At 75.2% G+C, this 456,114-nt stretch carries 424 protein-coding genes, 2 pseudogenes and 1 riboswitch (2 of these 427 cut by a window edge); of the genes and pseudogenes, 190 read left to right on the top strand and 236 right to left on the bottom strand.

What is annotated here, in order from left to right; translation table 11 throughout:
* Window positions 1–101: the 5' end (the start) of a sorbosone dehydrogenase family protein gene (locus KPL57_RS47260; RefSeq protein WP_226356986.1), read on the bottom strand. Its footprint begins 1,252 nt before the window's first position; only the first 101 of its 1,353 coding nucleotides appear in the window; its start codon is at window positions 99–101; its stop codon lies off the left edge, out of view.
* A gap of 69 nt (window positions 102–170) precedes the next feature.
* On the opposite strand from KPL57_RS47260, the gene KPL57_RS47265 reads away from it, so the two are divergent.
* On the top strand, window positions 171–590 hold the full coding sequence (locus KPL57_RS47265; protein ID WP_208825606.1) for an SRPBCC family protein: 420 nt from the start codon (window positions 171–173) through the stop codon (window positions 588–590).
* On the opposite strand, the gene KPL57_RS47270 is transcribed toward KPL57_RS47265, so the two are convergent.
* The 3 genes from KPL57_RS47270 to KPL57_RS47280 are packed head-to-tail and all read right to left on the bottom strand — an operon-like array spanning window position 527 to window position 3,854.
* Window positions 527–1,414, bottom strand: coding sequence for an alpha/beta fold hydrolase (locus tag KPL57_RS47270; RefSeq protein WP_226356987.1), 888 nt, complete (start codon window positions 1,412–1,414; stop codon window positions 527–529). The genes KPL57_RS47265 and KPL57_RS47270 overlap by 64 nt on opposite strands.
* The gene (locus tag KPL57_RS47275) at window positions 1,411–2,271 is read right to left on the bottom strand and encodes an SDR family oxidoreductase (protein WP_226356988.1); all 861 of its coding nucleotides are present in this window, start codon (window positions 2,269–2,271) and stop codon (window positions 1,411–1,413) included. The genes KPL57_RS47270 and KPL57_RS47275 overlap by 4 nt, the downstream gene beginning before the upstream one ends.
* Complete coding sequence (locus KPL57_RS47280) at window positions 2,271–3,854, bottom strand: NAD(P)/FAD-dependent oxidoreductase (protein ID WP_226356989.1); 1,584 nt, start codon at window positions 3,852–3,854, stop codon at window positions 2,271–2,273. Before KPL57_RS47280 ends, KPL57_RS47275 begins: the two co-directional genes overlap by 1 nt.
* Before the next feature lie 118 nt (window positions 3,855–3,972).
* Here KPL57_RS47280 and KPL57_RS47285 point away from each other — a divergent pair, with 118 nt between their 5' ends.
* The 6 genes from KPL57_RS47285 to KPL57_RS47305 all read left to right on the top strand — a co-directional run bounded on the left by KPL57_RS47285 (window position 3,973) and on the right by KPL57_RS47305 (window position 10,094).
* Window positions 3,973–5,004, top strand: a complete 1,032-nt coding sequence (locus KPL57_RS47285) for an AraC family transcriptional regulator ligand-binding domain-containing protein (protein WP_226356990.1) — start codon at window positions 3,973–3,975, stop codon at window positions 5,002–5,004.
* A gap of 740 nt (window positions 5,005–5,744) precedes the next feature.
* A complete protein-coding gene (locus KPL57_RS47290; RefSeq protein ID WP_226356991.1) occupies window positions 5,745–6,386 on the top strand; it encodes a GntR family transcriptional regulator in 642 nt (213 codons plus the stop codon).
* A 51-nt stretch (window positions 6,387–6,437) separates the two neighbouring features.
* Entirely contained in the window at window positions 6,438–7,442 is a 1,005-nt protein-coding gene (locus KPL57_RS47295; protein WP_226356992.1) for a 1-aminocyclopropane-1-carboxylate deaminase, read from the top strand.
* A gap of 8 nt (window positions 7,443–7,450) precedes the next feature.
* A complete protein-coding gene (locus KPL57_RS70795) occupies window positions 7,451–8,053 on the top strand; it encodes an amidohydrolase (RefSeq protein WP_308253111.1) in 603 nt (200 codons plus the stop codon).
* Window positions 8,054–8,059: 6 nt separating this feature from the next.
* Window positions 8,060–8,698 (top strand): M20/M25/M40 family metallo-hydrolase, encoded by a 639-nt coding sequence (locus KPL57_RS70800; RefSeq protein ID WP_308253112.1) that lies wholly within the window; start codon window positions 8,060–8,062, stop codon window positions 8,696–8,698.
* Between the two features lie 109 nt (window positions 8,699–8,807).
* Window positions 8,808–10,094: an MFS transporter gene (locus KPL57_RS47305; protein WP_226356993.1), complete on the top strand. Its 1,287-nt coding sequence runs from the start codon at window positions 8,808–8,810 to the stop codon at window positions 10,092–10,094.
* 5 nt (window positions 10,095–10,099) lie between these two features.
* On the opposite strand, the gene KPL57_RS47310 is transcribed toward KPL57_RS47305, so the two are convergent.
* From KPL57_RS47310 to KPL57_RS47335, 6 genes are all read right to left on the bottom strand, one after another.
* Window positions 10,100–11,107 carry a DUF5914 domain-containing protein gene (locus KPL57_RS47310; RefSeq protein ID WP_226356994.1) on the bottom strand — a complete coding sequence of 336 codons (1,008 nt, stop codon included), beginning with the start codon at window positions 11,105–11,107 and terminating at the stop codon, window positions 10,100–10,102.
* A gap of 23 nt (window positions 11,108–11,130) precedes the next feature.
* Window positions 11,131–12,741: an FAD-dependent oxidoreductase gene (locus tag KPL57_RS47315; RefSeq protein ID WP_226356995.1), complete on the bottom strand. Its 1,611-nt coding sequence runs from the start codon at window positions 12,739–12,741 to the stop codon at window positions 11,131–11,133.
* A complete protein-coding gene (locus KPL57_RS47320; RefSeq protein ID WP_226356996.1) occupies window positions 12,738–13,496 on the bottom strand; it encodes a class I SAM-dependent methyltransferase in 759 nt (252 codons plus the stop codon). Before KPL57_RS47320 ends, KPL57_RS47315 begins: the two co-directional genes overlap by 4 nt.
* Window positions 13,497–13,581: 85 nt before the next feature.
* Complete coding sequence (locus KPL57_RS47325) at window positions 13,582–14,700, bottom strand: polyprenyl synthetase family protein (RefSeq protein ID WP_226356997.1); 1,119 nt, start codon at window positions 14,698–14,700, stop codon at window positions 13,582–13,584.
* A 215-nt stretch (window positions 14,701–14,915) separates the two neighbouring features.
* Window positions 14,916–15,311: a hypothetical protein gene (locus tag KPL57_RS47330; RefSeq protein ID WP_226356998.1), complete on the bottom strand. Its 396-nt coding sequence runs from the start codon at window positions 15,309–15,311 to the stop codon at window positions 14,916–14,918.
* Window positions 15,312–15,357: 46 nt separating this feature from the next.
* Window positions 15,358–15,687 carry a hypothetical protein gene (locus tag KPL57_RS47335; protein WP_226356999.1) on the bottom strand — a complete coding sequence of 110 codons (330 nt, stop codon included), beginning with the start codon at window positions 15,685–15,687 and terminating at the stop codon, window positions 15,358–15,360.
* Between the two features lie 107 nt (window positions 15,688–15,794).
* Between KPL57_RS47335 and KPL57_RS47340 the strand changes: the two genes are divergently transcribed.
* Window positions 15,795–16,646, top strand: a complete 852-nt coding sequence (locus KPL57_RS47340) for a hypothetical protein (protein WP_226357000.1) — start codon at window positions 15,795–15,797, stop codon at window positions 16,644–16,646.
* Here the strand turns inward: KPL57_RS47340 and KPL57_RS47345 are convergent.
* Both KPL57_RS47345 and KPL57_RS47350 read right to left on the bottom strand, forming a co-directional pair.
* Entirely contained in the window at window positions 16,600–17,796 is a 1,197-nt protein-coding gene (locus KPL57_RS47345) for an acyl-CoA dehydrogenase family protein (RefSeq protein WP_226357001.1), read from the bottom strand. The genes KPL57_RS47340 and KPL57_RS47345 overlap by 47 nt on opposite strands.
* Window positions 17,797–17,827: 31 nt before the next feature.
* Complete coding sequence (locus tag KPL57_RS47350; protein ID WP_226357002.1) at window positions 17,828–19,045, bottom strand: CaiB/BaiF CoA-transferase family protein; 1,218 nt, start codon at window positions 19,043–19,045, stop codon at window positions 17,828–17,830.
* A 57-nt stretch (window positions 19,046–19,102) separates the two neighbouring features.
* Between KPL57_RS47350 and KPL57_RS47355 the strand changes: the two genes are divergently transcribed.
* From KPL57_RS47355 to KPL57_RS47365, 3 genes are all read left to right on the top strand, one after another.
* Window positions 19,103–19,813, top strand: coding sequence for an IclR family transcriptional regulator (locus KPL57_RS47355; protein ID WP_226357003.1), 711 nt, complete (start codon window positions 19,103–19,105; stop codon window positions 19,811–19,813).
* Between the two features lie 46 nt (window positions 19,814–19,859).
* On the top strand, window positions 19,860–20,957 hold the full coding sequence (locus tag KPL57_RS47360; RefSeq protein WP_226357004.1) for a hypothetical protein: 1,098 nt from the start codon (window positions 19,860–19,862) through the stop codon (window positions 20,955–20,957).
* A 68-nt stretch (window positions 20,958–21,025) separates the two neighbouring features.
* Window positions 21,026–21,505 (top strand): SRPBCC family protein, encoded by a 480-nt coding sequence (locus KPL57_RS47365; RefSeq protein WP_226357005.1) that lies wholly within the window; start codon window positions 21,026–21,028, stop codon window positions 21,503–21,505.
* Here KPL57_RS47365 and KPL57_RS47370 read toward each other — a convergent pair.
* On the bottom strand, window positions 21,502–21,930 hold the full coding sequence (locus KPL57_RS47370) for a hypothetical protein (RefSeq protein ID WP_226357006.1): 429 nt from the start codon (window positions 21,928–21,930) through the stop codon (window positions 21,502–21,504). The genes KPL57_RS47365 and KPL57_RS47370 overlap by 4 nt on opposite strands.
* A gap of 88 nt (window positions 21,931–22,018) precedes the next feature.
* On the opposite strand from KPL57_RS47370, the gene KPL57_RS47375 reads away from it, so the two are divergent.
* The 6 genes from KPL57_RS47375 to crcB all read left to right on the top strand — a co-directional run bounded on the left by KPL57_RS47375 (window position 22,019) and on the right by crcB (window position 25,641).
* The gene (locus tag KPL57_RS47375; RefSeq protein ID WP_226357007.1) at window positions 22,019–22,306 is read left to right on the top strand and encodes a hypothetical protein; all 288 of its coding nucleotides are present in this window, start codon (window positions 22,019–22,021) and stop codon (window positions 22,304–22,306) included.
* Window positions 22,307–22,655: 349 nt separating this feature from the next.
* Complete coding sequence (locus tag KPL57_RS47380) at window positions 22,656–23,123, top strand: MarR family winged helix-turn-helix transcriptional regulator (protein WP_226357008.1); 468 nt, start codon at window positions 22,656–22,658, stop codon at window positions 23,121–23,123.
* An 85-nt stretch (window positions 23,124–23,208) separates the two neighbouring features.
* Complete coding sequence (locus KPL57_RS47385; protein WP_226357009.1) at window positions 23,209–23,649, top strand: MarR family winged helix-turn-helix transcriptional regulator; 441 nt, start codon at window positions 23,209–23,211, stop codon at window positions 23,647–23,649.
* Window positions 23,646–24,893: an MFS transporter gene (locus KPL57_RS47390; protein WP_226357010.1), complete on the top strand. Its 1,248-nt coding sequence runs from the start codon at window positions 23,646–23,648 to the stop codon at window positions 24,891–24,893. The genes KPL57_RS47385 and KPL57_RS47390 overlap by 4 nt, the downstream gene beginning before the upstream one ends.
* Complete coding sequence (locus KPL57_RS47395; RefSeq protein WP_226357011.1) at window positions 24,890–25,276, top strand: CrcB family protein; 387 nt, start codon at window positions 24,890–24,892, stop codon at window positions 25,274–25,276. Before KPL57_RS47390 ends, KPL57_RS47395 begins: the two co-directional genes overlap by 4 nt.
* Window positions 25,273–25,641, top strand: a complete 369-nt coding sequence (crcB, locus tag KPL57_RS47400) for a fluoride efflux transporter CrcB (RefSeq protein ID WP_226357012.1) — start codon at window positions 25,273–25,275, stop codon at window positions 25,639–25,641. Before KPL57_RS47395 ends, crcB begins: the two co-directional genes overlap by 4 nt.
* 27 nt (window positions 25,642–25,668) lie before the next feature.
* Here crcB and KPL57_RS47405 read toward each other — a convergent pair whose 3' ends face one another.
* Both KPL57_RS47405 and KPL57_RS47410 read right to left on the bottom strand, forming a co-directional pair.
* The gene (locus KPL57_RS47405) at window positions 25,669–26,592 is read right to left on the bottom strand and encodes a LysR family transcriptional regulator (RefSeq protein ID WP_226357013.1); all 924 of its coding nucleotides are present in this window, start codon (window positions 26,590–26,592) and stop codon (window positions 25,669–25,671) included.
* 27 nt (window positions 26,593–26,619) lie between these two features.
* The gene (locus KPL57_RS47410) at window positions 26,620–27,135 is read right to left on the bottom strand and encodes a DUF664 domain-containing protein (protein WP_226357014.1); all 516 of its coding nucleotides are present in this window, start codon (window positions 27,133–27,135) and stop codon (window positions 26,620–26,622) included.
* A gap of 53 nt (window positions 27,136–27,188) precedes the next feature.
* On the opposite strand from KPL57_RS47410, the gene KPL57_RS47415 reads away from it, so the two are divergent.
* Window positions 27,189–29,492, top strand: coding sequence for a molybdopterin-dependent oxidoreductase (locus KPL57_RS47415; RefSeq protein ID WP_226357015.1), 2,304 nt, complete (start codon window positions 27,189–27,191; stop codon window positions 29,490–29,492).
* On the opposite strand, the gene KPL57_RS47420 is transcribed toward KPL57_RS47415, so the two are convergent.
* The 6 genes from KPL57_RS47420 to KPL57_RS47445 form a co-directional block, all read right to left on the bottom strand.
* Complete coding sequence (locus KPL57_RS47420; RefSeq protein ID WP_226357016.1) at window positions 29,473–30,870, bottom strand: sugar porter family MFS transporter; 1,398 nt, start codon at window positions 30,868–30,870, stop codon at window positions 29,473–29,475. The genes KPL57_RS47415 and KPL57_RS47420 overlap by 20 nt on opposite strands.
* A 44-nt stretch (window positions 30,871–30,914) precedes the next feature.
* The gene (locus tag KPL57_RS47425) at window positions 30,915–31,397 is read right to left on the bottom strand and encodes a DUF4188 domain-containing protein (RefSeq protein ID WP_226357017.1); all 483 of its coding nucleotides are present in this window, start codon (window positions 31,395–31,397) and stop codon (window positions 30,915–30,917) included.
* A 63-nt stretch (window positions 31,398–31,460) separates the two neighbouring features.
* Window positions 31,461–32,645: a CaiB/BaiF CoA-transferase family protein gene (locus KPL57_RS47430; RefSeq protein WP_226357018.1), complete on the bottom strand. Its 1,185-nt coding sequence runs from the start codon at window positions 32,643–32,645 to the stop codon at window positions 31,461–31,463.
* Window positions 32,646–32,695: 50 nt separating this feature from the next.
* Window positions 32,696–33,964, bottom strand: a complete 1,269-nt coding sequence (locus tag KPL57_RS47435) for an HNH endonuclease signature motif containing protein (RefSeq protein ID WP_226357019.1) — start codon at window positions 33,962–33,964, stop codon at window positions 32,696–32,698.
* Between the two features lie 152 nt (window positions 33,965–34,116).
* Window positions 34,117–34,803: a hypothetical protein gene (locus KPL57_RS47440; RefSeq protein ID WP_226357020.1), complete on the bottom strand. Its 687-nt coding sequence runs from the start codon at window positions 34,801–34,803 to the stop codon at window positions 34,117–34,119.
* Between the two features lie 53 nt (window positions 34,804–34,856).
* On the bottom strand, window positions 34,857–35,216 hold the full coding sequence (locus tag KPL57_RS47445; protein WP_226357021.1) for a YchJ family metal-binding protein: 360 nt from the start codon (window positions 35,214–35,216) through the stop codon (window positions 34,857–34,859).
* A 129-nt stretch (window positions 35,217–35,345) separates the two neighbouring features.
* On the opposite strand from KPL57_RS47445, the gene cobT reads away from it, so the two are divergent.
* From cobT to cobM, 3 genes are read left to right on the top strand one after another with little or no spacing between them, the layout of a single operon-like run.
* Complete coding sequence (gene cobT / locus KPL57_RS70805; RefSeq protein ID WP_308253113.1) at window positions 35,346–37,064, top strand: nicotinate-nucleotide--dimethylbenzimidazole phosphoribosyltransferase; 1,719 nt, start codon at window positions 35,346–35,348, stop codon at window positions 37,062–37,064.
* Window positions 37,057–38,268: a precorrin-6y C5,15-methyltransferase (decarboxylating) subunit CbiE gene (gene cbiE, locus KPL57_RS47460; RefSeq protein ID WP_226357022.1), complete on the top strand. Its 1,212-nt coding sequence runs from the start codon at window positions 37,057–37,059 to the stop codon at window positions 38,266–38,268. Before cobT ends, cbiE begins: the two co-directional genes overlap by 8 nt.
* Window positions 38,269–38,278: 10 nt before the next feature.
* Window positions 38,279–39,070, top strand: coding sequence for a precorrin-4 C(11)-methyltransferase (cobM, locus tag KPL57_RS47465; protein WP_226357023.1), 792 nt, complete (start codon window positions 38,279–38,281; stop codon window positions 39,068–39,070).
* Here the strand turns inward: cobM and zwf (KPL57_RS47470) are convergent.
* Window positions 39,064–40,560 carry a glucose-6-phosphate dehydrogenase gene (zwf, locus tag KPL57_RS47470; protein WP_226357024.1) on the bottom strand — a complete coding sequence of 499 codons (1,497 nt, stop codon included), beginning with the start codon at window positions 40,558–40,560 and terminating at the stop codon, window positions 39,064–39,066. The genes cobM and zwf (KPL57_RS47470) overlap by 7 nt on opposite strands.
* A gap of 140 nt (window positions 40,561–40,700) precedes the next feature.
* Entirely contained in the window at window positions 40,701–41,837 is a 1,137-nt protein-coding gene (galK, locus tag KPL57_RS47475) for a galactokinase (RefSeq protein ID WP_226357025.1), read from the bottom strand.
* A 122-nt stretch (window positions 41,838–41,959) separates the two neighbouring features.
* Between galK and KPL57_RS47480 the strand changes: the two genes are divergently transcribed.
* The gene (locus tag KPL57_RS47480; RefSeq protein ID WP_226357026.1) at window positions 41,960–42,697 is read left to right on the top strand and encodes a GNAT family N-acetyltransferase; all 738 of its coding nucleotides are present in this window, start codon (window positions 41,960–41,962) and stop codon (window positions 42,695–42,697) included.
* Between the two features lie 5 nt (window positions 42,698–42,702).
* On the opposite strand, the gene KPL57_RS47485 is transcribed toward KPL57_RS47480, so the two are convergent.
* The gene (locus KPL57_RS47485) at window positions 42,703–43,881 is read right to left on the bottom strand and encodes an ROK family transcriptional regulator (protein ID WP_226357027.1); all 1,179 of its coding nucleotides are present in this window, start codon (window positions 43,879–43,881) and stop codon (window positions 42,703–42,705) included.
* 139 nt (window positions 43,882–44,020) lie between these two features.
* Here KPL57_RS47485 and edd point away from each other — a divergent pair, with 139 nt between their 5' ends.
* The 3 genes from edd to nhaA all read left to right on the top strand — a co-directional run bounded on the left by edd (window position 44,021) and on the right by nhaA (window position 47,819).
* The gene (gene edd / locus KPL57_RS47490) at window positions 44,021–45,862 is read left to right on the top strand and encodes a phosphogluconate dehydratase (protein WP_226357028.1); all 1,842 of its coding nucleotides are present in this window, start codon (window positions 44,021–44,023) and stop codon (window positions 45,860–45,862) included.
* A 9-nt stretch (window positions 45,863–45,871) separates the two neighbouring features.
* Window positions 45,872–46,489, top strand: coding sequence for a bifunctional 4-hydroxy-2-oxoglutarate aldolase/2-dehydro-3-deoxy-phosphogluconate aldolase (gene eda / locus KPL57_RS47495; protein ID WP_226357029.1), 618 nt, complete (start codon window positions 45,872–45,874; stop codon window positions 46,487–46,489).
* A 97-nt stretch (window positions 46,490–46,586) separates the two neighbouring features.
* Window positions 46,587–47,819 carry a Na+/H+ antiporter NhaA gene (gene nhaA / locus KPL57_RS47500; protein WP_374203896.1) on the top strand — a complete coding sequence of 411 codons (1,233 nt, stop codon included), beginning with the start codon at window positions 46,587–46,589 and terminating at the stop codon, window positions 47,817–47,819.
* A 6-nt stretch (window positions 47,820–47,825) separates the two neighbouring features.
* Here the strand turns inward: nhaA and KPL57_RS47505 are convergent, their stop codons facing one another.
* Together KPL57_RS47505 and KPL57_RS47510 are read right to left on the bottom strand one after the other, a co-directional pair.
* Entirely contained in the window at window positions 47,826–48,053 is a 228-nt protein-coding gene (locus tag KPL57_RS47505; protein WP_226357031.1) for a hypothetical protein, read from the bottom strand.
* The gene (locus KPL57_RS47510) at window positions 48,050–48,232 is read right to left on the bottom strand and encodes a hypothetical protein (RefSeq protein ID WP_226357032.1); all 183 of its coding nucleotides are present in this window, start codon (window positions 48,230–48,232) and stop codon (window positions 48,050–48,052) included. Before KPL57_RS47510 ends, KPL57_RS47505 begins: the two co-directional genes overlap by 4 nt.
* Window positions 48,233–48,455: 223 nt before the next feature.
* On the opposite strand from KPL57_RS47510, the gene KPL57_RS47515 reads away from it, so the two are divergent.
* The 4 genes from KPL57_RS47515 to KPL57_RS47530 all read left to right on the top strand — a co-directional run bounded on the left by KPL57_RS47515 (window position 48,456) and on the right by KPL57_RS47530 (window position 54,856).
* Complete coding sequence (locus tag KPL57_RS47515; protein ID WP_226357033.1) at window positions 48,456–49,682, top strand: DNA repair exonuclease; 1,227 nt, start codon at window positions 48,456–48,458, stop codon at window positions 49,680–49,682.
* Window positions 49,679–53,218 (top strand): AAA family ATPase, encoded by a 3,540-nt coding sequence (locus KPL57_RS47520; RefSeq protein WP_226357034.1) that lies wholly within the window; start codon window positions 49,679–49,681, stop codon window positions 53,216–53,218. Before KPL57_RS47515 ends, KPL57_RS47520 begins: the two co-directional genes overlap by 4 nt.
* Before the next feature lie 26 nt (window positions 53,219–53,244).
* The gene (locus KPL57_RS47525; protein ID WP_226357035.1) at window positions 53,245–54,177 is read left to right on the top strand and encodes an aldose 1-epimerase family protein; all 933 of its coding nucleotides are present in this window, start codon (window positions 53,245–53,247) and stop codon (window positions 54,175–54,177) included.
* 79 nt (window positions 54,178–54,256) lie between these two features.
* The gene (locus tag KPL57_RS47530; protein ID WP_226357036.1) at window positions 54,257–54,856 is read left to right on the top strand and encodes a malonic semialdehyde reductase; all 600 of its coding nucleotides are present in this window, start codon (window positions 54,257–54,259) and stop codon (window positions 54,854–54,856) included.
* A gap of 21 nt (window positions 54,857–54,877) precedes the next feature.
* Here the strand turns inward: KPL57_RS47530 and KPL57_RS47535 are convergent, their stop codons facing one another.
* The 8 genes from KPL57_RS47535 to KPL57_RS47570 are packed head-to-tail and all read right to left on the bottom strand — an operon-like array spanning window position 54,878 to window position 63,159.
* Entirely contained in the window at window positions 54,878–56,461 is a 1,584-nt protein-coding gene (locus tag KPL57_RS47535) for an ABC transporter ATP-binding protein (protein WP_226357037.1), read from the bottom strand.
* Window positions 56,458–57,330: an ABC transporter permease gene (locus KPL57_RS47540; RefSeq protein WP_226357038.1), complete on the bottom strand. Its 873-nt coding sequence runs from the start codon at window positions 57,328–57,330 to the stop codon at window positions 56,458–56,460. Before KPL57_RS47540 ends, KPL57_RS47535 begins: the two co-directional genes overlap by 4 nt.
* On the bottom strand, window positions 57,327–58,301 hold the full coding sequence (locus tag KPL57_RS47545) for an ABC transporter permease (protein ID WP_226357039.1): 975 nt from the start codon (window positions 58,299–58,301) through the stop codon (window positions 57,327–57,329). The genes KPL57_RS47540 and KPL57_RS47545 overlap by 4 nt, the downstream gene beginning before the upstream one ends.
* Window positions 58,298–59,848: an ABC transporter substrate-binding protein gene (locus tag KPL57_RS47550; protein ID WP_226357040.1), complete on the bottom strand. Its 1,551-nt coding sequence runs from the start codon at window positions 59,846–59,848 to the stop codon at window positions 58,298–58,300. Before KPL57_RS47550 ends, KPL57_RS47545 begins: the two co-directional genes overlap by 4 nt.
* A gap of 51 nt (window positions 59,849–59,899) precedes the next feature.
* On the bottom strand, window positions 59,900–60,361 hold the full coding sequence (locus KPL57_RS47555; protein WP_226357041.1) for a thioesterase family protein: 462 nt from the start codon (window positions 60,359–60,361) through the stop codon (window positions 59,900–59,902).
* Entirely contained in the window at window positions 60,358–61,356 is a 999-nt protein-coding gene (locus tag KPL57_RS47560; RefSeq protein ID WP_226357042.1) for a 3-hydroxyacyl-CoA dehydrogenase NAD-binding domain-containing protein, read from the bottom strand. Before KPL57_RS47560 ends, KPL57_RS47555 begins: the two co-directional genes overlap by 4 nt.
* Window positions 61,349–62,242 (bottom strand): 3-keto-5-aminohexanoate cleavage protein, encoded by an 894-nt coding sequence (locus KPL57_RS47565; protein WP_226357043.1) that lies wholly within the window; start codon window positions 62,240–62,242, stop codon window positions 61,349–61,351. Before KPL57_RS47565 ends, KPL57_RS47560 begins: the two co-directional genes overlap by 8 nt.
* Entirely contained in the window at window positions 62,239–63,159 is a 921-nt protein-coding gene (locus tag KPL57_RS47570) for a TetR/AcrR family transcriptional regulator (RefSeq protein ID WP_226357044.1), read from the bottom strand. The genes KPL57_RS47565 and KPL57_RS47570 overlap by 4 nt, the downstream gene beginning before the upstream one ends.
* A 208-nt stretch (window positions 63,160–63,367) precedes the next feature.
* Between KPL57_RS47570 and KPL57_RS47575 the strand changes: the two genes are divergently transcribed.
* Together KPL57_RS47575 and KPL57_RS47580 are read left to right on the top strand one after the other, a co-directional pair.
* Complete coding sequence (locus KPL57_RS47575) at window positions 63,368–64,849, top strand: mannitol dehydrogenase family protein (RefSeq protein ID WP_226357045.1); 1,482 nt, start codon at window positions 63,368–63,370, stop codon at window positions 64,847–64,849.
* A gap of 80 nt (window positions 64,850–64,929) precedes the next feature.
* Window positions 64,930–65,475, top strand: a complete 546-nt coding sequence (locus KPL57_RS47580; RefSeq protein ID WP_226357046.1) for a dihydrofolate reductase family protein — start codon at window positions 64,930–64,932, stop codon at window positions 65,473–65,475.
* Between the two features lie 12 nt (window positions 65,476–65,487).
* Here the strand turns inward: KPL57_RS47580 and KPL57_RS47585 are convergent, their stop codons facing one another.
* Window positions 65,488–66,111, bottom strand: a complete 624-nt coding sequence (locus KPL57_RS47585; protein WP_226357047.1) for a TetR/AcrR family transcriptional regulator — start codon at window positions 66,109–66,111, stop codon at window positions 65,488–65,490.
* A gap of 144 nt (window positions 66,112–66,255) precedes the next feature.
* Between KPL57_RS47585 and KPL57_RS70810 the strand changes: the two genes are divergently transcribed.
* The gene (locus KPL57_RS70810) at window positions 66,256–67,680 is read left to right on the top strand and encodes a carboxypeptidase regulatory-like domain-containing protein (RefSeq protein WP_226357048.1); all 1,425 of its coding nucleotides are present in this window, start codon (window positions 66,256–66,258) and stop codon (window positions 67,678–67,680) included.
* Here KPL57_RS70810 and ppgK read toward each other — a convergent pair.
* Both ppgK and pgm read right to left on the bottom strand, forming a co-directional pair.
* Window positions 67,649–68,398 carry a polyphosphate--glucose phosphotransferase gene (gene ppgK, locus KPL57_RS47595; protein ID WP_226357049.1) on the bottom strand — a complete coding sequence of 250 codons (750 nt, stop codon included), beginning with the start codon at window positions 68,396–68,398 and terminating at the stop codon, window positions 67,649–67,651. The genes KPL57_RS70810 and ppgK overlap by 32 nt on opposite strands.
* Entirely contained in the window at window positions 68,395–70,050 is a 1,656-nt protein-coding gene (gene pgm, locus KPL57_RS47600; RefSeq protein ID WP_226357050.1) for a phosphoglucomutase (alpha-D-glucose-1,6-bisphosphate-dependent), read from the bottom strand. Before pgm ends, ppgK begins: the two co-directional genes overlap by 4 nt.
* 54 nt (window positions 70,051–70,104) lie before the next feature.
* Between pgm and KPL57_RS47605 the strand changes: the two genes are divergently transcribed.
* Window positions 70,105–70,986 (top strand): ABC transporter substrate-binding protein, encoded by an 882-nt coding sequence (locus tag KPL57_RS47605; protein ID WP_226357051.1) that lies wholly within the window; start codon window positions 70,105–70,107, stop codon window positions 70,984–70,986.
* 7 nt (window positions 70,987–70,993) lie between these two features.
* Here the strand turns inward: KPL57_RS47605 and KPL57_RS47610 are convergent, their stop codons facing one another.
* Window positions 70,994–72,073, bottom strand: a complete 1,080-nt coding sequence (locus KPL57_RS47610) for an AbrB family transcriptional regulator (protein WP_226357052.1) — start codon at window positions 72,071–72,073, stop codon at window positions 70,994–70,996.
* Window positions 72,074–72,217: 144 nt separating this feature from the next.
* On the opposite strand from KPL57_RS47610, the gene KPL57_RS47615 reads away from it, so the two are divergent.
* Window positions 72,218–73,915 (top strand): class I adenylate-forming enzyme family protein, encoded by a 1,698-nt coding sequence (locus KPL57_RS47615; protein WP_226357053.1) that lies wholly within the window; start codon window positions 72,218–72,220, stop codon window positions 73,913–73,915.
* On the opposite strand, the gene KPL57_RS47620 is transcribed toward KPL57_RS47615, so the two are convergent.
* From KPL57_RS47620 to KPL57_RS47635, 4 genes are all read right to left on the bottom strand, one after another.
* Window positions 73,899–74,681, bottom strand: coding sequence for an LLM class flavin-dependent oxidoreductase (locus tag KPL57_RS47620; RefSeq protein WP_226357054.1), 783 nt, complete (start codon window positions 74,679–74,681; stop codon window positions 73,899–73,901). The two genes, KPL57_RS47615 and KPL57_RS47620, sit on opposite strands and share 17 nt — an antisense overlap.
* Window positions 74,682–74,721: 40 nt before the next feature.
* Window positions 74,722–75,189: a nitroreductase/quinone reductase family protein gene (locus KPL57_RS47625; RefSeq protein ID WP_226357055.1), complete on the bottom strand. Its 468-nt coding sequence runs from the start codon at window positions 75,187–75,189 to the stop codon at window positions 74,722–74,724.
* 75 nt (window positions 75,190–75,264) lie between these two features.
* Window positions 75,265–76,242: a hypothetical protein gene (locus KPL57_RS47630; RefSeq protein WP_226357056.1), complete on the bottom strand. Its 978-nt coding sequence runs from the start codon at window positions 76,240–76,242 to the stop codon at window positions 75,265–75,267.
* An 11-nt stretch (window positions 76,243–76,253) separates the two neighbouring features.
* The gene (locus KPL57_RS47635; RefSeq protein ID WP_226357057.1) at window positions 76,254–76,787 is read right to left on the bottom strand and encodes a YbhB/YbcL family Raf kinase inhibitor-like protein; all 534 of its coding nucleotides are present in this window, start codon (window positions 76,785–76,787) and stop codon (window positions 76,254–76,256) included.
* A gap of 105 nt (window positions 76,788–76,892) precedes the next feature.
* Between KPL57_RS47635 and KPL57_RS47640 the strand changes: the two genes are divergently transcribed.
* From KPL57_RS47640 to KPL57_RS47655, 4 genes are all read left to right on the top strand, one after another.
* Window positions 76,893–78,482 (top strand): Na+/H+ antiporter, encoded by a 1,590-nt coding sequence (locus KPL57_RS47640; RefSeq protein WP_226357491.1) that lies wholly within the window; start codon window positions 76,893–76,895, stop codon window positions 78,480–78,482.
* Between the two features lie 135 nt (window positions 78,483–78,617).
* On the top strand, window positions 78,618–79,628 hold the full coding sequence (locus KPL57_RS47645) for an iron ABC transporter permease (RefSeq protein WP_226357058.1): 1,011 nt from the start codon (window positions 78,618–78,620) through the stop codon (window positions 79,626–79,628).
* Entirely contained in the window at window positions 79,625–80,392 is a 768-nt protein-coding gene (locus tag KPL57_RS47650; RefSeq protein WP_226357059.1) for an ABC transporter ATP-binding protein, read from the top strand. The genes KPL57_RS47645 and KPL57_RS47650 overlap by 4 nt, the downstream gene beginning before the upstream one ends.
* Complete coding sequence (locus KPL57_RS47655; RefSeq protein ID WP_226357060.1) at window positions 80,389–81,441, top strand: ABC transporter substrate-binding protein; 1,053 nt, start codon at window positions 80,389–80,391, stop codon at window positions 81,439–81,441. Before KPL57_RS47650 ends, KPL57_RS47655 begins: the two co-directional genes overlap by 4 nt.
* Before the next feature lie 52 nt (window positions 81,442–81,493).
* Here KPL57_RS47655 and KPL57_RS47660 read toward each other — a convergent pair whose 3' ends face one another.
* From KPL57_RS47660 to KPL57_RS47670, 3 genes are all read right to left on the bottom strand, one after another.
* Window positions 81,494–82,255, bottom strand: coding sequence for an SDR family NAD(P)-dependent oxidoreductase (locus KPL57_RS47660; RefSeq protein WP_226357061.1), 762 nt, complete (start codon window positions 82,253–82,255; stop codon window positions 81,494–81,496).
* Between the two features lie 19 nt (window positions 82,256–82,274).
* On the bottom strand, window positions 82,275–83,084 hold the full coding sequence (locus KPL57_RS47665; protein WP_374203880.1) for an ABC transporter substrate-binding protein: 810 nt from the start codon (window positions 83,082–83,084) through the stop codon (window positions 82,275–82,277).
* A gap of 283 nt (window positions 83,085–83,367) precedes the next feature.
* A complete protein-coding gene (locus KPL57_RS47670) occupies window positions 83,368–84,126 on the bottom strand; it encodes a class I SAM-dependent methyltransferase (RefSeq protein WP_226357063.1) in 759 nt (252 codons plus the stop codon).
* A gap of 166 nt (window positions 84,127–84,292) precedes the next feature.
* Here KPL57_RS47670 and fabG (KPL57_RS47675) point away from each other — a divergent pair, with 166 nt between their 5' ends.
* Window positions 84,293–85,051 carry a 3-oxoacyl-ACP reductase FabG gene (gene fabG, locus KPL57_RS47675; protein WP_226357064.1) on the top strand — a complete coding sequence of 253 codons (759 nt, stop codon included), beginning with the start codon at window positions 84,293–84,295 and terminating at the stop codon, window positions 85,049–85,051.
* 67 nt (window positions 85,052–85,118) lie between these two features.
* Here fabG (KPL57_RS47675) and KPL57_RS47680 read toward each other — a convergent pair whose 3' ends face one another.
* The 13 genes from KPL57_RS47680 to KPL57_RS47740 all read right to left on the bottom strand — a co-directional run bounded on the left by KPL57_RS47680 (window position 85,119) and on the right by KPL57_RS47740 (window position 104,642).
* Complete coding sequence (locus KPL57_RS47680; RefSeq protein ID WP_226357065.1) at window positions 85,119–86,570, bottom strand: hypothetical protein; 1,452 nt, start codon at window positions 86,568–86,570, stop codon at window positions 85,119–85,121.
* 188 nt (window positions 86,571–86,758) lie between these two features.
* Entirely contained in the window at window positions 86,759–88,462 is a 1,704-nt protein-coding gene (gene cydC, locus KPL57_RS47685) for a thiol reductant ABC exporter subunit CydC (RefSeq protein WP_226357066.1), read from the bottom strand.
* Complete coding sequence (cydD, locus tag KPL57_RS47690) at window positions 88,459–90,255, bottom strand: thiol reductant ABC exporter subunit CydD (RefSeq protein WP_226357067.1); 1,797 nt, start codon at window positions 90,253–90,255, stop codon at window positions 88,459–88,461. Before cydD ends, cydC begins: the two co-directional genes overlap by 4 nt.
* Window positions 90,252–91,316, bottom strand: a complete 1,065-nt coding sequence (gene cydB, locus KPL57_RS47695) for a cytochrome d ubiquinol oxidase subunit II (protein WP_226357068.1) — start codon at window positions 91,314–91,316, stop codon at window positions 90,252–90,254. Before cydB ends, cydD begins: the two co-directional genes overlap by 4 nt.
* A gap of 18 nt (window positions 91,317–91,334) precedes the next feature.
* Window positions 91,335–92,822, bottom strand: a complete 1,488-nt coding sequence (locus KPL57_RS47700) for a cytochrome ubiquinol oxidase subunit I (RefSeq protein ID WP_226357069.1) — start codon at window positions 92,820–92,822, stop codon at window positions 91,335–91,337.
* A gap of 110 nt (window positions 92,823–92,932) precedes the next feature.
* A complete protein-coding gene (locus KPL57_RS47705) occupies window positions 92,933–94,384 on the bottom strand; it encodes a M1 family aminopeptidase (RefSeq protein ID WP_226357070.1) in 1,452 nt (483 codons plus the stop codon).
* Between the two features lie 57 nt (window positions 94,385–94,441).
* A complete protein-coding gene (locus tag KPL57_RS47710; protein ID WP_226357071.1) occupies window positions 94,442–96,184 on the bottom strand; it encodes a heparan-alpha-glucosaminide N-acetyltransferase domain-containing protein in 1,743 nt (580 codons plus the stop codon).
* Window positions 96,181–96,882 carry a BPL-N domain-containing protein gene (locus tag KPL57_RS47715; RefSeq protein WP_226357072.1) on the bottom strand — a complete coding sequence of 234 codons (702 nt, stop codon included), beginning with the start codon at window positions 96,880–96,882 and terminating at the stop codon, window positions 96,181–96,183. Before KPL57_RS47715 ends, KPL57_RS47710 begins: the two co-directional genes overlap by 4 nt.
* Window positions 96,879–101,540 carry a Pls/PosA family non-ribosomal peptide synthetase gene (locus KPL57_RS47720; RefSeq protein WP_226357492.1) on the bottom strand — a complete coding sequence of 1,554 codons (4,662 nt, stop codon included), beginning with the start codon at window positions 101,538–101,540 and terminating at the stop codon, window positions 96,879–96,881. The genes KPL57_RS47715 and KPL57_RS47720 overlap by 4 nt, the downstream gene beginning before the upstream one ends.
* 242 nt (window positions 101,541–101,782) lie before the next feature.
* Window positions 101,783–102,712: an alpha/beta hydrolase gene (locus KPL57_RS47725; RefSeq protein WP_226357073.1), complete on the bottom strand. Its 930-nt coding sequence runs from the start codon at window positions 102,710–102,712 to the stop codon at window positions 101,783–101,785.
* A gap of 67 nt (window positions 102,713–102,779) precedes the next feature.
* Window positions 102,780–103,496: an FAD-binding oxidoreductase gene (locus KPL57_RS47730; RefSeq protein WP_226357074.1), complete on the bottom strand. Its 717-nt coding sequence runs from the start codon at window positions 103,494–103,496 to the stop codon at window positions 102,780–102,782.
* A 2-nt stretch (window positions 103,497–103,498) separates the two neighbouring features.
* Window positions 103,499–104,104 (bottom strand): sulfite oxidase-like oxidoreductase, encoded by a 606-nt coding sequence (locus KPL57_RS47735; protein ID WP_226357075.1) that lies wholly within the window; start codon window positions 104,102–104,104, stop codon window positions 103,499–103,501.
* A 43-nt stretch (window positions 104,105–104,147) separates the two neighbouring features.
* Window positions 104,148–104,642, bottom strand: a complete 495-nt coding sequence (locus tag KPL57_RS47740) for a DUF3237 domain-containing protein (RefSeq protein WP_226357076.1) — start codon at window positions 104,640–104,642, stop codon at window positions 104,148–104,150.
* A 316-nt stretch (window positions 104,643–104,958) separates the two neighbouring features.
* Between KPL57_RS47740 and KPL57_RS47745 the strand changes: the two genes are divergently transcribed.
* The 4 genes from KPL57_RS47745 (at window position 104,959) to KPL57_RS47760 (ending at window position 111,324) form a co-directional block, all read left to right on the top strand.
* A complete protein-coding gene (locus KPL57_RS47745) occupies window positions 104,959–106,833 on the top strand; it encodes a methylmalonyl-CoA mutase family protein (protein ID WP_226357077.1) in 1,875 nt (624 codons plus the stop codon).
* A complete protein-coding gene (gene scpA / locus KPL57_RS47750; protein WP_374203881.1) occupies window positions 106,830–109,040 on the top strand; it encodes a methylmalonyl-CoA mutase in 2,211 nt (736 codons plus the stop codon). Before KPL57_RS47745 ends, scpA begins: the two co-directional genes overlap by 4 nt.
* 82 nt (window positions 109,041–109,122) lie before the next feature.
* A complete protein-coding gene (meaB, locus tag KPL57_RS47755) occupies window positions 109,123–110,106 on the top strand; it encodes a methylmalonyl Co-A mutase-associated GTPase MeaB (protein ID WP_226357078.1) in 984 nt (327 codons plus the stop codon).
* Window positions 110,107–110,160: 54 nt separating this feature from the next.
* Complete coding sequence (locus tag KPL57_RS47760; RefSeq protein ID WP_226357079.1) at window positions 110,161–111,324, top strand: VanZ family protein; 1,164 nt, start codon at window positions 110,161–110,163, stop codon at window positions 111,322–111,324.
* 4 nt (window positions 111,325–111,328) lie between these two features.
* On the opposite strand, the gene KPL57_RS47765 is transcribed toward KPL57_RS47760, so the two are convergent.
* Window positions 111,329–112,069, bottom strand: a complete 741-nt coding sequence (locus KPL57_RS47765) for an HpcH/HpaI aldolase/citrate lyase family protein (RefSeq protein WP_226357080.1) — start codon at window positions 112,067–112,069, stop codon at window positions 111,329–111,331.
* A gap of 89 nt (window positions 112,070–112,158) precedes the next feature.
* On the opposite strand from KPL57_RS47765, the gene KPL57_RS47770 reads away from it, so the two are divergent.
* Both KPL57_RS47770 and KPL57_RS47775 read left to right on the top strand, forming a co-directional pair.
* Window positions 112,159–113,181, top strand: a complete 1,023-nt coding sequence (locus KPL57_RS47770; protein WP_226357081.1) for an iron-siderophore ABC transporter substrate-binding protein — start codon at window positions 112,159–112,161, stop codon at window positions 113,179–113,181.
* Between the two features lie 40 nt (window positions 113,182–113,221).
* A complete protein-coding gene (locus tag KPL57_RS47775; protein ID WP_226357082.1) occupies window positions 113,222–114,064 on the top strand; it encodes an NAD(P)-dependent oxidoreductase in 843 nt (280 codons plus the stop codon).
* 43 nt (window positions 114,065–114,107) lie between these two features.
* Here KPL57_RS47775 and fdhA read toward each other — a convergent pair whose 3' ends face one another.
* Complete coding sequence (gene fdhA / locus KPL57_RS47780; protein WP_226357083.1) at window positions 114,108–115,322, bottom strand: formaldehyde dehydrogenase, glutathione-independent; 1,215 nt, start codon at window positions 115,320–115,322, stop codon at window positions 114,108–114,110.
* A gap of 225 nt (window positions 115,323–115,547) precedes the next feature.
* Between fdhA and KPL57_RS47785 the strand changes: the two genes are divergently transcribed.
* Window positions 115,548–116,756: an acyl-CoA dehydrogenase family protein gene (locus KPL57_RS47785; RefSeq protein WP_226357084.1), complete on the top strand. Its 1,209-nt coding sequence runs from the start codon at window positions 115,548–115,550 to the stop codon at window positions 116,754–116,756.
* Between the two features lie 16 nt (window positions 116,757–116,772).
* Here KPL57_RS47785 and KPL57_RS47790 read toward each other — a convergent pair whose 3' ends face one another.
* Together KPL57_RS47790 and KPL57_RS47795 are read right to left on the bottom strand one after the other, a co-directional pair.
* On the bottom strand, window positions 116,773–117,126 hold the full coding sequence (locus tag KPL57_RS47790; RefSeq protein WP_062394920.1) for a GntR family transcriptional regulator: 354 nt from the start codon (window positions 117,124–117,126) through the stop codon (window positions 116,773–116,775).
* A complete protein-coding gene (locus KPL57_RS47795; RefSeq protein ID WP_226357085.1) occupies window positions 117,120–118,049 on the bottom strand; it encodes a hypothetical protein in 930 nt (309 codons plus the stop codon). Before KPL57_RS47795 ends, KPL57_RS47790 begins: the two co-directional genes overlap by 7 nt.
* 93 nt (window positions 118,050–118,142) lie before the next feature.
* On the opposite strand from KPL57_RS47795, the gene KPL57_RS47800 reads away from it, so the two are divergent.
* The 3 genes from KPL57_RS47800 (at window position 118,143) to KPL57_RS47810 (ending at window position 120,999) form a co-directional block, all read left to right on the top strand.
* On the top strand, window positions 118,143–119,081 hold the full coding sequence (locus KPL57_RS47800) for an alpha/beta hydrolase (protein ID WP_226357086.1): 939 nt from the start codon (window positions 118,143–118,145) through the stop codon (window positions 119,079–119,081).
* Window positions 119,082–119,284: 203 nt separating this feature from the next.
* The gene (locus KPL57_RS47805; RefSeq protein ID WP_226357087.1) at window positions 119,285–120,157 is read left to right on the top strand and encodes a DUF742 domain-containing protein; all 873 of its coding nucleotides are present in this window, start codon (window positions 119,285–119,287) and stop codon (window positions 120,155–120,157) included.
* Between the two features lie 56 nt (window positions 120,158–120,213).
* Window positions 120,214–120,999 (top strand): LLM class F420-dependent oxidoreductase, encoded by a 786-nt coding sequence (locus tag KPL57_RS47810; protein WP_226357088.1) that lies wholly within the window; start codon window positions 120,214–120,216, stop codon window positions 120,997–120,999.
* Window positions 121,000–121,001: 2 nt separating this feature from the next.
* Here KPL57_RS47810 and KPL57_RS47815 read toward each other — a convergent pair whose 3' ends face one another.
* Together KPL57_RS47815 and KPL57_RS47820 are read right to left on the bottom strand one after the other, a co-directional pair.
* Window positions 121,002–123,146, bottom strand: a complete 2,145-nt coding sequence (locus KPL57_RS47815) for a bifunctional diguanylate cyclase/phosphodiesterase (protein ID WP_226357089.1) — start codon at window positions 123,144–123,146, stop codon at window positions 121,002–121,004.
* Window positions 123,147–123,278: 132 nt separating this feature from the next.
* A complete protein-coding gene (locus tag KPL57_RS47820) occupies window positions 123,279–125,828 on the bottom strand; it encodes an RNA helicase (protein WP_226357090.1) in 2,550 nt (849 codons plus the stop codon).
* Window positions 125,829–125,922: 94 nt separating this feature from the next.
* On the opposite strand from KPL57_RS47820, the gene KPL57_RS47825 reads away from it, so the two are divergent.
* The 5 genes from KPL57_RS47825 to KPL57_RS47845 all read left to right on the top strand — a co-directional run bounded on the left by KPL57_RS47825 (window position 125,923) and on the right by KPL57_RS47845 (window position 134,227).
* Entirely contained in the window at window positions 125,923–127,818 is a 1,896-nt protein-coding gene (locus KPL57_RS47825) for a histidine kinase (RefSeq protein ID WP_226357091.1), read from the top strand.
* A gap of 73 nt (window positions 127,819–127,891) precedes the next feature.
* Complete coding sequence (locus KPL57_RS47830) at window positions 127,892–128,626, top strand: beta-phosphoglucomutase family hydrolase (RefSeq protein ID WP_226357092.1); 735 nt, start codon at window positions 127,892–127,894, stop codon at window positions 128,624–128,626.
* Entirely contained in the window at window positions 128,623–131,007 is a 2,385-nt protein-coding gene (locus KPL57_RS47835; protein ID WP_226357093.1) for a glycoside hydrolase family 65 protein, read from the top strand. The genes KPL57_RS47830 and KPL57_RS47835 overlap by 4 nt, the downstream gene beginning before the upstream one ends.
* Window positions 131,008–131,096: 89 nt before the next feature.
* Entirely contained in the window at window positions 131,097–131,708 is a 612-nt protein-coding gene (locus KPL57_RS47840; RefSeq protein ID WP_226357094.1) for a hypothetical protein, read from the top strand.
* A gap of 230 nt (window positions 131,709–131,938) precedes the next feature.
* Window positions 131,939–134,227, top strand: a complete 2,289-nt coding sequence (locus tag KPL57_RS47845; protein WP_226357494.1) for an ATP-binding domain-containing protein — start codon at window positions 131,939–131,941, stop codon at window positions 134,225–134,227.
* Between the two features lie 19 nt (window positions 134,228–134,246).
* Here the strand turns inward: KPL57_RS47845 and KPL57_RS47850 are convergent, their stop codons facing one another.
* From KPL57_RS47850 to recQ, 3 genes are all read right to left on the bottom strand, one after another.
* Window positions 134,247–134,816 carry a DinB family protein gene (locus tag KPL57_RS47850; RefSeq protein WP_226357095.1) on the bottom strand — a complete coding sequence of 190 codons (570 nt, stop codon included), beginning with the start codon at window positions 134,814–134,816 and terminating at the stop codon, window positions 134,247–134,249.
* A gap of 70 nt (window positions 134,817–134,886) precedes the next feature.
* Window positions 134,887–135,648 (bottom strand): gamma-glutamyl-gamma-aminobutyrate hydrolase family protein, encoded by a 762-nt coding sequence (locus KPL57_RS47855; protein ID WP_226357096.1) that lies wholly within the window; start codon window positions 135,646–135,648, stop codon window positions 134,887–134,889.
* A 7-nt stretch (window positions 135,649–135,655) separates the two neighbouring features.
* Window positions 135,656–137,482, bottom strand: a complete 1,827-nt coding sequence (gene recQ, locus KPL57_RS47860; protein ID WP_226357495.1) for a DNA helicase RecQ — start codon at window positions 137,480–137,482, stop codon at window positions 135,656–135,658.
* A 369-nt stretch (window positions 137,483–137,851) separates the two neighbouring features.
* Here recQ and fgd point away from each other — a divergent pair, with 369 nt between their 5' ends.
* Both fgd and KPL57_RS47870 read left to right on the top strand, forming a co-directional pair.
* Entirely contained in the window at window positions 137,852–138,856 is a 1,005-nt protein-coding gene (fgd, locus tag KPL57_RS47865) for a glucose-6-phosphate dehydrogenase (coenzyme-F420) (RefSeq protein WP_226357097.1), read from the top strand.
* Window positions 138,853–139,632, top strand: coding sequence for an enoyl-CoA hydratase/isomerase family protein (locus KPL57_RS47870; protein WP_226357098.1), 780 nt, complete (start codon window positions 138,853–138,855; stop codon window positions 139,630–139,632). Before fgd ends, KPL57_RS47870 begins: the two co-directional genes overlap by 4 nt.
* 62 nt (window positions 139,633–139,694) lie before the next feature.
* Here KPL57_RS47870 and KPL57_RS47875 read toward each other — a convergent pair whose 3' ends face one another.
* From KPL57_RS47875 to KPL57_RS47890, 4 genes are all read right to left on the bottom strand, one after another.
* Entirely contained in the window at window positions 139,695–140,564 is an 870-nt protein-coding gene (locus KPL57_RS47875) for a BTAD domain-containing putative transcriptional regulator (RefSeq protein ID WP_226357099.1), read from the bottom strand.
* Between the two features lie 218 nt (window positions 140,565–140,782).
* The gene (locus KPL57_RS70815) at window positions 140,783–141,733 is read right to left on the bottom strand and encodes an ATP-binding protein (RefSeq protein WP_226357100.1); all 951 of its coding nucleotides are present in this window, start codon (window positions 141,731–141,733) and stop codon (window positions 140,783–140,785) included.
* Window positions 141,730–142,647 (bottom strand): MEDS domain-containing protein, encoded by a 918-nt coding sequence (locus KPL57_RS47885; protein ID WP_226357101.1) that lies wholly within the window; start codon window positions 142,645–142,647, stop codon window positions 141,730–141,732. The genes KPL57_RS70815 and KPL57_RS47885 overlap by 4 nt, the downstream gene beginning before the upstream one ends.
* A 295-nt stretch (window positions 142,648–142,942) precedes the next feature.
* Entirely contained in the window at window positions 142,943–143,470 is a 528-nt protein-coding gene (locus KPL57_RS47890) for an OsmC family protein (protein ID WP_062394956.1), read from the bottom strand.
* Between the two features lie 189 nt (window positions 143,471–143,659).
* On the opposite strand from KPL57_RS47890, the gene KPL57_RS47895 reads away from it, so the two are divergent.
* From KPL57_RS47895 to KPL57_RS47915, 5 genes are all read left to right on the top strand, one after another.
* Window positions 143,660–144,298, top strand: a complete 639-nt coding sequence (locus KPL57_RS47895; protein ID WP_308016743.1) for a CDP-alcohol phosphatidyltransferase family protein — start codon at window positions 143,660–143,662, stop codon at window positions 144,296–144,298.
* A 10-nt stretch (window positions 144,299–144,308) separates the two neighbouring features.
* Window positions 144,309–144,701 (top strand): glycine cleavage system protein GcvH, encoded by a 393-nt coding sequence (gcvH, locus tag KPL57_RS47900; protein WP_226357103.1) that lies wholly within the window; start codon window positions 144,309–144,311, stop codon window positions 144,699–144,701.
* 183 nt (window positions 144,702–144,884) lie between these two features.
* Entirely contained in the window at window positions 144,885–145,337 is a 453-nt protein-coding gene (garA, locus tag KPL57_RS47905) for a glycogen accumulation regulator GarA (RefSeq protein ID WP_062394962.1), read from the top strand.
* A gap of 381 nt (window positions 145,338–145,718) precedes the next feature.
* Window positions 145,719–146,195, top strand: a complete 477-nt coding sequence (locus KPL57_RS47910) for a bifunctional nuclease family protein (protein WP_010224693.1) — start codon at window positions 145,719–145,721, stop codon at window positions 146,193–146,195.
* Between the two features lie 273 nt (window positions 146,196–146,468).
* On the top strand, window positions 146,469–147,047 hold the full coding sequence (locus tag KPL57_RS47915) for a MerR family transcriptional regulator (RefSeq protein ID WP_208623102.1): 579 nt from the start codon (window positions 146,469–146,471) through the stop codon (window positions 147,045–147,047).
* A gap of 10 nt (window positions 147,048–147,057) precedes the next feature.
* Here the strand turns inward: KPL57_RS47915 and KPL57_RS47920 are convergent, their stop codons facing one another.
* Entirely contained in the window at window positions 147,058–147,357 is a 300-nt protein-coding gene (locus KPL57_RS47920; RefSeq protein ID WP_062394965.1) for a YiaA/YiaB family inner membrane protein, read from the bottom strand.
* 73 nt (window positions 147,358–147,430) lie between these two features.
* Window positions 147,431–147,525, top strand: a riboswitch (glycine riboswitch).
* Window positions 147,526–147,693: 168 nt separating this feature from the next.
* On the opposite strand from KPL57_RS47920, the gene gcvP reads away from it, so the two are divergent.
* Both gcvP and KPL57_RS47930 read left to right on the top strand, forming a co-directional pair.
* On the top strand, window positions 147,694–150,585 hold the full coding sequence (gene gcvP, locus KPL57_RS47925) for an aminomethyl-transferring glycine dehydrogenase (RefSeq protein ID WP_226357104.1): 2,892 nt from the start codon (window positions 147,694–147,696) through the stop codon (window positions 150,583–150,585).
* Window positions 150,586–150,638: 53 nt separating this feature from the next.
* The gene (locus tag KPL57_RS47930) at window positions 150,639–152,024 is read left to right on the top strand and encodes a chloride channel protein (protein ID WP_226357105.1); all 1,386 of its coding nucleotides are present in this window, start codon (window positions 150,639–150,641) and stop codon (window positions 152,022–152,024) included.
* A gap of 6 nt (window positions 152,025–152,030) precedes the next feature.
* On the opposite strand, the gene KPL57_RS47935 is transcribed toward KPL57_RS47930, so the two are convergent.
* Genes KPL57_RS47935 through KPL57_RS47945 form a run of 3 tightly spaced genes read right to left on the bottom strand, consistent with a single transcriptional unit; the run spans window position 152,031 to window position 155,679 of the window.
* On the bottom strand, window positions 152,031–152,798 hold the full coding sequence (locus tag KPL57_RS47935; protein ID WP_226357106.1) for a PrsW family glutamic-type intramembrane protease: 768 nt from the start codon (window positions 152,796–152,798) through the stop codon (window positions 152,031–152,033).
* A gap of 45 nt (window positions 152,799–152,843) precedes the next feature.
* Complete coding sequence (locus tag KPL57_RS47940) at window positions 152,844–154,727, bottom strand: TIM barrel protein (protein ID WP_374203882.1); 1,884 nt, start codon at window positions 154,725–154,727, stop codon at window positions 152,844–152,846.
* A 19-nt stretch (window positions 154,728–154,746) separates the two neighbouring features.
* Window positions 154,747–155,679, bottom strand: a complete 933-nt coding sequence (locus KPL57_RS47945; protein ID WP_308253114.1) for a shikimate dehydrogenase — start codon at window positions 155,677–155,679, stop codon at window positions 154,747–154,749.
* A gap of 142 nt (window positions 155,680–155,821) precedes the next feature.
* Here KPL57_RS47945 and KPL57_RS47950 point away from each other — a divergent pair, with 142 nt between their 5' ends.
* The 3 genes from KPL57_RS47950 to KPL57_RS47960 all read left to right on the top strand — a co-directional run bounded on the left by KPL57_RS47950 (window position 155,822) and on the right by KPL57_RS47960 (window position 158,786).
* Window positions 155,822–156,478 (top strand): TetR/AcrR family transcriptional regulator, encoded by a 657-nt coding sequence (locus KPL57_RS47950; protein WP_226357107.1) that lies wholly within the window; start codon window positions 155,822–155,824, stop codon window positions 156,476–156,478.
* A 152-nt stretch (window positions 156,479–156,630) separates the two neighbouring features.
* The gene (locus KPL57_RS47955) at window positions 156,631–157,971 is read left to right on the top strand and encodes an MFS transporter (RefSeq protein WP_226357108.1); all 1,341 of its coding nucleotides are present in this window, start codon (window positions 156,631–156,633) and stop codon (window positions 157,969–157,971) included.
* The gene (locus KPL57_RS47960) at window positions 157,971–158,786 is read left to right on the top strand and encodes an N-acyl homoserine lactonase family protein (protein WP_226357109.1); all 816 of its coding nucleotides are present in this window, start codon (window positions 157,971–157,973) and stop codon (window positions 158,784–158,786) included. The genes KPL57_RS47955 and KPL57_RS47960 overlap by 1 nt, the downstream gene beginning before the upstream one ends.
* A 34-nt stretch (window positions 158,787–158,820) precedes the next feature.
* On the opposite strand, the gene KPL57_RS47965 is transcribed toward KPL57_RS47960, so the two are convergent.
* Window positions 158,821–159,726 carry a LysR family transcriptional regulator gene (locus KPL57_RS47965; RefSeq protein WP_226357110.1) on the bottom strand — a complete coding sequence of 302 codons (906 nt, stop codon included), beginning with the start codon at window positions 159,724–159,726 and terminating at the stop codon, window positions 158,821–158,823.
* A gap of 81 nt (window positions 159,727–159,807) precedes the next feature.
* On the opposite strand from KPL57_RS47965, the gene KPL57_RS47970 reads away from it, so the two are divergent.
* Together KPL57_RS47970 and KPL57_RS47975 are read left to right on the top strand one after the other, a co-directional pair.
* Window positions 159,808–161,556 carry an acyclic terpene utilization AtuA family protein gene (locus KPL57_RS47970; protein WP_226357111.1) on the top strand — a complete coding sequence of 583 codons (1,749 nt, stop codon included), beginning with the start codon at window positions 159,808–159,810 and terminating at the stop codon, window positions 161,554–161,556.
* The gene (locus KPL57_RS47975; RefSeq protein ID WP_226357112.1) at window positions 161,553–163,076 is read left to right on the top strand and encodes a CoA transferase; all 1,524 of its coding nucleotides are present in this window, start codon (window positions 161,553–161,555) and stop codon (window positions 163,074–163,076) included. Before KPL57_RS47970 ends, KPL57_RS47975 begins: the two co-directional genes overlap by 4 nt.
* Before the next feature lie 37 nt (window positions 163,077–163,113).
* Here KPL57_RS47975 and KPL57_RS47980 read toward each other — a convergent pair whose 3' ends face one another.
* Window positions 163,114–164,223, bottom strand: coding sequence for a DUF368 domain-containing protein (locus KPL57_RS47980; RefSeq protein ID WP_226357113.1), 1,110 nt, complete (start codon window positions 164,221–164,223; stop codon window positions 163,114–163,116).
* A 150-nt stretch (window positions 164,224–164,373) separates the two neighbouring features.
* Here KPL57_RS47980 and KPL57_RS47985 point away from each other — a divergent pair, with 150 nt between their 5' ends.
* From KPL57_RS47985 to KPL57_RS48000, 4 genes are all read left to right on the top strand, one after another.
* On the top strand, window positions 164,374–165,054 hold the full coding sequence (locus KPL57_RS47985) for a DUF4232 domain-containing protein (protein WP_226357114.1): 681 nt from the start codon (window positions 164,374–164,376) through the stop codon (window positions 165,052–165,054).
* Window positions 165,055–165,139: 85 nt separating this feature from the next.
* Window positions 165,140–166,843 carry an ABC-ATPase domain-containing protein gene (locus KPL57_RS47990; RefSeq protein ID WP_226357115.1) on the top strand — a complete coding sequence of 568 codons (1,704 nt, stop codon included), beginning with the start codon at window positions 165,140–165,142 and terminating at the stop codon, window positions 166,841–166,843.
* 54 nt (window positions 166,844–166,897) lie between these two features.
* Window positions 166,898–167,758 (top strand): NAD(P)-dependent oxidoreductase, encoded by an 861-nt coding sequence (locus KPL57_RS47995; protein ID WP_226357116.1) that lies wholly within the window; start codon window positions 166,898–166,900, stop codon window positions 167,756–167,758.
* A 126-nt stretch (window positions 167,759–167,884) separates the two neighbouring features.
* On the top strand, window positions 167,885–168,082 hold the full coding sequence (locus tag KPL57_RS48000) for a hypothetical protein (RefSeq protein ID WP_226357117.1): 198 nt from the start codon (window positions 167,885–167,887) through the stop codon (window positions 168,080–168,082).
* Between the two features lie 4 nt (window positions 168,083–168,086).
* On the opposite strand, the gene KPL57_RS48005 is transcribed toward KPL57_RS48000, so the two are convergent.
* From KPL57_RS48005 to KPL57_RS48015, 3 genes are read right to left on the bottom strand one after another with little or no spacing between them, the layout of a single operon-like run.
* Window positions 168,087–169,040 carry a 3-methyladenine DNA glycosylase gene (locus KPL57_RS48005; RefSeq protein ID WP_374203883.1) on the bottom strand — a complete coding sequence of 318 codons (954 nt, stop codon included), beginning with the start codon at window positions 169,038–169,040 and terminating at the stop codon, window positions 168,087–168,089.
* A gap of 27 nt (window positions 169,041–169,067) precedes the next feature.
* Window positions 169,068–170,129: a hemolysin family protein gene (locus KPL57_RS48010; protein WP_226357118.1), complete on the bottom strand. Its 1,062-nt coding sequence runs from the start codon at window positions 170,127–170,129 to the stop codon at window positions 169,068–169,070.
* Entirely contained in the window at window positions 170,126–171,487 is a 1,362-nt protein-coding gene (locus KPL57_RS48015; RefSeq protein WP_226357119.1) for a hemolysin family protein, read from the bottom strand. The genes KPL57_RS48010 and KPL57_RS48015 overlap by 4 nt, the downstream gene beginning before the upstream one ends.
* Window positions 171,488–171,800: 313 nt before the next feature.
* On the opposite strand from KPL57_RS48015, the gene coaA reads away from it, so the two are divergent.
* Window positions 171,801–172,730 carry a type I pantothenate kinase gene (gene coaA, locus KPL57_RS48020; protein WP_226357499.1) on the top strand — a complete coding sequence of 310 codons (930 nt, stop codon included), beginning with the start codon at window positions 171,801–171,803 and terminating at the stop codon, window positions 172,728–172,730.
* On the opposite strand, the gene KPL57_RS48025 is transcribed toward coaA, so the two are convergent.
* Window positions 172,702–173,817 (bottom strand): M20/M25/M40 family metallo-hydrolase, encoded by a 1,116-nt coding sequence (locus KPL57_RS48025; protein WP_226357120.1) that lies wholly within the window; start codon window positions 173,815–173,817, stop codon window positions 172,702–172,704. The genes coaA and KPL57_RS48025 overlap by 29 nt on opposite strands.
* Window positions 173,818–173,894: 77 nt before the next feature.
* Here KPL57_RS48025 and KPL57_RS48030 point away from each other — a divergent pair, with 77 nt between their 5' ends.
* On the top strand, window positions 173,895–174,395 hold the full coding sequence (locus KPL57_RS48030; RefSeq protein ID WP_226357121.1) for a MarR family winged helix-turn-helix transcriptional regulator: 501 nt from the start codon (window positions 173,895–173,897) through the stop codon (window positions 174,393–174,395).
* Window positions 174,396–174,411: 16 nt separating this feature from the next.
* Here KPL57_RS48030 and KPL57_RS48035 read toward each other — a convergent pair whose 3' ends face one another.
* Window positions 174,412–175,242 (bottom strand): DUF427 domain-containing protein, encoded by an 831-nt coding sequence (locus KPL57_RS48035; RefSeq protein ID WP_226357122.1) that lies wholly within the window; start codon window positions 175,240–175,242, stop codon window positions 174,412–174,414.
* A gap of 73 nt (window positions 175,243–175,315) precedes the next feature.
* On the bottom strand, window positions 175,316–177,187 hold the full coding sequence (gene asnB, locus KPL57_RS48040) for an asparagine synthase (glutamine-hydrolyzing) (protein ID WP_226357123.1): 1,872 nt from the start codon (window positions 177,185–177,187) through the stop codon (window positions 175,316–175,318).
* A gap of 314 nt (window positions 177,188–177,501) precedes the next feature.
* Between asnB and KPL57_RS48045 the strand changes: the two genes are divergently transcribed.
* Together KPL57_RS48045 and KPL57_RS48050 are read left to right on the top strand one after the other, a co-directional pair.
* A complete protein-coding gene (locus tag KPL57_RS48045) occupies window positions 177,502–177,969 on the top strand; it encodes a MarR family winged helix-turn-helix transcriptional regulator (RefSeq protein ID WP_073574881.1) in 468 nt (155 codons plus the stop codon).
* 125 nt (window positions 177,970–178,094) lie between these two features.
* Window positions 178,095–180,158, top strand: a complete 2,064-nt coding sequence (locus KPL57_RS48050; protein ID WP_226357124.1) for a serine/threonine-protein kinase — start codon at window positions 178,095–178,097, stop codon at window positions 180,156–180,158.
* Between the two features lie 45 nt (window positions 180,159–180,203).
* On the opposite strand, the gene KPL57_RS48055 is transcribed toward KPL57_RS48050, so the two are convergent.
* Window positions 180,204–180,944, bottom strand: coding sequence for a sulfite exporter TauE/SafE family protein (locus KPL57_RS48055; protein WP_226357125.1), 741 nt, complete (start codon window positions 180,942–180,944; stop codon window positions 180,204–180,206).
* Window positions 180,945–181,059: 115 nt separating this feature from the next.
* Here KPL57_RS48055 and KPL57_RS48060 point away from each other — a divergent pair, with 115 nt between their 5' ends.
* Window positions 181,060–181,665, top strand: a complete 606-nt coding sequence (locus tag KPL57_RS48060; protein ID WP_226357126.1) for a DUF4232 domain-containing protein — start codon at window positions 181,060–181,062, stop codon at window positions 181,663–181,665.
* Between the two features lie 7 nt (window positions 181,666–181,672).
* Here KPL57_RS48060 and KPL57_RS48065 read toward each other — a convergent pair whose 3' ends face one another.
* On the bottom strand, window positions 181,673–183,175 hold the full coding sequence (locus KPL57_RS48065; RefSeq protein WP_226357127.1) for a PucR family transcriptional regulator: 1,503 nt from the start codon (window positions 183,173–183,175) through the stop codon (window positions 181,673–181,675).
* 122 nt (window positions 183,176–183,297) lie between these two features.
* Here KPL57_RS48065 and KPL57_RS48070 point away from each other — a divergent pair, with 122 nt between their 5' ends.
* The 9 genes from KPL57_RS48070 (at window position 183,298) to KPL57_RS48110 (ending at window position 192,515) form a co-directional block, all read left to right on the top strand.
* Complete coding sequence (locus KPL57_RS48070) at window positions 183,298–185,685, top strand: xanthine dehydrogenase family protein molybdopterin-binding subunit (RefSeq protein WP_226357128.1); 2,388 nt, start codon at window positions 183,298–183,300, stop codon at window positions 185,683–185,685.
* Between the two features lie 24 nt (window positions 185,686–185,709).
* Window positions 185,710–186,435: a 5-oxoprolinase subunit PxpA gene (gene pxpA, locus KPL57_RS48075; protein WP_226357129.1), complete on the top strand. Its 726-nt coding sequence runs from the start codon at window positions 185,710–185,712 to the stop codon at window positions 186,433–186,435.
* 15 nt (window positions 186,436–186,450) lie between these two features.
* Window positions 186,451–186,696 carry an acetyl-CoA carboxylase gene (locus tag KPL57_RS48080; RefSeq protein WP_020625095.1) on the top strand — a complete coding sequence of 82 codons (246 nt, stop codon included), beginning with the start codon at window positions 186,451–186,453 and terminating at the stop codon, window positions 186,694–186,696.
* Window positions 186,693–188,045: an acetyl/propionyl/methylcrotonyl-CoA carboxylase subunit alpha gene (locus KPL57_RS48085; protein WP_226357130.1), complete on the top strand. Its 1,353-nt coding sequence runs from the start codon at window positions 186,693–186,695 to the stop codon at window positions 188,043–188,045. Before KPL57_RS48080 ends, KPL57_RS48085 begins: the two co-directional genes overlap by 4 nt.
* The gene (locus KPL57_RS48090; protein ID WP_226357131.1) at window positions 188,042–188,914 is read left to right on the top strand and encodes an allophanate hydrolase subunit 1; all 873 of its coding nucleotides are present in this window, start codon (window positions 188,042–188,044) and stop codon (window positions 188,912–188,914) included. Before KPL57_RS48085 ends, KPL57_RS48090 begins: the two co-directional genes overlap by 4 nt.
* Entirely contained in the window at window positions 188,911–189,882 is a 972-nt protein-coding gene (locus tag KPL57_RS48095; RefSeq protein ID WP_226357132.1) for a biotin-dependent carboxyltransferase family protein, read from the top strand. The genes KPL57_RS48090 and KPL57_RS48095 overlap by 4 nt, the downstream gene beginning before the upstream one ends.
* Before the next feature lie 104 nt (window positions 189,883–189,986).
* Window positions 189,987–190,898, top strand: coding sequence for a hypothetical protein (locus KPL57_RS48100; RefSeq protein WP_226357529.1), 912 nt, complete (start codon window positions 189,987–189,989; stop codon window positions 190,896–190,898).
* A gap of 138 nt (window positions 190,899–191,036) precedes the next feature.
* The gene (locus tag KPL57_RS48105) at window positions 191,037–191,834 is read left to right on the top strand and encodes a hypothetical protein (RefSeq protein WP_226357133.1); all 798 of its coding nucleotides are present in this window, start codon (window positions 191,037–191,039) and stop codon (window positions 191,832–191,834) included.
* A 69-nt stretch (window positions 191,835–191,903) separates the two neighbouring features.
* Window positions 191,904–192,515: a hypothetical protein gene (locus KPL57_RS48110; protein WP_226357134.1), complete on the top strand. Its 612-nt coding sequence runs from the start codon at window positions 191,904–191,906 to the stop codon at window positions 192,513–192,515.
* On the opposite strand, the gene KPL57_RS48115 is transcribed toward KPL57_RS48110, so the two are convergent.
* The 4 genes from KPL57_RS48115 to KPL57_RS48130 all read right to left on the bottom strand — a co-directional run bounded on the left by KPL57_RS48115 (window position 192,418) and on the right by KPL57_RS48130 (window position 195,653).
* Window positions 192,418–193,191, bottom strand: coding sequence for a pentapeptide repeat-containing protein (locus tag KPL57_RS48115; protein ID WP_226357135.1), 774 nt, complete (start codon window positions 193,189–193,191; stop codon window positions 192,418–192,420). The two genes, KPL57_RS48110 and KPL57_RS48115, sit on opposite strands and share 98 nt — an antisense overlap.
* A gap of 19 nt (window positions 193,192–193,210) precedes the next feature.
* Window positions 193,211–194,167 carry a triacylglycerol lipase gene (locus KPL57_RS48120; protein ID WP_226357136.1) on the bottom strand — a complete coding sequence of 319 codons (957 nt, stop codon included), beginning with the start codon at window positions 194,165–194,167 and terminating at the stop codon, window positions 193,211–193,213.
* A 98-nt stretch (window positions 194,168–194,265) separates the two neighbouring features.
* Window positions 194,266–194,697 (bottom strand): hypothetical protein, encoded by a 432-nt coding sequence (locus tag KPL57_RS48125; protein WP_226357137.1) that lies wholly within the window; start codon window positions 194,695–194,697, stop codon window positions 194,266–194,268.
* Between the two features lie 500 nt (window positions 194,698–195,197).
* The gene (locus KPL57_RS48130) at window positions 195,198–195,653 is read right to left on the bottom strand and encodes a GNAT family N-acetyltransferase (protein ID WP_226357138.1); all 456 of its coding nucleotides are present in this window, start codon (window positions 195,651–195,653) and stop codon (window positions 195,198–195,200) included.
* Between the two features lie 112 nt (window positions 195,654–195,765).
* Between KPL57_RS48130 and KPL57_RS48135 the strand changes: the two genes are divergently transcribed.
* Window positions 195,766–196,419, top strand: a complete 654-nt coding sequence (locus KPL57_RS48135; RefSeq protein WP_226357139.1) for an antibiotic biosynthesis monooxygenase — start codon at window positions 195,766–195,768, stop codon at window positions 196,417–196,419.
* 53 nt (window positions 196,420–196,472) lie between these two features.
* Window positions 196,473–199,889 carry an arabinosyltransferase domain-containing protein gene (locus tag KPL57_RS48140; protein ID WP_226357140.1) on the top strand — a complete coding sequence of 1,139 codons (3,417 nt, stop codon included), beginning with the start codon at window positions 196,473–196,475 and terminating at the stop codon, window positions 199,887–199,889.
* A 36-nt stretch (window positions 199,890–199,925) separates the two neighbouring features.
* On the opposite strand, the gene KPL57_RS48145 is transcribed toward KPL57_RS48140, so the two are convergent.
* Both KPL57_RS48145 and KPL57_RS48150 read right to left on the bottom strand, forming a co-directional pair.
* Window positions 199,926–200,453 carry an Lsr2 family protein gene (locus tag KPL57_RS48145; protein WP_308253115.1) on the bottom strand — a complete coding sequence of 176 codons (528 nt, stop codon included), beginning with the start codon at window positions 200,451–200,453 and terminating at the stop codon, window positions 199,926–199,928.
* A 69-nt stretch (window positions 200,454–200,522) separates the two neighbouring features.
* On the bottom strand, window positions 200,523–200,672 hold the full coding sequence (locus KPL57_RS48150) for a hypothetical protein (RefSeq protein WP_226357141.1): 150 nt from the start codon (window positions 200,670–200,672) through the stop codon (window positions 200,523–200,525).
* Between the two features lie 364 nt (window positions 200,673–201,036).
* On the opposite strand from KPL57_RS48150, the gene KPL57_RS48155 reads away from it, so the two are divergent.
* Window positions 201,037–201,516 carry a hypothetical protein gene (locus tag KPL57_RS48155; protein ID WP_062395039.1) on the top strand — a complete coding sequence of 160 codons (480 nt, stop codon included), beginning with the start codon at window positions 201,037–201,039 and terminating at the stop codon, window positions 201,514–201,516.
* 4 nt (window positions 201,517–201,520) lie between these two features.
* On the opposite strand, the gene serA is transcribed toward KPL57_RS48155, so the two are convergent.
* Entirely contained in the window at window positions 201,521–202,720 is a 1,200-nt protein-coding gene (gene serA / locus KPL57_RS48160) for a phosphoglycerate dehydrogenase (RefSeq protein WP_226357142.1), read from the bottom strand.
* Between the two features lie 160 nt (window positions 202,721–202,880).
* Between serA and KPL57_RS48165 the strand changes: the two genes are divergently transcribed.
* Window positions 202,881–203,273 (top strand): VOC family protein, encoded by a 393-nt coding sequence (locus KPL57_RS48165; protein ID WP_226357143.1) that lies wholly within the window; start codon window positions 202,881–202,883, stop codon window positions 203,271–203,273.
* Window positions 203,274–203,283: 10 nt separating this feature from the next.
* Here the strand turns inward: KPL57_RS48165 and KPL57_RS48170 are convergent, their stop codons facing one another.
* Window positions 203,284–203,511: a DUF3072 domain-containing protein gene (locus tag KPL57_RS48170; protein WP_226357144.1), complete on the bottom strand. Its 228-nt coding sequence runs from the start codon at window positions 203,509–203,511 to the stop codon at window positions 203,284–203,286.
* A 113-nt stretch (window positions 203,512–203,624) separates the two neighbouring features.
* On the opposite strand from KPL57_RS48170, the gene ligD reads away from it, so the two are divergent.
* The 5 genes from ligD to KPL57_RS48200 all read left to right on the top strand — a co-directional run bounded on the left by ligD (window position 203,625) and on the right by KPL57_RS48200 (window position 210,233).
* The gene (ligD, locus tag KPL57_RS70820) at window positions 203,625–205,613 is read left to right on the top strand and encodes a non-homologous end-joining DNA ligase (RefSeq protein ID WP_308253116.1); all 1,989 of its coding nucleotides are present in this window, start codon (window positions 203,625–203,627) and stop codon (window positions 205,611–205,613) included.
* A 5-nt stretch (window positions 205,614–205,618) separates the two neighbouring features.
* Entirely contained in the window at window positions 205,619–206,386 is a 768-nt protein-coding gene (locus tag KPL57_RS48185; protein ID WP_226357145.1) for a glycerophosphodiester phosphodiesterase family protein, read from the top strand.
* Between the two features lie 63 nt (window positions 206,387–206,449).
* Entirely contained in the window at window positions 206,450–207,775 is a 1,326-nt protein-coding gene (locus KPL57_RS48190; protein WP_226357146.1) for an MFS transporter, read from the top strand.
* Window positions 207,776–208,016: 241 nt separating this feature from the next.
* Window positions 208,017–208,358 carry an RNA polymerase-binding protein RbpA gene (locus KPL57_RS48195; protein ID WP_020627709.1) on the top strand — a complete coding sequence of 114 codons (342 nt, stop codon included), beginning with the start codon at window positions 208,017–208,019 and terminating at the stop codon, window positions 208,356–208,358.
* 105 nt (window positions 208,359–208,463) lie between these two features.
* Window positions 208,464–210,233 carry a DUF885 domain-containing protein gene (locus KPL57_RS48200; RefSeq protein WP_226357147.1) on the top strand — a complete coding sequence of 590 codons (1,770 nt, stop codon included), beginning with the start codon at window positions 208,464–208,466 and terminating at the stop codon, window positions 210,231–210,233.
* Between the two features lie 24 nt (window positions 210,234–210,257).
* Here KPL57_RS48200 and KPL57_RS48205 read toward each other — a convergent pair whose 3' ends face one another.
* From KPL57_RS48205 to KPL57_RS48225, 5 genes are all read right to left on the bottom strand, one after another.
* Window positions 210,258–211,034 carry a polyprenol monophosphomannose synthase gene (locus KPL57_RS48205; protein WP_226357148.1) on the bottom strand — a complete coding sequence of 259 codons (777 nt, stop codon included), beginning with the start codon at window positions 211,032–211,034 and terminating at the stop codon, window positions 210,258–210,260.
* A 201-nt stretch (window positions 211,035–211,235) separates the two neighbouring features.
* Window positions 211,236–212,042: a PIG-L deacetylase family protein gene (locus KPL57_RS48210; RefSeq protein ID WP_226357149.1), complete on the bottom strand. Its 807-nt coding sequence runs from the start codon at window positions 212,040–212,042 to the stop codon at window positions 211,236–211,238.
* Between the two features lie 271 nt (window positions 212,043–212,313).
* The gene (locus KPL57_RS48215; RefSeq protein WP_226357501.1) at window positions 212,314–212,508 is read right to left on the bottom strand and encodes a PspC domain-containing protein; all 195 of its coding nucleotides are present in this window, start codon (window positions 212,506–212,508) and stop codon (window positions 212,314–212,316) included.
* 115 nt (window positions 212,509–212,623) lie between these two features.
* Entirely contained in the window at window positions 212,624–213,751 is a 1,128-nt protein-coding gene (locus tag KPL57_RS48220; protein ID WP_226357150.1) for a Xaa-Pro peptidase family protein, read from the bottom strand.
* A 129-nt stretch (window positions 213,752–213,880) separates the two neighbouring features.
* Complete coding sequence (locus tag KPL57_RS48225) at window positions 213,881–214,732, bottom strand: GAF and ANTAR domain-containing protein (protein ID WP_226357151.1); 852 nt, start codon at window positions 214,730–214,732, stop codon at window positions 213,881–213,883.
* 71 nt (window positions 214,733–214,803) lie between these two features.
* Between KPL57_RS48225 and KPL57_RS48230 the strand changes: the two genes are divergently transcribed.
* Entirely contained in the window at window positions 214,804–215,769 is a 966-nt protein-coding gene (locus tag KPL57_RS48230) for a 5'-3' exonuclease (RefSeq protein WP_226357152.1), read from the top strand.
* The gene (locus tag KPL57_RS48235) at window positions 215,766–217,103 is read left to right on the top strand and encodes a M20 family metallopeptidase (RefSeq protein ID WP_226357153.1); all 1,338 of its coding nucleotides are present in this window, start codon (window positions 215,766–215,768) and stop codon (window positions 217,101–217,103) included. Before KPL57_RS48230 ends, KPL57_RS48235 begins: the two co-directional genes overlap by 4 nt.
* A gap of 3 nt (window positions 217,104–217,106) precedes the next feature.
* Here KPL57_RS48235 and KPL57_RS48240 read toward each other — a convergent pair whose 3' ends face one another.
* Window positions 217,107–217,697, bottom strand: a complete 591-nt coding sequence (locus KPL57_RS48240) for a helix-turn-helix domain-containing protein (RefSeq protein ID WP_374203897.1) — start codon at window positions 217,695–217,697, stop codon at window positions 217,107–217,109.
* 79 nt (window positions 217,698–217,776) lie between these two features.
* Here KPL57_RS48240 and KPL57_RS48245 point away from each other — a divergent pair, with 79 nt between their 5' ends.
* The gene (locus KPL57_RS48245; protein ID WP_226357155.1) at window positions 217,777–218,556 is read left to right on the top strand and encodes a cyclopropane-fatty-acyl-phospholipid synthase family protein; all 780 of its coding nucleotides are present in this window, start codon (window positions 217,777–217,779) and stop codon (window positions 218,554–218,556) included.
* A gap of 25 nt (window positions 218,557–218,581) precedes the next feature.
* Here the strand turns inward: KPL57_RS48245 and KPL57_RS48250 are convergent, their stop codons facing one another.
* The 8 genes from KPL57_RS48250 to KPL57_RS48285 all read right to left on the bottom strand — a co-directional run bounded on the left by KPL57_RS48250 (window position 218,582) and on the right by KPL57_RS48285 (window position 228,248).
* On the bottom strand, window positions 218,582–219,847 hold the full coding sequence (locus KPL57_RS48250) for a GNAT family N-acetyltransferase (RefSeq protein ID WP_226357156.1): 1,266 nt from the start codon (window positions 219,845–219,847) through the stop codon (window positions 218,582–218,584).
* 68 nt (window positions 219,848–219,915) lie between these two features.
* Entirely contained in the window at window positions 219,916–220,788 is an 873-nt protein-coding gene (locus KPL57_RS48255) for a DUF4333 domain-containing protein (protein ID WP_226357157.1), read from the bottom strand.
* A 63-nt stretch (window positions 220,789–220,851) separates the two neighbouring features.
* Window positions 220,852–223,758, bottom strand: a complete 2,907-nt coding sequence (locus KPL57_RS48260) for an RNA helicase (RefSeq protein ID WP_226357158.1) — start codon at window positions 223,756–223,758, stop codon at window positions 220,852–220,854.
* 73 nt (window positions 223,759–223,831) lie between these two features.
* On the bottom strand, window positions 223,832–224,578 hold the full coding sequence (gene pyrH, locus KPL57_RS48265) for a UMP kinase (protein ID WP_062395067.1): 747 nt from the start codon (window positions 224,576–224,578) through the stop codon (window positions 223,832–223,834).
* Between the two features lie 102 nt (window positions 224,579–224,680).
* Window positions 224,681–225,691, bottom strand: coding sequence for a twin-arginine translocase subunit TatC (tatC, locus tag KPL57_RS48270; RefSeq protein ID WP_226357159.1), 1,011 nt, complete (start codon window positions 225,689–225,691; stop codon window positions 224,681–224,683).
* Window positions 225,692–225,752: 61 nt separating this feature from the next.
* Window positions 225,753–226,067: a Sec-independent protein translocase subunit TatA gene (gene tatA, locus KPL57_RS67980; RefSeq protein ID WP_308253117.1), complete on the bottom strand. Its 315-nt coding sequence runs from the start codon at window positions 226,065–226,067 to the stop codon at window positions 225,753–225,755.
* A gap of 160 nt (window positions 226,068–226,227) precedes the next feature.
* A complete protein-coding gene (locus KPL57_RS48280) occupies window positions 226,228–227,259 on the bottom strand; it encodes a YafY family protein (RefSeq protein ID WP_226357160.1) in 1,032 nt (343 codons plus the stop codon).
* Window positions 227,256–228,248 carry a YafY family protein gene (locus KPL57_RS48285; RefSeq protein ID WP_226357161.1) on the bottom strand — a complete coding sequence of 331 codons (993 nt, stop codon included), beginning with the start codon at window positions 228,246–228,248 and terminating at the stop codon, window positions 227,256–227,258. Before KPL57_RS48285 ends, KPL57_RS48280 begins: the two co-directional genes overlap by 4 nt.
* Before the next feature lie 174 nt (window positions 228,249–228,422).
* Between KPL57_RS48285 and KPL57_RS48290 the strand changes: the two genes are divergently transcribed.
* The 4 genes from KPL57_RS48290 (at window position 228,423) to glsA (KPL57_RS48305) (ending at window position 231,960) form a co-directional block, all read left to right on the top strand.
* On the top strand, window positions 228,423–228,662 hold the full coding sequence (locus KPL57_RS48290; RefSeq protein ID WP_073574845.1) for a hypothetical protein: 240 nt from the start codon (window positions 228,423–228,425) through the stop codon (window positions 228,660–228,662).
* Window positions 228,663–228,725: 63 nt separating this feature from the next.
* Window positions 228,726–229,775, top strand: coding sequence for a glutaminase A (glsA, locus tag KPL57_RS48295; RefSeq protein WP_226357162.1), 1,050 nt, complete (start codon window positions 228,726–228,728; stop codon window positions 229,773–229,775).
* 63 nt (window positions 229,776–229,838) lie between these two features.
* Window positions 229,839–230,927 (top strand): sugar-transfer associated ATP-grasp domain-containing protein, encoded by a 1,089-nt coding sequence (locus tag KPL57_RS48300; protein WP_226357163.1) that lies wholly within the window; start codon window positions 229,839–229,841, stop codon window positions 230,925–230,927.
* Window positions 230,928–230,964: 37 nt separating this feature from the next.
* Window positions 230,965–231,960, top strand: coding sequence for a glutaminase A (gene glsA / locus KPL57_RS48305; RefSeq protein ID WP_226357164.1), 996 nt, complete (start codon window positions 230,965–230,967; stop codon window positions 231,958–231,960).
* A 42-nt stretch (window positions 231,961–232,002) separates the two neighbouring features.
* On the opposite strand, the gene pafA is transcribed toward glsA (KPL57_RS48305), so the two are convergent.
* Window positions 232,003–233,364, bottom strand: coding sequence for a Pup--protein ligase (gene pafA / locus KPL57_RS48310; RefSeq protein WP_226357165.1), 1,362 nt, complete (start codon window positions 233,362–233,364; stop codon window positions 232,003–232,005).
* 42 nt (window positions 233,365–233,406) lie between these two features.
* Between pafA and KPL57_RS48315 the strand changes: the two genes are divergently transcribed.
* The 4 genes from KPL57_RS48315 to KPL57_RS48330 all read left to right on the top strand — a co-directional run bounded on the left by KPL57_RS48315 (window position 233,407) and on the right by KPL57_RS48330 (window position 238,416).
* The gene (locus tag KPL57_RS48315) at window positions 233,407–234,984 is read left to right on the top strand and encodes a phosphatase PAP2 family protein (RefSeq protein WP_226357166.1); all 1,578 of its coding nucleotides are present in this window, start codon (window positions 233,407–233,409) and stop codon (window positions 234,982–234,984) included.
* On the top strand, window positions 234,981–236,492 hold the full coding sequence (locus tag KPL57_RS48320) for an amidohydrolase (RefSeq protein ID WP_226357167.1): 1,512 nt from the start codon (window positions 234,981–234,983) through the stop codon (window positions 236,490–236,492). Before KPL57_RS48315 ends, KPL57_RS48320 begins: the two co-directional genes overlap by 4 nt.
* Entirely contained in the window at window positions 236,485–237,120 is a 636-nt protein-coding gene (locus KPL57_RS48325; RefSeq protein ID WP_226357168.1) for a methyltransferase, read from the top strand. The genes KPL57_RS48320 and KPL57_RS48325 overlap by 8 nt, the downstream gene beginning before the upstream one ends.
* Window positions 237,121–237,183: 63 nt before the next feature.
* Entirely contained in the window at window positions 237,184–238,416 is a 1,233-nt protein-coding gene (locus KPL57_RS48330; protein WP_374203884.1) for an MFS transporter, read from the top strand.
* A 4-nt stretch (window positions 238,417–238,420) separates the two neighbouring features.
* Here the strand turns inward: KPL57_RS48330 and KPL57_RS48335 are convergent, their stop codons facing one another.
* The gene (locus KPL57_RS48335) at window positions 238,421–239,332 is read right to left on the bottom strand and encodes an SDR family oxidoreductase (protein WP_226357169.1); all 912 of its coding nucleotides are present in this window, start codon (window positions 239,330–239,332) and stop codon (window positions 238,421–238,423) included.
* A 101-nt stretch (window positions 239,333–239,433) separates the two neighbouring features.
* Here KPL57_RS48335 and KPL57_RS48340 point away from each other — a divergent pair, with 101 nt between their 5' ends.
* A complete protein-coding gene (locus KPL57_RS48340) occupies window positions 239,434–239,979 on the top strand; it encodes a pyridoxamine 5'-phosphate oxidase family protein (protein WP_226357170.1) in 546 nt (181 codons plus the stop codon).
* Window positions 239,980–239,990: 11 nt separating this feature from the next.
* On the top strand, window positions 239,991–240,593 hold the full coding sequence (locus tag KPL57_RS48345; protein ID WP_226357171.1) for a TetR/AcrR family transcriptional regulator: 603 nt from the start codon (window positions 239,991–239,993) through the stop codon (window positions 240,591–240,593).
* Here KPL57_RS48345 and KPL57_RS48350 read toward each other — a convergent pair.
* From KPL57_RS48350 to KPL57_RS48365, 4 genes are all read right to left on the bottom strand, one after another.
* Window positions 240,544–241,737: a 2Fe-2S iron-sulfur cluster-binding protein gene (locus tag KPL57_RS48350; RefSeq protein ID WP_226357172.1), complete on the bottom strand. Its 1,194-nt coding sequence runs from the start codon at window positions 241,735–241,737 to the stop codon at window positions 240,544–240,546. The genes KPL57_RS48345 and KPL57_RS48350 overlap by 50 nt on opposite strands.
* Window positions 241,734–243,620, bottom strand: a complete 1,887-nt coding sequence (locus tag KPL57_RS48355; protein WP_226357173.1) for an NAD(P)H-dependent oxidoreductase subunit E — start codon at window positions 243,618–243,620, stop codon at window positions 241,734–241,736. The genes KPL57_RS48350 and KPL57_RS48355 overlap by 4 nt, the downstream gene beginning before the upstream one ends.
* Entirely contained in the window at window positions 243,621–245,546 is a 1,926-nt protein-coding gene (locus KPL57_RS48360; RefSeq protein WP_226357174.1) for a molybdopterin oxidoreductase family protein, read from the bottom strand.
* 61 nt (window positions 245,547–245,607) lie between these two features.
* Window positions 245,608–246,396 (bottom strand): molybdenum cofactor guanylyltransferase, encoded by a 789-nt coding sequence (locus KPL57_RS48365; RefSeq protein WP_226357175.1) that lies wholly within the window; start codon window positions 246,394–246,396, stop codon window positions 245,608–245,610.
* Window positions 246,397–246,447: 51 nt separating this feature from the next.
* Between KPL57_RS48365 and fdhD the strand changes: the two genes are divergently transcribed.
* Window positions 246,448–247,278, top strand: a complete 831-nt coding sequence (fdhD, locus tag KPL57_RS48370; protein ID WP_226357176.1) for a formate dehydrogenase accessory sulfurtransferase FdhD — start codon at window positions 246,448–246,450, stop codon at window positions 247,276–247,278.
* Window positions 247,279–247,285: 7 nt separating this feature from the next.
* On the opposite strand, the gene KPL57_RS48375 is transcribed toward fdhD, so the two are convergent.
* Both KPL57_RS48375 and KPL57_RS48380 read right to left on the bottom strand, forming a co-directional pair.
* A complete protein-coding gene (locus tag KPL57_RS48375) occupies window positions 247,286–248,686 on the bottom strand; it encodes a hydantoinase B/oxoprolinase family protein (RefSeq protein WP_226357177.1) in 1,401 nt (466 codons plus the stop codon).
* Window positions 248,683–250,251, bottom strand: a complete 1,569-nt coding sequence (locus tag KPL57_RS48380) for a hydantoinase/oxoprolinase family protein (protein WP_226357178.1) — start codon at window positions 250,249–250,251, stop codon at window positions 248,683–248,685. The genes KPL57_RS48375 and KPL57_RS48380 overlap by 4 nt, the downstream gene beginning before the upstream one ends.
* Here KPL57_RS48380 and KPL57_RS48385 point away from each other — a divergent pair.
* Window positions 250,250–250,885 carry a CdaR family transcriptional regulator gene (locus KPL57_RS48385; RefSeq protein WP_226357179.1) on the top strand — a complete coding sequence of 212 codons (636 nt, stop codon included), beginning with the start codon at window positions 250,250–250,252 and terminating at the stop codon, window positions 250,883–250,885. The genes KPL57_RS48380 and KPL57_RS48385 overlap by 2 nt on opposite strands.
* Before the next feature lie 214 nt (window positions 250,886–251,099).
* A pseudogene (locus tag KPL57_RS72965) lies at window positions 251,100–252,319 on the top strand (NAD(P)/FAD-dependent oxidoreductase).
* Window positions 252,320–252,325: 6 nt separating this feature from the next.
* Here KPL57_RS72965 and KPL57_RS48395 read toward each other — a convergent pair.
* Window positions 252,326–253,282 carry a DMT family transporter gene (locus KPL57_RS48395; protein ID WP_226357180.1) on the bottom strand — a complete coding sequence of 319 codons (957 nt, stop codon included), beginning with the start codon at window positions 253,280–253,282 and terminating at the stop codon, window positions 252,326–252,328.
* Between the two features lie 73 nt (window positions 253,283–253,355).
* Between KPL57_RS48395 and KPL57_RS48400 the strand changes: the two genes are divergently transcribed.
* On the top strand, window positions 253,356–254,303 hold the full coding sequence (locus KPL57_RS48400; RefSeq protein WP_226357181.1) for a LysR family transcriptional regulator: 948 nt from the start codon (window positions 253,356–253,358) through the stop codon (window positions 254,301–254,303).
* A 16-nt stretch (window positions 254,304–254,319) separates the two neighbouring features.
* Here the strand turns inward: KPL57_RS48400 and KPL57_RS48405 are convergent, their stop codons facing one another.
* On the bottom strand, window positions 254,320–255,345 hold the full coding sequence (locus tag KPL57_RS48405) for an LLM class flavin-dependent oxidoreductase (RefSeq protein WP_226357182.1): 1,026 nt from the start codon (window positions 255,343–255,345) through the stop codon (window positions 254,320–254,322).
* Between the two features lie 31 nt (window positions 255,346–255,376).
* Complete coding sequence (locus tag KPL57_RS48410; protein WP_226357183.1) at window positions 255,377–255,910, bottom strand: hypothetical protein; 534 nt, start codon at window positions 255,908–255,910, stop codon at window positions 255,377–255,379.
* Between the two features lie 131 nt (window positions 255,911–256,041).
* Between KPL57_RS48410 and KPL57_RS48415 the strand changes: the two genes are divergently transcribed.
* Window positions 256,042–256,248, top strand: coding sequence for a hypothetical protein (locus KPL57_RS48415; RefSeq protein ID WP_226357184.1), 207 nt, complete (start codon window positions 256,042–256,044; stop codon window positions 256,246–256,248).
* 54 nt (window positions 256,249–256,302) lie between these two features.
* Here the strand turns inward: KPL57_RS48415 and KPL57_RS48420 are convergent, their stop codons facing one another.
* The 5 genes from KPL57_RS48420 to dop all read right to left on the bottom strand — a co-directional run bounded on the left by KPL57_RS48420 (window position 256,303) and on the right by dop (window position 260,538).
* Complete coding sequence (locus KPL57_RS48420; RefSeq protein WP_374203898.1) at window positions 256,303–256,821, bottom strand: SRPBCC family protein; 519 nt, start codon at window positions 256,819–256,821, stop codon at window positions 256,303–256,305.
* Window positions 256,818–257,633 carry a proteasome subunit alpha gene (gene prcA / locus KPL57_RS48425; protein WP_226357186.1) on the bottom strand — a complete coding sequence of 272 codons (816 nt, stop codon included), beginning with the start codon at window positions 257,631–257,633 and terminating at the stop codon, window positions 256,818–256,820. The genes KPL57_RS48420 and prcA overlap by 4 nt, the downstream gene beginning before the upstream one ends.
* A gap of 40 nt (window positions 257,634–257,673) precedes the next feature.
* The gene (gene prcB / locus KPL57_RS48430; protein WP_226357187.1) at window positions 257,674–258,561 is read right to left on the bottom strand and encodes a proteasome subunit beta; all 888 of its coding nucleotides are present in this window, start codon (window positions 258,559–258,561) and stop codon (window positions 257,674–257,676) included.
* Between the two features lie 164 nt (window positions 258,562–258,725).
* A complete protein-coding gene (locus tag KPL57_RS48435) occupies window positions 258,726–258,923 on the bottom strand; it encodes a ubiquitin-like protein Pup (protein ID WP_020626587.1) in 198 nt (65 codons plus the stop codon).
* A 106-nt stretch (window positions 258,924–259,029) separates the two neighbouring features.
* Window positions 259,030–260,538, bottom strand: a complete 1,509-nt coding sequence (dop, locus tag KPL57_RS48440; RefSeq protein WP_178373948.1) for a depupylase/deamidase Dop — start codon at window positions 260,536–260,538, stop codon at window positions 259,030–259,032.
* Window positions 260,539–260,647: 109 nt separating this feature from the next.
* On the opposite strand from dop, the gene KPL57_RS48445 reads away from it, so the two are divergent.
* Together KPL57_RS48445 and KPL57_RS48450 are read left to right on the top strand one after the other, a co-directional pair.
* The gene (locus tag KPL57_RS48445) at window positions 260,648–261,205 is read left to right on the top strand and encodes an NUDIX domain-containing protein (RefSeq protein ID WP_226357188.1); all 558 of its coding nucleotides are present in this window, start codon (window positions 260,648–260,650) and stop codon (window positions 261,203–261,205) included.
* A 167-nt stretch (window positions 261,206–261,372) separates the two neighbouring features.
* The gene (locus KPL57_RS48450) at window positions 261,373–261,567 is read left to right on the top strand and encodes a hypothetical protein (protein ID WP_226357189.1); all 195 of its coding nucleotides are present in this window, start codon (window positions 261,373–261,375) and stop codon (window positions 261,565–261,567) included.
* 58 nt (window positions 261,568–261,625) lie between these two features.
* On the opposite strand, the gene lpdA is transcribed toward KPL57_RS48450, so the two are convergent.
* Together lpdA and KPL57_RS48460 are read right to left on the bottom strand one after the other, a co-directional pair.
* The gene (gene lpdA, locus KPL57_RS48455) at window positions 261,626–263,029 is read right to left on the bottom strand and encodes a dihydrolipoyl dehydrogenase (protein ID WP_226357190.1); all 1,404 of its coding nucleotides are present in this window, start codon (window positions 263,027–263,029) and stop codon (window positions 261,626–261,628) included.
* 9 nt (window positions 263,030–263,038) lie between these two features.
* The gene (locus KPL57_RS48460) at window positions 263,039–263,557 is read right to left on the bottom strand and encodes a MarR family winged helix-turn-helix transcriptional regulator (RefSeq protein WP_226357191.1); all 519 of its coding nucleotides are present in this window, start codon (window positions 263,555–263,557) and stop codon (window positions 263,039–263,041) included.
* A 90-nt stretch (window positions 263,558–263,647) separates the two neighbouring features.
* Here KPL57_RS48460 and KPL57_RS48465 point away from each other — a divergent pair, with 90 nt between their 5' ends.
* On the top strand, window positions 263,648–264,205 hold the full coding sequence (locus tag KPL57_RS48465) for a YceI family protein (RefSeq protein WP_226357192.1): 558 nt from the start codon (window positions 263,648–263,650) through the stop codon (window positions 264,203–264,205).
* Window positions 264,206–264,279: 74 nt separating this feature from the next.
* Window positions 264,280–265,128, top strand: a complete 849-nt coding sequence (locus KPL57_RS70825; RefSeq protein WP_226357193.1) for a helix-turn-helix domain-containing protein — start codon at window positions 264,280–264,282, stop codon at window positions 265,126–265,128.
* On the opposite strand, the gene KPL57_RS48475 is transcribed toward KPL57_RS70825, so the two are convergent.
* The 4 genes from KPL57_RS48475 to KPL57_RS48490 form a co-directional block, all read right to left on the bottom strand.
* Complete coding sequence (locus tag KPL57_RS48475) at window positions 265,071–265,469, bottom strand: VOC family protein (protein ID WP_226357194.1); 399 nt, start codon at window positions 265,467–265,469, stop codon at window positions 265,071–265,073. The two genes, KPL57_RS70825 and KPL57_RS48475, sit on opposite strands and share 58 nt — an antisense overlap.
* A 55-nt stretch (window positions 265,470–265,524) precedes the next feature.
* Window positions 265,525–265,671 (bottom strand): hypothetical protein, encoded by a 147-nt coding sequence (locus KPL57_RS48480; protein ID WP_168172083.1) that lies wholly within the window; start codon window positions 265,669–265,671, stop codon window positions 265,525–265,527.
* A gap of 156 nt (window positions 265,672–265,827) precedes the next feature.
* Complete coding sequence (arc, locus tag KPL57_RS48485) at window positions 265,828–267,648, bottom strand: proteasome ATPase (RefSeq protein WP_226357195.1); 1,821 nt, start codon at window positions 267,646–267,648, stop codon at window positions 265,828–265,830.
* Window positions 267,649–267,875: 227 nt separating this feature from the next.
* A complete protein-coding gene (locus KPL57_RS48490) occupies window positions 267,876–268,706 on the bottom strand; it encodes a tRNA (adenine-N1)-methyltransferase (RefSeq protein ID WP_073575314.1) in 831 nt (276 codons plus the stop codon).
* A gap of 273 nt (window positions 268,707–268,979) precedes the next feature.
* Here KPL57_RS48490 and KPL57_RS48495 point away from each other — a divergent pair, with 273 nt between their 5' ends.
* Both KPL57_RS48495 and KPL57_RS48500 read left to right on the top strand, forming a co-directional pair.
* Window positions 268,980–269,885 carry a PD-(D/E)XK nuclease family protein gene (locus tag KPL57_RS48495; RefSeq protein ID WP_226357196.1) on the top strand — a complete coding sequence of 302 codons (906 nt, stop codon included), beginning with the start codon at window positions 268,980–268,982 and terminating at the stop codon, window positions 269,883–269,885.
* Between the two features lie 7 nt (window positions 269,886–269,892).
* Window positions 269,893–270,738 (top strand): thioesterase family protein, encoded by an 846-nt coding sequence (locus KPL57_RS48500; protein ID WP_226357197.1) that lies wholly within the window; start codon window positions 269,893–269,895, stop codon window positions 270,736–270,738.
* 99 nt (window positions 270,739–270,837) lie between these two features.
* Here KPL57_RS48500 and hisG read toward each other — a convergent pair whose 3' ends face one another.
* From hisG to metH, 4 genes are all read right to left on the bottom strand, one after another.
* A complete protein-coding gene (hisG, locus tag KPL57_RS48505; protein WP_100877718.1) occupies window positions 270,838–271,728 on the bottom strand; it encodes an ATP phosphoribosyltransferase in 891 nt (296 codons plus the stop codon).
* 53 nt (window positions 271,729–271,781) lie between these two features.
* Entirely contained in the window at window positions 271,782–272,045 is a 264-nt protein-coding gene (locus tag KPL57_RS48510; RefSeq protein WP_062395155.1) for a phosphoribosyl-ATP diphosphatase, read from the bottom strand.
* 165 nt (window positions 272,046–272,210) lie between these two features.
* Window positions 272,211–272,912, bottom strand: a complete 702-nt coding sequence (locus KPL57_RS48515; protein WP_226357198.1) for an HAD family phosphatase — start codon at window positions 272,910–272,912, stop codon at window positions 272,211–272,213.
* The gene (gene metH / locus KPL57_RS48520; protein ID WP_226357199.1) at window positions 272,905–276,597 is read right to left on the bottom strand and encodes a methionine synthase; all 3,693 of its coding nucleotides are present in this window, start codon (window positions 276,595–276,597) and stop codon (window positions 272,905–272,907) included. The genes KPL57_RS48515 and metH overlap by 8 nt, the downstream gene beginning before the upstream one ends.
* A gap of 99 nt (window positions 276,598–276,696) precedes the next feature.
* On the opposite strand from metH, the gene KPL57_RS48525 reads away from it, so the two are divergent.
* Window positions 276,697–277,587 (top strand): PAC2 family protein, encoded by an 891-nt coding sequence (locus KPL57_RS48525; RefSeq protein WP_226357200.1) that lies wholly within the window; start codon window positions 276,697–276,699, stop codon window positions 277,585–277,587.
* Between the two features lie 13 nt (window positions 277,588–277,600).
* Window positions 277,601–278,722 carry an MFS transporter gene (locus KPL57_RS48530; protein WP_226357201.1) on the top strand — a complete coding sequence of 374 codons (1,122 nt, stop codon included), beginning with the start codon at window positions 277,601–277,603 and terminating at the stop codon, window positions 278,720–278,722.
* 4 nt (window positions 278,723–278,726) lie between these two features.
* On the opposite strand, the gene KPL57_RS48535 is transcribed toward KPL57_RS48530, so the two are convergent.
* The 4 genes from KPL57_RS48535 to KPL57_RS48550 form a co-directional block, all read right to left on the bottom strand.
* Window positions 278,727–279,086 (bottom strand): DUF2237 family protein, encoded by a 360-nt coding sequence (locus KPL57_RS48535; RefSeq protein WP_226357202.1) that lies wholly within the window; start codon window positions 279,084–279,086, stop codon window positions 278,727–278,729.
* Window positions 279,087–279,142: 56 nt separating this feature from the next.
* Window positions 279,143–280,381: a cysteine--1-D-myo-inosityl 2-amino-2-deoxy-alpha-D-glucopyranoside ligase gene (gene mshC, locus KPL57_RS48540; protein ID WP_226357203.1), complete on the bottom strand. Its 1,239-nt coding sequence runs from the start codon at window positions 280,379–280,381 to the stop codon at window positions 279,143–279,145.
* Window positions 280,382–280,469: 88 nt separating this feature from the next.
* Window positions 280,470–280,649 carry a hypothetical protein gene (locus KPL57_RS48545; protein WP_226357204.1) on the bottom strand — a complete coding sequence of 60 codons (180 nt, stop codon included), beginning with the start codon at window positions 280,647–280,649 and terminating at the stop codon, window positions 280,470–280,472.
* Window positions 280,646–281,638, bottom strand: coding sequence for a bile acid:sodium symporter family protein (locus tag KPL57_RS48550; protein WP_226357205.1), 993 nt, complete (start codon window positions 281,636–281,638; stop codon window positions 280,646–280,648). The genes KPL57_RS48545 and KPL57_RS48550 overlap by 4 nt, the downstream gene beginning before the upstream one ends.
* Window positions 281,639–281,717: 79 nt before the next feature.
* Between KPL57_RS48550 and KPL57_RS48555 the strand changes: the two genes are divergently transcribed.
* Window positions 281,718–282,593 (top strand): LysR family transcriptional regulator, encoded by an 876-nt coding sequence (locus KPL57_RS48555; protein WP_226357206.1) that lies wholly within the window; start codon window positions 281,718–281,720, stop codon window positions 282,591–282,593.
* An 11-nt stretch (window positions 282,594–282,604) separates the two neighbouring features.
* Window positions 282,605–283,384: a transporter substrate-binding domain-containing protein gene (locus KPL57_RS48560; RefSeq protein ID WP_374203885.1), complete on the top strand. Its 780-nt coding sequence runs from the start codon at window positions 282,605–282,607 to the stop codon at window positions 283,382–283,384.
* An 88-nt stretch (window positions 283,385–283,472) separates the two neighbouring features.
* Here KPL57_RS48560 and KPL57_RS48565 read toward each other — a convergent pair whose 3' ends face one another.
* Window positions 283,473–285,431, bottom strand: coding sequence for a VWA domain-containing protein (locus tag KPL57_RS48565; RefSeq protein WP_226357207.1), 1,959 nt, complete (start codon window positions 285,429–285,431; stop codon window positions 283,473–283,475).
* Entirely contained in the window at window positions 285,424–286,818 is a 1,395-nt protein-coding gene (locus KPL57_RS48570; RefSeq protein WP_226357208.1) for a sigma 54-interacting transcriptional regulator, read from the bottom strand. Before KPL57_RS48570 ends, KPL57_RS48565 begins: the two co-directional genes overlap by 8 nt.
* 104 nt (window positions 286,819–286,922) lie before the next feature.
* On the opposite strand from KPL57_RS48570, the gene KPL57_RS48575 reads away from it, so the two are divergent.
* Together KPL57_RS48575 and KPL57_RS48580 are read left to right on the top strand one after the other, a co-directional pair.
* Complete coding sequence (locus KPL57_RS48575; RefSeq protein ID WP_226357209.1) at window positions 286,923–287,573, top strand: TetR/AcrR family transcriptional regulator; 651 nt, start codon at window positions 286,923–286,925, stop codon at window positions 287,571–287,573.
* Complete coding sequence (locus tag KPL57_RS48580; protein ID WP_226357210.1) at window positions 287,570–288,745, top strand: oxygenase MpaB family protein; 1,176 nt, start codon at window positions 287,570–287,572, stop codon at window positions 288,743–288,745. The genes KPL57_RS48575 and KPL57_RS48580 overlap by 4 nt, the downstream gene beginning before the upstream one ends.
* A gap of 2 nt (window positions 288,746–288,747) precedes the next feature.
* Here KPL57_RS48580 and KPL57_RS48585 read toward each other — a convergent pair whose 3' ends face one another.
* The 9 genes from KPL57_RS48585 to KPL57_RS48625 form a co-directional block, all read right to left on the bottom strand.
* The gene (locus tag KPL57_RS48585; RefSeq protein ID WP_226357211.1) at window positions 288,748–289,524 is read right to left on the bottom strand and encodes a hypothetical protein; all 777 of its coding nucleotides are present in this window, start codon (window positions 289,522–289,524) and stop codon (window positions 288,748–288,750) included.
* The gene (locus KPL57_RS48590; RefSeq protein ID WP_226357212.1) at window positions 289,521–290,426 is read right to left on the bottom strand and encodes a M56 family metallopeptidase; all 906 of its coding nucleotides are present in this window, start codon (window positions 290,424–290,426) and stop codon (window positions 289,521–289,523) included. Before KPL57_RS48590 ends, KPL57_RS48585 begins: the two co-directional genes overlap by 4 nt.
* 79 nt (window positions 290,427–290,505) lie before the next feature.
* Window positions 290,506–290,847, bottom strand: a complete 342-nt coding sequence (locus tag KPL57_RS48595) for a BlaI/MecI/CopY family transcriptional regulator (RefSeq protein WP_100880464.1) — start codon at window positions 290,845–290,847, stop codon at window positions 290,506–290,508.
* A 73-nt stretch (window positions 290,848–290,920) separates the two neighbouring features.
* Window positions 290,921–291,430, bottom strand: coding sequence for a L,D-transpeptidase (locus KPL57_RS48600; protein ID WP_226357213.1), 510 nt, complete (start codon window positions 291,428–291,430; stop codon window positions 290,921–290,923).
* A 192-nt stretch (window positions 291,431–291,622) separates the two neighbouring features.
* Complete coding sequence (locus KPL57_RS48605) at window positions 291,623–292,363, bottom strand: enoyl-CoA hydratase (protein ID WP_226357214.1); 741 nt, start codon at window positions 292,361–292,363, stop codon at window positions 291,623–291,625.
* Between the two features lie 10 nt (window positions 292,364–292,373).
* Window positions 292,374–294,701: an FUSC family protein gene (locus tag KPL57_RS70830; RefSeq protein WP_226357215.1), complete on the bottom strand. Its 2,328-nt coding sequence runs from the start codon at window positions 294,699–294,701 to the stop codon at window positions 292,374–292,376.
* 41 nt (window positions 294,702–294,742) lie between these two features.
* The gene (locus KPL57_RS48615; protein ID WP_226357216.1) at window positions 294,743–295,726 is read right to left on the bottom strand and encodes an SGNH/GDSL hydrolase family protein; all 984 of its coding nucleotides are present in this window, start codon (window positions 295,724–295,726) and stop codon (window positions 294,743–294,745) included.
* Between the two features lie 193 nt (window positions 295,727–295,919).
* Window positions 295,920–297,236, bottom strand: a complete 1,317-nt coding sequence (gene speD / locus KPL57_RS48620; protein ID WP_226357217.1) for an adenosylmethionine decarboxylase — start codon at window positions 297,234–297,236, stop codon at window positions 295,920–295,922.
* A gap of 11 nt (window positions 297,237–297,247) precedes the next feature.
* The gene (locus KPL57_RS48625) at window positions 297,248–298,405 is read right to left on the bottom strand and encodes a type III PLP-dependent enzyme (protein WP_264199536.1); all 1,158 of its coding nucleotides are present in this window, start codon (window positions 298,403–298,405) and stop codon (window positions 297,248–297,250) included.
* Between the two features lie 71 nt (window positions 298,406–298,476).
* Here KPL57_RS48625 and KPL57_RS48630 point away from each other — a divergent pair, with 71 nt between their 5' ends.
* Window positions 298,477–298,935, top strand: coding sequence for a pyridoxamine 5'-phosphate oxidase family protein (locus KPL57_RS48630; RefSeq protein WP_062395201.1), 459 nt, complete (start codon window positions 298,477–298,479; stop codon window positions 298,933–298,935).
* Window positions 298,936–299,012: 77 nt separating this feature from the next.
* Here the strand turns inward: KPL57_RS48630 and KPL57_RS48635 are convergent, their stop codons facing one another.
* Entirely contained in the window at window positions 299,013–300,074 is a 1,062-nt protein-coding gene (locus KPL57_RS48635; protein ID WP_226357219.1) for an acyl-CoA dehydrogenase family protein, read from the bottom strand.
* Window positions 300,074–301,273 carry an acyl-CoA dehydrogenase family protein gene (locus KPL57_RS48640; protein ID WP_226357220.1) on the bottom strand — a complete coding sequence of 400 codons (1,200 nt, stop codon included), beginning with the start codon at window positions 301,271–301,273 and terminating at the stop codon, window positions 300,074–300,076. Before KPL57_RS48640 ends, KPL57_RS48635 begins: the two co-directional genes overlap by 1 nt.
* 64 nt (window positions 301,274–301,337) lie before the next feature.
* Here KPL57_RS48640 and KPL57_RS48645 point away from each other — a divergent pair, with 64 nt between their 5' ends.
* On the top strand, window positions 301,338–302,810 hold the full coding sequence (locus KPL57_RS48645; RefSeq protein ID WP_226357221.1) for an NAD-dependent succinate-semialdehyde dehydrogenase: 1,473 nt from the start codon (window positions 301,338–301,340) through the stop codon (window positions 302,808–302,810).
* Between the two features lie 64 nt (window positions 302,811–302,874).
* On the opposite strand, the gene KPL57_RS48650 is transcribed toward KPL57_RS48645, so the two are convergent.
* The 5 genes from KPL57_RS48650 to KPL57_RS48670 form a co-directional block, all read right to left on the bottom strand.
* Window positions 302,875–303,198 carry a hypothetical protein gene (locus KPL57_RS48650; protein WP_226357222.1) on the bottom strand — a complete coding sequence of 108 codons (324 nt, stop codon included), beginning with the start codon at window positions 303,196–303,198 and terminating at the stop codon, window positions 302,875–302,877.
* Window positions 303,195–305,264 carry a hypothetical protein gene (locus tag KPL57_RS48655; RefSeq protein ID WP_226357223.1) on the bottom strand — a complete coding sequence of 690 codons (2,070 nt, stop codon included), beginning with the start codon at window positions 305,262–305,264 and terminating at the stop codon, window positions 303,195–303,197. The genes KPL57_RS48650 and KPL57_RS48655 overlap by 4 nt, the downstream gene beginning before the upstream one ends.
* Window positions 305,261–306,817: a lipopolysaccharide biosynthesis protein gene (locus KPL57_RS48660; protein ID WP_226357224.1), complete on the bottom strand. Its 1,557-nt coding sequence runs from the start codon at window positions 306,815–306,817 to the stop codon at window positions 305,261–305,263. Before KPL57_RS48660 ends, KPL57_RS48655 begins: the two co-directional genes overlap by 4 nt.
* Before the next feature lie 13 nt (window positions 306,818–306,830).
* Window positions 306,831–307,208, bottom strand: a complete 378-nt coding sequence (locus KPL57_RS48665; RefSeq protein WP_062395221.1) for a hypothetical protein — start codon at window positions 307,206–307,208, stop codon at window positions 306,831–306,833.
* A gap of 100 nt (window positions 307,209–307,308) precedes the next feature.
* On the bottom strand, window positions 307,309–308,397 hold the full coding sequence (locus tag KPL57_RS48670) for a glycosyltransferase family 2 protein (protein ID WP_226365085.1): 1,089 nt from the start codon (window positions 308,395–308,397) through the stop codon (window positions 307,309–307,311).
* 567 nt (window positions 308,398–308,964) lie between these two features.
* Between KPL57_RS48670 and KPL57_RS48675 the strand changes: the two genes are divergently transcribed.
* From KPL57_RS48675 to KPL57_RS48695, 5 genes are all read left to right on the top strand, one after another.
* Window positions 308,965–309,837 carry a glycosyltransferase gene (locus KPL57_RS48675; protein WP_308253120.1) on the top strand — a complete coding sequence of 291 codons (873 nt, stop codon included), beginning with the start codon at window positions 308,965–308,967 and terminating at the stop codon, window positions 309,835–309,837.
* Window positions 309,838–310,025: 188 nt separating this feature from the next.
* Window positions 310,026–310,739, top strand: coding sequence for an energy-coupling factor ABC transporter permease (locus KPL57_RS48680; RefSeq protein ID WP_226357227.1), 714 nt, complete (start codon window positions 310,026–310,028; stop codon window positions 310,737–310,739).
* A complete protein-coding gene (locus tag KPL57_RS48685) occupies window positions 310,736–311,086 on the top strand; it encodes a PDGLE domain-containing protein (RefSeq protein ID WP_226357228.1) in 351 nt (116 codons plus the stop codon). Before KPL57_RS48680 ends, KPL57_RS48685 begins: the two co-directional genes overlap by 4 nt.
* A complete protein-coding gene (gene cbiQ / locus KPL57_RS48690) occupies window positions 311,086–311,850 on the top strand; it encodes a cobalt ECF transporter T component CbiQ (RefSeq protein ID WP_226357229.1) in 765 nt (254 codons plus the stop codon). Before KPL57_RS48685 ends, cbiQ begins: the two co-directional genes overlap by 1 nt.
* The gene (locus KPL57_RS48695) at window positions 311,847–312,593 is read left to right on the top strand and encodes an energy-coupling factor ABC transporter ATP-binding protein (RefSeq protein ID WP_226357230.1); all 747 of its coding nucleotides are present in this window, start codon (window positions 311,847–311,849) and stop codon (window positions 312,591–312,593) included. The genes cbiQ and KPL57_RS48695 overlap by 4 nt, the downstream gene beginning before the upstream one ends.
* Here the strand turns inward: KPL57_RS48695 and KPL57_RS70835 are convergent.
* From KPL57_RS70835 to KPL57_RS48715, 4 genes are all read right to left on the bottom strand, one after another.
* Window positions 312,572–313,411, bottom strand: coding sequence for a CPBP family intramembrane glutamic endopeptidase (locus KPL57_RS70835; protein ID WP_226357231.1), 840 nt, complete (start codon window positions 313,409–313,411; stop codon window positions 312,572–312,574). The two genes, KPL57_RS48695 and KPL57_RS70835, sit on opposite strands and share 22 nt — an antisense overlap.
* Window positions 313,412–313,525: 114 nt before the next feature.
* A complete protein-coding gene (locus tag KPL57_RS48705) occupies window positions 313,526–314,779 on the bottom strand; it encodes an SPFH domain-containing protein (RefSeq protein WP_226357232.1) in 1,254 nt (417 codons plus the stop codon).
* Window positions 314,780–314,867: 88 nt separating this feature from the next.
* Window positions 314,868–315,317 (bottom strand): NfeD family protein, encoded by a 450-nt coding sequence (locus KPL57_RS48710; protein WP_226357233.1) that lies wholly within the window; start codon window positions 315,315–315,317, stop codon window positions 314,868–314,870.
* 112 nt (window positions 315,318–315,429) lie between these two features.
* Window positions 315,430–316,242 carry a DUF3097 domain-containing protein gene (locus KPL57_RS48715; protein ID WP_226357234.1) on the bottom strand — a complete coding sequence of 271 codons (813 nt, stop codon included), beginning with the start codon at window positions 316,240–316,242 and terminating at the stop codon, window positions 315,430–315,432.
* A gap of 172 nt (window positions 316,243–316,414) precedes the next feature.
* On the opposite strand from KPL57_RS48715, the gene KPL57_RS48720 reads away from it, so the two are divergent.
* Window positions 316,415–317,209: a hypothetical protein gene (locus KPL57_RS48720; RefSeq protein WP_073574789.1), complete on the top strand. Its 795-nt coding sequence runs from the start codon at window positions 316,415–316,417 to the stop codon at window positions 317,207–317,209.
* 15 nt (window positions 317,210–317,224) lie between these two features.
* Here the strand turns inward: KPL57_RS48720 and KPL57_RS48725 are convergent, their stop codons facing one another.
* Complete coding sequence (locus KPL57_RS48725; RefSeq protein ID WP_226357235.1) at window positions 317,225–318,109, bottom strand: LysR family transcriptional regulator; 885 nt, start codon at window positions 318,107–318,109, stop codon at window positions 317,225–317,227.
* A gap of 71 nt (window positions 318,110–318,180) precedes the next feature.
* Between KPL57_RS48725 and KPL57_RS48730 the strand changes: the two genes are divergently transcribed.
* Window positions 318,181–319,383 (top strand): FAD-binding oxidoreductase, encoded by a 1,203-nt coding sequence (locus tag KPL57_RS48730; RefSeq protein WP_226357236.1) that lies wholly within the window; start codon window positions 318,181–318,183, stop codon window positions 319,381–319,383.
* A gap of 18 nt (window positions 319,384–319,401) precedes the next feature.
* Here KPL57_RS48730 and KPL57_RS48735 read toward each other — a convergent pair whose 3' ends face one another.
* The gene (locus KPL57_RS48735; RefSeq protein ID WP_226357237.1) at window positions 319,402–320,076 is read right to left on the bottom strand and encodes a response regulator transcription factor; all 675 of its coding nucleotides are present in this window, start codon (window positions 320,074–320,076) and stop codon (window positions 319,402–319,404) included.
* On the bottom strand, window positions 320,073–321,224 hold the full coding sequence (locus KPL57_RS48740; protein WP_226357238.1) for a sensor histidine kinase: 1,152 nt from the start codon (window positions 321,222–321,224) through the stop codon (window positions 320,073–320,075). The genes KPL57_RS48735 and KPL57_RS48740 overlap by 4 nt, the downstream gene beginning before the upstream one ends.
* A 143-nt stretch (window positions 321,225–321,367) precedes the next feature.
* Between KPL57_RS48740 and KPL57_RS48745 the strand changes: the two genes are divergently transcribed.
* Entirely contained in the window at window positions 321,368–322,948 is a 1,581-nt protein-coding gene (locus tag KPL57_RS48745) for an alpha/beta hydrolase (protein WP_226357239.1), read from the top strand.
* A 2-nt stretch (window positions 322,949–322,950) separates the two neighbouring features.
* Here the strand turns inward: KPL57_RS48745 and KPL57_RS48750 are convergent, their stop codons facing one another.
* Window positions 322,951–323,484, bottom strand: a complete 534-nt coding sequence (locus KPL57_RS48750) for a hypothetical protein (protein WP_226357240.1) — start codon at window positions 323,482–323,484, stop codon at window positions 322,951–322,953.
* A gap of 214 nt (window positions 323,485–323,698) precedes the next feature.
* A complete protein-coding gene (locus KPL57_RS48755; protein WP_226357241.1) occupies window positions 323,699–324,400 on the bottom strand; it encodes a type 1 glutamine amidotransferase domain-containing protein in 702 nt (233 codons plus the stop codon).
* Window positions 324,401–324,608: 208 nt separating this feature from the next.
* Here KPL57_RS48755 and KPL57_RS48760 point away from each other — a divergent pair, with 208 nt between their 5' ends.
* Window positions 324,609–325,478, top strand: coding sequence for a helix-turn-helix transcriptional regulator (locus tag KPL57_RS48760; RefSeq protein WP_226357242.1), 870 nt, complete (start codon window positions 324,609–324,611; stop codon window positions 325,476–325,478).
* A 10-nt stretch (window positions 325,479–325,488) separates the two neighbouring features.
* Here the strand turns inward: KPL57_RS48760 and KPL57_RS68010 are convergent, their stop codons facing one another.
* The 5 genes from KPL57_RS68010 to KPL57_RS48785 form a co-directional block, all read right to left on the bottom strand.
* A complete protein-coding gene (locus KPL57_RS68010; RefSeq protein WP_308253121.1) occupies window positions 325,489–326,532 on the bottom strand; it encodes a response regulator receiver protein in 1,044 nt (347 codons plus the stop codon).
* 211 nt (window positions 326,533–326,743) lie between these two features.
* Window positions 326,744–327,682: a hypothetical protein gene (locus KPL57_RS48770; protein WP_226357243.1), complete on the bottom strand. Its 939-nt coding sequence runs from the start codon at window positions 327,680–327,682 to the stop codon at window positions 326,744–326,746.
* Window positions 327,683–327,749: 67 nt separating this feature from the next.
* Window positions 327,750–329,057 carry a nitrate/sulfonate/bicarbonate ABC transporter ATP-binding protein gene (locus tag KPL57_RS48775; protein ID WP_226357244.1) on the bottom strand — a complete coding sequence of 436 codons (1,308 nt, stop codon included), beginning with the start codon at window positions 329,055–329,057 and terminating at the stop codon, window positions 327,750–327,752.
* Window positions 329,058–329,080: 23 nt separating this feature from the next.
* Window positions 329,081–330,814, bottom strand: a complete 1,734-nt coding sequence (locus KPL57_RS48780) for an ABC transporter permease subunit (protein ID WP_226357245.1) — start codon at window positions 330,812–330,814, stop codon at window positions 329,081–329,083.
* 27 nt (window positions 330,815–330,841) lie between these two features.
* Window positions 330,842–331,573 carry an MgtC/SapB family protein gene (locus KPL57_RS48785; RefSeq protein ID WP_226357246.1) on the bottom strand — a complete coding sequence of 244 codons (732 nt, stop codon included), beginning with the start codon at window positions 331,571–331,573 and terminating at the stop codon, window positions 330,842–330,844.
* A gap of 450 nt (window positions 331,574–332,023) precedes the next feature.
* Here KPL57_RS48785 and KPL57_RS48790 point away from each other — a divergent pair, with 450 nt between their 5' ends.
* The 7 genes from KPL57_RS48790 to KPL57_RS48815 all read left to right on the top strand — a co-directional run bounded on the left by KPL57_RS48790 (window position 332,024) and on the right by KPL57_RS48815 (window position 337,646).
* Window positions 332,024–332,386, top strand: a complete 363-nt coding sequence (locus KPL57_RS48790; RefSeq protein ID WP_226357247.1) for a helix-turn-helix transcriptional regulator — start codon at window positions 332,024–332,026, stop codon at window positions 332,384–332,386.
* A gap of 41 nt (window positions 332,387–332,427) precedes the next feature.
* A complete protein-coding gene (locus KPL57_RS68015; RefSeq protein WP_255655316.1) occupies window positions 332,428–332,556 on the top strand; it encodes a hypothetical protein in 129 nt (42 codons plus the stop codon).
* A gap of 2 nt (window positions 332,557–332,558) precedes the next feature.
* Window positions 332,559–333,230 (top strand): class I SAM-dependent methyltransferase, encoded by a 672-nt coding sequence (locus KPL57_RS48795; protein WP_226357248.1) that lies wholly within the window; start codon window positions 332,559–332,561, stop codon window positions 333,228–333,230.
* 4 nt (window positions 333,231–333,234) lie between these two features.
* Window positions 333,235–334,254 carry a site-specific integrase gene (locus KPL57_RS48800; protein WP_226357249.1) on the top strand — a complete coding sequence of 340 codons (1,020 nt, stop codon included), beginning with the start codon at window positions 333,235–333,237 and terminating at the stop codon, window positions 334,252–334,254.
* 2 nt (window positions 334,255–334,256) lie between these two features.
* Window positions 334,257–335,219 (top strand): prolyl aminopeptidase, encoded by a 963-nt coding sequence (gene pip, locus KPL57_RS48805; RefSeq protein ID WP_226357250.1) that lies wholly within the window; start codon window positions 334,257–334,259, stop codon window positions 335,217–335,219.
* Window positions 335,220–335,926: 707 nt separating this feature from the next.
* Window positions 335,927–336,934: an MsnO8 family LLM class oxidoreductase gene (locus tag KPL57_RS48810; protein WP_264199545.1), complete on the top strand. Its 1,008-nt coding sequence runs from the start codon at window positions 335,927–335,929 to the stop codon at window positions 336,932–336,934.
* 73 nt (window positions 336,935–337,007) lie between these two features.
* The gene (locus tag KPL57_RS48815; RefSeq protein WP_226357251.1) at window positions 337,008–337,646 is read left to right on the top strand and encodes a bifunctional 2-polyprenyl-6-hydroxyphenol methylase/3-demethylubiquinol 3-O-methyltransferase UbiG; all 639 of its coding nucleotides are present in this window, start codon (window positions 337,008–337,010) and stop codon (window positions 337,644–337,646) included.
* On the opposite strand, the gene KPL57_RS48820 is transcribed toward KPL57_RS48815, so the two are convergent.
* The 8 genes from KPL57_RS48820 to KPL57_RS48855 all read right to left on the bottom strand — a co-directional run bounded on the left by KPL57_RS48820 (window position 337,647) and on the right by KPL57_RS48855 (window position 344,415).
* Window positions 337,647–338,705 (bottom strand): ferrochelatase, encoded by a 1,059-nt coding sequence (locus KPL57_RS48820; RefSeq protein WP_226357252.1) that lies wholly within the window; start codon window positions 338,703–338,705, stop codon window positions 337,647–337,649.
* Between the two features lie 43 nt (window positions 338,706–338,748).
* The gene (gene fabI, locus KPL57_RS48825) at window positions 338,749–339,525 is read right to left on the bottom strand and encodes an enoyl-ACP reductase FabI (protein WP_226357253.1); all 777 of its coding nucleotides are present in this window, start codon (window positions 339,523–339,525) and stop codon (window positions 338,749–338,751) included.
* 71 nt (window positions 339,526–339,596) lie between these two features.
* Complete coding sequence (gene fabG, locus KPL57_RS48830) at window positions 339,597–340,307, bottom strand: 3-oxoacyl-ACP reductase FabG (protein ID WP_226357254.1); 711 nt, start codon at window positions 340,305–340,307, stop codon at window positions 339,597–339,599.
* 52 nt (window positions 340,308–340,359) lie between these two features.
* Window positions 340,360–341,349: a VWA domain-containing protein gene (locus KPL57_RS48835; RefSeq protein ID WP_226357255.1), complete on the bottom strand. Its 990-nt coding sequence runs from the start codon at window positions 341,347–341,349 to the stop codon at window positions 340,360–340,362.
* Entirely contained in the window at window positions 341,346–342,260 is a 915-nt protein-coding gene (locus KPL57_RS48840) for a DUF58 domain-containing protein (RefSeq protein WP_226357256.1), read from the bottom strand. The genes KPL57_RS48835 and KPL57_RS48840 overlap by 4 nt, the downstream gene beginning before the upstream one ends.
* On the bottom strand, window positions 342,257–343,333 hold the full coding sequence (locus KPL57_RS48845) for a MoxR family ATPase (RefSeq protein ID WP_226357257.1): 1,077 nt from the start codon (window positions 343,331–343,333) through the stop codon (window positions 342,257–342,259). The genes KPL57_RS48840 and KPL57_RS48845 overlap by 4 nt, the downstream gene beginning before the upstream one ends.
* The gene (locus KPL57_RS48850) at window positions 343,330–343,623 is read right to left on the bottom strand and encodes a hypothetical protein (protein WP_226357258.1); all 294 of its coding nucleotides are present in this window, start codon (window positions 343,621–343,623) and stop codon (window positions 343,330–343,332) included. Before KPL57_RS48850 ends, KPL57_RS48845 begins: the two co-directional genes overlap by 4 nt.
* A 39-nt stretch (window positions 343,624–343,662) precedes the next feature.
* Entirely contained in the window at window positions 343,663–344,415 is a 753-nt protein-coding gene (locus KPL57_RS48855) for a sulfite exporter TauE/SafE family protein (RefSeq protein WP_208820818.1), read from the bottom strand.
* 95 nt (window positions 344,416–344,510) lie between these two features.
* Between KPL57_RS48855 and KPL57_RS48860 the strand changes: the two genes are divergently transcribed.
* Window positions 344,511–345,182 (top strand): TetR/AcrR family transcriptional regulator, encoded by a 672-nt coding sequence (locus KPL57_RS48860; RefSeq protein WP_226357259.1) that lies wholly within the window; start codon window positions 344,511–344,513, stop codon window positions 345,180–345,182.
* On the opposite strand, the gene KPL57_RS48865 is transcribed toward KPL57_RS48860, so the two are convergent.
* Window positions 345,183–346,793, bottom strand: coding sequence for an ABC-F family ATP-binding cassette domain-containing protein (locus KPL57_RS48865; RefSeq protein WP_226357260.1), 1,611 nt, complete (start codon window positions 346,791–346,793; stop codon window positions 345,183–345,185).
* Window positions 346,794–347,036: 243 nt separating this feature from the next.
* Here KPL57_RS48865 and KPL57_RS48870 point away from each other — a divergent pair, with 243 nt between their 5' ends.
* Complete coding sequence (locus KPL57_RS48870; protein WP_226357261.1) at window positions 347,037–347,435, top strand: VOC family protein; 399 nt, start codon at window positions 347,037–347,039, stop codon at window positions 347,433–347,435.
* Window positions 347,436–347,442: 7 nt separating this feature from the next.
* Here KPL57_RS48870 and KPL57_RS48875 read toward each other — a convergent pair whose 3' ends face one another.
* Window positions 347,443–349,026: an HNH endonuclease signature motif containing protein gene (locus KPL57_RS48875; protein WP_226357262.1), complete on the bottom strand. Its 1,584-nt coding sequence runs from the start codon at window positions 349,024–349,026 to the stop codon at window positions 347,443–347,445.
* 323 nt (window positions 349,027–349,349) lie between these two features.
* Between KPL57_RS48875 and KPL57_RS48880 the strand changes: the two genes are divergently transcribed.
* The gene (locus KPL57_RS48880) at window positions 349,350–349,883 is read left to right on the top strand and encodes a hypothetical protein (protein WP_226357263.1); all 534 of its coding nucleotides are present in this window, start codon (window positions 349,350–349,352) and stop codon (window positions 349,881–349,883) included.
* A gap of 1 nt (window position 349,884) precedes the next feature.
* Here the strand turns inward: KPL57_RS48880 and KPL57_RS48885 are convergent, their stop codons facing one another.
* A complete protein-coding gene (locus tag KPL57_RS48885; protein WP_226357264.1) occupies window positions 349,885–350,280 on the bottom strand; it encodes a VOC family protein in 396 nt (131 codons plus the stop codon).
* Window positions 350,277–351,173, bottom strand: coding sequence for an EamA family transporter (locus KPL57_RS48890; RefSeq protein WP_226357265.1), 897 nt, complete (start codon window positions 351,171–351,173; stop codon window positions 350,277–350,279). Before KPL57_RS48890 ends, KPL57_RS48885 begins: the two co-directional genes overlap by 4 nt.
* 72 nt (window positions 351,174–351,245) lie before the next feature.
* Here KPL57_RS48890 and KPL57_RS48895 point away from each other — a divergent pair, with 72 nt between their 5' ends.
* Window positions 351,246–352,154, top strand: a complete 909-nt coding sequence (locus KPL57_RS48895; protein ID WP_226357266.1) for a LysR family transcriptional regulator — start codon at window positions 351,246–351,248, stop codon at window positions 352,152–352,154.
* On the opposite strand, the gene KPL57_RS70840 is transcribed toward KPL57_RS48895, so the two are convergent.
* Window positions 352,138–353,505, bottom strand: a complete 1,368-nt coding sequence (locus tag KPL57_RS70840) for an NlpC/P60 family protein (RefSeq protein ID WP_226357267.1) — start codon at window positions 353,503–353,505, stop codon at window positions 352,138–352,140. The genes KPL57_RS48895 and KPL57_RS70840 overlap by 17 nt on opposite strands.
* A 329-nt stretch (window positions 353,506–353,834) precedes the next feature.
* Between KPL57_RS70840 and KPL57_RS48905 the strand changes: the two genes are divergently transcribed.
* Window positions 353,835–356,642 (top strand): aconitate hydratase, encoded by a 2,808-nt coding sequence (locus tag KPL57_RS48905; protein WP_226357268.1) that lies wholly within the window; start codon window positions 353,835–353,837, stop codon window positions 356,640–356,642.
* A 78-nt stretch (window positions 356,643–356,720) separates the two neighbouring features.
* On the opposite strand, the gene KPL57_RS48910 is transcribed toward KPL57_RS48905, so the two are convergent.
* Complete coding sequence (locus KPL57_RS48910) at window positions 356,721–357,470, bottom strand: IclR family transcriptional regulator (protein WP_226357269.1); 750 nt, start codon at window positions 357,468–357,470, stop codon at window positions 356,721–356,723.
* 119 nt (window positions 357,471–357,589) lie between these two features.
* On the opposite strand from KPL57_RS48910, the gene KPL57_RS48915 reads away from it, so the two are divergent.
* The 8 genes from KPL57_RS48915 (at window position 357,590) to KPL57_RS48950 (ending at window position 365,910) form a co-directional block, all read left to right on the top strand.
* Window positions 357,590–358,870, top strand: a complete 1,281-nt coding sequence (locus tag KPL57_RS48915; protein WP_226357270.1) for an SLC13 family permease — start codon at window positions 357,590–357,592, stop codon at window positions 358,868–358,870.
* 25 nt (window positions 358,871–358,895) lie between these two features.
* Window positions 358,896–360,287, top strand: a complete 1,392-nt coding sequence (locus tag KPL57_RS48920) for an acyl-CoA synthetase (protein WP_226357271.1) — start codon at window positions 358,896–358,898, stop codon at window positions 360,285–360,287.
* A 33-nt stretch (window positions 360,288–360,320) separates the two neighbouring features.
* Window positions 360,321–361,715 carry a glutamate decarboxylase gene (locus tag KPL57_RS48925; RefSeq protein ID WP_226357272.1) on the top strand — a complete coding sequence of 465 codons (1,395 nt, stop codon included), beginning with the start codon at window positions 360,321–360,323 and terminating at the stop codon, window positions 361,713–361,715.
* Window positions 361,712–362,587, top strand: a complete 876-nt coding sequence (locus tag KPL57_RS48930) for a carbohydrate ABC transporter permease (RefSeq protein ID WP_226357273.1) — start codon at window positions 361,712–361,714, stop codon at window positions 362,585–362,587. The genes KPL57_RS48925 and KPL57_RS48930 overlap by 4 nt, the downstream gene beginning before the upstream one ends.
* On the top strand, window positions 362,584–363,411 hold the full coding sequence (locus KPL57_RS48935) for a carbohydrate ABC transporter permease (protein WP_226357274.1): 828 nt from the start codon (window positions 362,584–362,586) through the stop codon (window positions 363,409–363,411). Before KPL57_RS48930 ends, KPL57_RS48935 begins: the two co-directional genes overlap by 4 nt.
* Window positions 363,408–364,718: an extracellular solute-binding protein gene (locus KPL57_RS48940; RefSeq protein ID WP_226357275.1), complete on the top strand. Its 1,311-nt coding sequence runs from the start codon at window positions 363,408–363,410 to the stop codon at window positions 364,716–364,718. The genes KPL57_RS48935 and KPL57_RS48940 overlap by 4 nt, the downstream gene beginning before the upstream one ends.
* 126 nt (window positions 364,719–364,844) lie before the next feature.
* Window positions 364,845–365,231 carry a VOC family protein gene (locus tag KPL57_RS48945; protein ID WP_226357276.1) on the top strand — a complete coding sequence of 129 codons (387 nt, stop codon included), beginning with the start codon at window positions 364,845–364,847 and terminating at the stop codon, window positions 365,229–365,231.
* Complete coding sequence (locus KPL57_RS48950; protein WP_226357277.1) at window positions 365,224–365,910, top strand: CoA pyrophosphatase; 687 nt, start codon at window positions 365,224–365,226, stop codon at window positions 365,908–365,910. Before KPL57_RS48945 ends, KPL57_RS48950 begins: the two co-directional genes overlap by 8 nt.
* Window positions 365,911–366,074: 164 nt before the next feature.
* Here the strand turns inward: KPL57_RS48950 and KPL57_RS72970 are convergent.
* Window positions 366,075–367,193, bottom strand: a pseudogene (locus KPL57_RS72970) (DUF222 domain-containing protein); the annotation flags it as partial.
* Window positions 367,194–367,425: 232 nt separating this feature from the next.
* On the opposite strand from KPL57_RS72970, the gene add reads away from it, so the two are divergent.
* Window positions 367,426–368,370: an adenosine deaminase gene (add, locus tag KPL57_RS48960; RefSeq protein ID WP_226357278.1), complete on the top strand. Its 945-nt coding sequence runs from the start codon at window positions 367,426–367,428 to the stop codon at window positions 368,368–368,370.
* A 9-nt stretch (window positions 368,371–368,379) separates the two neighbouring features.
* On the opposite strand, the gene KPL57_RS48965 is transcribed toward add, so the two are convergent.
* The 3 genes from KPL57_RS48965 to KPL57_RS48975 form a co-directional block, all read right to left on the bottom strand.
* Window positions 368,380–369,558 (bottom strand): Cmx/CmrA family chloramphenicol efflux MFS transporter, encoded by a 1,179-nt coding sequence (locus KPL57_RS48965; RefSeq protein WP_226357279.1) that lies wholly within the window; start codon window positions 369,556–369,558, stop codon window positions 368,380–368,382.
* Window positions 369,559–369,747: 189 nt separating this feature from the next.
* Entirely contained in the window at window positions 369,748–371,019 is a 1,272-nt protein-coding gene (locus tag KPL57_RS48970; protein WP_226357280.1) for a reverse transcriptase family protein, read from the bottom strand.
* On the bottom strand, window positions 371,019–371,240 hold the full coding sequence (locus KPL57_RS48975) for a hypothetical protein (protein ID WP_226357281.1): 222 nt from the start codon (window positions 371,238–371,240) through the stop codon (window positions 371,019–371,021). Before KPL57_RS48975 ends, KPL57_RS48970 begins: the two co-directional genes overlap by 1 nt.
* Before the next feature lie 93 nt (window positions 371,241–371,333).
* Between KPL57_RS48975 and KPL57_RS48980 the strand changes: the two genes are divergently transcribed.
* Window positions 371,334–371,837 (top strand): hypothetical protein, encoded by a 504-nt coding sequence (locus KPL57_RS48980; protein WP_226357282.1) that lies wholly within the window; start codon window positions 371,334–371,336, stop codon window positions 371,835–371,837.
* Here the strand turns inward: KPL57_RS48980 and KPL57_RS48985 are convergent.
* Both KPL57_RS48985 and KPL57_RS70845 read right to left on the bottom strand, forming a co-directional pair.
* Entirely contained in the window at window positions 371,776–372,234 is a 459-nt protein-coding gene (locus KPL57_RS48985; protein WP_226357283.1) for a cupin domain-containing protein, read from the bottom strand. The genes KPL57_RS48980 and KPL57_RS48985 overlap by 62 nt on opposite strands.
* A 9-nt stretch (window positions 372,235–372,243) precedes the next feature.
* Window positions 372,244–372,816, bottom strand: a complete 573-nt coding sequence (locus KPL57_RS70845) for a class I SAM-dependent methyltransferase (RefSeq protein WP_308253122.1) — start codon at window positions 372,814–372,816, stop codon at window positions 372,244–372,246.
* Between the two features lie 55 nt (window positions 372,817–372,871).
* On the opposite strand from KPL57_RS70845, the gene KPL57_RS48995 reads away from it, so the two are divergent.
* Entirely contained in the window at window positions 372,872–373,684 is an 813-nt protein-coding gene (locus tag KPL57_RS48995) for a helix-turn-helix domain-containing protein (protein WP_226357284.1), read from the top strand.
* Here the strand turns inward: KPL57_RS48995 and egtD are convergent.
* Genes egtD through egtA form a run of 4 tightly spaced genes read right to left on the bottom strand, consistent with a single transcriptional unit; the run spans window position 373,671 to window position 378,184 of the window.
* A complete protein-coding gene (egtD, locus tag KPL57_RS49000) occupies window positions 373,671–374,660 on the bottom strand; it encodes an L-histidine N(alpha)-methyltransferase (RefSeq protein ID WP_374203887.1) in 990 nt (329 codons plus the stop codon). The two genes, KPL57_RS48995 and egtD, sit on opposite strands and share 14 nt — an antisense overlap.
* Complete coding sequence (gene egtC, locus KPL57_RS49005; protein ID WP_226357285.1) at window positions 374,657–375,406, bottom strand: ergothioneine biosynthesis protein EgtC; 750 nt, start codon at window positions 375,404–375,406, stop codon at window positions 374,657–374,659. Before egtC ends, egtD begins: the two co-directional genes overlap by 4 nt.
* A complete protein-coding gene (egtB, locus tag KPL57_RS49010) occupies window positions 375,399–376,760 on the bottom strand; it encodes an ergothioneine biosynthesis protein EgtB (RefSeq protein WP_226357286.1) in 1,362 nt (453 codons plus the stop codon). Before egtB ends, egtC begins: the two co-directional genes overlap by 8 nt.
* Complete coding sequence (gene egtA / locus KPL57_RS49015) at window positions 376,757–378,184, bottom strand: ergothioneine biosynthesis glutamate--cysteine ligase EgtA (RefSeq protein ID WP_226357287.1); 1,428 nt, start codon at window positions 378,182–378,184, stop codon at window positions 376,757–376,759. Before egtA ends, egtB begins: the two co-directional genes overlap by 4 nt.
* Before the next feature lie 124 nt (window positions 378,185–378,308).
* On the opposite strand from egtA, the gene KPL57_RS49020 reads away from it, so the two are divergent.
* The 4 genes from KPL57_RS49020 to KPL57_RS49035 all read left to right on the top strand — a co-directional run bounded on the left by KPL57_RS49020 (window position 378,309) and on the right by KPL57_RS49035 (window position 381,953).
* A complete protein-coding gene (locus tag KPL57_RS49020) occupies window positions 378,309–378,881 on the top strand; it encodes a TetR/AcrR family transcriptional regulator (RefSeq protein WP_226357288.1) in 573 nt (190 codons plus the stop codon).
* A 27-nt stretch (window positions 378,882–378,908) separates the two neighbouring features.
* A complete protein-coding gene (locus tag KPL57_RS49025) occupies window positions 378,909–379,913 on the top strand; it encodes a dihydroxyacetone kinase subunit DhaK (protein ID WP_226357289.1) in 1,005 nt (334 codons plus the stop codon).
* On the top strand, window positions 379,910–380,536 hold the full coding sequence (locus KPL57_RS49030) for a DAK2 domain-containing protein (protein ID WP_226357290.1): 627 nt from the start codon (window positions 379,910–379,912) through the stop codon (window positions 380,534–380,536). Before KPL57_RS49025 ends, KPL57_RS49030 begins: the two co-directional genes overlap by 4 nt.
* 148 nt (window positions 380,537–380,684) lie before the next feature.
* Complete coding sequence (locus tag KPL57_RS49035) at window positions 380,685–381,953, top strand: PepSY domain-containing protein (RefSeq protein ID WP_226357291.1); 1,269 nt, start codon at window positions 380,685–380,687, stop codon at window positions 381,951–381,953.
* A gap of 1 nt (window position 381,954) precedes the next feature.
* Here the strand turns inward: KPL57_RS49035 and KPL57_RS49040 are convergent, their stop codons facing one another.
* The 3 genes from KPL57_RS49040 to KPL57_RS49050 form a co-directional block, all read right to left on the bottom strand.
* The gene (locus tag KPL57_RS49040) at window positions 381,955–383,826 is read right to left on the bottom strand and encodes an ABC transporter ATP-binding protein (protein ID WP_226357507.1); all 1,872 of its coding nucleotides are present in this window, start codon (window positions 383,824–383,826) and stop codon (window positions 381,955–381,957) included.
* A gap of 186 nt (window positions 383,827–384,012) precedes the next feature.
* Window positions 384,013–384,222: a helix-turn-helix domain-containing protein gene (locus tag KPL57_RS49045; protein ID WP_010240451.1), complete on the bottom strand. Its 210-nt coding sequence runs from the start codon at window positions 384,220–384,222 to the stop codon at window positions 384,013–384,015.
* 303 nt (window positions 384,223–384,525) lie between these two features.
* The gene (locus tag KPL57_RS49050) at window positions 384,526–386,148 is read right to left on the bottom strand and encodes an ABC-F family ATP-binding cassette domain-containing protein (RefSeq protein WP_226357292.1); all 1,623 of its coding nucleotides are present in this window, start codon (window positions 386,146–386,148) and stop codon (window positions 384,526–384,528) included.
* A gap of 150 nt (window positions 386,149–386,298) precedes the next feature.
* Between KPL57_RS49050 and KPL57_RS49055 the strand changes: the two genes are divergently transcribed.
* The 5 genes from KPL57_RS49055 (at window position 386,299) to KPL57_RS49075 (ending at window position 390,868) form a co-directional block, all read left to right on the top strand.
* Window positions 386,299–387,090 (top strand): SDR family oxidoreductase, encoded by a 792-nt coding sequence (locus tag KPL57_RS49055; protein ID WP_226357293.1) that lies wholly within the window; start codon window positions 386,299–386,301, stop codon window positions 387,088–387,090.
* Entirely contained in the window at window positions 387,087–388,394 is a 1,308-nt protein-coding gene (locus KPL57_RS49060; RefSeq protein WP_308253123.1) for a lycopene cyclase family protein, read from the top strand. The genes KPL57_RS49055 and KPL57_RS49060 overlap by 4 nt, the downstream gene beginning before the upstream one ends.
* 109 nt (window positions 388,395–388,503) lie before the next feature.
* The gene (locus tag KPL57_RS49065; protein WP_062395375.1) at window positions 388,504–388,953 is read left to right on the top strand and encodes a universal stress protein; all 450 of its coding nucleotides are present in this window, start codon (window positions 388,504–388,506) and stop codon (window positions 388,951–388,953) included.
* A 34-nt stretch (window positions 388,954–388,987) separates the two neighbouring features.
* Complete coding sequence (locus KPL57_RS49070; protein WP_226357294.1) at window positions 388,988–389,998, top strand: adenylate/guanylate cyclase domain-containing protein; 1,011 nt, start codon at window positions 388,988–388,990, stop codon at window positions 389,996–389,998.
* A gap of 42 nt (window positions 389,999–390,040) precedes the next feature.
* Window positions 390,041–390,868: an arylamine N-acetyltransferase gene (locus KPL57_RS49075; RefSeq protein WP_226357295.1), complete on the top strand. Its 828-nt coding sequence runs from the start codon at window positions 390,041–390,043 to the stop codon at window positions 390,866–390,868.
* Window positions 390,869–390,927: 59 nt separating this feature from the next.
* Here the strand turns inward: KPL57_RS49075 and KPL57_RS49080 are convergent, their stop codons facing one another.
* The 7 genes from KPL57_RS49080 to KPL57_RS49110 are packed head-to-tail and all read right to left on the bottom strand — an operon-like array spanning window position 390,928 to window position 397,380.
* Window positions 390,928–391,341 (bottom strand): metal-sulfur cluster assembly factor, encoded by a 414-nt coding sequence (locus KPL57_RS49080; RefSeq protein WP_020624271.1) that lies wholly within the window; start codon window positions 391,339–391,341, stop codon window positions 390,928–390,930.
* Window positions 391,338–391,802, bottom strand: coding sequence for a Fe-S cluster assembly sulfur transfer protein SufU (gene sufU / locus KPL57_RS49085; RefSeq protein WP_062395379.1), 465 nt, complete (start codon window positions 391,800–391,802; stop codon window positions 391,338–391,340). The genes KPL57_RS49080 and sufU overlap by 4 nt, the downstream gene beginning before the upstream one ends.
* A 1-nt stretch (window position 391,803) precedes the next feature.
* Window positions 391,804–393,108, bottom strand: coding sequence for a cysteine desulfurase (locus tag KPL57_RS49090; protein ID WP_226357296.1), 1,305 nt, complete (start codon window positions 393,106–393,108; stop codon window positions 391,804–391,806).
* 2 nt (window positions 393,109–393,110) lie between these two features.
* Complete coding sequence (sufC, locus tag KPL57_RS49095; RefSeq protein WP_226357297.1) at window positions 393,111–393,896, bottom strand: Fe-S cluster assembly ATPase SufC; 786 nt, start codon at window positions 393,894–393,896, stop codon at window positions 393,111–393,113.
* A gap of 55 nt (window positions 393,897–393,951) precedes the next feature.
* A complete protein-coding gene (gene sufD, locus KPL57_RS49100) occupies window positions 393,952–395,142 on the bottom strand; it encodes a Fe-S cluster assembly protein SufD (RefSeq protein WP_226357298.1) in 1,191 nt (396 codons plus the stop codon).
* Window positions 395,139–396,575 carry a Fe-S cluster assembly protein SufB gene (gene sufB / locus KPL57_RS49105; protein ID WP_226357299.1) on the bottom strand — a complete coding sequence of 479 codons (1,437 nt, stop codon included), beginning with the start codon at window positions 396,573–396,575 and terminating at the stop codon, window positions 395,139–395,141. Before sufB ends, sufD begins: the two co-directional genes overlap by 4 nt.
* Window positions 396,559–397,380, bottom strand: coding sequence for a metalloregulator ArsR/SmtB family transcription factor (locus KPL57_RS49110; RefSeq protein ID WP_226357509.1), 822 nt, complete (start codon window positions 397,378–397,380; stop codon window positions 396,559–396,561). The genes sufB and KPL57_RS49110 overlap by 17 nt, the downstream gene beginning before the upstream one ends.
* A 201-nt stretch (window positions 397,381–397,581) precedes the next feature.
* Here KPL57_RS49110 and mptB point away from each other — a divergent pair, with 201 nt between their 5' ends.
* From mptB to KPL57_RS70850, 9 genes are read left to right on the top strand one after another with little or no spacing between them, the layout of a single operon-like run.
* Window positions 397,582–399,285, top strand: coding sequence for a polyprenol phosphomannose-dependent alpha 1,6 mannosyltransferase MptB (mptB, locus tag KPL57_RS49115; RefSeq protein ID WP_226357300.1), 1,704 nt, complete (start codon window positions 397,582–397,584; stop codon window positions 399,283–399,285).
* Window positions 399,282–400,193: an ABC transporter ATP-binding protein gene (locus KPL57_RS49120; RefSeq protein ID WP_226357301.1), complete on the top strand. Its 912-nt coding sequence runs from the start codon at window positions 399,282–399,284 to the stop codon at window positions 400,191–400,193. Before mptB ends, KPL57_RS49120 begins: the two co-directional genes overlap by 4 nt.
* Before the next feature lie 35 nt (window positions 400,194–400,228).
* Window positions 400,229–400,984 carry an ABC transporter permease gene (locus tag KPL57_RS49125; RefSeq protein WP_226357510.1) on the top strand — a complete coding sequence of 252 codons (756 nt, stop codon included), beginning with the start codon at window positions 400,229–400,231 and terminating at the stop codon, window positions 400,982–400,984.
* A 15-nt stretch (window positions 400,985–400,999) separates the two neighbouring features.
* Complete coding sequence (locus KPL57_RS49130; RefSeq protein ID WP_374203890.1) at window positions 401,000–401,986, top strand: heme A synthase; 987 nt, start codon at window positions 401,000–401,002, stop codon at window positions 401,984–401,986.
* Window positions 401,987–402,039: 53 nt separating this feature from the next.
* Window positions 402,040–403,131, top strand: coding sequence for an outer membrane lipoprotein carrier protein LolA (locus tag KPL57_RS49135; RefSeq protein ID WP_226357303.1), 1,092 nt, complete (start codon window positions 402,040–402,042; stop codon window positions 403,129–403,131).
* A complete protein-coding gene (locus tag KPL57_RS49140) occupies window positions 403,128–404,096 on the top strand; it encodes an ABC transporter ATP-binding protein (RefSeq protein ID WP_374203891.1) in 969 nt (322 codons plus the stop codon). Before KPL57_RS49135 ends, KPL57_RS49140 begins: the two co-directional genes overlap by 4 nt.
* Window positions 404,093–404,941: an ABC transporter permease gene (locus tag KPL57_RS49145; protein ID WP_226357304.1), complete on the top strand. Its 849-nt coding sequence runs from the start codon at window positions 404,093–404,095 to the stop codon at window positions 404,939–404,941. Before KPL57_RS49140 ends, KPL57_RS49145 begins: the two co-directional genes overlap by 4 nt.
* A gap of 46 nt (window positions 404,942–404,987) precedes the next feature.
* On the top strand, window positions 404,988–405,959 hold the full coding sequence (locus KPL57_RS49150; protein WP_226357305.1) for a quinone oxidoreductase: 972 nt from the start codon (window positions 404,988–404,990) through the stop codon (window positions 405,957–405,959).
* A 52-nt stretch (window positions 405,960–406,011) separates the two neighbouring features.
* Entirely contained in the window at window positions 406,012–408,036 is a 2,025-nt protein-coding gene (locus KPL57_RS70850) for a prolyl oligopeptidase family serine peptidase (protein ID WP_226357306.1), read from the top strand.
* A gap of 10 nt (window positions 408,037–408,046) precedes the next feature.
* On the opposite strand, the gene KPL57_RS49160 is transcribed toward KPL57_RS70850, so the two are convergent.
* The gene (locus KPL57_RS49160) at window positions 408,047–408,997 is read right to left on the bottom strand and encodes an ABC transporter substrate-binding protein (RefSeq protein WP_226357307.1); all 951 of its coding nucleotides are present in this window, start codon (window positions 408,995–408,997) and stop codon (window positions 408,047–408,049) included.
* Window positions 408,994–409,896, bottom strand: coding sequence for a sucrase ferredoxin (locus tag KPL57_RS70855; RefSeq protein WP_226357308.1), 903 nt, complete (start codon window positions 409,894–409,896; stop codon window positions 408,994–408,996). The genes KPL57_RS49160 and KPL57_RS70855 overlap by 4 nt, the downstream gene beginning before the upstream one ends.
* A gap of 39 nt (window positions 409,897–409,935) precedes the next feature.
* Between KPL57_RS70855 and KPL57_RS49170 the strand changes: the two genes are divergently transcribed.
* Window positions 409,936–410,757, top strand: coding sequence for an AraC family transcriptional regulator (locus KPL57_RS49170; RefSeq protein ID WP_226357309.1), 822 nt, complete (start codon window positions 409,936–409,938; stop codon window positions 410,755–410,757).
* Between the two features lie 16 nt (window positions 410,758–410,773).
* Here KPL57_RS49170 and KPL57_RS49175 read toward each other — a convergent pair whose 3' ends face one another.
* Entirely contained in the window at window positions 410,774–411,694 is a 921-nt protein-coding gene (locus tag KPL57_RS49175; RefSeq protein WP_226357512.1) for a heme o synthase, read from the bottom strand.
* A gap of 511 nt (window positions 411,695–412,205) precedes the next feature.
* On the opposite strand from KPL57_RS49175, the gene tkt reads away from it, so the two are divergent.
* The 9 genes from tkt to KPL57_RS49220 all read left to right on the top strand — a co-directional run bounded on the left by tkt (window position 412,206) and on the right by KPL57_RS49220 (window position 423,571).
* Complete coding sequence (tkt, locus tag KPL57_RS49180) at window positions 412,206–414,332, top strand: transketolase (protein WP_226357310.1); 2,127 nt, start codon at window positions 412,206–412,208, stop codon at window positions 414,330–414,332.
* A gap of 31 nt (window positions 414,333–414,363) precedes the next feature.
* Complete coding sequence (gene tal / locus KPL57_RS49185) at window positions 414,364–415,473, top strand: transaldolase (protein ID WP_226357311.1); 1,110 nt, start codon at window positions 414,364–414,366, stop codon at window positions 415,471–415,473.
* Window positions 415,474–417,162 (top strand): hypothetical protein, encoded by a 1,689-nt coding sequence (locus KPL57_RS49190; protein ID WP_226357312.1) that lies wholly within the window; start codon window positions 415,474–415,476, stop codon window positions 417,160–417,162.
* A 43-nt stretch (window positions 417,163–417,205) separates the two neighbouring features.
* Window positions 417,206–418,750: a glucose-6-phosphate dehydrogenase gene (gene zwf / locus KPL57_RS49195; RefSeq protein ID WP_226357313.1), complete on the top strand. Its 1,545-nt coding sequence runs from the start codon at window positions 417,206–417,208 to the stop codon at window positions 418,748–418,750.
* Window positions 418,751–418,790: 40 nt separating this feature from the next.
* Window positions 418,791–419,741, top strand: a complete 951-nt coding sequence (opcA, locus tag KPL57_RS49200; protein WP_226357314.1) for a glucose-6-phosphate dehydrogenase assembly protein OpcA — start codon at window positions 418,791–418,793, stop codon at window positions 419,739–419,741.
* Window positions 419,738–420,529, top strand: a complete 792-nt coding sequence (gene pgl / locus KPL57_RS49205) for a 6-phosphogluconolactonase (RefSeq protein ID WP_226357315.1) — start codon at window positions 419,738–419,740, stop codon at window positions 420,527–420,529. The genes opcA and pgl overlap by 4 nt, the downstream gene beginning before the upstream one ends.
* Before the next feature lie 74 nt (window positions 420,530–420,603).
* The gene (gene purT / locus KPL57_RS49210; RefSeq protein WP_226357316.1) at window positions 420,604–421,788 is read left to right on the top strand and encodes a formate-dependent phosphoribosylglycinamide formyltransferase; all 1,185 of its coding nucleotides are present in this window, start codon (window positions 420,604–420,606) and stop codon (window positions 421,786–421,788) included.
* 70 nt (window positions 421,789–421,858) lie between these two features.
* The gene (locus tag KPL57_RS49215) at window positions 421,859–422,332 is read left to right on the top strand and encodes a VOC family protein (RefSeq protein WP_226357317.1); all 474 of its coding nucleotides are present in this window, start codon (window positions 421,859–421,861) and stop codon (window positions 422,330–422,332) included.
* Between the two features lie 9 nt (window positions 422,333–422,341).
* On the top strand, window positions 422,342–423,571 hold the full coding sequence (locus tag KPL57_RS49220) for a patatin-like phospholipase family protein (RefSeq protein WP_226357318.1): 1,230 nt from the start codon (window positions 422,342–422,344) through the stop codon (window positions 423,569–423,571).
* 4 nt (window positions 423,572–423,575) lie between these two features.
* Here KPL57_RS49220 and KPL57_RS49225 read toward each other — a convergent pair whose 3' ends face one another.
* Entirely contained in the window at window positions 423,576–423,914 is a 339-nt protein-coding gene (locus KPL57_RS49225) for a P-II family nitrogen regulator (protein ID WP_226357319.1), read from the bottom strand.
* On the bottom strand, window positions 423,911–425,230 hold the full coding sequence (locus KPL57_RS49230) for an ammonium transporter (protein WP_374203899.1): 1,320 nt from the start codon (window positions 425,228–425,230) through the stop codon (window positions 423,911–423,913). The genes KPL57_RS49225 and KPL57_RS49230 overlap by 4 nt, the downstream gene beginning before the upstream one ends.
* A gap of 319 nt (window positions 425,231–425,549) precedes the next feature.
* On the opposite strand from KPL57_RS49230, the gene KPL57_RS49235 reads away from it, so the two are divergent.
* A complete protein-coding gene (locus tag KPL57_RS49235; RefSeq protein ID WP_226357320.1) occupies window positions 425,550–425,975 on the top strand; it encodes a DoxX family protein in 426 nt (141 codons plus the stop codon).
* A 91-nt stretch (window positions 425,976–426,066) separates the two neighbouring features.
* Here the strand turns inward: KPL57_RS49235 and KPL57_RS49240 are convergent, their stop codons facing one another.
* The 11 genes from KPL57_RS49240 to uvrC form a co-directional block, all read right to left on the bottom strand.
* Window positions 426,067–427,323: a TrpB-like pyridoxal phosphate-dependent enzyme gene (locus KPL57_RS49240; RefSeq protein WP_226357321.1), complete on the bottom strand. Its 1,257-nt coding sequence runs from the start codon at window positions 427,321–427,323 to the stop codon at window positions 426,067–426,069.
* 61 nt (window positions 427,324–427,384) lie between these two features.
* Window positions 427,385–427,726, bottom strand: coding sequence for an RNA polymerase-binding protein RbpA (locus KPL57_RS49245; protein ID WP_020627702.1), 342 nt, complete (start codon window positions 427,724–427,726; stop codon window positions 427,385–427,387).
* Window positions 427,727–427,754: 28 nt separating this feature from the next.
* Entirely contained in the window at window positions 427,755–427,988 is a 234-nt protein-coding gene (secG, locus tag KPL57_RS49250) for a preprotein translocase subunit SecG (protein WP_020627703.1), read from the bottom strand.
* A 110-nt stretch (window positions 427,989–428,098) separates the two neighbouring features.
* Complete coding sequence (gene tpiA / locus KPL57_RS49255; RefSeq protein ID WP_062395591.1) at window positions 428,099–428,887, bottom strand: triose-phosphate isomerase; 789 nt, start codon at window positions 428,885–428,887, stop codon at window positions 428,099–428,101.
* Window positions 428,887–430,068, bottom strand: a complete 1,182-nt coding sequence (gene pgk, locus KPL57_RS49260; protein WP_226357322.1) for a phosphoglycerate kinase — start codon at window positions 430,066–430,068, stop codon at window positions 428,887–428,889. Before pgk ends, tpiA begins: the two co-directional genes overlap by 1 nt.
* Window positions 430,065–431,078, bottom strand: coding sequence for a type I glyceraldehyde-3-phosphate dehydrogenase (gene gap / locus KPL57_RS49265; RefSeq protein ID WP_226357323.1), 1,014 nt, complete (start codon window positions 431,076–431,078; stop codon window positions 430,065–430,067). The genes pgk and gap overlap by 4 nt, the downstream gene beginning before the upstream one ends.
* Before the next feature lie 312 nt (window positions 431,079–431,390).
* Window positions 431,391–432,128: a hypothetical protein gene (locus KPL57_RS49270; RefSeq protein WP_226357324.1), complete on the bottom strand. Its 738-nt coding sequence runs from the start codon at window positions 432,126–432,128 to the stop codon at window positions 431,391–431,393.
* 105 nt (window positions 432,129–432,233) lie between these two features.
* A complete protein-coding gene (gene whiA, locus KPL57_RS49275) occupies window positions 432,234–433,229 on the bottom strand; it encodes a DNA-binding protein WhiA (RefSeq protein WP_062395598.1) in 996 nt (331 codons plus the stop codon).
* On the bottom strand, window positions 433,220–434,251 hold the full coding sequence (gene yvcK, locus KPL57_RS49280) for a uridine diphosphate-N-acetylglucosamine-binding protein YvcK (protein ID WP_226357514.1): 1,032 nt from the start codon (window positions 434,249–434,251) through the stop codon (window positions 433,220–433,222). The genes whiA and yvcK overlap by 10 nt, the downstream gene beginning before the upstream one ends.
* Window positions 434,252–434,280: 29 nt before the next feature.
* Complete coding sequence (gene rapZ, locus KPL57_RS49285; protein WP_226357325.1) at window positions 434,281–435,180, bottom strand: RNase adapter RapZ; 900 nt, start codon at window positions 435,178–435,180, stop codon at window positions 434,281–434,283.
* Window positions 435,177–437,156 carry an excinuclease ABC subunit UvrC gene (gene uvrC, locus KPL57_RS49290; protein ID WP_226357326.1) on the bottom strand — a complete coding sequence of 660 codons (1,980 nt, stop codon included), beginning with the start codon at window positions 437,154–437,156 and terminating at the stop codon, window positions 435,177–435,179. The genes rapZ and uvrC overlap by 4 nt, the downstream gene beginning before the upstream one ends.
* A gap of 184 nt (window positions 437,157–437,340) precedes the next feature.
* On the opposite strand from uvrC, the gene KPL57_RS49295 reads away from it, so the two are divergent.
* Window positions 437,341–438,141, top strand: coding sequence for a DUF2786 domain-containing protein (locus KPL57_RS49295; RefSeq protein ID WP_308016651.1), 801 nt, complete (start codon window positions 437,341–437,343; stop codon window positions 438,139–438,141).
* A gap of 7 nt (window positions 438,142–438,148) precedes the next feature.
* Here KPL57_RS49295 and KPL57_RS49300 read toward each other — a convergent pair whose 3' ends face one another.
* The 11 genes from KPL57_RS49300 to metK form a co-directional block, all read right to left on the bottom strand.
* Window positions 438,149–438,661 (bottom strand): PH domain-containing protein, encoded by a 513-nt coding sequence (locus tag KPL57_RS49300; protein ID WP_374203892.1) that lies wholly within the window; start codon window positions 438,659–438,661, stop codon window positions 438,149–438,151.
* Between the two features lie 31 nt (window positions 438,662–438,692).
* On the bottom strand, window positions 438,693–439,184 hold the full coding sequence (gene ribH / locus KPL57_RS49305) for a 6,7-dimethyl-8-ribityllumazine synthase (RefSeq protein WP_062395601.1): 492 nt from the start codon (window positions 439,182–439,184) through the stop codon (window positions 438,693–438,695).
* 70 nt (window positions 439,185–439,254) lie between these two features.
* Window positions 439,255–440,523, bottom strand: a complete 1,269-nt coding sequence (locus KPL57_RS49310; protein ID WP_226357516.1) for a bifunctional 3,4-dihydroxy-2-butanone-4-phosphate synthase/GTP cyclohydrolase II — start codon at window positions 440,521–440,523, stop codon at window positions 439,255–439,257.
* 74 nt (window positions 440,524–440,597) lie between these two features.
* Entirely contained in the window at window positions 440,598–441,230 is a 633-nt protein-coding gene (locus tag KPL57_RS49315) for a riboflavin synthase (RefSeq protein ID WP_226357327.1), read from the bottom strand.
* Window positions 441,231–441,242: 12 nt separating this feature from the next.
* Entirely contained in the window at window positions 441,243–442,274 is a 1,032-nt protein-coding gene (ribD, locus tag KPL57_RS49320) for a bifunctional diaminohydroxyphosphoribosylaminopyrimidine deaminase/5-amino-6-(5-phosphoribosylamino)uracil reductase RibD (protein ID WP_226357517.1), read from the bottom strand.
* Window positions 442,275–442,353: 79 nt separating this feature from the next.
* Window positions 442,354–443,040, bottom strand: a complete 687-nt coding sequence (gene rpe, locus KPL57_RS49325; RefSeq protein WP_226357518.1) for a ribulose-phosphate 3-epimerase — start codon at window positions 443,038–443,040, stop codon at window positions 442,354–442,356.
* 77 nt (window positions 443,041–443,117) lie between these two features.
* Window positions 443,118–444,464 (bottom strand): RsmB/NOP family class I SAM-dependent RNA methyltransferase, encoded by a 1,347-nt coding sequence (locus KPL57_RS49330; RefSeq protein ID WP_226357519.1) that lies wholly within the window; start codon window positions 444,462–444,464, stop codon window positions 443,118–443,120.
* A 1,120-nt stretch (window positions 444,465–445,584) separates the two neighbouring features.
* The gene (fmt, locus tag KPL57_RS49335) at window positions 445,585–446,517 is read right to left on the bottom strand and encodes a methionyl-tRNA formyltransferase (RefSeq protein WP_226357328.1); all 933 of its coding nucleotides are present in this window, start codon (window positions 446,515–446,517) and stop codon (window positions 445,585–445,587) included.
* On the bottom strand, window positions 446,514–447,062 hold the full coding sequence (def, locus tag KPL57_RS49340; protein WP_062403164.1) for a peptide deformylase: 549 nt from the start codon (window positions 447,060–447,062) through the stop codon (window positions 446,514–446,516). Before def ends, fmt begins: the two co-directional genes overlap by 4 nt.
* 103 nt (window positions 447,063–447,165) lie before the next feature.
* On the bottom strand, window positions 447,166–449,271 hold the full coding sequence (locus KPL57_RS49345) for a primosomal protein N' (RefSeq protein WP_226357329.1): 2,106 nt from the start codon (window positions 449,269–449,271) through the stop codon (window positions 447,166–447,168).
* Window positions 449,272–449,368: 97 nt separating this feature from the next.
* Window positions 449,369–450,571, bottom strand: a complete 1,203-nt coding sequence (gene metK, locus KPL57_RS49350) for a methionine adenosyltransferase (protein WP_226357330.1) — start codon at window positions 450,569–450,571, stop codon at window positions 449,369–449,371.
* 347 nt (window positions 450,572–450,918) lie between these two features.
* Between metK and KPL57_RS49355 the strand changes: the two genes are divergently transcribed.
* Complete coding sequence (locus KPL57_RS49355; RefSeq protein ID WP_226357331.1) at window positions 450,919–451,461, top strand: SH3 domain-containing protein; 543 nt, start codon at window positions 450,919–450,921, stop codon at window positions 451,459–451,461.
* A 75-nt stretch (window positions 451,462–451,536) separates the two neighbouring features.
* On the opposite strand, the gene coaBC is transcribed toward KPL57_RS49355, so the two are convergent.
* The 6 genes from coaBC to carB all read right to left on the bottom strand — a co-directional run.
* Window positions 451,537–452,754, bottom strand: a complete 1,218-nt coding sequence (coaBC, locus tag KPL57_RS49360; RefSeq protein ID WP_226357332.1) for a bifunctional phosphopantothenoylcysteine decarboxylase/phosphopantothenate--cysteine ligase CoaBC — start codon at window positions 452,752–452,754, stop codon at window positions 451,537–451,539.
* 9 nt (window positions 452,755–452,763) lie between these two features.
* Window positions 452,764–453,033 carry a DNA-directed RNA polymerase subunit omega gene (gene rpoZ, locus KPL57_RS49365; RefSeq protein WP_020627644.1) on the bottom strand — a complete coding sequence of 90 codons (270 nt, stop codon included), beginning with the start codon at window positions 453,031–453,033 and terminating at the stop codon, window positions 452,764–452,766.
* A gap of 38 nt (window positions 453,034–453,071) precedes the next feature.
* Complete coding sequence (gmk, locus tag KPL57_RS49370) at window positions 453,072–453,662, bottom strand: guanylate kinase (protein ID WP_226357520.1); 591 nt, start codon at window positions 453,660–453,662, stop codon at window positions 453,072–453,074.
* 33 nt (window positions 453,663–453,695) lie between these two features.
* Window positions 453,696–454,010 (bottom strand): integration host factor, actinobacterial type, encoded by a 315-nt coding sequence (gene mihF / locus KPL57_RS49375; RefSeq protein WP_226357333.1) that lies wholly within the window; start codon window positions 454,008–454,010, stop codon window positions 453,696–453,698.
* Window positions 454,011–454,518: 508 nt separating this feature from the next.
* Complete coding sequence (pyrF, locus tag KPL57_RS49380; RefSeq protein ID WP_226357334.1) at window positions 454,519–455,352, bottom strand: orotidine-5'-phosphate decarboxylase; 834 nt, start codon at window positions 455,350–455,352, stop codon at window positions 454,519–454,521.
* A protein-coding gene (gene carB / locus KPL57_RS49385) for a carbamoyl-phosphate synthase large subunit (RefSeq protein ID WP_226357335.1) crosses the window boundary here: on the bottom strand, window positions 455,349–456,114 show its 3' portion. The gene runs 2,546 nt beyond the window's last position; the window shows 766 of its 3,312 coding nt (coding positions 2,547–3,312); the start codon falls outside the window, past its right edge; the stop codon is at window positions 455,349–455,351. Before carB ends, pyrF begins: the two co-directional genes overlap by 4 nt.

A 456,114-nucleotide genomic window follows, 5' to 3' on the forward strand; every position in this document is an offset into this window, starting at 1 on the left:
TCGGCGCCGGACAGCGCGTTGGTCACCGGGTTGGGGCCGGTGCCGCAGGCGGCGAGCAGGGGGAGCGTGACCAGGGCGGCCAGCCAGGGGGCGATCCGCATGAACCCGACGCTACGGCCGGTACCGGCCCGTCGCGCGGCGGGGGCGCGCAGCCGCCAGGATCGTCGTCGATGCGCCTGACACTGCACGCCCGCGGCCCGCAACCCGCCGACGAGGTCTGGGAGCGCTACGCCGTGCCCGCCCGCTGGCCGGAGTGGGCGCCCTACATCCTCGGCGTCGACACCGCGGCGGACCGGATCCGCCCCGGCGTGACCGGGCAGGTCCGCGGCCCGCTCGGCGTCACGGTGTCCTTCGCCGTCACCGAGGTCGACGAGCGCGCCCGCACCTGGGCCTGGGACGTCGCCCTCGGCGCCAGTGCCTCCCCGCTGAACCGGGTGCGGCTGAGCCTGGACCACGGCGTGCGGCCGTCCGGGGCCGGTACCCGGACCTGGCTGACCGTGCACGGCCCGCCCGCCGTGGTCCTGCCCTACCTGGTGCCGGCGCGGCTGTCGCTGGAGATGCTGGTCCGCCGCCCCGCCCGGGCGAGGTGATCGCAGGCCAGCGTCGCGAACGCGCCGGGCACCTCGATCTGGGGCATGTGCCCGACCCGGCCGAACACGTGCGTCGTGACCTGCGGGAGACGGCCCGCCGCGCGCAGCTGGGCCGCGGGCAGGATCAGGTCCCGCTCACCCCACACGACCAGCGTCGGCTTCGGGGCGCGGGCGAACGCGTCGAGCAACGCGCGCCGCCAGCCCGGCCGGACCCCGCGGACGGTGCCCAGCTCGGCCGCGACCTCGGCGAAGGTCAGTGCGAACTCCGGCCGCCGCGCGATCTCCACGGCGCGGGCGACCCGCTCGTCGGTGACCAGGGAGCCGTCGACGAACAGGGACCGCTCCGAGCGTCGCGCCGCCGTGGCGTCCAGGTGGCCCAGCAGGAACCGGCCCAGCAGCGGCACCCCGATGACCCGCAGCGCCGGGGTCACCTCGGCACCGAACCCGGCGGGGTCGGCCAACACCAGCGAGACGACCCGCTCGGGGTGCCGGGTGGAGATCAGCAGCGCGACGGCGCCGCCGAGCGAGTTGCCCATGACGTGCGCCGGCCGGGTCTCCCCGAGCGCGTCGAGGGTGGCGAGCGCGGTGTCGGCGAGCTTCTCCAGCGTCGCCGGGCCGGGCACCCGGTCGGAGTGGCCGAACCCGGCCAGGTCGAGCGCGACCACCCGGTACCGGGACAGGAACTCGTGCTGCGGGTCCCAGTCCTCCAGGCTGCGGCCGATCCCGTGCAGCAGCAGGACCGGCTCACCGGCGGGGTCGCCGGACTCGCGGACCCGGATCCGGGTGCCGCCGACGTCGACGAAGCGGGTCTGCGGGAGGGTCATCGCGTGCGCGCCGCCTTCGCGTTCCCCGAGGCGCCCACCAGCTTCGCGAAGATCCGGATGCTGTTCGCCGGGGCGAGCCGGGCCAGCAGGTCCGGGACCTTCGCGCTGATGCCGATGAGCAGCCGCGGGCGGCGCTTCGCGATCGCGTCGACGATCAGCTCGGCGGCCTTCTCCGCGGGGAAGGTCAGCAGCTTCTCGAAGTCCTTCTTGCCGCGCTCGGCCTCCTCGGCCGGGATGTTGACCCCGACCCGGGCGCCGGCGGCGATCCCGGTCCGGATGCCGCCCGGGTGCACCGTGGTGACGGTGGCGCCGACCTGGGCGAGCTCGGCGCGCAGTGCCTCGGAGAAGCCGCGGATCGCGAACTTCGACGACGAGTACGCCGACTGCCCGGGCGGGGCGATCAGCCCGAACAGGCTGGACACGTTGACCACGTGCGCGCCGGGCCGCGCGGTCAGCGCGGGCAGCAGGGCGTGGGTCAGCCGCACCGGGGCGCGGAAGTTGACGTCCATGACCCAGTCGAACTCGTCGAGGGTCAGCCGGGCGAAGTCCCCGCCGAGCGCGACGCCGGCGTTGTTGACCAGCAGCCGGATCTCCGGGTGACCGGCGAGGATCCGGGTGGACAGGGCGTCGACGGCGTCGCGGTCGGCCAGGTCGACGGTCTCGGTGGTCACCGACAGGCCGGGGTGCTTCGCGCGGATCGCCGACGCGACGGTGTCGAGCCGGTCGCCGTCGCGGTCGACGAGCACCAGGTCGCTGCCGCGCTCGGCGAGCAGGCGGGCCACGTGCTCGCCCATGCCACCGGCGGCACCGGTGACGACGGCGGTGCCCTCGGCGAAGCGGAACGGTGAGCGGGCCATCAGGAGGCCACCTCCTGCTGTGCGGTCGCCGGGGCGGCGACGGTGTCGGCGGCGATGCCGGACGCGGTCGGGGTGGGGACGTGGGCGTCACGGGCACCCAGCGCCGAGGCGGGGGTGAGGATCATGTCCCGCTTGAGGTCGGCGCGGCCGAGCCCGACGGCGTCGAGGAAGAAGTTCTGGTGCAGCCGCCACGGGTCCTTGCGGCCCTGGCGCGGGAACAGGTGCTCCGAGCGCTTCACGTAGTTCGACTCGATGTCGAGCAGCGGCCGGTCCGGGGACGCGGTCGGCGCCGGCGTGGCGACGGCGATCCGCTCGCGGTCCATCAGCGCGAGCAGCTTCGGCACGTAGCGGGCGACGAGGTCGGCGCGCAGCGTCCAGGACGCGTTGATGTAGCCGATGCAGAACGCCAGGTTCGGCAGGCCCGACAGCATCAGGCCGCGGTAGGTGACGGTCTTGCCGATGTCGACCTGCTCGCCGTCGACGTGGATCGTGATGCCGCCCAGCGGGCTCAGCGACAGGCCGGTCGCCGAGACGATCACGTCGGCCTCCAGCTCCTCGCCCGACCGCAGCCGGATGCCCTTCTCGGTGATCCGCTCGATGTGGTCGGTGACCACCGAGGCGTCACCCCGGTTGATCGACTTGTAGAAGTCGCCCTCGGGGATGACGCACAGGCGCTGGTCCCACGGGTCGTAGCTCGGGGTGAAGTGCTTGTCCACGTAGGACTCGTCCTTGAGGAACTTCAGCGCGAGGCCGCGCAGCACCTTCTTCACGCGCTCCGGGCGGCGCCGCGCGAGCTGGTAGAACGCCTGGGTCAGCGTCACGTACTGCAGCCGCAGGATGGCGTGCGCGACCGTGGCGGGCAGGAAGCGGCGCAGCTGGTCGGCGACCGGGTCCTTGCTGGGCAGCACCGTCAGGTACGACGGCGAGCGCTGCAGCATCGTGACGTGCCCGGCCTTCGCGGCCAGCGACGGGATCAGCGTGACGGCGGTGGCGCCGGACCCGATGACGACGACCTTCTTGCCGGTGTAGTCGAGGTCCTCCGGCCAGAACTGCGGGTGCACCCAGGTGCCGGCGAAGTCCTCCCGGCCCGGGAACTCCGGCTGGAAGCCCTTGTCGTAGTCGTAGTAGCCCGAGCACATGAACAGGAACGAGCAGGTGTAGCGCTTCGGGCCCTGCGCGGTGGTGGTGTCCACCGTCCAGCGCGCGGTGGCCGAGTCCCAGGACGCACCGACGACCTTCGTGCCGAAGCGGATCCGCTCGGTCACGCCGTACTCGCGGGCGGTCTCGGTGATGTAGCGGCGGATGTCGGCGCCGTCGGCGATCGACTTCGGCTCACGCCACGGCCGGAACGGGTAGGCCAGGGTGAACATGTCCGAGTCCGAGCGGATGCCCGGGTAGCGGAACAGGTCCCAGGTACCGCCGATGTTCTCGCGGCCCTCGAGGATCGCGTAGTCCTTACCGGGCAGCTCCTGGTGCAGCCGGGCCGCGGCGCCGATGCCGGAGAGCCCGGCCCCGACGATGATCACGTCGCGGTGCTCGCCGGCGGTGCTGTCCGGAGCGGGCGTCGTGCCGGCCTGCGTCATGTGGTCCTCCTCATCGGGCGCGTCCGCGCTGACTACCTCTGTTGACCGAGATCCAGTCTGCCCCAAACCTACCCGGAGTAACTTGACCTGGCGCGACAACAACTTACCCTCGTACGACATGGGCACCGGATCACTCACCCGGGCGAGGGCGTTGCGGGGGCTCGTCGCACTCGTCGGCGAGCTGGGCGGCGACGGAGCGGAGCTGTTCGCACGGTTCCGCATCCCGATCGACGCCGTCGAGGGAGTCGACCCGGATGCGCTGGTCCCGACCCGGTCGGTGGCCCGGGTGCTGGAGACCGCGGCCGCCGAGCTCGGGTGCGGCGACCTGGGCCTGCGCCTCGCGCAGCGGCAGGGCCCGGAGATCCTCGGGCCGCTCGCCGTCGCCGTCCAGAACTCGGCGACCCTCGGCGACGCGCTCGACTGCGCCTCGCGCTACCTCTACGTGCACAGCCCGGCGCTGACGATCGGCGCCGTCGCCGACCCGGAGGGCGTCGCCGGGGTGACCGGGCTGGAGTACGGCAGCACCGACCCGCTCCCGCCGCAGGCCGCCGACCTGGGTGTGGGGGTGCTGCATCGGATCGTCGGGCTGCTGTCGGGCGGGCCCTACGGGCTGCGGTCGGTGCACCTGCCGCACCCCGCTCCCGCCGACGCCGACCGCTTCCGCGAGTTCTTCGGCGCCGAGGTCCGCTTCGACCGGCCCGCCGCCGTGCTGCGCGTGCCCGCCGACCTCGTGCGACGCCCGCTGGCCGGCGGCGACGAGACCGTGCGCGCCATCGCCATCGAGTACCTGGAGACCCATTTCGACCGGCCCGGGCGCACCGTCACCGACCGGGTGCGGGCCGCCGTCGACCGGTCGCTGGGGTCGGGGCCGGTGCGGATCGGCTCCGTCGCCCGGCTCCTGCGGGTGCATCCCCGCACGCTGCAGCGTCACCTCGCGGGGGAGGGGGCGACGTTCGAGCAGGTCGTCGACGACGCCCGCCGGGACACCGCCGAGCGCCTGATCCTGCGGACCGACCTGCCGTTCACCCAGGTCGCGGCGATGATCGGGCTGGCGGAGCAGTCGGCGCTGTCCCGTGCGTCGCGGCGGTGGTTCGGGATGCCCCCGCGGGAGCTGCGCAAGGCCGGGCCGGCCGGGCTGCCGGTGGGCTGACAACTCTGCCGGCCCTGCCGCTTCCGCCGGTCCCGGCGCGTCCGTCGGTCCCGCCTGCCTTGCCCGCGTCCGTCGGTCCGGCCGGGTCTGAGTCCCTGCCGGCACCCGTCCCGAGCCCGGTCCGCAGTCGCCTGCATCCGCTCTGCGGTGCCTGTGCGCGACGATGTCCGTCGCGCGGTCCGCGTCCGCGACCCGCTGCGCGTTTCGTGGACGCTCCAGGGTGGGCGGGGCTCATGATCGTCGTATGGGAAGGGATCGGTGCCGTATGCGGCACCGATCCCTTCCGTGGGGCCGATCATGATGTGCGCGTCCGGTCCGGCTCGCGGGCGCCCGGCCCCACTCGGCCTCGTCCGACCGCCCGGCCCCGCCAGGCTCGTCCGTCCCGGTCCGACCGCCCGGCTCGCCTGGTCGCCAGGCCCGCGATCCCGGACCCGCCCCCGCCCCGGGCTTCGCCGCGCTGTCCCCACCTCGACAGGCCTGGTGCGCGGTCCGTTCCCGCCGGGCCCTGGGGCCGCGGACGACTCGGGTCCGGACAGCTCCGAGATCGCTACGAGGGAGGTGATCGGTGCCGTATGTGGCACCGATCCCCTCCGAAGAACTGATCATGAACGTCCAGCTCCGGCTCCGCCCGGCCCGATCCGCCGCCCCGGCCCTGCCCCCACCCGCCCCGATGCCCCGGACAGCAACCCACATCCAGAATGACTCTTACCTACATCCGAAATATCGGATACCGTCGAGCCATGCCCATCCCGTCCCGTGCCGCCGGAACCGACCGCATGCTGTTGCGCGACCAGGCGTTCCGGACGCTGCGTGCGGCGATCGTCGACGGCACGCTCGAACCGGGGGAGCGCCTCAACGACGCCGAGCTGTGCGAGTGGCTCGGCGTCTCCCGCACCCCGGTGCGCGAGGCGATCGCCCGGCTCGAGCAGATCGGGCTGGTCAGCGTCCGCCCCGGCAGCTCGACCACGGTGAGCGCGCTCGACGTGCGCGCCACCGTCGAGGCGCAGGCGGTGGCGGCCGCGATGCACGAGCTCGCCGCCCGCGAGGCGGTGCCCGTGCTGACCCCGGCCGACCTCGACGCGATGGTCGCGGCCAACGACGACTTCGCCGCGGCGCTGGCCGCCGGTCAGGTCGACGCGGCGATCGCCGCCGACGACGCGTTCCACGGCGTGCTGGTCCTCCGGTGCGGCAACCGGCGGGTCACCAGCGTGCTCGACGATGTCACGCCGCTGCTGCGGCGGATGGAGCGGTCCCGGTTCGCGTCGCTGACCGGCCGGTCCTCGGTCGCCCAGCACGCCGGGATCGTCGAGCTCGCCCGCGCGGGGGACGCCGAGGGCGCCGCCCGCGCGAACCGCGACAACTGGCTGACACTGCGTCCCTGAGCGGACGCGGCACCCGGAGCCCACCCACCCCGACCAGGTCAGGAGACCGACGTGTCACTGGACGACTTCGCGCGCCACCCGCTGCTGTTCGGCCCGAGCCCGGTCCACCCGCTGGACCGGATGACCGCCCACCTCGGCGGGGCCTCGATCTGGGCCAAGCGCGAGGACTGCAACTCCGGGCTGGCCTACGGCGGCAACAAGACCCGCAAGCTCGAGTACATCGTCCCCGACGCACTCGCCGCCGGTGCCGACACGCTCGTCTCGATCGGCGGCTACCAGTCCAACCACACTCGCCAGGTCGCCGCCGTCGCGGCGAAGCTCGGGCTCAAGGCCCGGCTGGTGCAGGAGAAGTGGGTCGACTGGCCGGACGCGGTCAACGACAAGGTCGGCAACATCCTGCTGTCCCGGATCATGGGCGCCGACGTGCGGCTGGACCCGGCCGGGTTCGACATCGGCATCCGCGACTCCTGGGAGCGGGCCATGGAGGAGGTCCGGGCCGCGGGCGGCACGCCCTACGGCATCCCGGCCGGCGCCTCCGAGCACCCGCTGGGCGGGCTGGGCTTCGCCAACTGGGCCCGGGAGGTCGCACAGCAGGAGGCCGAGCTGGGCGTCTTCTTCGACACGATCGTCGTCTGCTCGGTCACCGGGTCCACCCACGCGGGGATGATCGCCGGCTTCGCCGAGCAGGACCGGCCGCGCCGGGTGATCGGCATCGACGCCTCCGCGACGATCGAGAAGACCCGCGACCAGGTCGAGCGGATCGCCCGCAGCACCGCGAAGCTCGTCGGCCTGGACCGCGAACTGCGCGCCGACGAGATCTCGGTGCTGGAGGGCTGGGCCGGCGACCTCTACGGCATCCCCGTGCCGTCCACGATCGACGCGATCCGGCTCACCGGCGAGCTCGAAGGCATGATCATCGACCCGGTGTACGAGGGGAAGTCGATGGCCGGGCTGATCGACCTGGTCCGCTCCGGCGAGATCGGGCCGGACTCGACCGTGCTCTACGCCCACCTCGGCGGGCAGCCGGCGCTCAACGCCTACGCCGGCGCGTTCTGAGCGCCGCCGTGACCGACACCGTGAGCACCGTGGGCGGCACGACGCTGCGGGCGGCCCGGCGGATGCGCGACGGCCTGGTGACCCTCCGCCACGAGCTGCACGCCGACCCCGAGATCGGCCTGGAGCTGCCCCGCACCCGGCAGAAGGTGCTCGACGCGCTCGACGGGCTCCCGCTGGAGATCCGGCAGGGCTCCTCGTGCACCTCGGTCACCGCCGTCCTGCGCGGCACCCACTCCGACGACGACGCCCCCGTGGTGCTGCTGCGGGCCGACATGGACGCCCTCCCGGTGCACGAGGAGATCGACGTCGCCTACCGGTCCCGCACCGACGGGGTGATGCACGCCTGCGGGCACGACCTGCACACCGCGATGCTCGTCGGGGCGGCCCGGCTGCTCGCCGACCGCCGCGACGAGCTCGCCGGCGACGTCGTGCTCATGTTCCAGCCCGGCGAGGAGAACTTCGACGGCGCCCGGCACATGATCGACGAGGGGGTCCTCGACGCCGCGGGCCGCCCGGTCACCGCCGCCTACGGGCTGCACGTGTTCTCCGCCGACCTCGAGCCGGGGGAGTTCGCGACCCGGCCCGGGACGTTGATGTCGGCCACCGACTAGGTGCACGTGACGATCACCGGGCGCGGCGGGCACGGGTCGATGCCGCACCTCGCGGCGGACCCCGTCCCGGCCGTCGCGGAGCTGGTGACCGCGCTGCAGACCATGGTGACCCGCCGGTTCGACGTGTTCGACCCGGTCGTGCTCACCGTCGGGTCGCTGCACGCCGGCACCAAGGCCAACGTCGTGCCGGAGACCGCGCGCCTGGAGGCCACGCTGCGCACGTTCTCCGCGGCCACCCGCGACCGCTGCCTGGCCCTGGTCGACGAGCTCGCCCGCGGGATCGCCACCGCGCACGGGGTCCGGGCCGACGTCGAGGTCGTCACCCTCTACCCGGTCACCGAGAACGACCCGGACGAGGCCGCCCTGCTCGCGGCCACGGTGGCCACCGAGTTCGGCCCGGACCGGTTCCGGCACCTGGCGAACCCGCTCGCCTGCTCGGAGGACTTCTCGAAGGTCCTCCAGCACGTCCCCGGCTGCTTCGCGGCACTCGGGGCCCGGCCGGCCGCGCTCCCCGCGGAGGCGGCCTCCTACAACCACTCGGCGCACGCGCAGTTCTCCGACGACGTCCTCCCGGACGGAGCGGCGCTGCTCGCCGCGCTCGCGCTGCGGCGGTCCACCGGCCGCCCGGACCGCGCCCGCACCTGACCCGGTGCGGCGCAGCACCACCCCGGTCGACGAGGGGACCGACCACGGCCCGTCGACCGGTCATGACGCACGACCACCACCGTCCCTCCGGCACGAGGAGTGATCGTCCATGGCCAGCCTCGACGACAGGTCCACCGTCATCCCGGGCGCGGACCGGCGCACGTCCCGCCGCGCCGTCGTCGCCGCCTCGATCGGCAACGCCCTCGAGTGGTACGACATCATGATCTACAGCTACTTCGCGGTCGTGATCAGCGCCCTGTTCTTCCCCGCGGAGAGCGAGTTCGTCGCGCTGCTGCTGACCTTCGGCACGTTCGCGATCTCCTACGTCATCCGTCCGATCGGCGCCGTCGTCATCGGCAACATCGGTGACCGCCGCGGGCGCAAGGCCGCGCTGAACCTGACCATCGTGCTGATGTTCGTGGGCACGCTGGTGCTGACGCTCGCGCCCACGCACGCACAGATCGGGGTCGGCGCCGCCGTGCTCGTGCTCGGCGCCCGCCTGCTGCAGGGCTTCTCCGCGGGCGGCGAGTTCGGCTCGGCCACCGCGTTCGTCACCGAGAACGCCCGCCGCGGCAAGGCGTTCTACGCGAGCTGGCAGTCCGCCACCCAGGGTGCGGCGCTGTTGCTCGCCGCCGTCGTCGGGCTGCTGCTCACCACGGGGCTGAGCGAGGAGCAGCTCTACTCCGGGGGATGGCGGACCGCGTTCGCGGTCGGCCTGCTGATCGGCCCGGTCGGGCTGTACATCCGGCTGCGGATGGACGACACCCCGGAGTTCCGGGCGGCCGAGACCGTCAAGTCCCCGATCCGCGAGACGCTGCGCAGCAACCGGCTGCGGATCGTCACCGCCGCGGGCTGCGTCGGGCTCGGCACGGTCAGCATGTACCTGCTGCTCTACATGCCCACCTTCGCGATCGCGAACCTCGGGCTGCCGAGCTACGCGGCCTACATCGGGGGTGCGATCGGTGGCGCCACGGTGCTCGTGGCCGCCCCGCTCATCGGGGGCCTCGCCGACCGGGTCGGCTGCACCCCCATCATGGGCGCCGCGGGCGTCTGCGGCGCGGTGCTGTTCGTCCCCATGTTCGCGCTGCTGAGCGACCGGCCCAGCGTGCTCGGGCTGACGCTGTTCCAGGCCGTCCTGGGTCTGGTCCTGGCGTTCTACTTCGCGCCGCTGCCCGCCCTGCTCAGCTCGCTGTTCCCGACGAACGTGCGGGTCACCGGGATGTCGATCGCCTACAACGTCGGCGTCCTGCTGTTCGGCGGCACCGCACCGCTGGTGTTCACGACCCTGCTCGAGACGACGGGGTCGCCGGTCTCACCGGCGTACTTCATGGTGTCGGTGGCGGTCGTCTCGGTGCTGGCCGTCACCGTGGCCCGGCGCCGCTTCGCCCAGCGCTGACGGTCCTACCGGGCGCGCAGCGCGTAGCGGCGCTCGGCGTAGTCGAGGTCGTCGCGCCACAGCCGGGTGGCGGCCGCGGCCATCGCCGGGCGGATCGCCGGGGCGAGCTTCGAGGCCACGGAGAACCCGGGCCGGTCCGACCCGGCGACGACGGCCTCGATCACCGCGGTCCGCGGCCGCCCGTCGCGGTCGGTACCGCGCGGGGTCGCGTGGGTCTCGACGACCGAGCCGACGCCCTCGCCCTCGACGATGCGCATCACCACCGTCCGCGGCTCCGGGCACACGAACTCCGCCCGCACCGGGACGCCGAGCCCCGGCCCGACCTTGAAGGTGACGGTGACCAGGAAGCGGTCGTCGGACTCGGCGACGTCGGTGACGGCGGGCGCGGAGTCCACCGTCAGCTTCTGGAACGAGTACGGGTGGAACCAGGCGCCGTGCCACGGGTCGAGCCGGTTGGCGACGATGTCCTCGGGCTCGCACACCCCGGTCAGGGTGGTCACGGCGTCGAGGACCGCGCCGGCCGGGCGGGCCGGGACGACCGGGGCGTCGGTCGGCTCCTCACCGCCGACGTCGTCGAGCCGGGTCCAGACGAGCACCCCGTCGTCGTGGACCGGGTGCACCGCCCAGCCGGGGCCGGACCGGGCGCCCAGGCGCAGCCCGTGCCAGCGGCACACCAGCTCGCCGCAGTCGACGGCCGCCAGCGCCATCGGCGCACCGAGGTGCGGGCAGGCGCCGGGACCCACGCGGACCGTCCCGTCCTCCTCCCGCCACGCGACGAGCTCGACCCCGCCGATGCGCACGCCGAGCGGCCGGTCGCCGCGGACCTCCCGGCTCGCGGCGACCACGAACCAGTTCCCCGACGGGCGCGCCTGCGCCCGCTCCAGCGCGGCCGAGATCAGCTTCGGGTCCGCGCCGGCGTAGGTGGGCTTCTGGGCCGCCCACTTCTGCGACGGCAGCGGCTGCAGCGGCCAGTGGGACGGCCAGTTCGCGGTGAGACGGGAGAGCAGGGTCATGACGTGGTGTCCTTCGACGGGTGTCAGGTGCGCATCGCGTACTCGGCGGCGCGCCGCAGCGGACCGAGGCGGCCGCTGGTGGGGACGGTCTCGAGGGGGTGGCCGGCCAGGCCCCAGCCGGCGAGCAGCCGGTTCGCCGCCTGCCAGCCGGTGCTCGCGGCACGCTCCATGAGCGCGACCGGCAGGTCGATCCGGATGCCGTCGCCGGCCAGCACCAGGCCGTCGACGGGGGTGGCGACGGTGGGCCGCCGCGCGAAGTCGCCGACCCCGAACATCGGGCAGTCCGCCCGCCACTGCACCAGCTCGCCGACCACCCCGGCGCCCGCGGTCTCCGGGTAGAGCTCGTGCAGCCGGGCGACCGAGCGCCGGCGCAGGTCGGCGGTCCAGGTGTCGTCGTCGACGCCCGGGGGCGGGGCCGCGGAGTAGGCGTGCAGCTCCACGACGGACCCGCCGTGCCGGTCCGCCCAGCCCGCGGCGTCGCGCTCGTAGCGGTCCAGCACGGAGATGTTGTCGAGCGGGTCGAGCCCGCCGGTGCCGAGGAACGGCGGCCGGGTCGCGTCGACGGGCCGGTCGAGCCAGAGCCGCTGCACGAGGAACGGCGGGGCGCTGCCCAGCGCGGCGACGTCGTCGCGCCAGCGGGCGAGCACGTCCGGCCCGTCGACGGCCGACGCGGGGTCGCCCAGGCCGGGGGAGGCGGCGACGATGTCGCGCAGCCCCCGCACGTCCGTGGCCAGCACGACCGCGTCCGCCTCGCTGCCGCCGCCGCCGCGATGATTCACGTGGAACCGTCCACTGCCGACACCGTCCACCGGGGACCGTTCCACCGAGGACACCTCGACCCCGGTCCGGAACGTGACGCCGCGGGTGGTCAGGTAGTGGCGCAGCGGCTCCCACAGCGCGGTGTCGAAGCCCGCGTCGGGCACGTCGAACATCAGGCCCTCGGAGGAGCCGAGGAAGTAGATGTGGAACATCGTCGCGAGCTCGGCGGCCGACATCGTCGAGGGCGGCGCGAAGAAGCTGCGGGAGAACACCTCGAACGCCAGGTGCCGGGCCGCGGGCGGGAAGTTGATCGACTCGACGAAGCTCTGCGCGTCGACGTGGTCGATCGCCTCGTAGATGCCGGGCACGCTGACCGCGGCCAGCGGCGCGGCGGCGCGGGCGTCGAGCCGCAGCAGGTCCGACGGGCGGAACGTGGGGCTGCGCAGCGCGAACAGCACGGCGTTCCACGGGGGCGTGCGCGGCAGCCCGCGGAAGGTGTCCCGGCGCCCCTGCGCGTCGACGAGCGGGTAGTCCTCCAGCGGCACCAGCCGCTCCAGCCCGGGGTCGCCGCGGCGCAGCAGCGCGCGCAGGTTGTAGTACTGCCGGAAGAAGGCGTGGAAGCCGCGGCTCATCGACACCGGCGTGCCGTCGGGCAGCGTCTCCGACCAGCCACCGACCCGCCCGCCCAGGTAGGGCTCACGCTCCAGCACCTCGACGACGACGCCGCGCTCGGCCAGCCCGGTCGCCGCGGCCAGCCCGGCGATCCCGCCCCCGACGACGACCGCCCGCGGCCGCCGCCCCAGCTGCCCGGCGTCGCCGAGGCCACCGGCGGGCTCGTGGCGGACGCGGCGCGGGTCGGTCGGGCGGGCGGTCACGACCGCGTCCCGAGCACGGTGTGCACGACGCCGTTCTGCCAGCCGGTCATGGTCTCGGAGTGCACGGCGTCGAACCCGGCGGCGCGCACGCGGTCGCGCAGGCGGCCGATGCCGTCGAAGGTGTTCACGCTGCGCCACAGGTGCCGGTACAGCGCGGTCTCGCCGGTCGTCATCCGGCCGAGCGGCACGATGATCCCCCAGCAGACCGCGTGCCAGGACAGCCGGGCGCGGGGGGAGTCGGCGACCGAGTACTCGTGCAGCGCGAGCACCCCGCCCGGGCGCAGCAGGTCGTGGAAGCGGCGCAGCTGGGCGTCCGGGTCGTCGAGGTTGCGCAGCAGGTAGGCGGCGAGGATCCCGTCGAACGGGCCCTCGACCCCGTTCTCGGCGAGGGTCTCGGCGGTGGAGTGCACGAACCGCACCGACGCCGGCCACGGCTTGGTGCGGGCGCGCTCGAGCATCCCGGCCGAGGCGTCGACGGCGACGATCTCGGCGCGCGGGGCGACCCCGAGCAGTGCCGCGGTGGAGGCCCCGGTGCCGCAGCCCGCGTCGAGCAGACGCAGCCCGGCCCCGTCACGGGGGAGCCGCATCCGGGCCGCGGACGCGCGCAGGTGGTCGTGGTAGCCGGGGTTCATCCCCACCAGGCGGTCGTAGTCGGCCGCGCCGTCGTCGAAGTGCGACGGGACCTGCTCGCGGGGCAGGCCGCCGCGGCCGACGGTTCCGGGGCGGGTGGGACGGGACGGGGAACGGTCGGCCATGTCCGCGAGCCTAGGACCGCCGGCGTCGCACGGCGCGTCGGGTCGCATCCTGTTGCACCGCAGCCACTCGCGGGGGTGAGCCCGGTCAGGAGACCCGGTCGGCGCAGCGCACGGCCATCGCGCGCAGCACCGCGGCGACGTCGTCGCCGAGCACCCCGTCGGCGACCGCGCCGTCGACGAGCCGCAGCGCACCCTGAACCCGGGTGGCGATGAGCTCCTCGATGCGGCGGCGGGCCCCGGTCGACTCGATCGCCACCCGCGCCGCGGCGACGTCGACCGGGCCGTCGGCCTCGTCGGAGCCGTGCAGCAGCGCGTCGAGGGCGCCCCGGGTGGCCGGTCCGGCGACCTCGCGGGCCAGCACGACCAGGCTGGTGGCCTTGCGCTCGGCCAGGTCGTCGCCCGCGGACTTGCCGGTGGCGTCGGTGCCGAACACGCCCAGCACGTCGTCGCGCATCTGGAAGGCCTCGCCGACCATCGTCCCGTAGTCGCCGAGCGCCGCCAGCAGCTCCGGTCCGGCCCCGGCCATCGCGGCGCCGAGCTCCAGCGGGCGCCGGACGGTGTAGTTGCCGGACTTGCGGCGCAGCACGTCCATCACCTCGTCGAGGGTGGGGACGCGGCGGGCCTCGTTGAGCAGGTCGGCGAACTGTCCGACGGCCAGCTCCGAGCGCATCTCGTCGTAGCGCGGCCAGCCGCGGTCGAGCACCGCACGCGGCAGCCCGCTCTCGCGCATCGCCTGCTCGGCCCACACCAGGCACAGGTCGCCCAGCAGCACCGCGCCGGACTCGCCGAACCGGTCCGGGCAGCCGGACATGCCCTGGCCGCGGTGCCAGGAGGCGAGCTGGACATGCACCGTCGGCCGGCCGCGGCGCAGCTGCGAGCGGTCCATGACGTCGTCCTGGAGCAGGGCGAAGGCGTGCAGCAGCTCCAGCCCGGACACGGCCGCCAGCGCGGCGGGGGAGTCCGGGGCGGCGGCCCGCCAGCCCAGGTATCCGAACATCGACCGCAGGTACTTGCCGCGGCCGACGAAGTCGCTCAGGACCCCGGCGACGAAGTCCGCACCGCGCATCGAGTGCACGTGCTCGGCGCACCGGAGCCGCACGGTCTCGTCGACGTGGGCCCGGACCCGGCCGCGGATCTCCGCGACCCAGTCCGGGTGGGTGGGGACGTGCTCGAGCCGCCGGTCCTGCCCGGTCTCCACGAACATCGCGCGGCCTCCCGTCGGGTCGCCTGGGGTGGTGAGCGGCCGGACGTCGGCGTCCGGACCCGGTCGGGGGCCGAGGGCACCGCCGGGCCGGGTCCTGTCGAGGGTATGGGGGGTGTCGTGATCGCGCGCGCCGAATCGGACGGACCGCCCCGGTCGGGTTCGGACGGAGCGGCCACGTGGTTCGGGTGACCCACGTCACCGGCCGTCCGGGCCGGTCAGCCGGCCCGGAGGAACGACCAGGCGGCCAGCCACACCGACCCGGCGACGAGTGCCATCGCCCCGGGCACGTGCACGATCAGGCCCGGGATGTCGCCGAACCACGCCTGGACGAAGGTGAACGCGAAGACCGCCACGGCGAGGACCGACGGCCACCACGCACCGGCGGTGACGACGCGGAGCCACACCGCGGCCGCCGCGGCGAGCCCGGTGACGGCGTGCAGCACGATCGCGCCGGTGCCGTGCGGGCCGACGTCGCCGCCGGTGAACAGGCCGGCGGCGGTCACGAACTGCCAGGCCAGGACGACGACGGACGCGGTCGCGAGCATCCGCAGGACCAGGACGGGGGTGGAGCGGGTGACGTCGGGGGCCGCGTGGCGGTGTGGGGCGGACATCCTCGCAGTCTGCCGACAACCGGCCGCAGGTGCACGAACCGGGCGTTCAGGCCATCGCGGGCGCGAGCTCGCGCGCGACGACGACGGCGGCCCAGGCCGGGAGGAAGTGCCGCGCCGGGTCGAGCGCGGGGGAGCCGGTGACCGGGGTGAAGTGGTGGTCCACGAACGCGCGCAGCGCCGCGGAGTGGCCGAGCCGGTCCGGCACGAACGGCACGTCGTCGCGCCAGCCGCACTCGCAGGCCGCGCGGTAGGCGACGGCCGGGGCGCGGCGCGCGTCGGTCCAGATCCCCGTCGCGCGGCCGTCGGCGGTGTCCGCGCTGACGAACCCCTCGTGGTCGTCCGACCCGGGGATCTCCACCGGTCCGATGTAGAGCACGCGGTGATCATCCCCGGGTGCCGCAGGTGCGCAACCCGGGGTGGGACGGGTGGGCGCTCCGGTTCGTCCGGCGGTCGTCCGGCGGTCCCGCGTGGCAGGCTGGACCGGTGGCGGACGACGAGCGGGGCGAGGCGGTGCTGGCCGCGGCGACCGACGCGGCCCGCCGCGAGTTCGGTGACGACCTGGTGGCGGCCTACACGCTCGGCAGCCTCGCGCACGGCGGGTTCGCCCCCGCCGTCAGCGACGTCGACCTGGCCCTGGTGCTGCGGGAGACCGGCGGCGGCACGGCCTCGCGGGTGCACGACGTCGTCGCCGCGGCCCGGGACGCCGCCGCGGGCACCGACGGGCTCGCCGAGCGGCTCTCGGTGTTCTGGGCCGACCCGGACACCGTGCGCCACGGCCCCGGCGGCCGCCCGGCCCGCCTGCCCGCCGTCGACCGGCTCGACCTGCTCGACTCGGGCGTGCTGCGCCACGGCACGGACGTCCGCGACGGCGCCGTGCCGCCCACCCACGACGAGCTGGTGCGCGGCTCGGCGGAGTTCCTCGTCGAGCGGGTGGACGACGCCTGGCTCGCCGGGGTCGCCGACCCGGCGGCACTGCTGGCCCGTGGGCCGCGGGCGGTCACCAAGACGGTGCTGTTCCCGGTCCGGTTCCTGCACACCCTCGTGACCGGGGAGATCGGCCGCAACGACGCCGCCGTCGCGTCCTACGACGGCGCCCACCGCGACCTGGCCGCCGCGGCGCTGCGGTGGCGCGACGGGGCGCTCGGCGAGCGGGTCGCGGCCTGGACCCTGCTGACCGACCACCTCGCGGGCCTGTACCGGGAGTGCGTCGACGCCCATCTCGCGGCGCTGCCCGGTGACGACCCCGCCGTCACCGGGCTGCGGGCGCTGCGCGACGCCCTGGCGGTGCTCAGTGCTTCGCGGGCCGCCGTCCCACGAACGCCCCGATCCCGGTGACCGCGCGCCCCACGACCAGGGTGTTGATCTCTTTGGTGCCCTCGTAGGAGTAGAGGGCCTCGGCGTCGTTGAAGAACCGGCCGACCTTGTTCTCCAGCAGGATCCCGTTGCCGCCGAACACCTCCCGGGCCCGGGCGACCGCGTCGCGCAGCATCAGCGTGGCCTGCCGCTTGGCCAGGGCCGCCTGCTCGTCGCGGAAGGTGCCGTCGTCCTGCATCTGGGCGACCTTCACGGCCATCCCCAGCGAGGCGACGACGGCGCCCAGGATCGACACGAGGTGGTCCTGGACCAGCTGGAACGACGCGATCGGCTGCCCGAACTGGACGCGCTCGACCGCGTAGTCGCGGGCCAGCTCGAAGACCCCCGCCATCGCGCCGACCGCGTTCCAGGCGACGCCGCCCCGGGTCACCCGCAGCACCCGGTTCGTGTCGGCGAAGGTCTGTGCGCCGGGCAGCCGGTTCGCCTCCGGGACGCGCACGCCGTCGAAGGTGAGGTCGGCGTTCTGCACGGTGCGCAGCGCGAGCTTGCCCTCCATCTTGGTGGCGGTGAACCCGGGCATGCCCTTCTCGACGACGAAGCCCTTGACCGAGTCGTCCGCCACGTCGCGGGCCCACACGACCACCAGGTCGGCGAAGGTGCCGTTGCCGATCCAGCGCTTGGCGCCGTCCAGCACCCACTCGTCGCCCTCGCGGCGGGCGGTGGTCTCCAGCCCGCCCGCGACGTCGGACCCGCCGTGCGGCTCGGACAGCGCGAACGCGCCGATCTTCTCCATCCGGCGCATGGCGGGGAGCCAGCGGTCCTTCTGCTCCGGTGACCCGCACAGGTCGATCGAGGTCAGCGCGAGCCCGGCGTGCACCCCGAAGAAGGTCGCCATCGACGGGTCGACGCGGGACAGCTCCATCGACACGAACGAGGTGAGCAGCCGCGAGTGGGCGGGCCGGTCGGGCCACTCCCGCGCCAGCCCGACGACGTCGAGCTCGGCGAACCCCGGGATCAGCTCGTGCGGGAACTCCGCGCGGTCCCAGTAGTCGTCGGCGATCGGGGCGATCTTCTCCTCGGCGAAGGTGCGGACCCGGGCGAGGATCTGCTGCTCCTCGGGGGCGAGCAGGTCGACGTAGCCGAAGAGGTCGGCGGGAAGCGGTGCGGTCATGACTCCTCCAGAGTGGCGGGCACGGCGGTCGTCATCGGGCGAGCACCCCCTGCTCCTGCAGGGCGGCGATCTCGTCGTCGGTGCGGCCCAGCTCGCGCAGCACGTCGGCGCCGTCGGCGCCCAGCGCGGGGGCGGGGGTGCGCATCCCGCCCGGGGTGGCGGTGAACCGGACCGGGAAGCCGATGGACCGGTAGCGGCCCTCGGTGGGGTGCTCGGCCTCGGTGAGCAGGCCGCCGTCGGTGACGTAGGGGTCGGTCTCGGCGTCGTCGACGGCGAGGACGGGCGCGAACGGGACCGAGTGCCGCGCACACAGCCGCGCCCACTCGTCGGTGGTGCGCTGCGGGGCCAGCTCGCCGATCAGCGCGTACAGCTCGGGCTGGTGCGCGGCCATCGCGGGGGAGGTGGCGAACCGCTCGTCGGCGGCGAGGTCGTCGCGGCCGGCCGCGGTGAAGAAGTCGGCGATGTTGCGCGGGGTGTAGGGTAGGATGCAGGCCCAGCCGTCCTTCGTCGCGACGGCCTCGTGCCCGGCGGCCATCGACCGGTTGAACCCGGTCGGGCCCTCCGCGGGCACGAAGGTGTGCCCGGACAGGTGCTCCACCAGGTTGAACGCGAGCAGCGTGTCGGTCATCGGGACCTCGACCAGCTGCCCCTCGCCGGTGGCCCGCTGGTGGATCACCGCGGCCAGCGTGGAGTAGGCGATCGTCAGCGCGCACACCTTGTCGGCCAGGATCGTCGGCGCGTAGGACGGGGTGCCGGTCGCCCGGCGCATCAGGTCCACCATCCCCGACGACGCCTGCACGATCTCGTCGTAGGCGGCGCGGTCGGCGAGCTCGGAGTCGCTGCGGAAGCCCTGCGCGCGGACCTGGACCAGGCGCGGGAAGCGCTCGGCGACCCGACCGGGGTCGAGCCCGAGCCGGTCCAGCGCACCCGGGCGCATGTTCGTCACGAGGACGTCGGCGGTGTCGAGCAGGTCGTCGAGCACCGCGCGGCCGGCGTCGGTCTTGAGGTCGAGCGCCACCGAGCGCTTGTTGCGGTTCACGTTCAGCGCGAGCGCGCCCATCCCGGGGTTGCGCTGCGGCAGCGTGCGGCGGGTCATGTCCCCGGCCGGTGGCTCGATCTTGATCACCTCGGCGCCCAGGTCGCCCAGGATCTGGCAGGCGTACGGGCCCATGACCACCGACGCCAGGTCGATCACCCGCAGCCCGTCCAGTGCGCCACCCATGTCGTGCTCCCCTCGGTCGCTCGCCATCACGTTCTCCATGAGCATGGCTAACTTCTCTCGCTCCTGCGAGCTAGTCTTACCCATATGCGTAACCACCACCGGACCGTGGACCGGGTGGCCGGTCTGCTGGAGGCCGCCGCACGCCGACCCGACGGCAGCACCCTGTCGGAGCTGGCCCGCCGCGTCGGCGCCCCGGTGTCCTCGGTGCAGAAGCTCGTCGACGGCCTCGTCGCCACCGGCTACCTCGACGACCGCGACCGTCGGTACACCCTGGGCCCCGCGCCGTGGATGCTCGCGGCGAGAGCGGGGGAACCACCCGTCCCGGCGATCCCGCACGAGGCGCTCGACCAGCTCGCCCGGCACACCGGGCTGCCGGTGCTGCTCGCCGCCCGGATCGGCGACGACGCCGTCTACCTCGACTGGGCGGGCGCCGACGAGGGCTTCGACGTGGCGCTGTCGGCCCGGGTCCGCGCACCGCTGCCCGACACCGCGGCCGGCCGGGTCCTGCTCGCCCACCTCGGCCCGGCCGAGCGCAAACGGGTCGCGCTCGCCGCGCACGAGGGCGACCCCGGCGCTGCCGCCGCGCTCCTCGACGCCTGCGCCCGGATCCGCGCCGACGGGTTCGAACGCGGCGCGAGCGGCACCCTGCTGCCCGGCGCCGTCGCCGTCGCGGTCGCGCTGCGCCACGACGGCCGCGTCACCGGGGCGCTCTCGGCCGCCGACCGCGGGTCCGGGCCGCTGCCCCCCGGGGTCGCCGAGGCCCTCGCCGACGCCGCCCAGGCCTGGTCGACCTGAGCCGGCGCGACGTTTGCCCCCCGGTGTGCCGGGAAGGCGACGGGTGATGCGTACCGACTGGATCCGACCCCTGAACGACAGCGACGGCCCCTTCGCGACCGTCGTGCTCGACGCCACCCACGACACCTCCGACGCCACCGAGCAGTACCGCCTGCGCTGGCGCGACCTGCGGGAGCGCCTCATCGACGACGGAGCGGACGAGTCGGTGCTCGCCGTCCTCGACGAGGCCGTCACCGCCGCCGACGCCCCCGACGGCACGGCCGGGCGGGTCCTCGTCGCCGACGCCGCACGGGTCCTGCTCGACCGGCACACCGAGTTCCCGCCCGAGCGCGGGACCGCGGCCTGGGGCTCGGTGCCGGACCTGCTGGGCGTGCTCGGCGCGGTGGGGGAGGACGTGGCGACCGTCGTCGTCTCGGTCGACCGGACCGGGGGCCGGGTCCGCGGTGTGGACGGCACGGTCTCCGAGGTGTCGGCCGACTCCGGCGGCCCGGTCCACAAGGCGAGCACCGCGGGCCCCGGCGAGGGCTCCGCGGACGCCCGGGTCGAGGAGACCTGGAAGCGCAACGCCCAGGCCGTCGCCGAGCGGGTCGAGAAGTCCGTCCGCGCCGGCAACGCGGGCCTGCTCGTCGTCGCCGGGGACGCGGAGTCCCGGGCCCGCCTGCGCGACGAGCTCCCGCCGGCCTCGGCCGGGATCATGGCCGAGATCGAGAACACCGGCGGCACGGTGCCCGAGCAGGTCGACGACACCGTCCGTGCCGCCGCCGACGAGGTCCGCGAGACCCGCCGCGGCGAGGCCCTCACGAGCTTCGCGACCGCGTCCGGGCGCGGCGACGGGCTCGCCGTCACCGGGCTCGGCGACGTCACCGGGGCCACCCGCGCGCACGCCGTCGAGACGCTGCTGGTCGACCCGGACGCGGTGCCCGGCACCGAGCTGGTCGCCGGCTCCGACCCGGCCGCGGTGGGGGAGAAGGCCGACGAGCTCGTCGGCGACACCCCGGTGCTGTCCGGTCCGGCCGCGAACGTCCTGGTCCGCGCCGCCGCCGCGACCGGCGCCGCCGTCGTGCTGATCCACCCCGGCGACGACGTCACGCTCACCGACGGCGTCGGCGCCGTCCTGCGCTTCCCGGTCGGCCCCGCCTCCTGAGCGCGCCACCGTCGTGCCCCGTCCCCGTCCCCGGGCCGGACCGGCCGGGACGGGGCATGATCGGGTCCATGAGCGACCAGCGGATCGAGACCTCGCGCATCGTCGACGCGAGCCCGGCCGAGATCTTCGCCGTGCTCCGTGACCCGCGCGGGCACGTGGCCATCGACAGCTCCGGGATGCTGATGTCGGCCGAGGGCGAGCCGGTCTCGGCGGCCGGGGACACCTTCGTCGTGCACATGGACCGCGAGTCGCTCGGCGACCGCCCGATGGGCCGCTACGACGTCACCGTGCACATCGCGAGCTACGTGCCCGACCGCGAGATCTCCTGGACCATCGTCGGTGTCATGCGCCCGCCGGTCGGCCACGTCTACGGCTACCGGCTGGAGCCGGTCGGCGAGGCCGACGGCGGCGGCACCCGGGTCGTCTCGTGGTGCGACTGGTCCGACATCCACCCGCAGTACCGCGACTCCGGCCTGTTCCCGGTGATCTCCGCGGCGTCGCTCAAGGCGACCCTGGGCATCCTCGCCCGGACCGTGCAGACGTCCTAGGCGACGCGGCGGCGGCCCCGCCGCAGCAGGACGCCGGAGCCGCACGCCCACAGGGCCCACACCACCAGCAGCGGCTGGACGAGCAGCCGGGTCGCACGGGCGCCGTCGCTGTCCAGGCCGAACGCGTCGGTGCCGGTGACGTACTGCGCCACGTTGCCGGGGAACACCAGCACGAACAGCGCCGCCGCGACCAGCCCGGCGTGCGGCCGCAGCCGGGCCGGTGCGAGGAGCACCGCGGCCCCGACCGCGATCTCGACGAGCCCGGACACGAGCACCACCGCGCCGGGCGCGGGCAGGAACGGTGGCACCTGGGCCAGGAACCGGGCCGGGACGAGCAGGTGGGCGACGCCCGCTCCGACGAGGAACGCGCCCAGCAGCAGCCGGGCGGTGGTGCGGACCGCGTGCACGGCGCCTCCGGACGTCATCGATTCTGGGTATCCGCGGCCCCCGGCCGAACCGGGGACCGGACGGGGCGCGGACACCCCGGGACCACCCTTCCACGGAGGCCCCGACATGACCGCTCCCGAGACCGTCCCGCCACCCGGTGACTACGGCGACGGCCCGGTGTTCCTGCGCGTGCACCGCGCCCGAGCCGCCGGGCACTGGCCGGTACCCGGTTTCGACCGCGAGGTGAACGACCGCGTCCTGGCCGCCGACCCGGACCACGACTGGGTCCGCGTCCCGCAGGGCAACAGCCGGTGCGGGCACGCCGACCGCGACCGGCTGCTCGCCGACCACGCGCTCCCCGGTGACGCGGTCGAGGTAGTGCGGTTCCGCCCGCCACCCGGCCGCCGGCGCTGACGGGCGGTCGCGGTACCGCCGTCGTACCGACCCGCCGTCACCCCGTTGCCGCAGCGGGGTACCGGCGACCGGGTCACGGTGCGCGTCCGCACTAGGCGCTGCGGGTGAACCGCAGCCGTTTGCGATTGAGTCGCGCAGAGTCGGGGAAACTGCATGACACGAGCTTCTGCACGGACCGGGCGCTGGGGAGCCTTCCGGTCCGTCGGCCCCGGGTCCGGGGTGCGACCGCTTCGGGGGTGGTCGCGCCCCGGACCCGTTCCTCGCCTCCCCGACCTGCGGGCGCCGTCGCGGCGAGCCCGATCCTGCGGGCTCGGATGAACTCCCGACATCGAGCGCTTACCCTGTGGGAATGACCGAGCCCGGAACCGTTGCGCCGCTGGCGCTCGACGAGCAGCTCTGTTTCGCGCTCCACTCGGCGTCCCGTGCGATGACCGGGTGCTACCGCCCGATCCTCGACTCCATCGGCCTGACCTACAGCCAGTACGCGGTCCTGCTCGTGCTGTGGGCCGAGGAGACGGTGGCCCAGCGGGAGCTCGGCGAGCGGATGTTCCTCGACAGCGGCACGTTGTCGCCGATGCTGACCCGGCTGGAGGGTCACGGGCTGGTCACCCGCGCCCGTCGCCCGGACGACGAGCGCACCGTGCAGGTGTCGCTGACCGAGAAGGGCAAGGCGCTGCGCGAGCAGGCCGCCGCCGCGCAGGACCAGGTCATCAAGGCCACCGGCATGTCGATGGACGAGCTGTTCCGCCTCCGCGACGACCTGCAGCGGCTCGCGTCCCGGCTCCGGTCCGCCGAGTCCGAGGCCGCTCCCGCCTGACCGGGGCGCCGCCCCGTCCGCCCGCGCCCGGCGCGGATCGTTGCACGGGTATATGCTTGCTGACAGGCAAACATATGGAGTGTGCATGAGCGGCCTCGACCCCGACGAGCTGGCGCGGCTGCGCACGGACCTGGCCCGGATCGCCCGGGGCCTGGACCGGGCCACCCGCGGCTCCGACCTCACCCGCAGCGCCCTGTCGGTGCTCGGCACCGTCGCGGTCCGCGGCCCGATCGGGATGGGGGAGCTCGCGACCGTCGAGGGCGTCAACCCCACCATGCTGTCGCGCCTGGCCGGCAAGCTGGAGGCCGCCGGGCTGCTCGTCCGCGACACCGACCCCGACGACGGGCGCGCCGTGCGCGTCGCGGTCACCGAGGCCGGTGCGGCCGAGCACCGCCGGCGCCGCGAGGAACGCACCCGGCTGCTCGCCGCACACGTCGACGCCCTGACCCCCGACCACGCCGCACGGCTGCGGGCCGCGCTGCCCGCGCTCGACGCGCTCGCCGGCGCCCTGCGGGACGCCCGGTGAGCGCCGGTCCGGACCAGGCGCCCCGCTCGACGCTCGCCCGCACCTTCGCCGCGCTGTCCGGCCACAACTACCGGCTCTGGATCGGCGGCCAGTCGATCTCCCTGGTCGGCACCTGGATGCAGTCGATCGCCCAGTCCTGGCTGGTGTACGAGCTGACCGGGTCCGCTGCGGTGCTCGGCACCGTCGTCGCCGTCCAGACCGTGCCCACCCTGCTCCTCGGGCCCTACGCCGGGGTGTGGGTGGACCGCCTCGACCGGCGACGGCTGATGGTCGGCCTGCAGACGATGATGGGCCTGCAGGCCGCGGCACTCGCCGTGCTCACCCTCACCGGCACCGTCGCGCTCTGGCACGTCTACGTGCTGGCCGCGGTGCTCGGGCTGAACAAGGCCGTCGAGAACCCGGCCCGGCAGACCTTCGTGCACGAGCTGGTCGGGCCCGAGGACCTGCGCAACGCCGTCACCCTCAACTCGGTCCTGGTCAACGCCGCGCGCGCGGTCGGACCGGCCGTGGCCGGGCTGGTCATCGTCGCGGGCGGGACCGGGATCTGCTTCGCGGTGAACGCGGTCAGCTTCGTCGCCGTCGTGACCTCGCTGCTGCGCCTGGACACCTCCGCGCTCATGCCCACCGCTCCGGCGCCCCGGGCGCCCGGACAGCTGCGCGAGGGGCTCGCCCACGTGCGCGGCAACCCCGAGCTGCGCGTGCCGCTGGTGATGATGGCGCTGATCGGCTGCCTGGCCTACGAGTTCCCGGTGGTGCTACCGGTGGTGGCCTCGCAGACCTTCGGCGGCGACGCGGCCACCTACGGCTGGCTCACCGGCGCGATGGGCGTCGGCGCGGTCGTCGGGGGGCTCGTCGTCGCCGGGCACGGGCGGACCGGGGTGCCGATGCTGGTGCGCACCGCGCTGCTGTTCGGCCTGGTCCTGGGGCTCACCGCGGTCGCGCCGTCGCTGTGGGTCGCGCTGGTCGCGATGGGGCTGGTCGGGATGGCCAGCGTCGCGTTCATGGCCGGCGGCAACTCGACGCTGCAGCTGGCCTCGGCCCCGCACATGCGGGGCCGGGTGATGGCGCTGTGGTCGGTGGCCTTCCTCGGGTCCACCCCGATCGGCGGCCCGATCGCCGGGTGGGTCAGCGAGCAGTGGGGCGGTCGCGGCGGGCTCGCCCTGGGTGCGGTGGCCTGCCTGGTCGCGGCCGCGATCGGCCTGCCCACGGCGCGCCGCGCCGCCCGGGCGGAGGCCGCCGGGTGAGCGCGCCCGGCCGGCCGGCGGTGCTCGCGGCGGTCGCCGCCGGCGGGGTGGTGGGTGCCGAGGCGCGCTGGCTGCTCGGGCTCGTCGGCCCGCCCGCCCCGTGGACGACGCTGATCATCAACGTCACCGGCTGCCTGCTGATGGGGGTGCTGATGGTGCTGGTCACCGAGCGGTTCCGGGCCCACCCGCTCGTCCGCCCGGCGCTGGGCGTCGGGGTGCTCGGCGGGTACACGACGTTCTCCACCTACGCCGTCGACGTCGCCGCGCCGGCCTTCGGCTCGCCGGGGTCGCTGGCGCTGATGGTCGGCACCCCGGTGCTCGCCGTCGCCGCGACGGCGCTCGGCGCGACCCTGACCCGCGCGCTCGCCGGGGGAGCCCGGTGACGGCGCTGTTCGTCGCCCTCGGTGCGGCCGTCGGGGCGCCGCTGCGCTACCTCGTCGACACCGCCGTGAAGGCGCGCACGCCCTCGGCGTTCCCGTGGGGCACCTGGGTGATCAACGTGGCCGGGTCCTTCGTGCTCGGCGGCGTGGTGGCGCTGACCCCGCTGTTCGGGCCGGGGTTCGCCGCGCTGCTCGGCACCGGGTTCTGCGGGGCGTTCACCACCTACAGCACCTTCGGCTGGGAGACGCTGTCGCTGCTCGAACGCGGCCGCACCGCGCTCGCCGTGGGCTATGCGGCGGCGAGCGTGGTGGTCGGTGTCGCGGCCGCACTGGCCGGGCACGCGCTGCTCACCGCCGTCGCCGCCTGAGCCGGGTCGCGCCGGGGTCCGGCCGGGTCAGCGGATCCGGCCGCCGGTGGCGATCCGCAGCAGGTCACGGGCGGTGCCGCGGGGCGAGGTGCCCTCCCGCCAGACGGCGCGGAACTCCCGGGTCAGGTCGAGGCCGCGGACGTCGACGACGACCAGCGACCCGGCCGCGACGTCGGCGCCGACCACCGCCCGCCCCAGCACCGCGGGGCCCTCACCGGCGCGGACCGCGGCCCGCAGGGCGGCGTCCGCGGTGTACTCGCGCCGCGGCGGCACGGGCCCACCGGCACCGGCGGCGTCGAGCGCGGCCTCCAGCGCGGGCCGGGCCCCGGCACCGGGCGGCCGGGTGAGCAGCGGGGTACCGGCCAGCTGTGCGGCATCGACGCCGTCGGACCCGGCCCACGGGTGCCCGGGGGCGACGACGAGCGCCAGCGGGTCCGATCCCACCGTCGCCGCGTGCAGGTCCTCCAGCGGGCCGGGCGTGGACACCACACCGACCGCCGCGTCACCGGCCCGGACCGCCGCCGCCGGATCCGGGGTGTCGCGCAGCACGACCCGCCCGCCCGGACCGTCGCGCAGCTCGACCAGCCAGGCCTGCAGCAGACACTCCGCGACCACCGGGTTCGCGGCCAGGACGACGGTGTCCTCCCCGGCCGGCTCGTCGCGCAGCGCCGCGACCGCGACGTCCAGGTCGGACGCGGCGGCCAGCAGCGGGCCCGCCCACTCCACGAGCAGGACCCCGCGGGTGGTGAGCCTGCTGGACCGCCGCCCCCGACGGGCACGTTCGAGCACCGGGCCCCCGACCTGCTGCTCGGCGGCCCGGATCCGTGCGGACGCGGCCTGCACCGTCAGCCCGAGCCCCTCGGCCGCGGCGGACATGCTCCCGGTGCAGGCGATGTCACGGAGCAGGGCGAGAGCGGTCAGGTCGGGGACGCGTGCGGGTGCGGTGGCCATCGGGACCAGCCTAGGTGGCGGGCGGGGTCACACTCCGAGCAGCCCGCGCAGGTAGGCCGCCTGACCGGCGTGCTGGAGGTCGTCGCCGAGCACGCTGACCAGGCGTTCGCCGAGAGTCACGTTCTCCCCCCAGGTGGGCGGCAGGACGCGGGACAGGTCGTCGTCGGCGAGGCCCGCGAGGTGCCCCACGGTGCGCTCGTGCACCGCCGCGCCGTAGCCGGCCAGCAGGTCCGCGGTGGTGCGCACGGCGTCGACCTGCGACGACGCGTGCCCGAACCCGGTGTCGGCGACGTCGAGGTCCAGGCCGAAGCGCTGCGCCCAGCCCTCGCCGGTCCAGACCTGGTCGGACCCGAATGCCTCGGCGACGTGGTCGTCCTGCACCCGCAGCAGGTGCCACACCAGCCAGCCGATCGGGTTGCCGGGGCCGTCCGCACCCTCCGGGCGGCGGGCGAGGTCGGCCTCGGACAGGCCGTCCACCACCTCGCGCACGAGCTCGTCGATCCGGCCGAAGTGGTCGGTCAGCAGTTCCGCGGTCGTCGTCATGGGGCGGGCTTTCCCGTATGCGGGCCCCGGCATGCGGGTTACGGTGGTCGGTGGTGACCGAGAACGTGAGGACCCACAGTGCGCACTGGGGCGTGTTCCACGCCCGCTGGGACGGCAGCAGGCTGCGGGTCCGCCCGCACCCGGGCGACCCGGACCCGTCCCCGGTGCTGGACAACATCCCCGCGGCCGTCGGGCACGCCGCCCGGGTCGCCGCGCCCGCGGTGCGCCGCGGCTGGTGGGACCGCGGCCCGGGCCGTGACCCCGGTCGTGGGCGCGACGGCTACCGCACCGTGTCCTGGGACGCGGTGCTCGACCGGCTCGCCGAGGAGACCCACCGGGTCCGCTCCACCCACGGCGACGAGGCCGTCTACGGCGGTTCCTACGGCTGGGCGTCGGCCGGGCGGTTCCACCACGCCCAGGGCCAGCTGCACCGGTTCCTGGCGCTGACCGGGGGCTACACCCGCTCGGTCAACACCTACTCCGGCGGCGCCGCCGAGGTGGTGCTGCCGCACGTGCTGGGCACCTTCGACGCGGTGACCCGCTACGCGGTGACCTGGGACCAGGTCGCGGCGCACACCGACACCGTCGTCGCGTTCGGCGGGATGGCGCTGAAGAACTCCGCGATCGCCGCGGGCGGGGTCAGCCGGCACGTCGAGCGCGGGGCCATGCGCGCCGCCCGCGACCGGGGCGCGGTGTTCGTGCTGGTCAGCCCGCTGCGCCCGGACCTGCCGGAGGAGGTCGACGCCACCTGGCTGCCGATCCGGCCCGGCACCGACGTCGCGCTGATGCTGGCGCTGATGCACACCGTCGTCGAGGCGGGGCGGGCCGACACCGACTTCCTCGCCTCGCACTGCGACGGCTGGGACCGCCTGCGCGAGTACCTGTTCGCCGCCCCGGCGCGCGACGCCGGGTGGGCCGAGGGCGTCACCGGCATCCCGGCGGCGACGATCCGCGAGCTGGCCTGGCGGATCGCGCACGGCCGCACCCTGGTGACCGTCGCGCAGTCGCTGCAGCGCGCGGAGCACGGCGAGCAGCCGGTCTGGGGCGGGACGGCGCTCGCCGCGGTGCTCGGCCAGATCGGCCTGCCCGGCGGCGGCTTCAACTACGGCCTCGGGTCGCTCGGGCACTACGGGCGCCCGCGCAACGCGGTGCCGGTGCCCACGTTCTCCCGGGCGCCGAACCCGGTGACCTCGTTCATCCCGGTCGCGCGGGTCGCGGACATGCTGCTGCACCCGGGGGAGACCTACTCCTACCAGGGCGTCGGGCACTCTTACCCGCACGTGCGGATGGCGTGGTGGGCCGGCGGCAACCCGTTCCACCACCACCAGGACCTGCGCCGGATGCGGCGCGCGGTCGCCGAGCTGGACACGTTCGTCGTGCACGACCCGATGTGGACGGCCACCGCGCGGCACGCCGACGTCGTGCTGCCGTCGACGACGACCCTGGAACGCGACGACATCGGCGCCACCAGCTCCGACCCGCTCGTCGTCGCGATGAAGCAGCTGGTGCCCCGGCACGGCGAGGCCCGCGACGACTACGACGTGCTCGCCGACCTGGCCGTGCGGCTCGGGCACGGCGAGGCCTTCACCGAGGGCCGGACGTCGCACGAGTGGCTGGTCCACATGTACGACCGCACCCGCAAGGGCCTGGCCGACCGCGGGCTCGACGCGCCGTCGTTCAAGGAGTTCTGGGAGCGAGGCGAGCTGGAGCTGCCCCAGCGCCCCGACGACGGCGGGGTGCTGGCCCGCTTCCGCGCCGACCCCGTCGCGCACCCGCTGCCGACGGCGTCCGGCCGCGTCCAGGTCGGGTCCGGCCCGATCGCCGATCTCGGGCTGCCCGACCACCCCGGCCACCCGGCGTGGATCGAGCCGACCGAGGTCCCCGACGACCGGCACCCGTTCTGGATGGTCTCCAACCAGCCGGCGACCCGGCTGCACTCCCAGCTCGACTTCGGCGCCCACTCGGCCGGCTCGAAACGCTCCGGGCGCGAGGTCGTGCGCATCCACCCCGACGACGCAGCCCGGCTCGGCATCGGCGACGGCGACGTCGTCCGCCTCCACAACGACCGGGGCGCCTGCCTGGCCGCGGCGCGGGTCACCGACGACATCCGGCCCGGCGTGCTGCAGCTGCCGACCGGGGCGTGGTGGGACCCGCGCCCCGACCCGGACCGTCCCGAGCTCGGCGACGACGGCCTCTGCGTGCACGGCAACCCGAACGCCGTGACCCGCGACCGGGGGACGTCGGGCTTCGCTCAGGGGTGCAGCGGTCAGCTGTGCGCGGTCGCGGTGGAGCCGTACCGCCACGAGGCCCCGGAGGTCACCGCGCACACCCCGCCGGTCACGCCGGCTTCGCCGTGACCGGCTGGGCCAGGTCCCGCTCGATCTCCTCCAGGCTGCGGCCCTTCGTCTCGGGCAGCAGCCGGGTCGCGTAGACGTAGGCGGCCGCCGTCGTCACCGCGAAGAACAGGAAGTTCCAGCCCGCGCCGAACGCCTCGAGCAGCGACGGGAACAGCAGCGCGACGGTCATGTTGAACAGCCAGTTGAACGTCACGCAGAACGCGACCGCGCCGGCGCGGACCCGCAGCGGGAACAGCTCCGGCAGCAGCACCCACTGCACCGGGCCCCAGGAGATCGAGAACGAGGCGATGTAGACGACGATCCCGGCCAGGGTCAGCCCGAGCAGCAGCGGCCCCTGCTCCAGCCCGACCAGGTTCGTCACCGCGAGGACGATCATCGCCACGCACATGCCGACCGCGCCCCAGCGCAGCAGCGGGCGTCGCCCGGCGCGGTCGATCAGCCACATCCCGGGCAGCGTCATCAGCATGTTCACCGCGCCGATGCCCACGTTGGCGCCGATCGCGCCGGTCGCCCCGAAGCCGACGTCGGTGAGCAGGGTCGGCGCGTAGTAGATGATCGTGTTGATGCCGACGAAGTTCTGGAAGAACACCAGCAGCATCCCGATGAGGGTCAGCCGCCGCAGCCGCGGGGAGAACAGCGTCCCGATCGCGACCTTCTCGGTGTTCTCGCGCTCGACGCGCACGCTCTCCCGGATCTCCGACAGCTCGGCCTCGGCCGCCTCCGGGGTGCCGCGCAGCCGCTGCAGGACGACCCGCGCGTCCTCCTCGCCGCCGTCGGGCTTCTGTGCGACCAGCCAGCGGGGGCTCTCCGGCTGGGTGTAGATGCCGATCGCGAGGATGACCGCGGGGATCACGCCGAGCCCGATCATCCAGCGCCAGTCCCGGGACTCGGCGAAGGCGAAGTCGGTGACGTAGGCCAGGAAGATCCCGACGGTCACCAGCAGCTGCATCAGCGACGTCAGCCGCCCACGGATGCGGGCCGGGGCCAGCTCGGACAGGTACATCGGCACGACCACCGACACGATGCCGACGCCGACGCCCATCACGAACCGGAACCCGACGAGCATCGCGACGTTCACCCCGAGGGCGGCGCCGAGCGTGCCGATGACGAACACGATGCCGCCGAGCAGGATCAGCAGCCGCCGGCCGAGGGTGTCGGCGAGCTTGCCGGAGACGCCCGCCCCGAGCATCGCGCCGACCAGCAGCCCGGACACCACGGTGCCCTGCTCCAGCGACGACAGCGGGATGTCGTCGGGGATGAACAGGATCGCCCCGGAGATGACGCCCGTGTCGTACCCCCACAGGATCCCGCCGAGTGCCCCGAAGAACCAGATCGCCCACTGTGACGGCCGCTTCGCCGTCTGCGCCCCCGAACTCATCGGCCGATCCTCCGGTGGCCCGTTACGGGCCGCAACAGGAGGCGTCAGGCGGCGTGTCGTGAGGCGTCCAGCCGGCGGCGGCCGCCGTCGGTGGCGGCGTCGATCTCCCGCACGCCCAGTGCCTTCGCCAGCCCCGACGGCGGCATGTCGCCGTAGATCGTCTCGAACTCCCCGGCCACGAAGGTCTCGTGCCAGATCCCGACGGCGCCGGGGTAGCGGCGGGCGCGGCGGTTGAACGCGGCCCAGGCCGGCCGGTGCGTCGCCGCGGTGTCGCTCGCGTAGGCGTAGAGGGACTCGCGGTCGCGCCAGTACTGCACGAGGAACGGGCCGCCGGGGCCGATCCCCGAGCGGGTCCCGAGCAGCCCGTGGGCGGGGTCGCGCTCCAGCTCGCGCAGCATCCCGGACATCGCGCTCACCACCGGCAGCCAGGCCCGGACCTTCCAGGGCCGGTTGAAGCGCATGCCGATGAGGAACACGACGACCGGCCCGTCGGCCGGCTCGTTGGTCGTGCGGGTGTACGGCGCCATCGGTCCACTCCCTCGTCACGGTGCTGTGTGGATACCGAGACTATCCGATCGTGGCGAGTGGCGCTATCCGTTCTGGTCGAGCCAGGCCCGGACCTCGGCGGAGTCGGCGCCCAGCGGCGGGGGAGAGCGGCGGTAGGACGGCGGGGTCACCGACCAGGTGACCGGGTTGCGGACGGTCGGGACGGCCGCGGCGTCGTCGGCCCGGACGACCGGGTCGAGGCCGAGCTCCTCGGCGAGGGCGACACCGCCGTCGACGGTGTTGATCGGGCCGCAGGGCACGCCGGCGGCGGTGATCGCGTCGTACCACTCCTGGGCGGTGCGGGTGGCGAGGCGGGCGCACAGCCGCTGCTCGATCTCCTCGCGATGGCCGATCCGGTCGGACATGGTCGCGAAGCGCGGGTCCTCGGCCATGGCCGGGTCACCGAGGACGGTCGCGAGCTTGCGGAACTGGCCGTCGTTGCCGGCGATGACGATGAGGTCGCCGTCCGCGGTGGGCATCGGCTGGTACGGGAAGACGCTGGGATGGGCGTTGCCCATCCGGCGGCCGACCGCGCCCGCGGCGACGTAGGCCTCGGTCTGGTTGACCAGGGTGGACATCGCGACCGACAGCAGGTTGGTCTCCAGCAGCTGGCCCTGCCCGGTCCGCTCGCGGTGCCGCAGCGCCGCGCCGACCGCGAGTGCGGCGTGGAGCCCGGTGAGGACGTCGAACACCGCGACCCCCGCGCGGAACGGCGGCCCGTCGACGTCACCGGTCAGGCTCATCAGCCCGGACACCGCCTGGACGAGCAGGTCGTACCCGGCCAGGTGGGCGCCGCCGCGGGCGCCGAACCCGGTGATCGAGCAGTACACGACCCCGGGGTTGCCGGCCGAGACGCTGCCGTGGTCCAGCCCGAACCGCGCCGCACCGCCCGGCCGGAAGTTCTCGACGACGACGTCGGCCCGCCGCGCCAGCTCGCGTGCCGCCGCGAGGTCGCCCGGGTCGGTCAGGTCGAGCACCACGGACCGCTTGTTCCGGTTGATCGACAGGTAGTAGGTGGAGATGTCGCCGTGCTCGGGGTCGCTGACCACCGGCGGCTTCCAGGTGCGGGTGTCGTCGCCGCCCGGGCCCTCGACCTTGATCACCGTCGCGCCGAGGTCGGCCAGCATCATGGTGGCGTAGGGCCCGGCGAGGACGCGGGAGAAGTCGGCGACCAGCACGCCGTCCAGCGGTCCGCCGGTGGGGTCGTCGCCGAGCGGGGAATGATCCACGTCCCGGCACGCTAGCCGCGTCGCCGCACCGGCGACAGTCGCGACGCGGCTCACGGGGGGTCGGGTGCGAGATAGGCGTGTCCGGTGGGACTGGTGGTCGTGACCCCGTCCGGGCCGCGGGCCACGTGCCAGCCGGGTTGTTCGCGGACGTGGTTGTGGAACTCGCACACCCCGCGCCCGTTGTCCAGCTCGGTGCGCCCGCCGTCGGCGTCGCGGTGGATGTGGTCGAGATGGCGGACGGGAGCGTCGCAGTAGGGCTCGGTGCACCGGTTCTGCGCTCTGGCTTTGACGAGGGTGGCGAGCAGGCCGGTGAAGGTGCGCTGTCGGGAGTCGCCGCCGATGACGACGCCCTGGTCGGTGAGCAGTCGGCGCAGGGACTTCGTCCCCTCAGAGGTGGCGAGCAGGTCGGCCGGAACGGGCCCCAGGCCGGGGATCTCCGCGGGGAGCGGGGACTGCGGGTCGAGCAGGGCCTGGACCGGGACGGTGACCTGTACGTCCAGGTTCACCGCCGTCGCGGTGGCCTGTCCGGTGACCCGCTCGACGAGGGTGTCGGCCAGGACCTGCCCGCGGGTGCGGGTCAGCGGTTCGGGTTCGACCTGGACCTCGACGAAGGCCTTCTGCAGCGCGGCGAGGCAGGCGGCGCCCTGTTCGACCGGGACGTAGGCGGTCAGATAGCTCATCGCGTCCGGCGCGGGCCGCAGGGTGACCCGGCGCTCGGCCCTGGCGGCGTGGACCCGGGCGCGGAACCGGTCGGGGGCGATCTCGGCGACGAGCCGGCGGGTCATGGCGCGGAGCCGTCCGATGCCGAGCCGGGTCAGGTCGTGCACGGCGAGGCGGGCATCGACCTGCCTGCGCCGGCGCGCATCGAGGTCGCGGCATTCGACGGCGATCGCGGAGACCTTCGCGGCGCTGAGCTCGCCGGCGATGTGCAGGTCCCGGACACGACCGAGTCCGGCGTACAGGTCACGGGCGTTCGCCACCCGCGTGCGGGCCTCGGCCGTGGAGACACGGCAGGCGAGCTGGACCTGCGCGACCACGCTGCGGTGGGGCACGTCGACGTCGGCCCGGTCGTCGGTGAGGCGGTTCTCGACGTGTGCCTGGGCGAACGCCCGGATGCGCGTCGCCTGGAGCGCGGCGAGGGAGGCCTGCAGGGACTCGATCTGCCGGATCTGGTCGATCAGGTCGGCCTCGGAGAGCACGGTGATGTCGTCGTCGACGACCTGGTCGACCAGGAGGCGGAGCAGGGCCAGGTCACCGGACGTGAACCCGCCGCCCGGCACGCCGGTGGCGTGGACGGGTGGTTCCTGGGTCGCGGTCACGTCGTCGATGGTACTCGAACATGTGTTCGATATCCAGCCCGTACGTCGGGTGGACTCCGGACCCGGCGCTCGCCGGTGCGCGGTGTCGATGGGGCCGCCCACGGAGCCCCCGTCGTGTGGGTCGCACGCCGTCGACGACGCGGCCCGCCCCCTCATCCCAGGGAGAGCCGGAGGTCCCCGTCCCGGACGGCGGCGTCGGTGAAGGTCACCTCGCCGCGGTGGCCCACCTCCACGGTGTAGAAGTCCGAGACCGGGACGTCGTCCACCGTGAACGAGAAGGCGCACCCGTAGCTGCTCCCCGTCCCGCTGCCCAGCGCGCCGACGCCGGCGATCGTGCCGGAGGAGTCGCGGACGGTCACGGTCGTCCCGGCGGTGATGTCGTCGTAGCCACCGGACAGGGTGCAGGCACCGTAGGAGGAGCCCGAATAGAGCGACCCCGAGCCGCTCACGACCGTCATGACACCGGAGACGGTGCGGGTCGACGGAGCCCCCAGATCGGCGATCGCCGCGATCACGATCATCGCCAGGACCAGGACGATCCCGGACGAGGCGGCCATCAGCAGACGCCGGACGGTGCGGGAGCCGAGCTGCACGTGACGCGGAGTAGGCACCGGGGCGGCCGCCGCGGCCCAGGGCACCTGCTGCTGCGAGGCCGGAGACTGCGTGACCCGGGACTGCGCGATCCGGGACTGCGCGAGCCGGGACTGTGCGTGCTGCCATTCCTGGAAGCGGGCCCACTCGACGCGCTCCCGCTCCGACATGGACTGCCACTGCTGCACGTTCATGGTCTCCCGATCTCCGCCGCCCGGCCGCACCCGACTGGTCCGTTCGGTCGGCATGTCGAGGGCGGTGACCGGCGTGTTGCAGGGAGTCCCCAGTTCTGATGAGGCGCCTACCCGACGTCCCCGTCGACGTAGAACCACCGCCCGTCCTCCCGGACGAACCGGCTGCGCTCGGCCAGCACCCCGTCCGTCCGGTGGGCCCGGAACTCGACGGTCCCGTCGGTGGAGAACATCGTCCCGCCCGAGCGCGCCACGATCTCCAGCCCCGTCCACACCGAACCCGGCTCCAGCCGCAGCCGTCGCGGACGCGTCGACGGGTGCCACGAGGCCAGCAGGTACGCGCGGTCGCCCCGCACGAAGGCGGTGTAGCGGCTGCGCATCAGCGCCTCCGCCGTGGCAGCGGGGCGCCCGGCGAGCACGGGGGCGCAGCAGGTGTCCTCGGGGCGGCCGGTACCGCAGGGGCAGAGCACGGTCGTCGAGCATGCCCCATCCGGCACATGTGAGGTGCCCGACCGACCCGAAGGGACAGTTGACCACCTCTACGGACGTGTGGTCGTCTCATCCGTCGCCGAGCCGTGTACCGCAGGAGGAATGCCGACGTGACGGACTTCTACGACGTCCTGCACTCCCGCCGCGACGTCCGCACCGGCTTCCGGCCCGACCCGGTCGACGACGACGTCCTCACCCGCGTCCTGCAGGCCGCGCACGCCGCCCCGAGCGTCGGGTTCTCCCAGCCCTGGGACTTCGTCCTGGTCCGCGACGCGGGCGTCCGCGAGCGCGTGCACGCCCTCGTTTCCGCCCAGCGCGACCGCTACGCCGCGTCGCTGCCCGCCGCCCGCGCCGAGGCGCTGCGCGCGATCCGGGTGGAGGCGATCCGTGAGACCCCGCTGAACGTCGTCGTGACCGCCGACGCCACCCGCGGCGGCCGGCACACCCTCGGCCGCCACGAACGCCCCGAGATGGGCCCCTACTCCGCCGCGCTCGCGGTGCAGAACCTGTGGCTGGCCGCCCGCGCCGAGGGCCTCGGCGTCGGCTGGGTGTCGTTCTTCGGCGACGACGGCCTCACCGAGCTCGGCGCGCTGCTCGGGCTGCCCGCGCACGTCGAGGTCGTCGCCTACCTGTGCGTCGGCCACGTCGACGCCTTCCCCGACCGGCCCGAGCTCGAGCAGCACGGCTGGGCCCGTCGCCGCCCGCTGGACTGGGCGGTGCACCAGGACACCTGGGGCGCCCGCGGGCTGCCCGGCGCCGCGTCCACCGCGCTGCTGGAGTCCACCGTGGACGCCGTCGCACCGGTCGACGACGTCGCCCGGTCCGCGGCCCGCGACCGGCTCGACCGGATGACCAAGCCGCGCGGCGCGCTCGGCCGGGTGGAGGACGTGGCCGTCGCGCTCGCCGGGATCGCCGGGGCCGAGGTGCCGCCGGTGCCGTCCCCGGCCGCGGTCGCGATCTTCGCCGGTGACCACGGCGTGCACGCCCAGGGCGTCACCCCGTGGCCGCAGGAGGTCACCGCACAGATGGTCGCGAACTTCACCGCGGGCGGTGCGGTGGTGAACGCGTTCGCCCGCCAGCTCGGGGCGGAGGTGCTCGTCGTCGACGTCGGGGTGGCCGCCGAGCTCGACCCGGTGCCCGGCCTGCTGCCCCGCAAGGTCGCCCGCGGCACCGCCGACATGACCACCGGCCCGGCCATGACCCGCGAGCAGGCCCGCGCCGCGCTCGAGCACGGCATCGAGGTCGCCCGCGACCTGGTCGCCGCGGGGAACCGCTGCCTGCTCACCGGGGACATGGGCATCGCCAACACCACCGCCGCGGCCGCGCTGGTGTGCGCGTTCACCGGCGCCGACCCGGCCGTCGCGACCGGGCGCGGCACCGGCGTCGACGACGAGACCCTGGCCCGCAAGACCGACGTCGTGCGCCGCGCCCTGGAGCTGCACCGGCCCGACCCGGCCGACCCGCTCGGGGTGCTCGCCGCCGTCGGCGGGCTGGAGCACGCGGGGCTCGCCGGGTTCGTCCTGGGCGCCGCCGCGCTGCGCACCCCGGTGGTGCTCGACGGCGTCATCGCCGGCTCCGCCGCCCTGGTCGCCGCCGCGTTCGCGCCGGACGTCGTCGGCTACTGCCTGGGCGGGCACCGCTCCGCCGAGCCGGGCGGCGCGCTCGCCCTCGACCACCTCGGCCTCGCGCCGCTGCTGGAGCTCGACATGCGCCTCGGCGAGGGCACCGGCGCGCTGCTCGCGCTGCCGGTGCTGCAGGGCGCGGCGCGGGCGATGGCCGACGTCGCCACCTTCGACGCCGCCGGGGTCACGGACAAGACCGGTGGGTGACCCGCTCACCGTCGTCGGGGTCGGCGCCGACGGCTGGGCCGGGCTGCCGGAGACCCACCGCGACGCGCTGCGCGACGCCGAGGTGCTGCTCGGCGGGCCCCGCCAGCTCGACCTGCTGCCCGCCGACGTGGCGGGGGAGCGCCGGGCGTGGCCGTCGCCGCTGGTCCCGGCGCTGCCGGGGATCCTCGACTCCCTCGCCGACCGGCGCGTCGCGGTGCTCGCCTCCGGCGACCCGATGTTCTTCGGGATCGGCGCCACGCTGGCCCGCGTCGCCGGGCCGGACCGGCTGCGGGTGCTGACCCACCCGTCGTCGGTGGCGCTGGCCTGCGCCCGGCTGGGCTGGGGCTCGGAGCACGTGGCGGTACTGAGCGTCGTCGGCCGCCCGCTCGACGCGCTGCGCCGCGCGCTGGCCCCGGGCGCCCGGCTGGTCGTGCTCTCGGCCGGAGCCGGGTCACCCACCGAGATCGCCGGGCTGCTCGCCGGCGCCGGATGGGGCGGCTCGCGGATGACGGTGCTGGAGCGGCTCGGCGCGCCCGACGAGCGCCGGGTGTCGGCCACCGCCGCGGCCTGGCGGGGCGACGCGGACGCGCTGAACGTCGTCGCGCTCGAGTGCGTCCCCGACGCCGGGCTGGTCCCGCCGGGGGAGACGCCCGGCCTGCCCGACGACACCTACGACCACGACGGTCAGCTCACCAAGCGCGAGGTCCGCGCCGTCACCCTCGCCCACCTCGCGCCGCGCGCAGGGGAGCTGCTGTGGGACGTCGGCGCCGGGTCCGGGTCGATCGGCATCGAGTGGATGCGGGCGCACCCGCGGTGCCGCGCGATCGCCGTCGAGACCCGCCCCGAGCGCGCCGACCGGGTCGCCGCCAACGCCGCGGCGCTCGGCGTCCCCGGCCTGCGGGTGGTGACCGGTCCCGCGCCGGACGTGCTGGCCGGGCTGGAACGGCCCGACGTCGTGTTCGTCGGCGGCGGGCTGACCCGCGAGGGCGTCCTCGACGCCTGCCTGGCCGCGCTGGGCCCGGGCGGACGCCTGGTCGCCAACGCGGTCACCGTCCAGACCGAGGCGGCCCTGGCCGCCGCCCACGCCGCACACGGCGGGGACCTCGTCCGGGTGCAGGTCGCCCGCGCCGTCCCCGTCGGCGGCTTCCACGGCTGGCGTCCCGCCATGCCCGTGACCCTGTGGAGCTGGAGGAACGTGCTGTGAGGACCGAGCTGTGACGGTGCACTTCATCGGGGCCGGACCCGGTGCGGTCGACCTGCTGACGCTGCGGGCCCGCGACCTCATCGCGGCCGCGCCGGTCTGCCTCTACGCGGGCAGCCTGGTGCCGCCGGAGATGCTGGAGATCTGCCCGCCCGGCGCCCGCACCGTCGACACCGCGCTGATGACGCTCGACGAGATCCTCGACGAGATGGTCCGCGCCCACCGGCACGGGCTCGACGTCGCCCGGCTCGCCTCCGGCGACCCGTCGGTGTTCTCGGCGATGGCCGAGCAGATGCGCAGGCTCGAGGCCGAGGGCGTGCCCTACGACGTGTGCCCCGGCGTCCCCGCCTACGCGGCGGCGGCCGCGGCGCTGGGCCGCGAGCTCACCGTCCCCACGGTCGCCCAGACCGTCACCCTCACCCGGATCGCGGCGCGCGCGACGCCGATGCCGGAGAACGAGGGACTCGACAAGCTGGGCGCCGCCGGCGGCACCGTGGTGCTGCACCTGGCCGTGCACCGCATCGCCGAGGTCGTCGACGCCCTGGCCCCCTCCTACGGCGGCGACTGCCCGGCCGCGGTGGTGGCGCACGCGTCGCGTGCGCACGAGATCGTGCTGCGCGGGACCCTGGAGCAGATGCCCAAGGCCGTCGACGAGGCCGGGATCCAGCGCACCGCCGTGATCATCGTCGGGGAGGCGCTGGCGGCCCGGCACTTCCCGGACTCGCACCTCTACAGCGACGGCCGCTGCCGTGCCCCGGAGACCGCGGTGTGGCAGCCCGCGGGGCAGGACGTCCCCGGTCAGTAGTCCTCGTGCCAGGCCCGGCCGTCGCGCTCGATCAGCGCGGTGGCCGAGGCCGGGCCGTGGCTGCCCGCGGTGTAGGGGCGCGGCCGCTGGTCGGTCGCCTCCCAGGTCCGCAGGATCGGCTCGGCCCACCGCCACGCGGCCTCGATCTCGTCGCGGCGCATGAACAGCGTCGGGTTGCCGCGCAGCACGTCCATGAGCAGCCGCTCGTAGGCGTCGGGCAGTCGGTCGCCGAAGGTGCGGGCGAAGCTCAGGTCCAGCGGCGCCGGGATCGGGCGGATCCCGCCGGGGCCGGGCTGCTTGGCCGTCATGTGCAGGCGCACACCCTCGTCGGGCTGCAGCCGCAGGACGAGCCGGTTGGCCGGGATCTCCTCGCCGAACGCCGGGAAGATCGAGTGCGGGACCGGCTTGAACTGCACCACGATCTCCGACGCGTGCGTCGCCAGCCGCTTGCCGGTGCGCAGGTAGAACGGCACCCCGGCCCAGCGCCAGTTGGCGACCTCGGCGCGCAGCGCCACGAAGGTCTCGGTGGAGGACCGCTCCCGCTCGCGCGGGGTCCCGGCGCGGGACTCGGCCAGCTCGGTGGCGTAGCCGGGCACCGCGGTGCCGTCGACGAGGCCCTCGGCGTACTGCCCGCGCACGGTGTCGCGCACGACGTCGGGGCCGTCGAGCGGCCGCAGCGACTGCAGGACCTTCAGCTTCTCGTCGCGCACGCCCTCGCCGTCGATCTTGGCGGGCGGCTCCATCGCGACCAGGCACAGCAGCTGCAGCAGGTGGTTCTGCACCATGTCGCGCAGCGCGCCGGAGCCGTCGTAGTAGTCGGCGCGGTTCCCGACGCCGATCGACTCGGCGACGGTGATCTGCACGTGGTCGATCTGCGAGGCGTTCCACAGCGGCTCGAACAGGGAGTTGCCGAAGCGCAGGACCAGCAGGTTCTGCACCGTCTCCTTCCCGAGGTAGTGGTCGATCCGGTAGATCTGCTCCTCGGCGAAGACCGAGCCGACCTCGTCGTTGATCGCCTGCGCCGAGGCCAGGTCGGTGCCCAGCGGCTTCTCCAGCACCACGCGGGTGCGGTCGTCGACGATGCCGGCGGCCGCGCTGCCGACGCAGATCCGCCCGAACAGCTGCGGGGCGGAGGCGAGGTAGAGCACCCGGGTGCGCCCCGGGGAGGGCGCCCCGATCAGCTCCGACAGCAGCGACCAGTCGTCGTCGGCGACGTCGAGGGTCACGTGGTGGAGCCGGTCCAGGAAGCGGTGGTGCTGCGCGTCGTCGGCGCAGGCGTCGGGGCCGGCCCAGCGCGGCGCGGTGCGCCGCAGCTCGGAGTCGACCTTGTCGCGGTAGCCGGGGTCGTCGAGCCCGGAACGGGACACGGCGACGATGCGGGTGTCGTCGGCGAGCTGGCCGTCGCGGTCGCGGAGGTAGAGCGCGGGCAGCAGCTTGCGCATCGCGAGATCGCCGGTGCCGCCGAACACGACGACGTCGGCGGGGTCCATGACGGGAAGGGGGTGCGGCACGAGCCGTCTCCTCGGTAAGCGAACGGGTGCGGGTCGAGCGGTGCCAGGGCCCGCGTGACGGGGCACTTCCGTACTGTACCGATTCCGTTCCGCTCGCGAAAGGCGGAAGGGGTCCCCGGTCAGGCCAGCCGGCCCGCCCCGTCCGACGGCGTGCCCGGGAACACGACCGGCTCGGCCCAGCCGCGCTGCGCGTAGGCCTCCCGCACCGAGGCGGTGACCGCGGCCGCCCCGTCGGCCTCGACCAGCGCGATCACGCAGCCGCCGAAGCCGCCGCCGGTCATCCGCGCGCCGGTCGCGCCGCCGTCGCGGGCCGCCTCGACGGCCACGTCGACGTGCGGGACGGTGATCTCGAAGTCGTCGCGCATCGAGGTGTGCGACGCGTCGAGCAGCGGCCCGATCGCCCGCGGGTCCGCGCCGCCGGACAGCAGCCGCACGGTCTCGGTGACCCGGGCGTTCTCGGTCACGATGTGCCGGGCCCGGCGGCGGATCCGCTCGTCGGCGATCCGGGGCAGGTCGTCCGGGCCCGCGTCCCGCAGGGCCGGGACGCCGAGGGCGGCGGCCGCGGCCTCGCAGTCGGCGCGCCGGGCGCCGTACTCGCCCGAGGCGTGCGCGTGCGGCGCCCGCGTGTCGATGACCAGCAGCTCCAGGTCGTGCGCCGGCAGGTCGAAGGGGACCAGCTCGACGGTGTCGTCGCGGGTGTCGAGGAACACCAGCCGGCCGGCGCGGCCGTGCATCGAGGCCATCTGGTCCATGCCGCCGGTGGGGGCGCCGACGAACTCGTTCTCCGCGCGCCGCGCGATCCGGGCCAGCGTGGTCGGGTCGACGTCGGCCCCGGCGAGCCCGGCGAGCGCGACGCCGACCGCGCACTCCACCGCCGCCGACGACGACAGCCCGGCCCCGACCGGCACGTCGGAGTCCAGCTCCAGCTCCACCTCGCCCACCGGGTAGCCGGCCTCGCGGAACGCCCAGCAGGTCCCGGCCACGTAGGCCGCCCAGCCGGGCACCTCGCCCGGCACCACCGACGCCGCGGAGAACTCCACCGGGGCGCCCGGCTCCTGCACCGAGCGGACCCGGCTGCGGCCCCCGGTCGCGGGTGCCGCGGCGACGACGGCCCGGTGCGGCAGCGCGAAGGGCAGCACGAAGCCGTCGTTGTAGTCGGTGTGCTCGCCGATCAGGTTGACCCGCCCGGGGGCGAACCAGACCCCGGCCGGGGCCGCCCCGTGACGGGTGGCGAAGGCGTCGGCGACGGTGGACATGGCGGCTCCGGTCGAACGAGGGTGTTGGTCGGGAGGTGGGTGCGCGGCAGGTGGCCGGGGGCGCGGGCACGGTAGCCGACCCCTGCGCCGGACGGCCGGGGCGCCGGGGCACGATGACGGCCGTGCCCGACGCCCCCGACTGCCTCGACACCGCCCTGACCGACCCGGTGGCCTCCGCCCTGCGCGGGCGGCTGGCCGGCTTCGGCGCGACCCGCGGTGCCGCGGTGCGCTTCGACCCGGAGGTGTCGCCGTTCGCGGCGCTCCCGCTCGACGCCGACGGGCACGGCCGCGCCGGGGACTGGGCCGATCTCGCGGCGCTCTGCGCGCCGGGCAGCGAGGTCGTGGTGGTGCGCGCCGCCGCCGGGCCGCCGCGGATCCCGGCGGGCTGGGAGCTGCTGCGCGCGTTCCCCGGGGTACAGATGGACGGCGCCGCGGTGCCGGGCGCGGCCGCGGACGACCTCGTCGAGCTGGGGCCGCCGGACCGGGCGGAGATGGCGGAGCTGACCGGCCGCACCCGGCCCGGGCCCTGGCTGGCGCGCACCGCCGAGCTGGGCCGCTACCTCGGCGTCCGCCACGACGGCCGGCTGGTCGCGATGGCGGGGGAGCGCATGCGCATCGGCGGCGACGGCGCCGCCGGGGCGACCGAGATCAGCGCGGTCTGCACCGACCCGGAGTTCCGGGGCCGGGGGCTGGCCCGCCGGCTGGTTGACGCCGTCGCCGCCGGGATCGTCGCCCGCGGCGAGCGCCCGGTGCTGCACGCGGCCGCGGACAACCACGGCGCGATCCGGCTCTACGAGGCGATGGGGTTCACGCTGTCGCGCACGATGCGGTTCGACCTGCTCCGCGCGCCGCACCGCTGAGCGGCTCAGGCCGACAGGGCGGCGTCGACGGAGCCGGGGGAGAGCACCTCGTCGAGCACCAGGATCGCGCAGCCCATCACGCCCGACCGCCCGCTGAGCAGGCCCGGCTCGATGCGCAGGTTCTGGGTGGCCGCGGCCATCGAGCGCCGGTAGATCGCCTCCCGCACACCCGCGACGAGCGGGTCGAACGCCCCGACCAGGTCCCCGCCGATCGCGACCAGCGCGGGGTTGACCAGGTTCACCGCGGCGGCGAGGACCTCGCCGAGCCGGCGCCCGGCGATGCGCACCAGCCGCACCGCGTCCGGGTCGCCCTGCTTGACCAGCGCGACGACGTCGGCGATCGCGGTGACCGGCTGCCCGCACTCGGCGAGGTCGCGCACCAGGGCGCGGCCCGAGGCCAGCACCTCCAGACAGTCGATGTTGCCGCAGCCGCAGCCGATGCCCGGCCCGTCGTGGACCGGGGTGTGCCCGATCTCGCCCGCCGCACCCCAGGCGCCGCGCTGCAGCACCCCGCCGCAGACGAGCCCGGCGCCGACCCCGGACCCGATCTTGACCATCAGCAGGTCGTCGACGTCGGGGTGGGCGTCGTGCTCGGCCAGGGCCATGACGTTCACGTCGTTGTCGACCAGCACCGGGGCGGGGAAGCGGGCGGTGAGCAGCGGCGGCAGCGCGATCCGCTCCCAGCCGGGCAGCGCGGGGACGCCCACCGACCAGCCCTGCGCGCCGTCCACGGTGCCGGGGATCGACAGCCCGATGCCGCGGATCGTCGCGTCGTCGACCCCGGCGGTGAGCAGCAGCTTCTCCAGCCGGATGACCGCCTCGGAGAGCAGATGCTCCGGCCCGGCGGAGGCGGGGATGTCCACGACCTCCTCGGCGAGCACGGCGCCGGACAGGTCGCACACGGCGGCCTTGGACCGGCTGACGCCGACCGACAGCGCCAGCACGGTGCCGCCCGCGGCGTTGAACTCCAGGCGCGCGGCGGGTCGTCCGCCGGTCGCGGCGGCGCCGACCACCTCGGTGACCAGGCCGTCGGCGAGCAGCCGGTCGACGCGCGCGGCGACCGCGGTCCGGGACAGGCCGGTCTCGCGACCGATCTCGGTCCGGGTCCCGGCCACGCCGTCCCGGACCAGCCGGAAGATCTCGCCCGCCGTGGCGGGCGCGCTGGTCGGGGTGCGTCCTCGCATTCGTCCAGTGAACCACAGGGCTTCGACCTGGTAAAACGCTGATCGGGTCTCACTAACGTCTTGTGAGTACATAAGTAAGTCGGTAGAGTGCTTATCGAACGGTTCGCCACGCACCCCACCACCTGGAGATCGACGTACCGTGACCGCTTCCGTCCCGCTGCACCCCGTCGTCGACGCCGTCACCCGGCGGGTGACCGCCCGCTCGGCCACCACCCGCGCCGCCTACCTCGAGCGCATCCGCGCGGCCGCCGCCGCGGGGCCCGCCGCCGGCCCCGGCCGCGCCGACCTCGGCTGCGCCAACCTCGCCCACGCCGTCGCCGCGTGCGGGCCGGACAAGCTGACGCTCACCGCGTCGCCCGCCCGCAACATCGGCATCGTCACTGCCTACAACGACATGCTCTCGGCCCACCAGCCGTTCGAGACCTACCCCGCGCGGATCAAGGCCGCGGCCCGCGACGCGGGCGGGGTCGCCCAGGTCGCCGGCGGGGTCCCCGCCATGTGCGACGGCATCACCCAGGGCCGCGCCGGCATGGAGCTGTCGCTGTTCTCCCGCGACGTCATCGCCCTGTCCACCGCCGTCGCACTGAGCCACGACATGTTCGACGCCGCGGTGCTGCTCGGGGTCTGCGACAAGATCGTCCCCGGGCTGGTGATGGGCGCGCTGTCCTTCGGGCACCTGCCGGTGCTGCTCGCCCCCGCCGGCCCGATGACCTCGGGCCTGCCGAACAAGGAGAAGGCCCGCATCCGGCAGGCGTTCGCCGCGGGCGAGGCCGGCCGCGCCGAGCTGCTCGAGGCCGAGTCGGCCAGCTACCACGGCCCCGGCACCTGCACCTTCTTCGGCACCGCGAACTCCAACCAGCTGCTGATGGAGGTCATGGGCCTGCACCTGCCGGGGTCGTCGTTCGTCAACCCCGGCACCGCGCTGCGCGACGCCCTGACCGACGAGGTCGCCCGCCGCGCGCTCGACGCCGCGGGCGACCCGGACAAGGCGATGGGTGCGGTCGTCGACGAGAAGGCCGTGGTCAACGGGATCGTCGCGCTGCTGGCCACCGGCGGCTCCACCAACCACACGATGCACCTGGTCGCGATGGCCGCCGCCGCGGGCGTGCAGATCACCTGGGACGACTTCTCGGACCTGTCCGCCGTCGTGCCGCTGCTGGCCCGGATCTACCCCAACGGCAAGGCCGACGTGAACCACTTCCGCGCCGCCGGCGGCACGGCGCTGCTGATCCGCGAGCTGCTCGACCACGGCCTGGCCCACGACGACGTCCGCACCGTCGACGGCCCCGGCCTGACCCGCTACACCCGCGAGCCCTTCCTCGACGGGGACACCCTCGTGTGGCGTGAGGGCGCCACGGAGAGCCTGGACAAGTCGGTGCTGCGCTCGGTCGCCGACCCGTTCTCCCCGGACGGCGGGCTGCGCGTGCTGCACGGCAACCTGGGCCGCTCGGTGGTCAAGACCTCCGCCGTCGAGCCCGACCACCGCGTCGTCGAGGCCCCGGCCGTGGTCTTCGACGACCAGGACGACCTGCTGGCCGCGTTCGCCGCGGGCGAGCTCGACGGGCGTGACCTCGTCGCCGTCGTCCGGTACCAGGGACCGCGCGCCAACGGCATGCCCGAGCTGCACAAGCTGACCCCCGCGCTGGGGGTGCTGCAGGACCGCGGGCACCAGGTCGCGATCGTCACCGACGGCCGCATGTCCGGCGCCTCGGGCAAGGTCCCCGCCGCGCTGCACGTCACCCCGGAGGCCGCGCAGGGCGGACCGCTGCGGAACGTGCGCGACGGCGACCTGGTACGCCTGGACACCCTGAACGGCACCCTGTCCCTGCTGGTCGACGCCGACGAGTTCGACGCCCGCGAGCCCGCCCGGCCCGCCGGCCCGTCCGGTCCGACGACCGGCACCGGACGCGAGCTGTTCGCCGCGTTCCGCGCCGCCGTCGGGCCCGCCGACACCGGCGCGACCGTCGCCCTGCCCTACTGAGAGGACCCCGTGAGCGAGAAGCTGCTGGAGCTGGCCCCCGTCGTCCCCGTCGTCGTGCTGCACGACGCCGCGTCGGCCGTCCCGCTCGCCCGTGCCCTGGTCGACGGCGGGCTGCCGGTCATCGAGGTGACCCTGCGGACCCCGGCCGCGCTCGAGGCCGTCCGCCGGATCGCGGCCGAGGTGCCCGACGCCGTCGTCGGCACCGGGACCGTCCGCACCCCCGACGACGTCCGCGCCTCGGTCGACGCGGGCGCCCGTTTCCTGGTCAGCCCCGGTGCGACGCCGCGGCTGCTCGACGCGATGGAGGACTCCGGGCTGGACTTCCTGCCCGGCACCGCGACGATCTCGGAGATGATGGCCGTCGCCGAGCGCGGCCACACCGCCTGCAAGTTCTTCCCCGCCGAGGCCGCGGGCGGGCGCCCGTTCCTGACGTCGGTCGCCGGGCCGCTGCCGGACCTGCGGTTCTGCCCGACCGGGGGGATCACCGTCGACTCGGCACCGGGCTACCTGGCCCTGCCCAACGTCTCCTGCGTCGGGGGCTCCTGGCTCACCCCGGCCGACGCCGTCGCGGCCGGGGACGTCGACCGGATCCGCGGGCTGGCGGCCGCGGCCGCGGCCCTCGGCTGACCGGCGCCCGGGGGCGGGACGAGGGGTCCGCCCCCGGGGCCGGGAGGGTAGGGTCCCCTCCGGTGTGCCGGGAAGTCTGGTCGGCGAGCGATGTCTCCTGCCCGCCCGACCTCCCCGGAGCCCTGTGAACGCCTCCCGTACAGCCCGCAGCGTCGCCGACGTCCTGCGCACCGAGACCGTCGGGGGCGTCCTGCTCGTCGTCGCGGCCGCCGTGGCGCTGCTGTTCGCCAACTCGCCCTGGCGCGACGCCTACACCGCGCTGTCCGAGCTCACCGTCGGGCCCGCCGCGCTGCACCTGGACCTGTCGCTCGCGACGTGGGCCGCCGACGGCCTGCTGGCGATCTTCTTCTTCGTCGTCGGGCTGGAGCTCAAACGCGAGTTCCTGGCCGGTGACCTGCGCGACCCGCGCACGGCGCTGCTCCCGGTCGCGGCGGCCGTCGGCGGCATGGCGGTGCCCGCGCTGATCTACGTCGCGATCAACCTCGCGAACCCCGGGGCCCTGGTCGGCTGGGCGATCCCGACCGCCACCGACATCGCGTTCGCGCTCGCGGTGCTCGCCGTCATCGGGACGCACCTGCCCACCGCGCTGCGGACCTTCCTGCTCACCCTCGCCGTCGTCGACGACCTGCTGGCCATCACGATCATCGCCGTGTTCTACACCGAGCAGCTGTCGGTGCCCGCGCTGCTCGGTGCGCTCGTCCCGCTCGCGCTGTTCACCCTGGCCGTGCAGCGCGGGGTCCGGTCCCGGTGGGTGCTGGCGCCGCTCGCCGCGGCCGCCTGGGTGCTGGTCCACTCCTCCGGGGTGCACGCCACCGTCGCCGGGGTCCTGCTCGGGTTCGCGGTGCCGGTCCTGGGGCGGCGCCGGGTGCACGGGGTGTCGTTGTCGGAGCACTTCGAGCACCGGTGGCGCCCGTGGTCGGCCGGGCTCGCGGTGCCGGTGTTCGCGTTCTTCGCCGCCGGGGTCACCGTCGTCGGCGGTGCCGGCGGGGGGATCGGCGCGGCCCTGCTCGACACCGTGACCCTCGGCGTCGTCGCCGGACTGGTGGTCGGCAAGACCGTCGGGGTGCTCGGTGCGACCTGGCTGGTGCAGCGGTGCACCCGGGCCCGGCTGTCCGACGACCTGTCCTGGTGGGACCTGCTCGGCCTCGCGCAGCTGGCCGGCATCGGGTTCACCGTGTCGTTGCTGGTCGGCGAGCTCGCCTTCGGGACCGGGACCCCGCAGGACGACCACGTCAAGATCGGCGTGTTGTGCGGCTCACTGCTCGCGGCGCTGCTGGCGACGGTGGTCCTGCGCGCCCGCAACGCCCACCACCGGCGCCGGGCGGGCTGAGCCGGGTCAGCGGTGGTCGGCGCGGGCCGCGGCGTGCCGCACCGCGGCCGGCGACAGGCCACGACGACCGCGGTCCCAGTCACCGGTGTCCGGGCGCACGCACGGCAGGGCGTGCACGAAGCTGCGGGCCGGTCCGCCGTCGGCCGCGGTCCCGCCGTGGGTGCGCAGCCGCAGCGGCTCGCGGGTGGGGTCGATCGGGTTGAGGCAGCGCTCGCACAGCGCGTCCCGGATCACGCGGCCCACCGCCCGGCCGGGACGACGGTGCCCGCGGGGACACACGCCGCGACGTGCACGACGGCCTCGCGCCAGGTCACCTCGCCGGCCGCGTCGGCCGACTCGATGTGGGACAACCGGTAGACGCGTTCGGTCGCGGCGTCGACGGGGGCGAAGCAGCGCTCGCAGAGCTGGATCATCGGGCTCGACCTCGCGGCTCTCTCTCGGGATCGGACGGCCAGGATCTACCCATCGGCCATCATCCGGACACCGGAACGTGACCGGCGCCGCTGTGTGGCCCGCCCCACCTGACCTGCGGCGTCGTCATCGGTGAGCGGGCGGGCGGTGTCGCGGCGGGGAACGGTGGGGGCCCCGTCCTAGACTCGGCGGTTCCCCGTACCCGACCGCTCCGGGAGTTCCTCCGTGCGCTTCGTGCACGCCGCCGACCTGCACCTCGACAGCCCGCTGCGCGGCCTGTCGCGGCTCGGCGACTCCGAGCTCGCCGCGACGCTGCGCGCGGCGACCCGGCGGGCCTGCGAGAACCTCGTCGACGCGGTCGTCGACTCCCGGGCCGAGGCGCTGGTGCTGCCCGGCGACGTCTACGACGGCGACTGGAAGGACTACGCGACCGGCGCGTTCTTCGTCCGGCAGCTGTCGCGGCTGCACGACGAGGGCATCCCGGTGTTCCTCATCAGCGGCAACCACGACGCCGAGTCCGAGATCACCCGGTCGCTGCGGCTCCCGCCCAACACCCACCGGCTCTCGGTGGACGCCCCCGAGACCGTCGTCGACGACGACCTCGGCCTCGCCGTGCACGGCCAGGGCTTCGCCCGCCGCGCGGTGCTGGAGAACCTCGTCCCCGCCTACCCCGACCGCATCCCCGGCCTGGTCAACGTCGGGATGCTGCACACCTCGGTGCAGGGCGACGACCGGCACGACACCTACGCCCCCTGCCGCCCCGAGGACCTGTCCGGCTGCGGCTACGAGTACTTCGCCCTCGGCCACGTCCACGAGCAGCGCGCCGTCTGCGAGGGCCCGCACCCGGCCTGGTTCTCCGGGAACCTGCAGGGCCGCCACCCGCAGGAGCGCGGCGCGAAGGGCGCCCTGCTCGTCGACGCCGCCCCCGAGCGGTGGGCGACGGTCACCCCGCTGGTCCTCGACGTCGCCCGCTGGGAGCTCGTCGAGGTCGACATCGCCGGGCTCGGCGGCGCCGACGAGGTCTACGAGGCCGTCGACTCCGCGCTGCGCGAGCGGTGCGCCGCCGCCGCGCCGCGCACCGTCGTCGCCCAGGTGACGCTGCACGGCGCCGGGCCGGCCGCCGCGGACCTCACCTCCGCCGAGGGGGTCCGCACCGAGCTGGAGCTGCTCGCCGAGCGCTGCGGCGCGGTGCTGGAGAAGGTCCGCAACCGCGCCCGCCCGCCCGCCGGGGCGCTCGCCGTCGACCCGGAGCTGACCGCCGCGGTGTCCGCCGCCGCGGCCGGCCTGGCCGCCGAGCCGGACCGCATCCGCGAGCTCGCCGCCCCGCTGGAACGCGAGGTCGGCCGCCGGCTGCGCGAGGCGGGCCTGCTGGACCTGCGCGACGACGAGCGCCTCGCCGCGCTGGCCCGCCAGGCCGAGCAGCAGCTGCTGGCCCGGATGGCCGGGTCGTGAGCACGACCGCGCGGCTGCGCACCCTGGTCCTGGAGCGCTACGGCGCCTACGAGGGCCGCGAGCTGACCCTCGGCGACGGTCTGACGATCGTGTCCGGGCCCAACGAGGCCGGCAAGACCACCCTGCTCGACGCTCTGTCCGACCTGCTGTGGGGGATGCCCCGCCCGGTGCGCCACGCCTACGCCGTCGGCCCGTCGCGGCTGGCCGTGTCGGCCCGGGTCGCCGGTGCCTCCGGCGAGAGCATGCTGCGCCGCACCACCCGCGGCCTGCACGACGACACCGGCGCAGTCGCCGACGCGCCCTGGGGCGAGTCCGGTGCCGACGCCCGGCGCCGCTGGCGGGAGGGCTTCGGGCTCGGCCACGAGGAGCTGCGCGAGGGCGGCCGGGCACTGTGCGCGGGGGAGGGGGACCTCGCCGAGCTGGTCTTCACCGCCCGCAGCGGCCGCGACGCCCGCGCCCTGATCGCCGCGCTGGACACCGAGGCCGACGCCCTGTTCAAGGACCACCGGGGCAACCGGTCGGTCGAGGTGCGCGCGGCGTTCGCCCGGTTCACCGAGACCGAGAAGGCCGTGGGGGAGCGGGTGTCGCGGGCCGGTGAGGTCACCGCGCTGGCCGAGGAGATCGCCCGGCTGGAGCGCCGCGCCGCGGAGCTGACCCGCACCCGTCGCGGGGCGGCGGGGGCGGCGGACCGGGCCCGGCAGGCCGTCCGCGGCCAGGACCCGGCCCGGGAGCTGGCCGCACTGCGCGCCGAACGCGCCGCCCTGTGCGCGACCGGCGCCGCCCTCGACGCGGCCTCGCTGGAGGAGTACACCCACGCCACCGCCGCGCTGGCCGACGCCGAGACCGCCCGCGACGAGCACCGCGCCACCGCCGACGCGCTGCGGGCCCGCCGCGCCGAGCTCGACCTCGACGAGGACCTGCTCGCCGACGCCACCCGCGTCCGCGAGCTGGAGTCCGCCGCCCAGGCCCGCCGCGCCGACGCCGAGCGGGCGGCCCGGCTGCGCGCCGACGCCGCCGAGGCCCACCGCCGTGCCGAGACCGCGCTGGCCGGGCTGGTCGCCGAGGACGGGCGCAGCCCCGCCGACCGGCTCGCCGCCGTCCACCTGCCGGCCGACCGGGCCCGCGACCTCGACGAGCACGCCCGCCGCCTCACCGAGGCGCTCGCCGAGCAGACCCGCGCGGAGCGGCTGCACACCGACGCGCTCGCCGAGGTCCGCGAGGTGGCCGACGTCCCGGGCGGTCTCGACGCCGACCGGGTCGGCCGGGTCGCCGAGGTCCGCCGCGCGATCGAGGCCGATGGCTCCGCCGCCGCGCTGTGCCGCTCCGCCGTCGCCGACCGTGACGGCGCCCGCACCCGGCGCGCCGAGGCGCTCGCCGCGGCCGGGTACCGCGGCACTCCCGACGGCACCCCCGGCACCCGGGGCGTGCTGGCCCCGCCGCGCCGCGAGGTCCGGGAGCTGCGGGCCGCACTGCGCACCGCCGAGCAGGACCAGCGCGGCGCCGAGCGGGCCGCCGCGGACGCCGCGGACCGCGCGCACCGCGCCCGGGCCGCCCGCGACGGGGTGGCCGCCGACGGCCGCCCGGTCGGCGCGGACGCGCTCGCCGCGGCCCGCGCCGCCCGCGACACCGCGCTGGAGCAGCTGCTCGCCGCGGGGCCGGACGGCGCCGCCGCGGCCGCGGGCAGGCTGTCCGCCGCGCTCGCCGGGGCCGACCGGGTCGCCGACGACATGATCGCCTCCGCGGACCGGGTCGCCGAGCTGGCCCACCGCGACGCCGAGCTCGACACCGCCGACGCCGAGGCCGCCCGCACCGCGGCCGCCTCCGCCGTGGCCGGGGAGCGCACCGCCGCCGCCGGCGCGGCCTGGGCGACGCTGTGGCGGGCGCACGGCGTCGCCGTCCCCGACCCGGACGACGCCGACGCCGTCGTCGCCGCGCTGGCCGAGGCCGCCCGCGCCGAGGACGACGCCGCCCGCGCCGACGAGCGCCTGGCCCGGCTGCGCGACCAGGCCGAGGTGCAGGAACGGGCGCTGGGCTCCGCGCTCGCCGCGGCCGGGCGCCCGCGCGACGGCGCCCCGCTGGACGTGCTGCTCGTCGCGGCCGCCGACCTCGCCACCGAGGCCGAGCACGCCCGGGACCGGCGGGTGCTGCTGGCCCGGCTGCGCAGCGAGGCCGAACGCGCCGGGGGAGCGGCCGACGCCGCACGCCACGAACGGGAGCTGGCCACCCAGCGCTGGCGGTTCGCGCTGCGCGGCGCCGGGCTGCCCACCGACCTGGAGCCCGCGGGCTGGGACACCCGCCGCGACACCGTCGCCGACGCCCGCACCGCGGGGGCGCTCGCCCGCCAGGACGACGAGGAGGCCCGCCGCCTGGAGCGCTCCGTCGCCGCCCACGGCCGGGCCGTCGTCGCGCTGGTGGAGCGGCACCTCGAGCCCGCACCGACCGGCACCGCGGCCGCGGACCGGCTCGGCGAGCTCGCCGACCGCGTCCGCGAGGTCACCAAGGCCGCGGTGTCGGCAGGCCACCTCGACGACGGCATCGCCGCCGCCGAGGACGACGTCACCCGGGCCGCCCGCAGCGCGGCCGCGGCCACCGCGGTGCTGGACCGGCTCGCCGTCGAGCTGGCGCTGACCGAGGCCCCGGAGCCGGGCGGGCTGGAGGCCGCGGCACAGCGCGGCGCGCACGTCGCCGGGCTCGACGTCCGCATCGCCGAGCAGGAGCGGCTGCTGGCCGCCGCCGCCCCCGACCTCGACGCCGCCGAGCTGGTCGCCGCCGCCCCGGACACCGAGCCCGGCGCGCTGACCGAGGCGCTCGACCGGGCCGAGACCCACGAGCGCGACCTCGGCGCCGAGCAGGACGAGGTGCGCGAGCAGCTGGGCGGGCTGCGGGCCCGGCGCCGCGAGCTGGAGGAGGCCGAGGGGGCCGCCGAGCTGCACGCCCGCGCCCAGTCCGAGCTGGCCGGCGTCGCCGACGCCGCGGAGCGCTACCTGGTGCTGCACCTGCAGCGCGAGATCCTGCGCCGCGAGCTGGAGGCCTACGAGCGCAGCCACGCCTCCCCGCTGCTGGTCCGTGCCGGGGTGGTGCTCGAACGCCTCACCGGCGGCCGGTTCGTCGCGCTGCGGCCCCCGGCCGAGGCGGGCGGCGCCGGACGCAGCCTGGTCGCGGTACGCGCCGACGGCGAGGAGCTCGCCCCGACCCGGCTCTCGGAGGGCACCGCCGACCAGGTGCACCTCGCGCTGCGCCTGGCCGGGATCGAGCAGCTGCAGGCCGACCGGGTCGCCGCCGGGCTGCCGACGGTGCCGGTCGTGTTCGACGACGTCCTCATGACCTTCGACGACGAGCGCGGCGCCGCCGCCGTCGCCGTGCTGGGGGAGCTGGCCGCCACCGCGCAGGTGCTGCTGTTCACCCACCACGAGCACGTCGTCGGCCTCGCCCGCGACGCGGGCGTCGGGTTCACCGTCGCCGAGCTGGGGCCGCCCGCCCCGGTCGAGGTCGTCGGCGACGCCGACACCGCCCGCGCCACCCCGCTGGCCGGCTGAGCGGGGCGATCACGGAGACTGCCGACGTGGACGCGTGCGGTGAACGGTTCGTGATCGTCAGCGGCGACTCCCGGGCCGAGGTCGACGAGGTCGGGGCGGCGCTGGCCGGGTTCTCCCAGGGCGGCCGGGTCCGGGTCGAGCCGCACCCGCCCACGGCCCGCCCGCCGAAGGGCTCCGGCGCGGTGCTCGCGCCCTGGCCGAACCGGGTCCGCGGCGGCGCCTGGACCCACCGCGGGACCCGCAGGCAGCTCGCGCTGACCGAGCCGGACGCCGGCAACGCCATCCACGGCCTGCTGCGGCACGTGACCTGGACCCCGGTGGAGCGGGCGGGGGACCGGATCACGCTGACCGCCGTCGCGCCGGTGCAGCCCGGCTGGCCGCAGCCGGTGCGGGTCACGGTGACCTACGCCGTCGGCCGCGACGGGCTCACCGTCACCACCGAGGTGGAGAACCTCGGGGACGCGCCCGTCCCGTTCGGCCTCGGCTTCCACCCGTACCTGCGGGTCGGTGACGTGCCGACCGACGAGCTGGAGCTGACCCTGTCCGCGCGGACCGAGCTGCCGCTGCGCGACCAGCTCCCGGACGGCCCGGCGCGGCCGCTGGACGGCGCGGTCTCCCGGACCCGGCTCGCCGGGCTGGTCCTGGACAGCGCGTTCGGCGGCTGCACCCCCGGCGACGGCCCGGACGGCGGCGCCGACGGCCGGGTCCGGCACCGCGTCGGGTCCCGGGACGGCGGCGGCACCGAGCTGTGGGCCGACGCGGCGTTCGGCTGGGTGCAGGTCTTCACCCCGTCGGACTTCCCGCGCCAGGGCCCGGACGGGGTCGTGACGCCGTCGCGGGCGATCGCGGTCGAGCCGATGACCTGCCCGCCGGACGCGCTGAACTCGGGCACCGACCTGATCGAGCTCGTCCCCGGCGAGTCCCAGGTGCTGCGCTGGGGCGTCCACGCCACCGGGTGATCCGGATCATCCCCGGAGCGGAATACCGGAGAGGTCGTTGAACGCTCTACCGATCGTGACTGTCCAGACCGCTTCCCCGGTGCTCCTGCCCCGTCTCGACGAGGCCGGTCGCGCCGCCCTGTTCACCGAGGCCCGCACCGCCAACACCTTCACCGACGAGCCCGTCACCGACGAGACGCTCCGCGAGGTGTGGGACCTGGCCCAGTGGCCGCCGACCGCGGCCAACACCCAGCCGCTGCGCGTGACCTTCGTCCGCAGCAACGAGGGGAAGCAGCGCCTGCTGCCGCTGCTCGCCGAGGGCAACCGGGCCAAGTCCGAGGCCGCCCCGGTCATCGCGATCCTGGCCGCGGACCTCGACTTCCACGAGCACTCGGACACCACGTTCCCGGTCAAGCCCGGCTTCCGCGAGGGCCTGGAGTCCCAGGGCCGTGCGGGCCGCGAGCCGATGGCGCGGTTCAACGCCTCGCTGCAGATCGGCTACGTCCTGCTCGCCGCCCGCGCGCACGGCCTCGCCACCGGCCCGATGGCCGGCTTCGACGCCGACGCCGTGACCGAGGAGTTCTTCCCCGGCGGCCGGCGCCGTGCGCTGCTCGTGGTCAACCTGGGCCACCCCGGTCCGGACGCCTGGCACCCGCGGCTGCCCCGCCTCGAGGCCGGGCAGGTCCTCGACTTCGCCTGAGCGGGCCCACCCCCGCGGCCGTCACCGCACGGCCGTCATCGAGGGGGTGTGCTGCAGCAGGGTGCGCGTGTAGTCGTGCCGCGGCGCGGTGAGGACCTCCTCCACCGTGCCCTGCTCGACGATCCGGCCCTGCTGCAGCACCGCGATCCGGTCCGCGACCTCCCGGGCCAGGGCGATGTTGTGCGTCACGAACAGCATCGCCGTGCCCAGCTCGCGGCGCACCGTCGCCAGCAGCTCGACGATCGAGGCCTGCACCGACACGTCCAGCGCCGAGGTGACCTCGTCGCACACCAGGACGTCCGGGGCGGTGACCAGGGCGCGGGCGATCGCCGCGCGCTGACGCTCACCACCGGACAGCCCGCCCGGGTAGCGGTGGGCGAAGGACTCGTCGAGCCGCACCTGGCGCAGCATGTCCAGCACCCGGTCCCGGCGGGCGTCGGCGTCGAGGTCGGTGAGGTGGCGCAGCGGCACCTCCAGCGAGCTCGCGACGGTGCGCCGCGGGTTCAGCGACGCGAACGGGCTCTGGAACACGTACTGCACGCTGCGCAGCTGGGCGTAGCTGCGCGGGGTGGCCAGCGCCTCGCCGTGCAGGCTCAGCTCCCCGGCGTCGAGGGTCAGCAGCCCGGACAGGCCACGGGCCAGGGTGGTCTTCCCCGACCCGGACTCGCCGAGCAGCATCAGGCACTCCCCGGCGGCCAGCTCCAGGTCGACGCCGTCGAGCACGGGGCGGTCGCCGTAGCGCTTCCCGGCGCCGCGCACCCGCAGCACCGGCTCCCCGGCCGTCGTCGGCTCCCGTCCGCTGGCCCGGTGCAGGTCCGGCACCGCCGCGATCAGCGCCCGGGTGTAGGGGTGCTCCGGCGCGGTCAGCACGTCGCGCACCGGCCCGGTCTCGACGACCTCACCGGCCTGCATGACCGCGACCCGGTCGGCCAGCCCGGCGACGACGGCGAGGTCGTGGGTGATGTAGAGCGCGGCGGTCCCCGAGCGGGTCACCAGCTCGCGCACGGTGTCGAGCACCAGGTCCTGGGTGGTGACGTCCAGCCCGGTCGTCGGCTCGTCGAGCACGACGACGTCGGGCCGGTGCACGAACGCCGCCGCGATCCCGACCCGCTGCTGCTGGCCGCCGGAGAGCTGGTGCGGGTAGCGGCCGAGGAAGGCGTCGTCGCCGGGCAGCCCGACGTCGGTCAGCACCTCCCGCACCCGGGCGGTCACGTCGCCCTCCCAGCCGTGCGCGGTGAGGACCTCCGCGACCTGTGGCCCGATGCGCAGCACCGGGTTCAGCGACAGCGCCGGGTCCTGCGGCACGTAGGACACCAGCCGCCCCCGGACCCCGCGCAGGGTCGCCGCGGGCAGCGTCAGCAGGTCGTCGTGGGACTCGGTGTGCCCGGCGAAGCGCATCGTCCCGCCGGTGTGGGCCAGCCCGGCCCGGAAGTGGCCGAGCGCGGCCAGCGCCGCGGTCGTCTTGCCCGAGCCGGACTCGCCGACCAGGGCCAGGATCTCGCCCGGTGCGACGGCCCAGTCCACGCCGTGCAGGACCTCCCGGCCGTGGGTCGTCGCGACCCGCAGCCCCGTGCACTCGATCGTCGGTGTCGCCGTCGGTGTCATGCCCCGCCCCCCGTCGTGTCCGCGGACTCCTTCGCCAGCGCGTCGGTGATCATGTTCGTGCCGACGGTGAGCACGGCGATCGCGAGCACCGGCAGCAGCACCCCCCACGGGGTGACGATCAGCGCGATCCGGTTCTCGTTGATCTGCAGCCCCCAGTCCGCGGCCGGCGGTTGCACCCCCAGCCCCAGGAACGACAGCGACGCCACGTAGCCGATGGAGTAGGTCAGCCGCAGGCCGAGCTCGACCATCAGCGGGCCGGTGATGTTGGGCAGGACCTCGGTGGCGAGGATCCGCCGCCGGGGCATCCCGTACATCCGGGCGGCCAGCACGTAGTCCTGCCCGGCGACCGACAGCGTCGCCTGCCGGGCGACGCGCGCGACCCGCGGGATGTGGGTGATGCCGATGACCAGCACCAGCAGCCAGCCCGACGAGCCGAGCACCGCGACCGCGAGCAGGGCCAGGACCAGCTGCGGGAACGACAGCAGCACGTCGCCGCCGCGCATGATCAGCGTGTCCAGCCTGCTGCCGGTGGTGCCGGTGGTGCCGGAGTAGCCGGCGAGCATGCCCAGCGCGGTGCCGCCGACGATGCCGATCGCGGTCGCGGCCAGCGCGTAGAGCAGCACCGGACCGCCGCCGGCGAGGAAGCGGGTGAACACGTCGCGGCCCAGGTCGTCGGTGCCGGCGACACCCTCGGCGCGGAACGGCCGCCCGGCGAAGTCGTCGACGCCGTAGCCGGTCAGCAGCGGGCCGAGGACCGGACCGAGCAGCGCGACCGCGACCACGACGACGGTCAGGACGGCACCGATCCGCGCCTGGCGGCGGCGGAAGGTCCGGCGCAGCAGGCCGGAGGGGACGGTCGGGGCGCTCATGCGGAACCTCCGGTCGAGGAGTGCCGGATCCGCGGGTCGGCCAGGATCCCGGCGACGTCCGCGGCGAGGTTCACCACGACGTAGAACGCCGCGATGATCAGCGTGATCGCCTGCACGACCTGCACGTCCCGGTTGGCGACGGCGTCGATCAGCGCCTGGCCGATCCCGGGGTAGCGGAACAGGAACTCGACGACGACCACACCCCCGGCGAGCCAGGCCAGCTGGAGCGCGATCACCTGGGCGACCGGGCCGATCGTGTGCGGCACGGCGTGCCGGAACAGCACGGTCCGCTCGGGCAGCCCCTTGAGCCGGGCCATCTCGACGTAGCCGGCGTCGAGGGTCTCCGACAGCGTCGCGCGGGTCATCCGCACCACGTAGGGGATCACCACCAGCGCCAGCGTCACGACCGGCAGCACCAGCTGCTCGGGCCGCGCCCACACCGGCTCGCCGGGCCGGGCGATCGTCACCGACGGGAGGATCTGCAGCACCGAGGTCGCGAACAGCACGACCAGCAGCACACCGATGACGAATTCGGGCAGTGCCGCCAGCACCAGCGAGGCACCCGACAGCGCGGAGTCGGTACGGGTGCCGCGGCGGACCGCGGCCCGCGCGCCCAGCGCGAGCGCGATCGGGGTGGAGACGACCGCGGTCAGCACCAGCAGCAGCGCCGAGGCGCCGATCCGGCCGCCGAGCAGCTCCGACACGGGTCCGCCGGTGGCGGCGGAGAAGCCGAGGTCGCCGGTCAGGACACCGCCCAGCCAGGTCAGGTAGCGCTCGGGCGCGGGCCGGTCGAGGCCCAGCTGCGCGGTCAGCGCCGCCACCCGCTCCGGGGTGGCCTGCTGGCCGAGGATGGCCCGGGCGGGGTCGCCGGGCAGCAGCAGCGTCGCGGCGAAGATCAGCACCGACACGACGAGCAGGATCAGCACCGACAGCGCGAGGCGCCGCAGGATCATGCGGACGAGCGGGCTCATGCGTCCACCCACGCCTTCCGGAACTCGTAGCCGGACAGGGACAGCCCGGTGCGGTTCGGGACGAGCCCGCCGACGTAGGCCTGGTGGGCGTCCACCCGGTCCGGGAAGCCCCAGATCAGGTAGCCGCCGCGGTCGAACTCGATCCGCTGCGCCGCGCGCACAAGCTGGGCGCGGCGCCCCGGGTCCAGCTCGGACCGGGCCCGGCGGACCACGCCCTGGTACTGCGCGTCGGTCCAGTGCGTCTCGTTGAACGGCGCGTCGGGCATCGACGACTGCGAGGCCTGCGGCAGGTAGTTGCGGGTGTTCCAGAAGCTCTGCGCGAACTCCCACTGCAGGTACTGGTCGGAGAAGAACGTCGAGGTGTCGACCCGGCGCAGCCCGATGTCGATCCCGGCGCCGCGGGCCTGGGTCGCGAGCACCTGCGCGGCCTCGACCGTGCCGGCCTGGATCGGGGAGGTCACCAGCTCCACCGCCAGGTTCGGCTTCCCGGCCGCGGCGAGCAGGTCGCGGGCCCGCGCGAGGTCCTGCTCGCGGGACGGGTCGAGGTAGTCCGGGTCGAAGCGGGCGTAGAGGTCGACGCCGGCGGCGCCCTGCCCGGACAGCACCTGGTTGACCAGCTCGCCGCGGCCGGTGACCAGGCGCAGCGCCTGGCGGACCCGGACGTCGTCGAACGGGGCGACGTCGACGCGCATCGTGAACGGCAGCCACGACCCGGTCTCCGAGGTCAGCAGCCGGATCGAGTCGTAGGAGCCGACCACCTCGGTCAGCGACAGCGGGACCTGGTCGATCGCGTCGACCTGCCCGGACAGTAGGGCGTTGATCCGGGCGTCGTCCTCGGAGAAGTTGATCAGTTCGAGGCGGTCGACCCAGGGCTGGTCCGGGCGCCAGTAGCCGTCGTGGCGGACGAACGCGCTCTGCTGGCCCGGGGTGAACGACTCGAACCGGAACGCGCCGGTGCCGACCGGGCGCTCCAGGGAGAAGTCGGCCGGGACGATCCCGCACGAGTACTCGGCCAGGTACTGGTCGAACACCGGGGACGGCTCGGACAGCACGAACCGCACCGACCGGTCGGACGCGACGACGACGTCGTCGAGGATCCCGAACTGCGACGCCCCGGACTTCGGGTCGGCCGGGTCGGTGATCCGCGCGAAGGTGGCGACGACGTCGTCCGGGGTGACCGGGCGGCCGTCGTGGAAGGTGATGCCGGCGCGGATCACCGCGGTCCAGGCCCGCGCCCCGGGCTCCGGCGTCACCGACTCGGCGACGGCCGGCTGCAGGGTGTAGGCGTCGTCCCAGTGCAGCAGCGGCTCGTAGAGGCTGAGCGTGCGGGCGATGTCGGGGTTCGTGGCGGGACTGTGCGGGTCCAGGGTGTCCGACGATCCGCCGCCGGTCACCCCCACCCGCAGGACGCCGCCGCGGCGCGGGGGGCCGGCGTCGCGGGCCGCGGCGGGGCCGCCGCAGCCGGCGAGCACGGCCGCCGCGGCGAGTCCCGCCGCGCCGCCCAGCAGTCGCCGCCGGGACAGCGGCGTCAGGGTCGGGCTGGTCATCGAGCTGTCTCCTCGGGGAGGGCCCCGCACCTGCGGGGCCGCGGTCGCGGGTCAGGTCGGGGGCCGGGGCACCTCCTGCACCGCGCGCCCGGCGTGCTCGGGGGCGGGGTCGCCGGTGACCAGCGCGTCGAGGTCGGCGGCGACGCCGTCCGGGAACGGCGTGGCGCCGCCCGGGCCGACGTGCAGGCACATCAGCTCCTCGGTGGCGCAGAGCCGGCCCGCGCTGCGCAGCTCGTGCCACAGCCGCAGTCGCTTCGCGTCGCGGCCGAGGACCCGGGTGGTGACCTCCAGGGGTGCGTCCGGGCCGATCTCGCGCAGGTACCGGACGTGCGCCTCGACCGTGTACAGCGAGCAGCCGGTCGCGTCCCGGTAGCCGGCGTCCATCCCGGTGTGCTCCATCAGCGCCGTGGTGGCGTCACCGAACACGAGCACGTAGTACGGCTCGGACAGGTGGCCGTTGTAGTCGATCCACTCGGGACGGACGACGTCGTGGTGCACCGCCGGCGCGCTCACCGGGTGCTCTCCCGGATTGCGGTCTCCTGGGTTGCGGCCTCCCGGGCCGCGGCGACGGCCCGGCGGACCGCGATCACGGCTCGGTCGCGCTCGGCGACCAGCTCCGCCATCGGCCGCCCACCGGCGGAGACCTCGGCGCCGGCGACCATGTCGTCGCGCAGCTGCGGGGTCAGCTCCGGGGCCTCCAGACGCGTCCACGGCGCCTTCAGCGACGGTCCGAAGTGGTCCAGCATGTGTGCCATCCCGCCCTGGCCACCGGCCAGGTGAAAGGTCAGGCAGGGACCGTGCACCGGCCAGCGCAGCCCCGGGCCGTCGGTGATCGAGCGGTCGATCTCCTCCGGGGTGGCCTCGCCCGCGGCGACCATGTGCAGCGCCTCGCGCCAGATCGCCTCCTGCAGCCGGTTCGCGATGAAGCCGGGCAGCTCCCGCTCCATCTCGATCACCGACTTGCCGATGTGCCGGTAGAAGTCCGCGGCCCGCGCCGCCGCCCAGGCCTCGGTCCTCTCGCCGCCGACGACCTCGACCAGGGGGATCAGGTACGGCGGGTTGAACGGGTGCCCGACGACGAGCCGGCCCGGCTCGGCCGCGGTGGTCGCCATGTCGGTCATCGGGAACCCCGAGGTCGACGACGCCACCACCACGTCCGGCCCGGCCGCCACCGCGGCGTCGGCCAGCTCGGCCAGCAGGGCGCGCTTGAGCTCCAGGTCCTCCGGGGCGCTCTCCTGCACGAAGTCGGCGCCCGCGACGGCCTCGGCCGCGGTCGGGTGCACCGTCAGCGCGTCCCGGTCGGCGCCGGAGGCCAGGCCCAGCTCGGTGAGCGCGGGCCAGGCGGCGTCGACCACCCGGCGCAGCTTCTCCCCGGCGTCCGGGGCGGGGTCCCAGGCCCGGACCCGCAGCCCGCGGGCCAGGAAGTACGCCGCCCAGCCGGCGCCGATCACCCCGGCGCCGATGCAGGCGACGGTCCGGATCTCCGTGACGGGACGCGGCTCAGGCACCGGTGCGCTCCTTCAGGCCGAGGATCTCCCGGGCACGGTCCGGCGTCGCGATGGTCGCGCCGAGGTTCTGCACGATCTCCACCGCCCGCTCGGTCAGCTGCTCGTTGGTCGCCTTCACCCCGCGCGAGAGGTAGAGGTTGTCCTCCAGCCCGACGCGGGCGTGCCCGCCGGCCAGCACCGACTGCGCCACCCAGCGCAGCTGGTCGCGCCCGATCGCGAACGAGGCGAAGTTGGCCCCCTCGGGGAGCAGGTTCACCTCCGCCGCCAGCACGCCCGGGTCGGCCGGGGCGCCGTAGGGGATGCCCATGCACAGCTGGAACAGTGCCGGGGCGTCGATCAGCCCCTCCTCGACCAGCACGGTGGCGAACCACAGCTGGCCGGTGTCGAAGATCTCCAGCTCCGGCTTCACGCCGAGCTCCTGGACCCGCCTGGCGCCGGTGCGCAGCATGTCCGGGGTGGAGATGTAGAGCTGGTTGCCCTCGCCGAAGTTGAGCGAGCCGCAGTCCAGCGTGCAGATGTCGGGCAGCAGCTCCTCGACGTGCGGGAGCCGCTCCAGAGCGTTGACCAGGTCGGTGCCGTCGATCGGCTTCAGCGGGTCCTCGGCGTCGATCACCAGGTCACCGCCCATGCCCGCGGTCAGGTTCAGCACGACGTCGACGCCCGAGTCCCGGATCAGGGTGACGGTCTCGCGGTAGAGCTCCACCGCCCGCGACGGGCTGCCGGTCTCCGGGTCGCGCACGTGGATGTGCACCACGGCGGCGCCGGCCCGGGCCGCGGCGATCGCGTCCGCGGCGATCTGGCCCGGGGTGACGGGCACGTGCGGGCTGCGGCCCACCGTGTCCCCGGCCCCGGTCACCGCGCAGGTGATGATGACGTCACGGTTCATCCGTTCTCCGTTCGCTCCGTGCGTGCCGGCGCCGCGAGCACGGCCCGGTCGATGAAGTCGTGCAGCAGGGCGCGCATCCGGTCGGTACCGGCGCGCGGGGTCATGGCGAGCACCTGGATGCCGAGCCCGTCCACCAGCGCGGTGAGCTGGTCGGCCAGCGCCTCGGTGCGGCCGGACACGAAGACCCCGGCCTCCGCCCCGTCGGCGATCGTCATCGCGATGCTGCGGTACCAGCGGTCGTAGGCGTCCCAGTACAGCTCGCGCCGGGCCGGGTCGATCGCCGACTCCGCCCACACCTGGATCCAGATCGACCACTCGCGGCGCAGCAGCGCGCCGTCGGGGAGCTGCAGGTCGATCAGCCGCAGCAGCCGCTCGTGCGGGTCGGCGATCGTGTCGAGCTCGGCGACCTGGCGGTCGAAGGCGAGGCGCACGTTGTGCCGCAGCGCGGAGTCGAGCAGCTCCGAGCGGGTGGGGAAGTGGTAGTGGATCGCCGCCGGGCTGGTGCCCGCCGCCCGCGCGACGTCGGCGGTGCGGACCCGGTGGTAGCCGTGGTCGGCGATCAGCTCCCAGGCCGCGTCGAGGATCCGGCCGCGGGTGCCGTGGGTGCCGCCGGGCTCGCGGCCGGGGTCGGGTTCGGCGGCCGCGGCGGCGGCCCCGGTGGGGACGGCGGTCCGGGCGCGGGCGCCGTCGCGGCCGTGCAGCAGCCGCGCCACGGTCTCGCCGGTGACGTCGGCGATGCGGACGAGCTCGTCGGCAGCGAAGCGGCGGCGCCCGGCGAGCGACTTGGACAGCTTGGTCTCCTCCAGCCCGACCGCGGCGGCGAACCGGCGCTGGGTCCAGCCGTCGCGCTCCAGCAGGGCGCGCACCCGACCGGCCACCGCGTCCTCGGCGGTCCGGGGGGCACGGGGGTCGGTCACCGGGCGACCGTAGGCCGGTACTTGCGATTAGCGCAAGCATCGGCTCCGGATCGTCGCAGCGCACGAGGGTGCGATACGGGCACGTCCGGTGCGTCGGCCAGTTCGCGGGAGCCGCTCGCGGAAGCGCTTGCGTCGGACAGTGTGAGCGGTAGGGTCGGCCTCTCACCCGACGGCGCCGTGGGGCGCCGGGGACGTGGCGAGGGGGACCATGCGTTCGCTGGACGAGACCGGGATCTGGACCGACGGGATCGAGGGCGTGGAGGTCCCCGGCTACGACCGGGCCGCCGTGGGCCGCGGTATCGTCCACATCGGCGTCGGCGGTTTCCACCGCGCGCACCTCGCGATGTACGTCGACGCGCTGCTCGCCTCCGGCGGGGCGCCGGAGTGGGGGATCTGCGGGGTCGGGGTGCTCGCCGCCGACGACCGGATGCGCGACGTGCTCGCCGCCCAGGACGGGCTGTACACGCTCGTGCTGAAGGAGGCCGACGGGACGCTGACGCCCCGGGTCGTCGGGTCGCTCGTCGACTACCTCTACGCCCCCGACGACCCCGAGGCCGTCATCGAGCGGATCGCCCACCCCGACACCCGGATCGTCTCGCTGACGATCACCGAGGGCGGCTACGCGATCGACCAGAAGACCGGCGAGTTCGACCCGGACTTCCCCGGCGTCCGCGCCGACCTCGACGCGATGGCCGCCGGCTCCGCCCCGACCGGGGCGTTCGGGCTGGTCGTCGAGGCGCTGGCGCGCCGCCGGGAGCGCGGCACCGGCCCGCTCACGGTCATGAGCTGCGACAACATGCAGGGCAACGGCGACGTCGCCCGCCGGGTGTTCACCGGCGTCGCCCAGCTCCGTGACGCCGACCTGGGCGCCTGGGTCGCGGAGTCGGTCACCTTCCCCAACTCGATGGTCGACCGGATCACCCCGGCCACCGCCGACACCGACCGCGAGGCCCTCGCCGAGCGCTTCGGGCTGCGCGACGGCTGGCCGGTCGTGTGCGAGCCGTTCACCCAGTGGGTGCTCGAGGACCACTTCGCCGCGGGCCGCCCGGAGTTCGAGCGCGTCGGGGTCCAGGTCGTCGACGACGTCGTCCCCTACGAGTTCATGAAGCTACGCCTGCTTAACGCCACCCACCAGGCGCTGGGCTACCTCGGCTACCTCGCCGGGCACCGCTACGTGCACGAGGTCGCCCAGGACCCGACGTTCGCGGCGTTCCTGCGCGGCTACATGGACGACGAGGCCACCCCGACGCTGCGCCCGGTGCCCGGCATCGACCTCGACGCCTACAAGGACACCCTGCTGGAACGCTTCGCGAACCCGGGCGTCGCCGACACCCTGATGCGGATCAACTACGGCAGCTCCGACCGGATCTCGATCTTCCTGCTGCCGGTGGTGCGCGAGCAGCTCGCCGCGGGCGGGCCGGTCGAGCGGGCCGCGGCCGTCGTCGCCGGGTGGTGCCGCTACGCCGAGGGCACCGACGAGCAGGGGCGGGAGATCACCCAGCAGGACCGTCTCGCGGAGGAGATGACCGCGCTCGCGCGGGCCGAGCGGGACACCCCGGGGTCGTTCCTGTCCCACCGCGGGGTGTTCGGCGACCTCGGCTCCGACGAGCGGTTCGCCGGTGCGTTCCGCTCGGCGCTGGAGTCGCTGTGGTCCCGCGGCGCCGCGGCGACCGTCGCCGACCTCGCATGACCGGCGTGGGGAACCGATGAGTTCCCCACGCGTCTGCGGTCGTAGCCGATGACCCCTCGCCTCGACCCCGGGAGACCACAGTGGGCACGATCGACGTGCACGAGTTCATCAGCCTCGACGGGGTCGTGTCCGACCCGTCCTGGACGGCGGAGTACGGCTTCACCGACGCGATGGGGGAGGCGATCGGCCGGCTGACCGACGCGGCGATCCTGCTCGGCCGCAACACCTACGAGATGTTCCACCCGGCCTGGTCGGCCCGCGGGCACGACGTCGAGTCCGGTGGCGCGTTCTTCAACGGCGCGCCCAAGCACGTCGTCACCTCCACCCTGGCCGACCCGCTGGAGTGGGAGAACTCCCGGGTGCTCGGCCCGTACGACCCGGCGCGGATCCGGCAGCTCAAGGACGCGACCGACGGCGGCATCTACGTCTCCGGCAGCGTCACCCTGGTCCGTGCGCTGCTCGCCGACGGCCTGGTCGACACGCTCAACCTGTTCGTCTACCCGGTGTCGCTGGGGGCCGGGCTGCGGCTGTTCGCCGAGGGCGCGCGGGTGCCGTTGCGGCTGCGCGAGTCCGAGGCCTACGAGAACGGCGTGGTCCGGCTGACCTACGGTCCGCCGCTCGCCTGAGTCCGGGCGCGCTCAGTCCGGCAGTGCCGCGAAGGCCTCCCGGGCGGCCGCCAGCACGTCGCCGTAGACCCGGCGGGCCGGTGGGCCCGCCGGGTCGGCCAGCCAGCCGGCGACGGCGACCTGCATCACCGCCATCGCACCGGCCGCGGCGAGCCGGTGGGCCGTCGCGGGGGTGTCGGCGCCGTCGCGCTCGGCGAGCGCCTGCGCGACGGTCTGCTCCACGGTCCGCCCGACGTGGGCGATCCGCGGGTGCAGCTCGGGGTGGGTGCGCAGCAGCTCCATCTGCCCGTGCCAGGTCGGGCTGGTCGTCAGCGCCACGCTGACCTCGGCGAGCACCGCCGTCGCCGCCCCGAGCGGTGAGGCCTCGGTCCGGGCGCGGACCTCGGCGGCGAGCTCCTCGAGGGAGGCGGTGTCCCAGTCGAAGAGCACCGCGTCCTTCGACGGGAAGTGGTTGAAGAACGTGCGCGGCGCGACGTCGACGTCGGCGCAGATCTCCTCGACGGTGAACGCGTCCGGGCCCTGGGTGCGCGCGCGTTCCAGTGCCGCGGCGCGCAGCGCCTGGCGGGTCCGCACCTTCTTGCGCTCCCGCAGCCCGCGGCAGCGCGCCTCCTGGTCGGTCAGCATCTCGCCGATCATGCCCGTCCCACCTCTCCCGCCGGTCCCGGCGCGGCTCGCACCCTCGAAACGTGCGGGGAGTGCAGTCGTGCAGTCACTGCAGTGTGCTTGTACATTCGTGAGCACCGCAAACTATTGCACGGCGCAAGCCCGCATGGAGGACGCGTGTCACAGGAGCAGGTGCAGGAACCGGAGCGCTCGCGCACGGCGAAGGACCTGGCCCTGGCCCTGTGGTTCCCCGCCTTCTTCGTGCTGGGGTTCATGCTGTTCTACCTGCTGCCGTTCCACGCCCCGGCCCCGCACGGCATCCCGGTCGGGGTCGTCGGGCAGCAGGCCGCCGCGACCGTGTCCGCCGAGCTGGCGCAGGCGTCGCCGGGCGGGTTCGACGTCACCCCGGTCGCCGCCGCGGCCGACATCCGGGACGCGATCTTCCACCGCGACGTCGTGGCCGGGTACGACCCGGCGAGCCACACGCTCTACATCGCCCGCGCCGACGGCCTGCAGCTCGTCCAGGTCCTGCAGGGGATCTTCACGCCGCTGTCCACCGGGTCCGGGGCGCCGCTGCAGGTGGTGGACCTCGCGCCGACCGCGCCCGGCGACGGCTTCGGCACGTCGCTGTTCTACATCGCGATGGCCTGCAACATCTCCGGCTACATCGCGGTCATGATGATGATGCAGGCCACCGCGCTGTCGCGGCGCACCAAGCTGACCGCGCTCGCCGGATTCGGCCTGTTCGCCACCGTGGTGTGCTGGGCGATCGGCACCGCGATCCAGGCGATCCCGTTCCACCCGGCCGTGCTGGTCATCGGTTTCCTGCTGTCCCAGGCCGTCGCCTGGACGACGTTCGGGCTGGCCCCGTTCGTGCGCCGCGCGCTGCCCGGCGTCGCGATGGGCCTGTTCGTGCTGATGTCGATCCCGTCCTCGGGCGGGGCGATCCCGAAGGAGATGGTGCCGGGCTTCTTCCAGGTCCTGCACCACGTCATGCCGCTCGGGCAGGCCATCGACGCCGCCCGCGGCATCCTCTACTTCGACGCCACCGCGATCACCGTGCCGGTGCTCGGGCTGCTGGCCTGGTGGGCGTTCGGTGCGCTGCTGGTCGCGCTGGGTGCGTGGCGGGACCGGCGCGCCGCCGGGCGCGAGGCCGCGGCCGGGCCGGAGGAGGCGGCCGTCGACGCCGAGCGCGAGCGGGAGCACCGGATCGCCGAGGCCGTCGCCGACGAGGCCTCGGTCGGCGGCGCGCACCCGGACGCCCTCGCCGACGCCCGGCTGCTCGCCCACCCGGTCCCGACGCTGATCGGCCGGGTCGTCGACGACGCGGGCCGGCCCGTGCCGCGGGCGCGGGTGACCGTCGTCGACCACACCGGCGGGCAGGTCGACGTCGCCGCCGGGTCCGAGGACGGCCGGTTCGCCGTCCGTGGCCGCGCCGACGGGTGGGTCACCGTGCTGGTGTCCGCGCCCGGCCACGACCCGGTGTCGGAACGGCTGCGCCTGCACGGCGCGGTGTCGCACCGCAGCGTGGTCCTGCGCCCGGCCGCCGCGCCGGCACCGGGGGAGCCGGTCAGCCGTGCGCCAGCAGCGCTGCCCCGATGATCCCGGCCTCGTTGAGCAGCCCGGCCGGGACGAGCTCGGTGCGGGTCCGCACGTAGGGCGACCACTTCTCGAACTTCTTGCTCACCCCGCCGCCGACCACGATCAGGTCCGGCCACAGCAGGTTCTCGACGTGGGTGAAGTAGCGCTGCAGCCGCCCGCCCCACTCCTCCCAGTCCAGGTCCTCGCGCTCGCGGGCGGAGTCGGCGGCGCGCGACTCGGCGTCGAACCCGTCGATCTCCAGGTGCCCGAACTCGGTGTTGGGGACCAGCTTCCCGTGGTTGACCAGCGCCGACCCGATGCCGGTCCCGAGGGTCGCGACGAGCACGAGCCCGTGGTGGTGGCCGGCGGCCGCGCCGAACTCGGCCTCGGCGACGCCCGCGGCGTCGGCGTCGTTGACCAGCAGCGCGTCCCGGCCGGTGACCCGGCGCAGGACTGCGGCGGCGTCGCAGTCGATCCAGGCCCGGTCCACGTTGGCCGCGGTGCGGGTCACCCCGTGCTGGACGACGGCCGGGAACGTGCAGCCGAAGGAGTCCCGCCAGTCGAACTCGTCGAGGATCTGCTTGACGGTCTCGGCGACCGCCTCCGGGGTGGACGGCTGCGGCGTCGGGATCCGCACCCGGTCCGCGGCCAGCTGGCCCTTGTGCAGGTCCACCGGGGCGCCCTTGATGCCCGAGCCGCCGATGTCGATACCGAACCCGAGTGCGTGCTTGCTGCTCACGCGCCCGATCCTTCCAGGGCCGCCGCGACCACGCCGCGCGCCTCGTCCTGGATGCGCGTCAGGTGCTCCGGTCCGCGGAAGCTCTCGGCGTAGACCTTGTACACGTCCTCGGTGCCCGAGGGGCGGGCGGCGAACCACCCGGCGTCGGTGACGACCTTCAGCCCGCCGATCGCGGCGTCGTTGCCCGGGGCGCGGGTGAGCTTCGCGGTGATCGCGTCCCCGGCGAGCTCGGTGGCGGTGACGGCGTCGGCGTCCAGCTTCGCCAGCGCCGCCTTGTCCTCCCGGGAGCAGGCGACGTCGGTGCGGGCGTAGGCGGGGGCGCCGAATCGCTCGGTGAGCCGGGTGTAGTGCTCGCTGGGGGTCGACCCGGTGACCGCGGTGATCTCCGAGGCCAGCAGGGCGAGCAGCAGGCCGTCCTTGTCGGTGCTCCACGGCGAGCCGTCGCGGCGCAGGAACGACGCGCCCGCGCTCTCCTCCCCGCCGAACCCGATCTCCCCCGAGCGCAGGCCGGGCACGAACCACTTGAACCCGACGGGCACCTCGACCAGCCTGCGGCCGAGGTCACCGGCGACCCGGTCGATCATCGACGAGCTGACCGCGGTCTTGCCGATCCCGGCGGCCGCGGGCCAGCCGGGACGGTGGGCGAACAGGTAGCCGATCGCGACGGCGAGGTAGTGGTTCGGGTTCATCAGGCCGCCGTCGGCGGTGACGATGCCGTGCCGGTCGGCGTCGGCGTCGTTGCCGGTGGCGATGGTGAACGGCGCCGGGTCGGCCTCCATCCGGGCCCGCAGCGACGCCATCGCGTACGGCGAGCTGCAGTCCATCCGGATCTTCCCGTCCCAGTCCAGGGTCATGAAGCCGAAGGCCGGGTCGACGTCGGGGTTCACCACGGTCAGGTCCAGGCCCCAGCGCTGCGCGATCACGCCCCAGTAGTCGACCGAGGCGCCACCGAGCGGGTCCGCGCCGATGGTGACGCCGGCGTCGCGGACCGCGGCCATGTCGAGCACCTGGTCGAGCTGGTCGACGTAGGTGCCGAGGTAGTCGTAGCGGTGCGCGGCGGCGGCGTCGAACCGGGCGCGGCGCACCTCCTTCAGGCCGTTCTCGAGCAGCTGGTTGGCCCGGTCGGCGATCCAGGACGTCGCCTCGGTGCCGGCGGGGCCGCCGTCCGGCGGGTTGTACTTGAAGCCGCCGTCGGCGGGCGGGTTGTGCGACGGGGTGACGACCACGCCGTCGGCGAGGTGCCGGCCGTCGCGCCCGGCGTTGGTCACGAGGATCGCGTGTGAGATCGCCGGGGTCGGGGTCAGCCCGTCCCGGGAGTCGACGACGACGTCGACGCCGTTTGCCGCGAACACCTCGGCCGCGGTGAGCCAGGCCGGCTCGGACAGCGCGTGGCTGTCGCGGCCGAGGAACAGCGGGCCGTCGGTGCCCTGCGCGGCCCGGTACTCGACGATCGCCTGGCTGGTGGCGGCGATGTGGTCGTCGTTGAAGGTCGCGGTGAACGCCGACCCGCGGTGCCCGGACGTGCCGAACGCGACCCGCTGCACGTCGACCGACGGGTCGGGGTGGGTCGCGGCGTACGCGGCCAGCAGCGCGTCGACGTCGACGAGGTCCTCGGGGCGGGCCGGGGTCCCGGCGCGCTCGTGCACGGTCATGCCGCGATCCTTCCCCCTCGTCGCGGCCCACGCCACCGCCTACCGTTCCGCGGTGTGCGGATCGCGTCGTTGCTCCCGGCCGGGACCGAGATCGCCGGGCGGCTCGGCCTGGCCGCCGACCTGGTCGGCGTCACCTTCGAGTGCGACGACCCGGTGGGCGTCCGGGACCGGGTGCCGGTGGTCGTCGACACCGCGCTGCCGCCCGCCGCGTCGCCGGGGGAGATCGACGCCGTCGTCCGCGATCGGGCCGCGGCCGGGCTGCCGCTGTACGAGGTGCACCGCGCCCGGCTCGCCGCCGCCGACCCGGAGCTGATCCTCACCCAGGACCTGTGCGCGGTGTGCGCGCTGCCCGGCTCGACCGTCGCGCAGGTGCAGGACGAGCTGGGGACCCGGGCCCGGGTGCTGTCGCTGGACCCGCACCGGCTGGCCGACGTGCTCGACGCGGTGACCGCGGTCGGCGCCGCGGCCGGGGTGCCGGACCGGGCCGCCGCGCTGGTCGCGGGCCTGTCGGCGCGCCTCGACGCCGTCGCCGCCGCGGTGCGGGGCCGCCGGGCGCCGCGGGTGCTGGTGCTGGAGTGGACCGACCCGCCGTTCCTGCCCGGGCACTGGGTGCCCGACCTGGTCACCGCGGCCGGTGGCGTCCCGGTGGCGGCCGCCCCGGGCGGGCGCAGCACCGCCGTCGACCCGGCCGACCTGCCCCCGTGCGACGCCGTGCTGGTCGCGCCGTGCGGCTTCGGCCTCGACGACGCGCTCGCCCAGGCCTGCGCGGCGCTGCCGTGGCTGCCCGCCGGGGTCCCGGTGCACGCGATCGACTCGGCGTCGTTCGTGGTGCGGGCCGGTCCGCGCCTGGTCGACGGGGTCGAGGCGATCGCCGCCCTGCTGCACCCCGGTGCGGTCCCGGCGCCGCCGCCGGGGCGGGTCGCGCGGGTCCGCTGAGCGGGCCTCAGGCCGCGGGGCCCGGGCCGAGCCGCCGGCCGACCACCCGCGCGATCCACGGCGCGACCAGCAGCATCAGGATCACCCGCAGCACCTGCACCGCGACCACCGAGGTGACGTCCACCCCGGAGGAGATCGCCGTCGCCAGCACCGCGTACACCCCGCCCGGGGTGGTCGCGAGGTAGCCTTCCAGCGGGGTCATGCCGGTGAAGTACGACAGCAGCAGCCCCAGCCCGGCGCAGAGCGCGACGACGCCCAGGATCAGCCCGGTCGCCAGCGGCAGCACCCGCGCGACGGTGCCGAGCGCGGCCCGGGTGAAGCGCAGCCCGGCCTGCCAGCCGATGACGGCGTAGGCGACGTCGACGATCGGCAGCGGCACCGACGCGGCGAAGGAGAACCCGGCCAGGCTGACGACCAGCGCCACCACCATCGGCCCGAGCAGCGACCCGGCGGGGACCCGCGCGAGCTTCCCCAGCGGGACACCGACGCCCACGCACACCGCGGTCACCGCGAGCCCGACCCACCACGGCGCGCCGGGGCCGGTGACCGCGGCGGCCGGTGCGCCGGGGGAGGCGCCGTAGACGACCGCGGCGACCACCGGCATCGTCGCGGTGACCAGCCCGACCCGCAGGTACTGGATGACGGCGACGGTGCGCTCGTCGCCGCCCAGCTCGCGGCTGATCGCGACCAGCCCGGACGCGCCGCCCGCGGTCTGCGCGAGCATCCCGGTGAGCGGGGTGACCCCGCGCTGCAGACCCATGAGCAGCCCGGACCCCATGCTGACCAGCAGCGTCGCGAGGCTGATCAGCAGCACCGGCAGCCACTCGGAGGCCACCGCGGCCAGGGTGTCCGGGCGGGCGAGCAGGCCGATGACGACGCCGATCACCGCCTGCGCACCCGACGTCGCCGGGCGGGCGACCCGGGCGGGACCGAGCCCGCACAGGGCGAGCACGGTCGCGACCAGCAGCCCGGCGAACAGGGCGGGGGAGGGCACGTCGACCGCGGCGAGCCCGGCGGTCACGACCACGGTCAGCGCGGCGAGCAGCAGCCAGCGCCACCATCCGGACAGCGACGGGCGGGACCTCACCGTGTGATCACGACCCGAGCCTAAATGGGACGGGCGTACTGGTGCGCGGTGAGTCGGGACACGATCGTTGTCGAGAGCGAACGATCACGGCTTCCGCCGGAGCGGCCGCCGGGGTAGGACGGACGGGCACGAGGAGGTGCGCCGATGCGAGACATCCCGGGAGACGACACCGCCGCGACCACCGGGCTCGGCCCGGTGATCGCCGCACTGACCGCGCCCGGCGGGGAGTTCGAGCTGGTCGACGACGACGTGCGCGGCGTCGCGATGCGGGTCTACCGGCGTGGCCCGCACACCCTGGCCGAGCTGTGGGCGGCGACGGCGGCGTGGCCGGAGCGCACGTTCACCGTCCACCACGGCGGGCGTCGCACCTACGGCGAGCACCGCAGCCTGGTCGCCGACCTGGCCGGCGTGCTCACCGGACGGTTCGGGCTGCGCCCCGGCGACCGGGTCGCGATCGCGATGCGGAACCTGCCGGAGTGGCCGGCGGTCTTCTTCGCCGCACAGGTCGCGGGCCTGGTCGTCGTGCCGCTGAACGCCTGGTGGAGCGCACCCGAGCTGGCGTGGGCGGTGGCCGACTCCGGTGCCGGGGTGGTCGTGGCCGACCCGGAACGGTGCGCCGCCCTGTGCGGTGGGAGCGGCACCGGGGTGCCGGTCGTACGGGTCCGCGGGGGCGGCGCGCCCGCGCCCGGTCCGGTGACCGAGTGGGACGACCTCGGGCTGCGCACCGACGGCCCCGGTGACCCGGTCGGGGGCGCCGCGCCCGGCCCCGACGACGACGCGACGATCCTCTACACCTCCGGCACCACCGGCCGTCCGAAGGGCGCGGTCGGCACCCACCGCAACCACGTGACGAACCTGCTCAACGTCGCGCTGCAGGCCCGCGCCACCGCGCTGCACTCCGGGGTGGGACCGCCGCCGGGGCAGCAGGGGACGCTGCTGATGTACCCGATGTTCCACATCGCCGGGATCAACGGCCTCGTCGGCGCCGTGCTCGGCGGGGCGAAGCTCGCGACCCTGCACCGCTGGGACCCGGCCGCGGCGCGGGCCGTCGTCCGGTCCGAGCGGCTGACCCGCTCCAACGGTGTCCCGTCGACGACGGCGGAGCTGCTCGACGGCGCCGACCCCGCCGACCTCGCGTCGCTGCGGACGCTCGGGATGGGCGGGGCACCCGTGCCGCCCGAGCTCGTCGCGCGGATCGGGCGCGACCTCGGTGCCGGGGCGGCCAACGGCTACGGCCTGACCGAGACGACCTCGGCGATCTGCGCGAACACCGGGTCCGAGTACCGGGCCCGTCCCGACTCGGTCGGCCGGCCCGCGCCGGGGGCCCGGCTGCGGGTTGCCGGCCCGGACGGAGAGGCACTGCGCGACGGCGAGGTCGGCGAGCTGTGGTTCCGCGGCCCGAACGTGGTCCGCGGCTACTGGAACCGGCCCGACGCCGACGCCGAGGCGTTCGTCGACGGCTGGTTCCGCACCGGCGACCTGGGGCACGTGACCGACGGCTGGGTGTACGTCGTGGACCGGCTGAAGGACGTCGTGCTGCGCGGTGGGGAGAACGTGTACTCCGCGCAGGTGGAGGCGGCGATCCACGAGGTCGACGGGGTGCTGGAGGTGGCGGTGTTCGCTGTGCCGCACCCGCGCCTGGGCGAGGAGGTCGCCGCACTGGTCCGGGCCCGCCCCGGAGCGGCCCGCGACGACGACGCCGTCCGCGCCGCCGTCGCCGCGCGGGTGGGGGAGTTCGCCGTGCCCGCGCACGTGCGGTGGACCGACGAGCCGCTGCCCAGGACGGCGACGGGGAAGGTCCGCAAGCGGGAGCTGCGCTCGGGGTTCACCGCTCCGGCGTGAGCGTCCTGCGGGCCGCGGACACGACGTCCAGCCAGGGACGCGGGTCCGGGGCGCCGGCCGGCGGGACCAGGACGACGGTGTCCAGCCCGGCCGCGGCGTGGGTCCGGACGACCGCCTCCACCTCGGCCCGGTGCTCCGGCAGCGCGACGTAGCCGATGCGCCGGAACCCGTCCGCGGCGCCGCCCGGGCCGCACGCGTCGAGCGAGGACCGGACGTCGGCGGGGGACAGGCCCGAGTCGAGCAGGACCCCGTCGGCGAGGTCCCCGGCCAGCCGCAGGGTGCGCGGCCCGCGCCCGCCGACCAGCACCGGTGGGACGGTCGTCGGCGGGTGGTCGAGCCGGACCCGGTCCAGGGAGACGTAGCGCCCGGAGCGGGTGACCTCGTGGCCGGCGAGCAGGTCCCGCACCGCGGTCGTGTGCTCGGCGAGCAGGGTCAGCGGCGAGGAGACCCGGTTGCCGACCTGGCCCATCCAGTCGAGCACGCCGTGCCCGAGGACCGGCAGGTACCGGCCGGGGAACAGCCGGGCGAGCGAGGCGGTCTCCATGGCGACGACCGCCGGGTTCCGCAGCGGCACCGGGAACAGCCCGACGCCGACGGTCAGGGCGTCGGTGCGGGCCAGCGCGACGGCCGCGGTGGCGGTCCCGCCGTGCAGGAAGCAGTCCTCCCACAGCCAGAGCTGGTCCAGCCCCGCGGCCTCGACGTCACGGGCCACACCCGGCAGCTCCTCGGGGGGCAGCTCGGGCCGGAAGACGATGCCGATGTCCATACCGGTCACCGTGCCACGCGCGGCCGCCGGCGTCGTACGGCTACCGGGCCGGGTCGATGCGGAACACCGGGCAGATGCCGGTCAGGGCGCCCAGCGCCGCGGGCGTCGGCTCGGCGACGACCCCGTTCTCCACCATGATCCCGACGCCCTCCGGGGTGACCTGTGGCCACGCCTCCAGCACCGGGCGCGCCTGCTCCGGCGGCACCTCCACCAGCACCACGGGCTCCGGGTCGGTGTCGGGACCCGTGCTCAGCGTGGCCAGCCCGCCCGCGGCCCGGACGTTGACGATCCAGTCCGCGCCCGGGAACCCGCCGACGACGAACCGCTGCCCGCCGGTCGCGTACACCGTCAGAGGGGTGTGCCGGGGCGTGCCGCTGCGCCGGCCGGGGACGGTCAGGACGGGCAGCTCGAACGGCAGCTCGCCACGGTCGCGCCGGGCGAGCAGGTCGTCGTTCAGGTGCTTGATCTGCTGCGGGGCACGGATGTGACGGCGGGGATCGTCGGACACGGGGACTCCTCGTTCTCGGATCCGGGCCAGGATGCCACGGGCCGGCGGGCGGGTGCGGGGCGTCGGAAAGGGGACTCAGTCCGGCCGCAGCCCGTCCAGCGCCTCCTCGGCCCGGGCCAGGTCCGCCTCGGCCCGCTCGGCCCGGCCCGCGGCGTCCCGGGCGGCGCGGCCGGCCTCGTCGCGGGCACGGTCGGCGTCCTCGGCGGCGGAGCGGGCGCGGTCCAGCTCGGCGGTCAGCTCGTCCACCCGGCGGTGCGCGTCGTCGCGACGCCCGTCGGCCCGGTCGGCGCGGTCGCGGGCGTCGTCGCGTTCCCGGCCGGCGTCGTGGGCGGCCAGCCGGGCGGTCTCGACGGCCTTTTCCGCCTCGGCGAGCGCCCACGCGTGCTGCTCGGTCTCGTGTCGCTCCCGCTCCTCGGCGGCGCGGCGCTCGGCCTCCCGCCGCCGGGCGTCGCGCCGGCGCCCGGCCAGCTCCCCGTCGCCGTCCCGTTCCTCGCCGCCCCCGTCCGGCTGCGGGGACCCGGCGCCACGCGGAGCGTCCGCGTCCGCCGTGGACCCCGCTGCCCCGGAATCCGCCTCCCCGAGCGGCCCGAAGCCGCTGTGCCGCTCGTAGCGCTCCAGCCGCCCCGACCGCACCCGGTCGGCCAGGTCCGGGTCGGCCAGCGCCGACTCCAGCACCCACCGCACGTCGCGCTCCACACCGGAGCCCACCCGGGCCCCCGCGGCGCGACCGAGGGCCGCGGCCCGTCGGGCCAGCGCCCCGACCAGCCGGTTGCGCTGCGCGGACACCTCCCGCAGGGCCGCGCCGTCGAGGGAGCGCTGGGCGTGGGCCAGCACCGGGGCCAGGGCCAGGAGCCCCTCGACCTCGTCGCGGGCGTCGTCGACCAGCAGGTTCGCCAGCCACGCGGCCCGGGTCGGCCGCCGGGCGGCGGCGATCTCCCGGGCCGCGTTCTTGTCCGCATCGGCGCGGGCACGGGCGGCGGCGTCGTCGCGTGCGGCGACGAAGTCCTCCGGCGGGACCCGGTACAGCCGGTCCAGCTCCGCATCCGTGTCCACGCCGGCGGGCCTCAGCTCAGGTTCGCGTGCGTCCCGACCAGGACGGCGCGGCCGACGGTGTGGCTGAACAGGTTGAAGGCCAGGAACGTGGGCGTCGCGGTGGCGGGCACGTCCAGCGTGGGCACGTCGACGGCGTGCACCACGAAGTAGTACCGGTGCGGGCCGTGCCCAGGCGGCGGCGCGGCGCCCAGGTAGCGGGTCAGGCTCGCGTCGTTGGGCAGCTGGACCGCGCCCTCGGGGAGGCCGGACCCGCTGTCGTCACCGGCGCCGGACGGCAGCGACGTCACCGAGGCCGGCACGTCGAACACCGCCCAGTGCCAGAACCCGGCGACGGTCGGTGCGTCCGGGTCGTAGCAGGTGACGGCGTAGGACTGCGTCCCCTCCGGCGCACCGGACCAGGACAGCTGCGGCGAGACGTCCTCGCCGCCCGCGCCGAAGATGCCGGACAGCTGGGGGGTGGCGAGCGCGGCGCCGTCGTTCACGTCGGTGCTGGTCAGGGTGAACGACGGGACCGGGGGCAGCTCGTCGTAGGGGTTGCGGGGCACGGGGCGGACCTCCTCGGATCGGTGGCGGTGGGTCTCGCCGTGATCCTGGCACGGCGCGTCGGCTGCCGTGGGACGGCGAGGAGGGCAGGGTGTCGGTCCGTGGAGATGCTGCTCGTGCTCGTCGGGCTGATGGTGGCCGCGGTCGTCCTGGTCGGGGTGGGGGACCGGCTGCGGCTGCCCTGGCCCGCGCTGATGGTGGTCCTCGGCGTGGTCGTCGCGCTGCTGCCCGGGCTGCCCGACGCGTTCGTCATCGACCCCGAGCTGATCCTGCCGCTGTTCCTGCCGCCGCTGCTGTTCGCCACGGCGCAGCGCACGTCGTGGGCGCTGTTCCGGGCGCGCAGGCGGACGATCGCGCTGCTCGCCGTCGGCCTGGTGCTGGTCACCGCCACCGCGGTCGCCGGGACGGTCTGGCTGCTCGTGCCGGGGCTCGCGCTCACCGCCGCCGTCGCGCTCGGGGCGATGGTCGCCCCACCGGACCCGGTCGCCGTCGAGGCCGTCGCCGGGCAGGTCCCGATCCCGCGCCGCGTGGTGGCGGTGCTGCAGAGCGAGGGGCTGTTCAACGACGCCACCGCGCTGGTCGTGTTCCAGGCCGCGGTGCTGGCGACCGTCTCCGGCGACGAGCTGAGCCCCCTCGGGCTGGGCCTGCGGTTCGTGCTCGGCGCCGCCGGCGCGGTCCTGATCGGACTGGGGGTGGCCTGGCTGGCGCGCCGGGTGCTCGGCAGGCTCACCGACGCCACCGGGCGCAGCGCGCTCACCCTGGTCCTCCCGTTCGCCACCTACCTGGCCGCCGACGAGCTCGGCGCCTCCGGGGTGATCGCCGTCGTCGTGCTCGCGCTGCAGCTGCGCGCCGGGGCCGACGCCGACGAGGCCGCCGAGCGGCTCACCCAGTCCTCGCTGTGGAACGTCGTCGAGCTGCTGGTCACCGGGCTCGCGTTCGGCCTGATCGGGCTCGACCTGCGCCAGGTCGTGCTCGCCGCGGGCGACGAGCTGCCGACGATGCTCGCGCACGCGGCGGTCGTGTGCGTGGTCGTCGTCGCGGTGCGGGTGCTGTGGATGGTCGTCGCCTGGCGGCTGCTGTCCCGCAGCGCCGACGACTCCGCCGCGGCCGGCGCCGCGCCGCTCACCGGACGCGAGGCGGTGCTGCTGTCCTGGTGCGGCATGCGCGGCCTCGCCACGCTCGCCCTCGCGCTGTCGCTGCCGCTGCAGACCGCGTCCGGGGCGCCCTTCCCCGCCCGCGACCAGCTCGTCCTCATCGCGGTGTCGGTGCTGTTCGTGACGCTGCTCGTGCCCGGATTCACCCTCGGCATGCTGGTCCGCGCCCTCGACATCGACGACGAGGCCGACGCCGAGGAGCGCGCCGAACGCGAGATCGTGCTGCGGGCGCGCCGCGCCGCCGTCGCCACCCTGGAGTTCGAACGCACGGTGCGGGGCCTGCCCGAGGAGGTCGGCACCGCGATGCGCGAGCGGGTCGAGCGGCTGGAGCGGGTGCTGTCGGGGGAGACGCCCTCGGAGGAGGAACGGTCCCGGATCGCGGCGGTGAAGAAGTCCCGGCGCGCGTTCGCCGAGGCCCAGGCCTCGGCGCTGGCCGCGGCCCGGACCGAGGTGCTCGCCGCCCGGCGCGAGCCCGGCGTCGACCCGCACGCCGTCGACCGGGTGCTGCGCCGCCTCGACCTGCGCACGGTGCTGCTCGACTGAGGACCGGAGCCGTCGGTCCGGTCGGGGCGCGGCCCGCCGCGTTACGGGTACGGCTGCGACCCGGTCGGTGATCTTCCCCGCAGCCGTGGCCGTGCCTCCACATGATGAACTGTGCAGGTGTGGGAACGACGGGCGGTGCGGTCCGCGACGGTGACCGCGGCACTCGCCGTGCTGCTGGCGGTCGCGCTGGTGGGCTCGCTCGCGTTCGGCGCCGAGGTCCTCCCCGTCGCGAAGGTCGTCGACGCGGTGCTGCACGACCGTCCCGGCCCGGTCTCGACGATCGTCTGGGACCTGCGGATGCCGCGCTCGCTGCTCGCCGCGATCGTCGGCGCGGGCCTCGCGCTCGCCGGCGCCGGGGTGCAGACCCTCGTGCGCAACCCACTCGCCGACCCCTACCTGCTCGGGGTGTCCTCCGGCGCGAGCGTCGGCGCCACGGCCGTCATCACCACCGGGGTGCTGGGTGCGCTCGGCACCTGGGCGCTGTTCACCGGCGCGCTCCTCGGGGCCCTCGCGGCCGGGGCGCTGGTCGGGGCGATCGCCGTCGCCCAGGGCGGGATCACCCCGATCCGGCTGATCCTCACCGGCACCGTGCTCGGCTCGGCGTTCTCGGCGACGGCGAGCTACCTGGTGTTCCGCTCCGGCGACCCGGCCGCCGCCCAGTCCGTGCTGTTCTGGCTGCTGGGGAGCCTGTCCGGGGCGCAGTGGGACCGGGTCGCGGTGCCCGCGGTGACCGTGGGGCTCCTGCTGGTGCTGCTCGTGGCGTTCAGCGGCTGGCTCGACGCGCTCACCGCGGGCCCCGACACCGCGGCCGCACTCGGCGTGCCGGTGACCGCCGCCCGGACCGCGCTGTTCACCGTGTGCGCGGTCGCGGTCGGCGTGCTCGTCGCGGTGTCCGGGGCGATCGGCTTCGTCGGCCTGGTCGTGCCGCACCTGGCGCGGCTGCTCGTCGGGTCCCGGCACCGGGTGCTGCTGCCGGTGACCGCGCTGGGCGGCGCGCTGTTCCTGCTCGTCGTCGACGTCGCCGCCCGGATCGCGGTGCGGCCCACCGAGATGCCGCTGAGCGTGGTCACCGGGCTGATCGGCGCCCCGGTGTTCCTGATCCTGATGGGACGCCGCCGCTACCGGACCGCCGGGAGCATGGCGTGAGCCTGCGTGTCGAGGGGCTCACCTGCGTGCTCGGCGGCCGCACCGTCCTGACCGGGGTCGACCTCGCCGTCGAGCCGGGGGAGGTGCTCGGCGTCGTCGGGCCCAACGGCAGCGGCAAGTCCACCCTGCTGCGCGCCCTCGCCGGGATCCGCAGGCCCGCCGCGGGGCGCGTGCTGCTCGACGGCACCCCGCTGACCGCGCTGCGGGCCCGGCAGCGGGCCCGGCGGATCGCGTTCGTCGGCCAGGAGGAGGACCTGCCACCCGACCTGTGCGCCGGGGAGGTCGTCGCGCTCGGCCTGGTCCCGCACCGGCCGCCGTGGGCGGGCGGCGACGCGGTCGAGCGGGCCGCGGTCACCGCGGCGCTGGCCGCGGTCGAGCTCGACGGTCTCGCCGACCGCCCGGTCGACCGGCTCTCCGGCGGTGAACGGCGCCGGGTGCTGCTCGCCCGCGGCCTCGCCCAGGACGCCGGTGTCCTGCTGCTCGACGAGCCCACCAACCACCTCGACGTCCGGCACGCACTGGGCCTGCTGGAGCTGGTCCGGTCACTGCGCCGGACCGTCGTGGTGAGCCTGCACGACCTCGACCTGGCCGACCGCTGGTGTGACCGCCTCGTCGTCCTGCACGACGGCCGGGCCCTCCCGGCCGTGTCCGACCTCGACCCCGACACCGTCTCACGGGTCTTCGGGGTCGCCGCCGCCCGTCTCACGCATCCGGTGACCGGGCGGTCCCGCCTCGTGTTCGACTCGCTCAGGGAGAGCTCGTGACCCGTCCGCTACGCCTGTCCGCCGTCCTCGCCGCGGGGGTGGTCGCCCTCGCCGCCTGCTCGGCGCCCGCCCCGGCACCCGCCGCCGCCGGTGACCCCGCCGGCACGGTCACCGTGCAGAACTGCGGTGCTCCCGCGCAGTTCCCGGCGCCCGCGCAGCGCATGTTCGTCAACGACGGCAACATGATCTCGATGGTCCTGGCGCTCGGCGCCCAGGACCGGGTCACCGCGGTGTCGAGCATGCAGCGCGACGCCGACACGCTGCGCCGCCACTACGGCGCCGCCGTCGACGGCCTGGCGCAGGCGGCGCCGGAGTACCCGACCCTGGAGACCGTCCTGGCTCGCGACCCCGACGTGATGGTCGCCGGCTGGAACTACGGCTACGGCGAGGAGAAGAACCTCACCCCGGCCCGGCTACGCGAGCAGGGCATCGCCCCGTACGTGCTGACCGAGTCCTGCCGCCAGGCCGACGGGCAGAGCGCCCGCGGCATCGTCGACCCCTGGACGGCGCTGCGCGACGACCTGCACAACCTCGGCACCATCACCGGGCACACCGCCGACGCCGACCGCGTCGTCGCCGACATCGACACCCGGCTCGACGCGCTGGGGAAGGCACCGAAGGCCGCGACCCCGCCGACGGTGTTCCTGTTCGACAGCGGCACCGACACGCCCTTCTCCAGCGGACGGTTCGGCGCCCCGCAGGCGATCATGGAGGCGGCCGGGGCGCGCAACGCGCTCTCCGACGTCGACGACACCTGGACCAAGGTCTCGTGGGAGCGGGTCGCGACGGCACAGCCCGCCGCGTTCCTGTTCGTCGACTACCCGCCGCAGACCTTCGCCGAGAAGGTCGCCGTCCTCAAGAGCCGTCCCGACACGCGCGACCTGCCCGCGGTGAAGGAGAACCGGTTCCTGAACCTGCCCTACGCCCTGTGGACCTCGGGCCCGCTCAACGTCGACGCGGCCGAGCAGGTCCGGGCGGCACTGGAGCGCTGGAACCTCGTGCCCGCCTCCGGCCTGACCCCGAAGTCCGACGACGTGCCCCGCAGCTGAGCGCGGAGGTCCCGGGGGCGCCGTACGGCGCCCCCGGGACCGGGCCGGCCGGTCAGGTGATCGTGATGCCGCCGTCGACGGCCCAGGTCTGGCCGGTGACGTAGCCACCGGCGTCGGAGGCGAGGAACAGCACGGCCGCCGTCAGCTCCTCCGGGTCGCCCTTGCGGCCCATCGGGATCCGCTCGGTCATCCGCTCCAGGTAGCCGTCCTGGTACTGGTCGGTCATCTCCGAGGCGAAGAACCCGGGCGCGACCGCGTTGACCCGGATGCCCCGGCGGCCGGTCCACTGCTGGGCCAGGTCCCGGGTGAGGCCGACGATGGCGGCCTTCGACGCCGAGTACGCCGCCTGCGGCAGCGACGCGGTGGTCAGGCCCAGCACCGAGGAGATGTTGACGATGCTGGACCCGGCGCCCATGTGCGCCGCGCAGGCCTGCGCCATCCAGTAGGAGCCGTTGAGGTTGACGTCGACGACCCCGGTGAACTGCTCCGGGCTCTCCTTCAGGGCGGGCACCGCGGTGCCGATCCCGGCGTTGTTGACCAGCACGTCGAGCCGGCCGAACTCGTCGACGGCGGCCTGGGCCAGCGCCCGGCAGTCCTCGGGCTTCGCCACGTCGGTGGCGACGGCGACCGCGCGCCGCCCCGCCGCCTCCACCAGTGCCACCGTCTCGGCCAGCCTGTCGACCCGTCGTGCACCCAGCACGAGGTCCGCGCCGGCCTCGGCGAGGCCCTTCGCGAAGGCCACACCGAGCCCGGACGACGCACCGGTGACGACGGCGACCCGGCCGTCCAGTCGGAACCGCTCCATCACAGTCACGCCGCGACCCTAACCCGGATCAGCCGCCGAGCTTCCCGGCGAGCTGCGGGACGAGCCGCTCCAGGGCGTAGGGGGCGGACAGCACGCTGTTGTAGGTCATACCCGCCCGCACGTCGGCGTCCGGGATGATCATGTCGCCGCGGGCGACGACCGGGACCTGCGCCAGGACCGGGTCGGTGTCGACCTGCCTCCGGGCCGGTCCCTCGTCGGCCAAGACGACCAGCGCGTCGCCGTCGAGCAGCCCCGCCTGCTCGGAGGAGAGCTCGACGTAGAAGCTCGTGCCGTCGTCGAGCGCCGCGATCCGCTCGGGGAGGGCGAACCCGAGCCCGGACATGAACTGGCCGCGCGCGTCGGCCGGGGTGAAGGCGCCGTACTTGCCGTCGTAGGGCAGCACGGCCGGGGCGACCGCGCCGCGGAACTCCGGATGTGCGGCGACGGCCTCGGCGAACGCGGCGTCCGCGGTCCGGACGAGCTCCTCGCCACGCGCCGGCTCACCGAGCGCCGCGGCGACGGTGCGGGTCTGGTCGCTGCGGGGCACGCCGTAGGCGATGGTGCCGGCCGGGCGGGCGACGACCGGGGCGATCGCGGAGAGCCGATCGTAGGTGGCCTGGTCGATGCCCGAGGTGACGGCGATGATCACGTCCGGCGCGAGCGCGGCGAGCCGCTCCAGGCTCGGGGTGGCGTCGGGCTCGGCCAGCACCTGGGGCGGGGTGCCGCGCACCAGGTCACGGCCCCACGGTCCGACCCCGTCGGTGTCCCGGAACGCGGGGTAGGACGTCGTGGCCACCGGCGTCACGCCGAGCGCGAGAACCGGGTCGATGTCGGTCACGCCGAGGGTGACGATCCGCTCCGGACGGGCCGGGATCTCGGTGGTGCCGTAGAGGTGGTCGATGCGGACCGGGAACGCGCCGTCGGAACCGGACGGCCCGGCGGCCGGGCCGGGGTCGGAGGCGCAGGCGGTGAGCAGGCCCGCGAGGGCCAGCAGGACGATCAGTCGACGGAGCACGCCGGGACGATAACCCAGCCTTGCCTTACCTGGAATGTCCGGATCGTCTCAGAACGCGCGTTCGCACCGGCGGCCGGCTGTCGCGCACCGGTGCGAACGCGCCGGGTCAGCCGCGCGGGCGGCGCTTGCGGGCCACGACGGCCCGGTAGAGCAGCGGGTCGCGGCTGGTCGCGAGCCGGTGCCGGTAGACGGTCGCGCCGAGCTCCTCGAGCTCGCCGGACGCCAGCAGCGAGGAGATGAGGCCGGCGAACCCGGAGGTGTCGCCGTCGGTCAGGAAGTCGTCCCGCAGGGTGATCGCGACGAAGCCGTCGACCGCGACCATGTCGAACGCGGCACGGAACGCCGCGGGCGGGATGTCGCCGAAACCCAGCGCGGCGACGCAGGTCAGGGCGTCGAAACCGCCCGCGGAGATGTTCTCGGTGGTCTCGTCGTCGAGGTCGGTGAGGTCCACGACGTGGTAGTCGTCGTAGACCCCCGGGCGGTCCCGTTCGGCGGCGTCGCGGGCCTCGGGGAGGATGTCGATCCCCACCACCTTGCCGACGCCGCGGGCACGCAGCTCCTCGGCGACGATGCCGTTGCCGGCGCCGACGTCGAGGACCCGCAGCCCGGACGGGTCGACGCCGACGGCGTCGAGCTGCTCGGCCAGCGCGCCGGCCACCACGGCCGGGGACTGGCACTGCAGGATGTCGTAGAACAGCTTCTCGTAGAGGCCCGGGATCTTGAAGAGCTCGTCGTAGTCGTGGAAGCGGTACTCGGTCCACCCGTGTCCGAGGTCCAGGACGCAGTACTCCGCGTCCTGCTCGAACGAGGTCGTGGGTTCCGGCAGAGCAAGCCGGTAGGTCGGTTCGGAACGCTCGACGGCCATGAAAATCCTTCCTGGTCGGGAACGGACACCTCGACGCTAGTGCACCCGACGCCTCCGATCGGGGGTGAGCGACGTCGCACGGGCCGCGATGTGACTCGGCGGTAGGTGGTGACACGATCGGCTGCGGGAGACACCCGGAGATCACCGTCGATCAGCGAGGAGAGACATGACCCAGCAGCAGAGGACCGCCGTCGTGACCGGTGGGGCCCGCGGCATCGGGGCCGCCACCGCGATCCGGCTCGCCGCCGACGGGCACAAGGTCGCGGTGCTGGACCTGGAGGAGTCGGCCGCGAAGGCCACCGTCGAGGCCATCGAGTCCGCCGGCGGGACCGCGGCCGCGTTCGGTGCGAACGTCGCCGACGAGCAGGCCGTCGCCGCGGCCGTCGACGCGGTCACCGAGCGCCTCGGCGCACCGACCGTGCTGATCAACAACGCCGGCATCACCAAGGACAACCTGCTGTTCAAGATGACCGTCGACGACTGGGACGCCGTCATGGGCGTGCACCTGCGCGGTGCGTTCCTGATGACCCGCGCGGTGCAGAAGCACATGGTCGACGCCGCCTGGGGCCGGGTCGTGAACCTCTCCTCGACCTCGGCGCTGGGCAACCGCGGCCAGGCGAACTACTCCGCGGCGAAGGCCGGCATGCAGGGCTTCACCAAGACCCTCGCGATCGAGCTCGGCAAGTTCGGCGTCACCGCGAACTGCATCGCCCCCGGATTCATCGCCTCGGAGATGACCAAGGCGACCGCCGAGCGCATCGGCGTGGACTGGGAGGAGTTCAAGGCCGCCCGGGCCAAGGAGATCCCGGTGCAGCGCCCCGGCTCGCCCGAGGACATCGCCCAGACCGTGTCGTTCTTCGTCGACGAGCGCTCGTCGTTCGTCAGCGGCCAGGTCATCTACGTGGCCGGCGGCCCGAAGGCCTGACCCACCCACGACGGACGGGCCGGCTCCGCTGCTGCGGTGCCGGCCCGTCCGTCGTCGCGGGAGGGTGTCAGGAACTGCTGTTCATCGGCACGATCGCCCAGCCGGGGATGTCGTCCTGGCCGGAGACCGGCACCGCGTTCGCGGAGAAGTTGACGAGCAGCACCGACCCGTCCGTCGCGCGGAAACCACCCAGCGACGAGCCGTCGGTCGCCCGGCCCAGCTCGACGGTGCCCTCACGGAGCCGGGGCACCAGCCAGCGCCACGCCTCGGTCAGCGGGGTCGGCTGGCCGCCGTTCTCGTCGGTCGCGGGGGTCCACAGCGAGGAGTACTCGAGCGAGTTGCTGCCCTCGGGTCCCCACAGCAGCGAGCCCTGGGTGCCCGAGCGGGCCATCGCCTGCAGGGCGGCGATCGTCGAGACCGCGCTGGCGGGGGAGGCGAAACCGGCCTGGGCGTCGGCGGGGACGTTGGCGTAGAACTCGGCCCACCAGATCGGCAGCCTGGTCCGCTCCTGGATCCAGCGGTCGATCACCGAGAACTTCTCGGCGCCGACGTCGACCGGGGAGATCGCGTCCTGCTGGCCGCGGTTGGTGGTGGAGCCGTCGACGACGATGAAGTCCGCCCCGACGTTGTTCTTCAGCCAGTAGTCCAGGACGTCCAGCGGCCGCTGGTCGAGCGCGCCCCAGGGGCCGCGGATGTCCGAGGCGTCGCCCGAGTCGACCGGGACGCTGCTCATCACCACGTACGGGCCGCCGACCTGCACGTCGGGCCGGACCGACTTCACCGCGCGGTACACGTCGTTGTACATCGTGGTGTAGCCCTCGTAGTCCCAGCGGTTCTCGGCCTGGTTGTAGAAGCCCTTGAGCTCGTTCCACACCAGGACGCGGTCGACCTGCGGGTAGCGCTGCACGGCCTCCTTGGCCAGGTTGGCGAAGTCGGCGAAGTGCTCGGGCAGCGGCGCCTTCTCGAGCCGGTCCCAGCGGGTGTCGCCGCTGTCGCGCGGCGCGCCCTTCATCCAGTCCGGGGAGCAGCACAGGGTCAGCATCGCCTTGCCGCCGGTCTCCTCGGTGAGCTGCATCCGGCGGTCCAGCGAGCCCCACTCGAACTCGCCGGGCCGGGGCTCGGGGTTCAGCGTGCCGAAGCCCATGAGGTGGTGGTTCTGGTACTCCTGCCCGAGGCTCGACAGGATGTCGACGCCGCGCTGGCGGGCCTGCGCGGGCTCGGTGTCGTCGAGGCTGTCCTGGGTGTGGGTCACCCCGATCTCCATCGGGCCCGGCTGCTTGTCCCAGCGCCAGCCGTTCAGGTCGACGGCCTTCGCGGAGGCCTCCAGCGCCGACGACGGCACGGTGTCACCGGTGGTGCCGCCACCGCCGGTCCCCGAGGTGCAGGCGGCGAGGGCCAGGACCCCCGCGAGCAGCAGGGCCAGGGCCGGGGTCCGGCGCAGGCCGGGCCGGAACCGGGGGGCCCGCGACGGGGACCTCGGTCCTGACGTCGTCGGGGAGGGACGGCGTGACGCTCGCACGGGGTGGTGACCTCACGTTCTGACCGGACGCGGCGCCGGGCGGATGCCGTGGCGCGCGCGGGCTCGTACTGACTCCTGCACTCCTGCGCGGGACGGTGTCCCGGCGAGGTGCTCCCAGCGTGTCAGGGGCCTCCTGTGACCCGACTGAGAGAACCTCGCGAACGCCCGGAGCCGGCCGGGGCCCGCTCTCAGACGTTCGGAGCAGAGTAGGGCCGCGGTTCGCGAGGACCGCACGCAGCCCCGCTGCGCAGGTGAACCCTCTTGTCGCGCAGCGTGTACACCCGGTCGGCCCGCGGCAGCACCGCCGGGTCGTGGGTGATGACCAGCACGGCCCGGCCCGCCGCGGCGGCGAGCAGGTCGTCGAGGACGGCGTCACGGGTGTCCGGGTCGAGGTGCGCGGTGGGCTCGTCGAGCACCAGCACCGCGGGGTCGACGAGCAGCGCGCGGGCCAGCGCGAGCCGTCGGCGCATCCCGCCCGAGAGCCGGGCGCCGTGCGCGCCGACCTCGTCGTCGAGGGCCAGGCCGGCGAGCCCGACCCGGCGCAGGACGTCGCCGAGGTCGGTGTCGTCGGCGTCGGGGGCGGCCAGGCGCAGGTTCTCCCGGACCGTGGAGTCGAACACGTGCGGGTCGGCCGGCACCCCGGAGACCACCGCACGGACCTCGTCGGGCGGGCGCAGGGCCAGGTCGTGCCCGTCGAGCCGGACCGTCCCCGCGCGCGGGTCGAGGAACCGGAACAGCACCGCGGCCAGCGTCGACTTGCCCGACCCGCTGGCACCGACCAGCGCCACGACCTCCCCGCGGCCGACGTCGAGGTCCACCCCGTGCAGGACGGTGCGGCCGCGCCCGTCCGGTCCCGGCCCGGGCCAGGCGGCGGTGAGCCCGCGGACCCGCAGGTCACCGCGGCGCGGCAGCGGCTCCGGCCCCGGGTCGCGGTGTACGACGGCGGGTGCGGCGTCGAGCACCGGCACCAGCCGGGCCAGCCCGGCGCGGACCGCGGCGAGCCGGGCCGCGGCGGCCGGCAGCGGCGCGACGATCTCGAACGCGGCCAGCGCGGTCAGCACCAGCACGGCCAGCGGGACCGCACCCAGCGCACCGGCGTCGACGGCGGCGACGCCCAGCAGCAGCGTCCCGGCCAGGGTGAGCCCGGCGACCAGGGCACCGGACCCGGCGCCGAGGCCGAGCAGCGCGGCGTCGCGGCGGGCGGTGCGGGTCAGCTCGGCGTCGGCGCGGGCGACCGCGTCGACCGCGTGACCGGTCGCGCCGTGGGCCAGCAGCTCCGGGCCGCCGTCGAGCAGGTCGACCAGGGCGGTCGCGAGCCTGTCCCGTGCGACGCCGGCGCGCTCGGCGGGCCGCCGCGACAGCGCCGCGGCCAGCGCGGGCACCGCGACCCCGGCGAGCAGCAGCCCGGCGGCGAGCAGCGCCCCGCCGGGGACGTACAGCGCGGTGGCGAGCAGCACCGCCCCGGACCCGGCGACCGCGGCCGCGACGACCGGCAGCACCCCGCGCACCACCAGGTCCTGCACCGAGTCGGTGTCGCCGACCAGCCGGGCGACCAGCTCGCCGGACCGGAACCGGCGCACCGGCTCGGTGGCGGCGAGCCGGGCGTAGACGCGGCCGCGCATGTCCGACAGCGCGCGCAGCGCGGCGTCGTGCCCGACCAGCCGCTCGGCGTAGCGGGCCACCCCGCGTCCGACGCCGAGGGCACGGGTCAGCACGACGGCGACCGACAGCGCCGTCACCGACGGGTGCTGGGCGGCGGTGGCGAGCAGCCAGGCGGCCAGCGACAGCAGCCCGGCGCCGCAGGCGGTAGCGAGGGCGCCGAGCAGCGCGCCGCCGACGACGCCGCGCAGCCGGGGCGCCAGCACGCTGCGGGCGAGGGACCAGGGGCTCATCGCGGGCCACCGGCGGGTGCGGTCGCGACCGGGGTGATCGTGGCCGGGTCGATCGTGACGGTGCGGTCGGTGTGCTCGGCCCAGCCCGCGTCGTGCGCGACGACGACCGCGGTGCGCCCGCGCAGCAGCTCGGCGGCCGCGGTGCGGACCGCGTCGGCGGAGTCGGGGTCGAGGTGCGCGGTCGGCTCGTCGAGCAGGACCAGCGGGGCGTCGCGCAGGAACGCCCTGGCCAGCGCGACCCGCTGGCGCTCGCCCGACGACAGCTGCGCGCCGCCCTCGCCGAGCACGGTGTCCCAGCCGTGCGGCAGCCGGGCGACGACGGCGTCGAGCCCGGCGCGGCGTGCGGCCGCGCGCACGGCGTCGTCGGTGACGCCCGCGTGGTCGTGTCCGGCGCCGAGCCGGACGTTGGCGGCGACGGTGTCGGCGAACAGGTGCGGCTGCTGCGGCACCCAGGCCACCCCGCGGCGCCAGGCGTCGAGGTCCAGGTCCGCGAGGTCGGCGCCCGTGCCGTCGCGCCCGTGCACGGTGACGGTGCCGCCGGTCGGGGCGACCATGCCGAGCAGCACGCCGAGCAGGGTGGACTTGCCGGCCCCGGACGGGCCCCGTAGCAGCACCGTCTCCCCGGGGGCGAGGCCCAGCGACAGCCCGGCGACGGCGTCGGCGTCCGCGCCGGGGTAGCGCACCCGCAGCCCGTCGACGGTCAGGCCGCGCCCGGCCGGGTCGGCCGTCGGCACCGGCGCGGTCCCGCCGGTCGCCCCGCCGGCCGGGCGGTCCAGCTCGGCGAACACCTGCCGGGCCGCGGCGACGCCCTCCATGCTGGCGTGGAACCGGGCACCGACCTCGCGCAGCGGCAGGTAGGCCTCCGGGGCCAGGACCAGCACGAACAGCGCGGTGGCGTAGTCGAGGTTCCCGTAGAGCAGCCGCAGCCCGACCTCGACCGCGACCAGGGCGACGGCGAGCGTCGCGAGGACCTCCAGCACGAACGCGGACAGGAACGCGACCCGCAGGGTGCCGGTCATGGCGTGTCGGTGCTCGTCGGTGGTCTCCCGGACCTTGCCCGCGACGACCTGCGCGCGGCGGAACAGCGCGAGCGTCGGCAGCCCCTGTACGACGTCGAGGAAGTGCCCGCCCAGACGCGACAGCAGCCGCCACTGGCGGTCGGTGCGGGCCCGGGTGTGCATCCCGACCAGGGCCATGAACAGCGGGATCAGCGGCAGCGTGACCGCGATGACGACCGCGGAGATCCAGTCGGCGCTGCCGACGACGACCAGCACTGCGACCGGGACCAGCACCGCGAGCACCAGCTGGGGCAGGTAGCGGGCGAAGTAGTCGTCGAGGGCGTCGAGGCCGCGGGTGGCCAGGGTGACGATCTCGCCGGAGGACCGCTGCGGGTCCGGTGCGGCGAGCACGAGCCGGCGCACGAGCTGCATCCGCAGCTGGGACTTGGCGCGGGCGGCGCTGCGCAGCGCCGCGGACTCCGCGCCGTAGGACAGCAGCGCCCGCGCCACCGCGACGACGGCGACGCCCCCCACCAGCCAGGCCAGGGTGTCGAGCCCGGCGCCCGGCCCGGTGCGCGCGCCGTCGAGGGTGAACGAGGGCGTCGCCCCGGCCACCACCCGCGACACCAGCCAGGCCTGGGCCAGGATCAGCCCGGTCGCGGCGACCCCGCAGACCGCGGCGACAACCAGGTGCACCCGGACCGCGCTCGCCGTGCGCAGCAGCCGGGGGTCGACCGGCGGGCCGCCCGCGGGCGGCGCCCCGGCGGTGGTGGACGGGGTGGACACGGTCGTCATCGTGGGGCCGCTACCGCGGTGTCACCAGGGCCGGAGGTCCCGGCCGGGGCGACCCGCGCCCCGCCGAGACGGCGGCGGAACACCCAGTAGCTCCAGGACTGGTAGCCGAGCACGAGCGGCAGGAACACGGCCGCGATCCAGGACATGACGCCGAGCGTGTACGGCGCGGACGCCGCGTTCGCGACGGTCAGGGAATGCGCGGGGTCGGTCGTCGAGGGCAGCAGCGTCGGGTACAGCTGCCCGAACAGCACGACCGACAGCCCACCGATCGCGAGCGCGGTGGCGGTGAACGCCCACCCCTCGCGGCCGGCCAGCAGCGCCACCCCGGCGGCGGCGATGCCCGCGCCGGAGACCCAGGCGACCGTGGTGGTCCAGGACGGCTCGCGCAGCGCGAGCGTCGCGGCCAGGAACGCGACGGTCACCAGCAGCACCGGGACCACCGCGCGCAGCGCGAACCGCCGCGCCCGGTAGCGCACCGGCCCGTCGGTCTTCAGTGCCAGGAACACCGCGCCGTGCAGCAGGAACAGCGCCGTGGTGACGACGCCGCCGAGCAGGGCGTAGCCGTTCAGCAGGTCCCCGAGCGACGCGGTGACCACGGTGTTCTGCCCGCTGCCCGGGGCGCTGAGCACGGTGGGCAGGCCACGGACCAGGTTCGCGAGGACCATGCCCCACACGAACGCCGGCACCAGCGACCCGAGCCCGATCATCAGGTCCCAGCGGGCCTTCCACGGCGCGTCGGAGCGCTTGTGCCGGTACTCCAGCCCGACCCCGCGCACGATCAGGCCCAGCAGGACCAGGAGCACCGGCAGGTAGAGGCCCGACAGCATCGCGGCGTACCAGGCGGGGAACGCGGCGAACATCGCGCCGACGGCGGCGATCAACCACACCTCGTTGCCGTCCCACACCGGGCCGATCGCGCCGAGGGCGGCCTCGCGGTCGGACTCGTCGTCGCGGCCCAGGACGCGGACCAGCATCCCGACGCCGAAGTCGAACCCCTCGAGCACCAGGTAGCCGGTCCACAGCACGGCCACGGCCAGGAACCAGATCGTGGGCAGGTCCATCGTCGTCCCTCCCGGGGGTCAGTAGCTGAAGGCCGCGGGGCGGCGCTCGTCGTCGGAGCTGTGCGCGCCGCCGGGGTCGGGGTCGGTCGCGGGGGCGGCGGGCCCGGCCGCGACGTAGCGGAAGAGCAGCCGCACCTCGACGACGGCGAGCACCCCGTAGAGCGCGGTGAACGCGGCCAGGGAGAACGCGACCTCGCCCAGGCTCACGCCGGGGGAGACGCTCTGCGCGGTGAGCAGCTCACCGTGCACCGTCCAGGGCTGGCGGCCCATCTCGGTCAGCACCCAGCCGGCGATGTTCCCGGCCAGCGCCGCGGGCAGCGCGGCGACCACACCCCGGTAGGCCCACCGCTGGAGCCGCCCGGCCGGAGCCGGTGCGCCGTCGCGGGTGAACCCGGGCAGCCGGCCGCCGCGGGTCAGCCAGAGCCCGGCCGTCGCGACCGCGACCCCGGCCAGGCCGAGACCCATCATCAGCCGGAACGCCCAGTAGAGGACGGCGATGTTGGGCCGGTAGTCCCCGGGCCCGTAGAGCGCCTCGTACTGCGCCTGCACGTTCTCGATGCCCTGCACCGGGCCCCACGGGCTGCCGGTGGCCAGGAAGCTCAGGACGCCGGGGATCTGCACGTTGATGTGGTTGCGGCTGCCCTGGACGTCGCCGACGGCGAACAGCGAGAACCCGGCCGACTCCTCGGTCTGCCACAGCGCCTCGGCCGCGGCGAGCTTCATCGGCTCGTAGGTGGCGGCGAGCTTGGCCTGGTGGTCACCGGAGGCGATGACCAGCACCCCCGCGACGAGGGTGACGAGGAACCCGGTGCGCAGGGTCTTCCGGAACAGCGCGTGCTCGCTCGGGTGCGGCGCCGCGTCGCCGGGACGGCTCCAGCGTTCGCGCATCAGCTTCCAGGAGCTCACCGCGGCGACGAACAGCCCGGCGATCAGGAACGCCGCGGCGACGACGTGGGTGTAGGTCGACCAGGCCTGCGGGTTGGTCAGCACGGCGCCGATGTCGGTGAGGCGGGCCCGGCCGGTGGCGCGGTCGACCTCGTAGCCGACCGGGTTCCGCATCCACGCGTTCGCCGCCAGGATGAAGTACGCCGACAGGTTGGACCCGATCGCGGCGGCCCAGATGCAGGCCAGGTGCACGCCCTTCCGCAGCCGGTCCCACCCGAAGATCCACAGCCCGATGAAGGTGGACTCCAGGAAGAACGCGATCAGCGCCTCCATCGCCAGCGGTGCGCCGAACACGTCGCCGACGAAGGTGGAGTAGGCGCTCCAGTTCATCCCGAACTGGAACTCCTGCACGATCCCGGTGACCACGCCCATCGCGAAGTTGATCAGGAACAGCTTCCCGAAGAACTTCGTGGCGCGCAGGTACTCCTCCCGGCCCGTGCGGAACCAGGCGGTCTGCAGCGACGCTACGATCACCGACAGGCCGATGGTCAGCGGCACGAACAGGAAGTGGTAGATCGTGGTGATCCCGAACTGCCAGCGGGCCAGGTCGAGCGCGTCCATCCGGACCTCCCGAGCGAAGTTCTACGTCCAGTAGTAGTTCTACCGGAAGTAGAAGATCGGTGGGGAACCGGGCCCGGTGGCCCTGGACACGCGGGTCGCGGCGGGGGTGCTCAGCCGCCGGTGCGCGGGTCGAAGGCGCCGTGGCGGCGCAGCATGTCGAGCACCTGCGGCAGGTCGGCGAAGGCCCGTTCGACGTCGGCCGGGGCGGCGACGCGGTGTGCGTTCGCCTCGACGTAGGCGCGGACCGCGGCGTCGAACCGCTGCGCGCCGACGGCGTCGCGGCCCGCGAACAGGGCGGCGGCACCCTGGTCGTAGACGCCGTCGACGAGGTCGGTGAACCCGCCGCGCGAGTCCCAGAACGACATGGGGGCGCCGATCGGGCCCGCGACGTCGCCGGGCCCGAAGCTGCCGATCCGATACAGGTCGCGCTGGCCGGCGACCAGGGCCTGGGCCCAGGTCGTGAACGCCTCGTCCAGCCACGGGTCGCGGGCCTGGTCGTTGCCGACCAGCGCGTAGAACCAGGAGTGGGCGATCTCGTGCGCGGCCAGCGACGGGCGGGTGGCGTCGTCGACGTCGCCGAACTGCAGGTGGGTCGGGAACTCGACGCCGTCGCTCTGGGTGGGCACGACCGTCAGCCACAGGTCCGGGTACGGGTAGGGCCCCAGCAGCCGTTCCAGGGCGGGCAGGAAGCGGGCGACCTCGCCCTGCCAGTCCTGCGCGGAACCGCGGAGCTCCCCGCCGCGCCGGGCGCCCGCGCGGCCCGCGGTGGGCAGCGCGACGTGCACCCGGGTGGCGCCGACCGTGGATTCGGTGACCTCGTAGGCGCCGACGGCGACCGCGACGTCGCGGACCGCGTCGGCGGTGAAGGTGCGGGTGAGCCGCCCGCCGCCGGCGTCGCGGGTGCCGGTGGCCGTCCCGACCCCGACGACCTGCTGGTCCGCCGCCGCGGTGACGGCGAGCGAGGCGAGCCGGTAGTCCTCGGCGACGACGGTCTCGCCGGACATCCGCACCGCCGGGGTGCGGACCCAGCCGCGGCCGCGGACCCAGTCCAGCACCGGCAGCGGGCTGCCGAGCCAGGCGGTGCCCGCCGACGGGGAGTGCCCGATCCGTTCGGTGGAGTCCTCGCCGAGGGTCAGGGTGAACCCGAGCTGCGCGGTGACGGTGGTGCCCGCGTCGACGCAGGACGGCAGCGGCAGCTCGACGAGCGTGCCGGGCGCGCCGTCCGGGGCGCCCGCCTGCTCGGTGCGCGGGGTGACCGGGGTGCCGTCGACGCTCGCGTCGGTGACCCGGGACGAGCCGCCGTCGGCGACGACGGTCGGCCGGTTGGTCCAGAGCCGGAAGACCAGCTCGCAGATCCGGGCGTCGGGGGTGAAACGGACGGTCTGGCGGCCGGTGGCCGAGGACAGGTCCGGCGCGAGGTCCAGCGACGCGTCGACGACCGGGCGCTGCGGCCACGGCGCGGCCCGCTCGACCTGCGGCACGCCGGCCGCGCAGCCCCCCAGCACGGCCAGGACGACGGCGACGCCGACGAGGGCCCGGCGCCGCCGGGTCAGGTCGATCATGACGGCGAGGCTATCCGCGGTGCCCGTGGGCGGCGACCGGCGTGCGGCGCCGCCCGGCTACGCCACCCGATCGCGGACCCGGCCGCGCAGCCGGTCGCGGACGGCGTGTGCGGGCGCCGACACGGCGGTCTCCAGGGGTCCGCGCCCGACCGCGCGCCGCCACGCCAGCCCGATCCCGACCGCGACGGCGATCTGCCACAGGTAGCCCTCCCAGGGGCCCAGGTCGTCGAGCGGGGAGTTCATGAACAGGATCGAGCCGACGTAGAGGGTCAGCGTCATCGACCCGGCGGCGGCGAGCGGGCGCAGCAGGTGCCCCAGCAGCGGGCCGGCGCCGCGGACGGTGACCGAGGCCAGGAGCAGGACCGCGCCGAGCACGGCGAGCGCGGACCCGGTGGTCTGGACGACGTCGAGCGGCGTGCCCGAGTGCGGCGCGACGGTCGCCAGCCACCACCACGTCGAGGTGGGGGTGACGCCGTCGGGGTAGCCGGTGACGACGTCGGCGATCGTCGGCGCGCTGTCGAGGATCTCCGGCGGGCTCACCGCGGCGATCGCGGCGTACCCGCCGCCCGGGCCGAGCAGCCACATCGACAGCCCGGTGGCCGCCGTCGCCGCGACGACGCCGCCGCCCAGCAGCGCCGCCGCCGTGCGCCGGTCCGAGAGCCGCAGGCGTCCGACGACGATCCCGACCGCCATGTAGGCGAGCCAGACCACCGCCGGGTAGGCGCCGGTCAGGGTCAGCTCCGACAGCAGCGCGCCGGGGTCGGTGACGAGGTCGAGCACCGAGGGGTTGCCGAGGTCGGGCACCGGCAGGAACGGGCGCACCAGGTGCGAGAGGACCGGCACCCCGAGACACAGCAGTACCGCGAGCGGCGCGAGGACCCGGGTCGGGAGCGCGACCAGCGGTATCGCGAGCAGGAACGCGATCGCGTAGTAGGGGAGGATGAGCGCCGCGATCGACGGGTCGGTCCAGCTCAGGGCCAGTGCCAGCACCATGAGGACACCGGCGCGGGTGGCGAGCATCGCCGCCGCGGCGCGCAGGTCCGGGCCGGTGCGGACCCGGGCGCGGCCGGTCATGAACGCGAACGAGACCCCGGCGAGGACGGCGAACAGCGCCGCGGAGCGGCCGCCGAACACGAGGTATATGGGCGTGGGGGTGCCGTCGTCGGTGGCCTCGACGAGGGCGTGCACGGCGATGATGCCGAGCAGCGCGACCCCGCGGGTGGCGTCGACGCCGAGCAGGCGCGAGCCGCGCTCACGGGGTGGCGCGGGCTCCGGCGCGGCCGGGGGAGCCGCGGGCGGGGCGGGCGCGGCCCGGGTGGTGGCCGGGAGCACGGTGGTGGTCTCGGTGGTGTCCGGTGGTGCGGCCGCGGCGCGCAGGGTCCGCGCGGGTACCGACGGGCCCTGCGGAGGACCCGGGCTGCGGGGGGCCGGGACGGCGACGGTCCTCCCGGGCGCGGCACCGGGCGGACCGGACGGCCGGCGCGGCCGGCTCGCGGTCCGGGTGGCGGCGGCGTCCGGGTGTCCCTCCGGGGCCCGGTGGGTGCCGGTGCCGCTGCGCCGGGGCGCGTCCGTCCGGAGTGCCGCGCTCGACGGGGCCGCGTTCGACGGGGCCGTGTTCGACGGGGCTGCGGTGTGCCGCTCCGCCGACGAGGCCGCGGTGTGCGGCGAGGCGGTGTGCGGCCGCGGTGGGGTGGTCGACGGCGCGCCCGGTGCGGGGACGAGGGCGGGCACCGGCGGGCGGGGCGGCGCGGGGCGGTCGGCGCCGCGGCGGTGGCTGCCGGGCGGCTGCGGTCGGGTCATGTCAGAACCTCGTCGATCAGCTGGTGCCCGAGGTCGCGGGCGTCGGCCGGATGCAGCCCGGCGTCGGCGAACCAGTCGGGTCCGGCCTCGGGATGCGGGCCGACGACGCCGATCCGGCCGTGCCCGAACGGGGTCACGGCGGCGGCGACGAGCCCGTCGGGGTAGCGGGCGAGGACGGTGCCGGAGTCGAGCAGGAAGTGCGGGCCGTCCTGGAAGAACAGGGTGCGGTCGCGGCCGCGCCAGTCGAGTCGGACCAGGGCGTCGCCGTCGTGGCCGACGGTGGCGCCGGGGGAGTCGATCCAGCGGTCGGTGTCGCCGGGCAGCAGGCCGAACCCGGGGGTGGCCCCGGCCAGGTAGCCGCCCAGGCAGAACCCGAGGTAGCGGCCGCCGTCGCCGACCCAGTCGCGCAGCGGGCCGGCCGCGGGCCGCATCGTGCGCCACGCCGCGGACAGGGTGCCGCCGCCGGGCTGGGCGTAGAGCGTGGCGCGGGCGAGGGTGTCCGCGGTGAGCGGGAGCCGTTCGCGCGGGCCGGTGTAGTGCACGTCGAACCCGTGCCGCGACGACCCCAGCAGCGCCGCCACCGACTCCGCGCACCCCGTCGGCTGCGACGCCGGTCCGCGGTAGACCAGCGCCACCGGGCGGTCGCCACCGGAGGGGGCCGGGTCGCGGCGGCCGAGCAGCCGCCCGAACAGGCTCACCGCGGGCCCGGCCCGGAGCGGACGGGGTGGTGGTCGCGCTGCTGCGGCACCGGAGGCGGGGCCGTCCCGGGTTCCGGCCGGGGCGGCACGGCCGGGAGGGCCCGTGCGGTGCGTTCCGCGGAACGCGCCGCGGGAGCCGGGCCGGGTGCGGCGGGACCCGCTCCGGTGGTCGGTCCGCGTTCCGCGGAACGCGCTGCGGGCACCTGGCCGCGTGCGACGGGACCTGCCCCGGTGGTCGGTCCGCGTTCCGCGGAACGCGCCGGGCGGCCCGGCCCGCCGTCGCCCGCACCGACGACCGCGCCCACGCGGTCGCCGTGGCCCGCGGCGGCGTGGCGGTGCCGCGCACGGGGCGTGCCGCCCGGCCGGGCGGGGGCACGGCGGCCGTGCCCGGCGCCGGCGGGCCCGGTCGCGGGGGCACCGGCCGAGCCGGCGGCACCCGCGCGGTGCCGGCCGGTGCTCCCGCGGCGCGGGACCTGGCGCCCGGCCAGGACCGAGCGCATCAGCAGCGTGCGGCCCGGGTCGTCGGCCCCCTGCACCCGGGTGAGGACCATCGTGCGCTCCGGGTCGACGGCCGCGACCCGCACGGTCCCGGCCACGGTCTCCGGTGCCGCGGCAGGCGGCACGGCAGGCGGCACGGCGGGCAGCACGGCCGGTGCCGCGTCGGCCGGAGCCGCGTCGGGCACCGCGCGGGCGGTGATGCCCCGGTAGCGGGAGCCGGGCGGCAGGTGCTCGCCCTTCATCACCAGCGACAGCGGGTCGAGCCGCGCCCCGGCGCCGACGACGGCGTCGTAGAGCACGATCGCCCGGTCCCCGACCGAGGCGCCGTCCGCGACCGACACCGTCGACATCTTCATGACCCGGTCCTCGAACAGGTGGGTCTGCAGCGACACGTCCCGCCCGACGACGGCGTCGTCCCCGATCTCCACCAGGTCGTACTCGGTGAGGTAGGTCGTCGACACGCAGGTCCGGCGCCCGATCCGGGCGCCGAGCAGCCGCAGCATCGGCGGCAGCAACGGGGTCCCGGACAGCATGCTCAGCAGCCCGGGGACCGCGGAGGCCTCGTAGAGCCCGGTGACGAACTCCGAGCGGCGCACGAACCGGCTCCACAGCGGCTCGGTCCGCGGCCGGTAGGTGCCCACGACCAGCCACTTCACCGCCGCGACCAGCAGGACCAGCGCGAGCGCCGAGGCGAGCGCCAGCACCGGTGCCGCCAGCACGACCTGCCACGCCGCGCCGGTGCGGGCCACGTCGGACAGCCCCTGCAGGAACAGGTAGATCGACACCGAGATCGCCGAGGCGGGCAGCGTGGCCCGCAGGAACTCGATGCCGAGCCGCTCGGCGACGCGGCGCCGGGACGGCGCGAACGTCAGCGACTCCGGGTGGTCCCCGGAGTCCTGGCGCACCGGCAGGTGCATCGCCGGGGACCCCAGCCAGGTGGTGTCGCGCGGCACGCCCGACGCCGGGGGCACCGTCGCGACGCCGATCAGCGACTCGTCGCCGAGCGTCGACCCGGCCGGGACGACGGCGGCGTTCCCGACGAACGCGCGCCGCCCCACCAGCGTCGGACGACGGACCATCCAGCCGTTGTGGAAGGTCGCGCTGCCCACGCTCGCCATGTCCGCGACGAAGCTGCCCTGGGAGATCGTCAGCATCTCCGGGTCGATGTGCGAGGCGGTGGACACCTCCGCGCCGCGCCCGATCCGGGCGCCGAGCAGCCGCAGCCAGCCCACCGTGTAGAGCGTCGAGTACAGCGAGTTGGTGTAGGTCAGGCTCATCTCGAGGAGCTTGTCGCCGAACCACTTGCGCAGCCCCAGCGCGGAGCGCGCCGGGAAGACCCCGGGCCCGGTGCGGGGCGCGACCGCCCACCGGCCGACGGCCACCAGCACGCACACCGTCACCACGAACACCGGCCCGACCAGGGCGGCGACGAGCAGGGCGGGGCCGTCGCCGAACAGCAGCAGCGACGACCACACCAGCAGCACCGCCGGGACCAGCGCCAGCAGCGACACCAGCTCCAGCGCGACGATCCCGGCCAGCGCGGCCGCCCGCTGCGGCCGCGTCCAGGACGGCGCCGGGCCGCGTTCGGTCAGCTCGGCGACCGCGGCGTCGGCGGCGTCGGGCACCGCGGGGGACCCGGCCCAGTGCTCGGCGGGCGGCACCACCTGGTCGGCGGCGAGCGCGGACTGCTCCCCGACGACGGCGTCCGCGCCGACCACCGCACCCGGTTCGACGACCGCGCTGGCGCCGACGTGGGCGCCCTCGCCGACCGCGATCGGGGCGACGGTCACCCAGCCGTCGGCCAGCGTCCAGGGCCGCAGCGCGGCGCCGTAGCCGACGGTGGCGCCGTCGCCGATCCGCAGCAGCGCGGGCATCGACAGCACCGAGGTGCCCAGGTGCACGTCGCGGCCCACGGTGGCGCCCAGCATCCGCAGGTAGGCCGGGGCGAGCGGGCCGCCGGACAGCACCGGCAGCGGCGACATCGACAGCAGCAGGTCCGCGGCCCACAGGCGCAGGTGCACCCGTCCCCACATGGGGTACCGGCCGGGTGCGACCCGGGCGGTGAGCGCGCGCACCGCGAGCGGGGCGAGCAGCCAGCGCTGCAGCAGGAAGATCGCGGTGGCGCCGAGGGCGAGCTGGGCCAGCACGTCCGGGGCGACCCGGCCGCCGTGCCAGGCGTACACCCCGGCCGCGGGCAGGGTCATGACCAGCATCAGCACGAACAGCGCGGCGCCCTGCGCGGTCCCGGCGGCGGAGTAGCGGCGCCGGGAGTGGCGCAGCGGCTCCGGGCGCGGGGGCGGGGGCACGGAGCCGTCGCCGCCGTCGCCCGCCGCGTCGGGGTCCAGCGCCGCGGCCAGGCCGCGGACCGTCGGGTGCTCGTACAGGTCGCGCACCGCGGGGGAACGGCCGACGCCGCGCTCGCGCAGCAGGGTCACCAGCCGGGCGGCGAGCAGCGAGTGCCCGCCGAGCTCGTCGAAGAAGTCGGCGGTGACCGAGACTTGGCCGGCGTCGAGCGCCAGCACCTCGGCGAGCACCGCCCGGACCCCGGTCTCCAGCTCCGTCGACGGCTCGACGTGCGGGCCGTGGGCCACCACGATCCGCGGCCCGGACGGGGCAGGCAGCTTCGGCCGGTCGACCTTGCCGCTGGGCATCATCGGCAGCGCGTCGAGCACCTCGACGTAGCCGGGCACCATGTACTCGGGCAGCCGGGTCCGCAGCAGCTCGTACAGCGCCGCCCGGTCCACCGGCCCGCCCGGTCCGGCAGCCGGGACGACGTAGACGGTCAGCTCCTCACCGGTGCCGTCGTCGGTCTTCGCGACCGCGGCCACGGCGCTCTCCACGTCGGCGTGCTCCAGCGCGACGGTCTCGATCTCGCCCAGGTCGACGCGGTGCCCGCGGATCTTGACCTCGTCGTCGGCGCGGCCCAGGTAGACGATCTCGCCGTGCTCGTCGAACCGGGCGAGGTCACCGGTGCGGTAGAGCCGCCCGTCGCCGTTCGCAGGCGCCGCGGGGTGGCGGACGAACCGGTCCGCGGTCTTCTCCGGCAGGTTGACGTAGCCGATGCCGACCCCGGGGCCACCGATGCAGAGCTCGCCGACCTCACCGCGGGGGACCTCGCGCAGGGTGTCGTCGAGGATCACCGCGGAGTAGGTCGGCACCGGACGCCCGATCGTGACCGGCTTCCCCGGGTGCAGCTCGCCCCAGGTGCAGGTCACGGTGGTCTCGGTGGGGCCGTAGGTGTTGAGCATCCGCCGCCCGGGGCGCGCCCAGCGCTCCACCAGGCCGGCCGGGCAGGCCTCGCCGCCGACGAGCAGGGTGCGCAGCGCGGGCAGCTCCCGCGGGATCGTCGCCAGCAGGGTCGGCACGCAGCACAGCACGGTGACGCCGGTGTCGGCGAGGAAGTCGCCCAGCTCCGCGCCGATCCGGCGCGAGTCCGTCGGCCCGACCACCAGCGTCGCCCCGGCCGCGAAGGTCGGCCAGATCTCCTCGATCGAGAAGTCGAAGGAGATCGTCATGCCCTGGTAGACGCGGTCGTGCGGGCGGACGTCGTAGACGCGGGTGATGACGTGCACGAAGTTGCAGATGCTCGGGTGGGCGATCGCGACGCCCTTGGGCCGCCCGCTGGATCCCGAGGTGTAGATGATGTAGGCCAGCGGCGCCGGGTCCGGGTCGACCGCGACCGGGGCGAGCGGGTGACGGGGCAGCGCGGCGACGGCGTCGACGCAGGTGTCGAGCAGCACCAGGCCGGGCGTGGGCAGCTCGCCCGCCAGGTCCGAGGTGGTGACCAGCAGGTCCAGCCCGGCGTCGTCGCGGATGTAGTCGACCCGGTCCGCCGGGGCCGCCGGGTCGATCGGGACGAACGCGGCGCCGGTCTTGCCGATCGCCAGCAGCACCGCGTAGGTCCGCCAGGTCCGGTGCAGCAGGATCCCGACGCGACGGCCCGGGCCCGCGCCGAGCCCGGCCAGGTGGCGGGCGAGCTGGTTCGCGCGCGCGTCCAGCTCGGCGTAGGTCAGCTCCAGGCCGCCGTCCTGCAGCGCGACCGCCCGCGGGGTCCGGGCGACCGTGGCCTCGAAGAACCGGTGCAGGCGGTCCGGGTGCCGCGCGGGCGCACCGGCCGGGGCCGGGCGCGCCACGGCGACCCCCGCGCGGGGCGGGGACATCGTCACGTGCCGTCATCTCCCTACACGGCGACGGAACGCTTCCTCCGGTCGAAGCTGGGGAGCACCCTGTGGGTTCAGGGGTACGGACCGGTGAGGCCGCCGTGGTCCCCCGTGACATCGCCACGGGGGCGGGGGCCTGTTACGGCGAGCGAGTAAGCGACAGGTACTCACTTTTACGGAGTGTGGCCGCTCACAGGCCGCGCTGCCCCAGCCGGGGCCTCCGGGTCCTCCGTCCGGCCCAGTCAGACGACGGCGAGCGTGCGGCGCAGGAAGTCCACCTGTGCGGTCACGGACCGCTCGAACATCGCGCCGAGGTAGATGTCGAAGTGCCCGCACGGCAGCTCCAGCACCTCCGAGCCCGCCCCGGCCCGCGCGGCCACCGCGCGCACCGACGCCGGCGGCGCGATCGAGTCCCGCGCCGCGACGACGACGAGGATCGGCGCCCGCAGCCGCGCCGCCGCCGTCACCGGCCGGTTCAGCGGGATCCGCAGCGCGCCCCGGGCCCGCATGGTGTTGCGGAACCCGGGCCCGGTGATCGAGGAGTAGCCGCTCTCGGCGTCGTGCGAGGTGATCGCCGCGGTCGACCCGGGCGGTCCGAACACCGCGATCCGGTGCGGCGGACGTCCGAGCAGCCCGGCGGCGGCGTCGCGCAGCCCGTGCCCGGTGAGGCGGGCCAGCTGCCCGGGCCCGGCGTAGCGCAGGATCTCCAGCAGCGCGGCGGTCCCGTCCATCGCCGCGCCCTGGGAGATCACCGCGGCGACCTGCCCGTCGCGGGCGGCGACCGGGACGACGTGCCCGCCGGAGTACGAGCTGCCCCACAGCACGATCCGCTCGGGGTCGACGCCGGGCAGCGTGCGGGCGTGCGCGATCGCGGCGTGGTAGTCGGCGCGGTGCCTGCCGTGGTGGACGTCCTGGTCCAGGCGGGGGTCGCCGGTGCCGTCGGAGGCGCCGAACCCGCGGTAGTCGAACACGAGCACCGCGCAGCCCGCGGCGGCGAAACGCTGCGCGAAGGGCAGCAGCCCGGAGTCGCGGGTGGCGCCGAAGCCGTGCGCCATGACCACGCAGGGGCGGCCGCGGTCGTTCGCGAGCGCGTCGCCGGCCGGGGCGAGGTGCCAGGCCGCACAGCGCAGCCCGCCGCTCGGGAACGACGTCTCGGCGGGGGTGACGGTCATCGTCGGCTCCTGCGGTGCGCGGGCGGGGCGGCGTCATCCTGCCGCACCCCCGCGGCGGGCCGCAGGGTCAGGCCCCGGTCGGCCCGAACTGCTCGATCCGGATCGCGTGGTCGGGGACCCCGGCGGCGGCGAGCAGGTCGGCCGCGGCGGCGGCGAACGCGGGGGAGCCGCACACGAACGCGGTCTCCCCGCCACGGACCAGCGGGGCGAGGTCGGCGAGGGTGAGCCGGCCCGCCGGGCGGTCCGCGCCGGGCGGGGCGGTCCGGGTGAACACCGTGGTGACCGGGGGACCGGTGAGCTCCTCGCCGTAGAACAGGTCGTCGGGGGTGCGGACCGAGACCAGCATCCGGACCAGGTCGGGACGGCCGGTGGCGCGGGCGTGACGCAGCATCGCGGCCAGCGGGACCTGGCCGGAGCCGCCGCCGACCAGCAGCGCGGGGGAGACCCCGTCCCAGGCGAACCAGCCGCCGACCGGCCCGCGGACCTCCAGCACGTCCCCGACGACGGCGACGTCGTGCAGGAACTCCGACACCTCGCCGTCGTCGAGACGTTCGACGGTCAGCGCGATCTCCGGCCGCCCGTCGGGCGCGGAGGCCACCGAGTAGGAGCGCTGTGCGGTGTAGCCGTCCTCGGCGGTCAGGCGCAGCACGTAGTACTGGCCCGGCAGGTGCGTGGCGGGCTCGGCCAGACCGAGCCGGAACGTCCGCACCCCCGGGGCCTCGTCGTGCACCGACAGCACGGTCGCGGCCTGCCAGCGCAGGGTCCGCCGCGGGGTGGTGTCCACGGTCAGTCGCCCTGGAAGCGCTGCTCGGACCACGGGTCGCCGCGGTCGTGGTAGCCGTTGCGCTCCCAGAAGCCGGGCTCGTCCTCGGCGGTCAGGCGCAGCCCGGCGACCCACTTCGCGCTCTTCCAGAAGTACAGGTGCGGCACCAGCAGCCGCGCCGGGCCGCCGTGCTCGCGGGTCAGCGGCGCGCCCTGCGCCTCGAACGCCAGCCACGCCCGGCCGCCGGTGAGGTCGGACAGCGGCATGTTCGTGGTGTAGCCCGAGTGCGAGTGCGCGACGGCGAACCGCGCCTCCGGCAGCGGCCCCGCGGCCTCCAGCAGCGTGTCGACCGCGACCCCGCTCCAGCGCATCCCGAACTTCGACCAGGTGGTGACGCAGTGGATGTCGCCGTACCAGCGTTCGCGGGGCAGGGCGCGGATCTCGTCCCAGGTCCACTCGACCGGGCGCTGCACGAGGCCGTCGATGCGGAAGGTCCAGCGGGCGGTGTCCAGGGTGGGGGCGCGTTCGGCGGTCAGCACCGGCCACTGGTCACCGGCGTCGTACTGGCCGGGTGGCAGCCGCCGGTCCCGCGGCCTGCGCCCGACGAATCCTCGGGTCACGGGGGGCATGCCGACCACAATGCACCCCCACCCCCGGTTGTTCCCGCCCGTCTCAGGTCACGAGGTAGGCGACGTAGGCGACCGCGTCGGCGGTGCGGACCGCGGAGCCGACGAGCACCGCGGTGTTGAGCCAGGCCAGGTCCGGGTCGGCGGTCCGGGCGTCGACGACGACCCGGAAGTAGTAGCGGGCCGGGTCGACAGGCTCCCCGGCGAGCAGCGCGTCGAGGACCGGGGCCGGGCCGGTCCGGTAGCCCGCCGTCGCCAGCTGCAACAGGTGCCCCGACCGCAGCGCCACGGTGTAGCGGGTGTCGATCACGGCGGTGCCGTCGTCGAGCACCCGCTGGCGGTCGGCGCCGCCGCGGAGCACCTCGCCGTGCAGCCCCTCGCCGTCGCGGCCGGGCCCGGAGACCGTGCCGCCGACGATGGGGATCTCCCGCTCCCGGCCGAACGGGGTCCGGCCGACCTCCAGCGGCGGGTCGAGCAGGACGTGGACGCGGGCGACCTGGGTCAGCCCGGGGACGGCGGGTGCGGGTCCGGGAGTCGACACGGCCCCAGACTGGCGTCCGGGGCCGCCCGGGGCTACCCATGAGGACTACCGGCGGGGAACCGCCGGGTGTACGCCGCGAGGCCCCCGGACGGTCCCGCTGCGCCAGTCGGGTGCATCACAGGCCGTGCGCGCCTCGCCACAGCGCATGCCCCCGGCGGCACCGGCTCACTAGACTCCGCTGCACTTCGGTGGCGTCGACGACGGCGCCATCCGGCGGGCAACGAGGCCGCCCCGCGGGCCGGTGAGGAGAACAGAGCGGATGACGGACAGTGACCGCAGCGCGGTCGACCGCGCAGCCGGTCCGGGGGGCTCTGCCGTGGACGGTCCGGTGGAGCCGGAGGAGCTGGTCCTGGCGGGCGCCTTCGACCCGGTCACCCGCGACCAGTGGCTCGCCGCCGCCGACGCGGTGGTGCGCAAGTCGGGCCGGATCGGCGAGGACGCCGAGCTCGGGGCCGGGGTCGAGACCCTGACCCGCACCTCGCCCGACGGCATCCGTGTCGCGCCGCTCTACGCCGACGAGGACACCACCGACCTGCCGCCCACCGGCGTGCCGGGGTCGTGGCCGTTCACCCGCGGCGCCCGCACCGAGGGGCACGTTCCCGACGGCTGGGACATCCGCCAGCGCCACGCCGGCACCGACCCGGCCGCCGTCCGCGAGGCCGTGCTGGCCGACCTGGAGTGCGGCGTCACCTCGGTGTGGCTGCGCGTGGGCGAGGGCGGCGTCGCCGTCGCCGACCTGGCGCGCGCCCTGGAGGGCGTGCACCTGGACCTGGCCGGGGTCGCCCTCGACGCCGGGACCGAGCAGGTCGCCGCCGCGCACGCCTATCTGGACCTGGCCGCGCGCAACGGCGTCGAGGACGCCGAGCTGCTCGGCTCGCTGGGCGTGGACCCGATCGGGCTGCGCGCCCGCGCGGGGTCCGGCCCGGACGTCGACTCGGTCGTCGAGGTCGCCCGCCGCGTCCACGGCACCTTCGGCAAGGTCACCGCGGTCACCGTCGACGCGACCGTGATCCGCGAGGCGGGCGGCTCCGACGCCCAGGAGCTGGGCTGGTCCCTGGCCGCGGGCGTCGCCTACCTGCGGGTGCTCGACGCGGCCGGGATCGCCGTCGCCGACGCGGCCCGGCTGCTCGAGTTCCGCTACGCCGCCACCCCCGAGCAGTTCCCGACGATCGCCGCCCTGCGCGCCGGCCGGCGGCTGTGGGCCCGGGTGCTGGAGGCCTCCGGCGTCACCGACGTGCCGCAGACCCAGCACGCCACCGTCCCCGAGGCGCTGTTCACCCGCCGCGACCCGTGGGTCAACATGCTCCGCGGCACCGTCGCCGGGTTCGCCGCGGGCGTCGGCGGGGCCGACGCGGTCACCGTGCCGCCGTTCGACGCCGCCCTCGGCGTCGCCGAGCCGTTCTCCCGCCGCGTCGCCCGCAACACCCAGAACCTGCTCGTCGAGGAGTCGCACCTGGCGCGGGTCATCGACCCGGGCGGCGGCTCCTGGTACATCGAGCACCTCACCGACGACCTCGCCCGGCTGGCCTGGGAGTTCTTCGTCGAGATCGAGGCCGCGGGCGGCGCCGTCGCCGCGCTCGACTCCGGCCTGGTCGCCGAGCGGGTCGGCGAGGTCCGCGCCCGTCGCGAGGCCGACGTCGCGAGGCGGAGGACGCCGCTCACCGGCGTCTCGGAGTTCCCCGACCTGAACGAGAAGCCGGTCGAGCGCACCCCGCTGCCGCCGGCCGTCGAGCGCGGGGGGCTGCCGCTCTACCGCCCCGCCGAGGCCTACGAGGCCCACCGGGACCGCTCCGACGCGCTGCTGGGCGAGACGGGCTCGCGCCCCACCGCCTTCCTCGCCACCCTCGGCCCGCTCGCGGTCTACACCGCCCGCGCCGGGTTCACCCGCAACCTGCTGGCCGCCGGTGGCGTCGACACCGTCGACGCCGGCCCGACCGACTCCACCGCCGACGTCGTCGAGGCCTACGGCAAGGACGGCACGCCGGTCGTGGTGCTCTGCTCCTCGGACAGGCTCTACGACGAGCGGGCCGCCGAGACCGCCGCCGCGCTGCGCGAGGCCGGTGCCGCGCGCATCCTGCTCGCGGGGAAGCCGAAGGACGAGGTGCCCGGTGTCGACGGCTACCTGTTCGCCGGCTGCGACGCCCTCGCCGTCCTCGACGACGTGTACACCCACCTGGAGGGCTCGAAGTGAGCATTCCCGACTTCACCGGCGTGCCGCTCCTGGGCGACACCACCCCCGCGACCGCCTGGACCGGCTCCGCCGACGTCTGGGAGGCGCCGGAGGGGATCGGCGTCAAGCCGCTCTACACCGCCGACGACCTCGCCGGCGTCGACTTCCTGCACACCTACCCGGGCATCACCCCGTACCTGCGCGGGCCGTACCCGACGATGTACACCAACCAGCCGTGGACGGTGCGCCAGTACGCCGGGTTCTCCACGGCCGCGGAGTCCAACGCGTTCTACCGGCGCAACCTCGCCGCCGGGCAGAAGGGCCTGTCGATCGCGTTCGACCTGGCCACCCACCGCGGCTACGACTCCGACCACCCCCGCGTCTCCGGCGACGTCGGCATGGCCGGTGTCGCGATCGACTCGATCCTCGACATGCGCCAGCTCTTCGACGGCATCCCGCTGGACAAGATGTCGGTGTCGATGACGATGAACGGCGCCGTGCTCCCGGTGCTGGCGCTCTACATCGTCGCCGCCGAGGAACAGGGCGTGAGCCCCGAGAAGCTGACCGGAACCATTCAGAACGACATTCTGAAGGAGTTCATGGTCCGCAACACCTACATCTACCCGCCGCAGCCGTCGATGCAGATCATCTCCGACATCTTCAGCTTCACCAGCCGGAAGATGCCGAAGTTCAACTCGATCTCCATCTCCGGGTACCACATCCAGGAGGCGGGGGCGACCAACGACCTGGAGCTCGCCTACACCCTCGCCGACGGCGTGGAGTACCTGCGGGCCGGGGTCGACGCGGGCCTGGACATCGACAAGTTCGCGCCGCGGCTGAGCTTCTTCTGGGCGATCGGCATGAACTTCTTCATGGAGGTCGCCAAGATGCGGGCCGCGCGCCTGCTCTGGTCGAAGCTCGTGAACCGGTTCGAGCCGCAGAGCGCCAAGTCGCTGTCGCTGCGGACGCACTCGCAGACCTCCGGCTGGTCGCTGACCGCCCAGGACGTCTACAACAACGTCGTCCGCACCTGCATCGAGGCGATGGCCGCGACCCAGGGCCACACCCAGTCGCTGCACACCAACGCCCTCGACGAGGCCCTCGCGCTGCCGACGGACTTCTCCGCCCGGATCGCCCGCAACACCCAGCTGCTGCTGCAGCAGGAGTCGGGCACCACGAACGTCGTCGACCCGTGGGGCGGCTCGTACTACGTCGAGAAGCTCACCTACGACATCGCGAAGCGGGCGTGGGCGCACATCGACGAGGTCGAGAAGGCGGGCGGCATGGCCCAGGCCATCGACGCCGGCATCCCGAAGATGCGCGTCGAGGAGGCCGCGGCCCGCACCCAGGCCCGGATCGACTCCGGCCGCCAGCCGGTCATCGGCATCAACAAGTACGTCGTCGAGGCCGACGAGCAGATCGACGTGCTCAAGGTCGACAACGCGAACGTCCGCCGCGAGCAGCTCGACAAGCTCGCCCGGCTGCGTGCCGACCGCGACGACCGCGCCGTCGACGAGGCGCTGCGCGCGCTCACCGGCGCCGCGGAGAAGATCGCCGAGGGCTCGTCGCGCTCCGACGACGAGAACCTGCTCCAGCTGGCCGTGAACGCGGCCCGCGACCAGGCCACGGTCGGGGAGATCTCCGACGCACTCGAGAAGGTCTTCGGCCGCCACGCCGGACAGATCCGCATCATCTCCGGTGTGTACTCCGCCGAGGCCGGGCAGAACCCGGCGATCGACCGCGCCCGCGAGCTCGTCTCCGAGTTCGCCGGCCACGAGGGCCGCCAGCCCCGCATCCTGGTCGCGAAGATGGGCCAGGACGGCCACGACCGCGGCCAGAAGGTCATCTCGACCGCGTTCGCCGACATCGGCTTCGACGTCGACGTGGGGCCGCTGTTCCAGACCCCGGCCGAGGTCGCGAAGCAGGCCGCCGAGTCCGACGTGCACGTGATCGGCGCCAGCTCGCTGGCCGCCGGGCACCTCACGCTGGTCCCGGAGCTGCGCCGCGAGCTCGCCGAGCTGGGGCGCGACGACATCATGGTCGTCGTCGGCGGGGTCATCCCGCCCGCGGACGTGCCGGAGCTGCTGGAGATGGGCGCGGCCGCGGTGTTCCCGCCCGGCACGGTCATCGCCGAGGCCGCGGTCGACCTGCTCGGCAAGCTGGCCGCCGCGCTCGGCCACGACGAGCCGGACACGTCCGCGCAGGCCGGCACCGTCTACGCCGACTGAGCCACGCCCGCCGCCGTCGCCGTGCCCGGTGCGCCTCCCCGCGCACCGGGCGCGGTGCCGACCCGCAAGGAGAGTCCCGCCGATGGCCCCTCGCGTCCCCGACCCCGCGGAGCTCGCCCGCGGGGTCCTGGCCGGCGACCGCACCCTGCTCGCCCGGGCGATCACCCTGGTCGAGTCCAGCAGGCCCGACCACCAGCGGGCCGCCCAGGAGCTGCTCCTGGAGCTGACCCCGAAGGCCGGGCACGCGGTGCGGGTCGGCATCTCCGGGGTGCCCGGGGTCGGGAAGTCGACCTTCATCGAGGCGATGGGCTCCACGCTCACCGGCCGGGGCCACCGGGTGGCGGTCCTCGCCGTCGACCCGTCGTCCACCCGTACCCGCGGGTCCATCCTGGGTGACAAGACCCGGATGCCGCGCCTGGCCGTTGACCCGGACGCGTTCGTACGGCCGTCGCCCTCGGCGGGCACGCTCGGCGGGGTCGCCCGCCGCACCCGGGAGACGATGGTCGTCATGGAGGCCGCCGGGTTCGACGTCGTCCTCGTCGAGACCGTCGGGGTCGGTCAGTCCGAGACCGCCGTCGCCGGGATGGTCGACACCTTCCTGTTCCTGACCATCGCCCGCACCGGCGACGCGCTGCAGGGGATCAAGAAGGGCATCCTGGAGCTCGCCGACGTCGTCGCCGTCAACAAGGCCGACGGCCCGCACGAGCGCGACGCCCGCGCCGCGGCCCGCGAGCTCGCCGGCGCGCTGCACATGATGACCCCCACCTCGGCGCACTGGCGCACCCCCGTGCTGTCCTGCTCCGCGCAGACTGGGAAGGGCCTGGACACCGTGTGGGAGAAGGTCACCGCCCACCGGGAGGCCCTCGACAAGGGCGGCGAGCTCGCGACCCGGCGCGCCGACCAGCAGGTCGAGTGGATGTGGCAGATGGTGCGCGACCGGCTCATGGACCGGGTGCTGCACGACCCGGCGACGGCCGAGCGGCTCCCGAAGCTCACCGCCGAGGTCCGCGACGGCGGCCTCACCCCCACCCTCGCCGCTCAGCAGATCCTCGACGTCCTGGGCTGAACCACCCGTTTCGGTCCCCGGGCGCAGCCCGGACGGTCGCTAACGTCGGCGACCGTGAACGACCGGATCATCCCCGGGGTGCTCGCGATCGGGCTCGGGTCGGCGCTGGTGCTGGCCGTGCTCGTCCCCGCCGTCGCGCTGACCTACCGCCGCCGCGGCCGCTTCGGGCCCGGCGAGCTGGCCGTGCTCGTCGCCGTCCCGGTGTACGGGCTGGCCATCCTCGGCTACACCCTGCTCCCGCTGCCCCAGGTCGACGCGGCGTTCTGCGCCGGGCGCACCGCGGCCGACTCGCTGCAGACCCGGCCGTTCGCCTTCGTCGGCGACATCACCCGGATCGCCGCCCGCCAGGACGCGACCGGGGTGCGGGCCTGGCTCGCGAACGCCGCGGTGCAGCAGGTGGTGCTCAACGTGGCGCTGTTCGCGCCGCTGGGCTGGTTCCTGCGCGGGGTGTTCCGCCGCTCGCTGCCGGTCACCGTGGCCGCCGGGTTCGCGGTGTCCCTGCTCGTCGAGGCCACCCAGTACACCGGCAACTGGTTCCTGTTCCCGTGCGCCTACCGGCTCGCCGACGTCGACGACCTCATCGCCAACACCGCGGGCGCCCTGCTCGGCGGGCTCGCCGCGATGCTGCTGCGGCCCCGCTCGTGGGACGCCACGGGCGACCCGGACCGCCCGGCGCCGGTCACCGGCGGACGACGCCTGCTCGGCGCGGTGTGCGACCTGATGGCGGTGTGGGCGACCGGGGCGCTGCTCGGGTCGTTGCTGCTCGGCGGGGCCACCGTCGTCGCCGGGCTGCGGGCACCGTTCCCGGACTGGTACGACACCGCCAACTCCGTCGTCGGCTTCGGGGTGCCGCTGCTGGCGTTCCTGGTCGTGCCGCTGCTCGGCCGCGGCGGCACGGTCGGCCAGCGCGCGGTGCGGCTGCGCCCGGCATTGCCCGGCGGCGGCGTCCCCGGCCGCGGACGCCGCCTCGCCCGGGCACTGCTCGGCACCGGTGGGTTCCTGCTGCTGTCCGGGCCGTCCGGCGCGCTCGGCGTGCTCGGGCTGCTGTGGGGGATCGCGGGCCTGGTCGGGCTCTGGCGCAGCACCGGCCACCGCGGGGTGGCCGGCCGGCTCACCGGGCTCACGATGGTCGACGCCCGGGAGCCCGCCCGCACCGCCCCGGACGACCGTCCCGCAGCGCCCGACCGTCCCGCGGCGCCCGACCGCTCCGCGGGCTGACCGCTCAGGGCCGGGCGTCGGCCAGCTTGTCCGCCAGCGCCGAGCGCAGGATCGCCTGCTCGGCGGCGAGCATCGTGAACGTGCACCCCAGCGCCCGGAAGCGGCGCACGTGCGCGGGGGAGTCGCAGTAGATCCCCACCGGCACCCCGGCCCCCGCGCACACCGCGGCGATCCCGGAGACCAGCTCGGCGTGCAGGTCGGACTCCGGGCCGCCGTCGCCCTGGGCGGCGAGCGGGAGCCCGTGCGCCAGCGCCAGGTCCGACGGCCCGACGAACACCGCAGCGACCCCGTCGACGGCCACGATGTCGGCGAGGTTCGCCACCGCCGCGACCGTCTCCACCATCACCACCGTGCGCGGCGGCGCGAACACGTCCCGGCCCTGCCACGACGGGCGGACCGGCCCGAAGCTGCGCACCCCGTCGGGCGGGTAGCGGCACGCCGCGACCGCCGCCGCGGCCTGCTCGGCGGTGTCGACCAGCGGGACGATCACGCCGTCGGCGCCCCGGTCCAGGGCCCGCCCGATGCCCTCGGCACCGTGGCCGGGGACCCGCACCAGCGACGGCGTCCCCGTCGCGGACAGGGCCTGCAGCATGCCCAGGACGGTGTCGTCGCCGATCAGGCCGTGCTGGGTGTCGACGCAGACCAGGTCGAACCCGACGGAGCCGGCGATCTCGGCGACGGCGGGGGAGGGCAGCTGCAGCCAGCCACCGACCGCGTCGCCGGTGAACAGGGGATCAGGGGTCATGCGACGACCGTGCCGCCCCGCCCACCCGACACGCCAGTCGAGACCGTCGTCTCGTTGTGTGCCGCGCTCCGGTCGGCTGGGATGTGCAGGTGAGGCTCACCTTCCCTGTCCGTGTCGTGGTCCGTGCCGTGGTCGCCGCGCTGTGCCTGGTCCTGCTCGCCGGCTGCGGCGCCGGTGCCACCGAGACCCCCGCGCCCGCGGGCGGGGACGGTGCGGCCCCCACCGCGCTGCCCGCCGGGCAGGGCTCGCCCGAGCCCGACGGCGTCTTCCCGCGCACGGTCACCCACGAGATGGGCACGACGACGATCCCGGCCGAGCCCCGGCGGATCGTGGTCATCTCCACCGGGCAGCTCGACGGGCTGCTGTCCCTCGGCGTCGTCCCCGTCGGGTCCACCCGGGCCGAGGCGGCCACGATGGTCCCGGGCTACCTCACCGCGGCGTTCCCGCAGTACCGGGCCGGGCTCGCGGCGATGGCCGACGTCGGCCTGCGCACCGACCCGGCGATCGAGGCGGTCGCCGCGGCGCGCCCGGACCTGATCCTGGCCAACGTCGCCGGGGCGAAGGACTTCTATCCCCAGCTGTCCGCGATCGCGCCGACCGTGATGACCCGGGGCAACGGTGTGAACTGGAAGACCGACCTGCTGCTGGTCGGGTCCGCGCTGGGCCGGGCCGGTGCCGCGCAGGCGCTCGTCGACGACCTCGCCGGGCGGGCCCGCGCCGTCGGCGCGCGCGCCGGGTCGGTCGAGGTGTCGCTGCTGCGCATCCAGTCCACCCGGGTCCGGGTCTTCGGCGTCGGCTCCTTCCCCGGCTCGCTGCTCGCCGACGCCGGGATCGCCCGGCCGGAGAGCCAGCGCTTCGCCGCGACCTCGCGGGACCTGTCCACCGAGGAGCTCGGCCGGGCCGACGGCGGATGGATCTTCTACGGCGTCCAGGGCGCGGCTCCCGGCGCCGCGCCCCCGGCCCTGCTGACCGAGGGGGTCGGGGCCTCGCTCGGCGCGGTCCGGGACCGGCACACCACCGCCGTCGACGACGACACCTGGTTCCTCAACGCGGGCCCGCAGGCCGCGCGCGTGGTGCTCGACGATCTGGCCGCCGCACTCGGGACGGGGTGAGTCCGCCGGGACGGGTGGGGCGGGGTGCCATCATCACCCCATGTCGTCGCCGTCCGCGCAGCCGGTGTCCCTGCCCGCCCGCCCGGTGGTCGGGGTCCTGCACCCCGGCGCGATGGGCGCCGCGCTCGGCTCGGCGCTCAAGGCCCGCGCGGGCGCGGTGATCTGGGCCGACGCCGGCCGCTCGCACGCCACCGCCAAGCGCGCCGAGCTGGCCGACCTGCAGGCGGTGCCGACCGTCGCCGACCTCGCGGCCCGGGCCGACGTGATCGTGTCGATCTGCCCGCCGCACGCCGCGCGGGAGGTCGCGGGCCTGGTGGGCGCCGGGCTGGCCGGGCGCACCGACCGCCCGCTCTACGTCGAGGCCAACGCGGTGTCCCCGGACACCGTCCGCGGCATCGCGACACTGCTCGGCGACCGCGCGACGGTCTGCGACGGCGCCGTCATCGGCCCGCCCGCCTGGACGGCGGGCACCACCACGCTGTGGCTGTCCGGGCCCGGTGCGGACACCGCCGCCACCCTGTTCGAGCCCGGCCCGTTCGACGCCCGGGTGCTCGGCACCGCCGGGACCGACCTGGGCGCCGCGAGCGGGCTGAAGGCCTGCTTCGCGCTGCAGAGCAAGGCCGCACCGATGCTGTGGCTGGCGCTGGAGGAGGCCGCCGCGGCGTTCGGCGTCACCGATGCGCTGCACACCGAGCTGGACCGGGCCGGGGTCGACCACGCCGCCGCGCTGGTCCGCGCCCGCGAGCGGATGGCGGGGAAGGCGTGGCGCTGGGCGGGGGAGATGGACGAGGCGGCCGACGCGTTCGCCGCCGCCGGGGTGCCCGACGGCTTCTCCCGCGCCGCCGCCGAGCTCTACCGGCGCGCGGCCGGGGCGGGCGGGTGAGCCGGGCCCGGCACCGCGACGGCGGCGCCGGACCCGGCCGGTCTCACGCCGCGACGCTGCCGTGCGGGTCGATCACGAACTTGCGGGCCACGCCGCCGTCGAACTCCTGGTAGCCGCGCGGGGCGTCGTCCAGCGTGATCGTGGTGGCGTTGACCGCCTTCGCGATCTGCGCCCGGTCGGACAGGATCGCCTGCATCAGCTGCCGGTTGTACTTCTTCACCGGGCACTGGCCGGTGGTGAAGCTGTGCGACTTCGCCCAGCCCAGGCCGATCCGCACGCCGAGGGTGCCCTCCTTGGCCTTGTCGTCGGCGGCACCCGGGTCGCCGGTGACGTAGAGCCCCGGGATGCCGAGCGCGCCGCCGACCCGGGTCACCTCCATGACCGAGTTCAGCACGGTCGCGGGCGCCTCCCCGGCATCCTTGCCGTGCCCGCGGGCCTCGAACCCGACGGCGTCGACGGCGGCGTCGACCTCGGGCTCGCCGAGCAGCTGCTCGAGCTGCTCGGCCAGGGTGCCGTCGCCGGACAGGTCGACCGTCTCGCAGCCGAAGCTGCGCGCCTGCGCGAGCCGCTCGGGGATCATGTCCCCGACGACGACCGCCGCCGCCCCCAGCAGCTGCGCGGCGTGGGCCGCGGCCAGCCCGACCGGCCCGGCACCGGCGACGTAGACCGTCGACCCGGTGGTGACCCCGGCGGTCACCGCGCCGTGGTAGCCGGTCGGGAAGATGTCCGACAGCATCGTCAGGTCGAGGATCTTCTCCAGTGCCTGGTCGCGGTCGGGGAAGCGCAGCAGGTTGAAGTCGGCGAAGGGCACCATCACGTACTCGGCCTGGCCGCCGACCCAGCCGCCCATGTCGACGTAACCGTAGGCGGCGCCGGGACGGGCCGGGTTGACGTTCAGGCAGACGCCGGTCCTCCCCTCGTTGCACATCCGGCAGCGCCCGCAGGCGATGTTGAACGGCACCGAGCAGATGTCGCCGACCTTCGCGAACAGCACGTCGTCACCGACCTCGACGATCTCGCCGGTGATCTCGTGGCCGAGCGACTGCCCGACCGGTGCGGTGGTGCGGCCGCGGACCATGTGCTGGTCGGACCCGCAGATGTTGGTGGTGACGATCTTCAGGATCGCCGCGTGCGGAGCCTTCCGCTGGATGCCGAGACCGTCGACGACGTCGGACGGCAGCTCCAGCTTCGGGTAGTCGATCGACTCGACGGCGACCTCGCCGGGCCCCTTGTACACGACGACGCGGTTGTCGGGCATGGTGCGCTCCCCTCCTGCGTGGACGCGCGGACCGCGGTCGCGGCCGCGCGGCGGCGCCGCGGCCACACCGATCCCGCGCCCCCACGGGTCCGGCCGCGTCGCCCGCTGCCGACCCTCCCACCCCGTGCGGACATGCGCACGCGGCGATGCGTGCCGCAGCGGTCCCTGTGCCGACGGCCGGGTCCGGTCCGGGCGGGGGCGGCCGGGACGGGTGATACTGCGCCCATGGCCAGTGACGATCTTCTCGAGCCGCCTGTCCCGGTACTCACCGCGCCGTACCACACCCCCGAGCGCGAGGCGCTGCAGAAGCAGGCCCGTGAGTTCGCCGCGACCCGGGTGCTGCCCGTCGCCGACGAGCTGGACCCGCGCAAGGGCGAGATCCCGCGCGACCTGCTCGACGAGATGGGCGAGCTGGGCTACTTCGGCATCACCGTCGACCGCGGGCACGGCGGGCTGGGCCTCGGGGCGTTCGAGTACTGCATGGTCGCCGAGGAGCTGGCCCGGGCGTGGATGAGCGTCGGGTCGATCATCGCCCGCGCGCAGGGCGCCGGGACCGCCGTCACCGACCCGGAGCGCCGTGCGGAGCTGCTGCGCCGGTCGGCCCGCGGGCAGTGGATCGGCGCGATCGCGCTGTCCGAGCCCGACGCCGGGTCCGACCTGGCCGGGGTGGAGACCCGCGCGGTCCGCGACGGCGACGAGTTCGTGATCACCGGGCACAAGCGCTGGACCGGCAACGCCAAGGCCGCCGACTTCATCCAGGTGCTGGTGCGCACCGACGACCCTGCGCCGGGGGAGAAACGCTCCGCGGGCCTGGCGACGGTCGTCGTGGAGAAGGAGCGAGACACCTTCCCCGCCGGGATCACCGGCCGCCCGATCGACAAGATCGGCTACCACGGCTTCGTCACCTGGGACCTGGAGTTCGACGGTGTGCGGGTGCCGGTCGGCAACCAGCTCGGCGCCGGCGGCGAGGGCTTCGCCGACGCCCAGTCCTGGCTGAACATCGCCCGGGTGCACACCGCCGCGCGGGCGGTCGGGCTCGCCAGGGCCGCCGTCGAGGACTGCGTGCGCTACCTGCAGCGACGCCACCAGTTCGAGCACCCGATCGGCGACTTCCAGGCCGTCCGGTTCACCCTCGCGACGATGGCCGCCCGGGTCGAGCAGGCCCGCGCCTTCTACCAGAACGTGGCGCACCGGCTCGACCTCGGCGAGCCCTGCGAGCGGGAGGCGGCGATGGTCAAGCTGCTCGCCACCGAGATGGCCGCCGAGGTCACCGCGGACGGCATCCAGCTGCACGGCGGCAACGGCTACACCACCGAGCACCAGGTGGAACGGCACTGGCGCGACGCCCGGCTGACCACGATCTTCGAGGGGACCAGCGAGATCCAGCGCAAGATCATCTCCGACCGGCTGCTGCCGCGCAGCCCGCTCGGCTGACGGCGGCGCCGCGGCGTCAGCGGAAGGCGGCCCGCACCGCGCCGAGGGCGTCGGACTCGTCGAGCCCGAGCCGCCGGGCGAGCTCGGCCAGCTCACCGGCCTTGCGCTCCAGCTCGGCGCGTCCGCCGGTGGCCCGCTCGGTGAGCACGGCCCCCCGGCCGCGCCGCAGGTCGACCAGGCCCTCGTCGCGCAGCTGCTGGTAGCCGCGCAGCACGGTGTGCAGGTTGATCCCCAGCGCGCCCGCGACCTCCCGGGCCGGGGGCAGCCGGTCCCCGGCGGCGGCCCGGCCGTCGGCGACCGCCCGGCGGACCGAGGCCGCGACCTGGTCCCCGAGCGGCACCGGCGACGACGGGTCGACCCGGATCAGCACGACGGTGCGGCGCCGGCCGCGCCGTGCCCGGCGCGCCGGTCGAGCTCGGCGTTGACCAGCCCGGCCGCGGTGGCGGCGTCGGGCACCGTGACGACGAACCGGCGGTCGTCGGTGAGGTCGAGCACCAGCGCCTCCCCGGCCCGCCGGGCGCGGTAGCCGAGCACGGACGGCGACCGGCGCAGGACGCCGTACTCGTTCCAGCCGAACCGCTCCGGGTCGAGCTGCTCCGACCGCGCGCCGCGGACCTCGGCGAGCGGCGCCTCGGCCAGCGGCCGTCCGAGCAGCGCCTGCCGGACGTGCACCCCGTCGCCGTCGACGCGGACCCGGGCGACGGCGGTCAGTGCGGTCGAGACGACGGCGGCGGCGACGAGCACGACGACCAGCACCGCGCTGCCACCGGCCAGCAGCTGGGCGACCGCCGCCAGGAGCAGCACGGCCGCGACGACCAGGGTGGGGCGGGACAGCACGGTGCGGGCCCACAGGTAGCGCTCACCGGGCGCGAGCGGGGTGCGCACCGCGCCGGCCGGGGCGCTGCCGGTCGCCGACGGCCGCGGGGCGTCCGGTCCGGCCAGCAGGTGTCCGACGCCGTAGGCGGCGGCGACCGCCGCCAGGACGCCGACGGTCCAGGCCCAGCCGGGTACCTGCGGGGCCAGCCGGGTGCCGGGCACCCACCACACGATGACGGCGAAGGCCCAGGCGGTGCCGACGGCGCGGCGCTCCACGTCGGGCCGCCCGGAGCGCAGCCGCAGCAGCGGCAGCCCGATCGCGAGCAGGCCCACCACGACCACCGCGAGGGTGCTCGGGAGCGTCCGGCCGGGCGGCTGGGTGGCCACCAGGGTGGCCAGGCCCGCGACGGTCAGCGCGGTGGCCGGGGCGGTGGCGAGGAGCCGGCGACGGCTCGTGTGCGCGACGGGTGTGGTCATGACGTCCCTCTCGTCGAGTGATCCGAACTTGTTCGCAATGTACTAGAACAATCATGTCTGCGCATCCCCCGGGGACCGGCTAGCGTCACGACCATGGCGCTCGACCCCGCGTTCCGGACCGTGCTCGACACCCTCGCCGGGGCGGGGGCCCTGCCGCTGGTCCGCGACGGCGACCCGGTCGCCACCCGGGCCCACTACCGGTCGCTCGCCCTGGCCCGGCGCGGTCCGGGGTTCGTCCCCGAGCAGGTCGGCCGGGTCGACGACGACACCGTCCCCGGCCCGGCGGGCCCGGTGTCGCTGCGCACCTACGTCCCCGAGGGCGACGACGGTGCGGCCGTGGTGCTCTACCTGCACGGCGGCGGCTGGGTCGTCGGGGACCTGGAGACCCACGACCCGGTGTGCCGGCGGGTCGCGAACGCGACCGGGGCGGTCGTCGTGGCCGTGGACTACCGGCTCGCGCCCGAGCACCCGCACCCCGCCCCGCTCGACGACGCCTGGGCCGCGCTGCTCGCCGTCGCCGGCCGGTTCCCGGCCCGGCGGCTCGGGCTGGCCGGCGACAGCGCCGGGGCGAGCATGGTCGCCGGGCTGGCGCTGCGCTGCCGCGACCGCGGCGGCCCGCGCCCGGCCGCCCAGCTGTTGTTCTACCCGGCCCTCGCGCCGGAGGGGGCGACGCCGTCGTACCGGGAGAACGGCGAGGGCTACTTCCTCACCGCCGCGGACATGCGCTGGTTCTGGGACAGCCTGCTGTCCGGCCCCGCCCCGGCCGACCCCGAGGTCGCGCCCCTGGGGGCCGCCGCGCCCGCCGACCCGTCCGGGCTGGCGCCCGCGGTGGTCGCCACCGCCGAGTTCGACCCGCTGCGCGACGAGGGCCGCGACTGGGCCGCGGCGCTGCGCGCGGGCGGGGTGGAGGTCACCGAGGTCGACGGCCCCGGTCTCATCCACGGCTACGTCGCGTTCCTCGGCGTCGTGCCCGCGGCCGAGCGCATCGCGGGGCAGGCCCTCGACGCGTTCACCGCGCTGCTGCGTCACTAGCCGGATCGGGTGAACCGCGGTGCCCGTGACCTGCGCCGACGGGGTCGCGTCACACAGATGTGACACGGGCGACACGGTGCGGTAGCCGTCCCGCGCCACCCTGTGGCTCCCCGGACGCGCATCGTGACGACGACCGCACCGCGGGACGGAACGGACGAACGCGGCGCCCGCGGGCCGCCGCGGCCGCGAGGCGCGGAGGGTGGATGGCACGGTCGGAGATCGGACGCACCGGGGCCCGGTTCGGGGCGCCCCCGTCCCGGCACGCCCCCGACCCGGAGTACCCGCACGGCAGGCCGCCGGAGCCGGACCCGGAGCCCGCCGTCGTGGCGGAGGAGCCGGAGGCCGGGCCGGAGAACCTGGTCGGGGTGACCGGGGCCCGGTTCGGCGGGCACTCCGCGAAGCGCACCCGGCTCAGCCGCCGCGAGCGGGCGGCGCGCCGTGCGGCGGCCCGCGCGGAGACGGACGGGCACCCGGCCGACGACACCGGGGTGGGCGGCACCGCGGCCGGAGACCCCGCGACGGCGGGCACCGGTCGCGGCCCGGACGGCGACACCGGCACGCCCGGGCCCGCCGACACCGCGCCGCTGCCCGTGGTCGCCGGCCGCCCCGCGCCGGGACCGGGTCGTCCGGCCGCGACGGCGGGCCCCGCGTCCTCCCCGTCCGCGCCCCACCACCCGGCGTCCCAGCACACCGCGTCCCGGCAGACCGCGCCGCCGGAGGCCGCGCCGCTCCAGGTCCCGGCGTTCGCCCCGGTCCGGCCCTACGTCATGACCGGCGGCCGTACCCGGGTCCGCGCCGAGCTGCGGCTGGAGACGCTGGTCTCGGTGCGGCCCGCCCCCGGCCCCGTCCCGCGCGCCGACTCGGTCGAGCGCGCCGCGGTGCTGCGGCTGTGCACCCGGCCCCGGTCGGTGTCGGAGGTCGCGGCGCTGGCCGCAGTGCCGCTGGGCGTCGCCCGGGTGCTCATCGACGACCTCGCCTCCGAAGGGCGCCTGGTGGTGCACGGTGTGTCCTCGGCGGAGGACGGGCCGAGCGTCGCGCTGATGGACCGGGTGCTGGCCGGGCTGCGCCGGCTCTGACCCGCCGGGCCCGCGGGTGTCCTGCGGGCCCCGGCCGCCGGGGCCAGGATGGGGACATGACCGATCCCCGTCCCGTCCGCATCGGACTGCAGCTGCAGCCCCAGCACGCCGACTACGCCGACATCCGCCGCACCGTGGCCGCCGCCGAGGAGGCCGGCGTCGACGTCGTCTTCAACTGGGACCACTTCTTCCCGCTCTACGGCGAGCCCGACGGCAAGCACTTCGAGTGCTGGACCATGCTCGGCGCCTGGGCCGAGGCGACCTCCCGGGTGGAGATCGGCGCCCTGGTGACCTGCAACAGCTACCGCAACCCCGAGCTGCTCGCCGACATGGCCCGCACCGTCGACCACATCTCCGACGGCCGGCTGATCCTGGGCATCGGCTCCGGCTGGTTCCAGCGCGACTACGACGAGTACGGCTACGAGTTCGGCACCGCGGGCGGCCGGCTGAACGACCTGGCCGCGGCCCTGCCCCGCATCCGGAGCCGGTGGTCGGCGCTCAACCCGGCCCCGACCCGCGACATCCCGATCCTCATCGGCGGCGGGGGCGAGAAGAAGACCCTGCGCTACACCGCCGAGCACGCCGGCATCTGGCACGGCTTCGGCGACGTCGACACCGTCACCCGCAAGAGCGGCATCCTCGACGGGCACTGCCGCGACATCGGCCGCGACCCGGCCGAGATCGAACGCTCGGTCGGCGTCGAGGGCGCCCCGGAGGACAACGGCGCCGCCCTGTACGACGCCGGGGTGCGCCTGTTCACCGTCGGCCAGGACGGCCAGGGCGGCTACGACCTGTCCCGGCTGAAGGACTGGATCGCCTGGCGCGACGAGCGCAACGGCTGAGCTCAGAGGGCGCGCAGGAACGGGTCCCGGATCAGGTCCGGGACCCGTTCCGCGACGACCGCGGGTGCGTAGTACCAGCCCTGGGCGTTGGCGCAGCCGTACTCGCGCAGCCGCGCCGCCTGCTCCCGCGTCTCCACCGCCTCCGCGGTGACCTCCAGGTCCAGCGCGGAGGCCAGCGAGATCAGCGTGCGCAGGATGACGTCGTCGCGCTCGGCGGTCCCGGCCAGGAAGTGCCCGGCCAGCTTGAGCCGGTGCACCGGCAGATGCCGCAGGTAGGCGAGGTTGGAGTAGCCGGTCCCGAAGTCGTCGATGGCGATCTTCACGCCGAGTCGGTCGAGCTCGCGCAGCGTGGCCAGCGGCCGGCCGGGGGAGCCCATCAGGTCGGACTCGGTCAGCTCGACCTGCAGCAGCTCCGGCGGCCAGTCGTGGCGCTCCAGGGTCGCCGCGACGTCGGCGACCAGGTCCGACTCGGTCACCTGCCGGGCGGCGACGTTCACGCTGATCGTCAGCGGCCTGTCCGGGTACGCGTCGGCCCAGACCCGGCCCTGCCGGCACGCCTCGTCGAGGACCCGGCGGCCCAGCGGCACGACCAGCCCGGTCTCCTCGGCGAGCGGGATGAACCGGTCCGGGCCCAGCAGCTGCCCGTCGGGCCGCTGCCAGCGCACCAGCGCCTCGACCCCGATGGTCTGCTCGTCGGCCAGGCGCACCAGGGGCTGGTAGACGACCACGAAGTCGTCGCGGCGCAGGGCCTCGGGCATCTGCGAGGACAGCTCGAAGCGGGCGACGTCGTCGCGGTGGCGGTCGCGGTCGTAGAGCACGTAGCGCCCGCGGCCGGCCCGCTTGGCCGAGTAGAGGGTGGTGTCGGCGGCGGCGATCAGCTCGTCGGTGCCCAGCTCGCCGTCGTGGCGCACCACCCCGACGCTCGCCGAGATCACGATGTCGCGGCCGTCGACGCGCACCGGGCGGCGCACGGTACCCAGCGCGCGGGTCGCGACCTCCTCCAGCTCGGCCCGGTCGGCGGTGCGCGGCACCAGCACGACGAACTCGTCGCCGCCCATCCGCGCGACGAGGTGCCCGCCGGGCTCCAGCGCGCCCCGCAGCCGGTCGGCCAGCACCTGCAGCAGCCGGTCCCCGGCCTGGTGGCCCAGGGTGTCGTTGACGACCTTGAACCCGTCCAGGTCCAGGTAGCAGACCCCCGGGCGGGCACCGGAGGAGCCCGCGTCGATCGCGGCGCCCAGGCGCTCGAAGAACAGCGACCGGTTCGGCAGCCCGGTCAGCGGGTCGTGCGACGCCTGGTGGGCCAGGCTCTCCTGCATCAGCAGCTGGTCGGTCACGTCGGACACGACCGCGACGAGCAGCTGCTCGTCACCGCCGACCGGGCCGAGCAGGGTGACCACGGCGTCGATCCACACGTCGCTGTCGTCGGCGCGCCGGACCGGGCGGACCACCCGGAGCCGGTCCAGGGAGCCGTCGAGCAGCCGCGGCCGCTCCGCCCACACCTCCGGCGCCGACTCCCGGGGCACGAAGTCGGTGACCCGCATCCTCAGCAGCTGGGCGGGCGTGTACCCGGACATGACGGCGGCGGTCTCGTTGACCTCGACGAGCCGCCCGTCCGGCTCGAAGATCACGATCCCGACGGCCGCGGAGTCGACGACGGTCCGCAGCCGCAGGTCCGAGCGACGACGGGCCTCCTCGGCGACGCGGCGGGCCTCCAGTGCGGCCCGGGTGACCTGCTCGTGCTCGGCGAGGACCAGGCTGCGGGTGGCCTCGGTGAACCCGCGGGCGAACGCCGCCAGCACGGCCGCGATCCGCCGGACCCGGGCGGCGGTGTCCGCGGCCGGCTCCAGGTGCGCCCCGAGTAGCTCCATCCCGATCTCCAGGCAGCCCGGCTGGTGGATCCGCGCCCGTACCAGGTCCCCGCCGGCGGCCGCCGGGAGGGCCGGGTCGTACCGCTCCGCCAGTGCGGCCTCCCGCAGCCGGCCGGTCACCCGGTCGAGGACCGGGCGCAGCTCGGTGACCGGTAGCACCGAGCGCCGGGCCAGCTCCGAGGCCCAGGGGCCGGTGAGATCGGCGGGGTCGGGGAGTGCTGCGGGGACGAGCGCCCGTCCGTGGTCGGCGCGAGCAGCGGCGACGTCGGCCTGCTGCATCCACCGCCCCCGTTCGCTCCGGTGGGAGGGACTTCCCTCATGATCGGGATGATCGGTGAACACCGTAACCGATCCGACCCGCCCGGTGGGGCCGACCGGGTTACGTCGGTGGCCTGTGACGGGCCGGTCGGGTCAGGCCGGCGACCCGTCGGTCACCTCCGTCACCCACACGACGGCCTCACCGGCCTCGTCGGAGGCAGCGAGGTCCACCTCGGCGGTGATCGCCCAGTCCCGGTCGCCCGCCGGGTCGTCGAGGACCTGGCGCACCAGCCAGCGGTCGGCCTCCTCGGTGAGGTCGAACAGCTCGGGCCCGCGCGCGTCCGGCCCGAAGCCGATCCGGTCGTGGATCGCGAAGTAGGGGGCCAGCGCGTCCCGCCAGCGGTCGGCGGTCCAGCCGGCGTCGGCGTCGAGGTCGCCCAGCTCGGCGTAGCGGCCCATCGCCGCGAGCTCCACCCGGCGGAACAGCGCGTTGCGCACCATGACCCGGAACGCGCGGGCGTTGCCGGTGACCCCGGTCGGCGTGGCGACGGCGACCTCGGCCCCCGGCGGCAGCACCTCCCCGTCGGCACCCGCCCCGGCGGCGAGCTTCTCCCACTCGTCGAGCAGCGAGGAGTCGGTCTGGCGGACCAGCTCGCCCAGCCACTCCACGAGGTCGGTGAGCTCCTCGGTGCGGGCGTGCTCGGGCACGGTCTGGCGCAGCGCCCGGTAGGCGTCGGCCAGGTAGCGCAGCACCAGGCCCTCGGAGCGGGCGAGCTGGTAGTGCGAGACGTACTCGGTGAACGTCATCGCCCGCTCGCTCATGTCCCGGACCACCGACTTCGGCGACAGGACGGCGTCGGCGACCCACGGTGCGCCGCGGCGGTAGGTCTCCAGCGCGGCGTGCAGCATCTCGTCGAGGGGCTTGGGGTGGGTGACCTCCTCCAGGCGGGCCATCCGCTCCTCGTACTCGATGCCGTCGGCCTTCATCGCCGCGATCGCCTCGCCGCGGGCCTTGTTCTGCTGGGCGGCGAGGATCTGGCGGGGGTCGTCGAGGGTCGACTCGATCACCGAGAGCACGTCGAGGGCGTAGGTCGGCGACTCCCGGTCGAGGAGCTCGAACACCGCCAGCGCGAACGGCGACAGCGGCTGGTTGAGCGCGAAGTCCAGCTGCAGCTCGTCGACCACCCGCGCCCGTGGCCGGGTCGCACCGTCCACGGTGTACTGCTCGACGACCCCGGAGGTCCGCAGCGCCCGGTAGATCGCGATCGCCCGCAGCATGTGCTTGAGCTGCCGCTTGCGGGGCTCGTGGTTGTCGGTGAGCAGGTGCTCCATCGCGGCGTAGGTGTCCCCGCCGCGCGAGACCACGTTGAGCAGCATCGCGTGGGTGACCTCGAAGTGGCTGGTCAGCGGCTCCGGGCGGGCCTGCTGCAGCTTCTCGAACGAGGTCTCCGACCAGCCGACGAACCCCTCGGGGGGCTGCTTGCGCTGGACCTTGCGGCGCTTCTTCGGGTCGTCGCCCGCCTTGGCCAGCGCCTTGGCGTTCTCGATGTCGTGCTCGGGTGCCTGCGCGACGACGGTGCCGACGGTGTCGTACCCGGCCCGGCCGGCGCGGCCGGCGATCTGGTGGAACTCGCGGGCCTTGAGCGGGCGCACGCGGCGCCCGTCGTACTTGGACAGGGCGGTGAACAGCACCGTGCGGATCGGCACGTTGATGCCGACGCCGAGGGTGTCGGTGCCGCAGATGACCTTGAGCAGGCCGGCCTGGGCGAGGGTCTCCACCAGCCGCCGGTAGCGGGGGAGCATCCCGGCGTGGTGCACGCCGATCCCGTGGCGCACCAGGCGGGACAGGGTGCGGCCGAAGCCGGAGGTGAACCGGAACGCCCCGATCGTCTCGGCGATCGCGGCCTTGTCCTCCTTGGAGGTGACGTTGACGCTCATCAGCGCCTGCGCCCGTTCGACGGCGGCCTGCTGGGTGAAGTGCACGACGTAGACCGGCGCCTCACGCGTCGACAGCAGCTCGGTGATCGTCTCGTGCAGCGGCTCGACGACGTAGCGGAAGTGCAGCGGCACCGGCCGCTCCACCGAGGTGATCTCCGCGGTCTCCCGCCCGGTGCGCCGGGTCAGGTCCTCCGCGAAGAACGACGTGTCGCCCAGCGTGGCGCTCATCAGCAGGAACTGCGCCTGCGGCAGCTCGACGATCGGCACCTGCCAGGCCCAGCCGCGCGACGGGTCGGCGTAGAAGTGGAACTCGTCCATGATCACCGAGCCGACGTCGGTCCCGGGGCCCTCGCGCAGTGCGAGGTTGGCCAGGATCTCCGCGGTGCAGCAGATGATCGGCGCCTTCTCGTTCACCGCGGCGTCGCCGGTGAGCATGCCGACCTTGTCCGCGCCGAACACCTCGCACAGCGCGAAGAACTTCTCGCTGACCAGCGCCTTGATCGGCGCGGTGTAGAAGCTGCGCTCCCCGCGGGCCAGCGCCGCGGCGTGCGCGCCGATCGCGACCAGCGACTTCCCCGAGCCCGTCGGCGTCGAGAGGATCACGTTGGCGCCGGTGACCAGCTCCAGCAGCGCCTCCTCCTGCGCCGGGTACAGCGACAGACCGCGCTCGTCGAACGCCCACTCGGCGAAGGTGTCCACCAGCGCGGCGGGATCCGGGGGGTTCGCGGGGTCGGAGGAGCGCGGCAGCCGGTCGGTGAGCGTCATGATGGGACCGATCGTCGCAGACACCCCCGGCACCGGGCGCCGCAGCGCCGAGGTGGCGCCCGCACTCGCCCGTGCGGGGGATAGCGTGGATGCCGTGGTGGGGGGCGGTGCGACGCACGGCGCCGGGCAGGCGCGCGCCGGCGCGGGTCCTGCTGCGCCCATGCCCGACCTCGTCCCACCGATGCTGCCCGCCGCGGGCGAGCTGACCGACGCGGGCGACCCGGACCGCTGGGCGGTCGAGTTCGCCTGGGAGGGCCACCGCTGCGTGGCCTACGCCCGGCCCGGCCGCGTCCGGCTGCTGTCCTCCACCGCACGCAGCGTGACCGGGTCCTTCCCCGAGCTCGCCGTGCTCGGCGACCAGGCCCCGCCGGGCGGCATGGTGCTCGACGGCACCGTCGTCGCCCTCGACGAGGCGGGCCGCCCCTCGCGCGGTCCGCTGCTGCGCCGCACCGCGACGGTGTCCCCGGACGCGGCCCTGCGGACCGAGGTCCCGGTCGGCTACGTGGTCACCGACCTGCTGTTCTGCGACGGCCGCCGCACCCTGGAGCTGCCCTACCGGCGGCGCCGCGCGGAGCTGGAGGCGCTCGACCTGGCCGGGCCGAAGATCCTGGTCCCGCCCTCGTTCGGGCTCGACGAGGCCGACCTCGTGGTCCGCACCGCGGAGCGCTACGGCCTCGACGGGCTGCACCTCAAGCGGCTCGACCTGCCCTACCAGCCCGGGCGGCGCACCCGGAACTGGCTGCGGGTGCCGCTGCGCCGCCACCGGCAGGTGCTCGTCGCGGGCTGGGTGCCCGCCGGGGGCCCCGGCGGGGGCCGGGAGCGGATCGGCGCGGTGCTGCTGGCGCTGCCCGAGCCCGACGGGCTCCGCTACGTGGGCCGCGTCGGGATCGGCGCCGCCGACGTCGACGCCCGTACCGTCCTGCGCGTCCCCGCCACCGGGACCCCGCCGCTCGGGGTGCCCGACGGGATCGGGGTCGACGCCCGCTGGCTGGCCCCCGGCCTGGTCGCGGCGGTCGAGCACCGGGGCCGGACGGCCGCCGGGCGGCTCACCCTGCCGTCGTGGCGCGGTCTGGTGGTGCCCGCCGAGCACGACGACGACCTGGCCACCGCGATCGACGTGGCCCGCCGGGCGGCGTCGGCGGCCCGCCCGACCGTCGCACTGCGCCGCCCGGGCCGCGGGACCGAGCAGGCACCCGGGCACGGCCCGGAGACCGTCGTCCTGCCCCGCGCCCGTGCCGCGGCCGCACCGGCCACCCGGCCCGCGTCCGAGGACGGGGACGCCCCGCCGGGCACCCGCACCCCGGGCCGCGCCGGCACCGCGGACCCCGACCGGCCCGCCCGCGACACATCACGGGACGAGGGCCGCGCGGCCCGGCCCGGCGCGCACCGCGCCCCGGCCCCCGACGAGACCGTCCGCATCCGGGTCCGCGACGCCGTCCCGCCCGCCCCCGGGGCCCCCGCGCCGCCGGCCGCCGCCCCCGACGGCCCCTGGCACGGGCCGCTGTCGCGGCGGCTGGAGCAGCACTTCGTCTACAACACCCTCAACACCATCGCCTCGCTGGTGCGCACCGACCCGCCACGGGCCCGGGAGCTGCTGCTGGGCTTCGCCGACCTGTCCCGGGCCGCGGACCGGGCCGGGGAGCCGTCGATCCGGCTCGACGAGGAGCTCGCCGCCGTGCGGGCGTACCTGCAGATCGAACGGACCCGCTTCGGCGCCCGGCTGACCACCGAGCTCGACGACCCGTCCGGGGCCGGGGTCGACCCGTCGTCGGCGGTGCCGCCGCTCTCGGTGCTCGCCGCGGTCCGCCGCGGGGTGCAGGAGGAGATCGAGCCGCACAGCGCGGGCGGCGCGGTCCACGTGCGGCTGGACCCGGACGCCCCCGACGGGCCCGCGGCCCGGGTGGAGGTCCATCCGGCGGGCCCGGCGGAACGGTCCGCCCGCGCCCCGCTCGTCCTGCTGGTCCTGCCGCTGGGCGTGCCCGTCGTGTGACACCCGGCGGCGGGGGAGTGGCGTGCACCGCCCGGGGCGACGGAGCTTCATCGATCCGGATAGCGTGCGCGCCATGCTGGGGCTGCCCGAGGGCACACGCGCGTGCCTGTTCGACCTGGACGGCGTACTCACCGACACCGCGAGCGTCCACGCCGCGGCGTGGAAGCAGATGTTCGACGAGTACCTCCGTTCCCGCGACGGTGACGGGTACACCCCGTTCGACGTCAACGCCGACTACGGTCCGTACGTGGACGGGAAGCCCCGTCTCGAGGGGACCCGCAGCTTCCTCGCCTCGCGCGGGATCGAGCTGCCCGAGGGGTCCCCGGACGACTCCGCGGACACCGAGACCCTGTGGGGCCTGTCGACCCGCAAGAACGACCTCGTGCAGGAGCGGATCCGCACCGACGGCGTCGAGGTCTACCCGGGGTCGCGCCGCTACCTGGAGGCGGTGAAGGACGCCGGGCTCACCACCGCCGTCGTGTCCTCCAGCGCGAACGCCGAGCAGATCCTGCGGGTCACCGGGCTCGAGACCTTCATCGACCACCGCGTCGACGGCGTCACCGCCCGCGAGCGCGGCCTGCCCGGCAAGCCCGCTCCCGACACCTTCCTCGCCGCCGCGGCCGACCTCGGGGTCGACCGGTCCGCCGCGGTCGTGTTCGAGGACGCGCTGGCCGGCGTGCAGGCCGGCCACGCGGGGGACTTCGGCGCCGTCGTCGGCGTCGACCGTCTCGACCAGGCCGACGCGCTCCGTGAGCACGGCGCGGACGTCGTCGTCACCGATCTCGCCGACCTGCTGGAGCGTTCGTGAAGCCCGACCACCTGCCCACCTTCACCGTCGAGCCGTGGGTGGTCCGCGAACCGCGCCTCGACCTGGACGCGATGGGCCAGACCGAGTCGGTCTTCGCGCTGTCCAACGGCCACATCGGGCTGCGCGGCAACCTCGACGAGGGCGAGCCGCACGTCCTGCCCGGCACCTACCTGAACTCCTTCTACGAGGTCCGGCCGCTGCCGTACGCCGAGGGCGGCTACGGCTACCCCGAGTCCGGGCAGACGATCATCAACACGACCAACGGCAAGCTGATCCGGCTGCTGGTCGACGACGAGCCGTTCGACCTGCGCTACGGCACCCTGCACCGGCACGAGCGGGTGCTGGACATGCAGGCCGGCACGCTGCACCGCGAGGTCGAGTGGGAGTCCCCGGCCGGGCGCCGGGTCCGGGTCCGCTCCACCCGCATGGTCTCGCTGACCCAGCGCGCGGTCGCCGCGATCTCCTACGAGGTCGAGCTGGTCAGCAACGGCAACGACGGCAGCGGCGCCGCCGGTGACGCCGCCCTGCTGGTGCTGCAGTCCGAGCTCGTCGCCAACGAGCAGCTGCCCGGCCGCGACGCCGACGACCCGCGCCTGGACACCGCGCTGGACAACGTACTCGAGCCCGAGCAGTCCCGCGCCGGCGACGCCGGTGCGACCCTGGTGCACCGCACCCGCAAGTCCGAGCTGCGCTGCGGCGCCGCGATGGAGCACGAGGTGTTCGGCCCGGAGGGCGTCCAGGTGTCCACCGACGCCAACGAGGACCTCGCCCGCACCACCGTCATCGCCCGGGTCAAGCCCGGCCAGTCGCTGCGCGTGGTCAAGTACCTCGCCTACGGCTGGTCCTCGCGACGCAGCCTGCCCGCCGTCTACGACCAGGTGCGCGCCGCCATCGCCGCCGCCCGCTACACCGGCTGGGACGGCCTGGTCGCCGAGCAGCGCGACTACCTCGACGACTTCTGGGCCACCGCCGACGTCGAGATCGACGGCGACGCCGAGCTGCAGCAGGCCGTGCGGCTGGCGACCTTCCACATCCTGCAGGCCGGCGCCCGCGCCGAGCGCCGCTGCATCCCGGCCAAGGGCCTGACCGCCGACGGCTACGACGGCCACACCTTCTGGGACACCGAGACGTTCTGCCTGCAGGTGCTGTCCTTCGTCGCCCCGGAGGCCGCGGCGGACGCGCTGCGCTGGCGCAAGTCGATCCTGCCGCTGGCCTTCGAGCGCGCCGAGACACTCGGCCTCAAGGGCGCGGCGTTCCCGTGGCGCACCATCCGCGGCCACGAGTGCTCCGGCTACTGGCCCGCGGGCACCGCGGCGTTCCACATCAACGCCGACATCGCCGACGCGGTGAAGCGGCACGTGCACGCCACCGGCGACACCAAGTTCGAGCTGGAGGTCGGGCTGGAGCTGCTGGTCGCGACCGCGCGGCTGTGGCGCTCGCTGGGCAGCCACGACTCGGCGGGCAACTTCCGCATCGACGGCGTCACCGGCCCCGACGAGTACTCCTCGATCGCGGACAACAACGTCTACACCAACCTGATGGCCCAGCAGAACCTGCGCTACGCCGCCGAGGTCGCCGCGAAGCACCCGCGGTCCGCGTCGCGGCTCGGGGTGGACTCCGAGGAGATCGCGTCCTGGCGCGACGCCGCCGGCGCCATGTTCATCCCGTTCGACGAGCGCCTGGGCGTGCACCCGCAGTCCGAGGGCTTCACCGACCACCAGCGGTGGAACTTCGAGGAGACCCCGGCCGAGCGGTACCCGCTGCTGCTGAACTACCCGTACTTCGACCTGTACCGCAAGCAGGTCATCAAGCAGGCCGACCTCGTGCTGGCGATGCAGATCTTCCCGGAGGCGTTCACCGAGGAGCAGAAGCGCCGCAACTTCGCCTACTACGAGGCGATCACGGTGCGGGACTCGTCGCTGTCGGCGTGCACCCAGTCGGTGATGGCCGCCCGCACCGGGCACCTGGAGCTGGCCCACCAGTACCTCGCCGAGGCCGCCCTGGTGGACCTGCAGGACCTCGCGGGCAACACCGACCACGGCATGCACATCGCGTCGATGGCGGGGACCTGGACCGCGGTCGTGCTGGGCTTCGGCGGGATGCGCTGCGAGGCCGACGGGCTGTCGTTCGCGCCGGTGCTCCCGGCGTCGCTGTCGCGGATCTCGTTCGGCCTGAAGTGGCAGGGGCGCCGCATCCGGGTCTCGATCACCCCCGAGGAGACCGAGTACCGGCTCACCGACGGCGCCCCGATGCGGCTGCGCCACCACGGCGAGCCCATCGCGCTCGACGACGAGGGCCCGGCCACCGCGCCGACCCCCACCCCGGAGTGGGTGGAGCCGGTGGAGCAGCCATACGGACGGGCCCCGCGGGTCCGCGGCTGACCGCGCCGGGCCGGACTGCGTAGGACGGCGGATCCCGCCGCCGTCCCCGCAGTGGTCCGATGTCCGGTATGTCACCGGTGTGGAGGTCCGTGGCGGTCGCCGCCGGGATCGTCGTCGTGGTCGTCGTCGGGTACGTGCTGTGGGTCTCGCCCGGGTCCCCGCCCGACCGGGCCGAGGTGACCGGGCACGTCGAGCGGGTGCTCGCCCGCCAGGAGGGCGGCCCGGTCACGGCGACCTGCACCGAACCCGTCGGGTCCGACGACGGCACCCTGCGCGCCACCTGCACGCTCACCGCGGGCGTCGACCGCCGCGGCTGGGCGACGGTGACCGCGGCGCCCCGCTCCGGGGCGACCGAGCACCGCGGGGCCGGGACACGCACCTCGGCCGGCGCCTGGTGGCTCACCGTCGCCGGGGCCGTGCCGGTCGACACGGCCGGACGGGTCGACCACACCGTCGCCGTCGCCGGCACCGGTGGCTCGGCGTCGGTCGCGGCGACCGGCACCGTCCTGCACGCGCTGCGGGCGCTGGGCCACGACGGTGCGCCGCTGCTCGGCTGCCCGGACGGCGACGTCCCGGTCGGCGCGACCGTGACCTGCACCGCGACCGGCCCCGGTGCGGCGACGGTCTCCGCGGCGGGCGTCACCCGGGTCGACGCCGCCACGTTCCGGGTGCGGGCGCGGGTGCCGGCCGCGGGCGGCTGAATCCCGCCCCGTCGTCCACCGGATGGTCGTGCACCACTGGTAGCCTGGTCAGTCGCTCCGTCGGAGACAGGCTCGTCCTGCCACCGCGCGGACGTGTCGTGTACGTCCCCCCGGTGGAGGATCCCCGCGCCGTGCCCGAACCCACTTCCGCTGCCGGCTCCCCGGCTGCCGCGGCCGACCCCGCCGCGCCGGTCGACCCGGAGCTGGCCCACGAACAGTCCTACGTGGCCATGCTCTACGAGCAGCTCGAGGACCGCCGTCGCGACACCGCGCGCCGGCTGGCCGACACGCTGCGCGAGGAGACCGTCGGCACCCCGCAGGCCATCACCCAGCGCGACGCCGCCGCGGAGATGCTCACCGACCGGCTCGCCGGTCTGCGTGCCGCCGAGCACGGGCTGGCCTTCGGCCGGCTCGACGCCGACGACGGCGAGATCCGCTACGTCGGCCGTATCGGCCTGCTCGACGAGGACAACGAGTACGAGCCGCTGCTGATGGACTGGCGGGCACCCGCCGCCCGGCCGTTCTACACCGCCACCGCCGCGAACCCCGAGGGGATGCGGCGGCGCAGGCACCTGCGGACCCGGCTGCGGCAGGTCGTCGCGGTCGACGACGAGCCGCTCAACCTCGCCGAGATGACCGAGGCCGAGCGGGCCCGCTCGGGCTCCGGGCTCACCAGCGAGGCCGCGCTGCTGGCGGCGGTCTCCTCGGCCCGTACCGGGCGGATGGGCGACATCGTCGCCACCATCCAGGGCGAGCAGGACCGGATCATCCGGTCGAAGCCGTCCGGGGTGCTGGTCGTGCAGGGCGGGCCCGGCACCGGGAAGACGGCGGTGGCGCTGCACCGCGCGGCCTACCTGCTCTACACCCACCGCGACCGGCTGGCCCGGCGCGGCGTGCTCGTCGTCGGGCCGAACCCGACGTTCCTGCGCTACATCGGCCAGGTCCTGCCCTCGCTGGGGGAGACCAGCGTCGTGCTCGGCACCGTCGCCCAGCTGTTCCCCGGCCTGGACGCGCGACGCACCGAGTCCCCGGCGACGGCCGAGCTGAAGGGCCGCGCCGACATGGCGCCGGTGATCGCCGCCGCGGTGCGCGACCGGCAGCAGCTGCCGCGCACACCGGTCGAGCTCGTCGTGGAGCAGCAGCGGGTCGTCCTCGACCGGGACACCGTCGCCCAGGCCCGCACCCGGGCCCGGCGCTCCCGTAAGCCGCACAACGAGGCCCGCCGCATCTTCCGCAAGGAGCTGCTGCGGCTGCTCGCCCAGCAGGTCGCCCGTCGCGTCGGCGGCGGCGAGTCCGGCCTGCTGGACCGGCGCGACGTCGACGACATCCGCGACGAGCTCGCCGAGTCCGCCGCGGTCGCGACGCACCTCGAGGAGCTCTGGCCGACGCTGTCGCCCGAGCAGCTGCTCACCGACCTGTTCGCCGACCGTCGCCGGCTCAACTCGGTGGCCCGGCGGATCCCGGCGCCCGAGCGGGCCCTGCTGGAGCGCCCGGCGCCCGGCGCCGACGTGCCCCCGGACCTGCGCTGGACCCCGGCCGACGTCGCCCTGCTCGACGAGGCCGCCGAGCTGCTCGGCGACGACGGCGCCGCCCAGGCCGCCGCCGAGGCCGCCGCACTGCGCGAGGAGGTCGAGTACGCCCAGGGCGTGCTCGACGTGCTCGACCTGGAGGAGGACCTCGACCCCGAGCTGCTGCGCGCCACCGACATCATCGACGCCGACCGGCTCGCCGAGCGCATGCAGGTCTCCCGCTACGACTCCACCGCCGAGCGGGCGGCCGCGGACCGGGAGTGGACCTACGGCCACATCATCGTCGACGAGGCGCAGGAGCTGTCGGCGATGGCCTGGCGGATGGTCATGCGTCGCGCCCCCGCCCGGTCGATGACCCTGGTCGGGGACATCGCCCAGACCGGTGACCGCGGCGGCGCGGGCTCCTGGGACGAGGTCCTGTCACCGTTCGTGGCCCGCCGCTGGCGCCTGGAGCAGCTGACGGTGAACTACCGGACGCCCTCGGAGATCGCCGACGTCGCCGACGACGTGCTCGCCGAGATCGACGCGTCGCTGCGGCCGCCGTCGTCGGTGCGCTCGACCGGGGTGCCGCCGTGGGCGGCGGCGCTGCCCGCCGGGGCCGACGGCGACCGGGTGCTGGCCGAGCGGGTGGGCGCCGAGCGCGACGCCGTCGGGGACGGGCGCACCGTCGTCCTCGCCCCCGAGGGCCGCGTCGCCCACGTGCGCGCCGTGCTGGAGACCGCAGGCCTCGTGACGCCGGCCGGGCCCGACACCGAGGAGACCGCAGGCGAGTCCGAGCTCGACGCCCCCGTCGTCGTGCTCCCGGTGGCCGCGTCGAAGGGCCTGGAGTTCGACGCCGTCGTCGTCGTCGAGCCGCAGGAGATGCTGGACGAGTCCCCGCGCGGGCTCAACGACCTCTACGTGGCGATCACCCGGGCCACCCAGCGCCTCGGGGTCCTCCACTCCGGGGACCTGCCCCCGGTGCTCAAGCGGATCGGGCGGGCCGGCTGAGCCCGGCCCGGCGCCCGGCTCAGCCGGCCCGGTAGAGGTCGCGCAGCAGCGCGATCTCCGCGCCGTGGTGGATGGCCTCCCGGTGGATGTGCAGCACCAGGGTGGCCAGCGGCGCGTCGGCGTAGGGGCCCTCGGCCGGTCCGCACGGCCGGGCGAGGCCCTCGGCGCCGAGCGCGGCGACCCCGGCGGTCCAGCGGGCGTACTCGGCGTCGAGTGCGTCGAGCGCCTGTGCCGCGGTGCCGGGGTAGGCGTAGGAGTCGTAGTCGACGGCCGGGCCGCCGAAGTGGGAGTGCGAGCGCATCGCGAACACCCCGACCAGGAGGTGCCCGAACCGCCACGCGATCGTCGTGACAGGCGGCGGCTCCGGCGTCGGGAACGTGAAGTCGATCACCCAGTCGCCGGACCCGGCGCCCGGCGGGGTCACCGACTCCCCGCGGCGGCGCACGCCCCAGCAGCCGGGCACCGGCTCCCGGTGGTACTCGTCGTCGGTGAGCCCGGCCAGCCGCGGCCGCAGCAGGGTGTCCCAGTGGAACGTCAGCTGCGCGAGCAGCTCGGCGTTCCAGTCGAGGGTCGTGGTGGGTGTCGTCATGCCCCCGGAGGCTAGGGCCGATCGAGGACGGCCGCGGTCCGCGTCGCGGGGACGGGTGCGCCCGGCGCGCTCAGCCGGCGACGGCGACCGGGCGGAGCCCGGAGGTCCGCGCGCGCCGGGCCGCGGCGACCACCGCCCGCGCCAGGCGCAGGTCGGTGGTGTCGCGTTCGGGGTGGGACTGCACGCCCAGCACCCAGGGCGTGTCGGACCCGGCCGGCTCGGCCCACTCGAGGGCCTCGACCACGTCCCCGGCGCGGGCCGACACCCGCAGCCCGGCCCCGGCCCGGTCGACGCCCTGGTGGTGGTGACAGCGCACCCGCACCGGGCCCGGCCCCAGGATCTGCGCGGCCCGGGTACCGCGCTCGGTGGTGACGTCGACCGGCGCGTAGACCCCCGGCCCGGCCGCGTGCGCCGCCGCGGCCCCGGCGCCGAGCACGTCGGGCAGGTGCTGGTGCAACGTCCCGCCGAGCGCGACGTTGAGCAGCTGGTGGCCCCGGCAGATCCCCAGCACCGGGACGCCGCGGGCCAGCGCCCGGTGCAGCGCGGCGAGGTCGGCGGCGTCGCGCTCGGTGCGCGGCGGGTCGGTGTGCGCACCGGGCGGCTGCCCGTAACGGGCCGGGTCGACGTCGGGCCCACCGGCGACGACCAGCCCGTCGAGGACGTCGACGGCCGCGTCCCCGCCCGCCACCGGGGCCAGCAGCACCGGGGTCCCGCCCGCAGCGAGCACCATGTCGACGTAGGTGCGGGGGAGCAGCACGACGTCGTCGTCGCGCATGATCCAGTAGTCGGCGCGCTCGGCGTAGCAGGAGATCCCGATGAGCGGCCGGGTCATGCCGGCCTCACGAGTCCGCGCCGTGCAGCACGTCGATCACCTGGTCGCCGTAGCGGGCGAGCTTGCCCTCGCCGATCCCGGAGATCGTGCCCAGCGCGGCCCGGTCGGCGGGGGCGCGGGTCGCGATCTCGCGCAGCGTCGCGTCGTGGAAGATCACGTAGGCGGGGACGCCCTGCTCCTTCGCCGTCGCCGCCCGCCAGGCCCGCAGCCGCTCGAACACCGGCGCGAGCTCGGCCGGCATCTCCACGGCCGGCTTCGACCCGCCCCGCGACCGCGACGACCGCGCGGCGCGCTCCGGCTCGGTGCGCAGCATGACCGTCTGCTCGCCGCGCATCGCCGCCGGGGACTCGTCGGTGAACCGCAGCGTCGAGTAGTTCCCGCCGACGGTCAGCAGCCCGCGCGCGACGAGCTGGCGCAGCACGTTGCGCCACGCGACGTCGGTCAGCTCGGTCCCGACGCCGAACACCGACAGCTCGTGGTGGCGGTGCTGGTCGACCTTCGGGGTGCGCTTGCCCAGCAGGATGTCGACGACCTGCCCGGCGCCGAACTCCTGGTTGCGCTCCTTCTTCAGCCGCCACACCGTCGACAGCACCTTCTGCGCCGCGACCGTGCCGTCCCACGACGACACCGGCGTCAGACAGGTGTCGCAGTTCCCGCACCGCTGGGCGTCGGGCCTCTGCCCGAAGTAGCGCAGCAGCTGCGCCCGGCGGCACTCGGTGGTCTCGCACAGCGCGAGCATCGCGTCGAGGTGCTGGGCCAGGCGCCGCTTGTGCGCGGCGTCGCCCTCGCCGTCGTCGATCATCTTCCGCTGCTGGACGACGTCGGCGAGCCCGTAGGCCAGCCACGCCGTCGACGGCTCGCCGTCGCGGCCCGCGCGGCCGGTCTCCTGGTAGTAGCCCTCCACGGACTTCGGCAGGTCCAGGTGGGCGACGAAGCGGACGTCGGGCTTGTCGATGCCCATGCCGAACGCGATCGTCGCGCACATGACCAGGCCGTCCTCGCGCAGGAACCGGGACTGGTTCTCCCGGCGCACCGACGCGTCGAGCCCCGCGTGGTACGGCAGTGCCCGGATCCCCTGCGCGGTGAGGAACTCCGCGGTCTGCTCGACCGACTTGCGCGACAGGCAGTAGACGATGCCCGCGTCCCCGGCGTGCTCGGAGCGCAGCAGCTCCAGCAGCTGACGGCGCGGCTCGTTCTTCGCGACGATCCGGTACTGGATGTTGGGCCGGTCGAAGCTCGCGACGAAGTGCCGCGCCCCGGTCAGCTCCAGGCGCTGCGCGATCTCGGTGCGGGTCGCGTCGGTCGCGGTCGCGGTCAGCGCGATCCGCGGGACGTCCGGCCAGCGCTTCGGCAGCTCGGAGAGCAGCAAGTAGTCGGGCCGGAAGTCGTGCCCCCACTGCGCGACGCAGTGCGCCTCGTCGATCGCGAACAGGGCGATCCGGCCGCGCTCCAGCAGCCGCACGGTGGACTCGACCCGCAGCCGCTCCGGGGCGAGGTAGAGCAGGTCCAGCTCGCCCGCGAGGAACTCCTGCTCGGTGAGGCGGCGCTCGTCGGCGTCCTGGGTGGAGTTGAGGAACCCGGCCCGCACCCCGAGCGCGCGCAGCGCGTCGACCTGGTCCTGCATCAGCGCGATCAGCGGCGACACCACGACCCCGGTGCCCGGCCGGGCCAGCGCCGGGACCTGGTAGCACAGCGACTTGCCGCCACCGGTCGGCATGAGCACCAGCGCGTCCCCGCCGCCGGTGACCTGCTCGACGATCGCCTGCTGCTCGCCGCGGAACGTGTCGTAGCCGAAGACGCGGCGCAGGATCTCGTGCGGGTCGCTGCTGTGCACCCGCTCCGGGACCGGCTCCGGCTCCGGCGGCCGCCCCGGCCCGGCGGGCGCGGCGGCCCAGGCGTCCTCCGGTGGGGGTTCGTCGCCGTAGTCGTCCTCGGGCTCGGGCGGGAGCGGGATCTCGTCCGGGTCGGAGGCGTCGAACACGTCGTCGATCGTACGAGTCCCGCCGCGCGCGCCCCGCCCGGCACTCACCTCGCGGCACCGCCGACCGCGCCCGGGCCCCGGCCGGGGCGTGGTCCCGGTCACCGCCCGTGTGTCGCGGGCGCCGCGGTGCTGCGCCGGACGGCCCCGGGGTGTAGCAAGACCTGCAGGACCAACGGCGTTCGCAGACCGGGCGCCGGGCGATCACGCGAGAAGGACGGATCCGTGGATCTGAAGATCGGGTACAAGGCGTCGGCCGAACAGTTCGGCCCCCGCGACCTCGTCGAGTACGCGGTGCTGGCAGAGGAGCTCGGGCTCGACAGCGTCTGGGCGTCGGACCACTTCCTGCCCTGGCGGCACGAGGGCGGGCACGCCCCGGCCGCGCTGCCCTGGATGGCGGCGGTGGGGGAGCGCACGAAGCGGGTGCAGATCGGCACCTCCGTGCTCACCCCCACGTTCCGCTACAACCCGGCGGTGCTGGCCCAGGAGTTCGCCACGATGGCGCTGCTCACCGGCAACCGGGTCGTGCTCGGCGTCGGCACCGGCGAGGCGCTCAACGAGATCGCGGTGTCCGGGCGGGAGTGGCCCGAGTTCAAGGAGCGCTTCGCCCGGCTGCGCGAGGCCGTGAAGATGATGCGCGCGCTGTGGACCGAGGAGTCGGTCAGCACCGAGGGTGAGTACTACACCTTCGTCGACGCCATGATCTACGACCGGCCCGAGCAGCCGGTCCCGATCTACGTCGCCGCGGGGGGCCCGATGGTCGCCCGGTTCGCCGGCCGGTTCGGCGACGGGTTCATCTGCACCTCCGGCAAGGGCATGGACCTCTACACCGACAAGCTCCTCCCGGGCGTCGAGGAGGGCGCGGGCAGGGCCGACCGCGACGCGGGCGCCATCGACAAGATGATCGAGATCAAGATCAGCTACGACCGCGACCCCGACGCCGCGCGGGAGAACACCCGGTTCTGGGCGCCGCTGTCGCTCACCGCGGACCAGAAGAACTCCGTCGACTCCTCGCAGGAGATGGAGCGCCTGGCCGACGAGCTGCCGATCGAGCAGGTGGTGAAGCGCTGGATCGTCGCGTCGGACCCCGACGAGGCCGTCGAGCAGATCAAGCCCTACCTCGACGCGGGCCTGAACCACCTCGTCGTGCACGGACCGGGGCACGACCAGCGCCGGTTCCTGGAACAGTTCACGACCGACGTCGCGCCGAAGCTGCGGGCGCTCGCGTGAGCGCCGCGACGAGCGCCCCCGCCGTCACCCGCGAGGGGCGGGTGCTGCGCTGCCGGGTCTCCACCGGCCGCCACGGCACCCTCGACGGGCCCGCCATGGCCGAGGTCACTGAGGCGCTGCTGGCGCTCGACCCGGCCGAGACCGGCGCGGTGCTGGTGCACGGCGACGGCGAGAACTTCTGCACCGGCGGTGACGTGCGCGCCTTCGCCGGGGCCGACGACCGCTACGCCTACGTGCACGGCCTCGCCGACACCTTCCACTCCATGCTGCGCCCGCTGGCCGCCTCCCCGGTGCCCACGGTCGCGGCGGTGCCGGGCTGGGCCGCCGGTGCGGGCATGAGCATCGCGCTGGCCTGCGACCTCGCCGTCGGCGGGACCTCGACCCGGATGCGCCCGGCCTACCCCGGCATCGGGTTCTCCCCGGACGGCGGGATGACCTGGACGCTGCCGCGGCTGATCGGTGCCGCGCGGGCACGGCGGGTCCTGCTCACCGACGAGGTACTGGAGGCCGAGACGCTGGCCGAGCTGGGGCTGCTCGCCTCCGTCGTCGACGACGACCGGGTCGCCGACGAGGCCGCCGCGGTCGCGCACCGGCTCGCCCAGGGACCGACGGCCGCGCTGGGCCGCATCCGCGGGCTCCTGGCCGTGACCTGGGACCGGGGGCTCGACGAGCAGCTCGAGGCCGAGGCGGACTCCATCGCGACCTGCGCCGCGGGTCCGGAGGGTGCCGAGGGGCTCGCCGCGTTCGGCGAGAAGCGCCGCCCGCAGTTCCACTAGCCGCACACGACGAGGGGGGCGCGACCGTCCGGTCGCGCCCCCCTCGTCGTCGGTGTGGCCGGTCAGCGCCCGCTGGCCGGGCTCCCCGCGACGACCCGGCGCGAGCGCTGCGGGCCGCGGCCGGTGCCGGGCATGCCCACGGCGAAGCGCTGGGCCGGGCGGTGCAGGCCCGGGCCGAGCGGCCAGCCCGCGTCGAGCGGGGCGAGCAGGCGGTCCAGCTCGGAGTCCGGGGTGGCGCCGACGCTGTTGCGCAGCAGCCGCTGGAACTCCTCGTACTCGGCGAGGGCGTCGGCGACGTGCCCGCCGGCGAGCAGGGCCTCGACCAGGGCGCGGCGCGACCGCTCGCGGCTCGGTGCGGTGGCGACGGCCCGGCGCGCGACGGCGACGGCGTCGTCGTGCCGGTCGGCGGCGGTGAGCGTGCCGGCCAGGCCCTCCAGGGCGGACAGGCGCAGCTGGCGGAACCGCTCGCGCTCGACGGCGATCCACGCCGCGGTCCACGACGGGAGGATGTCGGCCTCCAGCAGCGCGGTCTCCGGCGCACCGATCTCGCGCACGGTGCGCAGCATGCTGGGCGCGGACAGCCCGCGGATCAGCAGCATGGCCTCGGTGAGGTCGACGACCACGTCGTCGCCGAGCTGCAGCCGGCCGAGGTGGTCGGCGTCGAGCAGGCCCGGTACGTCGACGCCGGCGACGGCCTCGTCGAGCAGCCGGGCCGCGGGGACGGGACCGACCCCGGGCCACAGCGTCGCGGCGAGCGCCGCGGTCGGCTGCGGCCGCCGGTGGACGGCGAGATAGGCGACCAGGCGACGGGAGTCGACCGGCAGCGGGACGGCGCGGTCACCCGCGCGCAGCCCGAACGAGCCCAGCACCCGCACGTGCGGGGCGGAGGTGGGAGTGCTCTGCTCACTGGATCGACAGTGATCGTCGGACATGGCCGTTTCCCCGGATCGGTCGTGGCGTGCGGCCCGCGATCGGGTCCGTGCGGAGCCGGGGCGCGCCGGGCGGGAGGGCCTCGGATCGCGGAGCGGGCACGACGGAACCGCACCGACACGGACGGCGGGCGGCGTCTCCGTGTGGTGTCGTGGGACGAGGATAGCCCAGCAGTGCCCACGGTGTGAGATCCGGGTACGGCCGGATTGTGAGATCTGCGTCAGGCCCGGGAGAGCAGCCGGACGTGGGTCCCGTCCGGGGCCCGCCACACGTGCAGGCTGTCGCAGAGCTGCCGGGCGATCCAGGTCCCGCGCCCCCGCGCCTGCGACGGGTGCGGCGGCGCGAGCCCGATCAGCGGCAGCGCGATCGCCCCGCTGTCCTGGACCTCGCAGACCAGCTCCCCGTCGCGCGCCCACACCGACAGCCCCGCCTCCGGGGACCCGTGCTCGACCGCGTTGGTGGCGACCTCATTGACCGCCTGCACCATGTCCTCGCCGCGGGCGGTGTCGAACCGGCACACCCGGGCGGCCTCCTCGACGGCGTCGCGCACCCGGGACAGCTCGAAGGTGTTGTAGGACAACGTGACGTCCGGCGGTCCGAGCAGGTGCGGCGGCGCGATCGGCAGGGCCGCGAGCACCTCGGCGGGCGGGCGGTGCCGCGGGTTCTCGGTGAGCCCGGAGACACGCAGCCGCAGCGGGTGGTTGATCACCGCCGACTCGCCGACCGCGCCGTGCAGCGGCAACCGGGGGTAGGCGCACACCTGCAGGACCGGCAGCCCCGCGAGGGAGATGTTGAGCGCGGCCTCCAGCTCGACCCAGAACCCGCCGTCGACGCCGTCGAGGTCCGGGTCGTGCGCGCTCACGACGAACACCGGGCGGCCGGAGGAGGTCAGCGCCCGCAGCTCCCGGGCCCGCCAGGCGGCGACGGTCTGTCCGGACTCCCGGGCGGAGCTGGTCAGCGAGGTGAGCCTGCCGAGCTCGACCTCGTCGCCGAGCTCGTCGTGCAGCGCCTGCTCCAGCGGTGCGGGCAGGTCGAGCGCGACCCGGGCGCCGGTGTCCCGCGCCGCGGCCCGGGCGGCGGGGGCGACGGCGGCGAGCAGCTCCACCGGGTCGTCGGCGTGCACGAGGGCGTGCCGGAAGCCGGGCGGGCGGGGTGCGGCGTTGACCTTCACCGGAGCTGTCCTCCCGGGTGCACGACCTCGGGGGCCGGCGGGTGGTCGTCGAACACGAGTTGGGGGGAGAAGGCCGCGCCGCAGCGTTCGAGCACGCGCAGCACCCGCGGCCGGACCCGGTGCAGCACCAGGCGGTGGGTGGCCGGGAAGCCCTCGGCGGCGTGCACCAGCGCGACCGCGGTGGCGACGTCGACGAACCGCACCGAGGCCAGGTCCAGGCCGATGTCGGTGGAGGCGTCCGCGGAGCGCAGCGCGGCGTCCAGGGCCGACTGCAGCAGCGAGGTGATCTTCGAGCGGTTGCTGTGGTCGACCTCGCCGGCCAGCCGGGCGTGGCCGGTACCGAGGCGCACGATCCGGAGCAGACCGTCGTCGTAGGCGGTGGAGCAGGGGACGTGGTCGCGGTGCAGCGCCCGCATGATGTCGATCTGCTCGGCCGGGAAGTGCTCGGTGTCGTAGGTGCACAGCGCGGTCAGCCCGCCCGCGCTCTCGCGGACCAGCCGGGCCAGCAGGCCGTCGTACTCGGGCAGGGTGCCCGCGGCGCCCGCGTCGAGCACCGAGTGCATCTGGCCGGTCATCCGGGTGCCGTTCCAGCCGAGCTCGCGGGAGCGGGCGACCTCGCCGGACATCCCGGCGTGCACGTCGGACAGCGGGGTGCGGAAGGTGCGCCGGGTCCGCTCGGCGGGCAGGATCTCCAGCTGGCCGTGGCGCAGCGGGTCGTCGACCTCGACGCCGTCCTCGACGAGGCGGCGGAGCAGGACGTCGGCGGCGCCGTCGTCGTCGAAGTAGAGGATGCGCTCGCCCCGGTCGAGACCGTGCGCGACGTAGGCGGCGGCGAGCTCCCCGAGGTGCTCCGTGCTGTCCGGGACCGCGCACACGTGATCGCCGGACGTCAGCGCGTCCGCCAGCTTGATCACGTCTCACCTGCCGCGCGCGCCCCGCCGCCGCACGTCGCGGCGCCGGGCACACCCCGTCACGAACTCCTGGACGGATCAACCGTACGGAGGCCCTCGGCGGGGACCGGAGACCTCGGAGCGTGTGGGGCGCCGAACCGACGGTGACGCGCGACGAGCGGATCGCCACCGGCGGGCGACCGGAGCGGGCAGACCCGGTCCGACCAGGACCTACGGCCGTTCGGCGCTGCCCGGTGCCCGCCGGACGGCGGTGGCACCCGGTGTCCGGGTGGTCACCGTCCGGCGTGCCGCGGGCGGGTCAGGCGGCCGGGTTGACCGCGACCGAGGTGGTCGCGCTGCCCTGGATGGTCTGCAGGACGACGCAGTACCGCTCGGTCAGCTTCACCAGGGTCGCGACCTTGTCCTCGGCGGCGGGCGCGCCGCCGTCGCGGATGTCGACGTCGAAGGACAGGCGGATCTCCCGGAAGCCGACCGGGGCGTCCTTCGCGACGCCGAGGGTGCCGCGGAAGTCGAGGTCGCCCTCGGCGCGCACGGCGCCGAGCACCTCGAGCTCCAGTGCGGTGGCCACCGCGCGCAGGGTCACCCCGGCACAGGCCACCAGCGCCTCCAGCAGCATGTCGCCCGAGCACAGCTGGGTGCCGTCGCCGCCGGTGGCCGGGTGCAGGCCCGCCTCGGCCATCGCCTGGCCGGTCGAGACCTTGCACGCCACCCCGGAGCCGAGCTCCCCGTCCGCCTTCAGGGTGATGACCGCCGACTCCGGGTCGTCGCGGTACTGCTGCTTGAGCGGGGCCTGGATGTCGCGCAGGGAGATGTTGGTGTCGGTCATGTCCCCATCCTCACCCCGACGGGGCGACCCGCACACCCCGACCCGACGACTAGGGTGCCCGGTGTGGGCGGGGAGAGCGATACCGGACGGGCGGCAGCGGTGCGCCGCAGCGCCCGCGAGGCCGCCGACTCGGTCCGCGAGGCCCGCGACACCGTCCGGGACACGGTGCGCGACACCGTCCGGGACTCGGTGCACGACACCGTCGGCCCGCCCACCGACGACGACCGGCTCTGGACCGTCCCGAACGCGCTCAGCATGCTGCGCCTGGCCGGGGTGCCGCTGTTCCTGTGGCTGATGCTCGGCCCGGAGGCCGACGGCTGGGCCGTCGCGGTGCTGGCGATCGGCGGGTTCACCGACTGGCTCGACGGCAAGCTCGCCCGCGTCCTGGACCAGTTCAGCCGGTTCGGCGCCATGCTCGACCCGGCCGTGGACCGCCTCTACATCCTGGCCGCGCTGGTCGGGCTGGCCGCGCGCGACATCGTCCCGTGGTGGGCGGTGGTCGCCCTGGTCGCCCGCGACGTCGTCCTCGCCGTCTGCGTGTTCGTGCTGCGCCACCGCGGCTACGGCCCCTTCGAGGTCGTCTACCTCGGCAAGGCCGCCACCTTCGTCCTGCTCTACGCGTTCCCGCTGCTCCTGCTCGGCGACGGTCCCTCGCCCGCCGAGGCCGTGGTCGGCGTCGTCGCGAACGCCTTCGCCATCTGGGGCGTGGCCCTCTACCTGTGGTCGGGGCTGCTGTACCTGGCCCAGTTCCGGCTGGCGCTGCGGCGCCCGGAGCCGGGCGTCCCGGCCCCGGCGACCCGGTTCGATCACGGCGGCGCCGCGGGATAGGCTCCACGGCGTGAGCTCGGAGATTCCGTCGGACCTGTCCTACACCGAGGCCCACGAGTGGGTGCGCCGCAGCGGGGACGGGGTGGTCCGGGTCGGCATCACCGACCACGCCCAGTCGCAGCTCGGTGACGTCGTCTTCGTGCAGCTGCCGACCGTCGGCGACACCCTCGCCGCGGGCGACGCCATGGGCGAGGTCGAGTCGACCAAGTCGGTGTCGGACATCTACGCCCCGGTCGGCGGCGAGGTCGTCGCCGTGAACGACGGGCTGGACGCCGGCCCGGAGCTGGTGAACTCCGCCCCCTACGGCGACGGGTGGATCGTCGAGCTCCGCCTGGCCGAGGGGGCCTCGCTCGACGGCCTGCTCGACGCCGACGCCTACCGTCAGCTGGCCGACGGCGCCTGAGCCGGCCCGCCCGCCGCGCCACGCGGCACGGCGCGCCGACCTCTGTATCGCCCCGGCCGCCCCGACCGGTAGGTTCACATCCCCTGGACGTGCCGTCCGGAAGGGACCGGGACACCGGCCCCGCTCAGCCCTGACCGCCCGGACGCCGTCCGGGTACCGCATCCGCGAGGAGGAGTCCCCGAGGTGACCACGAACGACCCGCGCGACGTGCCACCGGAGCGCGCACCGGAGACCACGTCGGTCTTCCGGGCGGACTTCCTCGCCGACGTCGAGCAGCCGGCCGCCGAGCCCGCCGTCTCGGGTGTCGACGGGCTTCCCGCCGGGTCGGCGCTGCTCGTCGTCCGGCGCGGTCCGAACGCCGGCTCGCGCTTCCTTCTGGACGTGCCGACCACCAGCGCCGGCCGGCACCCCGACAGCGACATCTTCCTCGACGACGTCACCGTCTCCCGGCGGCACGCGGAGTTCCGCCGCGACGCCGGTGAGTTCGTCGTGGTCGACGTCGGCAGCCTCAACGGCACCTACGTCAACCGCGAGCCGGTCGACACGGCGGTGCTCGCCAACGGCGACGAGGTGCAGATCGGCAAGTTCCGCCTGGTCTTCCTGACCGGACCCCGCGAGCCGGGCGCCCAGGGCTGATCCCGGTTCCGTGCGGCGCCGCAGGCGCCGGTCACGGAACCCCGCGTACGACCGGCCCGTCGCGGCCGGGGGTGCTCTCGTACCCCCTGGTGCGACGGGCCTTCGGCGTGGGCGGGGACCGGCGGGTGTCGAGCCGACACGCCGTGCGCGACGGGCGTGTGACGATCGTCGAACGGACCCCGTCACTCCCCGTCCGGAGGCGCGCGTCGGGGCGGACCGCCGTGTAGCGTCATCAGGTGTCGGTGGCAGTGCGGTGGCAACGACACGGAGCCCGTCGGGGCCCGCCGCACGGGTCAGGGCGAGCAAGGCGATCAGGGCGGCCGGGGTGGCGTGTCCACCCGGGTGGCCCGACAGGCCCGACAGGGCCGGGGAGGCGGGCTGATGAGCGAGATGCGCGTCGTGGGCGTCCGGGTCGAACTTCCGGCGAACCAGCCGATCCTGCTGCTGCGGGAGACGAACGGCGACCGATACCTCCCGATCTGGATCGGATCGGTGGAGGCGACGGCGATCGCCCTGGAGCAGCAGGGGGTCAAGCCCGCGCGGCCGCTGACCCACGACCTGCTCAAGGACGTGATCGGGGCACTCGGGCGGCGGCTCGAGCAGGTGCGGGTGACCGACCTGCAGGAGGGCACCTTCTACGCCGAGCTGATCTTCGACGGCGGCGTCACGGTGTCCGCGCGGCCGAGCGACTCGATCGCGCTGGCGCTGCGGACCGGTGTTCCGGTGCACGCCGACGAGAGCGTCCTCGCCGAGGCGGGGCTGGTCATCCCCGACGAGCAGGAGGACGAGGTCGAGAAGTTCCGCGAGTTCCTCGACTCCGTGTCGCCGGAGGACTTCCGCGGGGCCCAGCCGGGCTGATCCGTCCGGGTGACCACCGCCGTCACCCGGCGGTGGGACCGGATGGACCACGGTTCGACCGTTCACCGACGTCACCGACCGTTCGGCGGCTGTACGCCCTCCGTACCCGGCAACCCGGGCGGGTGTCCGGTACGCCCGGGTCGGCGAGCCGCGTTGACCACCTCGGCCACTGGGCCTACCGTCATCACGACTGATGACATCCGTGGAACTCACCCACTACCCAGAGTCACATGGTAGGGGAGGGCCACGGTCCCGACCGAGGGAGACCGCGCGGTGCAGACGCCACCACCCGAGGGGCCGGGTCAGGGAGAGCTGTTCCCGGACCCGCTCGTCGGTGAGGGGCTCGACGGGGTGACCGACCGCCTGGTCGGCTTCCGCGGGCCGACCGCGTGCCAGGTCGTCGGCATCACCTACCGGCAGCTGGACTACTGGGCCCGCACCGGGCTGGTCGTGCCGTCGATCCGCGGCGCCGCCGGATCGGGCAGCCAGCGGCTGTACTCCTTCAAGGACGTCCTCGTCCTCAAGATCGTGAAGCGGCTGCTCGACGCCGGTGTCTCGCTGCAGAACATCCGGATCGCCGTCGAGCACCTGCGCCGGCGCGGGATCCGCGACCTGGCCGGCATCACCCTGTTCTCCGACGGCACCACCGTCTACGAGTGCACCTCCCCGGAGGAGGTCGTCGACCTGCTGCAGGGTGGCCAGGGCGTGTTCGGGATCGCGGTGTCCGGGGCGATGCGCGAGATCTCCGGCGTCATCAAGGACTTCCCGGCCGAGCGGGCCGACGGCGGCACCGTCGACGAGGCCCCCGAGGACGAGCTGGCCCGCCGCCGCGCGCGCCGCGCGATCTCCTGACCGGATCCGGTCAGGCCACGGCCCGGAACGGGTCGTGCTCGGCCAGGAGCTTCTCCATCCGCGCCTGGTCGACCCGGTTGACCACGGTCAGGCTGTCCTGCCGGTCCCGGACGCACTTCGCGAGGGTGAACGCCGAGGTGATCGCGTACAGCACGGCGATCGCGAGGAACGCCTTCACCCACCCGTCGACGGGCAGGTAGACGGTCCCGACGACGACGGCCGCGAGCGACACGCCGAAGGACAGCATCGCCTGCGTGTGGAACGCGGCGGTGGTGGCCGGGGTGGTGTTCGGAGCGCTGGTGTTCGACATGGCAGGAAGTGTGACGAGCCGGCGCAGGCGGCGACGCCGCAGAACTACGCAGGTAGGCTGGCCCGGTAGTCGTCGACGCCGTGCGGGAGAGCCCCGGGGAACGTGCCCGGGCGCCGAAGGAGCAACCCCTTCCCGGAATCTCTCAGGCACACGGACCGCGCGGTCGAGGCGCCTCTGGAAAGCGACGGGTCGCACACGCACGCGGGGCACCCGTCCGCCGACGGGGAAAGCCGGAAGCCTCCGGTGAATCTCTCAGGCGCCCGTTCCGCGGGTACGGACAGAGGGGGAGGGGCGAGTTGCCCTGCCCCGATCCGCCCGACGACCTCCGGAGGCGCCGTGAGCCCGACGTCCGAGCACCGTCCCACCCTCGCCGAGCTGGAGCGGGGGCTCCCGTTCGCCGAGCGCCACATCGGGCCCCGGCCCGGTGACCTGGCCCGGATGCTGGAGGTGCTGGGCGTCGACACCCTCGAAGCGCTCGCCGCCCGCGCGCTGCCCGACACCATCCGCGACGACGGACCGGTCGGCGCGTCGCTGCCCGCGCCGGTGGGCGAGGCCGAGATGCTCGCCGAGCTCCGCGAGCTGGCCGGGCGCAACACCGTCACCGTCCCGATGATCGGCTACGGCTACCACGGCACCCGCACCCCGTCGGTGATCCGCCGCAACGTGCTGGAGAACCCGGCCTGGTACACCGCGTACACGCCGTACCAGCCCGAGATCAGCCAGGGCAGGCTCGAGGCCCTGCTGACCTTCCAGACGATGGTGTCCGACCTGACCGGGCTGCCGGTCGCCGGTGCCTCGCTGCTCGACGAGGCCACCGCCGCCGCCGAGGCGATGACGCTGCTGCGCCGGGCCAACCGCTCGACCAGCCCGCGGTTCGTCGTCGACGCCGACACCGTGGCCCAGACCGTGGACGTGCTGCGCACCCGCGCCGAGCCGCTCGGCATCGAGCTGGTCGTCGCCGACCTCGGCGACGGCGTGCTGCCCGAGGGCGAGTTCTTCGGGGTGCTGCTGTCCTACCCGGGCGCGTCGGGCCGGGTCGCCGACCCGTCGGCTCTGGTCGAGGCCGCGCACGGGCGCGGGGCGCTCGTCGCCGTCGCGGCGGACCTGCTGGCCCTGACCCTGCTCACCCCGCCCGGGGAGTTCGGCGCGGACGCCGCAATCGGGTCCACCCAGCGCTTCGGGGTGCCGCTCGGCTTCGGCGGCCCGCACGCGGGCTACCTCTCGGTCGGGCAGAAGCATGCCCGTCAGCTGCCGGGACGCCTGGTCGGGGTCTCCCGCGACGCCGACGGCCACTACGCCCTGCGCCTGGCGCTGCAGACCCGTGAGCAGCACATCCGCCGGGAGAAGGCCACCTCCAACATCTGCACCGCGCAGGTCCTGCTCGCGGTCATGGCCGCCTGCTACGGGGTGCACCACGGCCCGGACGGGCTGCGCGAGATCGCCACCCGCACCCACCGGATGGCCGCGGTGCTCGCCGCCGGTCTGCGCTCGGGCGGGGTGGAGATCGTCCACGACGCGTTCTTCGACTCCGTGCTCGCCCGCGTCCCCGGCCGCGCCGACGCCGTCGTCGCCGCCGCGCACGACGCCGGGATCGCGCTGCGCCGCGCCTCGGACGACGAGGTCGGCGTCGCCACCTCGGAGATCACCACCGTGGCGCACCTGCACGCGGTGTGGGCGGCGTTCGGCGTCACCGGGGTGGACGTGGCCGCGCTCGACGGGGACACCGCCGACGCGCTGCCCGCGGGCCTGCGCCGCGCGAGCGAGTACCTCACGCACCCGACGTTCCACGAGTTCCGGTCCGAGACCGCGCTGATGCGCTGGCTGCGCCGCCTCGCCGACGCCGACCTCGCGCTGGACCGCACGATGATCCCGCTGGGCTCGTGCACCATGAAGCTCAACGCCGCCGCCGAGATGGAGGCGGTGACCTGGCCGCAGTTCGCCGACCTGCACCCGCTCGCGCCGGAGTCCGACACCGCCGGCACCCGGGAGATGATCGACCAGCTGGAGACCTGGCTGGCCGACCTCACCGGCTACGCCGCGGTGTCGCTGCAGCCCAACGCGGGCAGCCAGGGCGAGCTCGCCGGGCTGCTCGCCATCGCCGCGTACCACCGCAGCCGCGGTGAGACCGACCGCGACGTCTGCCTGATCCCGGCCTCCGCGCACGGCACCAACGCCGCCTCGGCGATCATGGCCGGGCTGCGGGTGGTCGTCGTCGGGACCGCACCGGGCGGCGACGTCGACCTCGACGACCTGCACGCGAAGATCGCCGAGCACGGCGACCGGCTCGCCGCGCTGATGATCACCTACCCCTCGACGCACGGCGTCTACGAGGCCGGGGTCCGCGACGTGTGCGCCGCGGTGCACGACGCCGGCGGCCAGGTCTACGTCGACGGCGCCAACCTCAACGCGCTGGTCGGGGTCGCCCGCCCGGGGGCCTTCGGCGGCGACGTCAGCCACCTCAACCTGCACAAGACCTTCTGCATCCCGCACGGCGGCGGCGGGCCGGGCGTGGGCCCGGTCGCGGTGGCCGAGCACCTGGCGCCGTTCCTGCCCGGGCGCACGCCCCGCTCCGACGGCGGCGTCGGCCCGGTGTCCGCCGCCCGCCACGGCTCGCCCGGCGTCCTGCCGATCTCCTGGGCCTACCTGCGGATGATGGGCCTGGACGGGATGCGCCGCGCCACGCTCACCGCGGTGGCGGCCGCCAACTACGTCGCCACCCGGCTGCGGGAGCACTTCCCGGTGCTCTACGCGGGCGCCGACGGCACGGTCGCCCACGAGTGCATCCTCGACCTGCGCACGCTGACCAAGGAGACCGGGGTGACCGTCGACGACGTCGCCAAGCGGCTCATCGACCACGGCATCCACGCCCCGACCATGTCCTTCCCGGTGGCCGGGACGCTGATGGTCGAGCCGACCGAGTCCGAGGATCTCGCCGAGATCGAGCGGTTCGTCGCCGCGATGGTGTCGATCCGCGGTGAGATCGACCGGGTCGCCGCGGGGGAGTGGCCGGCCGAGGACAACCCGCTGCGGAACGCCCCGCACACCGCGGCCTGCCTGGCCGACGACAAGTGGGACCACCCGTACCCGCGGGAGCTGGCCGCGTACCCGACCGGGGTCACCCCGGGCGTGCACGACCGGAAGGTGTGGCCGCCGGTGCGCCGGATCGACGGCGCCCACGGCGACCGGAACCTGGTCTGCTCCTGCCCGCCGCCGGACGCCTTCGCCTGAGCCGGCACCGGCCCGCCGGGCGAATGTCCGGACAGGGCGGGGATCATGGCGGGGTGTCACGCCGACCGAGTGAGCGCCTCCGGGTCCCCGCCCCCGTCCTGCGGACGCGCGTCGGGTCGAAGCGGGCCGCCACCGACCAGCCCAACGTCACCGGCGACGGCGCGTCGCCGCTGACCGTCCGGTTCTGGCTGCTGCTCGTCGTGACCGGGGTGGCCGCCGGGCTGTCCGGGATCGTGCTGATTGCGCTGCTGCACGCGGTGTCGGAGTGGGCCTGGGGGTCCGGGGCGGCGGAGGGGTTCCAGGCGGCGGTCGAGCGGGCCGACGCCTGGGGGCGGGTGTGGCCGCTGCTGGTGGCGGGGCTCGTCGCCGGGGTCGGCGGGTACCTGCTGCGCCGGTTCGTCCCCGGCCGCACCGACGTCGACGACGCGATCTGGACCGGCGACGCGCGGCTCGGGGTGCGCCGCAGCACCGGCACCGCGGCGCTGTCGGAGGTCGTGGTCGGGCTGGGCGCCTCGCTCGGCCGGGAGGCCGCGCCCAAGCTGATGGGCGGGGTGTGGGGCGCGGTCCTGGCCGGCTGGGGCGGTCTGTCGCTCGAGCAGCGACGGCTGCTGGTCGCCTGCGGCGCGGGCGCCGGGCTGGCCTGCGTCTACGACGTACCGCTGGGCGGGGCGCTGTTCACCGCCGAGGTGCTCGTCGGCACCGTGCGGCTGCCGGTGGTGCTGCCCGCGCTGGCCTGCACCGCGACCGCCACCGTCGTCGCCTGGCTGTACCTGCCCGCCGGGCCGGTCTACCCCGGCCTCCCGGTCCCGGTGACGACGCCGTCGCTGCTGGTGTGGGCGGTGCCCGCGGGCGTGCTGATCGGGGTGCTGGCGACCGGCTGGGTCCGGCTGATCGGGTTCGTGTCGCACCATGGCCCCCGGCGGACGTGGTGGCGGATCGCCGCCCCGGTCGTCGCGTTCGGGCTGCTCGGTGTGGCCGGGCTGGCGTTCCCGCAGCTCTACGGCAACGGCGCGGACCTGGCCGAGCAGGCCTTCCTCGGCGGCGGGGCGCTGCTGCTGTTCGCGGCGCTGGCCGTGCTGAAGCCGCTGGTGACGGCGATGTGCCTGGGCAGCGGCGCGTCCGGCGGGCTGTTCACCCCGACGCTGTGCACCGGCGCGGTGCTCGGGGCCGCGCTGGGCGGGGCCTGGTCGGCGCTGTGGCCGGGCACCCCGGTCGGCACGTTCGCCCTGGTCGGGGCGGCCGCGATGATCGGGGCCGGGATGCAGGCGCCGCTGGCCGGTCTGGTGCTGGTGCTGGAGCTGACCGGCACCGGGTTCGGGATCGCCGTCCCGCTGGTCGCCGCGACGCTGGTGGCGACCGCGGTGGCCCGGTGGCTCGACGGGTACTCGATCTACTCGGCGCGCCTGGCCGCGCAGCCCACGGCCGATCAGACCACCTGAGACGGGTCAGGCGGGCAGCGCGGTGCCCGGGGCGCGGTGCGGCAGCCGGTGGGCGAACCCGGTGAGCAGACCCAGGCTGACCACGGCGAGCACGCCGTAGGCGACGAACCCGCCGACGCTGTCCCAGGTGGTGTGCAGCGCCACGGCCAGCACGAACACCAGCAGCGCACGCCCGGCGGCCCGGCCGGTGCGCCGCCGTGCCGCGTACCAGAGCGCCGCCGCGGTGAGCCCGGTCCACGCCATGTGCGCGGCCGGGCTGAGCACACCGCGCAGGAGCAGCACGTCGTCGACGGCGCCGAGGTCACCCTGGGAGCGCACCAGCACGACGAAGCCGTAGCCCATCGTCTCCAGCGCGGCGAAGCCCGCCCCGGACGCGACCCCGACCAGCAGACCGTCCGCGGGGTGCCCGCGGCGGGCGGTCAGCAGCAGCACCAGCAGGGGCGCGACGAGCTTGGCCGACTCCTCGATCAGCGCGACGCCGAGCATCGGCAGCGTGCCGAGGGACCGCATCGCGTCGAACTCCAGCAGCCCCGCCGCGACGACGCCGACGACCCCGCCGAGGAACGCGACCAGCGCGATCGGCCCGGCGCCGATCGAGTAGTCCAGCCGTCGCCCCAGCACGAAGGTCACGAACGCGGCCGGGGCGACCGCGGCCCCGAGCAGGATCAGCGACGGGACAAGGTTCGGGTTCTGGGTGACCAGCAGGACCCGTCGCACCGCCTCGAAGAGCACCAGTCCCACGACCAGGACGACCAGCCAACCCCAGCGACGCACCTGCGACTCCCTCCGCGACGGACGTCGGGACGGTAGCGGCGCCGCTCAGACCCGGGCGAGCCGGGACCGGCGGTGGGCCGCCATCCGCACCGGGGCGTCGGCCCAGCCGTGCCCGTCGTGGGTGCCGGTGCGCTGGACCAGGGCGAGGAACAGCCGCCCGCCGAGCAGCTCGGTGCACACCTGCAGGTAGTCGCCGTGGTCGTCGCGGTCGTGCAGGACGCCCAGCTCGCGGTAGACCTCGACGGTCGCCGCCGGCAGGTCGAGGCGGGCGGCGAGGTCGTCGTGGTAGTTCGCGGGCACCCGGAGCAGCGGCACCCCCGCGGCGCGGGCAGCGGCCGCGGTGGCGAGCACGTCGTCGCAGGCCAGGGCCACGTACTGCGGGTCGGCGACGGCCGGGCTCCAGCCGCCGCGCCGCAGCACCGACACGGTGAGGGCGAGCCGGACCCGCCGCTCGGGGTCGGCCAGCGCCCGGCTGCGGACCAGCCCGAACGGGGCCGCGTACTCGCCGTCGCCGACGGCGTCGAGGCCGAGCACGGCGCGGTGGAACAGCACCGCCTCGTCGAACGCGTCGTAGGGCTGGGTGAGACCGATGTGGTCGATGCCGGTGATCCCGGTGCCGGGGGAGGGTGCCTCGTCGACGGCGACGAAGTCGTGCGGCCAGGCCCCCGCGGGGTCCCCGGTGGTGCGGCACAGGAACACCGCGGTGCCGTCCGGTGCGGTGATCCCGGCGAGGTCGGCCTCGCCCGGCCCGGTGACGCGCGGGACGGGGGCGGCGCACAGCCGGGCCGCGCGGCGGGCGGCGGCGTCCGGGTCGGCGGACTCGACGGCGATCGCGGCGACCGCGCCCGTGCCGTCGCCCGCCGCGTTCACCAGCAGCCGCGCGGCGCCCTGCTCGAAGCGCTCGACCTGCTTGGTGCGGTGCACCCCGGTGCGGCTGAACCCGAGCGCACGCAGCACCCGTCCCAGCTCGGGGCCCGCGGTGAGCTCGACGAACGCCGTCCCGCCCAGGGCGGGGGCCGCGGTGCCGACGGGGTCGGTCCCGGCGCCGGCGCGGGCGGTGGCCTCGGCGAGGGCGATCAGCGAGCGGCGGGCGTCGACGGCGGTGCGGACCGGGTCGGACTGGCGGAAGACGTCGTTGAACACCTCCAGCGACAGCGGTCCAGCGTACCCGGCGGCCAGCACGGGGGCGAGGAACGCGGGCAGGTCGAACCCGCCCTGGCCGGGGAACAGCCGGTGGTGACGGCTCCAGGACAGCACGTCCATCGACAGCTCCCGGGCGTCGGCGAGCTGCAGGAAGAACAGCTTCCCGCCGGGGACCTCGGCGATCGGGGCCGGGTCCGAGCCGCGGGCCAGGATGTGGAAGGAGTCCAGGCAGAGGCCGAGCGCGGGGTGGTCGGCGGTGCGCACGGCGTCCCAGGAGGCGTCCCAGGTGTCGACGTGCCTGCCCCAGGCGAGCGCTTCGTAGGCGATGCGCAGCCCGCGCTCGTGCGCGCGGGCGGCGAGGGTGTGCAGCTGGGCGGCGAGCAGGTCGGCGTCGGCGGCGGGGTCGACGGCGTCGGGGGACACCGAGGAGCACACCAGCACGGTGTCGGCGCCGAGACCCGCCATGACCTCGAAGGTCGCGTCCGCGCGGCGCAGGTTCGCCGCGAACCGGTCGGGGTCGGTCGAGTCGATGTCGCGCAGTGGCTGGTAGAGGTCCACCGACAGGCCCAGGTCGCGGCAGCGGGCGCCGATCGCGGCCGGGGACCCGGGGTCGGCGAGCAGGTCCGGCGCGAAGATCTCGACGCCGTCGAACCCGGCGGTCGCGGCGGCGGCGAGCTTGTCCTCCAGCGTGCCGGACAGGCAGACCGTGGCCAGCGACAGGCGCGCGATCCCGGGCTGCGTGGTCTGCCCGGCCGGGGTCCCGGTGGGCACGGTTGCGGTGGGCACGGCTCCGGTGGGTGCGGTCTCAGGCGACACGGGCGGCCTCCTGCTCGGCGCTGATCAGCTCGGCGAGGTGGGCGAGCATCCGGGCCGGGTCCGGTGCGACGCCGGTGAACAGCCGGAACGCCTCCGCGGCCTGGTGCACGGCCATCGCGCCGCCGTCGACGGTGCGGCAGCCCGCGGCGCGCGCGGCGGCCAGCAGCGCGGTGTCCAGCGGCCGGTAGACGATCTCGGCGACCCACGGGCGGGTCGCGAGCAGCGCGGGGTCGAACGGCAGGCCGGGGTGCTCGGCCATCCCCACCGGGGTGGCGTGCACGAGGCCGTCGGCCCCGGGGAGCAGCGCGGCCAGCTCCGGCAGCGGGTGCCCGGTGGCCTGCGCGCCCGGGGCCAGGTGCGGGGTCACCGACGCGGCGAGCGCGGCGGCGCGGTCCCCGTCGACGTCGACGACCTGCAGGAGGCCGACGCCCTCGCGGGCCATGGCGTAGGCGGCCGCGGCGCCGGCGCCCCCGGCGCCCAGCAGCACGACCCGGCCGGTCGCGGCGCCGGGCAGCCCGGCCCGCCAGCCGTCGCGGAACCCGGTCCAGTCGGTGTTGTGCCCGGTCAGCAAGCCGTCCGCACCGATGACGACGGTGTTGACCGCGCCGATCGCGGCGGCGTCCGGGGAGAGGGCGTCGAGGTGGCCGATCACCCGCTGCTTGCAGGGGTGGGTGACGTTGAGCCCCGCGTGGCCCTGGGCGCGCGCCCGGCGGAGCAGGTCGCCGACGGCGTCCGGCGACACCCCGAGGACGTCGAGGTCGACGCGCTCGTAGGTCAGGTCCAGGCCGTGCGCGGCGCCCTCGCGCTCGTGCAGGGCGGGCGACAGCGACGGACCGATGCCGGCGCCGATCAACCCCGTCCGCACCCGTGTGCCGGTTCCGGTGGCGTCGGTGTCGCGCCGGGTCTCGCTGCTGCTCCGCACGGATCCCTCCTCGGATCTATGTACCGTATGGTTAGTTGTACCGGACGGCGGATGGATCGGCCAGGGGGAACGGCCGGCGATCCGTAGAGTCCGGGGACGCCGCCGGGATCCCGGCGGCGCGGAGCGGCGGAGGGGGACCGCAGTGGCAGCGGCACCGGAGGACGGCGTCCGGCAGCGCGACGCCGAGCGCACCCGCACCGAGATCCTGGACGAGGCGACCGCGGAGTTCGCCGACCGGGGACTCGCCGGGGCGCGGGTCGACGAGATCGCCGCGCGCACCCGGACCACCAAGCGGATGCTCTACTACTACTTCGGCTCGAAACAGGGCCTCTACCTGGCGGTTCTCGAACGCGCCTACACCGGGATCCGGGCGTTGGAGCAGCAGTTGTCGGTATCGGACCTCAACCCGGCGCGGGCGGTGCGGGCGGTCGCGGAGCTCACCTTCGACCACCACGAGGCGCACCCGGACTTCATCCGGCTGGTCGCGATCGAGAACATCCACCACGCCGAGCACCTGCGCTCCTCCCCGCTGCGCGAGGGGCTGGCCGGGCCCGCGGTCGGGGTGCTCGAGTCCATCCTCGCCCGCGGCCGGGAGACCGGGTTGTTCCGCGACGACGTCGACGCCTTCGACGTGCACGTACTGATCAGCTCGTTCTGCGTGTTCCGGGTGGCCAACCGGCACACCGTCTCGGCGATCTTCGGTCGCGACCTGCTGGACCCGGCGCGGCGCGGGCACTACCGCCGCATGGTCGGTGACCTGGTCGTGGAGTACCTGACCGCCCGCGTCGGGCAGGACTGACCGCCGGCGTCCTACCGGGCCCTTGACACGCGTCGCGCTGCAACTCACTATTCGGTACGTAACCAGACGGTACATAAGCGAGCGGCTCGCCGCCAGGGAGCCGTCGACCGTGACCACAAGTGCCTGCAACGTCGCACACGCCGGGAGCCACCGTGAGCCAGCAATCGTCCGCCGCCGCGCCGAGCGCGCCGCAGGCGCAGCCGAAACGGGCCGCCCTGGCCGCCTGGATCGGCAGCGCCCTGGAGTACTACGACTTCTTCATCTACGGCACCGCCGCGGCGCTGGTGTTCAACAAGGTGTTCTTCCCCGACTCGAGCCCGGCCACCGGCACGCTGCTGGCGCTCGCCACCTTCGGCGTCGGCTATCTCGCCCGGCCGCTCGGCGCCTTCGTGCTCGGTCACATCGGTGACCGGTTCGGCCGCAAGCGCGTGCTCGTCGCGACGGTGATGCTCATGGGCGCCGCGACCTTTGTGATCGGCTGCCTGCCGTCCTACGGCTCGATCGGGATCGCAGCGCCGATCATCCTGGTCGCGATGCGGCTGCTGCAGGGCTTCTCCGCAGGAGGTGAGCAGGCCGGCGCGAACTCGATGACCCTGGAGCACGCGCCGGACCACCAGCGCGCCTACTACACGAGCTTCACGCTGTCCGGCACACAGTTCGGGCAGATCCTCGCGACGGCGGTCTTCCTGCCGATCGCGTTGCTGCCCGAGGAGGACCTGCTGTCCTGGGGCTGGCGCGTGCCGTTCTGGCTGAGCTTCGTCGTGGTCCTGGTCGCGTTGTTCATCCGCCGTTCCCTGCACGAGACTCCGGTCTTCGAGCAGCAGCGCCAGGAGCAGGGCGAGAGCGTGAGCCCGCTCGTCGAGCTCGGCCGCAACCACCTCGGCAGCGTCGTCCGTGTGGTCGCTGCCGCCACCATCGCGACCGTCAGCACGATCTTCACCGTCTACGCGCTCTCCTACGCGGTCAACACCGTCGGGCTGTCCCGCTCGGCGATGCTCTGGGTCGGCGTCCTCGCCAACGTGCTGGCCCTGTTCGCGCTGCCGCTGTTCGCCCGGCTCGCCGACCGGATCGGTCGCAAGCCGGTGTTCATTGGGGGCTCGATCGGGTGCGCAGTGCTGATGTTCGCCTACCTCGGCGCCATCTCCACGGGGAACTACGTGCTGATCTTCGTGGTCGGACTGTTGATGTTCGGAATCGTGCACAGCGCCACCGGTGGGGTATGGCCGTCGTTCTACGGCGAGATGTTCCCGGCCCGGGTCCGCCTCTCCGGCACCGCGGTCGGTACCCAGATCGGCTTCGCCGTCGCCGGCTTCGCCCCGTCGATCGCGGCCGCACTGGCGGGCCCGGACGGCGCGGACTGGCTCCCCGTCGCCTGCTTCGTCGCCGCGATCTGCGCGGTGAACGTCATCGCCGTCGCCACCGGGCCGGATCACTACCGGACCCCGACCTCGGAGCTCGGCACCCGCCGCAGCCGGGAGAAGGTCTCGGCCTGATGGCACCGGTGTACGAGGTCACCGCTCTGCGCTACGCCTCGCGCGAGGCCCGGCGGGGCGAGCACTTCCTCGGCTTCTCCGAGGACTGGGCCCAGCCCCACCCCACCGCCTACTTCGTGTGGCTGGTACGCGGTGCCGGACGGACCGTCCTCGTCGACGCCGGGATCGACCCGGAACGCCCGGGCAGTCTCGTCGGGCCGACGGCGGACCTGACCGCCCCGCACGAGCTGCTGGGCGAGGTCGGCGTCGACCCGGCCGAGGTCGACACGGTGGTCCTCACCCATCTGCACTACGACCACACCGGCACGGTCGCCCGCTACCCGAACGCCCGGTTCGTGCTCCAGCGCGACGAGCTGGACTACTGGACCGGGCCGTGGGCGAAGCGGCTCACCCGCGAACAGTGGCTCTGCTCCGCCGTCGATCTGGGGTTCCTCACCGACCCGGCGACGAGCGGACGGGTCGACCTCGTCGACGGTGACGCCGAGCTCGCGGCCGGGCTGTCGGTGCACCGGGTGGGCGGACACACGGCCGGCATGCAGATCGTGCGGGTGGCGACCGCGGCCGGGTCGGTGGTGCTGGCGTCGGACGCCGCGCACTTCACCGAGAACATCGATCTCGACCGGGCCTTTCCGATCGTGAACTCGGTACCCCACGCCCATGCCGCGTTCGACCGGGCGCTCGAGCTGGCCGACTCGCCGGCTCTGGTGGTACCGGGGCACGACCCCGTGGTGCTGGAGCGCTTCCCCCCGGTCTCGCCGCGGCTGGCCGGACGGGCGTGCGTGATCGGCGCGACGCCGAGGGCCACGGCCGGTTGAGTCCGGCCCGGCCGCTCACCCGGGCCCCGTGGCATCACGCCGCGGGGCCCGTCGGCGTCCCGGCCGCGGCCGCCAGCACCCCGACGACGTCGCCGGGGTCGGCGGCCCGGTCGGCGCGCCACACCGCGTCGGTACCCAGCCGCACCTGCGCCCCGGTCACCGGCAGCACGTGCACCGGCTCCCCGACGAACGCCTTGTGCGTGGCGCCGGACCCCAGCCCGACCAGCGTGAACGCCTCCCCGGCCGCGACGACGTGGGTCAGGTCGCCGGGGTTGTGGGTGTCGAGCTCGATCCGCCGGTGCACGCCGTGGCGGGCCAGCAGCTCCCCGGTGGCCCGGTAGACCGCGGGGGCGGCGTCGTAGCGGATGGACACGTAGGGCAGCTCCGCCAGCTCCTCCAGGCGGACCTCGGTGCGGTCGTCGAAGCCCCGCCCGTGCCCGACGGCGACGGCGGCCGGCCGGGTGTCCACCCGCCGTACGGTCAGCCCGGGGTCCTCGCCACCGCCGTGCACGAACGCCAGGTCCAGCTCGCGGCGGGCGACCGCGCGGGCCAGCTCCACGCTGGTCCCGGGGCGGATCCGCACCGCCAGCTCCGGGCGGGCGGCCCGCAGCCGTTCCAGGAACCCGTCGCGGACCGCCGCGGTCACGTCCGGCGCCATCCCCACCACGACGACCGGGTGGCCGTCCGCGGCGGCCAGCGCGCCGGGCAGCGCCTCCACCCGGGCCACGATGTCGCGGGCCCGCGGCAGCAGCGCCCGCCCGGCCGCGGTGAGCGCCATCCCGCGCGCGGACCGGGTGAACAGCGTCGCGCCGAGCTCCCGCTCCAGGTCGCGGACCCGCCGCGACAGCGGCGACGCGGCCAGGTGCAGCCGGGCCGCCGCCCGGGTCAGGTTCAGCTCGTCGGCGACGGCGAGGAAGTACCGCAGATGGAACAGCTCCACGGAGCATGACCCTAGAGGTCACGCCCGGCTGCACGCATCGGTCCTGGTCGTGGCCCTGATCCGCGGCCTACCGTGACCGGCATGGCCTCCCGTCCCGTGCGCATCGCGAACGTCTCCGGCTACCTCGGCGACCGGTACACCGCCGTCGACGAGGCGATGGCCGGTGACCCGGTCGACGTCCTGATGGGCGACTACCTCGCCGAGATCACCCTCGCCGCGCTCGCCGCCGCCGCCGGGCGCGGCGGCCCCGGCTACGTCGCCTACGCCCTGGACCAGCTCACCCCGCACCTGCCCGAGATCGCCCGGCGCGGGATCCGGGTCGTCACCAACGCGGGCGGGTTCGACCCGGCCGGGATGGCGCAGGAGCTGCGCGGCCGGATCGCGGCGGCCGGGCTGTCGCTGCGGGTCGCGCACGTCGCCGGGGACGGGGTGTTCGACCGGCTCGCCGACTTCCACTCCGACGGCCACGGGCTGGAGCACCTCGACACCGGCGCCCCGCTCAAGGACTGGGGGTTCGCCCCGATCACCGCGAACGCCTACCTCGGCGGCTTCGGGATCGCCGCGGCGCTGGCCGCCGGCGCCGACGTCGTCGTGACCGGGCGGGTCACCGACGCCTCGCTCACCGCCGGACCGGCCGCCTGGTGGCACGGCTGGGGGCCCGACGAGTTCGACGCGCTGGCCGGTGCGGTCACCGCCGGGCACGTCATCGAGTGCGGTGCGCACGCCACCGGCGGGAACTTCTCCGGGTTCCGGTCGGTGCCCGGGATGCTGCGCCCCGGCTTCCCGATCGCCGAGGTCGCCGCCGACGGCTCCTCGGTGATCACCAAGCACGCCCGCGACGGCGGCACGGTCACCGTGGACACCGTCACCGCGCAGCTGCTCTACGAGATCCAGGGCCCCCGCTACCTGAACCCCGACGTCACCGTGCACCTCGACACCGTGCGGCTGAGCCAGGAGGGCCCGGACCGGGTCGCGATCGGCCCCGTCACCGGGTCCCCGCCGCCGCCCACGGCGAAGGTCGCGGTGTTCGCCCCGATCGGCTACGAGATCTCCACGATGCTGTTCTGCACCGCCCCCGACGTCGAGGGCAAGGTGGAGCTGCTGCGCAACCAGCTGCGTGCCGCGCTGGAGGGGCACGTCGACGCGCTGGAGGTCACCCCGCTCGGCGTCGCCGCGGTCGACCCGCCGACCCAGTGGGCGGCGACCGTCCCGATCCGGGTGATCGCGACCGCCCGCGAGAAGGAGCCGCTGCGCCGGTTCGCACCGGCCGTCGGGTCGCTGTATCTGCAGGGCTTCCCCGGCTTCCACCACGACGGGCACGCGCCGCGGGCGTCGCAGCCGTGGCCGCGGATCGAGTACTGGCCCGCCCTGCTGGAGTCCGCGCTGCTCGACCACCACGCCGTCCTCGACGACGGCAGCCGGGTCGAGGTCCCGCGCGCCACCCGGACCGCCACCCCGGAGGAGACCGCGCAGCCGGTGCACCCGGAGCCGGACCTGCCCGCGCCGACCGGCCCGCGCGCCGAGCTGGGCGAGTACACGTGGGCCCGGGCGGGGGACAAGGGCGGCAACGCCAACGTGGGCGTCTGGTGCCGCGACCCCGCGCACTGGGAGTGGCTGCGTGCCACCCTGACCACCGAGCGGGCGGCCGCGCTGCTCCCCGAGGCGGGGGGCCGCATCGTCCGCCACGAGTTCCCGCACCTGCGCGCGGTGCACCTGGTGCTCGTCGGGCTGCTCGGCTCGGGCGGCTCGGCCAACCTGCGCGTGGACCAGATCGGCAAGTCCGTGGGCGAGTACCTGCGGGCCAAGCACGTGGAAGGACCCGCTGCATGACCAGCTCCGCCGCCACGACCGGCGACACCACTGCCGAGCGCATCCTCGCGACCGTCGCGTCCCCCGCCGCCGACGACGCCTTCGACCCCGGCGCCGCGCTCGACGGGCTGCTGGGCTGCGTCGGGATGAGCGGCGCCGACGCCGGCGGGCGGGTCGGTTTCGTCGGCGCCGACCCGGTCGTGCCCAGCGCGCTGCGCCTCGGCGGCGGTGCGGCCGTCGCGCTCGCCGCGAAGTCGGTCGGGATGGCCGCGGTGCACCGCGACCGCGGCGGCGACGGCCAGGACGTCACCGTCGACGTGCGCCGCGCCCCGCACCGGCTCTGCCCGTTCTACGACCGCCGCTGGGAGCTGGTGAACGGCCATCCCGCTGCCAGCCCGGCGATCACCTCGCAGGCGCTCGGGTTCTCCTTCCACCGCACCCGCGACGACCGCTGGGTGATGCCGCTCAACCCCTACCCGGCGCTGCGGGCCCGGGCCGAGACCTTCCTCGGGGTGCCCGAGAGCGGCGTCGCCGACGCGGTCGCCCGGTGGGACGCCGCCGAGCTGGAGGCGGCCGCGAGCGACGCCGGCATCATCATGCCGATGGCCCGCACCCCCGCCGAGTGGCTCGCGACCGAGCAGCACGCGGCGCTGGCCGGCACCCCGCCGATCACCCTGCGCCGCATCGGCGACGCCCCGCCCGAGCCGTTCCCGCGGCGCCGCCGCGCCGACCTGCCACTGGACGGGCTGCGCGCGCTCGGGATGGGCCACGTCATCGCCGGCGCCGGGACCGGCCGGGCGCTGGCCCTGCACGGCGCGGACGTGCTCAACATCTGGCGCCCCACGGAGTTCGAGCACGACAGCACCTACGTCACCGCGAACGTCGGCGTCCGGTCCGCCACGGTCGATCCGCACGCCGCCGACGGCGCCGCGCTGCTGCGCGGGCTGCTCGCCGATGCCGACGTGTTCTACGCCAACCGCCGCCCCGGCTACCTGGCCCGGCTCGGGCTGTCCGCCGAGGACGCCGCCGCGGTGCGGCCCGGCATCGTGCACGCGTCGAACACCCTGCACGGGCCGGTCGGGCCGTGGGCGCACCGCGTCGGGTTCGACCAGTCCGCGGGGACCCTGGTCGGGATGATGACCCTGGAGGGCGGCTCGGCCACCGACCCGACGGTGGCGCCCCGGCTCTCGCCGATCCTGGTCGTCAACGACTACATCGTGTCCTGGCTGACCGCCGCCGGGGTCGCGGCGGCGCTGCGCCGCCGCGCGGTGGAGGGCGGCTCCTGGGCGGTGGAGGTGTCGCTGGCCCGGGCCGCGCTCTGGATGCTGGAGCTCGGGGTCCTCGACCTCGGCTACGCCCGCGAGGTCGCGGGCACCGGCGAGCGCCACGCCTACCCCGACCCGGAGACGTTCACCGCGCAGACCCCGCTGGGGCACTACCAGGGGGTGACCGACCAGGTCACGATGAGCGCGACGCCGGGGGAGTACCGCACGGTGCTCGTCCCGCGCGGCTCCGGACGCCCGGAGTGGCTGGAGCGCTGAGGCCGGCGCCCGGCCGTCGGGGCCCGGAGCCCGCCGTTCAGCGGTCGCGGCGCGGCGGCGGCTCCACCCGGGGGATCGGGCGGGTCACGTCGGCATCGTCCACGGCGGAGTCCACGGTCCGGTTCACGGCGCGGTTCACGGCGCGGTTCCCGCCCGGGTCCGCGACGGGGCCCGGGACGCGGTCCATGACCTGGGTCGTGGCCTGGTCAGGGGCCTGGTCGTGGGCGTGCTCGGGGGCGTGGCCGGGGGTGTCGTCCGGGGCGGCCGGCGCCGCCGACCCGTCCACCCGCCGCTCGACGGCCATGATCGCCAGGACGACCGCGGCGCCGGCCGCGGCCGGCAGCAGCATCCACCACCAGCCCGGGTCGGGCGCCAGGACACCGCGGGCGTCGTCCTGCCAGGGCCACAGCGCCCGCAGCGCCCCCAGCAGCACCCCGATCATGATCACCATCAGGGTGCGGCGGTGGTGCTCCAGCAGCCAGGTCAGCACCGACACGAAGCTCGCCAGTCCCAGCACGGCGCCGAGCCCGAACACCGCGATGTAGGCCAGGTCGAGGTCGCGCACCGCGCGCAGGGTCGGCTCGTAGAGCCCGAACACCAGCAGCAGGAACGACCCGGAGAAGCCCGGCAGCACCAGGGCGCACACCGCGACCGCCGCGGCCAGCGCGACCAGCGGCATCGGCGGGCGGCCGTCGCCGACGGCCGGGGGGAGCGCGCTGACCGCGAACGTCCCCGCGAACGCGACGACGACCAGCGCCCACTCCCGCAGCCCGCGCAGCCGCCCGGTGATCCGCAGCGGGACCGCCACCGACGCGGCGACCATCCCCAGGAACACCGCCCGGGCGCCGACGGGGTGGTCCTCGATCAGCCCCGGGAGCACCTGCGACGCCGCCAGGACCGCCAGCACCATGCCCAGCGCGACGGGCAGCAGCAGGCCCCAGTCCAGCCGTCGCAGCTCCTCGCGGGGCGCCACGTCACCGCCCGCCGCGCCCGGCAGCAGACCCCGGGCCGCGCCGACGAGGTGGGCCCCCTGGGCGATCAGGCGCTCGTAGATCCCGACGACCAGGGCCATGGTCCCGCCGCTGACCCCCGGGATGGTCTCGACCACGCCGATCGCGGCCCCACGGGCCAGATGGATACCGGACATACGCGACAACACAGGGCAGGACGGTACCGACCGGGCGACGATCGGGAACGGACGGGTGAACCCTCGTTCGCATCACGAAGGATCGGGGCAACCGGTTGCGTGCCGATACGTCCGAGGAGACGTACACACCATGACGATCGGGGGACTGACATGGACGGGTACGTCCTGCACCGCACCGCCCGCTGGGCCGTGACCATCGCCGCCTGCGGCGCCGTGCTGGCCGGCTGCGGGAGCGGCGGCGACTGGCCGGCGGCCGCCGGGTCCGGCGGCGCCTCCGCCACGCCGAGCGCCGCCGCGCCGACGACGAGCGCCCCGGTGTCCGACGCCGGGGGCACCGGGTCGGCCGGGGGAGCCGGGACCGGTGGCACCCACACCGGCACCGGTGGCGCCGAGGCGGGCGGCGACGAGCGCTGCCACACCTCCGAGCTCGCCGGCTCGGTCGCGGCCGACCCGGGCGGCGGCGCCGCGGGCTCGTCGTACGTGACGCTGACGCTGCGCAACCAGAGCGGCCGCACCTGCTACGTGCGGGGCTTCCCCGGCGTGTCCTACGTCGGCGGCGACGACGGCCACCAGATCGGCCCGGCCGCCGCGATGCAGGGCGGGCACGGCGACCCGGTGCGCCTCGCCCCCGGCGGGACCGCCGGTGCGACACTGCGGGTGGTGAACGTGCGCAACTTCGACGAGGCGGCCTGCCGCCCGACGGCCGTGCGCGGCCTGCGCGTCTACCCGCCCGGCGAGACCGACTCGCTGTTCGTCCCGATGGAGGGCACCGGCTGCGCCGCCACCCCGCCCGGGGACCAGCTGGTGATTCAGGCGTTCACCGCGCGCTGACCCGCGCCCGGGCCCGGTCCGCCGCGGACCGGGCCCGGCGGGGTCCGCGGGTGGCCGCCGCGACGGTGGAGGAGAGAACCCCCGCATGACCCCGCACGACCGCCCGGACGCGCCCCGCCGGCGTGGCGACGTCGCCGCGCTCGGCTACCGGCTGCAGGACCTCGACGGCGCCTCCTACCGCTCCTACAAGGGCCTCACCGGCGTCTGGATGGGTGAGGACGGCTACGACCTCGAGATCCGGACGGTGCAGGCCGACCCGTTCGCGCCGCCGTCGCGGCTGCGGGTGACCGTGCCCGCCCGGACGGCGGGACTGCCGCCCGGCCTGTACTACGGCCCCGTCCGCGCGCGTGCCCTCGGCGGGTTCCTCGCCCGCGCCCTGCGCCGCGCCGTGGAGCACAGCACCCTGCGGGTCGACGCGGGCGGCCAGGAGGTGCTCGACCGCAGCGCGGTCCGCATCCGGCCCGACGGCACGGTCGTCGCCGAGCTGTCGGTCCCGCTGCCCGGCCGCGGTCGCCGGATCGACGGCTGGGCCGCGGCCGCCGCGGTGACGGTCGTGCTGCCCCGCGCCGTGCTCGGCGCGCTGCGCTGGGAGACCGCCGACACCGCCGCGGCCGAGGAGTTCGTGGAGACCGTCGAGGACGCGGGTGCCCTGCGCGACGCGCTCGCCGGTCGTGGCCTGGTCGGGTTCGTCGCCGACGGCGCGGTGCTGCCGCGGGCCTCCGGGGTCGACGACCGTCCGCTGGCCGGCGGGGTCCCGTTCGTCTCCCCGCCGGAGCTGCGGGTGACCCTGGACGTCCCGCACCGCGGCACGGTGACCGGGATGGGCGTCCCCGAGGGGGTCACGCTGATCGTCGGCGGCGGCTACCACGGCAAGTCCACACTGCTGCGCGCGCTGGAGAACGGCGTGTACGACCACGTCCCCGGCGACGGCCGTGAGCTCGTCGTCGCCCGTGCCGACACGGTGTCGGTGCGCGCCGAGGACGAGCGCTCGGTGCAGCGCGTCGACGTGTCGGCCTTCGTCACCGGCCTGCCGTCCGGCAACCCCACCGACGACTTCTCGACGGAGTCGGCGTCCGGGTCGACGTCGCAGGCCGCCGCCACGGTCGAGGCCCTGGAGGCCGGCGCCGGGGTGCTGCTGATCGACGAGGACACCGCCGCCACCAACGCCATGATCCGCGACGACCGGATGCGCGCGCTGATCCCGGCCGAGCCGCTGGTCCCGTTCGTCGAGCGGGTCCGGCCGCTGCACCGCGGGCACGGGGTGTCCACCGTGCTCGTGATGGGCGGGTCGGGGGAGTACCTCGACCGCGCCGACACGGTGGTCCTGCTGCAGGACTACGCCGCCTCCGAGGTCACCGGGCGGGCCCGGGAGATCGCCGGACGGGCGGACGAGGCGGGCGACACCGCGTTCCCGGGGTTCGCGCGCCGCGAGTTCGACCCCCGCAGCGTGGACGCCTCGGTGCGCGGCCGGCGCAAGGTCACCGCCCGTGGCCGCGGCCGGCTCACCTTCGGCGCCGACGACATCGACCTGTCCGCGATCGCCCAGCTCGCCGACCCCGGCCAGACCACCGGCGTCGGGTACGCCCTGGCCGCCCTCGACCTGCGCGGGGTCACCCTCGCCCAGGCCCTGGACCGGCTGGAGGAGGCGGTGCGCCGCGAGGGGCCCGACGCGATCACCCGGGGCGCCCCCGTGGACGTCGCGGTGCCGCGGCGGCACGAGATCGCGGCCGCCCTGAACCGACTGCGACCCGCCCGTGTGACCCATCTCCACAGAAACGGTCAGATCTGACTGTTACAGTGCGCTCCGAGCACGTGCACCGACGCACCGTCACCGGAGGACCCCATGACCGAGCCTGCCCAGCGGGACCTGAACGGCCGCACCATCGTCATGTCCGGCGGCAGCCGCGGCATCGGCCTCGCGATCCTGATCGCGGCCGCCCGCCGCGGCGCCAACGCCGTCATCCTGGCCAAGACCGACCAGCCCGACCCGCGGCTGCCCGGCACCGTGCACACCGCGGTCGCCGAGATCGAGCAGGCCGGCGGCAAGGCCGTCGCCGTCGTCGGTGACGTGCGGGTCGAGGAGGACGTGGACCGCGCCGTCGCGACCGCCGTCGAGTCCTTCGGCGGCGTCGACATCGTCGTCAACAACGCCAGCGCGCTGAACATGAGCGGCACCGCCGACGTCACCCCCAAGCGCTACGACCTGATGCAGTCGATCAACTCGCGCGGCACCTACCTGCTGACCCGGGCCGCGCTGGACCACCTGAAGGCCTCCGAGGACGCGCAGATCCTCACCCTGTCCCCGCCGATCAACCTCGACCCGAAGTGGCTCGGCGTGTTCCCGCCCTACATGCTCTCCAAGTACGGCATGTCGCTGCTGACCCTGGGCTGGGCGCACGAGCTCGCCGGCGACGGCATCCGGGCCAACTGCCTGTGGCCGCGCACCACCATCGCCACCGCGGCCGTGGTCAACCTGCTCGGCGGCGACGCGGCGGGGCAGCGGGCCCGCACCCCGGAGATCATGGCCGACGCCGCCGTGGCCGTCCTGACCGACCCGGCCCGCCCCACCGGGCAGACCTTCATCGACGACGAGGTGCTCGCCGCGCACGGCGTCACCGACCTCGCCCCGTACGGCGACTCCGAGCACAACGACATCGACTTCTTCATCGAGGGCACCGACCCGGCGGACCTCCCGAAGCACTAGTGCTCCGACGGTGACCGGTTGACCCCATCGGGTGACGCCGGGAACCGGCGGGACCGGGTGCGCGACCCCTCACGACGGCGCGGGCACCCGTCCCGCCACCCCGGACCGACGACGAGGAGCACCCGAGTGCGACACATTGCCACCTTCTGCGGCAGCTGCAACTGCGGATGCCCCGAGCTGTACGTCGACGACGCCGCCGTGCCGGAGAAGCGCATCGTGGTCACCGACGACTTCGGCCAGCGCGTGCAGATGAGCGTGGACCAGTTCGCCGACCTGGTCGCCTCGGCCCGCAACGGCCTGCTGGACGAGCTCGTCGCGAGCTGAGCCGCTACGCGGTCGCGGGGCCGCCGGGGACCTCCCCGGCGGCCCCGTCGTCGTTCCCGGGACGGTCACCGGCCCCGGCGAGGCGCCCCGCGAGGTCGATCAGGTCCGCGCGCAGCGGCGCCGCCCGCTCGGCGAACCCGGCCTGGGCGCGGGCGTACTCGGCGCGCCCGGCGGGTGTCTCGATCGGCACCGGGTCGAACCCGTGACCGGACAGGTCGTAGGGGGAGGCCCGCATGTCCAGCTCGCGGACGTCCGCGGCCAGGGCGAAGCAGTCGGCCACGACCTCCGACGGCACCGCCGGGGCGAGCTTGTAGGCCCACTTGTAGAGGTCCATCGTCGCGTGCAGACAGCCGGGCTGCTCCAGCTCGACCTGCCGCTCCCGGGTCGGGACGAGCTCGTTGCGCGGGGCCGCGGCGTCGGTGAAGAACCGGTAGGCGTCGTAGTGGGTGCAGCTGATCCGCGCCGACTCGACGACGGCGTCGGTGCCCGCCCGCCCGAGGCGCAGCGGCACCGTGTCGCGGTGCCGGGTGTCGTCGGTGCGGTAGACCATCGCCCACTCGTGCAGGCCGAAGCAGCCCAGCCGCGGCGCCCGGGAGCCGGTCGCGGTGAGCAGCCGGTGCACGAACGCCGCCGTCGTCCGCAGCCGCGGCGGCGCCGTCGCGGGTTCGAACAGCACCGTGCCGTCGGGCCGGGTGACGTGACCGGGGCGGTCGGCGAGCTCCGCGGCGTCGGCCAGTGCCACTCCGGGGCCCGGGTCCCAGCGCTCCAGCTGGGCGGGGCGGTGGGAGTAGTAGGTGAACAGGAAGTCCCACACCGGGTGCGGCTCGCCGCGCCGGCGCCGCTCGCGGTGCGGCACGGTCCACACCGCGACCCGCTCCCGGTGCGCCGCCGCCCGCGCCCGCCACGCCGCGCCGTCGAGGACGGGCACGGCGGTGGCGGGGGCGGACGGGGTCGGCACGGTGTCCGACGGTACGACCCGCCCGGGTCAGGCCGGGGTGCCGGGGGCGTGGGTGGCGTCGCGGACGCTGCCGACGAACGCCTCGGTGAGGTCCTCCATGGTGACCACGCCGACGGTGGTGTCGTGCGCGTCGACGGCGCGGGCCAGGTGCGCCCGGGCCGCCCGCAGCGTCGCCAGCGCCTCGTCCAGGCGGGCCGAGGCCGGGACCGAGGGCAGGCTGCGGACCCGCTGCGGCGGGATCGTCGCCGACTCGGAGTCGGCGAGGTCCAGCACGTCCTTGACGTGCAGGTACCCGGTCAGCCTGCCCTGGGCGCCGCGGATCGGGAAGCGGGAGTACCCGGTCCGCTCCACGGCCTCGGTGAGCGCGGAGACCGTCGTCGACCCGCCGGGGCCCGCGTCGAGGCACACCAGGTCCTCCAGCGCGACGACGACGTCGGAGACGGTCGCCTCCGCCGAGGACAGGGTCCGCTCGATCCGGGAGCTCTCGGAGTCGTCGAGCAGGCCCTCCCGGCGCGAGTCGCCCAGCATCTCGGCGAGCTCGCCGGTGGTGAACGCGGTCTCCAGCTCGTCGCGCGGGGTCACCCCGACCAGACGCAGGGAGCCGTTGGCCATCGCGTTGAACAGGTCGATGAACGGGCGGGTGACCCGGGTCCACACCAGGAACGGCGGGACCAGCAGGATCGCCGCGCGTTCGGGGCCCGCGATCGAGATGTTCTTCGGCACCATCTCGCCGAGCATCATGTGCGCGACGACGACGATCATCAGCGACACCGCGAACGCGACCGGGTAGGCGAACGCCTCCGGCACCCCGACGGCGGCCAGCGGCCCGTCGATGAGGTGCGCGACGGCGGGCTCGCCGAGCCGGCCGAGCAGCAGCGAGGCGATGGTGATGCCCAGCTGGGAGGCCGCGAGCATCCGGGACAGGTCGTGCGAGGCGTCGAGCACGCGGCGCGCCCCGGCGGACCCGCCGTCGGCCATGGCCTCCAGGCGGTCCTTGCGGGCGGAGATCAGTGCGAACTCCGCGGCGACGAAGAACGCGTTCACCGCGAGCAGGGCGACGGCGGCGAGCAGTGCGATCAGGTCGTTCACGCCGACACCGCCCCGGACACGGCCGTGTGCTCGTCGGCGCCGCGGGTGACGCGGACCTCGGCGACCCGGTTGCGGTCGCGGCGCAGGACCTCCAGGGTCCACCCGTCGACCTCGACGGCGTCGCCGACGTCGGGGATGCGGCCCAGCCGGGCCACGACCAGCCCGGCGAGGGTCTCGTACTCCCCGTGCGGCATCCGGAAGCCGGTGGCCTCGTCGACCTCGTCGTCGCGCATCAGTCCGGACAGCGCCCAGACCCCGTCGCCGAGGCGGCGCACCCGGTTCTGCTCGCCGCGGTCGTGCTCGTCGCGGACGTCGCCGACGATCTCCTCCACCAGGTCCTCCATGGTCACCAGGCCCGCGGTGCCGCCGTACTCGTCGACGACGACGGCGGTCTGCAGCCCGGCCGCCCGCAGCCGGGTCATGAGTTCGTCACCGTCGAGCGACGACGGCACGGTCTCGACCGGCCGGGCCAGGTCCCGTACGGCGGTGTCGGCGCGGCGGGCCGGCGGGACCGAGAACGCCTGCTTGACGTGCACCAGCCCCAGCGGGACGTCCGGGTCGCCGTCCACGACCGGGAACCGGGAGAACCCGGAGCGGCGGGCCAGCGCGACCAGGTCGGTGACGGTGTCGGTGGCGTCGATGGTCTCCACCCGCACCCGCGGGGTCATCAGGTCCTCGGCGACGCGGTCGGTGAAGCGCAGCGAGCGCTCCAGCAGCACCGCGGTGCCCGGGTCGATGCTGCCGCTCTCGGCGCTGGCCCGCACCAGCGAGCTCAGCTCGCCGGGGGAGCGGGCCGAGCGCAGCTCCTCGGCCGGCTCGATCCCGAACCGGCGCACGATGGCGTTGGCCGCGGCGTTCAGCCCGGTGATCAGCCAGCGGAACGCCGAGGCGAACCCGGCCTGCAGCCACACCACCGAGCGCGCCACCTCCATCGGGTGGGCGATCGCGAGGTTCTTCGGGACCAGCTCGCCGAACACCATCGACAGCACCGTGGCCAGGACCAGCGACAGCACGGTGGCGGTGCCCGAGGCGATCCCGGCGGGCAGCCCGACGGCCTCCAGCACCGGCCGGATCAGCTCGGCGACGGCGGGCTCGGCGATGTAGCCGGTGGCCAGGGTGGTGGCGGTGATGCCGAGCTGGCAGCCCGACAGCTGGAACGACAGCCCGGAGTGCGCCCGCTGCACCGAGCGGGTGCGGCGGTCGTCGCTGCGGGCGACGGCGGCGTCGATGCGGCTGCGTTCGAGCGCGGTGAGGGAGAACTCCGAGGCGACGGAGACGGCGGTTCCCAGGGTGAGCGCGACGACCGCGATCAGCCCGAGACAGGAGAGCAGGACGGACACGGAGCTCAGGGCCTCCATCAGGGAGAAACGGTGCACGACGATACGGCCGCCGCGCCCGGCCCGCCCGACGGGAGCTGCGAGTGATCTCACGGCGTCCCGACGGTGATCCGGGCCGTGACCGGGGTCTAGGTTGGTCAGCCATGACCACGGCGACGTCGCCCTCCGCACCGCTCCCCGCGCCACCGGGTCCCCCGGACGGCCGCCGGGGGCCGGTGGCCGGGGCCCCGACCGCGGCGCAGCGGTGAGCGCCCCGCAGCCGACGCCCCCGTCGGAGCGCGCGACCCCCGCGGCCGCGGCGCCCCCGCAGTACGGTGGCCGGCGCAGCTCCGGGCTGGCCCGGGGGAGCGCCTCACCGTTCGTGGACTTCGACCGCCGGTCCTGGGCACAGCTCGCGTCCTCGACCACGGTGCCGCTGTCGGCCCAGGAGCTCGAGCAGCTGCGCAGCTACGGCGACTTCGTCGACCTCGACGAGGTCCGCGAGGTCTACCTGCCGCTGTCGCGGCTGCTCAACCTGCACGTCGAGGAGGGCGGGCGGCTCTACCGGGCCTACCGGCGCTTCCTCGGCTCGGGCGGGGCCCGCACCCCGTTCGTGATCGGGATCGCCGGCTCGGTCGCGGTCGGCAAGTCGACCACCGCGCGGCTGCTGCGCCTGCTGCTGGCCCGCTCCCCGGAGCACCCCGACGTGCAGCTGGTCACCACCGACGGGTTCCTCTACCCCAACGCCGAGCTGCAGGCCCGCGGGCTGATGGAGCGCAAGGGCTTCCCGGAGTCCTACGACCGCCGCAAGCTGCTGCGGTTCGTCTCCGAGATCAAGGGCGGCCGCCCCGAGGTGACCGCCCCGGTCTACTCGCACCTGGTCTACGACATCGTGCCCGACGAGCAGCTCGTGGTCCGCAGCCCCGACATCCTCATCGTCGAGGGCCTCAACGTGCTCCAGCCCGCGGTCGCGGGCGCGCTGACCGTGTCGGACTTCATCGACTTCTCGGTCTACGTCGACGCCGCCACCGCCGACGTCCGCCGCTGGTACGTGGAGCGGTTCCTGCGGCTGCGCCAGACCGCGTTCCGGGACCCGCAGTCGTTCTTCCGCCGCTACGCCGAGCTCGACCACGACGCGGCCGTCGCCCGGGCCGAGCACATCTGGGCGACGATCAACCAGCCCAACCTGGAGCAGAACGTGCTGCCCACCCGCTCGCGGGCCAGCGCGGTGCTGACCAAGGGGCCGAACCACGACGTCACGCGGGTGCGGCTGCGCAAGCTCTGACCAGCGCCGGGACCAGGGAGTCGGCGGCCTCGCCGACCCGGGCCGCGGAGCAGGTCTCGTCGGTGACGTGCGCCAGCTCGGGGTCGCCGGGCCCGTACACCAGCACCGCCGGGTCCCCGAGCGCCCCGACGAGCACCGACGCGTCGGTGAAGTACGACGCGAACGCCGCCGGCCCGCCGTAGCCGAGCGCCGCCGCGGCCGCGGCCGCCCGCGGGTCGGCCGGGTCGGTCCCGACGGCGGGCAGGTCCAGGCGGACCTCGACGTCCGGGACGCCGCGGTGGGAGGTGCCGGCCAGCGCGGCGCGGGCGATCCCGGCCACCTCGTCGCGGGCGGTCGCGGCGTCGAGGCCGGGGACCAGGCGCAGGTCGACCTCCAGCTCGGCGCGGTCGGGCACCAGGTTGGGCTGCAGCCCGGCGTGCAGCGTCCCGGGGTTGGCCGTGGCGGCGCCGTGCGTCGCGCTGACCGGCCAGGTGTGGTCGTGCAGCGCCGCCGCGACCCGCCCGAGCGCGACGAGTGCGTTGTCGCCCAGCTCGGGGCGCGACCCGTGGGCACTGACCCCGTGCTGCACCAGCCGCAGCCACAGCACGCCCTTGTGGCCGTGCAGCACCCGGTTCGCGGTCGGCTCGGCCACCACCAGCAGCGGTGACGGCTCCAGGCCGGTGAGCAGGCGGGCGCCGTCGCCGCCGGTCTCCTCGCCGAAGGTGAACACCAGCTGCAGCGGGGTCGCCGGGTCGCTGCGCATTGCCGCGACGACGAGCGCCGCGGCCCCGGCCTTCATGTCCGTGCTGCCGCGCCCGCGCAGCCGCCCGTCGACGACGTCACCGGCGTGCGGGTCGAACGACCAGCCGGCCGGGTCGGCGGGGACGGTGTCGAGGTGCCCGGTGAGGGTCACCGGCGGGCGGCCGTCGCCGCGGCGCGCCACCAGGTTCGCCCGCGCCGGGTCGGCCGGGTCGGGCTCGGTCCGCACGGCGAAGCCGCCGTCGTCGAGCAGGCCGGCGAGCAGGTCGGCGGCCGCGCGCTCCCCGCCGCCCCGGGTGTCGAGGGCGATCAGCGAGCCGGCGAGCGCGACGGGGTCGGGGGTCTCCATCCCCGCGACCCTGCCACGACCCCGCCGCCTCCGAGGGCCGATGCCATTGCTCATCACTTCTTTGGCAGAATGGGGCGATGAGTGAGGGATCGGGCAGCGAGTCCGGCGGCTCCGGCGGCTCCGGCGGCACCGTGGTGTCGAGCCGCTTCGAGACGAGCGACGACGAGGTGGCCTCCCGGCTGCGGCTGGCCGTGGGCCGGCTGAACCGCCGGATCCGCATCGACGGCTCCGAGTCGCTGCCGCCGCTGCAGCTGTCGACCCTGGTCACCGTCGAGCAGCACGGCCCGCTGCGCCTGTCGGAGCTGGCCCGCCGGGAGGGCGTGACCGCACCGACCATGTCCCGGGTGCTGTCCGCGCTGGACGACCAGGGCATGGTCGAGCGCGCCGCCGACCCGGGCGACGCCCGCGGCGTGCTCATCTCGATCTCCGCCGACGGGCTGGACCGGCTGCGCGAGGTCCGCAGCCAGCGCACCGCGCTCGTCGCCCGCCGGCTCGACCGGCTCGACGCCGCCCAGCGCGCCGCGCTGGAGGCCGCGCTGCCCGCGATCGAGGCCCTGATCGTCGCCGACGAGGACTGAGCGCTGCGGGGTCCCCTCAGGCCTCGGCGCCGTCGACGGTGACCACGACCCGGGAGCCGTCGTCCCGGCTGCCGCCCGCGACGGCACGCAGCCCCGCGACCCGCGCCGACTCCGGCAGCGGGTCGGGGTAGTGCCAGAACACGTCGGCCAGCCGGGTCCCGCCGGGCAGGTCGGCGTGCTCGTAGTGCGCCTCGCCCTTGTAGGGGCAGCGGGTGCGCAGCCCGCTCGGCGTGGTCGGGACGGCGACGTCGGCCGCGGGCAGGTACCAACGGTTCGGCAGCCCGGTCTCCGACAGTACCCACGGGTGCTCCGAGCGGGCCAGGACCGTCTCGACGCCGTCGGTCGCGACGTGGGTGACCACGACCTCGCGGTGGGTCGGGCGCACGTCGACCCGGGTGTAGGGGTCGGTGAGGTGGGCGAAGACCTGCTCGTCCTCGTCGTACCAGGCGTCGGCGGCGTTCCAGTACAGCGCGGCGAGCCCGCGCAGCCAGGGCGCGGCCGCGACGGGCTCGGGGTAGTGCCAGACGGCGTTCTCCGCGGTCCGGTCGCCGACGACGAGCGAGCGGTAGGACGCGTCGCCCTTGAACGGGCAGTGCGTGGTGTGGTCGGTCGCGACCAGGACGTCCTGGTCGAGGTCGGCCTCGGGGACGTAGAGCACGGGCAGCAGGTTCGACTCGTGGACGAGGAACCCGCCACGGGTGTCGAGCACGGTGCGCCCGGCGAACTCCGCCCGCACCCGCCTCGGGAACGGATGCATGAGCAGCTTGTGCGGCGGGCCGTAGATCGCGTAGTTCACCGTGGTCGGCGCGTACGGCGACAGCGGGCCGTCGGTGCGGGTCAGTCCCATGTGGCCTCACCTCGTGGGTGGTCGTGCGGGTCGCTACCCACACAACCACCCACGGGGCGAACCTGCCACGGGGCTACAGCGAGAGCTGCACGTCGTAGTCGCCGATCCAGGTGTTCAGGTCGATGATGCGCTCCAGCTGCATCCGGCGGCCCATCGAGTTGGCCTCGTGCCCGCCGCCCTCGTCGAGCCGGCGCTGCACCGCCGCCCGGTCCACCAGCGGCGCGACGGGCGCGTCGTCGCCCTGCCCGACGATCTCGGCGACCTGGTCGCGCAGCGACTTCTCGTAGGAGTCGTCCTGGGTGGAGGGGTAGGGGCTCTTGACCCGCTGGACCACCGACTCGGGCAGCAGGTCCTTGGTGGCGTGGCGCAGCAGCGACTTCTCGCGCCCGTCGAAGTTCTTGTGCGCCCACGGGGTGCCGAAGACGTACTCGACGAGGCGGTGGTCGCAGAACGGGACCCGCACCTCGAGCCCGACGGCCATGCTCATCCGGTCCTTGCGGTCCAGCAGCACCGGCAGCCAGCGGGTCAGGTAGAGGTAGCAGATCTCGCGCATCCGGCGCTCGTGCGGGTCGTCGGCGGCCGGGCCGGTCAGCTCGGGCACCTCGGCGAGCGCGGTCCGGTACTGGTCGTCGAGGTAGCCGGGGACGTCGAGCTTGTCCCACAGGGCCCGGTCGAACAGCCCGGGGTCGGACTGGTCGGCGTTCATCATCCGCCCGGCCAGCCACGGGAAGGTGTCCGCGGCGACGGTCTCCGGGTCGTGGAAGTCGCGGTAGCCGCCGAACACCTCGTCGGCGGACTCCCCGGACAGCGCGACCGTGGACTCCTTGCGGATCGCGGAGAACAGCAGGTACAGCGACGAGTCCATGTCGCCGATGCCGGCGGGCAGGTCGCGGGCGTGCACCGTGGCCCGGCGCACGGCCGGGTCCATCATGTCCTCGGTGCGCAGCACGATGTCGCGGTGCGCGGTCCCGACGTACTCGGCGACCTCGTGCACGTAGGGGGAGTCGGGGGTGCCGCGGGCGTCGTCCGCGACGAAGTTGTCGGCGTAGCCGACGAAGTCCACCGCGAAGGACCGCACGGTGCCGTCGACGTGCTTCGCGGCCAGCGCGGTGAGCGCCGAGGAGTCCAGCCCGCCCGAGAGCAGCGTGCACAGCGGGACGTCGGCGTAGAGCTGGCGCAACGCGGTGTCCTCGAGCAGCTCGCGGACGTGGTGCACGGTGGTGTCGACGTCGTCGGTGTGCCCGGTGTCGGTGAGCTCCCAGTAGCGCTCCTCGCGGACGCCGTCGCGGGAGACCCGGACCACGCAGCCCGGGGGGACCTCGCGCATGCCGCGGAACACCGCGTTGGACATGTCGGAGACGAACGCCAGCGCCCGGCGCAGGCCCTCGGCGTCGACGACCCGCTCGGCCTCGGGGTTGGCCAGGATCGCCTTGGGCTCGGAGCCGAACAGCACCCCGTGCGGGGTGGGGTAGTAGTACAGCGGCTTGATGCCCAGGCGGTCACGCACCAGCACCAGCTCGTTCGTGCCGGAGTCCCACAGGGCGTAGGCGAACATGCCGTTGAGCCGGCGGGCGACGTCGCGGGGGTCCTTCGCGCCCCACTCGCGGTGCGCCCGCAGCACGACCTCGGTGTCGCTGGAGGTCCGGAACCGGTGCCCGGCGGCGGCGAGCTGCTCGCGCAGCTCGCGGAAGTTGTAGGTCTCGCCGGAGTAGACCATGTGCAGGGCGGGGGCCCCGCCCTCGTCGAGGGTCATCGGCTGGCGGCCGCCCTCGATGTCGATGACCGCGAGCCTGCGGTGGCACAGCGCCGCGGGCCCCTGGGCCCACACGCCCTGCTGGTCCGGTCCGCGGCAGGACATCGTCTCGTTCATCGCCGCGAGGGTGCGGGCGTGCTCGTCCGCCCCCAGGTCGTGTCGGTAGTCGATCCAGCCGCAGATTCCGCACACGGTTGAGCGCCTCCTCAGATCTCGTGGCCCGGACCGCGCCGCCCGGTAAGATCGATTGCAACGCTAATGATTGCAGGACGCAACACGTAGGTAACACGACGTGAGTGCTCCGTGCGGTAACGGGCGGTTCGTCCAGCACTTTCGACGACGGGCGTCGCTGATCACACCCGTTCGGCGCAGCATCGTTGCGTGAAGGCGCACGAACCTTTCGATCCGCTTACGTGATTGCGATCGTCAATGTTGCGGCCCGCAACGTGTGTAGCATGCGAATCATGACGGAACGTCCGATTGGCCCGATTGACGACGACGCAACCGTGGCGACCGGCGGTCTCGCCACGGCGACCCAGGACCCGCTGCACTCGCTGGAGAAGCAGATCACGCTGCTGGTCCGCCGCACCATGGAGTCGGTGTGGTCGCACGGCTACGGCGCGAACGACGCCGTGGACCGCTACACCTACCCGGTCCTCATGCTGCTCGACGACGAGGGCGCCCTCTCGCTCACCGCGCTGACCGGCAAGCTGGGGGTCTCCAAGCCCACCGCCAGCCGTCAGGTCTCGCGCCTGTCGCGGGCCGGCCTGGTCGACGTGTCCCCGCACGAGCGCGACCCCCGCTCGGTCAGCGTCACCCTCACCCCGGCCGGGCTCGCCGCCCGTGAGCAGGTCCGCGAGGCCCGCCTGGCGCCGCTGCGCGAGGTCATCGCGCACTGGCCGACCCACGACCGCGACTCCCTGGCCGAGCTGCTCGACCGGTTCAACACCGACCTGGACCTCTTCGTGCGCTGACCCCGCTCCACCCGCCCGCGCGCGCCCCCGTGCACCCGCTGCTCCGCCGGGCCCCACCCGGGTGATGCGATAGTGGGCAGTCCGGGTGGCCCGCACTCGGAGCGAGTTCGGGGGTGAGGACGGGCGTGGACGCGCTGGTGGCGCTCGTCGCCGGAGTGCTGGAGGGCATCCGCGGGCTCGGTGTGCCGGACGTGTGCCCGGGGGACTGGGCCTGGTCGGTCACCGCGCTCGGCGTGCTGACGGGGCTGCTGCCCACCGCCGGTGCTGCGCTGGTCGCGCTGCTGCGCCGTGGGATCGGCTCCGGGTCCTCCTCGGGCTACGGCTCGGCCGAGTCCGTGCTGCTGGCCGGGATCGGTGTGCTGTCGGCGGGCCTGCTCCCGCTGGCGGTGTTCGTCGGGGCGGGCGGGGTGTTCAGCCGTGCCACCGCCGGTGTGCCGGCCGTCCCCGGCCTGAGTTCGTCGGCCACGTCGTCGATCCGGGTCGAGACCTGCAGCGTCGTCGGGACCCAGAGCAGCTACCTGGGCCGCGGCACCGTGGCCGGGTCCATCGGCGGGGACGTCGTTACCTCGGTCACCTCCGTCGCCCTGCTCGGCGTCGTGCCGCTGCTCGCGACCGTGCTCGTCGCGGTCCAGGCGCGCACCGCGCTGCGTCGCGGGCCCCGCTGGCCGGCCAAGTTCTTCTGGCTGCCGCTGTTCGCGCTGATCGTGCTGACCGGCGCGGTCCCCGCGGGCACCGCCGAGCACCTGTGGGTCGGCATCCTCGCCGCGGGCCTGGTCGGGGTGCTGGTCGTCCCGCTGTTCCCCGCGCCGTCGCGGGCGACGGTCGAGCGGATCCGCGCCGGGCGCGACGCGCCACCGCGCCGTGCCGAGCCGTCCGTCGCGGGACGCACCGGCACCGGGTCGTCGCGGGCCGGGCGCGGTGGCGGCGACGGGCTCGCCCCGCAGTCCGGCGCGGCCGCGACGCCCAGCGTCGCCGAGCGTCTCGCCCAGCGCTTCTCCGCCCGCGAGACACCGGGCACCGCCGGGACGAACGGGACCCGCGGGCCGTCCTCGGTCGAGCAGTCCGCGCCCTACGCCGGGTTCGCCGCCGCGCCCCGCCCGCCGTCCGGGTACGGCGCGCTGCCGCCCGCCGGGTACGCCCCCGGCCCGGCCGCCCGCCCGCCCGCCGGGCCGCCGCCGTTCACCGGCCCGGCCGCACACCCCGCCGCGGGTCCGCTGCGCGGCCCGGTGTCGGGAGCGGCCCGCGGCCCGGTCTCCGGTGCGGGACGTCCCCCGGCGGGGCCGCCGCGCCGGCCCACGCTCGTCGCGCCCGTAACGGGCGGTCCGCCGCGGGCGCCCCGGTTCCGGCTGATGCGCCGCCTCGGTGCCGGTGGTTTCGGCGGGGTCTGGCTGGCCCACGACGCGAAGCTCGGCCACACCGTCGCGGTCAAGTCCGCGCACGCCGCGGACCCGGAGACCGAGGAGCGCATCCGCCGGGAGGCCGCCGCGCTCGGCGCGATGCGCCACCCCTGCTGCGTGCAGATCTACGACCTGCTGCACGCCTCGTCCGACCCGGGCCTGCAGGGCATGGACGGGCTGGTCATCGTCATGCAGTACGTCGACGGCATGTCCCTGGGCCAGCTCGTCGGCGAGCAGGGCCCGGTGGACGACATCTCCGCGGCCCGCATCTGGACCGGCATCGCCGGCGCCCTGCACACCGCGCACCGCGCCGGGGTGCTGCACCGCGACATCAAGCCGGGCAACATCGTCGTCGACCCGCAGGGGCACCCGCACCTGATCGACTTCGGGATCGCGCGCAAGCAGGGCGACTCCACGCTGACCCAGACCGGCTACGTCCTGGGCACGCCCGACTACCTGGCGCCGGAGGCCGCGGCCGGGAAGCCCGCCTCGCCCGCCTCCGACGCCTGGCAGCTCGCGGCGGCGGTGTCGTTCGCGCTGAGCGGGCACCCGCCGCGCGGGGAGTCCGCCGACGCCGTCGCCGGGCTGCGGGCGGCCGCGGCGGGGGCGAAGCTCACCCACCTGCCGAGCCGCACCGCGCACCTGGCGCTGCTCAAGCAGGCGATGCGCACCGAGCCGCACCGGCGCCCGGACCTGCCCACGGTGCAGGGCAAGCTCGACGGCTGGCTGCGCCGCCACGGGCACCGCACCGACGGCCCGGTCACCGCGATGCTGGAGTACCGCCGGGGCTGAGGGTCCGGTCCACCCACGGCGCACCGCCGGGCCGCGCGGGACCGCTCAGAGCCAGGCCTGGACGAACAGCCGCACGGCCAGGCCGAGGCCCGCGACCGCGATGCCGATCCGGACCAGGCGGGCCGGGAGCCGCCGGGCCACGACCGGGCCGAGCCGCCCGCCGATGAGCAGACCCAGGGCCAGCGCGGGCACCGCGGCCCACGCGACGTCGCCGAAGACCGCGAAGCCGACCGCGGCGACCGCGTTCGCCGCCCAGGTCAGCACGTTCTTCAGCGCGTTGGCCCGCAGCAGGGTCGCGCCCGGCAGCGACAGCGTGAGCGCCAGCATCATCACCCCGGCCGCCGCGCCGAAGTACCCGGCGTAGACGGCGACACCGAACACGGCCACCGCGACGCCCGGCCCGGGCGGCCGCGGTTCGGCCGCGGGCCGGGGCGGGCGCAGGAGCAGCAGTGCCGCGACCGCGACCAGGAACGGCACGATCCGCTCGAAGCCACCGGCCGGGGTGAGCAGCAGCAGCCCGGCCCCGGCCGCGCCGCCGAGCAGCGCCGGGCCGATCCAGCAGCGCAGCTGCGGCCCGGCGCCGCGCAGCTCCGGGCGGGACCCGGCGACCGCGCCCGCCCCCTGGAACAGCATGCAGACGGTGTTGGTGATGTTCGCCGTCGTCGCGGGGAGCCCGACGGCCAGCAGCGCGGGGTAGGAGAACAGCGACGCGAGCCCGGCGACGGCGCCGACCAGGCCGGCCGCGACGCCGGCACCGAACAGCGTGAGCAGCTGCCACGGGGTCACGGGCGGAGCATGTCGTTGGCGATGCACAGGACCCTACCCGCCGCCCGGTGGGGGGCACGACCACGTCACAATGACGCCGATCGGCGCAGCGACCTGCGTCGGAACGGGGGTCACGGTGGTGGGTCCGCGCGAGGCCGGGGTGGGTGCCGCCCTGCTGCTCCTGCTCGCGGGCTGCGGCACCGCGGGCCCCGACGTCCCCGCCCCGCGCCCGCCCGTCCCGGCCCCCGCGGCCCCGGCACCCGTCGTCGCGATCCCGCCCCCGTCGAGCACCGCGTCCGCCCCGGCCGACGACGGCGGCCCGGCCGGTCCGTGCACCGGCGACACCCTCGACGTGTCCGCCACCGCACCCCGCACCGACGGCCCGGCCGCCGTCGCCGACCTGGTGTTCCGCAACACCGGCGGCGCCCCCTGCGTGCTCGACGGCTATCCCGGGGTCGCGTTCGTGGCGGGCAACGAGGGGACCCGCGTCGGGCCGCGGGCCGCGATCGACGGGCCCCGGGCGCGGGTGCGGCTGGCCCCGGGGGCCGTGGCCACGGCGCCGCTGCGGGTACGGGCGACCACGTCGTACCCGGAGGCGGACTGCGTCCCGGAGCAGGCGCGCGGGCTGCGGGTCGCCCCGCCCGGGGGCAGCGGCGGGACGTTCGTGCCGCGCCCCGGCCCGGTGTGCTCCGCGACCACCGAGCCGCCGCAGGCCACGGTGGGGTCGGTCGCCGCCCGGTAGCGCCTCCTCAGGCGGGGTCGGCGGTGTGCAGGGCGAACCACAGCTCGGCGCGGACGCCGGGGGAGTCGAGGTCGCGCTCCAGCAGTGCGGCGGCCCGGGTGATGCGGGCCCGCAGGGTGTGGCGGTGCACCCCGAGCCGGGACGCGGCCGGGTCCCACTGCCCGTGGTGGGCCAGCCACTCCCGCAGTGAGGCGACCAGGTCGCCGCGGCGCTCGGTGTCGTGGCGGACCAGCGGGGCCAGCACGGCGTCGGCGAAGGCGGTGGCGTCCTCGGGGCGCACCAGCGAGGCGAGCCCGCTGCCCGCGAGGTCGGCGAAGCGCAGCACCGCCCGGTCGCGGCGTTCGGCGGCGTCGAGCGCCCGGCCCGCCTCGCGCAGCGCGCGGCCCAGCTCACCGACCGGGGCCGGCGTCGACACCCCGGCCCGCACCCCGCGCACCCGTCCGGCGACCTCCAGCACCGCGGGCACCGACCCGGCACCGACGAGCGCGGCCACCTGCCCGTCGAGCTCGGCGTGGAAGGCGACCCCGGGGCCCCGTTCCAGGGCGTCGAGCAGGACGTCCGGCGGCGCACCGGTGGCCCGCCCGCCGAGCGCGACCGCGACCAGGTCCCCGCCGGGCAGCGGGCCCCAGGTCTCGGCGAGCACGTCCTCGGCGCCGCAGCCCGGCAGCGCGGCCAGCGCCCGCAGCACCGCGGTCCGCACCCGGCGCTCGGCCCGCCCGGCCGCGGCGCTGCGCGCGTGGGCCAGGGTCAGCACCGACACCGCGGACCCGATGAGCTGCCGGTCGACCGGGGTGAAGCGCCGGTCCCGCCCGACGACGAGCACCGCGGGCCCGATCAGACGCACCGGCTGGAGCACGACCTGCCCGTCCCCGACGGCGACGGTCACGCTGGACGGTCCGGGGTGGTCCCGCACCCGGTCGATCTCGGCGCGGAGCAGGACCGCGCGCCGGGCCGCCCCGGCGGGCGCGGAGCGGCGGACCCGGCCGTCGGTCCCGGAGATCAGCGCCCAGGCGTCGAGACGCTCGGTGAGCCGGTCGAGCACCCGGGCGGTGCCGGTGTCGGGGTCGTCCTCGCCCAGGGCGGCGGCGGTGAGCGCCCGCTGCGCCTCGTCGGTGCGGACGACCTCGGCGTAGCGGTCGGCGGCGCGGGCCTCGGCGACGGCCTTGGTCAGCGCCAGGAACGGGGTGCGCTCGGGGATCTCCAGCAGCGCCAGCCCGGCCCGCGCGCAGGCCTCGCGCAGCGCGGGGAGCAGGTCGTCGTGCCCCAGACCGCAGCCGAACCCGAGCCCGGCGAGGCCGTGCGCGACGAGCCGGTCCACGTAGCCGGCCGGGTCGGGCGCCGGTCCGAGGCCGGTGGTCAGCAGCAGCTCGTCGCCGTCGAGGTAGGGCGTCGGATCGGACAGTTCGCTCGAATGCACCCACGTGAGCGGTCGATCCTGATCCGCGGACGGACACGCGAGACGCAGTCCGAGACTGCGGCTCGCACACAGCGTGCGCAGCGTCAGCGCCATCGAACCCCCTGCCGGATCGGCGTGTACCGGACATCGAACTGGACAGTCCGGACACTACCGCCCCGGCGTGTTCCGGATCACGCTGTCCGGCACGGACCGCAGTCGTCGTCGGAAGGACAGCTTTGACCGCCACGCAGGAGACCGGTACCGCTGCGGCACCGTGGGTGGGAACCCGCATGCAGCGCAAGGAGGATCAGGCGCTGCTCACCGGCCGGGCCACCTGGACCGACGACATCGCCCCGCCCGGCACCCTGCACATGGTCCTCGTGCGCAGCCCACTGCCGCACGCCCGGATCGTCGCGATCGACACCGCCGCCGCGGCCGCCGTCCCGGGGGTCCGCGCGGTGCTCACCGCCGCCGACGTCGACGACGAGTTCCTCGCCGGCATCCCGTGCGGCTGGCCGGTCACCGAGGACATCCGCATCCCCGACCACCGCCCGCTCGCCCGCGACGAGGTCAACCACGTCGGCGACGGCGTCGCGGTCGTCCTGGCTACCAGCGCCGCGGCCGCCCGCGACGGCGCCGACCTCGTCGACGTCGAGTACGCCGAGCTGCCCGCCGTGGTCGACATGGCCGACGCCCTCGCCGACGGCGCCCCCGTCGTGCACGCCGAGATGGGCACCAACCACTGCTACACCTGGCCGCTGGCCACCGGCGACGTCGACACCGCCTTCGCCGACGCCGACGTCGTCGTCTCCGGGCGCTACCTGCAGCAGCGGGTCGTCCCCTCGCCGATGGAGCCGCGCGCGGTGGTGTGCGTGCCGGACCCGGTCGGCGCCGGGTTCACCGTCTACACCGCCACCCAGGTGCCGCACTTCGTGCGCGACATCCTCGCCGCGGTCACCGGCATCCCGGACACCCGGATCCGGGTCGTCGCCCCGGACGTCGGCGGCGGGTTCGGCGCGAAGCTCAACGTCTACGCCGAGGAGTTCCTCGCCCTCGTCCTCGCCCGCCGGCTGAGGACCCCGGTGAAGTGGACCGAGACCCGCTCGGAGCACCACCAGGCCACCACACACGGCCGCGGCCAGATCCAGGACGTCTCCGTCGCCGCCACCCGCGACGGGAAGATCCTCGGGATGAAGGTGGAGCTGCTCGCCGACATGGGCGCCTACCTGCAGCTGCTCACCCCGGGCATCGCCGTGTTCGGCGCGTTCACCTTCTGCGGGCTCTACGACTTCGGGCACTACTCGTTCACCGCGAAGGGCGTGTTCACCAACCTCACCCCGACCGACGCCTACCGCGGCGCCGGCCGCTCGGAGGCCGCCTACGGCCACGAGCGGATCATGGACGACCTGGCCCGCGAGCTCGGCATGGACGCCGCCGAGGTGCGGCTGCGCAACCTGCACCCCAAGTTCCTCGAGCCGCGCACGGTCCCGTCCGGGGTGCAGTACGACTCCGGGGACTACGAGACCTGCATGCGCCGGGCGATGGAGCTGGTCGGCTACGACGAGCTGCGCGCCGAGCAGGCCCGCCGCCGTTCCTCCTCGGACCCGGTGCAGATCGGGATCGGGTTCGGCAACTTCACCGAGTCCGGCGGGCTGTCGCCGTCAAAGGTCGCGGCCGGGGTCCGGCTGCAGTCCGGCGGCTGGGAGCAGGCCACCGTGCGCATGACGACCAGTGGCAAGGTCGAGGTCGTCACCGGCACCTCCCCGCACGGGCAGGGCCACGAGACCGCCTGGTCGCAGATCGTCGCCGACCGCCTCGGTGTGCACCCCGACGACGTCGAGGTCCTGCACGGCGACACCCTGGTCGCGCCGTTCGGGCGCGACACCTACGGCTCGCGCAGCCTCGCGGTCGGCGGCACCGCGGTGCACCTTGCCGCGGGCAAGGTGCTGGACAAGGCGATGCAGATCGCCGCGCACCTGCTGGAGGCCGACGAGAAGGACCTGGAGTTCACCGGGGGCCGGTTCTCGGTGGCGGGCACGGCCGGGCCGTCGATCACCATCCAGGAGGTGGCGGGCGCGGCGTCGCTGGCGAACGACCTTCCCGAGGGCATGGAGCCCAACCTGACCGCGGACTCGGCGTTCGACCCGCCGAACTTCACCTGGCCGTTCGGGACGCACGTGTGCGTCACCGAGGTCGACACCGAGACCGGGTTCACCCGGATCCGCCGCTACGTCGCCGTCGACGACTGCGGGGTCGTGGTGAACCCGACGATCGTCGAGGGGCAGCTGCACGGCGGCATCGCCCAGGGCATCGGGCAGGCCCTCTACGAGCACGCCACCTTCGACGAGGCCGGCAACCCGACGGCGGGCAACCTGGCGTCCTACGCCGTGCCCGCCGCGACCGACCTGCCGCACTTCGAGCTGGAGCAGCTGGTCACGCCGTCGCCGACGAACCCGATGGGGGTCAAGGGGATCGGCGAGTCCGGCGCGATCGGATCCTCGCCCGCCGTGGTGAACGCGGTGATCGACGCCGTCGCCCACCTCGGGGTGACCCACGTGGACATGCCCGCGACGCCGCAGGCGGTCTGGCGGGCGATCACCGCCGCGTCCGGCCAGACTGCCTGAACCCACCGGGAGGGAGACCGGGACATGGTGGACATCAACTGCGACATGGGCGAGTCGTACTCGATCTACCACTGCGGCGACGACGAGGGCCTCATGCCGTTCGTGACCGTCGCCAACGTGGCGTGCGGCTTCCACGCCTCCGACCCCCGGGTCATGACCCGGACCGTGGCGCTGGCGAAGCGGCACGGGGTGAAGGTCGGGGCGCACCCGTCGCTGCCCGACCGGGAGGGCTTCGGCCGCCGCGAGATGACGCTGGACCGCGAGGAGCTGACCGCGGGCGTCGTCTACCAGATCGGCGCGCTGGCGGGGTTCCTGCAAGCGCACGACATGGAGCTCAATCACGTCAAGGTGCACGGCTCGCTCTACGGCATGTCGGCCCGGGACCCGGAGGTGGCCGCCGCGATCGCCGACGCCGCGGACGTCTTCGGCGCCCCGCTGGTCGGCATGGTCGGCACCGTGCACGAGCAGGTCTGGGGTGACCGGCCCGCGGGGTTCGTCGCCGAGTACTACGCCGACCTCGACTACCGCGACGACGGCTCGCTGATCATCACCCGTGAGCACGAGGCGTTCGACCCGGTGCGTTCCGCGGAACGCGCCCTGCGCGCGGTCACCGAGGGGAAGGCGACCTCGGAGAACGGCAAGGAGCTCACCGTGCGCGCCGACTCGGTCTGCGTGCACTCCGACACCCCGAACGCCGTCGAGCTCGCCCGTGCCGTGCACGACGCGCTGAAGCCCCACCTGAGCAACTGAGAAGGAGTACCCGCAGTGCCCCGACACGAGGTCGTCTCCCCGATCCCCGGCGTGTTCTACCGCCGTCCCGACCCCGGCAGCCCGCCGTTCGCCGAGGACGGCGCCGCCGTCACCGACGACCAGGCGATCGGCCTGGTCGAGGTCATGAAGTCCTTCCACCAGATCCCGGCTGGCGCCACCGGCACCGTCGTCGAGTTCCTGGTCGGCGACGAGGACGAGGTGGACGCCGGCCAGCCCGTGGCGGTGGTGGAGACGGCATGAGGCTGCTCGTCGCGAACCGCGGCGAGATCGCCGTCCGGATCATCCGGGCCGCACGGGACCTGGGCATCGGCACCGTCGCAGTGCACTCGAAGGCCGACGCCGACGCCCTGCACGTGCGCCTGGCCGACACCGCGGTGGCGATCGGGCCCTCGCCCGCGTCGAAGTCCTACCTGGTCGCCGACGCGATCCTGGCCGCGGCGAAGGAGACCGGCGCCGACGCCGTCCACCCCGGCTACGGGTTCCTGTCCGAGCGGGCGTCGTTCGCCGCCGCCGTCGCCGGCGCGGGCCTGACCTTCGTCGGCCCGGACGCCGCGACGATCGAGCGGATGGGCGACAAGGTCGCCGCCCGGGAGGTCGCCCGCGCCGCCGGGGTCCCGACCGTGCCCGGCACCCCCGGCGGGGTCGCCGACGCCGACGCCGCGGTCGCCGCCGCGGAGGAGGTCGGCTACCCGGTGATGCTCAAGGCCGCCGCGGGCGGCGGGGGCCGGGGCATCCGGGTCGTCGCCGACGCCGACGCGCTGCGCACCGCGTTCGGGCAGGCCTCGACCGAGGCGGAGAAGGCGTTCGGCGACGGCACCATGTACCTGGAGCGGTTCGTCGAGCGCGCCCGGCACGTCGAGGTGCAGGTCCTCGGCGACGGCCGCGACGCCGTCCACCTGTTCGAGCGGGAGTGCTCGCTGCAGCGCCGCAGGCAGAAGGTCGTCGAGGAGGCGGTGTCGCCGGGGATCACCGGGGCGACCCGCGAGGCGATGACGACCGCGGCCGTCGCGCTGTGCCGCGAGGTCGGCTACACCTCGGCCGGCACCGTGGAGTTCCTCGTCGACGACGAGACGGGCGAGTTCTTCTTCATCGAGATGAACACCCGCATCCAGGTCGAGCACCCCACCACCGAGCTCGTCACCGGCATCGACCTGGTCGCCGAGCAGCTGCGCGTCGCCGCGGGGGAGCCGCTGCGGTTTACCCAGGACCGGATCTCCCGGCGCGGGCACGCGATCGAGTTCCGGGTCTGCGCGGAGGACCCGGAGCGGGACTTCCTGCCCCAGCCCGGTGGCGTCGGGCGGGTCACGCTGCCGTCCGGGCCGTGGGTGCGCTGCGACACCTGGCTGGAGCCCGACGGGACGGTCCCGCCGTACTACGACTCGCTGCTGGCGAAGGTCGTGGTGTGGGGTGCCGACCGGACCGAGGCGCTGGCCCGGTCCCGGCGCGCGCTCGACGAGTTCTCCGTCGCCGGGATCCCGACCACCGCCGGGCTGCTCCGCACCCTGGCCGGGGAACCGTGGGTCGCCGACGCCGACTTCCACACCGGGACCCTCGAACACTGGCTGGCCGAAGGGAAGGGGACCGCATGAGCGCCCGCTACAGCTGGGGCGGCGACGAGTTCGTGTTCGTCGAGCTGGCCGAGGAGATGAGCCTGCAGGCCAACTTCAAGGCCGTCGCGATCACCAACCTGGTCCGCTCCGAACGACCGGACGGCATCCTGGAGATCTGCCCGGCGAACGCGTCCTACCAGGTGCGCTACGACCCCGACGTGCTCGACCCGCACGCCCTGATGGCGCAGCTGAAGGAGCTGGAGACCCGGGTCGGCGACGCGCTCGGGGTCACCCTGGACTGCCGGGTCGTCGAGATCCCGGTGCTCTACCAGGACCCGTGGACCACCGAGACCCTGATGCGGTTCCGCGACCGCCACCAGGACCCCGAGGCCACCGACATCGAGTACGCGGCCCGCATCAACGGCTACGGCGGCGTGGACGAGTTCATCGCCGCGCACTCCGGCTCGCCCTGGTTCACCTCGATGGTCGGCTTCGTCGCCGGGCTGCCGTTCAAGTACCAGATGGTGCCCCGCGACCGGCAGATCGTGGTGCCGAAGTACCTGCGCCCGCGCACCGACACCCCCAAGCAGACCGTCGGCTACGGCGGCTGCTTCTCCTGCATCTACTCGGTGCGCGGCGCCGGGGGCTACCAGATGTTCGGCATCACCCCGGCGCCGATCTACGACCCGACCCAGACCAAGCCCGACTTCACCGAGCACATGGTGTTCATGCGGCCCGGGGACATGGTCAAGTTCCGCGGCATCGACCGCGACGAGTACGACCAGCTCCAGGCCGCCGCCGAGGCGGGGGAGTACCGGATCACCGCCCGGCCGGTGGCGTTCGACCTGCAACCGTTCCTCGACGACCCCGACGGCTACAACAAGCGCCTGCTGGAGGTGCTCGCGTGACACGCATCGAGGTCCGCAAGCCCGGGCTGTCCACCACCGTGCAGGACGGTGGCCGCTCCGGCTACTACCACCTGGGCATCCCGCCGTCGGGCGCGCTGGACCAGTACTCGCTGACCTGCGCGAACGCGCTGGTCGGGAACCCGGACGGCGCCGCCGCACTGGAGATCGTCTACATGGGCCCGGAGCTGCTGTTCACCGGCCCGGCGACGGTCGCGGTGGCCGGCGCGACGATCACGCCGACGGTCAACGGCGAGCCCCGCCCGGTGTGGGAGTCCTTCGACGTCGCCGAGGGCGACGTGCTGGCCTTCGACTACCTCAAGGCCGGCGCACGGGCCTACCTCGCGGTGTCCGGCGGGATCGACGTGCCGGAGAAGCTCGGCAGCCGCGCCACCTACGCGCTCGGCGCCCTGGGCGGGCTCGACGGCCGGCCGCTGGCCGAGGGCGACGTCCTGCCCGTCGGGTCCGGCACCGGCCGGGCCGGGCTCGTCGTGCCCGAGGACCTGCGGCCGTCGCTCGCGAAGGACGTCGAGGTCCGGGTCGTGATGGGGCTCTACGACCACCGGCTCACCGACCGCGGCCGCGCCACCTTCCTCGACACCACGTGGACGCTGACCCCGGTCGCGGACCGGATCGGGTTCCGCTACACCGGTGGCGAGCTGGAGACCGTCGACCGGGAGCCGCCGTTCGGGGCGGGCCAGGACCCGTCGAACATCGTCGACTCGCCCTACCCGATCGGCTCCATCCAGGTCCCGGGCGGTGTGGAGCCGATCGTGCTGCACCGGGACGCGGTGTCCGGCGGCGGCTACATGATGGTGGCGACGGTGATCTCCGGTGACCTCGACGTCGTCGCCCAGTCGGCGCCGCGCACCCGGACCCGGTTCGTGGCGGTCGACCTGGAGACGGCGCTGTCGCTGCGGGCCGAGCGGAAGGACCGGCTCGCGCGGATGCACAGCGCACTGGAGCGGTGACGCCGCTCCCGCTCACCCGTTCGGGCTGGCCCCGCAGCGCCGTCTGGTCCAGACTCGACGCTCGGTGACGCGAGGCGGTACCGGACGTGGGGGAGGACCGAGCGATGAGCGGCAGGCACCGGAGGACGGCGGGGGCCGGGCTGGTCAGGCGGGTCCTGGCCGTGACGGTCCCCGTGGTCGGGGCGATCGCACTCGCCGCGGCGGTCGTCGTCACCGTGACGCCGGGGGAGCAGCCCGTCGCGGGGCAGGGGGAGCAGACCGACCCCGGCCCGGCCGCGCCGCTCGCCGCCGGTCCCGCGGTGCCCGGCGGGGGCTCCCCGGCGCGGATGGCCGACCCGGCACCGCTCGCGCAGGCACCGGTGCGGGCGGCCGCCGACGCCGCGGCCGCCGCGCCCCGGAACCCCACTGCGGGATCGCCCCGGGAGCCGGGTGCGGCCACCGCCGGGACCGGCTCGGTCCGGTCCGGCGGGGGCGCCGCGCCGCGCTCCGCCGCAGGGCCGTCGACGACCGGCGGCGCGGACGTCCCCGCTCCGGCGGGCCCGGCCGGCGGCACGGCCGGTGACCGCACCGCGCCCGGCCCCCTCACTGTCGCGCCCAGCACGGGGACCGCGCCGGCACCCGGCCAGGTCACCGCTCCGGACGACACCGCCCCTGCCGACGACACCGCGCCGGGCGACGCCACCGCACCCGGCGACGCCACCGGCCCGGACCGGGACACCGGGCGGAGCTGGGACACCGGGTGGTCCGCCCCGTCCCGGCCGACGGTCCCGCGGCCGGTGGTACCCGCCCCGCGCGTGGCCATCCCGCCACAGGCCGCCCCCCGGTCCGCCGCGCCGCAGGACGAGGACCCGGCCGGCAGCGGTTCCTCCGGTGTCTCCCCGGGCACCGTCACACCGGCCGACCCGGACACCGGCGCCGCGGACGGGGCGCTGCTCCGGCTGCGCCTGCGGATCGCCGAGACCCCGCCCGTCGACGTCCGGGTGCCCGGACCCGCGCTGTCGCTGCTCGGGGGCTGAGCCCGGCCGCCCGTCCGGGCGGCGCGCAGTTCACCCCACCGGGACGGCCCGCGATGGCGACACACCCGTTCGGTGCATGGCCGTACCGCCGTCCGCCGGTGACGATCACCCCATGCGCACGGCGAGCGGCTCCACCACGTGATCGGCCGGCACCGGATGCCGGGCGAACCCGGCCCGGACCCGGCGGCGGTCGGGACCGAGGCGTGGCCGGGCTCCGCGGCCCGCTCCCGGGGCGCGACCGCGACGGCGCCCGCCGGCCCGTGGGACGCGCCACGACCGGTCGAGGGGCGGGCCCGGCCGTCGCGGGGCCGCCGGCGGCTCCGGGTCACCCTGGCCGGGGTCGTCCCGGTGGTGCTGGTCGCCGCGGTCACCGTCGCCGGTCTGCTCGGGACCGGGGTGCTCGGCGGGGTCGCTCCGGCGGACCAGCGGGTCGACGACCACGTCCCGGTACCGACCTTCGCCTCCGGCCCGACCGTCGACGACGCCTCGTCGATCCCGATGCCGTCGCGCTGGTACGGCTCGGGCACCGGGGTCGCGCCCACCACGGCACCGGTCGCGGCCCGCGAGACGCGCGCCGCCGCCGTCGCCGACGGGGCGGTACGGGCGGCCACGGCCCGCATCGCCGAGGACCGCCGGATCGCCGAGGAACGCCGGGCCGCCGAGGCCGCCGCCCGGGAGCGGCGGGCCGCCGAGCAGCGCGCGGAGCAGGACCGCGCCGCGCAGCGGGCCCGGGAGCAGGCCGACGCGCGCCGACGCGCCGCCATCCCCCCGACCGAGGCACCCACGACCCCGCCCGCCCCGACCACCACCCCGGCCCCGCCGACCGGCACCGCGCCCGACGACGCCCGGACCGCGTCCCCCACCCCGACCGGGGACACCCCGCGCACCGAGGGCGTCGTCTGCCGTGTCGTCCGCTTCGTGATCGTCCCCTGCTGACGCCCGGCCGGGCGATGCAGGTTTGAGCCCCTCCGGCTCCGGCTACCGACAGTGGAGGAGGCGATCACGATGAGCGGACGGCACCGACGTCCACGCACCACGCCCGGCCGCCTGGCCCTGCTCGGCACCGTCCCGCTGGTCGGCGGTGCCGGTCTGGCGGCCGCCCTCGCCGGTGGCGCCGACGGCACGGACCCGGCCCGGGACATCACCCCCACCGCCGCGGCCGCCGACGGCACGTCCGCGGACGCGACCGAACCCGTCGCGGTCCCCGGACGCGGCGAGATCGTGCTGGACGCCGTCGGCGGGGCCCGCGACGCCGCCACCCGGGCGGGCGACGCGCAGACCGCGGGCCGGGTCAGCACCGTGGCCGCCGAGCTGCGCGACCAGGCACGGTCCCGTGCCGACGCAGCCCGCGCCGCCGGGGACGCCGAGCTCGCCGCCTACCACCGCGACGAGGCGGCCCGGCAGGACCGGGTCGCGGACGCCTCGCGTCCCGTCGTCCCCGACGAGCCGACCGGCGACGACGACCTCACCGGCACCTCGCCGCTCTGCCGCGCCGCGGACGTCGTCCGGCTCGGCCCGCTCACCGCGACCGGGCCGCAGTGCGACGACGACCCGTGGATCGCCGGCCAGGTCGAGGACGCGATGCGCCGCGGCGGCCTCGACCGCCCCGTCGGCTGACCCGGCCTACGGCTCGAGCACCGTCAGCCCCAGCGCCGCGCAGATCGCGCCCGCCTGGGTGGGGGAGACGATCGGCCCCGCGCAGCTCGCGCGGGGTGTCCGGGGTGACCTCGCCGAGGTCGCAGCCCCGCAGGTCGGCGCCCTCGAGCCGGGTGGACCGCAGCACCGTGCTCCGCAGCCGGCACCGCTCGAACCGGATGTCGCGCAGGTCGGCGCCGGACAGGTCGGCCTCGGACAGGTCGCAGTCGGCGATCCGCAGACCGCGCATCGCGACGTCGCGCAGGTCCGCCAGCTGCAGCGAGCAGTCGTCCAGGACGAACGACGCCGTCAGCCCGCGCAGACCGCGCAGGACGGTGCCGATCATGCGGCAGCCGGTGAACCGGGTGTCGCCGAGGGTCGCCCCGGCCAGCCGGGCCCCGGACAGGTCGACCCCGCTGAGCACGGCGTCGGTCAGGTCCGCCTCGCGCAGGTCGGCCCCGGCCAGCGACGTCCCGGTGATCCGTGCCCGGTCCAGCCGCACACCGCGCAGGTCGGCCCCGGCGAGCGAGCCGCCCCGCAGGACCAGCCCGGCGAGGTCGGTCTCCCGCAGGTCGGTCTCGTCGAGGACGGCCGAGCCGACCTCCACGCCGTCCCGGGCCGCCGCGAGCAGGTCCTCCGCCGTCGTCACCGCCGTCACGGGCGACAGCGTGGCACGGTCAGGACGCGGCGGGTGCGTCCGGGCCCACCGGCAGGCAGCGCACCGGCTTCGCGTGGGCCGGGTCGAGCGCGTTGAGCACGTGCTGCAGCGTGACCGGGTCGAACGCGACGGCGACGTGCTCGGCGAGGTCGGTGGGGCAGCCGTCCTGCAGGACGATGTTGTGCGCGCCGTCGAGCAGGCCCGAGGTGTAGGGGACGACCAGCTCGTCGTAGCGGGTGAGGATCATCGTATAGTCGACGCCCTCGGCGCGGGGGCCGCCGTCGGAGTTCATGCGCTGCAGGAAGTCCGAGCCGTGCAGGAACTGACGGCAGGACGCGCACAGCGGGTCGAGGACGGTGCCGACGGCCGGGCCGAGGCCGAGCTGCTCGCCGGTGCGGTTGAGGAACGCCAGCCCGGCGGTGTTCGTGCCGTCCCAGAGCGGGGTGAGGCCGACGTAGCGCCGGACCTTGTCGGCGCCGCCGAGGAACCGGACGTAGTGGTTCGGCATCAGCGAACCCTCGGAGTGGCCGACGATGTCGACCTTCGCGGCACCGGTGGCCCCGCGCACCCGGTCGACGAACGCGGCGAGCTCGGCGGCGCTGTCCTCCATCGGGGCGAGCCCGCCGACCTGGGTCAGCGGCGGCGGGGCCAGGGGGTTGCGGCCGTAGGTCAGGGAGAACACGCAGTAACCGCGCTGGGCCAGCTGCGGGGCCATGTAGGCCCAGTTGTTCCCCTGGTTGGCCGAGAGGCCGTGGACGAGGACGACCGGCTCCGGGTGCGCCTCCGACGGCCGGCAGCCCCAGTCGTTCGACCCGGGCGGGGAGGGGTCCAGCAGGTCCTGCACCGACGCGACCTGCTCGGGCTCCGGTGCCGCCGCCTGGGCGGGCGGGACCAGCGCGAGGCCGACCGTGCACACCGCGACCGCGATCGAGACGACCGCCGCCCACCTGCGCCGGTCGTTGCCCTGTCCAGCCACCTGCCGCCTCCTCGGATGCCGTCGTCACGAGGATCAACGACGACGGTCACCGGAGGTTGCGCACCGTCACCGGACAGGGCCGTCCGGGGGAGGAGTGACTACTCCGTCCGATCCTGTCCGGTGCTGCCGTCCGGCTCGGTGGACCCGTCGTGCCGGGGGACCTGGTCCTGGCGGGGACGTCCGCCGCGGCGCATGTTCCCGTTGGTGGTCCGCCGGGTCGGGTCGACCAGGCGTTTCCACTTGGCCTGGGCCGCCTGACGGCTCGACAGCTGGGCCTGGACGGCGTCGGCCACCTCCTTCCAGGTCATCCCGCCGGCCCGCAGGGTGCGGATCAGGTCGCGCTCGTAGTAGTCGGCCAGCCGGCGCATCTCCTGCACCAGGGCGTACCAGGCGGCGGCCCCGTCGTGGGTGAGGACGCCGTCGGCCGCCCGCTCCTTCATCCCGTCCAGCTGTTCGGTGATGGACTCCCGCTTCTTCGCGATCGAGGGGTCGGCCCGTTCCAGCCAGCGCTGCGCTTCCTCGTACCTCATGATGTCAATGATTCATTGACGCGTACGCGCGGTCAACCGTTCCGCGACACCGGCGTGTCGCGGGGGAGCGGGCCACGACGACGGCCGCGGTGCCGGCGAACGGGGTACGCGCCGGCGACACCACGGGTGCTCCGGGGGCCGGTCGTCGCCGCAGGCTGCCCAGGAGGCGCTGGGAGCGCTCTGTACGGCCCTCTGCGGGCCGCCGCGGCGGGGGCGGACCATGCGGCGGCCACGCACGACCGAGCCGGTCCTGTGCCCGCTGAACCTCCCGGATGCGGCGGACGGTGCCGACCCCACGCCGGTCCGGTGGGCCAGGGGCGGGGCGACGCGAGGCGCACGCCCGGGCTTCGAGACCTGTTCGTGGTGAGGGTCCCGGGTCCCTGACGGAAGTGCGCCCTGTCCTTCTCTGGTCAATGTTTCATTGACGCGTTCTCGTAGTCACCGAAACGGCGACGACGAACCCGCCAAGACGCGGCGAGGCCAGCCCGGGGGAGCGGCCGTCAGGTCAGGGGGAGGCTGAAGCCGTCGTGGGTCCGGAGGAACCCGAGGCGCTCGTAGAACCGGTGGGCGTCGGTACGGGACCGGTCGGAGGTGAGCTGGACGAGCACCGCCCCACGTCGGCGGGCCTCGTCGACGGCGTACCGGACCATGGTCGCCCCGAGCCCGCCGCCGCGCCGGCCCGCGGCCACCCGGACGGCCTCGATCCGGGCCCGCAGGGCGCCGCGCCGGGCCAGGCCCGGCAACAGGGTGAGCTGCAGGGTCCCGACGACCGTGCCGTCGTCGTCGGCGACCAGGAGCAGGTGCCGCGGGTCGGCGTCGAGCTCGGCGAACGCGGCGAGGTAGGGCGCCAGGTCGTCCGGGGTCTCCCGGGTGGCGCCGAGCGGGTCGTCGGCCAGCAGCGCGACGACGGCGGGCACGTCACGGGCCGTGGCCCGGCGCAGGACGGGTTCGGGCACGGCGGGACCTCTCGACGCGGGACGGCGGGGGAGCGGGCTCCCCGAGTGTCCCGGAGTGATGTCGTGCGGCCGGGCTGGGAGTCCGCCGGGGTCAGCGGTCACCATGGCGGGCATGTCCCTCGACACCCGCGACCGGGCCGACGGCACCACCCCCGCCGCCGGCTCCGCTCCCGCACCGACCGGCGGCGACCCCGTCACGGTCTCGTTCACCCGTCGCGCCGACCCCGGCCACGCCGCGGAGATGACCGCCTGGATCCGCTCCGGCCTGCTCATGGCCGAGGGGTTCCCCGGCTTCCTCGGCGGCGGCTGGGTCCGCAGCCGGGACGGCTCCGACGAGTGGCACATGCTGGCCCGCTTCGACTCCCCGGAGTCGCTCGGGCGCTGGGAGGCCAGCCCGGAGCGCCGCTGGTGGCTCGGGTCCGCCCAGGGCCTGGCCGAGATGACCCGCGCCGAGCGCCGCACCGGGATCGAGGGCTGGTTCGACCAGCCGACCGCGGTGGAGACGGCGGGCCCGCCCCAGGTCACCCCGCCCCGCTGGAAGCAGGCGACGACGATCTGGCTCGTCTTCTTCCCGATGAACCTGCTGGCCACGGTGACCCTCGGCGCGCTGCTCGCGGACTGGCACGTCGTGCCGCGGCTGGCGGTCACGACGGTCGTCCTGACCCCGGTCATGGTGTACGTGATGCTGCCCTGGATCACCCGCGTGCTGGGGTGGTGGCTGCAGGGCCGCCGGTTCCGCGACCGGCACCACGTCCCGGTGGGCTGATCACCCCCGGGGGCTCCCCGGATCACGCGGAGCGAGGCCGCTACCGTCGTTCGGTGCTCACCTCCGAAGCGACGGTCGCCGCGCCGGCTCCGGTCGACACGCTCCGCGACCGTCGACGCCTGCGCTGGGCGGGCCGGCTCGGCCTCCTGGCGTTCGTGCTCGCCGTCGCGGTGCCCTTCCTGCCCGTGGTGCAGCACACGACCACGATCGTCTGGCCGTCGGTGACCGACGGCACCGCCGACGTCAACTCGCCGCTGGTCGCGCTGCGCCCGGAGACGATGTCGGTGGTCGTCCCCGCCGACGCGATCCGCAGCCTCGACGACCGCGCCGACGGCTCCGCCACGGTGCTGTCGACCGTCCCGCCGGAGTCGCCGGAGGGTGCCCGCTCCGGGATGGTCCTGACCGTCGCCGACGGCCAGCTGGCGCTGGTCGACCGCGGCCAGCAGCTCGCCACGGCGCCGCTGCGGGCCGGCCCGTCGGAGGTCCGGATCACCTCCGACGGCACGTCCACCACGATCGACCTGGGCTCGGGGGCACAGACCTTCGAGGGGGACCTGCGGCCGCAGGTCGTGGGGATCTACTCCGACCTGGACACCGCGCTCGACCCGACGGCGGGCACCGCGGTCCGGATCACCCCGGACACCCGCTTCGACACCAGCCCGTCGGTGTGGAAGACCGCGGCCACCGTCGTCGCCGCGGTGGCGCTGCTGGGCTCGCTGCTCGCGCTGGCCGGTGTCGACCGGCACCTGGGCCGCAGCCCGCACCGGGCGGGCCGCGACGCCATCGGCGGTCTCGCCGGCCGGTGGCCACCGCGGCTGCGCCGCTGGTGGTCGCGCGCCCGGCCCCGGCCGATCGACCTGATCGTCACCGTGGTGCTCGTCGGGTGGGCCGCGATCGGGGGCCAGACCTCCGACGACGGGTTCACCCTCGGCATCGTCCGCGACGTCCCCACCTCGGGCTACGTCGGCAACTACTACCGCTGGTACGACGCCGCGGAGGCGCCGTTCGGCTGGTTCTACGACCTCTACGCGCTGTGGGTGCGGGTCTCGGACTCGCTGCTGTGGCTGCGGCTGCCCTCGGTGCTGATGGGGATCATGGCCTGGTGGCTGGTCTCCCGCGGCCTGCTCCCGCGCCTGGGCCGTCAGGCCCGCCGCTCCCGCGCGGCCACCTGGGCCGCGGGCATGGTGTTCCTGGCGTTCTGGATGGCCTACAACTCCGGGCTGCGGCCCGAGCCGGTCGTCGTCGTGTGCTCGCTGCTGGCGCTGGTCTGCGTCGAGCGGGCGCTGGCCCTGCAGCGGCTGCTCCCGGTCGCGCTCGGCCTGTTCGCGGCGTCGATGGCGGTCGGGGCGAACCCGGCCGGGCTGATCGCGATCGCGCCGTTCATCGCCGGTGTGCGGCCGCTGTGGCACCTGCTCGCGGCCCGCATCCGGGCCGTCGGCACGGTCCCGGTGCTCGCGCCGCTGCTGGCCTCGGGCACCGCGATCCTGATGATCGCCTGGGCCGACCAGAGCTGGGCCGCGGTGATCGACTCCACCCGGCTGCGGTCCGACATCGGACCGGACTGGCCCTGGTACACCGAGATCGCCCAGCGCTACGCGCCGTTGTTCGAGGGGCTCGCGGACGGCTCCATCGCGCGCCGGTTCCCGATCCTGCTGGTCATCCTCTGCCTGCTGGCGTGCGTGGTCGTGCTGATCCGGCGCAACCGGATCCCGGGCGCCGCGCTCGGGCCGGCCCAGCGCCTCATCGGCAGCACCGTGATCGCGCTGCTGATCTTCGCGCTGACCCCGACGAAGTGGACCCACCACTTCGGCGACCTGGTCGGCCTCGGCTCGGGCATGGTCGCGCTCGCCGCGATCGCCACCGGCTCGGACGTCCTGCGCTCGCTGCGCAACCGGCTCGCGTTCCTGTCCGCGGTGTTCCTGGTGGCGGCGCTGTCCGCGGCCGGGCCGAACCTGTGGTGGTACACGAACAACTGGGGCGTGCCGTGGGCCGGTGAGCAGGTCACCGTCGCCGGCTACGAGCTCTCCACGATCCTGCTGCTCGTCGCGCTGCTGCTCGCCGCGGGCGCCGGGGTCGAGCACCTGCGCGGCATCCGCGAGGAACGCCACCCCGACCAGCTGGCGGGCGTCGAGCGGGCGCTGGGCCGGATCCCGCTGCTGGGCCGCTGGGTCCGGGCCCGGGACTGGCGCCGCGACGCGTCGTCGGCGCTGCGGGCGACGCGGCGGCTGCGGCTGACCTCGGCGCCGCTGGCGGTGCTGTGCGGGCTGCTGGTCACGTTCAACGTGTGGTCGATGGTCTCGGCCATCCAGGACCGCTCCGGGACCTGGACGATGGGCGCCGACGCGCTGTCGCACCCGTTCGGCGGGTCCTGCGGGCTCGCCAGCCAGGTGTTCGCCGAGCGCCGCCCCGTCGACGGCGTGCTGCCCCCCGCCCCGGAACCGACCGGGATGGCCGCTCCGGCCCGCTCCGGGCTGCTCCCGACGGTCGCCCCGCCGCCCCCGCCGGGGGAGCCGACCTCGACCCCGGCACCGCTGCCGCCGGGCGTCGTCCCCGCGAACAGTCCCGACGCCCAGCTGCTCGACCCCAACAGCGGGGGCAGCGGCTTCGTCCGCAACGGCATCCCGCCGACCGGCGGCGGGACCGGGGCGTCCGGGTTCGAGTACGTTCTGTCCGGCGGTCTGGGGAGCGACGCGGCGCCCGCGTTCGGCAGCTACCTGCCCCGCGGCGACCGCAACACCGGCACCCTGCGCACCCCCTGGGTGATGCTGACCGCCGACCAGCGCGCGGGCACCACGCCGCTGGTCGTCACCGCGGCCGGGCGCCTGGGCAACGGGAACCGGCTCACCGTCCAGTACGCGACGCGGCTGTCCGACGGGCGGGTCCGCGTGGTGGAGCAGACCACCCTCGACGACGGCCGGGTGGAGGAGATGCCGTGGCGCGAGCTGCGGTTCGACCTGCCCGACACCGCCCGCGCGGCGACCGAGGTCCGGATGGTGGTGCAGGACAACTCGCTCGGTGCCGACGGGTGGCTCGCCGTCGCACCGCTGCGCGCGCCGCAGCTGGCGCCGCTGTCGCAGGTCGTGGGCGACCAGCCGATGTTCCTGGAGTACCCGGTGTCGCTGGCCAGCCCGTGCCTGCACCCGTTCCGCACCTCGGGCGGGATCGCCGAGGTCCCGGCCTACCGGCTGCAGGCCGACGGCAGCCAGATGCGCGGCGACGGCGAGGGCTGGTCCTCCCCGCAGGCCGGCGGCCCGCTGGGCTGGATCACCGTGATCGGCAAGCAGACGGAGCTGCCCACCTACCTCGAGGGCGACCCGGGCCGGGACTGGGGCAAGGTGCAGGCGATCCAGCCGTACCGGCCGAACGCGGTCGCGCCGACCCTGGAGCGTCGCGACGTCGACCGTTCCGGGCTCTACAGCTCCGGTCCGCTGCCGGCGCCGCCGCCGGGCATCCCGTCGCCGAGCCGGTGACGGCGGCCCCGGGCCGGACCGGCCCGGGGTGCGGGGTCAGCCGCTGAACTCGACCGCGGGTGCCGCGGAGGGCTGCCTGCGCTCCGCGGGCGCCTCGTCCCCGGTCTCGCTGTCCGGCACGGCCCGTGCGGCCGGGACGGCCTCGGCGGCGGGCTCGTCGGTGGCCGGTGTCTGCGGCGCGGTGCCCGCCGTGTCGCCGTCCTGGGCGCGGCGGTGGGCCTCGACGACCTCGGACGGGATGCGGCCCCGCTCGGACAGCGTCCAGCCGTTCTCCCGGGCCCAGGCCCGCACCGCGCGGTTGTGCTCGCGGGTCGCGGCGTCCGAGCCGTCCGCACCGCTGCGCCCGCCCGACGGCGCGGACACGCCCGCGTTGCGTCCGGTGCGCGGGGACCCCGCGGCACGCGCGACCCCGACGAACGGGGCGAGCGCGTCCCGCAGCGCCGCGGCGTTGTCCGCGGTCAGGTCGATCTCGAACCGGCGGCCGTCGAGCCCGAAATCGACGGTCTCGTCGGCGTCGCCGCCGGTGATGTCGTCGACCAGCCGGATCGTCTCGACCTTCGCCACTGCAGTTCCTCCCGGTTCGCCGTCCCGGATTCACCCGGGGTCGCCGGAAGCATAACGACGGAGGCCCTCCTAATCGTGGGCGCCCGGCCGGGCGGAACGGCGGAACTCCCGCGCCCGGATCACACTCGGCCTGGTCGGACGCACCTCCCGGAGCGTTCCGATCAGGACGGCGAGGCCGATCAGGACAATGACCAGCAGTACTGCGACGACTGCGCTCACGGTGTTCTCCTCGCCGGTCGGTACGCGGCCACCCGCCGCCGGTGAAAGTGCGATGTACCGACGATAGGAGCGTGCCGAATGGGTCGGCGCGGTATTTGAGCAATTCTTGAGCCGTGCGCGCCGGGGGAGGGGCCGGGGTGGGTATGCCGAGCGTGCACCGCCGGGCCGTCGTGTGATCCGCCGATCATGTGATCCCGCTCTCGCCCGGATGCCGGACGTGATCTAGAATGCTCTACGAGCCGTAGAACACGGTGCCGACGCCGGACCGTTCGAGGGTCCTCCCACCCGGGCGTCGGGCCCCACCGCGCCGCCTCAGCGCCGGAGGTCCGTCCCGGGACGCGGGGACGGAAATGAGGCCACGGGGATGACGGTCGAAGCCGGTCTGGTCAACGCCGACCTGCGCCGCAAGCGGTCGGTGGACCTGGCGCAGCTGATCCACGAGCAGCACGGGGGACCCGTGACCGCGCTGCGCGAGGGGCTGCTGACCTACCCCTACCCGCACCCGGTGGCCGACTGGCACCGCGCGCGGACCGTCGTCCCGGCGATGCGGGGGACCGGCGAACTGACCCTGGTGGCCTCGACCGCACCGGACCGGAGCTCCCCGGCGACCGGCGTGGGGATCTGGGAGCTCGCCGTCACCGGGTCGGAGCCGCTGGCGCGCGGCGAGGCCGAGGGGTGGGCGCGGGCGCTGTTCGGGTACCGCTGCGCGCCGCTGGTGTACCGGCGCCGGACGGGCGGGTTGTTCCACCGCCCGACCGGCGTCGAGTTCGTCGTCTTCCACGGGGTGCACGGCCCGATGCACCCCTCCGACGTCGAGGAGTACGGCGCGAACGCCTGCGCCTGAGCGCTCAGAGCCGGTAGGACCGCAGCCAGACGGTCTGGGCGGCCCGGCGGAGCGCCGAGAGCACGTCCTCGGGCAGGACCTGGTCGGTGTCGGTCAGCACGTAGCCGAGGTCGCCGCCGGTGGACAGCGACTGCCCGACGACGTTGACGCCGGCGTCGGCCAGCAGCCGGTTGATGTCGGCGAGCACGCCGGGGGTGCTGGTGTGCAGGTAGGCGGTGCGGAACACCCCGGGCGGGTTCGGGGCGCCCACGTTGGGCAGGTTCACCGACAGGGGAGTGGCGCCGAGCTGCACGAAGTCGAGCAGCTTGCGCGAGACGAAGGTGCCGATGCCCTCCTGCGCCTCCTGGGTCGACCCGCCGATGTGCGGGGTCAGGATGACGTTGTCCAGGCCGCGCAGCGGTGAGTCGAACTCGTCGCCCTGGGCCTTGGGCTCGACCGGGAACACGTCGACGGCGGCGCCCGCGAGGTGCCCGGACAGGATGTTCTCCCGCAGGGCGTGCTCGTCGGTGACCATGCCGCGCGAGGCGTTGATGAACATCGAGCGGGGCTTCATCCGGGCGAACTGCTCGGCGCCGAAGAGGCCGGCGTTGCCCGGGCGGCCGTCGACGTGGATGGAGACGACGTCGGACTCGGCCAGCAGTGCGTCCAGGCTGGGCATCCGCCGGGCGTTGCCGTGGGCGAGCCGGTCGGCGGTGTCGTAGAACACGACCTGCAGTCCGATGGCCTCGGCCATGTTGGACAGCTGGGTGCCGATGTTGCCGTAGCCGACGATGCCCAGGGTGCGGCCGCGGAACTCGTGGGCGCCCTTGGCGGACTTGTCCCAGACGCCCTCGTGCATCCGCTGGGTCTTCTCGGTCAGCCGCCGCGCCAGGACGACGATCTCACCGATGACCAGCTCGACGACGCTGCGCGTGTTGGAGTACGGCGCGTTGAACACGGCGATGCCGCGCTCGGCGGCCGCGGTGAGGTCGACCTGGTTGGTGCCGATGCAGAAGCAGCCGACGGCCAGCAGGTCCTTGGCGGCGTCGAGCACCTCGGCGGTGATCGTGGTGTTGGAGCGGATGCCGAGCAGCTGCACACCGGCGAGCGCGTCGTGCAGCTCGTCGCCGCTGAGCGACCCGGGTCGGGTCTCGACCTCGAAGCCGTCGCGTCGGAACGCCTCGGCCGCGCCGGGGTGGATGTTTTCCAGCAACAGGACCTTCACGCGTCCAACCTAGGACGCCGGGAGGTCCCGGAGGCACCGGGGCCGGGTGATCCTTGCGGCATGACGCCGTACGGGGGGTAGGACGGTCACCCCGGTGAGCGGGCCCGCAACGCTCGAACTGTCATAACGTGCATTATCGGCTTAACGCTACGGTGGGTCGGTGACCGCCGCTATCCATCATGTCGAGCTGTGGACCCGAGACCTCGCCGGGACGGCGCCGTCGTTCCACTGGCTGTTCACCGAGCTCGGCTGGACCCTGCGGGACGACGGCTGGGACCGCGGCCGGATCTGGAGCCACCCGTCGGGTGTGTACGTCGTCCTGGAACAGTCGCCGGCCGTCCACGGCGTGCACGACCGGACGCGTCCGGGCCTGAACCATCTGGCCCTGGCCGTGTCCGGTCGAGCCCGGCTCGACGCGCTGCGGGCGGACTGCGCCGCACACGGGTGGTCCGAGCTGTTCGCCGGGACCTACCCGCACGCCGGCGGACCGGACCACACCGCGTTGTTCGTGGAGAACGCCGAGGGCTTCGAGGTGGAGCTCGTCGCGCCCTGACCGGACCGGCTCAGTTGCCGCGGCCGGTGGCGTCCTGCAGCTCGTCGATCCGCTTCGAGGCCTCGGCCTTGGTGAGCTTGTCCAGGTCCTCCGGGGCGTCCTGCCCGGCCTGCTGCAGCAGCGTCTCCAGGTACGACCGCTGCGGGCCGGTCATCGGCTCGTCGCCGGTCGTCCAGTCCGCGGGGTCCTTCTCGGCCGTCCCGGGGTCGACGGCGTCGGTGCTGTGGTCGTTGGTCATGGGTCGAACGTATCTTCGACCGGCACTCCCCGCACGTCGAGCCGTCCCGGCTCCACCGCAACTGTCATAACGACGACCCGGTCGGTGTCGGTGCCGGTCACTACGCTGCCGCTGTGCCCCTGGACGAGTACCGCCGCCGGCGCGACGCGCGGCGCACGCCCGAGCCGGTGCCCGAGCACGACGCCGGGCCGCCGGGCGCCGTCGGCGACCGGTTCGTCGTCCAGGAGCACCACGCGACGGCGCTGCACTGGGACCTGCGGCTCGAACGCGACGGCGTCCTGGCGTCGTGGGCGGTCCCCAAGGGACTGCCCGAGGACTCCGAGACCGTCCGGATGGCCGTGCGCACCGAGGACCACCCGCTGGAGTACCTGGAGTTCTCCGGGGAGATCCCGCGCGGCGAGTACGGCGGCGGCGGGATGGCGATCTGGGACCACGGCCGCTACGACACCGAGAAGTGGAACGACCGCGAGATCGCGTTCGTCCTGCACGGCGGGCGCGTCCGCGGCCGGTTCGTGCTGCTGCACCGCAGCTCCGGCGGGCGGAAGGACAACTGGCTGCTGCGCCGCACCCGGGACCAGCCCGACGGCATGGACGCCGGGGGTGACCCGCTCCCCCACGACGTCGTCCTGGCCGTCCCCCGCCCCGCCGACCGGCTGCCCACCGGGGACGGCTGGACGGTCCGCCCGGTCTTCGGTGGCCGCCGGGTGCTGGTGCGGGTGGACGGCGGGCGGCTCTCCCTGCGCCCCGTGGACGACGATGGCCGGGCCGGGGAGCCGTTCGACCCGCCGGGTGCGCTGCGGGGCCTGGGGCCCGCCCTGGGCGCCGGTGGGCACCTGCTCGACGCCGAGCTGACCGGGCGCGGCGAGCTGTGGGTGGCCGACGTCCTGCACACCGGCGGCCGCGACGTCCGGGCGCTGCCCGCCGAACAGCGTCGCGCGCTGCTGGAGGAGCTGCCGCTGGACGGGCCGCACCGGCGGGCGGCGCCGTCGTACCCGAACGCGGGTGCCCGGCTGCTCGACGCGGTGCGCGACCAGGGCCTGCCCGGGGTGGTCGCCGTCCGGGCCGGTTCCGGGTACCCCGAGGGCGCGGGCGACGACTGGCGGGAGGTCCGGGTGGACGGTGCGAGCCGGAAGGCGGCGCAGCGCGGGTCGGCACGGCGTGGGACTGCACAGCGCGGGGCTGCACAGCGCGAGGGGTACGGGCGGGCGTCGCTGTCCAACCCGGACAAGGTGCTCTACCCGGCCACCGGCACGACGAAGGCCGACGTGCTGGGGCACTACCTGGCCGTCGCCGAGGTGATGGTGCCGCACCTCGACGCCCGGCCGGCGACGCTCAAGCGCTGGCCGGACGGGGTGGAGGGGCAGTCGTTCTTCGAGAAGAACGTGGCGCGGCACGCGCCGGGCTGGCTGCGCACCGCCCGCGTCGGGACGCCCGGCGGCCGGTCGGAGTCCGCGGACTTCGCGGTGCTCTCCGACGCCGAGGGGCTGGCCTGGGCGGCGAACCTGGCGGCGCTGGAGCTGCACGTGCCGCAGTGGCGCCTGGGCCCGCGCGACGGGCGCCACCCGCCGGACCGTGTGGTGTTCGACCTGGACCCGGGCGAGGGCACGACGATCGTGGACTGCGCCCGGGTGGCGCTGTGGCTGCGGGACCTGCTCGACGGGCACGGGCTGGCGGTGTACCCGTCGACGTCGGGCGGGAAGGGGATGCAGCTCTACCTGCCGGCGCGGGTCACCGACCCGGACCGGACCAGCGGGTTCGCCCGTGAGGTGGCCGAGCGGCTCGCCGAGAAGCACCGGCGCGAGGTGATCGCGGTGATGACCCGGGCCCGTCGGCGCGGGAAGATCTTCGTCGACTGGAGCCAGAACAACACCGCGAAGACCACCATCGCCTCCTACTCGCTGCGCGGCCGCGAGCGCCCCACGGTGGCGACCCCGGTGACCTGGGATGAGGTCGAGGGCTGCCGCGAGCCCGCGGACCTGGTGTTCACACTCGACGACCTGCCGGCCCGGCTGGACGCGCACGGGGACCTGATGCGTCCCCTGATCGACACCGAGGGTTTCCGGCTCCCCCGTGGTGGCGTGATCGGGCAGGTGCCAGGCTGACCGCCGTGCACCACCCGTACCTCGACGGTCCGCACCCCCGCGCCTACGCCCACCGTGGCTGGCACATCGGGGAGCTGGCCGGCTGTGAGAACACCGTCGCCGCGTTCACCGCCGCCGCCGACCACGGTCTGCGCTACGTCGAGATGGACGTGCACGCCAGCGCCGACGGAGTGCCGTTCGTGCACCACGACCCGACGCTGGACCGCACCACCGACGGCACCGGCCGGATCGACGCGCGCCCCGCCGCGGAGCTCGACACCGTGCGGGTCACCGGGGCACAGCGCGCCGAGCCGCTGCCGCGGCTGGCCGAGGTGCTCGCCGCGGTCCCCGGGGTGCGGGTGACGATCGAGCTGAAGTCGGCCGAGGTCGTCGCGCCGACGCTGGCGGTGCTCGACGCCGCCGACGCCTGGGACCGGGTGTGTCTGGGCTCGTTCTCCGCACGCTGGCTGGGCGTCGCCCGGACGCTGGCCGGGCCGAGGCTGTGCACGTCGATGGGGCAGACCGAGGTGGTGGCGCTGCGGGCCCGCGCGTGGGGCGTCCCGGGCCGGCTCCTGCCGGCGTCGGCGGGGGTGTTCGCGCAGGTCCCGCCGATGTTCGGGCCGATCCCGGTGGCGTCGGACCGCCGGTTCGTCTCCGCGGCGCACCGGGCCGGGCACGAGGTGCACGTGTGGACTGTGGACGAGCCCGAGCAGATGCGACGGCTGCTGGCCCTCGGGGTGGACGGGCTGCTGTCCGACCGGCCGGACCGGCTGCTCGACGTCGTCGGGAGCTGACCGGGTGGGCGCCTGCGTAGATGATCGGAGGCCGGGTCCCGCGGGCGTCGATACGCTCGCGCCGTGACCGCCTCGACCGCTCCGACCGCAGAGCCGGCCCCGCCCCGCCGATCCCGGCTGTGGGCCTGGGGCCTGTGGGACTGGGGCTCCTCGGGGTTCCAGCACATCGCGCTGACCTTCGTGTTCTCGGTGTACCTGACCGACGCCGTCGGGGCGGACCTGCCGGGCTCGGTCAGTGCGAACAGCTGGCTGGCGTGGTCGACCGCGGCCGCCGGGGTGCTGATCGCGCTGATGGCGCCGGTGGTCGGGCAGAGCGCGGACCGCACGGGGCGGCGGCTGCGGGCGACCGGGGTGTGGACGGCGCTGGTCGTGGTCTGCATGGCCGGGATGTTCTTCGTCCGCGACGACTGGTCCTACCTGTGGCTGGGCCTGCTGCTGCTGGCGCTGGCGTCGATCTTCGCCGAGCTGGCGGCGGTGTCGTACTACGCGCTGATGGCGCAGGTGTCGACGCCGGCGACGGTGGGGCGGGTGTCGGGCTTCGGCTGGGCGCTGGGCTACATCGGCGGGATCGTGCTGCTGCTCGGGGTGTACGTGTTCCTGCTGTCCGGCGACGGCGGGCTGCTCGGTGTCCCGACCGCCGACGGGCTGGACGTGCGGATCGCGGTGCTGGTGGCGGCCGTGTGGTTCGCGGTGTTCGCCGCGCCGATGTTCTTCCTGCTGCCCGAGACGCCGCCGGTGGCGCCGGACGCCCCGAAGCTGGGTGTGGCCGGTTCCTACCGCAGGCTGGTGACCGACCTGCGCGCGCTCTACCGGGCCAGCCCGCACACGGTGTACTTCCTCGGGGCGAGCGCGCTGTACCGGGACGGCCTCAACGCGATCTTCGCCTTCGGCGGGGTCCTGGCGGTGACGGTGTACGGGCTGGAGCCGGGCCAGGTGCTGATCTTCGGCGTGGCGATCAACGTGGTGTCCGCGGCCGGGGCGCTGCTCGGGGGCAGGCTCGACGACCGGTTCGGCCCGAAGGCCGTCGTGGTCGGCTCGCTGGCCGGGCTGGTCGTGGTCGGGGTGGTGCTGCTGCTGGTGTCCGGGCCGACCATGTTCTGGATCTTCGGTCTGGTGCTGGGGCTGTTCGTGGGGCCGGCGCAGGCGTCGTCGCGGTCGTACCTGCTGCGGGTGTGCCCGCCGCAGCAGGAGGGCCAGCTGTTCGGTCTGTACGCGACGACCGGGCGCGCGGTGTCGTTCCTGGCGCCGGCGCTCATCGGCCTGTTCACCTACGTGTTCGGCTCGGACCGGGCCGGGACGATCGGGATCGTGCTGGTCCTGGCGGCGGGACTGGTCGCGCTGCTGCCGGTGCGCTCCCCCGGCCGTGCACCGGTCCGGTCGGCTGTGTGAACACTCGTCGACGCCCGGGTGAGCACCGTCACACATGGCTGACACGTCACATCGGAGTGTGTAACGGGCGGCGATAGGGAACACTGGTCAATCGGGCGCAGAGCGGGTTACCGCGAGGTAACTCGAGCGGGTCCGTTCTGCCCTGCCGCCGGAATACCGTAGCTCCACGCACGTTACACCCGGTGGCGGAGACGTAACCGTCGAGGTGCTCCCTCGACATCGCGCTACAGGAGGGTGACGCATGGCCGACCGCGTTCTGCGTGGCAGCCGGCTCGGGGCTGTCAGCTACGAGACGGACCGCAACCACGACCTGGCGCCGCGGCAGATGGTCCGTTATGTGTCCGAGTCCGGCTACGAGTTCCAGGTGCCGTTCGCGAACGACGCCGAGGCTCCCGCGACGTGGGAGTCCCCGCAGGGCGGCGTCGGTCGCCGGGTGGACGGGACCGAGCCGGAGCAGAAGAAGCAGAAGCCGCCGCGTACGCACTGGGACATGCTGCTCGAGCGCCGGTCGATCGCCGAGCTCGAGGAGCTGCTCGACGAGCGCCTGGAGCTGCTGCGCGAGCGGCGCGCCGAGATCGCCTGATCCCGGCCGCACCGCAGGCACACACCGGACCACCACCCGGTGACCACGGAGCCCGGATCCCGCAGGGGGTCCGGGCTCCGTCGCGTCCGGGCATGATGACCGGTGATGAACGATCAGCAGACCGGCACCGACAGCACCGACAGCACTGCCAGCACCGCACGCCCCGCCCGGGCGGTCCGCGACCTCGCCGACGACCACGTCCGGCGTCTCGCCGAGCTCGACCCGGTCCTCGCCGGTGACCTCGGCTGGACCGAGCGGCAGGACGAGCTGCCCGACCTCTCCCCCGACGGCACCGCCGCGCTCGTCGCCGCCTGCCGGGAGACCCTGGAGCGGCTGGACACCACCACGGGCGCCCGCGAGCCCGCCGACCCCGACGAGCGTCGCTGCGCGCGGCTGCTGCGCGAGCGTCTTGGCGCCCAGCTCGACCACCTGGGCTCCGGGGAGCCGCTGCGCGCGGTGCAGGAGCTGTTCGGGCCGCTGGCGACCCTACGGACCGCGTTCACCCTCATGCCGGTCGACGGCGACGACGACTGGGCCACCGTCGCCGCGCGGATGGCGCGGGTCCCCGAGGCCCTTGCCGGGTACCGGGCGTCGCTGGCCGAGGGACGCCGTCGCGGGCTGTTCGCCGCGCCGCGCCAGGTGGTGCGGGTGACCGAGCAGATCGACGCCTGGAACGGCGACGCCGGCGGCCGCGGCTGGTTCGCCGGGTTCGCCGCGGACGCCTCCGTCGGTGACGCCGTGCGCGCCGACCTGGACCGCGGTGCGCGGGAGGCGACGGCGGCGCTCGGCGAGCTGCGGGACTGGCTGGCCGCGGAGTACCTGCCGGCCGCGGAGGGGACCCCGGACGGCGTGGGCCCCGACCGGTACCGGATCGCGAACCGGTTCTGGAACGGCGCCGACATCGACACCGTCGAGGTCTACGAGTGGGGCTGGTCGGAGTTCCGCCGGATCCGCGAGGAGATGGCCGTCGAGGCCGCGCGGATCGTGCCCGGCGGCAGCGTGCGCGAGGCGATGGAGTTCCTGGAGACCGACGGGGGCTCGACCGGGGTCGTCGTCGGCGGGGAGGCCGCCCGGGCGCACCTGCAGAAGATCATGGACGACACGATCGCCGAGCTCGACGGTGTCCACTTCGACCTGTCCGGCCGGCTGCGGGAGGTCGAGTCCCGGCTGGCGCCGGCGGGCAGCGCGGCGGCGCCGTACTACACACCGCCGGCGCTGGACTTCTCGCGGCCGGGCCGGACCTGGCTGCCCGCGAGCGAGGACGACCGCTACCCGCTGTGGGACCTGATCAGCACCTGGTACCACGAGGGCGTCCCGGGCCATCACCTGCAGCTGGCGTCGTGGGCGGTGCGCAGCCGGGAGCTGTCGACGTTCCAGACGTCGCTGGTGGGTGCGGTGAGCGCGGACGTGGAGGGCTGGGCGCTCTACGCGGAACGGCTGATGGACGAGCTGGGCCACCACTCCGACCCGGGCTCTAGGCTGGGCTACCTCAACGCCCAGATGCTGCGCGCGGTGCGCGTGGTGATCGACCTGGGAATGCACCTGTCGCTGCCGGTCCCCGACGACTCCCCGGTCGGGCCCGGGGAGCGCTGGACCCCGGAGCTGGGGCGGGAGTTCTTCGGCCGGCACGTCGGCGGCGGGGACGCGATGGCCGACTCGGAGCTGCTGCGCTATCTCGGCGGACCGGCCCAGGCGATCGGCTACAAGCTGGGCGAGCGGGCCTGGCTGACCGGGCGGGAGCGGGCCCGGGCCGCGCACGCCGCCCGCGGGGAGGAGTTCGACCTCGCCGCGTGGCACGCCGCCGCGCTCGCGCAGGGCACGCTGGGTCTCGACGACCTGGTGCCGGAGCTGGCGGCCCTGCCGGCGCGCGCCTGAGCGCACCCGGGGGCGCCGCGCGGCTCAGCCGTGTGCGGCGCCCTCGGTGACCGGGCCCGCGGGGCGCTGGGGGGTGTCGCGGCCGAGCCGGTGCGACAGGCCCCAGCAGGTGACCCGCCACAGCGCCTCGGCGACGATGCCGCCGCTCATCTTGGAGGCGCCGCGCTCCCGCTCGGTGAAGGTGATCGGGACCTCGCTGACCCGGAACCCGGCCTGCAGGGCCCGCCAGGCCATGTCCACCTGGAAGCAGTAGCCCTGGGAGGCGACCGAGTCCAGCTGCAGCTGCTCGAGCACGGTGCGCCGATAGACGCGGTAGCCGCCGGTGATGTCGCGCAGCGGCACGCCGAGCGCGAGGCGGGAGTAGAGGTTGCCGCCGCGGGAGAGGACCTCGCGGTGCCAGGGCCAGTTCACGACGCGCCCGCCGGGCACGTAGCGGGAGCCGAGGACGACGTCGGCGTCGGACAGGGCGGCGAGCAGCGCGGGGAGGTCCTCGGGGGCGTGCGAGCCGTCGGCGTCCATCTCGACGACGACCTGGTGCTCGCCGGTCAGCGCGTGCCGGAAGCCGTCGAGGTAGGCGGCGCCGAGGCCGTCCTTGCCGGAGCGGTGCAGGACGCGGACCCGCTCGTCGGCGGCGGCGAGGGCGTCGGCGAGCTCTCCGGTGCCGTCGGGGCTGGCGTCGTCGACGACGAGGACGTCGGCGTCGGGCAGCGCGGCGTGCAGCCGCGCGACGGCGGGACCGAGGTTCTCCCGCTCGTCGTAGGTGGGAACCACGACCAGGACCGGGCCCGGCGGTTCGACCATTCTCGTCCTCTCCCCCGCCCGATCGGTGTCGACCGGACGACCCTACCCGTACCGACCGCACCTGCTCGGTCACCGCTCGTCGTAGTGCGGCGGAGCGCGGTCGTGCGGACAGCGTAGTGGAGCGCTGCGACCGTCCGACGCGGCGGCATCGGACGCGGGGCCCGATCCGGGGCCGGAGCGGGTGTGGGACGGGGACGGCGGTCAGCGGGTCCCGGCGAGCAGATGGGCGTTGCCCAGCGCCTCCAGGACACCGCCGCGGGCCCGGCCGCCGGTGTTCTCACCGGGGAGGAACCACTCGTAGCCGTAGGCGGCGGCGAAGCCCGCCTCGTCGACCGCGTCCGGGGCGATCTGGCTGGCGTGGGCGAGCATCGCGGCCCGCTTGACGGCGAGCTCGGCCGGTCCGCCCCCGACGGCGACGGCGATCTCGGCGGTGACCCGGCCGTAGCCGACACCCGCGGCGTGCGCGGCGCCGTGGACGAGGTGCCGGTCGCGCGCGGCCAGCGCGAGGTGCTCGCGGTCGACGGTCATCCGGTAGCCGTGGGCGCCGGTGAGCGAGCAGGCGATGGCGCCCGCGGCGTGCGCGGCGCGGTGGTCGGGGTGGCCGTAGATGCCGGCGTCGTCGTCGTGCAGGACGGTGCCCGCGCCCTCGGCGTCGACGATCTCGGCGACCGCGCGGCCGAGCGCGACGGGGTCGGCGCCGGCGAGGGCGCGCGGGTGGCGCAGGCCGGGGCCGCCGGGCAGGCCGGAGTCGCGGTGCCCGAGCAGCACCAGGCGGTGCACGCCGAGCAGGGCGGCGGCGTCGGTGAGCTCGCGGCGGCGGCGGTCGGGGACGGTCTCGCCGGGCTCCAGGGGGAGGCGGGACTCCCCGAGGTCACCGCCGGTGGCCATGACGAGCACGACGCGGGCGCCCGCGTCGGCGAGGCGGCGCAGGGTCAGGCCGGTGAAGATCGACTCGTCGTCGGGGTGGGCGTGCAGGGCCAGGACGGTCTGGCCGGAGAGGGTGTGCACCTGGTGATCGCTTCGCGTGCGGGGCCGGGGCGGCCGGTACGGACACGGGTCCGGAGCGGGTCGGTACCCGGGCGGCGCGAGCGGTCCACGGACGGTGAGCCGGGACGGCGGTGTCAGCCGCGCGGGGACGGACCCCGACGACAGCGACACGCGGCGGCGCGCACGGGGCGCGCGGCGGCGGCGGTCGTCGGCTCGATCACGCGGGAGATGATGGCAGGGGCGCCGTCGCGGGTCCACACCGGGGCCCCGCGACGGCGCTCACACCGCTCGGTCAGACCGTGCTCCTCGGCATGATCAGCCAGAGGGCGAGGTAGATGACGAACTGCGGGCCGGGCAGCAGGCAGGACAGCACGAACAGGAACCGCACGGTGTTGCGGCCGAGCCCGAAGCGGTCCGCGAGCCCGGCGCACACCCCCGCGATCACCTTCCCGCTGCGGGGCCGGACCAGGCGCTGGGACTGGGGCATGCTCACTGCGTTCTCCTTCGTACTGCGGACTCGACCTCCCCCACCCTGGCACCACCGGCGTCCGGCGCGCTCGGGGAACACCCGGAGGGTGACCCCGAACGCGCCTCGGGGGTCGCTACAGGACGACGAGGTCGCGGGCGGTGGTGTTGAGCCGCTCCACGCCGTCGGCGGTGACGACGACGATGTCCTCGATCCGGGCGCCCCACTTGCCGGCCTGGTAGATGCCGGGCTCGACGGAGAAGGTCATGCCCTCGGTGAGCACGAGGTCGTTGCCGCCGACGATGTAGGGCTCCTCGTGCACGTCGAGGCCGATGCCGTGCCCGGTGCGGTGGATGAAGTGCTCACCGTGCCCGGCGGCGGCGATGTGCTCGCGGGCGGCGCGGTCGATGTCGGCGGCGGTCGCACCGGGCCGGACGGCGGCGACGGCGCGCTCCTGGGCCTCCTGCAGCACCGCGTAGGTCTCCTTGACCTCCGGGCCGGGCTCGCCGCCGACGGCGTAGGTGCGGGTGCAGTCGGAGTTGTAGCCGCCGGGCAGCGGCCCGCCGATGTCGATGACGACGACGTCGCCGGCCTCGATCACGCGGTCGGAGACGTCGTGGTGCGGGCTGGCGCCGTTGGGGCCGGAGCCGACGATGACGAACGCGGCCTCGGTGTGGCCCTCGGCGACGATCGCGGCGGTGATGTCGGCGCCGACCTCGGCCTCGGTGCGGCCGGGGCGCAGGAACTCGCCCATCCGCCGGTGCACCCGGTCGATGGCGGCGCCGGCCTCGCGCAGGCGGTCGATCTCGGCGGGGTCCTTGCGCATGCGGAGCTCGCGCAGCACGGTGCCGCCGAGGTACTGCGGGACGTCGGGGAAGGCGTGGCGCAGGCCGAGGACGTGGCGGGCGGGCATGTCGTCGTCGACCGACATCCGGGTGGGGCCGCCGGCGAGGTCGCTGACCAGCAGGTACGGGTCCTCGCCGTCGGTCCAGGTGACCAGGTCGATGCCGAGGGCCTCCAGCGGCACACCGGCGAACCCGGGCGCCTCCAGCGACGGGACGACGAGCGCGGGCGGCGCCCGGTGCCCGGCGGCCGGGACGATCAGACAGGTCAGGCGCTCGTGCGAGGACCCGTCGAACCCGGTCAGGTAGCGCAGGTCGGTTCCCGGGGTCAGGAACAGCACGTCGGTGCCCTGCTCGGCGGCGTGCTCACCGGCACGGCGCAGCCGGTCGGCGAGCAGCTCGGTGGGGACGGCATCGGTCATGACCGTGAGCGTAGGCGGGCACGGGGGGTACACGACCGCCACCCGGAGCACCGCGGCGTGGGCCGGGCGGAGGCCGGTGGGCGTCCGGACGCGCTGCGTGACCGGACGCCTGCGGAACCGGCGGGCGGGTCAGTCGGTGTCGAGCGCGGTGGGGTGCGCGGTGACGGTCCCGGCGAGCTCGACGAGCTTGACGTTGAGGTCCTGAGAGGTGCGGCGGAGCACGTCGAAGGCCTCCTCGGCGGTGAGCCCGCGGCGCGCCATCAGGATGCCCTTGGCCTGGCCGATCACGTCGCGCGAGGCGATCGCCTGACGCAGCTGGGTCTCCTGAAGCCCGGAGTTGGACACGGCGACGCAGGTGGCCAGGGCCAGCGACGCGTGCGTGGCGAGCAGCATCAGCCGGTCGCGGTCGGCGGAGGTGAACGCCCGGCGGTCGGTGGCGTAGACGTTGAGCGCGCCGGGCAGCCGCGGCGGCTCGGCGTTGGGGATCAGCGAGACCGCCAGCACCGAGTGGAACCCGTGCCCGACGGCGGCGTGGGCGAAGTCGCTCCAGCGGCTCTCGGCGGCGAGGTCGTCGGAGGAGGCCAGCGCGGGGCCGTCGGCGCGGGCGGCCTCGACGCAGGGGCCGCGGCCGCTGGCGTACTGGGCCTCGTCGATCGAGGAGGCGGCGGGGTCGGTCTCGACGGGGGTGTGGAAGCGGCCGTCGTCGTCGCGGAGGGTGACGCTGACCATGTCCGCGCCGGGCACGACCCGGCGGACCGCGGCGACGACCCGGGCGAGGACGTCGGCGACCGAGCCGGAGGCGAGCAGTGCGCCGGTGAGCGCGGCGAACTCGCGGGCGAGCGGGCCGGTGTCGGCCAGGGCGTCCTCGGCGGGGCCGCCGCGCTGCTCGGTGACGACGAACAGGTCCCGCTCGGCGGTCCAGTCGTCGCGCCCGGTGACCGCAGCAGGTCCGCTGTTCGTGGTGGTTCCGCTGTTCTCCACACCGGGCATTCTGCACGGTCCGCGCGGGTGCGGCGCCCACCCGGGTACGGCGGCGGTGCCAGACTCGCGGCATGAGTGAGCGCCCGCTGATGCTGCTGGACTCCGCGAGCATGTACTTCCGTGCCTACTTCGGCGTGCCGGAGAGCGTCACCGCCCCGGACGGGACGCCGGTGAACGCGGTGCGCGGGTTCACCGACATGATCGCGCGGCTGGTCACCGAGCACCGCCCGGTGCGGCTGGTGGCCTGCCTGGACCTGGACTGGCGGCCGGCGTTCCGGGTGGACGCGCTGCCGTCGTACAAGGCGCACCGGGTGGAGGCGGGCCGGGCCGGCGACGAGGTGCCGGCCGGGGTGCCCGAGGAGGTGCCGGACACCCTCGCCCCGCAGGTGCCGCTGATCATGGAGGTGCTGGCGGCGGCGGGGATCGCCACCGGTGGGGCCGTGGGCTGCGAGGCCGACGACGTGATCGGGACCCTGGCCCACCGCGAGGCCGTCGACCCGGTGCTGGGGGTGTCCGGGGACCGGGACCTCATGCAGATCGTGCGCGACGCCCCGCCGGTGCGGCTGCTCTACATCGGCCGCGGGCTGAACAAGGCCGAGAACCTGGGCCCGGACGACGTCGCGGAGAAGTTCGGGGTGCCCCGGGAGCGGGCGGGCGCGGCGTACGCGGAGATGGCGATGCTGCGCGGGGACCCCTCCGACGGGCTGCCCGGCGTGCCCGGGGTCGGTGCGAAGACCGCGGCGACGTTGGTGGGCCGGTTCGGCTCGTGGGCGGAGCTGCTGGCCGCGGTCGGCGACGGCGACACCCGGATCGGGGCGGGGCCGCGGGCGAAGCTGGCGGCGGCGCGGGACTACCTCGACGTCGTCGAGCCGGTGGTGCGGGTGCGGACCGACGCCGAGGTCGACCTGAGCCGCGACGACGTGCTCCCGGCGGCGTTCGCCGACCCGGACCGGCTCGACGAGCTGGCACGGCGGTGGGGTCTGGAGTCCTCGGTGGGGCGACTGCGGAAGGCCCTGGACGCGGCGGCGTCGTCGTGACCTGCCCGGACCACGGGCTGCCGATCCCGCCGTCGTCGGCGTACGACGAGGCCGTGGCCCGGGAGACCGCGGTGCGCGCGGCGGCGGCCGAGCCGATCACCTCCCCCCACGACGGCGCCCCCGCCGCGGTGCGGGAGGCGGTGGCGGACGCGGTCGAGGAGCTGCGGGACGAGCTGCTGGCGTTGTCGCACGACCTGCACGCCCACCCGGAGACCGCGTTCTCCGAGCACCGCTCGGTCGCCGCGGTGGCCGCGCTGCTGGCCGGGCACGGGATCGACGCCGCCGTCGGCGTGCACGGGCTCGACACGGCGCTGCGGGCGACGCTCGGCTCCGGGGACGGCCCGACGGTCGCGGTGCTCGCCGAGTACGACGCGCTGCCCGGCATCGGGCACGCCTGCGGGCACAACGTGATCTGCTCGGCGGCGGTGGGCGCGTTCCTGGCGCTGGCGCGGGTGCTCGCCGCGCACCCGGTCGGCGGCACCGTGGTGCTGCTCGGCACGCCCGCGGAGGAGGGCGGGGGCGGGAAGGAGACGATGGCCCGCGACGGTGCCTTCGACGGCGTCGACGCCGCGGTGATGCTGCACCCGTTCGCCCACGACATCGCCGACCACCCGTTCCTGGGGCGCCGCCAGCTGGAGGTGACCTACCACGGGGTCGCCGCGCACGCCTCGGCCCAACCGCACCGCGGCCGCAACGCCCTGGACGCGGTCGTCCTGGGCTACCAGGGGATCGCGATGCTGCGCCAGCACATCCCCGACGGGGACCGGGTGCACGGCATCGTCGTCGACGGCGGGCAGGCGCCCAACGTCGTGCCGGAGCGGGCGTCGGCGCGCTACTACCTGCGCTCGCAGCACCCGGAGACGTTGCGGGACCTGACCACGCGGGTGGAGGCGATCGCCGTCGCGGCGGCGGCGATGACCGGCTGCGGCCACACCCTGGAGTGGGACCCGCGCCCGCCGTACCTGCCGATCCGCCACAACCGGACCCTCGCCGCGCGCTGGGCGGTGCACCAGGCCGGGCGGGGGCGCACGGTGTACCCGCGCGGGGTGGTGCCGGAGTCCGAGACCGGGTCGACCGACCTGGGCAACGTCTCGCTGCGGGTGCCGTCGATCCATCCGATGATCGCGATCGCGGAGCCGGGCACCGCGCTGCACACCACCGGGTTCGCCGAGGCCGCGGCGGGTGCGGCCGGGGACCGCGCGGTGCTCGACGGCGCCGCCGGGCTGGCGACGGTGGTGGCCGACCTGCTGCACGACGCGGCGCTGCGCGGGGCGGTCGCGGCGGAGTTCGCCGAGGCGGGCGGCCCGGTGGACGTGCCCGCGTTCTTCGACTGAGGCTCAGCCGCCGTGGCCGCCGGTGCGGCGCTCACGCGGCGCGGCGCGGGTGTGGATCTTCTCGCCCTGCGGGCCGAACAGGCTGAGCAGCTCGACGGCGCGGTCGCGGTCGGCGGAGCCGAACCAGTGCGGGACGTGGGTGTCGAACTCGGCGGCCTCCCCGGCGCCGAGCACGACGTCGTGCCCGCCGAGGACCAGGCGCAGCCTGCCGTCGAGGACGTAGAGCCACTCGTAGCCCTCGTGCACCCGCGGGTCGGGCTCGTCGCCGCGGAACGGGATGAGCATCTTGAACGCCTGCAGCCCGCCGGGGCGCTCGGTCAGCGGGACGACGGTCATCCCGTTGGCCCGGCGCGGCCGCAGCCGCACCCGTGGGTCGCCGACCGGTGGGGCCGCGACGAGCTCGTCGAGCGGCACCTGGTGGGCGGCCGCGATCGGGAGCAGCAGCTCCAGGGTCGGGCGGCGCCCGCCGGACTCGAGGCGCGACAGCGTGCTCACCGAGATGCCGGTGGCCTCGGACAGGTCGGCCAGGGTCATGCCGTGCGCGGTGCGCAGCCCGGCCAGCCGGGGGCCGACGCCGGCCAGGGTGTCCGCGATCGCCTCGTTCACACCGGGCAGTTTGCCATCCCGGCAACGATGTTTGCCAGTGTCGCGCCGTGGCGCGCAGGGTGGTCCCATGACCTCCTCTCCCGCAGACCCGTTCGGTGCCGCGTCCGAGCGCCGGGTCGCCGCGCTCGTCGCGGGCGACCGGGTGCACGGACTCACCACCGGCACCAGCACAGCCGCTGCGCCCACCCCGCCCACCCGACCCACCGGAGGAGCCACCGTGACCGAGGACCGCTGGTCCGCGGCGTTCTGGGACGCCCACTACGACACCCGCCCGCAGATCTGGAGCGGCGACGCCAACGCCGCCCTCGTCGCCGAGGCCGCGGACCTGCCGCCCGGGCGGGCCCTCGACGTCGGCTGCGGGGAGGGCGGCGACGCGGTCTGGCTAGCCGCGCGGGGCTGGCGGGTGGACGCCGTCGACGTCTCCCCCGTCGCGGTGGAGCGGGCCCGGGCCGCCGTGCAGCGGGCCGGGTGGGCCGACGCGGTCACCCTCACCGCGACCGACCTGCGCTCCGGCCCGCCCGCCGCGGGCGTCTACGACCTGGTCAACACCCAGTTCCTGCACCTGCCCCCGGACGTGCGCCGCTCGCTGTACACCGCGCTCGCCGACGCCGTCGCACCCGGTGGGACGCTGCTACTGGTGCTGCACCACCCGCGCGACCTGGCCGCCGGGATCCCGCGCCCGCCGGAACCGGAGCTGTTCCCCGACGAGCACGAGCTCGCCGGGGCGCTCGACCCGGACCGGTGGGAGGTGCTGGTCGCCGACGCGCGGCCGCGGCCGGTGACGCTGCCCGACGGCAGCACGGTGACCGGCCACGACGCGGTCGTCCGGGCCCGCCGCCGGGCCTGAGCGTCCGCGTCGCGGCCGGGGACGCTCAGAAGAACGTGCCACACCACGGCGCCGGTCCGGGCACCGCGAACAGCGCGTCCGCCCGGACCCGGGCGCCGGGGGTGTGCTCGCGCCAGCGGCCCGCCGCCACCAGCGACGACGGCGACCGGTCCCCGAGGAACGCCGCCGCCAGCGCGTCGACGGCGCACTCCAGGTCCGGGTCGGCGCCGGCGGCGGGCTCGGCGGCGCCGGCGGCGAGACGCCAGGTGCCGGTGTCGCCCAGGAACGCGTCGTGCACCCGCAGCACGACCGGCCCGCCCGGACCCCAGGCGCGGGCCCGCAGCGCCGCGTCCGGGTCGAGCAGGCGCAGCCACAGGTCGTCGCCGCGGCCGGTGACCCGGTGGGCCCGGGAGTCGGCCAGCACCAGGTCGAGGTCCTCGTCGAGGGGGCGTGCCCAGCTCGTCACCGCGCCGGCCAGGTCGAGGCCGGTCAGGAACCGCCACAGCCCGGCCGTCGCGGCCGGCCCGGCGGCCCAGAGCTGCTGCAGCCGGACCTCGTCCGTGCCGCCGGTGGCCAGGTCGCCCTCCGCGACGCCCCACACCACGAACCCGTCGTCGACGCCGTCGGTGCCGGTGTGCACCGCCACGCCCTTGTACTCGCCGGCGGGCGGGCCCGCGGGGCGCAGCGCCCGCCGCCACCAGCGCGCGGAACGGGTCATCCCGCCCGGGCGGTCCGCGGCGAGGCGTTCCTGCAGGCCGGGCAGCAGCGCGGTCGCCTCGTCGGGGTCGAGCATCCGCACCGTGCCCCCGGCCGGGGCCTCCGGGCGCCACACGGCTCCCGCCGTGACGCGGACCTGGTCGGCGCGGGAGGCGACGCCGTAGCCGAAGCGGCCGTAGATGCCGGCCTCCGACGCGCGGAGCACGGCGGCGACGTCGCCGCGGTCGCGGGCCGCGGTCAGCTGGGCGCGCATGAGCGCGGTCAGGCGCCCGGCGCGGGTCCGGTCGGGTCGCACCCCGACGCCGCTGACCGCGGCGGCGGGGACCCGGGCCCCGCCGGGCAGGGTCAGCCGGGTCGGGAAGGAGTACGCCGACCCGACGAGCGCACCGGAGGGGTCGGCGACGCCGAGCCAGTGCTCGTCGGGGGCCTGCCCGTGGGCCTCCCACGCGTCGTCGGTGATCGGGCCGTGGTGCAGGGTGCCCAGGAACAGGTCGAACGCGCGGCGCCGGTCGGCGGGGTCGGTCAGGGTGCGGACCGTGTGGGGGGCGACGGTCGGCGGGGCGGGGTGCGGGGCGAAGGGGTCATCGGGGCTCACATCCGACGAGCCTCGCGTCCGCGCGCCCCGCGCGCCAGCCGATTACCCGGCCCGTCACCGCGGCCCGGTCAGACCCGCCCGACCTGGTAGTCGCCCTGGTCGCTGGTCACGACCACGGGGACCTCGACCTGCTCGCCGTCGACGACGGCCTGGCAGGTGAACTGTGTGCCGGCCGACACCTCGACGTCCTCCGGGCAGGCGATCGCACCGACCTGCAGCCCGTAATCCTGGGTGAGGACCTGGTTGACCCCGGCCTGCAGCGCGGTGCGGTCGAGCCGGTCGCTGCCGAGCACGCCCGCCCAGAACAGCGCACCGACCACGAGTGCGGCCACCACCACGGCGCCGACCCCGGCCAGGACGTACAGCCGCGTCCGCGACGGGGAGCGGACCGCGTCCCGGGAGACCCAGGGCTCGTCCTCACCGGGGCCGGGGTTCTGCTGCCACCCGCCCGGCCCGGACCCGCCGTCGGCCGGGACGGCCGCGGTGGTCTGCGCGTCGGCCCAGGGCGACCCGGGCGACGACGCGGGGACGGCGTCGGTGGGGGCTCCGGCCTCGGCGGCCCGGCGACGGGCGCGGCGCCCGGTCGGGACGGCCCATCCGCCGTCGGTGCCGGTGTCGGCGCCTGCCTCGTCGCCCCACAGCGACTCACCGCGGGCCGGGTCCCCGGCGGACCCGTCGTGGGCGGCCCAGCCGCCGGTGTCGCCGCTGTGGCGTCCGCCCGCGGGCGGGACGGCGTCCCAGCCGCCGGTGCCCTGCGCGGGTGCGCCGCCGGCGTCGTGGGCGGCCCAGCCGTCACGGTCGTCGTGGTCGGGGGACCAGGCTCCGGTGGTCTCGGGGTCGGCGCCCCACCCGCCGGGCGGCGGCGTGCCCCAGGCGGGGATCTCCCCGGTCCGCTCCGCGGCATCCTCGGGATGCCGGTCCGGTCCCTGCGGGTTGTTCATCGCCTACTCGTCCGCCCGTCTCTCTCGTCGTGCCGTCGTGACTGCTGGTGCTGCTCGTGACTGCTACTGCATACCGGCCGCGACCACGCCGCGCCGGACCGCACCGGAGGCCCGGTGGGCCGCCTTCCCGACCGCGCTCGACCGCCCGGCGACCCCGGCGATCTGGTCGAGCAGGTCGAGGACCTGCCGGGTCCAGCGTACGAAGTCGCCCGCGGACAGCTCGTGCCCGTTCCGTTCGGCGGCCTCCAGGACCTGTGCCAGGGACTCGCCGCGCGCCCACCGGTGCATCGGCCACGCGAAGGCCAGGTCGGGTGCGCGGGTGCGTTCGGCCTTGTGCCGGCGCTGGTCGGCGTCGAGCTCCTCCCACAGCCGCACGGTGCGCTCCAGGGCGTCGGACACCGGGCCGGTGGGCAGCCGCGGCATCGGTGCGTCGTCGCGGCGGGACTCGTAGACCAGCGCCGAGACGACCGCGGCCAGCTCGTCGGGCTCCAGGCCGTCCCAGGCGCCGTGCCGCAGGCACTCGGCGGCCAGCAGGTCCGACTCGCCCCACAGCCGGGCCAGGACCCGTCCGTGCGCGGTGATCTCCTCCTCGCCGGGCTCGGTCTCCCCGGCCGGGACGAGGTAGCCGCGCTCGGCGAGCAGCGCGCGGATCCGGTCGAAGGCCCGGGCCAGCGAGTGCGTCGTGGCCCGCACCTTCTGCCGCAGCGTCTCGGTCTCCCGCTCCAGCCTCGCGTGCCGCTCCGCCCAGCGGGCGTGCGCCTCGCGGTCGTCGCACCCGTGGCAGGGGTGCGCGCGCAGGGCCCGGCGCAGGGTCGACAGCTCCGGGTCGTCCTGCACCCCGGGCCGGCGACGACGCCCGAGGGCGCGCCCCTCCCCCAGCCGGGAGGCACGCAGCGAGGAGGCCAGGTCCCGGCGGACCTGCGGGGAGCGGTGCTCGACCCGCTTCGGCAGCTTGATCCGGCCCAGCACCTCCACCGCGTCCGGGAAGTCCGCCGCCGACAGCCGTCCCGCCCAGCGGTCCTCGGTGCACACCAGCGGCCGGACCTCGGCGTCGCGGCCCGCGGCCGACACCGCCCCGATCCCCGGGTCGAGCACCACGGCGATCCCGGCGCGCTTGCCCGAGGGCACCGCGATCACGTCGCCGGGGCGCAGCTCGCGCAGCGACTCCGAGGCCTCGTCGCGGGCGGCGACGGTGTTCTGGCGGCGCAGCGACTTCTCCCGGTCGGAGATGCGCCTGCGCAGGTCGGCGTACTCGGCGAAGTCGCCGAGGTGGCAGCTCATCGCCTCCCGGTAGCCGTCCAGGGCCTCGGCGTTGCGGTCGATCCGCCGGGCCAGCCCGACCACCGAGCGGTCGGCCTGGAACTGCCCGAAGGACCGTTCCAGCAGCTCGCGGGCGGCGTCGGTGCCCAGGCGCCCGACCAGGTTGACCGACATGTTGTAGACCGGCCGGAACGAGCTGCGCAGCGGGTAGGTGCGGGTGGAGGCCAGCCCGCCGACCTGCTCCGGGTCCATGCCGGGTGCCCACAGCACGACGGCGTGGCCCTCGACGTCGATCCCGCGCCGCCCGGCGCGCCCGGTGAGCTGGGTGTACTCGCCGGGGGTGAGGTCGACGTGGGCCTCGCCGTTGTACTTGACCAGCCGCTCCAGCACGACGGTGCGGGCGGGCATGTTGATGCCCAGCGCCAGGGTCTCGGTGGCGAACACGCACCGCACCAGGCCGGCGACGAACAGCTCCTCGACGGTCTCCTTGAACGCCGGCAGCAGCCCGGCGTGGTGGGCGGCGACGCCGCGTTCGAGGGCCTCGCGCCACTCCCAGTACCCGAGCACGCCGAGGTCGGCCTGCGGCAGGTCGCCGGTGTGCTTCTCGACGATCCGGCGGATCTCGTCGACCTCCTCGGGCACGGTCAGGCGCACCCCGGCCCGCACGCACTGGCCGACCGCGGCGTCGCAGCCGGCGCGGGAGAAGACGAACGTGATCGCGGGCAGCAGCCCCTCGCGGTCGAGCCGGTCGATCACCTGCACCCGCGACGGCGGCCGGAACCCACCGCGCGACGGCCCGCCCCCGCGCGGCCCCCGCCCGACGACGGCCGTGGAGTCGGTCTTCCCGCCCCAGGTGCGGCCGCGCTGCGGACCGCCCCGGCCGCGCGGCCCGCGGTCGCCCGCCCGGTCCGAGGCGCGGGAGGTGGTGAAGTCCCGCCGCGCCATCTCGCGGGTGTAGCGGACCAGCTCCGGGTCGACGACGACCTCACCGGGCCCGCCGGGGGTGCTCCGCTCGCCGAACATGTCGAACAGCCGGTTGCCGACCATCATGTGCTGCCACAGCGGCACCGGGCGGTGCTCGTCGACCACCACGCGGGTGTCGCCGCGGACCTCGACCAGCCAGTCGCCGAACTCCTCGGCGTTGCTGACCGTGGCCGAGAGCCCGACGACCGCGACGTGCTCGGGCAACTGGAGGATGACCTCCTCCCAGACCGCGCCGCGGAACCGGTCGGCCAGGTAGTGGATCTCGTCCATCACCACGTAGCCGAGGTGGTCCAGCCGCCGGTTCGCCGCCTTGTCGGAGTCCGCGTAGATCATGTTGCGGAGCACCTCGGTGGTCATCACGACCACCTGGGCGTCGCCGTTCACCGCGGTGTCGCCGGTGAGCAGGCCGACCGCGTCCGCGCCGTAGCGGGCGACCAGGTCGGCGTACTTCTGGTTGGACAGCGCCTTGATCGGCGTGGTGTAGAAGCACTTGCGGCCCTCGGACAGGGCCAGGTGCACGGCGAACTCTCCCGCGACGGTCTTGCCGGCGCCGGTGGGCGCACAGAGCAGGACGCCGTGGCCGTCCTCCAGGGCCTCGCACGCCTCGCGCTGGAACGGGTCCAGGTCGAAGGGCATCAGACCGGTGAACTCGGCCAGCCGCGGGTAGGCGGCGCGGGCCTTCGCCGCCGCGTACGCGGCGGCCGGGTCGGCGGCGGAACCATTCACGGCCCCAGGCTGTCACACGGCACCGACACCCTGCTCCGTCACGGCGTGAGCCGGGCCACGTGGCACCGCCGGGCTACTCCGGGTGGGCGAACTCCGCCTCGACGATGTCGGGGTTGATCTCCGTGCCGTGGTGCTCACCGCGGCAGATGGCGGCCATCAGACCGTCCTTCTCGATGTCGAACACGTGCAGCGGCAGGCCGTGGTCGCGGGCCAGGATGAACGCGGTCTGGTCCATCACGGCCAGCCGGCGCGACAGCACCTCGTCGTAGGGCAGGCGCTCGTAGCGGCGGGCGTCGGGGTTGGTGCGCGGGTCGGTGTCGTAGACGCCGTCGGTGCCGTGCTTGGCCACCAGCAGCGCGTCCGCGCCGATCTCCAGGGCGCGCTGCACGCTCGGGTAGTCGGTGGTGATGAACGGCTGCCCGTTGCCGCCGGAGAAGATCAGGATGGCGTCCTTCTCCAGGTGCCGCTTGGCGCGCAGCCGCAGGAACGGCTCGGCGACGGCGTTGATCGGGATCGCGGTCATCACGCGGACGTTCTCCTCACCGCCCGCGGAGAGCTTGCCGCGCAGCAGGAGACCGTTGATCACGGTGCCGAGCATGCCGATGTTGTCGGCCTCGACGCGGTCGATCCCCCAGGTCTCGGAGCGGTTGCCGCGGAACACGTTCCCGCCGCCGACGACGACCGCGACCTGCACCCCCAGCGCGCGCATCTGCCGAATCTGGTCGGCGAGGTGGGACAGGGCCTGCGCGGAGAACCCGAAGCCGTCGGCACCGGCCATCGCCTGTCCGCTGAGCTTGATGACCACCCGGTTGTACTTCATCTGTCCCGACCCGCTCCTCAGTGCCGCCCGACCCGATCCGGGGGGCAAGCCTACGGAGCCGTGCCGGACGGGGCCGCGGGGGGATCCGCGACACCGCCCCGGTCAGGTGATGTCGTCGTAGCGGGGCGGCTCGGGGGCGGTCCCGTTGGTCCCGGCACCCCCGGTGCGGCCGTTCGCCGCACCCGTGGTGCCGCCGTCCGGGGCGACGACGGGGGTCCGGGTGGTCGACACCGGCGCGGGGGCCTCGATCCGGGACGGCTCGATCCGCGACGGCCCCTCGATCGGCGACGGCGTCGTGTCCAGCGGCGAGGGCTCGTCCGGGTCCAGGGAGTCCCAGCCCTCGGCGGCGCGCCGGCGGGCCCGGCGGCGGTCGGTGATCCGGCAGACCTGGATGGCCGCCTCGAACAGCAGGGTCAGCGCGAACGCCAGCGCCAGCATCGAGATCGGGTCCTGGCCGGGCGTGGCGATCGCGGCGAAGCAGAACAGCCCGAAGATCAGCCCGCGCCGGGAGCGGCGGAGCACGTCGTAGGACACGACCCCGGCCGCGTTGAGCGCGACGACCAGCAGCGGGATCAGGAAGCTGACCCCGAAGATGATGATCAGGTTCACGACCAGCGAGAAGTACGACGTGCCGGTCAGCGCCGTCGTCTGGATCTCGCTACCGATGGTCAGCAGGAAGCCGAGCGCCTGCGGGATGATCAGGTAGGCGAGCACCGCGCCGGCGACGAACAGCACCGCGGCCACCGAGACGAAGCCCAGCGCGTAGCGGCGCTCCTTCTTCAGCAGGCCCGGGGTGATGAAGCCCCACAGCTGGTAGAGCCAGATCGGGCAGGCCAGGATCACCCCGGCCGTCGCCCCGACCTTCAGGCGCAGCATGAACTGGTCGAACGGGGTGGTGCCGAGCAGGGTGCAGGCGTTCGGGTCGGCCGTCAGCGACGCGCGCGCCGAGGGCGGCAGCGAGCAGTACGGCTCCTTGAGCAGCTCACCCAGGCTCGGGAAACCGAAGAACGAGACCTCGAACCAGATGTAGCCGAACACCGTCGTCACCACGATCGCGGCGAGCGAGATGCCGAGCCGGTTGCGCAGCTCGTAGAGGTGCTCGATCAGGGTCATGGTCCCGTCGGGGTTGAGCCTCCGCTTCCGACGGAACGGTGCCTTCACGGGAGGAGATGCCTCAGGCGGTCGGACCGGCGGGCCGGTCGGTGGCCTGCGCCGGCGGCTGCTGCGAGGCCTGCTGCGGGGCCGGGGCGGACTGCTGCGGGGCCGGGGCGGTCTGCTGCGGCGCCGGGGCGGCCGCGGGCAGCTCCTGGGCCGACTTGGGCTCCTCGGCCTGCCGGGTGCGGGCGTCGTCGTCCTTGAGGCCCTTCATCTCGCCCTTGAACACGCGGGCGGACTGGCCGACCGACCGCGCCATCTCGGGCAGCTTCTTCGCGCCGAACAGCAGGAGCAGAACGGCGATGATGATCAGCCACTCGTAGCCACCGGGCATGGGGTCCACCTCGCGTCGATCGGGCCGGGTCGACACCGAGTGTAGACACGGGCGAATCGGTCGCCCGGTCCCCCCGTCCTGGGACGTGGCTCCGGTCACCCGGTGTTCATCCCGCCGTCGTCATCCTGTCGCATTCCCCCTTCGGGGCAGTCGAGATGACTCAGGGTGACGCGTCGGCGATCCGCAGGGCCTCCCGGGCCCGTTCGCGCACCGCCGTCGCCAGCTCCGGGGGCTCGACGATGCGGGCCGCGCCACCGAGCCCCAGCACGAGGCGGACCAGCCAGTCGTCGTCGGCGAAGCGGAGCAGCACCCGCAGCCGGTCGTCGCCGCCCGACGCGGCGGGCACCGGGTCCGGCGCGCCGGGCGGCGGGTCGCCCTCCAGCAGCTCACCGGTACCGGTGCGCACCTCGTCGACCGGGTAGTACTCGGCGACCCAGTGCGCGTCCGGGTCGAGCTCCAGGACCGCGTACCGGTGCTCGGCGCGCGGGCTGAACAGCCCGTGCGAGACGTCGACGGGCCGGGCCTCGGGGTGGGCGCGGGCCGGTTCGTCGAGCTCCTCGGCCTGCTCCACCCGGTCCAGGCGGAACATCCGCACGTCCTCGGCGCGGCGGCACCACGCCTCCAGGTAGCCGCGCCCGCCGCTGACGACCAGCCGCATCGGGTCGACGTCGCGGCGGGACACCGCGTCACGGCCCGCGGTGAAGTACACGATGCGCAGCGCGCGCCCGCGGTCCAGCGCCCGGCGCACGACGGCGGTGGTGTCGCGCTCGCCGATCCCGGACTCGACGGTGACCAGACCGCCCGGGCCGGCCGCCTCCCCCACCGCGGCCTCGACCTTCGCGATGGCCCGCCCGACGGCGTCGGAGTCGACCACCCCGGCGGTCTGGTGCAGCATCCGCAGCGCCACGAGCAGTGCGGTCGCCTCGGTGGTGGTCAGGCGCAGCGGCCGGGTCAGCCCGGCGTCGAAGACGACGTCGACGGTGTCCCCGGCGAAGGACAGGTCGACCAGGTCACCCGGCCCGTAGCCGGGCAGCCCGCACATCCAGAGCAGCTCCAGGTCCTTGCGCAGCTGCCGCTCGTCGACGCCGAAGTCCGCGGCGGCCTCGGCGACCGGCACCCCGGGGTGCGCCCGCAGGTAGGGCACCAGCGACAGCAGCCGGGGCAGGCGCTGGGCGACGCCCTGGCGGCTCACGTGCGGGTCCCGAGGGCACCGGCGCCCAGCGCGGCCTCCCACAGCTCGCGGACCGCGCGGGCCAGCTCCGGCGGGTCGAGGACGGCGACGTCCGGGCCGTGCCCGGCCAGCCAGCGCGCGACGGTGCCCCGGTCGCGCAGGTCCAGCTCGATCTCCACGCCCGGCCGTCCGGCGTGCTCGCGCGGCCCGCGCTCGCGGCCGGTGCGGCGCAGCCCGGCCGCACGGCCCGCCGCGACCCAGACCCGTGCGGTGCCCGACACCGGCTGCGGGCCCGCCGAGGCACGCACCAGCGCCCGCAGGTCGACGCCCTCGGGCACGGTGACCGCGCCCTCCGGTCCGACGGCGCGGACCGGGCCCTCGACGCGGGAGAGCCGGAAGCAGCGCACGTCGTCGCGGTCGCGGTCGTGGCCCACCAGGTACCAGCGGCCCCGGAACGACACCACGCCCCACGGCTCGACGGTGCGCCGCACCAGCTCCCCGGTGGGGCCGCCGCGGCGGTGGTCGAAGGTGACGACGCGGCCGGTGCGCACCGCGCCCAGCAGCGGTGCGAGGGCGGGCTCGCCCGCGGCGGCACCGGGGCGGATCGCCGCGGCCGGGGTCTCGGCGACCTCGACGCCCGCGGCGCGCAGCTTCACCAGCGCCCCGTGCGCGGCGCCGGCCAACTCCGGGGAGTCCCACAGGTTCCCGGCCAGCGCGACGACGGTCGCCTCGTCCGGGTCGAGGTGGATCTCGCCGAGCTCGTAGTCGGCCCGGGCGATCCGGTAGCCCTCGACGGTGTCGAACACCGAGTTGGGGCCGGTCTCCAGGGGCACGCCCAGCTCGCGCAGCTCGGCCTTGTCCCGCTCGAACATCCGGAAGAACGCCTCGTCGCCGGTGCCGTCGGCGTAGCCGGGGACGATGGACCGGATCCGCTCCGCGGACAGGTACTGGCGCGTCGACATCAGGCAGAGCACCAGGTTGACCAGTCGCTCGGCGCGGGCGGAGGACACGACGGGCATCGTAGCCAGGCCGGACGGGACGGATCGGGCGCCCCGGGCCGCGGGCACCCGGGACCGCGCCGGGGTGTCTCATCCTGCGACAGGGTCGTTGACGGTGGCGCGCGGACGGCAAAGGCTCGACCCCGGGTGCGGCGCCGCGGCCGTACCGGCACGTGGAGGTGGCGCATGTCCGGTGAGCAGGAGACGTTCAACCCGTGGACCGTGGTGAACCTGGTGTTCCACCACCTGGCCGACCAGGGTCTGCACCCGGTGCTCGGGGAGACCGGGGACCCGGCCGCGGCCGCGACCGGGCTGCTGCGGTCGATGGGGATCGCCCCGGCGCCGGAGAAGGCGGGTCCGGCCGACCCGGAGGTGCAGGACGAGCTGGCCGAGCTGCGCCGCCGGATCATGCCCGGGATCGAGTGACCCGGCACCGGTGATCTAGTTTGCGCTCCGCACCGGACGGACCGGTCCGCGAGAGGGGCGCCGATGGAGCAGCAGACCGAGCGCGCGATCGTGCAGCGGCAGCTCGAGGAGCTGCACGGGGCGGTCGGGAGCCCCGGCGGGGTGCCCGACGGGCGGGTCGTCGCGTACTACCCGCCGTCGATGGCCGGTCAGGCGCAGCTGTTCGGGCTGGCCGCCACCGACATCGAGGGCACCCAGTGGGAGGTCGGCGACGCCGGGGTCCGCTTCCCGCTGCACTCGATCTCCAAGGTGTTCACCTACGGCCTGGCGCTGGAGGACAACGGCCGCGAGGAGGTCCTGCTGCGGGTCGGGGTCGAGCCCTCCGGCGACCCGTTCAACTCGATCAGCTTCGACGAGGTCAACCACCGCCCGTTCAACCCGATGATCAACGCGGGGGCGCTGGTCGCGGTGAACCTGGTGCACGGCGCCACCAAGGAGGAGAAGGTCGAGCGGCTGCTGACCCGGCTGCGGATCTACGCGGGCAACCCCGACCTGGCCGTCGACGAGGACGTCCTCGCCGAGCAGCTGGTCTCCAACGACCGCAACGTCGCGCTGTCCTACCTGATGCGCAGCCTGGGGATGCTGCACGGCAACATCGAGGACAACCTGTACGTCTACCTGGCGGCCTGCTCGGTGACCGTCACCGCCGCGGAGCTGTCGACGATGGCGGCGACCCTGGCCCGGGGCGGGGCGAACCCGTTCACCGGGGTGCCTGCGCTGCCGCGGACCTACACCCGTGACGTGCTCAGCGTGATGAGCATGTGCGGCATGTACGACGCGGCGGGGCAGTGGGCCTACGAGGTCGGCATCCCGGCCAAGTCGAGCGTGTCCGGGGCGATCCTGGCGGCGATCCCGGACGCGATCGGGGTCGGCGTCTACTCCCCCGGGCTGGACCGGCACGGCAACTCGGTGCGCGGGATCGCGGTGTGCCGGGAGCTGTCGGACCGGTTCGGGCTGCACGTGTTCGCCGACCCGTCGGAGTCGCGGCTGGGCCGGATCGTGCGCCCGGGCCGGCGGGAGGAGGCGACCGAGATGTACCCCTCCGGCGACGGCTGGCTGCCCGACGGGCTCTAACGATCCGGCGCGGCGGACGAGTCCTCCGGGGACATCGTCGTCGACACCGGGAGCAGGGCACGCATGGCCACGTTGGACGTCGTCGCGGACCGGGCGCTGCGCCGGGCCGGGGCCATCCGGTTCCACCGCCGCCACCGCGGAGAGGCGGCGGCGCTCCTCGCCACGATCGAGGCCGAGCGCGGTCCGTCCGACCCGGCGCTGGCCCGGGCGTGCGACGCCTGGGCCGGCGACGTGCTGGGCTGGCGCGGCTACGCCCCCTGGCTGCGGGTCTACGCCGCGGTGGCCGGGGAGTTCCGGGAGGGCTGGATCCCCGACAACTACTACGGCCGGGTCGTGCTCCCCGCCGTGCAGGGGCCCTACGGCGAGGTCTCGAAGCTCAAGCCGCTGTCGCGGCGGCTGCTGCGGTCCGACCTGATCGCCGACGTCGCCTACTGGGTCAACGGCGGCCTCTACGACCGCGACCTGCGCCACCTCGACCGCGCCGGGCTCGCGTCGGTGCTGTTCGCCGGCTCCGACCGGGCGGTGTTCAAGTCCGACGACTCGATCCAGGGCGCCGGGGTGCGGGTGCTGCACCGGTCGGGGTTCGACCCCGCCGAGCTCGACGGGCTGCGGTCGGGGGTGTTCCAGAGCTGGGTCGACCAGCACCCGCTGCTGGCGGGGTTCACCCCGGGCTCGGTGGCGACGATGCGGGTCACCACCGTCGTGACCGACGACGGCGTCGCCTCGGTCCGGGCCGCCTACCTGCGGTTCGGGCGCGCCGCCGACACCCACGTGCGCTCCGACAGCCACGTGCGCGTCGCCGTGGACACCATGACCGGCCGGCTCGCCGACCACGGCCTGACCCCGCGCTGGACGCGCGTCGACGCCCACCCCGACTCCGGTGCGGGGTTCACGGGGACCACCGTGCCGGGCTTCGACGGGTGCGTCGCGGCGGTGCTGGAGCTGCACCGGGGGATGCCGTTCGCGCGCTGCGTCGGGTGGGACCTGGCCGTCGACGCCGACGGGCGGCCCGTCGTACTGGAGTGGAACGCCGGGCACAACGACATCAAGTTCTCCGAGGCCGTCCAGGGGCCCTGCTTCGCGGACATGGGCTGGGAGCGGCTGTGGCGACCCGTGGCCCGGATCCCGGCCCAGCGGCGGCCCGGGCAGTAGGTTCTGCGACCGGACACCCCCGACGAAAGGGACACCGATGGTCGCGCAGGCCGAACGCGAACTGGTCCAGCAGCAGTTCGAGGACCTCCGCAGCACCTGCACCGCCGGCAGCGGCATCCTGCTGCCCGGTGAGGAGGTCGTCAGCTACTACCCGGCGTCGATGGAGGCCCGGGCCGAGGAGTTCGGCCTGGCCGGCACGAACGTCGACGGCACGCAGTGGCAGGTCGGCGACTGCGACGTCCGCTTCCCGCTGCACTCGATCTCGAAGGTCTTCACCTACGGGCTCGCGCTGGAGGACAACGGCCTGGCCGAGACGCTGCGCCGGGTCGGGGTCGAGCCGTCGGGCGACCCGTTCAACTCCATCACCTTCGACGAGACGCACAACCGCCCGTTCAACCCGATGATCAACGCGGGGGCGCTGGTCGCGGCGAACATGGTCAAGGGGGCCACCAGGGAGGAGCGCGCCGAGCGGCTCCTGGAGCGCAACCGGGTCTACACCGGCAACCCGTCGCTGGAGATCGACCGCGCCGTCCTCGACGAGCAGCTGGTCTCCAACGACCGCAACCTCGGGCTCAGCTACCTCATGCGGAGCCTGGGGATGCTGCACGGCGACATCGACGACACCCTCTACGTCTACCTCGCCGCCTGCTCGATCACGGTGACCGCGCCGGAGCTGTCGGCGATGGGCGCGACGCTGGCCCACGGCGGGGTCAACCCGCTGACCGGTGAACGGGCGCTGCCACGCGAGCACCTGCGCACGGTGATCAGCGTGATGAGCATGTGCGGGATGTACGACGCCGCGGGCGAGTGGGCGCACGACGTCGGCATCCCGGCCAAGAGCGGGGTGTCCGGCGGGATCATGGGTGTGCTGCCGCGCTGGTTCGGGCTCGGCGTGTACTCCCCCGGCCTGGACCGGCACGGCAACTCGGTGCGCGGCGTCGCGGTCTGCCGGGAGCTGTCGTCGCGGTTCGGGCTGCACGTGTTCGCCGACCCGCAGGAGTCGCGGTTCGGCCGGATCGCCCAGCCCGACTGAGCCGTACCCCGGGGTGGGCGGCCGCCCACCCCGGGGCCGCGGTCAGAGCGAGGCGATCAGGCGGTCCACCCGCTCGTCGACGGCGCGGAACGGGTCCTTGCACAGCACGGTGCGCTGGGCCTGGTCGTTCAGCTTCAGGTGCACCCAGTCGACGGTGAAGTCCCGCCCGGCGGCCTGCGCGGCGGCGATGAAGTCCCCGCGCAGCTTCGCCCGGGTCGACTGCGGCGGGGTGTCCTTGGCCGCCTCGATCTCGCCGTCGTCGGTGACCCGGTCGACCAGCGCCTTGCGCTGCAGCATGTCGAACAGGCCGCGGCCGCGGCGGACGTCGTGGTAGGCCAGGTCGAGCTGGGCGACCCGGGCGCTGGACAGGTCCAGGTCGTGCCGGGCCCGGTAGCGCTCCACCAGCCGGTGCTTGATCGCCCAGTCGATCTCGCGGTCGATCTTCGACAGGTCCTGGGACTCGACGGCGTCGAGGGTGCGGCCCCACAGCTCGACGACGCGCGCCATCGCCGGGTCCGGGTGCCCGGTCGCCTCCAGGTACTCCACGGCGCGGGCGTGGTACTCGCGCTGGATGTCCAGCGCCGAGGCCTCCCGGCCGCCGGCCATCCGCACCGGGCGGCGCCCGGTGAGGTCGTGGCTGATCTCGCGGATCGCGCGGATCGGGTTGTCCAGGGTGAAGTCCCGGAACTGGACGCCGGCCTCGATCATCTCCAGCACCAGGGTGGCCGACCCGACCTTGAGCAGGGTCGTCACCTCGGACATGTTCGAGTCGCCGACGATCACGTGCAGCCGCCGGTAGCGCTCGGCGTCGGCGTGCGGCTCGTCGCGGGTGTTGATGATCGGCCGGGACCGGGTCGTCGCCGAGGAGACGCCCTCCCAGATGTGCTCGGCCCGCTGGGACAGGCAGTACACGGCGCCGCGCGGGGTCTGCAGGACCTTCCCGGCACCGCAGATGAGCTGGCGGGTGACCAGGAACGGCAGGAGCACGTCGGCGATCCGGGAGAACTCGCCCTGCCGCGCGACGAGGTAGTTCTCGTGGCAGCCGTAGGAGTTCCCCGCGGAGTCGGTGTTGTTCTTGAACAGGTAGATGTCCCCGCCGATGCCCTCGTCGACCAGGCGCCGCTCGGCGTCGACGAGGAGGTCCTCGAGGATCCGTTCACCGGCCTTGTCGTGCGACACGAGCTGGGTCAGCGAGTCGCACTCCGCCGTGGCGTACTCGGGGTGCGACCCGACGTCGAGGTAGAGACGGGCACCGTTGCGGAGGAAGACGTTGGAGGACCGGCCCCACGACACCACCCGGCGGAAGAGGTAGCGCGCCACCTCGTCCGGGGACAGTCGGCGCTGTCCGTGGAAGGTGCACGTGACACCGAACTCCGTCTCGACCCCGAAGATCCGACGCTGCATGCCGTTCAGGGTAGGCGCCCGACCCCCTCTACTGTCACGACTGTGAGTGGATGGTTCGAACGCGTCGCCCGCAGGTCCCGTCGTCTGGACCGCGGGGTGGACTCGGTGTCCCGGGCCGACCGGGCGGTCACCGAGTTCATCGCGAGCCGTCCACCGAGCCGGGTGGACACCTCGGTGCGCCGGCTCACCCGCACCGCCGACCACAGCGTGCTGTGGTTCGCGATCGCCGCGGCGCTGTCGGTGCGCCGGGGGGCCGGGCGCAAGGCGGCGATGCGCGGGATCGCGTCCATCGCGCTGACCAGCTTCACCGCGAACGCGCTGCTCAAGCCGTTGCTGCCGCGCCGGCGGCCGGCCGCGGCGGAGCTGCCCGCCTACCGGACGGTGGCCGACCCGCCGTCGTCGTCGTCGTTCCCGTCGGGGCACGCCGCCTCGGCCGCGGCGTTCGCGACCGCGGTGGTGATGGAGAACCGCCGGGCCGCGCCGGTCGTGGTGCCGCTGGCGGCACTGGTCGGCTGGTCTCGGGTGCACGTGGGCGTGCACTGGACCTCCGACGTGATCGTCGGCGCGGCGATCGGCACCGGCGTGGCGAAGCTGACGAACCGCTGGTGGCCGGTGCGTCCCAGCGACGAGGCCCGCGCCCGCCCGATCGACACCGTCCCGGTCCTGCCGCAGGGCGAGGGCCTGGTCATCGTGTCGAACCCGTTCTCCGGGCCGCCCGACCACGACGTGTCCGACGAGGTCCGTGAGCGGCTGCCCGCGGCGCACCACCTCGTCGTCGGGGACGGGGTCAAGGTCGAGGACATGCTGACCGACGCGATCGCACAGCGCGGGCAGTGGGTGCGCGCCGTGGGCGTCGCGGGCGGGGACGGCACCGTCGCCACCGCCGCCGCGGTCGCGGACCGGCACGGCCTGCCGCTGGTCGTCGTGCCGGGCGGGACGCTGAACCACTTCGCCCGCGACGTCGGTGTCTACGACACCCAGGAGGCCGTCGACGCCACCCAGGCCGGCGAGGCCGTCGCGGTCGACCTGGCACTGGTCGAGGCCCACCCGGGCCGCCTCGACGACCCCGAGGACGTCTCGGTCACCCGCACCCGCTACTTCATCAACACCGCGTCGATCGGCTCCTACCCGGAGCTGGTGCGGCTGCGTGAGCAGTGGCAGCCGCGCTACGGCAAGTGGCCGGCGTTCGCCGCGGCGCTGATCACGGTGCTGCAGCGCTCGGAGAAGATCTCGGTCCGGATCGGGGACCGCTGGTACAAGGTCTGGTTCCTGTTCGTCGGCAACGGCCCGTACCACCCGCGCGGCGCGGTGCCCGCCTGGCGGCCGACGCTGGACTCGGGCCTGCTCGACGTCCGCTGGCTGCGCGCCGACGTGCGGTTCTCCCGGCTGCGGGTCGTCCTCGCGCTGATCCTGGGGGCCCTGGGGCACAGCCGGGTCTACCACCAGCGGGAGGTGCCCAGCCTCGACGTCGAGCTGCTGGAGCCGAGCATGCTGGCCACCGACGGCGAGGTCGTCGAGGAGGCCGGGCGCTACACCTTCCGGGTCGCCGTGAAGCCGATCCCGGTCTACCGCCGCGACGAGGACCGCTGGACCGGGCGGGACCGCCCGTTCCAGGGATGAGCGGCGTGCTTCTGCGCTCGGTGCGGCCGCTGCGGCCCGGCTGCGACGGCCTGGGCGACCCCGTCGACGTGCTCCTGGACGGGGGCCGGGTGCGCGCCGTGGGCGCCGGGCTCGACCCGGGCGGCGCCGAGGTCGTCGGGTGCGACGGGCGGGCGCTGCTCCCGGGGCTGTGGGACCACCACGTGCACATGGCGCAGTGGGCGCTGGCCCGCCGCAGGCTCGACGTGTCCGGCGCCCGCTCGGCCGCCGGCGCCGCGGCACTCGTCGCGGCCCGGATGGCGACCGCGCCGCCCGCCCCCGGTGAGGTGCTGGTCGGGTTCGGGTTCCGCGACGCGCTGTGGCCCGACGAGGCGCACCGCTCGCTGCTCGACCCGGTCACCGGTGACACCCCGGTCGTGCTCGTGTCCGGGGACCTGCACCAGGGGTGGCTCAACGGCGCCGCGCTGGCCCGCTTCGGGCACGGCGGGCACCCGACCGGCCGGATCCGGGAGTCGGAGTTCTTCGCCGTCGTCTCCCCCGCGCTGCAGGACGCACCGACCGAGGCCCTCGACGGGTTCGTCGCCGACGCCGTCACCGCGGCCTCGGCGCGCGGGGTGGTCGGCGTCGTCGACTTCGAGGCGCCGTGGTCGCTGCCGGACTGGCGGCGCCGGATCGCCGGCGGCACGACCGGGCTGCGGGTCGAGGCGTCGGTGTGGCCCGACCGCCTCGACGACGCCCTGGCCACCGGGCTGCGCAGCGGCGACGTCGTCGAGGGCACCGGGGGCCTGCTCACCGCGGGCCCGCTGAAGGTGATCACCGACGGGTCGCTCAACACCCGCACCGCCTACTGCTACGACCCCTACCCCGCGCCGCCGGAGAACCCCCTGGAGCACCCGTGCGGGTTGCTGCTGGTCCCGCCGGCACAGCTGCGGCCGCTGCTGGCCCGGGCGCACGCGGGTGGGCTCACCGCGGCCCTGCACGCCATCGGCGACCACGCCAACACCCTGGTCCTCGACGCGTTCGCCGGGACCGGGGCCCGCGGGCGGGTCGAGCACGCCCAGCTGCTCACCGGCGACGACGTGCCCCGCTTCGCCGGGCTCGGCCTGGTCGCGAGCGTGCAGCCCGAGCACGCCCTCGACGACCGCGACGTCGCCGACCGGCTCTGGGCGGGCCGCACCGACCGGGCGTTCGCGTTCGCGTCGCTGCACCGCGCCGGGGCCCGCCTCGCGCTCGGCTCCGACGCCCCGGTGGCGCCGCTGGACCCGTGGATCGCGCTCGCCGCGGCCGTGCACCGCACCGCCGACGACCGGGACCGCTGGCACCCCGAGCAGGAGATCGACCGGGCGACCGCGCTCGGTGCGTCGTTCGGGGTGGTCGACGGCTCGGCCGCCGCGGTCGTCGTGGGCGCGCCCGCCGACCTCGTGCTGACCGACGCCGACCCGACCTCCTGCGACCCGGCGACGCTGCGGGCCATGCCGGTCGCGGCGACGCTCGTCGGCGGCCGGTTCACCCACCGCGCCGGTGTCTGACCCGGGGGTGCACGAGCGGGTCGGGCTCCCGGGCGGGCCGCTGGACCTGCTGCGTCCCGCCGACCCGGACGCCGTCGCGTTCGACCCGGTCGCCGTCGACGAGGGGGTGGAGGAGCTGCACCCGCCGCACTGGGCGCGGCTGTGGCCGTCCGGGCGGGCGCTGGCGACGGCGCTGGACGACGCCGGCCCCGCCCTGCTGACCGGACGCTCGGTGCTGGAGCTGGGCTGCGGGCTGGGTCTGCCGTCGCTGGTCGCCGCCCGGGCCGGGGCGCACCCGGTGCTCGCGACCGACCGCTCCCCCGCCGCTCCGGGGTGGGTGGCGGCGACCGCGCGCCGCGCAGGGCTGCGGGTCGCGACCGCGGTCGCCGCGTTCGACGGCACCGGCGACGCCCTCGGCGGCCGCGGCTGGGACCTGGTCCTGGCCGCCGACGTGCTCTACGGCGCGGCCGCCGCGGACGCGCTCACCGCGCTGCTGCCGCGGGTGACCGGCCCGGACGGGCAGGTGTGGCTGGCCGACCCGGGGCGCCCGGAGGCGCCGCGCTGGCTCGACGCGGCCCGGGAGACCTGGACGGTCACGACCCGCCGGCTGCCGGGCGGGGTGGACCTGCACGTCCTGCGCCGCCCCTGACCGTGCGGTCGGGGGCGCCGGCACTGCGGATGCCGTCGCACCGACCGGCTGCGATCATGGCCGGTGCACCGCGCAACGTCCTCCGGAAGGGGTTCCGCCATCCTCCGCCTGCCTCGGGCCGCCGCCTTCGCCGGCCTGGCCGTGACGTTCGCCGTGGTGATGCTCGGGGCGACGATGCCGACCCCGATGTACGCGCTCTACCAGCGCGAGCTCGGGTTCTCCCCCACCGTCCAGACCGTGATCTTCGCGCTCTACGCGGTCGGTGTGCTCGCCGCGCTGCTGGTCACCGGCCGGTGGTCGGACCAGCTGGGGCGGCGACCGGTGCTGCTGGCCGGGGTGGCGCTGTCGCTGGCGTCGAGCCTGGTGTTCCTGGTCGCGGGTCCGGTGTGGGTGCTGCTGGTGGGGCGGCTGCTGTCCGGGTTCTCCGCCGGGATCTTCGCGGGGGCGGCGACCGCCGCGGTCATCGAGGCCGCACCGGAGTCCTGGCGCGAACGCGGGGCCGCGGTCGCGACCGTCGCCAACATCGGCGGGCTGGGGCTGGGCGCGGCGCTCGCCGGGGTCGCGGTCGAGTACCTGCCGGCGCCGCTGCACCTGTCCTTCGCAGTGCACGCGGTCGCCGTCGCGCTGTGCGGGCTGCTCGTGCTGGGCGCCCCGGAGACGGTCACCGACCGGTCCGCGCACCCGGAGCTGCGGCCGCAGGTCCCCGAGGTGCCGCCCGCGGTGCGCGCGGTGTTCGTGCCGGCGGCGACGGCCGGGTTCGCCGGGTTCGCGGTGCTGGGCCTGTTCACCGCGCTGTCCCCGCGGATCGTGTCGGATCTGATCGGGATCGCGAACCACGCCGTCGCCGGGGCGATGTCGCTGCTGCTGCTGGGCGCCTCGGTGCTCGCGCAGCTCGCGGTCCGCACCGCGCCCACCGAGCGGATCCTCGCCCTGGGCTGTGTGCTGCTGGCGGCCGGTCTCGCGCTCGTCGCGCTGTCGGTGGCGCAGGGCTCGATGGCCGAGCTGGTGGCCGGCGCGGTGGTCGCCGGGGCCGGTCAGGGCATGACGTTCTCCAAGGGCCTGGCCGCGGTGAACGCGCGGGTGGAGGCCCACCAGCGGGCGGGGACGACGTCGTCGTACTTCGTGGTGGTCTACGTGGCGATCTCGCTGCCGGTCGTCGGCCTGGGCGCGGCGAGCCAGGCGTGGGGGCTGCGGACCGCGGGGATCGTGTTCTGCGTCGCGGCCGCGGTGCTCGCGCTGCTGGCGCTGGCGGCGCTGCTGGTCATCCAGCGGCGCGACGCGCGCGCGGCCGTGTGAGCCGTCACCGGTAGCCCGTCGTGTCGGCGGGCAGTCCCGCGTCCTGGACCTCGGTGACGTAGCGCCAGGCGTCGGGCCGGGACCCGTCGACGTCGTCGACCCCGTAGACCCGCCCGAGATCGCCCGAGGAGGTGGAGCGGCCGTTCCAGCGGTGCCGGTCGGGGTCGGCGGCCAGCGCGGCGATCCCGCGGCCGACGAACCGCGGGCTCTCCGAGATCGCGAAGTGCGGCTCGGCCGCGCACGCGTCGCGCCAGGTGTCGGCGGTGACCCCGAACTGCTCCAGCATGATCTCCGAGCGCAGCCAGCCCGGGGTGACCGCGACCGCGGTCCCGCCGTGCCCGCGCAGCTCGTGCGCCCAGGATCGGGCCAGCCGGACGGGCGCGATCTTGGCCAGGTCGTAGAAGACGTTGAGCCGGTAGTTCTCGGCGTTGTAGGTGTCGGTGCCGTCGGTGACCTCGACGACGAGGCCGCCGGGTGTGCGGGAGAGCAGCCCCAGGGCGTGGTGGGCGGTGACGAGGTGGGTCTCGACCGCCAGGCGCAGCGTGCGCAGCCCGTTGTCCAGGTCGAGTTCCCAGACCGGGACGTCCCACTCGACCATCATCTCGCCGCCCCAGATGTCGTTGACCAGCACGTCGAGCCGGCCGTGGTCGCGCTCGACCCGCGCCACCAGCGCCGCGACCGCTCCGGGGTCGAGGTGGTCGGTGGGCACGGCGATGCCGGTGCCGCCCGCGGCGGTGACGAGATCGGCGGTGTCCTCGATCGTCTCCGGCCGGTCGTACTCCGAGCGGGCCGCGCGGGTGCTGCGGCCGGTGCAGTACACGACCGCGCCGGCCGCGCCCAGCTCGACCGCGATCCCCCGTCCGGCGCCGCGCGTCGCGCCCGCCACCAGCGCCACCCTGTCCCTCAGGTCCGTCATACCGGGCAGCGTGTCAGGGACCGGATTGTTTGTAAACGAGCATTCGGTTATGTTCGCCGGAGCCGAGCCGAGCCGAGCCGACGAGGGGACCAACCCGCAGCATGTTCGAGACGACCACCGAGATCATTGACCTCCAGCGACTGCTGGACGCCTCCGTCTCCGGAGCCGGGGACCACCTGCGCAGCATCGTCACCCCCGGGGAGCGGACGCTCACCGCCGAGCAGCTCGTCCGGGTCGCCACCGGCATCTGCACCCTGGCGCTGGCCACCACCACGCGGGGCGGCGAGCCCCGCGTCAGCGGCGTGGACGGGCACCTCCTGCACGGTGCGTGGGTCGTGGGCACCGACCCACGCGCGGTCAAGGCCCGCCACCTCGCGGTCCGCCCCGCGGTCAGCGCCTCCCACCTGCGCGGCGACGACCTCGGGATCTTCACACACGGGACGGCGCACCCTCTGAACCCGGCCGGCGGCCCGGAGCACCCGCGGTGGCCCGAGACCCTCGGCTACCTGAAGGACTGCTACGGACCGGACGGGTTCGTCTGGGACGAGGTGGTCTTCTACCGGATCGAGCCCACCTGGATGGTCGCCTACAGCCCCGACCCGGCCGGCCTCGCCGGGTCCGCGGCGTCCGTGGCGCCGCCCGCCTGAGAGGGTGAGCCGTGCCCCGTCGCAAGCAGGTCCCCGACGCGGACGTCCTCGACGCCGCCCTCGACGTGCTGCACGCCCGCGGCCCGCAGGCGCTCACCTTCGCCGCGCTGGCCGAGGCGAGCGGGCTGGCCCCGGCGACCCTCGTGCAGCGCTTCGGCGGCAAGTCCGACCTGCTGCGCCGGACCCTGCTGCACGCGTGGGACCGGCTCGACCGCCAGACCGCCGGGGACGGGGCCCGGGCGGAGCGCACGCCGGAGGGCGCCGTCGCGTTCCTGGTCGGGCTCTCGGGGCAGTACGGCGGGATCGACAGCTACGCCGACGCGCTGCTGGTCCTGCGCGAGGACCTCCTCGACCCCGACGTACGACGACGGGGCGCCGCCTGGCAGCAGGCACTCACCGACGTCCTCGACGCGTGCCTGGCCGGCACCCCGGGCGCCCCGGACGGCGCCGGCGCGCTCCTGGCGACCCACTGGCAGGGCGCCCTGCTGTGGTGGAGCTTCGACCCCCGGGTGCCGGTCGCCGAGCACGTGGAGCGGGAGCTGACCCGGTTCGTGGCCGCGGTGCTCACGCCTCCGGCAGGTTCTGCACGTGCCGGAACCCGAACCGGCCCTTGATGCACAGGTGCCCGTGGGTGACCGAGTGGTCCGCCGGGCTGGTGACGTTGACGATCTCGCCCCGCTGCACGTGCAGCTCCAGGTTGCAGCCGACCCCGCAGAACGAGCAGATCGTCGTCGTGACGGTCTCCTCGTCGGGGTGCCAGTCGCCGGCCTCGCGACGGTCGTGCTCGGCGACCGACTTCAGCGCCCCGGTCGGGCAGACCCCGATGCAGTTGCCGCAGTAGACGCACGCCGAGCCGGGCAGCTCGACGTCGTGCTCGGTGGCGATGCGGGCGTCGAAGCCGCGGCCCGCGGCGGCGATCGCGAAGGTGAACTGGGCGTCGGTCCCGCAGGCGTTGACGCACTTGTAGCACATGATGCAGCGCGAGTAGTCCCGCACGTAGAGCTCGTTGTCGATCTTCACGGGCTGGGCGACGGTCGCCCGGGTCGCGCCGTCGGGGGCCGGGTGGTGCCCGGCGTGGCGGCGGTCGCGCTCCCCCGCCGCGGCCGGCGGCGCGGGCGGTCCGTAGCGCTCGGGGTCGACGCCGTAGTCGGTCATCCAGCGCGCCACGTCGGCGCTCGCCTGGGTCATGTCCACCGAGGACGCCAGCAGCTCCAGCACCATCCGGCGGCTGTGCCGGACCTTGTCGGTGTCGGTCCGCACCTCCATGCCGTCCTCGCAGCGCCGCGCGCAGGAGGGCACCAGCGCGCGGGAGCCCTCGACCTCGACAACGCAGACCCGGCAGGCGTTGACCGGGTCCATGTTCGGCGCCCAGCACAGGGTGGGGGTGTCGGCCTGGGCGGGCGAGCCCTCGCGGTGCAGGGCGTCGAGGATCGTCGCGTCCTCCGGGACCCGGACCTCGGTGCCGTCCAGCGAGACGGTGACGGTGCGCCGGATCGCGCCGAGCATCACCGGGCCGCCGGCGAGCCGTTCGGCCGGTCCGGGGCCGGAGCCCGCCGGGTCGGCCACGGTCACGCCGACCGCGCCGGCCCCGTTCGTGCGGTGCAGGGCGGCGACGCCCTCGCCCGCGCCGGGGCCGTCGCCGGGGGTGCCGTTGCCCGACGATGCGTCCGCCTCGGGCGCGCCGTCGACCTCCCCGGCCCGGGGCGCCCGCGAGCCGCCGCCCGGCCCCATCGGGCCCTTGCCGCTGGTCGTGGTCATCGACGCCCCCCGTGTCCGTTCGACGAGTGCGACGGCGCCGCGATCAGTCCCAGGTCGAGTGCGGAGGCGACGGCCGACGGCGCGGTCTGCCCGAGCCCGCAGATCGACGCGTCGCGCATGACGCGGGCGAGGTCGTCGAGCAGGGCCAGCTCGGTCTCCCGCGACCCGAGCGGGGCACCGCGTTCCAGCCGGGCCAGTGCCTCCTCCTGGCGCACCGTCCCGACCCGGCACGGCACGCACTGCCCGCAGGACTCGTCGCGGAAGAAGGCCGCGATCCGGCGGAGGGTGGCGGTGAGGTCGGCGCGGTCGTCGAACACGAGCACGACGCCGGACCCGAGGGTGGCGCCGATGTCGCGGGCCCCCTCCAGGGTGAGGGCCACGTCGAGGTCCTGCGGGAGCACGAACCCGCCCGCGGCGCCGCCCAGCAGCACGGTGCGCAGCGTGCCGCGGGTGCCGCCGGCGAGGTCGAGCAGCTCGCGCAGGGTGGTGCCGAAGTCGACCTCGTACACCCCGGGGACGCCGACGGCACCGGACACGCAGAACAGCTTCGACCCGGTGGACCGGCCCCCGCCGACCGCGGCGAACGCGCCGCCGCCGATGTTCAGCACCTCCAACACGTTGTAGAGGGTCTCGACGTTGTTGATCGCGGTCGGCTTGCCGAACAGCCCCGAGGTCGCCGGGAAGGGCGGCTTGTTCCGCGGCTCGCCCCGGTAGCCCTCGATCGACTCCAGCAGCGCGGTCTCCTCACCGCAGATGTAGGCGCCCGCCCCGCGGCGCAGGTCGATGTCGAAGGCGAAGCCCTCCCCCATGACGTCGTCACCGAGGTGGCCGCGCGCCCGGGCCGCGGCGATCGCGTCCTGCAGCCGGCGGGTGGCCAGCGGGTACTCGCCGCGGATGTAGAGGTGCCCGACGGTGGCGCCGGTGACGTAGCCGGCGATCGTCATGGCCTCGACCAGGCCGAACGGGTCGCCCTCCATGAGCACCCGGTCCTTGAAGGTGCCCGGCTCGGACTCGTCGGCGTTGCAGACGAGGTGGTGCGGGCGCTCCGGGGACTGCGCGACGCCCTCCCACTTGACGCCGGTGGGGAACGCGGCGCCGCCGCGCCCGGTGAGCGAGGCGTCCTTCAGCTCGGCGATCACCCGGGTGGCGCCGAGGCGCACCGCGCGGCGCAGGGCCGCGTAGCCGCCGCGGGCGCGGTAGTCGTCGAGCGAGGTGGGGTCGACGACGCCGACCCGGCGCAGCAGCCGCAGGTGCTCCCCGGTCCGGGTCTGCGGGGCCGAGACGGTGGTGTCGGCGAAGGCCCGGTCGGCCTCCGACGCCTGCTCCCCGTCCGGGTCGGCGGGCGCGTGCGCCGCGGCGAGGACGGCCTGCGGGGTCGCGGGGGCCTGGGACAGGTCGGGCTCGCCCGCGCGCTGGTGCAGCACCGCGGGTGCCCGCTCGCACAGTCCCAGGCAGGGGCTGCGCACCACGCAGGCGCGCCCGCCGTCGAGGTCGCGCTCCAGCGCCGCGACGATCTCCTCGCCGCCGGACGGGCCGCACGCCACGTCGTCGCAGACGTGCACCACCCGCGGGGCACGCGGCTCGACGGAGAACATCGCGTAGAAGGTGGCGACGCCGTACACCTCGGCCGGCGGGACCTGCAGCGTCCGCGCGACGTGGTTCAGCGACCCCTCCGACAGCCATCCCGCCGCGTCGTGCACCGCGTGCAGCAGCGGCAGCAGCAGGTGGCGCCGCGAGCGGGCGGCGTGCCCGGCGTGCGCCGACCGGGTCGGCCGGTCCCCGGCGGTGGCGTCCGCGGCGGTGGGGGCGAGCAGCGCGAACGCGGCGTCGATCGTGTCCCGTTCGGCCGCGGTCGGTGCGGCGGTGGAGATGTGGAGATCCATTCACAGCCTCTCGATCCGCACCGCGGTCGCCTTGAACTCCGAGGTCCCCGACTTGGGGTCCCAGGCGTCGTTGGTGAGCACGTTGACGTCGACCTGTTCGGTGAAGTGCGGGGTGAACGACGCCAGCCCCGGCCGCAGCGACCGGTCGACCCATACCGGCGCCTCGACACTGCCGCGACGGCTGGTGACCCGCACCCGGTCGCCGTCGGTGACGCCGAGCGCGGCGGCGTCGGCCGCGTCGATGCGCAGCGACTCGCGGCGGCGCAGCGGCGAGGCGTAGCCGCCGGTCTGCACCCCGGAGTTGTAGGCGTCGAGCAACCGCACCGTGGTGAGCCGGATCGGGTACTCCTCGGTGAGCTCGTCGGCCGGCGGGACGTGCTCGACCGGGGTGAACGGCGCCGGCGTCCCGCGCTCGTCCGGGTCGTCGGCCCACAGCCGGGTGTGCATCAGCGGGGTGCCCGGGTGGTCCTCGGCGGGGCAGGGCCACTGGATGCCGCCGAGGGTGTCGAGGCGGTCGTAGCTCATGCCGTGGTGCCAGTTCAGCGACACCGAGCGCAGCTCGTCCCACACCTGCTCGGCGGTCGGCTCGCCCCAGTCGTGCCCGAGGCGCTGCGCGACGCCGCAGATGATGTGGGTGTCGGGGCGGGCCAGGCCCGGCGGGTCGAGGGCCTTGCGGACCCGCTGGACGCGGCGTTCGGAGTTGGTGACGGTGCCCTCGTACTCGCACCAGTCCGCGGCGGCGGGCAGCACGACGTCGGCGAGCTCGGCGGTGGCGGTGCGGAAGATGTCCTGCACGACGAGGTGGTCGAGCGAGGACAGCAGGTGCCGGGCGTGGGTGGCGTCGGCCTCGGACTCGGCCGGGTTCTCCCCGATGCAGTACAGCGCGCTCATCTCCCCGGCCTCCATCGCCTCGAACATCTGCGACAGGTGCCTGCCCGGACGGTCGGGGAACTCGACGCCGCCGTAGACGGCGTGGAAGCGGGCGTGTGCGTCGGCGTCGGACACGTCGTAGCCGCCGGGCAGCTTGGCCGGGATCGCGCCCATGTCGCCGCCGCCCTGCACGTTGTTCTGCCCGCGCAGCGGCACCAGGCCGGAGCCGTAGCGGCCGACGTGCCCGGTCAGCAGCGCGAGGTTGATCAGGGCGAAGACGTAGTCGGCGGCGTTGTGGTGCTCGGTGATGCCCAGCGTCCAGCAGATCTGGGCGCGGTCGGCGCGGCCGTAGGCGTGCGCCAGCTCCCGGATCGACGACGCCGGGACCCCGGTGATCCCCTCGGCACGTTCGAGGGTGTACGGCTCCACCGCGGCCCGGTAGTCCTCGAACCCGGTGGTGGAGCGCTCGACGAACGCGTGGTTGACCAGCCCGGCGTGGATGATCTCGCGGCCGACCGCGTTGGCCAGCGCGATGTCGGTGCCCACGTCGAGCCCGAGCCAGGAGTCCGCCCAGTGCGCGGTGGAGGTGTGGCGCGGGTCGACCGAGAACATCCGGGCGCCCTTGCGGATCCCCTGCAGCACGTGGTGGAAGAAGATCGGGTGCGTCTCGCGGGCGTTGCTGCCCCACAGGACGAGGAGGTCGGCGTTCTCCGCCTCGACGTAGGCGGAGGTGCCGCCGCCGGCACCGAACACTGCCGTCAGACCGACGACGCTGGGAGCGTGTCAAGTGCGGTTGCAGCTGTCGACGTTGTTGCTGCCCATCACCGCCCGGGCGAACTTCTGGGCGACGTAGTTCATCTCGTTGGTCGCCTTGGAGCAGCTGAACATGCCGAAGCGGTCCCCCGGGACACCGGCGAACCCGGCCGCGGCGCGGTCGAGGGCCTCGTCCCAGGACGCCGGGCGCAGCACCCCGTTCTCGCGGACCAGCGGCTCGGTGAGGCGGACGTGGCGGGGCCGGAAGCCCCGGCGCGATCCCTGCGGGCGGGTGGCGGTCATCGTCGGCCTCCGGCGTGGTGGTTCCCTCGGCTCCCGCACCGTAGCAAGGTCGAGACCCGCGTCACACCCCTTCGAGCTCGTCCCCGGTCACCAGCGGGAACCACGGCGGCAGCGGCGCCGTCCCGCCCGCGACGACCACCGGGCGCCCCAGCTCCCCCGCCGTGCGGGCGCGGACGGTGCGGACCCGGCCCCCGTCGTGCAGCCGCACCGCGGGCAGCGGGCGGGCCCGGGCCGCGGCCAGCTCGGCGGGGGTGTTGACGTTGGTCAGCGACGCCAGGTCCGGGTCGAGGCGGGCCAGCACCGGGTCGCTGCGCAGGGTCTGCTCGCCGATCCGGCAGACCGCGACCCGGTCGAACAGCGACGGCGGGCGGCCCTGCCCGGCCGCGGTCAGCCCGTCGATCACCGGGGCGAGCGCGGTGGCGTAGGCGGCGGCGAGCGGCTGGTGGTGCCCGAACGCCTCGGGCAGCGCGACGTCGTGGTCCCCGCGCAGGTCCAGCACGCGGGCGACGAACGCGGGGTGCAGCAGCGGCAGGTCGGTGGAGGCGACGAACGCCGCCCGCGCCCGGCCGGCGACGGCGGCCAGCCCGGCGCCGATCGCGGGCAGCGGGCCGAGGCCGGGCACCGGGTCGTCGACGACCTCGGTGCCCGGCGGCAGTTCCGGCAGCTCCTGCCCGGCGGCACGCACCACGACCAGCGGCCCGTCCACCGCCCGGCCCAGTACGGCGACGGTGCGGGTCAGCAGCGCCGCCCCGTGCCAGTCCAGCGACGCCTTCGCCGTCCCCATCCGCGACGACGCCCCGCCCGCCGGCACGATCCCCGCCCCCGGCCGCCGACCCCCGTACCCGCGCACGCGGCCGATCCTCCTCCTACCCTGGGGGGTCGACAGCGGGAGGGGATCGGAATGGGACGGCTCACCGTGCGGCGCCCGGTGCTGCACCTGAACGGGGACGGCAGCACCCGGTCGCGGCCGGACACCCTCGTCGCCGAGGAGCCGCTGGAGCTGCGGGTCGGGGGGAAGGCGCTGTCGGTGACGATGCGCACCCCCGGCCACGACGTGGAGCTCGCGCACGGGTTCCTGCTGACCGAGGGTGTGATCGGCTCCGGGCTGGACCTGGCCGGGGCCCGCTACTGCAACTCCGTCGACGAGCAGGGCCGCAACACCTACAACGTGTTAGACGTCGACCTGGCCGAGGGCGTCGCCCCGCCGGACGCGTCGGTGGAGCGGAACTTCTACACCACCTCGTCGTGCGGGGTGTGCGGGAAGGCCTCGCTGGACGCGGTGAAGCTCAAGACCCGCCACTCCCCGGCGGCGGACCCGCTGCGGATCGGCCGGGAGCTGCTGCTGGAGCTGCCCGACCGGCTGCGCGAGCACCAGAAGGTGTTCGGCTCCACCGGCGGGCTGCACGCCGCCGCCCTGTTCGACGCCGACGGCGGCCTGCTCGCCGCCCGCGAGGACGTGGGCCGGCACAACGCGGTGGACAAGGTGCTGGGCCGGATGGTGATGGACGGCCGCGTGCCCGCCGCCGGCACCGTGCTGATGGTGTCGGGGCGGGCGTCGTTCGAGCTCGTGCAGAAGGCCGTGATGGCCGGGGTGCCGATGCTCGCGGCGGTGTCGGCGCCGTCGTCGCTGGCGGTGGAGCTGGCCGAGGAGTCCGGGATGACCCTGGTCGGGTTCCTGCGCGGGCGGACCGGCAACGTCTACACCGGGGCCGAGCGCATCGACCTCGGCTGAGGCCGGGTCACGCCGGCGGCGGGCCCCACCCTCCCCCGCCGCCGGACACGGCGCGGACCACGTCACCCGGGCGCAGCTCGCCCGCGTCGTTGCCGCGACGCCACAGGGTCTCCTCCGTGTCGGTGCCCGGGCGCAGGACGACGTGGCTGGCCTCGCCGTCGCCGCCCCCGCCCGACCCGCGGGACAGCACGTCCCGGGTGTTCTCGTTGGCGTACTTGAGCACGGTGCCGTCCTCCAGCACCTGGTAGTCCCGGACGATGCCCCGGCCGCCCGCGTGCTCCCCGGCGCCCTCCGACCCCTCGGCGAAGCTGTAGCGCAGGCACCGCAGCGGGTAGCGGTTCTCCATCACCTCGACGGGCAGGTTCAAGGTGTCGCCGTCCAGGCTGAAGACCAGCGTCTCGCCGTGGCCGCTGCTGTGCCCGCCGTGCCCGCCGTCGATCGGGTCGATCATGATGAACGGGTCCCCGTGGGTCGGGTCGGTGCGCAGCAGGTACACGCCGAACAGCTGGTAGGACCCGGTCCCCGCGGCGGTGATGTTCATCGAGCTCTGCGCGACGCCGCTGGTGCCGTCGAACCCGACGTGCATCCGGTCCCCGCGGACCGTGACCGACACCGAGACCCGCGGCCGCACGTCCGGGTCGACGCCGTCGTAGTCCATCTCGACCGACCGGGTCACGGTGCCGTCGGGCAGGGCCTCGACCCGCCGGGCGACCGCGCGTGCGGTGGCGTCGACGGTGCGGTCCATCGCACCCCGGACGACCGCGGCGCCGTAGCGCTCGCACAGCGCGACGATGCGGGTGGCGCCCGCCCGGCAGGCCGACATCTGGGCGTCCAGGTCACCCCGGACGATGTCGGGGAACCGCACGTTCGACGCGATCAGGTCGAGCATGTCCGCGACCGGCTCGTGCCCGCGGACCAGGCGCTGGTGGGTGAAGCACAGCCCCTCCTGGAACAGCTCCGTGGAGGTCATGTCCCAGCCGCCGGGGGTGCGTCCGCCCACGTCCGCCCAGTGCGCGGTGACCGCGACGAAGGCGACCAGCCGTCCCTCGTGCAGCACCGGGGCGTAGACGGTCGTGTCGGAGATGTGGGTGCCGGTCAGGTAGGGGTCGTTGACGATCAGGACGTCCCCGTCGCCGTAGCCGTCCGCGCCGAGCTTCGCGAGCCCGGAGGGCACCGTGGCCGGCATGCACCCGATGAACACGGCGAGCCCGGGGTCCTCGGCCCACAGCTCGCCGTCCGGGGACAGCACCGCGACCGCGAAGTCCTTGGTGTCGTAGAGCAGCGGGTTGAACGCCGTGCGCACGACGATGTTGTTCATCTCGTGGGCGGTCGCCACCATCGAGTTCGCGATGATCTCGGTGACGACGGGGTCGGCGGTCACCGGTGCGGTCGCGTCGTGGTCGGTCATGAGTGGCCTCCGGTCGTTCCGGTGGGTCGCGGGTCGTCACGGGTGAGGTGCAGGTGGCCGTGCTCGTCGGTCGTGGCCGACCAGCCGGGCGGTACGACGGTGGTGTTGGCCCACTCGCAGACGACCGCCGCGCCGTCGACCCGGGTCCCGGCCGCGAGGCCGTCGCGGTCGAGCACCGCGGCGTCGGTCTCCGCGGCACCGAACCGGACCCGGCGGGTCCCGGTGGCGGGACCGTCGGCGGCGGGGGCGGGCGCGGGGAGCCGCGGGCTGTCGGTCACGACGGTGCCCCGGGCCCGCAGCGTCACGATCTCCAGGACGCTCTCGTGGGTCCGCGGCCCGTAGAGCCGTTCGTGGGCGGCGCGGAAGCCGGCCTCGATGCCCGCGACCAGCAGACCGGTGTCGGCGGTCCAGGCGGGGTCGACGGGGACGGCCACGGTGTGGTGCTGGCCCCGGAAGCGGACGTCGGCCGTGTGGCCCACCGCGACCGCGTCGGCGGGGAAGCCGTACCCGCGCAGGTGCGTCACGACCTCCGCCGCGAGCTCGTCCAGGGTCGCGACGACCGTGGGCACGGTCGCGGCGTCGAGCGGGGTCCGGGAGGCGTCCTCGTGGTAGTCGCTGCACAGGATCCCCCAGGCGGAGAAGGTGGCCGCCGCCCGCGGGACGACGACGTGCCCGATCCCGAGCTCCCCCGCGACCGCGGCGGCGAACAGGCCCCCGCCCCCGCCGTAGCCGACCAGCGTGAACTCCCGCGGATCGAGCCCGCGGGCCACCGTGACCGCCCGGATGGCGTTGGCCATGTTGGTCTCGGCGATGCGCAGGATGCCGGCGGCGGCCTCGGCCACGTCCAGGCCCAGCGGCTCGGCCACCCGGCTGCGCAGCGCCCGCTCGGCGGCGTCGCGGTCGAGCCGCATCCGCCCGCCCAGGAAGGTCTCCGGGTCCAGGTACCCGAGCAGCAGCTGGGCGTCGGTGACGGTGGGCTCGGTGCCGCCCTGGCCGAAGCACACCGGCCCCGGGACCGCGCCGGCGCTGCGCGGCCCCACCTTGAGGGCACCGCGCTCGTCCAGCCAGGCGACGGACCCCCCGCCGGCCCCGATCGAGGTGATGTCCACCGTGGCGCCGAGCACCGGGCGGCCGTCGACGGTCGTCGCGGTGCGCTCGACGAGCTGCCCGTCGACGACCAGGGCGACGTCGAAGGTCGTCCCGCCGACGTCGGCGCAGACGGCGCGCTTCACCCCCACCGCCGACGCGAGCTCACGGCAGGCGACGACGCCGCCGGCGGGCCCGGACATCAGCGTGCGCACCGGCAGCCCCGCGGCGCGGTCGGCGGACAGCACGCCACCATTGGACTGCATGATCCCGATGTGGTCGTCGAACCCGTCGGCGGCGAGGTGGGAGCTCAGCTCACGGAGGTAGCCGCCGAACAGCGGCTGGACGTAGGCGTTGAGCACCGCCGAGGAGGTCCGCTCGAACTCGTGCCACTCGGCGGCGACGTCGTGGGAGCAGGTGACGGCGACCCCGGGCAGCCGCTCCCGGCCGGGGGCGGGGACACCGGCCCCGGAGGACATGGCGGTGGAGACCGCGGTCGAGGAGGCACTGCGGGCGGTCCCGGACCGGGCCCTGGCGGCCGCGGGCCGGTCGCGGGGCTGGGTCCTGCTCGCCGCGACGCGCGCCCACCCGTCGGAGCAGGGCGACCTCCTGGCCCGCCGCATGGTCGACCGGGGGTCCGGACCGGGAGACGGCGGCACCCGCCTCGTGGCCGGGCTCGGGCGGACGGTCGAGGACCTGCACCGGGTCGTCGAGTCCTACCACGAGGCGTTCCTCGCCACCCGGGCCGCGCTGCTCGTGCCCCGGCTGGGCGACCTCGTGCACTGGGGCGACCTGGGGCCCTACGACCTGCTGCTGCGGCTGCCCGCCGAGGAGGTCCGGCGGGCCTCCGACGCCGCTGCGCTGCGCCTGCTGGCCGACGCCGACACCACCGGTGTCCTGGTCGACACCCTGGAGTCGTTCCTGGACCACGCCGGCGACGTGCGCGGAGCCGCCGAGGCGATGTGCGTGCACCGGGCGACGCTCTACTACCGGCTCCGGCGGATCGAGCAGCGCACCGGGTGCAGCCTGGCCTCGGGCCACGACCGGCTCGCGCTGCACCTCGCGGTGAAGCTGCGCCGGCTCGCCGCGGTGCAGGCGGGGACCGGCGGCTGACGCACCGACACCGGTCTGCGACGCCTGTCGCAACCTCGGCGCCGCACGCTTGTCAGCTGACGGATGCGATCCCGCGGAGCGCGCACCGACACTGGGGCCCGACCGAGGACACCGGCAGCAGGGAGACCCAGGGATGACCGCGGACGTGATCGTCGTCGGTGCCGGCGTGATCGGCTGCTCGGTGGCGTTCGAGCTGGCCAGGGTCGGTCACTAGGTGACCGTCGTCGACCGGGCGCGCGGGGTCGGCGACGGTTCCACCAGCGCGTCGAGCGCGGTCGTCCGGTTCAACTTCACCACCCCGGCCGGGGTGGCCGCCGCCTGGGAGTCCCGGGCCTGCTGGGAGTCCTGGTCCGAGCACCTCGGGCTCCCGGAGTCGCACGGTCTCGCCCGCTACGTCCGCACCGGGCTGGCGATGCTCGACGTCGACGTGGCCCCGCGCAGCAGCTACCTGCCGCTGTTCGACGCCGTCGGCGTGCCCTACGAGACCTGGGACGCCGCGACCCTGGCCCGGCGCGTCCCCGGCATCGACGTCGGACGGTACTGGCCGCCGCGCCGGCTCGACGACGACCGCTTCTGGCGCGACGCCGACGGGACCCTCGGCGCGGTGTTCACCCCCGACGCCGGGTACGTCAGCGACCCCCGCCTCGCCGCCGGGAACCTCGCCGCGGCCGCCGCCGTGCACGGTGCCGTGTTCCGGCTGGGCCACGCCGTCACCGCCGTGACCGTGACCGGGGACCGGGTCGGGGTGTGCGGCTCGACGACGGCAGCACCCTGTCCTCCGCGGTGGTGGTCAACGCGGCCGGGCCGTGGTCGGGGCGGCTCAACGATCTGGCCGGGGTCGGCGCCGGGTTCACGGTCGGCACACGCCCGATGCGTCAGGAGGTCCACGCGGTCACCGCTCCCCCCGCCCTCGCCTCCCCCTCCGGGCGGATCGTCGCCGTCGCCGACATGGACCTCGGCGTCTACCTGCGCGGCGACACCGGGGGCGGGCTGCTGGTGGGCGGCACCGAGCCGGCGTGCGACCCGCTGCCGTGGATCGACGACCCCGACGACGCCGACCCCGTGCCGACCGCGGCGGTGTTCGACGCCCAGGTCACCCGGGCCGCGCGCCGCCTGCCCGACCTCGCCGTGCCGAACCGGCCGCGGGGGGTGGCCGGGGTCTACGACGTCGCCGACGACTGGACCCCCATCTACGACCGGACCGAGCTCCCCGGCTACTACGTCGCCATCGGCACCAGCGGCAACCAGTTCAAGAACGCGCCGCTCGTCGGTCGCTTCCTGCGGGCGATCATCGAGCAGGTCGAGGGCGGGCTCGACCACGACGACCACCCGGTGCGCCACGTCGGCGAGCACACCGGGGTGACCGTCGACCTGTCCGCGTTCTCCCGGCGCAGGCCGGTGAACGCCGACGCCACGCACAGCGTGCTGGGCTGACCGCGGTCAGGCCCGCGGGGTGAGCGTGGCCCAGGCCCGCTCGTGCCGGTCCACCACCCGGCGCAGCCGCCCCGCGGTCCCGGCCGGACCGACCAGCGCGGCGACGGTAGCGACGACCAGCGCGCAGCCCGCGACCTGCCACCCGGTCAGTGTCTCCCCGAGCACCAGCATGCCGAGCACCACCGACAACACCGGGTGCACCAGCAGCAGCGCACCCGCGGTGCCCGGCGCCAGCCCGGCCGAGCCGCGCCCGATCAGCACCCAGGACACCACCTGACCGGCCAGGGCCAGCACGATCAGCCAGGCCCAGGTCGTCGCGGGCAGCGAGACCGCGATCCCGCCCCCGGCGACGCCGATGATCCCGCAGGTCACCCCGGCTCCGACGGTGGCCAGCGCGACCGGGGTCACCAGGTGACGCGGACGGCCCCGCGACACCGAGCGGTTGAGGTGCAGGAACCCGGCGTAGGCGATCCCGGCGAGGGTGCCGAGCACCGCGCCGCGCACCGGCTCCGGGCCGCCGACCCCGGCGCCGAGCACCCCACCGGCCAGCGCGATGCCGCCCAGCAGCAGCGGCGCCGCGTACACCAGCCGGCGCGGGACCCGCTCGCCCGCGACGACCCAGGCGATCAGCGGCAGCGCCAGCACCTGGATGTTGAGCACGACGTTCGCGATCCCGGCGCCCGCGTCGAGCACCGCGCGGGTCCACAGCAGGAAGTCCGCCCCCAGGAACACCCCCGACAGCAGTGACCAGCCCACCGTCGCGAGCGGGAGGCCGCCGGCGCGGCGGTACTCGGCCAGCGCCCACGGCCCCAGCACGACCAGCGCGAGCACGCACCGCCAGAACGACGCCGTCGCCGGGTCGGCGCCCGCGAGCGCGACGAGGATGCCGGTCCAGGCCAGGACCGAGGCGCCGGCGAGCAGGAGGAGGGCGGAGTGCGGGTCGGGGGCGGTGCGTGCGTTCACGTGATCCACCATCCCCACCTGCACCGCGAAGCTCTAATGATTGTTCCTACCCGGTACCGCTAAGCTCTGCTGTGTGATCTCCTGGGACCGGCTGCGTGTGTTCGACGCCGTCGCCGAGCACGGCTCGGTCGGCGCCGCCGCGGCCGCGCTGCACATCACCGGACCCGCGGTGACCCAGCAGCTGCGCAAGCTCGAACGCGAGACCGGCACCCGGCTCGTCGAACCGGACGGGCGGGGCATCCGGCTCACCGCCGCCGGGCACGTGCTGGCCGGGCACGCGGCCACCGCGGCGGCGACCGTCGCCGGCGCCGAGCGCGACCTCGCCGCCCTGCACGACGACGCCGCCGGGCCGCTGCGGATCGGCTCGGTCGCGAGCGCGCTGCGGACGCTGCTGCCCGAGGTCATCGACGGGCTGGCCGCCGCGCACCCCCGGCTGGTCCCCACCGTCGACGACGGCGAGGTCGTCGACCTGCTGCCCGCCCTGCAGTCGCGCGACCTGGACGCGGTGCTCCTGGAGAGCTGGACGCAGCGCCCGGCCCGGCTGCCCGCCGGGATCCGGGTGACCGCACTGGCCACCGAGCCCGCGATGCTCGCCGTCCCCGCCGACGACCCGCTCACCGGGCCCGACCCGGTGCCGCTGCGCACCCTGGCCGGGCGGGTGTGGACCTCCGGCCCGGTCGGCACCGAACCCTACGAGGCACTGCTGCAGCTGCTGCGCGGCGTCGGGACCGAGCCGGACATCCGCTACCGGGTCGGCGACTTCGCCACCCAGCTGGCACTGGTCCGCGCGCGGCTCGCGATCGCGCTGGTCCCGGGCATGGCGGTGGCGGGGTCCGCGGTTCCGGGCGGCACCGGCCCGGTCCCGGTCACCGCCGACGACGGCGTGCGCCTGCTGCCCTGCCGGCCCGCGGCGGGCCGCTCACTGGTCCTGGCCACCCGCGGGTCCGACGCCGATCTCCCCGCCCTGCGCGCCCTGGTCGACGGCCTGCGTGCCGCGGCGGCCCGCATCATCCCCGCCTGACCCCGGGCGCAGCCGGTCAGGCGAGCATGTCGCGCACCATCGGGATGACCCGGGTGCCGTACAGCTCGACCGCGCGCAGCCGGGCCGACACCGGCTGGGGCCCGACGGTGTAGATCAGGTCGAAGCGCTGGGCGCCCAGCGAGCGGACCGAGTCGGCGATGCGGCGGGCCACCTTCTCGGGGGACCCGACGTGCAGCGCGCCACCGGAGACCTCGGCCTCGAACCGGGCGCGGTCCAGCGGCGGCCAGCCGCGCTGGGCGCCGATCCGGTCCATCTGCGCCTTGTACGGGGCGAAGAAGATCTCCTTCGCCTCCTCGTCGGTGTCGGCGACGAAGCCCGGCGAGTGCATGCCCACCGGCTTCTCCGCGTGCCCGAACTGCTCGACGGCGCGGTGGTAGAGGTCGACGTAGGGCGCGAACCGTCCGGCCGGGCCGCCGATGATGGCGAGCATCAGGCCCAGGTCGTGGCGGGCGGTGCGCACCACCGACTCCGGCGAGCCGCCGACACCGACCCACACGGGCAGCCGGCGGCCGGTCGTCGGGAAGACCTCGACGCCGTCGAGCGCGGCGCGGGTGGCGCCCCGCCATGTCACCGGCTTCTCGTCGAGGAGCTGCACGAACAGCTCCAGCTTCTCCTCGAACAGCTGCTCGTAGTCGTTCATGGAGTAGCCGAACAGCGGGAAGGACTCGGTGAACGAGCCGCGGCCCACGATGACCTCGGCGCGGCCGTCGGACAGCGCGTCGAGGGTGGCGAAGCGCTGGTACACCCGCACCGGGTCGTCCGAGCTGAGCACGGTGACGCCGGAGGACAGCCGGATCCGGGAGGTGCGGGTCGCGATCCCGGCGAGCACCGTCTCCGGGGTGGTGATGGCGTACTCGGGGCGGTGGTGCTCCCCCAGTGCGACGACGTCGACGCCGGCCCCGTCGGCCAGCACCACCTCGTCGACGACCTGGCGGATGGCCTGCGGGTGCGACAACGGCGTGCCGTCGTCGCCCACCGGCACGTCGCCGAAGGTGTCCATGCCGAACACGATGTCGCTCATCCGCTCCCCCAGTTGGTTGACTCTTCAACCATCATGCCACCGTCCCGGGCGGCGCGCCGACGGGGCCACCCCGGCGGGGTCGCCAGGTCTCCTCGGCGCGGACGCCGGCCTCCGGGGTGAAGTAGTCACCGGTCCGGAGGTCCTCCAACAGCGTCGCGTGCCGCGGCGCCCAGCCGAGCAGGGTCCGGGTGTACTCACTGGAGACGGTGACGTCGAGGGAGAAGAACCGGGCCAGGAACGGGTTCCCGAGGTGCTCGGCGGCCTGCTCGAGGGTCAGAGAGACGGTGGACAGACCGAGGATCGCCGCGATCTGCTCGGCGACGCTCCGGATCGTCACGGCACCCTCGCCCGCGGCGTGCAGCGCACTCCCCGCGGGAGCCCGCTCCAGCGCCATGCGGAAGAGGGCGGCGGCGTCGCAGCGGTGGACCGCGGGCCACCGGTTGGTGCCGTCCCCGATGTAGGCCGAGACACCGGCCCGGCGGGCGGCGGCGACGAGCGCCGGGACGAACCCGTGGTCGGCCGGGCCGTGCACGGTCGGCGCGAGCCGCACGACGCCCGCGCGCACCCCTGGTCCGCGAAGCCCAGGCAGGCCCGCTCGCCGGCGGCCCGTCCGCGGAGCCCCGCCGCACGGTCATCGCCGCGACGCCGGCGCTGCGCGAACGCGAGCTGGCGAAGCACGCGGCACTCGCCGACACCGTGGCCGGGGCACTGCGCCGGCGTGGGGTCCCCGACCGGCAGGCCGGACTGGCGGCGCAGACCGGATGGGCCACCTACCGCGAGGCGGTCCGGGCCTGGGACGACGACCCCGCGACCGGCCTGGACGTGCACCTGACCCGGGCCTTCGACGACCTGCGCGCCCTCGCCGCACCGGCCCCCCGGGCGACGGCGGCCCCCGGACGCTGACACCGCCGCCGTACCCGCGGCCGACCGCCGGGCCCCGGCCGGGACCCGCAGCACTCAGCGCTCGCGCGCCCCGAGGCGACGCAGCAGGTTGGCCGCGAACCGGTCCCCGGTCGCGTCCATCGTCGCCTTCATCGTGCGGGTCACCACCGGCGCCGCGAGCCGCGACAGCGGCATGTCGACGTCGACGGTCAGCGAGATCTCCAGATGCGTCGCCGGGGAGCCGTCCGGCTCCGGGTCGGCGTCGCTCAGTGCGTAGTAGCCCTCCGCGCCCGCCCACTCGGTGACCCCGGTGGGCGGTGCGTGGGTGAACTCGATCCGCTTGCCCTCAACGAAGGTCATCCGCTCGGTGAACACCGGTTTGATGCCCACCCCGAGCACCGCGATCCGCACCATGTGCCAGCGCCACAGCTCGTAGCCGTCGACGGCCGCGTCCCGCGCGGAGTCGGCGTCGATCCGGTTGAGCAGCGGTGTCAGCGTCGGCAGCACATCGGGATCGGTCAGGACGCGCCAGACGTCGTCGCGCGAGGCCGTCACGACGGCCTCGGACGCGGTGGTCGCGGAGAAGCGGGTCAGGACGCCCCGTCCCCGCCCAGTGCCCCACCGGCGGCCGGGGTGTCGTCCCCGCCCGCCACGTCGGGCTCGGGCTCCTCGGTGCCGCGGTTCGCGGCGGGCAGCAGGTCGGCCAGCGCCGCACCCTCGAGACGGCGGAAGGTCCGCCGCGGCCGGGTCCGGTCGAGCACCGCGACCTCGAGCGCCTCGGCGCCCAGGACCCGCGGCTGCGCGTTCGCGCCGTTGCCGGGCGACGCCGGGTCCGCACCCGGCACCTGCAGCCCGCCCAGCGCGACCTCGATCGCCGCGCCCAGCTCCAGGCCGTGCTCGTAGGTCTCGGACAGCTTCTGCGAGATCGGCTCGGTCTGACCACCCATGACGACGAACCGCGGCTCGTCGGTGATCGACCCGTCGTAGGTGATCCGGTACAGCTGGTCCCCGGTGGCCTCGACGCCCACCTCGGCGACGCACAGCTCCACCTCGAAGGGCTTCTGCTGCTCGACGAACGCGGTGCCCAGCGCCTGGGCGTAGGCGTTGGCCAGCATCCGGCCGGTCACGTCGCGCCGGTCGTAGGTGAACCCGCGGAAGTCGGCCATCCGGATCCCGCCGGTACGCAGGTTCTCGAACTCGTTGTACCGGCCGACCGCGGCGAAGCCGATCTTGTCGTAGATCTCGGAGACCTTGTGCAGCGCCGTCGACCGGTTCTCCGCGACGAACAGCACGCCACCGGCGTAGGTCAGCACGACCACGCTGCGGCCGCGCGAGATGCCCTTGCGGGCCAGCTCGGAACGGTCGCGCAGCAGCTGGTCGACGGAGGAGTAGAACGGCATCGTCATGGGGAGGCGCTCCAGGCTCGTGCTTCGTGCGGGGAGGGGGTCAGCGGGACGGACCGCCAGGGCGCTCCCGGCGCCCGGCGATCACCTGGTCGACGACGGCGGCGATCTCGGCGTCGTCGCGGCGCGCGGCGCCCTCGGCGGTGATGCCGACGACCACCGGGTAGATGCGCCGCACCGTGTCCGGCCCACCGGTGGCGGTGTCGTCGTCCGCGGCGTCGTAGAGCGCCTCGACCGCGGTGCGCACCGCGCCGTCGAGGTCCGCGGCCGGGTCGTGCAGCTTCTTCAGCGACGACTTCGCGAACACCGAGCCGGAACCGACGGCGTGGAAGCCGAGGTTCTCGTCGTACCGGCCGCCGGTGGGGTCGAAGGTGACGATCCGGCCGGCCTGCGCCGGGTCGGCGGCGTCGGTGTCGTAGCCCGCGAACAGCGGGACGACGACGAAGCCCTGCATCGCCGCGCCCAGGTTCTGGCGGACCATGCCGGCGAGCTTGTTGGCCTTGCCGTCGAGCGAGAGCGGGACGCCCTCGAGCTTCTCGTAGTGCTCGAGGTCGACCGAGAACAGCCGGACCATCTCCAGCGCGATCCCCGCGGAGCCGGCGATGCCGACGGCGGAGTGGGTGTCGGTGACGAACACCTTCTCGATGTCGCGCTGGGCGATCACGTTGCCCGCGGTCGCGCGCCGGTCACCGGCGATCACGACGCCGCCGGAGAACAGCAGCGCGACGATCGTGGTGCCGTGCGGGACGCCCAGGGCGTCGGCGGAGGTGCCGGGACCGGCTGTCCGGTCCAGGCCCGCGCCGGGGAGCAGGTGCGGGGCCGCGCCGCCGACGAAGTCGGAGAACGACTGCGACCCGGTCAGGAAGGTGCCGAGCTGACCCGTGTGGTGCCCGGGCACCAGCCCGGAGGTGACCGACGGCCGGAACTCCATCTCTCGGACGTGCCTTTCGTTCGAGCTTCGTGCGCCGGTGGTCCCGCTCCCCCACGTCGGCGGGGTCTGCGGCCCTTCCGGCACGGCCGGGCCCGCAGGTGCGGACCCGGCCGGGACGGTACTGCTGGTGCCGGGGTGCGGCAGGGTGGGTGGCCCCGTGGGGCTCACTCACCGCCCTTCTGCACGTAGGACCGCACGAAGTCCTCCGCGTTCTCCTCCAGCACGTCGTCGATCTCGTCGAGGATGGTGTCGACGTCCTCACCGAGCTTCTCGCGGCGCTCCTGACCGGATCCGGACGCGTTCTCCCCGGACTCGTCGTCTCCGTCGCCGCCACCCTGGCGCTTGGTCTGCTCCTGGGACATGACGCCTCCTCCTCGCAGAGTTGCCTGCAGGTTCACCCTACCCACCGGGGGCGACAAAATCGCCTGTTGCGCAGCGGCGTGTGATCCGCTCCCCCGGCGGGCGGGCTCAGGAGGCGGTGAGCTTGTCGACCAGCTCCTCGGCCGTCGACACCGCCTCGAACAGCTCCCCCACGTGCTTGCGGGTACCGCGCAGCGGCTCCAGCGTCGGGATCCGGACCAGCGACTCACGGCCCAGGTCGAAGATCACCGAGTCCCACGACGCGGCGGCGACCTCGACCGGGAACCGGCCCATGCAGGTGCCACGGAAGTAGGCGCGGGTGTCCTCGGGCGGCTCGGTCATCGCCGCGGCGACCTGCTCCTCGGTGACCAGCCTGCGCATCGACCCGCGGGTGACGAGCCGGTTGTAGAGGCCCTTGGCCAGCCGCACGTCGGAGTACTGCAGGTCGACCATCCCGAGCCGGCCCGACGCCCAGGTCAGGCCGTCGCGCTCGCGGTAGGCCTCGAGCAGCTTGAGCTTGGCCGTCCAGTCGAGCCGGTCGGCGGTCAGCATCGGGTCGCGCTCCAGGTCGACCAGCACCGACTCCCACTCCTCGACGACCTCGCGGGTGTCGGGGTCCCACTCCTCGCGGCGCGGGGAGACGGTCTGCTCCATGTGCTCGACCGCGCGGGCCAGGTACTCCTGCTGGATCTGCACCGCGGTGAGGTGACGGCCGTCGGCCAGCGGGACGGTCCGCTGCAGCGTCGGGTCGTGGCTGATCCGCGAGACCGACTTCACCGGCTCGGCCAGGCGCAGGTCCTCGAACGAGCGCCCCTTCTCGATCATGTCGAGGACCAGCGCCGTGGTGCCGACCTTGAGCAGCGTCGAGATCTCGGACAGGTTCGCGTCGCCGATGATGACGTGCAGGCGGCGGTACTTGTCGGCGTCGGCGTGCGGCTCGTCGCGGGTGTTGATGATGCCGCGCTTGAGCGTGGTCTCCAGGCCGACCTCGACCTCGACGTAGTCCGAGCGTTGGGCGATCTGGTAGCCGGCCTCGTCGCCCTGCTGGCCGAGGCCGACCCGGCCGGCGCCGCAGACGACCTGGCGGGTCACGAAGAACGGGGTGAGGCCGGTGACGATCGACGGGAACGTCGTCGTGCGGGCCATCAGGTAGTTCTCGTGGGAGCCGTAGCTGGCGCCCTTGCCGTCGACGTTGTTCTTGTAGAGCTGCATCCGCGGCGCGCCCGGCACGGTGGCCGCGCGGTTCGCCGCCTCCAGCATGATCCGCTCGCCGGCCTTGTCCCAGGTCACGATGTCGCGCGGGGACAGGACCTCGGGCGTGGAGTACTCCGGGTGGGCGTGGTCGACGTAGAACCGGGCGCCGTTGGTGAGGATGACGTTCGCCGCGCCGAGGTCGTCGAGGTCGGTGTCGAGCTGCGGCGCCAGCGACGGTGCCGACAGGTCGAACCCCCGGGCGTCGCGCAGCGGCGACTCCACCTCGTAGTCCCAGCGCGCCCGGCGGTTGCGGGGCACGTCCGCCGCGGCGGCGTAGGCCAGCACCACCTGCGTCGAGGTGACGACGGGGTTCGCGGTGGGGTCACCCGGCACGGCGATGCCGTACTCCACCTCGGTGCCCATGATCCGGCGGGCCGTCACGACCGGCCCCCTGCGCGAGAGTGCATTGCACGAGACTAACCGTCCGCGCCCCCACCCGGGGCGCACTGCGGCCCGGCGGGATCATCGTGGCGTGACCGATCCCGCATGTGAGCGCCTGACCGTCTTCGACGCCGGGGGCACGCCCACCGGCGTCGCCGAGCGCGGCGAGGTCTACGCGCGCTCGCTGTGGCACGCCACGACGGCGATCCTGCTCCGCTCCGCCGACGGGACGCGGGCCTACGTGCACCGGCGCACCGACACCAAGCTGGTCATGGCCGGGATGTGGGACTGCCTCGCCGGCGGGGTCCTCGACGAGGGCGAGACCCCCGACGCGTGCGCCGCCCGCGAGCTGGGCGAGGAGCTCGGGGTCACCGGCGTGCCGCTGGAGAAGCTGGCCGTGGTCCCCTTCGACGCCGCCGCGCTGGGTGTCGACACCGGGCCCGGCACCGGCCCGGACGGGCTGCGGGCCCACGTGCACGTCTACCGCGCCTTCTCCGACGGCCCGGTGACCCACCAGCCCTCGGAGGTGGCCGAGGGCGGCTGGTGGACCCTCGACGAGCTGACGGCCCGGATCGGCGCGCCGGACCGGCCCTGGGTCCCCGACGGCCTGTACGTCACCCGCCTGCTGCTGGCCGACCTCGTCCGTTAAGGTCCTCGGGCCAGCGCGTTTACCAGTGGGTAACATACGTCACCCACATCGGTACCTGAATCGGTCAACACCGGGCGGGTCGCGCGACGCCACCCCGGGAAGGGCCCAGCGTGGGGCCTCCCCGACGGACCACCACGCCCACCACGCGACAGTTCCAGGAGTCACCCATGGTCAGCATCTCGGTCTCGGCCCGTTCCCTCGCCGCCGCCAGGCTGATCGATCCCGACGTCAACACCGCCGCCGTGCAGGCCGCGGTGGAGGCGGCACTGGCCGCCGAGCGCCACGAGCAGCGCGCCGCCGCGGGCTCCACCACGCGTCGCGAGCACACCGCCCGCCGCGAGCCGGACTCCCGGAGCTCCTGACCCCGCCACGACGACGGGCCCGCACCCCGGGTGGGATGCGGGCCCGTCGCGGCCGTGATCAGAAGTTGATCATGTGGCCGGCCAGGCCGTGGATCGCCTCCTGCAGGCACTCCGACAGGGTCGGGTGCGCGTGCACGTTGCGCGCCATCTCGTGGACGGTCAGGTCCCACTTCTGGGCCAGGGTCAGCTCGGGCAGCAGCTCGGTCGCCTCGGCGCCGATGATGTGCCCGCCCAGCAGCTCGCCGTAGGTGTCGTCGGCGATCAGCTTGACGAAGCCGGCGGGCTCGGCCATGCCGTGCGCCTTGCCGTTCGCGGTGAACGGGAAGGTCGCGGTGTTGACCTTCCAGCCCTTCTCGTCGGCCAGCTCGCGGGCCTCGGCCTCGGTGTAGCCGAACGACGCGACCTGCGGGTTGCAGAAGGTCGCGCGCGGCATCATCTTGTAGTTCAGCTCCTGGGTCTCGGCGCCCGCCAGGGTCTCGGCGGCGACGATGCCCTGCGCCTCGGCGACGTGGGCGAGCATGAGCTTCGCGGTGACGTCACCGATCGCGTAGACGTGCTCCACGCTGGTGCGCATGTAGTCGTCGATCTCGATGGCGCCGCGCTCGGTGAGGTTCACCCCGAGCTTGTCCAGGCCGTAGCCGTCCACCCGCGGCGCGAAGCCGATGGCCTGCACGACCTTGTCCGCGCGCAGCTCCTCGCTGCCCTTGGACGACGAGACCGAGACGGTGACGCCCTTGCCGTCGTCGGTGATGGACTCGACCTTGGTCGAGGTCCGCACCGTGACGCCGAGCTTCTTGTAGGCCTTCGCCAGCTCCTTGGACACGTCCGCGTCCTCGAGCGGGAGCAGGCGGTCCAGGTACTCGACGATGGTGACGTCGACGCCGTAGTTGGCCAGCACGAACGCGAACTCGACACCGATCGCACCGGCGCCGGCGATGATCACGCTCTCCGGCAGCTCGCGGGTGAGGATCTGCTCCTCGTAGGTCACGACGCGGTCGGACAGCTCGGTGCCCGGCAGCAGCTTGACCGTGGATCCCGCGGCGATGATCACGTCGTCGTAGGTGACGGTCTCGTTGCCGCCCTTCGACAGCTCGACCTCGATCTCGCCCGGCTTGGTGAACCGGCCGAACCCGTCGAGCTCGGTGATCTTGTTCTTCTTCATCAGGAAGTGCACGCCCTTGACGCGCCCGTCCGCGACCGAACGGCTGCGGTCGAAGGCGGCGCCGAAGTCGAGCGACACCTCACCGGACAGACCGAAGGTCTTCTGCTCCTTGGTGACGATGTGGGCGATCTCGGCGTTGCGCAGCAGCGCCTTGGAGGGGATGCAGCCCACGTTGAGGCAGACACCGCCCCAGTACTTCTCCTCGATCACCGCCACACTGCGGCCGAGCTGGGCAGCACGGATGGCCGCCACGTATCCACCGGGTCCGGCTCCGAGTACGACGACGTCGAAATGAGGCATGTGCCCAGCCTAGGACGCCTGGGCCGGGTCCGGGCCGTCCGGTCCCGAGTCCCCGGTCACCGGCCACTGCCCGCTGTCGGACAGGTGCGCCACGACCGCCTCGCACGCCTCGCGCAGCCCCGCCTGCTGGGCCGGGGTCAGGCCGTCGAACACCGCCTCGCGCACGCTCTCGACGTGGTCCGGCGCCGCCGCGGCCAGCACCTCGAACCCTCGGTCGGTGAGCCGGGCGAGCTGGCCCCGCCGGTCGGTGGGGCACGACCGCCGCTCGACCCAGCCGGCCTCCTCCATCCGGGCCACCGCGTGCGAGACCCGGCTGCGCGAGGACAGCGCGCAGTCGGCCAGCGCGCTCATCCGCAGCGTGCGCTCCGGCGCCTCGGAGAGCCGGACCAGGATCTCGTAGTACGCCTGGGGCATCCCGGCCCCGGACTGCAGTCGTCGCTCGACCTTGTCCGACACCAGCCGCTGCGCGGCGAGGAACGCCCGCCACGTCCGCTGCTCCTCGTCGTCGAGCCAGCGTGTGTGACCCACAGCACCCTCCGAAACATTTGAGCGTTACCCTGGTTGTCCCTAGTATCGCTCTCAACAAGTGAAAGTTCAACTATCTCCCGAGGAGACATCATGACCACAGCCACCACGATCCCCGGCTACGTCGTCGGCACCTGGGACATCGACGCCGCGCACTCCGACGTCTCGTTCTCCGTCCGTCACATGATGGTCAGCAAGGTGCGCGGGCGCTTCACCGGCGTCTCGGGCGAGCTCGTCACCGCGGAGAAGTTCGAGGACTCCACCGTCACCGCGACCGTCGACGCCACCTCCCTCACCACCGGCCAGGACCAGCGCGACGGCCACATCCGCTCCGCCGACTTCTTCGATGTCGAGAAGTACCCGGAGTGGACCTTCCGGTCCACCGGCATCGCCGCGAAGGGTGACGACCACGTCCTCACCGGTGACCTCACGATCAAGGGCGTCACCAGGCCGGTCGAGTTCGACCTCGAGCTCAACGGCTTCGGCCCGGACCCCTACGGCGGCACCCGCTCCGGCTTCACCGCCACGACCACCATCAAGCGCTCGGAGTTCGGTGTCGACATCGAGCTGCCGATGGACGGCGGCGGCGTCGTCGTCAGCGAGAAGGTGAACGTGCAGCTGGAGATCGAGGCGGTCCTGCGCGCCTCCTGACCCTGCGCACGCGGCCACGGCCCCGGACCGGCGACGCCGGCACCGGGGCCGTCCCGCGTCCGTAGGCTGGCGCGGTGCGCAGCTACGCCGAGACGCCCCCCGCCGGGCCGCTGCGCGCGGTCGTCGAGGTGGCCTGGCGGGCGCACACCGGGACCGCGCCGCACACCCAGCGGGTGCTCCCCGACGGCTGCATGGACCTGCTCCTGTCCGGCGGCGAGGCGGTCGTCGCGGGCCCCGACACCACGGCGCACCTCGCCGGCTCGCCCGCGGGCGGCGTGACCACCGGCCTGCGCTTCCGCCCCGGTGCCCTCCCGGCCCTGCTGGGCGTCCCCGCCGACGCGCTGCGCGACCGCCGCGTCCCGCTCGCCGACGTGCTCGACCCCGGCCGGCGCCGGCTCCTCCGGCCCGCCCCGGCCGACGGCGACGACAGCGGAGACACCGGCGACGCCGCGTGGCTCGCCCGACTCGCCCTCGCCCTGCACGCGGCGGCCGGGGACGACCGGACTCCCGCCTCGCTCCCCCAGCCCGCGCTGCGCGCCCTGGCCGGGGGCATGCCCGCCGCGGAGCTGGCCGACCGGCTCGGCGTCACCGGTCGCACCCTGCACCGGCGCTGCGTCGCCACCCTCGGGTACGGACCGGCCGTCGCACGGCGGGTGCTGCGCTTCCGGGCCGCGGCCGCGCTGCTGTACGACGGCGTCGCCCCGGCCGCGGTCGCCGCCCGCACCGGCTACGCCGACCAGCCCCACCTGTCCCGCGAGGTCCGCGCCCTCGCCGGTGTGTCGCCTGCGTCGCTCGCACCTCGCACGGAGTCCCCCGGCCTCGCAGCCACTGCGGGGGCTGCGAGGTCGGGGGAACGTGTGCGGGGTCAGGTCCAGGCGAACAGGTCCAGCGACGAGCCGTCGGGGTCGGCGACGGTGGCGTAGCGCTGCCCCCACGGCGCGTCGAACGGGTCCAGCACCGAGGTGTGGCCGGCCGCGGTGACCCGGCGCCAGGCGTCGTCGACGGCCGCGGCGGTGGGCAGCCGGAACGCCAGCCCGACCCGGCCGTGGCCGTCCGGGGCGACGCCCGGGTGGAAGCCCTCCACCATCGACTGCAGGTCCAGGGCCAGGCGCAGGCCGCCGCGCAGCGTGGTCTCCACGTGCGCCTCGGTCTCGGAGCCCTCGGGGAACTCCAGCCCCAGCAGGCGGTAGAAGGCCAGCGAGCGGGTCATGTCGGTGACCACGATGCCGATCATGTCGAGCTCGGCGCCGATCGAGGTGTCCATGGCGGCGACGCTAGGGGCCCGGTGCGGGCGCCGTCGTGAACGGATCGGACACCGGTCAGCGCTTGCCGCGGAAGCGCCGCAGCATGTCCTGCGCCCGCTGCCGGTTGCGCGGGTCGCTCGCCATGCGCTTGGCCTGGTCGCTGTAGCGACGCCCCTGCGGGCTCTTCAGGAATGCGCTGATGCGCCCGATGATGCCGGCCATGACGACCTCCGTGGTGGCGGGCCGCGACACGGACGTGCACGGCTCCGTGCACAGGATGCCCGTTTCGTCCGGACATCATTCCACCGGGTGACGATCCCCGGACACACGACGGGCCCCGCCGCGGGATGCGGCGGGGCCCGTGCGTGCGGAGCGTGTCTACAGGTACTGGCCGGTGTTCGACGCGGTGTCGATCGCGCGGCCGGTGGCGTCGTTCTTGCCGGTGACCAGGGTGCGGATGTAGACGATCCGCTCCCCCTTCTTGCCCGAGATCCGCGCCCAGTCGTCGGGGTTGGTCGTGTTCGGGAGGTCCTCGTTCTCGGCGAACTCGTCGACGATCGCGTCCAGCAGGTGCTGGACCCGCAGGCCAGGCTGGCCGGACTCGAGCACCGCCTTGATCGCGGACTTCTTCCCGCGGTCGACGATGTTCTGGATCATCGCGCCGGAGTTGAAGTCCTTGAAGTAGAGCGTCTCCTTGTCGCCGTTGGCGTAGGTGACCTCCAGGAACCGGTTCTCCTCGGACTCGTCGTACATCCGCTCGGTGATCCGCTGGATCATCCCGTCCACGCAGGCCTTGCGGCTGCCGCCGAACTCGGCGACGTCGTCGGCGTGGATGGGCAGCGTCTCGGTCAGGTACTTCGAGAAGATGTCCTTCGCGCCCTCGGCGTCCGGACGCTCGATCTTGATCTTCACGTCGAGCCGGCCCGGCCGCAGGATCGCCGGGTCGATCATGTCCTCACGGTTCGAGGCACCGATGACGATGACGTTCTCCAGGCCCTCGACGCCGTCGATCTCGGCGAGGAGCTGGGGGACGATCGTCGTCTCCACGTCGGAGGACACACCCGAGCCACGGGTCCGGAAGATCGAGTCCATCTCGTCGAAGAACACGATCACCGGGGTGCCGGCGCTCGCCTTCTCCCGCGCGCGCTGGAAGATCAGCCGGATGTGCCGCTCGGTCTCGCCGACGAACTTGTTGAGCAGCTCGGGGCCCTTGATGTTGAGGAAGAACGCGCGCCCCTCGTCCGGGTCGTCGCCCCGCTGCTTGGCGATCTTCTTCGCCAGCGAGTTCGCGACGGCCTTCGCGATGAGCGTCTTCCCGCAGCCGGGCGGCCCGTAGAGCAGCACGCCCTTGGGCGGGCGCAGCTCGTACTGGGTGAACAGCTCGGTGTGCAGGAACGGCAGCTCGACCGCGTCCTGGATCTGCTCGATCTGCCGGGACAGGCCGCCGATGTCGGAGTAGGCGATGTCCGGGACCTCCTCGAGCACGAGGTCCTCGACCTCGGCCTTGGCGACCCGTTCGTAGGCGTAGCCCGCCCGCGAGTCGACCATGACCGAGTCGCCGGACTTGAGCGGGCTGGTGCCCTCCTCCTGTCCGAGCTCGAACAGCGGCGCCGCCAGCCAGACGACCCGCTCCTCGTCGGAGTGGCCGACGACCAGGCCGCGACCGGCCGAGCCGTCCTCACCCGGACGGGAGATGATCTCCCGCAGCGAGTAGAGGTCACCGACCTGCTCGAAGCCCATGGCCTCGACCACGGTGAGCGCCTCGTTGAGCCGGACGGACTGGCCGCTGCGCAGCGTCTCGCCCTCGACCGCCGGGGACACGGGGACCCGCATCCGGCGGCCGGAGGTGAAGACGTCGACCGTGTCGTCGTCGTACCGGCCGAGGAAGACCCCGTAGCCGGACGGCGGCTGCGCGAGCCGGTCGACCTCCTCGCGGAGCGCGACCAGCTGGCCGCGGGCCTCCTTGAGGGTCTCGGTCAGCTTCTCGTTCCGAGCGTTGAGCGCGGAGAGCCGGCTCGTGGTCTCGGCGAGACGCTGTTCCAGCACTCGGGCGTGCCGGGGCGTCTCGGTCAGCCGTTGACGCAGCGTGGAGATCTCGTGCTCGAGGTGACGGATGTGCTCGGCGGCCTCAGCGGGGCTGAGGTCGCGGTCAGACTGGAAACCCTGGTTGCCGGGACCGTCGTCGTAGGGGTGGTTCACGGCAGCCTCCCTCCGTGTTCCGTCTCACCACGGTACCCGTGACGGGTGACCGCGACGGTGCGTCGAACCGGTGATCCGGGCCTCAGCCGGTCGGCACCATGTGGTCACTCTGCGGCTTCACGGGCGTCACCGCCACGTCCACACGGAGGGTAGTTCGTAACGTTCTCGTTCCGCGCTCGGGCGCGTCGCGGTCGTGATCCGGTCGAAACCGGACAGAACGCCCGAGTTCAGCGGCCGGTCGGCCGGCGCTGCTGCCGGGGCGGCGTGACGCCGTCGGCGAGCCGCCGGGTGGTCAGGAGGAAGGCCGTATGGGCGATCATCCGATGCTCCGGACGGACGGCCAGACCCACCACGTGCCAGGGGCGGACCATCGCCTCCCAGGACTCGGGCTCGGTCCAGCACTGCATCTCGCGCAGCGCCTCGGTGAGCACCGACAGCTGGGTGGTGGTCGCGACGTAGCCGACGAGGATCCCGCCCGGCACCAGGCAGTCGCGGACGGTGTCGAGCACGTCCCACGGCGAGAGCATGTCCAGCACGACCCGGTCGACCTCGCCGCGGTGCTGCCTGACGTCACCGACGGTCAGCTCCCAGTGCGGGGGCCGGTGGCCGAAGAAGGTCTCGACGTTGGTGACCGCGTGCGGGGCGTGGTCGTCGCGGACCTCGTAGGAGATCACCTTGCCGGTCGGCCCGACGGCCTGCAGCAGCGAGCAGGTCAGCGCACCGGACCCGGCGCCGGCCTCCAGCACCCGCGCGCCGGGGAACACGTCGCCCCACATGAGGATCTGCGCGGAGTCCTTGGGGTAGATCACCTGGGCGCCGCGGGGCATCGACAGCACGTAGTCGGCCAGGCGGGGGCGCATGGTCAGGTACGGCGTGTTCGCCGCCGAGTGCACGAGCCCGCCCTCGGGCGAGCCGATGATGTCGTCGTGGTCGATCTGGCCGCGGTGGGTGTGGTACGCCCCGCCGGCCTGCAGGACGACGGTGTAGCGGCGGCCCTTGGGGTCGGTGAGCTGCACCCGGTCGCCCTCGCGGAACGGCCCGCCGCGGCGCGGGGGCACCCAGGTGGCCGGCTCGGGCTCGGCCGGCTCGTCGGCGGAGGGGACGGTGTCGATGATCTCCGCGTCGATGATCGCCGCGTCGACGGGCGCCGCGTCGACGGGCTCCTCGGCCTGCGGGGTGTCGAGGGGCGCGGACTCGGTCGGCGCGTCGGGCGTCGGGGCGTCGTGCACGGGCGAAGACGCTATCCGCGCGCACCCCCGGCCCCGACGCCGGGGCACGTGGGCTCCCCCGCGGCGCCCGGAACCGTCGGGGGTCGCGGCTAGCCTGCCGCCATGACCGCAGCCCCCGCCGACGAGCCCGGCCCGGACCCGGCCGCACCGGGCCCCGCGGTCGTCCCCGCACCGGTCGCGGCTCCGCCGCGGCCGCCCGCGCTGTCACCGTCGCGGGCGGCGGACTTCCGCCGCTGCCCGCTGCTCTACCGGTTCCGCGCGGTCGACCGGCTGCCGGAGCCGCCGTCGCGGGCGCAGGTCCGCGGCACCCTGGTGCACGCCGTGCTGGAGCAGCTGTTCGCGCGGGACCCGGCCGACCGGACCCCACAGGCCGCCCGGGAGCTGCTCGGCCCCTGCTGGGACGACCTCGCCGCCGCCGAGCCCGCCGCGGCAGCGCTGTTCACCTGCCCGGAGGACCCGCAGCTCGCGCTCTGGCTGGACTCGGCCTCGGCGCTGCTCGACCGCTACTTCGCGCTGGAGGACCCGGCCGGCGTCACCGCGACGGCGGTGGAGGCCCGCATCGAGGCGACCCTGCCCGGTGCCGGCGGCGCGGCGCCGGTGCCGCTGCGCGGCATCCTGGACCGGCTCGACGACGGCCCCGACGGGCTGCGGGTGGTCGACTACAAGACCGGCGCGACGCCCGGCGAGGGCTACGAGTCCGGCGTGCTGTTCCAGCTCAAGTTCTACGCGCTGGCCGTCCTGCTGACCCACGGCCGCGTCCCCGACGAGCTGCGCCTGCTCTACCTGGCCGACGGCACCGCCCTGACCTACCGGCCCGACGCCGAGGAGCTCACCCGCTTCGGGCGCCTGCTCGAGGCGGTGTGGACCGCCATCCGGCTCGCCGCCCCCACCGGGGACTTCCGGCCCCGCACCGGCCCGGCCTGCCGCACCTGCGACCACAAGGCCCACTGCCCCGCCTGGGGCGGCACTCCCCCGCCCTACCCCGGCTGGCCGGGCGGCGCGGCATGATCGACGGGTGAGCGCACCGCCCCCGATCCCGCCCGGCCCGTTCTACCTGCCCCGCGGCGAGCAGACCGCCGACGGCGTCACCCACGCCGCGTTCGAGGCGACGCCGTCGACGACCGGCCCCTGGTTCGCCGACGCCCAGCACATGGGCCCGCCCTCGGCGCTGCTGGTCCGCGCCCTCGAACGGCTGCCCGAGTCCCGCCCCGGCGGCGCCGAGGCCGGGTGGCGGATCGCCCGCGTCACCGTCGAGGTGCTCGGGGCGGTGCCCGCCGGGCCGGTCACGGTCACCGCGGGCGTCGAGCGGCCCGGGCGGACGATCGAGCTGCTGTCGGCGACGATGCGCGCCGGTGACCGGGACGTGCTCCGGGCCCGGGCCTGGCGGCTCGCCGCGTCCGACACCGCCGTCGTCGCGCAGGGGCAGGCGGCCGCGCTGCCCGGGCGGGACGCCGCCGTCGTGCGCACCGAGCGGCCGGACGGCTGGCTGCCCGGGTTCCTCGACGCGATCGAGTGGGCCTGGCTCGACGGGGGCCGCCTCGGCGACGAAGGCCCGGGGCGCGGCTGGATCCGCATGCGGGTCCCGCTCGTCGAGGGCGAGGAGCCGAGCCCGGCGCAGCGGCTGATGGTCGCCGCGGACTGTGCGAACGGGCTCGCCGCACCGCTGGACGTGACGCGCTGGCTGTTCGTCAACACCGAGCTGACGGTGCACCTGCACCGGGCCCCGGCCGGCGAGTGGATCGGCGTGGACGCCGCGACCGTCGTCGGGCCGGACGGGCTGGGCACCTGCTCGGCCACCCTGTTCGACGACGACGGGCACACCGGCCGGATCGCCCAGTCCCTGACCGTCCGGGCCCGCTAGCCGTACGGCGGCACCGCCCGGGCGACGCGACGGCGGCCCGCCACCGGAGTCACCGGGGGCGGGCCGCCGTGGGGGGAACGGACGTCGGACGGGGTGGGCTCAGTGGCCGTGGCCGTTGACCGTCATCGCGCGGCAGGACCGGATCTCCGAGGTGAGGATCGCGGTGGCGCCGATGTCGGCGAGCTTGTCCATCACGCGGTTCGTGTCCTTGGTGCGCACCATCGTGCGGACCGCGACCCAGCCCTTCTTCGACAGCGGCGAGACCGTCGGCGCCTGCAGGCCCGGCGCGACCTTCTCCACGGCCTCCAGCAGCCCCTCCGGGCAGTCGAAGTCCATCATCAGGTACTCGCGGGCCACGACGACGCCCTGCAGCCGGTCGGCGAAGACCTTCTTCAGGCGGGTGGTCTCGGCGTCCTCGGCGCGGTCGTGCCGCTTCTCCCGCTCGATGAGCGTGGCCTGCGAGGTGGCGATGGCCTCGCCGATGATCTGCAGACCGTGCTGGCGCAGCGTGCGCCCGGAGGACACGACGTCGGCGATCGCGTCGGCCAGACCCAGCTGGATGGAGATCTCCACCGCGCCGTCGAGCTTCACGATCTCCGCGCCGATCCGCTTGCCGGACAGGTACGAGCGGACCAGGCGGGGGTAGGACGTCGCGATCTTGCGGCCGTCGAGGTCCTCGATCTTCCAGTCGGCGTCGGCCGGGGCCGCGAAGTGGAACCGCGACTTGCCGAAGCCGAGCGGGATGATCTCCTGGGTCTGGCTGCCCGACTCCTCCATGAGGTCGAAGCCGGTGACGCCCAGATGCAGGTCACCCTTGCCGACGTAGGTCGCGATGTCCTTGGGCCGCAGGTAGAAGAACTCGATCTCGTTCTCGTCGTCGACCACGCTGAGGTCGCGTGAGTCGGTCCGCTGGCGGTACCCCGCCTCGCGCATCATCGTCGCGGCGGGCTCGGCCAGGGTGCCCTTGTTCGGCAGTGCCACGCGGAGCATTTCCGCTCTCCTGACGGTCGTCGTCGGTGGTGGTGTCGGTGGGTCGGGTCGACCTACAGATGCTTGTACACGTCCTCGAGGGTGAGCCCCCGCTGGAGCATGATCACCTGCAGCCGGTACAGCAGCTGCGAGATCTCCTCCGCCAGCTCGTCGTCGCCCTGGTACTCGGCGGCGATCCAGACCTCACCGGCCTCCTCGAGCACCTTCTTGCCCTGGGCGTGCACCCCGGCGTCCAGCGCGGCGACGGTTCCCGAACCGGCCGGCCGCTCCTGGGCCTTGGCCTGCAGCTCGGCGAACAAGTCGTCGAATGTCTTCACGGGTACCAGTGTGAACGGTGACCCACGCCGCACGCCGGGCGCATCCGGGGCGGTAAGCCGTGTGGGCAACGGACCGCGCCGGATGGTTCACCCGGAGTGAGCAAGACCAGGTCGAGGTGCCGCTCGTCGCCGCGAACGGCCCGCTCACACCGGCCGTTGGGCCGTTCAGCGGGCCCGGACCTCCGCGAGGACCGCCCCGAGCTCGGCCGGCCCGATCCCGGCGAGGGTCTCGCGCAGCACCCGGCGCGGACCGGCGGGCACGTCGAGCTCGCAGGGCACCACCAGCACCGCGCAGCCGGCCCGCTCGGCCGACAGCGCACCCGTCGGCGAGTCCTCCACCGCGACGCAGTCGCCCGGGTCGACCCCGAGCAGCTCGGCGCCGCGCCGGTAGGGCTCGGGCTGCGGCTTGGGCTCGCGCACCTCGTCGCCGGGCACGACGGCGGTGAAGTGCTCCCGGCCCAGGGTCTCCAGCGCCCGCTCCACCAGCACCCGGATGGTGTTGGTGACGAGCACGGCCGGGATGCCCGCCTCGCGCAGGGCGCCGAGCAGCTCCCGGGCGCCGGGCCGCCACGGCACGCCGTGGGAGAACAGCTCCCCGGCGCGGTCGTAGAGCCACTCGCCGGTCTCCCGGTACTCGTCGGCGGGGATCGTGTCGGGGTCGCGCCCGGCCTCCCGGAAGCAGATCCGCAGCGACGAGTCGAGCGAGCCGCCGACGGACTCCAGCCGGGCCTCGAGGCTCAGCTCCGGGGCGCCGAGGTGCTTCATGAGGTCGTTGAGGGCGACCTCCCACACCTTCTCCGAGTCGATCAGGGTGCCGTCCATGTCCAGCAGCACGCCCGCGGGCCGGGTCGTCGTCGGCTCAGGCATCGGGGGTGTACCCCAGGTTCGGGCGCAGCCACTTCTCGACGACGGCGACGTCCACGCCGAGCCGGCCGGCGTAGTCGGCGACCTGGTCGGGCCCGATCCGGCCGACGGTGAAGTACCGCGACTCCGGGTGGGCGAACATCATGCCGCTGACCGCGGCCGCCGGGGTCATGGCGAAGGACTCGGTGAGCCCCACGCCGGTCTCCTCGGCGCCCAGCAGGTCGAACAGCGGCCGCTTGAGCGTGTGGTCCGGGCAGGCCGGGTAGCCGAACGCGGGCCGGATGCCCCGGAACCGCTCGGCGTGCAGGTCCTCGACGGCCTGGTTCGCGTCGGGCTCGAACCACTCGCGGCGGGCCTGCCGGTGGGCGTACTCGGCGAAGGCCTCGGCGAGCCGGTCGGCCAGCGCCTTCACCATGATCGCCTTGTAGTCGTCGAGCGCGGTCTCGAACTCCTTCGCCATGTCCTCGGCGCCGTGGATGGACACCGCGAACGCGCCGAGGTGGTCCCCGGCGGGCGCCACGTAGTCGGCGAGGCTGCGGTTGGCCCGCCCCTGCGGCTTGACCGTCTGCTGGCGCAGCATCGGCAGCCGCACGTCACCGCCGTCGGGTGAGATCACGATGTCCTCGCCCTCGGCGCGGGCCGGCCAGAAGCCGTAGACGCCGCGGGCGGTGAACCGGTCCTCGGCGATGATCTGGTCGAGCATCGCGTTGGCGTCGTCGTAGAGCTCCTTGGCGACCGGCGAGTTCAGGATCTGCGGGAACTTGCCCTTCAGCTCCCAGGCCAGGAACAGGAACTGCCAGTCGATCAGCTCGCGGAGCTCGGCGATCGTCGGCTCGCACGGCCGGACCCCGGTGAACTCCGGGACGGGCAGCTCGCCGAAGTCGATGCTCTCGCGGTTGGCGACGGCGTCGGCGAAGGGCAGCAGCGGCTTGGCCTGCCGTCCCTCGTGCTGCTCGCGCAGCCGCTGCTGGTCGGCCTCGTTGCGCTGGGACAGGGCCTCGGCGCGGTCGTCGTCGAGCAGGTCGGACACGACCCCGACGACCCGGGAGGCGTCGATGACGTGCAGGACGTCGCCCTGGTACTGCTGGGCGATCTTCACCGCGGTGTGCTGGCGGGAGGTCGTGGCGCCGCCGATGAGCAGCGGCAGCTTCAGGCCGCGCCGCTCCATCTCGGTGGCCACGTTCACCATCTCGTCGAGCGAGGGGGTGATGAGGCCGGACAGCCCGACGACGTCGGCGCCCTCGGCGACGGCGGTGTCGAGGATGGTCTGCGCGGGCACCATCACGCCGAGGTCGATGACCTCGTAGCTGTTGCAGCCCAGCACGACCCCGACGATGTTCTTGCCGATGTCGTGCACGTCGCCCTTGACCGTGGCCATGACGACCTTGCCGTGGCCGCGGGCGTCGATCTCGCCGCGGGCCTTGGCCTCCTCCTTCTCCTTCTCCATGAAGGGCTCGAGGTAGGCGACGGCGCGCTTCATCACGCGGGCGGACTTCACGACCTGGGGCAGGAACATCTTGCCGTCGCCGAACAGGTCGCCGACGACCTTCATGCCGTCCATCAGCGGGCCCTCGATGACGTCGAGCGGCCGCGCGGCCTGCGCGCGGGCCTCCTCGGTGTCGGCCTCGACGAAGTCGACGATGCCGTGCACGAGCGCGTGCGACAGGCGGGCGCGGACGTCGGCCTCCCGCCAGGACAGGTCGACCTTGCGCTGGGTGCCCTCGCCCTTGAACCGGTCGGCGTTCTCCACGAGCCGGTCGGTGGCGTCGGGGCGGCGGTTGAACAGGACGTCCTCGACCATCTCGAGCAGGTCGGCCGGGATGTCCTGGTAGACCGCGAGCTGGCCGGCGTTGACGATGCCCATGTCCAGGCCGGCCTTGATGGCGTGGAACAGGAAGGCCGAGTCCATGGCCTCGCGGACGACGTTGTTGCCGCGGAAGGCGAAGGACAGGTTCGAGACACCACCGGAGATGTGGGCGCCGGGGCAGCGCTCCTTGATCCGGGGGCAGGCCTCGATGAAGTCCTTCGCGTAGTCGTTGTGCTCCTCCATGCCGGTGGCGATGGCGAGGATGTTCGGGTCGAAGATGATGTCGTGCGGGTCGAGCCCGGCCTTCTCGACGAGCAGGTCGTAGGCGCGGCCGCAGATCTCGACCTTGCGGTCGGCGGTGTCGGCCTGGCCGGTCTCGTCGAAGGCCATGACCACGACGCCCGCGCCGTAGGCCTTGACCTTGCGGGCCTGCTCCAGGAAGGGCTCCTCGCCCTCCTTGAGGCTGATCGAGTTGACGACGCCCTTGCCCTGCACGCACTGCAGGCCCGCCTCGATCACCGACCACCGCGAGCTGTCGATCATGATCGGCAGCCGGGCGACCTCGGGCTCGGTGGCCAGCAGGTTGAGGAAGGTGCGCATCTCGTCGGCGGACTCGAGCAGGTCGGCGTCCATGTTGACGTCGAGCATGTTCGCGCCGCCGCGGACCATGTCCAGCGCGACGTCGAGCGCGCCGTTGTAGTCCTGGGACTCGATGAGCCTGCGGAACCGCTTGGAGCCGGTGACGTTGGTCCGCTCACCGATCATCACGAAACCGGTGTCGGGGCCGATCTCGAAGCGCTCCAGGCCGGAGAAGCGGGTGCGCCGCGGGGCCTCGGTCGGCACCCGCGGCGGCAGCCCCTTGACCCGGTCGGCGATGTGGCGGATGTGCTCCGGGCCGGTGCCGCAGCAGCCGCCGACGATGTTGACCAGCCCGGACTCGGCGAACTCCTTGAGGAAGTCCGCGGTCTGCTCGGGGGTCTCGTCGTAGCCACCGAAGGCGTTCGGCAGGCCCGCGTTGGGGTAGGTGGCGACGAACGCGTCGCTGATCTCGGCGAGCGCGACGGCGTGCGGGCGCATCTCGTCGGCGCCCAGCGCGCAGTTCAGCCCGACGACGAGCGGCGCGGCGTGGCGCACCGAGGTCCAGAACGCGTCGACGGTCTGCCCCGACAGGGTGCGCCCGGAGCGGTCGACGATGGTCACCGAGATCCACACCGGAAGGTGCGGGGCGACGTCGTGCGCGGCCTGCAGCGCGGCCTTCGAGTTCAGCGTGTCGAAGATGGTCTCGATCAGCAGGACGTCGACGCCGCCGGAGTCCAGCGCGGCGATCTGCTGGGCGTAGGAGTCGTAGACCTGCTCGTAGGTCACCGCGCGGTAGGCGGGGTCGTCGACCTTCGGCGACAGCGACAGCGTGACGTTCAGCGGACCGATGGAGCCGGCCACCCACCTGGGCTCGCCGGTGGCCTTCTCGGCCTCGTCGGCGGCCTCGCGGGCCAGCCGCGCCGCGGCCACGTTCATCTCGTCGACCTTCGACTCCAGGCCGTAGTCCGCCTGGCCGATCGTGGTCGCGGTGAAGGTGTTGGTCGTCGTCAGGTCGGCGCCCGCGTCGAAGTAGTTGCGGTGCGCCTGGAGGATCAGGTCCGGACGGGTGAGGTTGAGCAGGTCCGGGTCGCCGTTGGTGTCCTTGGGGTGGCCGTGCAGCCAGTCCGCGGAGTAGTCCTCCGGGGTCAGGCCGAGGCCCTGGATGACGGTGCCCCAGGCGCCGTCGATCACACCGATGCGACGACCGAGGAGCTCCGTCAGCTGCTCGGTACGCTGCGCCGCCCGCCGGACCCGTTCGGGGTCGACCGGACGGAGGGTGCTGTCGTGCGCAGAGGTGCCCACCGAGTGATCCGCTCCCGTCGTAGATGACACGATCAGCCACGGTACCTGGTAGAGGGGGAGGAACCCGGCCCCGCGCCCGCGGGGTCGTAGGCTGGGGTGATGACCGACCGAGAGCCGAGCATCACGGGTGGCGACAGCACTCCGCAGCTGGTCGATCCGGTCCTCATCGCCGCGTTCGAGGGATGGAACGACGCCGGTGAGGCCGCGAGCACCGCGCTGGAGCACCTCGAGCTCAGCTGGGACGCGAAGCCTCTGACCTCGATCGATCCCGAGGAGTACTACGACTTCCAGGTCACGCGCCCGCACGTCAAGCTCTCCGACGGCGTCACCCGGCGGATCGAGTGGCAGACCACGCGGCTGTCGTGGGCGACGCTGCCGGGCACCGACCGGCATGTCGTCCTGGTGAACGGGATCGAGCCGAACCTGCGCTGGAAGACGTTCTGCGCGGAGCTGGTGGGCCACGCGGAGCGTCTCGGCGTGACGAAGGTCATCACATTGGGAGCCCTGCTCACCGAGGTCCCGCACACCCGTCCGACACCGGTGAACGGCACCTCCTGGGACGCGGAGTCGCAGAAGGCGATGGGCACCGAGCCGTCGAACTACGAGGGCCCGACCGGGATCGTCGCGGTCTTCCAGCAGGCCTGCGTTCAGGCCGGCATCCCGGCCGTCTCCTACTGGGCCGAGGTGCCGCACTACGTCTCGCAGGCCCAGGTCCCGAAGGCCGCGGTCGCGCTGCTGCACCGGATCGAGGAGTCCCTCGACGTCGAGGTGCCGCTCGGGGTGCTGCCCGAGAAGGCCGAGGAGTGGGAGCGGACCGTCTCGGAGATGGCCGACGCCGACGACGAGGTCCGCGAGTACGTGCGCCAGCTGGAGGAGCAGGCCTCGGAGTCCGACGACGAGGAGGCCCGCACCGAGCTGCGCGAGACCTCCGGGGACTCCATCGCGGCGGACTTCGAGCGCTACCTGCGCCGCCGCGGCCCCAACTCCTGACCGGCCGCGGCTCGTGGTGGCGCTGCGCCGAGCGGCGCTGTTCCTGGGCGCCTTCCTCGGGCCCTTCGGCGGTGGCCTGACCGCGGCGATGCTGCCGGAGCTGGGCGCCGACTTCGGCGTCCCGACGGCGACGGCGTCGGTCTCGATCACCGCCTACCTGCTGCCGTTCGCCGGGGTCATGCTCGTCTCAGGCACCCTCGGCGACCGGTGGGGCCGGGGCCGCACCGTCGTCGCCGGGTACGCGCTCTACGTCGTCGCCTCGCTGGCCTGCGTCCTGGCGGTGGCCTGGCCGGTCTTCCTGGCCGGGCGGGCACTGCAGGGCGTCGCGAACGCGTTCACCACTCCGGTGCTGCTGGCGGCGCTGGCCGCCGCGGTGGAGCCGGACCGGCTGGGCCGGGCGCTGGGCTGGTTCGGGTCGCTGCAGGCGGCCGGGCAGACCTCGGCACCGCTGGTGGGCGGGCTGGCCGCGGAGCTGGACTGGCGGCTGGCCTTCGGCGGGGCCGCCGTGGTCGCGCTCGAGCTGGCGGTGATCGGCACCCCCGGGGGCGCGGGCACCGCGCCCGCCGGCGCTCCCCCGCGGCTGCGGGCGGCCTGGACCGGTCCGGTGCTGCGGCTCGGGCTGGTCGCCGGGATCGGCTGGGGCTGCCTGGCGGGCCTGAACTTCCTGCTGGCGCTGCGCCTGGAGGAGACCTTCGGCCTCGGGGCGGGCGGGCGCGGGCTGGTGCTGACCGCGCTGGGCGTGGCCGGCATCCTCACCGCCCGGCTGATCGGGGGCGCGGTGGACCGGTTCGGCGCCCGGCGCTGCGTGGTCGCCGGGACCGTCGTCGGCGGGGTGCTCGTCTCGCTGATCGGGGTGGTGCCGGTGCTGGGCGTCGTCGTCGCGCTGTGGGCGCTGGGCGGGGTGTGCGGCCAGCTGATCCTGGTCGGGGTGAACACCCTGGTCCTGGGCGCGAACGGGGGCGGCGGCGCGGTGTCGGTCGTGCAGGCGGTCCGCTTCGCCGGGACGGCCGCGTCGCCGGTGGCGCTGACGCCGGTCTACCACGCGGACCCGGTGCTCGCGTTCCTCGCGCCCGCCGCGCTGCTGGCGGCGGGCGCGCCCGCCGTGCTCGCGGCCGACCGGCCGCGCCGCGCCTGAGCCCTCACCCGGCGGCGTGCGCCCGCAGGTCGCCGAGGTCGACCCACTCGAGGGTGCGGGCGTGCGTCGCCTCGAGCACCACCGGCGGTGCGACACCCTCGCGCAGCGCCTCGGCCCAGCGGCTCGCGCACAGGCACCACCGGTCCCCCGGCACCAGGCCGGGGAACCCGAACCCCGGGTTCGGGGTCGTCAGGTCGTTGCCCTGCTCGCGGGAGAAGTCGAGGAACTCGGCGGTGACGCGGGCGCAGACGGTGTGCACGCCCGCGTCCTCGCCACCGGTGTCGCAGCATCCGTTGCGGTAGAAGCCGGTGAGCGGATCCGTCCCGCAGGTCTCCTGCTCACCGCCCAGCACGTTGAGGGCCATCCGTGGAGTCTCCCGGCCGGGCGCCCGTCGTGCCGGCCGGGTGGGTACCGGACCGGCTACAGGCGCACGCCGAGCAGGGCGTCCAGCGCGGTGCGCACCTGCTGCGGGGCCGTGGTGTCGGTGCCGCGGCGGGTGAGCGCCTCCTCCGCCCAGGCGTCGACGGCGGCGAGCGCACCGGGGGTGTCGAGGTCGTCGGCGAGGTGGGTCCGCAGCTTCGCGACCAGCTCGGCCGCGTCCGGCCCGGCATCGAGACCGACGGCCTCGCGCCAGCGGGTCACCCGCCGGTCGCCCTTCGCGTGCACCTCGTCGGTCCAGGACCGGTCGGTGCGGTAGTGCCCGTCGAGCAGGGCGACCCGGATGACGTTCGGGTCGACGCGGGCGTTGCGCAGCTTCGAGACGAAGACCAGGTTGCCCTTGGACTTCGACATCTTCTCGCCGTCGAGGCCGATCATGCCGGTGTGCACGTAGTGCCGGGCGAACGGGTGCTCACCGGTGAGGGACTCGGTGTGCAGGGCGCCGCACTCGTGGTGCGGGAAGATCAGGTCCGAGCCGCCGCCGTTGAGGTCGATCTGCGGGCCGAGCCGGTTCAGGCCGATCGCGGCGCACTCCACGTGCCAGCCGGGGCGGCCGCGGCCGAGGCCGGAGTCCCAGGCGGGCTCGCCGGGGCGCGCGGTGCGCCACAGCAGCGGGTCGAGCCGGTTGCGCTTGCCCGGCCGGTCCGGGTCGCCGCCGCGCTCGGCGGAGAACCTCAGCATGGTGTCGAGGTCGTAGTTCGACTCGTAGCCGAAGTGCCCGGTGGCGGTCACGTCGTGGTAGACGTCGGGGTACTCCGGGTCGTCGATCCGGTAGGCCGCACCGGCGGCGACGAGCTTCTCGACCAGCTCGGCGATCTCGGGGATCGCCTCGACCGCGCCGACGAACTGGCGGGGCGGCAGCACCCGCAGCGCCTCCATGTCCTCGCGGAACAGGGCGGTCTCGCGCAGGCCCAGCACGACCCAGTCGTCCTGGTCGCGCTCGGCGCGCTCCAGCAGCGGCTCGTCGATGTCGGTGACGTTCTGGACGTAGTGCACGTCGTGGCCGAGGTCGCGCCAGTAGCGGTTGACCAGGTCGAACGTCAGGTAGGTGGCGGCGTGGCCGAGGTGGGTCGCGTCGTAGGGGGTGATCCCGCAGACGTACATCGTCGCGACCGGGCCCGGCGCCGTGGGCCGGACCCGGCCGGTGGCGGTGTCGTGCAGGCGCAGCGGCGGGCCGCTGCCCTCCAGTGCCGGGACGTCGGTCGGGGCCCAGGTCTCCATGCGGTCAAACCTACCTAGCTCTCGGAAGCGGTCACGCATGCGAACGCGCGGCGTCCGTCGCAGATTCCGGTGCGGGACGGGGTGCCGGTCACCACCACTCGACGTCGAGCTTGGACTCGATGTCGCGGACGTGCCGGCGGGCGCAGGCCGGGCACAGCCGGCCGTCGCGGCCGCGCTCGTCGCGGTCGGACACCCAGCCCGCGACGGCGGCGACCCCGGCGTCGTCGGGACCGGGGGCGCCGCAGAGGCGGCAGACGGGCGGCGTCACGCCCGCGATGGTGCTCCGGCGGCCCGGTCGGTGTCGAGCGCCGCACGTCGCCTGCCGACCCGGTCGGCGATCATTGCGCAGGCCATCAGCTGGATCTGGTGGAACAGCATGAGCGGCAGCACCACCAGCGCCCCGGCGGGGCCGCCGAACAGCACACCGGCGATCGGCAGCCCGCTGGCCAGCGACTTCTTCGACCCGCAGAACACGATCGCGATGCGGTCGGCGTCGTCGAAACCGAGCGCGCGGGCCCCGAACGAGGTCGCCACGAGCACCAGCGCGAGCAGCACCAGGCAGATCCCGAGCAGCACGAGCAGCGAGACCGGGGTGAGCCGTCCCCAGATACCGGCGACGACGCCCTCGCTGAACGCGGCGTAGACGACGAGCAGGATCGACCCGCGGTCCACCAGCGAGAGCCGCTTCTTGTGCCGGGCCACGAACCGGCCGATCAACGGCCGTGCGGCCTGCCCGGCGAGGAAGGGCACCAGCAGGCGCAGCGCGATGTCACCGAAGCTCGACGCGTCGAACCCGCCGCTGGTGGCCAGCAGCAGCGCGGCCAGCACCGGGGTGAGGACCACCCCGAGCACGTTCGACACCGACGCCGCGACGATCGCGGCGGGCACGTTGCCGCGGGCGATGCCGGTGAAGGCGATCGAGGACTGCACGGTCGACGGCAGACAGCACAGGAACACGACGCCGGCGGCGAGCGGCGCGGGCAGCAGCCACTCCGGCAGCAGCAGCACCGACAGGCCGAGCAGCGGGAACAGCACGAACGTCGCCGCCAGGACGGTGCCGTGCAGCCGCCAGTTCCGCAGCCCGCCCAGCGCCTCGGTGGCGGAGAGGCGGGCGCCGTAGAGGAAGAACAGCAGGGCGATCGCGGCGGTGACGGCGACGTCGACGACCCCGACCGCCGCGCCGCGCGCGGGGAACAGCGACGCGACGCCGACGGTCACGAGGAGCAGCACCAGGAACGGATCGGGACGGACTCGCATGGGTTCCATCCTGCAAGCCGTCCGCCCATCGGGAAACCGACTGATCACCATGACTGTGTCCGCGATCTATGATGACCGGGTGCTCGACCCCGTCCAGCTGCGGTCCTTCGCCGCCGTCGCGCGTGCCCGCAGCTTCACCCGGGCCGCCGCCACGCTCGGCGTCGGCCAGTCCACCGTGAGCCAGCACGTGCGGCGTCTGGAGGCGACGGTCGGCCGCCCGCTGCTCGACCGCGACACCCATTCGGTGTCGCTCACCGTCGACGGCGAGGCGATGCTGGAGTTCGCCGCCACCATCCTCGACGCGGGCGACCGGGCGATGGCGCACTTCCGGGCGTCGCGGGTGCACGGCCGGGTGCGGTTCGGGGTGTCGGAGGACCTGGTCCTGACCCGGCTGCCCGCGGTGCTCGCGGACTTCCGCCGCCGCCACCCCGAGGTCGACCTGGAGCTGACCGTCGGCCTGGCGGGCGGGCTCGAACACCGCCTCGACGCCGGGGAGCTGGACCTGATGTTCGCCAAGCGCCTCCCCGGCCCCGACGACGGCCGGCTGGTCGTCCGCCGCGACCGCTTCGTCTGGGTCGGGGCGCCCGGGCTGCCGCTCGGCCCCGGCGACCCGGTGCCGGTCGTCGCCTATCCCCCGCCGAGCCTGTCGCGCACGGCCGCCGTCGGGGCCCTGGAGACGGCCGGGCGGCCGTGGCGGATGGCCTGCACCAGCGGCAGCCTGTCCGGCCTGCGGGCTGCCGCGCTCGCCGGGCTGGGCGTGCTCGCGCACGCCGCGACGCTGGTCCCCGACGGGCTGGAGGTCGTCGGGGACCGTGCCGGGCTGCCCGCGCTGGGCCCGGTGGATCTGGTGCTCGCCCACGGGCGGCGGCGCAGCGACCCGGCCGAGGCGCTGGTCCGCAGCATCCGCACCGCGGACCTCCGTCCGGAGTCGTGGACACCCCCGAACGGCGGCTAGGGTCCCGGGCCGTGCGCCGCCTGCCGATCGTCCTGCTGCTCGCGATGCTGGTCGCCGGATGCGGTGCGCCCGCCGCACCGGGGTCCCCGACGCTGGACCGGGTCGCGTCGTCGCACGTGCTGCGGGTCTGCTCCACCGGGGACTACCGGCCGCTGACCGCGCTGGCCGCGGACGGCACCTGGTCCGGGATCGACGTCGACATGGCCCGCGACCTCGCCGCCGAGCTCGGCGCCCGCGCCGAGCTGGTCCGCACGACCTGGGCGACGCTGCTCGACGACGTCGTCGCCGGGCGCTGCGACATCGCCGTCGGCGGCGTCTCGGTCACCCCGGACCGCGCGGAGCGGGCCGTGTTCACCGAGCCCTACCTGCGCGACGGCAAGACACCGATCGCGCGCTGCCCCGACGTCGCCCGCTACGGCACGGTCGCCGACATCGACCGGCCCGGCGTCCGGGTCGTGGTGAACCCGGGCGGGACCAACGAGCGCTTCGCCCGGGAGACCTTCACCCGCGCGACGATCGTCGACCACCCGGACAACTCCACGATCTTCGACGAGATCGTGGCCGGCCGCGCGGATCTGATGGTCACCGACGCGATCGAGACCCGCTGGCAGGCCGCACAGCACCCCGGGGTGCTCTGCGCGGTGCACCCCGACGCCCCGTTCACCGACTCGGAGAAGGCCTACCTGACCCCCGCCGGGGACCCGGCGTTCACCGGGCGCGTCAACGACTGGCTGCGCACCGCCCGCACCGACGGCACCTGGGACCGCCTCGCCCGCCCCTGGCTCGGCTGAGTCCACACCCCCTGCCGGGCAGCCACACCCGGTGCGACGGGTGTGGCTGCCGGTGAACGGGTGTGGCTGTCGGGACCCGGCCGCGCGGTCAGCCGGTGCGGCGGCGCAGGTAGTCCGAGACCACCTCGGCGCCGAGGCCGTCGAGGTCGGGCTGCACCACCCGCCCCCCGGCGCGGCGGGCGAGCCGGTTCACGAACGACAGCAGCCCCGGGTCGTCGCCGAGCACGAAGAACGTGAACGCCGCGTCCATCCCGATCAGCCGGTCCAGCCCGTCGACGGTCGCCCGCAGCGTGTGCGGGCTGGGCGGGTAGTCGAAGAACGCCTCGCCGTCGCGTTCCAGGTGCGCGGTCGGCTCGCCGTCGGTCACCACCAGGACCACCGGCGTCGCGTCGGGCTGGCGGGCCAGCCGTTCCCGGGCCAGGAGCAGGGCGTGGTGCAGGTTGGTGCCCTGCATGTACACGCCCTCCAGCCCGATCAGCTCGGCCAGGTCCACGGTCTGCGCGTGCCGCCCGAAGGTGATCAGCGACAGGTCGTCGCCGCGGAACCGGGTGGAGATGAGCTGGTGCAGCGCCAGCGCGGTGCGCTTCATCGGCACCCACCGCCCCTCGGCCACCATCGACCACGACGTGTCGACCAGCAGCGTCACCGCGGCCCGGGTGCGCTGCTCGGTCTCGACGATCTCGACGTCGGACACGTCGAGCGCCCGGTCGTCGCCGCCGGCGCGGCGCAGCTGGGCGTTGAGCAGGGTCCGCGGCACCGACCAGGCCTGGGTGTCACCGAAGGCCCACGACCGGGTCGCCCCGGTCGCGTCGCCCGCCGCCCCGGCATGCCGGGTGTCGCGCTGCCCCTGGCGCCCGGAGATCCGGTCGGCGACGTCGCGCAGCACCGACTGCCCGAGCGTCCGCAGCGCCTTGGGCGAGAGCATCAGCGAGCCGTCGGGGGCGCGGCGGAACAGGTCCTGGCGCTGCAGCTCGCGTTCCAGCTCGGCCAGGGTGCGGGCGTCGGCGGCGGCCTCCGGGCCGAGCATCTCGGTGAGCGCGTCGAGGTCGATGTCCTCCATCCGCGCGCCGGGGTAGCTCTGCGCGAGCTGTTCGGCCAGGGCGTCGAGCTGCCCCAGCTCCTCCATCGCGCGGGTCGCCTCGCCCATGCCCATCGGGTTCTCGCCGCGGAAGTTGCCCTCCCCCGACCAGTCCTCGCCCGGGCGCAGGCCCTGCAGCTGGGCGTCGAGCCGGGCCAGCGACTGCGACAGACGCGGGTCGCCGAACGCCTGCTGGGCCAGCTCGGCCAGCTCGGCGCGCTGCTCGGCCGACATCGAGTTCATCATCCGCTGGGCCGCGGCGGCCCGGGCGGCGAGGGCGTCGACCAGCTCCTCGGTGTTCTGCGGGTTCTCCGGGAAGTGCTCGCCGTGCTCGCCCATGAACTCGGCGAACTGCTCGGTGGTGTCCTCGCCGCGGGCGTGGCGGTCGAGCAGGTCGTTGAGGTCGTCGAGCATGGCGTTGATCCGCTCGACATCCTCGGGGGTGGCGTTCTGCATCGCCTGCTTCATGCCCTCGAAGCGCTGGTCGAGCATCTCCCGGCCGAGCAGGTCGCGGATCTCCTGGTAGGCCTCACGGGCGTCGGAGGACCGCCAGTCGTAGGAGTTCAGCTCCCGCACCGAGCCGCCGGTGTCGGGCGGCAGGGCGTCGAGCTGCATCTCGCGGAACCGCGCGTCGTCGGAGTCCTCGTTGCCCAGCGCCTCGCGCTCGGCGTCGAGGGCCCGTTGCAGCAGCTCGCGGACCTCCTGCAGGGTCCCGTCGATGCGGTTGTCGCGCTGCAGGTCCCGGCGCCGCTCCCACACCCGGCGGGTGAGGTCGTCGAGCCCGCGCCGCCCGTCGAGGCCGCGACGGAGCAGCTCCTGCAGCGCCTGGCGCGGCGAGGAGCCCTCCATGACGTCGCGGCCGATCTGGTCCATCGCCGCGCGGATGTCGTACGGCGGCGCCAGCGGGTCGGGCCCGCCGGCGTAGGGGCCGTAGGCGTACCGGCGGCGACGACGCCTGGGATCAGCCATACGACACCGTGTCACCGTCGTCGGACTCGTCCTTGGCGAGCTTGCGGGTCAGGAACAGGTACTCCAGCGCCAGCTCCGCGGCCGAGGCCATCGGGCCCGGGTCCTCGGTGCCCGCGGCGCCGAGCTTGGCGGCGATCTCGGTGAGGGCGTCGACCTGCGGCAGCGCGGCGACGACGTCCTTCGCCGGGATCCGCTCGCCGGTCCGGACCGGGCGGGTCGAGACCGCGACGGCCAGCTCGTCGAGGTCGACCCCGCGCAGCGCGAACCGCGCGGTGTCGGCGGTCGCGCGGCGCAGCAGGTGCTCGAGCACCTCGTCCTCGCGGCCCTCCTCCCCCGACGCGAACTCGATCTTGCCGCGGAGCACCGCGGGGACCGACTCCAGGTCGACGGGCCGGGCGTAGGGGAGCTCCTCGCCGGTCAGCGCGGCACGGCGCAGCGCCGCGGCGGCGACGGTCTCGGCCGCGGCCACGGCGAACCGGGCCGACACCCCCGAGCCCTGGTCGACCGCGGAGGAGTCGCGCAGGTGCCGGGTGAACCGGGCGACGACCTCGAGCAGGTGCCGCGGCACCTCGGCGACGAGCTCGGCCTCCTGCGCGACGAGCTCGACCTCGGGGGCCAGCTCCAGCGGGTAGTGGGTGCGGACCTCGGCGCCGAACCGGTCCTTGAGCGGGGTGATGATCCGCCCGCGGTTGGTGTAGTCCTCGGGGTTCGCGCTGGCCACGAGCAGCACGTCCAGCGGCAGCCGCAGCGTGTAGCCGCGGACCTGGATGTCGCGCTCCTCCATCACGTTGAGCAGCGCGACCTGGATGCGTTCGGCCAGGTCGGGCAGCTCGTTGATGGCGACGATGCCGCGGTGCGACCGCGGGACGAGCCCGAAGTGGATGGTCTCGGGGTCGCCCAGCGAGCGGCCCTCGGCGACCTTGACCGGGTCGACGTCGCCGATCAGGTCGGCGACCGAGGTGTCGGGCGTGGCGAGCTTCTCGGTGTAGCGGTGGTCGCGGTGCACCCAGGCGACCGGCAGGTCGTCGCCGAGCTCGTCGGCGCGCCGGATCGAGGCGGGCACGATCGGCTCGTAGGGGTGCTCGCCGATCTCGGAGCCCTCGATGACGGGGGTCCACTCGTCGAGCAGGCCGGCCAGCGAGCGCAGCAGGCGGGTCTTGCCCTGGCCCCGCTCACCGAGCAGGACGAGGTCGTGACCGGCGAGCAGCGCCCGCTCGAGCTGCGGGACGACGGTGTCGTCGAAGCCGACGATGCCGGGCCAGGGGTCGCGGCCCTCGCGCAGGGCCGCCAGGAGGTTGTCGCGGATCTCGTGCTTCACGGGGCGCTGTACGTGACCGGACGCACGCAGCGCACCGACGGTACGGGGAAGGTCAGGTGTGACGGGCACGATCTCCACGCTACGCCCGGTTCCGGGGTGCAGCGCGTCGTCGCGGAACCGCGTTCCGCGCACCGGACTGGAATCTGTCTGGTTGTACAGATAGTTTGTCGGGTATGGCCGACCCCACCCCCGACGGGCGACGACGACGCGGCGCCGACACCCGTCGCGCGCTGGTGCGGGCCGCCGTCGACGTCGTCACCGCGCACGGCTTCGACCGGCTCACCCTGCGCCAGGTCGCCGACCGCGCCGGCGCCTCGGCCGCGTCGGCGACCTACCACTTCGGCACCGTCGACGCGCTGCTGGAGGCGGTCGCCGCCGAGCTGGAGCACGACGCCGTCGCACGGCTGGGCGAGCTGACCCGGCGGGCCCGCTCCGGTGACCTGACCCTGCTCGACGCCTGCACCGCCTACCTGGTCGACCTGCTCGGCCCCCGCCGGCCGGTGTTCCTGACCATGCTGGAGCTGCGCGTCCGCGTCGCCCGGGGCCACGGCGGCACCGCCACCGGCCCGGCCGCCGCGGAGCCCGACGCGGCGCTGGTCGACCTCATCCAGGACCACGTCGGGAACCGGGAACGGGCCCGCGAGCTGTTCGCCGGGGTCTTCGGGCTGTCCGCGCTGGCCGCGTTCGCCCCCGTCCCGCCGGGCGAGCCCGAGCTGCGGGCCCGGATGGCCCGGCTGCTCGCCGGAGCCGGGCTCGCCACCCACGACGACCGCGCCACCCCGCACGAGACCCCGCACGAGACCCAGGAGGACCGGTTCCCGTGACCGCCACCCGACCCCCCGGCGCGCCCGACCGCGACGCCCTCGCCGCTCGCTTCGGCCCCCGGCGGGCCGACCTCGCGCTGCGCGCTCGGACCGCGGGCGACCCGCTCGCCGACGCCGTCGTCGCCGAGATCCGTGCCGCGGGCCGCGAGGGCGGCCGCGCGCTCACCGCGGCGCTGCAGCGCGGCATCCGCGACGGGCTCGCCTCGCTGACCGATCCCTCCCCCGCCCTCGCGGCCCTGCTCACCTCGGCCGAGTCGCTGCCCGCGGGCACCGACCCCGCGATGCTCGACACCGGGGTCCGGCCCATGTTCACCGCGCCCCCCGCGGTGCACACCCTGTCGCTGTCGGCCGGGGCGCTGCTGCGCACCTACGGCTCCCCGTCGATCGCAGTGCTGCTCGGCACCACCGGACGGCTGGTGGAGTCCGCCGAGCGCCGCCTCACCGAGACCGGCACCTGGCTGCTCGCCGCCACCCTGCCCGGCGGCATGCGCCCCGGCAGCCCCGGCTACGTCGGCACCCTGCAGGTCCGCGTGCTGCACGCCCACATGCGCGTGCTCGCCCGCGAGCGCGGCCTCGACGAAGCCGTGCACGGCGTCCCGGTCAACCAGGTCGACCTGGTCCGGACCTGGCTGGACTTCACCCTCGTCTCGATGCGGGCCGAGGCGACCATCGGGTTCGGGCTCACCCCCGCCGAGACCACCGAGGTCTACGCCTGCTGGCAGCTGCTGGCCCACCAGCTCGGCATCGACCCCGAGCTGGTCCGCGACGTCACCTCGCACGCCGACGCCGAGGAGCTCGACGCGCTGGTCACCGCCGTCACCGGACCGCCCGCCCCCGAGTCACGCGCGCTGGCCGGGGCGCTGATCGGGGCCGTCGCCGCGCTGCTCGTCCAGCCGCTGCGGCTGCCCGTGCCGCAGGGGCGCCGCCTGCTGCAGGCGCTGGCCCGGCGCTTCCACGGCGCCGCGGTGACCACCGGGCTGGGTCTGCGGCGCAGCCCCGGCTGGGAGGTGGCCGTCGCCGTCCTGGGGCGGGTGATCGCGGTGCAGCGCCGGTGGGTCCGGCGCAGCCCGGCGTCGCTGGAGGCCGCGCGGGTCCGCAACGTCGCCGCCACCCGGGCGCTGCTCGCCGACGACCGCGGCGGCCCCTCCCTGTTCGAGACGCACGGCGCCTGAGGTCAGGCCGGGTCGTCCCACCAGCGCTCGGACAGCCCGGCGGCCCCGACGGCCGCGGTCAGCGCGTCGCGGCGCCGGTCCGGCCCGACCAGGACCAGGCCGCCGTGGCCCAGCGCGGCCGCGACCCGGTCGGCGGGCTGCAGGTGCAGCCCCGGCCCGAGGTCCGGCGAGCCGAGCTGCGGGTAGGTGTCGGCGACGGCGAGCAGCGGCCCGCCCGGCCCGTCCCGGCGCCCCCACGGCGCGACGACGTGCGCGACCGACCAGTCCGGCCCCGGCCGGGCCCCGGCGTCGAGGTCGGCGACCGGGGTGGCCGCGGCGACCAGCTCCCCGGTCCACAGCGCGGCCAGCACGCCGACCGGGCCGTCGGCGATGACGGCGTCGAGCAGCGCGGTCAGGCGCGAGGCGGTCCAGTCCCCCGCGGCCGGGACCGCGGCGAGCGACTCCCCGGAGAACTCCTCGACCGCACGACCGAGACCGGCCACCGGGGTGCCCGCCCGCCCGTCGTCCGCGGCGACCGGCAGGCCCCGCAGGTAGTCGGCGTCGGCCGGCGCCCCGGGCGGCCGCGACGACGCGTCGTCGCCCGCCCGCACCCGGGTGCCCGCCGCGTGCGCGAAGGCGGCCACGGTCGGTGCCGGCAGCGACGAGAGCGCGGCCACGAGCAGCCGGGCGACGAACGGCCCGGCCAGCTGGTCGGGCTGGGGCAGCGACGCCGCGTGCACCCGCAGCAGCGCCTCCGCCCCGGGGAACGCACGGACCGGACCGGGCGCCGGGGTGCTCACGGGGCCACCAGCAGCCACACCGGAACCGCGACCAGCGCGACGGCGACCAGACGGACCAGCCAGCGCACCAGCACCGGCAGCGGTGCGGGCGGGGAGGTGATCCGGTCGATCCTGGCCTCCAGCGCGTCGGTGAACGACGACAGCGCCGCCGCCGGCGCGGACCCGCCGACGGCCTTGAGCGCGGTCGCCAGCTCGGTCGGGTCGCACAGCCTGCGGGCGACGTCGTCGGCCCGCATCTCGATCAGCCGGGCGACCGCGAGCTGGGCGTGCACCATGCCGCGCACGAACGGCGCCGTCGCACCCCACGCCACGAAGGGCAGCACGACCAGGTCGTGACGTTCGCGCAGGTGCGCCCGCTCGTGCGCGAGGACGGCGACGACCCCGGGGATGTCGAGCGCGTCCAGCACCCCCGCCGACACCACCAGCCGGGAGCTGCGCCCGGGCAGGCAGTACGCGACGGGGACGGGGTGGTCCAGGACGCGGGTACCGGAGGCGTAGGGCCAGGGCGTGGCGAGCACGTCGAGCAGGTCGCGGTGGCGGCGGCGGGCACGCAGCGTCCGCACGGTGGTGATCACCAGGACCGACAGCAGCCGCAGCAGCACACCGACCGCGATCAGCAGCGCCCCGACGTGCAGCGGGTCCATCCGGTCCGGCCACCGGCCCGCCGACAGCGACGCCGACAGCGCCGCGGCGGCCGAGGGCAGGCTGTGCCCCATCGGGGAGAGCCCGTAGGCCAGCCCCGCGCCGAACAGCGAGATCCCGCCGCCGAGCCCGACGGCCTGCCACAGCAACAGGGCACCGACGGGGTCGCGGCCGGGCCAGCTCGCCCGGGCCAGGGCACGGCTGGCCGGCTCGGCGAGCAGTACGCCGAGCAGTCCGAGTCCGAGCGCGGTCAGCTGCATCGCGTCACATCGTCGCGGAGCGCGCGGCGCGGCGCCGCATCACCCCCGCGACCGGACAGGGTTCTCGACCGTCCGGCGCTCAGCCGAGCAGGTCACGCAACCGCGACCGCTCCTCCTCCGACATCGACCCGAGGAACCGCGCGAGGGCGGCACCCCGGTCGGACGCGTCGTCGAGCGCGTCGGTCATCAGCTCGGCCACGTGGTCCTCCCGGCTCGCCACCGGGCGGTAGTGGTGGGCGCGGCCGTCGCGGATGCGCCGGACCAGCTGCTTGCGCTCGAGCCGCCCGAGGACGGTGAGCACGGTCGTCGTGGCCAGGTCGCGGTCGGCGAGCTGGTCCTGCACCTCACGGGCGGTCATGTCCCGGTCGGTCTCCCAGAGGACGTTCATGACCGCCCGCTCCAACTCGCCCAGACTCGTCACGAAGGTCATCCTACGCGATCCTTTCTACCTCGCGTAGAACCCCTGCGGGAGATGGCTCACACCGGGCGTGTCGTCAGTGGATCTGCACCTGGTCGCCGACCTGGAGGTAGCCGAACCACCGGCGGGCGTCGGCCTCGGCGAGCTTGACGCAGCCGGCCGAGGGGGTCGAGAGGTCGCCCTGGTGGAAGGCGATCCCGCCCTGGGCGAAGAACACCGACCACGGCATCTGGGTCAGCCGTTCCCGGCTGGTCCACTGCTCGGCCTTCCACTGCACGGCGAAGGTGCCGGTCGGCGTCGGGGCCTCCGGGTCGCCGGGTCGCATCGCGACCGGTCCGGCGACGACCTGACCGGCGTCGACGAGCCAGGTGGAGCGGCTCTCCAGGTCCACGCAGGCCCGCGCCGAGGACGTGCACGGTGTGCCCGGGACGAGCTCGCCGGTGGCGACCTGCCGGTCGGTGGGGTCGGGCTGCTCCGACGGCTCGGCCAGGGCGGGACCCGCCACGAGCCCGGCGGTCAGGGCGCCGGTCAGTGCGACACCCACCGCGAGGAGCCCGGCGGTCCGGCTCCGTCCCCGTGCCCGCATCCGTCCGCTCCTCCGCCGGGCCCGGCGGGCTCGACGTCCTCGGCCCGCCCGGACCGACCGGACGCGCTGCGCAGCCGGTCGGTTCCGGACGGTAGCCCAACATGATCTTGGGCTGAACGGGTGTATCGCATACCGCCGATCGACGGTTGCCGGGGTGCGCCGGACGGTCGTTGCGGCGTCCAGCACCTCCGGTCAGCGGCCCCGGAAGACCGGGGTGCGCTTCTCGGTGCGGGCGGCGCGGCCCTCGGCGATGTCCTCGGCGGCCCAGCAGCCGCGGAAGTCCGCGGTCAGCCCGTCGACGACGGCCGGGTCGGTCTGCCCGCCGCGGCCGAACGCGTCCACCGAGCGCTTGTTGTAGGCCAGGGTCAGCGGGGCCATGGAGGCGATGTCGCGGGCCAGGGCGAGCGCGGCGTCGCGGTCGCCGAGGGTGTCGGCGAGGCCGCGGGCGTGCGCGGTGGTGGCGTCGACGGTGGCGCAGGCCAGCAGCAGGCTGCGGGCCGTGCCGCCGCCGGCGATCTGCACCAGGCGCTCGATCGTCCACGGGTCCACGGCCAGCCCGAGCCGCGCGGTCGGCAGCCCGAACACCGCCTCCGGGGCGGCGACCCGCAGGTCGCAGGCCAGGGCCAGCTGCAGCCCGCCGCCGATCGCGGGCCCGGTCACCGCGGCGACGGTCGGCATCGGCAGGTCGGCGACCGCGTGCAGCCCGGTGTAGAGCGCGTCGAGGAACTCGTCGGTGTAGACCTCGCCGAAGTCGGCGCCGGAGCAGAACGCCGGCCCGTTCCCGGCGACGACCACCGCCCGTGCGCCGGCCGCGCGGACCTCGGCCGCGGCGTCGACCAGCTGGCGGCAGGTCGCGATGTCCAGGGCGTTGCGACGCTCAGGGCGGTTCAGCTCGATCAGACCGACGTCGTCGTGGGTACTCACGGAGATCACGGGCCGGACCCTAACCCGCGGCCGCGGCCCCGGACCCGTCCGCGTGACCGGCGCCGCGCCCGGCGGGGGCGGGCTCGCTCCAGGTCTGTCCGCACAGCTCCCGGGCCAGCCCGACGGCGAGCTGGTCGATCCGGCGCAGCAGCCGCGCCGCGGCCAGCCGGCGCGTCCGCTCGGTCCCGGCACCGGCGGCGGTCCGCGACGCCGCGTCCGCCTCGGCGGCGTCGAGCAGCTCCTCCGCGGAGCCGACGCCGTAGTCGGCGGGACCCGCGCCACTCGGGTGCTCGCGCCGGTCGGCGGGGCCCCAGCCGTCGTCGAGGATGCGGCGCAGGCCGTCGAGGTCGGCGCGGACCCGCTCCGCCGCGGGCTCCAGGGTCGCGGCCCAGCCGGGCACCGACGCGGTCGCGGCCTGGGCGGCGAGCTGGCGGGTGTAGTGGTCGACGGCCCCGACGACCCGCACCGTGTGGTGCACCCCGCGACGCAGCGGCCTGCGGGCGACGGGGTGCTGCAGCGGCACCGCGCGGGTCCGCACGGTGGCCACCGCGGTGTCGACGGCGCGGGCCTTCTCCAGCGGGTCACCGGCGCCGGGGCGGCCCAGCGCCGCGTCGACCGAGGTGCGCAGGGAGACGTCGACGGCGGTGAGGGCGTCGTCGAGGGCCTCGGCGAAGGCCGTGCGCGAGCGGGTGGGCAGGATCAGGTAGGCGGCGAGCATGCCCAGCGCGCCGCCGACGACGGTCTCCTCGACCCGCAGCACCAGGGTCTGCACGCTGAACTGGCCGATCACGCCGTAGAGCAGGGCCAGCACCGCGGTGATCCAGAACGCCATCATCGCCTGCGAGATCCGCACCAGGTACAGGGCGAGGAACACGCAGACGAACAGCAGCGCGAGGCTGGCGACGACGTTGCCACCCACCAGCAGCGCCAGGAGCATCCCGGCCACGACCCCACCCGCGGTGCCCACCGCGCGGGCCCAGCCGCGGCTCAGCACGTCGCCGCGGCTGGCGGTGCCGGCGAACACCACGAACGCGGCGATCACCGCCCAGTACCAGCGGGCCGGGGAGATCAGCTCGCCGACGACGATCGCGAGGCTGGTGGCGACGCCGACCTGCACGGCCTGGCGGGTGTGCAGCGCGAGCCCGCCGAACCGGTCCCGGCCCGCCGGCGGCTCCACCTGCTCGGGGACGGGCTCGGGTGCCGGGTCGCCGCCCGCGGTCTCCCGGTCGCTGTCGTGGTGCTCGGCGATCCGCAGGCGGGCCTGCTCGACAGTGGTCTGCATCGCGTCGGCGAGCCGGACCACGGCGAACCCGATGCGCTGCTCGCGCGCGGCGGGCCCGACCCCGGCCGGCCGGTCCACGATGCCGGCGACGGCGGACCGTGCGCCGTCGTAGAGGCGGGCGGCGATCGCGCCGGGCGTCCCGACAGCCGTGGCCGCGGCGAGGGCCCGCAGCCCCTCGGCCAGCTCGGCGCGGTCGTCGTCGGTGATCGGGTCGTGGTGCTCGACCGACCGGCGGACCGACATGGCGACCCGTTCGGCGGCGAGCTCGGAGTCGATGATCCACTGCCGCAGGCCCGCGACGGGCCCGGCCGCGGCGTCGGGGCCGTCGTCGGTGTCGTCGAGCCGGTCGGTCACCAGCAGCGCGGTCTCGTTGAGCCGGGCCTGAGCGCGCACCAGCGGGTCGAGGTCGGGCTCACCGGCGGTGGTCTCCACCGCCTCGACGGCGGTGAGCAGCAGCGCGTGCAGCCGTGCCTCGAACGCGCGGAACAGCGCGTCCAGCACGGCCTCGGAGCGGCGGGTGAACACCAGGCAGCGCAGCAGGAAGGTGCTGCCGATGCCGATCACCGCCCCGGCCAGCAGGAACGGCAGCTCGCCGGGACCGGCGTGCAGGAACTGCACGAAGAAGAACGGCATGAACGCCGCCATGCCGAGCGCGACCCCGCGCGGCCCGTACCGCCGGACCGCGACGGCCACCATCATGACCAGGACGAACACGACGTCGGCCGCGACCCGGTTCGTCGCCAGCAGCGCGGACACCGTCGCCGACGCCGCGGCGGGCAGGACCATCAGGGCGGTGGTGACGCGCCGCCGTCGCAGGTCGTTCTCGTTCACCGCCAGGTTGCTGATCATCGCCAGCACCACGGAGAACAGCACGATCGTGATCGGCTGCCCGGTCAGGGCGCGCAGCACGCTCGCGGCGACCGCGGCCAGCAGCATCGCCGCGGTCGCGACCGAGGCCAGGTGCAGCCGGGTGTGGCCCGGGTCGACCGCGGCCGCCCACGTCCGCAGCTCGCCCCACCGGGCCGGCACCGGCAGGCGTCGTCCCCGCTCGACCGTCCCCGTCACGGTGCGAGTCTGACACGCACCGCGGCCCGGAGGTCCCCGCCTCAGTTCGCGGTGCGGGCCTGCGGCGGCAGCGACGCGGTCGGCACCGGGTTGGTCGCCCCCGGGACCGGCTGCGAGGTGGGCCGGGCGACCCGGATGCCGAGCACGTCACCGGCGGCCGCGGCCATCGCGCGCATGCCCTGGGCGTTGGGGTGCACCGGGGCGGCGGGCGAGGTCGGGACCAGGCCCTCGACCCACTTCACGCCGGGCAGCGTGCAGGCGTCGTGGCCGATGGTCGGGGTGTAGGTGTCGACGTAGTCGACACCGGCGTCGCGGGCGGCGTCGGCCAGCATCGCGTTGAGCTTCTTCTCGGTCTCGCGCAGGTAGGCGGTGTCGCCCGGGCTGAACGGGATGACCGGGTAGCAGCCGGGACCGGTGTCCGGGAGGATCGACGGGTACCCGACGACGGCGACCCGCGCGGCCGGCGACCGGTCGCGGATCTTCGCCAGCACGTCGGACACCTTGGACTCGGTGCCGTCGATCCGCTCGGCGAGCTGGTCGGTGCCGCCCGCGGTGTAGAAATCCTTGCAGGCCGCGCCGAACAGGTTCGCCGAGGAGCGGCGCACGCACTCGGTGATGATCCCGGAGAAGCCGATGTCGTTGCCGCCGATGGTCAGGGTGACCAGCGACTCGGAGCCGTCGAGGGCGTCGAGCTGCGGCGGGTTCGGGCCGGCCTGGACCTGCTGGGGAGCCGTCATGTCCTCGGTCGTCGCGCCGCTGCAGGACACGTCGGTGAAGCGGCCGATGCCGGCCGAGCGGGCGAGCACCGACGGGTAGTTCTGGTTGGAGCGCAGGCACCCGGACGGCGTGCCCTGCTGCACCGGGACCAGCGGGCCCGCGGCGTAGGAGTCGCCCAGGGCGACGAAGCGCCCGACCGGGGCGGTGTCGAGGTTGCGCGCGGACAGCGTGGTCTCGGCGAACGTGGTCGGCGCCTCCGCCTGCGCGGGCGCGAGGGCGCTCATCCCCGCCGAGCTCAGCAGGGTCATGGTCGCCACGGCGAGCCACCGGGACGGACGGGGACGGCGCACGGGCTCTCGGACCTCCGGTCGGACGTCGCCGGCGTGGGCACGCCGGTCCTGTCCGATCAACGATCATCGTCGCCGACCGGTTACGCCCCGTTCGGCGCACGTGACGGGCCGGGTAGGACCCGGCCCGTCACGCACCGTGGGCGGGGCTCGCTCAGTCGGTGAGCCTGCGCAGCGACAGCGGCGCCACCAGGCGGTGCCGCAGCGCGGTCGCGTCCCAGAGCTCCGGCTGCGACGGCATCGACGCGAGCCGCCCGGCGGCGACCGCGCCGGGGTCGTCCATCGGCTCGCGGACACCGGCGAGGAAGGCCCACTCGTGCTCCTCGCAGCCGATGTAGACCCCGCGCCCGCCGGTCTCGCCGAACACCGCGGCGAAGCGCTGCCAGGCCGAGCGCAGCGTCGCGTCCCGCCACACCGCCGGGCTGCCGGCCTGGAACACCAGGACCCCGCCGGGGGTGAGCCGCTGCGCGCAGGCGCGGACGAAGTCCTCCTCGTAGAGCCGGTTGATCTGGGCGTCGGGCTCGTCGGGGCGCTCGTCGGGCAGGTCGACGACCACCAGGTCCCAGTGCTCGTCGGAGTCCAGGACGAACTGCCGGCCGTCGCCGTAGGTCAGGTGCACCGGGCCGTCGCCGCGCTCGGCCGCGGCGAGGGACTCGGGGGTGTAGCCGTAGGGCAGGTGCTCGGCGCAGATCCGGACGGCCTCGGCGTCGATGTCGACGTGGTCGACCCGGCTCGCACCGGCCGCGACCGCCATCTCCGACGCGACGCCCTCCGAGGAGCCGACGATCAGCACCCGGTCCAGCTCGCGGGCCAGCAGCGCACCCGGCCACACCAGCGCCTCGTGGTAGGTGAGCTGGGTGTGCTCGGTGGACTGGCGCTCGTCGTCGCAGAACAGGGTGACGCCGTGCGCGGTGTCGGCGACGACGACGTGCTGGAACCCGGTGTGCGCGACGTGGTGGACCCGGCCGAGGTCCCAGCGCCGGGTCAGGCCGGGCGAGATGGGCTCGGTGACCGTGCGCGGGGCGCCGCCGCGGGCGACGACCTGCAGCGCGGTGTCGGTCGCACCGACGCGGTCGGCGAGGCGGCGCACGGCGTCGACCGGGTCGGCGCTCTCGCCGCAGGTGAACACGTCGACGTGCATGCCGCCGTGCTCGGGCCAGGTGTGGATCGAGGCGTGCGACTCGGCCAGGACCGCGACGACGGTCGCCCCCTGCGGCTCGAACCGCTCGACGACCACCTGGCGGACCTGGGCCCCGGCCTCGGTCAGCGCGGCGGTCAGGTCGCTGCGCAGGCGTTCGCAGTCGTCGAGGATCTCGGGGGCGATGCCGCCGAGCTCGGCCAGGACGTGTCTGCCGACCGGTGACGACGTGCTGGGCAGCGCGGGTGCGCCCGTCCCGAGCCCGACGGCCGGATGCAGTTCTCCGGCCGCGGCGGCGGGCACGGACATGATCGGCGAGGTGGAGGATGACACGTCCGGACACGTTAACCGGGATGTGGGAGCGACGCCCCCTCCCCCGCGACGATCACCTCGAGCGGTCCGAACCCGTTGAACCCCACCGAGGCGTAGCTCGAGGTGTAGGCGCCGGCCCCGATCAGGTCGACGACGTCGCCCGCGGCCAGGTCCAGCGGCAGCGCGACCGGGGTGCGGCGGTAGATCACGTCGTCGCCGTCGCAGGTGGGGCCCGCGACGACGACCGGTCCGCACGGCCCGGTGCGCCCGGGCACGCGCAGCGGGTAGGCGATCGCCTCGCCCTCGGTCTCGGCGAGGCCCTGGTAGCGGCCGACGTCGAGGTAGACCCAGCGGCGGTGGTCGACGCCCGGGCGGCGGGACACGCGCAGGACCCGGGCGCGCAGCACCCCGGCCGGGGCGACCAGCGCGCGGCCCGGCTCCAGCAGCAGCGTCGCGCCGTCCACGTGCCCGGCGTCGACGGCCGTGGCCACCGCGGCGCGCACGGCCGCGGCGTAGTCCCGCGCGGGGGCGACGGCGGCGCGGTAGGCCACCGGCCAGCCGCCGCCCAGGTCGAGCTCGGGACGGCGCAGCCCGGCCCGCCCGGCGGCCGCCAGCGCGAGCGCGACGGCCCCGGCGTAGGTGGCGGGGCGGGTCTGCTGGGAGCCCGCGTGGAAGGTGACCCCGGCCGCGACCAGGCCACGGTCGGCGACCCGGCGCAGCAGCGCGACGGCGGCGTCGGGCGGCGCCCCGAACTTGCCGTGGAACGGCGTCGCCGAGCCGGTGTCGTCGACCGAGAGCCGGACCTGCACCCGGGCGCCGGGGACCTCGGCGGCGAGGGCGTCGACGTCCTCGGCGCTGTCGGTGACGAACCGGGTGACGCCGTCGCGGGCGGCCCGGGCGGCGGCACCGGGGCCGCGCACCGGGTTCCCGTGCTGCAGCGTCGCCGGGTCCGCACCGGCGGCCAGGCACAGGTCGATCTCGGCCTGGGAGGCGACGTCGAACCCGGCCCCGGCCGCGACGAGGGCGCGCAGCACGGCGGGCTCCGGGCAGGCCTTGACGGCGTAGAGGATGCGGGCGTCACCGAACGCGGCGGCCAGCGCGCGGTAGCGCTCCCCGGCGACGGCGGGGTCCAGCGCCAGGTACGGCGTGGGACGGTCGATGGCGAGAAGCTGCTCCAGGCCGGGGCTCAGGTCGTGCACGTGGTGATGCTCTCCCCGGCCGCACCACCCGCACCGGCCGGGGTCTGATCTAGGTTCGGACCATGACCGCACCGAAGCCGCAGCGCCGCGCCCGGAAGATCGCGATGACCCCGGAGGAGGTCACCGCCTTCCTCGACGCCGAGCGCACCTGCCGGGTCGCCACCAACGGCGTGAACGGCCCGCACGCCACCCCGCTCTGGTACCTCTGGGACGGCGAGGCGCTCTGGCTGACCTCGCTCTCGCGCTCGCAGCGCTGGGCGGACCTGCAGCGCGACCCGCGGATCGCCGTCGTCGTCGACGCCGGGCACGACTACACCGAGCTGCGCGGGGTCGAGCTGCGCGGCTCGGTCGAGGTCGTCGGCGAGGTGCCCCGCACCGGCGAGCCGAACCCGGAGCTGGAGCGGGTCGAGCAGGCCTTCGCCGCGCGCTACACCGGCGACCAGGTCGTGATCGACGGACGGCACGCGTGGCTGCGGCTGCGCCCGGAGAAGATCACCAGCTGGGACTTCCGGAAGATGTGATCGCCGGGCGTGAGGGCCCGGTGCCGGATGTGGCACCGATCCCCTCACCCGTGGCGATCACCGGGTTCGGGCCGGGTTCAGGGCCGCCCGGTCACCAGCGGCCAGAGCCCGTCGGCGCCCGCGTCCAGCGCCGCCGCCCCGACCCGGTCGTTCCAGAACGCCTCGTCGCCGTCCTCGTCGCGCCAGGCCCACAGCCGGGTCGTGACCAGCCGCAACGCGTGCTCGCGGGTGAACCCGATCGCCCCGTGCACCTGGTGGGCGATCCGCGCGACGGCCGTCGCCGCCTCCGAGCAGCGGGCCTTCGCCGCGGCGACGGCGAACGCGGTCTCCGGGGCGGCGAACCCCGCGCGCCGCGCGGTCGAGGTCGCGGCGGCGGAGGCGGCGGAGGCGGCCGCGACCTCGGCGCCCGCCTCGGCGAGCATCTGCTGCACGGCCTGGAAGCGGCCGATGGGACGACCGAACTGGGTGCGCTCCCCGGCGTAGGCGACCGAGCGGGCCAGTGCGCCGCGGGCCGCGCCGGCGAGCAGCAGCGACCGCGCCAGCGCCGCCCGCAGGGTCAGCTCCGCGGCCGCCCCGGCGGGGGCGGTGCCGGTGGCCAGGGGCGTGACGCCGTCGAGGGTGAGGCCGTCGCGGGGCTCCTCGGCGAGGTTGGCACCCTCGGTGACCGCCGCCGCGCCCGTGTCGAGCACGAGCACCCGGTCGCCGTCGAGGACGACGACCGCGGCCAGCGAACGCCCCCACGACACCCGGGTCAGCGTCGCCGACACCGTGCCGGCCGTGCCGCCGCTGCCGGTCACCGTGCCCCCGGCGGTCCCGGCCGGGCGGTCCCCGCCGGTCGCGTCGGTGACGACGGCGGCCAGCGGCCCGTCCGGCACGGCGAGCCCGGCGGCGCGGGCCAGCCACCCGGCGAGCAGGTCGGTCTCGGCCAGCGGCAGGCGGGCCGCGTCGGCACCGGCGACCTCCAGCAGCACGGCGGCGTCGTCGAGGGTGCCGCCGGTGTCCGGGTCGGTCAGCGAGGTCAGCCCGGCCCCGGCGCACGCCTTCCAGGCCGCGGTGTCCAGGCCGGTCCCGTCGCGGTCGTCGGACCCGGCGGCGAGGATCGAGGCGGCCAGGTCGGCCAGGTCGCTGTTGCGGGCCATCAGCGCAGTCCCATCCCCCGCGCGACGATGCCGCGCAGGACCTCGTTGGTGCCGCCGCGCAGGGTGAACCCGGGCGCGTGCAGCACGGCGTCGGCGAGCAGCCGGGCGAACCCGGACTCCGCGCCGGGGTCCGGCGGGATGTCGACCAGCAGCCGGGCGGCGTCGACGATCTCGTTCTCGTAGCGGGTGCCGAGGTCCTTGACCAGGGCCGCGGCCAGCTCGGGGGCCCGGCCGGACTCCAGGGCCCCGGCGACGGCCAGCGACATGGCCCGCAGCGTCCACAGCCGCGACACCAGCGACCCCACGCGACGACGGGTGCCGGCGTCGGCACGGCCGGCACCGGCGAGCTCGCCGACCAGCGACGCCAGCAGCGGATAGGTCGACAGGAACCGCTCCGGTCCGGAGCGCTCGAACGCGAGCTCGCCGGTGACCTGGGCCCAGCCGTTACCCAGCTCGCCGAAGACCCGCGCGTCGGGGATGAACACGTCGTCGAAGCGGACCTCGTTGAAGTGGTGCGCCCCGGTGAGCAGCGGGATCGGGCGGATCTCCACCCCGGGCGAGTCCAGCTCCACCAGGAACTGGGACAGCCCCGCGTGCCGGTGCGCGTCGTCGCGCGGCTCGGTGCGCACCAGCGCGAAAAACGCGTGCGCGTGGTGCGCTCCGGAGGTCCACACCTTGGTGCCCGACAGCCGCCACCCGCCGTCGACGCGGGTCGCCCGGGTCCGCACCGACGCCAGGTCGGAGCCGGAGTCCGGCTCGGACATGCCGATGCCGAAGTACACCTCGCCACGGGCGATCCCGGGCAGGAACGCGCGACGCTGCTCCTCGGTGCCGTGGCGCAGCAGCGACGGCCCGATCTGGCGGTCGGCGATCCAGTGCGCGGCCACCGGGGCGCCCGCGGCGAGCAGCTCCTCGGTGATGACGTAGCGCTCCAGCGCGGTCCGGCCGTGCCCGCCGTACTCGGTGGGGATGGTCATCCCGAGCCAGCCGCGCTCCCCCAGCCTGCGGGAGAACGACTCGTCCCAGCCGGACAGCCACACGTCCGCGCGCGGGGTCCAGCGGGCGGCGCCGCGCTCGTCGTCGAGGAAGGACCGGACCTCGGCCCGCAGGTCCGCCAGCCCGGCGGGGAGCTCGACCGGGTCGGGCACGAGCTCGGGCAGGGCCGCTGCCGGTGTCGATGTCGCTGCCACAGGCCTCATCATGACCCAGCCCCGCCGGCGCCGCCGGTGTCTATGGGCCGACTCACCGGGGTACGTTCCGGGCATGACCACCAATGCTGACGAGCGCAGGGTGCTGGATGCCGTCCCCACCGGCCTGTTCATCGGCGGCCAGTGGCGGCAGGCGGAGAACGGCGCGACCGCGAAGGTGGAGGACCCGGCCACCGGAGAGGTGCTGACCGAGGTCGCCGACGCCTCCCCCGCCGACGGCATGGACGCCCTCGCCGCCGCGCACGCCGCGCAGCCCACGATCGCCGCGATGGCGCCGCGGGAGCGCAGCGAGATCCTGCGCCGCGCCTACGACCTGCTCCACGAGCGGATCGACGACCTGGCCCTGCTCATGACCCTGGAGATGGGCAAGCCCTTCGCCGAGGCCAAGGGCGAGGTCGTCTACGCCTCGGAGTTCCTGCGCTGGTTCTCCGAGGAGGCCGTGCGCATCGACGGCGGCTACCAGGTCGCCCCGAACGGCCAGACCCGCTTCCTCACCATCCGCCAGCCCGTCGGGGTCTGCGTGTTCGTGACCCCGTGGAACTTCCCGCTGGCCATGGGCACCCGCAAGATCGCCCCGGCGGTCGCCGCCGGCTGTGCGTCGGTGATCAAGCCCGCGCCGCAGACGCCGCTGACCATGCTCGCGTTCGCGCAGGTGCTGGCCGACGCCGGTCTGCCCGACGGCGCCCTGAACGTCATCAACGCCACCGACGCCGGCGCGGTGATGGAGCCGATCCTGCGCGACGGCCGCGCCCGCAAGATGTCGTTCACCGGGTCCACCCCGGTCGGGAAGCTGCTGCTGTCCCAGGCCTCGGACAAGGTCATGCGCTCGTCGCTGGAGCTGGGCGGCAACGCCTCGTTCATCGTGCTCGACGACGCCGACGTCGACGCCGCCGTCGAGGGCGCCATGATCGCCAAGATGCGGAACATGGGCGAGGCCTGCACCGCCGCGAACCGGTTCTACGTCCAGCGCGGCGTCGCCGAGGAGTTCACCGCGAAGCTCGCCGAGCGGATGGGCGCGCTCAAGGTCGGCCGCGGCACCGAGGAGGGCGTGAACGTCGGCCCGCTGATCGACGCCAAGGGCCTGGACAAGGTGACCGACCTGGTCGCCGACGCCGTCGCCGCCGGCGCCTCGGTCGCGATCGGCGGGAAGGCCCAGGACGGGCCGGGCTACTTCTACCCGCCGACCGTGCTCACCGACGTGCCGGTGAACTCCCGGCTCAACCACGAGGAGATCTTCGGCCCGGTCGCGCCGATCACCGTCGTCGACAGCGCCGACGACGCGCTGGCCGCGGCCAACGCGACCGAGTTCGGCCTGGTCAACTACGTGTACACGCGCGACCTGAACCGGGCGCTGCACATCGCCGAGAACCTCGACAGCGGCATGATCGGGCTCAACACCGGTCTGGTGTCGAACCCGGCCGCCCCGTTCGGCGGCGTCAAGGAGTCCGGGCTGGGCCGCGAGGGCGGCAACGTCGGAATCGACGAGTTCCTGGAGACCAAGTACGTGGCCATCGGCTACAGCGGCTGACCCCACGCACGACCGAGGGCCCCGGTGCCGTACGGCACCGGGGCCCTCGTGTGTCGCGGGTCGGTCAGTTGGCCGGGGCCGCGGGTGCCGCCGGGGCCGGGGCCTGCGGCTGGATCGGCACCGCCGGGTCCTGCCCGGGCAGCGGCTCGGCGGGCTGGGTCACGTCGGCCCGGCCCCCCGAGACGAGCTCAACCAGCTCGACGCCGCCGTTGAGGGTCAGCATCACGACCACCAGCGCCACCGAGGCGACGGCGGCCGCGGTGAGCCCGCGCTGCGCGGACCCGCTGGTGACCAGCCGGCCACGGCTGGTCTCCACCACCCAGGCGCGGGCGGCGAACACCGCCAGCATCAGGCCGAAGGCGAGCCAGGTCAGGAGGAATCCGTTCACGGGTTCGGCACCTCCCCGCCGGCCGCCGGGGCCGGGGCCGTCGCCGGTGCCGGGACGCCCGGCGCCGGGAGCGGCTCGTTGCGCACCAGGATGGCGTCGAAGCCGCTCTCGTAGGTCGCGCGGTACTGGCCCGACGCGATGAGCTGGTTGCGGATCTCGATCGTCCAGCCCGGCTGGCGGTCGTTCAGGACGACGCCCTGCTTCTCGATCGCCGGGTAGAACAGGATCGTCTGCGGCTGGACCTGGTCGATGCAGCGGAACGGGTCCGCGGCGAGGACCGCGCAGCCCTGACCGCCCGAGGCCATGTTGTTGTTCTCGCCGACGCCCTCCAGGGCGTAGGGCCCGACCGTCGACAACGGCTGCACCGTCGCCCCGGGCGGCGCCTCGGCGTAGGCCTTGCGGGTCATCTGGACGTCCTCGGTGGTGACGTCGGTGTAGGCCTCGTTACCGCCGCGGATGAAGATCAGCAGCCCGAAGACGACCACCATGCCCACCGCGAGCAGCCGTTCGCGCTTGCGGTCGACGCGGGCGAAGGCCCGCAGCGCGTCGACGGCCAGGATCGACAGGATCGGCAGGCCGTAGAGCAGCACGCGCAGGAGCAGCTCGCCGCCGTAGCTCTGCACGACCGCCATCCCCATCGGGATGATCGCCAGCAGGATCGGCACGAGGTCGCGGCGGCGGCGCCAGTAGACCCAGGCACCGGCGAAGCCGAGGACGTAGGTCAGGCCGGTCATCGCGACCCGGAACCCCTTGCCGACGAGCTGGCCCGTGTCGCCCTGGAAGCGGTCCGCGACGCCGGCCTGCAGCGCGCTGCCGTCGTCGCCGCTACCGATGATCATGCTGATCTGGTTCATCCAGAAGTCGCGGGCGCCGATCAGCACGAACACCGTCACCGCGGCGATCGCGACGATCACCAGCCCGCGGCCGCGGAACCGGCCGACGACCGCCAGCACGGCCAGCTGGCCGATGATGGCGAACGGGGTCAGCTGGTGGGCCGGGGCGACGGCGATGACGCACAGCGCCGCGCAGAAGTAGATCAGCAGCAGCTGCCGGGCGGGCAGCGTCGGTGTGTTCGGCGGGGTCAGCGCCGACACCAGCCAGCGCCGCCACCGGGGCAGCGGTGGCGCCCCGCGGTGGGCCCGTGGCCAGCCCGGGACCCCGGCGTTGTCGACGCGGCGGGTCGCCAGCGGGCCGAGCGCGAAGGTCAGCACCGTCAGCAGCAGCACGATCGCGGTCGCCTGCGGCGAGAAGTAGTCCTGCTCGATCCAGTTCAGGCCGATGAACAGCCAGGCCGCGACCCACGGCGCGCGGGTGCCCCCGAGCATCGAGCGGGCCAGGGCGTAGACACCGATCGCCCACACCGCGGTGACCGCGGGCGGGTACCAGCGCAGGATCGTGTCGAGCTGGTCGGCGCCGGCGGCGTCGCGGATCCAGGCCCACTGGGCGAAGAACGCGGGCCAGTAGAACCGCGCGTCCACGCCGGTGGGCGGGACGCCGTTGTTGCGGGCGACCGCGTCGACGAACCCGGAGATCAGCCAGGCGGTGGTGAACCGGGCCTGCGGCTGCACGACCGAGGGCAGGCCGGTGGAGCACAGCAGCAGCACACCCGTCGCGGCACCCAGCATCGGGATGCGCGGGCGGCGCGACCAGAGCTCGAGCAGGCAGGCGCCGATGGCGAGCAGCAGCGCGACCCACGCGAACGGGCTCAGCGCCGGGGCCAGGCCCCAGCCGCCCAGGTCGGACAGGTCGGTCGTCGCGGCGGCGACGGGCAGCAGCAGCACCGCGAGCACGGCCAGGACCGGCGCGCCCCAGACCCACAGCGGGGACAGCGGCTCGGCGGTCTCGGGTGCGGGCGGCGGGGGCGGCGGCGGGCCGTCACCGGGCGGGCGCGGGACCGGGCCGCGGACGGCCATGGTCGGCGAGTCCGGGCCGGGCGGCGTGACGAACTGGGTCCGCTCGCTCGCGCTCTCCTCCGCGACGCGGGTCCGCGCGACGGCGGGCTCCTCGCCGCGGTGGCCGCGGGTGGACGGGTCGGGGCCGCCCGTCCGGCGGGTCTCCGACGTCACGACTTCACCTCCGGTGTGCTCCGGCGGTTCCACGCCGGGACGAATCTGAGTGCCAGTGCGCAGAGGATCTGCGCGCCGACGTAGCCGAGGACGACCGGCAGCATGGTCATGCTGACCGATGCGGTTCCGGGGTCCGGCAGCGGGACCAGACCGGCGAAGACCACGACCAGGCCGGTGTTGAGCAGCTGGATCTTCGCGTAGCCCATCCCGTCGCCGTCGGCCTGGCGGCGGGCGAGCTCGAACACGACGATCAGCCGGAAGAACAGGCCGCCCATGAGCACGGCCAGCGCCGGGGCGCCGGGCGCGTAGCCCTCACCGAGCAGCGACAGCACCGGGTAGCCCAGTGCCGCGCCGAGCCCGAGCGCCGGGACGAACAACAGGAGCATCCGGCGCCGGGCGACGCGGGCGAACTCCTCGGCGCGGTGCGGCTCCCGGGCGGTCTGCACGGTCAGGGAGTTGGTGAAGAACGTCGCGGCCAGGTCGATGACGGTCACCGCCTGCCAGCAGATGAAGAAGACCGCGCCGATCTCGTTGCCCATCCGGAAGTTCGCGAACAGCGGGACCTGGTTGTAGAGCAGCGCGTTGCCGCACTGCGCCAGCGCGGTCGGCGCCAGGAACGCGATCATCTCCGGGCGCGACGGCAGCGTGCCCGGCCCACCGGAGCGGGCGAAGCGCCGCACCATGAACCAGAGCAGCACGGTGCCCGCGGCGATCCACAGCACGACCGGGATCGCCCAGGACAGCACCAGCGCCTCGGAGGCGAGCGTGGTGCCCAGTGCCAGCAGCAGCACGATCCGGGTCACGGCGAAGGTGCCGTTGCGCCACACCGCCACCCACGGCCGCCCGATGGCGACCATGACGAAGTCGTGGACGACGAACACGCACCAGCCGGCGCAGGTCAGGACCAGGACGACCAGGCCCCAGCCGAACGATCCGCCGCCCGCGGCCTCCGCGACCCGGGGCACGAGCGTGCCGTAGATCAGGCCGATCAGCCCGGACAGCGGCATGATCAGCAGCAGCGAGCCGAAGGTGAGCCGGACCGACCTGCGGCCGGCGCCGGGAAGCCAGCGCAGCAGCGCCAGCCCCAGGTTGAGCTGGGCGACGCCGCCGATCAGCTGGAAGGCCGACACGAACTCCGAGGCCCGGCCGACCTCGGCCTGCGGCATGATCCGGGTCGCGATCAGCACGCCGAGCAGCCCGGCGACCGAGCCGAAGCCGGAGCACAGGGTCAGGGCGATGCCGTCGCCGATGCCGCCGTTGCGGTCCGGGACCTGCTCGCCGTCCTCACCGCCGCCGTCTCCGCCGCCCGGTCCGGGCGGTGGGGTGGGCGGCGGGGTCGGCGGGTTCTCGCCGGGACCGCGAAGCCCGACCAGCGGCGGGAGGTACTCGGTGTGCTGCTCGGCGTTGCGGCGCGAGTGCGCCCGCGCGTGGGCGGTGGCGAGACGCTGGGTCGGGGCGTCCGGGTCGACGCCCGCCGCCTGCGGTCCGGGGACGGGGCCGGGACCGGACGTACCCGCGGCGGGGCGGGGACGCGCCGGCCCGACCGGCCTCACCGGGAGGTCCCGCTCACTGGGCCACCACGGCGTGGCGCAGCAGGAACGGGACCGACAGGAGCGTGACGACGAACAGGGCGACGCTCGGGTACCAGAGCCCCAGGCTGACCATGAGCTGGCCGCCGATCAGGGTGACGGCGGTACCGACCCCGAGGGTCAGCAGCCAGACGTGCGCGGCGGGCGCGCGGCGCAGGAAGCCCGCGGCGGCCCAGCCGGGACCCAGCAGCAGGAAGCCGATGGTGACCAGCAGCCGGAACTCGCCCAGCGCGCCCCCGCTGATCCCGGCGATGCTCAGGCCGCAGGCGATGACGCCGGCGGCGACGAGCAGGATCGCCACGTACCGCCGCGCGGTCCTCGCGCGGGTCAGCTCTGCTGCGGACTGCACGCTCACCGCGGCTCACTCCTCTTCACTGGTGGTTCTCCCGGCGCCACGCCCCTCGTGGGGCGTGGGCCGGTGGGGCACGGACCGGCCCGATCCGGTCCCGGGGCGCTCAGGACGCCTCTTCCCCCCATGCGTACCGCACACCGGTCCGCTCGGGACGGGCGGACCCGTCGCGCTCGGCGCCGACGGGGCGCTGCTCGCGGGCGACCGGCGACGGGGCCGGCTGCTGCGGGGCGGCCTGGCCCGCACCGGGCTGCGGCTGCGGGGCCGGACGCGACGGCTGCTGCTGCGGGCGCTGCGGGGCCGGAGCGTCGGCGTGCGGCCGCGGGGCCGGGCGCTGCGGCTGCGCCGCCGGGACGGCACGGTCCGGCACCGCGGGCGGCACCGGCGCCGTGGCCGGGGTGGCGGGCACCGCCGGGTGTCCGGCGGGCGGGACCACCGCGGCGGGGCCGGGGACGGCCGTGCCGGGTGCGGCGGGCCGGTCGTCGCGACCGGCACGGCGCCGCTCGGCGGCGAGGGTCCGCAGGACGCGGGTGCCGTCGGCGAAGGTGCGCAGGTTCGTCTCGCCGAACATCCGCTCCTTCTCCACCGAGGGGACCTCGGTGATCGACAGACCGGCGGCGGCGACGCGGCAGTTCAGGACCGTCTCGATCTCGAACCCGTCGCCCCAGTACATCCCGCCGTCCGGGTGCGGCGGCATGTCGACCGCAGGCAGCTCCAGCAGCGGCAGGATGTCGGCCCAGAAGGCGTTGTAGCCGTAGCAGAGGTCGCTGTAGCGGGTCCCGAACAGAGTGTTCGCGATCAGGTTCAGACCGGCGTTGCCACCCTTGCGGAGCAACGTGATGTCGTCGCTGCCGCCCCCCTTGGTGAACCGGCTGCCCTTCGCGAAGTCGGCGCCCTCGACGAGCGCGGCGACGAAGCGCGGGATCTCCTGCGGGTCGGCCGAGCCGTCCGCGTCGAACATGACGATGGCGTCGCCGGTGGCCGCGGCGAAACCGCAGGCCATCGCGTTGCCCTTGCCCTTGCGGGTCTGGCGGACGATCCGGACGCCGGGCAGGACACGGCGTGCGGTCTCGACGGTGCCGTCCTTGGAGTCGCCGTCGACGACGATCACCTCGTACACGGCGGGACGCACGGCCGCGACGGCCGGCAGGACCACCTCGAGGTTCCGTGCCTCGTTGCGGGTCGGCACGATCACCGACACCCTCGGTTGGTTCGGACGACGTGGTCCGTGGTCAGGGCGCTTGTTCACCGGTCTCTCCCCCGAATCGATCGGTCCTGGCGCGCGGTTGGCGAGCAGTGCGTGTCCGGTCGTGACGACGATGCCGACCTCGACCGGATCCGTTACCCCACAACGGGGGTCATCCGGCATATCTCCGGCGCCGTCGGTCGCGTTACGTGACCCGCACCGCATCGGGTGTCGCCCGGACGGCGCAAGGCCTCCGGACTCCGTCGCCGCGGCGTGGACCGACCACGCGAACACGACGACGGATACTACGGACGTCGCCCGGGCCGCCGCGGCGCGGGACCGGCCCTCCGGGGCCCCGGCCGACGAGCGGTGATCGTCGGGCGGCGAGCGGCGGGACGTCCGGCCGGTGATCACGGTGCGTATCCGTTCCGTCCCGATGGTCCCGGTCGGACGTCACTCGTCCGCGCCGCCGTCCGGCCCGCCGACCGGGGCGGGTAGCGTGGGTCGCCGCCTGCTCGTCCGATCCGTTCCACCCCTGCGAGGTACCCGATGAGGCCCGGCGGCTTTGTGCCCAGCGTGTCCGTCTGCATCCCGGTCTACAACGGCGAGGCCTATCTCGCCGAGACCATCCGCAGCGTGCTGGAGCAGACCTGGCGGGACTTCGAGCTCGTCGTGCTGGAGAACGGCAGCACCGACGCGAGCTGGGAGATAGCGACCTCGTTCCGCGACCCGCGGATCCGGGTCGAGCGCAACCGGCAGACCCTGCCGCAGGGCGACAACTGGAACCGCGCCGTCGAGCTGTGCCGCGCACCGCTGGTAAAGCTGGTCTGCGCCGACGACCTGCTGCACCCGCGCTGCCTGGAGCTGCAGGTGCCGCCGATGCGCGACGACCCGTCGCTGTCGGTGGTGGCCTCGCGCCGGCACATGATCGACGAGCAGAGCCGGGTCATCGTCCCGCGCCGCGGCCTCGGCGGCGGCCTGGTCGGGCTGCACTCGGGCAGCGAGGTCGCACGGCGGGTCATCCGCAACGGCGCGAACCCGATCGGCGAGCCGGGCAACGTCCTGTTCCGTCGCGAGCAGTTCGTCACCGCGGGCGGGTGGCGCCCGGAGCGGCGCTTCATCATGGACCTCGACCTCTGGATGCGCCTGCTCCAGTACGGCGACTTCCTCGGCGTCCCGGAGACCCTGGCCGCGTTCCGGATCGCCCGCGGCTCGGTCTCCTCGGAGTTCGAGCAGCAGATCTCCGAGGAGCAGCAGCTGCTGTTCGACGAGCTGGGCGACTCCGGGGTGTTCGACGTCCGCCCGATCGACGTGCGGATCGGCCGGCTCGCCCTGCCGCTGGGCCGGGCCCGGCGCAAGGCGCTGTTCAAGGTCTCGCGCATCGCCGCCCGCAAGGACGACAAGCTGATCGCCGAGCGCGACGAGGCCGCGGCGGCCGACGCCCGCTGACCGCGGGCGCCCGACCGCGCGCCGCCCGGACGGACGGCATCCCGGACTCTCCGATCGGCGGGGCCGATACCGGACATCCGGGACATGCAGTCGCCTATCTACTGCCAGGTCTTTGCGGCAGCACTGCCGTCGCGTTGAATCCCCTCACCCGGCCGGGTGGCGGCCGGTCCGACCGGTGAGGGGGCGCGATGCAGACGCACGCGGTCGCCATGCACATGAGCGACGGGCTGGTGAACGGCCCGACGGCGCTGCTGTTCGCCGTCGTCGCGGTCATCGCGCTGACGGTCGCCGTCCTGCGCGCCCGCGCGGATCTCGACGACCGCACCGCGCCGATGGCCGGGCTGGTCACGGCGTTCGTCTTCGCCGTCCAGATGATCAACTTCCCGATCCTGCCCGGGGCCAGCGGGCACCTGCTGGGCGGTGCGCTCGTCGCGATCCTGGTCGGCCCGTGGGTGGGCATGATCGCGATCTCGATCGTGCTCGTCGTGCAGGCGCTGCTGTTCGCCGACGGCGGCATCACCGCGCTGGGCCTCAACATCACGAACATGGCCGTGATCGGGGTGGTCGTCGGCTGGCTGGTGGCGCGCTCGCTGCGCCGGTTCGCGGTGCGTTCCCGCGGCGGGCTGGTCGCCGTCGCCTTCGTCGCGGCCCTGCTCAACACCGTCGTCGCCGCGATGGGCTTCGTCCTGGAGTACGCGATCGGCGGCGCCGGCGGCGCCACCCTCGGCACGGTGTTCGCGCTGATGGGCGGGCTGCACGTGCTGATCGGCATCGGTGAGGGCGTGATCACCGCGGCCACCGTGGGCGCGGTGGCCGTCGCCCGGCCGGACCTGGTGTACCTGCTGCGCGGCACCGGGCGCCCGCTGGTCCGCCGCTCGACCTCCGAGGAGGGTGCGCGATGAGCGCCACCGCCCGCCGTCGCCCGCTGCTGTTCTTCGCCGGGTTCCTGATCCTGTCCCTGGTCGTGGCCGGGCTGGTCTCCTCCTTCGCCTCCCCCGACCCCGACGGCCTGGACACCGTCGCCCGGGACGGCTGCACCGCGGTCGCGACCCCGGACGGCGGGGAGCGGCTGGAGGGCACCTGCATCGCGGCCCACGAGAGCGACCACGCCATGGCGTCGAGCCCGCTCGCCGGGTACTCGGTCGTGGGCGGCGAGGGCACCACCGGCGTCGCCGGGGTGGCCGGGGTGCTGGTGACGGTCGTCGTCGCGGGCGGGGTGTTCCTGCTGCTGCGCCGCCGGGACGGCTGATGGGCGCCGGGCACGCGCACCCGCTGTACCTGCACCGCGACTCCCCCGTCCACCGGCTCCCACCCGAGGTGAAGATCGTCTCGGCGCTGCTGGTGGTGGTCTGCGTGGTCGCGACCCCGCGCGAGGCGTTCGCGGTGTTCGGCGGGTTCGCGCTGCTGCTGGCTTCGGTGTGGGCGATGGCCGGGGTGCGCCCCGGCTGGATCCTGCGGCGCTCGGTGATCGAGCTGCCGTTCGTGGTGCTCGCGGTGCTGCTGCCGTTCACCGGCCCGGCCCCGACGCTGGACTGGCTCGGCCTCACGCTGTCCCAGCCGGGGCTGCTCGGGGCGTGGAACATCCTGGTCAAGGGCACCCTGGGCGTCCTGACCTCGCTGACCCTCGCGGCGACGACGCCGATGCGCGACCTGCTCGTCGGCCTGCAGCGCCTGCACGCCCCGGCGATCGTCACCACGATCGCCACCCTGATGCTGCGCTACACCGACGTGATCACCGGCGAGGCCCGCCGGATGCGGCTGTCCCGGATCTCCCGCGGCCACGACCCGCGGTTCCTGTGGCAGGCCGGGGCGACCGCCCGCGGGATCGGCTCGCTGTTCGTGCGGTCCTACGAGCGCGGCGAGCGGGTGCACCTGGCGATGCTGTCGCGCGGCTGGACCGGCACCATGCCGCCGTCGGGCGACGCCCCGACCACGTCGCGGCAGTGGCTGGCCGGGCTGACCGTCGCCGGGGTCGCGGTGCTGCTGGCCGGGTCCGGCTGGGTGGCCGCATGAGCGCGCCGTCGCTGCGGCTGGCCGACCTCGCCTTCGCCTACCCCGACGGCCACCAGGCGCTGTTCGGCGTCGACCTGACGATCGCCCCCGGCGAGCGGGTCGCGCTGCTCGGCCCGAACGGCGCCGGGAAGACCACCCTGGTGCTGCACCTCAACGGGATCCTCGGCGGCGGCGGGGACGGCGCCGCGGGCACCGTCGAGGTCGGCGGGCTCCGGGTGGAGAAGCGGCACCTGCGCGAGATCCGCCGCCGGGTCGGGATCGTCTTCCAGGACCCCGACGACCAGCTGTTCATGCCCACCGTCGCCGAGGACGTGGCGTTCGGCCCGGCGAACTTCGGGCTGCGCGGGCCCGCGCTGCGCGAGCGGGTCGACGAGGCCCTGGCCGCGGTGGGGATGGCCGACGCCGCCGACCGCTCCCCGCTGCACCTGTCCGGCGGGCAGCGCCGCCGGGTCGCGCTGGCCACGGTGCTGGCGTGCGACCCGGAGATCCTGGTGCTCGACGAGCCGTCGTCGAACCTGGACCCGGTGGCCCGCCGCGAGCTGGCCGAGGTGCTGCTGGGGCTGGGCCGGACCATGCTCATGGTCACCCACGACCTGCCGTACGCGCTGCAGCTGTGCCCGCGCAGCGTCGTGCTGGACGGGGGCACCGTCGTCGCCGACGGGCCGACCCGCGAGCTGCTGGCCGACGCCGAGCTGCTCGCCCGGCACCGCCTGGAGCTGCCCTACGGCTTCGTGCTCGCCTGATCCCGGCCCACCCGGCGGCGCAGGACGAGCACCGCCAGCAGGATCACGACCAGCGCGCCGAAGGCGACGAACTCCATCGACGTCGGTCGTGCCGGGTCGACCTGCGTGCTCAGCACGCTGAAGTCCCACCAGCCGTGCGCGAGCATCGCCGCCGTCAGCGCCCCGGTGCTGCGGAACACGAGGTAGAACACGAACCCGGTTCCCGTGGTCAGCACGACCTGCAGGAGTGCGTTGCCGTACTCACCGGTGACGAGCCCGTTCGAGCCGTGCGCCACACCGAAGACGACGCTGGTCCACAGACCGACCCGGAACTCGCTGCACCCGCTCCGGCGGAAGACCTGCACCCCGACGCCGCGGAACAGGAGCTCCTCGGAGAACCCGACCATGAGGGTGGCGACCAGCAGCGCCCCGGTGAAGGTGAGGCCCTTGCCGGCGAGGCCGCTGTAGTCGGTCACGACCAGGCCGGTCACCAGCAGCACGACCGGGATCGCCAGGACCCAGGCGCGCAGCCGGCGGGGTTCGACGAAGACCGTCTGCCAGGCGCGCAGGTAGGTCACGATCCCGAGGACGAACGCGGCACCGATCCCGACCGGGACGACGACCTGCCGGAGGATCGCGTCCGTGGAGGTCAGGCCGTGCGCGTCGGCGCCCGGCTCCGCGGCCAGCAGGAGCACCGCGCCCTGGACCAGGACCAGGTATCCGACGACCAGGACCAGGAACTGCCACACCTGCAGCCGCGGCCCCCGGGAGCCGGCGTCCTCCGGGCGGTCGCTGCCCGGAGCCGCACCCGCGTGCCCGGGTGTCGAGGCCGTGACCACTGTCGATCTCCTTCTCGTCGGCTGATCGGGAGCCGTTGTACACGACACCGCCCCACCCGGCGAACCGGATGGGGCGGTGTCGTCACCGTTCGGGTGACGTGCGGCCGAGGTGGCTCAGCCGCGCTGCTCCTGGCCGTTCGGGTGGCCCTGCACCGCGCCCGGGGCGCCGATGCCGGGGACCTCGCGGGAGGCCTCCAGCTGGGCCGGGGCCGCACCGCTGCCGCCGTTGCCGGCCTCGGCGCCGGGGACCGGCGGGACGTCCGAGCCGACCGGCGGGACCTCCTGCTGGGCCGCCGCGGTGGCCGCCGCGACCTGCTTGGCGATCTCCGGGTCGGACGAGGTGTCGAACCAGTCCTCGACGCCGTCGTCCTCGGCGGGCCGGGAGACGGTGCCGTCGTCGGGGCTGGGCTCGTAGCGGAAGACGCCGTCCTCGCCGGGCGCACCCAGCATCCGGGTGAAGCCCTCCAGGGCCTTCCCGAAGTCGGACGGGACGACCCACAGCTTGCTGGCCTCGCCCTCGGCCATCTGCGGCAGCGTCTGCAGGTACTCGTAGGCCAGCAGCTCCGGGGTGGGCTTGCCGGCCTTGATCGCGGCGAACTTCTTCTCGATCGCCTTCGACTCACCCTGCGCCTCGAGGTACAGCGCGGCCCGGCGGCCCTGCGCCCGCAGGATCTCCGACTGCCGCTCGGCCTCCGCGGCGAGGATGGCCGCCTGCTTGGCGCCCTCCGCGGTGAGGATCTGGGACTGCTTGTTGCCCTCGGCGCTGCGGATGGCCGACTCCCGCTGGCCCTCCGCGGTGAGGATCATGGCCCGCTTCTCGCGGTCGGCCTTCATCTGCTGTTCCATCGAGTTCTGGATCGAGGGCGGCGGGTCGATCGCCTTGATCTCGACCCGGGCGACCCGGATGCCCCAACGCTCGGTGGCCTCGTCCAGCTCACCGCGCAGCGCCGTGTTGATCCGGTCCCGCGAGGTCAGCGTCTGCTCCAGCGTCATGCCACCGACCACGTTGCGCAGCGTCGTGGTGGTGATCTGCTCGACACCGGCGATGTAGTTGGCGATCTCGTAGACCGCCGCCTTCGCGTCGTTGACCTTGAAGTACACGACCGTGTCGATGTTGACGGTCAGGTTGTCCTGCGTGATGACCGGCTGCGGCGGGAACGACACGACCTGCTCACGCAGGTCGACCCGCTCGCGGGTGCGGTCGACGAACGGCACCAGGATGGCGGGGCCGCCCTCCCGGATGCTGTGGTAGCGGCCCAGCCGTTCGATGATGTAGGCCCACTCCTGCGGGACGATGACGACCGACTTGACGACGATCGTCACGACCAGCACGAGCAGGATGATGCCGATGATGAACTCGGCGCCCATGTGCTCTCCCCTCCTGCGCGCCGGAGAACCGGCGCCCGTGTCGCCCCGGAGTCCCCGGGGCGTCGTGCCGTCCCACCGCGGTGGCGGGTCAGGACGGCGGTAGCTCCCCCCGACCGGTGACGAGCACGGCCGCCCCGGTCACCTGCAGGATCGTGACGGTGGCGCCGGCCTCGAGGACCTCCACCCCGTCCATCGACCGCGCCGACCACACCTCGCGCCCGATCCGCACCTGCCCGCGCTCGCCGTCGACGCGCTGCACGACCTCGGCGGAGGCGCCGACGAAGCGGTCCTGGTGGCGTTCGAGCGTGCCCATGTGCTCCTGCAGCCTGCGTTTCGCCACCGGTCGCACGGCCAGCAGCAGCAGTACCGCGACGGCGCCGCCCACCCCGGCGGCCGGGAGGAGCGTCAACCCGAGTGCGGCCCCGGCCGCCGCGGCGAGTGCGCCGCCGCCGAGCATGACGAGGAACAGCTCTCCGGACACGACCTCGCTGCCGATCAGTACGAGACCGATGAGCAGCCAGATCAGTGCCGGATCCATGGCTCCAGGGTGCCAGAATGTCCGATTCCCTGTCGGCGTTTCGTCGGGATGCTCCGCACCGGTCGACCAGATCGTTACCGGTCGGTGCCGGAGTTCGCCCGCGGTGTCGGGGTCAGGCCCCCTCGGCCGTGACGAAGTCGATGAGACGCTCGACCGCGCCGATCATCGGGGTCTCCAGGTCGCGGTAGCTGCGGACGGCCCCGAGCACCCGGCGGGCACCGTCGGCGGGCTCGCCCCACCGCAGCGCCGCGCAGACCCCGGTCTTCCAGTCGGTGCCGCGCGGGATCACCGGCCACTCGCGGATCCCGACGACCGAGGGCTTCACGGCCTGCCAGACGTCGACGTAGGGGTGGCCGGTGACCAGCACGTTCTGCTGGGCGTCGCGGGTGGCGCGGTAGGCCTCGCGGGCCTGCCGGGTCTCCTTGGTGCCCTCGACCAGGTGGTCGACGAGGATGCCGAGGCGCCGGTGCGGTCCCGGGTCGAAGTCGCGGACGGCCGCGGCCAGGTCGTCGACGCCGTGCAGCGGCTCCACGACGACGCCCTCGACCCGCAGGTCGTGGCCCCACACCCGTTCGACGAGCGCGGCGTCGTGCAGGCCCTCGACCCAGATCCGGGCGGCGCGCGCGGTGCGGGCCTTCAGGTTCGCGACGTGCACCGAGCCGGACGCGGACAGCGTGCGGCCCGCGGGGGCGGCCCGGGGCCGGACCAGCGTCGCGGGGCGGCCCTCGTACAGGAACCCGGCGGGGCGCAGCGGGAAGATCCGCCGGCCGCCGAAGCGGTCCTCCAGCGTCACCTCCGAGCCGGTGACGGTCACCACGGCACCGCAGAACCCGCTGGCCGGGTCCTCGACGACCAGTCCCGGCTCGGCGGCGACCTCGGTCACCCGGCTCTCCCGTGGCGCACGGGTCCCCGCGGTGTCGAACATGCCCCGGTAATCGTGGGTCCGGCTCATGGTGAGCCAGTATCGGTCGACGCCGGTCGGTGACCGCGGCGCGACACGCCCACACTCCGGTGGTCACGCTCAGCGTGAACCTCGTAGCGCTGCGTCACCCACGTGCCGGGTGTGCGACGCCGGACGGGCCGTTAGCCTGACCGCCGTGTCCTGTGCCTCCACGACCTTCGCCGTGTGGGCCTCGGCCTGGCTGGCCGGGTCCGCCGCACCCGACGACGTCCTCGACGCGCTCGCGCCGTGGTCGGAGGCGCACGACGTGCTCGCCGCCGACGACGTCACCGCCGCCACGACCGGACTGCCCGGCCCCGGGTCGGCGCCGACCTCGACGGCGATGCTGCTCGCCGCCGTCCGCCGCGGCGCCCCGCGCGGGCAGGCCCGGCTGGTGCTGCCGGCCCCCGGGGACGTGCGCGGCCTGCCCGGCCCGGGCCCGTTCTCCGACGCCGCGATCACCGCGGGCGAGGGCGTGCTGTTCGCCGACGCCGGGTTCGGCGTCGTGCCGTCACCGATCGCCGACGGGGTGGTCCGCTGGACCGCGCACGCCGTCGCCGACCCCGGCCCGGTCCCCGAGTACGTGGCACTGAACGAGGCCGAACGGGAGCTGCGCGGCCAGGTGCGGGCCGCCGCCGCGGCGCTGACCGACCTGGGTGTGGCCCGGCACCGGCCCGGCGTGCGCGAGGAGATCGCGGCCTGGCTGCGCCGCCGCCCGCAGGCGCTGTGGCCCGGCGGGATGCCCCCGCAGGCGCTGCGGGTGCTGCAGCAGGCCGACGAGGTCGACGCGATCCTGTCCGCCGCCTCCGGCGACGAGCCCGGCGGCGCGCTGTCGGCGTCGGCGGCCGTCGCCCGCTCCGACGCGCTGCGCCCCATCGCCACCGCGGTGCGGGTCGCGCGGCGCGCCGCCGTCGCCGAGGCCGTCCGGGTCCTGGTGTCGGTCCCCCGCTGATCCCCGCGCCGGGCGCTACCGGAGCAGGGACTCCAGCAGCGCCCGCGCCGCCGGTCCCCCGGGCCCGCCCGAGCGCCACACCAGGTGCAGCCGGGTCCGGATCTCCGGGGTGATCGGCACCGCGACGGGCGGCCAGGCCAGGGCCGCCACCCCGGCCGCGCCGAGCGCGGGTTCCGGGACCACCGCCACCCCCGCCCCGCGCGCGGCCAGGCGCAGCAGCAGCGTCATCGCGCCGGACTCGAACCCGACCCGCGCGGTGAGCGACCGGGCCGCCAGCGCCGCGTCCAGCGCGGCGCGCAGGCCGTGCCCGCGGGGCAGGCAGATCAGCGGCCGGGCCGCGAGCTCGTCCAGGGTCACCGCGGCCCGCCCGGCGAACGGGTCGTCCGCCGCGACCGCCGCGACCAGCGGGGACTCGACCAGCACCCGTCCGTCGAGACCGTCGGGCGGGGCGTGCGGGAACCCCAGCACGGCGACGTCGAGCCGCCCGGCCCGCAGTTCGTCGACCAGCTCGTCGGTCGTCCCCTCCCGCAGGGTCACCTCCAGCTGCGGGTGCGCGGCGGCGAAGTCCCCGACCGGGTCGGCGAGCACGGTGTCGGGCAGCGACGTGGCCATGCCGACCGCGACCCGGCCGCGCAGCAGCCCGTGCAGCGCGGCGACGGCGTCGCGCGCGTCCTCCACGGCGGCGAGCGCGGCGCGGGCGTGCGGCAGGACCGCCCGCCCGGCCTCGGTCGGGGTGACCGCGCGCGGGCCGCGTTCGACCAGCGGTGCGCCGAGCTCGCGTTCCAGCTGCCGCAGCTGCGCGCTCACCCCGGGCTGCGCGACGTGCAGCGCCGCGGCGGCCGCGGTGACGGTCCCGCAGTCGACGACCGCGACCAGGTAGCGCAGGTGCCGCAGTTCCATAACCGATGATGCTAGCCGGTAGACGATCCATCTCTTCGACTTCTGCCGCGGCCGGGCCCAGGCTCGGTGCCATGACCAGCACACGCAGCTTCCAGACCGGGATCACCCACCGTCCGTCGGCCGTCGTGGCCGCCACCGGCGCGCACGACGTCGTCGCCGCGCTGGCGCGGGCCGGCCGCGACGGCCTCGCCGTCACCGTGCACTCCACCGGGCACGGCCTGCGCCGCCCCTGCGACGGCGGCCTGCTGATCGACACCGCGGCGATGGCCGGGGTCACGGTCGACCCGGGCACCCGCACCGCCCGCGCCGGGGCCGGCGCGACCTGGGGCGACGTCGTCGCCGCGGCCGCGCCGCACGGCCTGCGCCCGCCACACGGCAGCGCACCGTCGGTCGGCGTCGTCGGGTACCTGTCCGGCGGCGGGCTCGGCCTCACCGTCCGCGCCGACGGCTGGGCCGCCGACCACGTCCACGCCGTCGAGCTCGCCCGCGCCGGCGGCACCGTCCGGGTGTCCGCGGCGTCGGACCCGCGCTACTTCGCCCGGCTGCGCGGCACCGGCCCCGACGACGGCGACGTCGTCACCGCGGTCGTCGTCGGGCTGCTCGGCTCCGACGGCCTGGTCGGCGGCGGCCTCGTCCGCGTCCTCGGCGCCGCCGACGCCCCCGGCGACCCGTCCGCGCTGCACGCCTGGGCGGACTGGACCGCGACCCTGCCCGACGACGTCACCTCCGGGGTGTCCGTGGTCCCCTACCCCGACCTGCCGTTCCTGCCCGCCCACCTGCGCGGACGCCGCGTCCTGCGGGTCGGGGTCGTCGGCACCGGCGGGCCCGGCCGCACCGACGCGCTGCTCGCACCGCTGCGCGCCGCCGTCGCCTGGGACGACGACACCGTCGCCCCGCTGGACCCGCGTGCGTCGGCCCGGGTGTACGCCGAGCCGGAGTTCCCGCACGCCTACCTCGGCGACGACCTGCTCGTCGACGGGCTCGACCGCGACGGCCTCGACCGGGTCGTCGCCCGCACCGGGCCGATGGTCGTCACCGGGATCCGGCACCTCGGCGGCGCGGCCGGGCGGGCCCCGGCCGTCGCCGACACCGTCCGCGGCCGCGACGCCGCCCACTGCGTGAACGTCCTGGCCCCGTTCGGCGACGACGCCGTCCCCGCGCCGGTCGCCTGGCGGGAGGTCGACCACGTCCTGGCCGGGTTCGCCCCGCGCGCGACCCGCGAGCGGTCGCACCCGGCGTTCCGGTTCGGGCCGCCCCGCCCGGACGCCGGCTGAGCCCGTGCCCCGCCCGGGTCAGACCGGCGGGGACAGCCCGGCGTCGTGCACCAGCAGCGCCACCTGGACCCGGTTGTTCAGGTCGAGCTTGGTCAGGATCGCCGAGACGTGGGTCTTCACCGTCGCCACGCTGATGTGGTTCCGGGCGGCGATCTCGGCGTTGGACCGGCCCGCGCCGAGGTCGAGCGCGATGGTGCGCTCCCGTTCGGCGAGGCGCTCCAGCCGTCGCCGGGCCGCGGCCCGGGTGCTGTCCCGGTCGGTCTCGGCGACCCGGTCGATGAGCCGGCGGGTCACCTCCGGCGAGAGCACCGGGCGGCCCGCGGCGGCGTGCCGGACGGCGAGGACGAGCTCGTCGGGCGGGGTGTCCTTCAGCAGGAACCCGGCGGCGCCGGCCCGCAGCGCGCGCAGCACGTGGGCGTCGGCGTCGAAGGTGGTGAGCACGACGACCTGGGGAGCGCCGGGGCGGCGGCGCAGCGTCTCGGTGGCGGTGAGCCCGTCGGTGCCCGGCATCCGGATGTCCATCAGCACGACGTCGGGCCGGTGCCGCTCGGCCAGCGCGACACCCTCGGCGCCGTCCCCGGCCTCGGCGACGACGGTCAGGCCGTCGGCGCCGCGCAGCATCATCGACAGTCCGAAGCGGACGACCGGGTCGTCGTCGACGATGAGCACCGCGACGGGGTCGGAGGCGGTCACGACGGCCACGGTAGCCGCATCCCGGTCCGCCACCCGCCGTCCGGGGTCGGGCCGTGGTCCAGCCGGCCCCCGACGAGCGTCGCCCGCTCGGCCAGCCCCCGCAGCCCCTGCCCGGCCCCCGGCCGGTCGGCGCGGGCGGGCCGGACCGGTGCCGGGTTCGCCACCTCGACGACGAGCCCGTCCCCGGCCCCGCCGGTCACCGTCACCGTGACCGGGGCACCCGGCGCGTAGGTGCGCGCGTTGGTGAGGGCCTCCTGCACCAGCCGGTAGGCGGTGCGCCCCGCGGTCTCGGGCACCGGGTGCTCCCCTGTGGTCACGCCGGGCCCGTCGTGCAGGACGACCGCGGTCCCGGTCCGGCGGGTCTCCTCGAGCAGCTCCCCGACGTCGGTGATCCCGGGCAGCGGCAGCTCCCCCACCGGCGCCCGGAGCACCCCGATGACCTCGCGCAGGTCCTGCAGCGCGCGGTGGGCGTTCTCCCGCACGACCTCGGCGGCCCGCGCGGTCTCCTCCGCCGGCGCGTCGCGGTGGAACGCCAGCGCCCCCGCGTGCACGCTGAGCAGCGACAGCCGGTGCCCGAGCACGTCGTGCATCTCCCGGGCCAGCGCCTCCCGCGCCTCGTGCGCGGTGTGCTCGGCCCGCAGCGCCGCCGCGGACTCGGCCATCGCGGCCCGCTCCCGCAGCGACGCGACCAGCAGCCGGCGGCTGCGCACGAGCAGCCCCCAGCCGAACACCGCCGCGTGCACGGCCACGACCGCCCCGACCAGCAGCCACAGCGGGGCCTCCGGCGCGGGGCGCCAGGAGTAGTACACCGCGAACGAGGCGAAGCTGCCCAGGAACACCGCGGCCGAGACCCGGGCCGGGCAGCGGGCGGCGACCGCGAACAGCGCGACCAGCCCCGGGACCGACGCGACCTCGGAGAACGTGCACAGCACGACGATGCCCACGGCCACCGGCAGCGGGTACCGGCGCCGCCACCAGAGCGCGACGCAGGCGAGCATCCCCGCCACGACGTCGACACCCAGCAGCACCTCGGGCCCACCCGGCGACGCCACCACCCGCAACCGGGCCATGAGCAGCCCGATCAGGGCCGTCACCACGACCACCAGGCCGTCGACGACCCACCGCCGGTACGCCGCGACATCGGTCATGACGCCGAGGCTAGGGCCCGTACCGGCCTGGGCACCTCCGTCCCGGGACCCGGACGCACTCATCCTTCGGACGGACCCCGCACGGGCAGGACACTCCCCCGGACCGATCCGGACGGCCGGGTGGCCGCCGCAGCATCGGCCCCATGCCCGCCCCGCACCGCCGCCTCCGACCGCTCGCCGTACTCGCCGCCGCCGTCGCACTGGCCGCCACCGGCTGCGCCGCGGCCGTACCCGCCGCGCCCGCCGGCCCGCCGCCCGACCCGGTCACCTGGACCGGGTGCGGTCCCGGCCTGGAGTGCGGCACCCTCGAGGTCCCCCAGGAGTACACCGACCCCGGCGGCCCCCGGATCACCCTCGCGGTGATGCGGCACCGTGCCACCGACCCGCAGCGCCGGATCGGCACCCTGTTCTTCAACCCGGGCGGCCCCGGGGTCGCCGCGACCGACACGCTGCGCGCGATGCCCGCCACCCCGGGGTCGCCGGGCACGTTCGGGCCGGAGGTGCTGGCGCGCTTCGACGTCGTCGCGATGGACCCGCGCGGCGTCGGCGCCTCGTCGGGGGTGCGCTGCCGCACCGACGCCGAGCGCGCCACGGCCGCCGCGAGCACCGCCGCCGACCCCGCCGTCCCGGGCGGTGCCCCGCTGCCGACGCTGCTCGCCGAGGCGAGGGCGCTGGCCGAGGGCTGCGCGGCGCACCGGGACCCGGCGTTCCTGGCGAGCCTGTCCACCGACAACGTCGCCCGCGACCTCGACCGGCTCCGCGCCGCGCTCGGCGAGGAGACGATCACCTACTACGGCATCTCCTACGGCACCGTCGTCGGCCCGATGTACGCCACCCTGTTCCCGGACCGGGTCCGGCAGATGGTCCTCGACGCACCCGTCGACACCACGCTGTGGACCGGGGACCCCCTGGAGTTCCTCGACGAGGTCGCCGTCGCGAGCGAGCGGACCCTCGACGCCTGGTTCGACGCCTGCCGTACGGAGGGCACCGCGGTCTGCCCGGTCGGCGACGGCGACCCGGCCGCCGCGTTCGACGCGCTCGTCGCCGGTCTGGAACGGCGCCCCGCCCCGGCCCGGGCGGTGGAGGGTCTCGCCCCGGCCGGCGTCGTCGACGGCGCGATGCTGCTGGAGACCGCCCGCGGCGCGGCGGGCGACCGGACCCTGTGGCCGGTGCTGACGACGGCGCTGGCGACCGCGCAGCGGGGCGACGGCACCCTCGCTCACCTGCTGTACCGCAACCTGACGGTCTCGCCGTTCGGTGTCCCGACCGCGACGCAGGAGCAGCACACCGCGGTGCGCTGCGCGGACTGGACCACCCCGGCCGACGTCGCCGCGCACACCGCGGCCGCCGAGCGGGCGGGCGGGCACGCACCGCGGATCGGCACCCGCGCCGCCTACAGCGCGCTGGCCTGCGCGGTGTGGCCCGCGCCGAACACCGACCGGGTCACCGCGCCGCTGACCGGCGCGGGCGCCCCGCCGACGCTGGTGGTCGGCGGCCGCCTCGACCCGGTCACCCCCCACACCTGGGCGAAGCGCACGGCCGACACCCTGGAGCAGGCGGTCCTGCTGACCCGCGAGGGTGTCGGGCACGGCTCGTACGGCACCGACCCCTGCGTCGACGCCGCGGTGGAGGCCACGCTGCTCGACACCACGCTGCCGGCGGCGGGCACCGTGTGCACACCGCCGCCGGCCACCACCCGTCCCGGGGCGGTCCCGGGCGGCTGAGGTCAGCCGTGCGCGAGCAGCTTGACCACGATGACGAGAGCGCCGAGCCCGACGAGCGCGACGACCAGCAGCACCCGTCGCCACCACGACAGCGGAGTCCGCCGGGCCGCGAGCACGGCGAACAGGGCCAGCACCAGCACCGTCACCCCGGTCGCGAGCTCCAGCGCGGTGGTCAGCTCCAGCAGCCCGGCCGCGGCGGCGGCGAGCAGCACCACCGGCGCGGCGGAGGCCTGGAGGATCTGCCCCGAGCTGCGCAGCGCGGCGACGAGCTCGTGGCCGCGGGGCCCCTGTCCGTGCACGGCCAGGTGGGCGACGACGTCGGAGAGCAGGCTCGCCGCCCACAGGGCGCCCGCGGCCACCACGACGTCGACGATCGCGGACCCGGCCGAGGAGCCCTCGCCGCCGTGGCCGAGCAGGACCAGCAGGGTCGACAGGCAGGACAGGGTGCCGTAGAGCCGCTCCCGCAGCACCGTCACCACGACCGGGGCGGGAGCCTCGCCGTCGGGGCGACGACGCGAGGGGACACGGGAGGTCATGGCGCCGAGCGTGCCAGGCCGCAACGACGGCGGGTCACCACGGCCAGGTGCAGCCCCGGCGACGCCACCGGCCGCGGGCGCGGTGCCGCCCGCGGCGGAGCCTGCCCAGCATCCATCTCATGTGGACCCCGTGACCGTGGTCGGCATCGACGGTGACACCTCCTGCATCCGGCCAACTTACAGTCACGCGTGACCGTCGGTAGGTCCGAACGGCCTAGCTGCGGGCCCGCAGGGCGGCGACGACCTGCTCGGCCATCGGTGCGCTCGACGCCGGGTTCTGCCCCGTCACCAGGTTGCCGTCGACGACGGTGAACGCCTGGTACGCCGGTCCGCTCTCGTGCGCGGCACCGCGCTCGCGCAGCCGGCTCGCCAGCAGCCACGGAGCACCCTCCGCGGTGCCGAACAGCTGCTCCTCCTCGTCGGTGAAGGCGGCCATCCGACGCCCGGCGAACAGCCAGCCACCGTCCGGGCCGGTGGCGCTCAGCAGCCCGGCGGGGCCGTGGCACACCGCACCGACGATCCGGCCGTCCGCGTCGGCCCGCGTCAGCAGCGCGCCCAGGTCGGGGTCCTCGAACAGGTCGACGACCGGCCCGTGACCACCGGGGAGCACGATCGCGTCGTAGCGGTCCGGGTCGACGTCGGCCAGCCGCAGCGGCGCCCCGAACTCACGCAGTGCGGTCTCCGCGACGCGGACGAAGCGCTCGCAGTCCGGACCGGCGACCGCCGGGTCGGCGCTGTGCCGGTCCAGCGGCTGCAGGACGCCGCCCGGGGACGCGAACTCGACGGTGTGCCCGGCGGCGACGAACGTCTCGAACGGCGCCGCCAGCTCCTCTGCCCAGTAGCCCGTCGGGTAGGCGGTGCCGTCCGTGCGCTCCCAGGTGTCGGCGGCGGACATGACGATCAGGATCCGGCTCACGGTGGTTCTCCTCCGGTGGTCGATCACGGTGCGCCGCGGGTGACCGGGGCGTGCACCCAGCCTGGTGACGGCGCAGGCGCCCCGGGCGCCGATACCGGGCCCTGCCCGACCGCGGACGCCGCCGACCAGGACCGGGCCGACCAGGACCCGCAAACCCAGGACGCGGAGGGCCGGGTCCGCCCGGCCGGAATGGGCGATACTGGCCGGTATGGCCGGGAACAACCGCGAGCTCGCCGACTTCCTGCGCCGCGCCCGCAGCCAGTGCGACCCGGCTCGCGCGGGGCTGCCGGCCGACGGCCGGGTCCGACGGGTGCCGGGACTGCGCCGGGAGGAGGTGGCCCGGCTCGCCGGGGTCTCCTCGGACTACTACGCCCGGCTGGAGCAGGGACGCCGGATCGTGCCGTCGCCCGCGGTGGTCGAGGCGATCGGCCGCGCCCTCGAGCTCGACGCGGCGGGCCGGGAGCACCTTGCCGACCTCATCGGGCTGGGCGCGGCGTCACCGCAGCCGCGGACCCGGGAGCTGCAACGGGTGCGGCCCGGCCTGCGCCAGCTCCTCGACGCCCTCGACGGCGAACCGGCGCTGCTGCTGGGACGCCGGATGGACGTGCTCGCGGCCAACCGGATGGCCACGTCGCTGTTCGTCGACTTCGAACGGTTCCCCGGCCCCCACCGCAACTACGCCCGCTGGATCCTGCTCGACGCCGACGCCCGCGCGCTGTTCGAGGACTGGGAGGTCCAGGCCCGCGCCGCGGTGGAGGCCCTGCGGCTGGAGGCGGGCCGCGACCCCGGGGACCGGGCGACGGTCGCGCTCGTCGCCGAGCTGCGCGAGGAGAGCCCCGAGTTCGGCCGCTGGTGGCAGGAACACCGCGTCCACCAGCGCACCCACGGTTCGAAGCGGTTGCGCCATCCGATCGTCGGGGCCCTCACCGTGGAGTACGAGACCTTCACCCCGCCCGGTGATCCGGACACCACCCTGTTCCTCTACACGACGGCGGCCGGGTCACCCTCCCGGGAGGCGTTGGACGTCCTGACCAGCTGGACGATGTCCGAGCGGGAGCCCGGCCGGCCCGGTCGCTGACCGCCGGGCCTCACCCGCGCACCGCGGCCGCGAGGGCCGCGAGGTCGTCGGGGTGCATCCGGGCCGGGCCCGGCTCCGGTGCCGCGGCGCGCAGCCGGTCCCGTTCCGCGGCGAGCCCGTCCCGCTCCCGGCGGGTGTCGTCGAGCCGGCGGGTCAGCTCCTCGGCCGCGGTGCGGGCGGTCTCGTGCTGCGCGCGCAGCCCCTCGGCGACGGCGCGGGCCTCGGTCAGCAGGTCGCGCTGCGCGGCGAGCCGGCTGCGCTGTTCGACGACGGTCTCGACCAGACCTGCCCGGTCGTCGACCACCGCGGCGTGGTCGGTCCGCAGCGCCGTCAGGTCGGCGTCCAGGCGGTCCCGGTCGTGGGTGGCGGCATCGGCGCGGGCGAGGGCGGCGTCGCGCTCGTGCTCGGCGGTCCGGGCGGCGAGCACCGCGGCCTCCCGGTCCCGGGTGGCGGCCGCGGCGGTGTCCCGGGCCTCGCGGGCGTCGGCGACGGCGGCGTCCCGGGCGGCGACGGCGTCGGCGGCCTGCTGCCGCGCCGCACCGAGGGCCTCGGTCGCCGCGAGCGCGGTGGCGGCGGCCTCCTCGGCCCGGGTCACCGCCTCGGCCCGCTCCTGCCGGGCCTCGGTCGCGGCCAGGTCCGCCTCACGGGCCCGGCGCTCGGCCGTCTCCCGGGCGGTGTCGGCCTGCTGCCGGGCGGCGTCGGACTCGGCGGCGCCCGCGCGGGCGGCCTCGGTGGCGGCCAGGGCGTCGCGCTCGATCTCGTCGAGCCGGTCCAGCACGGAGGTCAGCGCCCCGGACAGCTCGGCCACCGGCCCGGCGAGGGCGCCGACGTGCTCACGGAGCCGGTCCGCGTCGAGCGCGAACGCCCCGGTCCCGGTGTCGAGGCCGAGCGCACCGAGGGCCTCCCGCTCGGCGCGGGCCATCTGCGCGCACGTCCGCCCCTGCTCCCACCGGGTGTCCCGGCAGAACGACCGCGGACGGCCGCCCTGCGGCCCGGGCGGGGGCAGCTCCGCCCGGCACCGGCTGTATCCGCACCGCACCACCGTGTCCGTCACGCTGATCATGCTAGCGGTTCATGTTCGTTGAACCAGTAACCGGTTCTAGGTTCGTTCTGCTAGAACATAGGTAACACGGGATAATGCAGAGAATCCCGGGTTGTCCGGGCCACGGGTGCACCGACCGAAGCCGGGGGCGCGCCGGGGCGCGCGGGGGCACACAGGGACGCTGTGGTGGAGAGGGACCGCCGGGGCGGTGGAGGGTGTGCGGTCAGGCCGGCACGGAGGCGCCGAGCCACTCCGCGATCATCGCCGCGACCGCGTCGCTGTTGGTGTCCATCATCGGCATGTGGCTGTTCCCCGCCCGGCCGGCGGCGGGCAGGTCCAGGTGCTCGACGGGCCCGGCCGCTCCCCCGACGTAGGCCGACCACTGGGCCCGGAGCTGCCGGTACAACGGGGTCCGGTCGAGGAAGTCCCCGGACACGAGCAGCTGCCGGACCCCGGCCGGTCCCCCGTCGTCGGGCAGGCCGTGCGGCTCGACGAGCACGAGCGACTCGACGAGCGCGGGCGTGGCCGCCGCGGCCGCGACGGCGATGCCGCCACCCTGGCTGTGCGCCACGACCCGGCACCGCCCGACCCGCTCGACCAGCGCCGTGACCGCCCCGACCGCGAGCGGGGTCGTGGTCGTCCACCGCGGGACCTGCTGGCGGGCCAGAGCCTCCAGCGCCTCGACCGGGAACAGGCAGCCGGGATGGCACGCGCGCGCCGGGTAACCCTCCGGCGGCCCGATGCGGAACGCGTCCCAGACCTCCTGCTCGGTGCGCAGCAGCGCGCCGTCGGTGGGGCCCGCGGGATCCGGGAACCAGCCGGCCCGGCCGCGCTCGACGTTGTCGACGACGTAGCAGGGGTGGCCCCGCCGGAGGAAGTACTGGAGCCAGCCCTCGCGCCCGTCCGGGGTGCCCTCCCAGGTCGTCCCCGCCATGCCGCCGCCGTGGACGAACACCAGCGGCGGGTGCCCGACCGGTTCGGGGACGAAGTGCTGCACGTAGGCGTGGTCGACGGCGTACGTGCCGTTCGGGTCGACCGGGTAGGCCGGCAGGTCCCGGGAGAGCTGGACGTGCCGCAGCGGGAGGCCGGTGACCTCGGCCCGGCGCCCGGCGACCGTGAAGCTGCCGAAGGTCGACAGCGCGAACGGTTCCCGTCCCTGCATCAGCGGTCCCCTCCCGGCGGCGGAGCAGCCCGAGCGTAGCCGTCGCCGCGCGGCACGCCGGCCCCGATCACCGGCCCGGGTCGAGGCTGATCCTCCCGGTGTCGGTGTCGAAGTCGAACAGCTCGCCGTAGCGGCCCCAGTCGATCGCGGTGTCGAGCTGCTGCTGGGCGTCCTCCGCCGAGAACCCGCGCCGCAGCAGGTCGAGGAAGAACGTGGCCCGCAGCGACCCGTCGCTGCTCGCCGAGAGGGCCCGGTGGATGGTGCGCACCAGCGGCGCCCGCTCCCGGGCCTGCCCGGCGAAGATCCGCTTGCTCTCCTGGATGTCGGCCGTGGTGAACGCCGTACCGGTCGGGGTGAGGTGCAGGTCCGCCCCGGAGACCGCGACCAGGTCGAGCATCGCCGCGGCGTCGACGAGCGGCAGCAGGTCGTCGACCTCGAAGCTCAGCTCGCCGGCGAGGTCGGGCAGGTCCGCCCGACCGCCCCGGGCGTGCACGATCTCGGCGAGCCCGGCCAGACCGCCCACCAAGGCGGCGGGCAGCGGGCGGGCCGTCGGGGTGAGGTCGCCCGCCCCGGACGGGAGGTCGTCGGGCTCCCGTCCGGTCAGCAGGTCGTAGAGCCGGTCGACCAGCGCGGTGAACGCCGGTGCGGTGCGGTCCCGCGGCCGCGGCAGGTCCACCTCGACCTCGGCGCGGACCCGACCCGGGCCCGCCTCCAGCACGACCACCCGGTCGGCGAGCAGCACCGCCTCCTCGATGTTGTGCGTGACGATGCAGATGCCCGTGGTCGGGAACCGCCCGCCGGTCCACAGGCCCATCAGCTCGCTGCGCAGGTTCTCCGCGGTGAGCACGTCGAGCGCGGAGAACGGCTCGTCCATCAGCAGCAGGTCGGGCTCCAGGACCAGTGCCCTGGCGAACCCGACGCGCTGCCGCATCCCGCCGGAGAGCTCCTTCGGGTAGGCGGACTCGAACCCGTCCAGCCCGATCAGGTCGATCGCGGCGAGCGCGCGCTCCCGGCGCTCGGCGGCCGGGACACCGCGGGCGGCCAGACCCAGCTCGACGTTGTCCTGGACGGTCAGCCACGGCATCAGGGCGAAGGACTGGAACACCATCGCGACGCCGGGGTTCGCGCCGTTCAGCTCCCGCCCGCGGTAGCGGACCGAGCCGGAGGTGGGGGCGATGAGCCCGGCGACGGTGCGCAGCAGCGTCGACTTGCCCGAGCCGGACCGGCCGAGCAGCGCGACGACCTCGCCGGCGTGCAGGTCGAGCCGGATGTCCTGCAGGACCCGCAGCTCACCGCCCTCCGCGCCGGGGAAGCTGGTGCTGACCGCGTCGACGGAGATCAGGACGTCGGACCGGGTGGGGGTGAGGGTCGACATGGTTCCTCCTGGCAGCGGGACGGTCACAGGGCGAAGCGGCGCTCGGCGAGCGTCTGCAGGGGACGCCAGAACAGGCGGTTGAGCCCGACGACGTAGACGCTCATGACGAGCACGCCGATCAGGATCCGGGGGCCGTCACCGGCGGCGGTGGCCTGCGCGATGTAGGCACCGAGCCCGGTGGCGGTGAGGGTGACGGGGCCGTAGGACACGATCTCGGCGACGATCGAGGCGTTCCAGGCGCCGCCCGCGGCGGTGATCCCGCCGGTGACGTAGCTCGGGAAGACCGCGGGCAGGGCGAGCCGGCGCCACCACAGCGCCCGCGGGAGGCGCAGGTTCGTCGCGGCCTCGCGCAGGTCGTGCGGGACCGCCGAGGCCCCGGCGACGACGTTGAACAGGATGTACCACTGCGCGCCCAGGCTCATCAGCAGGATCCCGCCCCAGTCCAGGCTGATCCCCGTGGCCACGAGTACGCCGGTGACCAGCGGGAACAGGAAGTTCGCCGGGAACGAGGCCAGGATCTGCACCACCGGCTGGGCGAGCCGGGACACCCGGGGGTTCATCCCGATCCACACCCCGACCGGCACCCACACCACGGTCGCGACGACCACCGGCACGACCACCCGGCCGAAGGTGACCAGCCCCAGCAGCAGGGCGTGCCCGACCTCGCCGAAGCCGGTCGTCGCCGCGATGTAGCCGGCCGTCCGGACCAGCCCGTAGGCCGGCAGCGCCACCACCGCGGCGGTCAGGACGACGTCCCCGGCCCGGCGGCGCGCCACCGACCCGCGCAGCGGGTGCTCAGCACGGCCGAACACGGCCATGACCCGGTCCGTGGGCCCGACCAACCGGCCCGCGACGACGCCGAGTGCCCGCGGGACCCGCGAGCGGCGCAGCAGGTCGAGCACCACGCTGCGCGGGGCGTCGGCGCCACCGGAGTCCTCGACCCGGAACCGCTCGGCCCAGGCGGTCAGCGGACGCCAGAACAGCACGTTGACCCCGACGACCATCACGACCATCACCCCGATGGCCGGCAGCACCCGGCCGAGATCGGCGTCCTCGGTCGCGGTGGCGACGTAGGCGCCGATGCCGGGCAGGGCGTAGGAGCGCCCGCCGACGGTGAGGGCCTCCGAGGCGACCAGGAAGAACCAGCCGCCGCCGAAGCTCATCATGCCGTTCCAGACGAGCGGGATCATCCCGCTGGGCACGTCCACCCGCCAGAAGCGCTGCCACTTCGACAGCCGCAGCAGCCGGGCCGCCTCGTCCAGCTCCCGGGGCTGGGAGACCAGCGACCGGTGGAAGGCGAAGGTCATGTTCCAGGCCTGGGAGGTGAAGATCGCGAAGATCGACGCGCACTCCAGCCCGAGCTCGGACCCCGGGAACAACGCCAGGAACCCGGTGACGGTCACCGACAGGAACCCGAGGATCGGCACCGACTGCAGGATGTCCAGCACCGGCAGCAGCACCTTCTCCGCCCGCCGCAACCGGGCGGCCGCGGTCGCGTAGACGAAGGTGAACAGGACCGACAGCGCCAGTGCGACGAACATCCGCAGCAGCGAGCGCGCGGCGTAGTAGGGGAGCTCGGCCGGGTCGGTCGAGATCCGCGACGGGGCGGTGGCCTCGTCGAACGGCACGTCCAGCCCGTGCGAGAGCTGCACCAGCGCCCACAGGAGCGCGGCCGCACCCACCAGTACGGCGACGTCGACGGCACCCTGCCGCGGCCGGGACAGGGCCTCGCGGGAGGGGAACACACGCAGCACCACGACGATGTCCTCTCTGCCTCGCGGGGCTCAGCTCGCCGCGCCGGTGTCGCGGGCCGGGGTCCGCACGTCCCAGCGCACGCTGGTCACCGAGGGCTCGAGCGAGAGCCTGCTGACCGCGGACTCCATCTGGGTGTCGTCGCGGTGGTCGGCGGACAGGTCGGCGCGGACCTCGACATAGCCCTCGGTCGGGGTGTTGCTCGACCGCACCGACGCGAGCCGGAAGTCGGTGCGCCCCAGCGCCTGGACGAGCAGGGCCCGCACGTGGGCCTCGGCGTCGTCGCGGGTCACCGCGTGGAAGCTGTAGACGGTCGGGGTCTCGTCACCGGCCTCGGGACGGCGGTCGATCGCCCTCCCGAGCGGGCGCAGCGCCAGGTTGACCACCACCACGACGGCGGTTCCCGCGGCGGCGACCTGGTAGAGCCCGGCCCCGGACAGTGCACCGACCGCGGCCGAGCACCACAGGGTCGCCGCGGTGTTGAGGCCGCGCACGGTCAGGCCGTCGCGCAGGATCACCCCGGCGCCGAGGAACCCGATCCCGGACACGATCTGGGCCGCCACCCGGGTGGGGTCGGCGCTGCCGGCGTCGGACAGTCCGCCGAACCCGTGCGCCGACAGCAGCACGAACAGCGTGGCGCCCACGGCGAACAGTGCGTTGGTGCGCAGCCCGGCCATCCGTGCCCGGTACTGCCGTTCGAACCCGATCACCGTGCCCAGGCCGACACCGGCTCCCAGACGCAGCAGCATCTCGACGGTCGTCATCGTCGTACTCGCTCTCGTTCGTGCGGAGGTGGACGGCCCGGACCACCTCCGCCGCCGCGCGGCGGGCACCGGCCGCCGCGCGGCGGGCACCGGCCGCCGGACGGCGGTGGAGCGGGCGCGCGCACGGGAGGGCGCCGGCCGTCAGGGCCGGTGCGCGGGCACCACGGTGTGGGGCGGTCCCGTCGGCGGAGGCGTGGTCGAGGCCTCGGACACCACGTGGACCGCCGGGCTCAGCCCGGTGTCTCCCGGTAGGGCCGGGGACCCACGTGGTCGTACGTACTGTTCCCCTCGTCGGACACCCGGCTCACCTCCCCTGTGGACGTTCCGGACCCGCTGCGTCCCGCGGACCGGCTGCACGACCAGTAGACCGTATCGAGCTGCAACGATCAAACGGTTGTGAGAATGTTTGACCGTCGTCACGTGCGACGACACCGCACGGAAGGAGCCCGGTTGCCCGCCGACCCTCCCCCGCCGGGCCCGGCGGACCCACCGCCCGAGGAGCTGCTGCACGAGACCGCCGCCGCCTTCGGCATGCTCTCGGCCACCGTCCGCCTGCACATCATGTGGCTGCTGGCCTCGGGCGAACGCGACGTCGGGACCCTCGCCGAGGAGCTGGGGCACTCGGTCGCGACGGTCAGCCACCACCTGGGCAAGCTCAAGCTGGCCGGCTGGGTCCGTGCCCGGCGCGAGGGCAGGCGGCAGATCTACCTCGTCGACGACGACGAGGTCGTCGACATCGTCCGGCGCGCCGTGCACCACCAGCACGAGCTCCGCCACACCGCGCGCGCCCGGCGGCGGCGGCGCGGGGCCTGACCGGCGCTAGCCTGGCCGGGAACCGGGCGGGAGGAGCAGCGATGGACAGGACACCGTGGTTCGGGCCGAAGCGGGTCGGGTGGGGACTGCGCCCGCAGACCTGGCAGGGCTGGGTGGTGACCGCGGCGTTCGCCGCGGCACTGCTCGTCGTCGCCGCGGTCGTGCACTGACCGTGCCCCCGGTCCCGCGCCCCGCCGACCTCGACGCCGTCCGCGACTCCTACGACCGCGTCGCCGACAACTACGTCGACATGGTCGTCACCACCGGCCTCGGTGACGTCCGCACCCACCCCTGGCTCCGGGCCGCCATGGACACCTTCGCCGACGCCGTCGCGGGCCGCGGGCCGGTTCTCGACATCGGCTGCGGGCCGGGGCAGGTCACCGCCCACCTCGTGGAGCGCGGCGTCGACGCGTCCGGGGTGGACCTCTCCCCCGCCATGGTCGCCCACGCCCGGCGGCTGTACCCGCACTGCCGGTTCTCGGTCGGCTCGGCCACCGAGCTCGCGGTCCCCGACGGCTCGCTCGCCGGGGTCCTGGGCTGGTGGTCGCTGTTCCACCTGCCCCGCGACGTCCTGCCGCACGTCCTGGCCTCCTTCACCCGTGCCCTCGCCCCCGGTGGGCGGCTGATCCTGGCGACCCACGTCGGCGACGGCGAGGTCGAACGCACCGAGTGCTACGGCGGCGTGCCCGTCCGCTGGACCACCCACCTGTGGCGGCCCGAGCAGCTGCGCGACCTCCTCGGGCGGGCCGGGCTGCACCCCGAGGCCGAGCTCCTCCTGCACCCCGACGAGCGGACCGGCCCGGGAGTGGTGATCGTGGCGCGGGCACCGGGACCGGCAGGATGACCCCGTGACCGACCCCGCCCGCACCGGCGTGCCCGGCGCCGAGCTGCTCGCGCCGCAGGTGGACCTCCCGCTGACCGAGCAGGAGGCCGCCTACGTCGCGGCCGCCCGGTCGGCCAACACCCGTCGCGGCTACGCCTCGGACTGGCGGGAGTTCAGCGGCTGGTGCGACCGGCACGGGCACGCGGCGCTGCCCGCCGCCCCCGAGGCGCTGTCCGGCTACATCACCGAGCTCGCCGGGGCCGGGGCGAAGGTCGGGACCATCAGCCGCCGACTGTCCTCGATCCGGTTCGTGCACGTTATGCGCGACCTGCCCGACCCCACCGACGCCCGTCGCGTCACCGCCGTCTGGGAGGGCATCCGCCGCACCCACGGCGCCCCGCCGGTCCAGGCCCGTCCGCTGATGCCCCCCGACCTCGACGACGTCGTCGACGCCTGCCCCACCACCCGCAGCTACGCGACCCGCGCGGGCGAGGACGACCTCGCCGGCCTGCGCGACCGGGCCCTGCTGCTGGTCGGGTTCTTCTCCGCGCTGCGCCGCTCCGAGCTGGCCGCGCTCACCGTCGCCGACGTCGCCGACCACCCGCGCGGCCGCGTCCTGTCGATCCCCCGGTCCAAGACCAACCCCTACGGCACCGAGCCCGAGCTCGTCGTCCTCCCGCACGCGCACCGGGCCGCGCGCTGCCCGGTCACCGCGCTGCGGACCTGGCTCGACGCCGCCGGGATCACCGAGGGCCCGGTGCTGCGCAAGGTCACCCGCGGCAACCGGGTCACCGACCGGCCGCTGCACCCGGAGTCGGTCAACGAGATCGTCCAGCGCGCGGTCGCCCGTGCCGACATCGGCCCCGGCCCCTGGTCGGCGCACTCCCTGCGCGCGGGCCACGTCACCTACGCCCACCAGCGCGGCGCCTCCGACCGGGCCATCGCCCACCAGACCCGGCACCGCTCCCTGGCCACCGTGGGCGCCTACATCCGCATCGACAACGCCTGGGAGGACAACTCCGCCGCCCTGCTGGCAGGTTTGTAGCCGTGCCCCTCCACCCGCCGATCGAGCCCTACGACGCCGGCACCCTCACCACCGACGACGGCCAGGCCCTGTACTGGGAGACCTGCGGCAACCCCGACGGGCGACCCGCCCTGCACCTGCACGGCGGACCCGGATCGGGCGCCTCGGCCGGGGCCCGCCGGTACTTCGACCCCGAGCGGTACCGGATCGTGCTGCTCGACCAGCGCGGCTGCGGCCGCAGCAGGCCGCTCGCCTCCGACCCCGCCGTCGACCTGGGGCGCACCCAGACCACACAGCTGCTCCTCGACGACATCGAGCGGCTCCGCGAGCTGCTGGCCGTCCCCTCCTGGGTCGTGCAGGGCGGCTCCTGGGGCAGCACTCTCGCCCTCGCCTACGCCCAGGCCCACCCGGAGCGCGTCGACGCGCTCGTCCTCGCCGCGGTCGTGACGACGACCGAGCGGGAGATCCGCTGGGTCACCGAGGACATGCGCCGGATCTTCCCCGCCGCGTGGGACCGCTTCGCCGACGCCGTGCCCGCCCACCTGCGCGGCACCCGTCTCGTCGACGCCTACGCGACCCTGCTCGCCGACCCCGACCCGGCCGTCCGCGAGGACGCCGCCCGCGAGTGGTGCCGCTGGGAGGACACCCACGTCTCCCTCGCACCGGGCCACCTGCCGAGCCGACGCTACGAGGACCCGGCGTTCCGGCTCGTCTTCGCCCGGCTGGTCACGCACTACTGGCGGCACGCCGCGTTCCTCCCCGACGGCGCCCTGCTCCGCGGCATGACCCGGCTCGCCGGGATCCCCGGGACCCTGGTCCACGGCCGGTACGACGTCAGCGGACCCCCGGACATCGCCTGGGACCTGCACCGGCGCTGGCCGGGCAGCGAGCTGCAGATCATCGACGACGCCGGGCACGGCGGCGCCGGGGCGTTCACCGACGCCCTCGTCGACGCACTGGACCGGGCCGCCGAGCGACCCCGCTGACCCGGGGCGGGCACCGCCCCGCACACCGGTCCCCCGGCCGGCGTCACCGGACCTCCCCGGCCGGCGCTGGCCCCTCAGGGTCCAGGCAGTTCGGTCGTCGTCGTTTCGTCGACGATTCGATGGCGTCAATGCTTCATTGACAACGAAGGACCACGACGCGTCGACGAGCCGGGGTGGCTGGCGCCGTCGATCGCACCGGCGGGCCGCTCGTCGGCCGGTGCAGCTCCTGCCGGTGCGGTCGCCCCGGACCTCCCGGCCTGGACCCGATCGGCGCGGGAACCCGTCGACCCCCGGCGGCACGCGACCGTGTCCCGACACCACCGACGTGCGCCGTCGACACCGGACCGGGCCCGGGAGCCGAGGCGCGGCCGGCGCCCCGTCGTCGCACCGGCCCGACCGGACCGCGGAACCGTCCGATGATCCGCACCGGCGGGACCCCACCGGCACCCCGCGCCCGGTGACGGCCGTCCCGGCCCGACCGCGCGAGCCGGCCTCCCCTCCCCCGGCTCCGCGGCCGGCGGGTGTCGCCGCTCGGTTGACCGCGCGTAGGCGTCAATGATTCCTTGACAAGGTGAGTCCCGACGCCACGGCCCCCGGCGCGTTGACCCCCTGCCCGCGGCGGCTCTAGATTCGAACGATCCCGGTGCCGACTCCGTGCACCCCGCCTGTCGCTGGAGTGCACCCTGTCCACGATCCCGCTGTCGTGCCTGGACCTGAACCCGGTCCGGCCCGGCGGAACCGCCACCGACGTCGTCTCCGACGCGGTCGTGCTCGCACGCCACGTCGAGTCGCTCGGCATGCTGCGCTACTGGGTCGGCGAACACCACCTCAACCCGGCACTCGGGTCGACCAGCCCGATGCTGCTGCTCTCGCACCTCGCGGCCCGGACCGACCGCATCCGGCTGGGCGTCGCCGCGACCCTGGTCGCCTACCACCCGCCGCTGCGCATGGCCGAGGACGCGACGCTGCTGTCCGCGCTGTCCGGTGGCCGCACCGACCTCGGGCTGGGCCGGTCGGTCGCCGCCCGCACGCCGCGCACCGTCGGGCTCGACCACGACCGCCCGCACGTCGAGGCCCGGCTGCTCGAACGCGGCCTGGGCACCTTCACCGGGCGCTGCGACCAGCTCCTGCGTCTGCTCGCCGGCAAGGAGCCGGGGCTGCAGGGCACGCCGGTCGACCTGCTCGACGCCGTGACCCCGCAGGTCTGGGTGCACGCGGCGGGCGCGGGCGAGAGCGCCGAGTACGCCGCGCGCAACGGGCTGCCGATGGGCGTCGCCTACTTCTCCCGGCCGACCACCGTGCTCGAGGCGATCGACCTGTACCGCGAGCGGTTCGTACCGGGCCCCTACCGGGACCGCCCGCACGTCGCGATCGCGGTGTCGGCGCTGGCCGCGGACACCGAGGACGAGGCCGCCGCGCTGGGCTCCGGCTACGACGTCTGGCTGCGCGGGCTGGCCCTCGACGCCGGCGCGCACCACTACCCCACCGCCGACGAGCGGGCCGGTCTCCCCCCGCTGGACCCGGACGAGCAGGTCGCGCTCGACGACCGCCTGCGGACCCGCGTCGTCGGCCGGGCGGACGCCGTCGCGCGCCGGCTCGCCGCGATCGTCGAGGCCGCGGAGGCCGACGAGCTCGTCGTCGAGACCGTCGCCCCCACCCTGGAGGACCGCCTGCGGTCCTACGAGCTGCTCGCGCGGGCGTGGGCGCGGATCTGACCGCGGCCCGATTGACCTGAACCCGGGTTCATCCCCGACGCTCCCCCGTGTCACCACCGGCGGGGGAGCACTCATGGACACCACACCACCCGTGGCCCGCTTCGAGCAGGCCTACCGCGACGGCGACCCGCCCTGGGTCATCGACGAGCCGCAGCCGGTCGTCGCCGCGCTGGCCCGCGACGGCGCCGTCACCGGGACCGTCCTCGACCCCGGTTGCGGCAGCGGCGAGCACACGATCCTGCTCGCCGGGCTGGGGTACGACGTGCTCGGCGCCGACGCCGCCCCGACCGCGGTCCGGCGGGCCCGGGGGCGGGCCGCGGCCGCGGGGGTGGACGCCCGGTTCGTCGTCGCCGACGCGCTCGCCCCGGACGGCCTCGGCCCGTTCGACACGGTGGTGGACAGTGCCCTGTTCCACCTGTTCGACCCCGGTGACCAGGCCCGCTACGCCCGCGCACTGGCCGGGGTGGTGCGTCCCGGCGGCGTGGTGCACGTGCTCGCCCTGGCCCGGACCGGCGCCGCCGCCGAGTTCGGCCCGGTGATCGACGCGGCCGACATCCGGGCCGCGTTCACCGGGCCGGACTGGACGGTGGAGACCGTCGGACCGGCGTCCTACCGGGGGGTCGTGACCGCCGGCCTGGCCGGGTCCTACGGCGAGCCGGCCGGGACCCGGGTCGAGGCCCCCGCCCATCTGGCCCGGGTGCGGCGCCGCTGATCAGCTCGGCAGGGCGGGCCGCCGCTGCGGCACGCAGCAGTCGACCGCGCAGGGCGCCCCGTTGCGGGTGCACCCGGCGGACGGGCCGGTGCCCAGCCGCCGGGCGGGCACGCCGTCGGAGTGCTCCCGCACGAGCTCGACCACCATGTCGGCGAAGCGTGGGTCGGGTCCGGCGGTGGCAGCGCGGGCGAAGCCCATGCCGTGCTCGGCGGCACGCTCGGCCGCCTCGTTGTCGAGGTCCCACACGACCTCGACGTGGTCGGACACGAACCCGACCGGCGCGACGACGACCGCGGGCACGCCCTTCGCGTGCAGGTCGTCGATGTGGTCGACGATGTCGGGCTCCAGCCACGGCACCTGCGGCGGACCGGAGCGGGACTGCCAGACGACGTCGAACTCGTCGACGCCCACCTCGGCGGCGACCAGCGCCGCGGCCTCGGCGACCTGGCGGGAGTAGCGGTGCCCGCCGTCGGCCGGGGTCCCGGCGGCCGCGTCGGCCGAGGTCGGGATGGAGTGCGCGGTGAACACCAGCCGCGCCGCCTCGCGACGGTCCTCGGGCAGCTGCACCCACGCGGTCCGCACGGCGTCGGCGTTGGCGCGCACGAAGTCCGGGTGGTCGTAGAAGTGGCGCAGCTTGACCAGCTCGGGGGCCGCGTCACCGACCGCGTCCCGGGCCCGGGAGATGTCCTCGTGGTACTGGCGGCAGGCGGAGTAGCCGCCGTAGGCGCTGGTCGCGAAGACCAGCGCCCGCTCGACTCCGGCCTCGGTCATCTCGCGCACGGTGTCCTCGGCGAAGGGCCGCCAGTTGCGGTTGCCGAAGTACACCGGCAGCTCGGTGCGCGCGGCGATCGCCGCGATCAGCTCGCGGTTGCGGGCGTTGATCGGCGAGACCCCGCCGAAGTGCTGGTAGTGCTCCTCGACGGCGTCGAGGCGCTCCGGCGGGACCCCGCGCCCCCGGGTCACGTTCTCCAGGAACGGGCGGACCTCGTCGGGGGCCTCGGGGCCGCCGAAGCTGAGCACCAGGATGGCATCGGGGTCGGAGCAGGGCTGTTCGGGCACGGTCCCGATTATCGACGCCACCCGGTGCGCGCGCTCCTCGGCCTCACACGCCGACGGCGTGCACCCCGCCGTCGGCCATGATCATCGAACCGGTGGTGGTCGGCATCCAGTCCGACAGCGCGGCGCACACGGTCTTGGCGACCGGCACCGGGTCGTTCATGTCCCAGCCGAGCGGGGCGCGCTTGTCCCACACGTCCTCGAACGCGGAGAAGCCCGGGATCGACTTGGCGGCCATCGTCTTCACCGGGCCGGCGGCGACCAGGTTGACCCGGATGCCGTCGCGGCCCAGGTCGCGGGCCAGGTAGCGGGTGACCGACTCCAGCGCGGACTTCGCGACGCCCATCCAGTCGTAGGCGGGCCACGCCTGCCGGTTGTCGAAGTCCATGCCGACGATCGAGCTGCCCGGGCCGAGCAGCGGCTTGCACGCCATCGCCAGGGACTTCAGCGAGTACGCCGACACCTGGATCGTGGTGGCGACGTCCTCCCACTGCGCGTTGAGGAACGCGCCCTCGCCGAGCGCACCGGCCGGGGCGAACCCGATCGAGTGCAGCACGCCGTCGAGGCGGGGCTCGTCACCCAGGTGCGGGGTGATCCGCTCGACGAGCGAGTCCAGCTGCTCCTGGTCCGAGACGTCCAGCTCGACGACCGGTGCGGGCTTCGGCAGCCGCATCGCGATCCGCTCGACCAGCCGCATCCGGCCGAAACCGGTGAGCACGACCTCCGCGCCCTGCTCCTGGGCGATCTTGGCGGAGTGGAAGGCCAGCGAGGCGTCGGTGATCACACCGGTGATCAGCAGCCGCTTGCCGTCGAGCAGTCCCATGACGTCCTTTCGAGAGTTCTGCGTGGCCGGGCCGGTGGCCACGGTGTCGATGTCCGCTCCGCGGACGTCGCTCAGTGACCCATGCCCAGGCCGCCGTCGACCGGGACGACCGCCCCGGTGACGTAGCCGGCGCCGGGCGAGGCGAGGAAGGCGACGACCGAGGCGATCTCGCCGGTGTCGGCGTAGCGGGAGAGCGGGATGGTCCCGAGGATCTCCTCGCGCCGCTTCTCGGGCAGCGCGCGGGTCATGTCGGTGTCGACGAACCCGGGGGCGACGACGTTCGCGGTGATGCCGCGGCTGCCCAGCTCGCGGGCGACCGAGCGGGCCAGGCCGACGAGCCCGGACTTCGAGGCGGCGTAGTTGACCTGCCCGGCCGAGCCGGAGAGGCCCACGACCGACGAGACGAAGATCATCCGGCCCTTCTTGGCCTTCAGCATCCCGCGCGAGGCCCGCTTCGCGACCCGGTAGGCCGCGGTGAGGTTGGCGTCGACGACCTTGGTGAAGGACTCCTCGGCCATCCGCATGAGCAGGCCGTCGTCGGTGATGCCGGCGTTGGACACCAGCACCTCGACCGGGCCGTGCGCGGCCTCGACCTCGGTGAACGCGGCGTCGACGGACTCGGCGTCGGTGACGTCGCAGTGCACCGGCAACAGCCCGTCGGGGATGTCGTCCTTCCCGGAGCGGTACGTCACCGCCACCTGGTCGTCCTCGGCCGCGAACGCCTGTGCGATCGCCAGGCCGATGCCGCGGTTTCCTCCGGTCACGAGCACGCTACGTCCCACGGGGGGTGAACCTAACGCACTACCGGCCGGTACCCGCGAGCGGAGATCACCCTCACGGCAGTCGCCTGCCGAGCAGGATGCCCGCGCCGAGCCCGCCGATCAGGAGCACGAACCCGCCGATCATCCAGGGCCTGCTCGCGTCGACCTCGCGTTCCTCGTAGCCGAGCTCCTCGGACAGGTCGGAGTAGACCGCGCGCAGCTCGGACTCGGTGGCGGCGGTGAAGAACCGGCCGCCCGACAGCTGCGCGATGCGCTCCATCGAGGCGTCGTCGACGGCGACGGGGGTGCGCCCGCCGTCGAGCTCGATCGTGCCGTAGCTGGTGCCGAAGGAGATCGTGGACACCGGGATGCCGCGGTTCTTCGCCTCGGCGGCCGCGGTGAACGAGCCGCGCGGTTCCGTCTCCCCGTCCGGCCCCGGCACGGTCTGGGTGCCGTCGGAGAGCAGCACGATCCGCGCCGGTGGCGGCACACCCGCCGCGTCCGGGCCGCCCTGCAGCGAGCGGGAGAAGGTGTCGATCGACTGCATCGCCGTGAAGATCGCCTCGCCGGTCGCGGTGGACTCGGCGAGCTGCAGGTTGTCGACGCCGTTCTTGACCGCGCTGCGGTCGGTCGTGGGCGAGACGAGCACCGCCGCCGTCCCGGCGAAGGACACCAGCCCCAGGTTGACGCCGGGGGTCAGCTGGTCGGCGAACTGCTTGGCCGCGGCCTGCGCGGCGGCCAGCCGGGTCGGGGCGACGTCGGTGGCCTTCATCGACAGCGACACGTCGATCACCAGCATCACCGTGGCCCGGTTGCGCGGCACCTTCGCCATCGCCTGCGGCCCGGCGAGCGCCACGGTGAGCACCGCCAGCGCCGCGATCAGCGCGATCGCCGGGAGGTGCCGCCACCGGCCCGGCCGCTTGGGGGCGACCGACTCCAACAGCTCCAGGTTGGTGAACCGCACGACGTCGCGACGGCGCCGCCGCAGCAGCCACACGTAGGCCACCGCGAGCGCGGCGACGACGAGCAGCCCGAGCAGCCACCAGGGGGCGGTGAACGTCACGCGAGCCTCCGCGGAGCGGCGGCGTGCTTGCGGGCGACGGCGAACCGCACGATGTCGGCCACCCAGTCGGTGTCGGTGCGCAGGGTCAGGTGCCCGGCCCCGCAGCGGCGCAGCGCGGTGGCCACCCGGTCGCGGTGCTCGGAGGCGGCGGCGGCGAACTCGCGGCGCAGCAGCGGCGTGGTGTCGACCTCGCGCTGGCGCCCGGTCTCGGGGTCGGCGAGCACGACGGTCCCGACGTCGGGCAGCTCCAGCTCCCGCGGGTCGACGACCTCGATCGCGAGCAGCTCGTGGCGGGCCGAGAGCGCCCGCAGCGACCGCTCCCAGGTGGGCTCGCCGAGGAAGTCCGACACCACGACGACCAGCCCGCGCCGGCGCGGCGGGCGGCGCAGCTCGTCGAGCGCACCGGACAGGTCGCCGCGGGTGCCCTCGGGCGCCGGCGGCATCGTCGCGACCCGGCGGACCAGGCCGCGGGCGTGCGCCAGTCCGCCGCGGGCGGGCAGCCGCAGCGTCGACTCCCCGTTCGCGACGACGGCGCCGAGACGGTTCCCGCCGCCGGTCGTCAGCTGGGCGACCGCGGTGAGCCCGGCCAGCGCCAGGTGCCGCTTGTCGGTGCGGGCGGTGCCGTAGTCGATGCTGCGCGACAGGTCCACCACCGCCCAGGTCTCCAGCTCGCGGTCGGCGACGGTCTCGCGCACGTGCGGCGCGGTGGTGCGGGCGGTGACCGACCAGTCCATCCGGCGGACGTCGTCGCCGGGCTGGTAGGGCCGCGCGTCACCGGGCTCGGTGCCGGGCCCGGGCAGCAGGCCGATGTGGTTGCCCTGGAGCAGCCCGTCCAGCCGGCGCCGGACGGTGAGCTCCAGGGTCCGCAGGGATGCCTCGAGCCGGACGAGGTCGGCGGACCCCGCCGTCACGCCGGGCCCTGGCCGGCACCCGGTGCGGGCGGCCACGCCGTCGACGCTCCCTCGGGACCTCCCCCGGGACGGGCGCTGACCTGCGGCAACGGCACGGTCTGCAGGACCCGGGTGACGATGTGGTCGACCGGCACCTGGTCGGCGATCGCGTCGTAGGACAGCACCAGGCGGTGGCGCAGCACGTCCGGGGCGACCTCGAGCACGTCCTGCGGGAGCACGTAGTCCCGGCCGCGGACCAGGGCCAGCGCGCGGGCGGCGGACACGATGCCCAGCGACGCGCGCGGCGAGGCGCCGTAGGCGATCCAGGACGCGACGTCGGACAGGCCGTGCTCGGACGGCAGCCGGGTCGCGACGACCAGCCGCACGACGTAGTCGACCAGGGCGTGGTGCACGAACACGTCCGCCGCGGTGCGCTGCAGCCGGACCAGCTCCTCGGGGGTGAGGATCTGGGAGGGCACCGGCGGGGTGGACCCCATCCGGTAGATGATCTCCCGTTCCTCCTCGACGCCCGGGTACTCGATGATCAGCTTGAACAGGAAGCGGTCGCGCTGCGCCTCGGGCAGCGGGTAGACGCCCTCGTTCTCGATCGGGTTCTGGGTGGCGAGCACGAGGAACGGGTCGGGCATCGGGTGGTCGCGACCGGCGAGGGAGAGCTTGCGCTCGGCCATCACCTCGAGCATCGCCGACTGCACCTTGGCCGGGGCGCGGTTGATCTCGTCGGCGAGCACGAAGTTCGCGACGACCGGACCGAGCTCGACGTCGAACTCCTCGCGGCCCTGCCGGTAGATGCGGGTGCCGAGGATGTCGGCGGGCACCAGGTCGGGGGTGAACTGCAGGCGGGAGAAGCTGCCGCCCACGACCGTCGCGAAGGTCTCCACGGCGAGGGTCTTCGCGACGCCGGGGACGCCCTCCAGCAGCAGGTGCCCCTTCGCGAGGAGCCCCACCAGCATCCGCTCGACGAGGCGGTCCTGGCCGACGATCACCCGCTTCACCTCGAGCACCGCACGCTCGAGCCGCTCTGCGTCGCGGGCGGGGGTGATCGGGTCCGGACCGGTCGAGGCAGTCGTGCTCACGGTCCCATCCCACCGTGTCGGCCGTGTGGATCCGGTGAGGCGTGCGGCTCCGGGCCGCCGGGCCCACCCGCGGCGGGGTCCTGCGCGGCGAACCGGATCGTCATCGCCAGGTAGTCGCGCAGCGACACGGTCCGCGGCGCCGCCCGGTGCCGGGTCCAGACCGTGTTCGCCCGGGCCGGGGTCAGGTCGTGGGCGTGCGCGACCACGGCCCGCGCCTCGGCCGGACCGATCTCACGACCGGCCAGCGCGGCGAGGGCCACGGCCAGCTCGGCGGCGCGGTCGTCGTCCACGACCCCAGGAGAGCAGACACCCCCGACAGTTCCGGGCGCTCACTCCACCAGCAGGAACACGATCGCCGCGACCCCGATCACGACGATCACGGTCCGCAGCACCGCGGGCGGCAGCCTGCGGCCGACCTTCGCCCCGAGCAGCCCGCCGACGATCGAGCTGACCGCGATGATCCCGACGACCGTCCAGTCGACCGGTGCGACGACGGCGTAGATCGCCCCGGCGACGATGTTCACGACCGAGGCGAGGGTGTTCTTGAAGGCGTTGAGCCGCTGGAGCGGGTCCGCGACGAGCAGCCCCATCACCCCGACCAGCATGATCCCCTGGGCGGCGGTGAAGTAGCCGCCGTAGACGCCCACCAGGAACACCAGCACGTAGAGCACCGGCGAGCCGGTCCGGTCCGGACGCGGGCGGTCGCGCAGCCGGCGGGCCAGCAGGGGCTGCACGGCGACCAGCAGCACCGAGGTGCCGACCAGGACCGGCACGATCGTCTCGAACGCGTCCGGCGGCAGCGACAGCAGCAGCGCCGCACCGACCACGGCCCCCAGGAACGACGCGACGCCGTACTTCGCGAGGCGGCGGCCGTGCCCGGCCCACTCCTTGCGGTAGCCGACGGCGCCGGTGATCGAGCCGGTGATCAGGCCGATGGCGTTCGACGTCGTCGCCGTCACCGGGGGGAAGCCCAGCGCCACGAGTACCGGGAAGGTCACCAGCGTCCCGGACCCGACGACGGTGTTGATCAACCCCGCCCAGAGCCCGGCCAGCGCGATGACCCCGACCTCCCACAACTCCATCGGGACACCCTACGAACCGCAGACCGCCGCTCCTCCCGGCGCGGTACGCGTAGGGCTTACGCAGCGTGCGTAGGGCTGTCTACGAGGTGCGTGGCATGATCGACGCCGTGACCGCCGCCGACGACCCCCGCTGGGCCGCTCCCCCGGCCCCGGTGCGCCGGACGCTGGACCGCGGGTCGATCGTCGCCACGGCGCTGCACCTCGCCGACGCCGACGGGCTGGCCGCGGTGTCGATGCCGCGACTGGCCCGCGAGCTGGGCTCGGCGCCGATGTCGCTGTACCGGCACGTGCCCGGCAAGGACGCGCTGGTCGACCTCGTCCTGGACGTCGCGCTGGGCGAGCCGCCGGACCTGTCGGGCTGCGGGCTGCGGCTGGGCTGCGAGATCTGGGCGACCGCCCTGCGCGACGTGCTCGACGAGCACCCGTGGACCGTCGGGCTGCTCGCCGGTCCCCGCGCCACCGGGCCCGCCGAGTGCGCGTGGTCGGAGGCGCTGCTGGCACACGTCGTCGGGGCGGGGCACCCGCTGCACGCGGCCGTCGAGGTGCTGCACCTGCTGCACGGCTACGTCCGGGGCGCGGCGGCCCTGGCCGGGGACCGCCTGCCCACCCTCGACGACGTCCGCCGCTCCGGCCGGGCGGAGGGGCTGCCGGTGCTGTCCCGGCTGCTCGGCGGCGCCGTCGTGCGCGGGCCCGGCGGCGGCGAGCCGCTGTTCGACTCCGGGCTGCGCCGCACCCTCGACGCCGTCGAGGCCGGGCTCCGGCCCTGATCACCCGGCCGGGCCGAGCTCCAGCCGCGGCCAGTCGGCCAGGTCGCGCAGCAGCTGCCGGTCGTGGGTGGCGACGACGACGGCCGCCGGGGTGTCCCGGACCATCCCGGTGAGCTCGTCCACGAGCCGCGCGGACAGGTGGTTGGTCGGCTCGTCGAGCAGCAGCGTCGTCGGGCGCTCCGCCAGCGCGCGGGCCAGGTCGAGCCGGCGTCGCTGGCCCTCCGACAGCCGGCCCACCGGGGTCCGCAGCGCCGCCGCGTCGAGCAGGCCGTGGGCGCCACCACCGGTGTGCTCCAGCACGGCACGCGCGGGCCGCCGCGGGTCGAGCACCGCGGTCTCCTGCCCCAGCCGGACGACCCGGGCGCCGCGCGCGGTGCGCACCGCCCCGGCGTCCGGAGCGAGCACCCCGGCCAGCACGGCCAGCAGCGTCGACTTCCCGGCCCCGTTCGGCCCGGTCACGAGCAGCCGGTCGCCCGCGTCGAGGACCAGGTCGACCGGACCGGCGAGCCGGCCCCGCACGCCGACCCCGTGCGCACGCAGCTGGGGCGCGCCGGGGCGCACGTCGAGGTCGGGCCACCGCGGCGACGACGGCGGCACCGGTACGTCGACCCGGTGCGCATCGAGCTCGGCGCGGCGCCGGTGCAGTGCCTGCACCACCCCCGGGGCCCGGGACTGGCGGGCGTGCTTGCCGGTCCCCTTGTCCGGGCGCCAGCCGGTCGAGAGCCGGTCCCGCGCGGTGGCGACGGCGTCGGCGAGGCGACGGTGCTCGGCCTGCTGTTCGGCGTGCTCGGCCTCCCAGGCGGCGCGGGCCCGGTCCCGCGCGGTCCGCCAGCCGTCGTAGCCGCCCGCGGTGAGCCGGGGCGTGCCGTCGCGGCTCGGGTCGAGGTCGCAGAACTCCTCGGCGACGTCGCGCAGCAGGGCCCGGTCGTGGCTGACCACGGCGAGCCCGCCCGGGTGCGCGCGCAGGGTGCGGGTCAGGAAGTCGAGCCCGGCGGCGTCGAGGTGGTTGGTGGGCTCGTCGAGGAGCAGGACGTCGTGGCGGGCACCGAGCAGGCATGCCAGCCGCACGCGGTGGCGCTGCCCCACCGACAACGTCTCCAGTGGCCGGGTGCGGTCGGTGCAGGCGCCGAGCGCGCCGAGGGCGACGTCGACGCGGCGTTCGACGTCCCAGGCGTCGAGCCGGGTCGCGGTGTCCAGGGCGGCGGCGAACCGGTCGTCGGCGCCGGGCGCGCCGTCGGTGAGCGCCGCGGTCGCCGCGTCGAGCTCGCGCAGCGCCGTCCGCGGGGCGGCGAGGGACTCCGCGGTCAGGGTGCCGACGGTCTCGCCGTCGCGGGCGGGCACCTCCTGGCGCGCCAGGGCGACGGTGCCGGCGCGGTGCACGACCCCGGCGTCCGGGACGAGCAGGCCCGCGAGGACGTGCAGGAGCGTGGACTTGCCGCGCCCGTTCTCGCCGACGACGGCGAGCCGCGAGCGGGCGGAGACGGTCAGCGTCACGCCGGTGAGGACGCGGTGCGACCCGCGGGTGACGACGACGTCCTCGGCACGCACGTGGGCGGCCGCGCCGGCGTCGAGGGCGGGCAGGGGTGAGGACGGTTCGGGGGTGGTGTGCACGAGAGAGCTCCGCGGCATCCGAGATCGGAGCCGGGCAGCACGGGATGCGCCGCCCGGCGGGGACCGGGACGGCGGACGCGCGTGCGACGTCGCGAGGACGAAGGGAGGGGCGCCGCCGTCAGCGGGCGGAGCGGACCTTCTGCGACCAGATGCCTCGTGCCATGGTTCGAGCCTATCCATCGGCAGGTGTCCGTGTCGCCCGGTTTCGGACACGCCCACCCGCCCCGTCCCGCCGGAGGACCGATGCCCGCCCGTGCCCTGCCGTTCCTGACCTTCCAGCCGCCGCGTGGCCCGAGCGCGAGCGAGGCGATGGAGTTCTGGACCTCCCTGTTCGACGACGGCGAGATCGTCTCGGTCACCCACCGCCCCGACGACCCGACCGCGGTGGCGCTGGCCGAGTTCGTCGTCGCCGGGCAGCGCCTGCGGTGCAGCGACAGCCCGCCGGTGCACCAGTGGGACTTCTCCCCCGCCGTCTCGCTGTGGGTGGACTGCGAGTCCGGCGACGAGCAGAAGCGGCTGCTGGCGGCCCTCGCGACCGGTGGGCGGGAGTTCATGCCGCTCGACGACTACGGCTTCGGTCCCTTCGCCTGGGTCGAGGACCGCTTCGGCGTGTCCTGGCAGCTCGCCGCCCCGGCGGCCTGAGCAGCGCTCAGAAGGGCGCTACGACAGCGTCGGCGTCGTGGTCGGCCGCGTCCGGCAGCGGATCGGTGAAGACCCGGTGGTCGAACGGCCGCGTCGTCGCCCGGCGGCCGCACGGTGCCACCCAGGTCAGGCTGCCGTCGGCCCCGGCGAGCACCTGCCAGCCCGGCGCGTCCTTCAGCGCGTGGTCGGCCCGGCACAGCCCGAACAGGTTCTCCGCGCTGGTCGGCCCGTCCCCGGCCGCCCAGGGGCGGTGGTGGTCGAGGTCGCGGACCCGGCGGCTGCACGCGGGGCCGCGACAGGTGCAGTCCCGCGCCCGGACGTGGTCGGCCATCGCGACCGGCGGGCGGTAGCGGGTGCGTCCGACGTCGAGCACCGTGCCCGACAGCGGGTCGGTCACCAGCCGCTGCCACACACCGCCGGCGGCGAGGGCCCGGGCGAGGTCGGCGGGGATCGGGCCGTGCCCGACCAGCTCGGCCGGTGCCGCACCACCCATCAGCGTGCTGAGCGGGACGACGACCTGGATCAGCGGACGGCGCCCCACCGCCTCCTCCGGGTCCGGCTTCGCGGCGAGCACCCGCGCGACCGCTGCGAGCAGGCCGTCCTCGTCGGCGCCCTTCCCGTCCGCGCCGAGCCCGTCCCGCACCGTGCCGACGTCGGTGAGCGTCAGCGTGCCCTGCAGCAGCTGGTGGGCGAGGTCGACGCGCTTCTGGTCCAGGGTGCGGTCGTCGCACGGGTCGTCCAGGGAGCGCGCCAGCCGGTCGACGCACTGCCACGACGCCTCCACCTGCGCGGCGGTGCCACCCAGCCACAGCGAGCCCATGCCGTCGTCACCCGGGGAGATCGACATCCGCCGTTCCGACCGGGCCCGTTCATGGCGCTCGCGGGCACCGTCCGGGTCGACCCGGGCGATGTGGCGGCGCAGCCGGTCCCGCAGCAACCGGCGGTGCGCCTCCGGAGCGCCCGGGAGGACCGCGGCCTGCACCCGGCGGGCGCGCTCGTCGTCGAGGACGAGGGTCGACGACGAGATCGCCTCGGCGGCGCCCTGATCGATCGCCCCCGACTCCCACGCGGCCAGGGTCTCCGGCAGCACCTGGGCGAACCGCTGCGCCTGCCCGATCAGCGACCGTGCGTGGTCGCGCGGGACCCGCAACACGATCGCCACCTGGTCCGGCATCCACCGCGAGACGGGCTGCACCGCGCGCGGGTCCGCGCCCGGCGGCGCGGCGCCGCTCCCGGCCGGGTGGCGCTCCGCGATCTGCGCGACCGACCGCATCCGCAGGGCGGTCGAGCGCCGCACCCAGTGCTCGGCGCCCTCCAGGACGTCGAGCACCTGCAGGTCGGTGAGCCGGTCGGTCGGGGCTCCGGCGACGAGGCACCGCAGCGCCTCCCAGGCGACGTCGTCGATCCCGCCGGAGCGGTCGGACGGGGGCTCGGGACCGCACATCTCGCCGCACAGGTCGATCGCGAGACCGTGCGGGCACCGGGTCGCCTCCTCCACCGCCTCGCGGCGGCGCCGGTGTTCGAGCCAGGCCGGGTCGTCGGCGGGATCGGTGTGGCTCACCACGTCCAGCACGTCCACCTGATCGATCATACGTTCGATTATAGGTCTCCTGGCTGGGCGTCTCCAGGTCGTTCGGCGCTCGCATCCGGCCGTCCGCCGCAGCCCGGCAGCGGACGATCCCCGCGCACCAGCTCGCGCCGCCATCTCCTCGGCCTCATCACGCCTGGGCCTCGCGCCCCCGCGGCCACTCCCCGAGCCCCCGACCGACGCGCCCGCCGGAGCACGGCGGTCGTGCCTCGACGGCCGGGCCGTCCCACCACGACTCGAGCTCCGCTCCGAAGACGGCGTCCCGGACCCGGCCACTCGGCTGGACGGCGGAGGCGCGCGACCCCCGCACGCGCGAGGATGACCCCGTGCCCCGTCTCGCCGTCCCGTTGCTCGTCGCCCTGGCGCTCCTCGCCCCGACGAGCCCGGCCGGCGCGACGGATGCGGCCGGGGAGACCGCGAGACCGTCGGCCCGCACGTCGTGCGTCCCCGGCCCCCTCCGCTCCGAGCACGCGTTCACCGGCACCGTCGCCTCGACCTCCGCCGACGGCCGCGTCGCGCAGGTCCGCACCGACGACGGCCGCGACGTCCAGGTCGTCGGCTCCTCGAACCCACTGCCGAACACCGCGACCACGGTCGACCGGTCGTACGCCACCGGGACCCGCTACGAGTTCCACCCGTTGAACCCGGCGAGCCCGTACGAGGACAACATCTGCACCGCCACCCACGAGGTCGCGGCCGTACCCGCGGCACCGCCCGAGCCCCCGGCGACCACGGTGTCGACGGGTGCGTTCGTGACGGCCCTCGTCGCGCTCGGGGTCGTCGCCCTGGTCGGGACCGCGGCGGCGTTCCTCGTCCCGAGCCGCCGTCGCCGCAACCGCCGGCGGCGCCGGCGCGCCTGACTCACGGCCCGGACAGCAGGTCCCACCGGTTCCCGGCGACGTCGCGGAACACCGCGACCGTGCCGTAGGCCGCCACCCGCGGCGGTCCCTCGAACTCCACCCCGAGTGCCACGAGCCGCTCGTACTCCGCGGCGGCGTCGTCGACCTCCAGGAAGTGCCCCACCCGCCCGGCGAACTGGTCACCGACGGCGGCCCGCTGCCGGTCGCCGTCGGCGCGGGCCAGGAGCAGGCCGGTGTCGGCGCCGGGCGGACGCACGACGACCCAGCGCTTCGCCGCCCCGGTCGTCGAGGTCGTCGCGGGCGAGTCCTCGACCAGCTCGAAGCCGAGCACGTCGACGAAGAAGGTGATCGCGGCGTCGTAGTCGTCGACCACGAGGGTCGTGTAGCGCAGCCTCATACCGTCACCTCTACCCGACGCCGGGCCGGCGCGGACGCCACCAGCACCCCGCCGACCACCACCGCCCCGGCCACCAGCTCGGTCACCGACGGCCGCTCCCCGAGCAGCACCATCGCCAGGCTCATCCCGACCACCGGCACGAGCAGCGAGTGCGGCGCGACGAGCCCCGCCGGGTAGCGGCGCATCAGCCCGGTCCAGATCCCCGCGGCGAGCACCGTCGCGACCAGCGACAGGTACACGAGCGCGACCAGCCCGGCGACGCCGTCGGGGGTCACCATCGCGACGACGTCGCCCCAGGCGCCCGGACCCTCCACCACGGCCGAGGCGGCCAGCATCGGCACCGGCGGCACGACGGTCATCCACAGCGTCAGGTGCAGCGGGTTGACCGCCTCGCCGTCGCGCTGGGCCAGGCGGCTGCACAGGTTCCCGGCCGCCCAGCCGAGCGCGCCGAGCAGGGTCAGCACGACCGGCAGCAGCGCCGCGGACTGGGCGCGGGCGAGGGCGATGCACCCCAGCCCGACGACGGCGACGCCGATCCCCGCCCACTGCCGTGGCGTCACCCTCTCGCGCAGCAGCAGCGCGCCCAGCACGAGCGTGAACGGCCCCGACGCCTGCAGCACCAGCGACGCGAGCCCGGTCGGCATCCCGGCGTACATCCCCAGGAACAGGAAGAGGAACTGCACCGTGCCGAACCCGAGCCCGTAGCCGACGAGCCAGCGCAGCGGCACCCGCGGCCGCGGCACGAGCAGCACCGTCGGGACCGCGAGCACGAGCATCCGCAGCCCGGCCAGGAACAGCGGCTGGAAGTGCCCGAGCCCGACGTGGATGGCGATGAAGTTGGCGCCCCACAACACGGCGACGACGACGGCGAGCAGGCGGTCACGAACGGTCACGGCGTCCACGCTGCCGTCCCGGGACCGTGCAGACCAGCGACTAGAACTGAAACGATGTTGTAGCGTTCCTGCATGGACGTGCGGCGGCTCCGGATCCTGCGCGAGCTCGCCGACCGCGGCTCGGTCACCGCCGTCGCCGCGGCGCTGAACTTCACCCCGTCCGCGGTGTCCCAGCAGCTCAAGGCGCTGTCCCGGGAGGCGGGCCTGGAGCTGACCGCGCCGGACGGGCGCGGGCTGCGGCTCACCGCGGCCGGGCGGGCCGTCGTCGACGGGGCGCAGGAGGTGCTCGACGCGCTGGGCCGGCTGGAGGAGACCGCCGCGGGCCTGCGCGAGCAGCCGCTGGGCACGGTGCGGGTGGTGTTCTTCCCGTCGGCGGCCCGGCTGCTGCTGCCCGGGCTGCTGCGCCGGGCGTCGGCCCACCCCGGGCTGGCGCTGTCCTGCCGCGACCTCGACCTGCGCCCGGAGGAGGTACCGGCCGCCGCGGCCGACGCCGACGTCGTCGTCACCCACCACGACGAACGGTTCGATCCGCTGCGCACGGGCCGGCTCACCGTGCACCCGCTCCTGCGCGAGCCCCTCGACGTCGCGCTGCCCCCGGACCACCCGCTGGCCCACCGTGCCGAGGTGCACCTGTCCGACCTCGTCGACGCCGACTGGATCTCGGTCGCCGTCGGGTGGCCGGTCGACGACGTGCTCAACTCGCTCGCGCTGGTCACCGGCACCGTGCCGCGGGTGGTGCAGCGGATCAACGACTTCTCGGTCACCGAGGAGCTCGTCGCACACGGGCACGGCGTCGCGCTGCTCCCCCGCTACTCCACCGACCACCGCGACGGCGCCCGGCTCGCTCTGCGCCCGCTCGCCGGGGTGCGGGCCGCCCGCCTGGTGCGGGCCGTGACCCGCGGTGCGGTGACCCGGCCCGCGGTGCGGCTGGTGCTCGACGAGCTGGCCGGCGAGGCCGCGGCCGTCAGAGCAGCCGGGTGACCTTGTTCAGGCCGTCGTAGCGGACCGGGGTGACCCGCACGCTCGCGCCCGAGTACGGGGCCTCGAGCATCTTCCCGTCGCCGAGGTAGATGGCGATGTGGTGGGTGCGACCGCCCTCGGCCCAGGACAGCATGTCCCCGCGCCGCATGTCCGAGATCGGCACCAGCTGCCCGGCGTTGGCCTGGTTGCCGCTGTAGCGGGGCAGGCTGATGCCGACCCCGGCGAAGGCGAACTGCATCAGCCCGGAGCAGTCGAAGCCGACCTTGCGGAAGTCGCCGTGGGCGTCGGCGACGCCGCCGTCGCGGATCCCCCGGGTCGGTCCGCGCGAGTTGCCGCCGCCCCAGGCGTAGATGGTGCCGAGCTGGGCCATCGCCCGGTCGATCACGGTCTCGATCGCCGCCGACCCGGTGCGCCGCGGCGCGGGGCCGTCCGACGGCGCGGACTCCTGCGCGACCCGCGACGCCGCCTCCTCCCGGGCCCGCCGGTCGGCCTCGGCCTGGAGCCGGGCCTGCTCGGCCCGCCACGCCTCGTAGCGCTGACGCTGGGCGCGCAGCCCGGCGTCGGCGTTCTCGGCGGCGTCGAGCCGCGACTGCACGTCGGTGCGTTCGGTGTGCACCGCGTCGAGCCGGGTCTGCTGGGCGTCGGCGGCCGCGACGGCCTCGTCGACGGCGGAGTCGGCCGCCGCGGACGCCTGCTCGGCGTCGGCGCGGCGCCGGTCGGCCTCCTCCTGCGCCGCGCGGGCGAGGGAGTCGGCGTTGGCCTGGGCGATGCGGGCCTGCTGGAGCTGCTCCAGGACGGCGGCCTGGTCCTCGCTCAGCGCGTCGGTGAGCCGGGCCCGGTCCATCAGGTCCTGCGGGTCGGTCGCCCGCGAGAGCAGGCCGAGCGGGCCCAGGTCGAGACCGTGGGTGTAGACGTCGCCGACGAAGGCGTCGATCCGGGTGCGGGCGTCGTCGACGGCGCGGCCCGCGGCCTCGGTCGCGGCGCGGGCGTCGGCGGCCCGGGCCGCGGCGGTCTCGGCCTCGCGGCCGGCGGCGTCGGCGGTGTCCCGGGCGGCGAGTGCCTCCTCGTTGCGCCCCGCGACCTCCATCTGCAGCTGCTCGGCCTGCGTGTCGAGCTCGGCGAGGCGGGCGGTGAGCCTGCCGACTTCGGCGGCCCGGTCCTGCACCGACTGGCGGCTGCGCTCCAGCTCGTCGTCGCCGGGGTTGGGCGGCGGCGGGGGCGGGGGCTGCGCCGGGAGCACCGCGGCGGCGGGCACGACGGCGGTCGCGGCCGCGCCCACCCCGGGCGAGGCCAGCGCGACCGCGACGAGCGCGGCCACCACGACGAGGGTCGCCGGCGGCTGGCGCGTCACGGGGAGGTCCTTCCGGGGGGCGGGCGGGATCGACGGGGAATCGACTGGGAACAGTGCCACTCGTGTCACCCGAACCCCGTGCGACACACCGGACCCGTCCACCGCACGGGGGACCCCACCCGCCCGACGGCACCGCGACCCCGGCCACACCCGCCTCGCCAGGCTTATAGGACAGGCGTACTATTTGCGGTACGAGGGTCCGCGCTGCTGCCGACGCGGCGGTGCGCGAGACTCCGACACCACGCAGGTGAGCACCTCCTCCCCCGCGAGGCGGGGCGGGCTCACCGCACCGGACAAGCGACCGCCCACCACCACGGGAGGACCACCAAGTGGCCAGCACCGACAGCTTCGGCGCCAGAGGACAGCTCGACGTCGGGGGCACCGGTTACGAGATCTTCCGGCTCTCCGCGGTGGAGGGCTCGAAGCGCCTGCCGTTCAGCCTGAAGGTCCTGCTCGAGAACCTGCTCCGCACCGAGGACGGTGCGAACGTCACGGCGGACCACATCAACGCCCTGGCGAACTGGGACCCGCAGGCCGACCCGGACACCGAGATCCAGTTCACCCCCGCCCGGGTGATCATGCAGGACTTCACCGGCGTGCCCTGCGTCGTCGACCTGGCGACCATGCGCGAGGCCGTGACCGAGATGGGCGGCGACCCGTCCAAGGTCAACCCGCTCGCGCCCGCCGAGCTGGTCATCGACCACTCGGTTATGATCGACTTCTTCGGCACCGCCGACGCGTTCGAGAAGAACATCGAGTTCGAGTACGGCCGCAACAAGGAGCGCTACCAGTTCCTGCGCTGGGGCCAGGGTGCCTTCGACGAGTTCAAGGTCGTCCCGCCCGGCACCGGCATCGTGCACCAGGTCAACATCGAGAACCTGGCGCGCGTGGTCATGCCGCGCAACGGCCAGGCCTACCCCGACACCCTGGTCGGCACCGACTCCCACACCACCATGGTCAACGGCCTGGGCGTGCTGGGCTGGGGCGTCGGCGGCATCGAGGCCGAGGCCGCGATGCTCGGCCAGCCGGTCTCGATGCTCATCCCGCAGGTGCTCGGCTTCAAGCTGACCGGGGAGATCCCGACCGGCGTGACCGCCACCGACGTGGTGCTCACGATCACCGAGATGCTGCGTCGCCAGGGCGTCGTCGGCAAGTTCGTCGAGTTCTACGGCGCCGGCGTCGGCGCGGTGCCGCTGGCCAACCGCGCCACCATCGGCAACATGAGCCCGGAGTTCGGCTCGACCGCGGCGATCTTCCCGATCGACGACGAGACCGTCCGCTACCTGAAGCTGACCGGCCGCTCCGCCGAGCAGATCGCGCTGGTCGAGGCCTACGCCAAGGAGCAGGGCCTCTGGCACGACCCGGACCACGAGCCGGTGTACTCCCAGACGATGGAGCTGGACCTGTCGACGGTCGTCCCGTCGATCGCCGGCCCGAAGCGCCCGCAGGACCGCATCGAGCTGACCGACGCCAAGCCGGCGTTCCGCAAGACCGTGCACGACTACACCGACGACGGCGTGGCCCCGAGCCCGCTCGCCGGCGTCGACGAGTCGTCGAACGAGTCCTTCCCGGCCAGCGACGCCCCGGCGCTCTCCTTCGCCGACGACGACGCCGCGCCGGTCATCATGTCGGCCGCGGACGGCTGCGAGGGCCGCCCGTCCAAGCCGGTCACCGTGAAGTCGGACTCGCGCGGTGAGTTCGTGCTTGACCACGGCGCCGTGGTGATCGCCTCGATCACCTCGTGCACCAACACCTCGAACCCGAGCGTCATGCTCGGTGCCGCGCTGCTCGCCAAGAACGCCGTCGACCGGGGCCTGACCACCAAGCCGTGGGTCAAGACCTCGATGGCCCCGGGCAGCCAGGTCGTCACCGACTACTACGAGAAGGCCGGTCTCTGGCCCTACCTCGACAAGCTCGGCTACAACCTGGTCGGCTACGGCTGCACCACCTGCATCGGCAACTCCGGCCCGCTGCCGGAGGAGATCTCGGCCGCGGTCAACGACAACGACCTCACCGTCGTCTCGGTGCTCTCGGGCAACCGGAACTTCGAGGGCCGGATCAACCCCGACGTCAAGATGAACTACCTGGCGTCCCCGCCGCTGGTCATCGCCTACGCGCTGGCCGGGACGATGGACTTCGACTTCGAGAACCAGCCCCTGGGCCAGGACTCGGACGGCGCCGACGTCTTCCTGCGCGACATCTGGCCCTCGACCGAGGACATCAACGCGGTCGTGGACTCCTCGATCACCTCGGAGATGTTCACCAAGAGCTACTCCGACGTGTTCCGCGGCGACGACCGCTGGCGCGCGCTGCCCACCCCGGAGGGCCGGACCTTCGAGTGGGACCAGAAGTCCACCTACGTCCGCAAGCCCCCGTACTTCGAGGGCATGAAGGGCGAGCCGGACCCGGTCACCGACATCTCCGGTGCCCGCGTGCTCGCGCTGCTCGGCGACTCGGTCACCACCGACCACATCTCGCCGGCCGGTGCGATCAAGCCGGGCACCCCGGCCGCGGAGTACCTGGACTCCCACGGCGTCGAGAAGAAGGACTACAACTCCTTCGGCTCGCGGCGCGGCAACCACGAGGTGATGATCCGCGGCACGTTCGCGAACATCCGGCTGCGCAACCAGCTCCTCGACGACGTCTCGGGTGGCTACACCCGCGACTTCACCCAGGACGGGGCCCCGCAGTCGTTCATCTACGACGCCGCGCAGAACTACGCCGCGCAGGGCACCCCGCTGGTCGTGCTGGGCGGCAAGGAGTACGGCTCCGGCTCCTCGCGTGACTGGGCGGCCAAGGGCACCGCGCTCCTGGGCGTGCGCGCCGTCATCGTCGAGTCCTTCGAGCGGATCCACCGCTCGAACCTGATCGGCATGGGCGTCGTCCCGCTGCAGTTCCCCGACGGCGAGTCGGCGAAGAGCCTCGGGCTCGACGGCACCGAGACCTTCGACATCGCCGGCATCACCGAGCTGAACGACGGGAAGACCCCGAAGTCGGTGCACGTGACCGCCACGAAGCCCTCCGGCGAGACCGTCGAGTTCGACGCGAAGGTGCGCATCGACACCCCCGGTGAGGCGGACTACTACCGCAACGGCGGCATCCTGCAGTACGTCCTGCGGGGCATGCTGAAGAGCTGACGCGCGCAGTACCCACCACCATGCGGAGCCCGTCCCCTCACCGAGGGGGCGGGCTCCGTCATTGCTGCGGGGTCGTTCCTACGGGCGGGCCCCCAGGTCGCGGGAGATGCGCCGGGCGGCGTCGGCGGCGGCGCGGCCGTGGTCGTCGAAGACCTCCTCGGTCATGCGCACCGTGGGGCCGGACACCGACAGCGCCCCGACCGGGCGGCCGTCGGGACCGAGGACGGGGGCGCCGACCGCGGCGATGCCGTCGGAGAGCCCCTCGGGGTTGACCGACCACCCGCGCTCGCGCACCTCGGCGATCCGGGCCCGCAGCCGGTCGGGGTCGACGACGGTGTGCCGGGTGGCGGGGTCCAGCGGGCCGGCGAGGTAGGCGTCGACCTCCGCCGGGGTGCAGGCGGCGAGGTAGGCCTGGCCGGTGGCCGAGGCGTGCAGCGGGATGCGGTGGCCCAGCGGCAGGAACGCGCGCAGCCGGTGCGCGGTGTCGAGCCGTTCGAGCAGCACCAGCTCGCGGCCGTCCGGGGCGGCCAGGTGCACGGTCTCCCCCGTCGCGAGCTGCAGCTCGTGCAGCACCGGGACCGCCACCGCGCGCAGGCCACCGGCGTCGCGGGCCTGGTTGCCGACGGCGAACGCGCGGTAGGTGAGCCGCCAGCGCGCGGTGTCGTCGGCGACGCACCAGCCGACCTCGGCCAGGGTGCGCAGGATCCGCTGCACGGTGGACTTCGGCAGCGCGACGGTGCGGGCGAGGTCGGACAGCCCGACGGGCTGCCGCTCCCCCACCGCCTCCAGCACGCGGACCGCGGAGACGACGCTGTTGGTCGGAGCCATGGCCGGTGTTGACCTCCCCCGTTCGGGCGACCTAGTGTCCGCCACCAAACGGTCCACTGCACGAACCACTGTGCCACCAGGTGGACCGATACGACAAGCGCGTACCAACGGGGGTAGGCATGGCGGTGCAGGTCATCACGCTGGTGGTGTTCGCGGCGGTCTTCGTGATCGCCGAGGTCCGCCGGTCCCACATCGGGATCGTCATGTTCGCGGCCGCCGCCGGCATGGGGCTGCTCGTCGCGGGCCTGCCGCTCGACGACATCGTCGCGGGCTTCCCCGTCGACATCCTGGTCCTGCTGGTCGGGGTGACGTTCTTCTTCGGGATCGCGAAGTCCAACGGCACCATCGGCCGGCTGGTGGACCGGGCGCTGGTCGTCGTCGGCGACCGGACCGCGGCGCTGCCGCTGACGTTCTTCGTGCTCACCGGTGTGGTGTCGGCGATGGGGTCGCCGCTGGGCGGGCTGGTCATGGCGCCGATCGGGATGACGGTGGCGCACCGGCGCGGGATCGACCCGATGCTGATGGCGCTGGCGATCGGGACCGGGCTGTCGGCGGGCGGGTTCGCGCCGACGTCGCTGTTCGGGATCGTCACCTGGGGGACGGCGTCGGCGGCGGGCATCGCGCTCAACCCGCTGACCCTGTTCGCGGTCGCGATCATCGCGAACCTGGTGCTGCTGGGCGCGTCCTACCTGATGTTCTCCGTCCGCAGCCGCGTCCCGGTCACGGCGGGCGGCGGCGGGCCCGAGGTGCCCGGCGACGAGGAGCCCCCGGCCCGCGAGCCGTTCCGCGCGACGCACTGGATCACCGTCGTCGCGATGCTCGGCCTGGTCGCGGCGGTCGTCGTGCTGGCGGTGCTCGGCGCCGAGCCCGACGTCGGGGTGCTCGCCTTCGCCTTCGGCGCGGTGCTCACCCTGATCGACCCGGACAGCGGCCGCGGCGCCCTGAAGGAGATCGACTGGTCCACCGTCCTGCTGGTCGGCGGGATCATCACCTACGTCGGTGTGCTGCAGGAGATCGGCTCGGTCGACCTGCTGGGTGACCTCGCCGCGAGCCTCACCGTCCCGCTGCTCGCCGCCCTGGTGATCTGCGCGGTGTGCGGGCTGGTGTCGGCGTTCGCGTCGACCACCGGCATCCTCGCCGCGCTGGTGCCGCTGGCGATCCCGCTGGTCCAGCAGGGCGGGATCCCGGGCTGGGCGCTGATCTGCGCGCTCGGGGTCTGCTCGTCCATCGTGGACGTGTCACCCTTCTCGACGGTGGGTGCGACGCTGGTCGCCACCACCGTCGACGAGCAGGAACGTCCCCGCATGACCGCGCTGCTGACCCGCTGGGGCCTGTCCATGGTCGTCATCGGCCCGATCGCGCTGGTGGGAGCCCTCGTGCTGCCCGCCATGGCGGTCTGACCCCGTCACCACCAGGAGAACGACGTTGTTCCTCACCTCGCTCACCGGCACCCAGGACCTGGAGCGTGCCGTCACCGTCGGCGACGACGTGCTGTCCCGCGCCGAGCTCCTCGACCGGGCCGGCCGGTTCGCCGCCGGCATCCCCGGCGACGGCCCGGTCGCCGTCCACGCGACCGCCTCGATCGACACCGTCGTCGCCATCACCGCCGCGATCCTCGCCGGGGTGCCGGTCGTGCCGGTCCCGCCGGACTCCGGGCCCGCCGAGCGCGGCCACGTGCTCTCCGACTCGGGTGCGACGGCCTGGGCCGGGGAGCTGCCCGAAGGGGTCGACCTGCCGGTCGTCGTCCCGGGGGCGCAGCCGATCGGCCCGCGCCCGGTCGACCCCGCCGCCACCGCGATGCTGCTCTACACCTCCGGCACCACCGGCCGCCCCAAGGGCGCCCAGCTCTCCGGCGCCGCGATCGCCGCCGGCCTCGACGCCCTCTACGAGGTCTGGGACTGGACCCCCGAGGACACCGTCGCCCACGGCCTGCCCCTGTTCCACGTCCACGGCCTGATCCTCGGCGTCCTCGGATCACTGCGCCGCGGCTCCCGCGTCGTGCACACCGTCAAGCCGCAACCCGCCCGCTACGCCGCGGTCGACGCCACCATGTACTTCGGCGTGCCGACGGTGTGGAACCGGATCGTCGACGACCCCGACGCCGCCCGCGCACTCGGCCGGGCCCGGCTCCTCGTCTCCGGCAGCGCACCCCTGCCCGCATCACTGTTCGACCGCATCGCCGCCCTCACCGGGCAGGCACCGGTGGAGCGCTACGGCATGACCGAAACCATGATCACCCTGTCCGCACACGCCTCCGGCGAACGCCGCGCCGGCTGGGTCGGCCTGCCCGTCCCGGGCGCCGAGACCCGCCTGCTCCCCGCCACCGACGACGCGACCGACGCCGACACCGTCCCCGACGACGGCGAGACCGTCGGCCGCCTGCAGGTCCGCGGCCCCATGCTGTTCGACGGCTACCGGGGCCGCCCCGACGCCGACGACGAGTGCTGGGCCGGCGAGGGCTGGTTCCGCACCGGCGACCTCGCCGTCCGCGACCCCGACGGGTTCCACCGCATCGTCGGCCGCGAGTCCACCGACCTCATCAAATCCGGCGGCTACCGCATCGGATCCGGCGAGATCGAGGCCGTCCTGCTCGACCACCCCGCCGTGTCCGAGGTCGCCGTCGTCGGCGCCCCCGACCCCGACCTCGGCCAGAAGATCGTCGCCTACGTCGTCGGTGACGGCCGCGACGCCCAGGCGCTGATCGACCACGTCGCCGGGCAGCTGTCCTGGCACAAGCGGCCGCGCGAGGTCGTGTTCCTCGACGCCCTGCCCCGCAACCCGATGGGGAAGGTCCAGAAGAAGCTGCTCGGAACCTGAGCGGACCGGGCCGATCGGTCCTAGGTTCGGATCATGCCCGGTGCGCACTCACCCTCGGAGGACCGCGGCGACGACCGCGCGGTCCCGGTCAACCCTGTCTTCGCGGCGGAGCCCGTCGACATCCCCCGCTTCCGCATCCCCGACACCGGGATGCACCCGGAGATCGCCTACCAGGTAGTGCACGACGAGCTGATGCTCGACGGGAACGCCCGGCTGAACCTCGCCACGTTCGTCACGACGTGGGCGGAGCCCCAGGCCGCGCGGCTGATGGCCGAGTCCTTCGACAAGAACATGATCGACAAGGACGAGTACCCGCGGACCGCGGACCTGGAGCAGCGGTGCGTGCGGATGCTCGCCGACCTGTGGCACGCCCCCGACCCGGGGCGGGCCATCGGCTGCTCGACGACGGGGTCGTCGGAGGCGTGCATGCTCGGCGGGCTGGCGCTCAAGCGGCGCTGGCAGCACCGGCGGAAGGCGGCGGGTCTCCCGACGGACCGGCCGAACATCGTGATGGGCGTGAACGTCCAGATCTGCTGGGACAAGTTCGCGAACTACTGGGACGTGGAGCCGCGGCTGGTCCCGATGGAGGGCGACCGGCTGCACCTGGGCGCCGAGGAGGCCGTCGCGCTGTGCGACGAGAACACCATCGGCGTCGTCGCGATCCTGGGATCCACCTTCGACGGCAGCTACGAGCCGGTCGCGCAGCTGTGCGCGGCGCTCGACGACCTGCAGTCCCGCACCGGGCTGGACGTGCCGGTGCACGTCGACGGCGCGTCCGGGGCGATGGTCGCGCCGTTCTGCGACCCGGACCTGGAGTGGGACTTCCGGCTGCCGCGGGTGGCGTCGATCAACACCTCCGGCCACAAGTACGGCCTGGTGCACCCGGGCGTCGGGTGGGCGGTGTGGCGCGACACCGACGCACTGCCCGAGGACCTGGTGTTCCGGGTGAACTACCTCGGCGGTGACATGCCGACGTTCGCGCTGAACTTCTCCCGCCCCGGCGGCCAGGTCATCGCGCAGTACTACAACTTCCTGCGGCTGGGGCACGAGGGCTACGCCCGGGTGCAGGGCACCTGCCGGGAGATCGCGACCGGACTGGCCCGGCGGATCGAGGCGACGGGCGCGTTCCGGCTGCTCACCGACGGCTCGCAGCTGCCGGTGTTCGCGTTCACCGTCGCCGACGGCGAGCCGTTCTCGGTGTTCGACGTGTCGGCGGGTCTGCGCGAGACGGGATGGCTGGTCCCGGCGTACACGTTCCCGGAGAACCGGGAGGACCTGGCGGCGCTGCGGATCGTGGTCCGCAACGGGTTCAGCCACGACCTGGCCGCACTGCTGCTCGACGACCTGGCGCGGGTGCTGGAGCGGCTGCGCCGCCAGGCCGGTCCCGTCCGCGGGAGCGAGGCCGCGGGCTTCGCCCACGGGACGTGAGCCGGTCCCGGCGGGACACCCGCACCGCGTACCTGCTGCTGGCCCCCAGCCTGGTGGGCGTGGTGCTGTTCCTGCTGGTCCCGGTGCTGATCGTGCTGGGTCTGGCGCTGTTCCGGTGGGACCTGGTCGGGCCGCGGACCTTCGTCGGGCTGGACAACGTCGTCGCGGTCGCCGCGGACGGCCGGTTCGCGCGGTCCCTGCTGGTGACGGCGTTCTTCGTACTCATCGTCATCCCGGTGCAGACCGTGCTCGGGCTGGCGGCGGCGCTGCTGCTGGACCGCGGGCTGCCCGGGACGACGGTGTTCCGGGTGGTCTTCGTGCTGCCGTGGATCTGCGCGCCGCTGGTGCTGGGCGTGGTGTGGCGGTGGATCCTGTCCCCCACCGACGGCGCGCTCAACGCGCTGCTCGGGATCCGCGTCGAGTGGCTGGCCGACCCGGCGCTGGCGCTGCCGTCGGTCGCCGCGGTGACCGCGTGGACCCAGGTCGGCTACGTCGCCCTGTTCTTCCTGGCCGGGCTGCGCGCCATCCCGGACACGATCGTGGAGGCGGCCCGGCTCGACGGGGCCTCGGCGTGGCAGCTGCTGTGGCGGATCCGGCTGCCGCTGCTGCGCCCGACGTTGTTCTTCGTGCTGGTCACCGGGGTGATCTCCAGCTTCCAGGTGTTCGACTCGGTGTACGCGCTCACGCCGATCGGCGGCCCGCAGGGTGTCACCGACGTCGTCGCGGGGCGGATCTACTACGAGGCGTTCGAGAACCGCGCGGTCGGGCAGGCCGCGGTGATGGCGGTGGTGTTGTTCGTGATCCTGGTGGTGGTGACCGTGGCCCAGCAGCGGTGGTTCAGCCGTCGCACGACCTACGAGCTCGACACGTGAGGCGGGGCAGGCTCGTCGACGCGGCCGTGCTGGTCGCGCTGCTGGTGGGCGCGGTGGCGACGCTGGCGCCGTTCGTGCTGAGCGTGACGACGGCGCTGAAGACGACCCGGCAGTTCGCGTCGACGCCGGTGCTGTCACCGCCGGCTCCGCCGACGGTGGAGAACATCGTGACCCTGTTCGGCCGGGACTACGACTTCGTGACCCCGATCGCGGTGACCGCCCAGGTGGTGGTCGTCGTGCTGGTGGGGCAGCTGCTGTTCTCGGTGCTGGCGGCGTACGCGTTCGCCCGCCTGGAGTTCCCCGGCCGGGACGCGCTGTTCTGGGTGTACCTGGGGACGCTGATGGTGCCGCAGGCGGTGACGGTGATCCCGCTGTACCTGATGATGACCGAGGTGGGGCTGCGGAACACGTTCTGGGCGCTGGTGCTGCCCTACGTGCTCGGGTCGCCGTTCGCGATCTTCCTGTTGCGTGAGCACTTCCGGACCATCCCGCAGGACCTGATCGACGCCGCCCGGCTCGACGGCGCCGGGACGGTCGGGATCCTGCGGCACGTCGTCGTGCCGGTGAGCCGGCCGATCCTCACGACGCTGGCGGTGATCACCGTGGTGACGCACTGGAACAACTTCCTGTGGCCGCTGGTCATCACCTCCGGCCGGACCTGGCAGGTGATGACGGTGGCGACCGCCGGTCTGCAGACGCAGTACAACGGGAACTGGCCGGTCGTGATGGCGGCGACGACGGTCGCGATCGTCCCGCTGATCCTGCTGTTCCTGGTCTTCCAGCGCAGCGTCGTCCGCTCGATCACGATCACGGGGTTCCGGTGAGACGGCGGCTCGGCGCCGCCCTGGCGCTGGTCGGGGTGCTGCTGCTGGCGGCGTGCTCACCGGCGTCCCGTTTCGACGACGACGCCGACGGCGTCACCACGGTGACGCTGCGGCTGTGGGACACCCAGGTCGCGGCGGCCTACGAGCGCTCGTTCGCGGCGTTTTCGCAGGCCAACCCGGACATCCGGGTCGAGCTCGTGCAGGTGCCGTTCAAGGACTACTTCACCTCGCTGCCGCTGGACGTCGCGTCCGGCACCGCGACCGACATCTACTGGGTCAACTCGTCGAACTTCGGGGCGTTCGCCGACGCCGGGAAGCTGATCGACGTCGGTGCCGCACTCGCCGACCAGCGCGCCGGCTGGGTGGACGCCGCCGCCGCGCAGTACACCCGCGGCGGGACCCTGTGGGGCGTCCCGGTGGTGACCGACGGCCGGATCGCCGTGTTCTACAACAAGGACCTCGTCCGCGCGGCGGGCGTCGACCCGGCCGCGTTGCGCTGGGACCCCACCGACCCGGCCCGCGACACCCTGCTCCCCGCGGCCCGGAAGCTGACCCGCGACGCCGCCGGACGCAGCGCCGGCACGCCCGGGTTCGACCCGGGCACCGTGCGCCAGTACGGCTTCAACGCCGCCCGGGACCTGCAGGCGATCTACCTCGACTTCCTCGGCTCGGCCGGTGGCCGGCTCCAGGCGCCCGACGAGACCTTCGACGTCGCGACGCCCGCGGGCGAGCAGGCGTTCGGCTACCTGGTGAACATGATCAACACCGAGCGGGTGGCGCCGTCCGCGGCGGACACGTACCAGAACCCGGACTTCAGCCGCGACCAGTTCCTGCAGGGCCGGATGGCGCTGTTCCAGAGCGGCACCTACAACCTGGCCAACATCGCCGAGGGCGCCACGTTCGACTGGGGCGTCGCCCCCATGGTCGAGGGCCCGCGGGGCCGGGTCAGCGTGGTGTCGAGCATCGTCGCCGCCGGCAACGCCGACAGCCCGAAGCGCCCGGAGATCCTGCGGGTGCTGCGCTGGCTGGGATCGCCCGAGGGCGCCGCCCCGGTCGGCGACAGCGGCGCCGGGCTGCCCGCGGTGACGGCGGCCCAGCGAGGCTGGTTCGACTACTGGGCCCGGCGCGGCGTCGACACCCGGGAGTTCGTCGCGGACGGCCCGACGACCCCGGCCCCGGCCGGCCCGAAGGTGGGCGCGGCGACGACGGCGATGGAGCCCGCGCTCGACGAGCTGTTCGCCGGCCGGGTCCCGGTCGGCCCGGGGCTGCGGGCCGCGCAGGACATCGGCAACGCGGCCCTGCGCTGATAACCTCCGCGGTGCGCCCCCGATGGGCCCAGCCGGAAGGAGTTCTCGCCAGTCCCGCACGGGCCCGCGGGCGCAGCTCCTTCCGCAGGTCGTTCGCGTGGTCCCCGCTGTCGTCAGGAGACCCGTATGACCTGCACGTTCAACCACACGATCATCGCCACCCGCGACCGGGTGGCCTCCGCCGCGTTCTACCGGCACGTCCTGGAGGCGGCCGAGGCGCCGTCCTGGGGGCCGTTCACCAACATCGCCCTCGACGGCGGTGTCCTCGTCCAGTTCGCCGACCTGCCGCTCCACGTGGTGCCCGAGATCCAGCCACAGCACTACGCGTTCCTCGTCGACGACGCACTGTTCGACCGCGCGTACGCCCGCCTCGTCGAGGACGGGACGGAGCACTGGGCCGACCCGCAGCGCACCCGTCCCGGGGAGATCAACCACGGGCACGGCGGGCGCGGGGTGTACTTCCTCGACCCGGCCGGTCACTATCTGGAGATGATCACCCGGCCGTATGTGTGACGTCGCCGCGGCCCGGCGCTGGCTCGACGCCGCCCGGCCCGACCCCGGCCGGGCCCCGGACTGGATGGGGCCGCTGCTGCGCGGGCTGGAGCACGCCGGGCCGCGCGACATCAGCACGAACGACCTGCCCGCCGACCACGTCGGGCCCCGGCAGTCGGCCGTGCTGGTACTGCTCGGCCAGGGCCCGGACGGCCCGGAGGTCGTGCTGCAGCGGCGGGCCCGGCGGCTGCGCCACCACTCCGGGGAGATCTCCTTCCCCGGTGGGCGCGCGGACCCGGGCGACGCCGACCCGGCCGCGACGGCGCTGCGGGAGGCCACCGAGGAGACCGGGCTGGACCCGTCCGGTGTGGACGTCGTCGCGATGCTGCCGCGGCTGATCCTGCTGACCGGGTTCCACGTGACCGCGGTGCTCGGGCACTGGCGGTCGCCGACCCGGCTGCACGCGGTCGACCCGGCCGAGACCGAGGCGGTGCTGCACGTGCCGCTGGCGGTGCTGGCCGACCCGGCGCACCGGTTCCGGCTCCGGGCCGGCGGCGGGGCCTGGCGGGGCCCCGGGTTCCGGGTGGGCGACGACGTGGTGTGGGGGTTCACCGGCGACGTCGTCGACGCGGTGCTGCGCCTGGGCGGGTGGGAGCGGCCGTGGCCGCCCGGCCCGGAGCTGGAGTGGGAGTCGCTGTGACCGCGGCGCGCGCCTAGGTCACTCACGACGAGGCCAGGACGGCGTCGAGCAGCACCGGAGCACTGTGCCGAGGGGTTCGTGGGGCGGGCAGGTCGGGCCGGTGGATGGAACACCGGGAACCCGCCGTCGATCTCGACCGCCCAGTCCCCGACGTGGATCATGCGATGGTGGTGCGGACACAACAGCACCAGGTTCGTGAGGTCGGTGCAGCCACCGTGGGCCCAGTGCACGACGTGGTGGGCCACGCACCACTGCGGCGGCGCCTCGCACCCCGGGAAGGCGCACCCGCCGTCGCGCTGGGCCAGCGCCCGACGCTGCGCCCGCGTCGCCAGCCGGTGCTCGCGCCCGACGAACAGCGGCTCGCCCGCCGCCCCCAGCACGATCGGCACCACCCGCGCATCACACGCCAGCCGCAACGCATCCTCCGCCGCGATCGCCGCGGACGAACCACCCGCGCCGAACCCGAGCAACCCGGCCCCGGCACCCGAGGTCAGGGCCTCCAGCGGCACCGTCACGGTCAGCGCCACCGGCTGCCCGTTCTCGACGCCGAGATCCCCCACCGCCAGCAACCGACGGGCCAGCTCGACCAGACCGTCCCCGTTGCGCTCGGCCGTGGAGCGTTCGTCCCGTGCCTGCCCGGCGCCGTCGGGCGGGACCGGGGCGGTCAGCGGCGACAGCGCGCTGCGCAGGACCGCGGCGGACTCGGTGTCCAACCAGCCCCGCGCCTCGAACCCCGACCCCTGCGGACGCAACGCGAACCGGTTGCGGGTCGGCTTTGGTTCCCGCGGACGCGGCCCGTCGGGATCCAGCAGCGCGAGGGCCCGCCTGCCGAGCTTGTCCACCGCGTCGGGATCCAGGGTGCGGGCGTGGGCGACGAGGTCGGCCTCCAGCACCGGCCGGTGCTCCCCGAGATGTGGGGGCAGCGAGGCGAGGACCCGGATGATCACGCGCACGTGCTCTGCGGTGACCGCACCGTCCTCGAAAGCTTCGGCGAGCACCGGCAGCTCGGGGTCGACCTGGTCGCCGGTGATCAGGAACAGCGGGGAGAGCTTCCGGGCGGCGTCGACCCGGGCGCGGGCGGTGGACGATCCGACGTTCTGCACCGTGCGCAGCAGGTCCGCGGTGTCCCGGAACCCCTTCGCCTCGGCCAGACCGCGGGTGGCGACCTCCGCGACGAGGGCGACCAGGGACGCGGACTCGCGGTTGATCCGTTCCTGGACGGCCGCGACCACGACGAGGAGGTCCTCGTCGTCGGTCTGCCAGAGCTCGTCCACGCATCTCATTCTAATCGACCATGTGTTCGATTCACGGTAGTTGAGCTGGGCGGGAGTCGCGGCGCGACGAGCGGTCCGGGTCGGCCGACGGCGACGTCGGCGTCGATGTCACGTCCTGCCGGGAACCGTGATGGAGTACCGGACACAGGCCCACTCACCAGGTGGGAGAGGAAGTCACCGACCATGGGATTTATCGACGCCCTGCCCAAGGCGGAGCTGCACGTCCACCTCGAGGGCACCCTTGAGCCGGAGGAGGTGTTCCGCCTCGCGGCCCCGCAACAGCGTCCCGCTGCGCTGGCCCTCCGCCGCCGCGATGCGCGCCGACTACGACTTCACCGGCCTGCAGCACTTCCTGCAGCTCTACTGGGCCGGCGGCACCGTCCTGTGCCGCCGCGAGGACTTCTACGACCTCACCGCCGCCTACCTGCGCCGAGCTGCCGGGCAGGGTGTCCGGCGCGCCGAGATGTTCTTCAGCCCGGAGACCTTCCTCGACCGCGGCATCCCGGTCGCCGACCAGCTCGGCGGCGTCCTCGACGCCATCGACGACGCCCGCGCCGACAGCGGCATCGACGGCGCGCTCCTGGTCATCGCCCAGCGCCATCGCGACGAGACCTCCGCCCTCGAGATGCTCGACGCGGTCGATCCCCACCGGGACGCGATCCTGGGTGTCGGGCTCGGCAGCGCCGAGGTCGGGAACCCGCCGTCGAAGTTCGCCCGGTTCTTCGCCGCCGCCCGGGACCGGGGCTACCGTCTGACCTGCCACGCCGGGGAGGAGGGGCCGGGCGACTACGTCCGGGACGCCCTCGATCTCGGGGTGGAGCGCATCGACCACGGCTACGCGGCCGCGGCCCACCCCGACCTCGTCGCCCGGCTGGCCGACGAGCGGGTCCCGGTCACCCTGTGCCCACTGTCGAACCTGCGGCTGCGCGTCGTCGACGACCTCGCCGGCTACCCCGTCCGGGAGTTCACCGACGCGGGTGTCCTCGCCACCGTCAACTCCGACGACCCGCCGTTCTTCGGCGGCTACGTCAACGAGAACTACGCGGCGCTCGCCGACGCGGTCGGCCTCGGGTCCGCCGAGATCGCGGCACTCGCGCGCACCAGCTTCCTGGCCTCGTTCGCCGGCCCCGCGGAGGTCGACCGCGGCGTCGCGGCCGTGGACCGTTACGAGCAGGGAAGTTCCTGACCGACCGGCTCACCGGGGTCGGCCGTCGTCGGGCGCCGTGACACCCGATCCGCGGTCTCCCTGCGGGACGCCCAGCACCCGCGGTGTCAGCGCAGCGGCCACCAGCGCCAGCGCCGCCGCCGTCCACACCGGACCGGTGGGCCCGGCGGCGGCGAGTCCCGCACCGCCCAGCAGCGGGCCCACCGTCGCCCCGGCGTTCAGCGACGCGGTGGCGACCGCGCCGCCGAGGGTCGGCGCCTCGCGGGCGAGCGTCAGCGCCCGGGCGATCAGCGTCGCGCCGACCGCGAACCCGAGCGCGCCCAGCAGGCCCACCAGCGCGAGCACCGCCACCGGGTGCCCGGCACCGACGGCGAGCGCCGCCCAGCCCGGCGGCAGCGCGCCGCCCGCGACGAGCAGCAGCGGACGGGTGCGGGTGTCGGCGAACCGACCCGCGACGCCCACCCCGGCGACGGCGCCGACCCCGAACAGCAGCAGCCCGGCGGGCACCGCGGGCGGGCCGCCCGCCGTCGCCAGCAGCGGGGCCAGGTAGGTGTGCGCGGCGAACGTCGAGCCGTTCACCAGCGCGCCGAGCGCGAGTGTCCGGACGACCGGGCCCCGGCGCAGCACCGTCAGCTCGGTCCGCAGGCCGGGCGCGGGTGCCCGGCCGCCGTCGTCGGCCGGGATCCCGGCGACGACCCCCACCAGCGCGACGGCGGCCACCGCCGCGACCGACCAGAACGTCGCCCGCCAGCCGAACGCCTGCCCGACCAGCGCCCCGGCCGGGACGCCGGCGATCAGGGCGAGGGTCGTGCCGGACAGCAGGGTCGCGGTCGCGCGGGCGGTGCGCCTCGGGGGCACGGCGGCGACCGCGACCGACAGGGCGACGGCGAGGAACCCGGCGGTGCACAACGCCGCGAGCACCCGGGTGACCAGCAGGACCCCGAGTCCGGGGGCCAGCGCCCCGGCGACGTGCACGGCGACGAACGCGGCGAGGAACCCCCGCAGCGCGAGCCGCGGTGGCAGCCGGCGGGCGGTGAGCGCCACGAGCGGCGCGCCGGCGACCATCCCGACGGCGAACGCCGAGGTCAGCGACCCGGCGGCGAGTGGGGTGACGCCGAGGTCGGCGGCGATGTCCGGGACGAGCCCGGCGAGCATGAACTCCGAGGTGGCCTGCGCGAAGACGGCGCAGGCGAGGACGACGAGCAGCACGGTGGAACTCCGTGGGTGACGGGGTCGTGGAACGGACGCCGGTCCGGCCTCGTCACCGGGAGCGGGCAGGGGAGGTCGCCGCCACCGGTGGGGACCGGTGGCTACCGCCTGTTCGACTCCGGGCTGCTCACGGCCGTCACCGTAGCCGCCGCGCTCCCCCGGCGCCCGCCGTTTCCGCTCCCGGGCCGCTCACCAGACGATGCGGTCGAACAGCTCCCGCAGGCGCGCCGCCCGGGCCGGGCGCCCGTGCCCCACCCAGGCGATCCGTCCCAGCAGATGCTCGCGGAACGCGGGGTGCCCGGCCCGGTTCTGGGCGTCCGGGCCGGTGCGGGCCGCGTTGTGCAGGATCGCGCGGAGCTCGTCGTGGTCGCGGCGCGACGCCGCGGGCTCGCTGCCGTTCACGACGAGCCCGACGATCCGCTGGCGGTGGTGCGCGGGCATGATCCGGGTCTTGTCCGGGCGGACGCGGAAGCCCTCCTCCGCGGCGATCGCGGCCACCCGCTGCGCCAGGCCCTGCACCGGCAGCGTCGCGTCGCCGGAGAACACGAGGTCGTCGGCGTAGCGGCCGTAGGCGGCGCCGACCGCGGCGGCCAGGCCACTCAGCCGCCGGTCCAGCCCGTAGGCGAGCAGGTTCGCCACCGTCGGCGACGACGGCGCCCCCTGCGGCAGGTGCGGTGCGGCGAGGCGGTCGAGCAGCCGTCGTCGCGGGGCGGGGTCGCCCCGGTGCGGGCAGGCACGCAGCACCCCGGGCGGGGTGGTGGTGACGAGCAGCCCGGCGACGGCGGCGGCGACCGCGGGCGGGTACCCCGCGACCCGCAGGAGTCCGGCGACCCGGCCGCCGGTGACGTGGGAGTAGAAGCCCTCCAGGTCCAGGCGCAGCACCATCGGCCGGGCCCGGTGCTCCGCGGCGAGGGTGTGCGGGCTGCGGCCGCGGACGTGGCCGTGCGCGGCCGGGTGCACCGGGATCCGGTCGAGCACCCTGCGCACGACCCGGCGCTGCAGCTCGGCGAGCCGCGGGGCGGGTGCCTCGACCAGGCGCGGCGTCCCGGAACGCGACGGTGTCCAGTGCCGCCGGTAGTGGGTCAGCGGGCCGTCCGGGGCGCGCCGCAGCCAGCCGCCGGGGTCGGCGAACCAGGCGAGCTCGCCGTCGTCGAGGTGCAGGGCCGCGGCCAGGGCGGGCAGGTCCGTCCAGCGCGGCACCGGCAGGCGCCACACCGGGTCGGGCTGGACGACCGGCCGGTGCCGGCGCGGCCCCGCCAGCAGCGCCGCGACCTCGGCCTCGACACCGGCCGGGGAGCCACGCGGGGCGCGACGCCGCCGGGCGACGAGGGCGCCCACGACGCCGGCCGGCTCGTCGGGGCCCGACCAGCCGCCGAGCCGGGCGAGCCGCTCGGTCAGCGGGTCCGTGCCCCAGCGCCCGGCGCAGGCGGCCGCGGCGATCGCCGCCGGGTCCGGTGCCATCAGCGGTCCCGTGCCGTGCGGCGGCCCCCGGACGGCGGGGTGATGCGGCGGCGGGGGTCGACCGGTGTTCTCCGTCCGCCGCGCGCCGCCGGCAGCGCTGTCCTGCCACCCGCGCGCGGGACGCCGTGCTGCATCGTGCCGGTGCACCCCGGGGTTGCCCCGGAGTCGCGGGCCCCGGCCGGAGCCGGGGCGGCCGCCTGCTCGTCCGTCCGCCGCCGCATCGGCACCGACGCTACCGGTCGGACCGCCCCGCGGGCGCCCACCCGACGCGGTGACGGCCGGACGGCCGGGACGGCCCCGTATCGTCGGCCACCGTGAGCGCCGTGCCGTCCGAGGAGCCGCCCGGCGGGAACCCGTCCGGAGGGCCGTCCCGGGCGACGCCGGTCGTCGCCGCGGTGGTCGCCGTCCTGGTGGTCCTCCAGCAGGTTCCGGGCCTGGTCTTCCGGCAGGGGACGCCGGTCCCGGTGCTGCCGGTGGGGCTGTGGCGGGCCTGGCTCCCGCTGATCCTGGCGGGGCTCGTGCTGCTCGCGCTCTCGGCGCTGTGGGGGCGCCGACACCCGGGGACGTCGGGCACCGTGGGCCGGGTCGTGGGGCTGCTGCTCGCACTGGGCCCGGCGACGCTGCTCGCCTACCGCGGGCGGCTGGTGGACCCGCTGGCCGTGTTCACCCTGGGGCTGGACCCGTCGGTGCGGGCGTGGCCGGTGATCGACGTCGTGCTGGGGACGCTGCTGGCCCTCGCCCTCGTGGTGACGCTGCTCAGTGCCGTGGGTGCAGGGGGTCGACCCAGGGGACGTGCTCGGGATCGGACACCCCGGTGATGTCGAGGTTGACCACGACCGGCTCCTGACCGGAGCGGGTCAGCACGCACTCCAGCGGCTCGTCGTCGAGGGCGTTGATCTCCTGGTGCGGCACGAACGGCGGCACGAAGATGAACCCGCCCGGCCCGGCCTCGGCGGTGAACTCGAGGTTCTCGCCCCACTTCATCCGGGCCCGGCCGCGGACGACGTAGATGACGCTCTCCAGCTCCCCGTGGTGGTGCGCGCCGGTCCGGGCGCCGGGATGGATGGTCACCGTCCCCGCCCACAACCGCTGCGCGCCGACCCGGTCCCCGGTGACGGCGGCGGCGCGGTGCATGCCGGGCGTCTGTGGGGTGTTGGCGTCGAGCATGTCGCCGGGGATGACCCGGACGCCGTCGTGGCGCCAGTCGGTGCTCATGCACCGACCCTAGCCGCGGCCGGCCCGGAACCGGAACGACCGCGCACCCAGCTCGGTCTCCGGCCGTGCGAGCCCGGCCGCCCCGAGCCGCCGCGGCAGCGTCGCCGGGTCGACCGCGGTCAGGGTGTCCCCGATGTGGATCGTCCGGAACCGCAGCGTCATCCGGGAGTCGATGCCGGCGAACGTCCCGCCGGGACGCAGTACCCGCGCGGCCTCGGCGAAGAGCCGGTCCTGCTCGCCGGGCGTCGGGACGTGGTGGAGCATCGTGAAGCAGACGACGGCGTCGAAGCTGCCGTCCGGGAAGGGCAGGGCGGCGCCGTCGCCGTGCCGGACGTCGACGCCGAGCTCGCCCCCGAGGCCCGCGCGCAGGTCCGCGGCCAGCACCGGGTCGACCTCCAGCGCGGTCAGCGCCCCGGTGCGCGGCGCGAGCCAGCGGGTGGTGACGCCGTAGCCGGGGCCGATCTCCAGGACCTCGCCGGTGAGGTCGACGTCGCGGGTGGCCCAGGGCAGCGTCGTCCCGTGCATCCGGTCGGCCCAGGAGTCGGAGCGGCAGATCCGTCGGTGCAGCGCGTTCATCGCCATGCCCGCGACGCTAGGCGCCGCCCGCGGTGGCCGGGAGCCGTTAGGCTGCCGCATCGTGTCGCGTTCCGGCCTGCCCGCGCACGTCCCGGACGTGCCGGGGGCCGCGGTGCTGGTCTCGCGCATCCCGCTCGACCGCGGGCACGCGTTCGCCGAGCACACCCACCCGGCCCACCAGCTGGCCTGGGCTGCGGCCGGGGTCCTGCGGGTCACCGTCGCCGACACCAGCTGGGTCCTCGGCCCCGGACGGGCACTGTGGCTGCCGGCCGGGGTCCCGCACGTCACGGCCGCCACCGAGACCGCGGCGATGCGCGGGATCTACCTGTGGCCCGGCCGCTGCCCGATCGACTGGCCCGCGCCGTGCGTGCTCGCGGTCGAGCCGCTGGTCGCCGCCCTGCTGGAACACCTGGCCGGGCCGGGACCCGCGACGCCCGAGCGGGCCCGGGCCGAGGCGGTGCTGTTCGACCGGCTCCGCCCGGCCCGCGACGTCGGCGGGCCCGGCGCGGCGGTCCGCCTCGTCCTGCCCACCGACCCGCGGGCCCGCCGGGTCGCCCTGGCCCTGCTCGACGACCCCGCCGACGACCGCGACACCGCCGCCTGGGGCCGGGCCGTCGGGGCGGGGGAACGCACCCTGTCCCGGCTGTTCCGCGCCGAGACCGGGGTGGGTCCGGGCCGGTGGCGGACGCTGCTGCGGATGCGGGTCGCGCTGGAGCAGCTGGCCGCGGGCCGCCCGGTCGGCGTGGTCGCCCGGCACGTCGGCTACGCGACGCCCTCGGCGTTCGTCGCGGCGTTCCGCCGGGAGACCGGGACCACGCCGTCGGCGGTGCTGCGCCCGGCCGGGGCAGCACCGCCGGACCTCAGGCGGCGGTGAGCAGGGTCAACGCGAACCGCGCGTCGGGGTCGACCCAGCGCCGCGTCGTGGCGAACCCGGCGGCGGCGGCGAACGCGTCGACCGTCGCGGGGGTGAACTTCGCCGAGATCTCGGTGGCGAGCTCCTCCCCCGCGGCGAACGCGACGTCGAGGTCGAGGTCGGCGATCCGGACCCGCATGTCGCGGGTGGCGCGCAGCCGCATCTCGATCCAGGAGTTCTCCGCGTCCCAGACGGCGACGTGGTCGAACGCGTCGACGTCGAAGGTCGCGTCGAGCTCGCGGTTGAGCACGTGCAGCACGTTGCGGTTGAACTCCGCGGTGACCCCGGCGGCGTCGTCGTAGGCGGGGACCATCACGGCCGGGTCGGTGGCCAGGCCGGTGCCGAGCAGGAGCTGCTCACCTGGCCGGAGCACCGAGCGGACGTGGCGGAGGAAGTCGTGGCGCGGGCCGGGCATCAGGTTGCCGATGGTGCCGCCGAGGAAGGCGATCATCCGCTTCCCGCCGGGTTCGGCGCCGGGCAGCCGGTCCAGGTCGCGGGTGAAGTCGCCGACCACGCCGTGCAGCTCCAGCTCCGGGTAGTCGCGGTGCAGCTCGTCGATGGCGCCGCGCAGGGCGGACTCGCTGACGTCCTGGGGCACGTAGCGGCGCAGCGTCCCGGCCCGGGCGAACGCGTCGAGCAGGAGCCGGGTCTTGGTCGAGGACCCGGACCCCAGCTCGACGACGGTGTCGGCGCCCGAGGACCGGGCGATGTCGTCCACGGAGTCGGTGAGCAGCGCCCGCTCGGTGCGGAACGGGTAGTACTCGGGCAGCTCGGTGATCCGCTCGAACAGCTCGGACCCCCGGGCGTCGTAGAACCACTTCGGCGGCAGCTCCTTCGGCGACGCGGCGAGCCCGCGCGTCACGTCGGACCGCAGCGCGGTGCCGGCATCGGTGTCGGAGAGGTGGACGTCCAGCTGGATGGCGCCGGGAGTGCTCACGGAGCTCCTAGGTCATGACTCTCGTGGTGGCCCGGTCGGGCCACCACCAGGTGCCGGTCGGGCACCTGTGTCCAGTCGGGGAACGCATGGGTGGGTTCGGAGGCGACGGTGACGCACGCCGGCCCGACCCGGACGGCGAGTGCGTGCCGCCAGGCCGTGGCCCAGATCGTCGTGCCGTCGGTGAGCAGCAGGTTCAGCCGCGAGCCGGGTGCGCTCCGCTCGGTGTCGGCGCAGACCCGGGCCAGGAGGTCGGCGGGGTCGGCGCCGTCGGCGAGACCGCGCCGGACCACCGCCCACAGCAGCGCGGCGTCGGTGGGGGCGTCGAGGGTCATCAGGTCGGTGACGGGCAGCGCCGCCGCGGCGGCCGCGAGGGAGTCCGGCCAGCCGCGGACGACGCCGTTGTGGCTGAACAGCCACCGCCCGTCGGTGAAGGGGGCGGCGGCGGTCGCGGTCACCGGCATCCCGACCGTCGCCGAGCGGACGGCGGCGAGCACGGCGCCCGACGTCGTCGCCCCGGCCAGCGCGGCGTAGGAGGTGTCGGCCCACAGCGGCGACGCCGAGCGGACCCGCACCGGCGTCGTGGCACCGGGCGGGTACCAGCCGGTGCCGTGGCCGTCGGCGTTGATCGAGCCGCCGCCGCGCATGTCGGCCGGGGCGTAGGACTGCGCGAGCAGCCCGTGCTCCGGCTCCAGGACCAGCGACGCCAGTGTGGCCGGCTCCCCCAGGTACGCGAGGTGCCTACACACCGGCGTCGCGGACCAGCCGGAACCCGGCGAAGATCTGCCGTCGGATCGGGTGGTCCCAGTTGCGGAACGTCGCCCGGATCGCGGCCGGGTCGGTGCCGAAGGAACCGCCGCGCAGGACGGCGTAGTCCCCGCCGAAGAAGACCTCGGAGTACTCGGGGTAGGGGAACACGGTGAACCCCGGGTAGGGGTGCCAGCCGGAGTCGCACCACTCCCAGACGTCGCCGACCATCTGCTGCACCCCCAGCGCGGACGCCCCCGCCGGGTAGGAGCCGATCGGGGCGGGCTGCAGGTGCCGCTGCCCGAGGTTGGCGTGCTCGGCGCGCGGCTCGTCGTCGCCCCAGGGGAAGCGCCGCGAGCGGCCGGTCGCCGGGTCGAAGCGGGCGGCCTTCTCCCACTCCGCCTCGGTGGGCAGCCGCTTGCCGGCCCAGCGGGCGTAGGCCTGCGCCTCGTGGAAGGACACGTGCACGACGGGCTCGTCGGCGGGCACCCGCTCGACGACGCCGAACCGGCGCCGCCACCAGGTGCCGTCGCTGTCGCGGGACCAGAACCGCGGCGCGACCAGCCCCTCCTCGGTGCGGTGCACCCACCCGGCGTCGGTCCACAGCCGCGGGTCGTCGTAGCCGCCCGCGTCGACGAACGCCGCGAACGCGCCGTTGGTCACCGGGTGCACGTCGATCCGGAACGCGGGCAGGTCCACGACGTGCGCGGGCCGCTCGTTGTCCAGCGCCCACGGCTCGGCCGAGGTCCCCATCTCGAACGGGCCCGCCGGGACGAGCACCTCCGCGGACGGGTCGACCGCACCGGCCGGGCGGGGCGGCGGGGCGGCGTCGAGCACCGGCCCCCCGGAGCGCAGCTGGTGGGTGGCGAGCATGGTCTCGTCGTGCTGCTGCTCGTGCTGCACGATCATCCCGAACGCGAAGCCCTCGGCCTCCAGCGGGCGACCGCGCAGCGGGCTGCGGTGCAGCGCGTCGAGCGCCTTGTCCCGCACCTCGGCGACGTAGCCGCGGGCCTCGGCCGGGGTGAGCAGCGGCAGCTCGACCCGCGAGGAACGGGAGTGCTGGAACGCGTCGTAGAGGCCGTCGATCTCCGGGCGCAGCGGCTCGCGGCCGCCCACGTCGCGGACGAGCCACAGCTCCTCCATCGACCCGATGTGCGCGAGGTCCCAGACCAGCGGCGACATCAGCGGCGAGTGCTGGGCGGCCAGCTCGCCGTCGTCGAGGGCGGTGAGCGCGGTGCTGCGGTCGCGGGAGCGGCCCAGCAGGGCGGCGACGCGGGTACGCATCGTCTCCGGGCTCTCCCCCGGGGTCGCGGGGCCGGTCAGCGGTCCGGCGGGAACGGCGGGATCGGCGGTCATGCCACGTCCTCCTGAGCAGCCTGGTCGGCGGTGTCGACGGCGGACCGGCCGGGTCCTCGACCGGTCCCCTCACGTGCGGCGGGCGCGCCGGGCACGGCGGAGCCCAGGTGGAGCCCCGGCGGGAACGGGTCGGCGGTCGGGCCCGCCCCCTGCTCGGCGGGGTCGGTGTCGTCGGCGGGGCAGCGGCCGCGCAGCACCCGCTGTCCGGTGACCTCGCGCAGCCGGTCCAGCACCGGCCCCGGCACGGTGGTCAGCGGGTGGTCCGCGGCGGCCAGCACGTCGCAGGCCAGCGGGAACAGCCCGGCGGCCGCGGCGGCGAGACCGGGGTGCTCCAGCCCGTCGCGGGCGGCGGCGACCCACTCGTCGCGGACCGGCTCGCACAGCTCCCGGACCCGGTCGACGACCGCGCCGGAGGAGGTGAGCGCCAGCAGCACCGCGGTCGGCAGCGCCCAGTCGTCGCCGGCCTGGCCGTCGACGTAGCGCACCTCGAGGTGCCCGTGCGGGCGGACCGGCGGGAACAGGGTCGAGACGTGGTAGTCGAGGTCGGCCAGTGTCGGCGGCCGGTCGAGGACCCCGCCGCGGGCGCGGCCGGACACCCAGTCGGCGAAGGTGACCCCGGTCGGCACCGACCAGGTCCCGGTGCCGCGCACGCACAGCAGCGGGGTGTGCAGCACCCGGCGGGCCCAGGCGCCCGCGACGTCCTGCCCCGGCGCCGGGATGGGCGGCGGGGCGGTGCGGGCCGGGTCGAGGCTGAGCCAGCACGCCTGGCGGGAGGACTTCCAGCCGGTGCGCCTGCCGTGCTGGACCGGCGAGTTCGCGAACGCCGCGACGAGCACCGGGCCCAGCTCGTGCAGGGCCGCCCAGCGGTCGGCGATCCCGGCGGCCGGGCCGGCGTCGAGGCAGACCTGCACGGCGGCGGTGGAGCACATGCCGCTGCGTCCGTGCGGGCCGACACCGTCGAACACGCACTCCATGGCCGCGTAGCGCGGCAGGTCCAGCAGCCGCCGGGCGGGCCGGACCGGGTCGGCGGCGCGGGCATGCGGGCGCAGGTCGTGCTCGGCGAGCAGTCCGTGGAGGTGGGCGGAGTCGGCGCCGAGGGCGCCGAGGAGGGCCTCGAGCGAGTCCGCGGGAGCGCTGGAGATCTCGATCTGGCCGCCCGGCTCGACGGTCACGGTGCCGCCCGCGGGGAGCGGGGCCGCGTGCGAGGCGGGGTCCAGGGAGGCCGGGCAGTGCGGGCCGAGAGCGGCACGCACGGCGTCGAGGTCGACCGGGTCGGCCGGTCGACCGGGTCGGTGGAGCATCCATTCGATCTCGACACCGGCCAGGGTCGGGGGGCCGTGTTTGAAGCAGACCGAGGCCACGTAGGCCTCGGCCTCCCCCACGCTGCGGAGCACACCGTCGGTGCTCTGGTCGTCCAGGGTCACCACGTCGACGCTACCCCCGCCGTGTGACACCCGCACGCGATGAAATCGTGGTCGTCGGCACCGCGGGTGACCGGCGACACGACCGTCCACACATGCAGGACAAGCGTACGGAATACTGGGGTGCATGCCCCGCGTCAGCACCGACCAGCTCGCCGCCCGCCGGCAGCAGATCCTCACCGGTGCCCGGACCTGCTTCGCCGACCACGGCTACGAGGGCGCCACCGTCCGGCGGCTCGAGGAGTACACCGGGCTGTCCCGTGGCGCGATCTTCCACTACTTCCGGGACAAGGAGGCGCTGTTCCTGGCCCTGGCCGAGCAGGACGCCACCCGGATGGCCGACGTCGTCGCCGAGCAGGGCCTGGTGCAGGTCATGCGCGACCTGCTGCGCGGCGGCTCGGACCGCAGCTGGCTGGGCACCCGGCTGGAGGTCTCCCGACGGCTGCGCACCGAGCCGGAGTTCCGGGCCCGCTGGCAGGAGCACTCCGGCGCGCTGACCGCCGCGACCCGGGCCCGGCTGGAACGCCAGGCCGCGGCCGGCGCGCTGCGCGACGACGTGCCGGTCCCGGTGCTCGCCCAGTACCTGGAGCTGGTGCTGGAGGGGCTGGTCTCGCACCTGGCGATGGGACTGCCCGCCGACGACCTCGGCCCGGTGCTCGACCTCGTGGAGAACGCCGTCCGCGCGCCGTTGATGCGCTGACCGCCCACGGCCAGCATGATCGGCGCCATGCCGTTCCCCTTCCACCCGGCGGGCGACGACCCCGTCCCGGCCGCCGTCCGCGGGTTCGCCCGGGCCCACGCCGACCTCGTCGCGCTGCACGAGGACCCGATCCACCTGGTCGCGCGTCACCGGGCGCCCGGCAGGCGGGTGGGGCTGGTCTCCGGCGGGGGTTCCGGCCACGAGCCGCTGCACGCCGGGTTCCTCGGCCGCGGGATGCTCGACGCCGTCGCCCCCGGCCCGGTGTTCACCTCCCCGCACAACAAGGCCGTGCTGCACGCGTCCCGGGCCGCCGCGGGCCCGGACGGGGTGGTCCACGTCGTGAAGAACTACACCGGCGACCGGATCAACTTCGGCATCGCCGCCGAGCGGCTGCGGATGGAGGGCGTCGACGTCGCCCGGGTGCTCGTCGACGACGACCTGGCCACCGACGGGCTCGACACCGCGACCGGGCGGCGCGGGACCGGGGCGACCGTCGTCGTCGAGAAGATCCTCGGCGCCGCCGCGGACACCGGCGCCGGGCTGGCCGAGCTCGCGACGCTCGGTGCGGACGTCGCCGCCGCCTCGCGCAGCCTCGCCGTCGCCTCCCGCGCGCAGACCTCGATGCGCACCGGGGGGCCCGCGTTCGCCCTCGACGGGCAGCTCGACTACGGCGTCGGCATCCACGGCGAGCGGGCCCGGCGCTCGGTCGACCGGCCGCCCACCGAGGAGCTCGTCGACCGGATGCTCGACGAGGTCGTCGCGGGCCTGCCCGACGGCCCCGACCAGGTCGTCCTGGTCGTCAACGGCATGGGGGGCACGGCACCGCTGGAGCTCTACGTGCTCGCCGAGCTGGCCGCCGCCGGGCTGGAGGCGCGCGGGCTGGAGCGGGTGGGCCTGCTCGTCGGCACGTTCGTGCCCGCCCTGGACATGGCCGGGTTCTCGCTCACCCTGACCCGGATGCGCCCGGAGTGGACGGGCCTGTGGGCCGCGCCGGCGCAGACGGCCGCCTTCCCCCGGACGGAGACCTCATGACCGGCCACCCCCTCGACCAGGACGCCGTGCTGGCCCGCTTCGCCCGGGCCGTCGAGGACGGCCACGGCGTGCTCACCGACCTCGACGAGCACTCCGGCGACGGCGACTACGGCGACAACCTCCGCGCCGGGGTCCGGTTGGCCGTCGCACTGGCCGACCGCGGACCGCAGCGCGGGTTCGGCGCGCTCGGCGAGGTCTTCCTCGACGAGGTCGGCGGCACCAGTGGCCCGCTGCTGGGCCTGCTGTTCTCCGAGATCGCCCGCGCTCTGTCCCACGGCTCGGCCGACACCGCCGCGTTCGCCGCGGGCGCCCGGGCCGGGCTGACCGCGATCCAGCGGGTCGGCGAGGCCGAGGTGGGCGACCGGACGATGGTCGACGCGCTGGCCCCGGCCGTGACCGCGCTCGACCGTTCGGGGTACGCCGCCGCGGCGGCCGCGGCCCTCGACGGCGCCGAGCGGACCGCGGAGCTCGCGGCCCGGCACGGTCGCGCGTCCTACGTCGGCGAGCGTGCGAAGGGCGCGCCGGACCCCGGCGCGGTCGGCGTCGCGCTGCTGTTCGCCGCGGTCGCCGCGGTGGCCGAGCCCGGCGCCGAGGTGGCGGACCCGCTGGCGGGCCGGGCCTGAGCGCCGTCCCATCCGGTGGGACGGCGGGCGGCGGTTCGTCCCGCGACACCCGCGACGTCCTGATTGAGGTTAGCCTGTCCTCTCGTAAGGCTGACTGCATACTCTGCGTCGTCTTCTCTCTCGCCCGGACGAGTGAGCGGGAGGAACCGTGGGACGACGGGGCAGGAACAGGCGCGCGGCACGCGCCGGGAGCGCGACGCGCCGCTGGAGTGCCGCGCTGCACCGCTGGCTCGGGCTGCTGGTCGCCGCCGTGCTGGTCTTCCAGCTCGCCTCGGGGACCCTGCTGCTCTACCGGCCCGAGATCTTCGCCCTCACCCACCCGGAGCTGTTCGCCGCCACCGCGGGCACGGTGGCCGCGGGCCCGGCCGAGGCGCTGGCCGCGCTGCACCGCGCGCTCCCGCAGTTCAGCACCTCCTACGCGGCGTCCGTCGAGGGTGTGTGGCAGATCTGGGACGCCGACTACCACCGGGCCGCCTACATCGACCCCGGTACCGGGAACCTGCTGGGCACCGCCGAGCCCGACGGCGGCTTCTGGGGCGTGCTGCTCAACCTGCACGACTGCGGGCTCAGCTGCGAGACCCACCCCGGCTACGTCGCCGCCCTGAACGTGACGGTCCCCGGGGCCGACGAGCTGACCTGGGGCGGGCTGGTGCTGGGTGTGCTCGGACTGGCCCTGCTCCTGCTCACCCTCAGCGGCACGGTCGCGTGGTGGCCGTCGATGGGTCGGTTCCTGCGGGCGCTGCGGACGAAGATGCGGCCGCGCCTCGACCGCGGCGCCTACCGGGCGCACCGGGACCTGCACGACGTCGGCGCGGTGCTGGCGCTGCCGCTGATCGTCGTCTGGGCGGTGACCGGTGCCGGGTACGCGCTGCCGTTCGTCGGCGACGCCTGGTACGCCGTCACCGGCGGGGTCGCCCCCGAGCACTCCTTCACCGCCGACGCGGCCCCCGAGGGCGCACCCGACATCGGTCCCGACGCGGCGCTCGCCGCGGCCCGCACGGTCCTGCCCGGCCAGGAACTCGTGTTCGTCATACCACCGGGGCCCGACCAGGACCACTACCTGGTCGGCTTCCAGGACGGGGTCGCTCCCGCCCGCTACGGCGGTGTCCGGACCTTCTCCGAGAGCGACGTGGCCGTCGACCCGCACACCGGCCGCGCCGCCCTCTACGACGGCGGCCCCGGCCGGCCGTGGCCGGAGTGGCTGTGGGAGTCGGGCAACTACGGCGTCCACTTCGGCTACCTCGTCCCGTGGTGGGCACGGGCCCTGTGGTTCGCCGCCGGCAGCGTGTCGGTCTACCTGGTCGGGTCGGGCCTGTGGACCTGGTGGTGGCGACGGCGCCGGATCCGACGCGCCGCCCGTCCCGTCCCGGCGCCGCGCCGTGCCGCCGCGGCGGTGGAGCAGGTGCCCGCGGAGTAGCTCAGCCCGCGATCGTCGCCGCCGGGAGGAACTGGGTGCGGTAGAGCGTGGCGTAGCGGCCGTCGGCGGCCAGCAGCTCGTCGTGGGTGCCGGACTCGACGACCTGCCCGCCCTCCAGCACCGCGATCCGGTCGGCCGCCCGCACGGTGGACAGCCGGTGCGCGATGACGATCGCGGTCCGCCCGACCAGCGCCTCGGCCAGTGCCTCCTGCACCGCGGCCTCGGACTCGGAGTCGAGGTGGGCGGTGGCCTCGTCGAGGATCACCACCCGCGGGCGGGCCAGCAGCAGCCGGGCGATGGTCAGGCGCTGGCGCTCGCCGCCGGACAGGCGGTAGCCGCGCTCCCCCACCACGGTGTCGAGGCCGTCGGGCAGCGTGTCGAGCAGGTCGCCGAGCCGGGCGCGGCGCAGCGCGTCGACCATCTCCTCGTCGGAGGCGGCGGGCGAGGCGTAGCGCAGGTTCCCGGCGATGGTGTCGTGGAACAGGTGCCCGTCCTGGGTGACCATGCCGACGGCCCCGCGCAGCGTGGCGAACGACAGGTCCCGCACGTCCACCCCGGACAGCTCGACCGAGCCGGCGTCGACGTCGTAGAGACGAGGGACCAGCGACGCGAGCGTGGACTTCCCGGCCCCGGACGATCCGACCAGGGCCAGCAGCCCCCCGCCGTGGACGTGCAGGTCGACGCCGTGCAGCACCTCGGCGTTGACCCGCTGGTCGAGCACCGCGACCTCCTCCAGCGAGGCCAGGGAGACGTCGGTGGCGCTGGGGTAGGTGAACCGGACCCCGCGCAGGGCGACGTCGACGGGGCCGTCGGGCAGCGCGGCCGGGTCGGGCCGCTCGGTCAGCATCGGGCGCAGGTCGAGCACCTCGAAGACCCGCTCGAAAGCGACCAGCGCGGTCATCACGTCGACGCGGGCGTTGGCCAACGCCGTCATCGGGGTGTAGAGCCGGGTCAGCAGCAGCCCGAGCGCGACGACGGTGCCCGCCGGGATCGCCCCGGTCACCGCGAGGTAGCCGCCGAGGCCGTAGATCATGGCCTGGGCCAGCGCCGACACCAGCTGCAGCGCGGTGACGAACAGCCGCGACACCATCGCCGACCGGACACCGATGTCGCGCACCCGCGACACCTGGCCGCGGAAGACGGCGGCCTCGGAGTCGGGGTCGCCGAACAGCTTCACCAGGGTGGCGCCGGGCGCGGAGAAGCGCTCGGTCATCTGGTTGCCCATGGTGGCGTTGAGCTCGGCGGCCTCGCGGCGCAGCTCGGCGAGCCAGGTCCCCATCCGCCGGGCCGGCAGCACGAACACCGGCAGCAGCAGCATCGCCAGCACGGTGACCTGCCAGGCCAGACCGATCATGACCGCGATGGCCAGCACGAGCTGGATGCTGTTGGACAGCACCGTGGACAGCGTGCCGGTGATGGCGGTCTGGGCGCCGATCACGTCGTTGTTGAGCCTGCTGACCAGCGCCCCGGTCCGGGTGCGGGAGAAGAACGCCAGCGGCATCGACTGGACGTGGCGGAACACCGCCACCCGCAGGTCCTCGATCAGTCCCTCACCGAGCCGCGCGGAGAACCAGCGGCCGGCGAGCCCGACCACCGCCTCCAGGACGGCCATCCCGGCGATCGCCCCGGCGATCACCATCACGACGCGGGCGGCGTCGGGCAGCTCGTTCGCCGCGACGATCGTGTTGACCACGCGCCCGGCCAGCACCGGCGTCGCGACCCCGATCACCGCGGTGACGGTGGTCAGGGCCAGGTAGGACAGCAGCCAGCGGCGGTAGGGCCGGACGAAGCCCCAGATCCGGGGCCAGGTGCCCCGCGCGATGGAGCCACGGCGGATGGACGTCGAGTCCGCCCCCCGGATGACCCCGCGCATCAGGGTGAGCGGGCGATCCAACGGTGTTCCCCTTCGCCGGTGGTGGACGGCGAGGGTTCACGTTACGGCGCGTACGGCGGGCGGGCGCGGTGGTCCCGCGCGCGGCGCCCCACGACGCACCCCGGACACACGACGACGCCGCCCCGGGCCCGCTTCTCGACCCGGTCGGCGGCGCCGACGAGAGGACTACTTCTTCTTGGTACGGGTGGCGCCGCCGCGCCCGCGCAGCGTCACACCCGTCTCGGACAGGACCCGGTGGACGAATCCGTACGACCGCCCGGTCTGCTCGGCCAGCGAACGGATGCTGGCGCCCTTCTCGTACTTCTTCTTCAGGTCGGCAGCGAGTTTGCCCCGCTGCGTCCCGGTGATCCGGGCGCCCTTCTTCAGCTCGGCCATCGGCCCTCCTCATCCCCTCCGCGGATGCCCCCGCGGACCGCCGCATCAGGCGCGACGATCAGGCCATGATGATCCAGTTGACGATTTATGACCAGAACGCGGAAAACGCGATCGGCGAACGGTTACCCCGAACGGCGCAGCACTGCGGGTACCGTTCGGAATCGTCATCCGCCGGGCAGCGGAGTGCATTACCCCGTCGGAACGGGTCGTGCACGATTCCGACGGCCGCACGCGGTACGGCCCGGACACGTCCGATGATCTTGGTGGTCCGGTCGGGTGATCACCGCGGCGTGCGGTGACCGGTCACGCGAGCTGGACGAGTTCCAGGTAGTCGGCCGACCAGTGGTCCTCGGTGCCGTCGGGCAGGACGATCACCCGGTCCGGCTCCAGCGCCTCGACCGCGCCCGGGTCGTGGGTGACGAGCACGACCGCGCCCTCGAAGCGGCGCAGCGCGTCGAGCACCTGCTCGCGGCTGGCCGGGTCCAGGTTGTTCGTGGGCTCGTCGAGCAGCAGCACGTTCGCCGCCGAGGACACCAGACCGGCCAGTGCGAGCCGGGTCCGCTCACCGCCGGACAGCGTCCCGGCGGGCTGCTCGAGCTGCTCCCCGGAGAACATGAACGACCCGAGCAGGGTCCGCAGCTGCTGCTCGGCGGCGTCCGGGCTGGCGTGGCGGATGTTGTCCCAGACCGAGGCGTCCATGTCGAGCGTGTCGTGCTCCTGGGCGAAGTAGCCCCGTCGCAGCCCGTGGCCGGGCACGACCCCGCCGGAGTCGGACTCCTCGGTGCCGGCCAGGATCCGCAGCAGCGTCGTCTTGCCGGCACCGTTGAAGCCCAGCACCACGACCTTCGACCCGCGGTCCACCGCGAGGTCCACCCCGGTGAACACCTCCAGCGACCCGTAGGCCTTGGACAGGTTCTCCGCCGTGAGCGGGGTGCGCCCGCAGGGCGCCGGGGTCGGGAACCGGATGTGCGCGACGCGGTCGGCCTGACGCTCGTCGTCGAGACCGGCGAGCAGTGCGTCGGCCCGGCGGGCCATGTTCTTGGCGGCGACGGCCTTGGTGGCCTTCGCGCCCATCTTGGCGGCCTGGACGTGCAGTGCGGACGCCTTCTTCTCGGCGTTGGCCCGCTCGCGGCGACGACGCTTCTCGTCGGTGGAGCGCGCCTCCAGGTACCGCTTCCAGTCCATGTTGTACTGGTCGGCCTCGCCGCGGGTCGCGTCGAGGAACCAGACCTTGTTCACCACCGCGGCCAGCAGGTCGGTGTCGTGGCTGATGACGACCAGACCGCCCTCGTGCTGCTGCAGGAACCCGCGCAGCCAGGTGATCGAGTCGGCGTCGAGGTGGTTGGTGGGCTCGTCGAGCAGCAGCGTGGTCGCCGACTGCGACCCGCCGTCGGAGGCGGCGAACAGGATCCGGGCCAGCTCCACGCGCCGGCGCTGACCGCCCGAGAGCGTGCGCATCGGCTGGGCCAGCACCCGCTCGGGCAGCCCCAGGTGCGTGCAGATCCGCGCGGCCTCGGACTCCGCGGCGTAGCCGCCGAGGGCGGAGAACCGCTCCTCGAGCCGTCCGTACTCGCGGACCGCCTTGTCGTTCGCGGCCGGGTCGGCCAGCTCGGCCATCGCCGTCTGCGCCTTCTCCATCTTCGCCAGCAGCACGTCCAGGCCGCGGGCCGAGAGCACCCGGTCCTTCGCCGTGACCGACAGGTCGCCCTCGCGCGGGTCCTGCGGCAGGTAGCCGACCGGGGAGTTCGCGCTCCGCTGCCCGGAGTACGGCTCGCCCTCGCCGGCCAGCACCCGCATCGAGGTGGTCTTGCCCGCGCCGTTGCGCCCGACCAGACCGATCCGGTCGCCGGGCTGCACCCGCAGGGTGGCACCGGAGAGCAGGATGCGGGATCCGGCGCGCAGTTCGAGGTCGGTCGTGGTGATCACGTGGAAGAGCTCCAGACGGAGGACGAGGAGTGACGCTGAGAGGACCGGATGCGGGCACGGTCGTGCCCGGGGCGCCGGTCTACTCGATCAGGATCACGCGTCCAGACTACCGGCCGGGTCCACCCGATTCCCCACGTAGGGTCGGGCCCCATGACCGATCTCACCTCCCTGGCCGGTCGGGCGGCACTGGTCACCGGCGCCTCGCGGGGCATCGGGTACGGCGTCGCCGCCGCGCTGCTGGCGCGCGGCGCGTCGGTGGCGATCACCGGTCGGCGCGCCCCGGAGCTCGACGCGGCGGCGGCGGAGCTCGCGGCCGGCGCGGGGGCCGGCACCGGCCGGGTGCTCGCCGTCGCCGGCAACGTCGGGGACGCGGCGCACCGGGCCGCCGCGGCGGAGGCGACGGTGGCCGCGTTCGGCTCGCTGGACGTGCTGGTCAACAACGCCGGGATCAACCCCCAGCACGGGCCGCTGGTCGAGGCCGACCTCGACGCCGTCCGCAAGATCCTCGACGTCAACGTGGTCGCCGCCCTCGGGTTCGTCCAGCAGGCGCACCGGGTGTGGATGGGCGCACACGGCGGCGCCGTCGTCAACGTCGCCTCGGTCGCGGCACTGCGGCCCACCGGCGTCATCGGGGCCTACGGGGCGTCGAAGGCGGCACTGCTCACCCTGACCGAGGAGCTCGCCGGCCAGCTCGGCCCCGGCATCCGGGTCAACGCCGTCGCCCCCGCCGTGGTGCGGACGAGGTTCGCCGAGGCGCTCTACGCCCACGACGAGGCGTCCGTCGTCGCGGGCTACCCGCTGGGGCGCCTCGGCGAGCCCGCGGACGTCGCCGAGGCGGTCGCGTTCCTCGTCTCCGACGCCGCGTCCTGGGTCACCGGGGCCACCCTGCGGATCGACGGCGGCAGCCTGTCCGCCGGGCGGCACCGGCCGGGCCGACAGTGACCGGGACGACGAGCGGGACGGCGTCGTCGAGCCGGTCGGGCACCCCCGGCACGACGGTGGCCGACGTGCTGGTCCTCGGCGGCGGTCCGGCCGGCCGCGCGCTCGCGGCGGCGTGCGCGGAGGCCGGGCTGCGCACCACGCTCGCCGACCCCGCCCCGGAGCGGGCGTGGACGGCGACCTACTGCGCGTGGCCCGAGGAGCTGCCCCCGCACCTGCCGGCGGCGATGGTCGCGACCCGGCCGGAGGCGGTGGCCGTGCTGCCCGGCGGTGGCACCCGCGCGCTGGGCCCGTACGCGGTGCTCGACACCGCCGGGCTGCGCGCCCACCTCGACGCCCGGCTCGCCGGGGTCACGGTGCTGGCCGGGCGCGCCGCCGCCGACGACGTCCGGCCCGACGGCCACCGGTACCGGGTGCGGCTGCACCCTCCGGGCGGCCGGGGCGGGAGCGGCGACACCGGCGACGGCGGGGCCCCGCGGGACGACGCGGCGCGGGTCGTCGACGCGGCCCTGGTCGTCGACGCCACCGGGGCACCGTCGCGGCTGCGCCCCGGCCCGGCGGGCGGGACCGAGCAGACCGCGTGGGGCGTCGTCGTCGACGAGCGGGTGGCCGCGCCGGTGGTGCGGCCCGGCGAGGCCGTCTTCATGGACTGGCGCTCCCCCGGCCCGCACCGCCCGGGGTGGACGGACTGGCCGACGTTCCTCTACGCCGTCCCCTACGGCGACGGCACCGTCCTGCTGGAGGAGACCTCCCTGGCGCGACGGCCGGGCCTGGGGCTGCCCGAGCTGCGCGACCGGCTCGCGGCCCGGCTCGCCGGGGCGGGGGTCACCGTGCCCGACGACGCCCCCGTCGAGCGGGTCCGCTTCCCGGTCGACACCCCGCGCGGCCCACGGCACCCCGTCGGGTTCGGGGCGGCGACCCCGCTGGTGCACCCCGCGACCGGGTTCAGCGTCGCGCCCGCGCTCGGGCTGGCCCCGCAGCTGGCCGCGGAGCTGGCCCGGCACCTGCCGCACGACCCCGCCGCCGCGACGACGGCGGCCCGCCGGCTGCTCTGGCCCCGGTCGGCCCGCGCGGTGCACCGCCTGCGCCGGCACGGGCTGCGCACCGTGCTGGAGATGCCGCCGCGGCTGGTGCCGGACTTCTTCGACGCGTTCTTCGCCGGCCGCAGCGGCCGGGCGTTCCTCACCGGCCGCGACGACCTGACCGGCACCCTCGCCGGGATGGCCGGTGTGTTCCGGGCCGCTCCGCCACCCGTACGAGCGCACATGCTGCGATCGGCCGCCGCATTTCACTCGAAAGGGCGATGACGGGAGGGAGTCGGGACAAGTTGATCGGATACCACGTAGTAACGTCGTCGCACGCGGTGACGCCGGCCGCAGGCCCGGCGACGCGCGACCGTTCCCCCGGGAGGCACCTGTGTCCGCATACAAGACCATCGTCGTCGGCACCGACGGCTCGTCGACGTCGTTCGCGGCCGTCGAGCGCGCGGCCGGGGTGGCCGCGGACAGCGGCGCGAAACTGGTCATCGTCTCCGCCTACACCCCGGCCAGCCGCGAGGACACCTCGGCCGCGGAGGACGCGCTGAAGGACGAGGCCTTCCTCGTCACCGGCTGGACCCCCGCCGAGGAGGCGCTGCGCGAGGCCTCCGACCGGGCCGCCGCCGCCGGCGCGAAGGACGTCTCGACCTTCGCCGAGGACGGCGCGCCGGTCGACGTGCTCCGCAAGGCCGTCAAGGAGCACAGCGCCGACCTGCTCGTGATCGGCAACCGCGGTCTGAACACCTTCTCCGGGCGGCTGCTCGGGTCGGTGCCCGCCGACGCGACCCGCCGTGCCGGCGTGGACGTGCTCGTCGTGCACACCACGTGATCGCGTGACGTCGGAACCCGGACCGCCCCGGCCGATGCCCGAGCCCGCCTCGATCGACTGGAGCGGGATCGACGACGGGGCGCTGGACGAGTTCATCCTGGGCGCGCCCCGCGAGTTCACCCGCGACGAGCTGGTGGAGGCCGCGGGGCTCGACCCGGAGGAGTCGGGGCGGCTCTGGCGCGCGCTGGGGTTCGCGGACTCCGATCCGGAGGACCGGGTCTACACCCGCGCCGACCTGGAGGCGGCCAGCACCGTCGCCCGGCTGACCCGGGACTGGCTGCCCGACAAGAACGCCCGCGAGGCCGTCGCCCGCGCGGTCGCGCAGTCGCTGTCGCGGCTCGCCGAGTGGCAGATCGGCATGCTCGCCCAGGTCGCCGCCGCGCACATCGGCGAGCTGACCCCGCGCGACGCGGCCCGGCTCGCCGCCGACGTGCTGCCCGAGCTGGAGTCGCTGCAGTCCTACGTGTGGCGGCGCCACCTCGCGGCGACGGCGTCGCGCTGGGTCGCGGGGGCGCAGCGGATGGACGCCGCGGACATCGCGGCCGACACCTGGCCGCTGTCGGTCGGGTTCGCCGACATGGTCGGCTTCACCCGCACCACGCGCCGCCGGTCGATGGACGAGCTCGGCGAGATGATCGAGCGGTTCGGCTCGGTGACGACCGAGGTCATCGCGAACGGCCGGGGCCGGGTGATCAAGACCGTCGGCGACGAGGTCCTCTACGTCACCGAGCACCCCGCCGACGCCGCGGCCATCGCGCTCGGCCTGCGTGACCGGGTCCGGACCGAGCCGGCGCTGCCGCAGCTGCGGATCGGCCTCGCCCACGGCATGGTGCTGGCCCGCTACGGCGACGTCTACGGCGAGGTCGTCAACGTCGCGGCCCGGCTCACCTCCGAGGCCCGCCCGGACACGGTGCTGGTCGACAAGGAGATGTTCGAGTCGCTGCGCGACGACCCGCGCTTCGACCTGCGGCGGATCGCGACCCTGCACACCCGCGGCTACTCCCACCTGCGGGCGTGGGCGCTGCGCGGCGCCCGCGAACGCTGATCCTTGACCTGAACCCGGGTCGAGGTGACAGCCTCGGGCACCATGACGAGCACGGTGACCACCTCAGCCGCCGCGTACCTCGACCTCCTCGGGGTCGACCGCGCGACACCGGACCGGGCGCTGCTCGACCGGGTCGTGACCGCGCACAACGCGACCATCCCGTTCGAGAACCTCGACCCGTTCACCGGCGTCGAGCCGCCGACCACCTCCGACGGCGTCGCGGCGAAGCTGGTGCACGGCCGGCGCGGCGGCTGGTGCTTCGAGCACAACCGCCTGCTGTACGACGTGCTGGCCGCGGTGGGGTACCAGGTCACCCCGCTCGTCGGCCGGGTCCGCCTCGGCCTGGCCCCGGCGGACCCGCCGACGTCGCGCACCCACCGGCTCACCCTCGTCGACACCACGGAGGGCCGCTTCACCGTCGACGCCGGGTTCGGCTCGACGGTGCCGACCACCGCGCTGCGGCTCGTCGCCGGACTGGAGCAGCCCACCCCGCAGGCGACCTACCGCTACGCCCGCGACGACCACGGCGCCTGGGTCCTGCAGCGGCGCGGCAGCGGTGACTGGGCCGACCAGTACGTCTTCGACCTGGTCCCCGCCCCGGACGTCGACTTCGCGATGGGCTCCTGGCATCTGACCCACCACCCGGCGTCGCACTTCCGGACCGGGCTCGTCGCCGCGCGCACCACCCCGGAGCACCGGACCACCCTCGACGGGACCCGGCTCACCGTGCGCACCGCCGACGGCGACGCACAGCGGCACGACCTCACCTCCCCCGCCCGGGTCCGGGACGCGCTGGAGGAGCACCTCGGCATCGACACCGGCGCCGTCGCGGGGCTGGAGGACCGGCTGCGGGAGGTCTACTTGCGGTGAGACGACGACGGGCCGGACCCCCGGGTGGGGATCCGGCCCGTCGGGTCCGTGCGGGGTCGTCAGACCCGGAAGCCGAGGGCGCGCAGCTGCTCGCGGCCGTCCTCGGTGATCTTCTCGGGGCCCCACGGCGGCATCCAGACCCAGTTGATCCGGACGTCGTCGACGAGGCCGCCGTCGGGACCGGCGGTGAGCGCGGAGCGGGTCTGCTCCTCGATCACGTCGGTCAGCGGGCAGGCCGCCGAGGTCAGCGTCATGTCGATGACCGCGGTCCCGCCGTCCCGGTCGATGCCGTAGACGAGGCCGAGGTCGACGACGTTGATGCCCAGCTCGGGGTCGACGACGTCCTTCATCGCCTCCTCCAGGGCCTCGAGGGTCGCGCCGTCACCGGCGTCGGCCCGGGCGGGCGGCTCGGGCATGCCCGCCGCGCCGCGCACCACGTCCTCGGAGGTGCTCTGTTCGGTGGTCTCGCTCATGCCGGACTCCCCTCGGAGTTCTCGATGCGGGCGTCGGTGCGGCTCACCGCGTCCTTGAATGCCATCCAGCCCAGGAGAGCACACTTGACCCGCGCCGGGTACTTGGCGACGCCGGCGAAGGCCACGCCGTCGCCGATGACGTCCTCGTCGGGCTCGACCCTGCCGCGTCCCTGTGCCATCTCCTGGAACGACGCCATGATCTTCCACGCCTCGCCGACCGGCTTCCCGGCGACGAGGTCGTGCAGCACCGACACCGACGCCTGGCTGATCGAGCAGCCCAGCGTCTCGTAGGACACGTCGGTGACCACGTCCCCGTCGACCTTGACCCGCAGCGTGACCTCGTCCCCGCAGGTGGGGTTCACGTGGTGGGTCTCGGCGTCGTACGGCTCGCGCAGACCGGCGCCGTGCGGGTCGCGGTAGTGGTCCAGGATGATCTCCTGGTACATCTGCTGCAGCTGCACGTCACACCGTCCCGAAGAACTTCTGGGCGGCGCGCACCCCGTCGGCCAGCGCGGTGACCTCGTCCAGGGTGTTGTACACCGCGAACGACGCCCGGGCGCTGGCCACGATGCCGAAGCGCCGGTGCAGCGGCCACGCGCAGTGGTGACCCACGCGGATGGCGACGCCGGCGTCGTCGAGCACCTGGGACAGGTCGTGGGCGTGGATGCCGTCCACGACGAACGACACCGCTCCCCCGCGCAGCTCCGCCCCGGGCGGGCCGACGATGCGCAGCCCGTCGATCGCGGACAGCTGCTCGAGCGCCGCCGCGGTCAGCGACGCCTCGTGCGCGGCGACGGTGTCCATCCCGATCGCCCCGAGGTAGTCGACCGCGGCGCCGAGGCCGACGGCCTGCGACGTCATCGGCACCCCGGCCTCGAACTTCTGCGGCGGCGGCGCCCAGGTCGCGCCCTCCATCCGGACGGTCTCGATCATCGAGCCACCGGTGAGGAACGGCGGGAGCGCCTCGAGGAGCTCCCGGCGGCCGTAGAGGACGCCGACCCCGGAGGGCCCGAGCATCTTGTGCCCGGAGAAGACCGCGAAGTCCACCCCGAGCCGGTGCAGGTCGACCGGCATGTGCGGCACCGACTGGCAGGCGTCGAGCACGGTCAGCGCGCCGACCGCGGCGGCCCGCTCCACCAGCTGCGCGACCGGCGCGACGGCGCCGGTGACGTTCGACTGGTGGGTGAAGGCCACGACCCGCGTCCGGTCGGTGAGCTCGAGCGAGTCGAGGTCGATCCGGCCGTCGTCGGTGACGGAGTACCAGCGCAGGGTCGCGCCGGTCCGCCGGCACAGCTCCTGCCACGGGATGAGGTTCGCGTGGTGCTCCAGCTCGGTGACGACGACCTCGTCACCGGGGCCGAGCTCGAACCGCTCGGAGGCGGCGTCGAGCCCGGTCCGGACCGAGGCGTTGCCCAGGCCGTAGGCGACCAGGTTGATGCCCTCGGTCGCGTTCTTGACGAACACGACCTCGTCGTCGTTCGCACCGACGAACGCCGCGATGCGTGCCCGGGCGGACTCGTAGGCGTCGGTGGCCTCCTCGGCGAGCTGGTGCGCGCCCCGGTGGACGGCCGCGTTGTGCCGCTCCAGGAACGTGCGCTCGGCGTCGAGCACCTGGCGCGGCCGCTGGGAGGTCGCACCGGAGTCGAGGTAGACCAGCGGCTTCTCCTCGCGCACGGTGCGCGCGAGGATCGGGAAGTCCGCCCGGATCCGGGCCACGGCGTCGGCGTCGAGGCCGGCCGTGGTCCCGGTTCCGTGGGTGAGGGTCATGGTCAGGCCAGTGCCTTCTGGTCCGCCGCCGCCTTGTCGGCCTGGGTGAACCGGACGTAGCCGTTCTTCTCCAGCTCGTCGGCCAGCTCGGGGCCGCCGGACTCGACGACGCGGCCGCCGGAGAACACGTGCACGCGGTCCGGCTTGATGTGGTTCAGGATCCGCGTGTAGTGCGTGATCAGCAGGACGCCGGTCTCGCCGCTCGACCGGTACCGGTTCACGCCCTCGGACACGACGCGCAGGGCGTCGACGTCGAGGCCGGAGTCGGTCTCGTCGAGCACGGCGAACTTCGGGTTCAGCAGCTCGAGCTGGAGCACCTCGTGGCGCTTCTTCTCACCGCCGGAGAAGCCCTCGTTGACCGAGCGGTCGGCGAACTCCGGGGAGATGTCGAGGCCGGCCATGGCCTCCTTGACCTCCTTGACCCAGGTCCGCAGCTTCGGCGCCTCGCCGCGGGTGGCGGTGGCCGCCGAGCGCAGGAAGTTCGCCATCGACACGCCCGGGACCTCGACCGGGTACTGCATGGCCAGGAACAGCCCGGCCCGCGCCCGCTCGTCGACCGACATCTCCAGGACGTTCTCGCCGTCCAGCAGCACCTCGCCACTGGTCACGGTGTACTTGGGGTGCCCGGCGATGGCGTAGGCCAGCGTGGACTTGCCGGAGCCGTTCGGCCCCATGATCGCGTGCGTCTCGCCCGCGCGGACGGTGAGGTTCACACCGCGCAGGATCTCCTTGGGGCCGTCCTCGGTCTCGACCGAGGCGTGCAGGTCCTTGATCTCCAGAGTGGACATCGGTGGTGGTCGCTCCGTATTCGGGAAAGTGTGCGGAATCGGTGCCGAGCTGCGCTCAGACGCCGGTGAGCGCGAGCTCGGCCTCGACGGCCGCCTCGAGGCGCTCCTTGAGCTCCGGCAGCGTGATCTTGTTCAGGACCTCGCCGAAGAACCCGCGGACGACCAGGCGACGGGCCTGGTCCTCGGGGATGCCGCGGCTGCGCAGGTAGAACAGCTGCTCGTCGTCGAACCGCCCGGTGGCGCTGGCGTGGCCCGCGCTCACGATCTCGCCGGTCTCGATCTCCAGGTTGGGCACGGAGTCGGCGCGGCAGTGCTCGGTGAGCACCAGGTTCCGGTTGAACTCGAAGGTCTCGGTGTTCTCGGCGGCGGCCCGGATCAGCACGTCGCCGATCCACACCACGTGCGAGGAGTCCTTCGTGAGGCTCTGCAGCGCGTTCTTGTAGAGCACGTTGGACTTGCAGTTCGGCATCGCGTGGTCCACCAGCAGCCGCTGCTCGAGGTGCTGGCCGGCGTCGGTGAAGCCGAGCCCGATGAGCTCGGCGTCGCCGCCGGGGCCGGCGTAGCGCACGGTCGAGGAGACCCGGACCAGGTCGCCGCCCAGCTGGACCGTGGTGGCCCGCAGGGTGGCGTCGCGCCCGATCGAGTAGTGCTCGGCGCCCACGTGCACGGCGTCGTCGGCCCACTCCTCGGTCACGACCAGCGTGAGCTGCGAGCCGTCGCCCAGGACGACCTCGGTGTTGTCGGCCAGCACGCCCGACCCCCGGTGCACGACGACGACCGTCGCCTGCGTGTGCGGGGTGGTGCGGATGTGCAGGTGGCCGGCCGCCGTGACGCCCTCGCCGGGGCCGTCCACGGTGATCGTCACCGGGTCGAGCTTCTCCCCGTCCAGGGTGACCAGGGTGGCCTCGCCGAACCCGGACCAGGCCGCGGCGGCGACCCGGTCGAACGGGACACCGCCCTCGCCGATCCGGGCGTCGTCGCGGCCGACCTTCTCGACGGTCACCCCGGCGGCCTCGGTGACCGAGACCGGCGCGGTGCCCTCGAACGCGGCACTGCCGTCGTGCAGGCCCTTGAGCCGGCGCAGCGGGGTGAACCGCCAGTTCTCCTCGCGGCCACCGGGGACCTCGAACGCCTCCACGTCGAAGGACTGGAAGCGCTCGCCGGCCGAGGCGATCGGGACCTCGCCCTGCCCCTCCTTGGCGCCCTTCAGCTCGGGCGCGAGGCCGGCAACGTCACTCGTCGTCATCCGACGGAACCCTCCATCTGCAGCTCGATCAGCCGGTTCAGCTCCAGCGCGTACTCCATCGGCAGCTCGCGCGCGATGGGCTCGACGAACCCGCGCACGACCATGGCCATGGCCTCGTCCTCGGTCAGACCGCGGCTCATCAGGTAGAAGAGCTGGTCGTCGGAGACCTTGGAGACGGTGGCCTCGTGCCCCATCGACACGTCGTCGTTGCGAATGTCGACGTAGGGGTAGGTGTCCGAGCGCGAGATCGTGTCGACCAGCAGCGCGTCGCACTTCACCGTCGAACGGGAGTTCTTCGCGCGCGGGTTGACCTGGACCAGGCCGCGGTAGGACGTACGCCCGCCGCCGCGCGCCACCGACTTCGACACGATCGTCGAGGAGGTGTTGGGCGCGAGGTGGACCATCTTGGCGCCGGCGTCCTGGTGCTGGCCCTCGCCCGCGAACGCGATCGAGAGGACCTCGCCCTTGGCGTGCTCGCCCATCAGCCACACGGCCGGGTACTTCATGGTCACCTTGGAGCCGAGGTTGCCGTCGACCCACTCCATGGTCGCGCCCTCCTCTGCCTTGGCGCGCTTGGTGACCAGGTTGTAGACGTTGTTCGACCAGTTCTGGATCGTGGTGTAACGGCAGCGGCCGCCCTTCTTGACCACGATCTCGACGACGGCCGAGTGCAGCGAGTCGGTCTTGTAGATCGGCGCGGTGCAGCCCTCGACGTAGTGCACGTAGGCACCCTCGTCGACGATGATCAGCGTCCGCTCGAACTGGCCCATGTTCTCGGTGTTGATCCGGAAGTAGGCCTGCAGCGGGATGTCGACGTGCACGCCCGGCGGGACGTAGATGAAGGAGCCACCGGACCAGACCGCGGAGTTCAGGGCGGAGAACTTGTTGTCACCGGACGGGATGACCGAGCCGAAGTACTCCCGGAACAGCTCCGGGTGCTCCTTCAGCGCGGTGTCGGTGTCCAGGAAGACGACGCCCTGCTGCTCGAGGTCCTCGCGGATCGAGTGGTAGACGACCTCGGACTCGTACTGCGCGGCGACACCGGAGACCAGGCGGGCCTTCTCGGCCTCCGGGATCCCCAGCTTGTCGTAGGTGTTCTTGATGTCCTCGGGCAGGTCGTCCCAGGTGGCGGCCTGCTTCTCCGAGGAGCGCACGAAGTACTTGATGTTGTCGAAGTCGATCCCGGACAGGTCGGAGCCCCAGCGCGGCATCGGCTTCTTGCCGAAGATGTCGAGCGCCTTCTGCCGGAACTCCAGCATCCACTCGGGCTCGCTCTTCAGGCGGGAGATGTCGGCGACGACCTCGGAGGACAGGCCACGCTTCGCGATGGAGCCCGCCTCGTCGGAGTCGGCCCAGCCGAAGTCGTACCGGCCGAGCGCCGCGATCGTCTCCTCCTGCGTGAGCTCGGTGCGCACATCAGGAGTGGTCGTCATAAGGACTGCCTCCCTTTCGGGGACCGTGGTGGGAGAAGGTCCCGCCGTCGGCGGGGCCCCCTTCTTCTTGCACCTGCCGCACCTGCGCAGTGGGTCTCCCACTCACGGTGACGGAACGGCCTTGCTTCTTACCTCGTGCCCGCGCGAGGAGTTCGGGATCCTCGAGCGGGACGTGTGTGGTGCACGCGGCGTCGCCGCGGGCGATGGTGGCCAGCCGCTGCACGTGCGTGCCCAGGAGCTCGGCGAAGGCACGCGTCTCGGCCTCGCAGAGCTCCGGGAACTCGGTGGCCACGTGGGCCACCGGGCAGTGGTGCTGGCACAGCTGCACCCCGAACCCGCCGTGGCGGGCCTGCGCAGCGTAGCCGCGGGCACTGAGCACCCGGGCGAGCGCTTCGACCCGTTCCGCGGGTTCCGCCGGGGCGGTCACCGCGTCGAGGTCGGACCCGAGCAGCTCGCGCACCCGGTGCCGGGCGAAGGCGTCGACCGCCTCCTCCCCCGCCGTCTCGGCGAGGAAGCGCAGCGCCTGGGTGGCCAGGTCGTCGTACCCGTGCCCGAACCGGACCCGGCCCGTGTCGGTGAGCAGGTACTCCCGGGCCGGACGGCCCCGGCCGCGCGGACGGGCGGACCGGGCCGGGGCCCGGACCTCCGCCTCGCCGTCGGCGATCAGCGCGTCGAGGTGCCGGCGCACGGCGGCCTCGGTGAGCTCCAGCTCGGCCGCCACGACGGCGGCCGTGACCGGACCCTGCTCCATGAGCACCCGTGCCACGAGGGCGCGGGTACCCGTCCCGGACGCGGCGGGCACCACGGCGTCGCCGCCGACGCCGTGCCCGCAGGCAGGGTCGTCGAGGCGCCGCAGCGCTGTCCGGTCCGTTTTCACAACATCAGTGTTGCGTATATCGGTCGGCACGGCAAAACAGACCCCCCGCCGTGGTGACCGGGCTCACTCCACCCGCAGGTGAGGGCCGGTACCGGACCCCCCGTGGCCGCACCACTAGCCTCTTCTCCCATGGTGACGCCCGAGGTCGCCCCGCCCGGGCGCGACGACCCCCCGACGCGTGCGGCGCCGTCCGATCCCCCCGCCACACCGCCGTCGACCGGCCACCGGGCCCGGCGCGGCCTGCGCGAGCAGGCCCGGATCGCGCGGATCCTCGGCCTGACCGGCGCGCTCCTGATGGGGATCAGCGCGCTGGGGTCCGGGGCCTTCCCGGTGCCGAACCCGCTCAACGGGCTGCGCGTGATCGGGCTGCCGTCGCGCAACGTCACCCTCGCGATCGCCGTCACCTACGCGGGCCTGCTCATGGTGGTCACGGCCTGGCTGTGGATCGCCCGGATGCTCACCACCCGCGGGGCACACCACCCCGCTCCCGAGCGCCGCGAGCTCGGCCGCACCGCGATCCTCTGGGGGGTGCCGCTGGCGCTGGCGCCGCCGATGTTCTCCAAGGACATCTACAGCTACCTCGCCCAGAGCGCGACGCTCGCCCGCGGGATCGACCCGTACTCGATCGGCCCGGCGCAGGCGCTCGGCATCGACGACCCGCTGGTCCGCGGCATCCCCACGGTCTGGCGCGACACCCCGGCGCCCTACGGCCCGCTGTTCCTCGGCCTCGGTCGCGGGATCACGGCGCTGTCCGGGGAGAACGTGGTGCTCGGCATCCTCGAGCACCGGGTGCTCGCGCTGGTCGGCGTCGCGCTGATGGTGTGGGTGCTGCCCCGGCTGGCCTCCCGGTTCGACCTCGACGCCGGCCTGGTCCTGTGGCTCGGCGCGGCGAACCCGCTGGTGCTGTTCCACATGGTCAGCGGCATCCACAACGAGTCGATCATGCTGCCGCTGCTGCTGCTCGGGCTCTGGGTGATGCTCGGGCGCGACGACACCGTCCAGCCGTGGTGGCGGATCACCGGCGGTGCCGCGCTGATCGTCGCCGCGGCCTCGGTGAAGCTCCCGGCGCTGCTCGCGCTGGGCTTCGTCGGTGTGTACCTGGTCCGCAGGCGCGGCGGCAGGCTCGTCGACTGGGCCGTGATGACGGCCTGGCTGTCCGCGATCGCCGCGGCCGTGCTCACCTTCTTCAGCCTGGCCACCGGGCTGGGCTTCAACTGGGTGCGCGGGCTGTCCGCGCCCAGCGTGCTCATCTCGCCCATGTCGATCAGCACCAACCTGGGGCTGCTCGCCGGGCAGGTCGGCAGACTCGCCGGGCTCGGTGACCACACCGAGACCACGATGGGCCTGATGCGCAGCCTGTTCGTGCTGCCGATCGCGGTGATCGTGGTCGTGCTGCTGCTCGGCTGCCTGCGCGGGCGGGTCGACCCGGTCACCGGCACCGGCCTCGGGCTCGGCGCCGTCGTGCTGCTCGGCCCCGTCGTGCACCCCTGGTACCTGTTCTGGGCGCTGCTGCCGCTGGTCGTGACCCGGGCGATGCCGTTCTACCGCCGCGGCCTGCTGCTGCTGTCGGTCGTGCTCGCGCTGGCCGTGCCGCCCACCGGCGCCGACTTCTTCTTCCGCGGGTTCCAGCTGCCGCTGGCCATCACCGCGGGCGCGGCCATGTACACCCTCGCGCTGTACGTCGTCGCCCGGCTGATCCGCTCCCCCGGCGACGCCGGTGACCCGGCCCGCCCGGACGGGGGCACCGACGGCAGCGGCACCGACGGCAGCGGCACCCCGGGCGACACCGGCGCCGGGACCCGCGCGCCGTCGGACCAGGAGCCCGCCCGGTGAGCGCCGCCCTGGAGATCCGCGGCCTCGTCGTGCGCTACGGCGCCACGACCGCCGTCGACGGGATCGACCTCGACCTCGCCCGCGGCGAGGTGCTCGCCCTGCTCGGCCCGAACGGCGCCGGCAAGTCCTCGACCGTCGAGGTGTGCACCGGGTTCCGGGCGCCCTCGGCCGGACGGGTGCGGGTCCTCGGCCACGACCCGGCCGACGAGGCCGTCCGTCCCCGGGTCGGCGTCATGCCGCAGGGCGGCGGCGCCTACCCGGCCGTGCGGACCGGGGAGATGCTGCACCTGGTCGCCGACTGCGCCGCGCACCCGCTCGACGTCGACATGCTCATCGACGTGCTCGGCCTGCGCCCGCGGGCGGGCACCCCGTACAAGCGGCTGTCCGGCGGGGAGCAGCAGCGCCTGGCGCTGGCGTGCGCCGTCGTCGGGCGCCCGGAGCTGGTGTTCCTCGACGAGCCGACCGCCGGTCTGGACCCGCAGGCCCGCCACCTGGTGTGGGACCTGGTCCGGGCGCTGCGCCGCGACGGCGTCGGGGTGCTGCTGACCACCCACCTGATGGACGAGGCCGAGCAGCTCGCCGACGACGTCGTGATCATCGACCACGGCCGGGTCGTCGCGCACGGCTCGCCCGCCCAGCTCACCGCGGGCGACCAGACCGAGCTGCGCTTCCGGGCCCGGCCCGGGATGGACGTCGCCGGTCTCGACGCCCGGCTGCCCGCCGGCTACGCCAGCTGCGAGACCTCCCCCGGCCGCTACCGGGTCCGCGGCCGGATCGACCCGGGCGCGCTCGCCGCCATCACCTCGTGGTGCGCCGACCAGGGCGTGCTCGCCGACGACGTCCAGGTCGTGCGGCGCAGCCTGGAGGACGTCTTCCTCGACCTCACCGGACGGGAGCTGCGCTCGTGACGACCCCGCGGACGACGCCACCGTTCCCCGACGGCATGTTCACCCCCGCGCCCGGGCGCGGCCGGGTGCTGACGATGCTGCGGGCCCAGGGCGGCCTGGAGACCCGGCTCGCGCTGCGCAACGCCGAGCAGGTGCTGCTGACCCTGCTCATCCCGGCGGCCCTGCTGGCCGGGCTCACGCTCGTGCCCGCGGTGCCCGCCCCGGAGCCGCGGGTGGCGTGGCTGTTCGCCTCCATGCTGGCGCTGGCCGTGATGAGCTCGGCGTTCACCAGCCAGGCCATCGCGCTCGGCTTCGACCGCCGCTACGGCGCGCTGCGCAGGCTGGCCGCGACGGCGCTGCCCCGCTGGCTGCTGGTGTGCGGGCGGCTGGCCGCGGTCGCCGCCGTCGTCGTGATCCAGGTGGTGCTGCTCGGCGTGCTGGCGGCGCTGCTGGGCTGGTCCCCGGCCGGTGCCCGGCTCGACGGCGCCGCGCTGGCGGTGCTGCTGGGCGCGGCCGCGTTCGGGGCGCTGGGCATCCTGCTGGGCGGGACGCTGCGCGCGGAGATCGTGCTCGCCGTCGCCAACCTGGTGTGGTTCGCGCTGCTGCTGGCCGGTGGGATCGTCGTGCCGGTGGCGGACCTGCCGGGGCCGCTGGCGGCGCTCGCGCCGTGGCTGCCCTCCGGGGCGCTGGCCGAGGCGCTGCGCTCGGCGCTCGGCGCGGGCGAGTTCCCCGCGGCCGGGCCGCTGCTGGTGCTGACCGGCTGGGCCGTCGTCGCCGGGGTGGCGGCGTCGCGGCTGGTGCGCTGGACCTGAGCCCCATCTTCTACGATGCGTAGTGTGCTGCTGTCGCGCGTGCCCTCCACCCCGCCGGTGCTGATGCGCCGGCTGGCGATCGCGAACCTCGTCGCCCAGATCGGGATCGGGGTGACCGGCTCGGTGGTCCGGGTCACCGGCTCCGGCCTCGGCTGCTCGACCTGGCCGCAGTGCGAGCCGGGCAGCATGATCCCGGTCGACCACGCCGAGATCGCGCCGCTGCACATGTGGATCGAGTTCTCCAACCGGTTGCTCGGCATCCTGGTGGTGCTCACCGCGGGCGCGGCGCTGCTCGGCGCGCTGTACACCCGGCCGCGGCGCCGCCGCCTCACCGGGCTGGCGCTGGCGATGCCGCTCGGCGTCGTCACGCAGGCCGTCATCGGCGGGATCACCGTGCTGCTCGGGCTGGCCTGGTGGACGGTGATGCTGCACTTCCTGGCCTCGATGGTGCTGGTCTGGTTCGCGGTGCTGCTCGTCGGCGCCGCCGGTGAGGCCGACGGCCCGGTGACCCGCACCGTGCCCGTCGCCGGGCGTGGGCTGGTGCTGTTCTCCACCGCGGTGCTGGGCGTCCTGCTCGTCGCGGGGACCCTGGTCACCGCGGCCGGTCCGCACGGCGGCGACCCGGAGACCCCGCGCCTCGACGTGCCGATCCCCGCGCTCGCGCAGCTGCACGTCGACACGCTGTTCCTCTACCTCGGCACCCTGGTCGGGCTCGGGTTCCTGCTGCACGCGGTGTCCGCCCCGCGGGCGCTGCTGCGCCGGTTCCGGGTGCTCGTCGTGGTCGTCCTCGCCCAGGGCGCGCTCGGCGGGGTCCAGTACGCCCTCGGGGTCCCGGAGCTGCTGGTGTCGCTGCACGTGCTCGGCGCCGGGCTGACCGCCGCCGCGGCCGCCTGGGTGTGGGCCGGCACCGCGACCCGCCCGGCCGCCGCCGACCCCCGCGCGACCCCGACCGGCGACCCGGCGGACGCCGCCGCGCCGGAGCCCGCCGCCGCGTCGGTCTGAGTCGGTCCGACCGGCCGCTGCACGATCGGGTGACACTCGGGCACTCTGGAGTCATGACCTCCGCATCCCGGTTGCGACGCGGCGGGATCGCCGTGGTCCTCGCGGCCGTCCTGGCCGTCGCCCTCATCGTGTCGCTGTCGGTGGGCCTGCTCACCACGCGGGCCTCCGCCGCCCCCGAGCTGCCGCCCGTCACGCCGGAGCAGCTCGTCGCCTCGGTCGTCGCGGCGGACCCGGTCGCGCTGGCCGGCACCGTCGCCGTCGACAACCGGCTGGGGCTGCCCGCCGTGCCGGGCCTGCCCTCCGACGGGCTGACCGACGGCACCTCCACCGCGCGGGTCTGGTCCGACGGGAACGGCGACGGTCGCCTCGCCGTCCCGAGCGACGACGGCGAGCGCACCTACGTCCGCGACGGCGCCACGACCTGGGCCTACGACTCCACCGACCGCACCGCGACCCGGTTCCCGAGCCGGGGGCACGCCCCGGACGCCGACGCCGCGAAGGACCCGGCCGAGGTCGCCCGGACCGTCGTCGCGCGGCTGAGCGCCACCAGCGTGCTGCGGGTCGACGGCACCACCGAGGTCGCCGGCCGCCCCGCCTACACCCTGGTCCTGGCGCCGAAGCCCGGTGAGCGCACCGTGCTGCGCGAGGTCCGCGCCGCCGTCGACGCGCAGACCCGGACCCCGCTGGAGCTGACCGTCCTCGGCGCCGGGACCGACCCGGTGCTGCGGATCGGCTTCGACGACGTCACGTTCGGCCCGCAGGACCCGGCCCTGTTCACCTTCACCCCGCCGCCCGGCGCCACCGTCCGCGACGGCACCGCCGGGACGGTGAAGCAGCCCGGCCCCGGCATCCGCCCCGGCCCCGCCAACCCCGGCCCCGGCAGCCCCGGCAGCACGCCCGCACGGGCCGCCGCGCCGACCGTCGTCGGCGAGGGCTGGGACACCGTGGTCGTCGGCCGGGTCCCGCAGCGCTCCGGCGACGGGCAGGGCCCGGACCTGTCCGCGCTCGGCACCCCGGTGTCCGGACCGTGGGGCGCCGGCCGCGAGATCACCACGAACGCGGGCTCGGTGATCCTGGCCGACGACGGCCGCGTCGCCGCCGGTGCCGTCGGCCCGGACGTCCTCGGCGAGGCCCTGGCCCGGTGACGACCACCCGCTCCGCCCCCGCCGGCCACGTGGCGGACGGGGCCGCGGACGAGCAGCTCCCGGCCGCCCGCGTCCGGGACCTGCGCAAGGTGTTCGGGCGGGTCACCGCCGTCGACGGGGTGGACCTCGACGTCCCGGCCGGGTCGGTGTTCGGGATGCTCGGCCCCAACGGCTCGGGCAAGACGACGCTCATCCGGATGCTGCTCGGGCTGACCACGCCGACCTCGGGCAGCGTCGAGCTGCTCGGGCTCCCGGTGCCGGGCGGGCTCGCCACGACGCTGCCCGACGTCGGCGCGCTGGTCGAGGGGCCGGGGTTCCATCCGTTCCTGTCCGGGCGGGAGAACCTGCGCCGGGTCGCGGCGACCGAGCCGCGGCTCGCGGCCGGTGAGGTGCGGCCCGCGGTGGAGGCGGCCCTGGAGCGGGTCGGGCTGGCCGCGGCCGCCGGGCGCCGGTTCCGCGGCTACTCCCTCGGGATGAAGCAGCGCCTCGGGCTGGCCGCGGCGCTGCTCGTCCCGCGCCGGCTCGTCGTGCTCGACGAACCCACCAACGGTCTCGACCCGGCCGGGACGCGGGAGACCCGGACGATCGTCGCCGAGCTGCGGGCGGGCGGGGCGACGGTGCTGCTGTCGTCGCACCTGCTGTCGGAGGTCGAGGCGGTGTGCACGCACGTGGCCGTGCTCAAGCAGGGCACGCTGCTCGCGGCGGGACCGCTGGACCGGCTGCTCGGCGCCGCCGACGGCGACTGGGAGATCGCGACCACCGACCCGGCGGCGGCGCTGCGGGAGCTCGGGGCCGCGGGCGCCGATGCCCGGGCCGAGGGCGCGGCCGTCGTCCTGGCCGCCGACGCCGACGGGCCGCGGCTGTTCGCCGGCCTCGTCGGGGCCGGGGTGGCGGTGCACGGGCTGGCCCGGCGCCGCGCCGGCCTGGAGGAGCTGTTCACCCGGATCACCGAGGGCGACGCGTGAGCGCCCCGCCCGCCCCGCCCCGGCCGGTGTCGTGGCGGCGGCTGCTCGGGGCCGAGCTGCGCTGGGTGCTGCGCAGGCCCCGGACCTGGGTGATGGTCGCGCTGCTCGGCGCGGTGCCGGTCCTGATGGCGGTCGGGCTCGTCCTGGCCGACGGGCCGCGCCGCGGCCTGCTCTCCGAGGTCGTCGGGAACGGGCTGACCCTGCCCGTCGCGGCGCTGACCCTGCTGATGGCGCTGCTGCTGCCGCTGGTGGTCACCGTCGCGGCGGCGGACGCGATCGCCGGGGAGGCCCAGCACGGCACCCTGCGCGGGCTGCTGCTGGCCCCGGTGGGGCGGCTGCGGCTGGTCGCGATGAAGGCGTTCGGGGTGCTGGTGGTGGCCGCGGTCGCGGTCGCGGTGGTCTGCGTGGTCGGGCTGGTGGCGGGATGGGCGCTGATCGGGCCCCCCGCCGTCGTCGGCGACGGCGGTGCGCTGCTGACGATGTCCGGCTCGGTGCTGGACCTGACCTCCGCGGCCGGCCGGATCGCCCTGGTCGCGCTGTGGACGCTGGGGCAGCTCGCCGCGGTCGGCGCGGTGGCGCTGGCGGTGTCGTCGTTCACCGAGCACCCGCTGGTGGTGCTGTCCTCGGTGCTCGGCGGGATCATCCTGTCCGGGGTGCTCGGCGCGATCCCCGCCCTGGAGCCGATCCGCCCGTTCCTGCTCACCGACGGCTGGGCCGCCGGGGTCGACGTGCTGCGCGACCCGCTGCCGACCGACGGGCTCGTGTCGAGCACCGGGCTCGCGGCGGGCTGGTTCGCCGTCGCCGCGGTCGTGCTCGTCTCCCGGATGCTCCGCCGCGACGCGTGAGGGCATGATCGGGCCCGTCAGCAGCGGCGAGCGATGAGGAGGACACATGCGTGCGGTACGGGTGACGAGGCCCGGCGGGTCCGAGGTGCTGGAGGTCGTCGACACCGACGCCCCGGTGCCGGGTCCGGGCGAGGTGCTGGTGGAGGTCGCCGCGGCCGGGGTGAACTTCATCGACACCTACCAGCGCGAGGGCATCTACCCGATGGAGACGCCCTACGTCGCCGGGCTGGAGGGTGCGGGCCGGGTCACCGCGATGGGCGCGGACGTCGACGGTGTCGCGGTCGGGGACCGGATCGCCTGGGCCAACACCCTGGGCAGCTACGCCGAGCAGGTCGCCGTGCCCTGGGCGAAGGCCGTCCCGGTGCCCGAGGGCGTCGCCGACGACGTCGCGGTCGGCGCGGCACTGCAGGGCATGACCGCGCACTTCCTGGTCAACGACTGTGTCGCCCTGCGCGGCGGGGAGACGATCCTGCTGCACGCCGCCGCCGGTGGCGTCGGGCTGCTGCTCACCCAGCTGGCCGTCGCGAAGGGCGCCCGGGTGATCGCGACGACGTCGACGCCGGAGAAGGCCGAGCTGGCCCGCGGCGCCGGCGCCGACGAGGTGATCGACTACACCGCCGTCGATGACCTGGCCGCCGCCGTCCGCGACCTCACCGGCGGCGCGGGCGTGCACGCCGCGTTCGACTCGGTCGGGCGCACCACCTTCGACGCGAGCCTCGCCTCGGTGCGCCCGCGCGGCACGCTGGTGCTCTACGGCGCCGCGTCCGGCCCGGTCGAGCCGTTCGACCCGCAGCGGCTCAACGCGGCCGGGTCGCTGTACCTGACCCGCCCGAAGCTGTTCGACTACATCGCCACCACCGACGAGCTGCGCACCCGCGCCGCCGCCGTCTACGGCGAGGTCGCCGCGGGCCGCCTCGACGTGCGGATCGGGCACCGCTACGACCTGGCGGACGCCCGCACCGCGCACGACGACCTGCAGGGCCGCCGCACCACCGGCAAGGTGCTGCTCGTCCCCTGACCGGTCCGGAACGGGGTCGGTCCGCCGCGCGGCGTGCGGTAGAACCGACGGCGTGACCGACACCCCCTTCCACGACCTCGACGCCTACGTCGCGCTCCCCCGCCTCGGCGGGCTCGCCCTGTCCCCCGACGGCACGCGGCTGGTCACCGGGGTCGCCGAGCTCGACGCCGACGGCACCCGCTACCGGACCGCGCTGTGGGAGGTCGACCCCGCGGGCGAGGCCCCGGCGCGGCGGCTGACCCGGGGCACGGCCGGCGAGTCCGGGCCGGTCTTCACCCCCGACGGCGACCTGCTGTTCCGGTCGGCCCGCCCGGACCCCGACGCCACCGGGGAGACCGAGCCGCCGACCGCGCTGTGGCGGCTGCCCGCGGCCGGCGGTGAGGCCGCGCCCGCCGGGTCGCGGCCCGGCGGGATCTCCGCGGTCGCCGTCGCCGCCGACGCGGGGACCGTCGTCGTGTCCTCCCCCACGCTGCCCGGCGCGGTGACGACCGACGACGACGAGCAGCGCCGCACCGCGCGCACCGAGGGCAAGGTCACCGCGATCCTGCACACCGGCTACCCGGTGCGGCACTGGGACCACGACCTCGGCCCGGCCGAGGAACGGCTGCTCCTGGCCTCCCCCGAGGACACCGACCCGTGGACGGACCTCACGCCGGCACCCGGCCGCGCGCTGGACGAGACCGCCTTCGACGTCTCCCCCGACGGCGGCTCGGTGGTGACCGGCTGGTACCGCGCGCACGGCCACGGCACCTGGCGGCCCGGCCTGGTCGTGGTCGACACCGCGACCGGGGAGCACCGCGACCTGACCGACGACGACGGCCACGAGTACGGCGCGCCCCGGATCAGCCCGGACGGGCGGACCGTCGTCGCGCTGCGCGAACGCGTCTCCACCCCGGAGGTCGCGCCGCGGATCGACCTGGTCCTGGTCCCGCTCGCCGGTGGCGCGCCGCGCCCGGTGGCACCGGGCTGGGACCGCTGGCCCACCGCGGCCCGCTGGACGCGCGACGGGTCGGCCCTGATCGTGACCGCCGACGAGAACGGTCGCGGCCCGCTGTTCCGGGTCGACCCGGGCGCGACCCCGCAGGACGACACCGTCACCCGGCTCACCGGTGACCACGGCACCTACTCCGACCCGTGCCCGTCGCCGGACGGGCGATGGGTCTACGCGCTGCGCCACGCCTACGACGCGCCCCCGGCCCCGGTCCGCGTCCCCGCCGACGGCCGCGACGCCGACCCCGAGCTCCTGCCCGCCCCCGCCGCCGCGCCCGTGCTGCCCGGCACGCTCACCGAGCTGGACACCACCGCGGCCGACGGCACCCGGGTCCGCGCCTGGCTGGTCCTGCCCGACGGCGCCGACGCCGAGCACCCGGCGCCGCTGCTGCTGTGGATCCACGGCGGCCCGCTGGCCAGCTGGAACGCCTGGTCGTGGCGGTGGAACCCGTGGCTGATGGCCGCGCGCGGCTGGGCCGTGCTGCTGCCCGACCCGGCACTGTCGACCGGCTACGGCCAGGACTTCGTCCAGCGCGGCTGGGGCGCCTGGGGCGGCGCGCCGTTCACCGACCTGATGGCCGCCACCGACGCCGCCGTCGCCCGGCCGGAGATCGACGGCACCCGGACCGCGGCGATGGGCGGCTCCTTCGGCGGCTACATGGCCAACTGGGTGGCCGGGCACACCGACCGGTTCGCCGCGGTCGTCACCCACGCCAGCCTGTGGGCCCTCGACCAGTTCGGGCCGACGACCGACCACGCCGAGTACTGGCTCACCGAGATGACCCCGGCGATGGCGCAGGCCAACAGCCCGCACCACCACGCCGACGCGATCGTCACCCCGATGCTGGTGATCCACGGCGACCGTGACCATCGGGTCCCGATCGGCGAGGGGCTGCGGCTGTGGTGGGACCTGGTGTCCCGGCAGGCCGACCCGGACGCCAACCCGCACCGGTTCCTGTACTTCCCCGACGAGAACCACTGGGTGCTCGCGCCGAACCACGCGAAGGTCTGGTACCGCACGGTGTGGGCGTTCCTGGACTACCACGTGCTGGGCGCGGAGTGGGAGACGCCGCACCTGCTGCGGTGACCGGCGGCCCTCAGCCGCGCAGGGACCGGGCCGCGTCGTCGAGCACCCGGGCCGCGCTCGCGTAGCCGCGGTGCACCCACGTGCCCCGGTCCACCGTGACGGCGCGCCCGGCCCGGACCGCGGGCAGGGACCGCCACAGCGGGTCCCGGGCGACCTCGGCGTCGTCCTCGCCCTCGGCGACCCGCACCAGCAGGAAGACCGTGTCGCCGGCCACCTCGGCCAGCCGCTCCCGGCTGACCCCGAGGTAGCCGTCGGCCTTCCAGGACACCCCGGGCGGGGTGGGCGCGGTCGTCGCGCCCGCCTCGCAGAGCAGGGAGCCGGCGAAGGAGTCCGGGCCGTAGACGCGGACGCCGTCGCTGTCGACCTGCAGGACCGACACCGTGCCCGGCCGGGAGGCGAGCACGGTGCGCGCCCCGGCGACGTGCCGGGCCAGCTCCTGCTCGGCGGCGGCGGTCGCCGGAGCCCGGTCCATCGCCGCGGCGGCGGCCGCCACGTACTCCCGCCACCGCGCGGCCGGCTGCGGGACCGCGATCTCGGCGGTCGGCGCGATCCGGCGCAGCAGGTCGGCGTGGTTGTCCGGACCGGTCTGGGTGAGGATCAGGTCCGGCCGTTCGCGGGCCACCCGCTCGAGGTCGACGCCGACACCCGCGTTCGTCAGCGGGACGCCGTCCGCGAGCCCGGTGAGGTGCGGGGGCAGGGTGCTCCCGACGACGGCCGCCAGCACCGGTCGCACCCCGACCGCGAGCGCGGCGTCGAGCAGCGCGGGCACCAGCGTCACGACCCGTGCCCCGGCCTCCGCGGGATCCGGGCCGGCGGGCGCCGGGCCTCCGGACGCCGGGGTGCCGGGCGCAGGGGTGCCGCAGGCGCCGAGGACCGCCGCCCCGAGCAGCCCGAGCGCGGCGCGCCGGGACACGCGACCGCCCACGCGGCCGGGCACGGGGGCGGGCACCGGGGCACTCACCGGGCCACCGCGGTGACGGTCGCGGACCGCGGGTCGGGGCGTCCCCGCTCCCCCGCCGAGCACGACGTCAGGCGTTCGGGCAGCGGCGCCGGGCTCAGCCGGACCCGGTCCCGGCCGCCCGGCCGGTCCACCACCACCCCGTCCCCGCAGGGGTCCCCGCCGGGGAGCGGGACCACGTCGTCGATCCCGCGCAGACCGTGCCGCTCCCGGACCACGTGCTCGGCGATCTGCAGCTCCGGCGGGTCGCAGCACCGCCCGCGCAGGTGCCGCAGCGACAGCAGCCCCCGGTCGGTGTCGGCGGCCAGCGCCCCGGCGTCGGCCGGGTCGACGTGGCCGAGGTAGTAGCCGTGCGGCAGGACGACCACCGCCGCCGCGAACCGGTCGCCACCCAGGTGCGTGGTCTCCCACACCCGCCCGGTCGACGCCAGCGCCCGCGCCACCGGGCGGCCCAGCACCGCGCAGCAGGCGTCCTTGCGGCCGTGCGTGCACACCAGGAACCACGGCCGGGTCACCGGAGTCCCGAGGCCGGGTGCCGACGCCGACGCCACCACGGCCGGGTCGAGGTCCAGCAGCGCCGAGAGGTCGTCGACCCGCAGCTCCTCGTGCCACGGCCCGCCCCGCCCGGAGTGCACGAGGTGCACCCGGCGCCGGCCACCGGGCCGGGCCCGGCCCGGCTCGCGGACCAGCAGGACCCGTGCCCCCGCCTCCGCGAAGCGCTCCTCGACCAGCGCGCCCCAGCGCTCGTCGGCCCGGTCGAGGGCGCCGTCGCCCCACGGGCCGGAGTGCTCCACGAGCAGCCAGCCCGCGGCGGTGGCGGCCGTGCCGCGCAGGGGTTCCCGCAGCGCGCGGGAGATCGCCGCGCACGCCGGTGGTGCGGTCGGCAGGTCCGTGATCGTCACCGGGACACCGTAGGAGTGTGGGCAGCCTAGCCTGTGTTCATGAACGGTCCCATGATGTCGAGTTCCCGACAGCGGCGGCTGACCGTCGGGGTGCACGTCCGCGACGAGCGCCCGGACCGTCGCGGCGACCGCGTCTGGACCCGGTGGACCTCACCGCCACCGGCGGACGTGCACGTGCGGGTGCACCAGCACCCGTGCCACGAGCTGGTCTGGGCGGCGTCCGGGCCGCGCACGGTCGAGATCGACCGCCTGTCCTGGATCGTGCCGGTCGGCGCCGGGATCTGGATCCCCGCCGGGACACCGCACCGGGGCGTCGTGACCGGCCGGACCGGGTACCGGTGCACGTTCGTCGAGCCGGGCCGGTGGGCCCCGGAGCTGCCGCCCGGGGTCGTCCGGTTCGGGCCGGCCTGGGCCGGTCTGGTCGAGCACCTGGACCGCGGGGACCTGCCCGAGGAGGCACGGCGGCGCGCGGAGGCCGTCGCGCTGGACTCGGTGGAGCCGGTCACCGGTGGCGTCGCCGACCTGCCGATGCCGACCGACCCCCGGCTGGCACTCGTCGCCCGGGGCATCGTCGCCGCGCCGGGTGCGGCGCATCCCGCCGAGGTGTGGAGCCGCCGGGTCGGGTGGAGCGCGCGGACGCTGCTGCGCCGGTTCCGCGAGGAGACCGGGATGACCTTCGCCCAGTGGCGGACGCAGGCCAGGGTGCGGGCCGCGGCCCGGCTGCTCGCCGAGGGGCGCAACGTGACCGAGACCGCGCACGCCGTCGGCTACCGCACGGCGAGCTCGTTCGTCCGGGCCTTCCGCGAGGCGACCGGGCGGACCCCGGGCGCCCTGGGCACGACGGGCCGGCGGTCCCGCTGACCGCGGGCGGGCCGGGTCAGAACAGGACCGGCAGCCCCAGCGCGGCGTCGACGGCGATCGCCGCGAACAGCACGCACAGGTAGATGTTCGACAGGTGGAACAGCGGCATCGGGGAGATCTCGCCGCCGGACTTCACCTGGTGGTGCAGCCGGTGCGCCCGGAACACGAAGTACGCCCCGCCGAGCAGCGCCACCGCGAGGTACACCCACGACGTCGCCGGCAGCAGGAGCAGGCTCCAGGCCACCATCACCCAGCTGTAGACGACGATCCGCACCGACACCGCGGGCGCGGGTGCGACGACCGGGAGCATCGGCACCCCGGCGGCGGCGTAGTCCTCGCGGTAGCGCATCGCCAGCGCCCAGAAGTGCGGCGGCGTCCAGAAGAAGATCACACCGAACATGACCAGCGCGGGCCACTCGACGGTGCCGGTCACCGCGGCCCAGCCGATCACCACCGGCATGCAGCCCGCGGCACCGCCCCACACGATGTTCTGCGAGGTCCGCCGCTTGAGCAGCATCGTGTAGACGAGCACGTAGAACGCGATCGCGGCCAGCGAGAGCGCGGCGGCCAGCCAGTTCGTGGTCAGGCCCAGCCACACCGAGCTCAGCGCGGCCAGGACCAGGCCGAACACCAGCGCGTTGCGCGTGGGGACCTGTCCCCTCGCCAGCGGGCGGCGGGCGGTGCGCGCCATCTTCTGGTCGATGTCGGCGTCGACGACGCAGTTCAGCGCGTGCGCCGCGGCCGCGGCCATCGCGCCGCCGACCAGGGTGGCCGCGATCAGCAACAGCGACGGCACACCGCGCTGGGCCAGGAACATGGCGGGCACGGTGACGACGAGCAGCTGCTCGATGATCCGCGTCTTGGTGAGGCCGAGATAGGCCGCCACCGTGGCGCGGACGCGCGCGAGACGCCCGGTCGGTGCCGCCGGCACCACCACGGTCGTGGCGGGGGGCGTCGCCGCCGGCGCGGCGTCCGGTCCGGCCGGGACGTGCTCGGCCGGGACCCCGGCCTCGTCGGCCCGGCTCCGCCCTGACGCGGGTGCGCTCACCTGTCCGTACCTCGCTCGGTTCGACGTAGTGATCCCGTGCCGCGCCGCCCGAGGGGCCGCACCGGCTCGGTGCCGTGGACACGGGGTGGTCGCCGCGGTGGCGACCTCCCTAGTTCTACAGCGCGTCGATGCTAACCGGTGGCATGCGTCGCGGGCCCGCCGGGTACGCGGTTCCCGGCGGGCCGGACCGCCGATCGCCACGAGGCGCAAAGCCGCAGGCCGCGGGCGTGAGCAGTAGGGTGTTCCGCGTCGGGGCGGCGACGATGCCGCCAGGTGATCCGGGTCGTACCACACACCCGCCGACGTCGCCGCCTGCGGAACGGCCGCGACCACCGGGCGGGCATCCGGATCCACGACCGGCAGACCGACATTCGTCGACGCGAGTACAGGAGCCATCGCCTTGTCCGACACCGCTACGTCCCCCCACGCCGGGGACGGCGCCGTCGCCGCGCTCACCCGCGCGCACGTCCCCGACGACTGGACCGACCTCGACCGCAGGGCCGTGGACACCGTTCGTGTACTGGCCGCGGACGCGGTCCAGAAGTGCGGCAGCGGACACCCCGGCACCGCGATGAGCCTGGCCCCGCTGGCGTACACGCTGTTCCAGCGCGTCATGCGGCACGACCCGGCCGACCCCGACTGGATGGGCCGCGACCGGTTCGTCCTGTCCGCCGGGCACTCCAGCCTCACCCTCTACATCCAGCTCTTCCTGGCCGGCTACGGCCTGGAGCGCGAGGACCTGGAGCAGCTGCGGAAGTGGGGTTCGCTGACCCCGGGCCACCCGGAGTGGGGCCACACCCGCGGCGTCGAGATGACCACCGGCCCGCTGGGCCAGGGGCTGTCCTCGGCCGTCGGCATGGCGATCGCGGCCCGCCGCGAGCGCGGCCTGTTCGACCCGGACGCCCCCGAGGGTTCCTCGCCGTTCGACCACCAGATCTACGTGATCGCCTCCGACGGCGACATCGAGGAGGGCGTCACCTCCGAGGCGTCGTCGCTGGCCGGTCGCCAGGAGCTGGGCAACCTCACGGTGATCTACGACGCGAACGAGATCTCCATCGAGGACGACACCAACATCGCCCTCAACGAGGACACGGCGAAGCGCTACGAGGCCTACAACTGGCACGTGCAGGTCGTCGAGGGCGGCGAGAACGTCACCGGCATCCTCGCCGCGCTGGAGGCCGCCAAGGCCGAGACCGACCGCCCGTCGATCATCATCCTGCGGACGGTGATCGGCTACCCGTCGCCGAACAAGATGAACACCGGCGCCGCGCACGGTGCCGCGCTGGGCGACGACGAGGTCCGCGAGGTCAAGAAGGTCCTCGGGTTCGACCCGGACCAGGACTTCGAGGTCGACGACGACGTCCTCGCCCACACCCGCGCGGTCGGCGAGCGCTCCCGCGCCACGCACGACTCCTGGCAGGGCACCTTCGACGAGTGGGAGCAGCGCGAGCCCGCGCGCAAGGCGCTCCTGGAGCGGCTGAAGGCCGGCCGGCTGCCCGACGGCTGGGAGGCCTCCCTCCCGCACTGGGACATCGACGAGAAGGGCATGGCCACCCGGAAGGCCTCCGGCGCCGTGCTCGGTGCGCTGGCCGACGTGCTGCCCGAGCTGTGGGGCGGCTCGGCCGACCTGGCCGAGTCGAACAACACCACGATGAAGGGTGCCGACTCGTTCGGCCCCAAGTCGGCCTCGACCGGCATGTGGACCACCTCGCCCTACGGCCGCACGCTGCACTTCGGTGTCCGCGAGCACGCCATGGGCGCGGTGCTGAACGGCATCTCGCTGCACGGCCCGACCCGGGCCTACGGCGGCACGTTCCTCGTCTTCTCCGACTACATGCGCCCGGCCGTGCGGCTCGCGGCGCTGATGAAGACGAACCCGATCTACGTGTGGACGCACGACTCGATCGGCCTCGGCGAGGACGGCCCCACCCACCAGCCGATCGAGCACCTGGCGTCGCTGCGGGCCATCCCCGGCCTGTCGATGGTGCGCCCCGGTGACGCCAACGAGACCGCCTACGCCTGGAAGGCCGCCCTGGAGCGGCCCGACGGCGGCCCGGTCGGCTTCGCGCTGACCCGCCAGAACGTCCCGACCGTCGCCGGGACCTCCGCCGAGGGCGTCGCCCGCGGTGGTTACGTGATCTCCGAGGCGTCCTCGGGCGTCCCGCAGGTGATCATCATCGCCACCGGCTCCGAGCTGCACCTGGCGCTGGCCGCCCGCGAGCAGCTCGAGGGCGAGGGCGTCGGCACCCGGGTCGTCTCGATGCCGTGCGTCGAGTGGTTCGAGGCCCAGGACGAGCAGTACCGCGAGTCGGTCCTGCCGACCGCGGTCAAGGCCCGTGTCTCGGTCGAGGCCGGCATCGCGATGCCCTGGTACCGCTACGTCGGCGAGCTCGGCCGGTCGGTGTCGATCGAGCACTTCGGTGCCAGCGCCGACCAGGCCACCCTGTTCGAGAAGTTCGGCTTCACCGCCGACACCGTCGCCACGGCCGCGCGGGAGACCCTCGCCGCGACCGAGAAGTCCTCCTGAACCGACGGCACCCGATCGCAAGGAGAGAATCATGAGCAACGATCGACTGGCCGCACTGTCCGCGGCCGGGGTGTCCATCTGGCTCGACGACCTGTCCCGGGAGCGCCTGGCCAGCGGCAACCTCGCCGCCCTGATCGAGGACAAGCACGTCGTCGGGGTGACCACCAACCCGACGATCTTCGCCGGTGCGCTGTCCGACGGCGCCGCCTACGACGAGCAGGTCCGCGAGCTGGCCGCCCGCGGCGCCGACGTCGACACCGCGATCCGCGAGATCACCGTCGCCGACGTCCAGCACGCCTGCGACGTGTTCTCCGGCACCTGGGAGCGCACCGGCGGTGTCGACGGCCGGGTCTCCCTGGAGGTGGACCCGCGCCTCGCGCACGACACCGAGGGCACCGTCGCGCAGGCCCAGGACCTGTGGAAGGCCGTCGACCGGCCCAACCTGCTGGTGAAGATCCCGGCGACCGAGGAGGGCCTGCCGGCCATCACCCGGGCGACCGCCGAGGGCATCAGCGTGAACGTGACGCTGATCTTCTCCGTCGAGCGCTACAAGCTCGTCATGGACGCCTACCTGACCGGCCTGGAGCAGGCGCGGGAGAACGGGCAGGACCTGTCCCGCATCCACTCGGTCGGCTCGTTCTTCGTGTCCCGGGTGGACTCCGAGATCGACGGCCGGCTGGAGAAGATCGGTGGTGACACCGCGCTCGGCCTGCGCGGCAAGGCGGCCGTCGCGAACTCGCGGCTGGCCTACGCCGCCTACCGCGACGCGTTCTCCGGTGCCCGCTGGGACGCCCTCGCGGAGCACGGCGCGCACGCCCAGCGCCCGCTGTGGGCCTCCACCGGGGTGAAGAACCCGGACTACCCGGACACGCTGTACGTGTCCGAGCTGGTCGTGGACAACACCGTCAACACCATGCCGGAGAAGACCCTGACGGCCTTCGCCGACCACGGTGAGGTCGACGGGGACAAGGTCAGCGACACCGCGGGCGCCTCCCAGACGGTGTTCACCGACCTGGAGGACCTCGGCATCGACCTCGACGACGTGTTCCTCACCCTGGAGAACGAGGGCGTCGAGAAGTTCGAGAAGTCCTGGACCGAGCTGCAGGACACCGTCCGCGGCCAGCTCGACTCCGCGAAGTAGTTGAACGAGGCCACTCCCGGTGGCGACGGGGCCGACCTCGGCTCCGCCGCCACCGGCGGCCCGTCCGCACCCGCACCGTCCCCGGTGCGGGTGCGGCTCGCCGGTGAGCCGTTCGCCGGAGCGGCCCGGCGGATCGCCGCCGAGCTGGCCGGCGAGACCGTCGCCTCCCGGCTCGCCGACGCCGACCCCAGCGTCTGGGGGCCCCGCGCCGCGGGGGCCCCGCCCCGGACCGGCTGGACCGGGCTCGCCGCCCGCAGCCGGCCACTCGTCGGGCAGGTCGCCGCGCTGCGCGAACGGTTCGCCGTCGCCGGTGCGCACCGGGTGCTGCTCGTCGGCACGCCCGACGCGGTCGCCGCGGCCCGCGTCGTCGCCGGCACCGACCCGGGCGGGACGCGGCTGACCGCGCTGGACTCCGCGGACCCGGTGCAGGTCGCGGAGGCGCTGTCCGGGGAGCTCGCCGAGACCGTCCTCGTCGTCGCCGACGCGGCGGGCACCGACCCCGTCGTCGCGGCCGTGACCCGGGTGGTCGCCGCCGCGATCGCCGAGGAGGTCGGCGCCGACGCCCTCGCCGCGCGCACCGTGCACCTGACCGAGCCCGGCTCGCCGCTGGACGTCCCCGGCGACCCCGGCCCGGTCGTGGTCACCCTCGACGCCGACGTCCCGGGCCGCTTCGGCGTGCTGGGCCCGCTCGGGCTGGTCCCCGCGGGGCTCGCCGGGGCGGACGTGCCCGCCGTCCTGGGCGACGCCGTCGCCGCCGAGCGCGCGCTGGCCGCCGACGACCCGGACAACCCGGCGCTGCTGCTGGCCGGCGCCCTGGCCGCGGGCCGTGGCTCGCTGCTGGCCCTGCGCGACGCCGAGCGCTCCCCTGCCCTCACCGGCTGGCTGGCCCCGCTGCTCACCGCCGCCGGGCTCACCGTCGTGCCGGTGCCGCCCGACGAGCCGGTCGGCGCGGGCCCCGCCCCGCAGGAGCCCAGCGCACCCGCGGGCGTCGTGGACGTGCACGCCGACGGCACCGGCCCGCGGCCCGGGCCGGGCCACGGCGCGGTGCGCCTCGACGCGGGCCCGGGAGCCGCGGTCGTGCTGTGGCAGGCCGCCGCGGCGCTGGCCGGGCGGGTCCTCGACACCGACCCGTTCGCGCCCGCTCCGCCCGCGCCGGCCGACGGTCCCGACCCCGAGCCGTCGTTCGTCGACGGCGGGATCGCCGTGCACGCCGGGGACTGGCTGCCGCCCGGCACCCGCACCGTCGCCGGTGCGCTCGACGCGCTGGCCGCCGTCGCCGAGGGGGCCCCCGCGGTGGTCTCGGCCTGGCTGGACCCGGAGTCCGACGCCTCGGTCGCGGTGCTGCGCGGGCCGCTGGTGGCCCGGCTCGGGCTGCCCGTCGCGTTCGGCTGGGCCCCGGCCTGCCGCAGCGGCGACACCGGCGCACCGGACGTCGCGGTGCACTGTCACCTGACCGGGAACGGTCCCGGCGGTGATCTTCCGGGGTCCGTCGGCGCGGACACCGTGCCGCACGGGCCGGGACTGGATAGCCTGCACGCGGCACAGGCCCGGGCGGTCATCGACGACCAGCGACGCCGGGGACGTCCGGTGCTCCGGCTGCACCTGACCGACCGGCTCGCCGGGCTGGTCACCCTGGCCAGGGCGGTGACATCGACACAGACGTCGACAGAGCCCCCGACAGAACCGTGACCCCGGTGCCCCGATCACGAGAACACCAGTACTAGGAGGGGCGATGCCCACCGCGAACGGCGGACGGACCAACCCGCTGCGCGACCCCCGTGACAAGCGGCTCCCCCGGATCGCCGGCCCCTGCGGACTGGTGATCTTCGGAGTGACCGGGGACCTGTCCCGCAAGAAGCTCATGCCCGCGATCTACGACCTCGCCAACCGGGGGCTGCTGCCGCCGGGCTTCGCCCTCACCGGCTTCGCCCGCCGCGACTGGGACCACGAGGACTTCGGCCAGGTCGTCTACGAGGCCGTGCGCGAGCACGCCCGCACCCCGTTCCGGCAGGAGGTGTGGGACCGCCTCGCCGAGGGGCTGCGGTTCGTCCAGGGCTCCTTCGACGACGACGCCGCCTTCGACGAGCTGGAGCGCACCGTCCGCGAGCTGGACGAGAAGCGCGGCACCGGCGGCAACCACGCGTTCTACCTGTCGATCCCGCCCGGCGCGTTCCCGGTGGTCTGCAAGCAGCTCGCCCGCTCGGGGCTGTCCGCGCAGGAGGACCCGGACGTGTGGCGCCGGGTCGTCATCGAGAAGCCGTTCGGGCACGACCTCGCCTCGGCCATCGAGCTGAACGCGATCGTCAACGACGTCTTCCCCGAGGACTCGGTGTTCCGCATCGACCACTACCTCGGCAAGGAGACCGTCCAGAACGTGCTGGCGCTGCGGTTCGCCAACCAGCTGTTCGAGCCGATCTGGAACGCCAACTACGTCGACCACGTCCAGATCACCATGGCCGAGGACATCGGCCTGGGCGGTCGTGCCGGCTACTACGACGGCATCGGCGCCGCCCGCGACGTCATCCAGAACCACCTGCTGCAGCTGCTCGCGTTCACCGCGATGGAGGAGCCGACGTCGTTCTCCTCCGACGAGCTGCGCGCCGAGAAGATCAAGGTCCTCAAGGCGGTCAAGCTCGCGCACCCGCTCGACGCCACCACCGCCCGCGGCCAGTACGAGGGCGGCTGGCAGGGCGGGGAGGAGGTGCCCGGTCTCAAGGAGGAGGAGGGCTTCAACCCGGAGTCAACCACCGAGACCTTCGCCGCGATCACCTGCGAGGTCGAGAACCGCCGCTGGGCCGGGGTGCCGTTCTACCTGCGCACCGGCAAGCGGCTGGGCCGCCGCGTCACCGAGATCGCCGTGGTGTTCAAGCGGGCCCCGCACCTGCCGTTCGACGCGACGATGACCGAGGAGCTGGGGCAGAACGCCCTGGTCATCCGGGTGCAGCCGGACGAGGGCGTCACCATGCGCTTCGGGTCCAAGGTGCCGGGCAGCCAGATGGAGGTCCGCGACGTCACGATGGACTTCGGCTACGGCAACGCCTTCACCGAGGCGTCCCCCGAGGCCTACGAGCGCCTCATCCTCGACGTGCTGCTGGGCGAGCCGTCGCTGTTCCCGGTGAACGAGGAGGTCGAGCGGTCCTGGGAGATCCTCGACCCGGTCCTGGAGCACTGGGCCGCCGACGCGCGCGGCCCGGACTCCTACCCCGCCGGGTCCTGGGGCCCGGTGTCGGCCGAGGAGATGCTGGCCCGCACCGGGCGCCACTGGAGGCGGCCGTGAGCGCACGGACGGCAGTCGCGGAGAAGACGGAGACCCCATCGTGATCATCGATCTCCCGTCGAGCACCACCTCGGCGGTCAACCGCAAGCTCGTCGAGCTCCGCGAGTCCGGCGGGGTGTTCGCGCTGGGCCGGGTGCTGACCCTGGTCGTCGTCACCGACGACGGGCCCGAGCTGGAGCGCGCCGTCGACGCCGCCAACGCGGCCAGCCGCGAGCACCCGTGCCGGGTGATCGTCCTGGCCCGCGGGCAGCGGCGGGCCTCGCCGCGGCTCGACGCCCAGATCCGGGTCGGCGGCGACGCCGGCGCCAGCGAGGTGATCGTGCTGCGCGGCTACGGGCCGCTGGCGGCCGAGGAGGCGGGGGCGGGCATGGTCATGCCGCTGCTGCTGCCGGACGCCCCGGTCGTCGCGTGGTGGCCGAACGAGGCGCCCGCCTCGCCGTCGGAGGACGCGGTGGGCCGCCTCGCGCAGCGCCGCATCACCGACGCGCTGTCGTCGAAGAACCCGGTGAAGGCGTTCGAGGCGCGCCGCAAGGACTACGCGCCCGGCGACACCGACCTGACCTGGACCCGGCTCACGCAGTGGCGGGCCCAGCTGGCGGCCGCGCTGGACGTGCCGCCGTACGAGGACATCAGCTCCGCGGTCGTCGCCGGGGAGGCGGTGTCGCCGTCCACCGAGCTGATCGCGGGCTGGCTCGCCGCGAGCCTGGGGGTGAAGGTGAAGCGCTCGCCGTCGGAGAAGGACAACGGGCTCTCGCTGGTCCGGCTGACGCGCCCGTCCGGTGACGTCGAGCTGGCCCGCCCGGACGGCAAGACCGCCCGGCTGACCCAGCCCGGCCAGCCGGAACGGCTGATCGCGCTGGCCCGGCGGCACGTGTCGGACTGCCTCGCCGAGGAGCTGCGCAGGCTCGACCCGGACGAGGTCTACGCCGAGGCCCTCGCCGGGGTGGCGAAGGTGACCCGCGGCCGCACCCCGGTGAAGGTGCGCGCGTGAGCGCCGCGACGCAGGTCCAGGTCGCGGTGCACCCGGACAAGGACGCACTCGCCGCGGCGACCGCGGCCCGGCTGGTCACCGCACTGGTGGACCTGCAGGCCGCGGGCACCGTCCCCCGGCTGGTGCTCACCGGCGGCGGGGTCGGGATCCAGCTGCTGCGCGACGTCGCCGCCTCCCCGGCGCGCGACGCCGTCGACTGGGCCCGGGTGGACCTGTTCTGGGGCGACGAGCGCTTCGTGCCCGCCGACGACGACGAGCGCAACGACCGCCAGGCCCGCGAGGCCCTGCTCGACGCGCTGCCGCTGGACCCGGCCCGGGTGCACCCGATGCCCGCGGCCCCGGCGGGCGGCGGCACCCGCGACGACGCCCTCGCCGCGGCCGCCGACTACGCCCGGCTGCTCGACGACCTGGCCGGCCCCGACGAGGACGGCGTCCCCGCGTTCGACGTGACCCTGGTCGGGATGGGCGAGGAGGGCCACACCCTGTCGGTGTTCCCCGACTCCCCCGCCGTGCACGAGCAGGCGGCGACGGTCGTCGCGGTGTTCGACTGCCCGAAGCCGCCGCCGACCCGGATCTCGCTGACCCTGGCCGCGGCGCGCCGCTCCCGCGAGGTGTGGGTGGTGGCCGCCGGGGCGGGCAAGGCACCGGCCGTCGCGGGTGCGCTCACCGGCACGCCGGAGACCGAGCTGCCGGTCGGTGGGGCCCGCGGCACCGTCACGACCCGCTGGCTGCTCGACACCGAGGCCGCCGCGGACCTGCCCGACGGGTTCGTCGCCCGGGTCTCCTGACGGGCGGCCCCCGGATGTGAGATGCCGCGCCCGGGCGGGGTGTCGCACGTGGACCTGCGGTTAGGGTCCCCGTCATGCGTATCGGCACCCCGCTCGGCCCGGACCCCACCCGCGTGCTGCTGCTCGGCTCGGGTGAGCTGGGCAAGGAGGTCGCGATCGCGTTCCAGCGCCTGGGCGTGGAGGTCGTCGCCGTCGACCGCTACCCGCACGCCCCCGCCCACCAGGTGGCGCACCGCTGGCACGCGATCGACATGACCGACCCGGTGACGCTGGCGACGCTCATCGAGCAGGAGGCGCCCGACCTCGTCATCCCCGAGATCGAGGCCATCGCCACCGGCGCCCTGCTGGAGATCGAGGCGGCCGGCACGACCGTGGTGCCCACCGCGCGGGCCGCGAAGCTGACCATGGACCGCGAGGGCATCCGGCGCCTCGCCGCCGAGGAGCTGGGCCTGCCCACCTCCCCGTACGTCTTCGCCGACACCCTCGACGAGGTCCGCGAGGCCGTCGCGACGGTCGGGCTGCCGTGCGTCCTCAAGCCGGTGATGTCGTCGTCGGGCAAGGGGCAGTCGGTGCTCACGACCGTGGACGACGCCGAGGCGGCCTGGGAGTACGCCCGCACCGGCGCCCGGGTGTCGAACCCGCGGGTGATCGTCGAGGGCTTCGTCGAGTTCGACTACGAGATCACCCAGCTCACCGTCCGGCACGCCGGCGGCACCGCGTTCTGCGAGCCGATCGGGCACCGCCAGGAGAACGGCGACTACGTCGAGTCCTGGCAGCCCCAGCCCATGTCCGACGCCGCGCTGGCCGCCGCCCGCGACGTCTCCGCCCGGATCACCGAGGCGCTCGGCGGGTGGGGCCTGTTCGGGGTGGAGCTGTTCGTCCGCGGCGACGAGGTGCTGTTCTCCGAGGTCAGCCCGCGCCCGCACGACACCGGCCTGGTCACCCTGGCGACCCAGCGGCTCTCGGAGTTCGAGCTGCACGCCCGCGCCGTGCTCGGCCTGCCGGTGGACACCGCGCTGCGCTCCCCCGGTGCGTCGGCGGTGGTCTACGGCGGCAAGGAGATGGACGCCCCCGCCTACGAGGGCGTCGCCGAGGCGCTCGCGGTCGAGGGTGCGGACCTGCGGCTGTTCGGCAAGCCCACCGCGACCGAGCGACGCCGGATGGGCGTCGCGGTCGCCCACGCCGACGACGTCGACACGGCCCGGGAGCGCGCGACCCGCGCCGCCGGGCTGGTGCGACCGGTCCCCCGGGAGCGATGAGCGGGGCGCTCCGCGCCGGTCTCCCCTCGTGTGACGCCGAGAGCCGGCGTCGCGGGGAGGGGACGACATCATGAAGCCGATCACGCCGTGCCTGTGGTTCGACGGCGTCGCCGAGGAGGCGGCACGGTTCTACACCGGCATCTTCCCGGACTCCGGCATCGACACCGTCATGCACTACGGCCCGGAGGTCCCCGACCAGGAGGGCCGGGTCCTGACCGTGGGGTTCCGGATCAACGGCCAGCCCTACACCGCGCTGAACGGCGGCCCGGTGTTCACCCTCTCCGAGGCGATCTCGATGGAGGTGCACTGCGAGTCCGTCGAGGAGGTCGACCGCTACTGGGACGCCCTCGCCGACGGCGGTGTCGAGCAGCCCTGCGGGTGGCTCAAGGACCGCTACGGGGTGTCCTGGCAGGTGATCCCGCCCGGCGTGCGGGAGTGGCTGACCTCACCGGACGCCGACGCCCGGTCCCGGGTCGCGCGGGCCGTGTACGCCACCCACGGCAAGCTTGACGCCGTCGCCCTGGAGAAGGCCTACCGCGGGTAGCCTGGCCGGGTGGCTCGGACCGGACTCGTCGTGGCCGGCGCCGGGGCGCGCGGGGCCTACGAGGCGGGCGCGCTGACCGAGCTCCTGCCGCGGATGGCGCGGCGGTGGTCGGCGCCGTCGGTACTGGTCGGCACGAGTGCCGGCGCGCTGAACGTGGCGGCGCTGGCCGGGCTGTCCGACGTCGCCCCGGACGCCGCGGCCGCCGAGCTCGTCGCCCGCTGGTCCTCGGTGCGCACCGACGAGGTCGTGGCGTTGCCGTCGTCGGCGGTGGAGGCGACCGCGGCCTACCTCGGGGACCTCGCCGGTGTCCCGTCGTGGCTGCGCAGGCTGCTGCTGGTGCCGGACCGGGTGACCCGCCTCCTCGACGCCGACCGGCTGCGCCCGGTGGTGGACCGGGTCGTCGACTGGGACCGGCTGCACGACGCCGTCGCCCGCGGCCGGGTCGACGCCGTCGGGGTGGCGTGCACCGCCGCCGGGACCGGCGGGACCACGGTGTTCGTCGAGCGCGGGCCGGACGTGGCGCTGCCGCCGTACGACCCGGGGCGCGACATCCGCTACGTCGACGCCCGGCTGGGCCCGGACCATCTGCTCGCCTCGGCGGCGGTGCCGGTGCTGTTCGCGCCGCGCCGCATCGAGGGCGAGGCGGCCGGCTGGTACCTCGACGGCGGGGTCCGGCTCAACACCCCGCTCAAGCCCGCGCTGCGCCTGGGCGCGGACCGGGTCGGCGTCGTCGCGACGACACCGGACGTCCCGTTCGGCGAGTCCGCCGCGGCGCTGTCCCCGGCGGACCGGGTGCCCGACGTGTACGCGGTCGCCGCGCTGGCGCTGCGCATCGTGCTGGGCGCCGGGGTGACCGAGGACCTGCGGACCCTGCGTGCGGTCAACGCGCTGGTCGACCGCGGTGAGGACCGGCGGCACCGCCGGATCGCGACCTGGTTCGCCGGGCCGCCGGCCGACCGGGCCACCGAGCTGGCGGAGCTGGCCGACGCGGTGCGCCGCCGCGAGTACGGCGGGCTGCGCGCGCTGCGGAACCCGTCGCTGGCGGTCCTGGAACGGCTGGTGGGCGGCGCGGTGCCGGACGCCGACACCACTCACGGCGCGGAGCTGCTCAGCTTCCTGTTCTTCGACCCGGTGTTCGCCGCCGCGGCGGCGGAGCTGGGTGCGGCGCACGCCGCGGGCGCCGTCGCCCCCGAGGGCGGGGCGGCGCGTCGCCGGACGGCCCGTCCGGCGACGCGCTGAGGGCTCAGACGGCGTCGCTGCCGCGTTCGCCCGTGCGGACCCGCACGATGGTCTCGACCGGCTGCACCCAGATCTTGCCGTCGCCGATCTTGCCGGTGCGGGACGCCTCGACGATGGCGTCGACGACCTTGTCGGCGATCTCGTCGTCGACGACGGTCTCGATGCGCACCTTCGGCACGTAGTCCACCGAGTACTCCGCGCCGCGGTAGATCTCGGTGTGCCCCTTCTGCCTGCCGTGCCCGCGGACCTCCCCGACGGTCAGCCCGAGCACCGCGAGGTGTTCGAGCGCCCCGCGGACGTCCTCCAGCGCGAACGGCTTGACGATGGCGGTGACGAGCTTCATCGGGTCTCCCCCACGGGCTCGCGGGTGGCCGGCGTCGCGGGGCGGGAGGCCCCGGCGAGCGCGCGGGTGCCCAGCGACGAGAAGTCGTAGGCGGTCTCGGCGTGCTCGGTCTCGTCGATGCCGGTGGCCTCGTTCTCCTCGTCGATGCGGAACCCGATGGTCACCTTGATCAGGTAGCCGAGGACCAGCGCGACGACGAAGGAGTACAGCAGCACCGCACCCGCGGCGAGCGCCTGGCGGCCCAGCTGGACCAGCCCGCCGCCGTAGAACAGGCCGTTGTCGCCGACGGCGGCGGAGTTGACGCTGTTGTCGCCGAAGAAGCCGATGAGCAGGGTGCCCACGATGCCGCCGACGAGGTGGACGCCGACGACGTCGAGGGAGTCGTCGAGGCCGAAGCGGAACTTCAGCCCGACGGCCAGCGCGCACACCGCACCGGCGATGAGCCCGATGGCCAGCGCCCCGACCGGCTGCACGAACCCGCAGGCCGGGGTGATCGCGACCAGCCCGGCGACGGCACCCGAGGCCGCACCGAGGGTGGTGGGGTGGCCGTCGCGGAACTGCTCCACGAGCAGCCACCCGATCAGCGCGGTGGCGGTGGCGAGCATGGTGTTGGTGAACGCCGTGGCGGCGAGGTCGCCGGCAGCGAGCGCGGAACCGGCGTTGAAGCCGAACCAGCCGAACCACAGCAGCGCCATGCCCAGCAGCACGAAGGGCAGGTTGTGCGGGCGCATCGGCTCGCGCGGCCAGCCGCGCCGCTTGCCGAGCACGATCGCCAGCGCGAGCGCCGCGGCACCGGCGTTGATGTGTACCGCGGTGCCACCGGCGAAGTCCTCGGCCTTGAGGGTGTTGGCGATCCAGCCGCCGACGTTGTCCGGGCCGGTGAAGCCGTCGAAGGCGAACACCCAGTGCGCGACCGGGAAGTACACGATGCTCACCCACAGCACGACGAACGCGGTCCAGCCCCAGAACTTCGTGCGGTCCGCGACGGCGCCGGAGATCAGCGCCGGGGTGATGACCGCGAACATGAGCTGGAACATCACGAACGCCAGCGCGGGCAGGGCGTCGGGGCCCGGCCACGGGGCCGAGTCGCTGCCGACGCCGACCATCGCGCCGACGGTGTTCGCCAGCCCGGCGAACTCCCCGCCGCCGATCAGGCCGCCGCCCACGTCGTTGCCGAAGGCCCAGCTGTAGCCGTACAGCGCCCACAGGACGCTGACCACGGCCAGGCAGATGGTGCTCATCATCAGCATGTTGAGCACGGACTTGCTGCGGGTCATCCCGCCGTAGAAGAACGCCAGTCCCGGCGTCATCAACATCACCAGCGCGGCGCTGACCAGCACCCACGCGGTGTCTCCCGCATTCACGCCCACGCGTGCCCTCCGTTGGTCTCGTCCCGACCCCGGCACAGATGTTTCGCGGGCGGTGTTTCACGGAGAGACGGTGCGCGGTTTCCTGTGGGTGTCGGGTCCGGGCATCCGGCACGCCACGCGCAGACGCCGCCGACGCGACACACGACGCAGCCGGGACCGACGGTCCGAACCCGGACCGGGCGCACCGATGAGTTCCGGCGACGGCCCCGGTCTCCTCTGCAACGGCGGCCCCGGCCCGGGACCGCGAGCACCGAGGGAGCCCGCCATGACCACCACCACCCGTACCGGGACCGCGTCCACCACCTCCGCCACCCGTCGCCCGCGGGCCGCCACCGTCGGCCTGTGGGTGCTGCAGGTGCTGCTGGCGGGGGTCTTCGTGATGGCGGCGCTGCCGAAGGTGAACGCCGACCCGGTCGCGGTCGCCGGGTTCGACCTGCTGGGCCTGGGGACCGTCGGCATGGTCGTGGTCGGCTGGCTGGAGCTGGCCGGCGCGGTCGCCCTGCTGGTCCCGCGGCTGTGCGGGCTCGCCGCCGTCTGCCAGGTCGCGCTGATGGTCGGGGCCACCGCGGTCACCGTGGTGCTGATGCCCGCGATGGTCGCGTTCCCGGCACTGACCCTGGTGGCGGTCTGCGTGGTCGCGTGGGCCCGCCGCCGCGACACCGCGGCCCTGCTGCGCGGCCTGCGCCGCTGACCGCCCGCACGGCGACGGCCCGTCCCCCTGGTCCGGGGGACGGGCCGTCGTGGTGCGGGTGGGGCTCAGCCGATCCCGTCAGCCGATCCCGTCAGCCCATCTCGTCGAGCCGGCCGTTCGTGTAGTCGTCGTAGGCGGCGAGGTCGAGGAAGCCGTGACCGCAGTAGTTGAACAGGATCACCTTCTCCTCCCCGGTCTCCTTCGCGGCGAGCGCCTCGTCGATGGTGGCGGCGATGGCGTGCCCGCACTCCGGCGCCGGGATCTTGCCCTCGGTGCGCGCGAACTGGATGGCGGCCTCGAACACCTTCCCCTGCGGGTAGGCGACGGCCTCCATCCGCTCGTCCTTGACCAGCGAGGACACCAGCGGCGAGTCACCGTGGTAGCGCAGCCCGCCGGCGTGGATCGACGGCGGCACGAAGTCGTGGCCCAGGGTGTACATCGGCATCAGCGGGGTGAGGCCCGCGGTGTCGCCGAAGTCGTAGTCGTAGCGGCCCTGGGTCAGCGTCGGGCACGACAGCGGCTCGACGGCGAGCAGCCGCACGCCGGAGTCCGGCACGAACGGGAAGGCGATCCCGCCCAGGTTGGAGCCGCCACCGCACGGCGCGATGACGACGTCGGGCAGCCGCTCCCCCGCCAGCGCCAGCTGTTCCTTCGCCTCCAGACCGATCATGGTCTGGTGGAGCAGCACGTGGTTGAGCACCGAGCCGAGCGCGTAGTGGGTGTCGGAGCGGCCGACGCAGTCGCGGACCGCGTCGGAGATGGCCGAGCCCAGCGAGCCGGGGTGGTCGGGCTCGTCGACGGGCGACGGCACGACCTCGCCGCCCCAGGTCTCGATCGCGATCCGCCGGTAGGGCTTCTGCCCGAAGGACGCCCGCACCATGTAGACCTTCAGGTCCAGGTCGAACTGGGCCGCGGCGAACGACAGCGCGGTCCCCCACTGGCCGGCGCCGGTCTCGGTGGTGAGCCGGGTGGTGCCCTCGCGGGCGTTGTAGAACGCCTGGGCCACGGCCGTGTTGGTCTTGTGGCTGCCCGAGGGCGAGATGGACTCGTCCTTGAAGTAGATCCGCGCCGGGGTGCCCAGCGCCTTCTCCAGCCGGATCGCGCGGACCAGCGGCGTGGGCCGCCACAGCCTCAGGATGTCGAGGACCTCACCGGGGACGTCGATCCACGGCTCGGCGCTGACCTCCTGCTCGATCAGGGCGGTCGGGAACAGCGGCGCCAGGTCCTCGGGGACGACCGGCTCGCGGGTCCCGGGGTGCAGGGGCGGCTGCGGCGGCGTCGGCAGGTGCGGCACGACGTTGAACCATGCCGAGGGGATCCGGTCCGGGGGCAGCGTCCAGCGGCTCATGACCACCGAATCTAACCCGGACGTGCGCCCGGTCACGACCCGGGCGCGCCGTGGGACCGGGTCAGAGCTCCCGGGAGGCCCGCAGCCGGCCGAGGGCCTCCTCCAGGATGGCCTCGCCGTCGGCGTCGCTGCGCCGCTCCTTCACGTACGCCAGGTGCGTCTTGTACGGCTCGGTGCGGGGCGCGGCGGGCGGGTTCTCCGCGTCACGTCCGCCCGGCAGCCCGCAGCGCGGGCAGTCCCAGGTCTCGGGGACCTCGGCCTCCGCGGCGAACCAGGTGTTGTTGACGTGCCCGTTCGCGCAGTAGAACGGGATGCGCTCGCGCGGGGCGGTCTCGCCCCGCTCGTTCTCGCCCATCGGTCCCGCACCGACCCGGGTACCGCGGATCGCGTTGCCGCCTGCCATGTCCCGCTCCCTCTCGTCCGTCCGACCGTCAGCCGGTGGCCAGCAGCAGGCCGTTGCCGACCACCGCGATGAGCCAGATGAGGCCGACGAAGACCGTGTAGCGAGCGATGTTGCGGTCCGCCGCCGCCGAGCCGGACAGGCTCGACTGCACGCCGCCACCGAAGAGACTGGTCAGACCACCACCCTTGCTGCGCTGCAGCAGGACCATCGCGATCAGCAGGAGGCTGGTCACGATCAGGATGATCTGGAGGGTCAGGATCACGTGCGCTTCCCCATCAGTGGTCGCTCGCCGGAGTGGCCGAGAATACTCCAGCGGCCCCGGCCCCCTCTGACAGGGGACCGGGGCCGCGGGAACGGTACGGAGCGGGCCGCCTACGGCAGCGGACCACCCGCGGCGATCGCCGACAGCTTGGCGAACTCCTCGGCGTCCAGGCTGGCGCCGCCGACGAGTGCGCCGTCGACGTCGGTCTGGGCCACGATCTCGCCCACGTTCGACGACTTCACCGAGCCGCCGTAGAGGACGCGGACCGTCCCGGCGACCTCGTCGGAGTACAGCTCGGCCAGCGTCGCGCGCAGCGCGGCACAGACCTCCTGCGCGTCGGCCGGGCCCGCCACCTTGCCGGTGCCGATCGCCCAGACCGGCTCGTAGGCGAGCACGAGACCGGCCGCCTGCTCGGCGGTGACGCCCTTCAGCGCCCCGCGCAGCTGGTCGGTGCAGTGCTGCACGTGGGTGCCCGCCTCGCGGACGTCCAGGCCCTCGCCGACGCACAGGATCGGGGTGATCCCGTGCTTGAGCGCGGCGAGCACCTTGGCGTTGACGACCGCGTCGTCCTCGCCGTGGATCTCGCGGCGCTCCGAGTGCCCGACGGCGACGTAGGTGCAGCCCAGCTTGGCCAGCATGACGCCCGACACGTCACCGGTGTAGGCACCGGAGTCGTGCGGGGACAGGTCCTGGGCGCCGTGCACGAGGCGCAGCTTGTCGCCGTCGATCAGCGTCTGCACGCTGCGGATGTCGGTGAACGGCGGCAGGACGGCCACCTCGACCTTGTCGAGGTACCGGTCGGGCAGGGCGAAGGCGAGCTTCTGCACCACCGCGATGGCCTCGAGGTGGTTGAGGTTCATCTTCCAGTTGCCCGCGATGAGGGGCTTGCGGGTGGCCATCAGGCGTCCTCCTCCAGCACGGCGACGCCCGGCAGGGTCGCGCCCTCCAGGAACTCCAGGGACGCGCCGCCCCCGGTGGAGATGTGGGAGAACGCGTCCTCGGCGATGCCGAGCGCCCGGACCGCGGCGGCGGAGTCCCCGCCACCGACGACGGAGAAGGCGTCGCCGTCGGCGATCGCCTGCGCGACACCGCGGGTGCCCTCGGCGAACGGCGCCAGCTCGAACACGCCCATCGGGCCGTTCCAGAAGATCGTCTTCGCGTCGGCGATGCGGGCCGCGAACTCCCGCACCGAGTCGGGCCCGATGTCGAGGCCCATCCAGCCGTCGTCGATCCCGTCCACCGGCACGGTCCTCGTGGTCGCGTCCGCGGAGAACGCGTCGGCGACGACGACGTCGGTCGGGAGGACGATCTTGCCGGACTCCAGGAGTGTCCGGCAGGTGTCGACCTGGTCGGACTCCAGCAGCGAGGAGCCGACGCCGTGGCCCTGCGCGGCGAGGAACGTGAAGCACATCCCGCCGCCGACGAGCAGCGTGTCGACCTTCGGCAGCAGCGCCTCGATCACGGCCAGCTTGTCCGAGACCTTGGAGCCGCCGAGCACGACCGCGTACGGCCGCTCCGGCGAGCCGGTGAGCGTGCGGAGCACCTCGACCTCGGACAGGACGAGCCCGCCGGCGTAGGCGTCGAGCCGCTGCGCGACGTCGTAGACCGACGCCTGCTTGCGGTGCACCACGCCGAACCCGTCGGAGACGAACGCCGCGTCGTCGCCGACCAGGGCGACGAGCTCGTCGGCGAACGCGCCGCGCTCGGCGTCGTCCTTGCTGGTCTCGCGGGCGTCGAACCGGATGTTGTCCAGCATCACGACGTCACCGGCGGCCATCGACGGCAGCGGCTTGCCGAGCTCGACCAGGCGCACCGGGGCGCCGAGCAGCTCGCCGAGCCGCTGTGCGACCGGGGCGAGCGAGAGCTTCTCGTCGGGCCCGTTCTTCGGACGGCCGAGGTGCGCGGTGACGACGACCTGGGCGCCCCCCTCGTAGAGGGCGTTGATCGTCGGCACGGACGCGCGGATGCGGCCGTCGTCGGTGATGTTCCGGTCGTCGTCGAGGGGAACGTTCAGATCGGAGCGGACCAGCACGGTCCGGCCCTGTACGCCCTCGGCGACGAGGTCGTCGAGGGTCCTCACAGCTTCGACGCCACCAGACCGGTGATGTCGACGAGGCGGTTGGAGTAGCCCCACTCGTTGTCGTACCAGCCGACGATCTTGACCTGGTTGCCGATGACCTTGGTCAGGCCCGAGTCGTAGATGCATGAGTGCGGGTCGGTCACGATGTCGGAGGAGACGATCGGGTCCTCGGTGTACTTCAGGACGCCCTTGAGCGGGCCCTCGGCGGCGGCCTTCATCGCGGCGTTGATCTCCGCGGCGGTGACCTCCTTGCGGACCTCGACGGTCAGGTCGGTGGCCGAGCCGGTGGGGATCGGCACCCGCAGCGCGTAGCCGTCGAGCTTGCCCTTGAGGTGCGGCATGACCAGCGAGATCGCCTTCGCCGCACCGGTGGAGGTGGGGACGATGTTCAGGGCGGCGGCGCGGGCGCGGCGCAGGTCCTTGTGCGGGCCGTCCTGCAGGTTCTGGTCCTGGGTGTAGGCGTGGATCGTGGTCATCAGACCCTTCTCGATCCCGGCCAGGTCGTCGAGCACCTTCGCCATCGGCGCGAGGCAGTTGGTGGTGCAGGACGCGTTCGAGACGATGGTCTGCGAACCGTCGTAGTCGCCGTCGTTGACGCCCTTGACGATGGTGATGTCCTCGTCGGTCGCCGGAGCGGAGATGACGACCTTCTTGGCGCCGCCGTCGAGGTGCTTGGCCGCGGCCTCGCGCTTGGTGAAGATGCCGGTCGACTCGACGACGACGTCGACGCCCAGGTCCTTCCAGGGCAGCTCGGCGGGGTCGCGGACGGCCAGGCCCTTGAAGCCCTTGCCGTCGACGACGATCTCGTCGCCGGAGGTGGAGACCTCGTAGGGCAGGCGCCCGAGGATCGAGTCGTACTTCAGCAGGTGCGCGAGCGTCGCGTTGTCGGTGATGTCGTTCACCGCGACGATCTCGATGTCCGTGGTGCCGGCGGCGCGCTGGGCGTCCACCGCCCGCCAGAAGTTCCGGCCGATGCGGCCGAAGCCGTTGACTCCTACGCGGACCGTCACAGATGCCTCCAGGGCTCGTCGTGCCTGTCGTCTTCTCCCCCGGCCCGCCGGGTCCCGGCGGTGGGGTGTGGCAGGTCGATCGCGGGTCGGCACCCGGGTGGGCGCCGGCGCGTGCCGTGCTCGGCAGCCACCCTATCGGCGCATCGGCCGTCGCGACCCCCGTAGGGCCCGTGACCTGCGCCGCGCTCGGGGATCGGGCGCGGTCGGGCCGCTCCGGACGGTCCCCGGTGTGGGGACGGACCGGTACCGGCCGGTATCCGGACACGCGACGGCCCCGTGCCCGGGCGGGTCACGGGGCCGTCGCGGGCGGGCTCAGGCCAGGCGGAGCAGGCGGCGCCAGCCCGGACGGGTGTCGGGGACGTCGGCGGCGGCGCGCTCGTCGTCGGAGAAGCCCTCGACCGGCTCGTGCGGACGCCCGTCGCGGGCGCGGGTCACGAACGCCGAGGCCGCGGACAGCGCGGCGGTCACGCCGGTCGCACCCGGACCCGCGGTGATGGTGGCGGTGACCGGCACGCCGAAGCGCTCGGCCCCGTCGCCCGCGGGCCGCTCGGCGACGGCGACGGCGGCGTCCCCGCCCTCGCCCCGGTTCTCCCCGGACGCGGCCGCCCGGGCACCCGCGGCGGCCGGGATCGTGCCGGTGGTCACGTCGACCAGCACGAACTCCCAGGCGTAGGTGCTCTGCTGGTGGACGATGCGCTCGCGGACCGCGGAGGTGTCGCCGACGGCGCCCTCCCCGACGAGCAGGACGACGACCCGCTCGGGGCGGTCGGCCTCGTCGCGGGCGGCGAGCTCGTCGCCGACGGCGCCGAGCAGCCGGGCCGCGCCGCCGCGCAGGTCCGGGCCGCCCAGCGGGCGCAGCTTCGCGGGCAGTGCGGTGCGGGCCTCGGCGGCACCGACCGGGACGGCGGGCGGGTGCGTGCCGTCGGGCAGCGAGCGGGTGAGGTCGTCCCCGGTGGCGACGACGACCTGCAGGTGACCGTCGTGGGCGTCCTGCTCGGCGAGCAGGTCCGCCAGACCGGAGCGCAGTGCGGGCAGGAGCGGCCGCAGCATGCTGGATCGATCGAGATGAACGGCGAGGAGGGTGGAGCCCGGGATCGTCACGGCGGCATCATGCCCGACGCCCCGCACCCCCCTCGTGACGGGGTGTGACCGCGGTCAGCGCCCGCCGCCCTCCTCCTCCAGCATCTCGGCGGTGACGGCGGACTCGGTGTCGGGGATGCCGAGCTCGGCGGCCTTCTTGTCCGCGGTCTGGAGCAGCCGCCGGATCCGGCCGGCCACCGCGTCCTTGGTCATCGGCGGGTCGGCCAGCTGGCCCAGCTCCTCCAGCGACGCCTGGGTGTGCTCGGCCCGCAGCCGCCCGGCGGCCTGCAGGTGCTCGGGCACCTCGTCGCCGAGGATCTCCAGGGCGCGGCTGACCCGGGCCGCCGCGGCGACCGCGGCCCGCGCCGAGCGGCGCAGGTTGGCGTCGTCGAAGTTCGCGAGCCGGTTCGCCGTCGCCCGGACCTCGCGGCGCATCCGCCGCTCCTCCCAGGACAGGACGCTCTGGTGGGCGCCCATCCGGGTCAGCAGCGCGCCGATCGCGTCGCCGTCGCGGACGACGACCCGGTCGGCGCCGCGGACCTCGCGGGCCTTCGCCGCGACGCCCAGCCTGCGTGCCGCGCCGACCAGGGCCAGCGCGGCCTCGGGGCCGGGGCAGGTGACCTCCAGTGCGGAGCTGCGGCCCGGCTCGGTGAGCGACCCGTGCGCGAGGAACGCGCCGCGCCAGGCGGCCTCGGCGTCGGACAGGTCACCGGAGACGACGGGCGGCGGCAGCCCGCGCACCGGGCGGCCGCGGTTGTCGAGCAGCCCGGTCTGGCGGGCGAGTCCCTCGCCGTCGCGGATCACCCGGATCACGTAGCGGGCGCTGCGGCGCAGCCCGCCCGCGGTGATCACGTGCGCGTCGGCGGTGTGGCCGTAGAGCTCGTGGATCTCGCGGCGCAGCCTGCGGGCGACCGAGCCGGTGTCGACCTCGGCCTCGATCACCACCCGGCCGCCCACGATGTGCAGGCCGCCTGCGAAGCGGAGCAACGAGGCGACCTCCGCGCGCCGCGACGACTGCTTGGTGACGGTGAGCCGGCTCAGCTCGTCCTTCACCGTGGCGGTCATGGCCATCGGGAGCTCCTTCCGCGCTGCGGGCTGTCGTGCTGCGGGCTGTCGTGCGTGCCGTTCTCCGTCGGGACCCGGCCGGGGGTCAGAGCGCCGAACACGTCGGCGAGTGCCCCGGCCAGTGCGTCCGGGTCGTGCCGCGGGGTCGCCGCCCGGGCGTCGGCGACGGCGGCCGGCCACACCCGTCCGCCGGGGACCAGCAGGTCGGCGGCGGCCGCGTCCAGCCGGTCCGGCAGGCTCACCGACCCGGCGTCGGCCAGGACGGCGTGCACCCGCAGACCGGGAGCGTGCCCGGACAGTACTTCAAGGTGCTGTTCGGGGGAGAAACCGGCGGTCTCCCCCGGCTCGGGGGCCAGGTTGAGCAGCACGACCCGGGCCGCCGGGGTCTCCAGCAGCGCGTCGCGCAGCCCGGGCACGAGCAGGTGCGGGAGCACGCTGGTGAACCACGAACCGGGTCCGAGGAGCACGACGTCGGCGTCGCGCACCGCGCGGACGGCCTCGTCGCAGGCGGGTGGGTCGGCGGGCCGCAGCCAGACCCGGCGCACCCGGCCCGGGGTGGAGGCGACGGCGACCTGGCCGCGGATCAGGTGGGCGCCGTCGACGCCGTCCAGCGCGACCTCCGCCTCGATGTCCAGCGGCACCCGGGCCATCGGCAGGACCCGTCCGGCGCAGCCCATCAGCTCGCCGACGGTCGCCAGTGCGCGCACGGGGTCGCCGTCGCGTTCCAGCAGCCCGGCGAGCAGCAGGTTGCCCACCGCGTGCCCGGCCAGCGCGCCGGTCCCGCCGAAGCGGTGCTGGACCAGCCCGGACCAGAAGCGGCCCCGCTCGTCGTCGCCGGCCAGCGCCGCGAGGGCCATCCGCAGGTCGCCGGGCGGGAGCAGGCCGAGCTCGCGGCGCAGCCGCCCCGAGGAGCCGCCGTCGTCGGCGACGGTGACCACGGCGGTGATGTCGGTGACCGGCGGGCAGCGGCGCAGTGCGGTCAGCGTGGCGTGCAGGCCGTGCCCACCGCCGAGCGCGACCACCCGCAGTCCCCCGGTGCGCTCGGGTGGGCGTGGGCTCACTCGCGCCCCATGTCGCGGTGCTCGACGTTGACCTGGATGCCCTCGCGGTCGGCGAGCCGGCGCCCGATCTCCTCCGAGATCGCCACCGAGCGGTGCTTGCCGCCGGTGCAGCCGACGGCCACGGTCAGGTACCGCTTGCCCTCGCGCCGGTACCCGGCGCCGACGAGGTCGAGCAGCTCCAGGTAGCGGTCGACGAACTCCTCCGCGCCCTCCTGGGACAGCACGTAGTCGCTGACCTCCCGGTCGCGGCCGGTGAACGGGCGCAGCTCGGGGATCCAGTGCGGGTTGGGCAGGAACCGCACGTCGACGACGAGGTCGGAGTCCAGCGGCAGCCCGTACTTGTAGCCGAACGACAGCACCGTCACCCGGGTCGCGGCGTGCGCGCTCTCCTGGGCGAACGAGCCCTCGATCCGGGTGCGCAGGTCGTGCACCGACAGGTTCGAGGTGTCGACGACGAGGTCGGCGTCCTCGCGCAGCGGCCGCAGCACCTCGCGCTCGGCGTTGAGGCCGTCGGTGATGCGCCCGGAGCCCTGCAGCGGGTGCGAGCGGCGGTTCTGCTCGAAGCGGCGCACCAGCACCGCGTCGGAGGCCTCCAGGAACAGCAGCTTGGGCCGGTAGCCGCGGCCGTCGAGGTCCTTGATGACGGCACCGAGGTCGTCGGTGAACGCGCGGGAGCGCACGTCCATCACCACCGCGATCCGGGCCACCTCGCCCCGGGCCCGCGACCCCAGCTCGACCATCGTGGCGATGAGCTCGGGCGGCAGGTTGTCCACCACGAACCAGCCCAGGTCCTCCAGGACCTTCGCTGCGGTGCTGCGCCCGGCCCCGGACAGGCCGCTGACCACCGCGACCTCGATCCCCGGGCCCGCGGTCACCTCGCCGTTGTCGTCGGTCATGCCTTCTCCCCCTCGGTTCCGGCGTGCAGGGCCGCGACCACGGACTCGGCGGTCCGGCGACCGAAGCCGGGCACACCGGCGATCTCGTCGACGTCGGCGGCGCGCAGCTTGCGCACCGACCCGAAGTGCTTGAGCAGCGCCTGCTTGCGGGCCGGGCCGAGCCCGGGGACCCCGTCGAGAGCGGACGCCGTCATGCCCTGCGAACGACGCTGGCGGTGATAGGTGATGGCGAACCGGTGCGCCTCGTCCCGGATCCGCTGCAGCAGGTAGAGCCCCTCGCTGGTCCGGGACAGGATCACCGGGTCGGTGTCGTGGGGCAGCCAGACCTCCTCGAGGCGCTTGGCGAGCCCGCACACCGCGACGTCGGTGATCCCCAGCCCGGCCAGCTCCGCGGCCGCCGCGTCGACCTGCGGCTTCGCACCGTCGACGACGAGCAGGTTCGGGGGGTAGGCGAACTTCTTGGGCCGCCCGGTCTCGGGGTCGATCCCGGTGCGCACGGTGTCGCCCGGCGCGACCTCCCCGGAGCCCTCGGTGGGGGCCGGCTCGTCGGCCGTCTCGGCCAGGTAGCGGCGGAACCTGCGCCGCACCACCTCGGCGATCGAGGCGACGTCGCCCTCCTGTGCCGCGTCGCGGATCTCGAAGCGGCGGTACTCGGACTTGCGGGGCAGCCCGTCCTCGAAGACCACCAGCGACGCGACCACGTTCGTGCCCTGCACGTGGCTGATGTCGATGCACTCGATGCGCAGCGGCGCCTGGTCGAGCTCCAGGTTCTCCTGGATCTCCTGCAGCGCGGCCGACCGGGCGGTGAGGTCCCCGGCGCGGCGCAGCTTGTGCTGGGCGAACGCCTCCTTCGCGTTCCGCGCGACGGTCGCGGCGAGGTCCCGCTTGTCGCCGCGCTGCGGCACCCGGATCCCGACCCTGGAGCCGCGCAGCCCGGTCAACCAGCGCTCCAGCGCGGGCGTGTCGGAGGGCAGCACCGGGACCAGGATCTCCTTCGGCACCGGCTGCGCCGCGTCGTCGGCGGCGCCGGCGAGGGCGTGCTGCTCGCCGTAGAACTGGGAGACGAACCGCTCGACGAGCTGCTCGGTGTCGGTGGGCTCGACCTTGTCGATCACCCAGCCGCGCTGGCCGCGGACCCGGCCGCCGCGGACGTGGAAGACCTGGACCGCGGCCTCCAGCTCGTCCTCGGCGAAGGCGACGACGTCGGCGTCGGTGCCGTCACCCAGCACGACGGCCTGCTTCTCCAGGGCGCGGCGCAGGGCGCCGAGGTCGTCGCGCATCCGGGCCGCGCGCTCGAACTCCAGGTTCTCCGACGCCTCGGCCATGTCGCGTTCGAGCTGGCGGACCATCCGGTCGGTGCGCCCGGACAGGAAGTCGGAGAAGTTCTCGACGATGTCGCGGTGCTCGTCGGCGCTGACCGTGCCCACGCAGGGGGCGGAGCACTTGTCGATGTAGCCGAGCAGGCAGGGCCGCCCGATCTGGCCGTGCCGCTTGAACACCCCCGTCGAGCAGGTGCGCGCGGGGAAGACCCGCAGCAGCAGGTCGAGGGTCTCGCGGATGGCCCAGGCGTGGGCGTACGGGCCGAAGTAGCGCACGCCCTTGCGGCGCGGGCCGCGGTAGACGTGCAGCCGCGGGTACTCCTCGTGCATCGTCACGGCGAGCACGGGGTAGCTCTTGTCGTCGCGGTAGCGGACGTTGAACCGCGGGTCGTACTCCTTGATCCAGTTGTACTCGAGCTGGAGGGCCTCGACCTCGGTCCCGACGACCGTCCACTCCACCTTCGCCGCGGTGGTGACCATCTGCCGGGTGCGCGGGTGGAGGCCGGACAGGTCGGCGAAGTAGGAGTTCAGCCGCTGCCGCAGGCTCTTGGCCTTGCCGACGTAGATCACCCGGCCACGGGGGTCGGAGAAGCGGTACACCCCGGGCGACTCCGGGATCGTCCCGGTCGCCGGACGGTAGGTGCTGGGGTCGGCCATGGTGACTCCCAGGGTAGTTGCGGGCACCGACGGTCCCGGTCCGGCCTCGGCGCGGGCCCCGGACGAGGTGTAGGGACGCGTGTCGGCCGGGGACCTCGCGCGGCGCCGCCTGAACTGTCGGTAGGGTCCGGTACACCTCGCCCTCGAACACGAGTTCGACCATACCGAGCCCGAGGAGACCGCCGTGAGCACCGCGCAGGAGACCGGCCCCCGCACCGACATCGGCACCGCGCCGGGTGAGCAGGTGCCCGGGGCCCGGCTGGACCGGATCCGCAAGCTGCTGGCGAAGGCGGAGCGGGCCGGCACCCCGGACGAGGCCGAGATCTACACCGACAAGGCGTTCGCGCTGATGGCGCGGCACGGGATCGACGAGGCGCTGCTGGCGGCGGCGCCCGGCGCCGGGCCGTCGCGGGCCGACCCGATCGGCCGGAGCCGGATCACCGTCGACAACCCCTACAGCGGGGCGAAGGCCCGGCTGCTGGGGTGGACGGCGTCGGCGCTGCGCTGCCGGTGGGTGATGCACGACCAGCGGGGCGGCTCGGTCGCCGCGGTGACCGTGTTCGGGTTCGCCTCGGACCGGGAGCGGGTGGAGCTGCTCTACACCTCGCTGCTGCTGCAGGCCACGGCCGCGCTGGCCGCGGTCCGCCCGCCGGACCCGGGCGAGTCGGTGGCGGCCTACCGGCGGTCCTGGATCTACGGCTTCGCGGGCCGGGTATACGAGCGGCTGTGCGAGGCCGAGCGCTCCGCGCTGGGCGAGACCGAGGCCGAGACCGGGCGGGCGGCGGCCTCGACCGAGCTGGTGCTGGCCGACCGCGGCGCCGAGGTCGACCGCGCCTACGACGCCGAGTTCGGCCGGCTGCGCCGCGCCCGCCGCCCGCAGGTGTCGGGCAGCGGCTTCCGGCACGGGGCCGCCGCGGCCGACCGGGCCGACCTGGGCGGCCCGCGCCTGGACGGCCGGGCCGGGGCGCCGGGCATCGGCGCCTGAGCCGGGGTCACTCCCCCAGGACGGCGGTGCGGTGCAGGGTGCGCAGGGTGCGGACGTGGCGCACGGCCAGCCCGCGGTCGACGGCCTGCACGGCGAGCACCGACTGGTACTCGTCGTCGGGCAGCTCCAGGCGGGCCGAGGCGGCGCCGTCGGGGAACGAGACGCCGTGCACGTCGGCCCAGTCGTACCACCGGGCGGTGATGACGTTGCGGACCTCGATGCCGTGGCTGTCGGCGCGCACCCGGGGGCGGGCCATGAGCAGCAGCCCGCCGGCGACGAACGCCCCGATGACCATCATCGCGACCTGGTCGGCCGGCTGGAAGATCACCCCGGTGTCCTCGGCGGGCATGAAGTAGGCCGCGATGAGGAAGAACACCATCACGCCGGCGGCGCTGAGCCAGGCGGTCCAGCGGATGACCCGCGGGCGCAGGGTCACCGCGTCCGGTCCGGGCCCGGTCCGGGTCCGGGCCACCGGGGCGGCGGGGGCGGGGGTGGTGGAGTCGGTCGGCTGCTCGGTCACTGGAGTCTCCCTGTGCTGACCCGGGTCGGGGTCACGGGCGGGTCGGGGCACCGGCGCGCAGGTCGCGCAGCGCCAGCGCCGATTCGAGTGCGGCGATGCAGGCCTCGGCACCCTTGTCCTCGGCCGCGCCCGGCGCGCCGGAGCGGTCGATCGCCTGGTCCACCGTGTCGGTGGTGAGCACGCCGTTGCCGACCGGGGTCGACTCGTCGAGCGCCACGCGGGTGAGGCCCGCGGTGACGGCGTCGCAGACGTACTCGAAGTGCGGGGTGCCGCCGCGGACGACGACACCGAGCGCGACGACGGCGTCGTGGCCGCGGGCGAGCTCCTGGGCGACGACCGGCAGCTCGACGGTGCCGGGCACCCGCACGACGGTGGGCTCGGCACCGGCCTCGCGGGCCGTCGCGACGGCCCGTTCCAGCAGCCGGTCCACGATCTCGGCGTGCCAGCGGGCCGCCACCACCCCGACCCGCAGTCCGCTCGCGTCCAGCTGCGTGGCCCCGGAGGGCCGGCCCTCACCGCTCATGGGCCGATTCTCGCCTCTCGGCCCGCGCGCCGCGCCACGGGGTCTCCCGGTGCGCGGCGCGCGGCCGGGGTCAGAGCGCCGGGTCGGCGACCTCGCCGAGATCGGGCAGGTCGTGGCCCATCCGGTCGCGCTTGGTCCGCAGGTAGCGCAGGTTCTGCGGGGTGGCGCGCACCGGCATCGGCTCGCGGCCGACGACGCGCAGCCCGTAGCCCTCCAGCCCGGCACGCTTGTCCGGGTTGTTGGTGAGCAGCCGCATCGACTTCACGCCGAGGTCGGCGAGGATCTGGGCGCCGATGCCGTAGTCCCGGGCGTCGGCGGGCAGCCCCATCGCGAGGTTGGCGTCGACGGTGTCGGCGCCGGCCTCCTGGAGCTGGTAGGCCTGCAGCTTGTGCAGCAGGCCGATCCCCCGGCCCTCGTGACCGCGCATGTAGAGCACGACGCCGCGGCCCTCCTTGGCGACGGCCTCCAGGGCCGCGTCGAGCTGGGGGCCGCAGTCGCAGCGCAGCGAGCCGAGGACGTCGCCGGTGAGGCACTCGGAGTGCACCCGGACGAGCACGTTCTCGCCGTCGTCGGCGGGGGTGGCGATGTCGCCCATCACCATGGCGATGTGCTCGGTGCCGTCGAGGGTGCAGTCGTAGCCGTGGGCGAGGAAGTCACCGTGGCCGGTGGGGATCCGCGCGGTCGCGACCCGCTCGACGTGCTTCTCGTAGCGGCGCCGGTAGGCGATGAGGTCGGCGATGGTGATCAGGGTGAGGTCGTGGTCGGCGGCGAACACGCCGAGCTCCTCGCCGCGGGCCATCTCGCCGGTGTTCTTCTCCGAGACGATCTCGCACAGCGCGCCCGCGGCGGGCAGGCCCGCCATCCGGGCGAGGTCGACCGCGGCCTCGGTGTGCCCGGGGCGACGCAGCACGCCGCCCTCGCGGGCCTGCAGCGGCACGACGTGGCCGGGCCGGACCAGGTCGTGCCGGTCGGTCTCCGGGTCGGCCAGCGTGCGGATCGTGTGCGCGCGGTCCTGGGCGGAGATGCCGGTGGTGACGCCCTCCTTCGCGTCCACGGTGACCGTGTACGCGGTGCGGAAGGAGTCCCGGTTGGTGTGGTGCATCGGCGGCAGGTCGAGCCGCTCGCAGGCCTCACCGGTGATGGCCACGCAGACGTAGCCGGAGGTGTAGCGGACGGTGAACGCCAGCAGCTCCGCGGTCGCCTTCGACGCCGCGAAGATGAGGTCGCCCTCGTTCTCGCGGTCCTCGTCGTCCATCACGACGACCGGCTTGCCCTCGGCGATGTCGGCGATGGCCTTCTCGATCTGGGCGAAGCGCTCGGCCCGCTCCGAGGGCGACATCGCGGTGTGCGGGGCGTCCGGCAGCTTGCCCGACCCCTGGCCTGCCGGCGTGACCGGCGACTCCCACGGCTCGCTCACCGGGCGACCCCTTCCTGTCCGGACCCGGGCCCCTGCAGGTACCCCGCGGTCATGCGTTCCACGTACTTGGCGATCACGTCGACCTCCAGGTTGACCGGATCACCCGGGGCGCGCGACCCCAGGGTGGTCTCGGCCAGGGTCGTCGGGATCAGCGCCACCCCGAACCCGTCCGGGTACACGGTGGCGACGGTCAGCGAGACCCCGTCGACGGCGACGGAGCCCTTCTCGACGACGTAGCGGGCCAGCTCGGCGGGCAGCGAGAAGCGGACCTCGTCGCTGCGCTCGCCGGGGGTGCGGGACACCACGGTGCCGACGCCGTCGACGTGGCCCTGCACGATGTGGCCGTCGAGCCGGCCACCGGCGGGCACCGCGCGCTCCAGGTTGACCCCCGACCCGGCGCCGACGGCGCCGAGCGAGGTCCGCTTCAGCGTCTCGGGCACCAGCTCGAGGGTCAGGGTGGCCGCTCCCGGCCCGGTGACGACGGCGGTGAGGCAACAGCCGTTCACCGCGACCGACTCCCCGTGCCCGACCTCGGCGGCCAGGGCCGCGCGCACGGTCAGCACGACGACGTCGTCGTCGGTGCGGACGTCGACGACCTCGCCGACCTCCTCCACGATCCCGGTGAACATCGCCCGTCCCTCCTACTGCGGCACGTCCGGCCCGGTCGGGCCGGGTGCCGGTCGTGCGTCGATGACCACGTCGTCGCCGGCGCGGTGGATCTCGTCCACGTGCAACCGCACGATGTCGGCGATCGTTACCACGCCCGCGTCGCCGAGGGCGTGCGGTCCCGCGCCGAGCAGGGCCGGGGCCAGGTGCACGAGCACCCGGTCGACGAGCCCTGCGGCGACGAACGCACCGGCGAGGGTCGGTCCGCCCTCGAGGAGCACGTCCACCACGGTCCGGTGGCTGAGCTCGGCGAGCACCTCCCCCGGATCGCGGGTGCGGAGGTGGAGCACGTCGGCGGTGCCGGCTTCGTCGGTCCGGGCCAGCCGGGCGCCGGGCGGGACGTCGCGGTGTCCCACCACCACCCGCAGGGGCTGGTGGTCGAACAGGGTGCCGTCGGGCCGGCGGGCGGTCAGCGCCGGGTCGTCGGTCAGGACGGTACCCGTGCCCGCGACGATCGCGTCCATCCTGCGGCGCAGGTCATGCACCGTGCCGCGCGCGGCCGGGCCGGTGATCCAGCGGCTGGTGCCGTCGGCGGCGGCCACCCGGCCGTCGAGCGTGGTGGCGACCTTCCAGGTCACGTGGGGGCGTCCGGTGCGCGTGCGGTGCAGCCAGCCGCGCAGCGGACCGAGGGCCACCTCGTCGGCGAGCGTGCCGAGCGTCACATCCACACCGGCGGCACGGAGCCGGTCCAGCCCGCCCGCCGCGACCGGGTTGGGGTCGGCGACGGCGGCGTGCACCCGGGCGATCCCGGCCTCGAGGAGGCCGTCCACGCACGGCGGGGTGCGACCGGTGTGGTTGCAGGGCTCCAGGGTCACCACGGCGGTCCCGCCCGCGGCGCGGTCCCCCGCCTGGGCGAGCGCGGCGCGTTCGGCGTGCGGACCGCCGGGCGGTGCGGTGGCACCGGTGCCGACGACGACGCCGTCGCGGTCGAGGACCACGCAGCCGACGGCCGGGTTGGGGCTGGTCGTGCCGTGGACCTCCGCGGACACGGCGAGGGCGCGGCGCATGGCGGCGGCCGTGCGCTCGTCGGTGCCGGTCGGGCGGTCCACTCCGGTGTGCTCCGTCGCTCGGTCGTCCGCGGCGGGCTCAGTCGGCCCAGCGGTGCGGGTTCGCCCGGCGGACGCTGTCCCGCAGCGCGGCGACGGCGCGGCCCGGGTCGTCGGCGCCGTAGACGGCGGACCCGGCGACGAAGCAGTCGACGCCGGCCTCGGCCGCCTGGTCGATGGTGTCGGCGTTGATGCCGCCGTCGATCTCGACGAGGACCGTGAGGTGCCCGGTGTCGACCAGGTTGCGGACGGTGCGGACCTTGTCGAGGACCTCGGGGATGAAGCTCTGCCCGCCGAAGCCGGGCTCGACGCTCATCACGAGCAGCGTGTCGTAGTGGCGGAGCACCTCGACCCACGGGTCGAGCGGGGTGCCGGGCTTGATCGACAGCCCGGCGAGGGACCCGGCGGCGCGCAGGTTCTTCGCGAGCATCACCGGGTCGTGGGCGGCCTCGGCGTGCACGGTGACGTTGCGGGCGCCCGCCTCGGCGTAGCCCGGGGCCCAGCGGTCCGGGTCCTCGATCATCAGGTGGCAGTCGAGCGGGATGTCGGTGGCGGCGCGCAGGCTCTGCACCACCGGCAGGCCGAGCGTCAGGTTCGGCACGAAGTGCGCGTCCATGACGTCGACGTGCAGCCAGTCCGCGCCGTTCCCGGTCCCGTCGCCGCCCACGGCGGCGGCCTCCTCGCCGAGTCGGGCGAAGTCGGCCGAGAGGATGCTGGGCGCGATCATCGGGTGCACGCGGAGGAGGTTACTGGCCGCTCGCCGGCGGCCCCGCACCCGTGGGCGAGGCCGCCGTCACACCGCGGTCACTCCTCGAGCGGGCGGCGCAGCAGCGCCAGGAACATCGCATCGGTGCCGTGCACGTGCGGCCACAGCTGGACGGTCGGCCCGTCCCCGAGGCCGGGGACCTCGCCGGGCAGCGAGGCGCGCGCGTCGAGCTGTTCGACGGCACCGGCCGGACCGGGGCGTCCCTCGCGGCCGACGATCCGGCCGACGACGCCGACGGTCTCCGACACGTGCGGCGAGCAGGTGACGTAGGCGACGACGCCGCCGGGGCGGACGTGACGCAGCGCGGCGACGAGCAGCTCGCGCTGCAGCCGGGTCAGCGTCGCGATGTCCTCGGGGCGGCGCCGCCAGCGGGCCTCGGGGCGGCGGCGCAGCGCGCCCAGCCCGGTGCAGGGCGCGTCGACGAGCACCCGGTCGTAGCCGCCGTCGGGCAGCGGGGCCTCCCGGCCGTCGGCGACGTGCACGGTGACCGGCAACTCCGCGACGGACCGGCGCACGAGGTCGGCGCGGTGCTCGCTGGACTCGACCGCGTCGAGCGTCCCGCCCCGGGCGGCGACGAGCCCACCCAGCAGCGACGCCTTGCCGCCCGGCCCGGCGCACAGGTCGAGCCAGCGGCCGGTGTCCTCGCCCAGCAGCTCGGCGCGGGCGAGCGCGACAGCGACGAGCTGGCTGCCCTCGTCCTGGACGATCGCGAGCCCCTCGGCGACGGCGTCGAGCTCGCCGACGTCGCCGCTGCCCGGTTCCAGGTGCACCCCGTAGGGCGAGTACGGCGCCTGCTCGCCGCCGGTGGCCAGGGCCAGCTCCTCGGCGGTGATCTCACCGGGCCGGGCGAGCAGGTGCACGCGGGGCCGGGTGTCGTCGGCGGCGAGGGCGGCGGTCAGCTCCTCGCCGGTGCCGCCGAGCGCGTCGGCGAAGGCCTGCGCGATCCAGCGCGGGTGGGCGTGGCGCAGCGCGGCGTCGCCGACCGGGTCCTCGGCGGGGTCGGGGGCGAGGCGGTCGAGCCACTCGGCCTCGGTGTGCTCGCCGATGCGGCGCAGCACCGCGTTGACGAACCCGGCCGACTGCGAACCATGATCGGACCGGACCAGCTCGACGCAGGTGGTCACGGCCGCGTGGTCGGGCACCCGGGTGCGCAGCAGCTGGTAGGCGCCCAGGCGCAGCGCGTCGAGCAGCGCGTGCTCGATCTTGGCCAGCGGGCGGTCGGTGCAGGCGTCGATGATCGTGTCGAGCAGGCCCTGGGCGCGCAGGGTGCCGTAGCCGAGCTCGGTGGCCAGGCCGGCGTCGCGGTCGCGCAGCCGGTGGCGGCGCAGGATGCCGGGCAGCGCGAGGTTGGCGTAGGCGTCGCGCTCGCGGACGGCGGTCAGCAGCTCGTAGGCCGCCTGCCGGGCGGGGTCGACGGCCGGGGGCCTGCCGGGGCCGCTGCGGCCGCGGGGCGGGCCGGAGTTGCGGGGGCCGGAGGTGCGCTCGCGGCGGGGGCCGCGGTCGCCGCCCCGGTCCCCACGGTCGTCGCGGCCGCCACGGCGGTCGTCGCCGCGGTCGGGGCGGGGACGGTCGCCCTGCGGGCGGTCACCGCCGGGACGGTCGCTGCGGGGACGGTCGCCGCGGGCGCGGTCGCCCTGGGGTCGGTCGCCCTGGGGTCGGTCGCCCTGGGGTCGGTCGCCCCGGGGCCGGTCGTCACGCGGGCGGTCGTCACGGTCGTACCGCGGACGGTCGCCGGCGGGGCGGTCACCGCGGGGGCGGTCGTCGCGCGGGCGGTCGTCACGGCGGTCGGGGCGGGGCCGGTCGCCACGGGCACGGTCGCCGCCGGGGCGGTCGCCGCGCGGGCGGTCGTCACGGGAGCGGTCGTCACGGTCCCGGTACGGCCGGTCCCCACGGGGACGGTCGTCGCGTCCCCGGTCGCCGCCGCGCGGGCGGTCGTCCCGGGAGCGGTCCCCGCCGCGGGCGCGGTCGTCGCCCCGCGGCCGGTCGTCGCGGCCCCGGAACGGGCGGTCGCCGCGGGGACGGTCGTCGCGCGACCGGTCCCCGCCGTCGCGCGGGCGGGCCACGTCGCCGCCGGAGCGGGAGTGGCTGGGCCGGTCGGAGTCGCGCCACCCACCGCCACGGCGCTCCCCGGAGCCGCCCGAGCCACCGGAGCCGGAGCCGCCGCGCCGGTCGCCGGACCCCGGGCCGCCGCCCCAGCCGGACCCGGTGCGCGGGCCGCGGTCGTCGCGCGACCGGTCCCCGCGGGCCCGGTCACCGCCCGACCGGTCACCGCCCGGCCTGTCGCCACCGCGGTGCCGGTCGTCGCCGGTGGGCCGCTCGGGGCGGTCGGACCGGTCGGGCCGGTCGCGGTCGGGGCGGGGGTCCTGCTCGCTCACGTGGTCTCCTCGGCGGTGGTCCGCCGTGGCCGGGGGCCGGCCGTCGTCCGGGATGTCGGAAGGTCCGGGATGTCGGAAGTCGGTGTGGTGTCGGGAGGTCGGTGCGCCGGACCGGGGCGGGTGGCGGCGGTCAGCCCAGGTACTCGACGCCGTCGATCCGGGCGCCGCGGGCCCAGTCCGGCGCGGGCATGAACCGCTTGCCCTTCGGCTTCACCTCGCCCAGCTCGACCGGGACGGTCGCGGTCCCGGCCAGCACCCGGCGGCGCTCGACCCGCAGCTCCCCCGGCGCGAGCTCGACCTCGCCGGTGCGCAGCGGGCGGACCGGGCCGAGGCCGAGGCGGTCGTCGCGGAACCCGCACCACGCGCCGGGCTCGGGGGTGACCGAGCGGATCAGCCGGTCCAGCGCGGCGGCCGGGGTGGTGAAGTCGGCGCGGGCGTCGGCGGTCGTGACCTTCGGCGCGAGCGAGGCCCCCTCGGCGGGCTGCGGGACGGCGGCCAGCGTGCCGTCGGCGATGCCGTCCAGGGTCGCGGCGAGCAGCCGGGCACCGGACTCGGCGAGCCTGCCCAGCAGGTCGCCCGCGGTGTCGGTCGCGCCGACGGTCTCGGTGACCAGGCCGTAGGTGGGCCCGGTGTCCATGCCCTCCTCGAGCCGGAACGTGGTGGCACCGGTGACGTCGTCGCCGTGCCGGATCGCGGACTGCACCGGCGCCGCGCCCCGCCAGGCGGGCAGCAGCGAGAAGTGCAGGTTGACCCAGCCGTGGACGGGCACGTCCAGCACCGGGCGGGGCAGCAGCGCCCCGTAGGCGACGACCGGTGCGCAGTCCGGGGCGAGCGCGCGCAGCGTGTCGAGGAACTCCGGGTCCGACGGCTTCGCGGGGGTCAGCACCGGGATCCCCGCAGCGTCGGCGAGCTCGCCGACCGGGGAGCGGGTGAGCCTGCGGCCGCGCCCGGCGGGGGCGTCCGGGCGGGTCAGCACCGCGACGACCTCGTGGCCGGGGTGCTCCAGCAGCGCCCGCAGCGACGGCACCGCCGGGTCGGGGGTGCCGGCGAACAGCAGCCTCATCGAGCCTTGCCGAACATGGGGTGCGGGCTCGCCTTGACCACCGGCTCGGGCTCGCCGAACCAGGCGGCCTCCCGGATCTCGCGCATCGCGAGCTTGCGGGTCTCGGCGTCGAGCCGGTCGACGAACAGCACGCCGTCGAGGTGGTCGGTCTCGTGCTGGATGGCCCGCGCCAGCAGCTCGGAGCCCTCGACCACCTGCGGCTCGCCGTGCATGTCCCAGCCCCGCGCGACGACGTGCAGCTTGCGCCGGCAGTCCCAGCCGAGCCCGGGGATGGACAGGCAGCCCTCCATGCCGAACTGCTCGTCCTCGCCGACGGCCTCCCAGGTCGGGTTGACCAGGTGCCCGGAGAAACCGTCGCAGTCGTAGACGAACACCCGCTTGCCGACGCCGATCTGCGGCGCGGCCAGGCCGGCGCCGCCCTCGTCGTGCATGGTGTCGGTCAGGTCGCTGACGAGCTTGCGCAGCTCCGCGTCGAAGTCGGTGACCTCGGTGGCGCGGGTGCGCAGGACCGGGTCGCCGAACAGCCGGACGGGCTGGATGGGCACGGGCTTCCCCTCACGGCGGACGAGTGCGGTGATCAGCGCTCCATTGTGCCACTGCGGCACCGCCGGTCCCGTCGGGTGTCACGGCGGTGACGCGGCGCACCGCTCAGTCGATCTCGTCGGGGTCGAGCCGGACCCGGACGGTCTCGGGGGCCTTGCGGGCGGTGCGCAGGGCCTGCGCGTCGTGCAGGGCGCGGGCCAGGTCCCGCCCGGCGCGGCGCGGGACCCGCAGCAGCGCGCGCTCGCGGACCTCCTCGGCGGCACCGTGACCGGCCCCGGGCCGGTCCGGCGGGTCGATCTCGACCGGTCCGAGCAGCTCCACCCCCTCGGGCGGGGACGGGTCGACGCGCCCGGTGCCGAGCACCGCGTCGCAGATCTCGGCGACGGCGGCGGGCGGCCCCTCCACCGAGGCCATCCGGATCGCGGGCGGGAACCCCACCTCGGCGCGTTCGGCGAGCTCGGCCTCGGCGTGCCCGGCCGGGTCCCACCGCACCAGCGCCTGCACCGTCGGCACCGACGCCTCGGCGACGACGACGACCCGTCCGCCGTCGGTGTGCGGCACGACCCCGGCGGCCGCGGCGAACCAGCGGCGCAGCGTCTCCTCGGCGACGCGCAGGTCGGGCCGGGCGAGCATCGCCCAGCCGTCGAGCAGCAGCGCGGCGCCGTAGCCGGCCCCGCCGCCGCCGTCGACGACCGGCTCCGCCCCCGGGGTGGCGACGACCAGCGCGGGCCCGGCCGGGACGGTGTCGAGGACCTCGGCGCCCCCGCCGGAGGTCCGCACGGTGACGCCGGGGAACGCGCGGCCGAGCTCCTCGGCGGTGCGACCGGCGCCGACCACCCCGGCCCGCAGCCGTCGCGACCCGCAGTGCCCGCAGCGGAACGCCGGCTCGGCGCGGCCGCACCAGCGGCAGGCGGGTAGCGCACCCTCCGACCCCGCGCCGGAGCGCGGCAGGCCCAGCGGCCCCGCGCAGTGCCGGCAGCGGGCGGCGTCGCGGCAGGACGCGCACGCCAGGAACGGCAGGTATCCCGACCGCGGCACCTGCACCAGCACCGGGCGCCCGGCGGTCAGCGCGGCGCGGGCGGCCTCGAACGCGACGCCCGGGACGCGGGCCGCGCGGGCGGCCGGGTCACGCACGAGCTGGGTGTCGGTCTCCCCGATCGCGGTGACCCGCGGCATCCGGGCGCGCACCCCGGCACGGTCGGCCGCGATGGGACTCGCCCAGCGGGTCTCGACGAGCACCTGCGCCTCGGCGGTCCGGGCGAACCCCGCGAGCAGCAGCGCGGCGCCCTCGCGGTGCGCGCGCAGCACCAGCACGTCGCGGACCTGCGGGTAGGGGGCGCGGGGCTCGGAGTGGGAGTCGTCGCCGTCGTCCCACACGGCCAGCAGGCCGAGCTCGCCGAGCGGGGCGAACGCCGCGGACCGGGTGCCGACGACGACCCGCACGCTCCCCCGCCGCACCGCCAGCCAGCGCCGGTAGCGCTCGGCGGGCCCGAGCTCCGCGGTCAGGGCCACCACGCCGTCCTCGCCGAGCAGCGCCGCACAGGCCGCGTGCAGCCGGGCGACGTCGCGCTGGTCGGGCACGACGAGCAGCGCCGAGCGGCCCGCAGCCCGGGTGGCGACGGCGGCCTCGGCCAGCCGGGCCGCCCACTCCTCCCCCGGCAGCGCCTGCCAGACGGCGTGTGCGGCGCGCCCGCCCGCCAGCGCGTCGAGGAACGCCCCGCCGCGCGGGTAGGCCTCCCAGCCGGCGCGGTCCACCGGGGCCGGGCCGGGCGTGTCGCGCTCGCGGGGGGTCTCGGACTCGACGCGGGCGTGCCGGGCGGGTACCGCGAGCCGCAGGACGTCGGCCATCACCCCGGCGTAGCGGTCGGCGACGGCCCGGGCCAGCCCGGCCACCTCGGCGGTGAGCACCGGTTCGGGCGAGACGACCTTGTCGACCCAGGCGAGCTTCCCGGCGTGGGCGGTGTCGTCGGAGCGTTCCAGCAGGAAGCCGTCGACCAGCCGGCCGGCGAAGCGCACCCGCACCCGCACGCCGGGGACGGCGGCGCCGTCGAGGTGGGTCGGGACGCGGTAGTCGAAGGTCCGGTCCAGGTGCGGCAGCGCGACGTCGACCAGCACCCGCGCGACCGGACGGGCCGGAGCGGGCTGCCACTGCCCCCGGTCGCGCCCCGGGCGGCGGGCGCGGGCCGCCGGGGCCGTACGCGGAGAGCTCACGCCGAGGGTCTACCACGCGGCACCGACGCCCCCCGGAGACGCCCGTGGCCGCCGACCGCACGGGGTGGTCGACGGCCACGGGGCACGTGCTCGGCGCTCAGCCGCCGGCGACCGACTTCAGGGCGTCGGCGCGGGAGGTGTCCTCCCACGGCAGCTCGACGTCGGTGCGGCCGAAGTGGCCGTACGCGGCGGTCGGGCCGTAGATCGGGCGCAGCAGCTTCAGGTCGCGGATGATCGCGGCCGGGCGCAGGTCGAAGACCTCCTCGATGGCGGCCTGGATCCGCGCCGGGTCGACGTTCTCCGTGCCGAAGGTCTCCACGAACAGCCCGACCGGGGCGGCCTTGCCGATCGCGTAGGCGACCTGGACCTCGATCCGCCCGGCGAGCCCGGCGGCGACGGCGTTCTTGGCGACCCACCGCATGGCGTACGCCGCGGAGCGGTCGACCTTCGACGGGTCCTTGCCGGAGAAGGCGCCGCCACCGTGGCGGGCCATGCCGCCGTAGGTGTCGACGATGATCTTGCGGCCGGTGAGGCCCGCGTCACCCATCGGGCCGCCGAGCACGAAGCGGCCGGTCGGGTTGACCAGTAGCCGCGGCTGCGACGGGTCCCAGCCCAGCGCCTCCACCTCGGGGGTGACGACGTGCTTGAGGATGTCGGGGGCCAGCATGCCGTCGAGGTCGACGTCCGCGGCGTGCTGCGAGGACAGGACCACGGTGTCGAGGCGGACCGGCTTGTCGCCGTCGTACTCGATGGTGACCTGGGTCTTCCCGTCCGGGCGCAGGTAGGGCAGCGTGCCGTTCTTGCGGACCTCGGTCAGCCGGCGCGACAGGCGGTGCGCCAGCGCGATCGGCAGCGGCATCAGCTCGGGGGTGTCCTCGCAGGCGTAGCCGAACATCAGGCCCTGGTCGCCGGCGCCCTGCTTGGCGATCTCGTCCTCGGCGGACTCGACGCGCTTCTCGTAGGCGGTGTCGACGCCCTGGGCGATGTCGGGCGACTGCGCACCGATCGCGACGTTGACGCCGCAGGAGGCGCCGTCGAAGCCCTTGGCGGAGGAGTCGTAGCCGATCTCGAGGATCTTGTCCCGGACCAGCTGCGGGATCTCGACGTAGGCGTTGGTGGTGACCTCACCGGCGACGTGCACCTGGCCGGTGGTCACCAGGGTCTCGACGGCCACCCGGCTGCTCGGGTCCTGCGCGAGCATCGCGTCGAGGATGGTGTCGCTGACCGCGTCACAGATCTTGTCGGGGTGGCCCTCGGTGACCGACTCGCTGGTGAACAGGCGACGGCTCGTGGTTGACACGCGCAGTTTCTCCATCCCGTTGGAAACGTTCTCCGCTCCGGCGCGACGACCCCGTCACGCTCGCTCGGACGCACGACCATGATCGCGAGCGCCCCTCGGCATGCAGAGTAGTCCAGACCAGCCGCCCGTACGGGAGTACCCACGACGGAACTCACACACGGAGCGTGACGGCACGCTGAAATGACGCTACCCAGTGTCGCCGGATGGGGTGATTGACCCTCCGCTCACGAATCGAACGGGCGTCGGCTCGTTGGGCGGGACAACACCTCGCACGCCCCGCGGGGTCGCCCACGAACGGATCCGCACGGTGGCCTCCCCGGCCCCGGCGGCACGGAGGTTGTTCCACCATGAAGCCGAACTCGCGACGCGTCGCAGCCGTCCTCGGCGCACTGGCCGTGGCCGGCGTCACCACCACCGGGATCATCGCCGGCACCGCGTCGGCCGCCGGTACCGGCACCTGCACCCAGAGCGTCAACGTCCGCTCCGAGCCCGAGGCCGACGCGCCGATCGTCGGCGTGTGCGAGCGGGGTGAGTCCACCTCGACCGGGGAGACCCGGGACGGGTTCGTCGAGCTCCCCGAGTACGGCGGCTGGGCGATGACCCGGTACGTCTCGACCTCCGGCGCCGAGCGCTCCGGGTCCTCGGAGGACTCGCTGACCCCGAGCAGCACCGAGCGGTCGGCCCCGTCGACCTCGTCGCCGTCCACGTCGTCGGCGACGCCGTCGACCGCGAGCCCGCGCTCGACCTCCTCGGCGACGCCGTCCACGTCCTCGCCGCGGTCGACCTCGTCGGCCACGCCGTCCACGTCGGGTGAGGGGTCGGGCGAGGGGTCCGACTCCTCCTCCGACGAGGCGGCGCCGACCCGCAGCTCCTTCTTCGACGAGGACTGAGTCCGGTCGCACACGACGACGGGCCCGCACCGGGAGCTCTTCGGTGCGGGCCCGTCGTCGTGTGTGCGGGGATGCTCAGCGCAGGCGCGGGGTGACCGCGTCCCAGATGCGGGAGGCGAGCAGCGCCTTGGAGCCGAACGGCAGCTCGTCCTCGCCGCCGTCGCGGGCGAGCAGCCAGCCGGCGTTGTCCGTGGTCTCGAAGGCCTTGCCGTCGCCGACCGCGTTCACCACCAGCAGGTCGCAGCCCTTGCGGGCGAGCTTGGCGCGGCCGTGGTGGAGCACGTCGCCGTCGGCGTCGCCGGTCTCGGCGGCGAACCCGACCACGACCTGGTCCGGCCGCGGCGGGTCGGCCACGAGCCCGGCGAGGATGTCGGGGTTCTGGGTCAGCCGCAGCGGCGCCGGCTCCGCGTCGCCGCGCTTGATCTTGTCGGCGGCGGTGTCGACCGGGCGGAAGTCCGCGACGGCGGCGGCCATCACCACGGCGTCCGCGTCGGCGGCGGCACCGCGGACGGCGGCCTCCATGGCGACGGCGGTCCCCGCGGCGACCACGTCCACCCCGGCCGGGGCGCCGAGGTCCGCGGTGTGCCCGGCGACGAGCGTCACCCGCGCGCCGCGCTGGGCGGCGACCCGGGCCAGCGCCCAGCCCTGCCGGCCCGAGGACCGGTTGCCGAGGAACCGGACCGGGTCGAGGTTCTCCCGGGTCCCGCCGGCGCTGACGACCACGTGGCGGCCCTCCAGGTCGCGCGGCAGCGCGTCCGGGCGCTCCAGCAGCAGCCGGGCCAGGTCGACGATCTCGGCCGGGTCGGGCAGCCGGCCCTTGCCGGTGTCCGCGCCGGTCAGCCGGCCCGCGGCGGGCTCGATCACCACGGTGCCGCGGGCGCGGAGCAGGGCGACGTTGTCGACCGTCGCGGGGTGCTCCCACATCTCGGTGTGCATCGCGGGCGCCAGCACCACCGGGCACCGGGCGGTCAGCAGCGCGGCGGTCAGCAGGTCGTCGGAGCGGCCGTGCGCGAGGCGGGCCATGAGGTCCGCGGTCGCCGGGGCGACGACGACGAGGTCCGCGCCCTTGCCCAGGGCGACGTGCGGCACCTCGTGGACGTCGTGGAACACCCCGGTGGCGACGGGCCGGCCGGACAGGGCCTCGAACGTCGCGGCCCCGACGAACCGCAGCGCGGACTCGGTGGGGATCACCCGCACCGCATGGCCGGACTCGGTCAGGCGACGCAGCACCTCGGCGCTCTTGTAGGCGGCGATGCCGCCGGAGACGCCGAGGAGCACCTCGGGAGGAGCCATCGAGAGGTCTTACTCGCCCTCGGTGTGCTCGAGCATCCCCGCCTGGATCTCGCGCATCGCGATCGACAGCGGCTTCTCGCGCGGGCCCGGCTCAACGAGCGGGCCGACGTACTCGAGCAGGCCCTCACCGAGCTGGGAGTAGTAGTCGTTGATCTGCCGGGCGCGCTTGGCCGCGTAGATGACCAGCGCGTACTTCGAGCTGACCTGGCCGAGCAGGTCGTCGATCGGCGGGTAGGTGATGCCCTCGGGGGCGGTGGAGGTGCCGGTGGGCGTGCTCACGTGGTGGACTCCTGAAGAACGAGGGGGACCTGGGGCGCTCAGACGGCGCCGCGGTCGACCGCCAATGCTACCAACCGGCCGATCACGGCCTGCAGGTCGTCGTTGACGACCACCTCGTCGAACTCCCCCTGGGCGTCCATCTCCTCGATGGCGGTCCGCAGCCGGCGCTCGCGCTGCTCGGGGGTGTCGGTGCCGCGGTCGGTGAGCCGGCGGGCCAGCTCCTCCATCGACGGCGGCGCGACGAAGACGGTGACGGCCTCGGGCAGGACCCGTTTGACGGACCGGGCGCCCTGCAGGTCGACCTCGACCAGGACCGGACGGCCCCGGTCGAGGGCCTGCTCGACGGGCACCCGGGGCGTGCCGGAGCGCTGCAGGCCGCCGTGCACCTCGGCCCACTCGAGGAGCTCGCCGCGCTCGATGAGCGCGTCGAACTCCTCGCGGGACACGAAGCGGTAGTCACGGCCGTCCACCTCGCCCGGCCGCGCGGGCCGGGTCGTGGCGGACACGCTGAACAGCAGCTCCGGCAGCGCCTCGCGCAGTCCCGCGACCACGCTGCTCTTGCCCACCCCGGAGGGCCCGGCCAGCACGAGCAGCCGCCCGCGGGCGGGGCCGGTCCGGCCGGAGGACATGACGGAGGAGGTGTCGGTCACGGGACGCCCGGATCAGCTCGGGTAGCGCTCGAGCAGCGCCTTGCGCTGACGGTCGCCCAGGCCACGCAGACGGCGGCTGGTCGCGATCTCCAGCTCCTCCATGATCTGCTGGGCGCGGACCTTGCCGACGTTCGGCAGGGCCTCGAGCAGCGCCGAGACCTTCATCTTGCCGAGGACCTCGTCGGTCTCGGCCTTCTTCAGCACCTCCTCGAGGGTGGTGCCGCCGCGCTTGAGGCGGTCCTTCAGCTCGGCCCGAATCCGGCGCGCGGCCGCGGCCTTCTCCAGCGCTGCGGCGCGCTGTTCCTCGGTCAGCTGGGGAAGGGCCACGGTTGGTTCCTCCGTACTTTCCTGTGTCGTTCTCGTCGTTCTCGCCGCCGTGATCCCGGCTCGCGCCGGGGTGTCGCGTCAGCGATCGGGTGGTGGGTCGCACCGACCCGTCCGGGGGACGTCCCCGGCGTCGTCATTCGAACGTACCCACGACCTCCACGGAAGCGTCAATGGGGGTCCCACCTCCGGTTTCGGCCATCAGGAGGTGATCAACGGCACCCTGTTCGAACCACGACAGGGGTGCCATCCGGCTCCCCCGTACGGCGGGTCGGCGCAGTGCTGCCCGCCGGACGGGGCAGCCGGCCCGCCGCCGGACGCGCCCGATCGACGTCCCGGTGCGCCCGGGGGCGTCCGGCGGGTGGAGCGGACCGCCCGGCGCGCGTCCGGCGCAGCCGGGCCGCCACCGGGCCCGCGTCGCCCGGACTCCATGATCGCGACGCGTGAGGGGTCCGGTGCCGGATCCGGCACCGACCCCTCACGGGAGACGATCACCCGGCCCGGCGGCCGCTCAGTGCGACCCGGCGGCCGTGGCGGCCAGCTCCTCCCCGAGCAGGTGCGCCGCGTCCCGCAGGGCGACGGCGTCGGGGCCGGCCGCCAGCACACCGCGCGCCGACACCGGCAGGACCGGGCCCGCGGTGCCCGCGAACCGCGACACCACGTCGGCCGGGCTCGCGCCCTGGGCACCGAGCCCGGGCACCAGCACCGGGCCGTTCAGCGCGGTCAGGTCCAGGCCGTGCTCGTGGGTGCCGCCGACGACGACCCCCACCGCGCCGCGGGGCCGCGCACCGGCGTTGCGGGCGGCGGCGTCGTCGACCATCCGCTGGGCGACGCTCACCCCGTCCGCCGTCGTGGCGCACTGCACCGCGGCACCGTCCGGGTTGGACGTGCGGGCCAGCACGAACACCCCGCGCCCGGCCTCGTCGGCGGCGGTCAGCGCCGGCTCCAGCGACCCGAACCCCAGGTAGGGCGACAGCGTGAGCGCGTCCGCCCCGAGCGGCGCGCCGACGCGCAGGTAGGCGTCGGCGTAGCCGTCCATGGTGGAGCCGATGTCGCCGCGCTTGGCGTCGAGCAGGGTCAGCGTGCCCGAGCCCGCGAACCCGGCGAGCAGCCGCTCCAGCACCGCGACGCCCGCCGAGCCGTGCCGCTCGAAGAACGCCGCCTGCGGCTTCACCACCGATACCGCCCCGGCGAACGCCGCGTGGCAGCGGTCGGCGAACGCGGCGAGGCCGTCGGCGTCGTCGGTGAGGTCCCAGGCCGCCAGCAGCGCCGGGTGCGGGTCGATCCCGACGCACAGCGGCCCGTGGGCGGCGACGGCCCCGTCGAGCCGGGCGGCGAAGCTCACGCCTTCGCCTTCAGCGCCGCGTGCGCCTGCTGCAGCGACCGCACGCCGAGCCCGCCCGAGGCGAGCGCCTCGATGCCCTGCACCGCGGCCGCGGTCCCCTGCACCGTGGTGATGCACGGCACCCCGCGCGACACCGCGGCGGCGCGGATCTCGTAGCCGTCGACGCGCGGACCGGGGTTCCCGACCGGGGTGTTGACGATCAGGTCGACGTCCCCGGCGAGGATGGTGTCGACGATCGTCGGGGTCTCCGGTCCGGAGCCCTCGCTGTGCTTGCGCACCACGGTGACGTCGATCCCGTTGCGGCGCAGCATCTCCGCGGTGCCCTCGGTGGCGAGGACCTGGAAGCCCATGTCGGCCAGGCGGCGGATCGGGAACACCATCGCCCGCTTGTCGCGGTCGGCGATGGACACGAACACCGTGCCCGAGGTCGGCAGCGACCCGTAGGCGGCGGCCTGCGACTTGGCGAACGCCGGGCCGAAGGCGGAGTCGAAGCCCATGACCTCGCCGGTGGACTTCATCTCCGGGCCGAGCAGCGGGTCGACGCCCTGGCCCGCGGTGTTGCGGAACCGGTTGAACGGCAGCACCGCCTCCTTGACCGCGACCGGGGAGTCGGCGGGCAACGCGCCGCCGTCGCCGGTGGCCGGGAGCAGGCCCTCGCCGCGCAGGTCGGCAATGGTGGCGCCGAGCATGATCCGGGCGGCGGCCTTGGCCAGCGGCACCGACGTCGCCTTGGACACGAACGGCACCGTCCGCGACGCCCGC

The organism is Pseudonocardia sp. ICBG601 (genome assembly GCF_020496245.1).

What these genes read in the sequence shown, in the direction of transcription:
- KPL57_RS47265 (WP_208825606.1), top strand. Translation starts at nt 171, where the DNA reads ATGCGCCTGACACTGCACGCCCGCGGCCCGCAACCCGCCGACGAGGTC.
- KPL57_RS47270 (WP_226356987.1), bottom strand. Translation starts at nt 1,414, where the DNA reads ATGACCCTCCCGCAGACCCGCTTCGTCGACGTCGGCGGCACCCGGATC.
- KPL57_RS47275 (WP_226356988.1), bottom strand. Translation starts at nt 2,271, where the DNA reads ATGGCCCGCTCACCGTTCCGCTTCGCCGAGGGCACCGCCGTCGTCACC.
- KPL57_RS47280 (WP_226356989.1), bottom strand. Translation starts at nt 3,854, where the DNA reads ATGACGCAGGCCGGCACGACGCCCGCTCCGGACAGCACCGCCGGCGAG.
- KPL57_RS47285 (WP_226356990.1), top strand. Translation starts at nt 3,973, where the DNA reads ATGGGCACCGGATCACTCACCCGGGCGAGGGCGTTGCGGGGGCTCGTC.
- KPL57_RS47290 (WP_226356991.1), top strand. Translation starts at nt 5,745, where the DNA reads ATGCCCATCCCGTCCCGTGCCGCCGGAACCGACCGCATGCTGTTGCGC.
- KPL57_RS47305 (WP_226356993.1), top strand. Translation starts at nt 8,808, where the DNA reads ATGGCCAGCCTCGACGACAGGTCCACCGTCATCCCGGGCGCGGACCGG.
- KPL57_RS47310 (WP_226356994.1), bottom strand. Translation starts at nt 11,107, where the DNA reads ATGACCCTGCTCTCCCGTCTCACCGCGAACTGGCCGTCCCACTGGCCG.
- KPL57_RS47320 (WP_226356996.1), bottom strand. Translation starts at nt 13,496, where the DNA reads ATGGCCGACCGTTCCCCGTCCCGTCCCACCCGCCCCGGAACCGTCGGC.
- KPL57_RS47325 (WP_226356997.1), bottom strand. Translation starts at nt 14,700, where the DNA reads ATGTTCGTGGAGACCGGGCAGGACCGGCGGCTCGAGCACGTCCCCACC.
- KPL57_RS47330 (WP_226356998.1), bottom strand. Translation starts at nt 15,311, where the DNA reads ATGTCCGCCCCACACCGCCACGCGGCCCCCGACGTCACCCGCTCCACC.
- KPL57_RS47345 (WP_226357001.1), bottom strand. Translation starts at nt 17,796, where the DNA reads ATGACCGCACCGCTTCCCGCCGACCTCTTCGGCTACGTCGACCTGCTC.
- KPL57_RS47350 (WP_226357002.1), bottom strand. Translation starts at nt 19,045, where the DNA reads ATGGCGAGCGACCGAGGGGAGCACGACATGGGTGGCGCACTGGACGGG.
- KPL57_RS47355 (WP_226357003.1), top strand. Translation starts at nt 19,103, where the DNA reads ATGCGTAACCACCACCGGACCGTGGACCGGGTGGCCGGTCTGCTGGAG.
- KPL57_RS47360 (WP_226357004.1), top strand. Translation starts at nt 19,860, where the DNA reads ATGCGTACCGACTGGATCCGACCCCTGAACGACAGCGACGGCCCCTTC.
- KPL57_RS47365 (WP_226357005.1), top strand. Translation starts at nt 21,026, where the DNA reads ATGAGCGACCAGCGGATCGAGACCTCGCGCATCGTCGACGCGAGCCCG.
- KPL57_RS47370 (WP_226357006.1), bottom strand. Translation starts at nt 21,930, where the DNA reads ATGACGTCCGGAGGCGCCGTGCACGCGGTCCGCACCACCGCCCGGCTG.
- KPL57_RS47375 (WP_226357007.1), top strand. Translation starts at nt 22,019, where the DNA reads ATGACCGCTCCCGAGACCGTCCCGCCACCCGGTGACTACGGCGACGGC.
- KPL57_RS47380 (WP_226357008.1), top strand. Translation starts at nt 22,656, where the DNA reads ATGACCGAGCCCGGAACCGTTGCGCCGCTGGCGCTCGACGAGCAGCTC.
- KPL57_RS47385 (WP_226357009.1), top strand. Translation starts at nt 23,209, where the DNA reads ATGAGCGGCCTCGACCCCGACGAGCTGGCGCGGCTGCGCACGGACCTG.
- KPL57_RS47405 (WP_226357013.1), bottom strand. Translation starts at nt 26,592, where the DNA reads ATGGCCACCGCACCCGCACGCGTCCCCGACCTGACCGCTCTCGCCCTG.
- KPL57_RS47410 (WP_226357014.1), bottom strand. Translation starts at nt 27,135, where the DNA reads ATGACGACGACCGCGGAACTGCTGACCGACCACTTCGGCCGGATCGAC.
- KPL57_RS47420 (WP_226357016.1), bottom strand. Translation starts at nt 30,870, where the DNA reads ATGAGTTCGGGGGCGCAGACGGCGAAGCGGCCGTCACAGTGGGCGATC.
- KPL57_RS47425 (WP_226357017.1), bottom strand. Translation starts at nt 31,397, where the DNA reads ATGGCGCCGTACACCCGCACGACCAACGAGCCGGCCGACGGGCCGGTC.
- KPL57_RS47440 (WP_226357020.1), bottom strand. Translation starts at nt 34,803, where the DNA reads ATGCCGACCGAACGGACCAGTCGGGTGCGGCCGGGCGGCGGAGATCGG.
- zwf (WP_226357024.1), bottom strand. Translation starts at nt 40,560, where the DNA reads ATGGACCCCGCCGACGTCGTCGTGTTCGGCGGCACCGGCGATCTCGCG.
- galK (WP_226357025.1), bottom strand. Translation starts at nt 41,837, where the DNA reads ATGTCCACCGTCGCCGACGCCTTCGCCACCCGTCACGGGGCGGCCCCG.
- KPL57_RS47485 (WP_226357027.1), bottom strand. Translation starts at nt 43,881, where the DNA reads ATGCGAGGACGCACCCCGACCAGCGCGCCCGCCACGGCGGGCGAGATC.
- KPL57_RS47510 (WP_226357032.1), bottom strand. Translation starts at nt 48,232, where the DNA reads ATGATCCAGCTCTGCGAGCGCTGCTTCGCCCCCGTCGACGCCGCGACC.
- KPL57_RS47535 (WP_226357037.1), bottom strand. Translation starts at nt 56,461, where the DNA reads ATGACACCGACGGCGACACCGACGATCGAGTGCACGGGGCTGCGGGTC.
- KPL57_RS47540 (WP_226357038.1), bottom strand. Translation starts at nt 57,330, where the DNA reads ATGAGCGCCCCGACCGTCCCCTCCGGCCTGCTGCGCCGGACCTTCCGC.
- KPL57_RS47545 (WP_226357039.1), bottom strand. Translation starts at nt 58,301, where the DNA reads ATGAGCCCGCTCGTCCGCATGATCCTGCGGCGCCTCGCGCTGTCGGTG.
- KPL57_RS47550 (WP_226357040.1), bottom strand. Translation starts at nt 59,848, where the DNA reads ATGACCAGCCCGACCCTGACGCCGCTGTCCCGGCGGCGACTGCTGGGC.
- KPL57_RS47565 (WP_226357043.1), bottom strand. Translation starts at nt 62,242, where the DNA reads ATGAACCGTGACGTCATCATCACCTGCGCGGTGACCGGGGCCGGGGAC.
- KPL57_RS47575 (WP_226357045.1), top strand. Translation starts at nt 63,368, where the DNA reads ATGCGTTCGCTGGACGAGACCGGGATCTGGACCGACGGGATCGAGGGC.
- KPL57_RS47585 (WP_226357047.1), bottom strand. Translation starts at nt 66,111, where the DNA reads ATGATCGGCGAGATGCTGACCGACCAGGAGGCGCGCTGCCGCGGGCTG.
- pgm (WP_226357050.1), bottom strand. Translation starts at nt 70,050, where the DNA reads ATGACCGTGCACGAGCGCGCCGGGACCCCGGCCCGCCCCGAGGACCTC.
- KPL57_RS47615 (WP_226357053.1), top strand. Translation starts at nt 72,218, where the DNA reads ATGCGAGACATCCCGGGAGACGACACCGCCGCGACCACCGGGCTCGGC.
- KPL57_RS47620 (WP_226357054.1), bottom strand. Translation starts at nt 74,681, where the DNA reads ATGGACATCGGCATCGTCTTCCGGCCCGAGCTGCCCCCCGAGGAGCTG.
- KPL57_RS47640 (WP_226357491.1), top strand. Translation starts at nt 76,893, where the DNA reads ATGCTGCTCGTGCTCGTCGGGCTGATGGTGGCCGCGGTCGTCCTGGTC.
- KPL57_RS47670 (WP_226357063.1), bottom strand. Translation starts at nt 84,126, where the DNA reads ATGGCCGTCGAGCGTTCCGAACCGACCTACCGGCTTGCTCTGCCGGAA.
- fabG (WP_226357064.1), top strand. Translation starts at nt 84,293, where the DNA reads ATGACCCAGCAGCAGAGGACCGCCGTCGTGACCGGTGGGGCCCGCGGC.
- cydC (WP_226357066.1), bottom strand. Translation starts at nt 88,462, where the DNA reads ATGAGCCCCTGGTCCCTCGCCCGCAGCGTGCTGGCGCCCCGGCTGCGC.
- cydD (WP_226357067.1), bottom strand. Translation starts at nt 90,255, where the DNA reads ATGACGACCGTGTCCACCCCGTCCACCACCGCCGGGGCGCCGCCCGCG.
- cydB (WP_226357068.1), bottom strand. Translation starts at nt 91,316, where the DNA reads ATGGACCTGCCCACGATCTGGTTCCTGGCCGTGGCCGTGCTGTGGACC.
- KPL57_RS47700 (WP_226357069.1), bottom strand. Translation starts at nt 92,822, where the DNA reads ATGGACGCGCTCGACCTGGCCCGCTGGCAGTTCGGGATCACCACGATC.
- KPL57_RS47705 (WP_226357070.1), bottom strand. Translation starts at nt 94,384, where the DNA reads ATGATCGACCTGACCCGGCGGCGCCGGGCCCTCGTCGGCGTCGCCGTC.
- KPL57_RS47710 (WP_226357071.1), bottom strand. Translation starts at nt 96,184, where the DNA reads ATGACCCGACCGCAGCCGCCCGGCAGCCACCGCCGCGGCGCCGACCGC.
- KPL57_RS47720 (WP_226357492.1), bottom strand. Translation starts at nt 101,540, where the DNA reads ATGTCCCCGCCCCGCGCGGGGGTCGCCGTGGCGCGCCCGGCCCCGGCC.
- KPL57_RS47725 (WP_226357073.1), bottom strand. Translation starts at nt 102,712, where the DNA reads ATGACCGTCACCCCCGCCGAGACGTCGTTCCCGAGCGGCGGGCTGCGC.
- KPL57_RS47735 (WP_226357075.1), bottom strand. Translation starts at nt 104,104, where the DNA reads ATGCCCCCCGTGACCCGAGGATTCGTCGGGCGCAGGCCGCGGGACCGG.
- meaB (WP_226357078.1), top strand. Translation starts at nt 109,123, where the DNA reads ATGGCCCCTCGCGTCCCCGACCCCGCGGAGCTCGCCCGCGGGGTCCTG.
- KPL57_RS47765 (WP_226357080.1), bottom strand. Translation starts at nt 112,069, where the DNA reads ATGACCCCTGATCCCCTGTTCACCGGCGACGCGGTCGGTGGCTGGCTG.
- KPL57_RS47775 (WP_226357082.1), top strand. Translation starts at nt 113,222, where the DNA reads ATGTCGTCGCCGTCCGCGCAGCCGGTGTCCCTGCCCGCCCGCCCGGTG.
- fdhA (WP_226357083.1), bottom strand. Translation starts at nt 115,322, where the DNA reads ATGCCCGACAACCGCGTCGTCGTGTACAAGGGGCCCGGCGAGGTCGCC.
- KPL57_RS47785 (WP_226357084.1), top strand. Translation starts at nt 115,548, where the DNA reads ATGGCCAGTGACGATCTTCTCGAGCCGCCTGTCCCGGTACTCACCGCG.
- KPL57_RS47795 (WP_226357085.1), bottom strand. Translation starts at nt 118,049, where the DNA reads ATGACCACACCCGTCGCGCACACGAGCCGTCGCCGGCTCCTCGCCACC.
- KPL57_RS47800 (WP_226357086.1), top strand. Translation starts at nt 118,143, where the DNA reads ATGGCGCTCGACCCCGCGTTCCGGACCGTGCTCGACACCCTCGCCGGG.
- KPL57_RS47805 (WP_226357087.1), top strand. Translation starts at nt 119,285, where the DNA reads ATGGCACGGTCGGAGATCGGACGCACCGGGGCCCGGTTCGGGGCGCCC.
- KPL57_RS47810 (WP_226357088.1), top strand. Translation starts at nt 120,214, where the DNA reads ATGACCGATCCCCGTCCCGTCCGCATCGGACTGCAGCTGCAGCCCCAG.
- KPL57_RS47815 (WP_226357089.1), bottom strand. Translation starts at nt 123,146, where the DNA reads ATGCAGCAGGCCGACGTCGCCGCTGCTCGCGCCGACCACGGACGGGCG.
- KPL57_RS47820 (WP_226357090.1), bottom strand. Translation starts at nt 125,828, where the DNA reads ATGACGCTCACCGACCGGCTGCCGCGCTCCTCCGACCCCGCGAACCCC.
- KPL57_RS47830 (WP_226357092.1), top strand. Translation starts at nt 127,892, where the DNA reads ATGCTGGGGCTGCCCGAGGGCACACGCGCGTGCCTGTTCGACCTGGAC.
- KPL57_RS47845 (WP_226357494.1), top strand. Translation starts at nt 131,939, where the DNA reads ATGCTCTACGAGCAGCTCGAGGACCGCCGTCGCGACACCGCGCGCCGG.
- KPL57_RS47850 (WP_226357095.1), bottom strand. Translation starts at nt 134,816, where the DNA reads ATGACGACACCCACCACGACCCTCGACTGGAACGCCGAGCTGCTCGCG.
- KPL57_RS47855 (WP_226357096.1), bottom strand. Translation starts at nt 135,648, where the DNA reads ATGACCCGGCCGCTCATCGGGATCTCCTGCTACGCCGAGCGCGCCGAC.
- KPL57_RS47875 (WP_226357099.1), bottom strand. Translation starts at nt 140,564, where the DNA reads ATGTCCGACGATCACTGTCGATCCAGTGAGCAGAGCACTCCCACCTCC.
- KPL57_RS47890 (WP_062394956.1), bottom strand. Translation starts at nt 143,470, where the DNA reads ATGACCGACACCAACATCTCCCTGCGCGACATCCAGGCCCCGCTCAAG.
- KPL57_RS47910 (WP_010224693.1), top strand. Translation starts at nt 145,719, where the DNA reads ATGAGCGAGATGCGCGTCGTGGGCGTCCGGGTCGAACTTCCGGCGAAC.
- KPL57_RS47920 (WP_062394965.1), bottom strand. Translation starts at nt 147,357, where the DNA reads ATGTCGAACACCAGCGCTCCGAACACCACCCCGGCCACCACCGCCGCG.
- KPL57_RS47960 (WP_226357109.1), top strand. Translation starts at nt 157,971, where the DNA reads ATGGCACCGGTGTACGAGGTCACCGCTCTGCGCTACGCCTCGCGCGAG.
- KPL57_RS47970 (WP_226357111.1), top strand. Translation starts at nt 159,808, where the DNA reads ATGGCCTCCCGTCCCGTGCGCATCGCGAACGTCTCCGGCTACCTCGGC.
- KPL57_RS47975 (WP_226357112.1), top strand. Translation starts at nt 161,553, where the DNA reads ATGACCAGCTCCGCCGCCACGACCGGCGACACCACTGCCGAGCGCATC.
- KPL57_RS47980 (WP_226357113.1), bottom strand. Translation starts at nt 164,223, where the DNA reads ATGTCCGGTATCCATCTGGCCCGTGGGGCCGCGATCGGCGTGGTCGAG.
- KPL57_RS47985 (WP_226357114.1), top strand. Translation starts at nt 164,374, where the DNA reads ATGGACGGGTACGTCCTGCACCGCACCGCCCGCTGGGCCGTGACCATC.
- KPL57_RS47990 (WP_226357115.1), top strand. Translation starts at nt 165,140, where the DNA reads ATGACCCCGCACGACCGCCCGGACGCGCCCCGCCGGCGTGGCGACGTC.
- KPL57_RS47995 (WP_226357116.1), top strand. Translation starts at nt 166,898, where the DNA reads ATGACCGAGCCTGCCCAGCGGGACCTGAACGGCCGCACCATCGTCATG.
- KPL57_RS48015 (WP_226357119.1), bottom strand. Translation starts at nt 171,487, where the DNA reads ATGGAGGCCCTGAGCTCCGTGTCCGTCCTGCTCTCCTGTCTCGGGCTG.
- KPL57_RS48025 (WP_226357120.1), bottom strand. Translation starts at nt 173,817, where the DNA reads ATGGAGACCCCCGACCCCGTCGCGCTCGCCGGCTCGCTGATCGCCCTC.
- KPL57_RS48030 (WP_226357121.1), top strand. Translation starts at nt 173,895, where the DNA reads ATGAGTGAGGGATCGGGCAGCGAGTCCGGCGGCTCCGGCGGCTCCGGC.
- KPL57_RS48035 (WP_226357122.1), bottom strand. Translation starts at nt 175,242, where the DNA reads ATGGGACTGACCCGCACCGACGGCCCGCTGTCGCCGTACGCGCCGACC.
- KPL57_RS48065 (WP_226357127.1), bottom strand. Translation starts at nt 183,175, where the DNA reads ATGGCGCTGACGCTGCGCACGCTGTGTGCGAGCCGCAGTCTCGGACTG.
- pxpA (WP_226357129.1), top strand. Translation starts at nt 185,710, where the DNA reads ATGGTGGACATCAACTGCGACATGGGCGAGTCGTACTCGATCTACCAC.
- KPL57_RS48085 (WP_226357130.1), top strand. Translation starts at nt 186,693, where the DNA reads ATGAGGCTGCTCGTCGCGAACCGCGGCGAGATCGCCGTCCGGATCATC.
- KPL57_RS48090 (WP_226357131.1), top strand. Translation starts at nt 188,042, where the DNA reads ATGAGCGCCCGCTACAGCTGGGGCGGCGACGAGTTCGTGTTCGTCGAG.
- KPL57_RS48100 (WP_226357529.1), top strand. Translation starts at nt 189,987, where the DNA reads ATGAGCGGCAGGCACCGGAGGACGGCGGGGGCCGGGCTGGTCAGGCGG.
- KPL57_RS48110 (WP_226357134.1), top strand. Translation starts at nt 191,904, where the DNA reads ATGAGCGGACGGCACCGACGTCCACGCACCACGCCCGGCCGCCTGGCC.
- KPL57_RS48125 (WP_226357137.1), bottom strand. Translation starts at nt 194,697, where the DNA reads ATGAGGTACGAGGAAGCGCAGCGCTGGCTGGAACGGGCCGACCCCTCG.
- KPL57_RS48135 (WP_226357139.1), top strand. Translation starts at nt 195,766, where the DNA reads ATGTCCCTCGACACCCGCGACCGGGCCGACGGCACCACCCCCGCCGCC.
- KPL57_RS48155 (WP_062395039.1), top strand. Translation starts at nt 201,037, where the DNA reads ATGACGGTCGAAGCCGGTCTGGTCAACGCCGACCTGCGCCGCAAGCGG.
- KPL57_RS48170 (WP_226357144.1), bottom strand. Translation starts at nt 203,511, where the DNA reads ATGACCAACGACCACAGCACCGACGCCGTCGACCCCGGGACGGCCGAG.
- KPL57_RS48195 (WP_020627709.1), top strand. Translation starts at nt 208,017, where the DNA reads ATGGCCGACCGCGTTCTGCGTGGCAGCCGGCTCGGGGCTGTCAGCTAC.
- KPL57_RS48200 (WP_226357147.1), top strand. Translation starts at nt 208,464, where the DNA reads ATGAACGATCAGCAGACCGGCACCGACAGCACCGACAGCACTGCCAGC.
- KPL57_RS48205 (WP_226357148.1), bottom strand. Translation starts at nt 211,034, where the DNA reads ATGGTCGAACCGCCGGGCCCGGTCCTGGTCGTGGTTCCCACCTACGAC.
- KPL57_RS48215 (WP_226357501.1), bottom strand. Translation starts at nt 212,508, where the DNA reads ATGCCCCAGTCCCAGCGCCTGGTCCGGCCCCGCAGCGGGAAGGTGATC.
- KPL57_RS48220 (WP_226357150.1), bottom strand. Translation starts at nt 213,751, where the DNA reads ATGACCGATGCCGTCCCCACCGAGCTGCTCGCCGACCGGCTGCGCCGT.
- KPL57_RS48230 (WP_226357152.1), top strand. Translation starts at nt 214,804, where the DNA reads ATGAGTGAGCGCCCGCTGATGCTGCTGGACTCCGCGAGCATGTACTTC.
- KPL57_RS48245 (WP_226357155.1), top strand. Translation starts at nt 217,777, where the DNA reads ATGACCTCCTCTCCCGCAGACCCGTTCGGTGCCGCGTCCGAGCGCCGG.
- KPL57_RS48255 (WP_226357157.1), bottom strand. Translation starts at nt 220,788, where the DNA reads ATGAACAACCCGCAGGGACCGGACCGGCATCCCGAGGATGCCGCGGAG.
- pyrH (WP_062395067.1), bottom strand. Translation starts at nt 224,578, where the DNA reads ATGAAGTACAACCGGGTGGTCATCAAGCTCAGCGGACAGGCGATGGCC.
- tatC (WP_226357159.1), bottom strand. Translation starts at nt 225,691, where the DNA reads ATGACCCTGATCGAGCACCTCTACGAGCTGCGCAACCGGCTCGGCATC.
- tatA (WP_308253117.1), bottom strand. Translation starts at nt 226,067, where the DNA reads ATGCCCGGTGGCTACGAGTGGCTGATCATCATCGCCGTTCTGCTCCTG.
- KPL57_RS48290 (WP_073574845.1), top strand. Translation starts at nt 228,423, where the DNA reads ATGTCCGGTGAGCAGGAGACGTTCAACCCGTGGACCGTGGTGAACCTG.
- glsA (WP_226357162.1), top strand. Translation starts at nt 228,726, where the DNA reads ATGGAGCAGCAGACCGAGCGCGCGATCGTGCAGCGGCAGCTCGAGGAG.
- KPL57_RS48300 (WP_226357163.1), top strand. Translation starts at nt 229,839, where the DNA reads ATGGCCACGTTGGACGTCGTCGCGGACCGGGCGCTGCGCCGGGCCGGG.
- glsA (WP_226357164.1), top strand. Translation starts at nt 230,965, where the DNA reads ATGGTCGCGCAGGCCGAACGCGAACTGGTCCAGCAGCAGTTCGAGGAC.
- pafA (WP_226357165.1), bottom strand. Translation starts at nt 233,364, where the DNA reads ATGCAGCGTCGGATCTTCGGGGTCGAGACGGAGTTCGGTGTCACGTGC.
- KPL57_RS48320 (WP_226357167.1), top strand. Translation starts at nt 234,981, where the DNA reads ATGAGCGGCGTGCTTCTGCGCTCGGTGCGGCCGCTGCGGCCCGGCTGC.
- KPL57_RS48335 (WP_226357169.1), bottom strand. Translation starts at nt 239,332, where the DNA reads ATGACGGACCTGAGGGACAGGGTGGCGCTGGTGGCGGGCGCGACGCGC.
- KPL57_RS48340 (WP_226357170.1), top strand. Translation starts at nt 239,434, where the DNA reads ATGTTCGAGACGACCACCGAGATCATTGACCTCCAGCGACTGCTGGAC.
- KPL57_RS48350 (WP_226357172.1), bottom strand. Translation starts at nt 241,737, where the DNA reads ATGACCACGACCAGCGGCAAGGGCCCGATGGGGCCGGGCGGCGGCTCG.
- KPL57_RS48355 (WP_226357173.1), bottom strand. Translation starts at nt 243,620, where the DNA reads ATGGATCTCCACATCTCCACCGCCGCACCGACCGCGGCCGAACGGGAC.
- fdhD (WP_226357176.1), top strand. Translation starts at nt 246,448, where the DNA reads ATGGGACGGCTCACCGTGCGGCGCCCGGTGCTGCACCTGAACGGGGAC.
- KPL57_RS48375 (WP_226357177.1), bottom strand. Translation starts at nt 248,686, where the DNA reads ATGACCGACCACGACGCGACCGCACCGGTGACCGCCGACCCCGTCGTC.
- KPL57_RS48385 (WP_226357179.1), top strand. Translation starts at nt 250,250, where the DNA reads ATGGCGGTGGAGACCGCGGTCGAGGAGGCACTGCGGGCGGTCCCGGAC.
- KPL57_RS48380 (WP_226357178.1), bottom strand. Translation starts at nt 250,251, where the DNA reads ATGTCCTCCGGGGCCGGTGTCCCCGCCCCCGGCCGGGAGCGGCTGCCC.
- KPL57_RS48405 (WP_226357182.1), bottom strand. Translation starts at nt 255,345, where the DNA reads ATGAGCGACATCGTGTTCGGCATGGACACCTTCGGCGACGTGCCGGTG.
- prcA (WP_226357186.1), bottom strand. Translation starts at nt 257,633, where the DNA reads ATGACGATGCCGTTCTACTCCTCCGTCGACCAGCTGCTGCGCGACCGT.
- prcB (WP_226357187.1), bottom strand. Translation starts at nt 258,561, where the DNA reads ATGGAGTTCCGGCCGTCGGTCACCTCCGGGCTGGTGCCCGGGCACCAC.
- KPL57_RS48435 (WP_020626587.1), bottom strand. Translation starts at nt 258,923, where the DNA reads ATGTCCCAGGAGCAGACCAAGCGCCAGGGTGGCGGCGACGGAGACGAC.
- dop (WP_178373948.1), bottom strand. Translation starts at nt 260,538, where the DNA reads ATGGGCACCGAGGTGGAGTACGGCATCGCCGTGCCGGGTGACCCCACC.
- KPL57_RS48450 (WP_226357189.1), top strand. Translation starts at nt 261,373, where the DNA reads ATGGTCAGCATCTCGGTCTCGGCCCGTTCCCTCGCCGCCGCCAGGCTG.
- lpdA (WP_226357190.1), bottom strand. Translation starts at nt 263,029, where the DNA reads ATGCCTCATTTCGACGTCGTCGTACTCGGAGCCGGACCCGGTGGATAC.
- KPL57_RS48465 (WP_226357192.1), top strand. Translation starts at nt 263,648, where the DNA reads ATGACCACAGCCACCACGATCCCCGGCTACGTCGTCGGCACCTGGGAC.
- KPL57_RS48475 (WP_226357194.1), bottom strand. Translation starts at nt 265,469, where the DNA reads ATGGACACCTCGATCGGCGCCGAGCTCGACATGATCGGCATCGTGGTC.
- KPL57_RS48480 (WP_168172083.1), bottom strand. Translation starts at nt 265,671, where the DNA reads ATGGCCGGCATCATCGGGCGCATCAGCGCATTCCTGAAGAGCCCGCAG.
- KPL57_RS48495 (WP_226357196.1), top strand. Translation starts at nt 268,980, where the DNA reads ATGACCGCAGCCCCCGCCGACGAGCCCGGCCCGGACCCGGCCGCACCG.
- hisG (WP_100877718.1), bottom strand. Translation starts at nt 271,728, where the DNA reads ATGCTCCGCGTGGCACTGCCGAACAAGGGCACCCTGGCCGAGCCCGCC.
- KPL57_RS48515 (WP_226357198.1), bottom strand. Translation starts at nt 272,912, where the DNA reads ATGCCTGAGCCGACGACGACCCGGCCCGCGGGCGTGCTGCTGGACATG.
- KPL57_RS48525 (WP_226357200.1), top strand. Translation starts at nt 276,697, where the DNA reads ATGACCGACCGAGAGCCGAGCATCACGGGTGGCGACAGCACTCCGCAG.
- KPL57_RS48535 (WP_226357202.1), bottom strand. Translation starts at nt 279,086, where the DNA reads ATGGCCCTCAACGTGCTGGGCGGTGAGCAGGAGACCTGCGGGACGGAT.
- mshC (WP_226357203.1), bottom strand. Translation starts at nt 280,381, where the DNA reads ATGGAGACCTGGGCCCCGACCGACGTCCCGGCACTGGAGGGCAGCGGC.
- KPL57_RS48550 (WP_226357205.1), bottom strand. Translation starts at nt 281,638, where the DNA reads ATGCGAGTCCGTCCCGATCCGTTCCTGGTGCTGCTCCTCGTGACCGTC.
- KPL57_RS48565 (WP_226357207.1), bottom strand. Translation starts at nt 285,431, where the DNA reads ATGGCTGATCCCAGGCGTCGTCGCCGCCGGTACGCCTACGGCCCCTAC.
- KPL57_RS48575 (WP_226357209.1), top strand. Translation starts at nt 286,923, where the DNA reads ATGGCCGACCCCACCCCCGACGGGCGACGACGACGCGGCGCCGACACC.
- KPL57_RS48590 (WP_226357212.1), bottom strand. Translation starts at nt 290,426, where the DNA reads ATGCAGCTGACCGCGCTCGGACTCGGACTGCTCGGCGTACTGCTCGCC.
- KPL57_RS48600 (WP_226357213.1), bottom strand. Translation starts at nt 291,430, where the DNA reads ATGCGGGCACGGGGACGGAGCCGGACCGCCGGGCTCCTCGCGGTGGGT.
- KPL57_RS48615 (WP_226357216.1), bottom strand. Translation starts at nt 295,726, where the DNA reads ATGACCCTGCTGAGCTCGGCGGGGATGAGCGCCCTCGCGCCCGCGCAG.
- KPL57_RS48630 (WP_062395201.1), top strand. Translation starts at nt 298,477, where the DNA reads ATGACCGCACCGAAGCCGCAGCGCCGCGCCCGGAAGATCGCGATGACC.
- KPL57_RS48635 (WP_226357219.1), bottom strand. Translation starts at nt 300,074, where the DNA reads ATGGCCCGCAACAGCGACCTGGCCGACCTGGCCGCCTCGATCCTCGCC.
- KPL57_RS48640 (WP_226357220.1), bottom strand. Translation starts at nt 301,273, where the DNA reads ATGAGGCCTGTGGCAGCGACATCGACACCGGCAGCGGCCCTGCCCGAG.
- KPL57_RS48645 (WP_226357221.1), top strand. Translation starts at nt 301,338, where the DNA reads ATGACCACCAATGCTGACGAGCGCAGGGTGCTGGATGCCGTCCCCACC.
- KPL57_RS48680 (WP_226357227.1), top strand. Translation starts at nt 310,026, where the DNA reads ATGCAGACGCACGCGGTCGCCATGCACATGAGCGACGGGCTGGTGAAC.
- KPL57_RS48685 (WP_226357228.1), top strand. Translation starts at nt 310,736, where the DNA reads ATGAGCGCCACCGCCCGCCGTCGCCCGCTGCTGTTCTTCGCCGGGTTC.
- cbiQ (WP_226357229.1), top strand. Translation starts at nt 311,086, where the DNA reads ATGGGCGCCGGGCACGCGCACCCGCTGTACCTGCACCGCGACTCCCCC.
- KPL57_RS48695 (WP_226357230.1), top strand. Translation starts at nt 311,847, where the DNA reads ATGAGCGCGCCGTCGCTGCGGCTGGCCGACCTCGCCTTCGCCTACCCC.
- KPL57_RS48705 (WP_226357232.1), bottom strand. Translation starts at nt 314,779, where the DNA reads ATGGGCGCCGAGTTCATCATCGGCATCATCCTGCTCGTGCTGGTCGTG.
- KPL57_RS48710 (WP_226357233.1), bottom strand. Translation starts at nt 315,317, where the DNA reads ATGGATCCGGCACTGATCTGGCTGCTCATCGGTCTCGTACTGATCGGC.
- KPL57_RS48715 (WP_226357234.1), bottom strand. Translation starts at nt 316,242, where the DNA reads ATGTTCGACACCGCGGGGACCCGTGCGCCACGGGAGAGCCGGGTGACC.
- KPL57_RS48725 (WP_226357235.1), bottom strand. Translation starts at nt 318,109, where the DNA reads ATGGAACTGCGGCACCTGCGCTACCTGGTCGCGGTCGTCGACTGCGGG.
- KPL57_RS48730 (WP_226357236.1), top strand. Translation starts at nt 318,181, where the DNA reads ATGACCAGCACACGCAGCTTCCAGACCGGGATCACCCACCGTCCGTCG.
- KPL57_RS48740 (WP_226357238.1), bottom strand. Translation starts at nt 321,224, where the DNA reads ATGACCGATGTCGCGGCGTACCGGCGGTGGGTCGTCGACGGCCTGGTG.
- KPL57_RS48745 (WP_226357239.1), top strand. Translation starts at nt 321,368, where the DNA reads ATGCCCGCCCCGCACCGCCGCCTCCGACCGCTCGCCGTACTCGCCGCC.
- KPL57_RS48750 (WP_226357240.1), bottom strand. Translation starts at nt 323,484, where the DNA reads ATGACCTCCCGTGTCCCCTCGCGTCGTCGCCCCGACGGCGAGGCTCCC.
- KPL57_RS48760 (WP_226357242.1), top strand. Translation starts at nt 324,609, where the DNA reads ATGGCCGGGAACAACCGCGAGCTCGCCGACTTCCTGCGCCGCGCCCGC.
- KPL57_RS48770 (WP_226357243.1), bottom strand. Translation starts at nt 327,682, where the DNA reads ATGCAGGGACGGGAACCGTTCGCGCTGTCGACCTTCGGCAGCTTCACG.
- KPL57_RS48775 (WP_226357244.1), bottom strand. Translation starts at nt 329,057, where the DNA reads ATGTCGACCCTCACCCCCACCCGGTCCGACGTCCTGATCTCCGTCGAC.
- KPL57_RS48785 (WP_226357246.1), bottom strand. Translation starts at nt 331,573, where the DNA reads ATGACGACCGTCGAGATGCTGCTGCGTCTGGGAGCCGGTGTCGGCCTG.
- KPL57_RS68015 (WP_255655316.1), top strand. Translation starts at nt 332,428, where the DNA reads ATGGACAGGACACCGTGGTTCGGGCCGAAGCGGGTCGGGTGGGGACTG.
- KPL57_RS48815 (WP_226357251.1), top strand. Translation starts at nt 337,008, where the DNA reads ATGGACACCACACCACCCGTGGCCCGCTTCGAGCAGGCCTACCGCGAC.
- fabI (WP_226357253.1), bottom strand. Translation starts at nt 339,525, where the DNA reads ATGGGACTGCTCGACGGCAAGCGGCTGCTGATCACCGGTGTGATCACC.
- KPL57_RS48855 (WP_208820818.1), bottom strand. Translation starts at nt 344,415, where the DNA reads ATGGAGTTGTGGGAGGTCGGGGTCATCGCGCTGGCCGGGCTCTGGGCG.
- KPL57_RS48860 (WP_226357259.1), top strand. Translation starts at nt 344,511, where the DNA reads ATGATCGACGCCGTGACCGCCGCCGACGACCCCCGCTGGGCCGCTCCC.
- KPL57_RS48870 (WP_226357261.1), top strand. Translation starts at nt 347,037, where the DNA reads ATGCCCGCCCGTGCCCTGCCGTTCCTGACCTTCCAGCCGCCGCGTGGC.
- KPL57_RS48875 (WP_226357262.1), bottom strand. Translation starts at nt 349,026, where the DNA reads ATGATCGATCAGGTGGACGTGCTGGACGTGGTGAGCCACACCGATCCC.
- KPL57_RS48885 (WP_226357264.1), bottom strand. Translation starts at nt 350,280, where the DNA reads ATGAGGCTGCGCTACACGACCCTCGTGGTCGACGACTACGACGCCGCG.
- KPL57_RS48895 (WP_226357266.1), top strand. Translation starts at nt 351,246, where the DNA reads ATGGACGTGCGGCGGCTCCGGATCCTGCGCGAGCTCGCCGACCGCGGC.
- KPL57_RS48910 (WP_226357269.1), bottom strand. Translation starts at nt 357,470, where the DNA reads ATGGCTCCGACCAACAGCGTCGTCTCCGCGGTCCGCGTGCTGGAGGCG.
- KPL57_RS48915 (WP_226357270.1), top strand. Translation starts at nt 357,590, where the DNA reads ATGGCGGTGCAGGTCATCACGCTGGTGGTGTTCGCGGCGGTCTTCGTG.
- KPL57_RS48925 (WP_226357272.1), top strand. Translation starts at nt 360,321, where the DNA reads ATGCCCGGTGCGCACTCACCCTCGGAGGACCGCGGCGACGACCGCGCG.
- KPL57_RS48945 (WP_226357276.1), top strand. Translation starts at nt 364,845, where the DNA reads ATGACCTGCACGTTCAACCACACGATCATCGCCACCCGCGACCGGGTG.
- KPL57_RS48950 (WP_226357277.1), top strand. Translation starts at nt 365,224, where the DNA reads ATGTGTGACGTCGCCGCGGCCCGGCGCTGGCTCGACGCCGCCCGGCCC.
- KPL57_RS48970 (WP_226357280.1), bottom strand. Translation starts at nt 371,019, where the DNA reads ATGGCACCGGACCCGGCGGCGATCGCCGCGGCCGCCTGCGCCGGGCGC.
- KPL57_RS48975 (WP_226357281.1), bottom strand. Translation starts at nt 371,240, where the DNA reads ATGCGGCGGCGGACGGACGAGCAGGCGGCCGCCCCGGCTCCGGCCGGG.
- KPL57_RS48985 (WP_226357283.1), bottom strand. Translation starts at nt 372,234, where the DNA reads ATGAGCACCGACTGGCGCCACGACGGCGTCCGGGTCATCCCCGGCGAC.
- KPL57_RS70845 (WP_308253122.1), bottom strand. Translation starts at nt 372,816, where the DNA reads ATGGCGATGAACGCGCTGCACCGACGGATCTGCCGCTCCGACTCCTGG.
- egtB (WP_226357286.1), bottom strand. Translation starts at nt 376,760, where the DNA reads ATGACCGCCGATCCCGCCGTTCCCGCCGGACCGCTGACCGGCCCCGCG.
- KPL57_RS49020 (WP_226357288.1), top strand. Translation starts at nt 378,309, where the DNA reads ATGCCCCGCGTCAGCACCGACCAGCTCGCCGCCCGCCGGCAGCAGATC.
- KPL57_RS49025 (WP_226357289.1), top strand. Translation starts at nt 378,909, where the DNA reads ATGCCGTTCCCCTTCCACCCGGCGGGCGACGACCCCGTCCCGGCCGCC.
- KPL57_RS49030 (WP_226357290.1), top strand. Translation starts at nt 379,910, where the DNA reads ATGACCGGCCACCCCCTCGACCAGGACGCCGTGCTGGCCCGCTTCGCC.
- KPL57_RS49040 (WP_226357507.1), bottom strand. Translation starts at nt 383,826, where the DNA reads ATGCGCGGGGTCATCCGGGGGGCGGACTCGACGTCCATCCGCCGTGGC.
- KPL57_RS49045 (WP_010240451.1), bottom strand. Translation starts at nt 384,222, where the DNA reads ATGGCCGAGCTGAAGAAGGGCGCCCGGATCACCGGGACGCAGCGGGGC.
- KPL57_RS49055 (WP_226357293.1), top strand. Translation starts at nt 386,299, where the DNA reads ATGACCGATCTCACCTCCCTGGCCGGTCGGGCGGCACTGGTCACCGGC.
- KPL57_RS49070 (WP_226357294.1), top strand. Translation starts at nt 388,988, where the DNA reads ATGCCCGAGCCCGCCTCGATCGACTGGAGCGGGATCGACGACGGGGCG.
- KPL57_RS49075 (WP_226357295.1), top strand. Translation starts at nt 390,041, where the DNA reads ATGACGAGCACGGTGACCACCTCAGCCGCCGCGTACCTCGACCTCCTC.
- KPL57_RS49080 (WP_020624271.1), bottom strand. Translation starts at nt 391,341, where the DNA reads ATGAGCGAGACCACCGAACAGAGCACCTCCGAGGACGTGGTGCGCGGC.
- KPL57_RS49090 (WP_226357296.1), bottom strand. Translation starts at nt 393,108, where the DNA reads ATGACCCTCACCCACGGAACCGGGACCACGGCCGGCCTCGACGCCGAC.
- sufC (WP_226357297.1), bottom strand. Translation starts at nt 393,896, where the DNA reads ATGTCCACTCTGGAGATCAAGGACCTGCACGCCTCGGTCGAGACCGAG.
- sufD (WP_226357298.1), bottom strand. Translation starts at nt 395,142, where the DNA reads ATGACGACGAGTGACGTTGCCGGCCTCGCGCCCGAGCTGAAGGGCGCC.
- sufB (WP_226357299.1), bottom strand. Translation starts at nt 396,575, where the DNA reads ATGACGACCACTCCTGATGTGCGCACCGAGCTCACGCAGGAGGAGACG.
- mptB (WP_226357300.1), top strand. Translation starts at nt 397,582, where the DNA reads ATGGTGACGCCCGAGGTCGCCCCGCCCGGGCGCGACGACCCCCCGACG.
- KPL57_RS49125 (WP_226357510.1), top strand. Translation starts at nt 400,229, where the DNA reads ATGTTCACCCCCGCGCCCGGGCGCGGCCGGGTGCTGACGATGCTGCGG.
- KPL57_RS49130 (WP_374203890.1), top strand. Translation starts at nt 401,000, where the DNA reads ATGCGTAGTGTGCTGCTGTCGCGCGTGCCCTCCACCCCGCCGGTGCTG.
- KPL57_RS49135 (WP_226357303.1), top strand. Translation starts at nt 402,040, where the DNA reads ATGACCTCCGCATCCCGGTTGCGACGCGGCGGGATCGCCGTGGTCCTC.
- KPL57_RS49150 (WP_226357305.1), top strand. Translation starts at nt 404,988, where the DNA reads ATGCGTGCGGTACGGGTGACGAGGCCCGGCGGGTCCGAGGTGCTGGAG.
- KPL57_RS49170 (WP_226357309.1), top strand. Translation starts at nt 409,936, where the DNA reads ATGAACGGTCCCATGATGTCGAGTTCCCGACAGCGGCGGCTGACCGTC.
- tal (WP_226357311.1), top strand. Translation starts at nt 414,364, where the DNA reads ATGAGCAACGATCGACTGGCCGCACTGTCCGCGGCCGGGGTGTCCATC.
- zwf (WP_226357313.1), top strand. Translation starts at nt 417,206, where the DNA reads ATGCCCACCGCGAACGGCGGACGGACCAACCCGCTGCGCGACCCCCGT.
- purT (WP_226357316.1), top strand. Translation starts at nt 420,604, where the DNA reads ATGCGTATCGGCACCCCGCTCGGCCCGGACCCCACCCGCGTGCTGCTG.
- KPL57_RS49215 (WP_226357317.1), top strand. Translation starts at nt 421,859, where the DNA reads ATGAAGCCGATCACGCCGTGCCTGTGGTTCGACGGCGTCGCCGAGGAG.
- KPL57_RS49225 (WP_226357319.1), bottom strand. Translation starts at nt 423,914, where the DNA reads ATGAAGCTCGTCACCGCCATCGTCAAGCCGTTCGCGCTGGAGGACGTC.
- KPL57_RS49230 (WP_374203899.1), bottom strand. Translation starts at nt 425,230, where the DNA reads ATGTTGATGACGCCGGGACTGGCGTTCTTCTACGGCGGGATGACCCGC.
- KPL57_RS49235 (WP_226357320.1), top strand. Translation starts at nt 425,550, where the DNA reads ATGACCACCACCACCCGTACCGGGACCGCGTCCACCACCTCCGCCACC.
- KPL57_RS49240 (WP_226357321.1), bottom strand. Translation starts at nt 427,323, where the DNA reads ATGAGCCGCTGGACGCTGCCCCCGGACCGGATCCCCTCGGCATGGTTC.
- KPL57_RS49245 (WP_020627702.1), bottom strand. Translation starts at nt 427,726, where the DNA reads ATGGCAGGCGGCAACGCGATCCGCGGTACCCGGGTCGGTGCGGGACCG.
- tpiA (WP_062395591.1), bottom strand. Translation starts at nt 428,887, where the DNA reads ATGGCCACCCGCAAGCCCCTCATCGCGGGCAACTGGAAGATGAACCTC.
- KPL57_RS49270 (WP_226357324.1), bottom strand. Translation starts at nt 432,128, where the DNA reads ATGCTGCGGCCGCTCCTGCCCGCACTGCGCTCCGGTCTGGCGGACCTG.
- whiA (WP_062395598.1), bottom strand. Translation starts at nt 433,229, where the DNA reads ATGGCCATGACCGCCACGGTGAAGGACGAGCTGAGCCGGCTCACCGTC.
- rapZ (WP_226357325.1), bottom strand. Translation starts at nt 435,180, where the DNA reads ATGACCGACGACAACGGCGAGGTGACCGCGGGCCCGGGGATCGAGGTC.
- uvrC (WP_226357326.1), bottom strand. Translation starts at nt 437,156, where the DNA reads ATGGCCGACCCCAGCACCTACCGTCCGGCGACCGGGACGATCCCGGAG.
- ribH (WP_062395601.1), bottom strand. Translation starts at nt 439,184, where the DNA reads ATGAGCGGTGAGGGCCGGCCCTCCGGGGCCACGCAGCTGGACGCGAGC.
- KPL57_RS49310 (WP_226357516.1), bottom strand. Translation starts at nt 440,523, where the DNA reads ATGTCGCCCTCGGAGCGGGCCGAGCGCTTCGCCCAGATCGAGAAGGCC.
- KPL57_RS49315 (WP_226357327.1), bottom strand. Translation starts at nt 441,230, where the DNA reads ATGTTCACCGGGATCGTGGAGGAGGTCGGCGAGGTCGTCGACGTCCGC.
- ribD (WP_226357517.1), bottom strand. Translation starts at nt 442,274, where the DNA reads ATGCGCCGCGCCCTCGCCGTGTCCGCGGAGGTCCACGGCACGACCAGC.
- rpe (WP_226357518.1), bottom strand. Translation starts at nt 443,040, where the DNA reads ATGATCGCGCCCAGCATCCTCTCGGCCGACTTCGCCCGACTCGGCGAG.
- fmt (WP_226357328.1), bottom strand. Translation starts at nt 446,517, where the DNA reads ATGAGGCTGCTGTTCGCCGGCACCCCCGACCCGGCGGTGCCGTCGCTG.
- KPL57_RS49355 (WP_226357331.1), top strand. Translation starts at nt 450,919, where the DNA reads ATGAAGCCGAACTCGCGACGCGTCGCAGCCGTCCTCGGCGCACTGGCC.
- coaBC (WP_226357332.1), bottom strand. Translation starts at nt 452,754, where the DNA reads ATGGCTCCTCCCGAGGTGCTCCTCGGCGTCTCCGGCGGCATCGCCGCC.
- gmk (WP_226357520.1), bottom strand. Translation starts at nt 453,662, where the DNA reads ATGTCCTCCGGCCGGACCGGCCCCGCCCGCGGGCGGCTGCTCGTGCTG.